At 69.1% G+C, this 431,544-nt stretch carries 404 protein-coding genes, 7 tRNA genes, 1 other RNA gene and 6 riboswitches (1 of these 418 running past the window's edge); of the genes, 206 read left to right on the top strand and 206 right to left on the bottom strand.

Features of this window, described 5'->3' with window-relative positions; genetic code table 11:
- From pgi to mutL, 11 genes are all read right to left on the bottom strand, one after another.
- Positions 1–851, bottom strand: partial view of a glucose-6-phosphate isomerase gene (gene pgi, locus CAP38_RS05790; protein WP_086119962.1) — the 5' portion only. 748 nt of this gene lie to the left of the window's left edge; the window shows 851 of its 1,599 coding nt (coding positions 1–851); the start codon lies at positions 849–851; its stop codon lies beyond the left edge, outside the window.
- Positions 848–1,489 (bottom strand): bifunctional 4-hydroxy-2-oxoglutarate aldolase/2-dehydro-3-deoxy-phosphogluconate aldolase, encoded by a 642-nt coding sequence (eda, locus tag CAP38_RS05795; protein WP_086119963.1) that lies wholly within the window; start codon positions 1,487–1,489, stop codon positions 848–850. The genes pgi and eda overlap by 4 nt, the downstream gene beginning before the upstream one ends.
- Entirely contained in the window at positions 1,486–3,345 is a 1,860-nt protein-coding gene (edd, locus tag CAP38_RS05800) for a phosphogluconate dehydratase (protein ID WP_086121050.1), read from the bottom strand. Before edd ends, eda begins: the two co-directional genes overlap by 4 nt.
- 12 nt (positions 3,346–3,357) lie before the next feature.
- A complete protein-coding gene (gene pgl, locus CAP38_RS05805; protein ID WP_086119964.1) occupies positions 3,358–4,116 on the bottom strand; it encodes a 6-phosphogluconolactonase in 759 nt (252 codons plus the stop codon).
- 14 nt (positions 4,117–4,130) lie between these two features.
- The gene (zwf, locus tag CAP38_RS05810) at positions 4,131–5,603 is read right to left on the bottom strand and encodes a glucose-6-phosphate dehydrogenase (protein ID WP_373271404.1); all 1,473 of its coding nucleotides are present in this window, start codon (positions 5,601–5,603) and stop codon (positions 4,131–4,133) included.
- Positions 5,604–5,642: 39 nt separating this feature from the next.
- Positions 5,643–6,335, bottom strand: coding sequence for an ABC transporter ATP-binding protein (locus CAP38_RS05815; protein WP_086119965.1), 693 nt, complete (start codon positions 6,333–6,335; stop codon positions 5,643–5,645).
- Positions 6,332–7,312, bottom strand: coding sequence for a tRNA (adenosine(37)-N6)-dimethylallyltransferase MiaA (gene miaA, locus CAP38_RS05820; RefSeq protein ID WP_086119966.1), 981 nt, complete (start codon positions 7,310–7,312; stop codon positions 6,332–6,334). The genes CAP38_RS05815 and miaA overlap by 4 nt, the downstream gene beginning before the upstream one ends.
- A 7-nt stretch (positions 7,313–7,319) precedes the next feature.
- Positions 7,320–8,594 (bottom strand): Bcr/CflA family efflux MFS transporter, encoded by a 1,275-nt coding sequence (locus CAP38_RS05825; protein WP_218776561.1) that lies wholly within the window; start codon positions 8,592–8,594, stop codon positions 7,320–7,322.
- A 37-nt stretch (positions 8,595–8,631) separates the two neighbouring features.
- The gene (locus CAP38_RS05830) at positions 8,632–9,495 is read right to left on the bottom strand and encodes an alpha/beta hydrolase (protein WP_086119968.1); all 864 of its coding nucleotides are present in this window, start codon (positions 9,493–9,495) and stop codon (positions 8,632–8,634) included.
- Between the two features lie 61 nt (positions 9,496–9,556).
- Positions 9,557–10,900 carry an NADP-specific glutamate dehydrogenase gene (gene gdhA, locus CAP38_RS05835; RefSeq protein ID WP_086119969.1) on the bottom strand — a complete coding sequence of 448 codons (1,344 nt, stop codon included), beginning with the start codon at positions 10,898–10,900 and terminating at the stop codon, positions 9,557–9,559.
- 114 nt (positions 10,901–11,014) lie between these two features.
- Positions 11,015–12,934: a DNA mismatch repair endonuclease MutL gene (mutL, locus tag CAP38_RS05840; protein ID WP_086119970.1), complete on the bottom strand. Its 1,920-nt coding sequence runs from the start codon at positions 12,932–12,934 to the stop codon at positions 11,015–11,017.
- A gap of 39 nt (positions 12,935–12,973) precedes the next feature.
- Here mutL and CAP38_RS05845 point away from each other — a divergent pair, with 39 nt between their 5' ends.
- From CAP38_RS05845 to CAP38_RS05855, 3 genes are read left to right on the top strand one after another with little or no spacing between them, the layout of a single operon-like run.
- Positions 12,974–13,621 (top strand): DedA family protein, encoded by a 648-nt coding sequence (locus CAP38_RS05845; protein WP_086119971.1) that lies wholly within the window; start codon positions 12,974–12,976, stop codon positions 13,619–13,621.
- 13 nt (positions 13,622–13,634) lie between these two features.
- Positions 13,635–14,981: an aromatic ring-hydroxylating dioxygenase subunit alpha gene (locus tag CAP38_RS05850; RefSeq protein ID WP_086119972.1), complete on the top strand. Its 1,347-nt coding sequence runs from the start codon at positions 13,635–13,637 to the stop codon at positions 14,979–14,981.
- Between the two features lie 2 nt (positions 14,982–14,983).
- On the top strand, positions 14,984–15,484 hold the full coding sequence (locus tag CAP38_RS05855) for an aromatic-ring-hydroxylating dioxygenase subunit beta (RefSeq protein ID WP_086119973.1): 501 nt from the start codon (positions 14,984–14,986) through the stop codon (positions 15,482–15,484).
- Positions 15,485–15,488: 4 nt separating this feature from the next.
- Here CAP38_RS05855 and CAP38_RS05860 read toward each other — a convergent pair whose 3' ends face one another.
- The 4 genes from CAP38_RS05860 to tsaE are packed head-to-tail and all read right to left on the bottom strand — an operon-like array spanning position 15,489 to position 18,535.
- Positions 15,489–16,037 (bottom strand): GAF domain-containing protein, encoded by a 549-nt coding sequence (locus CAP38_RS05860; RefSeq protein ID WP_086119974.1) that lies wholly within the window; start codon positions 16,035–16,037, stop codon positions 15,489–15,491.
- 2 nt (positions 16,038–16,039) lie between these two features.
- Entirely contained in the window at positions 16,040–16,513 is a 474-nt protein-coding gene (locus CAP38_RS05865; protein ID WP_086119975.1) for an OsmC family protein, read from the bottom strand.
- A gap of 22 nt (positions 16,514–16,535) precedes the next feature.
- Complete coding sequence (locus CAP38_RS05870) at positions 16,536–17,987, bottom strand: N-acetylmuramoyl-L-alanine amidase (RefSeq protein ID WP_086119976.1); 1,452 nt, start codon at positions 17,985–17,987, stop codon at positions 16,536–16,538.
- Complete coding sequence (gene tsaE, locus CAP38_RS05875; RefSeq protein WP_373271405.1) at positions 17,984–18,535, bottom strand: tRNA (adenosine(37)-N6)-threonylcarbamoyltransferase complex ATPase subunit type 1 TsaE; 552 nt, start codon at positions 18,533–18,535, stop codon at positions 17,984–17,986. The genes CAP38_RS05870 and tsaE overlap by 4 nt, the downstream gene beginning before the upstream one ends.
- On the opposite strand from tsaE, the gene queG reads away from it, so the two are divergent.
- Positions 18,518–19,609: a tRNA epoxyqueuosine(34) reductase QueG gene (gene queG, locus CAP38_RS05880; RefSeq protein ID WP_179188468.1), complete on the top strand. Its 1,092-nt coding sequence runs from the start codon at positions 18,518–18,520 to the stop codon at positions 19,607–19,609. The genes tsaE and queG overlap by 18 nt on opposite strands.
- A gap of 9 nt (positions 19,610–19,618) precedes the next feature.
- Here the strand turns inward: queG and CAP38_RS05885 are convergent, their stop codons facing one another.
- Positions 19,619–21,184, bottom strand: coding sequence for an acyl-CoA synthetase (locus CAP38_RS05885; RefSeq protein WP_086119978.1), 1,566 nt, complete (start codon positions 21,182–21,184; stop codon positions 19,619–19,621).
- A 140-nt stretch (positions 21,185–21,324) separates the two neighbouring features.
- On the opposite strand from CAP38_RS05885, the gene CAP38_RS05890 reads away from it, so the two are divergent.
- Genes CAP38_RS05890 through CAP38_RS05900 form a run of 3 tightly spaced genes read left to right on the top strand, consistent with a single transcriptional unit; the run spans position 21,325 to position 23,762 of the window.
- Positions 21,325–22,128: an ABC transporter permease gene (locus CAP38_RS05890; RefSeq protein ID WP_256924306.1), complete on the top strand. Its 804-nt coding sequence runs from the start codon at positions 21,325–21,327 to the stop codon at positions 22,126–22,128.
- Positions 22,129–22,143: 15 nt separating this feature from the next.
- Positions 22,144–23,136: an MlaD family protein gene (locus CAP38_RS05895; RefSeq protein WP_086119979.1), complete on the top strand. Its 993-nt coding sequence runs from the start codon at positions 22,144–22,146 to the stop codon at positions 23,134–23,136.
- A complete protein-coding gene (locus tag CAP38_RS05900) occupies positions 23,133–23,762 on the top strand; it encodes a hypothetical protein (protein WP_086119980.1) in 630 nt (209 codons plus the stop codon). Before CAP38_RS05895 ends, CAP38_RS05900 begins: the two co-directional genes overlap by 4 nt.
- An 8-nt stretch (positions 23,763–23,770) precedes the next feature.
- On the opposite strand, the gene CAP38_RS05905 is transcribed toward CAP38_RS05900, so the two are convergent.
- Entirely contained in the window at positions 23,771–24,682 is a 912-nt protein-coding gene (locus tag CAP38_RS05905; protein ID WP_086119981.1) for an AEC family transporter, read from the bottom strand.
- Positions 24,683–24,843: 161 nt separating this feature from the next.
- Between CAP38_RS05905 and CAP38_RS05910 the strand changes: the two genes are divergently transcribed.
- Both CAP38_RS05910 and xerD read left to right on the top strand, forming a co-directional pair.
- A complete protein-coding gene (locus CAP38_RS05910) occupies positions 24,844–25,824 on the top strand; it encodes a tripartite tricarboxylate transporter substrate binding protein BugE (RefSeq protein ID WP_179188469.1) in 981 nt (326 codons plus the stop codon).
- Positions 25,824–26,750 carry a site-specific tyrosine recombinase XerD gene (gene xerD, locus CAP38_RS05915; protein ID WP_086119982.1) on the top strand — a complete coding sequence of 309 codons (927 nt, stop codon included), beginning with the start codon at positions 25,824–25,826 and terminating at the stop codon, positions 26,748–26,750. The genes CAP38_RS05910 and xerD overlap by 1 nt, the downstream gene beginning before the upstream one ends.
- A 15-nt stretch (positions 26,751–26,765) precedes the next feature.
- Here the strand turns inward: xerD and CAP38_RS05920 are convergent, their stop codons facing one another.
- The 5 genes from CAP38_RS05920 to CAP38_RS05940 all read right to left on the bottom strand — a co-directional run bounded on the left by CAP38_RS05920 (position 26,766) and on the right by CAP38_RS05940 (position 31,979).
- On the bottom strand, positions 26,766–27,032 hold the full coding sequence (locus CAP38_RS05920) for a DUF3297 family protein (protein ID WP_086119983.1): 267 nt from the start codon (positions 27,030–27,032) through the stop codon (positions 26,766–26,768).
- On the bottom strand, positions 27,029–28,441 hold the full coding sequence (gene dbpA, locus CAP38_RS05925) for an ATP-dependent RNA helicase DbpA (RefSeq protein ID WP_086119984.1): 1,413 nt from the start codon (positions 28,439–28,441) through the stop codon (positions 27,029–27,031). Before dbpA ends, CAP38_RS05920 begins: the two co-directional genes overlap by 4 nt.
- Positions 28,438–29,949, bottom strand: coding sequence for an ATP-binding protein (locus tag CAP38_RS05930; RefSeq protein ID WP_086119985.1), 1,512 nt, complete (start codon positions 29,947–29,949; stop codon positions 28,438–28,440). The genes dbpA and CAP38_RS05930 overlap by 4 nt, the downstream gene beginning before the upstream one ends.
- Positions 29,946–30,974, bottom strand: a complete 1,029-nt coding sequence (locus CAP38_RS05935; protein ID WP_086119986.1) for a sensor histidine kinase — start codon at positions 30,972–30,974, stop codon at positions 29,946–29,948. Before CAP38_RS05935 ends, CAP38_RS05930 begins: the two co-directional genes overlap by 4 nt.
- A 138-nt stretch (positions 30,975–31,112) precedes the next feature.
- Positions 31,113–31,979 (bottom strand): ferritin-like domain-containing protein, encoded by an 867-nt coding sequence (locus tag CAP38_RS05940; protein WP_086119987.1) that lies wholly within the window; start codon positions 31,977–31,979, stop codon positions 31,113–31,115.
- 38 nt (positions 31,980–32,017) lie between these two features.
- Between CAP38_RS05940 and CAP38_RS05945 the strand changes: the two genes are divergently transcribed.
- Both CAP38_RS05945 and CAP38_RS05950 read left to right on the top strand, forming a co-directional pair.
- Positions 32,018–32,542 (top strand): gamma carbonic anhydrase family protein, encoded by a 525-nt coding sequence (locus CAP38_RS05945; RefSeq protein WP_086119988.1) that lies wholly within the window; start codon positions 32,018–32,020, stop codon positions 32,540–32,542.
- Positions 32,543–32,578: 36 nt separating this feature from the next.
- Positions 32,579–33,559, top strand: coding sequence for an Hsp33 family molecular chaperone HslO (locus CAP38_RS05950; protein WP_086119989.1), 981 nt, complete (start codon positions 32,579–32,581; stop codon positions 33,557–33,559).
- A gap of 7 nt (positions 33,560–33,566) precedes the next feature.
- On the opposite strand, the gene CAP38_RS05955 is transcribed toward CAP38_RS05950, so the two are convergent.
- The 6 genes from CAP38_RS05955 to CAP38_RS05980 are packed head-to-tail and all read right to left on the bottom strand — an operon-like array spanning position 33,567 to position 38,706.
- Positions 33,567–34,244, bottom strand: a complete 678-nt coding sequence (locus tag CAP38_RS05955) for an AAA family ATPase (protein WP_086119990.1) — start codon at positions 34,242–34,244, stop codon at positions 33,567–33,569.
- Positions 34,245–34,254: 10 nt separating this feature from the next.
- Positions 34,255–34,560, bottom strand: a complete 306-nt coding sequence (locus tag CAP38_RS05960) for a septum formation initiator family protein (protein ID WP_086119991.1) — start codon at positions 34,558–34,560, stop codon at positions 34,255–34,257.
- A 7-nt stretch (positions 34,561–34,567) separates the two neighbouring features.
- A complete protein-coding gene (eno, locus tag CAP38_RS05965) occupies positions 34,568–35,851 on the bottom strand; it encodes a phosphopyruvate hydratase (protein WP_086119992.1) in 1,284 nt (427 codons plus the stop codon).
- A 33-nt stretch (positions 35,852–35,884) separates the two neighbouring features.
- Positions 35,885–36,172: a DUF1330 domain-containing protein gene (locus CAP38_RS05970; RefSeq protein WP_086119993.1), complete on the bottom strand. Its 288-nt coding sequence runs from the start codon at positions 36,170–36,172 to the stop codon at positions 35,885–35,887.
- Between the two features lie 13 nt (positions 36,173–36,185).
- Entirely contained in the window at positions 36,186–37,043 is an 858-nt protein-coding gene (gene kdsA / locus CAP38_RS05975; protein WP_086119994.1) for a 3-deoxy-8-phosphooctulonate synthase, read from the bottom strand.
- A 16-nt stretch (positions 37,044–37,059) separates the two neighbouring features.
- Positions 37,060–38,706: a CTP synthase gene (locus CAP38_RS05980; RefSeq protein ID WP_086119995.1), complete on the bottom strand. Its 1,647-nt coding sequence runs from the start codon at positions 38,704–38,706 to the stop codon at positions 37,060–37,062.
- Positions 38,707–38,809: 103 nt separating this feature from the next.
- Between CAP38_RS05980 and coaBC the strand changes: the two genes are divergently transcribed.
- Positions 38,810–40,021 (top strand): bifunctional phosphopantothenoylcysteine decarboxylase/phosphopantothenate--cysteine ligase CoaBC, encoded by a 1,212-nt coding sequence (gene coaBC, locus CAP38_RS05985; RefSeq protein WP_086119996.1) that lies wholly within the window; start codon positions 38,810–38,812, stop codon positions 40,019–40,021.
- 122 nt (positions 40,022–40,143) lie between these two features.
- Complete coding sequence (locus tag CAP38_RS05990; protein ID WP_086119997.1) at positions 40,144–41,037, top strand: amino acid ABC transporter substrate-binding protein; 894 nt, start codon at positions 40,144–40,146, stop codon at positions 41,035–41,037.
- 12 nt (positions 41,038–41,049) lie between these two features.
- Here the strand turns inward: CAP38_RS05990 and CAP38_RS05995 are convergent, their stop codons facing one another.
- Complete coding sequence (locus tag CAP38_RS05995; RefSeq protein ID WP_086119998.1) at positions 41,050–42,123, bottom strand: aspartate/glutamate racemase family protein; 1,074 nt, start codon at positions 42,121–42,123, stop codon at positions 41,050–41,052.
- Positions 42,124–42,282: 159 nt separating this feature from the next.
- Here CAP38_RS05995 and CAP38_RS06000 point away from each other — a divergent pair, with 159 nt between their 5' ends.
- Positions 42,283–43,317, top strand: coding sequence for an MBL fold metallo-hydrolase (locus CAP38_RS06000; protein WP_086121055.1), 1,035 nt, complete (start codon positions 42,283–42,285; stop codon positions 43,315–43,317).
- A 13-nt stretch (positions 43,318–43,330) separates the two neighbouring features.
- Here the strand turns inward: CAP38_RS06000 and CAP38_RS06005 are convergent, their stop codons facing one another.
- A complete protein-coding gene (locus tag CAP38_RS06005; protein WP_086119999.1) occupies positions 43,331–44,446 on the bottom strand; it encodes a substrate-binding domain-containing protein in 1,116 nt (371 codons plus the stop codon).
- Between the two features lie 118 nt (positions 44,447–44,564).
- On the opposite strand from CAP38_RS06005, the gene CAP38_RS06010 reads away from it, so the two are divergent.
- The 6 genes from CAP38_RS06010 to CAP38_RS06035 all read left to right on the top strand — a co-directional run bounded on the left by CAP38_RS06010 (position 44,565) and on the right by CAP38_RS06035 (position 49,852).
- Complete coding sequence (locus tag CAP38_RS06010) at positions 44,565–45,293, top strand: ABC transporter permease (RefSeq protein WP_086120000.1); 729 nt, start codon at positions 44,565–44,567, stop codon at positions 45,291–45,293.
- Positions 45,290–46,066, top strand: a complete 777-nt coding sequence (locus tag CAP38_RS06015) for a phosphate ABC transporter ATP-binding protein (RefSeq protein WP_086120001.1) — start codon at positions 45,290–45,292, stop codon at positions 46,064–46,066. Before CAP38_RS06010 ends, CAP38_RS06015 begins: the two co-directional genes overlap by 4 nt.
- Before the next feature lie 8 nt (positions 46,067–46,074).
- The gene (locus CAP38_RS06020; RefSeq protein WP_086121056.1) at positions 46,075–46,884 is read left to right on the top strand and encodes a substrate-binding domain-containing protein; all 810 of its coding nucleotides are present in this window, start codon (positions 46,075–46,077) and stop codon (positions 46,882–46,884) included.
- The gene (locus CAP38_RS06025) at positions 46,881–47,687 is read left to right on the top strand and encodes a molybdate ABC transporter substrate-binding protein (RefSeq protein WP_086120002.1); all 807 of its coding nucleotides are present in this window, start codon (positions 46,881–46,883) and stop codon (positions 47,685–47,687) included. Before CAP38_RS06020 ends, CAP38_RS06025 begins: the two co-directional genes overlap by 4 nt.
- A gap of 203 nt (positions 47,688–47,890) precedes the next feature.
- Entirely contained in the window at positions 47,891–48,289 is a 399-nt protein-coding gene (locus tag CAP38_RS06030; RefSeq protein ID WP_086120003.1) for a GreA/GreB family elongation factor, read from the top strand.
- Positions 48,290–48,331: 42 nt separating this feature from the next.
- The gene (locus CAP38_RS06035; protein WP_086120004.1) at positions 48,332–49,852 is read left to right on the top strand and encodes a class I adenylate-forming enzyme family protein; all 1,521 of its coding nucleotides are present in this window, start codon (positions 48,332–48,334) and stop codon (positions 49,850–49,852) included.
- 10 nt (positions 49,853–49,862) lie between these two features.
- On the opposite strand, the gene CAP38_RS06040 is transcribed toward CAP38_RS06035, so the two are convergent.
- Genes CAP38_RS06040 through CAP38_RS06050 form a run of 3 tightly spaced genes read right to left on the bottom strand, consistent with a single transcriptional unit; the run spans position 49,863 to position 52,022 of the window.
- The gene (locus CAP38_RS06040) at positions 49,863–50,246 is read right to left on the bottom strand and encodes a nuclear transport factor 2 family protein (protein WP_086120005.1); all 384 of its coding nucleotides are present in this window, start codon (positions 50,244–50,246) and stop codon (positions 49,863–49,865) included.
- A gap of 1 nt (position 50,247) precedes the next feature.
- A complete protein-coding gene (locus CAP38_RS06045; RefSeq protein ID WP_086120006.1) occupies positions 50,248–51,012 on the bottom strand; it encodes an ATP-binding cassette domain-containing protein in 765 nt (254 codons plus the stop codon).
- Positions 51,009–52,022: a tripartite tricarboxylate transporter substrate binding protein gene (locus tag CAP38_RS06050; RefSeq protein WP_086120007.1), complete on the bottom strand. Its 1,014-nt coding sequence runs from the start codon at positions 52,020–52,022 to the stop codon at positions 51,009–51,011. Before CAP38_RS06050 ends, CAP38_RS06045 begins: the two co-directional genes overlap by 4 nt.
- Positions 52,023–52,167: 145 nt before the next feature.
- Here CAP38_RS06050 and CAP38_RS06055 point away from each other — a divergent pair, with 145 nt between their 5' ends.
- The 7 genes from CAP38_RS06055 (at position 52,168) to CAP38_RS06085 (ending at position 58,978) form a co-directional block, all read left to right on the top strand.
- On the top strand, positions 52,168–53,370 hold the full coding sequence (locus CAP38_RS06055; protein WP_256924308.1) for a branched-chain amino acid ABC transporter substrate-binding protein: 1,203 nt from the start codon (positions 52,168–52,170) through the stop codon (positions 53,368–53,370).
- The gene (locus CAP38_RS06060) at positions 53,355–54,206 is read left to right on the top strand and encodes an ABC transporter permease (protein ID WP_256924309.1); all 852 of its coding nucleotides are present in this window, start codon (positions 53,355–53,357) and stop codon (positions 54,204–54,206) included. Before CAP38_RS06055 ends, CAP38_RS06060 begins: the two co-directional genes overlap by 16 nt.
- Positions 54,207–54,216: 10 nt before the next feature.
- On the top strand, positions 54,217–55,020 hold the full coding sequence (locus CAP38_RS06065; RefSeq protein WP_086120008.1) for a quinoprotein dehydrogenase-associated SoxYZ-like carrier: 804 nt from the start codon (positions 54,217–54,219) through the stop codon (positions 55,018–55,020).
- Positions 55,017–55,988 carry a quinoprotein relay system zinc metallohydrolase 1 gene (locus tag CAP38_RS06070; RefSeq protein WP_086120009.1) on the top strand — a complete coding sequence of 324 codons (972 nt, stop codon included), beginning with the start codon at positions 55,017–55,019 and terminating at the stop codon, positions 55,986–55,988. Before CAP38_RS06065 ends, CAP38_RS06070 begins: the two co-directional genes overlap by 4 nt.
- Positions 55,989–56,332: 344 nt before the next feature.
- On the top strand, positions 56,333–58,027 hold the full coding sequence (locus tag CAP38_RS06075) for a PQQ-dependent methanol/ethanol family dehydrogenase (protein ID WP_086120010.1): 1,695 nt from the start codon (positions 56,333–56,335) through the stop codon (positions 58,025–58,027).
- Between the two features lie 61 nt (positions 58,028–58,088).
- Positions 58,089–58,421: a c-type cytochrome gene (locus CAP38_RS06080; RefSeq protein ID WP_086120011.1), complete on the top strand. Its 333-nt coding sequence runs from the start codon at positions 58,089–58,091 to the stop codon at positions 58,419–58,421.
- The gene (locus tag CAP38_RS06085; protein ID WP_086120012.1) at positions 58,418–58,978 is read left to right on the top strand and encodes a hypothetical protein; all 561 of its coding nucleotides are present in this window, start codon (positions 58,418–58,420) and stop codon (positions 58,976–58,978) included. The genes CAP38_RS06080 and CAP38_RS06085 overlap by 4 nt, the downstream gene beginning before the upstream one ends.
- 6 nt (positions 58,979–58,984) lie before the next feature.
- Here CAP38_RS06085 and CAP38_RS06090 read toward each other — a convergent pair whose 3' ends face one another.
- From CAP38_RS06090 to pqqA, 9 genes are all read right to left on the bottom strand, one after another.
- Positions 58,985–59,689: a hypothetical protein gene (locus CAP38_RS06090; protein WP_086120013.1), complete on the bottom strand. Its 705-nt coding sequence runs from the start codon at positions 59,687–59,689 to the stop codon at positions 58,985–58,987.
- Positions 59,689–60,213 carry a hypothetical protein gene (locus CAP38_RS06095; RefSeq protein ID WP_086120014.1) on the bottom strand — a complete coding sequence of 175 codons (525 nt, stop codon included), beginning with the start codon at positions 60,211–60,213 and terminating at the stop codon, positions 59,689–59,691. The genes CAP38_RS06090 and CAP38_RS06095 overlap by 1 nt, the downstream gene beginning before the upstream one ends.
- Positions 60,214–60,241: 28 nt before the next feature.
- Entirely contained in the window at positions 60,242–60,853 is a 612-nt protein-coding gene (locus tag CAP38_RS06100; RefSeq protein ID WP_086120015.1) for a hypothetical protein, read from the bottom strand.
- Positions 60,828–61,595 (bottom strand): hypothetical protein, encoded by a 768-nt coding sequence (locus CAP38_RS06105; RefSeq protein ID WP_179188470.1) that lies wholly within the window; start codon positions 61,593–61,595, stop codon positions 60,828–60,830. Before CAP38_RS06105 ends, CAP38_RS06100 begins: the two co-directional genes overlap by 26 nt.
- On the bottom strand, positions 61,592–62,725 hold the full coding sequence (gene pqqE / locus CAP38_RS06110) for a pyrroloquinoline quinone biosynthesis protein PqqE (RefSeq protein ID WP_256924310.1): 1,134 nt from the start codon (positions 62,723–62,725) through the stop codon (positions 61,592–61,594). Before pqqE ends, CAP38_RS06105 begins: the two co-directional genes overlap by 4 nt.
- A gap of 4 nt (positions 62,726–62,729) precedes the next feature.
- Positions 62,730–63,029 carry a pyrroloquinoline quinone biosynthesis peptide chaperone PqqD gene (gene pqqD, locus CAP38_RS15465; protein ID WP_256924311.1) on the bottom strand — a complete coding sequence of 100 codons (300 nt, stop codon included), beginning with the start codon at positions 63,027–63,029 and terminating at the stop codon, positions 62,730–62,732.
- A 2-nt stretch (positions 63,030–63,031) separates the two neighbouring features.
- A complete protein-coding gene (gene pqqC, locus CAP38_RS06115; RefSeq protein ID WP_086120017.1) occupies positions 63,032–63,763 on the bottom strand; it encodes a pyrroloquinoline-quinone synthase PqqC in 732 nt (243 codons plus the stop codon).
- A 14-nt stretch (positions 63,764–63,777) separates the two neighbouring features.
- A complete protein-coding gene (gene pqqB / locus CAP38_RS06120; protein WP_086120018.1) occupies positions 63,778–64,695 on the bottom strand; it encodes a pyrroloquinoline quinone biosynthesis protein PqqB in 918 nt (305 codons plus the stop codon).
- A 108-nt stretch (positions 64,696–64,803) separates the two neighbouring features.
- A complete protein-coding gene (gene pqqA, locus CAP38_RS06125) occupies positions 64,804–64,878 on the bottom strand; it encodes a pyrroloquinoline quinone precursor peptide PqqA (protein WP_086121059.1) in 75 nt (24 codons plus the stop codon).
- 184 nt (positions 64,879–65,062) lie between these two features.
- Between pqqA and CAP38_RS06130 the strand changes: the two genes are divergently transcribed.
- Together CAP38_RS06130 and CAP38_RS06135 are read left to right on the top strand one after the other, a co-directional pair.
- Positions 65,063–66,049: an alpha/beta fold hydrolase gene (locus tag CAP38_RS06130; protein ID WP_179188471.1), complete on the top strand. Its 987-nt coding sequence runs from the start codon at positions 65,063–65,065 to the stop codon at positions 66,047–66,049.
- Entirely contained in the window at positions 66,046–67,032 is a 987-nt protein-coding gene (locus CAP38_RS06135) for an MBL fold metallo-hydrolase (RefSeq protein WP_086120020.1), read from the top strand. The genes CAP38_RS06130 and CAP38_RS06135 overlap by 4 nt, the downstream gene beginning before the upstream one ends.
- Here the strand turns inward: CAP38_RS06135 and CAP38_RS06140 are convergent.
- Positions 67,009–69,144 (bottom strand): sigma-54-dependent Fis family transcriptional regulator, encoded by a 2,136-nt coding sequence (locus CAP38_RS06140; protein WP_086120021.1) that lies wholly within the window; start codon positions 69,142–69,144, stop codon positions 67,009–67,011. The two genes, CAP38_RS06135 and CAP38_RS06140, sit on opposite strands and share 24 nt — an antisense overlap.
- A gap of 397 nt (positions 69,145–69,541) precedes the next feature.
- On the opposite strand from CAP38_RS06140, the gene pedF reads away from it, so the two are divergent.
- A complete protein-coding gene (pedF, locus tag CAP38_RS06145) occupies positions 69,542–70,024 on the top strand; it encodes a cytochrome c-550 PedF (protein WP_086120022.1) in 483 nt (160 codons plus the stop codon).
- Between the two features lie 71 nt (positions 70,025–70,095).
- A complete protein-coding gene (locus CAP38_RS06150) occupies positions 70,096–70,986 on the top strand; it encodes an ABC transporter substrate-binding protein (RefSeq protein ID WP_086120023.1) in 891 nt (296 codons plus the stop codon).
- A 33-nt stretch (positions 70,987–71,019) separates the two neighbouring features.
- Here the strand turns inward: CAP38_RS06150 and CAP38_RS06155 are convergent, their stop codons facing one another.
- Both CAP38_RS06155 and CAP38_RS06160 read right to left on the bottom strand, forming a co-directional pair.
- Positions 71,020–72,141, bottom strand: a complete 1,122-nt coding sequence (locus tag CAP38_RS06155) for a helix-turn-helix domain-containing protein (RefSeq protein ID WP_256924312.1) — start codon at positions 72,139–72,141, stop codon at positions 71,020–71,022.
- Positions 72,142–72,323: 182 nt separating this feature from the next.
- The gene (locus tag CAP38_RS06160; protein WP_086120025.1) at positions 72,324–73,400 is read right to left on the bottom strand and encodes an XdhC family protein; all 1,077 of its coding nucleotides are present in this window, start codon (positions 73,398–73,400) and stop codon (positions 72,324–72,326) included.
- A gap of 224 nt (positions 73,401–73,624) precedes the next feature.
- Between CAP38_RS06160 and CAP38_RS06165 the strand changes: the two genes are divergently transcribed.
- From CAP38_RS06165 to CAP38_RS06185, 5 genes are all read left to right on the top strand, one after another.
- Positions 73,625–74,101 carry a 4Fe-4S dicluster domain-containing protein gene (locus tag CAP38_RS06165; protein ID WP_086120026.1) on the top strand — a complete coding sequence of 159 codons (477 nt, stop codon included), beginning with the start codon at positions 73,625–73,627 and terminating at the stop codon, positions 74,099–74,101.
- Between the two features lie 30 nt (positions 74,102–74,131).
- A complete protein-coding gene (locus CAP38_RS06170) occupies positions 74,132–75,979 on the top strand; it encodes an aldehyde ferredoxin oxidoreductase family protein (RefSeq protein WP_086120027.1) in 1,848 nt (615 codons plus the stop codon).
- Between the two features lie 82 nt (positions 75,980–76,061).
- Positions 76,062–77,414 carry an NAD(P)/FAD-dependent oxidoreductase gene (locus tag CAP38_RS06175; RefSeq protein WP_086120028.1) on the top strand — a complete coding sequence of 451 codons (1,353 nt, stop codon included), beginning with the start codon at positions 76,062–76,064 and terminating at the stop codon, positions 77,412–77,414.
- Positions 77,415–77,416: 2 nt separating this feature from the next.
- Positions 77,417–77,671 carry a MoaD/ThiS family protein gene (locus CAP38_RS06180; protein WP_086120029.1) on the top strand — a complete coding sequence of 85 codons (255 nt, stop codon included), beginning with the start codon at positions 77,417–77,419 and terminating at the stop codon, positions 77,669–77,671.
- Between the two features lie 6 nt (positions 77,672–77,677).
- A complete protein-coding gene (locus CAP38_RS06185; protein WP_086120030.1) occupies positions 77,678–77,977 on the top strand; it encodes a hypothetical protein in 300 nt (99 codons plus the stop codon).
- A gap of 12 nt (positions 77,978–77,989) precedes the next feature.
- Here the strand turns inward: CAP38_RS06185 and crcB are convergent, their stop codons facing one another.
- From crcB to CAP38_RS06210, 5 genes are all read right to left on the bottom strand, one after another.
- Positions 77,990–78,355 (bottom strand): fluoride efflux transporter CrcB, encoded by a 366-nt coding sequence (gene crcB, locus CAP38_RS06190; protein ID WP_086120031.1) that lies wholly within the window; start codon positions 78,353–78,355, stop codon positions 77,990–77,992.
- 2 nt (positions 78,356–78,357) lie between these two features.
- The gene (locus tag CAP38_RS06195; protein WP_086120032.1) at positions 78,358–79,341 is read right to left on the bottom strand and encodes a recombination-associated protein RdgC; all 984 of its coding nucleotides are present in this window, start codon (positions 79,339–79,341) and stop codon (positions 78,358–78,360) included.
- A 74-nt stretch (positions 79,342–79,415) separates the two neighbouring features.
- A complete protein-coding gene (locus CAP38_RS06200) occupies positions 79,416–80,711 on the bottom strand; it encodes a TRAP transporter large permease (protein WP_086120033.1) in 1,296 nt (431 codons plus the stop codon).
- The gene (locus CAP38_RS06205) at positions 80,704–81,207 is read right to left on the bottom strand and encodes a TRAP transporter small permease (protein WP_086120034.1); all 504 of its coding nucleotides are present in this window, start codon (positions 81,205–81,207) and stop codon (positions 80,704–80,706) included. The genes CAP38_RS06200 and CAP38_RS06205 overlap by 8 nt, the downstream gene beginning before the upstream one ends.
- 36 nt (positions 81,208–81,243) lie before the next feature.
- Entirely contained in the window at positions 81,244–82,218 is a 975-nt protein-coding gene (locus CAP38_RS06210; RefSeq protein ID WP_086120035.1) for a TRAP transporter substrate-binding protein, read from the bottom strand.
- Positions 82,219–82,395: 177 nt separating this feature from the next.
- Here CAP38_RS06210 and CAP38_RS06215 point away from each other — a divergent pair, with 177 nt between their 5' ends.
- Complete coding sequence (locus tag CAP38_RS06215) at positions 82,396–82,962, top strand: winged helix DNA-binding protein (protein WP_256924314.1); 567 nt, start codon at positions 82,396–82,398, stop codon at positions 82,960–82,962.
- Positions 82,963–82,966: 4 nt separating this feature from the next.
- A complete protein-coding gene (locus CAP38_RS06220) occupies positions 82,967–86,560 on the top strand; it encodes a hydantoinase B/oxoprolinase family protein (protein WP_086120036.1) in 3,594 nt (1,197 codons plus the stop codon).
- Between the two features lie 12 nt (positions 86,561–86,572).
- On the opposite strand, the gene lapB is transcribed toward CAP38_RS06220, so the two are convergent.
- The 9 genes from lapB to gyrA form a co-directional block, all read right to left on the bottom strand.
- Complete coding sequence (gene lapB / locus CAP38_RS06225; protein ID WP_086120037.1) at positions 86,573–87,718, bottom strand: lipopolysaccharide assembly protein LapB; 1,146 nt, start codon at positions 87,716–87,718, stop codon at positions 86,573–86,575.
- Positions 87,708–88,019: a lipopolysaccharide assembly LapA domain-containing protein gene (locus CAP38_RS06230; protein ID WP_086120038.1), complete on the bottom strand. Its 312-nt coding sequence runs from the start codon at positions 88,017–88,019 to the stop codon at positions 87,708–87,710. Before CAP38_RS06230 ends, lapB begins: the two co-directional genes overlap by 11 nt.
- Positions 88,020–88,061: 42 nt before the next feature.
- Positions 88,062–88,382 (bottom strand): integration host factor subunit beta, encoded by a 321-nt coding sequence (locus tag CAP38_RS06235; protein ID WP_086120039.1) that lies wholly within the window; start codon positions 88,380–88,382, stop codon positions 88,062–88,064.
- A 25-nt stretch (positions 88,383–88,407) separates the two neighbouring features.
- Positions 88,408–90,087, bottom strand: coding sequence for a 30S ribosomal protein S1 (rpsA, locus tag CAP38_RS06240; protein WP_086120040.1), 1,680 nt, complete (start codon positions 90,085–90,087; stop codon positions 88,408–88,410).
- Between the two features lie 178 nt (positions 90,088–90,265).
- Positions 90,266–92,320 carry a bifunctional 3-phosphoshikimate 1-carboxyvinyltransferase/cytidylate kinase gene (locus CAP38_RS06245; protein ID WP_086120041.1) on the bottom strand — a complete coding sequence of 685 codons (2,055 nt, stop codon included), beginning with the start codon at positions 92,318–92,320 and terminating at the stop codon, positions 90,266–90,268.
- A gap of 18 nt (positions 92,321–92,338) precedes the next feature.
- The gene (locus tag CAP38_RS06250) at positions 92,339–93,217 is read right to left on the bottom strand and encodes a prephenate dehydrogenase/arogenate dehydrogenase family protein (protein ID WP_086121061.1); all 879 of its coding nucleotides are present in this window, start codon (positions 93,215–93,217) and stop codon (positions 92,339–92,341) included.
- The gene (gene pheA, locus CAP38_RS06255) at positions 93,217–94,314 is read right to left on the bottom strand and encodes a prephenate dehydratase (RefSeq protein ID WP_086120042.1); all 1,098 of its coding nucleotides are present in this window, start codon (positions 94,312–94,314) and stop codon (positions 93,217–93,219) included. The genes CAP38_RS06250 and pheA overlap by 1 nt, the downstream gene beginning before the upstream one ends.
- An 11-nt stretch (positions 94,315–94,325) precedes the next feature.
- Positions 94,326–95,417: a 3-phosphoserine/phosphohydroxythreonine transaminase gene (gene serC, locus CAP38_RS06260; protein ID WP_086120043.1), complete on the bottom strand. Its 1,092-nt coding sequence runs from the start codon at positions 95,415–95,417 to the stop codon at positions 94,326–94,328.
- Positions 95,417–98,059, bottom strand: coding sequence for a DNA gyrase subunit A (gyrA, locus tag CAP38_RS06265; RefSeq protein WP_086120044.1), 2,643 nt, complete (start codon positions 98,057–98,059; stop codon positions 95,417–95,419). Before gyrA ends, serC begins: the two co-directional genes overlap by 1 nt.
- 263 nt (positions 98,060–98,322) lie before the next feature.
- On the opposite strand from gyrA, the gene ompA reads away from it, so the two are divergent.
- From ompA to CAP38_RS06295, 6 genes are all read left to right on the top strand, one after another.
- The gene (gene ompA, locus CAP38_RS06270; protein ID WP_086120045.1) at positions 98,323–98,961 is read left to right on the top strand and encodes an outer membrane protein OmpA; all 639 of its coding nucleotides are present in this window, start codon (positions 98,323–98,325) and stop codon (positions 98,959–98,961) included.
- Positions 98,962–99,032: 71 nt separating this feature from the next.
- Positions 99,033–99,740: a bifunctional 2-polyprenyl-6-hydroxyphenol methylase/3-demethylubiquinol 3-O-methyltransferase UbiG gene (gene ubiG, locus CAP38_RS06275; protein WP_086120046.1), complete on the top strand. Its 708-nt coding sequence runs from the start codon at positions 99,033–99,035 to the stop codon at positions 99,738–99,740.
- The gene (locus CAP38_RS06280) at positions 99,737–100,408 is read left to right on the top strand and encodes an HAD family hydrolase (RefSeq protein WP_086120047.1); all 672 of its coding nucleotides are present in this window, start codon (positions 99,737–99,739) and stop codon (positions 100,406–100,408) included. The genes ubiG and CAP38_RS06280 overlap by 4 nt, the downstream gene beginning before the upstream one ends.
- 13 nt (positions 100,409–100,421) lie before the next feature.
- Positions 100,422–100,834: a transfer-messenger RNA gene (gene ssrA / locus CAP38_RS06285) on the top strand.
- Between the two features lie 129 nt (positions 100,835–100,963).
- On the top strand, positions 100,964–102,892 hold the full coding sequence (locus CAP38_RS15560; RefSeq protein ID WP_086120048.1) for a methyl-accepting chemotaxis protein: 1,929 nt from the start codon (positions 100,964–100,966) through the stop codon (positions 102,890–102,892).
- Positions 102,893–102,928: 36 nt separating this feature from the next.
- Positions 102,929–103,642, top strand: a complete 714-nt coding sequence (locus tag CAP38_RS06295; protein ID WP_086120049.1) for an SOS response-associated peptidase — start codon at positions 102,929–102,931, stop codon at positions 103,640–103,642.
- Here the strand turns inward: CAP38_RS06295 and CAP38_RS06300 are convergent.
- Positions 103,601–104,125 carry a DUF962 domain-containing protein gene (locus CAP38_RS06300; protein ID WP_086120050.1) on the bottom strand — a complete coding sequence of 175 codons (525 nt, stop codon included), beginning with the start codon at positions 104,123–104,125 and terminating at the stop codon, positions 103,601–103,603. The two genes, CAP38_RS06295 and CAP38_RS06300, sit on opposite strands and share 42 nt — an antisense overlap.
- 136 nt (positions 104,126–104,261) lie before the next feature.
- Here CAP38_RS06300 and CAP38_RS06305 point away from each other — a divergent pair, with 136 nt between their 5' ends.
- Positions 104,262–104,924, top strand: coding sequence for a Crp/Fnr family transcriptional regulator (locus tag CAP38_RS06305; protein ID WP_256924315.1), 663 nt, complete (start codon positions 104,262–104,264; stop codon positions 104,922–104,924).
- A 31-nt stretch (positions 104,925–104,955) separates the two neighbouring features.
- Here CAP38_RS06305 and CAP38_RS06310 read toward each other — a convergent pair whose 3' ends face one another.
- The 4 genes from CAP38_RS06310 to CAP38_RS06325 are packed head-to-tail and all read right to left on the bottom strand — an operon-like array spanning position 104,956 to position 107,766.
- Positions 104,956–105,402 carry an SRPBCC family protein gene (locus tag CAP38_RS06310; RefSeq protein ID WP_086120052.1) on the bottom strand — a complete coding sequence of 149 codons (447 nt, stop codon included), beginning with the start codon at positions 105,400–105,402 and terminating at the stop codon, positions 104,956–104,958.
- A 27-nt stretch (positions 105,403–105,429) separates the two neighbouring features.
- Positions 105,430–106,260 (bottom strand): LytTR family DNA-binding domain-containing protein, encoded by an 831-nt coding sequence (locus CAP38_RS06315; RefSeq protein ID WP_086120053.1) that lies wholly within the window; start codon positions 106,258–106,260, stop codon positions 105,430–105,432.
- Positions 106,257–107,327, bottom strand: a complete 1,071-nt coding sequence (locus CAP38_RS06320) for a sensor histidine kinase (RefSeq protein ID WP_086120142.1) — start codon at positions 107,325–107,327, stop codon at positions 106,257–106,259. The genes CAP38_RS06315 and CAP38_RS06320 overlap by 4 nt, the downstream gene beginning before the upstream one ends.
- 34 nt (positions 107,328–107,361) lie before the next feature.
- On the bottom strand, positions 107,362–107,766 hold the full coding sequence (locus tag CAP38_RS06325) for a DUF2306 domain-containing protein (RefSeq protein ID WP_086120144.1): 405 nt from the start codon (positions 107,764–107,766) through the stop codon (positions 107,362–107,364).
- Between the two features lie 153 nt (positions 107,767–107,919).
- On the opposite strand from CAP38_RS06325, the gene CAP38_RS06330 reads away from it, so the two are divergent.
- A complete protein-coding gene (locus CAP38_RS06330; protein WP_086121062.1) occupies positions 107,920–108,651 on the top strand; it encodes a 16S rRNA pseudouridine(516) synthase in 732 nt (243 codons plus the stop codon).
- 18 nt (positions 108,652–108,669) lie between these two features.
- On the opposite strand, the gene CAP38_RS06335 is transcribed toward CAP38_RS06330, so the two are convergent.
- Positions 108,670–109,407, bottom strand: coding sequence for a hypothetical protein (locus CAP38_RS06335; protein ID WP_086120146.1), 738 nt, complete (start codon positions 109,405–109,407; stop codon positions 108,670–108,672).
- A 133-nt stretch (positions 109,408–109,540) separates the two neighbouring features.
- Positions 109,541–110,344 carry an alpha/beta fold hydrolase gene (locus tag CAP38_RS06340; protein WP_086121063.1) on the bottom strand — a complete coding sequence of 268 codons (804 nt, stop codon included), beginning with the start codon at positions 110,342–110,344 and terminating at the stop codon, positions 109,541–109,543.
- 75 nt (positions 110,345–110,419) lie between these two features.
- On the opposite strand from CAP38_RS06340, the gene CAP38_RS06345 reads away from it, so the two are divergent.
- The 6 genes from CAP38_RS06345 to ntrC all read left to right on the top strand — a co-directional run bounded on the left by CAP38_RS06345 (position 110,420) and on the right by ntrC (position 117,104).
- Positions 110,420–111,298 (top strand): EI24 domain-containing protein, encoded by an 879-nt coding sequence (locus CAP38_RS06345; protein ID WP_179188472.1) that lies wholly within the window; start codon positions 110,420–110,422, stop codon positions 111,296–111,298.
- 18 nt (positions 111,299–111,316) lie between these two features.
- Positions 111,317–112,144: a molybdopterin-binding protein gene (locus CAP38_RS06350; protein WP_086120149.1), complete on the top strand. Its 828-nt coding sequence runs from the start codon at positions 111,317–111,319 to the stop codon at positions 112,142–112,144.
- A gap of 211 nt (positions 112,145–112,355) precedes the next feature.
- The gene (glnA, locus tag CAP38_RS06355) at positions 112,356–113,771 is read left to right on the top strand and encodes a type I glutamate--ammonia ligase (protein WP_086120151.1); all 1,416 of its coding nucleotides are present in this window, start codon (positions 112,356–112,358) and stop codon (positions 113,769–113,771) included.
- Between the two features lie 173 nt (positions 113,772–113,944).
- Positions 113,945–114,463, top strand: coding sequence for a DUF4398 domain-containing protein (locus CAP38_RS06360; protein WP_086121064.1), 519 nt, complete (start codon positions 113,945–113,947; stop codon positions 114,461–114,463).
- Positions 114,460–115,545, top strand: a complete 1,086-nt coding sequence (gene glnL / locus CAP38_RS06365; RefSeq protein WP_086120153.1) for a nitrogen regulation protein NR(II) — start codon at positions 114,460–114,462, stop codon at positions 115,543–115,545. The genes CAP38_RS06360 and glnL overlap by 4 nt, the downstream gene beginning before the upstream one ends.
- Positions 115,546–115,583: 38 nt before the next feature.
- Complete coding sequence (gene ntrC / locus CAP38_RS06370) at positions 115,584–117,104, top strand: nitrogen regulation protein NR(I) (protein WP_086120155.1); 1,521 nt, start codon at positions 115,584–115,586, stop codon at positions 117,102–117,104.
- A gap of 3 nt (positions 117,105–117,107) precedes the next feature.
- Here the strand turns inward: ntrC and CAP38_RS06375 are convergent, their stop codons facing one another.
- Entirely contained in the window at positions 117,108–117,872 is a 765-nt protein-coding gene (locus CAP38_RS06375) for an exodeoxyribonuclease III (RefSeq protein ID WP_086120157.1), read from the bottom strand.
- A gap of 271 nt (positions 117,873–118,143) precedes the next feature.
- Between CAP38_RS06375 and CAP38_RS06380 the strand changes: the two genes are divergently transcribed.
- Positions 118,144–119,709, top strand: coding sequence for a methyl-accepting chemotaxis protein (locus CAP38_RS06380; protein WP_086120159.1), 1,566 nt, complete (start codon positions 118,144–118,146; stop codon positions 119,707–119,709).
- A 13-nt stretch (positions 119,710–119,722) separates the two neighbouring features.
- Here the strand turns inward: CAP38_RS06380 and CAP38_RS06385 are convergent, their stop codons facing one another.
- The 7 genes from CAP38_RS06385 to CAP38_RS06415 form a co-directional block, all read right to left on the bottom strand.
- The gene (locus CAP38_RS06385; protein ID WP_086120161.1) at positions 119,723–120,109 is read right to left on the bottom strand and encodes a 6-carboxytetrahydropterin synthase; all 387 of its coding nucleotides are present in this window, start codon (positions 120,107–120,109) and stop codon (positions 119,723–119,725) included.
- A complete protein-coding gene (gene queE / locus CAP38_RS06390) occupies positions 120,106–120,747 on the bottom strand; it encodes a 7-carboxy-7-deazaguanine synthase (RefSeq protein ID WP_086120162.1) in 642 nt (213 codons plus the stop codon). The genes CAP38_RS06385 and queE overlap by 4 nt, the downstream gene beginning before the upstream one ends.
- Complete coding sequence (locus CAP38_RS06395) at positions 120,744–121,244, bottom strand: dihydrofolate reductase (RefSeq protein ID WP_086120164.1); 501 nt, start codon at positions 121,242–121,244, stop codon at positions 120,744–120,746. The genes queE and CAP38_RS06395 overlap by 4 nt, the downstream gene beginning before the upstream one ends.
- Positions 121,245–121,247: 3 nt before the next feature.
- On the bottom strand, positions 121,248–122,159 hold the full coding sequence (locus CAP38_RS06400) for a DMT family transporter (RefSeq protein ID WP_086120166.1): 912 nt from the start codon (positions 122,157–122,159) through the stop codon (positions 121,248–121,250).
- A complete protein-coding gene (locus tag CAP38_RS06405; RefSeq protein WP_086120168.1) occupies positions 122,159–123,001 on the bottom strand; it encodes a thymidylate synthase in 843 nt (280 codons plus the stop codon). The genes CAP38_RS06400 and CAP38_RS06405 overlap by 1 nt, the downstream gene beginning before the upstream one ends.
- 66 nt (positions 123,002–123,067) lie before the next feature.
- Positions 123,068–124,489, bottom strand: coding sequence for an FAD-binding oxidoreductase (locus CAP38_RS06410; RefSeq protein ID WP_086120170.1), 1,422 nt, complete (start codon positions 124,487–124,489; stop codon positions 123,068–123,070).
- Between the two features lie 9 nt (positions 124,490–124,498).
- Positions 124,499–124,948, bottom strand: a complete 450-nt coding sequence (locus tag CAP38_RS06415; RefSeq protein ID WP_086120172.1) for a DUF2069 domain-containing protein — start codon at positions 124,946–124,948, stop codon at positions 124,499–124,501.
- Positions 124,949–125,004: 56 nt separating this feature from the next.
- On the opposite strand from CAP38_RS06415, the gene CAP38_RS06420 reads away from it, so the two are divergent.
- Positions 125,005–126,273, top strand: a complete 1,269-nt coding sequence (locus CAP38_RS06420) for a YihY family inner membrane protein (RefSeq protein WP_086120175.1) — start codon at positions 125,005–125,007, stop codon at positions 126,271–126,273.
- A gap of 5 nt (positions 126,274–126,278) precedes the next feature.
- On the opposite strand, the gene CAP38_RS06425 is transcribed toward CAP38_RS06420, so the two are convergent.
- Complete coding sequence (locus tag CAP38_RS06425) at positions 126,279–127,115, bottom strand: alpha/beta fold hydrolase (RefSeq protein ID WP_086120177.1); 837 nt, start codon at positions 127,113–127,115, stop codon at positions 126,279–126,281.
- 2 nt (positions 127,116–127,117) lie between these two features.
- Positions 127,118–128,437, bottom strand: coding sequence for an O-acetylhomoserine aminocarboxypropyltransferase (locus CAP38_RS06430; RefSeq protein ID WP_086120179.1), 1,320 nt, complete (start codon positions 128,435–128,437; stop codon positions 127,118–127,120).
- 96 nt (positions 128,438–128,533) lie between these two features.
- Between CAP38_RS06430 and CAP38_RS06435 the strand changes: the two genes are divergently transcribed.
- The 3 genes from CAP38_RS06435 to CAP38_RS06445 are packed head-to-tail and all read left to right on the top strand — an operon-like array spanning position 128,534 to position 131,294.
- The gene (locus CAP38_RS06435) at positions 128,534–129,019 is read left to right on the top strand and encodes a CBS domain-containing protein (RefSeq protein WP_086120181.1); all 486 of its coding nucleotides are present in this window, start codon (positions 128,534–128,536) and stop codon (positions 129,017–129,019) included.
- A gap of 9 nt (positions 129,020–129,028) precedes the next feature.
- Positions 129,029–130,129 carry a chorismate synthase gene (aroC, locus tag CAP38_RS06440; protein WP_086120183.1) on the top strand — a complete coding sequence of 367 codons (1,101 nt, stop codon included), beginning with the start codon at positions 129,029–129,031 and terminating at the stop codon, positions 130,127–130,129.
- Position 130,130: 1 nt separating this feature from the next.
- Positions 130,131–131,294: an MFS transporter gene (locus tag CAP38_RS06445; RefSeq protein ID WP_086120185.1), complete on the top strand. Its 1,164-nt coding sequence runs from the start codon at positions 130,131–130,133 to the stop codon at positions 131,292–131,294.
- 4 nt (positions 131,295–131,298) lie between these two features.
- Here CAP38_RS06445 and aroQ read toward each other — a convergent pair whose 3' ends face one another.
- Both aroQ and aroE read right to left on the bottom strand, forming a co-directional pair.
- Entirely contained in the window at positions 131,299–131,757 is a 459-nt protein-coding gene (gene aroQ / locus CAP38_RS06450; protein WP_086120186.1) for a type II 3-dehydroquinate dehydratase, read from the bottom strand.
- A 24-nt stretch (positions 131,758–131,781) separates the two neighbouring features.
- Positions 131,782–132,603 carry a shikimate dehydrogenase gene (gene aroE, locus CAP38_RS06455; protein ID WP_086120189.1) on the bottom strand — a complete coding sequence of 274 codons (822 nt, stop codon included), beginning with the start codon at positions 132,601–132,603 and terminating at the stop codon, positions 131,782–131,784.
- A 79-nt stretch (positions 132,604–132,682) separates the two neighbouring features.
- Between aroE and CAP38_RS06460 the strand changes: the two genes are divergently transcribed.
- A complete protein-coding gene (locus tag CAP38_RS06460) occupies positions 132,683–133,339 on the top strand; it encodes a DsbA family oxidoreductase (protein ID WP_179188473.1) in 657 nt (218 codons plus the stop codon).
- A 14-nt stretch (positions 133,340–133,353) separates the two neighbouring features.
- Here the strand turns inward: CAP38_RS06460 and CAP38_RS06465 are convergent, their stop codons facing one another.
- On the bottom strand, positions 133,354–133,806 hold the full coding sequence (locus tag CAP38_RS06465; protein WP_086120193.1) for a MarR family winged helix-turn-helix transcriptional regulator: 453 nt from the start codon (positions 133,804–133,806) through the stop codon (positions 133,354–133,356).
- A 51-nt stretch (positions 133,807–133,857) separates the two neighbouring features.
- Here CAP38_RS06465 and CAP38_RS06470 point away from each other — a divergent pair, with 51 nt between their 5' ends.
- Positions 133,858–134,394 carry a PaaI family thioesterase gene (locus tag CAP38_RS06470; protein WP_086120194.1) on the top strand — a complete coding sequence of 179 codons (537 nt, stop codon included), beginning with the start codon at positions 133,858–133,860 and terminating at the stop codon, positions 134,392–134,394.
- A gap of 12 nt (positions 134,395–134,406) precedes the next feature.
- Here the strand turns inward: CAP38_RS06470 and CAP38_RS06475 are convergent, their stop codons facing one another.
- The 5 genes from CAP38_RS06475 to CAP38_RS06495 form a co-directional block, all read right to left on the bottom strand.
- Positions 134,407–136,566 carry a tetratricopeptide repeat protein gene (locus tag CAP38_RS06475; RefSeq protein WP_179188474.1) on the bottom strand — a complete coding sequence of 720 codons (2,160 nt, stop codon included), beginning with the start codon at positions 136,564–136,566 and terminating at the stop codon, positions 134,407–134,409.
- A 17-nt stretch (positions 136,567–136,583) separates the two neighbouring features.
- Entirely contained in the window at positions 136,584–138,512 is a 1,929-nt protein-coding gene (locus CAP38_RS06480) for a radical SAM protein (RefSeq protein ID WP_086120197.1), read from the bottom strand.
- Between the two features lie 79 nt (positions 138,513–138,591).
- Positions 138,592–139,857, bottom strand: coding sequence for a D-amino acid dehydrogenase (locus CAP38_RS06485; protein ID WP_086120199.1), 1,266 nt, complete (start codon positions 139,855–139,857; stop codon positions 138,592–138,594).
- 59 nt (positions 139,858–139,916) lie between these two features.
- A riboswitch (glycine riboswitch) is annotated at positions 139,917–140,021 on the bottom strand.
- Position 140,022: 1 nt separating this feature from the next.
- Positions 140,023–140,111, bottom strand: a riboswitch (glycine riboswitch).
- A 55-nt stretch (positions 140,112–140,166) separates the two neighbouring features.
- Entirely contained in the window at positions 140,167–141,156 is a 990-nt protein-coding gene (locus CAP38_RS06490) for a tripartite tricarboxylate transporter substrate binding protein (protein ID WP_086120201.1), read from the bottom strand.
- A gap of 17 nt (positions 141,157–141,173) precedes the next feature.
- Positions 141,174–142,334: a M20 aminoacylase family protein gene (locus CAP38_RS06495; RefSeq protein ID WP_086121065.1), complete on the bottom strand. Its 1,161-nt coding sequence runs from the start codon at positions 142,332–142,334 to the stop codon at positions 141,174–141,176.
- A gap of 148 nt (positions 142,335–142,482) precedes the next feature.
- Here CAP38_RS06495 and CAP38_RS06500 point away from each other — a divergent pair, with 148 nt between their 5' ends.
- Positions 142,483–143,391, top strand: coding sequence for a LysR family transcriptional regulator (locus CAP38_RS06500; RefSeq protein ID WP_086120203.1), 909 nt, complete (start codon positions 142,483–142,485; stop codon positions 143,389–143,391).
- 6 nt (positions 143,392–143,397) lie between these two features.
- On the opposite strand, the gene gcvP is transcribed toward CAP38_RS06500, so the two are convergent.
- The 4 genes from gcvP to CAP38_RS06520 form a co-directional block, all read right to left on the bottom strand.
- Positions 143,398–146,310: an aminomethyl-transferring glycine dehydrogenase gene (gene gcvP, locus CAP38_RS06505; protein WP_086120205.1), complete on the bottom strand. Its 2,913-nt coding sequence runs from the start codon at positions 146,308–146,310 to the stop codon at positions 143,398–143,400.
- A 37-nt stretch (positions 146,311–146,347) separates the two neighbouring features.
- Positions 146,348–146,719, bottom strand: a complete 372-nt coding sequence (gene gcvH, locus CAP38_RS06510; RefSeq protein ID WP_086120207.1) for a glycine cleavage system protein GcvH — start codon at positions 146,717–146,719, stop codon at positions 146,348–146,350.
- Positions 146,720–146,762: 43 nt separating this feature from the next.
- On the bottom strand, positions 146,763–147,899 hold the full coding sequence (gene gcvT / locus CAP38_RS06515) for a glycine cleavage system aminomethyltransferase GcvT (RefSeq protein WP_256924321.1): 1,137 nt from the start codon (positions 147,897–147,899) through the stop codon (positions 146,763–146,765).
- Between the two features lie 66 nt (positions 147,900–147,965).
- A riboswitch (glycine riboswitch) is annotated at positions 147,966–148,069 on the bottom strand.
- A gap of 12 nt (positions 148,070–148,081) precedes the next feature.
- A riboswitch (glycine riboswitch) is annotated at positions 148,082–148,192 on the bottom strand.
- A 92-nt stretch (positions 148,193–148,284) separates the two neighbouring features.
- Positions 148,285–149,970: an electron transfer flavoprotein-ubiquinone oxidoreductase gene (locus tag CAP38_RS06520; protein WP_086120209.1), complete on the bottom strand. Its 1,686-nt coding sequence runs from the start codon at positions 149,968–149,970 to the stop codon at positions 148,285–148,287.
- Positions 149,971–150,119: 149 nt separating this feature from the next.
- On the opposite strand from CAP38_RS06520, the gene CAP38_RS06525 reads away from it, so the two are divergent.
- Genes CAP38_RS06525 through CAP38_RS06535 form a run of 3 tightly spaced genes read left to right on the top strand, consistent with a single transcriptional unit; the run spans position 150,120 to position 152,286 of the window.
- Positions 150,120–150,902, top strand: a complete 783-nt coding sequence (locus CAP38_RS06525; RefSeq protein ID WP_086120211.1) for an SDR family oxidoreductase — start codon at positions 150,120–150,122, stop codon at positions 150,900–150,902.
- 1 nt (position 150,903) lies between these two features.
- Positions 150,904–151,845 carry a DMT family transporter gene (locus CAP38_RS06530; RefSeq protein WP_306297696.1) on the top strand — a complete coding sequence of 314 codons (942 nt, stop codon included), beginning with the start codon at positions 150,904–150,906 and terminating at the stop codon, positions 151,843–151,845.
- Between the two features lie 18 nt (positions 151,846–151,863).
- The gene (locus tag CAP38_RS06535; RefSeq protein WP_086120213.1) at positions 151,864–152,286 is read left to right on the top strand and encodes a thioesterase family protein; all 423 of its coding nucleotides are present in this window, start codon (positions 151,864–151,866) and stop codon (positions 152,284–152,286) included.
- An 18-nt stretch (positions 152,287–152,304) separates the two neighbouring features.
- Here the strand turns inward: CAP38_RS06535 and CAP38_RS06540 are convergent, their stop codons facing one another.
- Both CAP38_RS06540 and CAP38_RS06545 read right to left on the bottom strand, forming a co-directional pair.
- A complete protein-coding gene (locus CAP38_RS06540) occupies positions 152,305–153,069 on the bottom strand; it encodes a transglutaminase family protein (protein WP_086120215.1) in 765 nt (254 codons plus the stop codon).
- Positions 153,070–153,090: 21 nt separating this feature from the next.
- Complete coding sequence (locus CAP38_RS06545) at positions 153,091–153,675, bottom strand: peroxidase-related enzyme (RefSeq protein WP_086120217.1); 585 nt, start codon at positions 153,673–153,675, stop codon at positions 153,091–153,093.
- A 126-nt stretch (positions 153,676–153,801) separates the two neighbouring features.
- On the opposite strand from CAP38_RS06545, the gene CAP38_RS06550 reads away from it, so the two are divergent.
- From CAP38_RS06550 to CAP38_RS06560, 3 genes are read left to right on the top strand one after another with little or no spacing between them, the layout of a single operon-like run.
- Positions 153,802–154,203 carry a carboxymuconolactone decarboxylase family protein gene (locus tag CAP38_RS06550; RefSeq protein WP_086120219.1) on the top strand — a complete coding sequence of 134 codons (402 nt, stop codon included), beginning with the start codon at positions 153,802–153,804 and terminating at the stop codon, positions 154,201–154,203.
- Positions 154,204–154,222: 19 nt separating this feature from the next.
- Positions 154,223–155,200 carry a Bug family tripartite tricarboxylate transporter substrate binding protein gene (locus CAP38_RS06555; RefSeq protein WP_086120221.1) on the top strand — a complete coding sequence of 326 codons (978 nt, stop codon included), beginning with the start codon at positions 154,223–154,225 and terminating at the stop codon, positions 155,198–155,200.
- Positions 155,201–155,213: 13 nt separating this feature from the next.
- A complete protein-coding gene (locus CAP38_RS06560; protein ID WP_086120223.1) occupies positions 155,214–156,956 on the top strand; it encodes a hybrid sensor histidine kinase/response regulator in 1,743 nt (580 codons plus the stop codon).
- Here the strand turns inward: CAP38_RS06560 and CAP38_RS06565 are convergent, their stop codons facing one another.
- Together CAP38_RS06565 and CAP38_RS06570 are read right to left on the bottom strand one after the other, a co-directional pair.
- On the bottom strand, positions 156,957–157,598 hold the full coding sequence (locus CAP38_RS06565; protein WP_086120225.1) for a response regulator transcription factor: 642 nt from the start codon (positions 157,596–157,598) through the stop codon (positions 156,957–156,959). It lies immediately after the preceding gene.
- 54 nt (positions 157,599–157,652) lie between these two features.
- Entirely contained in the window at positions 157,653–158,207 is a 555-nt protein-coding gene (locus tag CAP38_RS06570; protein WP_086120227.1) for a PAS and helix-turn-helix domain-containing protein, read from the bottom strand.
- Positions 158,208–158,311: 104 nt separating this feature from the next.
- Between CAP38_RS06570 and CAP38_RS06575 the strand changes: the two genes are divergently transcribed.
- The 3 genes from CAP38_RS06575 to CAP38_RS06585 all read left to right on the top strand — a co-directional run bounded on the left by CAP38_RS06575 (position 158,312) and on the right by CAP38_RS06585 (position 160,439).
- Positions 158,312–159,019: a CoA transferase subunit A gene (locus tag CAP38_RS06575; RefSeq protein WP_086120229.1), complete on the top strand. Its 708-nt coding sequence runs from the start codon at positions 158,312–158,314 to the stop codon at positions 159,017–159,019.
- 2 nt (positions 159,020–159,021) lie between these two features.
- Positions 159,022–159,660 carry a CoA transferase subunit B gene (locus CAP38_RS06580; protein ID WP_086120231.1) on the top strand — a complete coding sequence of 213 codons (639 nt, stop codon included), beginning with the start codon at positions 159,022–159,024 and terminating at the stop codon, positions 159,658–159,660.
- 29 nt (positions 159,661–159,689) lie between these two features.
- Positions 159,690–159,867, top strand: a riboswitch (yybP-ykoY riboswitch).
- A gap of 5 nt (positions 159,868–159,872) precedes the next feature.
- Positions 159,873–160,439 (top strand): TMEM165/GDT1 family protein, encoded by a 567-nt coding sequence (locus CAP38_RS06585; RefSeq protein WP_086120233.1) that lies wholly within the window; start codon positions 159,873–159,875, stop codon positions 160,437–160,439.
- A gap of 9 nt (positions 160,440–160,448) precedes the next feature.
- Here the strand turns inward: CAP38_RS06585 and CAP38_RS15325 are convergent, their stop codons facing one another.
- Complete coding sequence (locus CAP38_RS15325; protein WP_179188475.1) at positions 160,449–160,622, bottom strand: hypothetical protein; 174 nt, start codon at positions 160,620–160,622, stop codon at positions 160,449–160,451.
- An 18-nt stretch (positions 160,623–160,640) separates the two neighbouring features.
- A tRNA-Gly gene (locus tag CAP38_RS06590) sits at positions 160,641–160,714 on the bottom strand.
- A gap of 36 nt (positions 160,715–160,750) precedes the next feature.
- On the opposite strand from CAP38_RS06590, the gene CAP38_RS06595 reads away from it, so the two are divergent.
- On the top strand, positions 160,751–162,055 hold the full coding sequence (locus CAP38_RS06595; RefSeq protein WP_086120235.1) for an Hsp70 family protein: 1,305 nt from the start codon (positions 160,751–160,753) through the stop codon (positions 162,053–162,055).
- Positions 162,056–162,062: 7 nt separating this feature from the next.
- Here CAP38_RS06595 and CAP38_RS06600 read toward each other — a convergent pair whose 3' ends face one another.
- Both CAP38_RS06600 and CAP38_RS06605 read right to left on the bottom strand, forming a co-directional pair.
- On the bottom strand, positions 162,063–163,667 hold the full coding sequence (locus tag CAP38_RS06600; protein ID WP_086120237.1) for a gamma-glutamyltransferase family protein: 1,605 nt from the start codon (positions 163,665–163,667) through the stop codon (positions 162,063–162,065).
- Between the two features lie 4 nt (positions 163,668–163,671).
- On the bottom strand, positions 163,672–165,150 hold the full coding sequence (locus tag CAP38_RS06605; RefSeq protein WP_086120239.1) for an NAD-dependent succinate-semialdehyde dehydrogenase: 1,479 nt from the start codon (positions 165,148–165,150) through the stop codon (positions 163,672–163,674).
- Between the two features lie 204 nt (positions 165,151–165,354).
- Between CAP38_RS06605 and alaS the strand changes: the two genes are divergently transcribed.
- Positions 165,355–168,003 (top strand): alanine--tRNA ligase, encoded by a 2,649-nt coding sequence (alaS, locus tag CAP38_RS06610; protein WP_086120241.1) that lies wholly within the window; start codon positions 165,355–165,357, stop codon positions 168,001–168,003.
- Between the two features lie 22 nt (positions 168,004–168,025).
- Here the strand turns inward: alaS and CAP38_RS06615 are convergent, their stop codons facing one another.
- The 5 genes from CAP38_RS06615 to CAP38_RS06635 are packed head-to-tail and all read right to left on the bottom strand — an operon-like array spanning position 168,026 to position 172,734.
- Positions 168,026–168,964, bottom strand: a complete 939-nt coding sequence (locus CAP38_RS06615) for a pseudouridine synthase (protein ID WP_086120243.1) — start codon at positions 168,962–168,964, stop codon at positions 168,026–168,028.
- A gap of 22 nt (positions 168,965–168,986) precedes the next feature.
- Positions 168,987–169,715 carry a tRNA (guanosine(46)-N7)-methyltransferase TrmB gene (gene trmB / locus CAP38_RS06620; RefSeq protein ID WP_086120245.1) on the bottom strand — a complete coding sequence of 243 codons (729 nt, stop codon included), beginning with the start codon at positions 169,713–169,715 and terminating at the stop codon, positions 168,987–168,989.
- Positions 169,716–169,739: 24 nt separating this feature from the next.
- Positions 169,740–170,618, bottom strand: coding sequence for a tRNA glutamyl-Q(34) synthetase GluQRS (gluQRS, locus tag CAP38_RS06625; RefSeq protein WP_086120247.1), 879 nt, complete (start codon positions 170,616–170,618; stop codon positions 169,740–169,742).
- Positions 170,615–171,733, bottom strand: a complete 1,119-nt coding sequence (locus CAP38_RS06630) for an NAD(P)/FAD-dependent oxidoreductase (RefSeq protein WP_086120249.1) — start codon at positions 171,731–171,733, stop codon at positions 170,615–170,617. Before CAP38_RS06630 ends, gluQRS begins: the two co-directional genes overlap by 4 nt.
- 50 nt (positions 171,734–171,783) lie before the next feature.
- Positions 171,784–172,734 carry a LysR family transcriptional regulator gene (locus tag CAP38_RS06635; protein WP_086120251.1) on the bottom strand — a complete coding sequence of 317 codons (951 nt, stop codon included), beginning with the start codon at positions 172,732–172,734 and terminating at the stop codon, positions 171,784–171,786.
- 132 nt (positions 172,735–172,866) lie between these two features.
- Between CAP38_RS06635 and CAP38_RS06640 the strand changes: the two genes are divergently transcribed.
- The 5 genes from CAP38_RS06640 to dnaE all read left to right on the top strand — a co-directional run bounded on the left by CAP38_RS06640 (position 172,867) and on the right by dnaE (position 179,471).
- Complete coding sequence (locus CAP38_RS06640) at positions 172,867–173,568, top strand: pirin family protein (protein WP_086120253.1); 702 nt, start codon at positions 172,867–172,869, stop codon at positions 173,566–173,568.
- Between the two features lie 15 nt (positions 173,569–173,583).
- Positions 173,584–174,477, top strand: coding sequence for a pirin family protein (locus tag CAP38_RS06645; protein WP_086120255.1), 894 nt, complete (start codon positions 173,584–173,586; stop codon positions 174,475–174,477).
- A 56-nt stretch (positions 174,478–174,533) separates the two neighbouring features.
- Entirely contained in the window at positions 174,534–175,088 is a 555-nt protein-coding gene (locus CAP38_RS06650) for a flavodoxin family protein (RefSeq protein WP_086120257.1), read from the top strand.
- Positions 175,089–175,172: 84 nt separating this feature from the next.
- Positions 175,173–175,868 (top strand): DUF599 domain-containing protein, encoded by a 696-nt coding sequence (locus tag CAP38_RS06655; RefSeq protein ID WP_086120259.1) that lies wholly within the window; start codon positions 175,173–175,175, stop codon positions 175,866–175,868.
- Between the two features lie 36 nt (positions 175,869–175,904).
- Positions 175,905–179,471 carry a DNA polymerase III subunit alpha gene (dnaE, locus tag CAP38_RS06660; protein ID WP_086120261.1) on the top strand — a complete coding sequence of 1,189 codons (3,567 nt, stop codon included), beginning with the start codon at positions 175,905–175,907 and terminating at the stop codon, positions 179,469–179,471.
- Positions 179,472–179,477: 6 nt separating this feature from the next.
- On the opposite strand, the gene tolA is transcribed toward dnaE, so the two are convergent.
- The 20 genes from tolA to CAP38_RS06760 form a co-directional block, all read right to left on the bottom strand.
- A complete protein-coding gene (tolA, locus tag CAP38_RS06665) occupies positions 179,478–180,368 on the bottom strand; it encodes a cell envelope integrity protein TolA (protein WP_086120263.1) in 891 nt (296 codons plus the stop codon).
- Positions 180,369–180,399: 31 nt separating this feature from the next.
- Positions 180,400–180,852, bottom strand: a complete 453-nt coding sequence (locus tag CAP38_RS06670) for an ExbD/TolR family protein (RefSeq protein ID WP_086120265.1) — start codon at positions 180,850–180,852, stop codon at positions 180,400–180,402.
- Between the two features lies 1 nt (position 180,853).
- Positions 180,854–181,552, bottom strand: coding sequence for a protein TolQ (tolQ, locus tag CAP38_RS06675; protein WP_086120267.1), 699 nt, complete (start codon positions 181,550–181,552; stop codon positions 180,854–180,856).
- Positions 181,553–181,583: 31 nt separating this feature from the next.
- A complete protein-coding gene (gene ybgC / locus CAP38_RS06680) occupies positions 181,584–182,033 on the bottom strand; it encodes a tol-pal system-associated acyl-CoA thioesterase (RefSeq protein ID WP_256924326.1) in 450 nt (149 codons plus the stop codon).
- A complete protein-coding gene (locus tag CAP38_RS06685) occupies positions 182,030–183,250 on the bottom strand; it encodes a pyridoxal phosphate-dependent aminotransferase (RefSeq protein WP_086121069.1) in 1,221 nt (406 codons plus the stop codon). The genes ybgC and CAP38_RS06685 overlap by 4 nt, the downstream gene beginning before the upstream one ends.
- A 10-nt stretch (positions 183,251–183,260) precedes the next feature.
- Positions 183,261–183,764, bottom strand: coding sequence for a transcription antitermination factor NusB (nusB, locus tag CAP38_RS06690; protein WP_086120269.1), 504 nt, complete (start codon positions 183,762–183,764; stop codon positions 183,261–183,263).
- Between the two features lie 3 nt (positions 183,765–183,767).
- Positions 183,768–184,232, bottom strand: coding sequence for a 6,7-dimethyl-8-ribityllumazine synthase (gene ribH, locus CAP38_RS06695; RefSeq protein WP_086120272.1), 465 nt, complete (start codon positions 184,230–184,232; stop codon positions 183,768–183,770).
- Between the two features lie 20 nt (positions 184,233–184,252).
- Positions 184,253–185,383, bottom strand: coding sequence for a bifunctional 3,4-dihydroxy-2-butanone-4-phosphate synthase/GTP cyclohydrolase II (gene ribBA, locus CAP38_RS06700; protein WP_086120274.1), 1,131 nt, complete (start codon positions 185,381–185,383; stop codon positions 184,253–184,255).
- A complete protein-coding gene (locus tag CAP38_RS06705; protein ID WP_086120276.1) occupies positions 185,380–186,024 on the bottom strand; it encodes a riboflavin synthase in 645 nt (214 codons plus the stop codon). Before CAP38_RS06705 ends, ribBA begins: the two co-directional genes overlap by 4 nt.
- A gap of 53 nt (positions 186,025–186,077) precedes the next feature.
- Positions 186,078–186,509, bottom strand: coding sequence for a type IV pilin protein (locus CAP38_RS06710; RefSeq protein ID WP_086120278.1), 432 nt, complete (start codon positions 186,507–186,509; stop codon positions 186,078–186,080).
- Positions 186,506–189,880 (bottom strand): pilus assembly protein, encoded by a 3,375-nt coding sequence (locus CAP38_RS06715; RefSeq protein ID WP_086120280.1) that lies wholly within the window; start codon positions 189,878–189,880, stop codon positions 186,506–186,508. Before CAP38_RS06715 ends, CAP38_RS06710 begins: the two co-directional genes overlap by 4 nt.
- Positions 189,881–189,888: 8 nt before the next feature.
- Positions 189,889–190,617 carry a PilX N-terminal domain-containing pilus assembly protein gene (locus tag CAP38_RS06720; protein ID WP_179188476.1) on the bottom strand — a complete coding sequence of 243 codons (729 nt, stop codon included), beginning with the start codon at positions 190,615–190,617 and terminating at the stop codon, positions 189,889–189,891.
- Positions 190,617–191,378, bottom strand: coding sequence for a PilW family protein (locus CAP38_RS06725; protein ID WP_179188510.1), 762 nt, complete (start codon positions 191,376–191,378; stop codon positions 190,617–190,619). Before CAP38_RS06725 ends, CAP38_RS06720 begins: the two co-directional genes overlap by 1 nt.
- Positions 191,375–191,950: a type IV pilus modification protein PilV gene (gene pilV, locus CAP38_RS06730; RefSeq protein WP_086120284.1), complete on the bottom strand. Its 576-nt coding sequence runs from the start codon at positions 191,948–191,950 to the stop codon at positions 191,375–191,377. Before pilV ends, CAP38_RS06725 begins: the two co-directional genes overlap by 4 nt.
- On the bottom strand, positions 191,944–192,501 hold the full coding sequence (locus tag CAP38_RS06735; protein ID WP_086120286.1) for a GspH/FimT family pseudopilin: 558 nt from the start codon (positions 192,499–192,501) through the stop codon (positions 191,944–191,946). Before CAP38_RS06735 ends, pilV begins: the two co-directional genes overlap by 7 nt.
- Positions 192,495–193,061 carry a GspH/FimT family pseudopilin gene (locus tag CAP38_RS06740; RefSeq protein ID WP_086120288.1) on the bottom strand — a complete coding sequence of 189 codons (567 nt, stop codon included), beginning with the start codon at positions 193,059–193,061 and terminating at the stop codon, positions 192,495–192,497. The genes CAP38_RS06735 and CAP38_RS06740 overlap by 7 nt, the downstream gene beginning before the upstream one ends.
- A 109-nt stretch (positions 193,062–193,170) precedes the next feature.
- Positions 193,171–194,295, bottom strand: coding sequence for a bifunctional diaminohydroxyphosphoribosylaminopyrimidine deaminase/5-amino-6-(5-phosphoribosylamino)uracil reductase RibD (gene ribD, locus CAP38_RS06745; RefSeq protein ID WP_256924328.1), 1,125 nt, complete (start codon positions 194,293–194,295; stop codon positions 193,171–193,173).
- A gap of 4 nt (positions 194,296–194,299) precedes the next feature.
- Positions 194,300–194,749 carry a transcriptional regulator NrdR gene (gene nrdR, locus CAP38_RS06750; protein ID WP_086120290.1) on the bottom strand — a complete coding sequence of 150 codons (450 nt, stop codon included), beginning with the start codon at positions 194,747–194,749 and terminating at the stop codon, positions 194,300–194,302.
- 19 nt (positions 194,750–194,768) lie between these two features.
- Positions 194,769–196,013: a serine hydroxymethyltransferase gene (glyA, locus tag CAP38_RS06755; protein WP_086120293.1), complete on the bottom strand. Its 1,245-nt coding sequence runs from the start codon at positions 196,011–196,013 to the stop codon at positions 194,769–194,771.
- A gap of 51 nt (positions 196,014–196,064) precedes the next feature.
- Positions 196,065–196,208: riboswitch (ZMP/ZTP riboswitch) on the bottom strand.
- Between the two features lie 32 nt (positions 196,209–196,240).
- The gene (locus CAP38_RS06760) at positions 196,241–197,125 is read right to left on the bottom strand and encodes a lytic transglycosylase domain-containing protein (protein WP_179188477.1); all 885 of its coding nucleotides are present in this window, start codon (positions 197,123–197,125) and stop codon (positions 196,241–196,243) included.
- 693 nt (positions 197,126–197,818) lie between these two features.
- Here CAP38_RS06760 and CAP38_RS06765 point away from each other — a divergent pair.
- On the top strand, positions 197,819–201,553 hold the full coding sequence (locus CAP38_RS06765) for a DUF748 domain-containing protein (protein WP_086120297.1): 3,735 nt from the start codon (positions 197,819–197,821) through the stop codon (positions 201,551–201,553).
- 83 nt (positions 201,554–201,636) lie between these two features.
- The gene (locus tag CAP38_RS06770; RefSeq protein ID WP_086120299.1) at positions 201,637–204,240 is read left to right on the top strand and encodes a DUF349 domain-containing protein; all 2,604 of its coding nucleotides are present in this window, start codon (positions 201,637–201,639) and stop codon (positions 204,238–204,240) included.
- Here the strand turns inward: CAP38_RS06770 and CAP38_RS06775 are convergent.
- Genes CAP38_RS06775 through CAP38_RS06795 form a run of 5 tightly spaced genes read right to left on the bottom strand, consistent with a single transcriptional unit; the run spans position 204,230 to position 207,660 of the window.
- Positions 204,230–205,072: a zinc-dependent peptidase gene (locus CAP38_RS06775; RefSeq protein ID WP_086120301.1), complete on the bottom strand. Its 843-nt coding sequence runs from the start codon at positions 205,070–205,072 to the stop codon at positions 204,230–204,232. The two genes, CAP38_RS06770 and CAP38_RS06775, sit on opposite strands and share 11 nt — an antisense overlap.
- Entirely contained in the window at positions 205,069–205,863 is a 795-nt protein-coding gene (locus CAP38_RS06780; RefSeq protein WP_086120303.1) for a UDP-2,3-diacylglucosamine diphosphatase, read from the bottom strand. The genes CAP38_RS06775 and CAP38_RS06780 overlap by 4 nt, the downstream gene beginning before the upstream one ends.
- A 29-nt stretch (positions 205,864–205,892) precedes the next feature.
- On the bottom strand, positions 205,893–206,399 hold the full coding sequence (locus CAP38_RS06785; protein ID WP_086121072.1) for a peptidylprolyl isomerase: 507 nt from the start codon (positions 206,397–206,399) through the stop codon (positions 205,893–205,895).
- Between the two features lie 2 nt (positions 206,400–206,401).
- A complete protein-coding gene (locus tag CAP38_RS06790; protein ID WP_256924329.1) occupies positions 206,402–207,085 on the bottom strand; it encodes a peptidylprolyl isomerase in 684 nt (227 codons plus the stop codon).
- Positions 207,086–207,093: 8 nt separating this feature from the next.
- Positions 207,094–207,660: a tetratricopeptide repeat protein gene (locus tag CAP38_RS06795; protein WP_086120307.1), complete on the bottom strand. Its 567-nt coding sequence runs from the start codon at positions 207,658–207,660 to the stop codon at positions 207,094–207,096.
- A gap of 150 nt (positions 207,661–207,810) precedes the next feature.
- Here CAP38_RS06795 and cysS point away from each other — a divergent pair, with 150 nt between their 5' ends.
- The 6 genes from cysS (at position 207,811) to CAP38_RS06825 (ending at position 213,325) form a co-directional block, all read left to right on the top strand.
- Positions 207,811–209,193 carry a cysteine--tRNA ligase gene (gene cysS, locus CAP38_RS06800; RefSeq protein ID WP_086120309.1) on the top strand — a complete coding sequence of 461 codons (1,383 nt, stop codon included), beginning with the start codon at positions 207,811–207,813 and terminating at the stop codon, positions 209,191–209,193.
- A complete protein-coding gene (locus tag CAP38_RS06805) occupies positions 209,193–209,855 on the top strand; it encodes a DNA-3-methyladenine glycosylase (protein ID WP_086120311.1) in 663 nt (220 codons plus the stop codon). Before cysS ends, CAP38_RS06805 begins: the two co-directional genes overlap by 1 nt.
- A 34-nt stretch (positions 209,856–209,889) precedes the next feature.
- A complete protein-coding gene (locus tag CAP38_RS06810; protein WP_086120313.1) occupies positions 209,890–210,876 on the top strand; it encodes an acetyl-CoA carboxylase carboxyltransferase subunit alpha in 987 nt (328 codons plus the stop codon).
- The gene (gene tilS, locus CAP38_RS06815) at positions 210,830–211,837 is read left to right on the top strand and encodes a tRNA lysidine(34) synthetase TilS (protein ID WP_086120316.1); all 1,008 of its coding nucleotides are present in this window, start codon (positions 210,830–210,832) and stop codon (positions 211,835–211,837) included. Before CAP38_RS06810 ends, tilS begins: the two co-directional genes overlap by 47 nt.
- A 68-nt stretch (positions 211,838–211,905) precedes the next feature.
- Positions 211,906–213,186: an aspartate kinase gene (locus tag CAP38_RS06820; protein WP_086120318.1), complete on the top strand. Its 1,281-nt coding sequence runs from the start codon at positions 211,906–211,908 to the stop codon at positions 213,184–213,186.
- 46 nt (positions 213,187–213,232) lie between these two features.
- Positions 213,233–213,325, top strand: a tRNA-Ser gene (locus tag CAP38_RS06825).
- A gap of 52 nt (positions 213,326–213,377) precedes the next feature.
- Here CAP38_RS06825 and CAP38_RS06830 read toward each other — a convergent pair.
- Positions 213,378–214,388, bottom strand: coding sequence for a helix-turn-helix domain-containing protein (locus CAP38_RS06830; protein ID WP_086120320.1), 1,011 nt, complete (start codon positions 214,386–214,388; stop codon positions 213,378–213,380).
- Between the two features lie 222 nt (positions 214,389–214,610).
- Between CAP38_RS06830 and eat the strand changes: the two genes are divergently transcribed.
- The 7 genes from eat to CAP38_RS06865 all read left to right on the top strand — a co-directional run bounded on the left by eat (position 214,611) and on the right by CAP38_RS06865 (position 222,307).
- Positions 214,611–216,002: an ethanolamine permease gene (gene eat / locus CAP38_RS06835; protein WP_086120322.1), complete on the top strand. Its 1,392-nt coding sequence runs from the start codon at positions 214,611–214,613 to the stop codon at positions 216,000–216,002.
- A gap of 56 nt (positions 216,003–216,058) precedes the next feature.
- The gene (locus CAP38_RS06840; RefSeq protein WP_086121073.1) at positions 216,059–217,387 is read left to right on the top strand and encodes an ethanolamine ammonia-lyase subunit EutB; all 1,329 of its coding nucleotides are present in this window, start codon (positions 216,059–216,061) and stop codon (positions 217,385–217,387) included.
- On the top strand, positions 217,384–218,217 hold the full coding sequence (gene eutC, locus CAP38_RS06845; protein WP_086120324.1) for an ethanolamine ammonia-lyase subunit EutC: 834 nt from the start codon (positions 217,384–217,386) through the stop codon (positions 218,215–218,217). Before CAP38_RS06840 ends, eutC begins: the two co-directional genes overlap by 4 nt.
- Before the next feature lie 90 nt (positions 218,218–218,307).
- Complete coding sequence (locus CAP38_RS06850) at positions 218,308–218,841, top strand: spore coat U domain-containing protein (RefSeq protein WP_256924330.1); 534 nt, start codon at positions 218,308–218,310, stop codon at positions 218,839–218,841.
- Between the two features lie 7 nt (positions 218,842–218,848).
- The gene (locus CAP38_RS06855; RefSeq protein WP_086120327.1) at positions 218,849–219,538 is read left to right on the top strand and encodes a molecular chaperone; all 690 of its coding nucleotides are present in this window, start codon (positions 218,849–218,851) and stop codon (positions 219,536–219,538) included.
- Positions 219,519–221,825: a fimbria/pilus outer membrane usher protein gene (locus CAP38_RS06860; RefSeq protein WP_086120329.1), complete on the top strand. Its 2,307-nt coding sequence runs from the start codon at positions 219,519–219,521 to the stop codon at positions 221,823–221,825. The genes CAP38_RS06855 and CAP38_RS06860 overlap by 20 nt, the downstream gene beginning before the upstream one ends.
- Positions 221,822–222,307, top strand: a complete 486-nt coding sequence (locus CAP38_RS06865) for a spore coat U domain-containing protein (RefSeq protein ID WP_086120331.1) — start codon at positions 221,822–221,824, stop codon at positions 222,305–222,307. Before CAP38_RS06860 ends, CAP38_RS06865 begins: the two co-directional genes overlap by 4 nt.
- Positions 222,308–222,338: 31 nt before the next feature.
- On the opposite strand, the gene CAP38_RS06870 is transcribed toward CAP38_RS06865, so the two are convergent.
- The 3 genes from CAP38_RS06870 to CAP38_RS06880 all read right to left on the bottom strand — a co-directional run bounded on the left by CAP38_RS06870 (position 222,339) and on the right by CAP38_RS06880 (position 225,544).
- Entirely contained in the window at positions 222,339–222,743 is a 405-nt protein-coding gene (locus CAP38_RS06870; protein WP_086120333.1) for a hypothetical protein, read from the bottom strand.
- 72 nt (positions 222,744–222,815) lie between these two features.
- A complete protein-coding gene (locus CAP38_RS06875; protein WP_086120335.1) occupies positions 222,816–223,457 on the bottom strand; it encodes a response regulator transcription factor in 642 nt (213 codons plus the stop codon).
- Positions 223,454–225,544: a PAS domain S-box protein gene (locus tag CAP38_RS06880; protein ID WP_179188478.1), complete on the bottom strand. Its 2,091-nt coding sequence runs from the start codon at positions 225,542–225,544 to the stop codon at positions 223,454–223,456. Before CAP38_RS06880 ends, CAP38_RS06875 begins: the two co-directional genes overlap by 4 nt.
- 106 nt (positions 225,545–225,650) lie before the next feature.
- Between CAP38_RS06880 and CAP38_RS06885 the strand changes: the two genes are divergently transcribed.
- Entirely contained in the window at positions 225,651–226,544 is an 894-nt protein-coding gene (locus tag CAP38_RS06885; RefSeq protein WP_086120339.1) for a DMT family transporter, read from the top strand.
- 13 nt (positions 226,545–226,557) lie between these two features.
- On the opposite strand, the gene CAP38_RS06890 is transcribed toward CAP38_RS06885, so the two are convergent.
- Both CAP38_RS06890 and hemH read right to left on the bottom strand, forming a co-directional pair.
- Positions 226,558–226,986 (bottom strand): RNA-binding S4 domain-containing protein, encoded by a 429-nt coding sequence (locus tag CAP38_RS06890; RefSeq protein WP_086120341.1) that lies wholly within the window; start codon positions 226,984–226,986, stop codon positions 226,558–226,560.
- A 16-nt stretch (positions 226,987–227,002) separates the two neighbouring features.
- Positions 227,003–228,094 carry a ferrochelatase gene (gene hemH / locus CAP38_RS06895; protein WP_086120343.1) on the bottom strand — a complete coding sequence of 364 codons (1,092 nt, stop codon included), beginning with the start codon at positions 228,092–228,094 and terminating at the stop codon, positions 227,003–227,005.
- Positions 228,095–228,113: 19 nt separating this feature from the next.
- Here hemH and CAP38_RS06900 point away from each other — a divergent pair, with 19 nt between their 5' ends.
- Both CAP38_RS06900 and CAP38_RS06905 read left to right on the top strand, forming a co-directional pair.
- Positions 228,114–228,839: an HAD family hydrolase gene (locus tag CAP38_RS06900; protein WP_086120345.1), complete on the top strand. Its 726-nt coding sequence runs from the start codon at positions 228,114–228,116 to the stop codon at positions 228,837–228,839.
- 36 nt (positions 228,840–228,875) lie between these two features.
- Complete coding sequence (locus CAP38_RS06905) at positions 228,876–229,526, top strand: glutathione S-transferase family protein (protein WP_086120347.1); 651 nt, start codon at positions 228,876–228,878, stop codon at positions 229,524–229,526.
- A 1-nt stretch (position 229,527) separates the two neighbouring features.
- On the opposite strand, the gene hpnE is transcribed toward CAP38_RS06905, so the two are convergent.
- A complete protein-coding gene (gene hpnE, locus CAP38_RS06910; RefSeq protein WP_256924332.1) occupies positions 229,528–230,877 on the bottom strand; it encodes a hydroxysqualene dehydroxylase HpnE in 1,350 nt (449 codons plus the stop codon).
- Positions 230,874–231,740, bottom strand: coding sequence for a presqualene diphosphate synthase HpnD (gene hpnD, locus CAP38_RS06915; protein ID WP_086120349.1), 867 nt, complete (start codon positions 231,738–231,740; stop codon positions 230,874–230,876). Before hpnD ends, hpnE begins: the two co-directional genes overlap by 4 nt.
- A gap of 90 nt (positions 231,741–231,830) precedes the next feature.
- Between hpnD and CAP38_RS06920 the strand changes: the two genes are divergently transcribed.
- Positions 231,831–233,429: a PAS domain-containing protein gene (locus tag CAP38_RS06920; protein WP_086120351.1), complete on the top strand. Its 1,599-nt coding sequence runs from the start codon at positions 231,831–231,833 to the stop codon at positions 233,427–233,429.
- Positions 233,429–233,818 carry a response regulator gene (locus CAP38_RS15140; protein WP_143435760.1) on the top strand — a complete coding sequence of 130 codons (390 nt, stop codon included), beginning with the start codon at positions 233,429–233,431 and terminating at the stop codon, positions 233,816–233,818. The genes CAP38_RS06920 and CAP38_RS15140 overlap by 1 nt, the downstream gene beginning before the upstream one ends.
- 16 nt (positions 233,819–233,834) lie before the next feature.
- Here CAP38_RS15140 and CAP38_RS06930 read toward each other — a convergent pair whose 3' ends face one another.
- On the bottom strand, positions 233,835–234,257 hold the full coding sequence (locus CAP38_RS06930; RefSeq protein WP_086120353.1) for a DoxX family protein: 423 nt from the start codon (positions 234,255–234,257) through the stop codon (positions 233,835–233,837).
- 90 nt (positions 234,258–234,347) lie between these two features.
- Between CAP38_RS06930 and CAP38_RS06935 the strand changes: the two genes are divergently transcribed.
- Both CAP38_RS06935 and CAP38_RS06940 read left to right on the top strand, forming a co-directional pair.
- On the top strand, positions 234,348–235,280 hold the full coding sequence (locus CAP38_RS06935) for a LysR family transcriptional regulator (RefSeq protein ID WP_256924333.1): 933 nt from the start codon (positions 234,348–234,350) through the stop codon (positions 235,278–235,280).
- 145 nt (positions 235,281–235,425) lie between these two features.
- Entirely contained in the window at positions 235,426–236,385 is a 960-nt protein-coding gene (locus CAP38_RS06940; RefSeq protein ID WP_086120355.1) for a PQQ-dependent catabolism-associated beta-propeller protein, read from the top strand.
- Here CAP38_RS06940 and CAP38_RS06945 read toward each other — a convergent pair.
- Complete coding sequence (locus CAP38_RS06945) at positions 236,375–237,589, bottom strand: CynX/NimT family MFS transporter (protein ID WP_086120357.1); 1,215 nt, start codon at positions 237,587–237,589, stop codon at positions 236,375–236,377. The genes CAP38_RS06940 and CAP38_RS06945 overlap by 11 nt on opposite strands.
- 116 nt (positions 237,590–237,705) lie before the next feature.
- Here CAP38_RS06945 and CAP38_RS06950 point away from each other — a divergent pair, with 116 nt between their 5' ends.
- The gene (locus CAP38_RS06950; RefSeq protein WP_218776563.1) at positions 237,706–238,899 is read left to right on the top strand and encodes an ABC transporter substrate-binding protein; all 1,194 of its coding nucleotides are present in this window, start codon (positions 237,706–237,708) and stop codon (positions 238,897–238,899) included.
- Positions 238,899–241,526 carry an ATP-binding protein gene (locus CAP38_RS06955; RefSeq protein ID WP_086120359.1) on the top strand — a complete coding sequence of 876 codons (2,628 nt, stop codon included), beginning with the start codon at positions 238,899–238,901 and terminating at the stop codon, positions 241,524–241,526. Before CAP38_RS06950 ends, CAP38_RS06955 begins: the two co-directional genes overlap by 1 nt.
- A gap of 27 nt (positions 241,527–241,553) precedes the next feature.
- On the opposite strand, the gene CAP38_RS06960 is transcribed toward CAP38_RS06955, so the two are convergent.
- Positions 241,554–243,362, bottom strand: coding sequence for an NAD(P)/FAD-dependent oxidoreductase (locus CAP38_RS06960; RefSeq protein WP_086120361.1), 1,809 nt, complete (start codon positions 243,360–243,362; stop codon positions 241,554–241,556).
- Between the two features lie 340 nt (positions 243,363–243,702).
- Between CAP38_RS06960 and CAP38_RS06965 the strand changes: the two genes are divergently transcribed.
- A complete protein-coding gene (locus tag CAP38_RS06965) occupies positions 243,703–244,269 on the top strand; it encodes a glycine zipper 2TM domain-containing protein (RefSeq protein WP_086120363.1) in 567 nt (188 codons plus the stop codon).
- On the opposite strand, the gene CAP38_RS06970 is transcribed toward CAP38_RS06965, so the two are convergent.
- From CAP38_RS06970 to CAP38_RS07010, 9 genes are all read right to left on the bottom strand, one after another.
- On the bottom strand, positions 244,202–244,816 hold the full coding sequence (locus CAP38_RS06970) for a hypothetical protein (protein ID WP_086120365.1): 615 nt from the start codon (positions 244,814–244,816) through the stop codon (positions 244,202–244,204). The genes CAP38_RS06965 and CAP38_RS06970 overlap by 68 nt on opposite strands.
- A gap of 17 nt (positions 244,817–244,833) precedes the next feature.
- Positions 244,834–245,508, bottom strand: coding sequence for a GntR family transcriptional regulator (locus tag CAP38_RS06975; protein ID WP_086120367.1), 675 nt, complete (start codon positions 245,506–245,508; stop codon positions 244,834–244,836).
- A 35-nt stretch (positions 245,509–245,543) separates the two neighbouring features.
- Positions 245,544–246,497 carry a PDR/VanB family oxidoreductase gene (locus tag CAP38_RS06980; RefSeq protein ID WP_086120369.1) on the bottom strand — a complete coding sequence of 318 codons (954 nt, stop codon included), beginning with the start codon at positions 246,495–246,497 and terminating at the stop codon, positions 245,544–245,546.
- Entirely contained in the window at positions 246,494–248,026 is a 1,533-nt protein-coding gene (locus CAP38_RS06985; protein WP_086120371.1) for a Rieske 2Fe-2S domain-containing protein, read from the bottom strand. The genes CAP38_RS06980 and CAP38_RS06985 overlap by 4 nt, the downstream gene beginning before the upstream one ends.
- Positions 248,027–248,153: 127 nt before the next feature.
- A complete protein-coding gene (locus tag CAP38_RS06990; protein WP_086120374.1) occupies positions 248,154–248,894 on the bottom strand; it encodes a hypothetical protein in 741 nt (246 codons plus the stop codon).
- A gap of 44 nt (positions 248,895–248,938) precedes the next feature.
- Complete coding sequence (locus CAP38_RS06995) at positions 248,939–249,697, bottom strand: aldolase (RefSeq protein WP_086120375.1); 759 nt, start codon at positions 249,695–249,697, stop codon at positions 248,939–248,941.
- Entirely contained in the window at positions 249,687–250,847 is a 1,161-nt protein-coding gene (locus CAP38_RS07000; RefSeq protein ID WP_218776564.1) for a M20 family metallopeptidase, read from the bottom strand. The genes CAP38_RS06995 and CAP38_RS07000 overlap by 11 nt, the downstream gene beginning before the upstream one ends.
- Before the next feature lie 171 nt (positions 250,848–251,018).
- Positions 251,019–252,512 carry a VWA domain-containing protein gene (locus CAP38_RS07005; RefSeq protein ID WP_143435761.1) on the bottom strand — a complete coding sequence of 498 codons (1,494 nt, stop codon included), beginning with the start codon at positions 252,510–252,512 and terminating at the stop codon, positions 251,019–251,021.
- Positions 252,512–254,089 carry an AAA family ATPase gene (locus CAP38_RS07010; RefSeq protein ID WP_218776565.1) on the bottom strand — a complete coding sequence of 526 codons (1,578 nt, stop codon included), beginning with the start codon at positions 254,087–254,089 and terminating at the stop codon, positions 252,512–252,514. Before CAP38_RS07010 ends, CAP38_RS07005 begins: the two co-directional genes overlap by 1 nt.
- A 284-nt stretch (positions 254,090–254,373) precedes the next feature.
- Here CAP38_RS07010 and CAP38_RS07015 point away from each other — a divergent pair, with 284 nt between their 5' ends.
- On the top strand, positions 254,374–255,312 hold the full coding sequence (locus CAP38_RS07015; RefSeq protein WP_256924334.1) for a c-type cytochrome domain-containing protein: 939 nt from the start codon (positions 254,374–254,376) through the stop codon (positions 255,310–255,312).
- 111 nt (positions 255,313–255,423) lie between these two features.
- Here CAP38_RS07015 and CAP38_RS07020 read toward each other — a convergent pair whose 3' ends face one another.
- Positions 255,424–255,807, bottom strand: coding sequence for a GIY-YIG nuclease family protein (locus CAP38_RS07020; protein WP_179188479.1), 384 nt, complete (start codon positions 255,805–255,807; stop codon positions 255,424–255,426).
- Positions 255,808–256,187: 380 nt separating this feature from the next.
- On the opposite strand from CAP38_RS07020, the gene CAP38_RS07025 reads away from it, so the two are divergent.
- The gene (locus CAP38_RS07025) at positions 256,188–256,955 is read left to right on the top strand and encodes a hypothetical protein (RefSeq protein WP_086120383.1); all 768 of its coding nucleotides are present in this window, start codon (positions 256,188–256,190) and stop codon (positions 256,953–256,955) included.
- 266 nt (positions 256,956–257,221) lie between these two features.
- Here CAP38_RS07025 and CAP38_RS07030 read toward each other — a convergent pair whose 3' ends face one another.
- Both CAP38_RS07030 and glmM read right to left on the bottom strand, forming a co-directional pair.
- The gene (locus CAP38_RS07030) at positions 257,222–257,479 is read right to left on the bottom strand and encodes a hypothetical protein (RefSeq protein ID WP_086121080.1); all 258 of its coding nucleotides are present in this window, start codon (positions 257,477–257,479) and stop codon (positions 257,222–257,224) included.
- Positions 257,480–257,800: 321 nt separating this feature from the next.
- Entirely contained in the window at positions 257,801–259,201 is a 1,401-nt protein-coding gene (gene glmM / locus CAP38_RS07035; RefSeq protein WP_086120385.1) for a phosphoglucosamine mutase, read from the bottom strand.
- A 26-nt stretch (positions 259,202–259,227) separates the two neighbouring features.
- On the opposite strand from glmM, the gene CAP38_RS07040 reads away from it, so the two are divergent.
- The 8 genes from CAP38_RS07040 to CAP38_RS07070 all read left to right on the top strand — a co-directional run bounded on the left by CAP38_RS07040 (position 259,228) and on the right by CAP38_RS07070 (position 267,966).
- Positions 259,228–260,778: a glycosyltransferase family 2 protein gene (locus CAP38_RS07040; protein ID WP_086120387.1), complete on the top strand. Its 1,551-nt coding sequence runs from the start codon at positions 259,228–259,230 to the stop codon at positions 260,776–260,778.
- Positions 260,775–261,500: a polymer-forming cytoskeletal protein gene (locus CAP38_RS07045; RefSeq protein WP_086120389.1), complete on the top strand. Its 726-nt coding sequence runs from the start codon at positions 260,775–260,777 to the stop codon at positions 261,498–261,500. Before CAP38_RS07040 ends, CAP38_RS07045 begins: the two co-directional genes overlap by 4 nt.
- The gene (locus CAP38_RS07050; RefSeq protein WP_256924335.1) at positions 261,497–262,465 is read left to right on the top strand and encodes a hypothetical protein; all 969 of its coding nucleotides are present in this window, start codon (positions 261,497–261,499) and stop codon (positions 262,463–262,465) included. Before CAP38_RS07045 ends, CAP38_RS07050 begins: the two co-directional genes overlap by 4 nt.
- Positions 262,462–263,598, top strand: coding sequence for a non-hydrolyzing UDP-N-acetylglucosamine 2-epimerase (gene wecB / locus CAP38_RS07055; RefSeq protein WP_086120391.1), 1,137 nt, complete (start codon positions 262,462–262,464; stop codon positions 263,596–263,598). The genes CAP38_RS07050 and wecB overlap by 4 nt, the downstream gene beginning before the upstream one ends.
- A gap of 15 nt (positions 263,599–263,613) precedes the next feature.
- Complete coding sequence (locus tag CAP38_RS07060) at positions 263,614–264,507, top strand: YaiO family outer membrane beta-barrel protein (protein WP_086120393.1); 894 nt, start codon at positions 263,614–263,616, stop codon at positions 264,505–264,507.
- A complete protein-coding gene (locus tag CAP38_RS15145) occupies positions 264,504–265,334 on the top strand; it encodes a hypothetical protein (protein ID WP_143435762.1) in 831 nt (276 codons plus the stop codon). Before CAP38_RS07060 ends, CAP38_RS15145 begins: the two co-directional genes overlap by 4 nt.
- On the top strand, positions 265,334–267,175 hold the full coding sequence (locus tag CAP38_RS07065) for a polysaccharide deacetylase family protein (protein WP_143435763.1): 1,842 nt from the start codon (positions 265,334–265,336) through the stop codon (positions 267,173–267,175). The genes CAP38_RS15145 and CAP38_RS07065 overlap by 1 nt, the downstream gene beginning before the upstream one ends.
- Positions 267,176–267,246: 71 nt before the next feature.
- Entirely contained in the window at positions 267,247–267,966 is a 720-nt protein-coding gene (locus CAP38_RS07070; protein WP_086120397.1) for a Crp/Fnr family transcriptional regulator, read from the top strand.
- A 25-nt stretch (positions 267,967–267,991) separates the two neighbouring features.
- On the opposite strand, the gene CAP38_RS07075 is transcribed toward CAP38_RS07070, so the two are convergent.
- Positions 267,992–269,131, bottom strand: a complete 1,140-nt coding sequence (locus CAP38_RS07075; RefSeq protein WP_179188480.1) for an OmpA family protein — start codon at positions 269,129–269,131, stop codon at positions 267,992–267,994.
- A 202-nt stretch (positions 269,132–269,333) separates the two neighbouring features.
- Between CAP38_RS07075 and CAP38_RS07080 the strand changes: the two genes are divergently transcribed.
- Positions 269,334–270,029 (top strand): Crp/Fnr family transcriptional regulator, encoded by a 696-nt coding sequence (locus tag CAP38_RS07080; RefSeq protein WP_086120401.1) that lies wholly within the window; start codon positions 269,334–269,336, stop codon positions 270,027–270,029.
- Between the two features lie 9 nt (positions 270,030–270,038).
- Here CAP38_RS07080 and CAP38_RS07085 read toward each other — a convergent pair whose 3' ends face one another.
- Genes CAP38_RS07085 through CAP38_RS07100 form a run of 4 tightly spaced genes read right to left on the bottom strand, consistent with a single transcriptional unit; the run spans position 270,039 to position 272,986 of the window.
- Positions 270,039–270,905, bottom strand: a complete 867-nt coding sequence (locus tag CAP38_RS07085; protein WP_086120403.1) for a transglutaminase family protein — start codon at positions 270,903–270,905, stop codon at positions 270,039–270,041.
- The gene (locus tag CAP38_RS07090; RefSeq protein ID WP_086120405.1) at positions 270,892–272,292 is read right to left on the bottom strand and encodes a lyase family protein; all 1,401 of its coding nucleotides are present in this window, start codon (positions 272,290–272,292) and stop codon (positions 270,892–270,894) included. Before CAP38_RS07090 ends, CAP38_RS07085 begins: the two co-directional genes overlap by 14 nt.
- A gap of 20 nt (positions 272,293–272,312) precedes the next feature.
- Entirely contained in the window at positions 272,313–272,561 is a 249-nt protein-coding gene (locus CAP38_RS07095) for a glycine zipper 2TM domain-containing protein (protein ID WP_143435764.1), read from the bottom strand.
- Positions 272,558–272,986 (bottom strand): PRC-barrel domain-containing protein, encoded by a 429-nt coding sequence (locus tag CAP38_RS07100; protein WP_086120407.1) that lies wholly within the window; start codon positions 272,984–272,986, stop codon positions 272,558–272,560. The genes CAP38_RS07095 and CAP38_RS07100 overlap by 4 nt, the downstream gene beginning before the upstream one ends.
- 199 nt (positions 272,987–273,185) lie before the next feature.
- Between CAP38_RS07100 and CAP38_RS07105 the strand changes: the two genes are divergently transcribed.
- From CAP38_RS07105 to CAP38_RS15155, 5 genes are read left to right on the top strand one after another with little or no spacing between them, the layout of a single operon-like run.
- Positions 273,186–273,500, top strand: coding sequence for a BON domain-containing protein (locus CAP38_RS07105; protein WP_086120409.1), 315 nt, complete (start codon positions 273,186–273,188; stop codon positions 273,498–273,500).
- A gap of 47 nt (positions 273,501–273,547) precedes the next feature.
- Positions 273,548–273,916 carry a hypothetical protein gene (locus tag CAP38_RS07110; RefSeq protein ID WP_086120411.1) on the top strand — a complete coding sequence of 123 codons (369 nt, stop codon included), beginning with the start codon at positions 273,548–273,550 and terminating at the stop codon, positions 273,914–273,916.
- Entirely contained in the window at positions 273,913–274,278 is a 366-nt protein-coding gene (locus CAP38_RS07115) for a hypothetical protein (protein ID WP_086120413.1), read from the top strand. Before CAP38_RS07110 ends, CAP38_RS07115 begins: the two co-directional genes overlap by 4 nt.
- Entirely contained in the window at positions 274,275–274,586 is a 312-nt protein-coding gene (locus CAP38_RS15150) for a hypothetical protein (RefSeq protein ID WP_143435765.1), read from the top strand. Before CAP38_RS07115 ends, CAP38_RS15150 begins: the two co-directional genes overlap by 4 nt.
- A gap of 43 nt (positions 274,587–274,629) precedes the next feature.
- Complete coding sequence (locus CAP38_RS15155; protein ID WP_143435766.1) at positions 274,630–274,773, top strand: lmo0937 family membrane protein; 144 nt, start codon at positions 274,630–274,632, stop codon at positions 274,771–274,773.
- Between the two features lie 10 nt (positions 274,774–274,783).
- Here the strand turns inward: CAP38_RS15155 and CAP38_RS07120 are convergent, their stop codons facing one another.
- Both CAP38_RS07120 and CAP38_RS07125 read right to left on the bottom strand, forming a co-directional pair.
- Positions 274,784–275,377, bottom strand: a complete 594-nt coding sequence (locus tag CAP38_RS07120) for a PAS domain-containing protein (RefSeq protein ID WP_086120415.1) — start codon at positions 275,375–275,377, stop codon at positions 274,784–274,786.
- A gap of 30 nt (positions 275,378–275,407) precedes the next feature.
- Positions 275,408–277,951 (bottom strand): chemotaxis protein CheB, encoded by a 2,544-nt coding sequence (locus CAP38_RS07125; protein ID WP_086120417.1) that lies wholly within the window; start codon positions 277,949–277,951, stop codon positions 275,408–275,410.
- A gap of 212 nt (positions 277,952–278,163) precedes the next feature.
- Here CAP38_RS07125 and CAP38_RS15330 point away from each other — a divergent pair, with 212 nt between their 5' ends.
- The 3 genes from CAP38_RS15330 to CAP38_RS07140 all read left to right on the top strand — a co-directional run bounded on the left by CAP38_RS15330 (position 278,164) and on the right by CAP38_RS07140 (position 279,710).
- Positions 278,164–278,493 (top strand): DUF1840 domain-containing protein, encoded by a 330-nt coding sequence (locus CAP38_RS15330; protein ID WP_179188481.1) that lies wholly within the window; start codon positions 278,164–278,166, stop codon positions 278,491–278,493.
- Between the two features lie 479 nt (positions 278,494–278,972).
- Positions 278,973–279,272, top strand: coding sequence for a hypothetical protein (locus CAP38_RS07135; protein WP_086120421.1), 300 nt, complete (start codon positions 278,973–278,975; stop codon positions 279,270–279,272).
- A 75-nt stretch (positions 279,273–279,347) separates the two neighbouring features.
- The gene (locus tag CAP38_RS07140) at positions 279,348–279,710 is read left to right on the top strand and encodes a DUF805 domain-containing protein (RefSeq protein WP_086120424.1); all 363 of its coding nucleotides are present in this window, start codon (positions 279,348–279,350) and stop codon (positions 279,708–279,710) included.
- A 94-nt stretch (positions 279,711–279,804) separates the two neighbouring features.
- On the opposite strand, the gene CAP38_RS07145 is transcribed toward CAP38_RS07140, so the two are convergent.
- Positions 279,805–280,863: a hypothetical protein gene (locus CAP38_RS07145; protein WP_143435767.1), complete on the bottom strand. Its 1,059-nt coding sequence runs from the start codon at positions 280,861–280,863 to the stop codon at positions 279,805–279,807.
- A gap of 234 nt (positions 280,864–281,097) precedes the next feature.
- Here CAP38_RS07145 and CAP38_RS07150 point away from each other — a divergent pair, with 234 nt between their 5' ends.
- From CAP38_RS07150 to CAP38_RS07160, 3 genes are read left to right on the top strand one after another with little or no spacing between them, the layout of a single operon-like run.
- Positions 281,098–282,000 (top strand): glutamate ABC transporter substrate-binding protein, encoded by a 903-nt coding sequence (locus CAP38_RS07150; RefSeq protein ID WP_086120428.1) that lies wholly within the window; start codon positions 281,098–281,100, stop codon positions 281,998–282,000.
- A 10-nt stretch (positions 282,001–282,010) separates the two neighbouring features.
- Positions 282,011–282,673, top strand: a complete 663-nt coding sequence (locus CAP38_RS07155) for an amino acid ABC transporter permease (RefSeq protein WP_086120430.1) — start codon at positions 282,011–282,013, stop codon at positions 282,671–282,673.
- Positions 282,670–283,470 carry an amino acid ABC transporter permease gene (locus tag CAP38_RS07160; RefSeq protein ID WP_086120433.1) on the top strand — a complete coding sequence of 267 codons (801 nt, stop codon included), beginning with the start codon at positions 282,670–282,672 and terminating at the stop codon, positions 283,468–283,470. Before CAP38_RS07155 ends, CAP38_RS07160 begins: the two co-directional genes overlap by 4 nt.
- Before the next feature lie 5 nt (positions 283,471–283,475).
- Here CAP38_RS07160 and CAP38_RS15160 read toward each other — a convergent pair whose 3' ends face one another.
- From CAP38_RS15160 to CAP38_RS07180, 3 genes are all read right to left on the bottom strand, one after another.
- On the bottom strand, positions 283,476–284,342 hold the full coding sequence (locus tag CAP38_RS15160; protein WP_143435768.1) for a hypothetical protein: 867 nt from the start codon (positions 284,340–284,342) through the stop codon (positions 283,476–283,478).
- Between the two features lie 217 nt (positions 284,343–284,559).
- Complete coding sequence (locus tag CAP38_RS07175) at positions 284,560–285,180, bottom strand: LysE/ArgO family amino acid transporter (protein ID WP_256924336.1); 621 nt, start codon at positions 285,178–285,180, stop codon at positions 284,560–284,562.
- A 17-nt stretch (positions 285,181–285,197) separates the two neighbouring features.
- Positions 285,198–287,105: a sigma-54-dependent Fis family transcriptional regulator gene (locus CAP38_RS07180; RefSeq protein ID WP_086120441.1), complete on the bottom strand. Its 1,908-nt coding sequence runs from the start codon at positions 287,103–287,105 to the stop codon at positions 285,198–285,200.
- Between the two features lie 112 nt (positions 287,106–287,217).
- Between CAP38_RS07180 and CAP38_RS07185 the strand changes: the two genes are divergently transcribed.
- Entirely contained in the window at positions 287,218–288,018 is an 801-nt protein-coding gene (locus tag CAP38_RS07185) for a S9 family peptidase (RefSeq protein WP_256924337.1), read from the top strand.
- Between the two features lie 23 nt (positions 288,019–288,041).
- On the opposite strand, the gene CAP38_RS07190 is transcribed toward CAP38_RS07185, so the two are convergent.
- Together CAP38_RS07190 and CAP38_RS15480 are read right to left on the bottom strand one after the other, a co-directional pair.
- Positions 288,042–288,638: a c-type cytochrome gene (locus CAP38_RS07190; RefSeq protein WP_086120444.1), complete on the bottom strand. Its 597-nt coding sequence runs from the start codon at positions 288,636–288,638 to the stop codon at positions 288,042–288,044.
- Positions 288,638–289,201, bottom strand: coding sequence for a sorbosone dehydrogenase family protein (locus tag CAP38_RS15480; protein WP_256924338.1), 564 nt, complete (start codon positions 289,199–289,201; stop codon positions 288,638–288,640). The genes CAP38_RS07190 and CAP38_RS15480 overlap by 1 nt, the downstream gene beginning before the upstream one ends.
- A gap of 976 nt (positions 289,202–290,177) precedes the next feature.
- Here CAP38_RS15480 and CAP38_RS07200 point away from each other — a divergent pair.
- Complete coding sequence (locus CAP38_RS07200; protein WP_143435769.1) at positions 290,178–291,170, top strand: hypothetical protein; 993 nt, start codon at positions 290,178–290,180, stop codon at positions 291,168–291,170.
- A gap of 28 nt (positions 291,171–291,198) precedes the next feature.
- On the opposite strand, the gene CAP38_RS07205 is transcribed toward CAP38_RS07200, so the two are convergent.
- Genes CAP38_RS07205 through CAP38_RS07215 form a run of 3 tightly spaced genes read right to left on the bottom strand, consistent with a single transcriptional unit; the run spans position 291,199 to position 293,927 of the window.
- Positions 291,199–291,936 carry a YoaK family protein gene (locus tag CAP38_RS07205; RefSeq protein ID WP_086120449.1) on the bottom strand — a complete coding sequence of 246 codons (738 nt, stop codon included), beginning with the start codon at positions 291,934–291,936 and terminating at the stop codon, positions 291,199–291,201.
- A 13-nt stretch (positions 291,937–291,949) separates the two neighbouring features.
- A complete protein-coding gene (gene chrA / locus CAP38_RS07210) occupies positions 291,950–293,293 on the bottom strand; it encodes a chromate efflux transporter (protein ID WP_086120451.1) in 1,344 nt (447 codons plus the stop codon).
- 7 nt (positions 293,294–293,300) lie between these two features.
- Positions 293,301–293,927, bottom strand: a complete 627-nt coding sequence (locus tag CAP38_RS07215; protein ID WP_086120453.1) for an exopolysaccharide biosynthesis protein — start codon at positions 293,925–293,927, stop codon at positions 293,301–293,303.
- Positions 293,928–294,122: 195 nt separating this feature from the next.
- Between CAP38_RS07215 and CAP38_RS07220 the strand changes: the two genes are divergently transcribed.
- Positions 294,123–294,557 (top strand): hypothetical protein, encoded by a 435-nt coding sequence (locus CAP38_RS07220; protein WP_086120455.1) that lies wholly within the window; start codon positions 294,123–294,125, stop codon positions 294,555–294,557.
- Here the strand turns inward: CAP38_RS07220 and CAP38_RS07225 are convergent.
- From CAP38_RS07225 to CAP38_RS15340, 4 genes are read right to left on the bottom strand one after another with little or no spacing between them, the layout of a single operon-like run.
- Entirely contained in the window at positions 294,499–295,122 is a 624-nt protein-coding gene (locus tag CAP38_RS07225) for a HupE/UreJ family protein (RefSeq protein WP_179188482.1), read from the bottom strand. The genes CAP38_RS07220 and CAP38_RS07225 overlap by 59 nt on opposite strands.
- The gene (locus CAP38_RS07230; protein WP_086120459.1) at positions 295,119–295,727 is read right to left on the bottom strand and encodes a HupE/UreJ family protein; all 609 of its coding nucleotides are present in this window, start codon (positions 295,725–295,727) and stop codon (positions 295,119–295,121) included. Before CAP38_RS07230 ends, CAP38_RS07225 begins: the two co-directional genes overlap by 4 nt.
- A gap of 30 nt (positions 295,728–295,757) precedes the next feature.
- Positions 295,758–296,918, bottom strand: a complete 1,161-nt coding sequence (locus tag CAP38_RS15335; protein WP_179188483.1) for a HupE/UreJ family protein — start codon at positions 296,916–296,918, stop codon at positions 295,758–295,760.
- Between the two features lie 11 nt (positions 296,919–296,929).
- The gene (locus tag CAP38_RS15340; RefSeq protein WP_179188484.1) at positions 296,930–298,102 is read right to left on the bottom strand and encodes a tetratricopeptide repeat protein; all 1,173 of its coding nucleotides are present in this window, start codon (positions 298,100–298,102) and stop codon (positions 296,930–296,932) included.
- Between the two features lie 178 nt (positions 298,103–298,280).
- On the opposite strand from CAP38_RS15340, the gene CAP38_RS15345 reads away from it, so the two are divergent.
- The 3 genes from CAP38_RS15345 (at position 298,281) to CAP38_RS07245 (ending at position 300,438) form a co-directional block, all read left to right on the top strand.
- The gene (locus CAP38_RS15345) at positions 298,281–298,433 is read left to right on the top strand and encodes a hypothetical protein (protein ID WP_179188485.1); all 153 of its coding nucleotides are present in this window, start codon (positions 298,281–298,283) and stop codon (positions 298,431–298,433) included.
- 233 nt (positions 298,434–298,666) lie between these two features.
- On the top strand, positions 298,667–299,128 hold the full coding sequence (locus CAP38_RS07240; protein WP_086121084.1) for a CoA-binding protein: 462 nt from the start codon (positions 298,667–298,669) through the stop codon (positions 299,126–299,128).
- Positions 299,128–300,438 (top strand): O-acetylhomoserine aminocarboxypropyltransferase/cysteine synthase family protein, encoded by a 1,311-nt coding sequence (locus CAP38_RS07245; RefSeq protein WP_086120461.1) that lies wholly within the window; start codon positions 299,128–299,130, stop codon positions 300,436–300,438. Before CAP38_RS07240 ends, CAP38_RS07245 begins: the two co-directional genes overlap by 1 nt.
- 15 nt (positions 300,439–300,453) lie before the next feature.
- On the opposite strand, the gene CAP38_RS07250 is transcribed toward CAP38_RS07245, so the two are convergent.
- Together CAP38_RS07250 and hpnC are read right to left on the bottom strand one after the other, a co-directional pair.
- The gene (locus CAP38_RS07250; protein ID WP_086120462.1) at positions 300,454–301,500 is read right to left on the bottom strand and encodes an alpha/beta hydrolase; all 1,047 of its coding nucleotides are present in this window, start codon (positions 301,498–301,500) and stop codon (positions 300,454–300,456) included.
- A 34-nt stretch (positions 301,501–301,534) separates the two neighbouring features.
- Positions 301,535–302,398: a squalene synthase HpnC gene (hpnC, locus tag CAP38_RS07255; protein ID WP_086120464.1), complete on the bottom strand. Its 864-nt coding sequence runs from the start codon at positions 302,396–302,398 to the stop codon at positions 301,535–301,537.
- A 110-nt stretch (positions 302,399–302,508) separates the two neighbouring features.
- On the opposite strand from hpnC, the gene CAP38_RS07260 reads away from it, so the two are divergent.
- The 9 genes from CAP38_RS07260 (at position 302,509) to CAP38_RS07300 (ending at position 313,302) form a co-directional block, all read left to right on the top strand.
- Positions 302,509–303,600: an efflux RND transporter periplasmic adaptor subunit gene (locus CAP38_RS07260; RefSeq protein ID WP_086120466.1), complete on the top strand. Its 1,092-nt coding sequence runs from the start codon at positions 302,509–302,511 to the stop codon at positions 303,598–303,600.
- Between the two features lie 7 nt (positions 303,601–303,607).
- On the top strand, positions 303,608–306,778 hold the full coding sequence (locus CAP38_RS07265) for an efflux RND transporter permease subunit (RefSeq protein ID WP_256924343.1): 3,171 nt from the start codon (positions 303,608–303,610) through the stop codon (positions 306,776–306,778).
- A gap of 87 nt (positions 306,779–306,865) precedes the next feature.
- A tRNA-Leu gene (locus tag CAP38_RS07270) sits at positions 306,866–306,952 on the top strand.
- Between the two features lie 55 nt (positions 306,953–307,007).
- Positions 307,008–308,318 (top strand): trigger factor, encoded by a 1,311-nt coding sequence (tig, locus tag CAP38_RS07275; RefSeq protein WP_086121086.1) that lies wholly within the window; start codon positions 307,008–307,010, stop codon positions 308,316–308,318.
- Between the two features lie 164 nt (positions 308,319–308,482).
- Positions 308,483–309,100 (top strand): ATP-dependent Clp endopeptidase proteolytic subunit ClpP, encoded by a 618-nt coding sequence (gene clpP / locus CAP38_RS07280; protein ID WP_086120467.1) that lies wholly within the window; start codon positions 308,483–308,485, stop codon positions 309,098–309,100.
- A 116-nt stretch (positions 309,101–309,216) separates the two neighbouring features.
- Positions 309,217–310,482: an ATP-dependent Clp protease ATP-binding subunit ClpX gene (clpX, locus tag CAP38_RS07285; protein ID WP_086120469.1), complete on the top strand. Its 1,266-nt coding sequence runs from the start codon at positions 309,217–309,219 to the stop codon at positions 310,480–310,482.
- Positions 310,483–310,571: 89 nt separating this feature from the next.
- A complete protein-coding gene (lon, locus tag CAP38_RS07290) occupies positions 310,572–313,004 on the top strand; it encodes an endopeptidase La (protein ID WP_086120471.1) in 2,433 nt (810 codons plus the stop codon).
- Between the two features lie 95 nt (positions 313,005–313,099).
- Positions 313,100–313,175 (top strand) — tRNA-Gly (locus CAP38_RS07295).
- Between the two features lie 53 nt (positions 313,176–313,228).
- Positions 313,229–313,302 (top strand) — tRNA-Cys (locus tag CAP38_RS07300).
- Positions 313,303–313,365: 63 nt separating this feature from the next.
- Here CAP38_RS07300 and pstS read toward each other — a convergent pair.
- Both pstS and CAP38_RS07310 read right to left on the bottom strand, forming a co-directional pair.
- A complete protein-coding gene (pstS, locus tag CAP38_RS07305; protein ID WP_179188486.1) occupies positions 313,366–314,454 on the bottom strand; it encodes a phosphate ABC transporter substrate-binding protein PstS in 1,089 nt (362 codons plus the stop codon).
- A 10-nt stretch (positions 314,455–314,464) separates the two neighbouring features.
- Positions 314,465–315,295: a UDP-2,3-diacylglucosamine diphosphatase gene (locus tag CAP38_RS07310; RefSeq protein WP_086120475.1), complete on the bottom strand. Its 831-nt coding sequence runs from the start codon at positions 315,293–315,295 to the stop codon at positions 314,465–314,467.
- A 193-nt stretch (positions 315,296–315,488) separates the two neighbouring features.
- Between CAP38_RS07310 and CAP38_RS07315 the strand changes: the two genes are divergently transcribed.
- Positions 315,489–316,949, top strand: coding sequence for a UDP-glucose/GDP-mannose dehydrogenase family protein (locus CAP38_RS07315; protein ID WP_086121087.1), 1,461 nt, complete (start codon positions 315,489–315,491; stop codon positions 316,947–316,949).
- Positions 316,950–316,961: 12 nt separating this feature from the next.
- Here the strand turns inward: CAP38_RS07315 and CAP38_RS07320 are convergent, their stop codons facing one another.
- A complete protein-coding gene (locus tag CAP38_RS07320) occupies positions 316,962–318,188 on the bottom strand; it encodes a glycosyltransferase family 1 protein (RefSeq protein ID WP_256924344.1) in 1,227 nt (408 codons plus the stop codon).
- Between the two features lie 140 nt (positions 318,189–318,328).
- Here CAP38_RS07320 and CAP38_RS07325 point away from each other — a divergent pair, with 140 nt between their 5' ends.
- Entirely contained in the window at positions 318,329–318,931 is a 603-nt protein-coding gene (locus CAP38_RS07325) for a hypothetical protein (protein WP_086121089.1), read from the top strand.
- 24 nt (positions 318,932–318,955) lie between these two features.
- On the opposite strand, the gene CAP38_RS07330 is transcribed toward CAP38_RS07325, so the two are convergent.
- Positions 318,956–320,596 (bottom strand): aminotransferase class III-fold pyridoxal phosphate-dependent enzyme, encoded by a 1,641-nt coding sequence (locus CAP38_RS07330; RefSeq protein ID WP_086120477.1) that lies wholly within the window; start codon positions 320,594–320,596, stop codon positions 318,956–318,958.
- Positions 320,597–320,655: 59 nt separating this feature from the next.
- Between CAP38_RS07330 and asd the strand changes: the two genes are divergently transcribed.
- The 5 genes from asd to CAP38_RS07355 all read left to right on the top strand — a co-directional run bounded on the left by asd (position 320,656) and on the right by CAP38_RS07355 (position 326,404).
- Entirely contained in the window at positions 320,656–321,525 is an 870-nt protein-coding gene (asd, locus tag CAP38_RS07335) for an archaetidylserine decarboxylase (protein WP_086120479.1), read from the top strand.
- 88 nt (positions 321,526–321,613) lie between these two features.
- Positions 321,614–322,480, top strand: coding sequence for a class II aldolase/adducin family protein (locus CAP38_RS07340; protein WP_086120481.1), 867 nt, complete (start codon positions 321,614–321,616; stop codon positions 322,478–322,480).
- A gap of 50 nt (positions 322,481–322,530) precedes the next feature.
- Positions 322,531–323,421 carry a LysR substrate-binding domain-containing protein gene (locus tag CAP38_RS07345; protein ID WP_086120483.1) on the top strand — a complete coding sequence of 297 codons (891 nt, stop codon included), beginning with the start codon at positions 322,531–322,533 and terminating at the stop codon, positions 323,419–323,421.
- A gap of 7 nt (positions 323,422–323,428) precedes the next feature.
- The gene (locus CAP38_RS07350) at positions 323,429–324,649 is read left to right on the top strand and encodes a cation:proton antiporter (RefSeq protein ID WP_086120485.1); all 1,221 of its coding nucleotides are present in this window, start codon (positions 323,429–323,431) and stop codon (positions 324,647–324,649) included.
- Positions 324,650–324,742: 93 nt separating this feature from the next.
- Positions 324,743–326,404 (top strand): long-chain-fatty-acid--CoA ligase, encoded by a 1,662-nt coding sequence (locus CAP38_RS07355; RefSeq protein WP_086120487.1) that lies wholly within the window; start codon positions 324,743–324,745, stop codon positions 326,402–326,404.
- Here CAP38_RS07355 and CAP38_RS07360 read toward each other — a convergent pair.
- Genes CAP38_RS07360 through CAP38_RS07375 form a run of 4 tightly spaced genes read right to left on the bottom strand, consistent with a single transcriptional unit; the run spans position 326,396 to position 330,466 of the window.
- Positions 326,396–327,022 (bottom strand): LysE family translocator, encoded by a 627-nt coding sequence (locus CAP38_RS07360; RefSeq protein ID WP_086120489.1) that lies wholly within the window; start codon positions 327,020–327,022, stop codon positions 326,396–326,398. The two genes, CAP38_RS07355 and CAP38_RS07360, sit on opposite strands and share 9 nt — an antisense overlap.
- Before the next feature lie 26 nt (positions 327,023–327,048).
- A complete protein-coding gene (locus CAP38_RS07365; protein WP_086120491.1) occupies positions 327,049–327,777 on the bottom strand; it encodes a hypothetical protein in 729 nt (242 codons plus the stop codon).
- Entirely contained in the window at positions 327,740–328,942 is a 1,203-nt protein-coding gene (locus CAP38_RS07370; RefSeq protein ID WP_086120493.1) for a CaiB/BaiF CoA-transferase family protein, read from the bottom strand. Before CAP38_RS07370 ends, CAP38_RS07365 begins: the two co-directional genes overlap by 38 nt.
- 15 nt (positions 328,943–328,957) lie before the next feature.
- Positions 328,958–330,466 (bottom strand): aldehyde dehydrogenase family protein, encoded by a 1,509-nt coding sequence (locus CAP38_RS07375; RefSeq protein WP_256924346.1) that lies wholly within the window; start codon positions 330,464–330,466, stop codon positions 328,958–328,960.
- Positions 330,467–330,694: 228 nt separating this feature from the next.
- Here CAP38_RS07375 and CAP38_RS07380 point away from each other — a divergent pair, with 228 nt between their 5' ends.
- The 11 genes from CAP38_RS07380 to CAP38_RS07430 all read left to right on the top strand — a co-directional run bounded on the left by CAP38_RS07380 (position 330,695) and on the right by CAP38_RS07430 (position 339,955).
- Complete coding sequence (locus CAP38_RS07380; protein ID WP_086120495.1) at positions 330,695–331,891, top strand: ABC transporter substrate-binding protein; 1,197 nt, start codon at positions 330,695–330,697, stop codon at positions 331,889–331,891.
- Positions 331,892–331,971: 80 nt separating this feature from the next.
- On the top strand, positions 331,972–332,856 hold the full coding sequence (locus CAP38_RS07385; RefSeq protein ID WP_086120497.1) for a branched-chain amino acid ABC transporter permease: 885 nt from the start codon (positions 331,972–331,974) through the stop codon (positions 332,854–332,856).
- 13 nt (positions 332,857–332,869) lie between these two features.
- Positions 332,870–333,808, top strand: coding sequence for a branched-chain amino acid ABC transporter permease (locus CAP38_RS07390; RefSeq protein ID WP_086120499.1), 939 nt, complete (start codon positions 332,870–332,872; stop codon positions 333,806–333,808).
- Complete coding sequence (locus tag CAP38_RS07395; RefSeq protein ID WP_086120501.1) at positions 333,801–334,562, top strand: ABC transporter ATP-binding protein; 762 nt, start codon at positions 333,801–333,803, stop codon at positions 334,560–334,562. The genes CAP38_RS07390 and CAP38_RS07395 overlap by 8 nt, the downstream gene beginning before the upstream one ends.
- Positions 334,563–334,573: 11 nt before the next feature.
- On the top strand, positions 334,574–335,290 hold the full coding sequence (locus CAP38_RS07400) for an ABC transporter ATP-binding protein (protein WP_086120503.1): 717 nt from the start codon (positions 334,574–334,576) through the stop codon (positions 335,288–335,290).
- A 16-nt stretch (positions 335,291–335,306) separates the two neighbouring features.
- Entirely contained in the window at positions 335,307–336,257 is a 951-nt protein-coding gene (locus CAP38_RS07405) for a branched-chain amino acid ABC transporter permease (RefSeq protein WP_086120505.1), read from the top strand.
- Positions 336,247–337,155, top strand: a complete 909-nt coding sequence (locus tag CAP38_RS07410; protein WP_086120507.1) for a branched-chain amino acid ABC transporter permease — start codon at positions 336,247–336,249, stop codon at positions 337,153–337,155. The genes CAP38_RS07405 and CAP38_RS07410 overlap by 11 nt, the downstream gene beginning before the upstream one ends.
- Positions 337,152–337,565 (top strand): FixH family protein, encoded by a 414-nt coding sequence (locus CAP38_RS07415; RefSeq protein ID WP_086120510.1) that lies wholly within the window; start codon positions 337,152–337,154, stop codon positions 337,563–337,565. Before CAP38_RS07410 ends, CAP38_RS07415 begins: the two co-directional genes overlap by 4 nt.
- 36 nt (positions 337,566–337,601) lie before the next feature.
- Positions 337,602–338,360: an SDR family NAD(P)-dependent oxidoreductase gene (locus CAP38_RS07420; RefSeq protein ID WP_086120511.1), complete on the top strand. Its 759-nt coding sequence runs from the start codon at positions 337,602–337,604 to the stop codon at positions 338,358–338,360.
- A 17-nt stretch (positions 338,361–338,377) separates the two neighbouring features.
- The gene (locus CAP38_RS07425; protein WP_086120513.1) at positions 338,378–339,316 is read left to right on the top strand and encodes a glutathione S-transferase family protein; all 939 of its coding nucleotides are present in this window, start codon (positions 338,378–338,380) and stop codon (positions 339,314–339,316) included.
- Positions 339,317–339,349: 33 nt separating this feature from the next.
- Positions 339,350–339,955 carry a glutathione S-transferase N-terminal domain-containing protein gene (locus CAP38_RS07430; RefSeq protein ID WP_086120515.1) on the top strand — a complete coding sequence of 202 codons (606 nt, stop codon included), beginning with the start codon at positions 339,350–339,352 and terminating at the stop codon, positions 339,953–339,955.
- A 25-nt stretch (positions 339,956–339,980) separates the two neighbouring features.
- Here the strand turns inward: CAP38_RS07430 and CAP38_RS07435 are convergent, their stop codons facing one another.
- Positions 339,981–340,817: a CoA ester lyase gene (locus CAP38_RS07435; protein WP_086121091.1), complete on the bottom strand. Its 837-nt coding sequence runs from the start codon at positions 340,815–340,817 to the stop codon at positions 339,981–339,983.
- Positions 340,818–340,878: 61 nt separating this feature from the next.
- Positions 340,879–341,793 (bottom strand): LysR family transcriptional regulator, encoded by a 915-nt coding sequence (locus CAP38_RS07440; RefSeq protein ID WP_086120517.1) that lies wholly within the window; start codon positions 341,791–341,793, stop codon positions 340,879–340,881.
- Between the two features lie 210 nt (positions 341,794–342,003).
- Here CAP38_RS07440 and CAP38_RS07445 point away from each other — a divergent pair, with 210 nt between their 5' ends.
- From CAP38_RS07445 to CAP38_RS07455, 3 genes are read left to right on the top strand one after another with little or no spacing between them, the layout of a single operon-like run.
- Complete coding sequence (locus CAP38_RS07445) at positions 342,004–342,765, top strand: SDR family oxidoreductase (protein ID WP_086120519.1); 762 nt, start codon at positions 342,004–342,006, stop codon at positions 342,763–342,765.
- A 7-nt stretch (positions 342,766–342,772) separates the two neighbouring features.
- Entirely contained in the window at positions 342,773–343,633 is an 861-nt protein-coding gene (locus tag CAP38_RS07450; protein WP_086120520.1) for an intradiol ring-cleavage dioxygenase, read from the top strand.
- Positions 343,630–344,697, top strand: a complete 1,068-nt coding sequence (locus tag CAP38_RS07455; RefSeq protein ID WP_086120522.1) for a maleylacetate reductase — start codon at positions 343,630–343,632, stop codon at positions 344,695–344,697. Before CAP38_RS07450 ends, CAP38_RS07455 begins: the two co-directional genes overlap by 4 nt.
- A 13-nt stretch (positions 344,698–344,710) precedes the next feature.
- On the opposite strand, the gene CAP38_RS07460 is transcribed toward CAP38_RS07455, so the two are convergent.
- The 3 genes from CAP38_RS07460 to CAP38_RS07470 are packed head-to-tail and all read right to left on the bottom strand — an operon-like array spanning position 344,711 to position 350,626.
- A complete protein-coding gene (locus CAP38_RS07460; protein ID WP_086121092.1) occupies positions 344,711–346,171 on the bottom strand; it encodes an efflux transporter outer membrane subunit in 1,461 nt (486 codons plus the stop codon).
- Entirely contained in the window at positions 346,164–349,409 is a 3,246-nt protein-coding gene (locus tag CAP38_RS07465; protein WP_086120525.1) for an efflux RND transporter permease subunit, read from the bottom strand. The genes CAP38_RS07460 and CAP38_RS07465 overlap by 8 nt, the downstream gene beginning before the upstream one ends.
- A 14-nt stretch (positions 349,410–349,423) precedes the next feature.
- A complete protein-coding gene (locus CAP38_RS07470; protein WP_086120527.1) occupies positions 349,424–350,626 on the bottom strand; it encodes an efflux RND transporter periplasmic adaptor subunit in 1,203 nt (400 codons plus the stop codon).
- 171 nt (positions 350,627–350,797) lie between these two features.
- On the opposite strand from CAP38_RS07470, the gene CAP38_RS07475 reads away from it, so the two are divergent.
- The gene (locus CAP38_RS07475; RefSeq protein WP_256924348.1) at positions 350,798–351,427 is read left to right on the top strand and encodes a TetR/AcrR family transcriptional regulator; all 630 of its coding nucleotides are present in this window, start codon (positions 350,798–350,800) and stop codon (positions 351,425–351,427) included.
- Between the two features lie 24 nt (positions 351,428–351,451).
- Here the strand turns inward: CAP38_RS07475 and CAP38_RS07480 are convergent, their stop codons facing one another.
- The 4 genes from CAP38_RS07480 to CAP38_RS07495 are packed head-to-tail and all read right to left on the bottom strand — an operon-like array spanning position 351,452 to position 355,326.
- Positions 351,452–352,384 (bottom strand): hydroxymethylglutaryl-CoA lyase, encoded by a 933-nt coding sequence (locus CAP38_RS07480; protein WP_086120529.1) that lies wholly within the window; start codon positions 352,382–352,384, stop codon positions 351,452–351,454.
- Entirely contained in the window at positions 352,381–353,598 is a 1,218-nt protein-coding gene (locus CAP38_RS07485) for a CaiB/BaiF CoA-transferase family protein (protein WP_086120531.1), read from the bottom strand. Before CAP38_RS07485 ends, CAP38_RS07480 begins: the two co-directional genes overlap by 4 nt.
- A 1-nt stretch (position 353,599) precedes the next feature.
- Positions 353,600–354,355, bottom strand: a complete 756-nt coding sequence (locus CAP38_RS07490) for an Asp/Glu racemase (RefSeq protein ID WP_086120533.1) — start codon at positions 354,353–354,355, stop codon at positions 353,600–353,602.
- A 14-nt stretch (positions 354,356–354,369) separates the two neighbouring features.
- Positions 354,370–355,326 carry a Bug family tripartite tricarboxylate transporter substrate binding protein gene (locus tag CAP38_RS07495; protein ID WP_373271406.1) on the bottom strand — a complete coding sequence of 319 codons (957 nt, stop codon included), beginning with the start codon at positions 355,324–355,326 and terminating at the stop codon, positions 354,370–354,372.
- A 120-nt stretch (positions 355,327–355,446) separates the two neighbouring features.
- On the opposite strand from CAP38_RS07495, the gene CAP38_RS07500 reads away from it, so the two are divergent.
- Positions 355,447–356,379: a LysR family transcriptional regulator gene (locus CAP38_RS07500; protein ID WP_086120537.1), complete on the top strand. Its 933-nt coding sequence runs from the start codon at positions 355,447–355,449 to the stop codon at positions 356,377–356,379.
- Between the two features lie 9 nt (positions 356,380–356,388).
- Here CAP38_RS07500 and CAP38_RS07505 read toward each other — a convergent pair whose 3' ends face one another.
- A complete protein-coding gene (locus tag CAP38_RS07505; RefSeq protein ID WP_256924351.1) occupies positions 356,389–356,616 on the bottom strand; it encodes a response regulator transcription factor in 228 nt (75 codons plus the stop codon).
- 444 nt (positions 356,617–357,060) lie between these two features.
- On the opposite strand from CAP38_RS07505, the gene CAP38_RS07510 reads away from it, so the two are divergent.
- Genes CAP38_RS07510 through CAP38_RS07520 form a run of 3 tightly spaced genes read left to right on the top strand, consistent with a single transcriptional unit; the run spans position 357,061 to position 376,953 of the window.
- Entirely contained in the window at positions 357,061–358,596 is a 1,536-nt protein-coding gene (locus CAP38_RS07510; RefSeq protein ID WP_179188487.1) for a ShlB/FhaC/HecB family hemolysin secretion/activation protein, read from the top strand.
- 49 nt (positions 358,597–358,645) lie between these two features.
- Positions 358,646–359,437: a SapC family protein gene (locus tag CAP38_RS07515; RefSeq protein ID WP_086120542.1), complete on the top strand. Its 792-nt coding sequence runs from the start codon at positions 358,646–358,648 to the stop codon at positions 359,435–359,437.
- Positions 359,434–376,953, top strand: coding sequence for a leukotoxin LktA family filamentous adhesin (locus CAP38_RS07520; protein ID WP_086120544.1), 17,520 nt, complete (start codon positions 359,434–359,436; stop codon positions 376,951–376,953). The genes CAP38_RS07515 and CAP38_RS07520 overlap by 4 nt, the downstream gene beginning before the upstream one ends.
- A gap of 15 nt (positions 376,954–376,968) precedes the next feature.
- Here the strand turns inward: CAP38_RS07520 and CAP38_RS07525 are convergent, their stop codons facing one another.
- Positions 376,969–377,421, bottom strand: coding sequence for a PACE efflux transporter (locus CAP38_RS07525; protein ID WP_086120546.1), 453 nt, complete (start codon positions 377,419–377,421; stop codon positions 376,969–376,971).
- Between the two features lie 96 nt (positions 377,422–377,517).
- Between CAP38_RS07525 and CAP38_RS07530 the strand changes: the two genes are divergently transcribed.
- From CAP38_RS07530 to CAP38_RS07545, 4 genes are all read left to right on the top strand, one after another.
- On the top strand, positions 377,518–378,219 hold the full coding sequence (locus CAP38_RS07530; protein ID WP_086120548.1) for a cupin domain-containing protein: 702 nt from the start codon (positions 377,518–377,520) through the stop codon (positions 378,217–378,219).
- 40 nt (positions 378,220–378,259) lie between these two features.
- Positions 378,260–378,348 (top strand) — tRNA-Leu (locus CAP38_RS07535).
- Positions 378,349–378,408: 60 nt separating this feature from the next.
- Positions 378,409–379,029 (top strand): DUF6806 family protein, encoded by a 621-nt coding sequence (locus CAP38_RS07540; RefSeq protein WP_086120550.1) that lies wholly within the window; start codon positions 378,409–378,411, stop codon positions 379,027–379,029.
- A gap of 28 nt (positions 379,030–379,057) precedes the next feature.
- Complete coding sequence (locus CAP38_RS07545) at positions 379,058–380,365, top strand: MFS transporter (protein WP_086120552.1); 1,308 nt, start codon at positions 379,058–379,060, stop codon at positions 380,363–380,365.
- 6 nt (positions 380,366–380,371) lie between these two features.
- Here the strand turns inward: CAP38_RS07545 and murI are convergent, their stop codons facing one another.
- The 3 genes from murI to CAP38_RS07560 are packed head-to-tail and all read right to left on the bottom strand — an operon-like array spanning position 380,372 to position 383,376.
- Complete coding sequence (gene murI / locus CAP38_RS07550) at positions 380,372–381,199, bottom strand: glutamate racemase (RefSeq protein ID WP_086120554.1); 828 nt, start codon at positions 381,197–381,199, stop codon at positions 380,372–380,374.
- Complete coding sequence (locus CAP38_RS07555; RefSeq protein WP_086120556.1) at positions 381,196–382,746, bottom strand: fumarate hydratase; 1,551 nt, start codon at positions 382,744–382,746, stop codon at positions 381,196–381,198. Before CAP38_RS07555 ends, murI begins: the two co-directional genes overlap by 4 nt.
- Positions 382,747–382,779: 33 nt before the next feature.
- The gene (locus CAP38_RS07560; protein WP_086120558.1) at positions 382,780–383,376 is read right to left on the bottom strand and encodes a YqhA family protein; all 597 of its coding nucleotides are present in this window, start codon (positions 383,374–383,376) and stop codon (positions 382,780–382,782) included.
- Between the two features lie 155 nt (positions 383,377–383,531).
- Between CAP38_RS07560 and acs the strand changes: the two genes are divergently transcribed.
- Positions 383,532–385,526 carry an acetate--CoA ligase gene (acs, locus tag CAP38_RS07565; RefSeq protein WP_086120560.1) on the top strand — a complete coding sequence of 665 codons (1,995 nt, stop codon included), beginning with the start codon at positions 383,532–383,534 and terminating at the stop codon, positions 385,524–385,526.
- Positions 385,527–385,599: 73 nt separating this feature from the next.
- On the opposite strand, the gene CAP38_RS07570 is transcribed toward acs, so the two are convergent.
- Positions 385,600–385,905 (bottom strand): c-type cytochrome, encoded by a 306-nt coding sequence (locus CAP38_RS07570; protein WP_086120562.1) that lies wholly within the window; start codon positions 385,903–385,905, stop codon positions 385,600–385,602.
- 132 nt (positions 385,906–386,037) lie between these two features.
- Here CAP38_RS07570 and CAP38_RS07575 point away from each other — a divergent pair, with 132 nt between their 5' ends.
- The 8 genes from CAP38_RS07575 to CAP38_RS07610 all read left to right on the top strand — a co-directional run bounded on the left by CAP38_RS07575 (position 386,038) and on the right by CAP38_RS07610 (position 394,521).
- Entirely contained in the window at positions 386,038–386,277 is a 240-nt protein-coding gene (locus CAP38_RS07575; protein WP_086120564.1) for a TIGR04438 family Trp-rich protein, read from the top strand.
- Between the two features lie 77 nt (positions 386,278–386,354).
- Positions 386,355–388,214 (top strand): dihydroxy-acid dehydratase, encoded by a 1,860-nt coding sequence (ilvD, locus tag CAP38_RS07580; RefSeq protein WP_086121094.1) that lies wholly within the window; start codon positions 386,355–386,357, stop codon positions 388,212–388,214.
- The gene (gene lgt, locus CAP38_RS07585) at positions 388,214–389,011 is read left to right on the top strand and encodes a prolipoprotein diacylglyceryl transferase (protein ID WP_086120566.1); all 798 of its coding nucleotides are present in this window, start codon (positions 388,214–388,216) and stop codon (positions 389,009–389,011) included. The genes ilvD and lgt overlap by 1 nt, the downstream gene beginning before the upstream one ends.
- Positions 389,012–389,127: 116 nt before the next feature.
- Positions 389,128–389,796 (top strand): GntR family transcriptional regulator, encoded by a 669-nt coding sequence (locus CAP38_RS07590; protein WP_086120567.1) that lies wholly within the window; start codon positions 389,128–389,130, stop codon positions 389,794–389,796.
- Positions 389,793–391,124, top strand: coding sequence for a malonyl-CoA decarboxylase domain-containing protein (locus CAP38_RS07595; protein WP_086120569.1), 1,332 nt, complete (start codon positions 389,793–389,795; stop codon positions 391,122–391,124). Before CAP38_RS07590 ends, CAP38_RS07595 begins: the two co-directional genes overlap by 4 nt.
- Positions 391,125–391,164: 40 nt before the next feature.
- Positions 391,165–392,148 (top strand): tripartite tricarboxylate transporter substrate binding protein, encoded by a 984-nt coding sequence (locus CAP38_RS07600; RefSeq protein WP_086120571.1) that lies wholly within the window; start codon positions 391,165–391,167, stop codon positions 392,146–392,148.
- On the top strand, positions 392,148–392,942 hold the full coding sequence (locus tag CAP38_RS07605; protein ID WP_086120573.1) for an enoyl-CoA hydratase/isomerase family protein: 795 nt from the start codon (positions 392,148–392,150) through the stop codon (positions 392,940–392,942). The genes CAP38_RS07600 and CAP38_RS07605 overlap by 1 nt, the downstream gene beginning before the upstream one ends.
- Positions 392,943–392,967: 25 nt before the next feature.
- A complete protein-coding gene (locus CAP38_RS07610) occupies positions 392,968–394,521 on the top strand; it encodes a malonyl-CoA synthase (RefSeq protein ID WP_086120575.1) in 1,554 nt (517 codons plus the stop codon).
- Between the two features lie 6 nt (positions 394,522–394,527).
- On the opposite strand, the gene CAP38_RS07615 is transcribed toward CAP38_RS07610, so the two are convergent.
- Entirely contained in the window at positions 394,528–395,889 is a 1,362-nt protein-coding gene (locus tag CAP38_RS07615) for an MATE family efflux transporter (protein WP_086120577.1), read from the bottom strand.
- Positions 395,890–395,914: 25 nt separating this feature from the next.
- Positions 395,915–396,358: a universal stress protein gene (locus CAP38_RS07620; protein ID WP_086120579.1), complete on the bottom strand. Its 444-nt coding sequence runs from the start codon at positions 396,356–396,358 to the stop codon at positions 395,915–395,917.
- A gap of 106 nt (positions 396,359–396,464) precedes the next feature.
- Here CAP38_RS07620 and CAP38_RS07625 point away from each other — a divergent pair, with 106 nt between their 5' ends.
- The 9 genes from CAP38_RS07625 to CAP38_RS07665 all read left to right on the top strand — a co-directional run bounded on the left by CAP38_RS07625 (position 396,465) and on the right by CAP38_RS07665 (position 404,244).
- Positions 396,465–398,759, top strand: coding sequence for a cation-translocating P-type ATPase (locus CAP38_RS07625; protein ID WP_086121095.1), 2,295 nt, complete (start codon positions 396,465–396,467; stop codon positions 398,757–398,759).
- A gap of 17 nt (positions 398,760–398,776) precedes the next feature.
- Positions 398,777–398,914, top strand: coding sequence for a cbb3-type cytochrome oxidase assembly protein CcoS (ccoS, locus tag CAP38_RS07630; protein WP_086120581.1), 138 nt, complete (start codon positions 398,777–398,779; stop codon positions 398,912–398,914).
- 101 nt (positions 398,915–399,015) lie between these two features.
- A complete protein-coding gene (gene ccoN, locus CAP38_RS07635; RefSeq protein WP_086120583.1) occupies positions 399,016–400,458 on the top strand; it encodes a cytochrome-c oxidase, cbb3-type subunit I in 1,443 nt (480 codons plus the stop codon).
- A gap of 19 nt (positions 400,459–400,477) precedes the next feature.
- Positions 400,478–401,104 carry a cytochrome-c oxidase, cbb3-type subunit II gene (gene ccoO / locus CAP38_RS07640; protein WP_086120585.1) on the top strand — a complete coding sequence of 209 codons (627 nt, stop codon included), beginning with the start codon at positions 400,478–400,480 and terminating at the stop codon, positions 401,102–401,104.
- A gap of 12 nt (positions 401,105–401,116) precedes the next feature.
- A complete protein-coding gene (locus tag CAP38_RS07645) occupies positions 401,117–401,254 on the top strand; it encodes a cbb3-type cytochrome c oxidase subunit 3 (RefSeq protein ID WP_086120587.1) in 138 nt (45 codons plus the stop codon).
- 25 nt (positions 401,255–401,279) lie between these two features.
- A complete protein-coding gene (gene ccoP / locus CAP38_RS07650) occupies positions 401,280–402,191 on the top strand; it encodes a cytochrome-c oxidase, cbb3-type subunit III (protein ID WP_086120589.1) in 912 nt (303 codons plus the stop codon).
- 81 nt (positions 402,192–402,272) lie between these two features.
- The gene (ccoG, locus tag CAP38_RS07655) at positions 402,273–403,652 is read left to right on the top strand and encodes a cytochrome c oxidase accessory protein CcoG (protein ID WP_086121096.1); all 1,380 of its coding nucleotides are present in this window, start codon (positions 402,273–402,275) and stop codon (positions 403,650–403,652) included.
- A gap of 20 nt (positions 403,653–403,672) precedes the next feature.
- Positions 403,673–403,972 (top strand): nitrogen fixation protein FixH, encoded by a 300-nt coding sequence (locus CAP38_RS07660; protein WP_143435770.1) that lies wholly within the window; start codon positions 403,673–403,675, stop codon positions 403,970–403,972.
- Between the two features lie 14 nt (positions 403,973–403,986).
- Positions 403,987–404,244, top strand: a complete 258-nt coding sequence (locus CAP38_RS07665; protein ID WP_179188488.1) for a hypothetical protein — start codon at positions 403,987–403,989, stop codon at positions 404,242–404,244.
- 12 nt (positions 404,245–404,256) lie between these two features.
- Here the strand turns inward: CAP38_RS07665 and fnr are convergent, their stop codons facing one another.
- Positions 404,257–404,976, bottom strand: a complete 720-nt coding sequence (gene fnr / locus CAP38_RS07670) for a fumarate/nitrate reduction transcriptional regulator Fnr (protein WP_086120594.1) — start codon at positions 404,974–404,976, stop codon at positions 404,257–404,259.
- A gap of 176 nt (positions 404,977–405,152) precedes the next feature.
- On the opposite strand from fnr, the gene hemN reads away from it, so the two are divergent.
- Both hemN and CAP38_RS07680 read left to right on the top strand, forming a co-directional pair.
- The gene (gene hemN, locus CAP38_RS07675) at positions 405,153–406,532 is read left to right on the top strand and encodes an oxygen-independent coproporphyrinogen III oxidase (RefSeq protein ID WP_256924355.1); all 1,380 of its coding nucleotides are present in this window, start codon (positions 405,153–405,155) and stop codon (positions 406,530–406,532) included.
- 25 nt (positions 406,533–406,557) lie between these two features.
- Positions 406,558–407,229: a sulfite exporter TauE/SafE family protein gene (locus CAP38_RS07680; protein ID WP_086120598.1), complete on the top strand. Its 672-nt coding sequence runs from the start codon at positions 406,558–406,560 to the stop codon at positions 407,227–407,229.
- Positions 407,230–407,244: 15 nt separating this feature from the next.
- On the opposite strand, the gene CAP38_RS07685 is transcribed toward CAP38_RS07680, so the two are convergent.
- Complete coding sequence (locus CAP38_RS07685; RefSeq protein ID WP_086120600.1) at positions 407,245–408,153, bottom strand: DMT family transporter; 909 nt, start codon at positions 408,151–408,153, stop codon at positions 407,245–407,247.
- 98 nt (positions 408,154–408,251) lie between these two features.
- A complete protein-coding gene (locus CAP38_RS15165; RefSeq protein WP_143435771.1) occupies positions 408,252–408,458 on the bottom strand; it encodes a hypothetical protein in 207 nt (68 codons plus the stop codon).
- Here CAP38_RS15165 and aceA point away from each other — a divergent pair.
- Complete coding sequence (gene aceA / locus CAP38_RS07690) at positions 408,457–409,788, top strand: isocitrate lyase (protein WP_086120602.1); 1,332 nt, start codon at positions 408,457–408,459, stop codon at positions 409,786–409,788. The genes CAP38_RS15165 and aceA overlap by 2 nt on opposite strands.
- An 86-nt stretch (positions 409,789–409,874) precedes the next feature.
- On the opposite strand, the gene CAP38_RS07695 is transcribed toward aceA, so the two are convergent.
- Positions 409,875–410,840 carry a formylglycine-generating enzyme family protein gene (locus CAP38_RS07695; protein ID WP_086121098.1) on the bottom strand — a complete coding sequence of 322 codons (966 nt, stop codon included), beginning with the start codon at positions 410,838–410,840 and terminating at the stop codon, positions 409,875–409,877.
- 267 nt (positions 410,841–411,107) lie between these two features.
- On the opposite strand from CAP38_RS07695, the gene thrS reads away from it, so the two are divergent.
- The 16 genes from thrS (at position 411,108) to CAP38_RS07770 (ending at position 425,860) form a co-directional block, all read left to right on the top strand.
- Positions 411,108–413,015, top strand: a complete 1,908-nt coding sequence (gene thrS, locus CAP38_RS07700; RefSeq protein WP_086120604.1) for a threonine--tRNA ligase — start codon at positions 411,108–411,110, stop codon at positions 413,013–413,015.
- Between the two features lie 105 nt (positions 413,016–413,120).
- Positions 413,121–413,726, top strand: coding sequence for a translation initiation factor IF-3 (gene infC, locus CAP38_RS07705; RefSeq protein ID WP_086120606.1), 606 nt, complete (start codon positions 413,121–413,123; stop codon positions 413,724–413,726).
- Positions 413,727–413,904: 178 nt separating this feature from the next.
- Positions 413,905–414,108 carry a 50S ribosomal protein L35 gene (rpmI, locus tag CAP38_RS07710; protein WP_066266229.1) on the top strand — a complete coding sequence of 68 codons (204 nt, stop codon included), beginning with the start codon at positions 413,905–413,907 and terminating at the stop codon, positions 414,106–414,108.
- Between the two features lie 24 nt (positions 414,109–414,132).
- Positions 414,133–414,492: a 50S ribosomal protein L20 gene (gene rplT / locus CAP38_RS07715; protein WP_086120609.1), complete on the top strand. Its 360-nt coding sequence runs from the start codon at positions 414,133–414,135 to the stop codon at positions 414,490–414,492.
- Between the two features lie 109 nt (positions 414,493–414,601).
- Complete coding sequence (pheS, locus tag CAP38_RS07720) at positions 414,602–415,654, top strand: phenylalanine--tRNA ligase subunit alpha (RefSeq protein ID WP_086120611.1); 1,053 nt, start codon at positions 414,602–414,604, stop codon at positions 415,652–415,654.
- Positions 415,655–415,674: 20 nt separating this feature from the next.
- On the top strand, positions 415,675–418,092 hold the full coding sequence (gene pheT, locus CAP38_RS07725; protein ID WP_086120613.1) for a phenylalanine--tRNA ligase subunit beta: 2,418 nt from the start codon (positions 415,675–415,677) through the stop codon (positions 418,090–418,092).
- A gap of 19 nt (positions 418,093–418,111) precedes the next feature.
- Positions 418,112–418,438, top strand: a complete 327-nt coding sequence (locus tag CAP38_RS07730) for an integration host factor subunit alpha (protein WP_086120615.1) — start codon at positions 418,112–418,114, stop codon at positions 418,436–418,438.
- Between the two features lie 138 nt (positions 418,439–418,576).
- On the top strand, positions 418,577–419,026 hold the full coding sequence (locus CAP38_RS07735; protein ID WP_086120617.1) for a MerR family transcriptional regulator: 450 nt from the start codon (positions 418,577–418,579) through the stop codon (positions 419,024–419,026).
- Positions 419,027–419,062: 36 nt separating this feature from the next.
- A tRNA-Pro gene (locus tag CAP38_RS07740) sits at positions 419,063–419,139 on the top strand.
- A gap of 232 nt (positions 419,140–419,371) precedes the next feature.
- Positions 419,372–420,610, top strand: coding sequence for a site-specific integrase (locus CAP38_RS07745; protein WP_086120619.1), 1,239 nt, complete (start codon positions 419,372–419,374; stop codon positions 420,608–420,610).
- A 103-nt stretch (positions 420,611–420,713) separates the two neighbouring features.
- Positions 420,714–421,568 carry a hypothetical protein gene (locus tag CAP38_RS15170; RefSeq protein WP_143435773.1) on the top strand — a complete coding sequence of 285 codons (855 nt, stop codon included), beginning with the start codon at positions 420,714–420,716 and terminating at the stop codon, positions 421,566–421,568.
- Positions 421,569–421,686: 118 nt separating this feature from the next.
- Positions 421,687–421,944, top strand: a complete 258-nt coding sequence (locus CAP38_RS07750) for an AlpA family transcriptional regulator (protein ID WP_086120621.1) — start codon at positions 421,687–421,689, stop codon at positions 421,942–421,944.
- Between the two features lie 10 nt (positions 421,945–421,954).
- Positions 421,955–422,233: a hypothetical protein gene (locus tag CAP38_RS07755; RefSeq protein ID WP_143435774.1), complete on the top strand. Its 279-nt coding sequence runs from the start codon at positions 421,955–421,957 to the stop codon at positions 422,231–422,233.
- A gap of 2 nt (positions 422,234–422,235) precedes the next feature.
- The gene (locus tag CAP38_RS07760; protein WP_143435775.1) at positions 422,236–424,662 is read left to right on the top strand and encodes a DUF3987 domain-containing protein; all 2,427 of its coding nucleotides are present in this window, start codon (positions 422,236–422,238) and stop codon (positions 424,660–424,662) included.
- Between the two features lie 128 nt (positions 424,663–424,790).
- Positions 424,791–425,168 carry a hypothetical protein gene (locus CAP38_RS07765; RefSeq protein WP_086120627.1) on the top strand — a complete coding sequence of 126 codons (378 nt, stop codon included), beginning with the start codon at positions 424,791–424,793 and terminating at the stop codon, positions 425,166–425,168.
- A gap of 14 nt (positions 425,169–425,182) precedes the next feature.
- Positions 425,183–425,860: a hypothetical protein gene (locus CAP38_RS07770; protein WP_256924356.1), complete on the top strand. Its 678-nt coding sequence runs from the start codon at positions 425,183–425,185 to the stop codon at positions 425,858–425,860.
- A gap of 312 nt (positions 425,861–426,172) precedes the next feature.
- Here the strand turns inward: CAP38_RS07770 and CAP38_RS07775 are convergent, their stop codons facing one another.
- From CAP38_RS07775 to CAP38_RS15175, 5 genes are all read right to left on the bottom strand, one after another.
- Positions 426,173–427,219: a DUF3427 domain-containing protein gene (locus tag CAP38_RS07775; RefSeq protein ID WP_086120629.1), complete on the bottom strand. Its 1,047-nt coding sequence runs from the start codon at positions 427,217–427,219 to the stop codon at positions 426,173–426,175.
- Positions 427,216–427,671, bottom strand: coding sequence for an HIT family protein (locus CAP38_RS07780; RefSeq protein WP_218776566.1), 456 nt, complete (start codon positions 427,669–427,671; stop codon positions 427,216–427,218). Before CAP38_RS07780 ends, CAP38_RS07775 begins: the two co-directional genes overlap by 4 nt.
- Positions 427,672–427,836: 165 nt before the next feature.
- Positions 427,837–428,718 (bottom strand): hypothetical protein, encoded by an 882-nt coding sequence (locus CAP38_RS07785; protein WP_179188489.1) that lies wholly within the window; start codon positions 428,716–428,718, stop codon positions 427,837–427,839.
- 2 nt (positions 428,719–428,720) lie between these two features.
- Positions 428,721–430,400, bottom strand: coding sequence for a DGQHR domain-containing protein (locus CAP38_RS07790; RefSeq protein ID WP_179188490.1), 1,680 nt, complete (start codon positions 430,398–430,400; stop codon positions 428,721–428,723).
- Positions 430,393–430,749, bottom strand: a complete 357-nt coding sequence (locus CAP38_RS15175) for a GIY-YIG nuclease family protein (RefSeq protein WP_143435777.1) — start codon at positions 430,747–430,749, stop codon at positions 430,393–430,395. The genes CAP38_RS07790 and CAP38_RS15175 overlap by 8 nt, the downstream gene beginning before the upstream one ends.
- A gap of 238 nt (positions 430,750–430,987) precedes the next feature.
- On the opposite strand from CAP38_RS15175, the gene CAP38_RS15180 reads away from it, so the two are divergent.
- Positions 430,988–431,302: a hypothetical protein gene (locus tag CAP38_RS15180; protein ID WP_143435778.1), complete on the top strand. Its 315-nt coding sequence runs from the start codon at positions 430,988–430,990 to the stop codon at positions 431,300–431,302.
- A 60-nt stretch (positions 431,303–431,362) separates the two neighbouring features.
- Here the strand turns inward: CAP38_RS15180 and CAP38_RS07795 are convergent.
- Positions 431,363–431,544, bottom strand: a 182-nt coding sequence (locus CAP38_RS07795; protein WP_143435798.1) for an integrase core domain-containing protein, incomplete at its 5' end; no start/stop codon positions are given.

A 431,544-nucleotide genomic window follows, 5' to 3' on the forward strand; every position in this document is an offset into this window, starting at 1 on the left:
AGGCCCAGCGCGGACCACAGCGAATAGCGCCCGCCCACCCAGTCGCTGAACAGGAAGGTGCGCTCGGGCGGATGGCCGTGCTTCGCGGCCTCGTCGGGGGCGGCAGTCACTGCCACCAGATGCCGGTGCAGGCCGTGGTCGGGGATGCCCTGGTCCCGCAGCCAGCGGCGCGCGGTGGCGGCGTTGGCCAGCGTTTCCTGGGTGGTGAAGGTCTTGCTGGCCACGATGAACAGGGTGCGGCGCGCATCGAGCGTGCGCAGCACGCTCCACAGCGCCCAGGCGTCGGGGTTGGCCAGGTAGTGCACCCGCACCGCCGGGTGGGCCAGGTGGGCCAGGGCCTCGGTGGCCATGCGCGGTCCGAGGTCGGAGCCGCCGATGCCGATGTTCACCACGTCGGTGTAGGCCTGTCCACTGGATCCCAGTATCTGGCCGGCGCGCAGCTGCTCGGCAAAGCCGGTCATGCGGTCGAGCTCGCGCGCCACACTCCCGCTCACCTCCGCCGGCCAGGGGTGGGGTGCGTCGGCCGTGGCCGCACCGCCGCGCAGGGCCACGTGCAGCACCGGGCGCTGCTCGGTGGTGTTGATGGCCTCGCCCCGGAACATGGCGTCGCGCTGGCCGGGCAGGTCGGCCTGCACGGCCAGCTCCACCAGGGCGGCTTCCACCTCGGGGGTCAGGCGCTGGCGGGTGGCATCCAGCGTGATGCCGGCCGCCTGCAGGGTCAGGCGTTGCGTGCGGCCGGGCTCGGACGCCAGCAGCTCGCGCAGGTGCGGCTGGGGTGCCTGGGCCAGTGCGGCCAGGCGTTGCCAGGCGGGCAGGTCGACGGGGTGGGGACGGGGTGCAGGTACGGTCATGCGGAGCGGGACAGGGCGGTGGCCTCGCGGGCCAGCCGGGTGATGCGGGACCAGTCGCCAGCGGCCAGGGCATCGGCCGGGGTGAGCCAGGAACCGCCGGCCATGGCCACATTGGGCAAGGCCAGGAAAGAGGGCAGATTGTCGGGGGTCAGCCCGCCGGTGGGGCAGAAGCGCACATCGGGCAGCGGGGCGGCCAGTGCCTTGAGCAGTGCGGCACCGCCGGCCTGCACCGCCGGAAAGAGCTTCTGGAGCAGGAAGCCGTGCTCGCGGGCCCGCATCACCTCGCCGGGGGTCATGACGCCGGGAATGAAGGGCAGGCCCGCGGCCCGCACGGCGTCCACCAGCGCATCGGTGCAGCCGGGCGACAGGGCGAAGCGGGCACCGGCGTCCACCACGCGGGGCACGTCGGCCGCGCGGGTGACGGTGCCGGCGCCCAGGTGCATGGCCGGCACGGCCCGGGCCACCGCCTCGATGGCGTCCAGCGCCGCATCCGACCGCAGGGTGATCTCCATGACATCGATGCCGCCTTCGAGCAGCGCCTGGGCCAGTGGCACGGCGGTGCGGGCGTCGTCGATCACCACCACCGGCACCACGCGGGAGCGGAAGGCGGGCAGGGCAGGCAGGCGGGTGGCGCTCATGGCAACGGACCGGGCAGGGGATGGGGCAGCGGGGCGAACAGCGGCGAGGCACCCTGCTCGGCCACGCCGGCGTGCTGGCGGAACAGCGCGAACAGCTCGCGGCCCACACCGTGGCCGTTGGCCGACAGGTCGGGGTGCTGCACCGTGCGTGCGGCCAGGGTGGCGTCGTCCACCTCCAGCTGCAGCAGGCCGCGTTCGGCGTCCAGGGTGATGAAGTCGCCGTCGCGCACGCGGGCGATGGGTCCGTCGGCCAGGGCCTCGGGGCTGAGGTGGATGGCCGCCGGCACCTTGCCGGATGCGCCCGACATCCGGCCGTCGGTGACCAGCGCCACCGCATGGCCGGCATCCTGCAGCACGGCCAGGGCCGGTGTGAGCTTGTGCAGCTCGGGCATGCCGTTGGCGCGCGGCCCCTGGTAACGCACCACGGCCACCAGATCGTGGCGCAGGCCGCCGGCGGCGAATTCGGCCAGCAGTTGGGCCTGGTCGTGGAACACCCGGGCCGGCGCCCGCACCACCCGGTGCTGCGGCTTGACCGCCGACACCTTGATCACGCTGCGGCCCAGGTTGCCGCGCAACAGGCGCAGGCCGCCATCGGCGCTGAAGGGCTCGGCCACCGGGCGCAGCACGGCGGCGTCACCGCTGGCGGCAGGGACGTCGCGCCAGGCCAGCCGATCGCCATCCAGCCAGGGTTCGCGGGTGTAGGGCAGCAGGCCCTGGCCCACCACGGTGGTCACGTTGTCGTGCAGCAGCCCGGCGCTGCGCAGCTCGCGCACCAGCCAGGGCATGCCGCCGGCGGCATGGAAGTGGTTCACGTCGGCGCTGCCGTTGGGGTAGATGCGGGCCAGCAGCGGCACGGCGGCCGAGAGCTCGGCAAAGTCGTCCCAGTCGATCAGCACCCCGGCCGCGCGTGCCATGGCCACCAGGTGCAGGGTGTGGTTGGTCGATCCGCCGGTGGCCAGCAGGCCCACCATGCCATTGACCACGCTGCATTCGTTCACCACCTCGGCCAGCATCACCCCGCCCGGTGCCGCTTGCGTGGCAGCAGCCTCCACCGCAGCGCGGGTGAGGGCCTGGCGCAGCGGTCCGTGCGGCGGCACGAAGGAGCTGCCGGGCAGGTGCAGGCCCATGATCTCCATCAGCATCTGGTTGCTGTTGGCCGTGCCGTAGAAGGTGCAGGTGCCGGGGCTGTGGTAGGCCTGCGCTTCGGAGGCCAGCAGCGCCTCGCGGCCCACCTGGCCCTGCGCGTACTGTTGGCGCACCCGCGCCTTGTCGTCGTTGGACAGGCCGCTGGCCATGGGGCCGGCCGGCACGAACACCACCGGCAGGTGACCGAACGAGAGCGCGCCCATCAGCAGGCCGGGCACGATCTTGTCGCAAACGCCGAGCATGAGCGCGGCGTCGAACACGTTGTGCGAGAGCGCCACCGTGGTCGACAGCGCGATCACGTCGCGCGAGAACAGCGACAGCTCCATGCCCGCCTCGCCCTGGGTGATGCCGTCGCACATGGCCGGCACGCCGCCGGCCACCTGGGCGGTGGCGCCGATGGCGCGCGCATGGTCGCGGATGAGGGCGGGGTAGTGCTCGAACGGCTGATGGGCCGAGAGCATGTCGTTGTACGCAGTGACCGCACCGATGTGGGGTGCGCGCTCGGCATGGATGCGCAGGCGGTCGTCGGCCGGCAGCGCGGCCGTGGTGTGGGCCATGTTGGCGCAGCCCAGGCCGGCGCGCTGGCGGCCATCGCGCCGCTGCTGCGCCATGCGGGCCAGGTAGTCGGCCCGGCTGGCGGCGCTGCGGCGGCGGATGCGCTCGGTGACCGCAGCCAGCACCGGATGAAGGGGAACGGGAACAGGGCTCATGGGCATCGGGGTTCAGGGAGCCAGCCAGACATGCATGGGCGGCAGTGGCCGGTCGGTGGTGCCGCACAGCAGCAGCGAGAGGGGGCGTTCCGCCGACGACGGCGCCTGCAGCGCCTGGCGGTACACCGATTGCTTGACCGCCCCGCACAGCGGGAGTTCCAGCAGCCCGGCACCACGCAGCGCGGTCAGGCTCAGGGTGAGGCGGGCATGCGGTGCCCGGCTCGGGCGGGTCCAGGCGACCGCCTCGGCCGTGGCCAGGGCCTGGGCGGTGCCGGGTGCGTCCGGGAACAGCGAGGCGGTGTGACCGTCCTCGCCCAGACCCAGCACCACCACGTCGGCCGGCAGCAGCGGCGCCATGCGCCGGCTGGCCGCGCGGGCCAGCTCGTCCAGGTCGCGGGTGTCCAGCGCCTCGGGAGCGTCGGGCAGGGCATCGAAGAAAGGCACGAAGCGCGCCGCGATGGCGTGTTCCTGCAGCAGGTGGCGGCGCACCAGCGCGGCGTTGCTGTCGGCGTGCAGCGGCGGCACGCAACGCTCGTCGACCGGGATCACATGCACCCGGGCCCAGGGCAGCGGCAGGCGGCGCAGCGCCTCGAACAGCGGGACCGGGCTGCGGCCACCCGAGACCGCCAGCGTGGCCTGCCCCCGCTGTGCCATGGCCGCCTCCAGCGCCTGCCCGATGTGCGCTGCCAGCGCGGGCCAGAGGGTGTCGGCCGGCTGATGGAGGTGCTCGTGCACCGGGGCGGGCAGGGGGACGGCGTCGTTCGGCGGCATGGCGGTTCTCGTGGTCAGTGCGCTTCGGCCCAGGCGGCGTTCTCGCTGGCCAGCAGGCTCGATGCCGAAGCCGGGCCCCAGCTGCCGGCGGCGTACGGCCGCGGCGCCTCGCCCAGCGCGGCCCAGCCCTGCTGGATCGGGTCGATCCAGGACCAGGCGGCCTCCAGCTCGTCGCGCCGCATGAAGTGGGTCAGCCGCCCCTTGATCACATCCACCAGCAGCCGCTCGTAGGCCTCGGCGCGGCGTTCGGTGAAGGCCGACTGCAGGTCCAGGTCGAGGTGCACCGGACGCAGCCGCATGCCGCTGCCCGGTTCCTTGGCCATCATCTGCAGCTGCACATGCTCTTCGGGCTGCAGCCGCAGCACCAGGCGGTTGACCGGCTGACGAGGGGTGTCGGGGAACAGCGAGCAGGGCAGGTCGGCGAACTCCACCACGATCTCGCTGCGCCGCTCGGCCATGCGCTTGCCGGTGCGCAGGAAGACGGGCACGTTGGCCCAGCGCCAGTTGTCGATGCGCGCCCGCAGCGCAACGAAGGTCTCGGTGCGGCTGCCCTCGGGCACCTGTGCCTCGTCCTGGTAGCCGGGCACGCGCTGTCCGTCGATGTGACCGGCGGTGTACTGGCCGCGCACCGTGTCGCGCACCACGTCCGCCGGGCTCATGGGCCGCAGCGAGCGCAGCACCTTGAGCTTCTCGTCGCGCACCGCATCGGGGTCGAGCGAGACCGGCGGCTCCATGGCCACGATGCACAGCAGCTGCAGCAGGTGGTTCTGCACCATGTCGCGCAGGGCGCCGGTGCCGTCGTAGAAGCCGGCGCGGCTGCCCACGCCCACGCTCTCGGCCACCGTGATCTGGATGCTCTTGATGCTCGATGCCCGCCACAGCGGCTCGAAGATGGCGTTGCCGAAGCGCAGCACCATGAGGTTCTGCACCGTCTCCTTGCCCAGGTAATGGTCGATGCGGTAGGTGCGGTCTTCGCTGAAATGCCGGGCCACCTCGTCGTTGATGCGGCGCGCCGAGGCCAGGTCGTGGCCGAGCGGCTTTTCCAGCACCACGCGGCTGTCGGGGGTGATCAGCCCGGCGGCATCGAGCTGGGCACAGATGTCGGTGAAGAGGGTGGGTGCGGTGGCCAGGTAGAACACGCGGTCGGCGCCCGGGCGCAGCAGCTCGCCCAGGGCCCGGAAGTCCTGCGGGCGGGTGGCGTCCAGCGTGGCATGCACCAGCCGGTCCAGGAAGCCGGGCCAGTGGTCACCCTGGCGGTCTTCCTGGCCCACGAAGCCGGCCACCTTGTCCTGGATGAAATCCAGGAATCCGCCCCGGTCCCAGGGCTGGCGGCCGAGCACCACGATGCGCGCCTGCGCCGGCAGATGGCCGTGCCGGTGGGCCGCGAACAGCGCCGGCAGCAGCTTGCGCACCGACAGGTCGCCGGCACCGCCGAAGATCACCAGGTCGAGTGGACGATCGGGGGCGGCGGAGTCGGACATGGGCATCGGGCGGTTACGGAAAAATTCGATCTTAATGTAATCAAGTTACATGGCGGTAACGGAATGCGCCGGCGCCATGGGGTGCAGGCCGTCGTCGCGCAGCTGCAGCACCCGGTCGGCCCGGGCGGCCGCTCCGGTGGAATGGGTCACCAGCACCAGCGAGGCGCCGTGTTCGCGCGTCTGCTGCTGCAGCACGTCCATCACGGTGGCGGCGGTGGCGGGGTCCAGGTTGCCGGTGGGCTCGTCGGCCAGCACCAGGGCCGGTCGGTGCACCAGGGCGCGGGCCATGGCCACCCGCTGCAGCTGTCCGCCCGATAGTTCGGCCGGCAGCCGCTGCCCCAGGCCCTGCAGGCCCACGGCGGCGAGCAGTTCGTCCACCCGCTGCGGTTCGCGGCGGCCCAGCAGCATCAGCGGCAGGGCCACGTTCTGCGCCACGTCCAGGTGCGGCAGCACATGGAAGGCCTGGAACACGAAGCCCAGGTGGGCGCGGCGCCACAGCGCCTGCGCGGTCTCGTCGAGCGCACCGAGGTCGGTCACCTGGCCGTCGGTGCCGGTCCAGGTGACGCGGCCTTCGCTCCAGGTGTCCAGCGCGGCCATGCAGTTGAGCAGGCTCGATTTGCCGACACCCGATTCGCCGACGATGGCCACGAACTCGCCCTGCGCCACTTGCAGGTTCACCTGGCTGAAGACGCGGGTGGTGCCGTACTGCTTGGAGAGTTGGTGGAGCTGCAGTGTCATGGTGTCGACGTTGAAGGGCCGAGCCAGTCGGTGGCGATGGCCAGCACCTGGGCCAGTGCATCTGGCGCGTCGCAGGCCACCACGCGGCGCTCGGGCATGGAACGCAGCCAGGTGAGCTGGCGCTTGGCGAGTTGCCGGGTGGCGGCGATGCCGCGTTCGCGCAGGTCGGCGCGGGTGTCGGGGTCGGGCGGGTCGCTGCGGTCCAGCGCTTCCCAGGTCTGGCGGTAGCCCACGCAGCGCATGGAGGGCAGGTCGGGGTGCAGGTCGCCCCGGGCGCGCAGCGCACGCACCTCGTCGATCAGTCCGCCGTCCAGCATGGCATCGAAGCGTTCGGCAATGCGGCCATGCAGCCAGGCACGGTCCTGCGGTTCGAGCGACATCAGGTGCTGCGGCAGCAAGGGGCTTTGCGGATTGTGGGTGCGGCCGCTCTGCCAGGCCGACATCGGCCGGCCCGACACCGCATGCACCTCCAGCGCCCGCTGGATGCGCTGTGCGTCGTTGGGGAACAGCCGTGCGGCGGTCACCGGGTCCACCCGCTGCAGCTCGGCATGCAGCGCCGGCCAGCCTTCGGCCCGGGCCCGGGCCTCGATGGCTTCGCGCACCGCTGCATCGGCCGTGGGCATGTCGTCCAGCCCGACCAGCAGGGCCTTGAAGTACAGCATCGTGCCGCCCACCAGCACGGCGGTGCGGCCGCGCGCGGCGATCTGGTCCACCAGCCGGGTGGCATCCCGCACGAAGGCGGCCGCGCCGTAGGCCTCGGTCGGCTCGATGACGTCGATCAGGTGGTGCGGCACCTGGGCCCGTTCGGCCAGGGTGGGCTTGGCGGTGCCGATGTCCATGCCCCGGTACACCAGCGCCGAGTCGACGCTGACGATCTCGACCGGCCAGTGCCCGGCCAGCGCCAGCGACGCCGCGCTCTTGCCGCTGGCCGTGGGGCCGGCCAGGGCGATGCAGCGCGGGCGGGCAGCAGGGTTCATGCCGGATTCAGGGCGTCGTGGATGCCGCGGCCAGCGGCGTGGCGGGTGCTTCGCCGTGTCGCCGGACCAGGGTCCAGGCGCACAGGGCGCACAGCACGCCCCAGAACCAGATGCCCTGCGTCAACGGCAGCACGCTGCCCTGGCCCGGGCCGAAGGCGGCCATGCTGTGACCCAGCCAGCTGCCCATGCCGAAGGCGGTGACCATCATGATCAGCCCGGCCAGTGCCGATGCCGCACCGGCCGACTGCGGGAACGGTGCCACCGCGCCGCTCTGGCCGCAGGGCTGGTGCACGCCGTGGGCCACCATGAACAGATAGAACGGCAGCACGATGGCCCACACCGCCTGCACGCCGGCCAGCGCCAGCAGCCCCATGGTGCTGCCCCCCACCAGCGACAGCCCGCCCGCCACCGCCACGGTGCGCCGCACGCCCAGCCGGGCCAGCAGACGGCGGCACAGCACGGTGCCGGCGATGTAGCTCAGCGACATGGTGAACATCAGCAGGCCGTACTGCGTCTTGCTCAGCCCCAGCGTCTGGATGAACACGAAGGACGACGCCGCCAGGAAGGTGAACAGGCCGCCGTAGGAGGCCGTGGCCAGCAGGGCATAGGCCCGGAAGGTGGGGTGGCGCGCGATGCGCACCCAGTTGCCGATCAGCACCCGGGGCTGCAGGGCCTGCGGGTTGGGCTGGCGCACCGTCTCGCGGAAGCGCCACGCGATGATGGCCAGGGTGACCGCCCCGAACACGCCGATCAGCAGCAGCGCAGCGCGCCAGCCCAGCAGGTCGGACGAAAGCCCCCCCAGCGGCGCACTGCAGCAGGCGATGACCCCCAGGCCGGTGAGCCCGCGCGACATGAACCGGGCGCCTTCGGCCGGTGCATACAGGTCGCGCACGATGGCGCGGGCGCACATCACCGACGCGCCCAGTGCGGCGCCCTGCACCGCACGCCAGGTGATCAGCTGTTCCATGCTGCCGGCCAGCGCGCTGCCCAGCGAAGCCGCCACGAAGGCACCCAGGCCGATCAGCAGGATGGGCTTGCGCCCGAAGCGGTCCGACAGCGGCCCCCACACCATCTGCGACAGGCCGAAGGCCAGCAGCAGCGCGGTGAGCGTGAGCTGCGCCTGCGACATGGGTGCTGCAAAGCCGGTGGTGAGCGCGGGCAGCGCGGGCAGGTACAGGTCGGTGGCCACCGGCTGCAGGCCCAGCAGCAGGGCCAGGGCCAGCACCACGAAACCGGGGCTCATGGCCGCCGGTGCAGCGGCTGTGGAAGGGGAAGCGGACATCCGGTCGAGGGTAGCAGAAGCCCTGCCCGGTCCAGCTTCAGCGCATGGCTTGCGGTGGCTCGCCCAGACCGAACAGCTCGGCCACGGCCTGCCGGTATTGCGGCTGCCCCACCGAGTTGGTGTTGTGGTGCGAACCGCCCTCGACCAGCACGAAGGCCTTGGGGCCGCGCGCCGCCTCGAACAGCTTCTGGCCCAGTTCGGGCTTGATCAGCCGGTCCTCGCTGCCGTGCACCACCAGCAGCGGCGAGCCGATGTCGGCCACCTTGCGCACCGACTCGAAACGTTGCGTGATCAGGGGCGAGATCGGCAGCCAGCCCCAGCGGAAGGTGCTCACCACATCGGGGATGGAGGTGAAGGTGCCTTCGACCAGGGTGCCCCGCTCGTCCTTCACCTGGCGGGCCAGTTCGATGGCGATGGCCCCGCCCAGCGAGTGGCCGAAGATGTAGCGCGGGCGATCCGGGTGGCGCTGCGCCAGCCAGTCCCAGGCGGCGCGGGCGTCTTCGGCGGCCAGGCTCTCGGAGGGCAGTTGCCGGGTGCTCTTGCCGAAGCCCCGGTAGTCCACCGCCAGCACCGAGAATCCCAGCTCCTGCATGCGCCGGATCCGGAAGGCCGATCCGGTCACGTTCCAGCGCGCACCATGCAGGTACAGCAGCACCGGGGCATCGGCGCGCTGGCGCAGGTCGGGGTGCGGGTGCCACAGGCCATGCAGCCTGACCGGCTCCGAGGTTTCGGCCGAGGTGAACTCGATCCACACGTCGTCCATGTCTTCGGCGGCCAGCGATCCGCCCGACCAGGTGCGGTCCGAGGGCTGGAAGATCCACTGGCGCTGCTTCTCGTCCAGCGTTGCGCACCCGGCCAGCAGACCGAGCGACACCACCAGAAGGGCAATCAGGCGCTTCATGGAAAGGGTGGAGCACCCCGGGACCAAAAAGTTCAGCCGGGCCTGATCGCCCGGCCCGGCCTCAGGTGATGCCCTGGGCCAGCATGGCGTCGGCCACCTTGACGAAGCCGGCGATGTTGGCGCCGTCCGTGTAGCTCACCGCGCCGTCGGCGCGCCGGCCGTGGCGCACACAGGCAGCGTGGATGCCCTGCATGATCTCCAGCAGGCGGCGGTCGACCTCGTCGCGGGTCCAGCCCAGGCGCATGGCGTTCTGGCTCATTTCCAGGCCCGATGTGGCCACGCCGCCGGCATTGCTGGCCTTGCCCGGTGCATACAGCACGCCGGCGGCCTCGAAGGCCTTGGCCGCCTCGATGGTCGATGGCATGTTGGCGCCTTCGGCCACACACACCACACCGTTGCGGATCAGGGTGGCGGCGTCGTCGGCATCGAGCTCGTTCTGGGTCGCACAGGGCAGGGCCACGTCCACCGGCACATGCCAGGGGCGCACCCCGGCCTCGAACCGGGCGCCGGTGCGCTGCGCGCAGTCGCTCACCCGGCCGTAGTGCTGGTTCTTGACGTCCATGAGGATGGCCAGCTTCTCCGGGGTGAAGCCGTCCTCGTCGATGAGGGTGCCGCTGGAGTCCGACACGGTGACCACCCTGGCACCCAGGGCCATGGCCTTCTCCACCGCGTACTGGGCCACGTTGCCCGAGCCGGACACCGACACACGCAGCCCCTCGAACGACCGGCCCCGGGTGCGCAGCATTTCCTGGGCGAAGTACACCGTGCCGTAGCCGGTGGCCTCGGGCCGCATCAGCGAACCTCCGAAGCTCAGTCCCTTGCCGGTGAACACGCTGGCGGCACTGTTGGCCAGCTTCTTGTACATGCCGGCCATGAAGCCGACCTCGCGCCCGCCCACGCCGATGTCGCCGGCCGGCACGTCGGTGTCGGGGCCCACGTGGCGGTACAGCTCGGTCACGAAGGCCTGGCAGAAGCGCATCACCTCGCCCGGGCTCTTGCCCTTGGGATCGAAGTCGGCGCCGCCCTTGCCGCCGCCCATGGGCAGGGTGGTCAGGGCGTTCTTGAAGGTCTGCTCGAAGGCCAGGAACTTCAGCACCGACAGGTTCACCGAGGGGTGGAAACGGATGCCACCCTTGTAGGGGCCGATCGCCATGCTGTGCTGGATGCGATAGCCCCGGTTCACCTGCACCTGGCCGTGATCGTCCACCCAGGCCACGCGAAACATCACCACCCGCTCCGGCTCCACCAGCCGTTCCAGCACGCCCTGTTCGGCGTAACGCGGGTGGGCGGCAATGAAGGGCCACAGGCTTTCCATGACCTCGGTGACGGCCTGCAGGAATTCCGGCTGGCCCGGATTGCGCAGGGCCACCTGGGCCAGGAAGTCGTGAACGGACGCGTGTTTCATCGGGTCATGCTCCAAAAAAGTGCATGACATTATGCGAAAACGGCATTCCGCCCACCGAAACGCCTTTGATTGGTGCGTCGAGTACTTTTTTGGGGCGTCCGACCGGGATCTTGATCAACGGCCGCGCAAAAACAGTGCATCCAGCTCGCGCATGCCCAGCTGCCGCCAGGTGGGCCGGCCATGGTTGCACTGGTCGCTGCGCTCGGTGATTTCCATCTGGCGCAGCAGGGCGTTCATTTCGTCCAGGGTGAGCCGGCGGTTGGCGCGCACCGCGCCGTGGCAGGCCATGGTGGCCAGCAGCTCGTGCTGCGCCCGCTGCACCACGCTGGCGGCGTCGACCCCGGCCAGCTCGGCCAGTTCGGCCAGCACGCTGCGGGCCAGTTCCACCGGATTGCCCTGGGCCAGCGTGGTGGGCACGGCCCGCACCGCCAGCGTGCGCGGCGACAGGGCGGTGACTTCCAGGCCCAGCCGGGCCAGCACCTCGGTGGCGGTCTCGGCGGTGCTGACCTCGGTCGGGGTGGCGGCGAAGGTGGCCGGGATCAGCAGCGGCTGCATCGGCACCGACTGCGCGTCGAGCTGCTGCTTGAGCCGTTCGTAGACGATGCGCTCGTGGGCGGCGTGCATGTCGACGATGACCAGACCCTGGGCGTTCTCGGCCAGGATGTACACGCCCTGGATCTGGGCCACGGCGCGGCCCAGCGGCCAGTCGCCGTCGGGCAGCGGCTGCGGTGGCGACGGGGGCAGTGCCGGTGCCGCTGCAGCAATCGATGGGCCGGTCGCCGCGCCGGGCTGCCACAGCGCGGCCAGGTCGTTCACCGGCACGCCACCCGTATCGGGTGGGCCCGACCAGGCCGGTGCGGCCTCCGAGGGGCTGGTGGCGCCGAAGACCAGCCGGTCCTGTCGGGCCGAATGCAGCGGATCGGACGGCAGCGTGGGTGCCGCCACCGGCGGGGCCACCGGCGCGGCGCCGGCCCGGGGTGCGGCCAGGGCACCCTGCACGCCCTGGTGCACCGCATGGTGCACCTCGCGGCTGTCGCGGAAGCGCACCTCGATCTTGGTCGGGTGAACGTTCACGTCCACCCGCGTCGGGTCCAGGGCGATGAACAGCGCGAACACCGGCTGCCGCTGGCCGTGCAGCACGTCTTCATACGCACTGCGCACCGCGTGCTGGATCACCTTGTCGCGCACATAGCGGCCATTCACGTAGGTGAACTGCAGGTCGGCGCGCGAGCGGGCGGCGTCGGGCACCCCGGCCCAGCCCCAGACCTGCACGGCGGTGGACGGTCCCGGTTCGGCCGGCCAGGCCACCGGCACGGCCTGCTCCACGAAGTCGCTGCCCAGCACGTCTGCCAGGCGCTGCTTCAGGCCGGCCAGTGCCGCCGATGGCGCGCCGGTGTCCGGTGTCGCCACTGCGCGCCACTGGGCCACCAGGCGGCCGTCGTGCCAGATGGCGAAGCCCACATCGGGTCGGGCCAGGGCATGGCGGCGCACCGATTCCACACAGTGGGCCAGCTCGGTGGCGTCGGTCTTGAGGAACTTGCGCCGGGCCGGCGTGGCGAAGAACAGTTCGCGCACCTCCACGGTGGTGCCGCGCTGGCGGGCGGCGGGTTCGAGCTCGCCGCTGCGGGCATTCAGCAGCCAGCCATGCGGCACCGGGTCGGTGTCCACCCGGGTCAGCAGCGAGACCTCGGCCACCGAGGCGATGGCGGCCAGCGCCTCGCCCCGGAATCCCATGGTGCCGACCGACTCCAGGTCGGACAGGCTGGCGATCTTGCTGGTGGCGTGGCGCTTGAGCGCCTGCGGCAGGTCGTGGCGCGGAATCCCGTGGCCATCGTCCTCCACGCTGATCAGCCGCACGCCGCCGGCCTGCAGCCGGACCGTGATCTGGCTCGCCCCGGCGTCCAGCGCGTTGTCGACCAGCTCGCGCACCACCGAGGCGGGCCGTTCCACCACCTCGCCGGCCGCGATCTGGCTGATGAGTTCGTCGGGCAGTTCGCGGATCGGGCGCGGGGCGGCGGAAGCGGTGGCGGTCATCGGCAAATTGTAGGAAGGCGGGGCCGATAATCCCCGACCATGGAGCTCATCACCTTCCTGATCGATTTCATCCTGCATGTCGACCAGCACCTGCAGGCCTTCGTGCAGGCCTACGGCGCCTGGGTGTACGCCCTGCTGTTCCTCATCGTCTTCACCGAGACCGGCGTGGTGGTCATGCCCTTCCTGCCGGGGGATTCGCTGCTGTTCGTGGTGGGCACGCTGTGCGGCGCCGGCTTCATGAGCCTGCCGCTGGCCATGGGCCTGCTGGTGGCCGCCGCCATCCTGGGCGACCAGACCAACTACAGCATCGGCCGCCACTTCGGCCCGAAGGTGTTCCAGTGGGAGAACTCGCGCCTGTTCAACCGCAACGCCTTCAACCAGGCGCATGCCTTCTACGAGCGCTACGGCGGCATCACCATCATCCTGGCGCGCTTCATGCCCTTCATCCGCACCTTCGCACCCTTCGTGGCCGGCGTGGCCGAGATGAACCGCGGCCGCTTCACCGCCTTCAACGTCATCGGTGCCCTCATCTGGGTGGTGGGCCTCACGCTGGCGGGCTACTGGTTCGGCAACCTGCCCTGGGTGCAGGCGAACCTCAGCAAGATCATCTGGGCACTCATCCTGATACCGGGCCTCATTGCGCTGTTCGGCGCTTGGAAGGCCCGCACGAACACAGCCACCCCCTGAAGTCGGAGGCCGCATGAACGCACCCCAACCCCTGGTCCGCTGGCCCGACCCGGGCACCAGCCGGATTCCGTACTGGGCCTACACCGATCCGTCGCTGTACCAGCAGGAGCTCGAGCGCCTGTTCTATGGCCCGCACTGGAACTACATAGGGCTGGCTATCGAGATCCCGAAGACCGGCGACTACCAGCTGCGCTGGGTCGGCGAGCGCCAGGTGATCATGGTGCGCGACCGGGTGGCCCCGCGCGACCGCGACACCGACCACGGCATCCGCGTGGTCGAGAACCGCTGTGCCCACCGGGGCGTGCGCTTCTGCCAGCCGCCCATGGACGGGCACACCGGCAACGCCCGCAGCTTCGTGTGCCCCTACCACCAGTGGACCTACAAGCTCAATGGCGACCTGGCCGGCCTGCCGTTCAAGGACGGGGTGAAGGCCGCCGGTCCCGAGGGCGAATGCGTGCACGGCGGCATGCCGACGGACTTCGATCTGTCGAAGAACGGCCTGACCAAGCTGCGTGTGGCGGTGCTGCACGGTCTGGTGTTCGCCTCCTTCAGCGAGGAGGCCGAACCGCTGGAAGACTACCTGGGCAGCGAGGTCATGCCCTGGCTGGACCGCATCTTTGCGGGCCGCGAGCTGCGCCTGCTGGGCACCAACCGCCAGCGCATTCCGGGCAACTGGAAGCTGATGATGGAGAACATCAAGGACCCCTACCACCCGGGTCTGCTGCACACCTGGTTCGTGACCTTCGGCCTGTGGCGCGCCGACCAGAAGAGCCGCATGGTGATGGACCGCCACGGCCGGCATGCGGTCATGCTCTCGCGCCGCAACGACGGCGGCGCCAACAAGGCGGTCACCGAGGGCGTGACCAGCTTCAAGGCCGACATGAAGCTGGGCGACCCGCGCCTGCTCGATGTGGTGCCCGAGCCCTGGTGGACCATCGACGACCCGTCGAACCCGGGCACGCCCATCACGCCCACGGTGACCATGATCACGCTGTTCCCAGGGCTCATCGTGCAGCAGCAGGTCAACTCGCTGTCCACCCGGCACATCGTGCCGCGCGGCCCGGGCGAGTTCGACTTCGTCTGGACGCACTTCGGCTTTGCCGACGACACCGAGGAGATGACCACCCGCCGGCTGCGCCAGGCCAACCTGTTCGGCCCGGCCGGCTTCGTGAGCGCCGACGACGGCGAGGTGATCGAGTTCAGCCAGGACGGCTTCCGCCAGTGGGGCGAGGGCGGCGCCACGCTGGTGGAGCTGGGCGGCAAGGACGACGATGTGGGCAAGCCACCCACCGAGCACATGGTCACCGAGACCCTGATCCGCTCCATGTACGCCTACTGGCGTCGGGCCATGGGGGTCTGAGCATGCCGTTGCCGACACCCGATGCCCTGGCCCTGCGGCAGCAGATCGATGCCTTCAATGCCGACTATGCCGCCGTGCTGGACGACCGCCGTTTCGCCGAGTGGCCCGATCTGTTCGTGCCGGATGCCCGCTACAAGGTGCAGGGCCGCGAGAACTTCGACCGTGGCCTGCCGCTGTGCCTGATCCACCTGGAAAGCCAGGCCATGATGCGCGACCGCGTGGTCGGCGCCACCACCACCATCTACCACGCGCCGTACTACACGCGGCATGTGGTGGGCAGCTCGCGCATCACCCATGGCGGTGCCGGCACGGTGGATGATCCGGTGCGGGCCGAGGCCAGCTACGCGGTGTTCCGCACCCGGCCCGGCAGCACCAGCGAGGTGTTCCAGGTCGGGCGCTACATCGACGCCTTCGTGCACACCGATGCCGGCCTGCGACTGCAGGAGCGCCACTGCGTCTACGACAGCGAGATGGTGCTGAACTCGCTGATCTACCCGGTCTGAGACGTCAGCCGGCCTGGCCCGACTTCCGGCCCGCTTCCAGCCGCATGGCGGTCAGGCGGGCGGTCATCTCCAGCGTCTTGAGATCTTCCGGATTCGGGCGGTCCTGCGGGCTGAAAGTGAAGCTGCACAGGGTGCCATACACCTCGCCGTTGCTCAGCACGATGGGTGCGCTGATGTGGGTGCCGATGGAAAACGGCAGGCTGGCCGACAGATCCCGGGCCAGCGGGTGCTGGGCTGCGTCCGGCAGGAAGCCCGGCAGGCGTCCTTCCACCACATGGTGGCACCAGCTCTCCTCCAGCCGGTCGGAGGTGCCGACCCTGACGACCGGTCGCGCAGCATCTGCGGCCACCTGCCGCATCACGCGCTGGCCGTCGACGAACTCGGAACAGAACACCACGTCCATCTTCAGCCGCTCGCGCAGCGTGCGCAGCACCTCGGTGATGGTGCGGTCCAGGGCCTCGTCGGACTGGTCGGCGGTGGCCACCAGCATCTCGGACACGGTGACTTTCAGGTCGTCGGGCTCGTAGCCCAGGTCGTGCACGGACAGCGGCATGGTCACTCTCCTGTGGTCTGCGGCTCCACCACCACCTCGGTCTTGACCGAGTTGGCAATGAAGCACTCCTCATGGGCCTGGTGGTGCATGTCGGCCAGTTCTTCGGGGGTGGGCTGGCGGCCGGAGAAGGTGACCGCCGGGTGCAGCGTGACCCGGGAGACCCAGAACTTGCGGTTCTGGTTGGCGGCCATCACGCCCACGGCATGGTCGGCATACCGATCGACGCAGAAGCCCGATCGCACCGCGATGGAGAAGAACCACAGCATGTGGCAGCTGGAGAGCGAGGCCACGAAGGCTTCTTCCGGGTCCATGGCGGCCGGGTCGGAGTAGGGCAGCGGCACCACCAGCGGCGATGAGGAGCCGGCCACCTCCAGCCCGCCGTCCAGGCGGATGGTGTGGCGGCGGCTGTAGCGGTTGTCGGTGAAGGTCTGGTCGCCGCGTTCCCAGAGGATGTCGGCGGTGTACTGGTGGGCCATGCTGCTTGGGGTCGGAAGGTTTTCAGATCTGGCGGTTGCGCGCCAGCGGCGGGTTCGCCTCGAAGTACCGCACGATGCCGCGCATGAGCGCATCGGCCAGGTCGTTCTGGTACTTCGGGTCGTTGAGGCGTTTTTCCTCGTCGGGGTTGCTGATGAAGGCGGTCTCCACCAGCACGCTGGGAATGTCGGGCGCACGCAGCACCGCAAAGTTGGCCTGCTCGACCCGGGGCTTGTGCAGCCGGCCCACGCGTTTGACCTCGCCCAGCATGGAGTTGCCGAGCTTGAGGCTGTCGTTGATCTGGGCGGTGGTGCTCATGTCGAGCAGGGCACGCTGCACCGTGGCGTCCTGCGATCGCACATTGATGCCGCCCACCAGGTCGGCCGCGTTTTCCTTGTTCGCCATCCAGCGGGCGGCGGCGCTGCTGGCGCCCCGTGTGCTCAGGGCATAGATGCTGGCGCCCTGGGGGCGCGGGCTGTAGAACGCATCGGCATGGATGCTGATGAGCAGGTCGGCCTGAACGCGCTGCGCCTTGGACACCCGCACCTGCAGCGGCACGAAGAAGTCGGCGTCGCGTGTCATGAAGGCGCGCATCGGGTTGCCGTTGACGGTGGTGGCGTTGATGCGGTCGCGCAGCTTCTGCGCGATCTGCAGCACCACCTTCTTCTCGTGGGTGCCGCCGGGGCCGATGGCACCCGGGTCTTCGCCGCCGTGGCCCGGGTCCAGGGCCACCACGATCAGGCGCTCGGTGCGGGCGCGTTCGCGGGCCTTGGCCGACGGCGCGGCCGGTCGGGCGGGCGGGGTCGGTGCGGACGCCACCGGCGGGTCGTTGCGGGGGACGGGGGTGCTGCGCTCGGCCGGTGGCCTGGCCGGCGGGTCGTGGCGGGCGATCAGGTCGCCCAGCGGATCGGGGCGGGTGGCGCGCTCGGGGGTGACGGTCGCGCCGCTGCCCTGGGTTTCCAGACCCAGCAGGCGGGCAGCCCGGGCGCTGGCTTCGTCCAGGTCGCGCATGCGCTGGGCAATGAGCTGCTCCAGCGGATCGGGCGGGTTGACCGGGCGCAGGTCCAGCACCAGCCGGTGCTGGTAGGCCGCCACCGGATCGAGGTTGAACACCTCCGGCTTCATCGCCTGCTTGAGGTCCATGACCAGCCGCACCACGTTCGGCGCGTACTGCGCCACCCGGATGCCGGCGATGTTGGGGTCATCCGAGCGCAGCTGGGCCACCAGATCGCGCAGGCCGGGCATCAGGTCCAGACCTTCGATGTCCACCGCCAGCCGGGGCGGGTTGTCCACGAAGCTGGAGCGCGAGACCAGCTTCGTGTCGGATTCGATGGTCACGCGGGTGTAGTCCTCCGCCGGCCAGATGCGCACCGCCAGCACGCTGGCGCCGCGCGCGATGTGGTGCGGTCCCAGCAGCAGCACCAGCGAGCCGACCTGGAGCAGGCTGCGCCGGGCGGGATCGGGCAGGCGGGTCATCCGGCGATGGCCTCCAGCAGCCGCTGGCCGGCCGGTGTGTGGGCGGTGGCGCGCACCAGGCGCGAGCCGTCGTGATCGGGATCGGTGTTCATGGGGTCGGGGTCGATGTCCAGCGTGAGGTCGATGGCGGGCATGAAACCGGCGGCCCGCTCGGGCCACTCGACCAGCTTGAGGCCCGGGCTGCCGAAAAGTTCGCGGAAGCCGGCATCTTCCCATTCGCGCGGGTCGGTGAAGCGGTAGAAGTCGAAGTGCCAGATGGACAGCGCCTCGCCCGGGGGCATGAGCGGGCAGTCGATGGCGGTGTGCGGCTCCACCACCGCGTAGGTCGGGCTCTTGATGCGCCCGCGCACGCCCAGGGCCCGCAGCAGGTGGCGCACGAAGGTGGTCTTGCCGGCGCCCAGATCGCCCTGCAGCGCCAGCGTGGCATGGGCCACCGCCGGGCAGGCGGCCAGCCGCTGCGCGAAGGCCTGCGTGGCCTCCTCGTGGGGCCAGCGGCCATGCCACACACCGCTTCCTACAATCGGTGCCGCATGAACACGGGTCTGGATGTCGCTCAACTGGTCTCCCGCATACGCGTCTGGGGGCAAGAGCTCGCATTCTCCCAAATCGGTGTGTCGGGTGTCGACCTGCGCTCGGCCGAACCCGGCCTGCAGGCCTGGCTGGCCGACGGCTGCCATGGCGGCATGGACTACATGGCCCGTCATGGCATGACGCGCGCCCGCCCGGCCGAGCTGGTGCCCGGGACGCTCAGCGTCATCACCGCCCGCATGAACTACCTGCCGGCCGGCACCCCCACCGACTGGACCGGGCGCGAGCTGCAGCGCCTGCAGCGCCCGGGCGAGGCGGTGGTGTCGGTCTATGCCCGTGGGCGGGACTACCACAAGGTGCTGCGCCAGCGGCTGCAGAAGCTGGCCGACCGCATTGCGGCCGACATCGGACCGTTCGGCCACCGGGTGTTCACCGATTCGGCCCCGGTGCTGGAGGCCGAACTGGCCACCCGCAGCGGCCTGGGCTGGCGCGGCAAGCACACCCTGGTGCTGGACCGCGAGGCCGGCTCCATGTTCTTCCTGGGCGAGATCTTCGTCGACCTGGCCCTGCCCCCCACCGAGCCGGTCAGCGACCACTGCGGCCGGTGCAGCGCGTGCATCGACGCCTGCCCCACCCAGGCCATCACCGGGCCGCAGCGGCTGGATGCGCGGCGCTGCATCAGCTACCTGACCATCGAGCACGACGGCCCCATTCCGCCGGACCTGAGGCCGCTGCTGGGCAACCGCATCTACGGTTGCGACGACTGCCAGCTGGTGTGTCCCTGGAACAAGTTCGCGCAGCGCTCGCCGTTGCCGGACTTCGACGAACGAGAAGGCCTGAGCGGCAGCACGCTGGTGCAACTGTTCGGCTGGACCGAGGCCGAATTCCTGCGCCGCACCGAAGGCAGCGCCATCCGCCGCATCGGGCACGAGCGCTGGCTGCGCAACATCGCGCTGGCGCTGGGCAATGCGCTGCACGGCGGCCTGAGCGGCGAGGCGGCCCAGGCCGCCCGGGCCGCGCTGCAGACCCGCGCCGACCACCCCAGTGCCGTGGTGCGGGAGCAGGTGGCCTGGTCGCTGGCGCCGGCCCCCTGAGCCTGGCCCTCAGGCCTGCGCGTAGCGCAACCGCAGCTCGCGCTTGAGCAGCTTGCCGCTGGGGTTCTTGGGCAGGGCGTCGGTGAACACCACCCGCTTGGGCGACTTGAACGACGCCATGTGGGTGTTGCAGTGCGCGATCACCTCGTCCTCGGTGAGCTGGTGGCCGGCCTTGACCACGATCACGGCGGTCACCGCCTCGACCCATTTCGGGTCGGCCAGGCCGATCACCGCCACCTCGCTGACCGCGCCGATCCGGTAGATCATTTCCTCCACCTCGCGGCTGGCCACGTTCTCGCCGCCGGTCTTGATCATGTCCTTCTTGCGGTCGACCACGGTGATGAAGCCCTCGTCGTCCACCACCGCCAGGTCGCCGCTGTGGAACCAGTCGCCCTCGAAGGCGGCGCGGGTGCGCTCGGGGTCGTTGAAGTAGCCCAGCATCAGGTGCGGCGAACGGTGCACGATCTCGCCCACTTCGCCCACACCCACGTCCTCCATGCGGTCGTTCACCACCCGGGTCTCGACATTGAGCACCGCCTTGCCGCACGAGCCGGGCTTGCGCAGCTGGTCCTGCGGGCCGAGCATGGTGGCCAGCGGCGCGATCTCGGTCTGTCCGTACAGGTTCCACAACCGCACCGAGGGCAGGCGCGATGCGAGTTCCTTGAGCACCTCCACCGGCATGATGGACGCGCCGTAGTAGCCCTTGGCCAGGTGTGCCAGCCGCGCCGGGTCGAAGGCCGGCGAACGCAGCAGGCCGATCCACACCGTGGGCGGCGCAAAGAAGCTGGTGATGCGGTGCTGCTCCAGCAGCTTCAGGAGGTGGTCGGGCACCGGCTTGCCGGTGATGATGTTGGTGCTGCCCACATAGATGGCCGGGCCGAAGAACACGTCGAGCTGCGCGCAGTGGTACAGCGGCAAGGCATGCAGGGCCACGTCGGCCTCGGCGATCTCGGCATTGATGACGCAGCTCACGTACTGCCACAGCACCGCGTCGTGGGTGAGCATGGCGCCCTTGGGGCTGGACTCGGTGCCGCTGGTGTAGACGATCTGGGCCAGGTCGGTGCTGCCCAGGCGCACCGGGGGGAGGGGTTCGCCGCAGGCGGCCAGGTGGTCGAAGCGGTGCATCCGTTCCACCGGTTCGCTCGGGTCCTCGCCCGGCATCCAGATGAACTGTTCCACGGCGGTGTCCAGCGCGGCGGCGGCGCGGGCCAGATCGGCCAGACCGCTGTCGGTGGCCAGGGTGCGGGCACCGGCATGGCGCAGGATGTAGGCCACCTCGTCGGCCTTGAGCATGAAGTTGATCGGCACCAGCACCGCGCCCCGGCGCGCAATGGCAAAGCGCAGCGCGGCAAAGGCGTGCGAGTTGCGGGCCAGCACCGCCACCTTGTCGCCCTCGGCCACGCCGATGTGGGCCAGCCCCGCAGCCAGCCGGGTGACCAGCGCATTGAAGTCGGCATAGGTCCAGCACACGTCGCCGCAGACGATGGCGGTCTTGTCGGGCAGGCGCAGGGCGGTGCGGTGCAGGGCGTCGGCGATGGTCTGGCGGCGGATGGCGGGGTCGGGATGGTGGGACATGGCGGATCGGTTCGGACAGGGGGCAGGTAGCCGATTCCACCGTCAGCCCGCCCTTTGTGCCATGCGCGTTTTCACCAGCCGGGCAGCAGCGGCGGAAGGACTTACAGGCTGTTGCACCCCACCCGCCTATCATCCGGCGCATGGACCGGTTGACCCTTGCCATCGATGCACTGCCGGCAGGCCAGGGCCTGCGGCGGCTGGGTGGTGGCGTGCTGCACCTGCTGCGGCTGGGTGCGCTGATGGTGGTGCTGTCGCTCTCGCCATCCACCTACCGGCTGCCGGCCACGCGGCGCTCGGTGCTGGTCCAGCTGGTGCGGGCCACGCTGCCGTTGCTGACCTGGTTCCTGGTGCTCAGTGCCCTGGCCAGCCTGGTGCTGATCCGCATCGTGGTGGCCACGGCCGCCAGCTACGGCCTGTCCCAGTACGCCATCGAGGTGCTGGTGCGCACCCTGGTGCTCGAACTCATCCCGCTGTATGCCGCCGTCTTCGTGGCGCTGCGGCATGCCCTGCCCGATGCGCAGCAGGTGCGTGCCCTGCTGGCCCGCCGGCGGCAGGCCGTGACCGCCCCGGACGCCCATGCGGCGGTGGCCTTGGCGCTGTTCCCGCGCGCCCTGGCCAGCGGTTTCGCGGTGCTGCTGCTGGCCGGTCTGGCCGGGGTGACCGCGCTGCTGCTGGCCTATGTCACCGTGTACGGTTTCTCGCCCTGGGGGCTGCCGGCCTACACGCACGCCGTGGGCGGCATCTTCAGCCCGGCCGTCAGCCTGATTTTCGGCGTCAAGACCGGGCTGTTCGCGCTGGCCGTGGCGGTGGTCCCGCTGGCCGCCGCAGCCCGGCCCGATGCCGCCGGACGCCTGCGCCGTCAGAGCGACATGGCCGCCTTCGCCCGCCTGTTCTCGGCCCTGCTGCTGATCGAGATCGGCTCCCTGCTGGGCAACTACGCCTGAATCCCCCGTCCGCCCATGACCCCCGTCCTGCCCCCCGATGCCGACCCGCCGGTGCGCTTCCTGGCCTTCAAGGCCACGGCGCTGATCGTGCTGATGCTCGCCCTGCTGGCGGGCTCGGTGGTGTACGTGCTGCATGCCCGGGGCGTGTTCGAACCCACCCAGCGGGTGGTGCTGGTGGCCGACGACTCGGAGGGCGTGTCGGTCGGCATGGACATGACCTTCGCCGGCTTCGCCATCGGCCGGGTGGCCCGCATCGAACTGGCCGACGACGGCCGGGCGCGCATCCTGGTGGACGTGCCGCGTCGCGACGCCCGCTGGCTGCGCACGTCGAGCATCTTCACGCTGGAGCGCAGCCTGGTGGGCGGCACCCGTCTGCGGGCCTACAGCGGCGTGCTGGACGACCCGCCGCTGCTCGACGGCGCCGAGCGCACCGTGCTGCGCGGCGACGCGGCGGCCGAGATTCCGCAGCTCACCGCCGCCGTGCGCGACCTGCTGGGCAACCTCAATGCACTGACCCGCGCCGATGCGCCCCTGGCCCGCTCGCTCGACCATGTGGAGGTGGCCACCGGCCGCCTGGCCGGGCCGCAGGGCATGGCCGCGATGGTCGCCGGCAACGAGGCCGACGCCCGCCGCCTGCTGCAGGCCATCGAACGCAGCAATGCGCTGCTGGCCCGCCTGGACACGCTGGTGGCCAATGCCGACCGGCAGGTGTTCGGCCAGGGCCAGCCACCCGGACCGGACGGCCGCCCTGCCGGCCTGGTGGGCGATGTGCAGGCCACCGTGCGCCAGCTCGACGCCCTGCTGGCCGACACCCGCGGCAGCCTGAAGAAGCTCGATGCCGTGCTGGTGGAAGCCCAGGGTGTGGCGGCCAACACCCGCGAGGCCACGGTCGACCTCACCGCCCTGCGCGCCGAGGTGGAGGCCAGCCTGCGCCGGGTCGACGGCCTCATCCTCGACCTCAACCGCCGCTGGCCGTTCGCCCGCGATGCCGAGGTGAAGCTGCCATGACCCGAGCGCACACGTCCCTGGTTCTGCTGGTGCTGTGCGCTGCGCTGGCCGCGTGCAGCAGCACCCCGCCACCGCCCGACTGGCAGATGGCCGCCCGCATCTCGCTGGACCGGGCCGCCGAAGCCTGGCTGCAGGGCAACGACCGGGTGGCCGAGGCCGAGCTGCAGCGCGCCCGCCGCGAGCTGCGCTCCACCGGCCAGCCGGCCCTGCTGGCCCGCGCCGAACTGCACCACTGCGCCACCCGCGTGGCGGCCCTGCAGCCGGGCGCATGCCCGGCGTTCGAGGCACTGGCCGTGGATGCCGCGCCGCCCGAGCAGGCCTATGCGCGCTACCTGGCCGGGCGGGCCACCGAGGCCGACCGTGCCCTGCTGCCGCCGGCCCAGCGCCAGCCGCTGGCCGATGTGGCCGACCCGCTGTCGCGTCTGGTGGCGGCCGGGGTGCGGCTGCAGACCGGGCAGATCACGCCGGCCGAGGTGGCGCTGGCGGTGGACACCGCGTCCGCCCGGGGCTGGCGCCGTCCCCTGCTGGCCTGGCTGGGCGTGCAGCGCGACCGCGCCCTGCAGGCCGGCCAGACCGCCGAGGCCGCGCGGCTGCAGCGCCGCATGGACCTGGCGACCGCGCGCTGAACCCGGGGTCAGCGCCCGCCGAGCACGCCCAGCGCCAGCGGCAGGCTGACCATGCCGAGCAGGGTGGAGAGCGTCACCAGCCCGGCCACATAAGGCCCGTTGTAGCCCATGCGCGCGGCCAGCACATAGCAGCTCGACGCGGTGGGCACGGCCGAGAACATGAGCAGCACCAGGGTCTGCTGCGGGTCCAGGCCGAACAGCTGCGCGATGCCGAAGGCCATGAGCGGCATGCCCAGGTGCTTGACCGCCAGCACCAGGCCCCCCAGGGTCTTGGCGCTGGCCAGCAGACCGAACTGCAGGCCGGCGCCGGCGGCCATCAGGCCCAGCGCCAGCGAGGCCTGGCCGATGCGGGTGACGGTGGGCTCCATCCAGACCGGTATCGACCCGCCCGCCAGGTTGAACAGCAGGCCGCTGGTGGTGCCGATGATCAGCGGGTTGCGCAGCAGTTCGCGCACGAAACCGCGCCCGGCATGGCGCGCCATGGGCCACACGGCCGCCACGTTGAACAGCGGCACGCACACGCCGATGATCACCGCGATCATCTGCACCCCCGGCGCGCCGGCCAGCCGGTCGGCCAGGGCCAGGGCGATGAAGGAATTGAATCGGAAACCCACCTGCGCGCTGGCCGCATGCAGCCGGGTGTCCAGCCGGCGGCCCACCCAGGGCCAGCGCGGCAGCGAATAGGCCAGCGCAATGCCGCACAGACCCAGGGTGATGCCCGCACCCATCAGGTGCGAGGCCGCGCCCAGATCGAGCGGGTTGCGCACGATGGCCTGGAACAGCAGCACCGGGAACAGGAAGTAGTACACCAGCGCCTCCACCGGCTCCCACACCTTGCGGTCCAGGGCGGTGAAGCGGCAGAGCAGGAAGCCGCACAGGATGAGCGCGAAGTCGGGGAAAAGCAGCTGGGCGTGGTTCACCGCCCGAGCATAGCGGCTGCGCCGGGGCCATATCGGGGTTTTCCCCGTCTGTGGTTCTCCGGATCGCAAGGCGGGAACCGGTTGGTACATTCACGGGTCACCCACGACGGCCCGGCCCTGGAGCCGGACGCATTTCATCCATACCCACAAGGAGACCTCTCATGCTGAACCGACGCCATGCCCTGACGACCGCCGCCGTGCTGGCCGGCCTTGCCGTGCCGGGCGCTGCCGTCTGGGCCCAGGCCTTCCCCAACAAGCCGATCCGCCTGCAGGTGCCGTTCGCACCGGGCGGCACCACCGACATCATTGCCCGCGTCATGTCCGAGCCGCTGGGCAAGGCCCTGGGCCAGTCGGTGATCGTCGAGAACAAGGCTGGCGGCGGCGGCGTGGTCGGTGCGTCCGAGCTGGCGCGTTCGCCGGCCGACGGCCACATCATCGGCATGGCCACCGTGTCCACCACGGCCGCCAACCCGGCGATCAACCCCAAGATCCCCTACAACACGCTCACCGACTTCACGCCCATCATCAACATCGCCGCCACGCCCAACGTGATCGCGGTGCACCCCAGCTTCCCGGCGCGCGACTACAAGGGCTTCCTGGCCGAGATCAAGAAGAACCCGGGCAAGTACAGCTATGCCACCTCGGGCACCGGCGGCATCGGCCACCTGCAGACCGAGCTGTTCAAGAGCCTGACCGGCACCTTCATCACCCACATCCCGTACCGCGGTGCCGGCCCGGCGCTCAACGACACGGTGGGTGGCCAGGTGCCCATCATCTTCGACAACCTGCCCTCGGCACTGCCCTTCATCCGCGACGGCCGCCTGATCGCCATCGTGGTGGCCGCACCCGAGCGCGTGGCCGGTCTGCCCAACATCCCGACCTTCAAGGAAGTGGGGCTGGAGGCCGTCAACCGCATGGCCTACTACGGCCTGATCGGCCCCAAGGGCATGCCCAAGGAGGTGGTGGACAAGATCCACGCGGCCGCCCTGCAGGCCGTGGCCGATCCGGCGGTGAAGAAGCGCATCGAGGACACCGGCTCGCTGGTGGTGGCCAACACCCCGGCCCAGTTCGCCGAGCAGATCAAGGCCGAGTTCGGCGTGTACAAGCAGGTGGTCGAAAAGCAGAAGCTCAAGCTGGATTGATGACCGCCACGGCCTCCCGCGCGCCGGCCGGTCCGCAGGACCTCGCCGGGGCCTTCATCGATGCCCTGTGGCTCGAGGAAGGCCTGTCGCGCAACACGCTGGAGGCCTACCGGCGCGATCTGGTCCTGCTGGGCGACTGGCTGGCGCCGCAGGGCAAGACCCTGCTGCAGACCACCGAGGCCGACATCAACGCCTACTTCGCGGCCCGGCATGCGCAGACCCGGGCCAGCACCGCCAACCGGCGGCTCACCGTGTTCCGCCGCTACTTCCGGTGGGCGCTGCGCGAGCGCTTCATCGACGCCGACCCCACGCTGCGCCTCATGCCCGCCAGGCAGGCGCTGCGGGTGCCGCACACCCTGAGCGAAGCCCAGGTGGAGGCGCTGCTGAACGCGCCCGACACCGGCACCCCGCTGGGCCTGCGCGACCGCGCGATGCTGGAGCTGATGTACGCCAGCGGCCTGCGGGTGAGCGAGCTGGTCACGCTCAAGGCCTGGCATGTGTCGCTGTCGGAGGGGGTGCTGCGCGTCACCGGCAAGGGCAACAAGGAGCGGCTGGTGCCGTTCGGTCAGGTGGCCGGGCAGTGGCTGCAGCGCTGGCTGGCCGAGGGCCGGCCGGACGTCCTGGGCGGGCAGGCCAGCGACGACCTGTTCGTCACCTCGCGCGGGTCACGCGCCGGCGAGGCCATGACCCGGGTGATGTTCTGGCAGCTGGTGCGCCGTTATGCGCAGCAGGCCGGCATCACGGTGCACCTGTCGCCGCACACGCTGCGCCATGCCTTTGCCACCCACCTGCTCAACCACGGGGCCGATCTGCGGGCGGTGCAGCTGCTGCTGGGGCATGCCGACATCTCCACCACCACCATCTACACCCATGTGGCGCGCGAGCGCCTGAAGACGCTGGTGGCTCGGCACCACCCGCGCGGCTGACGCTGCCCGAGCGGCTTACTTGTAGAAGGCCTCGACCCGGCCCTTGAGCTGGATGAGCAGCGGCTGGCCCTTGCGGTCCAGGGTCTTGCCCGACGGGACCTTGATCCAGCCACCGCTGATGCAGTACTCGGACACGTCGAAACGTTCCTTGCCATTGAAGACGATGCCGATGTCGTGCTCGAACACGGCGGCCACGTGGTGCGGGCTGCGCGGGTCGATGCTCAGGCGGTCGGGCAGGGCGGGGCGGTTGTCGGGAGCGGGGGAGGTGGTGCTGTCGTTCATGGACCCGGATTGTCCGACAGTTCCAGATCGCCGATCAGCCGCACCTTGACGCTGCGGCCCTTGATGCGGGTGGAGGCCAGGCGGCGCGCCGCCTCGGCCGCCACGCTGCGGTCGAGTGCCACATAGGTCGACCAGTCGTTGATGCTGATCTTGCCCACCTGCTCGCGGGTGTAGCCGAGGTCGGCGGTGAGCGCGCCCAGTACATCGCCGGCGCGGATCTTTTCCTTGCGCCCGCCCTGGATGTGCAGCGTGGCCATGGGGGCCAGCAGCGGCCCCCGACCGGTGTCCTTGAGGTCCTCCAGCGGGAACCACTGCGCCTCCTGCCCGGTGAGCTGTTCGATGCGGCCGACCCGGCCCATCTCGTCCAGGCTGGCCAGGTTGAGCGCCAGCCCGTCCTCGCCGGCCCGGCCGGTGCGGCCGATGCGGTGCACATGCACCTCGGCGTCCGCCGTGGTGTCCACATTGATGACGGCAGCCAGGCTGGGAATGTCCAGTCCGCGCGCGGCCACGTCGGTGGCCACCAGCACCGGACAGCTGCGGTGGGCAAAGCGCACCAGCACCTGATCGCGCTCGCGCTGGTCCAGGTCACCATGCAGCGCCAGTGCCCCGATGCCCTGGGCATGCAGCACCGCCACCAGGTCGTTGCACTGGGCCTTGGTGTTGCAGAAGGCCATGGTGCTGGCCGGCCGGAAGTGCATCAGCAGCCGGCCCACCGTGTGCAGTCGCTGCGATTCGGTCACCTGGTACCAGCGCTGCTCGATGCGGCCGGCCTGCGGTGCGTCGGCCACCGTCACGGTGAGCGGGTCGCGCAGGATGCGGGCCGAGAGCTTCGCGATGTCGTCCGGGTAGGTGGCCGAGAACAGCAGGGTCTGGCGCTGCGCCGGGCAGGCGCGCACCACGGCGGCGATGTCGTCGGCAAAGCCCATGTCGAGCATGCGGTCGGCCTCGTCCAGCACCAGGGTGCGCAACCCGTCCAGTGCCAGGCTCTGCCGCTGCAGGTGGTCCAGCACCCGACCGGGCGTGCCCACCACCACGTGGGCGCCGTGCTCCAGCGTGGCCAGCTGGCCGCGCAGCGGCACGCCGCCGCACAGCGTGACCACCTTGATGTTGTCGGACGCCGCGGCCAGGCGCCGGATCTCGGTGGCCACCTGATCGGCCAGCTCGCGGGTGGGGCACAGCACCAGCGACTGCACGCCGAAGTGGCGCGGGTTGAGCTGGGTCAGCAGGTTGAGGGCGAAGGCGGCAGTCTTGCCGCTGCCGGTCCGGGCCCGGGCAATCAGGTCGCGGCCCAGCAGGGCCGGTGGCAGGGCCGCCGCCTGGATCGGCGTCATGTGCTCGAAGCCGAGGCGCTTGAGGGCTTCGAGCAGGCCGGGGGCCAGGGGAAGGGTGTCGAATCGGGCAGGGGTCATGCCCGATTGTCGCTCCCGCCCGTGGTGCCCAGCGTGAAGCGGAAGGTGGCGCCCTGGCCGGGTGCGCTTTCGGCCCACACCCGCCCGCCGTGGCGGGTGACGATGCGGTGCACGATGCTCAGGCCCAGCCCGGTGCCGGCGTAGTCGCGTTCGGCATGCAGGCGGAAGAACGGGTCGAACAGGTGCGAGGCCTTGCCCGCATCGAAGCCGCAGCCGTGGTCGCGCACGAAGTACACCGTTTCCTCGCCCAGGGTCTCGCTGCCGACCTCGATGCGGGTCACCGGCTCGCGGGCACTGAATTTCCAGGCGTTGCGCAGCAGGTTGTCCATGACGCTGCGCATCAGGGCCGGATCGGCCAGCACCACCATGCCGGAGGTGATGGCGATGTCGCACGGCCGCTGGGGATCGCCGTCCCGCAGCAGCGCGACCACCTCGCCGGCCAGTTCGCCCAGATCGACCCGTCCCAGCCGCATGTCCTGGCGCGACAGCCGGGCCATGTTGAGCAGCGCATCGATCAGGCTGCCCATGTGCACCGCCGAGCCGGCGATGCGCTGCAGCACGGCGGCCCCCTCGGGCCCCAGCGTGTCCCGGTGGTCTTCCAGCAGGACCTGGCTCAGGCCTGAGATGGCCCGGATGGGCGCCCGCAGGTCGTGGGCCACCGTGTGGTTGAAGGCTTCCAGTTCCTTGAGGCTCTGCTGCAGCTCGCGGGTGCGCTCCTGCACCCGGGCCTCCAGCGCCTCGTTGACCTGCTGCAGCGCCTGCGCGGCCTGCTTGGTGGCGGTGATGTCCTGCACCACGCAGTTGGTGCGGCCGTCTTCCAGGGTGGCACCGTCCATGCGCAGCCAGCGCAGGCCCTGGCCGGGCACCTGGCTGCGGAATTCCTGGCTGAAGCGGCCCGGCACCTGCCCGAGCAGGCAGCGGCTGACGGCCAGGCGGTCCTCGTCCACCACGATGCGCAGCGCCGTGGCCAGCGGCACCGGCACGTGTTCGGCCACGCCGATGCGGCGGGCGCTGGCGCCGGCGGTGCGCACCGTGCCGGCCTCGGGGTCGCATTCCAGGCTGCCCATGTCGGCCGACTGCAGGGCCTGGGCCAGCAGCCGCTGGTTCTCGTTGAGGGCCAGCTGCATCTGGTGGCGCTCCAGCGCCATCTGGATGGTGGCGTGCAGTTCGCGCTCCGAGAACGGCTTGATCAGATACCCGTAGGGCCGGGTCAGGCGGGCCCGCTCCAGCGTGGCGTCTTCGGAGTAGGCGGTGAGGTAGATCACCGGCACCGCGCCGTGCGGCGAATGGCTCAGTGCGCCGGCCACATCGATGCCGTCCAGCTCGCCCTTGATGTGGATGTCCATCAGCACCAGGTCCGGCCGTTCGGACTCCACCAGCTGCAGGCTCTCGCTGCCGGACTCGGCCACACCGGCCACCTGGTAACCCATGTGCTGCAGGCGCTGCTGCAGGTTGAAGGCGACGATGCCTTCGTCTTCGACGATGAGGATCTTGGCCGGCCCCTTCATGCCGCCGCTCCCACCTTGAACCGCAGCTCGAACCGCACCGGCTCGCCGCGGTGGATGTCCAGCACGCCGCCGAGCTGGCGGGTGAGCAGCTGCACCAGCTGCAGGCCCAGGGTCTGGGTCTGACGCAGGTTCTGGCCCTCGGCGATGGGCACGCCGTCGTTGCGGACCGACAGCACCACCTCGCCCGGTGAAGGCTCCCGCAGCTCGACATCGATGCGTCCGCTGCGACCGCCCGGGAACCCATGCTTGAGGGCATTGCTCACCAGCTCGTTGATCACCAGTCCGCAGGGGATGGCCTCGTTGATGGGCAGCTTGATGCCGTTGGCCTGCACGCCGATCTGCACCTGTCCGGCCACCAGCCGGTAGGAATCGGTCAGGCCCCGCACCAGTTCGTCGAGGAACCGGGTGAAGTCCACCTGGGCCACGTTGTCCGACTGGTAGAGCGTCTGGTGGATCAGCGACATCGAACGGATGCGGTTCTGGCTTTCGCGCAGTGCGCCCACCAGATCGTGGTCCTGCAGCCGCATGGCCTGCAGGTCGAGCAGGCTGTGGATGACCTGCAGGTTGTTCTTGACCCGGTGGTGCACCTCGCGCAGCAGCAGGTCCTTCTGGGCCAGCGCCTCCTGGATGCGCCGTTCGCTCTGCTTGCGCTCGGACAGGTCGAGGATGACCGACAGGATCATGGGGCCCTCGCCGGTCTCCACCGGGTTGATGCCGATCTCCACCGGGAACTCGCTGCCGTCCTTGCGGCGGCCGGCCAGGTCGCGCCCGGCGCCCATGGGCCGGGCCGAGGTCTCGGCCAGGAAGCCCTGCCGGTAGCCGGGGTGGGCATGGCGAAAGCGTTCGGGCACCAGCACCTCCACCCGCTGCCCGATCAGCTCGTCGCTGTCGTACCCGAAGGTCTGCTCGGCCAGGCGATTGGCGCGCGTGATCTCGCCCGCCTGGTTGACGACGATCATCGACACCGGGGTGCGATCGAACGCGCGACCCAGGTATTCGTCCAGCGGAACGTGCTGGCTGCTCATGGGGCTGCTGCCATTTCCCTGTTCATTGTGAGGATGCTACGCCGTCGGACCCCGTTTGGATGCACTACCCGGTGCTGTATGAGAGATCGATCCGACCGAAGCGTGACAAACCGCCATTGGGTGTCCCCCGGGCGGGGTTTACGCTGCCGTCAAGGCGGCCATTTCGGCATCCGAGAAGCCGGCGGCGCGTCGGGCGGCTTCGTTGAGCGGGGGGCGGGGACGCGGCGCGGCGTGGCGACGCGCCAGCACCCGGTAGTGGGCCACCGGGTCCAGGGCCTGCTGCTCGCACAGCCAGCCGTACCAGCGGTTGCCCACCGCCACATGGCCGATCTCGTCGCGCAGGATGATGTCCAGAATCTCGACCGCCCGCAGCGCATGGGGCGTGGCCACCTGGCGCAGCCGGCGCTGGATCAGGGGCGTGGCATCGAGTCCGCGGGCTTCCAGCGTGCGGGGCACCAGCGCCATGCGGGCGGTGATGTCGTCCTGGGTGCGCACGCACATGGTCCAGAGTCCGTCGTGGGCCTCGAAGTCGCCATAGGCATGGCCCATCGAGGCCAGCAGGCCGGCCAGCAGCCCGTGGTGCGTGGCTTCCTCGTGGGCCACCCGAAGCCAGTCGCGGTAGTAGTCGGCCGGCATGCCGGCAAATCGCCAGACCGCGTCCAGCGCCAGGTTGATGGCGTTGAACTCGATGTGGGCAATGGCATGGATCTGCGCCGCCAGACCTTCGGGGGTGAACGGCGTGCGGTGCGGCACGTCGGCCGGCGGCACCAGGGCAGGGCGGTCGGGGCGGCCGGGCAGGCCCGTGGGCGGTGCCTCCAGCCGCCGCGCCGACTCGGCGGCCAGCACCGGGCCGCCCCCGTCGGGCAGGTCCGTCAGCCGCTGCCACAGGGCATGGGTGGCCGCCACCTTGGCCGGTGGGTCGCGCAGCTGCAGCGCCTGCAGGGCCGCCTCCCGCAGGCCGGTGGCGGGATGAGTCTCGGGGGCGGAAGCCGGGCAGGGGGTCATCCCTACAATTCTAGGTTTCATACCCCCGGAGGCACCGCATGGCCATCTACGAACTCGACGGAACCGCGCCCCAGCTGGCCCCCAGTGCCTGGGTGGCCGACAACGCCCAGGTCATGGGCAGCGTGACGCTGGCCGCCGACAGCAGCGTCTGGTTCGGCGTGACCATCCGCGGCGACACCGAGACCATCACCGTGGGCGAGGGCAGCAATGTGCAGGACGGCAGCGTGCTGCATGCCGACGTGGGCTTTCCGCTGACCATCGGCCGCCACGTGACGGTGGGCCATCAGGTCATGCTGCACGGCTGCACCATCGGCGACGAGTCGCTCATCGGCATCGGTGCGGTGGTGCTCAACGGCGCGAAGATCGGCAGGCACTGTCTGGTGGGTGCCGGCGCCCTGGTGACCGAGGGCAAGGAGTTCCCCGACGGCTCCATGATCATCGGCAGCCCCGCGCGCGCCATCAAGACGCTCACCCCCGAGCAGATCGCCGGTCTGCGCCGCAGCGCCGAGCACTACATCGACAACGCACGCCGCTACCGCCAGGGCTTGAAAAAGATCGGCTGATCCCGATGTGCCCGCGTTCCCTCCTGAAAGCCCCTTGTGTCCGAACTCCACAAATTCGTCTTTGAAGGCCTGCCGGTGCGCGGCATGCTGGTGCGCCTGACCGATGCCTGGCAGGACATCCTGCGCCGCCGTGCCCAGGCCGGCGGCTACCCGGCCGCCGTGACCGAGCTGCTCGGCGAAATGACGGCGGCCGCCGCCCTGATGCAGGCCAACATCAAGTTCAACGGCTCCCTCACGCTGCAGATCATGGGCGACGGCCCGGTCAAGCTGGCCGTGGCCGAGGTGCAGCCCGACCTGGCGCTGCGGGCCACCGCCACCGTCATGGGCGAGGTGGCGCCGGACGCGCCGCTCTCGCACATGGTCAACGTCACCAACCAGGGGCGCTGCGCCATCACGCTCGACCCCAGGGACCGTCTGCCCGGTCAGCAGCCCTACCAGGGCGTGGTGCCGCTGTTCGGCGACCGGCACGAGAAGCTCGAGCGCATCAGCGAGGTCATCGAGCACTACATGCTGCAGAGCGAACAGCTCGACACCCGGCTGGTGCTGGCCGCCAACGACCAGGTGGCCGCCGGCCTGCTGATCCAGCGTCTGCCGCTGCAGGGCGAGGCCAACCTGGCCGGCAGTGGTGTGGCCCGCAGCGACGAAGACCACATCGGCCGCAACGAGGACTACAACCGCATCGCCATCCTGGCCGCCAGCCTGAAGCGCGAGGAACTGCTCACGCTGGACGCCGACACCATCCTGCACCGCCTGTTCTGGGAAGAGGACGTGCGCCGCTTCGAGCCGCTGAGTGGCGAGCAGGGCCCGCGCTTTGCCTGCACCTGCTCGCGCGAACGGGTGAGCAGCATGCTGCGCAGCCTGGGCCGCGACGAGGTGGAATCCATCATTGCCGAGCAGGGCGGTGTGGAGGTGGGCTGCGACTTCTGCGGCGCCCAGTACCGCTTCGATCCGGTGGACGCCGCCCAGGTGTTCCTGCAGGTCGACCAGCAGCCGCCGGTCAACCGTCAGACCCACTGACCCGGTTTCAGGCCGTTCCGGCGCCGCGCTGCCGCACCAGGCTGCTGAACAGCCGGTGCTCGCACTCCGGGTCGCTGCAGTTGTCGCAGCTCCAGCGGCCACTGCCTTCCTCCAGCAGGGCGTCGCTGGCCACCAGCGGGCGCTCCAGCCGTGATCCGAGCCGGTTCTGCACCGCCCGCAGGGCCTGGGCCAGCCGCTGCCCGCCCTGGCCGTACACCGGCGTGAAGGGCAGGCCGGCCTGCTGCAGGGCGGTGCGCAGCAAGCGGTCGATGGCCTGCCGCACGGCAGGGCTGTCGCGGAACAGGCCATCGGGCTGCCAGGGCAGGTCCAGCCCCATCAGCAGGGTGAGGTCGATGCCGCGTTGCTGCTGCAAGGCCCGGGCCCAGAGGCTGTCGTCGGCAAAGTAGTGCGCGCTGTAGGCCGCGACCACCAGACCGGTGGTGTCGGCCACGACCACGTCGACGGCGTCGGTCATGGCGGCCTGGATCCGGCGGTCCTGTTCCGCGGCCAGGGCCGACTGTTCGTGGGCCAGGGGCGCGCGGCCGGCGGCCTCGCACCAGGCGCGCAGGTGCTCGGGCACCTGCACCACCCGCAGGCCGTGCGCGCGCAGGGCCTGGGTCAGCTCCAGACAGAGGGTGGATTTGCCGCTGGACTCGCCGCCCAGCAGGGCGATGCAGACCGGCATCGGCAGACCGTCAGCGCGGCGCGGCCGCAGGCTTCAGACCGGGGGCGGCCACCTGCACGAAGATCTCGTTGGGCCGCACCATGCCGAGGTCCTGGCGGGCCAGTTCCTCGACCATGTCCAGGCCCTCCTGCAGGTCGCGCACCTCGCTGGCGATCTGGTCGTTGCGCTGCTGCGCCTGTTCGTTGGCCTCGACCTGAGCGGCCAGCTCGCGCTTCATCTCGGCCACCCGGGGCACGCTGCCCCGCCCCAGCCACAGCTGGGCATGCAGCATCAGCAGCAGGCCGACCAGCAGGGCAGGGATGAGGCGGCTGGCCATGGAGGGATCAGCGCAGGTTGTAGAAGGCGGCCCGACCCGGGTACACCGCCACGTCGCCCAGGTCTTCCTCGATGCGCAGCAGCTGGTTGTACTTGGCCATGCGGTCCGAGCGCGAGAGCGAGCCGGTCTTGATCTGGCCGGCGTTGGTGCCCACGGCGATGTCGGCGATGGTGTTGTCCTCGGTCTCGCCCGAGCGGTGGCTGATGACGGCGGTGTAGCCGGCGCGCTTGGCCATCTCTATCGCAGCGAAGGTCTCGGTCAGGGTGCCGATCTGGTTGATCTTGATCAGGATCGAGTTGGCGATGTCCTTGTCGATGCCTTCCTGCAGGATCTTCGTGTTGGTCACGAACAGGTCGTCGCCCACCAGCTGCACCTTCTTGCCCAGGCGTTCGGTGAGGTGTTTCCAGCCGTCCCAGTCGCCTTCGGCCATGCCGTCCTCGATGCTGATGATGGGGTACTTGTCGCACCAGGTGGCCAGGATGTTGGTCCACTCCTCGGCCGTCAGCGTCAGGCCTTCGCCCTCCAGGTGGTACTTGCCGTCCTTGTAGAACTCGCTGGCGGCGCAGTCCAGGCCCAGGGCGATCTGCTCGCCGGCGGTGTAGCCGGCCTTGTCGATGGCTTCCAGGATCATCTGCAGCGCGGCCTCGTGGCTGGGCACGTTGGGGGCAAAGCCGCCTTCGTCGCCGACGGCAATGCTCATGCCCTTGTCGTGGATGATCTTCTTGAGGGCGTGGAACACCTCGGCACCCCAGCGCAGGGCTTCGCGGAAGCTCGGTGCGCCCACCGGGATGATCATGAGTTCCTGCAGGTCCAGGTTGTTGTTGGCATGTGCGCCGCCGTTGACCACGTTCATCATGGGCACCGGCATCTGCACCGCGTTCATGCCGCCGAAGTAGCGGTAGAGCGGCAGGCCGGCCTCTTCGGCAGCGGCCCGGGCCACGGCCATCGAGACGGCCAGCATGGCGTTGGCGCCCAGGCGGCCCTTGTTGTCGGTGCCGTCCAGGTCGATCAGGGTCTTGTCCAGGAAGGCCTGCTCGGAGGCGTCCAGGCCCAGCACGGCCTCGCTGATCTCGGTGTTGATGTTCTCCACCGCGCGCAGCACGCCCTTGCCCAGGTAACGGCCCTTGTCGCCGTCGCGCAGCTCGATGGCCTCGCGGCTGCCGGTGGAGGCGCCGGAGGGCACGGCGGCCCGGCCCATCACGCCGGATTCCAGCAGCACGTCGCACTCGACGGTGGGATTGCCGCGGCTGTCCAGCACTTCGCGGCCAACGATGTCAACGATTGCACTCATGGGTTCTTCTGCCTTGGAGATGAAAAAACGGGATCAGACGCCTTCGACGGCGATCATGCGGATCGAGCCGGCGCCTTCGCGGGCCTCGCGGGCGCGGGTGTAGGTCTCGGAGTCGTAATAGGCCTGGGCCGAGGCCAGGTCCTTGAACTTCAGCACCACGATGCGCTGGGGCGTCCAGCCACCTTCCAGGCTGAGGGTGCGGCCACCGCGGGCCAGCACCTCGGCACCGTGCTCCTGCATGGCGCGGGTGCTCCACTCGCGGTAGACCTTCATCTGTTCTTCGTTGGTGACGGTGACGTCGGCAATCAGGTAGGCGGGCATGGTGGTGCGTGGGTCAGTGGTTGAAATCGTTTTCCAGGAAGCCGTTGCGCTTGGTCACGGCGTCCAGCGCCAGCAGCGTCTCCAGCAGGGCCGGCATGTGCTTGAGCGGCACGGCGTTCGGGCCATCCGACAGGGCCTTGGCCGGGTCCGGGTGGGTTTCCATGAACAGGCCGGCCACGCCCACCGCCACGGCGGCGCGGGCCAGCACCGGCACCATCTCGCGCTGGCCGCCGCTGCTGGTGCCCTGACCGCCCGGCAGCTGCACGCTGTGGGTGGCGTCGAACACCACCGGTGCGCCGGTCTCGCGCATGATGGCCAGCGAGCGCATGTCGCTCACCAGGTTGTTGTAGCCGAAGCTGGCGCCGCGTTCGCAGGCCATGAAGCGGTCCTCGTCCAGGCCGGCTTCGCGCGCGGCGGCACGGGCCTTGTCGATCACGTTCTTCATGTCGTGCGGCGCCAGGAACTGCCCCTTCTTGATGTTCACCGGCTTGCCGCTGCGCGCCACGGCATGGATGAAGTCGGTCTGGCGGCACAGGAAGGCCGGGGTCTGCAGCACGTCGCACACGGCGGCAGCGGGAGCGATGTCGTCTTCGGCGTGCACGTCGGTCAGCACCGGCACACCGAGTTCGCGGCGGATGCGCCCCAGGATCTCCAGGCCCTTGTCGCGACCGGGGCCGCGGAAGCTGGTGCCGCTGCTGCGGTTGGCCTTGTCGAAGCTGCTCTTGAAGATGAAGGGGATGCCCAGCCTGGCGGTGATGTCGCGCAGCTGGCCGGCCACATCCATCTGCAGCTGCTCGGACTCGATGACGCAGGGTCCGGCGATCAGGAAGAAGGGCCGGTCCAGGCCGACGTCGAATCCGCAGAGCTTCATGGGCTGGCCTCCGGCATCAGGGCTTGTGGCGGGTCAGCGCCTGGCGCACATAGGCGTTGAACAGCGGGTGACCATCCCACGGGGTGGACTTGAACTCGGGGTGGAACTGCACACCCACATACCAGGGGTGCACGTTCTGCGGCAGCTCGACGATCTCGGTGAGCTGTTCGCGCTGGGTCAGGGCCGAGATCACCAGGCCGGCCTCGCGCAGGCGGTCGAGGTAGTTCACGTTGGCCTCGTAGCGGTGGCGGTGCCGCTCGGTGACCACCGGGCCGTAGATGCTGTGGGCGATGGTGCCAGGGGCCACGTCGGAGCTCTGCGCGCCCAGGCGCATGGTGCCGCCCAGGTTGGAGCTGGCATCGCGCTGCTGGATGCTGCCGTCGGCGTCCTTCCATTCGGTGATCAGCGCGATCACCGGGTGCGGGGTGTCGGGGTCGAACTCGGTGCTGTTGGCACCGGTCAGACCGGCCACGTGGCGCGCGTATTCGATGGTGGCCACCTGCATGCCCAGGCAGATGCCCAGATAAGGCACCTTGTGCTCGCGGGCGTAGCGGGCGGCGCAGATCTTGCCCTCGGTGCCGCGCTTGCCGAAGCCGCCGGGCACCAGGATGGCGTCGAACCGGCCCAGCACACCGGCCACGTTGTCCGGGGTGAGGGTTTCGGAGTCGATGTACTCGATCTTGACCTTGGCATGGTTCTTCATGCCGGCATGGCGCAGCGCCTCGTTGAGCGACTTGTAGCTGTCGGACAGGTCGACGTACTTGCCCACCATGGCGATCGTCACGGTGGCCTGCGGATGCTCGACCTCGTGCACCAGGGCGTCCCAGCGCTTGAGGTTGGCCGGCGGCGTGTTCAGGCGCAGCTTGTCGCAGATCAGGCCGTCCAGGCCCTGCTCGTGCAGCATGCGCGGGACCTTGTAGATGGTGTCCACGTCCCACATGCTGATCACGCCCCACTCGGGCACGTTGGAGAAGAGGCTGATCTTGGCGCGCTCCTCGTCGGGGATGCGGCGGTCGGCGCGGCACAGCAGGGCGTCGGCCTGGATGCCGATCTCGCGCAGCTTCTGGGCGGTGTGCTGGGTCGGCTTGGTCTTGAGTTCGCCGGCCGCCGCGATCCAGGGCACGTAGCTCAGGTGCACGAAGGCCGAGTTGTTGGGGCCCATGCGCAGGCTCATCTGGCGCACGGCTTCCAGGAAGGGCAGGGACTCGATGTCGCCCACGGTGCCGCCGATCTCGACGATGGCCACATCCACCGCATCGGGCGTGCCGATGCCGGCGCCGCGCTGGATGAATTCCTGGATCTCGTTGGTGACGTGCGGGATCACCTGCACCGTCTTGCCGAGGTAGTCGCCCCGGCGTTCCTTCTCCAGCACCGACTGGTAGATCTTGCCGGTGGTGAAGTTGTTGCTCTTCTTCATCCGCGTTTCGATGAAACGCTCGTAGTGGCCCAGGTCCAGGTCGGTCTCGGCGCCGTCGTCGGTGACGAACACCTCGCCGTGCTGGAAGGGCGACATGGTGCCCGGGTCCACGTTGATGTACGGGTCGAGCTTGATGAGGGTGACGTTGAGGCCGCGCGATTCAAGCAGCGCAGCAAGAGAAGCAGAAGCAATGCCCTTGCCCAGGGAGGACACCACACCGCCGGTGACGAACACGAATTTGGTCATGACTCGGGCGAGCCGCTTGCTCGCAGGAGGTGGAAATGGGAATTATAGGGGCCCCCCCTCGGGCACCCGGCCGCGCGGCACCGCCCCTGCTACATTGCGCGGCATGAACGATCTGAGCGGAAAACACGTGGTTCTGGGCCTTTCGGGCGGCATCGCCTGCTACAAGGCCGCCGAATTCTGTCGGGGGCTGATCAAGGCCGGCGCCACCGTGCAGGTGGTCATGACCGAATCGGCCACCCGCTTCATCACCGTGGCCACCCTGCAGGCGCTCTCCGGCCGGCCGGTGTATCTGTCGCAATGGGACGAGCGCCAGCCCAACCACATGCCGCACATCAACCTCGGCCGCGAGGCCGACGTGGTGGTGGTGGCCCCGGCCAGTGCCGACTTCATCGCCCGGCTGGTCCAGGGCCGGGCCGACGACCTGCTGTCCCTGCTGTGCCTGGCCCGCCCGGTCGAGCGGGTGCCCCTGCTCCTGGCCCCGGCCATGAACCGCGAGATGTGGGCCCACCCCGCCACGCAGCGCAATGTGGCGCAGGTGCAGGCCGATGGCGCCGTGGTGCTGGGCGTGGGCATGGGTGACCAGGCCTGCGGCGAGACCGGGGACGGCCGCATGCTGGAGCCGGACGAGCTGCTGTACGAGGTGCAGCGCCACTTCCAGCCGAAATCGCTCCAGGGCCGCCATGTGCTGGTCACGGCCGGCCCTACCTTCGAGGCCATCGACCCGGTGCGAGGCCTGACCAACCTGTCCAGCGGCAAGATGGGGTTTGCCATCGCCCGCGCCGCGCACGAGGCCGGCGCCCAGGTCACGCTGGTGGCCGGGCCGGTGGGCCTGCCCACACCGCGCGGCGTGCAGCGCATCGACGTGAAGTCGGCGCTGGACATGCAGGCGGCGGTGCAGGCCACCGCCCCCCGGGCCGACGTGTTCGTGGCCGCCGCTGCCGTGGCCGACTGGCGCCCGGCCCGCGCGGCCGACCAGAAGATCAAGAAGGACGGCAGCGGCGCCACGCCCACGCTGGCCTTCGTGGAGAACCCGGACATCCTGGCCGGGGTGGCCGCCAGCGAGCGCGCACTCAGCGGCGCCCTTTACTGCGTGGGCTTTGCCGCCGAAAGCCACGACCTGCTGGCCCATGCCCAGGCCAAGCGCGCGCGCAAGGGCGTGCCGCTGCTGGTGGGCAACATCGGCCCGGACACCTTCGGCCGCGACGACAACGCGCTGCTGCTGGTGGACGCCCAGGGCAGCACCGAACTGCCCCGCGCCGACAAGCTCAGCCTGGCGCGGCAGCTGGTGGGGGAGATCGCGCGGCGTCTGGGCTGAAACGCCAGCCATGAGCTTCCGGACGGCGTGGCCCCAGGGCCTGCCGATGGGTATATTGCGGGCGCCAGAATGAATACCAAAGTATTCATTTGGGCATTCATCAACCCCAACCGGAATCCTCCATGCTCCTGTACCGATCCCTGCTGTCCTGCTGCCTGGTTTTTGCCCTGTCCGGCCCAGCCATGGCCCAGTCGCCGTCCACGCTGGACAAGGTCAAGACCTCTGGCGCCATCACCATCGCTTACCGCGAGGCTTCGCTGCCCTTCTCGTACCTGGGGGCCGATGCCCAGCCCACCGGCTTCGGGTGGGACATCTGCGGACGGATCGTCGACCAGGTCCGGCGGGTCATCGGTCGCAGCGATCTGGTTGTCAGGACCCAGGCCATCACGGCGCAGAACCGCATCCCCTTGCTCACCAACGGCACCGTCGACATCGAATGCGGCTCCACCACCAACAATGCCGAGCGCAACAAGCAGGTGGCCTTCAGCATCAACTACTTCTACACCGGCACGCGCTTCCTGGTGAGGGCCGACTCGCCGGTGCGCTCGGTGGCCGACCTCAAGGGCCGCAAAGTGGTCTCCACCACCGGCACCAGCAACCTGCAGGTCCTGCGCAAGCTCAATGCCGATCGCGGTCTGGGCTTTGACCTCATCTCGGCCAAGGACCATGCGGAATCCGCCCTGCTGGTGCAGCAGGGACGCGCCGATGCCTTCGGCATGGACGACATCCTGCTCTACGGGGTGCGTGCCAGTGCGGTCAACCCGGCATCGCTGGCGGTGGTGGGCGAGACGATCCAGGTCGAGCCCTACGCGATCATGCTGCGCAAGGACGACCCGGCCTTCAAGAAGCTGGTGGACGACACGCTGAAGGATCTGATCCGCACCGGCGAATTCACTCAGCTGTACAAGAAGTGGTTCGAGTCGCCGATCCCGCCCAAGGGCATCAACCTGAATGCCCCCATGAGCGAAGAACTGCGGGCCAACCTCAGGAACCTGTCCGACCAGCCCGCCCAGTAAGGCGGCCAAGCTTCATTGGCCGGCATCCAGCCGGCCGATGTGGTCCAGGGTGATGCGGAGCGGGTCCGCCACCGTCGCCCGGACCAGCAGGTCCCGCACATCGTTGTCTCCCCGCTCGCGCAGTGTGGTCACGATCTCGGGCACTTCGGTGCAGGCGGCAAGCACCACGAAGGGCTGCGCCGTCCCCACCGCCCCGGTGGTGATCAGCTGGCGGAAGAGGGCCTGTCCATGGTGCAGCACCGCATCGGTATCGAAGGCCTTGACCCCCTGATAGATGGCTGCCATCAGGCTGGTCTGGGCGACGGGGTCCGGCACCACGCAGGTCACCCCGCCTGTCTGCAGCGGATCGAGGTAGAGCCGGGTCCTGAGGGTGCCGTCGGTGCCCAGGACGAGTACAGGTAGGCCGCCCCGACCTGTGGTGTCGGTCAGGGATCGGGCCACGCTTTCCACCATCGACTGCAACCGCCAGCCGGGCGCTTCATCGGGCCGGTTCAGCTCGATGACACCGGGCACGAAGTTGTGCGCCGTGTTGCAGGCCACCACGACATGGACCGGGCCGAGGTGGCGGGTTTCCAGTTCGGCTTCTGCTGCGGCAATGCCCTGGCGCAGGGCCTGCACCACCTCATGGTGCAGGGGCGAGGGCACACCCAGCCGCTCGTTTTCTGCCAGCGCCAGTGTCCGGTCGGGCACGCTGCACAGTTGCAGAAGGACGATTTCGCGTTCATGTCCGAAACGCTCCAGCGCCGAATGCATGGCCTGCGCCCCTGCCAGGGGTCCCATGCCACCGACGATCAACAGCGCCGGTCGGCGCGCACCCCAGGGCACGCAACGCAGCAGTTCCACCGGGAAGTCCTGATCGCGCGCCGTGCGGCCTTGCAGGTGGGCCACTTGCCTGGCGTGGGCATGCAGTTCGGGCACATAGATCTCGGTCAATGCCCGTTGTGCGCTGGTGGCCACGGTCCAGCGCCAGCGCGTCGGGATGTGGAGGGATGAAGGGCTTTCACCGCGCAACGTCCCGGTGTCCAGCGGTGCTTCGGGCGCGGAACGGGGCGGGGTGGATGGCTGGACAACGGATCGGCGAATCATCGGGGTTCCCGCGTGAATGGCGATGGGCCATGGGTCACACCGGGACCGTGATTTCTTCTGAGATTTGGGTGATCAGTGCGTTGGGCACGTGATCCTTCCGCCGGGGATGCTGTGGTTAAATAATTGAATGCTTATATAAACAGGAGACGCCTGATGCCCATGATCCAGACTTCCCCTTCCGGCATCCGGCGCCGGGACTGGCTTCGCCTGGCCGGCGGCTCGGCATGCGCTGCAGCCGGCCTCGCCGCATTCCCAGAAGTCCGTCTGTTCGCCCAGCAGGCCCAGCACTTCATCGCCGGCCCCCCGGTGCCCGATGTGCCGCCGCAGCGGGTGTCGCAACGGGTCTGGCTGGTGCATGCGCGCGACGGCTTTCCCACCGCCGCCAACCAGGGTCTGATGGCCAATGTGGTGTTCGTGGTGACCCAGCAGGGTGTGGTCATGCTGGATTCGGGCTGCTCGCTGCAGATCGGCGAGATGGCCCTCCGCATGATCCGCACCGTCACACCACAGCCGGTGGTGGCCATCTTCAACAGCCACTACCACGGCGACCACTGGCTGGGCAACCATGCCTTCGTCAACGCCTTCGGTGCCGACCTGCCCATCCATGCGCTGGCCCACACCCGGGCACAGATCGAAGGGGCTGAAGGCAGCGCCTGGCGCAGCATGATGGAGCGCTGGACCCAGGGCGCCACGCTGGGCACAAAGGTGGTGGCGCCCAACCGCACGGTGGCGCACGGCCAGACCTTCGACTTCGGCGACACCCGGCTGCGGCTGCACCACTACGGCACGGCCCACACGCCGTCCGACCTCAGCGTGGAGGTGGTGGAAGACCGGGTGACCTACGTGGGCGACGTGGCCATGGGCAACCGCATCGCCAACATGGACGACGGCTCGTATGTCGGCACGCTCAGGTACTACGCCGCGCTCCACAAGGCTGCCGGCGATCAGACCTGGCTGCCCGGCCATGGCCTGCCGTCCAGGGACCTTCTGAAGGACTACGGTGACTTCATGGCCGGCATCTACGAGCCCTGCGTGCAGGCGGTGAAGGACGGTGCCCCCATGGACGCGGCCCGAGCCGCCGTGCTGCGCGACCCGCGCGTGGCTTCGCGTGCGGCCGGCATGCAGGGCTTCGAGAACAACATCGGCAAGTACATCAGCCTGGCCTATCTGGAGGCCGAGAAGGAAGCCTTCTGAGGCCCTCCGGGGCTCAGGTCCACCAGGGCAGCAGGCGCTTCATCGAGGCCACCTCGCCGCAGTGGTCCGGCGCATAGCCGGGCAGCGTGAGCAGGCGCTGCGCCCAGGCGGCGCTGGTGAGGTGCTGCAGCAGGCGCTGCATGGCCGGTGTCTCCAGCGAGGTCTTCAGGCACACCAGCAGGTAGCGCTCCTGCACCAGCGGGATGAAGTCCAGCCCGTGCTGGCGAGCCGCGTACTCGGTCCCCACACCCACGTCGGCCGTGCCCCCGACCACCGCCATGGCCACGGCGGCGTGCGAGCCTTCGATGCGGTGGTAGCCCTCGATGTCGGCTTCCAGCAGCTGGGCCTGCAGCAGCAGCTCGTCCACCAGCAGGCGGGTGCCGGTGCCCAGGGCGCGGTTGACGAAGCGGGCCTGCAGCCGGGCCACATCGTCCATGTCGCGCAGCCGCAGCGGGTTGCCCGGTGCCACCATCAGACCTTGTGAGCGGCGGGCAAAACCGATGATCTTGTGCAGACCCGGCTTGAGCAGCGGCCGGTAGGTGCGGGCGCTGATGCTGCCGGCGGCGGCAAACGGCTGGGTGTGGAAGGCTGCCAGCGAACAGCGCCCTTCGTTGAGCGCGCGGATGGCATCCACGCTGCCGCAGAAGCGGATGTCCAGGTGCAGCCGGTCGGCCGCCTGGGCGGTGTGTTCCTGCAGGGCCGACAGGGCCAGGTCGTGGCTGGCATAGAGGGTGAGCAGATCGTGCTGACCGGCGTCGGCCTCGCCCTCGCCGTCCAGCACGCGGGCAAAGGCCCGCTCGATCTCGGCCCGCAGGTGCTCCAGCTGCGGCCCCAGCCGGGCCTGGGCCAGGCGTTCGGCGGTCAGCAGCCGTTCGCCGAAGGGCGTGAGGCGTGCGGCCTGTCCACGCTCCCAGAAGATCAGGGGCTGGCCCAGCTCCACTTCCCAGTCGCGCAACTGACCCCAGACATGCCGGTACGACAGGCCGATGCTGCGCGCCGCCGCCGAGATCGACCCCTGCGTGCGCACCGCGTGCAGCACGTCCATCATCGGGTTGCGCAGCAAGGCCGGTGCGCCCGGGCCGCTGGTCCGGGGCTGGCCGATGGTGTAGGACAGCTCGATGCTTCGCATGGATGCGCAGTGTGCCTCAAGCCGATACGGGGGTTACCGGGTAACGTATGTCGGTCGGTTCATACCGCGAATCCACGTAGAGCCGGACAAGGCCCGTGCGATTAAGCTGCGCCGCAACATGAACACGTTTGCGGGCAGCGTGACCACGGCGCTGCAGTTGATCTTCTCCGGCGACGCCGCCCTCTGGGCGGTGGTGCTGCGCTCGCTGGCGGTCAGCGCCACCGCCTGCCTGCTGGCCTGCAGCGTGGGCATCGTGCTGGGCGCGTGGCTGGGGGTGGTGCGGTTCCGGGGGCGGGACAGCGTGCTCACCCTGCTCAACACGTTTCTGGCCATCCCGGCGGTGGTGGTGGGGCTGATCATCTACCTGCTGCTGTCCCGTTCCGGCCCGCTGGGTTTCCTGGGCTGGCTGTTCAGTTTTCAGGCCATGGTGCTGGCCCAGGCGGTGCTGGTGCTGCCGCTGGTCACGGCGCTGACCCGACAGGCCGTGGAAGACGCGGACCGCGAACACGGCGAGCAGCTGCGCTCGCTGGGCGCGGGCACCGGGCTGCGCAGCCTGCTGCTGGCCTGGGACGAACGCTACGCCCTGCTGACCGTGCTCATCACCGCCTTCGGCCGCGCCATCTCCGAGGTGGGCGCCGTGATGATCGTGGGCGGCAACATCGAAGGTTTCACCCGCGTCATGACCACCGCCATCGCACTGGAAACCAGCAAGGGGGATCTGCCGCTGGCCCTGGGCCTGGGACTGGTCCTGATGGCGGTGGTGCTGCTGCTCAATGCCCTGGTCTCGGCCCTGCGCCGCTGGCGCGAGCGCGCCGACGGCCTGATGCCGGTGGCGGTGCCGGCATGAAGCCCTTGCCCGAGACCCTGGCCCACGCGGCCGCTGCGGCCGTGTCCCCGGTCTGCTTCGACCTGCGCGGCGTGCGCGTGCATCTGGGCTCGGCGGGCCGCCGTCCGGCGCTCGACCACATCTTCCTGCGCATCGCCGAGGGCGAGCGCGTGGCGCTGGTGGGTGCCAACGGCAGCGGCAAGAGCACCCTGCTGCGCACGCTGCACCGGCTGCAGCCGGTCAGTGCCGGCGAGATCCACACGCCTGAGCAGCGCCAGGTGGCCATGCTGTTCCAGCGGCCGCACATGCTGCGCCTGAGCGCACGCCGCAACATCGCGCTGGGCCTGTGGATGCAGGGCGTGCCCTGGCGCGAGACGCGCGAGCGGGCGCTGCAGGCCCTGGCCAAGGTCGAGCTCACCGACATCGCCGAGCGCAACGCCCGTGCCCTCTCGGGCGGGCAGCAGCAGCGCCTGGCGCTGGCCCGTGCATGGGCGCTCCGGCCCGACGTCTGGCTGCTCGACGAGCCCACCGCCAGCCTCGATCCGCATGCCAAGCGCGAGGTCGAGGCCCTGATCGCCGCCTTCACCCAGGCCCCCACCGCCAGCGGCCGCGCGCCCACGCTGGTGTTCAGCAGCCACAACCTGGGCCAGGTCAAGCGCCTGGCCAGCCGGGTGGTCTACCTGGAACAGGGCCGCCTGCTGGCCGACCTGCCGGTCCACGACTTTTTCAGCCACGACATCCTGCGCGCCGTCTGCCCGCAGGCCGATCTGTTCGTACAAGGAGAGGCCCTGTGATCCGTTTCATGCCACTGGTGGTCGCTGCCGCCGTCGGCGCCTGCGCCCTGCTGGGCAGCGCCCCCGCGCTGGCGCAGGCCAGCATCGTGATCGCGTCCACCACATCCACCGAGCAGTCCGGCCTGTTCGGCCATCTGCTGCCCGGGTTCAAGAAGGCCACCGGCATCGACGTGAAGGTGGTGGCCCTGGGCACCGGCCAGGCCATCGACATGGCCCGCCGCGGCGATGCGGACGTGCTGTTCGTGCACGACAAGCTGGCCGAAGAAAAATTCGTGGCCGACGGCTTTGCCGCCAGGCGCCAGGAGGTCATGTACAACGATTTCGTGCTGATCGGCCCCAAGGCCGACCCGGCCGGCACCCGGGGCCGCGACATCGTGGCCGCGCTCAAGAAGGTCGCCAGAGCCAATGCGCCCTTCATCTCGCGCGGCGACAAGAGCGGCACCCATGCCGCCGAGCTGCGCTTCTGGAAACTGACCGACACCGAGGCCAACAAGGGCTCGGGCTACCGGGAGTGCGGCTGCGGCATGGGCCCGGCGCTGAACATCGCGGCCAGTGCCGCCCAGGGCGCCTACGTGCTGGCCGACCGCGGCACCTGGCTCAACTTCAAGAACCGGGCCGACCTGACCGTGCTGGTGGAGGGCGACCAGCGCCTGTTCAACCAGTACGGCGTGATGCTGGTGAGTGCCGCCAGGCACCCGCAGGTCAAGACCGCCGAAGGCCAGAAGTTTGTCGACTGGGTCACCGGCCCGGCCGGTCAGGCCACCATCGCCAGCTACAAGATCGGTGGCGAGCAGCTCTTCTTCCCCAACGCAAAATGAGGCTCGCACTCGGTCTTCCCTTCGTGCTGGCCGGGTGTGCCATGACGTCGCCTGTTCCTGCTCCTGTGTCTTCCACGCCGGTGGCCGTCTATGCCGCCGGCAGCCTGCGCGAGGTGCTGACCGAGATCGCGCGCGACCACGAGGCCCGCACCGGGCAGAAGCTGCAGCTCACGTTCGCGGCTTCGGGGCTGCTGCGTGAGCGCATCGAGAAGGGCGAACCGGCCCAGGTGTTCGCCTCGGCCGACACCCAGCATCCGCAGCGGCTGGCCGCCGCTGGGGGCTGGCAGGCGCCGCAGGTGTTCGTGCGCAACAGCCTGTGCGCGCTGACCCAGGCCGAGGTGTCGACCACGCCACAGACGCTGCTGGCCACGCTGCTGGACCCGGCGATCCAGGTGGGCACATCCACGCCCAAGGCCGATCCCTCGGGTGACTATGCCTGGGAGCTGTTCCGGCGTGCCGACGCGCTGCAGCCCGGTGCCTACGCCACGCTGGACCGCAAGGCCCTGCAGCTCACCGGCGGGCCGGATTCGCCGCGCCCGCCAGCGGGCCGTGGCACCTATGAGTGGGTGATGGACCAGCGCCAGGCCGACGTCTTCCTGACCTACTGCACCAACGCCGTGGCGGCGCAGCGCCAGCTGCCGCGCCTGAAGGTGGTGGCGGTGCCGCCGGCCTTGCAGGTGGGCGCTGCGTATGGTCTGACCGTCAGGCGCGATGCGTCGCCCGCGGCGGCCGACTTTGCCCAGGCCCTGCTGCAGCCGCCGGCCCAGGCAGCGTTCGCCCGTTATGGCTTCGGGGCACCCTGAACAGGGTGTTGCTGCCGGGTTGACTACACTACCGGGCATGAAACCCCCCGTGTCCCGCCCGAACTGTTGCCGCCGCCGCGCGCCGGCCGCACTTTCCTGAGCCCGGCGACACGCTCCCCCCTTCACATTCGCGCATCTCCTGTCGCCGGGCCCCTCGCCCCGCGCTGCCGTGGCCGTCTGCGGCCACCCTTCGGGAGATCTCCATGAATCTGTTCCATGGTGGGCGCACGCTCACCCAACTCGACGCCGTCCGACTGCACAAGCTGGTCGATCGTGCCCCTTCCGACACCCTGGACGAACTGCTGGCCTGGGCCGACACCGTCGATTCGCGCGCGGTACCGTCCGATGTGATCACCATGTATTCGCAGTTCGAGGTCCAGGAGCCCGGGGCCGACCGGCCACGCCGCCTGACCCTGTGCTATCCCGATGACGCCGAGCCGTCCGCGGGCTTCATCTCGGTGCTCTCGCCGGTGGGGGCGGCCCTGCTGGGCCTGCGGGTGGGCGACACCGCCCGCTGGACCGGGCCGGGCGGCCAGCGCGGCAGCGCGCGGGTCAGTGCCCTGCTGTTCCAGCCCGAGGCCAGCGGCGACTACACCACCTGAGGTGACAGCGCGCGGTCTGTGCGCGTGACACACTGCCGCCCCATGAGCCTTGCCCACCTTCTGCTGCGCCAGGCGCAGCTGCACCCCGACCGCCCGGCCATCCACCTGGGACCCCGGCGCTGGGCCACCCATGCGCAATGGGCGGGCCGCAGCGCCGCACTGGCCCGTCGTCTGACCGAGGCCGGCCTGCGGCCCGGCGACCGGGTGCTGCTGTTCATGCGCAACCACCCGCGGTATCTGGAACTGCTGTGGGGGCTCTGGTGGGCCGGGCTGGTGGCGGTGCCGGTGAACGCCAAGCTGCACCCCCGCGAGGTGTCGTGGATCGCCGGGAACGCCGAGGCCCGCTGGGCCTTCACCAGCGCCGATGTAGCCAGCGAGCCGCTGGCCGGCGTGCCGGTGCAGATCGACGTGGACAGCCCGCAGGCCGATGCCTTGCTGGCCGAGGTGGCCGGCACCCTGTCCGAACCCTTCGACGCCCCGCCGGACCATCTGGCCTGGCTGTTCTACACCAGCGGCACCACCGGACGGCCCAAGGGCGTGATGCTGACCCATCGCAACCTCATGGCCATGGGCCTGACCTATGGCCTGGATGTGGACACCCTTCATGCCGGCGACGCCATGCTGTATGCCGCGCCGCTGTCGCACGGTGCCGGCCTGTATGCCATCCCGCACCTCATGGCCGGCGCCCGCCATGTGGTGCCCGAATCGGGCGGTGTGGACCCGGAGGAAATGTTCGCGCTGGGCCGCCACCACGGCCCGCTCACCACCTTCGCCGCGCCCACCATCGTGCGGCGGCTGGTGGAGCAGGCGCTGGCGGAAGGGCTGGACCCCGACCATGCAGCACGCTGCTTCAAGACCATCGTCTATGGCGGCGCGCCCATGTATGCCGCCGACATCCGCCGGGCGCTGGAGGTGATGGGGCCGCGCTTCGTGCAGATTTATGGCCAGGGCGAATCGCCCATGACCATCACCGCGCTGTCCCGTGCGGCACTGGCCGATGTGCAGCATCCCCGCTGGGCCGAACGCATCGCTTCGGTGGGGGTGGCCCAGACCCCGGTGCAGGTGCGCGTGGCCGATGCACAGGGCCTGCCGTTGCCGCCCGGCGAGCTCGGCGAGGTGCTGGTCAAGGGCGACACGGTCATGGCGGGCTACTGGCGCCAGCCCGAGGCCACGGCGGCCACGGTGCGCGACGGCTGGCTCTTCACCGGCGACATGGGTGTGCTGGACGCCGACGGCTTCCTGACGCTGAAGGACCGCAGCAAGGACCTCATCATCAGCGGCGGCAGCAACATCTACCCGCGTGAGGTGGAGGAGGTGCTGCTGACCGCGCCGGGTGTGGCCGATGTGGCGGTGGTGGGCGCCCCCGACCCCGAATGGGGCGAGGTGGTGGTGGCCTTCGTGGTGGCCGCCCCCGGCACCCCGCTCGACCTGGGCGAGCTCGATGCGCAGTGCCTGGCGCAGATGGCGCGCTTCAAGCGGCCCAAGCGCTATGTGGTGCTCGATGCCCTGCCCAAGAACCACTACGGCAAGGTGCTCAAGACCGAACTCCGCCAGCGGCTCTGAGCCACCGGGTTCAGGTGGAGGGCAGCAGCGAGGAGTGGTGGTCGACGATCAGCCAGCGGTCGTTGCTGCGCCTGAGCGCCATGCTGTAGCGCGCCGGCAGCCGCTGCCCGCCGAGCTGCAGCTCGTAGTGGCCGCTGATGAGGGCCATGTCGTCCAGCACGCGCAGGCGGTGGGGTCCGAGCCGGACCTGCGGCGCCGGCTGCATCGTCAGCACCCGTTCGAAGTACGCAATGATGCCGGCCGGGCTGTCGATGAGGTCGGTGGCGGTGGTGCCCCACAGCACGGCCGACGGGTCATACAAGGCAGTGATGCTGGAAATGGAACCGGCATTGAAGGCCTCCATCCAGGTCAGGGTCATGTCGCCCGGCAGGGCCACGGAACGCGGGGTGGGCATGTCAGTCTCCGGTGCGGCCGAGCTGCCGAAGCACCTCGGCCTGGAAGTCGCTGCCCTGGGCCGCGGCCATGAATTCGCTGGTGCTGCCGTCAAAGCGTACCTGGCCCTGGTGGAGCAGCAGCAGGCGGTCGGCCGCGCGCGCTTCCTCGATCAGGTGGGTGGCCCACAGCACCGCCATGCCGTCCCGGCTGCACAGGTCGCGCACGGCATCGAGCAGCTGCTGGCGCGAGGCGGGGTCCAGGCCCACGGTGGCTTCGTCCATGAGCAGCACCCGCGGGCGGTGCAGCAGCGAGCGCACCAGTTCCACCTTGCGCCGGTTGCCGCCCGAGAGGCTGCGCACCACCGCGCCGGCCTGGGCCTGCAGGCCCAGCAGGCCCAGGCCGTGGTCGATGCGCTCGCGGGCCAGTGCGCGGGGCATGCCATGCAGGTCGGTGTGGAACTGCAGGTTGGCCTGGACGCTGAGGTCGAGGTCGAGCGCGCTCTGCTGGAACACCACGCCCAGCCCGGCCAGGGCACGGCTGGGGTGTTGGCGCATGTCGTGGCCCAGCACCTCGATGCGGCCGTCGTCCGGCGTGAACAGGCCGGTCAGCAGCGAGAGCAGCGTGCTCTTGCCGGCTCCGTTGGGGCCGAGCAAGGCCACCATCTGGCCGGGGAAGAGGGCCAGGTCCACGCCCTTGAGGGCGGGTTTGCTGCCGTAGGACTTGCGCAGGCCATGGGTCTGCAGCAGCGGGGTGGTCGACAAGGGCGGATCGGCAGGAGCGGTCATGAGCCTGTGGGCGGGGCGGCGGGGCGGGCCAGCAGGTTCATGCGCGCCAGCAGTCGCTTCTCGCGTTCCACCGTCTCGATCAGGGCCTGCCGGTAGTCCCGGGTGTTGAGGTATTCCAGCGTCTGATCGTAACGGGCCAGCTCGCGCTGGTGGCGCTCGCTGAACATGGCCTTGGCAAAGCTGTCGTGCAGCCGCTGCACCACCTCCGGCGGCGTGCCGCGCGGCGCGGCCAGACCCCAGGGCGAGCTGTGCACCGCGTTGGCATAGCCCAGTTCGCGCAGGGTGGGCACCTCGGGCCAGCGCGGGTTGCGGGCCGCATTGAAGGTGGCCAGCAGCCGCACCTTGCCCTGCTCCAGCCAGGGCACGAAACCGGTGGAGTTGACCCCGACCATGATCTGGCCGCCGGCCACCGCCAGCATCTGGTCCGCCGTGCCCCGGTAGGGCACATGCACCGGGCGGATGCCGTGGCGCATCAGCACGTCTTCCATGGCCAGGTGGGCCGTGGTGCCGATGCCGGTGCTGCCCACGATCAGCTCGCCGGGGTGGGCCAGTGCCCAGTCGATCAGGTCGCCCCAGGTCCGGAAGGTGCTGGCGGCCGGCACCAGCACGCCGAAGGTCACCCCGGACACCTGCAGGATCGGGCTGAGGTCGTGCAGCGGGTCCCAGGGCACATGGTTCATGAGCGCGTGCCGGTACACCGTCACCGGCACCTGGCCGATGGTATGGCCGTCGGGCTCGGCCATCTTGAGCAGCGGTGCCACCTGGGTGCCGCCGGCCCCGGGCTTGTTGATCACCACCACCGGCTGGCCCAGCAGGGGCTGGACCTCGTCGCACAGCACGCGCAGGGCCAGGTCGGTGGCGCCCCCGGGCGGCCAGGGCACGATGAGCTGGATGGGCCGGCTCGGGAAAGGGCCCGACGCGCGCGCCGCCACGGCCGGCAGGTGGCTGGCCGCCGCAGCCGCCACGGCCCAGCTCAGGCAGCGGCGTCGGGAGGGATGGGGAGGTGTCATGCCGGCGGACCTTGTCTCAGGGTTTACAGGGAGATGCGACGCACGCTGGCACGCTGACCATGTCGCTGCAATTTCCGTTCCTGTTTGGCTGGCATCGAATTTGCTGCCAACCCACACCATGCCCCTGACGCCGTTGCCTGTTTCCGTGTTCTTGTCCCTCGTCTGCGCGACCCTGATCGGTGGCCTCGCGCTGGCGCCGAGCGCCGCCCGGGCGCAGCCCGCCGCGAAACCGGTGACCGTGCCGCTGGCCGTCATCGGTCTGGCCGACGACCCCCGCTATGCCAACCGCCGCATGGAGCGGGCCTACCCGGGCCATCCGGCCGGCCGCGCCCTCGAGGGCGTGAAGCTCGGTGCCGAGGACTCGGCCTTCGAGCTGGAGGCCGCCGGGGTCGAGATGCCGGTGCGCGAGCTGCTCATCAACGACGCGGCCGGCCTGCCCAAGGCCCTGGCCGAACTCAAGGCCGCCCGGGTGCAGCACATCGTGGCCGACCTGCCCGAGCCGCTGCTGCGCCAGCTGGTGCAGACCGCACCGGCCGCACTCGGTGGCGCGCTGATCGTCAACGCCGGGCTGGACAGCGACAGCCTGCGAGGTGCCCAGTGCGCCCCCCACCTGCTGCACACCTACCCCAGCCGCGCCATGCTGTCGGATGCCCTGGCCCAGTACCTGGCGGCGCGCAACTGGCGCAAGGTGCTGCTGCTCACCGGGCCGGACGCGGCCGATGCGCTGCAGACCGAGGCCTTCCTGCGCAGTGCCCGGCGTTATGGCCTGAAGGTGACCCAGCAGAAGCCCTTCAAGCTCACCGGCGACCCGCGCGACCGCGACCTGGCCAACACCCGGCTGCTGACCGGCGAGCGCGAACACGAGGTGGTGGCGGTGATGGACGCCAACGGCGAATTCGCCCGGCTGCTGCCCTATGCCACCCAGTGGCCGCGCCCGGTGGTAGGCGCCAACGGCCTGACGGCGCAGCCCTGGCATCCGCAGTGGGAGCGCAACGGCGGACCGCAGCTCACCCGCCGGTTTGCCAGGCAGGAGAGCCGGCCCATGCTCGGTCATGACTGGGCGGCCTGGGCGGCGGCCAAGGCGGTGGCGGCTGCGCTGGTGGACGCCCCGCGCGCGCCGGTGGCCCAGCACATCCAGCGCCTGCGCACCGGCCAGAGCTACATCGACGGCTTCAAGGGCCCGCGCCTGAGCTTCCGCGCCTGGGACGGCCAGCTGCGCCAGCCGCTGTTCTTGGCGCATGGCGACGGCGTGGTGGGCCTGGCCCCGCTGGACGGCGTGCTGCACCCCAAGGACGTGCTCGACACCCTGGGCGTGGACGAAGCGGAGACCACATGCAAGGCACGATGAACCCGGTCGACCTGACCCTGCCGCGCCCTCCGCTGGGGCTGCACCTGCTGCGCGCCCTGCGCGCGGTGGTGGGCCGCGAGATCGGCCGCTTCGTGCGCCAGCCCTCGCGCCTGGGTTCGGCCCTGGTGCGGCCGCTGCTGTGGTTCGTGGTGTTCTCGGCGGGCTTTCACAACGTGTTCGGCGTGGCCATCATCCCGCCCTACGAGACCTACATCGAATACAAGGTCTACATGGTGCCCGGCCTGCTGGGCATGGTGGCGCTGTTCAACGGCATGCAGAGCTCGCTGTCCATGGTCTACGACCGCGAGATGGGCGTGATGCGGTTGCTGCTCACCGCACCGCTGGCGCGCGGCTGGCTGCTGGGCTTCAAGCTGCTGGCCAGCACCGTGCTGTCGGTGCTGCAGATGGTGGTGTTCCTGGCCATCGCCCGGGCCTTCGGTGTGGACTTCGGTCTGCTCCACCTGCCGGGGCTGCTGCTGGCCATGACGGCGGGCGCCGCCCTGCTGGCCGCCCTGGGCCTGATGCTGTCGGTGTACGTGAAGCAGCTGGAGAACTTTGCCGGCACCATGAACTTCGTCATCTTCCCCATGTTCTTCATCAGCCCGGCGCTCTACCCGCTGTGGAAGCTGGAGGAGTCGGGGGCGGTCTGGCTGCTGCGCCTGGCCGAGTTCAACCCCTTCACCCACGCGGTGGAGGCCATGCGGTTTGCCATGTACGGCCAGCTCAATGCCCTGTCGTGGGCGGTGGTGCTGGGCTGTGGCGCCATCTTTTTTGCGCTGGCGCTGTGGGGCTACGACCCGCAGCGCGGCTTCATCCGCCAGAAGGGCGGGGGCTGAGGACATCGACATGCCGAACGATCCGATCCGACTGAACCGCCGTCACCTGCTGCTGGGCGCCGCCCTGTCGGCCACCGGCGCGCACGCCAGTGACGACCTCACCGGTGGCGATCCGCTGGGCTCCATGCAGTGGCCCACCCTGCGCAAGCAGTACCTCGGCCAGGCCCCGATGCGCTTTGCACCGGAGGTGGTGGTGCGTGGCCCCACCTTTGCCGACGACGCCATGAACGTGCCGCTGCAGGTCGACGCGCGCGCCCTGGCCGGCACCGGTGGCGGCGTGGAGCGCATCCAGGTGGTGGTGGACCGCAACCCGGTGCGCGAAGTGCTGACCTACGAGCCGCTGCGGGCGCTGCCGGTGCTGGCCTTCCGCATCCGCATGGAACAGGCATCGCCGGTGCGCGCGATGGTGAAGACGCGCGACGGCCAGTGGCATGTGGGCAGCACCTGGGTGCAGGCCGCCGGTGGCGGCTGCACCGTGCCGGGCGCCACCCGGGCCGACGGCTCCTGGAGCCGCACCCTCAACCAGGTGCAGGCCCGCGTGTTCCCCAACGCCATCGAAGGCAGCCGCCGCCTGCGCCTGCGGGTGATGCACCCCATGGATACCGGGCTGGTGGCCGGCGTGCCGGCCTTCTACATCGAGCAGCTCCAGCTCGACGATGCGGCCGGTCAGCCCTGGCTTCGGCTGGCGCTGCACGAGCCGGTGTCGGAGAACCCGCTGCTCACGCTGGAGCTGCCGCGCGAGGCCGCCGGCACCTGGCTGCTGCACGGGCGCGACAACAACGGCAACCGCATCCGCGCCGAGGTGCAGGCGTGAAGCCGCGCCTGGTGCTCGCCGGGCTGCTGCTCGGCCTGCTGGGCCATGCCTGGGCCCAGGCCCAGACCTCGCTCACGCTGCCCGACTACCGCCTGCAGCCGCGCCAGCTCGCGGCCGACACTTGGGTGATCGAAGGCGCGGTGGAGGACTTCAGCCGGGGCAACGGCTGCAACATCATCAACACCGCCTTCATTGCCACGCCCGAGGGCACCTGGGTGATCAACACCGGGCCTTCGCGCCTGTACGGCGAGCAGCAACGCGCAGCCGTGGCCCGCACCACGCCCCGTCCGGTCCAGCGGGTGCTGAGCCTGAACCTGCACCCCGACTATTTCTTCGGCCACCAGGCCTGGGCCGGCGTGCCCACGGCGGCGCTGGCCGGCAGCATCGCCGGCATGCAGGCCGAGGGGCGGGCCTATGCCGACAACCTCTACCGCCTGTGCGGCGACTGGATGAAGGGCACCGAATCCACGCCGTCGACCGAAGCAATCGACCCGGCCCGCCTGCCCCAGACCCTGCGCCTGGGCGGGCACACGCTGGAGCTGCACCGCCTGAGCGGCCACACCGCCGACGACCTGGTGCTGATCGACACCACCACCGGCGTGCTCTACGCCGGCGGCCTGGTCTTTGCCGACCGGGTGCCCACCACGCCGCACGCCGACTTTGCGGCCTGGCAGGCCAGCCTGGACGTGCTGGAGCGCTGGCATGCCCAGGGCAAGTTCCGCACCGTGGTGCCCAGCCACGGCCCGGTGCACACCGGCCTGTCCGGCCTGCAGCAGACCCGCGACTGGCTGCGCTGGATGACCACCCTGATGCGCGAGAGCGCCGAGCGCGGGGTCGACCTGAGCGAGCTGCTGCGCACCCCGGTGCCGGCCCGATTCGCCGGCTGGGCGGCCCAGCCGGCCGAGCTGCACCGAAGCCTGACCCAGTGGTACCCGCGCTTCGAGCAGCAGGCGCTGCAGGCTCGCTGACACAGCGGCTGATACGGCCGGGACAGTCCTGTACCGGACCGTTCAGGACTGTTGCACCGACGGGTGATTCATTTCTGAACACGCATGAACAGTCCATGAACAGTGCGTGGCGCCGGCAGTGTTGCAGCCGGCCGGTCCGGACGGTCAGTGGGCGGTTTTTCTAGGGGTTTACACGAAGGATTCCCGGGTGGCAGACCCTGGCACAGATGTTGCCCTTTGGGGTCTGTGCAACCCAAAGACCGGAGGGGTCGGGGTGTCACCAGCGACCGCACAAGGGTGTGGTCGCCGCCATCAACCCCAAGAGCAGGAGACCGACAGTGAAACGCACCCTATTGAGCCTGTTGATGCTGGCCGCCACCGCGCAGGTGAGCGCCCAGGGCGTGACCGACGCCATGATCGCCAACGACGCCAATTCCCCCGACAACGTGCTGAGCTGGGGCATGGGCACCCAGGGCCAGCGCCACTCGAACCTGAACAACATCAACGCCAAGACCATCAACAAGCTGGTGCCGGTGTGGTCGATGTCGTTCGGTGGCGAAAAGCAGCGCGGCCAGCAGAGCCAGCCGCTGGTGCACAACGGCAAGATGTTCGTCACCGCGTCCTACTCGCGCATCTATGCAGTGGACGCCAAGACCGGCCAGAAGCTGTGGAAGTACGAGCACCGTCTGCCCGAGGGCATCATGCCCTGCTGCGACGTGATCAACCGCGGCGCTGCCCTCTATGACAACCTGGTGATCTTCGGCACTCTGGACGCCCAGCTGGTGGCCCTGGACCAGAACACCGGCAAGGTGGTGTGGCGCGAGAAGATCGATGACTACTCTGCCGGCTACAGCTACACCGCTGCCCCGCTGATCGCCGAAGGCCTGCTGCTGACCGGCGTGTCCGGCGGCGAGTTCGGTGTGGTGGGCCGCGTGGAAGCCCGCGATCCCAAGACCGGCAAGATGGTCTGGACCCGTCCGGTGGTCGAAGGCCACATGGGCTACAAGGACGGCAAGGAGAACGGCATCTCCGGCACCACCAACGCCACCTGGCCGGGCGAGACCTGGAAAACCGGCGGTGCGGCCACCTGGCTGGGCGGCACCTACGATCCCAAGACCGGCCTGGCCTACTTCGGCACCGGCAACCCGGGTCCGTGGAACAGCCACGTGCGCAAGGGCGACAACCTGTACTCGGCCTCCACCGTGGCCATCGACGTCAAGACCGGCAAGATCGTCTGGCACTACCAGAACACCCCGAACGACGGCTGGGACTATGACGGCGTGAACGAGTTCGTGACGTTCGACATGGACGGCAAGCGCATGGGCGCCAAGGCCGACCGCAACGGTTTCTTCTACGTGAACGACGCCACCACCGGCAAGCTGGTGAACGCCTTCCCGTTCGTGAAGAAGGTGACCTGGGCCACCGGCATCGATCTGAAGACCGGCCGTCCCAACTTCGTCGACGACAACCGCCCGGGCGACCCGACGGCTGCCGGCGGCGACGGCACCAAGGGCAAGAGCGTGTTCTCGGCACCGGGCTTCCTGGGCGGCAAGAACCAGATGCCCATGGCCTACAGCCCCAAGACCGGCCTGTTCTACGTGCCCACCAACGAATGGGGCATGGAGATCTGGAACGAGCCCATCACCTACAAGAAGGGTGCGGCCTACCTGGGTGCTGGCTTCACCATCAAGCCGCTGTTCGACGACCACATCGGTTCGCTGCGCGCCATCGATCCCAAGACCGGCAAGGTGGCCTGGGAAGTCAAGAACAACGCCCCGCTGTGGGGTGGCGTGATGACCGCCGGCGACCTGGTGTTCTGGGGCACCCCGGAAGGCTTCCTGAAGGCCGCCGATGCCAAGACCGGCAAGGTGGTGTGGCAGTTCCAGACCGGCTCCGGCGTGGTGGCCCCGCCCATCACCTGGATGCAGGACGGCGAGCAGTACATCAGCGTGGTCTCCGGCTGGGGTGGCGCCGTTCCCCTGTGGGGCGGTGAAGTCGCCAAGAAGGTGAATTTCCTGGAGCAGGGCGGTTCCGTCTGGACCTTCAAGCTCATGAAGTAAGTTGTGTGGGTGAGGGGTGGCGCGGCGCAAGCCCGCCACCCTTTTTTTTCGGATGAATCACATGCGTTTCCCTCTCTCCCTGTCCGTTGCCATCGGTGCGGCTGCGCTGCTGGGCGCACCGGCCCATGCCCTGGACGCGGCCGCCGCCGTCGAACTGGCCAAGGCCAGCGGCTGCTATTCGTGCCATGCCAACGCCGAGAAGGTGGTCGGCCCTGCCTTTGCCACCATCGCCGAGCGTTACGCCGGCGACAAGGACGCTGCCGCCACCCTGGCGCAGTCGATCCAGAACGGCTCCAAGGGCAAGTACGGCCGCATCCCCATGCCGCCGCACGCCAGCCTGAGCCCGTCCGACCTCAAGCTGCTCTCGGCCTGGGTGCTGACCATCAAGCCATGAGCTTTCGCCTGCTCCTGACCATGGCCCTGCTCGGGGGTTGTGGTGGCGTGCAGGCCTTCGACTACAGCGGCACCAAGACCCTGGTGGCCGTGACCCGCGATGGGGCACGCACCGCCATCGGCCGGGTCGAATTCATGCCGCAGCCGCAGGGCGGGGCGGCCTTCAAGGTCAGCGTCGACCCGGCGGTGATGCGCGACCACTTCCTCTCCATGCGCGAGTTCAAGTGCCTGCCCGCCGAGGTGGAGATCAGCTGCTTCGTGCCGTACCCGTATGCCAGCCCGGCCCGCGTGAAGCCGGGCGACCTAGCCTGGCTGGAGCACCACCTGCTGTTCTTCTTCAAGCAGCCGCGCGACTACGGCGCCAAGCTGTGGAACGGCATGGTGTTCCAGCTGCGAGAGGAGGGCGCTGCGCTGGTGGGCGAACCGCAGGCCATCGACCTCAACCGCCTGGGCGTGCCGCCGGATCGGCCCGACCAGCCCCTGTACAGCCCGACCGACCGGGACGACTTTGCCCCGGGTGCGCGCTGGATCACGCAGATCCGGATCGAGAAGCCCTGATCCTCCTCAGCGCACTGCCTCCGCCGTCAACGTCCCCCCGGTCAGGAAGCCCGGCGGCACCTTTTCCTCGCGCTCGAACTTCACCAGGCCCACGCCCTGGCAGTACCACTCGCGGCTGATCAGGGGCACGTTGGTGAAGCCGTTGACCGGGTCGGTGTAGAGGTTGAGCTCGGCCCGGCCTGCCACCCGCAGGCAGGGCTTGTGGGTGCCGCTGGGTGTGGTGACGGTGTCGTCCACCGCCTCGATGCGCCACTGCATCAGCGCGCGGTGGCTGTAGCGCAGCTCGCGCGGGTATTCGTTGCGCCGCAGGATGAGGTAGGGCACGGTGGGCGTGGTCCATTCGGTGCCCACGGTGTAGGGCGCCTTGAGCACCCACAGCGGCTCCTTCTCGGGCGTGGGTTCTTCGTCGATGTCCATGCGTGTGGCCATGCGGCGCACGCCCTGCTCGTCGTGCCGCAGGTAGTAGCTCACGCCCAGCGAGTGGTGGCGCACGGCCATCGGCACCTGGTCGAGCGTGGCGGGCGCCGTCACACGCAGCGTCCATTCCTGCGGCGGCGGCGCGTCCTCTCCGGTCTGAGTGACCTCGTAGGTGATGGCCGTGCCTTCCTTCAGCGGAAACCACACCGGCCCCAGGTCGGCCTTGCCGCAGCCGGAGAGCAGGGCGACGGGGAAGAGCAGAAGCGCTGCGCGTGCAGCGGTGCGGCGGGTCATCATTTCTCCGGCAGCTGCGCTCGGGGCAGATCGCTCAGCTTGATCTGCAGCTTGTCGTTGCCGGGCGGGCGCAGCCACGCGAACCCGCCCTGGCCCCGGATGGGTTCGGTGCTGCCCATCTGGGTGTTGCCGTCGCGCGCCTTCTTGATGCCGTCGCCCAGGATGCGGTGCAGGTCCTTCTCGTAGGGCAGGCGGTGCACCCGCGGCATGGCCAGGGGCTGGTTGTCCTTCATGGGGTTGACCCAGATGTAGATGGCGCCGGCATGCCCGCGCGCCGGGCTGGGCTCGTCGAACACGGCAGCCAGCAGCACGAATTTCTCGGGCAGGCGGTCGTCGCTGGGCCAGCCGGCCATGCCCAGGAAGGTGCCATGGGCCAGCAGGTAAAAACCGGTCACCAGCACCACGCCGCCGGCCTTGACCCACCAGCGCCATCGCGTGGCCAGGCACAGCACCAGCAGCAGGAAGGCCAGCAGGGCATAGACGATCACCAGCAGCAACAGCTGGGAAGAGACGGCAGGGATCATGGCGTGGCGCCCGTGTCAGGTGTCATGGTCAGAGGCCGGTGCGCTGCACGATGGTCAGCGGACGGGTGTTGAGGTCGGTCACGCTGCCGCTGTCGTCCAGCGTGAAGCGCACCAGGGTGCGTTCGTCGCCCTTGCGGGGAATCTGCTGCGTGCCGGTGAAGACGATCTGGGCTTCGGGGTTGACCTTGACCACGCTCACCGACACGTCCACCGGTTGCTGGTCGCGGCTGTCGTAATAGTGGGCATTCACCACGTATTCGCCGGGCGCGATCCCGCGCACGGTGACGATCTCCTGGCGGATCGGGCTGCTCACCACGCGGCCATTGACCAGCACGCTGCTGTTCTTCTCGCCCCGGTCGTCTCGGTCCAGGTGCAGCAGGCCGGCGTCGCGCTGGCGGAACCACAGCGTCTTGCCGCTGGGTTCGTTCACCCAGGCGTCGATGTCGTTCGGGTTGCCGTCGGGCCAGCTGATGGTGATGATGAATTCGGCCTTGGCCGGGATGTCGCCGGCCTTGCGCGACTTGGGGTTGAACGCCAGCAGGGCGATGACGAAGCAGAAGACGAACGCGATCAACATGTTGAACAACATGTCGTAGAACGGGTCGGTCTCGGTGTCACGCACCGGGCGGCCGATGGCCATGCGCAGCTCCGGTGTCGGGTGGGTTGAGGGCCGTCTCGGCGCTGGCCAGCGTGTCGGCCACCAGCGCATCGGCAAAGCGGTCCAGCCGCATCAGCTGCAGGCCCAGCAGGATGTTGCCGGTGAGTCCGGTCACGGTGGTCAGCAGGGCAATGCCCAGGCCGCCGGTCAGGCTCTTGAGCAGCTGGCTGGACTGGCTGGCGTCGAAGCTCTGCATGTCGCCGAGCTGCAGCGCCAGGATGGAGAAGCCGATCACCTTGCCCAGCAGGCCGAGCTTGAGCTGGATGCCGTTGAGCCACCAGGCCATTTCGTGCGGACCGTGGGCGCGTTCGCCCAGCACCTGCATCCAGGTGCCGCGGTCCGCGCCGGGTGCGCTGCAGCCGCGGCGGTATTCCTCGGCCCAGTCGGGGCCGGCGCCGCTGGGTGCGCCCTGGGCGATCCACACATCGAGCTGCCGCCGCTGCTGCCCCAGCACCCAGGCCCGGCGACCGGCCCAGATCGAGCAGCCGAAGAACAGCAGCGTGATGACCACGGTGAGGAAGGTGGGGTCGGCCGCCACCAGCCGGTGCCAGGCCCCGGCGCGCCACAGCAGGAAGGTGGCCAGCAGCAGCAGGCCCATCCAGGCCAGCCACAGCAGGAACAGCCCGTTCTCGGCACGCTCCAGCGCGAACGGGCTGCGCTGCAGGCCGGGCAGCCGGTGCACCACCGCTGCACCCAGCATGCGATGGTGGGCGGTGCTGCTCACCGGGTGTCCGCCGGGGTCGGGTGCAGCTCGCGCGAATTCGCGTCGCTGCGGAAGACGATGGGGATCTCGCGCCGGCTCGGGGCCTCGCGGACCAGCTTCACCACCTGCTCATGGTGCGGGCTCTTGCTGCACACCGGGTCGGTGGCGGCGGCATCGCCAACGATCTGGAAGGCCTGGCAGCGGCAGCCACCGAAGTCCTTGTGGCGCTCGTCGCAGCTGCGGCAGGGCTCCTGCATCCAGTCTTCGCCCCGGTAAGCGTTGAAGGCCTGGCTCTTGTGCCAGATGTCGGCCAGCGGCGTGGTGGTGACGTTGGGCAGGGCCAGGCCGGGCAGGTTGCGCGCATTGTGGCAGGGCATGGCCAGACCATCGGGTGCCACCGACAGGAACACCGCGCCCCAGCCGTTCATGCAGGCCTTGGGGCGTTCCTCGAAGTAGTCGGGCACCACGAAGAGCAGGCGGCAGCGGTTGCCGATCTGCTGGCGGTAGCGGTTGACCACCGCCTCGGCCTCCTGCAGCTGCTCGCGCGTGGGCATGAGCTGGTCGCGGTTGACCCAGGCCCAGCCGTAGTACTGGGTGTTGGCGAGTTCCAGGTATTCGGCATCCAGGGCCAGCGCCATCTCGATGATCTTGTCCACATGCGGCAGGTTGTGCCGGTGCAGCACGCAGTTGAGCACCATGGGCCAGTCGTGCTGCTTGATGATGCGCGCCACCTTCTGCTTGAGCTCGAAGGTTTTCGTGTGGCTCAGGAAGTCGTTGAGCTCGCGGGTGCTGTCCTGGAACGAGAGCTGCACATGGTCCAGGCCGGCATCCTTCAGGCGCCGGGCGCGGGCTTCGGTCAGGCCCACGCCGGAGGTGATCAGGTTGGTGTAGTAGCCCAGGCGGTGGGCCTCGGCCACCAGGTCTTCCAGGTCGTCGCGCAGCAGCGGCTCGCCGCCCGAGAAACCCAGCTGGGCCGCGCCCAGCTTGCGCGCCTGCTGCATCACGTCCACCCACTGCGCGGTGGTCAGCTCGTTGCTGACCTGCGCATGCTGCGTGGGGTTGTAGCAGAACACGCAGTGCAGCGGGCACTTGTAGGTGAGCTCGGCCAGCAGCCACAGGGGCTGGCCCACGGGCCGGTCGGCCAGCTTCACCACGTCACTCGATCCAGCCACGGCGCACGCCCTCTTCAAGCAGGTTGCGCACCTGCGGTCCGATGCCCTGCACACGGAACGCCGCCTCCAGATCGGCCACGATCTGATCGAGCGTGTGCTCGCCCTTGCAGCGCTTGAGGATCTCGGCGGCGGTGTCGTTGAGCTGCACCATGCCCTCGGGGTAGAGCAGCACATGGCGCAGCTGCGTCTCTTCGTACTGCAGACGGAAGCGGCGGTTGAGGCGCGGGTGCAGCGGCAGTTCGGTCGTGCCGCTGGCGGCGGTCGGTTCGGTCGGTTCGTTCATGTTCACTGGCACGCCTTTTCGATGGCGTCGAGCATGGTCCACAGGATGTCGAGCTTGAACTGCAGGATGTCGAGCGCACGGTGCTGGGCCGCGCGGGTGGTGAAGTGGTCGAGGGTGACGCGCAGGCCATGGTCCACATCGCGTCCGGCCAGCGGGATGCGCTTGCGGAAATAGCTCAGGCCTTCCTCGTTGATCCACGGGTAGTGCGTGGGCCAGGTGGCCAGGCGGTCCTTGTGGATCTGGGGCGCGAACATCTCGGTGAGCGAGGAGCACACCGCTTCCTGCCACGGCGCGCGCGAGGCGAAGTTCACATAGGCGTCGCAGGCAAAGCGCACCGCCGGCACCACGCCCTGCAGCGACCACAGCTGCTCGCGCGAGATGCCCACCGCCTCGCCCAGGCGCGTCCAGGCCTCGATGCCGCCGGCGCTCGAGCCTTCGAAGTCGCCATGGCCGTCGTGATCGAGGATGCGCTCGACCCACAGGCGCCGGTGCTCGCGGTCGGGCATGTTGGCCAGGATGGCGGCGTCCTTGCGCGGGATGCAGATCTGGTAGTAGAAGCGGTTGGCCACCCAGCAGCGCAGCTCGTCGGGCGTGCAGCCGCCGGCGTTCATGCGCACATTGAAGGGATGGTGGATGTGGTACGCGCGGCCCTTGGCGCGCAGCTGGGCCTCGAACTCCTCGCGGCTCCAGGGCGGGAGCAGGGGGTCGGGCAGGGGCGTGCGGGCGATGTCCATGGAAGAGGGGAAGATCAGAACGCGATGTCCATGCCGTCGAAGGCCACTTCGATGCCGTGCTGCGTGAGCACGGCACGTTCGGGCGAGTCTTCCACCAGCATGGGGTTGGTGTTGTTGATGTGGATGAGGATCTTGCGCACGCTGCGCGGCAGGCGGTCCAGCACCTCGATCATGCCGCCCGGGCCGCTTTGCGGCAGGTGGCCCATCTCGGCCGCCGGCTTCTTCGACAGGCCGTTGCGGATCATCTCGTCTTCGGTCCAGAAGGTGCCGTCGACCAGCACCACGCTGCAGCCGGCCATGAGCTGCAGCAGATCGTCCGACACGCCGCCCAGGCCCGGCGCATAGAACACCCGCGCACCGGTGGCCGGGTTGTTCAGCAGCAGGCCCACGTTGTCGCCGGGGCGGGGCTTGCCGCGGAAGGGCGAGTACGGTGGCGGCTGCGAGGCCAGCGCCACGGTCTGCACCGCAACGCCCGGCAGGCCGGGCACCGGCAGGGCCGATCCGTCGATGGGCAGTTCGGTGGCCGCCACGCCGCAGTAGTGCGACAGGATGCGGGTGATGGGGAAGCCGTTGGAGATGTCGGAAAACACCTCCGGGGTGGCCAGCAGCGGCAGCGGCGTGCTGCGCTCGCGCAGCATCAGCAGGCCGGTGACATGGTCGATCTGTGCGTCCATCAGCAGCACGGCGGCGATGCCGGTGTCGCGCACCGCGCGGGCCGGTTGCAGTTCGGGGTTGTCGCGGATCTGCTGCAGCACGTCGGGCGAGGCATTCACCAGCAGCCAGTCGGTGCCGTTGGCGGTGACCGCGATCGACGACTGTGTGCGCGGCCTCGCGTTCAGCGTGCCGGCGCGCACGCCGGCGCAGTTGGCACAGTTGCAGTTCCATTGCGGGAAGCCCCCGCCGGCCGAAGAACCCAGAACCCGGATGCGCATGTCAGCAGTCACAACAACAGTCAGAATGGGCCCATGCAGAGGACCCGCTCAGGCAAGAAAAAAGCGCACGCGTTTGCACCCGTGCGCTTTCGATCACAACGCCAGCAATCAGCGGTTGGCGATGTACATCGTGATTTCAAAACCGAAACGCATGTCGGTGAAGGCGGGGGTCGTCCATTGCATCTTCAGTCTCCTGAGTGGGTTGGCATGAAACATGTCTGCTGATCCGGCAACCGAACTGCTGCCAGACCCGAACATGTACCGCAATATTGATGCCACCTCAAGCGTTGCGCCCGTCGCTTCGGTGACGCCCCGGCAACCTGTGGGGTTGAACCCCGGCTCGATGCGGCTGCGGCGGGGTGGGCGCATGGCCTGGAACGTACGGGGAAACCCGCAGGGCGAGGTCTGGCTGGTCATCCACGGCGGCCCGGGCACCGGCGGCAACGCCGGCCTGTGGCAGGCCATCGATCCGACCTCGCAGCGGGCCTTCATGCCCGACCAGCGCGGCAGCGGCGCATCGCGTCCGCGCGGTCAGGACGTCGCGCAGACCGCAGCCACGCTGGTGGCGGAGCTGGAAGACCTCCGTCGGCACCTGGGGGTCGAACGCTGGTCGGTGCTGGCCGGCTCGTGGGGCACGGTGCCGGCCCTGCTGTATGCGGCTACTTACACCGACCGTGTGCAGCGCCTGGTGCTGCGCGGTGCCTTTGCATTGACCCGCCGCGAACTCGACAACGTGCTGGTGCCGCACCGCCGCCCCGGGAAAACCCCGAGTCGGCGTGGCATCGCCGCACCGGTGCCGCAGGCCACCTCCACGGCGCAGGCACTGTCCCGCCTGACCCGGCTGCTTCAATCTGCAACACCCTCTGTTGCATCGCTGCGCGCCTTGCGCCGCTGGGGATTGCGCGAACAGGCGCTGGCCTGGCAGGGCATGCGGCGCAGCCTGCTGCACGCGCGTTCCCAACGCGCGGCCCACGCACCGGCGGTGGCCCGGGAGCTGGCCGGACTGCATCGCCGCTGGCGCCGCGCGCAGGCGGCCCTGGAGCGGCCGCAGCGGCAGCGCAGCGACCGAGCGGCCTGGCAGAAATTCCGCGTGCAGACAGCGGTGCTGCAGGGCCGTGCCGGTGTGCGGCCGGCCACGCTCGACCGCGCGGTCGTGCACCTGGCCCGGCACGGTGTTCCTGTGGCCTGGGTCCATGGCCGCTTCGATGCGGTCTGCCCGCCCGACAACAGCCGGCGCTGGGCGGCACTGGGGGCGCAGCACGGCGGGGCGGTGGAGCTGCACATCACACCGGCCGGTCACCTCGGGCACGAGCCGGCCACGCGTGCCGTGCTGCAACGCGTGGTGCGCGGATGACGCCCCGCCGGGCATTGCTGGCTGCGCTGCTGCTCGTGCTGGCGGCATCGGCCCGGGCTGCGCCGCCGGCGCTGCCGGCCTGCGACCAGGCCGAACCGGTGCCCTGGCGCGCACTGGCCCCGGGCGTCTGGGTGTGGGATGCGGCCAACCACGAGGTCTCCGCGGTCAACGGCGGCCATGTGGCCCCCACGTCGCTGGTGGTGGATGGCGGCGAGGCGCTGGTCATCGATCCCGGGCCCGGGCTGCAGCACGGGCTGCGGGTGCGGGCGTCCATTGCCTGCCGGTTCCAGGCTGCGGTGGTCGGGGTGGTCAACACCCATGCGCATGCCGAGAACGTGCTGGCCAATGCGGCCTTCGCCGACCGGCCCATCGCCGCCAACGCCGGCACCCGCGAGGCGATGGTGGCCCGCTGCCCCGATTGCCTGGCCTCGCTCACCGAGCGTGCCGGCGAGCAGGCCATGACCGGCACCACCATCGTCTGGCCGCAGCGGGTGCTCAGCGAGGGCGAATTGCTGGCCGTGGGCCGGCTGCAGCTGCAGGTGCTGGGCACCGAGCGCGGCCACACCGCCAGCGATCTGGTGCTGTGGCTGCCGCAGCAGCAGGTGCTGTGGGTGGGTGGTCTGGCCTACGAGGGCCGCCTGCCCGAGCTGGCGCAGGGCAGCGTGCTGCAGTGGCTGCAGGCCCTGGACCGGCTGCAGCAGCGCCGGCCGCGCTGGGTGGTGGGCTCGCGCGTGGGCGATGCCCGCATGCTCGAGGCCACCCGCCGCTATCTGCAGGCCCTGCACGACCGGGTGCTGGCCGCCATGGACGCCGGTCGCCACGCCGGCGAGCTGCAGTCGGTGCAGATGGACGAATGGGCTGGCTGGTCCGGCTTTCGATCGCGCCAGGGTTTCAACACCCAGCGCGCCTGGCGCGAGCTGGAGCCGGTGTGGATGGACCGTGGGCCTGCCCCGTCCGGCTCACTGGAGCAGGTCGGGCGGTAGCAGGTCCTTCTTGCGGTAGATGGTGTTGCGCGACACGCCCAGCGCCTTGGCCGCTGCCGACACATTGCCCTTGTGCAGACGCAGCATCTGCGCCATGGCCTGCAGGGCCACGTCCTGCAGGCTGTGCAGTTCGGGGGCGGCGCCCGTCGGCTCGGGGACCGCCATGGCCGGCGCGGCGGGCGCCACCGGCTGTGGTGCTGCGGTGGTGCCGGCTGGCGCCGCCATGGTGGAGGGCACGGGCGTGACCGAGTCGATCTGGGCCAGTTCCTCGACGAAATCGTCCGGCAGATGGTCGCGGGTGATCACGCCGTCGCAGCCCACCATGACCACGGCGGTGCGCAGCAGGTTGTGCAGCTGTCGGAAGTTGCCCGGCCAGGGGTAGCGCTGGAACAGCGCCATCACGTCGGGCGCGATGCCGATCTCGCGCCCGTTCTCGCACAGGGTGCCCAGGATCTTGCGCACCACCAGTTCGAAGTCGGTGCGCTCGCGCAGCGCCGGCAGCCGCACCACCAGGCCGTTGAGGCGGTAGTAGAGGTCCTCGCGGAAGTCGCCCCGCGCGATCATCTCCTTGAGGTTCTTGTGCGTGGCGCACACCACCGCCACATCCACATCGACCTCCTTGCCGGCGCCCAGCGGGCTCACCTTGCGCTCCTGCAGCACGCGCAGCAGGCGGGCCTGCAGGTGCTTGGGCATGTCGCCGATCTCGTCGAGGAACAGCGTGCCGCCGTGGGCCTGCTGGATCTTGCCGATGGCGCCCTTCTTGCGCGCGCCGGTGAAGGCGCCTTCCTCGTAGCCGAACAGCTCCGACTCGATCAGCGTCTCGGGGATGGAGGCGCAGTTCACCGACACGAAGGGCTGGGCATGGCGCGGCGAGTCGCCGTGGATGGCCTGGGCCAGCAGGTCCTTGCCGGTGCCGGTCTCGCCCAGGATCATCACCGGGATGTCGCGGCCCGACACCATGCGCAGCTTGTGGATGACCGAGGCCACCTGCGGGTCGCCGGTGTTGAGGTACTGAAGCGACGAGAAATTGGGCTTGCGGTGGGAGGCTGCAGCGGCCGGTGCCGTCGACTGCACGGGCTGTGCCGCGGCCGCCGGTGCTGCCTCGGCGGGCGGCGCGCCGGCAGCCGCATCCTGCGCCGGTGCGCCGGTGGCACTGGCCGACCACGGGTGCGAGGCCTTGATGCGCGCGCGGCACCACACCGACACACCGTTGTGCATGACCAGCTGCTTGGGGTTGGCCAGCGAGCCGCTGAACAGGTCGATCAGCGCCGACACCGGGATGCCGAACAGCGAGGAAAAGGTGTGGGCCTTGAGCGCCGAGAACGGCAGGCCGAACTGGAACTGCGCGCTGCGGTTGGCCGAGAGGAACCGGCCCTCCTGCGAGAACACCGCGATGCCTTCGACCAGCGTGCCCAGAAATTCGGAGCGGGTGTGGAAGTGGATGCGGATGGCCTGCGGGAAGATGTCGGCGAACATGTGGTTCTCGATCATCTGGGCCGACATGCGCACCAGCGCCAGCGTGTGCTGGTGGTAGCTGCGGTGGTCGCCGGTCACGTCCAGGGCGCCGATGACCTGACCGTACGGATCGAAGATGGGCGAGGCCGAGCAGGTGAGGAACTTGTTGGCATTGAGGTAGTGCTGGCTGCCGTGCACCGTGAGGGCCTCTTCCTCGGTCAATGCGGTGCCGATGGCGTTCGTGCCCTTGGTGCGCTCCGACCAGTCCATGCCCGGCATCAGGGCCACCCGGGAAGCCTTCTCCAGGAAGTCGGTGTCGCCCAGCGAATGCAGCACCATGCCCTTGGCCGAGGTCAGCAGCACCATGCTGTGGGTGTTGACGATCTGGTCGTAGAGCGTCTCCATGACCGGGGCCGCGTGCTGGAACAGGAAGCGGTTCTCCGCCAGCACATCGTTCAGGTCGCCCTTGCGCGGGCTTGAGAAGTCGGGTTCGTCGTTGGCCGCAATGCCGAAGGCCTGGGAGCGCCGGTGCGACTGGTGGATGAGCTCGGCAGACTCCGACGGCGGCGCTGCGCCCGCATGTGCCCGACCCGGGGACGGCTCCTCCCCCGATCCGGCCGCACGGTTCCCTGGGTGCGGGTAGATGGCTGCGCTCATGTGGTCTCCTGGTTCCGGTGGCAGACCACCCCAGTAGTCCCCCACCCAGCGCTCGTCGTCTGCCGCCACGGCAGCTCCCCTGTTCCGGGGTGTGTTGTCGCTTTCACTCATGAGATTCTCGTCATATGTGTGTCAGCCATCAACACGGGCAATCCCGGTATGGAGCAGGCTGTCACGTTTTGATGTCATTTCCCTCGTGGTCAGGCTGTAGCAAGGAGCCGGCCACAGGGCGGCGCCGTGTTCCGGGCGGCCCGGTGGTTCAATTTGGAACACCCGGGCGGGTCAATTTGGCCGATCTGAACCAGCCTGAAACGCCCGGGTGGTGGCCTGCTTCTTGCAGACCAGGCATCCCAGACCGTTTTCACCATCCCATCAGAACGTCCGGAGACCCTGCCCCATGAATGCCCCCCTCTCATCCCGCCTGCTGCGTGGCCTGACCGCCACCGTCCTGGGTCTGGCCCTGCAGACCGCCTGGGCCCATGGCGATGTCACGCCCCAGTCGGTGGACACCAGCACCCTGCCGCAACTCGGCACCAAGTGGCTCGACGCCAACCCCTACAGCACCGGGCCGGCCCAGAAAGAGGCGCTGCGCATCGGCACCTCGGCCTACAACCAGAACTGCGCCCGCTGCCACGGCCTGGAAGCCATCTCGGGCGGTATCGCACCCGACCTGCGCAAGTTCGACGGCGACTGCACCGGCCTGGCCGACGCGGCCAAGAAGGCCGCCTGCTTCAAGGAGATGGACGACTTCTACATGGCCACGGTGCGCCGGGGCCGCGTGCGCGACGGCCGTGTCTACATGCCGCCGTTCGAGGGCACGCTGACCCAGGAAGCGATCTGGGCCATCCGCACCTACATCGAGACCCGCCGCGAGCCCTGAACACCGGCCGGTTCGCCGACACCAGAAGCCCGGACCACCGGGCCGTTCCCACCCGCACAGGAGACATTCCCATGAACCGCATTCCCCCCCACGGTCCGAGCCGTCGCACGGCACTGGCCGCCCTGGTGGCCACCGGCCTGGCCGGCACCCTGGGCCACGCCGTTGCCCAGACCGAACTCACCGATCTGGCCCGCATCAAGGCCAGCGGTGCCCTGAAGGTGGCCGTCTACAAGGACAACGCGCCGTTCTCCGACGGCCCCGCCAATGCCGTCACCGGCCTGGACGTGTCGATCGCCGAGGCCCTGGCCACCCGGATGGGCCTGCGGCTGGCCCTGCTGCCGTTCGATGCGGGCGAGAACATGAACGACGACCTGCGCAACATGGTCTGGCGCGGGCACTACCTGGGCTATGGCCCGGCCGACGTGATGATGCAGGTGCCGGTGGACCGTTACCTGATGCAGCGCAACCGCCAGGTCATCGTGCTGGCGCCCTACATGCGCCAGCAGCTGGTGCTGGCCCACGACACCCGGAAGATCGCCGACGTGCAGTCGGCCGACGACCTCAAGGGCCAGGTGCTGGCGGCTGAGCGTGGCGCTGGCGCGGCCAGTGCGCTCATGGGCTACGGCGGCGGGCTGCTGCGGGCGCAGGTGGGCATCCACGCCACCGGGCAGGACGCAGTGAAGGCCGTGATCGAGGGCAAGGCCGCTGCGGCCTACGTCACCCGCGCACAGGCCGAGTCGGCGCTGTTCGCGGCCGGCATCAAGCCGGGCAGCGGCCCGGTGCGGCTCTCCGCCCTGTCGCTGCCGGGCGTGCCCGACACCGGCTGGACGGTGGGCATGGCCATCAAGGCCGAGCACAAGGAGCTGGGTCTGGCCCTGGAAGGGGCGCTGGCCCAGCTGCGCAGCAGCGGCGAGCTGCTGGCCATCTTCCAGAAACACGGGCTGACGCTCACCGCACCCTGACCCGACGCACCGGGGCCTGCCGCCCCGGGGATGTCAGCGCTTGCCGCGCCCGGCGCCCAGCTTGCGGTACACCGTGGCGCGGCTGATGCCCAGTGCCCGGGCGGCGTCCATCACGTTGCCGCGCGCATCGTCCACCGCCTTGCGGATCAGGGCGGTCTCGATGTCCTTGAGCGGCACCGCATGGGCGCCGGTGGCCGACCGTGCCGCGGATCGGGCTGGTCGGTCGCCCTGGGCCAGCACCTGCAGCCGCAGGCCCGACCACAGCGGCATCTCGGTGGCCGGGGCCTGGGCACGCCCGGCATCGAACAGGGCCTGCATGGGCACCGCGAAATGCTGGGTGCAGTGGCCCGGCTCCACCCCGGGCGGGATGTCCAGCATGTCGGCGGCCGGCCGGTTGAGCGCGGTGATCAGACCGTCCTCGTCCAGGCACAGCAGGCCGTCGTTGTCGTCGCCCAGCACCCGGCCCGGCCAGTTCATGCGCAGCATCAGGGCGTGCGGCATGGACAGGGTCAGCGCGTTCTCGATGCTGCGGGCCGACTGGGCCACCAGGTGCTTGAGCGCCGGCTGCTCCGGCACGTTGATGCCGGTGAGGTCGAGCATGCCCACGCAGTGGCCGTCCGGCCCCCAGATGGGTGCTCCGGCACAGCTGTAGACCGTGGTGGACTCGAAGAAGTGTTCGCCCCGGTGCAGCCACACCGGCTGCAGCTCCGAGAGGGTGGTGCCGATGGCGGTGGTGCCCACGGTGCGTTCCGACAGGTCCACGCCCACGCGGGCGATGTCGGCGGCTCGCGGGTCCTGCCGGTCCACCGGGCCATTGACGTCGATCACCACGCCCTGGGCGTCGGTGAGGATGGCGAAGTACCGGGTGTTGGCCATGGCGCGCGAGAGGGACCGGATCACCGGCGCGGCCGCCTTGAGCAGGGGCTGGTTGGCCTCCAGCAGCAGCCGGGTGCGGGACTGGCTGACCGCCTCGAAGGCGATGCTGCGCGACGGGTCCATGCCCATCGCCAGGCAGCGCTGCCAGGAGCGCTGGACCCAGGGCGCCAGGTGGCTGGCTCCCTGCAGTTCGCCGGCATGCAGGGCGGCGTGGCGTGCCTTCTCGATCTGGCTCAGGCGCGGGGCGGCGCCGGGGTGCAGGGGGCTGTTCAGGCTCACGGGGATGTCCGGGTTGTCTCGTGCATCGTGGTCTGTGATGCTGGCGGTCATTAAACCAGCCGGCACCGCCTTCCCCGTAGCGGTGGCCCTGCAACGCACTCGGGGTTATGCCGGGTGCGAGGCAATCCCTGTGCCAGCCCTCAGACGGGCCCGGTTGTTGCAACCTGGAACACCCGCAGCCCTCATTGCGGCGGCAGGGCGGCCGAGCAGACCGGCCCGCTGGCCGGCTCGATGGCGTCCTTGGCCGAGCCCACCTGCATGTCGCGTGGCAGCGGCACGCCGTTCTTGACCGCCAGCACCTCGGCCATGACGCTGACCGCGATCTCCGGCGGCGTCTTGCTGCCGATGAAGATGCCGATCGGGCCGCGCAGCGGCGCCAGGCTGGCCTCGGTCTGCCCGAAGTGCTCGATGAGCCGGGCGCGCCGGGCCTCGTTGTTGCGCCGCGAGCCGATCGCGCCCACATAGAAGGCGTCCGAACCCAGGGCTTCGAGCAGGGCCAGGTCGTCCAGCTTGGGGTCGTGGGTGAGGGCGATCACGCAGCTGCGCCGGTCCAGGCCGAAGTCCCGCACCACGTCGTCGGGCATGTCGCTGGTCAGGGTCACGCCGGGCACGTTCCAGCCGCCCCGGTGTTCCTCGCGCGGGTCGCACACCGTGACCGCAAACCCGCTGAACAGCGCCATGGTGGCCAGGTACTCGGTGAGCTGGCCGGCACCGATGAGCAGCATGCGGTACTCGGGGCCGAAGGTGTTGCGCAGGGTCTGGCCGTCGTCGAGCAGCGGGGCCGGGGCCAGCGCCGCGTGCAGGCTCACCTGCCCGGTGGTCAGGTCGGTGGCGCGCTCCACCAGATGGCCGCGGGCCAGTTCGTCCACCAGGGTCGCGAGCAGGGTGGTGTCGGGGTCGAATTCCAGCACCAGTTCCAGCGTGCCGCCGCAGGGCAGGCCGAAACGGTGGGCCTCGTCGGCGGACACGCCGTACTTCACCCGCTGCGGCGGACCGTGCGGAATGTCGTGGGTCACACCGGCAGCCGCTGCGCCGCCCGGTGCCGTGTGGGCGCGGCTGTAGCGGTAGATCAGGTCGTCCTCGATGCAGCCGCCCGAGACCGAACCGACCACCGCGCCGTCCTCGCACAGGGCCATGGTGGAGCCCACCGGGCGGGGCGACGATCCCCAGGTGCGCACCACCGTGGCCAGCAGGGCGCGCCGGCCCTGGCGGCGCCAGTCCAGCAGGGTTCGGAGTACGGTGAGGTCAAGGTTTTCCATGGCCGTGATTGTCGCCCCGCAGGCCCCCCCGCGGCCTCGTGCCGCTTCGATTCACCCTCGCCCGGGCGTGGCCGGGCGCTGTCTCAAAGTGAGACTTTTTGGGTGGCCGGGGGGGTATCAGGGGTAAACCCTGAAGAGGAAAGGGCCTTGTCCCCAAACAATCCTATGAAGAGATCCGCATAAGCAGCCGCCAAGGGCGGTCTCTGCCCCACCTGGAGACACAGATGCAAAAAATCCTTCACATCAACCCCGACAAGTGCACCGGCTGCCTGCAGTGCGAGATGGCGTGTTCCTTCGAGAACTACGGCACCTATGCCACGTCCAAGTCGCGCATCAAGGTGTTCGACTTCCATCACACCGGCAAGAAGGTGCCCTACACCTGCACCCAGTGCGACGAAGCCTGGTGCCTGCATGCCTGCCCGGTGGAAGCCATCACGGTGGACAAGGCCACCGGCGCCAAGGTGGTCAACGAGACCACCTGCGTGGGTTGCAAGGTCTGCACCATCGCCTGCCCGTTCGGCACCATCAATTACGTGCAGGAAACCGGCAAGGTCCAGAAGTGCGACCTGTGCGGCGGCGAGCCGGCCTGTGCCGAAGCCTGCCCGACCAGCGCGATCACCTTCATCGATGCCAACTGGACCGGCATGGACAAGATGAAGCAGTGGGCCGACAAGCTGGGCAACCAGCCCACCGCTGCCTGATATCACCCAGTCAAACACAAGGAGCCAAACATGTCTTGGGCTGGAAAAATCCTCCGCGTCAACCTGACCGCGGGCACCGTCAAAACCGAACCGCTGAACAAGGAATGGGCCCGCGCCTACCTGGGCTCGCGCGGTCTGGGCAGCAAGTACCTGATCAGCGAAGTTGACCCCAAGGTCGATCCGCTGTCGGCCGAGAACAAGCTGATCTGGGCCACTGGCCCGCTGACCGGCACCATGGCCTCCACCGGCGGCCGCTACACCGTCATCACCAAGGGCCCGCTGACCGGGGCGATTGCCTGCTCCAACTCGGGCGGCTACTGGGGTGCCGAGCTCAAGATGGCCGGCTGGGACATGGTCATCGTGGAAGGCAAGTCGGCCAAGCCGGTGTACCTCTACATCAATGACGACGTGGCCGAGCTGCGCGATGCCTCGCACCTGTGGGGCCAGACCGTCTGGAAGACCGAAGAGGTCCTCAAGACCCAGCTGCAGGACCCGCTGGTGCGCGTGTCCTCCATCGGCCAGGCCGGCGAGAACCAGGTGCTGTACGCGGCCATCGTCAACGACCTGCACCGCGCGGCCGGCCGCTCGGGCGTGGGCGCCGTGATGGGCAGCAAGAACCTCAAGGCCATCGCGGTGCGCGGCACCAAGGGCGTGGGCAACATCCGCGACCCCAAGGCCTTCATGAAGACCACCTTCGAGAAGAAGAAGATCCTGGCCGAGAACGCGGTGACGGGTCAGGGCCTGCCGGCCTACGGCACGCAGGTGCTCATGAACGTGATCAACGAGATGGGCGCACTGCCCACGCGCAATCACCGCGACGTGCAGTTCGAAGGCGCGAAGGACATCTCGGCCGAAGCCATGGTCACCCCGCGCGAGAGCGACGGCAAGAAGCACCTGGTGACCAACCAGGCCTGCTTCGGTTGCACCATTGCGTGCGGTCGCATCAGCAAGATGGACGAGAACCACTTCACCGTGAAGAACAAGCCGCAGTACTGGGGCGCCAACGGCGGCCTGGAGTACGAAGCGGCCTGGGCGCTGGGTGCTGCCAACGGCGTGAACGATCTGGAAGCACTGCAATACGCCAACCTGCTGTGCAACGAAGAAGGGTTTGATCCCATCAGTTTCGGTGCCACCGTGGGCGCGGTGATGGAGCTCTACGAAATGGGCGTGCTCACCGCCGAGCAGCTCGGCATCGACGCCAAGTTCGGTTCGGCGCAAGCCTTGGCCCACTTTGCCGAGATCACCGCGCGCGGCGAAGGCTTCGGCAAGGAGATCGGCATGGGCTCCAAGCGCCTGACCGAAAAATACGGCCACCCCGACCTGTCCATGAGCGTGAAGGGCCAGGAGTTCCCGGCCTACGACGGTCGCGCGATCCAGGGCATCGGCCTGGCGTACGCCACGAGCAACCGCGGCGCCTGCCACCTGCGCGGCTACACCATCGCGTCCGAAGTGCTGGGCATTCCGGTCAAGACCGATCCGGTCGAGAGCGAAGGCAAGCCGGAGCTGGTGAAGGCGTTCCAGGACGCCACCGCCGCGTTCGACTCCTCGGGCCTGTGCGTGTTCACCACCTTCGCCTGGGGCGTGGCCGACCTGGCTCCCCAGCTGCAGGCCGCCTGCAACGAAGAGTTCACCACCGAAGAGCTGGAGAAGATCGGCGAGCGCATCTGGAACATGGAGCGCGAGTTCAACAACGCCGCCGGCTTCACCGCCAAGGACGACTCGCTGCCCAAGCGCCTGCTGACCGAAGCCGCCAAGACCGGTGCCTCCAAGGGCATGGTCAGCAAGCTGCCGGAGATGCTGCCCAAGTACTACGCCGCACGCGGCTGGGACGCCGAAGGCCGCCCGACCGCCGAGACCAAGCAGCGCCTGAGCCTGTGAGGGCGGCTGCCCTCGCGCGTTCCGCCTGAACCCCGAGGGGGCAGTCCATGCGCTGCCCCCTTTTTCTTTTCCGGAGACTTCCATGCACCACGTCATCCTCGGCGCCGGCCCGGCCGGCGTCATTGCCGCCGAAACCATCCGCAAGCACGCCCCGGCCGACACCATCACCCTGGTGGGTGACGAGCCCGAGCCGCCGTACTCGCGCATGGCCATTCCCTATCTGCTGATCGGCAACATCCAGGAGGCCGGCACCTACCTGCGCAAGAGCGCGGCGCACTTTGCCAACCTGCGCATCACCCAGGTGGGCGCCAAGGCCACCAAGGTCGATGCCGCTGCGCGCACCGTGGCGCTCGACAACGGCCAGACCCTCACCTTCGACCGCCTGCTGATCGCCACCGGCTCGCACCCGGTGCGTCCGCCCATCCCCGGCATGGACCTGCCCGGCGTGCACCCCTGCTGGACCCTGGAAGACGCCCGCGCCATCATGAAGCTGGCCCAGCCGGGTGCCAAGGTGCTGCAGATGGGCGCCGGCTTCATCGGCTGCATCATCATGGAAGCCCTCAAGCAGCGCGGCGTGGAGCTGTCGGTGGTGGAGATGGGCGACCGCATGGTGCCCCGCATGATGGGCCCGACCGCCGGCGGCATGATCAAGGACTGGTGCGAGACCAAGGGCGTGAAGGTCTACACCGGCACCAAGGTCGAGGCCATCGAGTCGGCCGCCAGCGCGCCTTCCAGCGGTGGCGTCATCAGCAAGATCGCCAGTGCGCTGGGCATGGGCAGCAGCGAGCCGCAGGGCAGCGGCCTGCGGGTCAAGCTGGGCAACGGCCAGACGGTCCAGGCCGACCTGGTGATCAGCGCCACCGGCGTTCGCCCGGCCATCGGCTTCCTCAAGGACTCCGGCATCACCTGCCTGCAAGGCGTGCTGACCGACGAGCACCTGCAGACCAACGTGCCCGGCATCTACGCCGCCGGCGACTGCGCCGAGGCCTTCGACAAGGTCAGCGGCAAGACCATCGTGAGCGCCATCCAGCCCAACGCGGCCGAGCAGGCCCGCGTCGCCGCGCTGAACATGGTGGGCCAGAAGGCCGACCTCAAGGGCGTGACCCAGATCAACGTGCTCGACACCCTGGGCATGATCTCCACCAGCTTCGGCAACTGGGAAGGCGTGCCCGGCGGCGAGCATGTGGAGCTGACCGACAAGGCCACCGGCCGCCACCTCAGCCTGCAGTTCAAGGACGACGTGATGGTCGGCTGCAACTCGGTCGGCTGGACCGAGCACGTGGGCGTGATGCGCGGCCTGGTCGAAGGCCAGGTGCGCCTGGGCGAATGGAAGCACCGTCTCATGGAGGACCCCACCAAGCTCATGGACGCCTACCTGGCCGCCGCCCAGGCACAGGGACAATGGGCAGGCGCCGACGACGCGCGCCGACGTTGACCATGAAAATCACCTTCAAGCTGTTCGCCACCCTCACCGACTACCTGCCGCCGGAAGCCCGCCGCAGCAACCAGATCGAGCTCGACATCGACCCGGCCACCACCATCAGCCAGGTCATCGAGCCGTTCGGCATGCCGCACAAACTGGTGCACCTGGTGCTGGTCAATGGCAAGTACATCCATCCCGAGCAACGCCTGTCGGCCACGCTGCAGGAAGGCGATGTGCTGGCCATCTGGCCGCCGATCGCGGGCGGCTGAACCCCGATGCAGTCGAGTTACGAGGAGCGCTTCCAGCGCGACATGGGCTGCACCGAGGCCGAGTGGCTGGGCTGGCTGCCGGCGGCCATCGGCGAATGCGCATGGACCCGCAGCGGTGCCTCGGTGCGCATCGACATTCCGCCGGGGCAGCTGCACATCCAGTGGGAGCCACGCCCTCCGCGCGTGATCGCGCTCATGCGCATGCCGGTGCTGCGGGTGTCGTACCGGTTCGAGGGCCTGGACGCGGCGCAGCGCTACGCCTTCATGAAGCGCTTCGACCTGTACATGCAGCGCGGCGGGGGCTGACTCCGTCCGCGCTCACCCCAGCGTCTTCAGGCCCAGCCAGGTCAGTACCAGCGAACCCGTCAGGTGCAGGGCGGCCACGCCGCCGGCCAGGGCGAGCCGGCCCTGCTGCAGCAGGGTGACCACCTCGATGGAGAAGGTGGAGAAGGTGGTCAGCGCCCCCAGCAGGCCGGTGACGATGGCCAGTTTCCACACCGGGTCGAGCTGCGGCTGGCTCTGGAAGAAGGCCATGCACAGGCCGATGGCGTAGGCACCCACCCAGTTGGCTGCCAGGGTGCCCCAGGGCAGGAGGGCACCGGGTGTGTTGAGCCACAGGCCCAGCCGCCAGCGCAGCACCGCGCCGGCGCAGGCGCCCACACACAAGGCCAGCACGCTGCCCATGGTCAGAACGGCGGGCCGTCATCGGCCGGGGTGGCGAGCACGGGCGCAGCCGCCGGATCGAGGGAGGGCAGGGCAGGCACCTGGCCCGGCAGCAGCTCGCCACCCAGGGCTTCGATCAGCGCATCGAGCACCTGGCGCAGTTCGCCGGTGCCAATGGCCACGTTGCTGTCGAAGGTCTCTTCCTCGTTGGCCGGCCGGTCCTCGAACACGCCTTCGAGGAAGGCGATCTTGCGCAGCGCCATGCTCTCGGTCAGCACGAAGCCCACGCGGCCTTCCCAGCTCATGGCCAGGCGGGTGGGCAGCTTGCCTTCGGCCACATGGCGGCGCACCTCGTCGGTGAGCAGGTGGTGGCGGGTGAAGCGCACCACCGAGCGTTCCTCGTCGGTCGAGCGCAGTTCGCATTCGCGCTCCACCGCCAGGCCCTCAGGCCATTCCTGTGCGTCAGCGGCGCTCAGCCAGCGGGCCATGCAGGCCTGCGGCGTCATCTGGGTGTTGAGCAGTGACACCGCCAGACCCGGGAAGGCCTCCACCAGGGCGGTGATCACCTCGTCGTTCTTGCCCTGGCTGCTGGCGTCGGTCACCAGCCAGCCGCGCCCGGGGTCGATCCACACCCACACGTTCTGCTGGCGGGCAAAGGCCATGGGCAGCAGGGCCTGGCGGGCGTCTTCACGCAGGGTCTTGGTTTCCTTCTTGCCGGGCTTGCGGCCGGTGGTGGCCTCGATCTGGTCGGCAGCTTCCTGGGCCTTCTTGCGCACCACGGCGCCCGGCACGGCCTTGCTCTCGATCTGCAGCTTGAGGATGCGCTGGTTGTCGACCGATTCCACCAGCGGGCCATGGGCCTCGCCGCGCGGCTCCACCCAGCCCACCGACTTCTCCTGCGAGGCGCTGCAGGGGGCAAAGCGGTGGCCATCGAGGGCCGCTTCCATCTCGGTGAGCGACGGGTTCCAGCCCGGGGCGATGCGGTAGAGGGTGAGGTTCTTGAACACGAAAAGGGAACTCCAGACGGAACAGACCCCGCTCGGGGCGGGGTCGTGATCTTAGCCGTCGTGGTGCCGGTCCCTCACATGCGGGACGGCAGCCAGGTCACCAGCCCGGGAAACCAGTACAGCAGCAGGATGGCCAGCACCATCAGGAAGAAGTAGGGCAGGCAGGCCTTGGCGATCCATGCGATGTCGCGCCGCGTCATGCCCTGCAGCACGAAGAGGTTGAAGCCCACCGGCGGCGTGATCTGCGCCATCTCCACCACGATGACGATGAAGATGCCGAACCACACCAGGTCGATGCCGGCGGCCTGCACCGTGGGCAGGATCACGCCCATGGTCAGCACGATCATGGAGATGCCGTCCAGGAAGCAGCCCAGCAGGATGTAGAACAGGGCGAGCGCGACCAGCAGCACGCCGGGCGAGAGGTTCAGGCTGGCCACGAACTCGGCCAGGTGGCGGGGCAGTCCGATGTAGCCCATGGCCAGGGTGAGGAAGGCCGCGCCGGCCAGGATGAGCGCGATCATGCAGTACAGCCGGGTGGCGCCCAGCAGCGCGTCGCGGAAGCTCTGCCACGACAGCGAGCCCTGCGAGGCCGACAGGATGAGCGCGCCCACCACGCCCACGGCGGCGGCTTCGGTGGCGGTGGCGATGCCGCTGTAGATGGTGCCGATGACGCCGCCGATCAGCAGCACCACCGGGATCAGGTGGCGGCTCTCGCGCAGCTTGTCCATGAAGCTCAGGCTGCCGTCGCTGCGCGGCACTGCCTGCGGGTTGAGCAGCGCCCACACCACGATGGCGCCGCTGAACAGCACCGCCAGCAGCAGGCCGGGAATGACGCCGGCCACGAACAGCCTGGCGATCGACACCTCGGCCGCCACGCCGTAGACGATCATGATGATCGAGGGCGGAATCAGCAGGCCCAGCGTGCTGGCCCCGCCGAGCGAGCCCACGATCTTCTCCGGCGGGTAGCCCCGGCGGGTCAGCTCGGGGATGGTCATCTTGCCGATGGTGGCGCAGGTGGCTGCCGACGAGCCCGAGACGGCGGCAAAGATGGTGCTGCCGATGATGTTGGTGTGCAGCAGCCGGCCGGGCAGGGCGTTCACCCAGGGTGCCAGGCCGCGGAACATGCTCTCCGACAGCCGGGTGCGGAACAGGATCTCGCCCATCCAGATGAACAGCGGGAGTGCGGTCAGCGTCCAGCTGCTGGCCGAACCCCAGATGGTCAGGGCCATGGCGTCGCCGGCAGGGCGGCTGGAGAACAGCTCCATGCCGATCCAGGCCACGCCGGTGAGCGTCAGACCGATCCACACCCCGCTGCCCAGCAGCAGGAACAGCGAGACGATGAGCAGGCCGGTGATCAGCAGGTCATTCATGGCGGGTGTCTCCGGCGTGCTGCTGGCGCAGGCCGCGCCACTCCAGCACGGTTTCGTCCAGCAGGGCAATCAGCAGCACGGTGCAGCCCAGGCCCATGAGCAGCTGCGGAATCCACAGCGGGGTGGCGTCGGTGCCGGTGGAAATGTCGTGGAACAACCTCGACTGGTAGACCAGCCGCCAGCTGTAGACGCAGAGCAGGCCCGCCAGCAGCGTGCCCACCGCCAGCGACCACAGCTCCAGCGCCCTGCGCGCACCGCCCTGCAGGCGTCCGATGACCAGCGTGACCCTGATGTGTTCACCCTGCTTGAGGGTGTAGGCCAGCGCCAGGAAGCCCGCGCCGGCCATGGCGTAGCCGGCGTAGGCGTCGGTGCCCGGCACATAAATGCCGGCCAGGCGGCTGACGATGGAGACCAGCACCATCACCAGCACGCCCACCATGAACAGGGCGGCCAGCCAGCCGGCGCCGAGGTAGAGGAGGTCGAGGGTCTTTCGCATCGTTCGTTCCGTCGGCGTCGGCTGTGGGCCCGGGGTTCACTTGCGGTAGGCGTCGAGCATCTGCTGGCCTTCGGCGCCGGCCTGGCCCAGCCACTCCTGCAGCATGGTGGCGCCCACCTTCTGCATGTCGGCCTTGAGCGCGGCGCTGCCGGGTTCCACCGTCATGCCGTTGGCGCGCAGGGTGGCCAGCGAATCGGTGTTGACCTTCTGGGATGCCGCCCAGCCGCGCGTCTCGGCGTCGGCCGCGGCCTTGAGCAGGGCGTCCTGGCTGGCCTTGTCCAGCGCGTCAAAGGCCCGCTTGTTGACGATGACCGCGTTCTTGGGCAGCCAGGCCTGCACGTCGTAATAGAACTTCAGGTGTTCGAACAGCTTGCTGTCCACGCCGGTGGCGCCCGAGGTCATGTTGGTTTCCACCACGCCGGTGGCCAGGGCCTGCGACAGCTCGGCTGCCTGCACCGTGACCGGCTGTGCGCCCACCAGCTGCGCGATGCGCGAGGTGGCCGGGCTGTAGGCGCGCCACTTGCTGCCCTTGAGGTCGGCGGCGCTGGCCAGCGGCTTCTTGCTGTAGATGCCCTGCGGCGGCCAGGCCACCGAATACAGCAGCATCAGGCCCTGCTCGGCCAGCTTCTTCTGCAGGATGGGCTTCTGCGCGGCGTAGAGCTTGCGCGAGTCTTCGTAGCTGGTGGCCAGGAACGGAATGCCGTCGGCACCGAACATGGCCCATTCGTTCTGGTAGGCCGCTAGGATGATCTCGCCGATCTGGGCCTGTCCGCCCTGCACCGCACGCTTGATCTCGGGGGCCTTGAACAGCGCCGCGTTGGCATGCACCGTGATCTTGAGCTTGCCGCCGGTGGCCTTTTCCACGTCGCTGGCAAAGGCATTGAGGTTGACCGTGTGGAAGTTGGTGGCCGGGTAGGCCGAGGGCAGGTCCCAGGCGGTCTGGGCGGCGGCGGGCAGGGAGCAGGCCAGGGCGCTGGCGGCCAGGGTCAGGCTGAACAGGCGGCGTTTCATGGGGAGATCTCCTGGTGGGGGCGGAAGGGGTGAGCGGACTCTAGCGTTGCGTCGATAAATCGTGATCAGGGTTTTCCATTAATGTCGACAAAACGTTGGCAAATCGTCAGAACGAGGCCTACACTGCGCTCCCGTTCACGCCCTTGTTTCCGCACCCGTCCCTCTGAGGAGATCCGCATGGCCCGAGGCAAACCCGGCTCCACCGCCCCCACCCGCACCACCGGTCCCACCACGGGCGCCGTGGGCCAGCGCATCGTGTCGTCGGCCCATCTGGTGTCGCCGCACAGCGCCGAGATGAGCGAGTTCGAGTTCGGTCTCATCGTGGCCGGCAATGCCTTCTACCGCTGGATCGTGCACTGCATGAGCGCCGCCGGCCTGAAGGACCTGACCGCACTCGACGTGCTGGTGCTGCACCACGTGACGCACCGCGCCCGCGACAAGCGCCTGGCCGACATCGCCTTCATCATGAATGTGGAAGACACCCACCTCATCAACTACTCGCTCAAGAAGCTGCAGGGTCTGGGCGTGGTGGTCTCCAGCAAGAACGGCAAGGAAGTGACCTACGGCCCCACCGAGGAGGGCAAGGCCTTCGTCACCCGCTACCGCGAGATCCGCGAGGGCTGCCTGATCAATGCGCTGAAGGCCGATGACGCGCTCAACCACGACATCGGCGAGCTGGCGCGTCTGCTGCGCGTGCTCTCCGGCATCTACGACCAGGCCGCCCGTTCGGCTGCATCCCTCTGACGCCATGAACACGAACCCAACCGACCCCCGCTGGCAGTTCTGGATCGACCGGGGCGGCACCTTCACCGACATCGTGGCCAAGCGTCCGGACGGCACGCTGGTCACGCACAAGCTGCTGTCGGAAAACCCCGAGCAGTACCGCGATGCGGCGGTGGCCGGCATCCGCCACCTGCTGGGGCTGGCCCCCGGCGAGCCGGTCACGCCCGAGCAGGTGGCCTGCGTGAAGATGGGCACCACCGTGGCCACCAACGCGCTGCTGGAGCGCAAGGGCGAACCCACGCTGCTGGTCACCACGCAGGGCTTCCGCGATGCGCTGCGCATCGCCTACCAGAACCGCCCGCGCCTGTTCGACCGCCGCATCGTGCTGCCCGAGCTGCTCTACAGCCGCGTGATCGAGGCCCAGGAACGCATGGCGGCCGACGGCTCCGTGGTGCAGCCGCTGGACGAGGCCCACCTGCGCGAACGCCTGTGGGCGGCCTTCGATGCCGGCCTGCGCAGCGTGGCCGTCGTGTTCATGCACGGCTATCGCCACACCGCGCACGAGGCGGCGGCGGCCCGGCTGGCCCACGAGATCGGCTTCACCCAGGTCAGCACCTCGCACCAGACCAGCCCGATGATGAAGTTCGTCAGCCGGGGCGACACCACGGTGGTCGACGCCTACCTCTCGCCCATCCTGCGCCGCTATGTGGAGCAGGTGGCCAGCGAGATGCCGGGCGTGCCGCTGTTCTTCATGCAGTCCAGCGGGGGCCTGACCGACGCCCATCGCTTCCAGGGCAAGGACGCGATCCTCTCCGGTCCGGCTGGCGGCATCGTGGGCATGGCCCGCACCGCCACGCTGGGCGGCCACCGCCAGGTGATCGGCTTCGACATGGGGGGCACCTCCACCGATGTGTCGCACTACGCCGGGGCTTTCGAGCGCGAGTTCGAGACCCAGGTGGCCGGCGTGCGCATGCGCGCACCCATGATGAGCATCCACACCGTGGCAGCGGGTGGCGGATCGCTGCTGAGTTTCGACGGGTCGCGCTTTCGCGTCGGCCCGGAGAGCGCCGGCGCCAACCCCGGCCCGGCCAGCTACCGGCGCGGCGGCCCGCTGGCGGTGACCGATGCCAACGTGCTGCTGGGCAAGATCCAGCCGGCCTGGTTTCCCCGTGTGTTCGGCCCCCGTGCCGACGAGCCTTTGTCCGCCGAGGCGGTGCAGGAACGGTTCGGCGCCCTGGCGCAGCAGACCGGGCGCAGCGCCGAGGACGTGGCCGAGGGCTTCATCCGCATCGCGGTCCAGCAGATGGCCAATGCCATCAAGAAGATCTCGGTGGCGCGGGGCTACGACGTCACCCGTTACACGCTGCAATGCTTCGGCGGCGCCGGCGGTCAGCATGCCTGCCTGGTGGCCGACGAGCTGGGCATGACGCGTGTCTTCGTGCACCCGCTGGCGGGGGTGCTCAGTGCCTATGGCATGGGCCTGGCCGACCAGAACGTGATCCGCGAGCGCTCCATCGAACTGCCGCTGGACGCCGTCGCGCTGTCCACGGTGCAGCAGGCGCTGGACGATCTGGCCCTGCAGGCCACCGAGGCCTTGCGGCAGCAGCAGGCCGGCTCGGGCGAGCTGACGGTGCACCGCCGGGTGCATGTGCGCTACGAGGGCAGCGATGCCGCCCTGGTGGTGCCGTTCGGCCCGCTGGACGCCATCGAATCGGCCTTCGAGGCGGCCTACCGCCAGCGCTTTGCCTTCCTGATGCAGGGCAAGCGGCTCATGGTGGAGGCGGTGTCGGTGGAGGCGGTGGTGGCGGGCGATGCACCGTCGGAGCCGCGTCAGGCCCTGCACGGGCCGCGCGAGGTGCCGCGCCGCGAGACGGTGCGCATGTACGCCGAAGGCCAGTGGCGCGACGCGGCCCTGGTGGTGCGCGAGGACCTGCGCCCGGGCGACGTGGTGCCGGGGCCGGCCATCATCGCGGAGAAGAACGCCACCACCGTGGTGGAGCCGGGCTGGGAGGCCCAGCTCACCGCGCTCGACCACATCGTGATGGAGCGCCGCGTGCCCCGCACCGTGCGGCATGCCGCCGGCACCACGGTCGACCCGGTGCTCCTGGAGGTGTTCAACAACCTGTTCATGAACATCGCCGAGCAGATGGGTCTGCAGCTGCAGAACACCGCCTACTCGGTCAACATCAAGGAGCGGCTGGACTTTTCGTGCGCGCTGTTCGACGCCGAGGGCAACCTGATCGCCAATGCCCCGCACATGCCGGTGCATCTGGGCTCCATGGGCGAAAGCATCAAGACGGTGATCCGCCAGAACGCCGGTCGCATGCAGCCCGGTGACGTGTACGTGCTCAATGACCCGTACCACGGCGGTACCCACCTGCCGGACGTGACCGTCATCACCCCGGTGTACGTGGGCAATGCACCGCAGCCCACCTTCTATGTGGGTTCACGCGGACACCATGCCGACATCGGCGGCACCACCCCCGGCTCCATGCCGCCGTTCTCCACCCGCATCGAGGAGGAGGGCGTGCAGATCGACAACGTCAAGCTGGTCGAGGGCGGCGTGCTGCGCGAGGCCGAGATGGTCGCGCTGCTGCAGAGCGGCGAGTTCCCCAGCCGCAACCCGCAGCAGAACATGGCCGACCTCAAGGCCCAGATCGCGGCCAACGAGAAAGGCGTGCAGGAGCTGCGGCGCATGGTCGATCAGTTCGGCCTGGATGTCGTGCGGGCCTACATGCGCCACGTGCAGGACAACGCCGAAGAGTCGGTGAGGCGCGTCATCACCCGCCTGCAGGACGGCGCCTTCACCCTGCCGCTGGACAACGGCGCGCAGATCCGGGTGGCGGTGCGGGTGGATGCAGCCCGGCGCAGCGCCACCATCGACTTCACCGGCACCAGCCCGCAGCAGACGAACAACTTCAACGCGCCGCGGGCGGTGTGCATGGCCGCGGTGCTGTATGTCTTCCGCACCCTGGTGGACGACGACATCCCGCTCAATGCCGGCTGCCTCAAGCCGCTGGAGGTCATCATTCCGGCGGGCTGCATGCTCAACCCGAACCCGCCGGCCTCGGTGGTGGCGGGCAACGTCGAGACCTCGACCTGCATCACCAACGCCCTGTACGGCGCGCTCGGCGTGATGGCGGGCAGCCAGCCCACCATGAACAACTTCACCTTCGGCAACGCCGCCTACCAGTACTACGAGACCATCTCGGGCGGCAGCGGGGCCGGTGAAGGCTTTGACGGCACGGCGGTCGTGCAGACCCACATGACCAACTCCCGCCTGACCGATCCGGAGATCCTCGAGTTCCGCTTCCCGGTGCGGCTGGAGAGCTACCAGATCCGGCGCGGCTCCGGCGGCGCCGGCCGGTGGCGCGGGGGAGACGGGGGCGTGCGCCGCATCCGCTTCCTGCAGGCCATGACCGCCAGCATCCTGTCCAACGGGCGGGTGCATCCGGCCTTCGGCATGGCCGGCGGGCAGCCCGGCGCACCGGGCATCAACCGGGTGGTGCGGGCCGACGGATCGGAAGAACGGCTGGGCCACATCGGCCAGGCCGAGATGCAGCCCGGCGATGTGTTCGAGATCCACACGCCCGGGGGCGGGGGCTACGGCAGCGCCTGAGGCGGCCTGGGCTCAGAGTTCCTCGACCCGACGGGCCGGGTAGCTGTCCCAGGCCTGGCAGCCGGGGCACTGCCAGAAATGCTGGCGGGCCTCGAAACCGCACGCCGCACAGCGGTAGCGCTTGAGCGGCGCGCTGGCCTGTTCCAGCGTGCGCTGCACCGGCGCCTGGGCCTGTGGATCGGACAGGGTCTCGCCGGACAGCCAGCGCGCACCGATCACCAGCGAAGGTTCACGCTCCAGGTGCTGCAGGTAGCGGGCCCGCGAGGCGGCGGGGTCGGATTCCATGGCGGCCAGCGCCTCGGTGATGTCGATGGAGGGGCTGCGCTCGTCGGCCGCCCGCAGCACGGCAGCCACGTCCGGCTGGCGTCCGGTCTGCTGGCCCAGGTCGGTCATGAGCCGGGCCACCAGCGGCAGGGCCTGGGGGGCGTGACGCGCCAGGTTCAGCAGCGCATCGAGCGCCGCGGCGGCATCGCCCTCCTGCTGGCGCAGGCTGGCCAGCACCACCCAGGCGCGGGCCACCTGCGGGGCTTCGCGGACGGCGGCGTCCAGCAGCGCGCGGGCGCGGCCACGGTCGCCTTCGCGCAGCGCCAGCTCGGCTTCCTCGCACCGGTAGTGCGCCAGGCGCGAAGCAAAGCTGCCTTCGGCCTGGGCATCGAGCTGGCGTGCCACGGTCTGTGCCTTGGGCCAGTCGCGCGAGCGCTCATAGATGCCCAGCAGGGCCAGCATGGCCTCGCCGGCAAACGAGGTGCCCTGGAGCTTCTGCAGGGCGGCTTCGGCCCGGTCCAGCAGGCCGGCCTTCAGGAAGTCGAGTGCCAGCGCATGCTGGGCCCGGTCTCGGTCCTTGCCGCTGACATCGGCACGCGAGAGCAGGTGTTCGTGCACCCGCACGGCACGGTCGTAGTCGCCGCGGCGGCGGAACAGGTTGCCCAGCGCGAAATGCAGTTCGGTGGTGTCCGGATCGCCCTGGACCGCCTCGATGAAGGCGTCGATGGCCTGGTCCTGCTGTTCGTTGAGCAGGTGGTTCAGGCCCCGGAAATAGGCCTTGGGGGCCTGCCGGCTCTCCATGCGCCACTGCCGCAGATCCAGGCGGGAGGCTGCCCAGCCGAGGGCGAAGGCCAGGGGCAGGCCCCACAACAGCCAGGTCAGGTCAAAGTCCATGTCGTCGTTCGATCGGGTCGGTGGGGAGCAGGGTGGTGTCGCCGCCGAAGGCGGTGGTGGGGCTGCCACCGGCCGTGCCGGCACGCCGGCGCGCCTTCTTGGCCTTGAGCCACAGCGGCACCATGGCCACCACGCCCAGGAACACGCCGATCAGCATGGACAGCAGCACCACCACCACCAGCGGTGCCTGCCAGCGTGCGCCGAAGAACAGGTGCAGCGTGACCTTGTCCTGGTTGTTCAGCGCAAAGGCGAAAAGGACAAAAAAAAGGGCTGCGTTGAGCAGCCACATGAGGTACTTCACGGCATCCCCTCTGTGGTGGGAGCCGATTGTAGCCAGCGGTCTTCAGCCGCCCGGCTTGCCTTCCCGTCCGAGCATCTCGGCGGTGCGGGCATCGACCTGCTCGCGCAGGGCCTTGCCGGGCTTGAAGTGGGGCACCCGCTTCTCCGGGATCATGACGCTCTCGCCCGAGCGCGGATTGCGCCCGATGCGGGGTGAACGGCGGTTCACCGAGAAACTGCCGAAGCCCCGGATCTCGATCCGGTGGCCACGCACCAGGGCGTCACCCATTGCGTCCAGGATCGCCTTGACGGCGAACTCCGCATCGCGGTGGGTGAGCTGGCTGAAACGGCTGGCCAGGGCTTCGACGAGGTCGCTTCGGGTCATGGGGAGAAGAAGGTGCCGCAGCCGATCAGTTGTTGCTGTTGTCCAGCTTGGCGCGCAGCAGGGCGCCCAGGCTGGTGGTGCCGGCGTTGCCGGTGTTCTGGTTCAGGCTGGCCATGGCTTCGTTCTGGTCGGCCATGTCCTTGGCCTTGATGGACAGCTGGATGTTGCGGGTCTTGCGATCCACGTTGACCACCACGGCGGTGACTTCGTCGCCCTCTTTCAGCACGTTGCGCGCGTCTTCCACGCGGTCACGGCTGATCTCGGAGGCCCGCAGGTAGCCCAGCACGTCTTCACCCAGGTCGATCTCGGCGCCCTTGGCATCCACGGTCTTGACCTTGCCGGTCACCACGGAACCCTTGTCGTTGACCGACACGAAGGTGGTGAACGGGTCGCCGTCGAGCTGCTTGATGCCCAGGGAGATGCGCTCGCGCTCCACGTCGATGGCCAGCACGATGGCTTCGACTTCCTGGCCCTTCTTGTAGTTGCGAACGGCGGCTTCGCCGGTTTCGTTCCAGGACAGGTCGGACAGGTGCACCAGGCCATCGATGCCAGCGGCCAGACCGACGAACACGCCGAAGTCGGTGATCGACTTGATGGGGCCCTTGACGCGGTCACCGCGCTTGGTGGCTTCTGCGAACTCGTGCCAGGGGTTGGCGCGGCACTGCTTCATGCCCAGCGAGATGCGGCGCTTGTCTTCGTCGATGTCGAGCACCATGACTTCGACTTCGTCGCCCAGCGACACCAGCTTGGACGGGGCCACGTTCTTGTTGGTCCAGTCCATTTCAGACACGTGCACCAGGCCTTCAATGCCCGGCTCGAGTTCCACGAACGCGCCGTAGTCGGCGATGTTGGTGATCTTGCCGAACATGCGCGTGCCTTGCGGGTAGCGGCGCGAAACGCCCATCCACGGGTCATCGCCCATTTGCTTGAGGCCCAGCGAGACGCGGTGCTTCTCGGTGTCGAACTTGAGGATCTTGGCGGTGATTTCCTGACCAGCCGTGACCACTTCGCTCGGGTGGCGAACACGGCGCCATGCCATGTCGGTGATGTGCAGCAGGCCGTCGATGCCGCCGAGGTCCACGAACGCACCGTATTCGGTGATGTTCTTGACCACGCCGTGCACGATGGCGCCTTCCTTCAGGGTGTCCATCAGCTTGGCGCGCTCTTCGCCCATGGAGGCTTCCACCACGGCGCGGCGGCTCAGCACCACGTTGTTGCGCTTGCGGTCGAGCTTGATGACCTTGAATTCCAGGGTCTTGTTCTCGTACGGGGTCAGGTCCTTGGTGGGACGGCTGTCGACCAGCGAGCCCGGCAGGAAGGCGCTGATGCCGTTGACCATGACCTTCAGGCCGCCCTTGACCTTGGCGCCGGTGGTGCCGGTGACGAACTCGCCGGATTCCAGGGCCTTCTCGAGGGCCATCCAGGACGCCAGGCGCTTGGCCTTGTCGCGCGACAGCAGTGTGTCGCCGAAACCGTTCTCGACGGAGTCGATGGCCACCGACACGAAGTCGCCGACCTGCACCTCGAGCTCGCCCTGGTCGTTCTTGAACTCGGCCAGCGGGACGAAAGCTTCCGACTTGAGGCCGGCGTTGACCACCACATGGTTGTGTTCGATGCGGACCACCTCGGCGGTGATGACCTCGCCCGAGCGCATTTCAGCGCGTTTCAGGGACTCTTCGAACAGGGCGGCAAAAGATTCAGACATGGAGTTTCCTAAGACCGCTCAGCGTCGGCGTGCACCACGGGCGCAGGAGACCTGCATCGGGTGGCGGGATACGACGGTTGGGCGGCGTTGCAGTTGTGGTGCGCAGCACCACGGGGTTGGTTGAAAAGAACCATCGGGCCTGCGGGCTGGGATCGCCCGGCGGGGCCGTCTGGGCCGGTCAGCGGGGTTCGCGGCCTTCCGCAAACACCACCTTGTCCTGCCACCAGTCCAGCACCTGCTGCACCGAGGATTCGATGTCGAGCGAGGAGTTGTCCAGCATCAGGGCGTCTTCGGCGGGCTTCAGGGGTGCATGGGCCCGGTTGGAATCCCGGTCATCGCGCGCCCTGAGGTCTGCCAGAAGGTCATCGAGTCTAGCAGGGATTCCCTTTGAAATCAATTGCTTATGACGGCGTTCGGCCCGTTGTTCGGCGCTGGCCGTCAGGTACACCTTGAGCGGTGCGTCAGGGAATATCACGGTGCCCATGTCGCGGCCGTCGGCCACCAGGCCGGGCAGCCGGCGCATGCCGTGCTGCAGCTCGAGCAGCGCCTGGCGCACCTCGGGCACGACCGAGACGCGGGAGGCGGCCATACCGGCGGCCTCGGTGCGCAAGTCCTCGCTCACATCCTCGCCGTCCAGCCAGATGCGCTGATCGGCGAACCGCAGCCGCAGGCCGGCGGCCAGCGCCCCCAGCCGGCGGGCCTGATCGGGTTCGCGCAGCGTGGCCTCGTCCAGGCTCAGGCCCTGGCGGGTGGCGGCCAGGCCCACCAGCCGGTAGAGCGCGCCGGAATCCAGCCAGTGGTAACCCAGGCGGGCGGCCACCTCGCTGGAGAGCGTGCCCTTGCCCGACGCGGTGGGGCCATCCACGCAGATCACCGGGATCTGCTTCGGGTCGGCCACGCACACCCCGAACAGGGTCTCGAAGTAGTCGGGGAAGGTCTTGCCGACACAACGCGGGTCCAGGATGCGCACCGGCAGCGCAGCCGGGTTGAAGGCCGCCAGCGAGAAGCACATGGCCACGCGGTGGTCGTCGTAGGTGTGGATGCCCGCCGGCCGCCAGCGCTCGGGCGGCGTGATGCGGATGAAGTCAGCCCCTTCCTCCACCGTGGCGCCGAGCTTGCGGCACTCGGCGGCCATGGCGGCGATGCGGTCGGTCTCCTTCACCCGCCAGCTGGCGATGTTGCGCAGGGTGGTGGTGCCATCGGCAAAGAGCGCCATCACCGCCAGCGTCATGGCGGCGTCGGGGATGTGGTTGCAGTCCAGGTCGATGGCCTTGAGCGGCCAGCTGCCGCGCCGGATGCGCAGGGCGTTGGCCTCCCCCTGCACGTCGGCGCCCATCAGGCGGGCCGCTTCGACGAAGCGGATGTCGCCCTGGATGGACGACAGGCCCACGCCTTCGATGGTGATGCCGTCGGTGCCGGGCGCCGCCGGGGCAATGGCCCCCAGTGCGATGAAGTAGCTGGCCGACGAGGCATCGCCCTCCACCGGCATGCGGCCGGGCGACGCATAGCGGCTGCCGGCCGGGATGGTGAAGCGCTGCCAGCCGTCCCGCTGCACCCGCACGCCGAAGCGCTCCAGCAGGTTGAGCGTGATCTCGATGTAGGGGCGCGAGATGAGTTCGCCCACCACCTCGATGGTGATGTCCTGCGTCTGCGCCACCAGCGGCAGCGCCAGCAGCAGCGCGGTGAGGAACTGGCTCGACACATCGCCGCGCACCCGGATCGGCTCGGCCAGCTTGAGCGGGTGCGGCTGGCCGTTCCCCAGCCGCAGCGGCGGGTAACCGGGCTGACCCAGGCAGTCGACCGGGCAGCCCAGCTGGCGCAGCGCATCGACCAGGTCACCGATCGGGCGTTCGTGCATGCGCGGCACGCCGCTGAGGTCGAAACGCCCGCCGTGGCGCGTGGCCAGCAGCGCCAGCGCGGCGGTGAGCGGTCGCATGGCGGTGCCGGCATTGCCCATGAACAGATCGGCCTGGCGCACCGGCAGCTCGCCGCCCAGACCATGCACCCGCAGGGCGCCATCGGCCTGCGGCTCGATGCGGCAGCCGAGCTCGCGCAGGGCCTGCAGCATGACCTGGGTGTCGTCGGAGTCGAGCAGATCGACCACGTCGGTGTGGCCGGTGCTGAGTGCCGCCAGCAGCAGCACCCGGTTGGAGATGCTCTTGGAGCCGGGCAGGCGGACCGTGCCGCCGGCCGCCTGCAGCGGCGGGAGGTCGAGGAAGGCGGTGGAGAACATGGGGCGGTGGTCGGCGCCTCAGCCCTGCGGGCGGATGGCGTTCATGCGCCACTGGGCGCGGGCGATGCTGGCCTGTTCGATCAGGGCTTCCAGGGCGTCGGGGTTCTCGCCCTTGACCGCGTTCTCCAGCGCTTCGAGCGCCTGCCGGAAACGCTGCGACTGGCCCAGCAGTTCTTCGCGGTTGGCCATGAGGATGTCGCGCCAGATCGCCGGATCGCTGGCCGCGATGCGGGTGAAGTCGCGGAAGCCCGGGCCGGCCAGGGCCAGGAAATCGGCGCCCTGTTTCTGGTTCTGGATGGCGTTCATCAGCGCAAAGGCCAGCAGGTGGGGCAGGTGGCTGACGGCGGCATAGGCGGCGTCGTGCGACTCGGGCGACATCTGCCGCACATGGCAGCCCAGGGCCTTCCAGAGCTGGGTGGCGCGCTCGATCTGGGCGGTCTGGGTGCGCTCGATCGGCGTGAGGATGACCTGCCGGCCGTGGTACAGGTCGGCATCGGCGTGCTCCACGCCGGCCAGCTCCTTGCCGGCAATGGGGTGGGCCGGCACGAACACGCCCACCTGATCGCGCAGCACGCGCCGGGCGGCATCCACCACGTCGCGCTTGGTCGAGCCCACGTCCATCAGCAGCATGTCCTTGTGGACCAGGTGCCGGATGGCCTTGAAGGTGGCTTCGGTGGCGGCCACCGGCACCGCCAGCAGCACCACGTCGGAGCCGGAGACCGCCAGCAGCGCCGACGGTGCCTCGATGTCGATCACGCCCATCTGGCGGGCCCGTTCGGTGGTGGAGGGCGACTTGCTGTAGCCCACCACGCGCTTGACCAGACCGGCCTGCTTGAGCGCCAGGGCGAACGAGCCGCCCATGAGTCCGCAGCCGATCAATCCGAGTTGTTCGAACATCATTCGCTCACCGGGTAAGCGCCCAGCACCTTGTAGTAGGCGCACAGACGCTGGAGTTCTTCAAGGGCCGCCGCCACCGCGGGCTGCGACGGATGCCCGGCGATGTCGATGTAGAAGTAGTACTCCCACTGGCCCGACTTGGCCGGGCGCGACTCGAAACGGGTCATGGACACGCCGTGCTGCTTGAGCGGCACCAGCAGGTCGTGCACCGCGCCGGGCCGGTTGGGCACCGACACCACGATGCTGGTGCAGTCGCGGCCGGAAGCCGGCGGCATGGCCATCGTCTGCGGCAGGCTGATGACGGCAAAGCGCGTGCGGTTGTAGGCCTCGTCCTGGATCGCGTGCGAGACGATGTGCAGGCCGAACTGCGACGCCGCGCGCTCGCTGGCAATCGCTGCCCAGGTGGGGTCGGTGGCGGCCAGGCGAGCACCTTCCGCATTGCTCGAGACCGCGCGGCGCTCGGCCTGCGGCAGGTGCTGGGTCAGCCAGTTCTGGCATTGGGCCAGGGCCTGCGGGTGGGCCATCACCACCTGGATGTCTTCCAGCGAATTGGTCTGGCGCAGCAGGTTGTGGCGCACCAGCAGGCTCACCTCGCCGACCACATGCACCGGCGAGCGCAGGAACAGATCGAGCGAACGGGCCACCACGCCCTCGGTGGAGTTCTCCATGCCGACCACACCGAACTGCGCGGTGCCGGCGGCCGTGGCGTGGAACACCTCGTCGAAGTTGGCGCAGTAGATCAGGTTGGCCGCACTGCCGAAGAACTCGATGGCGGCCTGTTCGCAGAAAGTGCCCTGCGGACCGAGCACCGCCACGCGCTGCGGCGTCTCGAGCGCCAGGCAGGCCGACATGATCTCGCGCCAGATGGCGGCCACGTGCTGGTTGAGCAGCGGGCCCTGGTTGGCGCCCTGGATCTTCTCGATCACCTGGGCCACCCGGTCGGGACGGAAGAAGGGCGAGCCTTCGCGGCGCTTGATCTCGCCCACCTCTTCGGCCACACGGGCGCGCTGGTTGAGCAGCGAGAGCAGCTGCTGGTCGAGCGCGTCGATCTTGACGCGCAGCTCGGCCAGGGCCTGGGATTGCTGGGGTTGGGTCATGTCGGGCTGTCTCAGGCCGCTTGTTGTTCGAATTCGCGCAGGTAGTCCACCAGCGCCCGCACGCCCTCCAGGGGCATGGCGTTGTAGAGGCTGGCGCGCATGCCGCCGACCGACTTGTGGCCCTTGAGCTGCAGCAGGCCACGGGCCTGCGCACCGGCCAGGAAGGCCTCGTTGCGGGATTCGTCGCGCAGGAAGAAGGGGATGTTCATGCGCGAACGCACGGCAGGGTCGACCCGGTTCTCGTACAGCTGCGAGCGGTCGATGCAGTCGTAGAGCAGGCGGGCCTTGGCGATGTTGCGCTGCTCCATCGCCGCCACGCCGCCTTGCCGCTTGAGCCACTGGAAGGTCAGGCCTGCCATGTAGATGCTGTAGGTGGGCGGCGTGTTGTACATGGAGCGGTTGTCGGCCACCGTGCGGTAGTTGAAGGCGCTCGGGCAGATGTCGAGCGCGTGGCCGAGCAGGTCGTCGCGGACCACCACCAGGGTCAGACCGGCCGGGCCCAGGTTCTTCTGGGCACCGCCGAAGGCCAGTCCCACGCGGCTCCAGTCGACCGGACGCGAGGCCACATGGGACGAGAAGTCGATCACCAGCGGGGCGTTGCAGCCCAGCGCCTGGAGGTCCGGCAGTTCGTGGAACTCCACACCGTGGATGGTCTCGTTGCTGCAGATGTGCACATAGCGGGCATCGGCGCGCAGCTGCCAGGTGGCCGGATCGGGGATGCGCGTGTGGCCGTCGGCTTCGCTGCTGGCAGCGGCGCGGGCATCGGCGTAGCGCTTCGCTTCCTTCAGCGACTTCTGGCTCCAGCTGCCGGTCACCACCACGTCCACCGCACCGCCTTGCGACAGGTTCAGCGGCACGATGGCGTTCTCGGCCAGACCACCGCCCTGCATGAACAGGATGTGGTGGCTCTCGGGCACCGCCAGCAGGTCGCGCAGATCGGTCTCGGCCTGCTCGCAGATCGACATGAAGGCCTTGCCGCGGTGGCTCATCTCCATCACGCCCATGCCGGTGCCCTGCCAGTCGAGCATCTCGCGCGCGGCCTGGGCCAGCACCTCTTCCGGCATCACGGCCGGTCCGGCCGAGAAGTTGAACGGCCGCGCCATCACGCTGCGCCGTCGCCGGGTTCCGTGGCGTCGGGTGCTTCGGTGGTGTCGGGCACGTTGGCGTCGTTTTCCACGATGCGCTGCAGACCCGACAGCACCGAGCCTTCGTCGAGCGAGATCAGCGTCACGCCCTGCGTGGCGCGGCCCATCTCGCGGATTTCGGACACCCGGGTGCGCACCAGCACGCCCTTGTCGGTGATCAGCATGATCTCGTCGTCGGCGTGCACCAGCGTGGCGGCCACCACCTTGCCGTTGCGCTCGCTCTGCTGGATGGCGATCATGCCCTTGGTGCCCCGGCCGTGCCGGGTGTACTCGCCGATCGGGGTGCGCTTGCCGTAGCCGTTGACGGTGGCGGTCAGCACGCTCTGCTGCTCGTCCTCGGCCACCAGCATCGCGATCACGCTCTGGCCGTCTTCCAGCGACATGCCGCGCACGCCACGCGCATTGCGGCCCATGGGGCGCACATCGTTCTCGTCGAAGCGCACCGCCTTGCCGCCGTCGGAGAACAGCATCACGTCGTGCTGGCCGTCGGTGAGCGCGGCGCCGATCAGGTAGTCGCCCTCATCCAGGTCGACCGCGATGATGCCGGCCTTGCGCGGGTTGCTGAATTCATCGAGCGCCGTCTTCTTGACCGTGCCCATGGAGGTGGCCATGAACACGTAGCGGTCGGACGGGAAGCTGCGGGCCGCACCGGTGAGCGGCAGCACCACGTTGATCTTTTCGCCGTCCTGCAGCGGGAACATGTTGACGATGGGACGGCCGCGCGAGCCGCGCGAACCCGCCGGCACTTCCCACACCTTGAGCCAGTACAGGCGGCCCCGGTTGGAGAAGCACAGGATGTAGTCGTGCGTGTTGGCAATGAAGAGCTGGTCGATCCAGTCGTCTTCCTTGGTGGCGGTGGCCTGTTTGCCGCGACCGCCGCGCTTTTGCGCCCGGTACTCCGAGAGCGGTTGGCTTTTGATGTAGCCGCTGTGGCTGAGCGTGACCACCATGTCGGTGGGCGTGATCAGGTCTTCGGTGGCCAGGTCCTGGGCGTTGTGCTCGATCTCGCTGCGGCGCGCGCCCAGCTTGGTCTGGCCGAACTCCTGCTTCACCGCGGTGAGTTCGTCGCCGATGATGGTGGACACGCGCTCGGGACGGGCCAGGATGTCGAGCAGGTCGTCGATCTCGCCCATCACGTCCTTGTACTCGGCCACGATCTTGTCCTGCTCCAGACCGGTCAGGCGCTGCAGTCGCATCTGCAGGATTTCCTGGGCCTGGGTTTCCGAGAGGCGGTACAGGCCGTTGCCCTGCATGCCGAACTCGCGTTCCAGGCCCTCGGGCCGGTAGTCGTCGGCGTTCACCGTGCCGCCGTCGGCCTTCGCGCGGGTGAGCATCTCGCGCACCAGCTGGCTGTCCCAGCTGCGGGTCATCAGCTCGGCCTTGGCCACCGGCGGGGTGGGGCTCTCGCGGATGATCCGGATGAACTCGTCGATGTTGGCCAGCGCCACCGCCAGGCCTTCGAGCACATGGCCGCGCTCGCGCGCCTTGCGCAGGTTGAACACGGTGCGGCGGGTCACCACCTCGCGGCGGTGCTCCAGGAACACCTGGATCAGGTCCTTCAGGTTGCACAGGCGGGGCTGGCCGTCCACCAGGGCCACCATGTTGATGCCGAAGGTGTCCTGCAGCTGCGTCTGCTTGTAGAGGTTGTTGAGCACCACCTCGGGCACTTCGCCGCGCTTGAGCTCGATCACCAGCCGCATGCCCGACTTGTCGGACTCGTCCTGGATGTGGCTGATGCCCTCGATCTTCTTCTCGTGCACCAGCTCGGCAATGCGCTCCTGCAGGGTCTTCTTGTTCACCTGGTAGGGCAGCTCGTCGACGATGATGGCCTGGCGCTGGCCGCGGTCGATGTCCTCGAAATGGCACTTGGCCCGCATGACCACCCGGCCACGGCCGGTGCGGTAGCCGTCCTTCACGCCCGAGATGCCGTAGATGATGCCGGCGGTGGGGAAGTCGGGCGCCGGGATGATCTCCATCAGCTCGTCGATGGAGGCGTCCGGGTTCTTGAGCAGGTGCAGGCAGGCGTCCACCACCTCGTTGAGGTTGTGCGGCGGAATGTTGGTGGCCATGCCCACGGCGATGCCGGCCGATCCGTTGACCAGCAGGTTGGGCAGGCGGCTGGGCAGCACCAGCGGCTCTTTTTCGGAGCCGTCGTAGTTGGGCCCGAAATTGACGGTTTCCTTGTCGATGTCGGCCAGCATCTCGTGGGCGATCTTCGACAGGCGGATCTCGGTGTAGCGCATGGCCGCCGCGTTGTCGCCGTCCACCGAGCCGAAGTTGCCCTGGCCGTCCACCAGCATGTGGCGCAGCGAGAAGTCCTGGGCCATGCGCACGATGGTGTCGTACACCGCCGAGTCGCCGTGCGGGTGGTACTTGCCGATCACGTCGCCCACGATACGGGCCGACTTCTTGTAGGGCCGGTTCCAGTCGTTGTTGAGCTCGTGCATGGCGTACAGCACGCGCCGGTGCACCGGCTTGAGGCCGTCGCGGGCATCGGGCAGCGCCCGACCCACGATCACGCTCATGGCGTAATCCAGATAGCTGCGCCGCATTTCCTCTTCAAGACTGATGGGCAGGGTCTCTTTGGCGAACTGGGACATGGGCGGTCAGTCTCTGGGAGGTTGAAGGCAATCGGCGATTTTAAGGCGCGCTTCCCGGCGGGCTTTCCGTTCCCTGCTGTTGCATCACGACAACGTGACCATCTTCCCGACCGCCGCGCCAGGGCGGGATTCGGGCTGTGGCGACCGCTCAGGGTTAACCCAATGCCGCTTGTGGCACAATGTTCGGAGCGTTCGGACAACCGTCTGTCTGAAACGTCCATTACGTCATCGCAGTCTGTCTGCGGCTTACCTAGAGGAAAACCATGAAAAAACTCAACAAAGTGGCAATGCTGATTGCAACCGCCGCCATGGCAACGGCCGCTGGCGCTCAGACCATCGACAACTGGCGCAACGGCACCGGTGAACTGGTCTGGAAGAACGGCACCAACGAACTGTGCTGGCGCGATGCCTCCTGGACCCCCGCCACCGCCGCCAAGGGCTGCGACGGCGCCATCGTTCCGGCCGCCGCTCCCGCTGCTGCCCCGGCTCCGGCCCCCGCTCCGGCTCCCGCCGCTGCTGCCCCGGCTCCGGCTCCCGCTCCGGCCGCCACCAAGGTGACCTACGCCGCCGACGCCTTCTTCGATTTCGACAAGGCCGTCCTCAAGCCCGAAGGCAAGGCCAAGCTGGACGACCTGGCCAGCAAGGTCGGCAGCATCAACCTGGAAGTCGTGATCGCCGTGGGCCACACCGACTCCACCGGTGCCGCCAAGTACAACCAGGCCCTGTCGGTCCGTCGCGCTGAAGCCGTGAAGGCCTACCTGGTGAGCAAGGGCATCGAGAGCAACCGCATCTACACCGAAGGCAAGGGCCTGACCCAGCCGGTGGCCGACAACGCCACCCGCGAAGGCCGCGCCAAGAACCGCCGCGTTGAAGTCGAAGTCGTCGGCACCCGCAAGAACTGATCGGCCCTCGGCCTGATCAACAAAACCGCGCTCCGGCGCGGTTTTTTTATGCCTCCGCCAATAATCGCCCCATGACCACCCACACCAACGCCGATCCGGCCGAACTGGCCAAATTCTCCGAACTCGCTCACCGCTGGTGGGACCCGGAGAGCGAATTCCGCCCGCTGCACCAGATCAACCCGCTGCGCCTGACCTGGATCGACTCGCTGGTGGGCCTGTCCGGCAAGCGTGTGCTGGATGTGGGATGCGGCGGCGGCATCCTGGCCGATGCCATGGCCCGCCAGGGGGCTGACGTGCTGGGCATCGACCTGTCGGTCAAGGCTTTGCGGGTGGCGCAGCTGCATGCGCTGGAGGCATCCACCCCGCGCGTGGAGTACCGCGAGGTCAGCACCGAGGACCTGGCTGCCGAACAGCCCGGCAGCTTCGATGTGGTGACCTGCATGGAAATGCTGGAGCATGTGCCGGACCCCGCTTCCATCGTTCAGGCCTGTTCGACCCTGGTCAAGCCGGGGGGCTGGGTCTTCTTCTCCACCCTCAACCGCAATCCCAAGTCGTTCCTGTTCGCCATCGTCGGCGCCGAGTACGTGCTCAACCTGCTGCCCAAGGGCACGCACGAATACGCCAAGTTCATCCGCCCCAGCGAGCTGGCTGGCTATGCCCGCCAGGCCGGGCTGGACCTGCAGCACACCAAGGGCATGGAATACAACCCGCTGACCCGCCGTTACTGGCTCAGCGAGGACACCAGCGTGAACTACCTGTTCGCCACCCGCAAGGCATGAGCGGGCTGGCCGAGGTGCAGGCGGTGCTGTTCGACCTGGACGGCACCCTGATCGACAGTGCCCCCGACCTGGGGGGCGCCGCCGACGAGATGCGCATCCGGCGGGGCTGGGATTCGTTGCCGATGGCCGCCTACCGCCCCCACGCCGGTTCGGGCGCCCGGGGCATGCTCCAGGTGGCCTTCGATGTCACCCCGGACCATGCCGACTACGACACCCTGCGGGAGGAGTTCTATGTCGCCTACGAGGCCCGCCTGACCCGCCACACACGGCCTTTCGACGAGGTGCCACCGCTGATCGACGCACTGGAGCAGCGGGGCCTGGCCTGGGGTGTGGTGACCAACAAGGCGCACCGGTTTGCCGATCCGCTGGTGGCCGCCATGCCGCTGCTGCGCCGCGCCGCCACCGTGGTGTGCGGCGACACCACGCCGCATGCCAAGCCGCACCCCGCACCGCTGCTGGAAGCGGCCCTCCGGCTGGGCGTGGCGCCGCAGCGCTGCATCTACGTGGGCGACGACGAACGGGACATGCTGGCCGGCCGCAGCGCCGGCATGAAGACCCTGGCCGCCTGCTACGGCTACCTCGGACCACAGGCCACCACCGACCACTGGCCAGCCGACGCCCGCATTCTTTCTCCGCTGCAGGTCTTGAAATACCTGCAACTGCCTTAAACTGCTCAGTCTTGGGGCTGCACTGGTTTCGACGTGGGTTCGGACACGCAGCAGGGCATGTCGAGGTTCTGTCACCTCGTAAATCAGCAGAAAAAAACTAACTGCAAACGAAGCAGCAAACGATTCCGTTTACACCAAGTACAAACTGGCGTAAGCGGATCGTATCCGGGGACTAACCTCTCCGGTCCTTGCAGCAGCTCGTCGATGGGCTGTGCCGAGGGCCGCAAGGCCTGAAGCCGCAAGGTCATTCACATCGACTGGACTTGCATCGTGCTCCTTGATGCAGGTCGAGATCCAAGGGGGCTGGCCGATTCCACAGCGTGCCGCTGTGCGGTGGAACCGGCGAGATCAAACCAGACGGCTACACATGTAGAACTGCGCGGAAAAGGCTTGCGGACGGGGGTTCGAATCCCCCCAGCTCCACCACCATCCCGAATCCCGACCCTCACCCGGTCGGGATTTTTTTTCTTCTGCCCAGGTCCGTCCCGCGTTTCAGCGACACGGGCGGCTGCCGATAAACCCCATGGATCCATTCAACGGGAAGAGGGGTTTTTCATGCAGAGCTGGCTCGGCAATGTGCGCCTGGCGCACAAATTCCTTCTGATCGGCGTCATCGCGCTGGTCATGGCAGCACTGCCCACGGCCATGGCCGTGCGGGCCGAGCTGGTGGTCTGGCGGGCCGCCAACAGCGAGACCCAGGGCATTCCCTCCGCGGGGGCCGCCCTGAAGCTGCTGCAGCTCACCCAGCAGCACCGGGGGCTGTCGGCCAACTTTCTGGGCGGCAACGATTCGGTCAAGGACACACGCGCACAGCGCCAGACCGATGTCGATGCTGCCTTTGCCCGCCTGGGCGATGCCCTGGCCCCGCTGAAGACCCCCGCCCTGGAGAGCCGCCACCGCGAACTCGCAGATCAATGGAAGGCACTGGCAGCCGACGTCTCGGCCAAGGCTATTCCGGGGCCGCAGAGCTTTGCGCGGCACACCGCACTGATTGCCGCCATGCTGGCCCTGATCGAAGAGATCAACGACACCGCAGGCCTGAGCCTGGACCCGAATGCCCACACCTACTTCCTGATCCAGTCGGTGCTGGTGCACATGCCCCGCCTGACCGAGTCGCTGGGGCAGGCGCGCGCCCAGGGATCTCTGGTGCTGGCGCGGCGCGAACTGGGTGCCGATCAACGATCCAACCTGTCCGCGCTGGCCAACATCTCGCGCTCGCACATGGCGCAAGCCCGGCGAAGCCTGGAGAAGGCCGTGGCAGCCGAATCACGGCTGGGTGCAGCCATCAATGCCAAGGCGGGTGCCGCCTGGACCGCTGCGGATGCGGCCGTGGCACTGGTCGACCAGGAAATCCTGAAAGCGGAAGCGTTGTCCATGGCGCCCAACGCATTCTTCGCGGCCACCACCGCTCAGATCGATGCGCAATTTGCCCTGATCGACGAGGCCTTCAAGGTGCTGGCCGATGAACTCGCGGCCGAAGCAGCCGGCGCCATGCAGCGGCTGATCCGGCTGGGCGTCGGCATCGGCGTCATGGTGGCGCTGGGGGCTCTGGTCATGCTGGCGATTGCCCGGCAGACCACCCGCGCCATCGCCCAGGCCGTGACGGTGGCCCAGACCGTGGCCGCCGGAGACCTCACCTCACAGATCGAGGTCCGCAGCACCGACGAGACGGGGCAACTGCTGACCGCGCTGCGTGCGATGAACCAGAGCCTGGTGACCATGGTGTCGTCGGTTCGCCAGAGCAGCGAGAGCATCGCCACCGGCAGCGCCCAGATCGCCTCCGGCAATGCCGACCTGTCGTCCCGCACCGAAATGCAGGCCAGCAACCTCGAAGAAACCGCCGCCAGCATGGAAGAGATCACCTCGACCGTGCAGCAGAACGCCGAGACCTCGCGCGAAGCCGCTCGCATCGCCCGAGAGGCCAAGCGGGCTGCCGAAGAAGGTGGTCAGGTGGTGGGCCGCGTGGTCCAGACCATGCACGGCATCAATGACAGCAGCCGCCGCATCAGCGACATCATCGGTGTCATCGACGGCATTGCCTTCCAGACCAACATACTGGCGCTGAACGCGGCCGTGGAAGCCGCCCGTGCGGGCGAACAGGGCCGCGGGTTTGCCGTGGTGGCCGGCGAGGTGCGCAACCTGGCCCAGCGCAGCGCGCAGGCCGCCAAGGAGATCAAGGGCCTGATCGGCGAGAGTGTGGAGCGGGTCGAATCGGGCACCGGGCTGGTCGCCCAGGCCGGCCAGAGCGTGGGTCAGATCGTCGAGCAGGTGGCCCGCGTGTCCCAGCTCATCGAGGGCATCACCCTGGCCAGCCAGGAGCAGGCCGACGGCATTGCCCAGGTGGGGCATGCCGTGTCCCAGCTCGACCAGGTCACGCAGCAGAACGCCTCGCTGGTGGAGGAGGGCGCCGCCGCCGCCGACAGCCTGCGCAGCCAGTCGCAGCAGCTGGCCGACCTGGTGGGCGCGTTCCGGCTGCGCGGCTGATCAGGGCACGGCAACGCAGGGCCTACCATCGGGCCCATGAGCTCCCAATACGAATGCCTGCGCCCCGCCCACCTGTACCGGGAGATCTTCGACGTCGACCCGCCCGAGGACGCCACGGTGGGTCCGCAGGTCTGGCCCCGCCGGCCGGGTGTGTTCATCCGCAAGCGGGCGGAGCCTGATGCGGTTGAAGGGGCCGTGGTGCGAGAGCGGGTCGTCGGCCAGTTCGGCCTGGTGCCGCCGTGGGTGAAGTCCGCGTCCGACGCCAGGCTGCGGTCCACCAAGCTGGTCAATGCCTTCGCCGACACCGCCAGCACTTCCAACAACTTTCGCGCGGCCTGGCTGGGTGCACAGCGCTGCATCGTGCCCCTGATGGCGTTCCAGGTGGACGACTGGCGCAACGGCAAGGCCCTGCCCACGCGCGTGGCCCGGGTGGACGGCCAGCCCATGGGCGTGGCCGGGCTGTGGGAGCGCTGGGCCGGTGCCGATGGCGAGGTCATCGTCAGCTTCTGCCTGCTCACGGTCAACGCCAACAGCCACTCGCTGATGCGCCGCTACGGTCCCCCGGGCAGCGAAAAACGCATGCCGGCCATCCTGAACGAAGGTGGCTATGGTGCCTGGCTGAACGCCGCCCTGCCGGAGAAAGCGCGTGAGTTCATGCGGGCGTACCCGGCCGAAGGGCTCACGGCCAACCCGATCGAAAAGCAGCGGTCAGGCCGCCTGCCGGGTGCCACGGTGGCGCACCGGCCCTGATCGCGCCTCGATTTCTCGCTGCAGGCCCTGCAGGAGCCCCACCGCGAACAGCGCCTCGGTCACCACGAACAGCGGACCGATGATCAGGCCCATCAGGTCGTCGACGAATGCGGGCTTGCGGCCCTCCCAGAAATGGCCGACGAACTGGAACACCCAGCCCACCACGAAGCCGCCGATCCCGATGGTCAGCCAGGCCGCGCCGGACAGCTGGGCCGCCCACGCACCGAACCAGGCGCACAGCGCCAGCAGCGCCGTCATCACCGCACCCAGCCCGGGACTGAGCCGGAGGTAATAGGCCGACGCGGCGATCACGGCGACGACGGCGGGCGATGCCGCCAGGCCGCCCACCGGGAAGGCCGGTCGGGAGAGCAGCACCGTGATCGCCAGCACGATCAGCGGAATGCCGACGAAATGGGTCGCGATGTTGCGGGGGTCGCGGTGGTAGGCCGCGTAGTTCGAGAGTTGATCCACCAGGCTCTTCATCGTGTCTCCAGTGCGAAAGCGCCGATTGTTTGCGCCGGCACAGAATGTCTACTGTCGGGCCGACGACACAAGCGCGTCACCCGCTCCGAAAGGGCTGAAACACATGGTCTGCCGTGATGACTGGCATCGGATTGCGATGGCGGGCAGCTGGTTCGCCGGACTGCCTGCGACCTTCGCCGACGCATTGCTCACCCAGGCGGAGCCGATGTCGCTGGCGGCGGGACAGCGGCTGTTCGCACGCGGCGAGGCGCCGGATGGCCTGTACGGCGTCCTGCGCGGGGTGATCCGCGTGACCGCGATCACCGCGTCCGGCCAGGAGGCCCTGCTGGCGATGCTGGAGCCGCCCCAGTGGTTCGGCGAGATCGCGGTCTTCGATGGCGCGCCGCGCACCCACGATGCCTGGGCGCAGGAGGATTGCGAACTCCTGCGCATACCGCAGGCCACCTTGCTGGCCGAACTCGCCGAGCGGCCACAGCACTGGCGGGATCTCGGGCTGCTCATGACCCAGAAGCTGCGCCTGACGTTTGCCAGCGTCGAGGAGCTGGCCCTGCTGCCACCCACCCGCCGGGTGGCGGGCCGCCTGCTGCTGATGGCCGAGGGCTACGGCACATGGGCAGGGCGCAGCAAACGGGTGCTGCAGGTCTCGCAGGAGCAGCTCGGTCTGATGCTGGCGCTGTCCCGGCAAACGGTGAACCAGTCGCTGCGCGAGCTGGAAACGCGCGGCTGCATCCAGCGCAACCGCGCCTCCATCGAGCTGCTCGACGCGCAGCGGCTTCGCTGCGCCCGCGATGGCCTCTGAGCATCGGCGTCCCTGCCCGGAACGCCGATCCTCACCCCCCCGGTATCTCCGGTTCCACCAGCCGCGCCAGCAGTTCCAGTGACTGCTGCCAGCCCACGATGCAGCTGTCCGGGGGCAGGGCATCGGGCAGGCCGGCCTGTTCGATGTTCAGTTCGGTGCCGCTGCCCACTGCCTTGAACAGGGTGGTGGTGACCAGCTCGCCGGGCAGGTCCGGGCTGTCGAAGCGGTCGGTGGCCACGATCTTCTCGTTGGGCACCAGCTCGCGGAACTCGCCGCCGAAGCTGTGGGTCTGGCCTGCGCTGAAGTTGGTGAACGACATGCGGAAGCGGCCGCCCGGGCGGGCGTCCAGCTCATGCACCGTGGCGGTGAAGCCGTCGGGTGCGTTCCACTTGGCCAGCGCAGCGGCGTCGATGAAGGCACGGAAGACCCGCTCGGGCGGAGCGCGCAGCACGCGCTGGAAGCGCAGGGTGTAGGGCATGGTGGTCTCCTTTCGGGGAAAAGGCCGTCACAGCGGCCGCAGGCGGTGTTCGTGCAGCCGGCTCACCGGCCAGCGTTCGGGCCGGCCGCGCAGGCGCAGGCTGAGCTTGCCGTTGTCGCCCCGCACCGCTTCCGCGATGGCCTGGGCGCGCACGACGGTGCCACGGTGAATCTGCCAGAACTCGTCGGGGTTCAGGCGCGGCAGCAGGTCTTTCAGGGGTGTGCGCAGCAGCAGCTCGGCGTCGGCCGTGAGCACGCGCACGTACTTGTCGGCGGCCTCGAATGCCAGCACCTGCTCCACAGGCACCACGCGCACCGTGGCGCCCACGCTCGCGGTGATCAGCCGCAGCGGTTCGGCCCCCGGGGATGCGGTGGCGGGCAGCGCGGTGCCGCCAGGTTCCAGCAGCTGGTGCAGCCGGCCCAGCAGGGCGTGCAGCTGCTGTTCGCCGGCCTCAGGGTGGCCGGTGACGGCGGGCCGGTCCAGGTGCTGGCGGATGCGCTCCAGCGTGCGTTCCAGCCGCTCGGGCCGCACCGGCTTGAGCAGGTAGTCGATGGCCTGTGCCTCGAAGGCCTGCACCGCGTACTGGTCGTAGGCGGTGACGAAGACCAGGGCCGGGAAGGGCAGGCCCGGGGGCCAGTGTTCGGCGATGTCGGCGGCGGCCTCCAGGCCGCTCTGGCCCGGCATGCGGATGTCCAGGAACAGCACCTGCGGCCGGGCCCGGAGTGCCGCCTGCACGGCGCTGTGTCCGTCGGCCACCACCGGCAGCAGGGAGAGCGCGGGCCAGCTGCGCTGCAGCTCGGAGCACAGCGCCTGGGCGAGCAGCGGCTCGTCTTCGGCAATCAGGGCGGTCGGGCTCATGCGGCGCGGGCGGTGGTGTCGGCGTGGGCGGTGGACAGGGGCAGGCGCAGGGTGACGCGGGTGCCTTCGCCGGGGCGGCTGTGCCAGTCGCAGTGTGCCGCAGCACCGTGGGCGCTGGCCAGCCTTTCACGCACCTGGGCCAGACCGAAACCGCTGCCCGCGCCCGGCCCGTCCGCGCCGATGCCGTTGTCCTGCACCACCAGCTGCAGGGCGCCATCCACCTCGCGGGCCGTCACGGCCACGTGCCCGCCGGCCACCGAGGGTTCCAGTCCGTGGCGGATGGCGTTTTCCACCAGGGGCTGCAGCAGCAAGGCGGGAACGGGATGGTGCCGCAGGTCGGGCGGCAGGTCCAGGGAGTGGGTCAGGCGCGGGCCCATGCGCACCGCCATGATCGCCAGGTAGTCGGCCAGTCGAGCGAACTCGTGGGCCAGTGTGTGGTGACCGGGCCCGCTGCGGCTGGCCTGCAGGGTGGCCCGCAGAAAGCTGTCGAACCGGTCCAGCATGGCCAGGGCACGCGTCGGGTCGGAGCCGATGAGGGCCCGCAGGTTGGCCAGCGTGTTGAACAGCATGTGCGGTTCCAGCTGCGACTCGAGCAGCCGCAGCCGAGCCTCGGTGGCCTGGCGACGGGCCGCTTCCGAGGCCTGCCGGGCCATGGCCAGCTGCTCGCGGCTGGTGATCACATAGGTGGTGATGCCGGCCGCCACCAGCGACACCGCCATGATCTGCAAGGTGGTGGTGGGCAACCCTTGAAGGCCATCCAGCACCGGTCGCCCCATCAACACGTTGGCCAGCATGCAGCCGACGCTGTAGCCGGCCACCACGCCGGTCATCACCAGCAGCGCCATGCGCGAGCCGGTGAGCTGACCGCGCGGGTGGAACACGAACCGGCCACCGTCGATCCAGATCCAGATCAGCAGGCCGATGCACTGGGCGTAGACCCAGTTGATCCACAGGGTTTCGTGGCCCGACAGCGCCAGCAGCACGGCGACGGTGGTGTTGGTCGCCAAGGTGATGCCGAAGCGGCGTCCGACACTCACGCCCAGGGGAGACAGACCGAAAAGGCTCATGCCCGAGTATGGTGCGAAAGCCCGGTGGTCGGCCTCAGGCCACCAGGCTGCGCACCCAGTCGCCGAGCAGGCGCCCCGGCATCAGGGTGAAGGCACCGGCGATCAGGCAGGCGCCCACATAGGTCCTGAGCATGGTCGCCCGGTGGGCCTGCACCCGACCCTGCACCATGTAGCGCAGGGCCAGCACCAGCATGCCCAGCACCAGGGGAATCAGCAGGTGGATCGGCCCGAAGCCGGCAATGTTCGGCAGCCGCGCCGCCGGGATGAACAGGGCCGAGACCGCGGTCATCACCATCAACATGACCCAGGCGTACCCGGCGGCCCGGTGCAGGCGGGCCTGTTCCTTTCCGCTGCGGCGCGACCACAGCGCCAGCGGGCCGATGGCGACCGCCGACAGCGCTGCCGCTGTGTGGATGGCAATCACGGGAGTGAACGACATGGCAGTACCTCCTGGAAATGGGCGTACTGTCGCGGACCGCCGGGCGCCCGACCACCGGGGTGCGACGGAGCGACGCCCGCCGGGAGCGAAACGACACCGTCTTTCGCCAGCCGCGGCGCACGCCCGCGGGCAGGCACAATCCCGCCCACCATGATGGCGTTGCAGGACATTCTTTTTTCGCAGGGCTTCGGCACGCGCCGGGTCTGCTTCGGGCTGGTGCAGATGGGCCATGTGGCGGTGGGTGACCAGGGGACGGTGTGCACCGATCCCCTGCAGTGCTTCGACACCGACGGTCTGCAGTTCTGGGTGCAGGGGCAGGCCTGGGCTTTCCACGACCGGGCCTATCTGATGCTGCACAAGCCGGCCGGCTACGAGTGTTCGCACAAGCCGGGAGCCCATCCCAGCATCTACACGCTGCTGCCCGGTCCGCTGCGGGAGCGGGGAGGCGGTGCATCGGCGGGGGTTCAGGCGGTGGGCCGGCTCGACCAGGACACCACCGGACTGCTGCTGCTGTCGGACGACGGCAAGTTCATCCACCGCATGACCTCGCCGCGCCACCATGTGCCCAAGGTGTACGAGGTCACCCTCAAGCACGCGGGCGATGCGACGCTGGTGAGCCGGCTGCTGGCCGGCGTGGTGCTGGAGGACGACCCGAAACCCGTCAAGGCAGCGGCCTGTGCGCTGGTGGCACCGACCCACCTGCAGCTCACCCTGACCGAGGGCAAGTACCACCAGGTCAAGCGCATGGTGGCGGCAGCCGGCAACCGGGTGGAGGGATTGCACCGCTCGCGCATCGGCCGGATCGATCTGCCGGGCGCGCTGGCGCCGGGCCAGTGGCGCTGGTTGACGGCCGAGGAAGTCGCCTCGCTGACCGCCAAGGCCTGACGCGACGCGGGCGCGGGCTTAAAGCAGGTCACCGCGCCGGCTGTCCAGCGGCGCGAGGAAGGAGTTGTCCTGCCACTGCGACGGCAGGTCGCTGCGCGGCTCGCCGGCCTGGCTGCTGGGCCAGTTGCTCAAGGGACCGAAGTCGCTGTGGCCGCGCGAGGTGCGCTGGCGGTGGATGGCGGTGCGCAGGCTGTTCTGGGCCGCGATGATGGCCCGCTCTTCCATCTCGCGTTCGCGCATGGCCTGGCTCATCGGCGACTCGCCCAGGAACTCGCCCCGGATCTCGGCCACCGTGGGCAGGCCGTTGGAGCGCACCACCCAGTACGGCACATGGCACTGGCTCAGCAGCGAATGCTTGACGGCCCGCGTGCTGCGCGGGATGCCGGCGGTGCCGGGGACGTCCACGCACCCGACCACACGGCCGTCGGCGCGGCAGATGGTGAAGGTGCAGTACACCCCGCCCAGCAGCTTGTACCAGTCCATGCTTTCCTGCTTCTCCCGGGGCAGGGTGAAGCGGGTGACCGGCATCTTGATCATGATGTGGTGGTCGTAGAAGGCACGGGCCAGCCAGTGCCACACCCGGGCTTCCTCGCTGTTGACGACCGAACGCAGGCCCAGCGGCCAGTGATCCGGCAGTTTCCGCCGCGCGCGGGTGCTGCGGGCGGTCCAGACCCGCTGCAGCCACGCGCCGAGCACTGCCACGACGGGCAGCAGCACGGCGAGCAGCCATGGCGAGGTCCAGGAAAGGGTGTTCATGGGGGGATGGGCGGTCGATCTGTATCAAAGTGTATTGAGAACCGCCTGCCGCAGCCCCTGGCTTCAACCGACTTGAGCCAAAAAGCACGCCTTTGTGTGAATTTTGTTGAAAAAGCACCCTGAAAGTGACGTTTTACGGGAACGGCGCCAGGAATGCGGCCACGGCCCGGGTGAGCGCTTCCGGGTGATCCCGGTGCGGACTGTGGCCGCAGTGGTCGATTTCCAGCGTCATGGCATGCGGCACGGCCCGTTCAATGGCCCGCAGCTGCTCCAGCGTGCCGTACTCGTCCTGCCGGCCCTGCACCAGCATCAACGGGGTGGCGATGCCGGCGCATTCGTCCCGGATGTCGAAACGGCGGAAGGCATCGCTCAGCCACACGTCGTTCCACTGCCAGAAGGCGTTGTCCACATCGGCATGGTGGCGCGCCAGCCGGTCGCGCAGGGTGCTGTCATAGGCGTCCCGGGCGGTGCTGATGGCCTGGATGGCGATGTCCTCCACGAACACATGGGGCGCCATCACCACGGTGGCGGTCACGGCATGCCGGGCGGCATGGATCAGCGCGATGGTGGCGCCGTCGGAGTGGCCGATCAGCACCGGCCGTTGCACACCCAGCGCGTCCAGCAGGGCCGGCAGCACGTCCAGCGCCTCGCGGTGCATGTAGTCGGGTTCGTGCCGGCCGATGTGCCAGAACCCGTCCATCCGTCCCGGCCCTCGCCCGTCGGCCACGGGGTCCGACTGGCCGTAGCCCCGTCGCGAGTACACCCAGCCGCTGCGACCGGTGGCGGCACACAGGTCGGCCGGCCAGGACCGGCCGCGCTGGCGCCACAGCGACACGCTGCCCAGTCCTTCGTGCAGGAACACCAGCGGTGCGCGGTCGGTCGGTCCCGGAATCCGTTCCACCTCCAGGCCGACCCCATGGATGTCGATGCGGGGCATGGCGCCCATGCTAGGGGCCAGGGCGCCCGGCGCGCTGTCGCCTGTGTTGAAGAGGCGCGTTGTATTCTTCGCGGCATGTCGTTGATGTTCGATGCCTTCTGGCGCGCCGTGGCCTACTGCGTGCACCCCCGTGTGATCGGCCTGTCCATCCTGCCGCTGGTGCTGATGGTGGTGCTGTCGTTCGGTCTGGGTTATTTCTTCTGGGAGCCGGCCGTGGCGGGTGTCACGGCCTGGTTCGAGGCCTTCGAGCTGGTGCAGGCCTTCCTGTCCTGGCTGGACCGGATGGGGCTGGGCACCCTGCGCACCGTGTTCGCGCCGCTCGTGGTGCTGGTGCTGGCCACCCCGGCCATCGTGGTGCTGTGCCTGCTGCTGGTGTCGCTGTTCATGACGCCGGCCATGGTCGATCTGGTGGCCCGGCGACGTTTCGGCGCGCTGGAGCGGCGCCACGGCGGCTCCATGCTGGCCAGTGTGCTGTGGTCCACCGGCTCCACCGCCCTGGCGCTGGTGGCGCTGGTGCTGTCGGTGCCGGCCTGGTTCATTCCGCCCCTGGTGCTGATCCTGCCGCCCCTCATCTGGGGCTGGCTCACCTACCGCGTGTTCACCTACGACGCACTGTCGGAACACGCCACGGCCGAGGAGCGCCGGACCCTCATGCGACGGCACCGCAGCTCGTTGCTGGTGATGGGCGTGCTCAGCGGCTACGTGGGCGCGGCGCCCAGCCTGCTGTGGGCGTCCGGGGCCATGTTCATCGCGCTGGCACCGCTGCTCGTGCCCATTGCCATCTGGGTCTACACCCTGGTGTTCGCTTTTGCGTCGCTGTGGTTTGCCCACTATTGCCTGGCGGCGCTGGAGCGTCTGCGCCAGGAGCCGCTGGTGGTGCCCGTGGAGGTGGTCGATACCCCCGCAGCCTCGCCGGCGGCGTCCGATCCGCCGCCGCTGCCACCCCCGCTCTGACCGTTCTTCACACGACCCATGTCTTCCTTTGGCCTGATCATCATCGGCGACGAAATCCTGTCCGGCAAACGCCAGGACAAACACATGACCCAGGTCATCCAGCTGTTGCAGGCGCGCGGCCTGTCGCTGGCCTGGTGCCAGCTGGTGGGAGACGACCGCCAGCGCATCACCGCGGCGCTGGCCCAGGCCTTCGGCAGCGGCGACATCGTGTTCTCGTGCGGCGGCATCGGCGCGACCCCCGACGACCACACGCGCCAGTGTGCCGGTGCGGCGCTCGGCCGCGAGCTGGTGCTCCATCCGCAGGCTCGCGACCTCATCGAGTCCCGCATGCGCGACCTTGCCGCCGAGCAGGGCGTGCCGTTCGACCCCACCCGGCCCGACAACGTGCACCGCTACAACATGGGCGTGTTCCCGCAGGGCGCGCGCATCATCCCCAACCCGTACAACAAGATCCCGGGCTTCAGCCTGGACGGCCCGGGCGGCGGCACGGTGCACTTCGTGCCGGGTTTCCCGGTCATGGCATGGCCCATGATCGAGTGGGCGCTGGACGAGCTGTATCCGCACCTCCACCAGGCTGTCGCCGGCCTGGAGAAGTCGGTCATCGTGATGGGCGCCATGGAGGCGGCCCTGACGCCGCTCATGGAGCGCATCGAGGCCGATCACGCGGTCAAGGTCTTCAGCCTGCCCAGCGTGGACCATCCGCAGTGGGGGCGGCACATCGAGCTCGGCGTCAAGGGCGCCACGGCCGCGGTGGAAGCGGCCTACCTCGCGCTGCAGGCCGGTTTGCGCGAAGTGGGTGCCCAGCTGGGCCCCGAAATGGTGCGAAAAGCCGCTGCACCAAATTAATGCATCCAAGTTTGCACCTTGATGGTGCATTCTGGCGGTGACGGCCGTTCGATCGCGCCGGTGCAAGCCCGTGGGCCTGGGCGATAATCCCGCGCTGGTGCCTGCATCGCGCAAACGGTGCACGCCGGTCGATCGACGGTTGCGGTGGCATGAAAGCTGCTTACCCAAGGCCGTACCGCTTTTTCCCTTCCAACCCGTACAGGAGCATTTGATGGCCAAGACCGTCGCAGACGTGATGCAGATGGTGAAAGACAACGAGGTCAAGTTCGTTGACTTCCGCTTCACCGACACCCGTGGCAAGGAACAGCACGTGACCGTGCCGATCTCCGCCTTCGGCGAAGACAAGTTCACCTCGGGCCATGCCTTCGACGGTTCGTCCATCGCTGGCTGGAAAGGCATCGAAGCGTCGGACATGCAGCTCATGCCCGACCCGAACACCGCCAACATCGACCCCTTCTTCGAAGAGACCACGCTGTTCCTGCAGTGCGACGTGGTCGAGCCCAGCGACGGCAAGGCCTACGACCGCGATCCGCGTTCCATCGCCAAGCGCGCCGAGGCCTACCTGAAGGCCTCCGGCCTGGGCGACACCGCCTACTTCGGACCGGAACCCGAATTCTTCATCTTCGACGGCGTGCGCTGGAGCAATGAGCCCGGCAACGTGATGTTCGCCATCGACGAATACGAAGCCCCCTGGAACACCGGCAAGCAGCTCGAAGGCGGCAACCGCGGCCACCGTCCCACCACCAAAGGCGGCTACTTCCCGGTTCCCCCGGTCGACAGCACCCAGGACATGCGCGCCGAGATGTCCCTGATCCTCGAGTCGCTGGGCATACCGGTCGAGGTGTTCCACCACGAAGTGGCCGGCGCCGGCCAGAACGAGATCGGCACCAAGTTCTCCACCCTGGTGGAACGCGCCGACTGGACCCAGGTCCTGAAGTACGTGGTCTGGAACGTGGCCAACGCCTACGGCAAGACCGCCACCTTCATGCCCAAGCCCTACGCGGGCGACAACGGCTCGGGCATGCACGTGCACCAGTCCATCTGGAAGGACGGCAAGAACCTGTTCGCCGGTGACGGCTACGCCGGCCTGAGCGATTTCGCCCTGTACTACATCGGCGGCATCATCAAGCACGCCCGTGCCCTCAACGCCATCACCAACCCTGGCACCAACAGCTACAAGCGCCTGGTGCCCGGCTTCGAGGCCCCGGTGAAGCTGGCCTACAGCTCGCGCAACCGCTCGGCTTCCATCCGCATCCCGTACGTGGCCAACCCCAAGGGTCGCCGCATCGAGGCGCGTTTCCCGGATCCTTCGGCCAACCCGTACCTGTGCTTCTCGGCCCTGATGATGGCCGGCCTGGACGGCGTGGAGAACAAGATCCACCCGGGCGAAGCCGCCACCAAGGACCTCTACCACCTGCCGCCGGAAGAGGACAAGCTGGTCCCCACCGTGTGCCACAGCCTGGACCAGGCCCTGGAGTACCTCGACAAGGACCGTGCCTTCCTGACCAAGGGCGGCGTGTTCACCGACTCCATGCTGGACGCCTACATCGAGCTGAAGATGCAGGAAGTCACCCGCTTCCGCATGGCCCCGCACCCGGTCGAGTACGACATGTACTACTCGCTCTGATCGACCGATCGGGCACCAGGGACGGCTTCGGCCGTCCTTTTTTTTGCCCGTCGTCCAGCCAGACCATCCGCTGCGCTGGCGCACGGGGCACTTTGGTCGATCGATTCGGTCATACTGCCCGATCTCGTGTCTGTCCCCATGGAGCCGCCACCGTGCCTGCCCAGAACCCGTTCCTGTCCCCGAGCCGCCTTGCCAGCCTGGCCCTGCTGAGCAGCTTCGGCCTGCTGCCCGCCCTGGCCCAGGACCGCATCTACCGCTGCGGCAACGAATACACCAACAACGCCCAGGTCGCCAAGTCGCGCAACTGCACCGTGATCGACGGCGGCAACATCACCGTCATCGAGGGTCCCCGGCCAGCGACGCCGGCCAGCCGGCCGTCCGGCAGCGCGCCCGGCGCATCGTCCGAGCGCAGTGGCGGCGAGCGCATCGACAGCGCGTCGCAGCGCGCCCGCGACAGCGACGCCCGGGCGATCCTCGAAGGCGAGCTGCGCCGCGCCGAGGCCCGCCTGGCCGAAGCCCGCAGCGCCTACGCCAACGGCGAGCCCGAAAAACAGGGCATCGAAGGCCGCAACCACCAGCGTTACCTGGACCGCGTGGCCGAACTCAAGGCCGCCGTGGCCCGGGCCGAGGCGGACGTGGCCGGTCTGCAGCGCGAGCTCGGTCGCCTGGGCGGCCAGCCGGGCGGGCGGTGAGCGCCGCTGCCACCCCCGGGGCCTCGGGCCCCGCCGGCCGCTTTCAGTCGCTCGACCTGCTGGCCACCCTGGTGGCCGTGGTCGACCTGCAGGGCCGCGTGCTGTACGCCAATGCAGCGCTGGAGGACGCACTGGGCATGTCGCGCCGCAGCATCACCGGCGCGCGCATGCAGGACTGCTTCACCGACCCCTTACTGCTCGACAACGCCCTGTCCGGGGCCCGCGGCAACGAGTTCGCCGCGCTGCGGTACGACGCCTTCCTGCGCCGTGCTGCACACGATCCTTTGCCGGTGCATGTGGTGGTGGCGCAGACCGAAAACAGCACCGAAGTGGTGGTGGAACTGCTGCCGCTGGAGCAGCAGACCCGGCAGGAGCGCGAGGAGCGCCTGATCGATCAGGCGCAGGCCAACAAGGAACTCATCCGCAACCTGGCCCACGAGATCAAGAACCCCCTGGGCGGCATCCGGGGCGCGGCCCAGCTGCTGCAGATGGAGCTCGATTCCAGGGAGCTGATCGAATACACCCAGGTCATCATCCACGAGGCCGACCGGCTGCAGTCGCTGGTGGACCGGCTGCTGGCGCCGCACCGCCGCCCCCACGTGGTGGGCGACGTCAACATCCACGAGGTCTGCGAGCGGGTGCGCTCGCTGATCCTGGCCGAATTCCCGCGTGGCCTGCGGGTGGTGCGCGACTACGACATCTCCATTCCGGAGTTCCGGGGCGACCGCGAGCAGCTGATCCAGGCCGTGCTGAACATCGCGCACAACGCGGCGCAGGCGCTGTCGGAGCGCATCGCGGCGGGCGATGCGCGCATCACTTTCCGCACGCGGGTGGGTCGGCAGGTGACTTTCGGCAAGCAGCGCTATCGGCTGGCACTGGAATTGCATGTGATGGACAACGGGCCCGGCGTGCCGGACTCGATCAAGGACCGCATCTTCTTTCCCCTGGTATCGGGGCGTGATGGTGGGTCCGGCCTGGGACTGACGCTGGCACAGACCTTCGTGCAGCAGCACCACGGCCTGATCGAGTGCGAAAGCACACCGGGACACACGGACTTCAAGATCCTGATCCCGCTGCCCTAGACATCACACACAAGCGCCCGAACAAGGACCACCGACACATGAAGCCGATCTGGATAGTGGATGACGACCAATCGATCCGCTTCGTGCTCGAAAAAGCGCTGCTGCGCGAGAACCTGCCCACGCGCAGCTTCACCAACCCGCAGGAAGTGCTGCGGGCCCTGACCGACACGCCCGACGCCGAGGGGCCGCAGATCCTGGTGAGCGACATCCGCATGCCGGGTGGCTCCGGCCTGGAGCTGCTGGACAAGGTCAAGGAACGGCTGCCGGGGCTGCCGGTGATCATCATGACCGCGTTCTCCGACCTGGACAGCGCGGTCAGTGCCTTCCAGGGCGGCGCCTTCGAGTACCTGCCCAAGCCCTTCGACCTGCCCAAGGCGGTGGAGCTGATCCGCCGTGCGGTGGAAGAGAGCCAGCGCGAGGAGGTGGCCGAGGAACGCATGAGCGCCGTGCCCGAGATGCTGGGCCAGGCCCCGGCCATGCAGGACGTGTTCCGTGCCATCGGCCGCCTCTCGCAGAGCCAGGTCACGGTGCTGATCACTGGCGAATCCGGCTCCGGCAAGGAACTGGTGGCCCGCGCCCTGCACAAGCATTCGCCCCGTGCCAGCGGTCCGTTCGTGGCCATCAACACCGCCGCCATACCGAAGGACCTGCTGGAGAGCGAGCTGTTCGGTCATGAGCGTGGCGCCTTCACCGGCGCGCAGACCATGCGGCGCGGCCGCTTCGAGCAGGCCGACGGCGGCACCCTGTTCCTCGACGAGATCGGCGACATGCCGTTCGACCTGCAGACCCGGCTGCTGCGGGTGCTGTCCGATGGCCACTTCTACCGCGTGGGCGGCCACAGTGCGGTGCGCGCCAATGTGCGCGTGATCGCCGCCACCCACCAGAACCTGGAGCAGCGCGTCAAGGAGGGGGTGTTCCGCGAAGACCTGTTCCACCGCCTCAACGTCATCCGCCTGCGGCTGCCGGCGCTGCGCGAGCGCCGCGAAGACGTGCCCATGCTGACCCGGTTCTTCCTGCAGCAGAGCGCGCGCCAGCTCGGGGTGGAGCCCAAGCGGATTTCCGAACCGGCGCTCAAGCTGCTGGGCGGCTTCGACTTTCCCGGCAACGTGCGCCAGCTGGAGAACCTGTGCCACTGGCTCACCGTGATGGCGCCGGCCCAGGTGATCGAGGTCAAGGACCTGCCGCCCGAAGTGCTGGGCAGTGTGGCCACGGCGCAGAGCGGCGCCGACGATCCGGTGGGTGCGGCCCTGCCGTCACCGGTGGCCGGTGTGCCTGCGGCAGCGGCGGTGCCGGCGGCGGTCCCGGCCGCGCTGAACGGCTCGGCACCGGCATCCGATGCCGCCGGTCTTTCCTGGGAGCAGGGCCTTCAGGCCGAGGCACTGGCCTTGCTCGAGACCGGTCGGACCGATGTGTGGGACGTGCTCACCCGCCGTTTCGAGACCCGACTGATCCAGACCGCGCTGGCCAACACCCGCGGTCGCCGCATCGAGGCGGCGCACAAGCTGGGCATCGGGCGCAACACCATCACCCGCAAGATCCAGGAACTGGACCTGGAGTGAGCCTCAGCCCAGCGTGAGCACCACCGGTGCGTGGTCGCTGGGCTGCGGGTTCTTGCGCGGTGCGCGGTCGATGGTGCATGCCGTGGCCCGGGCCTTGAGCGCATCGGTGATCAGGATGTGGTCGATGCGCAGGCCCCGGTTCTTCTGGAAGCCCAGCATGCGGTAGTCCCACCAGCTGAAGCTCTTGGGCGGCTGCTCGAACAGCCGGTGGGCGTCGTGCAGTCCGAGACCGATGAGGGCCTGCAGGTGGGTGCGCTCCTCGGTGGTGCAGTGGATGGTCTCGCGCAGGCCGTCCGGGTCCCACACATCGGCATCGTCGAAGGTGATGTTGTAGTCCCCCATCAGGACCAGCTGCGGGTGCGCCGCCATCTCGGCCTTCACCCATTCGCGCAGCGCGGTCAGCCAGGCCATCTTGTAGGCGAACTTGTCGCTGCCCGGAGCCTGCCCGTTGGGAAAGTAGGCGCCGATCACCCGCACGCCATCGATGGTGGCGCACAGCACGCGCGACTGCTCGTCGGCAAAGCCGGGGATGTTCTTCACGACGTCCGTGGCGGGCTGGCGGCTCAGCAGCGCCACGCCGTTGTAGGTCTTCTGGCCGAACCACTGGGCCTGGTAACCGGCCTCGGCCAGGGCCTGGGCCGGGAACTTGTCGTCGGTGAGCTTGAGTTCCTGCAGGGCCAGCACATCCACCGGGTGGGCGGCCAGCCAGTCCAGCACCTGAGGCAGACGGACCGAGAGGGAGTTGACGTTCCAGGTGGCAAGTTTCATGGGTTCGGGTGGGGTCGGCGGTTTGCGGATCAGCCCGCGAGTCTAGCGGCGGGCGGACGGCAGGGCCTGCCGACGCAAGGGGACACGCAGGCGTGACGGATGTCCTGGTTGTGCAGGAATCCCGCACCGACTTCGGGACAAACATCACGCGCCCCCCGGTTGGCTATCCGTTCATTCTTCAAAACAGACCGCTTGGAGACAAACTATCGGCATTCATCGGTCGATAGCACCGTTGCTGTATCGCCTCAAAGCTCATGAAAAGGAGTCTGCAGTGAACAAGAAGAACCCATCTGCCCCTGTCTGGGGTCTCACCCGCCGCCTGTACGCCTTGAGCGCGCTGGTCTCGCTGGCGCTGGTCGCCGTGGTGGCGTACGCCTACATCGGGCTGTCCGATGTGCGCGCCCGTGCCGAAAAAACCAAGGCCGTCCGGGTGCCCCAGCTGCTCGCCATGACCGAGGTGGAGCTGGCCATCACCCGCGCCTCCCTGCAGCTGCGCCATGCCATGCTGGCCCGCAACGAGCGTGAGCAGCAGGAGGCGCTGGCCGACATTGCCGGCTATCGCAAGCAGATCGACCAGGCCCTGGAGCGCTACGAAAGGAGCCTCTACACCGCCAAGGGCAGGAGCCAGTTCGCCAGGGTTCCGCCCGTCATGGACGAATTCTGGTCGGTGGCCGAGCGCAATCTGGCGCTGGTGCTGGCCGGCCAGAAGGAGCAGGCCTTCGATTTCCTGGTCCGTGAGACCATTCCCGCCCGCAACAAGGTGCTGGCGGTGGTCGACGAGGGTGTGCATTACCAGGAAGGCGCCCTGGAGGGGGACATCGGCGCCATCAGCGATACGGTGTCGGTGATCGCGTCGTCTCTGGCGACGGTGGTGATCCTGATCGCGGCGGGCCTGCTGGCCTTCTCGTTCTGGATGGCCCGGTTGCTGCAGCGCCGCGTGGCGCAGGCCCGTGAGACGGCTGAACGGGTTCGTGACGGCGACCTCTCCACCCCTGTTCATGACGACGGGCGCGACGAGTTCTCGCCGCTGCTGGCGGCCTTGCAGGCCATGCAGCAGTCGCTGGTGACCCTGGTGTCCCACGTCCGCTCCAGTGCCGAGGGCGTGGCGGCCGCCAGCACCCAGATCGCTCAGGGCAACGAAGACCTGTCCTCCCGCACCGAGCAGCAGGCCTCGGCGCTGCAACAGACGTCGGCCACCGCCGGCCTGCTCGGTGAGACGGCCCGGCAGAACGCCGGCAGTGCCAGCCATGCCAGCGAACTGGCCCAGACCGCCAGCCGCATCGCCGAGCAGGGCGGCGCAGTGGTCGGTGATGCGGTGCAGACCATGAGGGACATCAACGACAGCAGCCGCCGCATCGGCGACATCATCGGCGTGATCGACGGCATTGCCTTCCAGACCAACATCCTCGCGCTCAACGCCGCGGTGGAAGCCGCGCGGGCCGGCGAGCAGGGCCGTGGCTTTGCGGTGGTGGCCAGCGAGGTGCGCAACCTTGCGCAGCGCAGTGCCGCAGCAGCCAAGGACATCAAGGCGCTGATCAACACCAGCGTGGAGCGGGTGGCGCAGGGGACGGAGCAGGTCAATCGGGCCGGCACCACCATGCAGGAGGTGGTGCAGGCGATCCAGCGCGTGACCGACATCGTCGGCGAGATCAGCCAGGCCAGCACCGAGCAGAGCGACGGCGTGGCCCAGGTGGGCGAAGCCGTTCGCCAGATGGACGACGTCACCCAGCAGAACGCGGCGCTGGTGGAAGAAAGCGCTGCCGCTGCGGCCGGCCTGCGCCAGCAGGCGCGTCAGATGGTGGAGGCGGTCGCGGTGTTCCGGCTGGCGCCCGCCTGAGCAGGGCGCTGTTTCACCAGCGCAGGGCGCAGCGGTCGCCGCTGGCCTGCCGCCACACCGACACGGCGCACAGGCCGGGCACCTGCGGTTCGAGCTCACGCCGGATGAAGCTGCACAGGTTCTCCAGCGTGGGGATACCGATGCCCTCCACCTCGTCCAGGAAGTGGTGGTCCAGCTTCTCGCGCAGCACCGCGATGGTGCGGCGCAGGTAGGCCAGGTCGATCACCATGCCGCCGGCATCCGGCGTGCCGCGCACCGTCACCTCGGCCTCGTAGGTGTGGCCGTGCACCCGGCGGCTGCCTTCGGCCTCGATGGTGCGGCGCAGGGTGTGGGCCGATTCAAAGTAGAAGCGCTGCGAGAGTTCGTGCAGCGCAACGGGTGGGGTGGGACTCGTGCTCATGGGATGTCCAGGATCTTGTGGGTCTGCAGCGAAAGGCGCCAGCGCGGATGGGCCTGGCAGAAGTCGATCGCGCGCCGGGTGTTCTGCTGGCGCATCAGGCCGTCCATGGGCTGCAGCAGCCAGTGGTCGAACTGCACATCGGGCAGGGCTTCCACCGCCTCGGGCAGCAGCCCGGGCTGCGGCCAGACCAGCTTGAGCTCGTGGCCGCGCCGCTGCACCCAGTCGGCGCCGGCCTTGGGGCTGACGCAGATCCAGTCGATGCCCTCGGGCACCGGCAGTGTGCCGTTGGTTTCCACCGCGATCTCGAAGCCCTCGGCATGCAGGGCGTCGATGAGTGCCTGGTCGATCTGCAGCATGGGCTCGCCGCCGGTGATGACGATGTAGCGGTGGCCCTGGCCCTGCGGCCAGAGCGAGGCCGCCAGGGCCGCCAGGGCGGCCGCCTGCGCGAACTTGCCGCCGCGCACGCCGTCGGTGCCGACGAAATCGGTGTCGCAGAACCGGCAGACGGCGGTCTCGCGGTCCTCCTCGCGGCCGTTCCAGAGGTTGCAGCCGGCCATGCGGCAGAACACGGCCGGGCGGCCGGCTCGCAGGCCTTCGCCCTGCAGTGTGTAGAAGACTTCCTTGACGGCGTAGCTCATGGCCGGCGCTCCAGCGTCACGAAGGCAAAGGGCAGGCCGTCGGCCGAGACATGGGCTTCGCGCCGGGTCTCGACCCATTCCGGACCGAAGGCGGGGGCGAAGGCATCGCCCTCGAACGCGCGGTCGATTTCGGTGATCACGGCGGTGCTGGCGCGGGGCAGGGCCTGGGCATAGATCTGCGCCCCGCCGATCACCCACACATCGGGCTGGCCGGCGCACAGGGCCAGGGCTTCGTCCAGCGAGGCGGCGCGCTGAGCGCCGTCGGCCTGCCAGGCGGTGTCGCGACTGAGCACGATGTTGGCGCGGCCCGGCAGCGGCCGGAAGCGCGGCGGCAGCGAATCCCAGGTCTTGCGGCCCATGACCACCGGGCAGCCCAGCGTGGTGCGCTTGAAGTGCGCCAGGTCTTCCGGCAGGTGCCAGGGCATGCGGTTGTCGCGGCCGATGACGCCGTTGGCAGCGCGGGCCAGGATGAGGTGCAGGCGGGGCAGGGTGGCCATGGTTCAGGTGCGGGAAGCTGCAACGGTTCGGCCGGGCGCGGGCAGCAGCACGCTGGCGATCGCCATCATCACGAAGCCGATGGCCAGCCAGTCCTGCCAGTGCGGGATCTCGCCGACGATGAAGGTGGCACTCAGCGTGCCCACCAGCGGGATGGCCATGACGCTCATGGCGCTGGTGGCCGGCGGCAGGTGGCGCGCCAGACCGAACCAGATCAGCTGGGCCACGCCGTAGTTGATCAGCACGCCGTACAGCAGGCTCAGCCACATGGCGCCGCTGAAGCTCGACACATCGGGGGCCGGCTCGAATGCGATGGCCAGCGCCCACACCACCCCGCTGCCCAGCAGCAGCATCCACACCGTCACCACCATGGGCGAGAGCGTGAAGCTGGCGCGGCGGAACAGCAGCGTGCCCAGGCCCCACGACAGGGCGGCGCCCAGCATCCAGGCAATGCCCACCGGGCGGCCGCTGAGGCTCTGCAGCTCGTGCCACAGCAGCAGGCCGATGGCGATGCCGGCGCTGATCACGGCGACCCGCACCCGGGGGGTGATGCGTTCGCCGAAGAACAGCGCGCCCAGCAGCACGGTGAAGATGGGCATGGTGAAACCCAGGATGGCGGCACGCCCGGATGCCAGCGCCTGCACCCCGAAGATGGACAGCGTGTGCCACCCCAGCACGTTGGGCAGGCCGAGCCAGGCGATGGTGGCCCATTCGTCCCGCCGGGGCCACATGCGCTCGCCCTGGCCGCGCACGTACAGAAACAGCCAGGCCGCGCCCAGGCACATGGTGCTGGCACGGAAGTACAGCGGCGGCATCTCCTGCAGCGACAGCTTCATCATGGGCCAGTTGACCCCCCACATGAGGGTCAGGGCCAGCAGACCCCAGAGCTGGCGGCGGCTGAGCAGGGCGGCCGGCATCAGACCGCCACCGGCGCCTTGATGGCGGGGTGGTGCTGGTAGTCGAGCACCTCGAAGTCCTCGTACTGGTAGTCGAAGATCGAGTCGGGCCTGCGGCGGATGTTCAGCGTCGGGTAGGGGAAGGGCTGGCGCGAGAGCTGCAGTTCCACCTGCTCGTGGTGGTTGCTGTAGATGTGGCAGTCGCCGCCGGTCCAGATGAAGTCACCCACGTCCAGATCGCACTGCTGGGCCAGCATGTGGGTCAGCAGCGCATAGCTGGCGATGTTGAACGGCACGCCCAGGAAGATGTCGGCGCTGCGCTGGTAGAGCTGGCAGCTGAGTTTGCCGCGCTCGCCGGGCGCCTGCGGCGGCGCCACATAGAACTGGAAGAAGGCGTGGCAGGGCATGAGCGCCATCTTGTTCAGGTCGGCCACGTTCCAGGCGCTCACGATGATGCGGCGCGAATCGGGGTTGGTGCGCAGCTGCTTCACCACCTCGCTGATCTGGTCGATGTGGCCACCCTCGGGGGTGGGCCAGCTGCGCCACTGCACGCCGTACACCGGGCCCAGATCGCCGTCTTCACGGGCCCATTCGTCCCAGATGGTGCAGCCGCGCTCCTGCAGCCACTTCACGTTGCTGTCGCCGCGCAGGAACCACAGCAGCTCCACGATGAGCGCCTTGAGGAACACCTTCTTGGTGGTCACCAGCGGGAAGCCCTCGTTGAGGTCGAAGCGCATCTGGTGCCCGAACACGCTGGTGGTGCCGGTGCCGGTGCGGTCGGTCTTCTTCACGCCCGTGGTGTAGACGTGGCGCATGAAGTCTTCGTACTGGGAGCGCACGGGGCGGGTGGCGGCATCAGGCATGGTGACGGGGGTATCGAGGGTGTCCGGGGGCAAGGAGGGATTTTCCCCCGAATCGAAAAGGCCGGCTCAGGCCAGCACGCGGCCCGGGTTCATCAGGCCCTGCGGGTCCAGCGCGGTCTTGATGGAGCGCATCAGCCCCAGGGCCACAGCGTCCTTGTAGTGCGGCAGGCAGGCGGCCTTGAGGCTGCCCACGCCGTGCTCGGCGCTGATGGAGCCGCCGTGGCGGGCCACGGCATCGAACACCAGGGTGTTCACCCGGGTTTCCTGCTCGGCCAGGAAACGCGCCGGGTCGGCATCAAGCGGGGCCTGCACGTTGTAGTGCAGGTTGCCGTCGCCCAGGTGCCCGAAGTTCACCAGCCGCACACCGGGAATCTCGCGCGCCAGCAGGGTGTCGGTCTCGGCGCAGAAGGCCGGAATGCGGGACACCGGGATGCTGATGTCGTGCTTGATGTTCAGGCCTTCCTCGGCCTGTGCCAGCGGGATGCTCTCGCGGATGTGCCACAGACCCTGGGCCTGGGCGATGCTCTCGGCCACCACCGCGTCGCTTACCGTGCCGGCCTCCAGCGCGGTTTCCAGCAGGCGCTCGAACTGGGTCCGCGCATGTTCTTCGCTCTCGCTGTCGCTGTTCTCCAGCAGCACGCAGTACGGGCTGTCGCGCCACAGCGGCACCCGCAGCTGCGGGAAATGCCGGTCCACCAGGCTGAGCGCGAACTGGCCCATCACCTCGAACCCGGTCAGGCCGGGACCCAGATGCCGGTGGGCCAGGGCCAGCAGGTCCACCGCGGCTTCCATGGTCGGCACGGCGGCCCAGGCGGTGAGACGCGCCGCCGGCTGCGGGTGCAGCTTGAGGGTGGCGGCGGTGATGATGCCCAGCGTGCCTTCGCTGCCCACAAACAGGTCGCGCAGGTCGTAGCCGGTGTTGTCCTTGCGCAGCCCGCCCAGCCCGTTCCAGATCTCGCCCTTTGCGGTCACCACCTCCAGGCCCAGGCACAGCTCGCGGGCGTTGCCGTAGCGCACCACCTGGGTGCCGCCGGCGTTGGTGGCCAGGTTGCCGCCGATGGTGCAGCTGCCTTCGGCCGCCAGGCTCAGCGGGAACAGCAGGCCGGCCGCTTCGGCGGCCTCCTGCACCGACTGCAGCACGCAGCCGGCTTCCACCGTCATGGTCAGGTTGGCGCTGTCGATGCCGCGCACCGCGTTCATGCGCCCCAGGTTCAGCACCACCTGACGGCCGGAGTCGTCGGGCGTGGAACCCACCACCAGCCCGGTGTTGCCCCCCTGCGGCACCAGGGCCGCGCCTTCCGCCAGGCAGGCCTTCACCACGGCGGCCACCTCGGCCGTGCTGCCGGGGCGCACCACGGCGAGGGCGCGGCCGCGGGCACGCTTGCGCCAGTCCTGCTCGTAGGCGCTAAGGTCATGCCGGTCGGCGGTGAGCACATGGGCGTCGCCCACGGCGGCCCGCAAGGCGTCGATCAGGGTTGGAGCGTTCATGAGCGGCTTTCAGGGCTGTCGCGGTGCGGCGGGCTGCACCCGGGCTTCGGCTTCGGCGGCGGCCGCCGCCGCATCGGCCGCCACGGCCTCCTTGCCGGCCGCCTTGAGCCGGATGCGCACATGCAGCGCACAGGCCACGAACAGGGCCAGGCACAGCAGGGTCTGCAGCACCGCCATCAGGGTGGAGGCGCCCGATTCGCCGCTGGTGGCCCGGACCACGCCCTCGGTGAAATACAGCCACACCAGCAGGCTGACCCAGCGGTAGGTGTACATGCGGTTCTTGAGCAGGCCGGCCAGCGGCAAGGCCAGCGGCAGCACCTTGAGGGCCCACCACGAGCCACCTGGGCGCAGCGGGGCCACCACCATTTCCCAGGCCAGTCCGGTGAGGATGAGTCCGATCAGGCTGGCAACGGCCAGCCAGCGGGTGGTCTGGACGGCGGCAAAGGGCTGGGTGGTCATGGCGGTGTGCGGGGAAGCCGACGGGGGCGGGCAGGGCGGGCTGGCATGATACCGGGATGACCCTGTCCGACCGGCTCGCTGCGGCCGAATCCCTGCTGCGCACCCTGGGGCGCAACGCCCGCCGTTTCCCCTGGCGCAACACGGCCATGACCCTGCGCGAACGCTTTCGCGAAGACCGCCTGGGCGTCACCGCCAGCAGCCTGACCTTCACCACCACCATCTCGCTGGTGCCGCTGTTCACCGTGGCGCTGGCGGTGTTCAGTGCCTTCCCCATGTTCGACCGGCTGCAGGTCACGCTGCAGCGCTGGCTGGTGCAGAGCCTGGTGCCGGACAACATCGCCCGCCAGGTGCTGACCTACCTCAACCAGTTCTCCAGCAAGGCCTCGCAGATGGGGTGGGCCGGCGCACTGGTGCTGCTGGTGACGGCCCTGGCCCTGATCCTGACCATCGACCGCAAGCTCAACGACATCTGGCGCGTTCGCCAGCCGCGTTCGCTGACCCAGCGCGTGCTGGTGTACTGGGCGGTGCTCACCCTGGGGCCGCTGCTGCTGGCCGGCAGCGTCACCGTGACGTCCTATGCCATTGCCTACTCCAGGGGCGTGCCCGGCAGCCTGACCGGCTCGGTGCGCCTGCTGCTCGACTCGCTGCAGCTGGTGCTGGTGACCGGCGGGCTGGCGGCGCTTTATCACTATGTGCCGCACACCCGGGTGCGCTGGTCGCATGCGCTGGTCGGCGGTCTGTTTGCCGCCACCGCGCTGGAGCTGGCCAAGCAGCTGCTGGGCTGGTACCTCAAGGCGGTGCCGACCTATTCGCTGGTCTACGGCACCTTCGCCACGCTGCCCATCCTGCTGATCTGGTTCTACGTGGCCTGGGTGATCGTGCTGCTGGGCGCAGTGGTCACCGCCTACCTGCCCAGCCTGCTGGCCGGTGTGGCCCGGCGGGGCGACACCCCCGGCTGGAGTTTCCAGCTGGCGCTGGAGGTGATGGAGCGCCTGCTTGCCGTGCGGGACACTGCCCCCCGGGGGATGAGCCTGGAAGCCCTGGCCCAGGCCCTGCGGGTCGATGCGCTGCAGCTGGAGGAACCGGTCGGGGCCCTGGTGGCGCTGGACTGGCTGGGCCGCCTGCACGAGGAGGGCGAACGGTATGTGGTGCTGATCGATCCGGCGGCCACATCCATGGCCCCGCTGGTCGAGCGTCTGCTGCTGACGCGGCAGGCCAGCACGCTGCGCTTCTGGGACCAGAGCCGCTGGGCCGATCTGACGCTGGCCCAGGCGCTCACGCCCGGCGTGCTGCCCCCGGGCGCCCCGCCGGTCGTCAACGCCTGATCCGGTCAGGCCGGCAGCGCGCTGCGGCGCTGCAGGAAGTCGCGCAGGGCGAACAGGGTGGCGTCGGGCGCTTCGGTCATCTGGTGGTGGCCCACCGGCACCCGGGTCACCTCCACCGTGCGGCCAGCGGCGCGTGCGGCGTCGATCAGCCCCAGGGCGGCCTTCGGAGGCGTCATCTGGTCGGTCGAGCCCAGCACGAACAGCACCGGGCAGCGGCCGTTCTGCATGGCCGCCTCGCCACCCGCGTAGCTGTCGCAGGCCACGAAGCCGCGGTGGAACACGTTCACCGCCGGGTTGCTGCGCAGCACCCGCCGGCCCAGGGCCATGCCGGCGCCGAACACCCAGGTGCCCGGGCCCAGCGCCGAGGGCGGCGCGGCCAGGGTGCTGCGCGAGAACACATTGACCATGCGCAGCGCCTTTTCGGGCTCTTCCAGCGAGGCCTGGATGAGGGCCGGCGACACCTTCATCGGGTAGGCCGTCCCCACCAGCACCAGATGGCTGATGCGCTCGGGGAAGAGGGCAGCGGCTTCCATGGCAATGAGCGATCCCCAGCTGTGGCCGACCAGTGCGGCCTGCGGCACGCCGGCGGCATCCAGCAGCGCGCCCACGAAGTCGGCCGCCGCCTCCACCGACGCCGGGGCTTCGCCCTGGCTGCGGCAGTGGCCCGGCAGATCGACGGCCAGCACATTGAAGCCGTGGTGCGCCAGGTAGCGGCTCTGCAGGGCCCAGACGCTGTGGTCGTTGAGCACGCCGTGGATCATGACCACGGTGGGCCTGGCGGCATCGAAGGGCTTGCCGCCGGTGTAGACGTAGGTGCGCGCACCGTTGACGGTGAGTTCCATGCTCAGGCTGCCTTTTCTGCGGCCTTGAGGGCGCGCTTGAGGTCGTCGATCAGGTCGTCGGCATCTTCCAGGCCGATGGACAGGCGGATGGTGCCCGGACCGATGCCGGCGCCGGCCAGGGCCTCGTCGCTCATGCGGAAGTGGGTGGTGCTGGCCGGGTGGATCACCAGCGAGCGGCAGTCACCCACATTGGCCAGGTGGCTGAAGATCTTGAGCGACTCGATGAAGGCCTTGCCCTGGGCCCGGCTGCCGGCGATGTCGAAGCTGAACACCGAGCCCGCACCGCGCGCGCCGAAGCGCAGGATGCGTTCGGCCAGTGCATGGCTGGGGTGGGATTCGAGCAGCGGGTGGCCCACGCGCGAGACAAGCGGATGGCTGGCCAGGAACTGCACGACCTTCTCGGTGTTGGCCATGTGACGGTCCATGCGCATCGACAGCGTCTCGATGCCCTGCAGGATCAGCCATGCGGTGTGCGGGCTCATGCAGGCACCGAAGTCGCGCAGGCCCTCGCGCCGCGCGCGCAGCAGGAAGGCGCCCACCGTGGATTCTTCGGTGAACACCATGTTGTGGAAGCCGTCGTAGGACTCGCTGAGCTCGGCAAAGCGGCCGTCACGGGCGTGGGCCGCGTCCCAGTCGAAGCTACCGCCGTCGATCAGCACGCCGCCGATGACGGTGCCGTGGCCGCTCAGGAACTTGGTGGCCGAGTGATAGACCAGGTCGGCCCCCAGCTCCAGCGGGCGCACCAGGTAAGGCGTGGTCAGGGTGGAGTCGACCAGCAGCGGCACACCGGCCTCGCGCGCGATCTGGCCGATGGTGGGCATATCGAGCACGTCCAGGCCGGGGTTGCCCACGGTCTCGCCGAAGAACAGCCGGGTGTTGGGTCGCACGGCGGCCTTCCAGCCGTCGATGTCGCCGGGCTTGACGAAGGTGGTCTCGATGCCGAAGCGCCGCATGGTGTAGTGCAGCAGGTTCTGGCTGCCGCCGTACAGCGCGGTGCTGGCCACGATGTGCGAACCCGCGCCCATCAGCGTGGCCACCGCCAGGTGCAGCGCGGCCTGGCCGCTGGCCGTGGCAATCGCGCCCACGCCGCCTTCGAGCGCGGCCATGCGCTGCTCGAACACCGCGTTGGTGGGGTTGCTGATGCGGCTGTACACATGGCCCGCGCGCTCGAGGTTGAACAGGGCGGCTGCGTGGTCGCTCGACTCGAAGACGAACGAGGTGCTCAGGTGGATGGGCACGGCGCGCGCGCCGGTGGCGGGGTCGGGCTGGGCGCCGGCGTGCAGCGCCAGCGTGTCGAACCCGGGGTCGGAATGACCGGCCATGGGGGTGTCTCCTGATGTGGTTTCGCGAAGTATTGTGGGCTATATTGCTCCTCTGCCCGGTCGGGTGGACGACACAAGATTCCGAGGAGAACGGCCATGAAAGTCAGCGACATCCTGCGCGTCAAGGGCGGCACGCTCTACACCATCTCGCCGGAGGACTCACTGCAGCGAGCGGTGGACACCATGGCCCAGTACGACATCGGCTCGCTGGCCGTCATGGAGCACGGCGAACTGGTGGGCATGCTGACCTTCCGCGAGGTGATCCACACCCTGGCCCGCAATGGCGGCAGCCTGGGTGGCAAGGTGGTGCGCACCGTGATGGACGACCACCCCATGAGCTGCACCCCCGAGACCGAGCTCGATCAGGTCCGCCCCATGATGCTGGAAAAGCACACCCGCTACATGCCGGTCATGGACAACAAGATGCTCATGGGCGTGATCAGCTTCTACGACGTGGCCAAGGCGGTGGTCGACAGCCAGAACTTCGAGAACCGCATGCTCAAGGCCTACATCCGCGACTGGCCCCAGGACGAGGAAGGCGAAGCCGCCGGCGGCCAGACGACCGGTGCCGCTCGGGGATAATCGGGCCGCATGAGCGGCAACACCCTAGGCACCCTGTTTTGCGTCACCAACTTCGGTGAATCCCACGGCCCGGCCATCGGCTGCGTGATCGACGGGTGCCCGCCCGGCCTGGCGCTGACGGAAGCCGACATCCAGACCGACCTCGACCGCCGCCGCCCCGGCACGAGCCCCTTCGTCACCCAGCGCAACGAGCCCGATGCGGTGGAGATCCTCTCCGGCGTCTACCAGGGGCAGACCACCGGTGCCCCCATCGCCCTGCTGATCCGCAACACCGACCAGCGCAGCAAGGACTACGGCGACATCCTGCAGACCTTCCGGCCCGGCCACGCCGACTACACCTACTGGCAGAAATACGGCATCCGCGACCCGCGCGGTGGCGGCCGCAGCTCGGCCCGCCTGACCGCCCCCACCGTGGCCGCTGGCGCGGTGGCCCGCAAATGGCTGCGTGAGCGCCACGGCATCGAGTTCCGCGGCTGCATGACCCAGATCGGCGAGGTGGCCATCCCCTTCGAGGGCTGGGAGCATGTGCGCCACAACCCGTTCTTTGCGCCGGTGGCCGATGTGTCGGCCCTGGAGACCTACATGATGGCGCTGCGCAAGAGCGGCGATTCCTGCGGTGCCCGCATCCGCGTCACCGCCAGCGGCATGCCGGTGGGTCTGGGCGAGCCGCTGTATGACCGGCTCGATGCCGACATCGCCCACGCCATGATGGGCCTGAACGCGGTCAAGGGCGTGGAGATCGGCGCCGGTTTTGCCTGCGTGGCCGACAAGGGCAGCACCCACGGCGACAGCCTCACGCCCGAGGGCTTTGCGGCCAACAAGGCCGGCGGCGTGCTGGGCGGCATCAGCACCGGCCAGGACCTGGAGGTGTCGATCGCCATCAAGCCGACCAGCTCCATCCTGATCCCGCGCCAGAGCATCGATGTCAACGGCGAGCCCACCGAGCTCATCACCAAGGGCCGCCACGACCCCTGCGTGGGCATCCGCGCCACGCCGATCGCCGAGGCCCTGCTGGCCCTGGTCGTCATGGACCATGCGCTGCGCCACCGCGCCCAGTGCGGCGACGTGAGCACCGTCACCCCCGACATCGCCGAACGCCAGCGGAGCTGACATGGCCGCTGCCTCGGCGGTGCGGCCGTTCTCCTGGCTGAGCGCCAGCTATTTCGCGCACATCGGCTTCTTCAACCCGTACCTGCCGCTGTGGCTCAAGGAGCTGGGCTACGGCCTGCTGGCCATCAGCGTGCTCACCTCGGTGCAGTCCGCCACGCGGCTGTTCGCGCCCTACGGCTGGGGCTGGCTGAGCGACCACACCGGCGAACGGGTGCGGCTGCTGCGCTACGGCGCCACCGTGGCGCTGCTGGCCTCGCTGGGCCTGTGGTTCGACCTGGGCACCACCGGGCTGTTCCTGGTGCTGTTGATGATGTTCACCCACACCAGCGGCATGATGCCCATGAGCGAGGCCGCGCTGGCCCATCTGGTCAGCCGCGACGGCAGCTTCGATGCCCGCCGCTACGGCCGGGTGCGGGTCTGGGGCTCGATCGGTTTTCTGGTGACGGTGGTGGTGGCCGGCGCCTGGTTCGAGCACACCGGCATGAGCAGCTTCCCGGCCTGGACCCTGGCCACGCTGGCGGCCGTGGCGCTGAGCACCTGGCGCCTGCCCGATGCCCGCGAGCCGGTGCACATCGAGCAGGCCCGCCCGCGCATCTGGCCGGTCCTGCGCCAGCCGCCGGTGGCCTGGTTCTTCGCGGCGGTGTTCTTCCATGTGCTGGCGCACATCTTCATCTACATCTTCCTGTCGCTCTACCTGGACTCGCTGGGCTACAGCAAGACGGTGATCGGGTTGCTGTGGGCGCTGTCGGTGGCCATCGAGGTGGGCTGGTTCTTCACCCAGGGCCGCTGGCTGCCGCGGCTCACGCTGCCGGCCTGGCTGGTGCTGGCCGCCGGCCTCATGGCGCTGCGCATGGGCATCACCGCGTCACTGGCCTCGTCGCTGGCTGTGCTGGTGCTGGCGCAGGCGCTGCACGCCATCACCTTTGCGGCGCACCACACGGTGTGCATTGCGTGGATCAGCGAACACTTCCCCGGACGGCTGCGCGGGCGCGGCCAGGCCCTGTACGCGGTGCTGGGTTACGGCCTGCCCGGCGTGGTGGGCGGACTGATCGGGGGGCTGCTGAGCTCGGCCCTGGGCCTGGCCAGCGTGTTCTGGCTGTCGTCGGCCTGTGGCGCGGTGGCTGCGCTGTGCGCGCTGCGGGTGTGGTGGCTGCGGCGCAGCTGAAGCCTCAAGCCGCGCGGGCGCGCCGCGCCAGCCCTTCGATGGCCAGCTCGTAGCCGTCCACCCCAAAGCCCACCACGATGCCGGCGGCGGCCGGCGACACGTAGGAGTGGTGGCGGAAGCTCTCGCGCGCGTGCACGTTGGAGATGTGCACCTCGAACACCGGCAGCGGCTTCACCCCGCTGATGGCATCGAACAGGGCCACCGAGGTGTGGGTGAACGCGCCCGGGTTGAACACCACACCGGCCAGCTCGCCGCTGCGGTGGCGCACGCCGGCCTGGTGGATGGCGTCGATGAGGGTGCCTTCGTGGTTGCTCTGCAGGGCTTCGAGCGTGAAGCCCAGGCGCTCGGCCGTGGTGCGGCAGCGGGCTTCCACATCGGCCAGCGTGGTGGCGCCATAGACGCCCGGCTCGCGCGTGCCGAGCAGGTTCAGGTTGGGGCCGTTGAGCAGCAGGATGGCGGGCATGGAGGTCTCCGGAATGCTGGCACTTTAAACCAGCGGCACCGACAGGCTGCGGATGACGGCGGCGGTGGTGGGCCGCACGCCGCGCCACCACACGAAGGCTTCTGCTGCCTGTTCCACCAGCATGCCCACACCGTCGGCCAAGGCGGTCACGCCGGCCTGCTGCGCCTGCCGCAGGAAGGGCGTGAGACCCTTGCCGTAGACCATGTCGTAGGCCAGCGCACCGGGCGCGAACAGACCGGGCGGCAGCGGCAGCGTCTCGTTGTTCAGCCCGGCCGAGGTGGCATTGATGACCACATCGAAGGACTCGCCGGCCAGATCGGCATAGCCCCCGGTCTGCAGCGCGGCGTGGGCGGCGAAGTCGGTGCGCAGGGCGTGCGCCTTGTCGGCGCTGCGGTTGGCCACCACCAGCACCGCAGGGCCTTGCGCGGCCAGCGGCAGCAGTGCCCCGCGGGTGGCACCACCGGCGCCCAGCACCAGCACCCGCCGCCCGCGCAGGGCGTGGCCCAGGTTCACCTGGATGTCGTTCACCAGCCCCACGCCGTCGAAGTTCTCGGCCCAGATCCGCTCATCCTCGAACTTGAGCGCGTTGGCCGCACCGGCCAGGCGCGCCGCCTCGCTCGGGTCGGTGGCCAGGGCGCAGGCCTCCAGCTTGAAGGGCAGGGTGACATTCACGCCGCGACCGCCGCCGGCCCGGAAGGCCGCCACCGTGTCGGCAAAGCCTTCGAGCGGCGAGTCGATGGCGGTGTAGCTCAGGTCCTGCCCGGTGGCCTGCGCGAAGGCTGCGTGGATCTGGGGCGACTTGCTGTGGGCGATGGGATGGCCAATGACGGCGTAGCGGTCGGTCATGGAAGGGAGTCCGGAACGGAGGCAGGGGCTTGCGACAGCCCCGGATTGTCTCGCAGGCCTCGGGCCTAACATGCCGTCCATGAACACCTTGCACATCGATTTCGTCTCCGACGTCTCCTGCCCCTGGTGCGCCGTCGGCCTGGGCGCCCTGGAACAGGCACTGCAGAACCTGCAGGGCAGCGTGACGGCCGACATCAGCTTCCAGCCGTTCGAGCTGAACCCGCACATGGGTCCCGAGGGCCAGGACATCGGCGAGCACCTGACCCAGAAGTACGGCAGCACGCCCGAGCAGCAGGCCCAGATCCGCGAGACGATCCGGGCCCGGGGCGCCGAGGTCGGCTTCACCTTCAACCCCGGCGGTCGCGGCCGCATCTGGAACACTTTCGATGCCCACCGCCTGCTGCACTGGGCCGCCGAGGAAGGCGCATCAGGGCAGCAGATGGCCCTGAAGAAAGCCCTGCTGACGGCCTGCCACACCCGCAGCGAGGCCATGGGCCACCACGAGGTGCTGCTGGCCTGCGTGGCCGAAGCGGGGCTGGATGAGGACCGCGCCCGTGCCATCCTGGCCAGCGATGAATTCGCGCAGGAGGTGCGCGAGCGCCAGGCGTTCTACACCGGCAACGGCATCCATTCGGTGCCGGCGGTCATCGTCAACCAGCGCCACCTCATCTCCGGGGGGCAGCCGGCGGCGGTGTTCGAGCAGGCGTTGCGGCGCATCGCTGCAGGCGAGGTCTGAGCCCGGCGCGGGCATCAGCGCACCAGCGGTTCGGATCCGTCGTCGAGCGCCGCCATGCTGGCGTCCAGCAGGCGGTGCAGGGCCACCACCTGTTCAACGCCCAGCTTCTGGTTCAGGGCCGTCTGGGCCGCCTTCCAGGCGCGCTGTCCTTCGGCGCGCAGCGCTCGGCCGGCGTCGGTGGCTTCGATCAGCCGGCTGCGTGCGTCGTCCCCGGCGCCCACCACCAGCCATCCCTGCGCCACCATGGGCTGGAGATTGCGCGTCAGGGTCGACGCATCCAGCTGCAGGCGCCGGGCCAGATCACCCGGACGGATCGGTCCGAGCTTGACCACATGCGAGAGCAGGGCGTACTGGGTGTTCTTCAGGCCCACCGCGGCCATGTGCTGGTCGTAATGGCGCGTCACCATGCGACCCAGTTGCCGGATCTTGAAGTTGGTGCAGCCTTGCGGCAGGACGTTTTCTTTCATGCTATAAATTGCAGATAAAACGATTGTAGATGCAATAGAAAAGGAGATGTCATGTCGGTACAGCGGACCCTCGAAGAATGGCAGCAGGCCGAGCGGCACGTGCGCAGCCGCCTGGGCGATTCTGGCACTGCCCCGCGCGAAAAGGTGTTCGGCATGACCGGCATGGAGGTGTTCGCCGCCATCTTTGCCGGAGACCTGCCGGCACCGCCGATTGGCGAGACCATGGACTTCGTGCCGGTGCACATGGAACCGGGTCTGGCGGTGTTCCAGGGCAAGCCGCAACAGCGCCACTACAACCCGCTGGGCACGGTGCACGGCGGCTGGTTCTGCACCTTGCTCGATTCGGCGGTGGGTTGTGCGGTGCACACCATGCTGCCTGCGGGCCAGGGCTACACCACGCTGGAACTGAAGGTGAACATGCTGCGTCCGCTCACCGATGCGGTGCCGCTGGTGCGGGCCGAGGGTCAGGTGATCCATGCGGGCCGGCAGGTGGCCACGGCCGAAGGCCGCATCCTGGGTCCGGACGGCAAGATCTACGCCCATGCCACCACCACCTGCCTGATCTTCGATCACGCCCGCAGCGCATGAGCACCGCCCTGATCACCCTGCCCGGAGGTCCTTGAGTGGAGCACCCGCTGCCTTGAGATCCTGCATCTGCCGGTACAGCGACTCTAGCTGGCTTGCCGTGCGCGCCGTGTCGAACAGGCGCGACGATCCCACGGTGCCGGTCAGCCGCGTCCGCAGTGCCCGAAGCCCCTCGGGATCCCTGGCCCAGGCCACGGCCTGCTGCACGTAAGCCGCCGGTGTCGGTGCAATCAGCTCGTTCAGGCCCGCGCTGCGCAGCACGCTGGTGCACATGCGTGCCGAGAAGGTCCTTCCTTCCAGCGTGAGGATGGGCAGGCCTGCCCGCAGGGCATCACTGGCCGTGGTGCCCGAGCTGTACGGTGTCGTGTCCAGGTACAGGTCTGCCAGCGCCATGCGTTCCAGGTAGTCGATGCGATCGACTCGCCCAGCAAAGTGCAGGCGATCCGGTCCGATGCCTGCCCTGGCCAGGGCTGCTGCAAGGTGGCCGCGGCTGTCGGCATGGTCCGCGTACACCCACAGGTGACTGCGCGGTGCCTTCTGCAGGATGTCGATCCACATGGACAACGTGGCCGGGCTGATCTTGAAGCTGTTGCTGAAGCAACAAAACACGAAGGCGTCACCAGGGATGTCGTGATCCTCACGGCATGTGTTGCCGGCGATGGGCTTCCAGGCGTCGTTGGCTTGGTAGGCATCCATCCAGGCCACGTGTTCGGTGTAGTGAGTCCGCAGCTCGGCAGGAATTAGCGCGTCATCGGCCAGGATGTAGTCCATCGCCGGGATGCCGCTGGGGCCGGGGTAGCCCAGATAGCTGACCTGCACCGGTGCCACCCGCGCGGCGAACAGGTCGGCCCGGTTGTTCAGGGTGTGCCCGCCCAGATCCACCGCAATGTCGATGCCCGCTGACCGGGCCCGCTCCTGAATCATCGCCACCGGTTGACCTACCACATCGTGGAAGTGGTCGGCCGCTAGCCGGACGCGGTCCAGCCCAGGAGAGGGAGGTTGTGGACCTGTCAGGAAAACATGAACTTCCACCGCCTCGCGGTTGTGCGCCTCCAGCGTCGGCGCCAGGAGGTAGGTGACCGGATGCTCGCCCCAGTCGGCCGCAAAGTAGCCTACCCGGATCCGCCGGGTGGTGGTTCCTGCGGTCGGAAGCATGCCGACTGCTGGGGGCGTTCCCAGTCGATGAGCTACGAAGTTTTCGGTGGCCTGGAGCACCACGGCCGGATCGTCCTGCGTCAGGATGGCCTCGAACGGTGTCAGCGCGGCATTTCCCTCGGCCAGCGCTGCCTTCAGCAGGATCTGCTCCTCCTGTTCGCTGTCCAAGTCGCAAATATGTCGCCGGGCCATCAGCCGGCCGCCACGGCAGGCGTGCAGCGTGGGATCGAGCCGGAGCGCCTCGCTGAAATGCTGGATGGCCTCGGTGTGCCGGCGCGTGCCGTTGAGCAGCTGGCCCAGATTGGCATGGCCCAGCGCATTCCCGGGTTGCAGTTCGATGACCCGCCGGAAGCACTGCTCAGCCCGGCTGGATTCCCGTAGTGCGTCATGTGCAGCGCCCAGGTTCATCCACACGAGCGGGTCGGAGGGGTCCATGCGCCCCGCCTCCTCCAGATGCGCGACCGCCTCCCGCACTTCGTTGTTCCGGACATGCGCCGCGGCCAGATTGATGCGGATCTGCCGCACCTGCGGCGCCTGCCGCAGTGCCTCCTGAAAATCGCTGATGGCCTCACTGAGCCGGTGCAGGTCGAACAGGGCATTGGCGCGGTTGTAGAGGTAGTCGGCCCGGCCAGGCTGCAAGGCCAGGGCTGCCTCGAAGCAGGCGAGCGCCTCGTCTGCCCGGCCCAGCCCGCGCAATGCTTCCCCCTTGTTGGTGAGGGCGCCGGCATTGGGCTGTTCCAGCGCCAGCGAACGGTCGCAGGCCTCGACGGCTCGGGCGTGTTCACCCAGCTGGTTGAGCAGGTAGGCCAGATTGCACAGCACATCCGGCTGTTGCGGCGCGCGCTGGAGCGAGGCTTCCAGCAGTCGCCGTGCCTCCTGCAGATTGCCGCGCTGAAGCTCTGCGATGCCCCACTGATTCATGATGCCCGGATGATCCGGCTGTAGCGCCAAGGCCATCCGGTAGCCCTGGATGGCGGCGTCCAGGTGGCCGGACCGATGCGCCTGCAGGGCACCTTGCATGATCTGTTGAAGTGAATTCATGGAGCGGACGAAGAGGTCTGCAGCGCCCGCGCAATCCGGTGCTTCTTCACCGTGGGCCGGGGCACCGGATGGGGCAGGTGGCTGAACCAGGCGCGCACGTCCTCGTCCAGTCCCACGCCGTGCATGTAGTTGTAGAGCGCCTTGCGCAGGCCGGTGCCCAGAGCATCGTGGTCGACGCCGGTGGGATCGACAAAGCCGATGTCGTTGCGCGCGAAGGTGACCGGTGGCAGCGGGATGAGTTCGATGCCGTAGTCCTGCGGATTCAGCCCCACCGGTGAGTGCACCGTGCAGCTGAAGCGGTGGAAGAAGCCGCTCTGGATGCAGCCGTTCTCGAACAGCTGGCGCACGTATTCCAGCGCGTCCACCGTGTCCTGCACCGTCTGGGTCGGGAAGCCGTACATCAGGTACGCATGCACCAAGATGCCAGCGTCGCTGAAGCCCTTGGTGACCCGGGCCACCTGCTCCACCGACACGCCCTTCTTCATCAGGTTGAGCAGCCGGTCGCTGGCCACTTCCAGCCCGCCGCTCATGGCGATGCAGCCGCTGTCGGCCAGCAGTTGGGCCAGTTCGGGGGTGAAGGTCTTCTCGAAGCGGATGTTGCCCCACCAGCTGATGGGCAGGCCGCGCTGGAGCAGCTCTTCGGCCAGGGCCTTGAGCGCCTTGGGGGGTGCCGCTTCGTCGACGAAGTGGAAGCCGGTCTGGCCGGTTTCCTCCACGATGCGTTCGATGCGGTCGGCCAGGGTCTGGGCGGTGGCGGTCTCGTAGCGGCCGATGTAGTCAAGGCTCACATCGCAGAAGCTGCACTTCTTCCAGTAGCAGCCGTGGGCCACGGTCAGCTTGTTCCAGCGGCCGTCGCTCCAGAGCCGGTGCATGGGGTTGAGCATGTCCACCAGGCTGAGGTAACGGTCCAGCGGGAGGCCGTCCCAGGTGGGGGTGCCCACATCCTCGAAGGGCACATCGGGTTCGGCGAGGTTGATGTACTGCACCTGGCCTTCGTCGTTGCGCACGAAGGTGCGCACCAGCCGCTGCCGGCCGCGCTTGCCCTGCAGGTGCTCCAGCAGCGCCAGCAGCGGGCGTTCGCCGGCGTCCAGGGTCACGAAGTCCACGAAGTCGAACAGGCGTGGCTCCCGCAGGTCGCGCAGCTCGGTGTTCACATAGCCGCCCCCCAGGGCGATGTGCACCTCCGGATGCTGTGCCTTGATGGTCTGGGCGATGCGCAGGGCGGCGTACACCGCGCCGGGGAAGGGCACCGACAGCAGCACCAGCGTGGGTCGGTGCTGTTCGATCGCCTGCAGCGTGAGGCGCTGCAGGATCTCGTCGATGAGCGTTGGGGGCGCCGCCAGCGCCTGGGCCAGCGGCCCGAAGCTGGGCTGGCTGCTGGCCAGCGATTCGGCATAACGCACGAAGGCGAAGCGCTCGTCCACCGCATCGCGGATCACGTCGGCCAGGTCGTCCAGGTACAGGGTGGCAATGTGGCGGGCTTTGTCCTGCACACCCAGGGCACCGAAGGCCCAGGCCAGCGGATCGCCCGATCCGTCGTCCTCGTACTGTTCCAGCGCGGCAAAGCGTGGCCCTTCGGGCAGCAGCTCGCGCGCGGCAATGCGATGGGCCAGCGTGCTGTCGCGGCCCTGCAGGAAGGCGATGGTGGGGCCGATGGTGCGGCGGTAGCGCGCGAAGTCGGCCAGGAAGGCCTGCACGCTCGGGCTGCGCTGCTTCAAGGGCAAGGCGTCGGCCCGCTGCCGGATGGCGTCCAGCCCGCTCGGCTGGAACAGCGCCAGCACCAGGGCCAGGGCCAGATCGGTCTGGTGCGCGTCCACCCCGCGCGAGCGCAGGAAGCCGGTGAGGTAGGCGGTGGAGGGGTAGGGCGTGTTGAGCTGCGTCATCGGCGGGATGACGGAGAGCACGCGCAGCGGGTCGGTGGACATGGGGCGGTTCAGGGGAAGCCGGCAGTGTACCGGCGCCCCCTGCGCCCCATGGTCCGCAGGGGCAGGCTGGTGGTCCGGTTCAGCGGGCGCTGGCCGGCAGCACCAGGCCGCCGTGCAGGCGCGGCTGGCGGGCCTCGCCCCACTGCTGCACCGTCTCGGCCACGGCTTCGGCGGTGGCGGCCGACAGCGTCCAGCCGAGGTGGCCGTGGCCGGTGTTGTAGAACACGTTGGCGCGGCGGCCGGGGCCCACGCGCGGCATCATGTCCGGCATCATGGGCCGCAGGCCGGCCCAGGGCACCACCTGGCGGGTGCTCACGCCGGGGAAGCACTGGTTCACCCAGCGCACCAGCGGGGCGATGCGGTCGGCGCGGATGTCGCGGTTCACGCCGTTGAACTCGGCCGTGCCGGCCACCCGGAAGCGGCCGTCGCCCAGGCGGCTGGTCACCAGCTTGGTCTCGTCGTCCAGCAGGCTCACCGTGGGGGCGGCTTGCTGGCTGGCTTCATCGAGCAGGTTGACCGTGATGCTGTAGCCCTTGACCGGGTAGATGTTGACCCGGTCGCCCAGCTGGGCGGCCACATCGCGGCTGACCACACCGGCACAGACCACGATGCCGTCGAAGGTGCGCGGGCCGTCTTCGCCGGCGATCCACACCCGGGCCTTCTCGCCGTCGCTCTGCACCTTCGTCACTTCGACGCCGCAGACCATCTTCGCGCCGCGCTTCTCGGCGGCCTGGGCCAGGCCGTTGGTGTAGCGGTGGATGTCGCCGGTGGCGTCGCTCTCGGTGTAGAAGCCGCCGTAGTAGGAGCCGGCCAGCGTGGGTTCGATGGCCTTCATTTCTTCGGGGGTCACCGCGCGGCGCGGCAGGCCGCCTTCGGCCAGCAGCTCGCTCACCCGGGCGGCGTGTTCGAAGCCGTCGCGGTGGCGGTAGATGTGCAGGATGCCGGCCTTCTTGACATCGAAGTCGATGCCCTCGGCCTCGGCCCAGCCGAACAGGTGTTCGCGTGCCGCAATCGCCAGCCTGGCGGTGGCCACGGTGTTCTGCCGGTAACGCGGGATGCTGGCCGCGAACTCGGCAAACCAGCTCAGCTTGTGCCAGCTCGGGCGCGGGTTGACCAGCAGCGGTGCATCGGGCCGGAACATCCACTTCAGGCCCTTCCACAGGGTGGAGGGGTGGGTCCAGGTCTCGGCGTTGCTGGCCGAGAGTTGGCCGCCGTTGGCGAACGAGGTTTCCATCGCCGGGTAGCGGTGGCGCTCGAACAGGGTGACGGAAAAACCGCGGCGGGTCAGGGCATAGGCGGTGGTGACACCGGTGATGCCGCCGCCGATGATGGCGATCGAAGGCATGGATCAGGCTCCAGAAACGTCATGGGGGAATGGGTCCGCCCGACCCGGATGGCCTGGCGGACGCCCCCTCTGTTTGGAACCTGAGAGATTCATGGCACGCGGGGTGCCACTTGCTCCTGCGGTGTGTCCGTGGACGAAACGGACCGCTCTTCAGAGTGTGTCTGACGGCACCGACCGGTCCTGGGGCCTGAGAGTTTCCGGGGCGGTTGCTCCTTCGGCGCCGGCCTGTGGCCGGGCTCTCCCGATGCGGTGCCCTCCCGAAGGAGGAGCCACGAGTTTAACCGTGGCGGGTGGGGTATGGATCCCGGTTTATTGCGCCTGCAGGTTGATGGAGCGGGCGATGCCGCGGAACTGGGTGATGCCGTCCGCATAGGCCTTGCCCACGGCGGTCAGCGGCAGGGGTGCGGCCACCAGCTGGCTGTTGTTCTCCAGCTGGGTGCGCACGGCCGGATCCGACAGCGTGTCGGTGATGGCCTTGTGCAGCGCGGTCACCACCGGCTCGGGCGTGTCCTTGCGCACGAAGTAGCCGGTCCAAATGTTGAACTGGAAGTCCTTGAGCGCCTTGCTCTCGCTGATGGCCGGGTAGTCCTTCACGCCGTCGAGCCGCTGGCCGTTGAGCATGGCCAGCACCTTGACCCGGCCCTGCTTGTGCATCTCGTCGTACTTGCGGCCGTAGGGTGCGAGGAAGATGTCGACCTGACCGCCCATGAGGTCCTGATCGGCCGGGGCCGCGCCCTTGTAGGGGATGTGGATCATGGGAATGCCGGTGACCTTGGACAGGTGCTCGCCCAGCAGGTGGTAGAACGAGCCCGGCCCGACGCTGGCAAAGGTGATGGGACGGCCGGCCGCTGCCGCCTTGCGGGCGTGTTCCAGCAGCTCATCCACATTGTTGGCGGGAATGTCCTTGCGGGCCACGAAGGCGATCTGCGCGGTGGCGATCATCTGCACCAGCCGGAAGTCCTCGCTCTTGAACTTGATGGAGCCGATGGCCAGCGGCGCCAGGATCAGCTCGTTGGGCGAGCCCTGGAACACCACATGGCCGTCGGCCGGCTGCGACAGCAGCTTCTGGGCCGCGATGGATCCGCTGGCGCCACCCAGGTTCTCCACGATCACCGGCTGGCCGAGGGACCTGGACAGCGCGTTGTTCACGCTGCGGGCGATCACGTCCGACAGGCCGCCGGCCGGGTAGGGCACCAGCAGCGTGACCGGGCGGTTGGGAAAGGTCTGGGCCGATGCGGCGGCGCAGCCCGCCAGCAGCAGGCCGGCCAGCAGCGGGCGAAGGCGTTGAATGACGTTCATGGCAGTCTCCTCGTTTCTCAGGGTTGGGGGGAAAGCAGGTCTTCTGCCAGCGCCACCCAGTAGCGGGCGCCGGTGGGTATGTTGGCATCGTTGAAGTCGTAGCCGGGGTTGTGGACCATGCACGCGCCGTGCTGGTCGCCCGCGCCGTTGCCGATCAGCAGGTAGCTGCCGGGCACGCGCTGCAGCATGAAGGCGAAGTCTTCGCTGCCGGTGAGCATGGGGCCCTCGGCCTGCACCTGGTCGGCCGGGAAATGGCGCTGCGCCACCGCCAGTGCGCGCCGGGTCTGCTGCGCGTCGTTGACCAGCACCGCATAGCCGGGACGCCAGTCGATGTGTGCCTGCACGCCGAAGCTCTGCGCCTGCGCGGCCACCAGCTCGCGGATGCGCTGCTCCAGCAGCGTGCGCACGGCGGGGTCGAGGGCGCGCACGCTGAGCTCCAGCCGCACCGCGTCGGGGATCACGTTGTTGGCCTTGCCGCCCTCGATGGCGCCCACGGTGATCACCGCCGGCTGCAGCGGATCGACGTTGCGCGACACCACCGTCTGAAGTGCCAGCACCACCGAAGCGGCGGCCACGATGGGGTCATTGGCGCGGTGCGGCATGGCGCCGTGACCCCCGGTGCCCTGCAGGGTGATGGTGGCGTAATCGGACGAGGCCATCATGGGCCCGCTGCGGAACACCAGATGGCCTTGCGGCACCCCCGGCATGTTGTGCATGGCAAAGACCGCGTCGCACGGGAAGCGCTCGAACAGGCCGTCTTCCATCATCTTCAGGGCGCCGCCCCCGCCTTCTTCGGCCGGCTGGAAGATCAGGTGCAGCGTGCCGTCAATGCGACCGTGCAGCGCCAAGTGCCGGGCGGCGGCCAGCAGCATGGCGGTGTGACCGTCGTGGCCGCAGGCGTGCATGCAGCCGGCATGCACGCTGCTCCAGGCGGCCCCGCTGGCCTCGGTGATGGGCAGGGCGTCCATGTCGGCCCGCAGGCCGATGCAGCGCGTGCTGTCACCGCGCTGCAGCCGGCCCACCACGCCGGTGCCGCCCACGCCCTCGGTCACGTGGTAGCCCCAGTGGCGCAGCTGCGCCGCCACCACGCCGGCGGTGCGGTGTTCGGCAAAGGCCAGCTCGGGATGGCGGTGCAGGTCCCGGCGCAAGGCCACGAACTCGGCGAACCCGCCCGGCACGGCTTCGGGTGCGGTGGCGGCGGTCGGTTCCAGGGCGGTGGTGCTCACGGCGGTTCTCCGGATGAAGTTTTCTGCATGCTAGGTCCGACAAAAACCCAAGTCCAATGCATTGCAAGTCAATAATCGATGCATTCGAGTGGAGGTTTTCATGACGCTCACCCAGCTTCGCCATCTGGTCGGCCTGGCCCAGGCCGGCTCCTTTGCCCAGGCGGCGCGCCTGCTGTTCCTGACCCAGCCGGCGCTCAGCCGCAGCATCCAGGCGCTGGAAGACGAGCTGGGTGCGCCCCTGTTCGACCGCCTGGGCCGGCGCATTGCCCTCACCCCGCTGGGTCAGGAGGTGCTGGAGCGGGCCCGTCGGCTGGTCTCCGAGGCCGAGGCCCTCAAGCAGGTCAGCCAGGGCTTGCAGGCCGGCCTGATCGGTCGGCTGCGGGTGGGCTTGAGTTCGGCGCCCGGCGTGCTGCTGTCACGCCCCTTGCTGGCCCACATGGCCCGGCACCACCCGCGCCTGCAGGTGGAGATTTCGCGCGGCAACACCTCGGTGCTGATCGATGCGCTGCGCGAGCAGCGGCTGGACGCGGCCGTGGTCGACGTGCGCTCGGTGCGGCCGGCGGCCGATCTGCGGATCGATCAGGTCTTCGAGCTGTCGGCCGGCTTTCTGGTGCGGCCCGGTCATCCCCTGCTGCGCCGGCGCAAGGCGCTGTCGTTCGGCGATGTGCTGGCCTATCCCATGGCCTCCACCCCGCTGAGCGACGAGGTGGCCCGGCTGCTGATGGCCCGGTACGGCGCGCAGGCCAACCCGGACGACTGCGTCACCCTGCGCAGCGACGAGACCCACCACCTGGTGGAGGTGGCCCGCCACAGCGATGTGGTGGTGCTCACGGTGTGCGCTGCCGCACCGGGGCTGGTGCCGGTGCCGCTGCAGCCGGCCTTCGATGCCACCGGCCGCTTCGGCATGGTCACGCTGGCGCGGCGTTCGGCCGCACCGGCCTTGCGCATCGTGCGCGAGGCGTTGCCGTCCTGGCTGCCGGCCGACGCGGTGTCGGCCGGCCCCGCGTGAGGCGGCTCAGTACTCGCTCAGCGGCACGCAGCTGCAGAACAGGTTGCGGTCGCCATAGACGTTGTCCACCCGGCCCACCGACGGCCAGTACTTGGTCCCGGGGCGGTCGGCCTTGAGGGTGGAAGCCACCTCGCGGCTGTAGGGGTGGGTCCATTCGCCGGCCATGAGGCTGGCGGCGGTGTGCGGCGCGTTCTTCAGCGGGTTGTCGTCCTGCGGCCAGGTGCCGTTCTCGACCAGCCGGATCTCCTCGCGGATGGCGATCATGGCGTCGATGAAGCGGTCCAGCTCCTCCAGGGTCTCGCTCTCGGTGGGCTCGACCATCAGGGTGTTGGCCACCGGGAAGCTCAGGGTGGGGGCATGGAAGCCGTAGTCCATCAGGCGTTTGGCCACGTCCTCGGCCATCACGCCGCAGCTGTCCTTGAAGTGGCGCAGGTCCAGGATGCATTCGTGGGCCACATGGCCGTTCTCGCTGGCGTACAGCGTGGGGAAGTGGCCTTTCAGGCGCTGGCTGATGTAGTTGGCCGACAGGATGGCGACTTCGGTGGCGCCCTTCAGGCCTTCGGCGCCCATCATGCGGATGTACATCCACGAGATCGGCAGCACCGCCGCGTTGCCCAGCGGCGCGGCCGAGACGGCCCCCACGCCATTGACCGGCACGCCGCCGGTGGCATGGCCCGGCAGGAAGGGCACCAGGTCTTCGACCACGCACACCGGGCCCACGCCCGGGCCGCCGCCGCCGTGCGGGATGCAGAAGGTCTTGTGCAGGTTGAGGTGGCTCACGTCACCGCCGAACTCGCCCGGGGCGGCCACGCCCACCAGGGCATTCATGTTGGCACCGTCCACATACACGCGGCCGCCGTGCTGGTGCACCAGGGCGCACAGGTCCTTGACCTGGGTCTCGAACACACCGTGGGTGCTGGGGTAGGTGATCATCACGGCGGCCAGGTTGGCGCTGTGCTGCTCGCACTTGGCCTTGAGGTCGGCCATGTCCACGTTGCCGTTCTCGTCGCACTGGGTCACCACCACCTGCATGCCCACCATCTGCGCGCTGGCCGGGTTGGTGCCGTGGGCGCTGCTGGGGATCAGGCAGATGTTGCGGTGGCCTTCACCGCGCGAGCGGTGCCAGGCCTGGATCACCAGCAGGCCGGCGTACTCGCCCTGCGAGCCGGCATTGGGCTGCAGGCTGATGCCGGCGTAGCCGGTGGCCTGGCACAGCCAGTCGCGCAGCTGCTGGTCGAGCAGGCGGTAGCCTTCGCGCTGGTCCGCCGGGGAAAACGGGTGCACGTTGGCAAACTCGGGCCAGGTGATGGGGATCATCTCGCTGGTGGCATTGAGCTTCATGGTGCACGAGCCCAGCGGGATCATGCTGCGGTCGAGTGCCAGGTCCTTGTCGGAGAGGCTGCGGATGTAGCGCAGCATGCCGGTCTCGGAGTGATGGCGGTCGAACACCGGGTGGGTCAGGAAGTCGCTGGTGCGGCGCAGTTCGGCCGGGATGCGCGGCTCGACGCCCTTCTCGAAGCCGTCGAAGGACGGGAGCGCCTGGCCCTCGGTGGCAAACACGCGCCACAGGGCGGCGATGTCGTCGCGGGTGGTGGTCTCGTCCAGCGTGATGCCGATGCGCCCGTCGCCGTGGTCGCGCAGGTTCATGCCGGCATCGAGCGCGCGGCGCACCAGGACCTCGGTGCGGTCGCCGGTCAGCACGGTGACGGTGTCGAACATCTGCGCGTGTTCCAGCCGCTGTCCCAGCTGCTCCAGACCCTGGGCCAGGATGGCGGTGTAGGCCGCCACGCGCTGTGCGATGCGCTTGAGGCCCTGGGGCCCGTGGTAGACCGCATACATGCTGGCCACCACCGCCGGCAGCACCTGTGCCGTGCAGATGTTGCTGGTGGCCTTCTCGCGGCGGATGTGCTGTTCACGGGTCTGCAAGGCCAGCCGGTAGGCCGGGTGGCCGTGGCGGTCCACGCTCACCCCCACCAGACGGCCGGGCATGCTGCGCTTGAAGGCGTCGCGGCAGGCCATGAAGGCGGCGTGCGGGCCGCCATTGCCCATCGGCATGCCGAAGCGCTGGGTGCTGCCCACCACGATGTCGGCACCGCCCTGGGCGCCGCCGCCGTCCCATTCGCCGGGCGGCTTGAGCAGGCACAGCGCGAGCAGGTCGGCGGCCACGATGTAGGCCGCACCCCGGGCGTGCACCTTGAGGGTGTCGCCGGTGTCGGTGCCCAGGCGGCCGGAGGTGGCCGGGTACTGCTCCATCACCGCGAAGTAGTCGTCGCGCTCGAGCAGCGCATCCCACTCGGCCTGGCTGTCGGCGGTGACCACCTCGATGCCCATGGGCTCGGCCCGGGTGCGGATGACTTCCAGCGTCTGCGGATGCACATCGCCGGCCACCACGAAGCGCTGGCCCCTGGCCTTGACCGACCGTTTGGCCAGGGTCATGGCCTCGGCGGCGGCGGTGGCCTCGTCCAGCATGGAGGCGTTGGCAATGTCCATGCCGGTGAGGTCGGTCACCATGGTCTGGAAGTTCACCAGGGCCTCCATCCGGCCCTGCGAGATCTCGGCCTGGTAGGGCGTGTAGGCGGTGTACCAGGCCGGGTTCTCCAGGATGTTGCGCAGGATCACGCCGGGCGTGTGGGTGCCATGGTAGCCCTGGCCGATGAAGCTCTTGACCAGCCGGTTCTTCTGCGCGATGCCCTTGAGTTCGGCCAGCGCCGCCGCTTCGGAGATGGCCGGCGGCAGCTGCATGCCGGTGCTGCGGGCGATGCTGCGCGGCACGATGGCCTCGATCAGGGCGCGGCGCGAGGCCTCGCCGATCACCGACAGCATGTGGGCCTCGTCGGCCGGGCCGATGCCGATGTGGCGGGCGATGAATTCGCTGGGGTTCTCAAGGTCGCCCAGGGGCTTGACGGAGGGCATCAGCATGGCGGTGTCCTGCGGGGTGGTGAAGAGCGGAGGGGGATCAGGCGTTGGCCGAGAAGGCGTCGTAGGCGGTCTTGTCGAGCAGGGCGTCGAGCTGCGACGGCTGCGACAGGCGCACCTTGAAGAACCAGCCGGCGGCCAGCGGGTCGCTGTTGGCCAGCGACGGGTCGGCGCGCAGGGCCTCGTTCACTTCCACCACCTCGCCGCTGACCGGCATGTAGACGTCGGCGGCGGCCTTGACCGACTCGACCACGCCGGCCACGTCCTTCTGGTTGAAGCTGCGGCCCACCTCGGGCAGGTCGACGAACACCACGTCGCCCAGCGCGTCCTGCGCATGGTGGGTGATGCCGACGATGGCGATGTCGCCATCCACGGTGATCCATTCGTGGTCTTCGGTGTACTTGGTGGTCATGTCGGGCTCCTGGTGAAGAAAGTAGGGGAACGAAAACCGGCGTTCAGCCGCGGTGATAACGATTGGGCACGAAGGGCATGGCGCTCACGCGCATGGGCACCGGCTTGCCGCGCACGATGGCCAGCACCCGGGTGCCGACAGCGGCGTGCGAGGGTGGCACCATGCCCATGGCAATCGGCGTCTGGGTGGTGGGGCCGAGCAGGCCGCTGGTGACCTCGCCCAGGCTCTGGCCGGCTTCGTCCTGCAGGGGGGTGTGTTCGCGCACCGGCACGCGCTCTTCGGCCACCAGGCCCACGCGCACGCGGGCGAGCGGCACGGTGCCGTCGAGCTGGCCCAGCACCACCTCGGCACCGGGGAAGACGCCGGCCCGTGCACCACCGGTGCGGCGCACCTTCTGCAGCGCCCAGTTCAGGCCGGCTTCGACGGGGGTGATGCCGGGGTCGATGTCGTTGCCGTGCAGGCACAGACCGGCTTCCAGCCGCAGCGAGTTGCGTGCACCCAGACCCACCGGCTTGACTTCGGGTTGCGCCAGCAGGGCGCGGGCAAAGGCGTCGGTGACGTCGGCCGGCAGCGAGATCTCGAAACCGTCCTCGCCGGTGTAGCCGCTGCGGGTCACGAACAGGTCGGCCCCGTTCCAGACAAAGGCCGCGCCGGTCATGAACACCAGCGCCTCCACGCCGGGCAGCAGGCGCTGCAGCGCGGTCACGGCCTGCGGGCCTTGCAGGGCCAGCAGGCCCCGGTCGAACTGGGCGGTGATCTGGCAGCGCTGACCGATGCGTGCCTGCAGGTGGGCCAGATCGGCCTGCTTGTTGGCGCCGTTGACCACCAGGAACAGGTCGCCACCGCCAGCGATGTCGCGGTTGACGAACATCAGGTCGTCCAGGATGCCGCCCTGCTCATTGAGCAGCAGGCCGTAGCGCTGGCGGTTGACGCCCAGGCCGATCACATCGACCGGCATCACCGACTCCAGGGCGGCTGCAGCGTCGGCGCCACGGATCGAGATCTGGCCCATGTGCGATACATCGAACAGGCCGGCGGCGCTGCGGGTGTGCAGGTGCTCGGCCATCAGGCCGGCGGGGTATTGCACCGGCATGCTGTAGCCGGCGAACGGCACCATGCGGGCGCCGAGTTCAAGGTGCAGTGCGTGCAGCGGGGTGTGGAGCAGGGCAGGGTCGGACACGGCAGCGGGATTCCAGGCGGGCAGGCCCTGACGGGCGAAACACGGCCCACCCCCGGTGCTGCCGTGTGCTGCCCCACTGTCCGCTCTACCTGAGAGATTCGCCCGGGCGATGCCGCGCTTGCTCCTTCGGTGGGCCGCATCGGGTGCGGCCTCTCTCCAGGGGGGAACAGCCGCCTCGCGGCGGCTGGCTGCCAGTCCTTTTGCCTGAGCGTTCAGGGCCTCGTTCCCGGGGAAGCGGACCTCCTGCGCCTTCGGCGGCCCCGGCTGGCGGGGCTCTCTCCTGACAAGCCCTGAAGTTTATCCGACGATTCGCCGCCGGGCCGCCCCAAGGCGAATCAGCCCCCTCGGGGGGAAGCGACCCGCGCAGCGGTGGAGCGTGGGGGCGTCACATGCCGGCGTAGTTGGGGCCGCCACCGCCTTCGGGGGTCACCCAGACGATGTTCTGGGTCGGGTCCTTGATGTCGCAGGTCTTGCAGTGCACGCAGTTCTGGGCATTGATCTGCAGGCGGTCGGCCCCGTCGTCGGCCTTGAAGTATTCGTACACGCCGGCCGGGCAGTAGCGGCTCTCGGGTCCGGCGTACCTGGCCAGATTGATCTGCACCGGCACCGTGCTGTTCTTGAGCGTCAGGTGGGCCGGCTGGTTCTCTTCGTGGTTGGTGTTGGACACGAACACGCTGGAGAGCCGGTCGAAGGTGAGTTTGCCGTCCGGCTTGGGGTAGCTGATCTGCGGCATCTCGGCCGCCGGGCGCAGGCGGGTGTGGTCCGCCTCGGTGCGGTGGATGGTCCAGGGCGGGCTCTTCATGCCGAGCTTGGGCAGCAGCCACTGCTCGATGCCGGTCATGAGCGCACCCACGGTGTTGCCCTTCTTGAACCACTGCTTGAAGTTGCGCGAGCCTTCCAGTTCTTCCTTGAGCCAGCTCTGCTCGAAGGCGGCCGGGTAGGCCTCGAGCTCGTCGCCGCTGCGGCCGGCCACCAGGGCGTCGAAGGCGGCTTCGGCGCACAGCATGCCGGTCTTGATGGCCGCATGGCTGCCCTTGATGCGGGCGGCGTTCAGGTAGCCGGCGTCACAGCCCACCAGGGCGCCGCCGGGGAACACGGTGCGCGGCAGGCTCAGGATGCCGCCGGCGGTGATGGCGCGGGCACCATAGCCCAGTCGCTTGCCGCCCTCGATGTGGGCGCGGATGGCCGGGTGGGTCTTCCAGCGCTGCATTTCCTCGAACGGGCTGAGCCAGGGGTTCTGGTAGTCCAGGCCGGTGACGAAGCCCAGGGTGACCTTGTTGCCTTCCAGGTGGTACAGGAAGCCGCCGCCGTAGGTGCTGTTGTCCATGGGCCAGCCGGCGGTGTGCACCACGCGGCCGGGCTGGGCCTTCTCGGGCGGCACTTCCCAGAGTTCCTTGATGCCGATCGCATAGCTCTGCGGGTCCTTGCCGGCATCGAGCTGGAAGCGGGCGATCAGCTGCTTGCCCAGGTGACCGCGCGCACCTTCGGCGAACACGGTGTACTTGGCCAGCAGCTCCATGCCGAGCTGGAAGCTGTCGGTGGGCTCGCCGTCCTTGCCCAGGCCCTGGTGGCCGGTGGCCACGCCGCGCACCGAACCATCGTCGGCGTACAGCACCTCGGCCGCGGTGAAGCCCGGGAAGATCTCCACACCCAGGGCCTCGGCCTGCTCGCCCAGCCACTTGGTGACGGCACCCAGGCTGATGACGTAGTTGCCGTCGTTGTGGAAGCAGCCCGGCACCAGCCAGTCGGGCGTGCGGGTGGCCGAGTGCTCTTTCAGGAACAGCACGTCGTCGCCGGTCACCGGCTGGTTCAGCGGGGCGCCGCGTTCCTTCCAGTCGGGGAAGAGCTCGGTGATGGCGCGCGGGTCCATGACGGCGCCCGAGAGGATGTGGGCGCCCGGCTCGGAGCCTTTCTCCAGCACGCACACGCTCACCTCATGGCCACGCTCGGCGGCGAGCTGCTTGAGGCGGATGGCGGTGGACAGGCCGGCCGGGCCGCCACCGACCACCACCACGTCGTATTCCATGGCCTCCCGGGGACCGAACTGGGCCAGGATCTCGTCGTGCGTCATGGGGGATCTCGCAGAGAATAAGGGGGTTGATCGGACACCGGCGGGCGTATGCCCCTGTCACCGGCCGGACCGCATTCTATGCGGCGCCCGCACAAAATCGAACGGTCGTTCTTATTTTCCCCTTCCTTCAACGTCCCAGGAGACCTTCCATGGCCTACACCCTCGACCTCTCCGGCCGCGTGGCCCTGATCACCGGCGCCTCCGGCGGCCTGGGCGAGCAGTTCGCCAAGACCCTGGCCCAGGCCGGGGCCGCCGTGGTGCTGGCCAGCCGCCGCACCGACCGGCTGATGAACCTGCGCGCCCACATCGAAGCCGCCGGCGGACAGGCCCATGTGGTGGCCATGGACGTGACCGACCTGGCCTCCATCAAGGCGGCGGTGGCGCATGCCGAGACCGAGGTCGGGCCGATCGACATCCTGATCAACAACTCCGGCGTGAGCACCACCCAGCGCCTGCAGGACGTGACCGAGGAAGACTACGACTTCGTCTTCAACACCAACACCCGGGGTGCCTTCTTCGTGGCCCAGGAGGTCGGCAAGCGCATGCTGGCGCGGGCCAAGGGCGCCGCGCCGGGCACCTACGTGGGCGGGCGCATCATCAACATCGCGTCCATGGCCGGCCTCAAGGTGCTGCCGCAGATCGGCGTGTACTGCATGAGCAAGGCGGCCGTGGTGCACATGACCCGCGCCATGGCCACCGAGTGGGGCCGCTTCGGCATCAATGTGAACGCCATCTGCCCGGGCTACATCGACACCGAGATCAACCACCACCACTGGCAGACCGAGCAGGGCCAGAAGCTGATCGCCATGCTGCCGCGCAAGCGCGTGGGCACGCCGGCCGACCTGGACGCGCTGCTGGTCATGCTGTGCTCGGCCGAAAGCCATTTCATCAACGGCGCGGTGATCGCCGCCGACGACGGGTTTGCGGTCTGACATGACGGCTTCCGTCCTGAACCGTCCTGCCGGCTGGCCGCCGGGCATGCCGCTGGGCATTGCGGCCGGCCTCGGGGCGGGCGCCTTCTGGGGCACCACCTTCGTGGCCCCGCTGATCGCGCCGGGCTTCAGCTCCATCGACCTCACCGTGGGCCGCTACCTGTCGTGCGGGCTGCTGGCCCTGCTGCTGCTGGTGTGGAATGCACTGCGCGGCACGCTGCAGCGGCCGACCTGGTCGCAGGCGGGTGCGGCGGTGTGGCTGAGCGTGCTGGGCTACACCGGCTACTACCTGCTGCTGGTGCTGGCCATTCAGGCCGCCGGTGCAGCCCTGCCGGTGCTCATCATCGGCACCATCCCGGTGGCCATCATGCTGCTGGGCAAGCCGCAGGGGCTGCGCTGGCGGGCGCTGGTGCCCGGCCTGGTGCTCACCCTGGCCGGCATGGCGCTGATGATGGGCGAGACCACCCACGGCGGCACCGAGGGAGCGGGCAGCGTGCTGTGGGGGGTGGTGCTGGCCGCCATGGCCATGGCCTGCTGGACCGCGTTCGGCCTGCTGAATGCGCGTTGGCTGGCGCGCCACCCGGAGGTCAATTCCACCGTCTGGGCCAACTGGCTGGGCGTGGCGGCCGGCCTGGGGGCGCTGGGGATCTGGGCCGTGGCCGGCACACCGCTGCCCGAGCTGATGGCCCGCCCGGGTTTCGGCACCTTCGTGCTGGTGTGCGTGGTGACCGGCATCGGTGCGGCCTGGATCGCCTCGGTGCTGTGGAACATGGCCAGCCGCCGGCTGAGCGCCAGCCTGGCCGGACAGCTCATCGTGAGCGAGACCGTCTTCGGCCTGATCTACGCCTTTGCCTGGAAGGCCGCGTGGCCCGCGCCGCTGCAGTGGACCGCCTGCCTGCTGTTCGTGCTGGGCATCGTGGCCTCGATCCGGGCCCACCGCTGAACCCGACCCTGCCCCGACATGAAACTCGAACTGCCTGCCCACCGCCGCGAGGTGTTCCGCATGGTCATCCCCATCCGCTGGGGCGACATGGACGCCATGGGCCATGTGAACAACACGGTGTACTTCCGTTACCTCGAGACGGTGCGCATCGAGTGGATGCGCAGCATCGGCTGCGAGCCCGACCCGCGCGGCGAGGGGCCGGTGATCGTCAATGCCTTCTGCAATTTCCACCGCCAGCTCGAATACCCGGGCGAGGTGCTGGCGGTGATGTCGGTCAGCGACCCCGGGCGCAGCAGTTTCGAGAGCTGGTGCACCCTCTCGCGCACCGACGATCCCGACACGGTCTATGCCTCGGGTGGCGCCACCACGGTGTGGGTGGACTTCCCGAACCAGAAATCGGCGCCCCTCCCCGAGCGCATGCGCCGGCACCTGCAGGACTGACCGTCCCGTCAGGCGGCGTCAGAGGCTGCGCTGGATCTCCACCGGCTCGCGGGCCATGGTGCGCAGCACATGCACCCGCTGGTTGACCCGGCGGGCGCCCAGCATCCACACCATGCGGCTGCTCCAGCCCAGTTTGCTGCGCACCTCGTCGGTGGAGCTGTAGAAGCTGTAGGGGTCGTCGTAGCAGCCCCAGTCGCGCACCGGCAGGCTGCGTTCGTCCCCGGCCACGGTGGGAGACAGTGCGTCGGTCTGGCCGTCCCAGTCGGTGGCGCCGTCCAGATGCAGACCGTAGCCCAGCGTGCGGCCCTCCAGCGAGAGCTGCGTCCGGCAGGCTTCCACCAGGGGCGGGTCCATCACATGGCTGTCGAAACGCACCCAGCGGTCTTCCAGCCACACCTCCACCTGGCAGTGCTCCACCGGGTTCTGGCCCAGATCGATGATGCCCTGCAGGAAGTCGGACTTGAGCGACACCAGCCGCAGCCGTGCCGGCAGGCCGATGGCCCGCAGCAGCGCCACCAGCAGCGTCGACTTGGTGTGGCAGTCGCCCCGGTTGAGGCGCAGCACGGTGAGCGCCGGCACGCCGGTGCCGTCGCCCACGCAGCCGAACGGCATCTGGCGCACATGGCGGAACAGGGCCAGGGCCTTGTCGTGCGGGCGGTAGCTGAGCTGCGTCAGCCGGACCGCCAGCAGGCGCAGGCGCGGATGCTTCCACTCCAGCTGGGGCGTGTTGCCCAGCCACTGGCGCGGGTCGTCGTCAAGGGCTCTGGCCTGGGCAGTGGTCAAGTCGGTGGCTCCGGTGGCGGGTCAGCGTGGCTTGGGTTGGCGGCCCATCAGGTAGAACTCGGGGTTGGGCATCATGCCGCTGAAGCTGGCCATGCGGTTGGACAGGCCGAAAAAAGCCGTGATGGCGGCAATGTCCCAGGCGTCCTCGTCGGTGAAGCCGTGGGCGTGCAGGGCATCGATGTCGGCGTCCTCGATGGCGTGCGACTGCTGGCAGACCTTCATGGCGAAGTCGAGCATGGCGCGCTGGCGCGGGCTGATGTCGGCCTTGCGGTGGTTGACGGCCACCTGATCGGCCACCAGCGGCTTCTTCTCGTAGATGCGCAGGATGGCGCCGTGGGCCACCACGCAATAGAGGCACTGGTTGGCGGCGCTGGTGGCGGTGACGATCATCTCGCGCTCCCCCTTGGTCAGACCGCTGGTGCGGCCCACCGTCTCGGGGGTCATGAGGGCGTCGTGGTAGGCGAAGAAGGCCCGCCACTCGGCCGGTCGGCGTGCCAGGGCCAGGAACACGTTGGGCACGAAGCCGGCTTTTTCCTGCACCTCCAGCACCCGGGCCTTGATGTCGTCGGGCAGGTCGTTGATGTCGGGGGCGGGGTAGCGGCTCATGGGGTCTCCTGGGGCAGGTCGCGGGTTGTCGGACAGGTGTCGCGATTCTGCCTTCGGCGGTTGGCCGGGTGGGTCGCCTGCGTTATCGTTGCCGCCGATCCCGACACCCACCCCTTTCAGCCCGCCATGTCCATTCCCCAACCCCCCGCCGGCTCCGATCCCGAATTCGAACGCGGCCTGGCCATGCGCCGCCAGGTCATGGGCGACGCTTTCGTCGAGGCGGCTTTTGCCGGCATGACCCCGTTCACCGAACCCATCCAGCAGCACATCACCCGCAAGGCCTGGGGCGATGTGTGGCAGCGCGGCGGGCTCGACCTGAAGACCCGCAGCCTGGTCACCGTGGCCATGCTCACCGCCCTGGGCCGGCAGAACGAGCTCAAGGGCCATGTGCGCGGCGCCCTCAACAACGGCGCCACGCCCGAGGAGCTGCAGGAGGTGCTGCTGCAGGCCGCCGTGTACTGCGGCGTGCCCACCGCGGTCGAAGCCTTCCGCACCGCTGCCGGTGTGGTCGAAGACCCGTCCCGTTGAACCTTTCAGGAGATTTCCGATGCGCTTGCACCCGACCCGCCGCCGCCTGCTGGCCACCGCCGCCAGCCTGACCCTGGCCCTGCTGTCCGTTACCCCGCTGCACGCCCAGACGCCACTGCGGGTGCTGGTGGGCTTTCCCCCCGGGGGCGGGACGGATGCCATCGCCCGCATCCTGGCGGAGCGCCTGAAGGACGAGCTGGGCCAGCCCGTGGTGGTGGAGAACAAGCCCGGTGCCGGCGGCCAGCTGGCGGCCCAGGCGCTGAAGGCCGCCGCGCCCGACGGCAACACCGTCTTCCTGAGCCATGACCACAGCGTCACCATCCTGCCGCTGACCATGAAGAACCCCGGGTTCGACCCCGCGCGGGACTTCGTGCCGGTGGCCGGATTCGCCACCTTCGTCAATGCGGTGGCCTTGTCGGGCGGCACGCCGGCCGCCGATCTCAAGGGCTGGATTGCCTCGGTCAAGGCCGGTGGTGGCAAGAGCACCGTGGGCATTCCGGCACCGGCTTCCACGCCGCAGTTCGCGGTGCAGGTGCTGGGCCAGCAGAACGGCCTGGACCTGGTGGCGGCGCCCTACCGGGGCAGCGCACCCATGATGGCCGACATGCTGGGCAACACCATCCCGGCCGGCGTGGGCTCGGTCCCCGACTTCATCGAGAACCACAAGGCCGGCAAGCTGCGCATCGTGGCGGTCATGGGCACCCAGCGCCAGGCCCAGCTGCCCGATGTGCCCACCTTCACCGAACTCGGCATCAAGGGCTTCGAGGATGTGCCGTACTACGGCCTGTTCGCGCCGGCCGGCACGCCGCGCGCCGCACTCGACCGCCTGAGCACCGCCCTGCAGAAGACCCTGGCCCAGCCGGATGTTCGTGACCGCCTCACCGCCATGGGCCTGAGCGTGGCGCACAGCAGCGGCGAGCAGCTGGCCGGCCGCGAGGCCGCCTACCGCCAGGCCTGGGCCCGCATCATCCGGGACAGCGGCTACCAGCCCCAGTGACGCGCACCGACGCATGAGCATCGACGCCCGGGTGCGGGCTGAGCAGATCCGTGCCCAGTACGCCAGCATGCCGGCGTCCTTCCTGGGCAGCGTCTTCTCGTCCACCACCTACCTGCTGGCGGCCCACAGCGTCATTCCGACCTGGCAGTGGGTGCTGTGGGCCGGATTGATGCTGGCGCAGGCCATCGGCCGCGGACTGTTGTGGCGGGCGTACCGGCGTGCGGCACCGGGCGTGGAGGACACCGACCGCTGGGCACGGTGGGCCATCGCCGGCTCGGCCGCATCGGGCTGCATCTGGGGCCTGGGCACCTGGCTGGTCTTCCCGGCCGGACACATCGAGTACCAGCTGTTCTTCATGTTCCTGATCGCCAGCATGGGGTCGCTCTCGGCCATTGCCTCGGCGTCCTACCTGCCGGCGTTCTACGCCTACACCTTTCCCACCATCCTGCCGATCGCGGTGGCCCTGGTGTTCCAGGAGGCACTGATGCTGCGCATCCTGGGCCTGATCAGCCTGGGTTACCTGCCCGTCATCAGCACCTTCGCCCACAACCTGGGGCGCTCGGTCATCGAGTCGTTCCGGCTGCGCTTCGAGAACCTCGATCTGCTGCGGGAGGTCACCCTGCGCAAGGAACAGGTGGAGGAGGCCAGCCGCGAGAAGTCGATGTTCCTGGCCGCCGCCAGCCACGACCTGCGACAGCCCCTGCACGCCCTGGCCCTGCAGACCCACCTGCTGCAGTCGGCGGTGCTGCCGCCGCCGCAGCAGCGGGTGGTGGCCGACATGCGCGGCTCCATCCAGGCCATGACCGGCCTGTTCGATGCCTTGCTGGACATGTCGCGGCTGGATGCGGGCGTGATCCCGGTGCGGCCTGCACCGCTGTTGCTGGCCGATGTCTTCGCCCGGCTGGACACCGAGTTCGGGCCGGCAGCCCGCCAGCGCGGGCTGCGCCTGCGCTGGCGGGGAGGCGGATTGACCGTGCGCACCGACGGCCACCTGCTGGCCTCGTTGCTGGGCAACCTGGTCTCCAATGCCATCCGCTACACCGAACGCGGCGGCGTGCTGGTGGCAGCCCGCCGGCGCAACGGGCAGATCCGCATCGAGGTGTGGGACAGCGGCGTGGGCATTTCGGGCGATCAGCAGCGCGCGGTCTTCAAGCCGTTCTTTCAGGTCGGCAATGTGGAGCGGGATCGGTCCAAGGGGCTGGGGCTCGGGCTGGCCATCGTCGAACGACTGGCCCGCCTGCTGGCCGCCCCGCTGGAGCTCAGCTCACGTCCGGGCCAGGGCACGCGTTTCTCGATCACCCTGCCTGCGGCCGGCGATGCGGTGCCGAGCCCGGCCCGGGCCACCGTGCCGACGCCACCGGGCCAGGGACAGCTGGCCGGTGCCGTGGTGCTGCTGGTGGACAACGAGGTCGAGATCCGCGCCGCCATGGATGCCCTGCTGGCCTCGTGGCAATGCGAGGTCATCACCGCGTCCGGCATGGACGATGCCATGGTGCGCGCGGCGGCCATGACGCGGGCCCCCGATCTGCTGGTGTGCGATTACCGGCTGGGTGCTGCTGCCAACGGGCTGGAGGTGATCGAGCGCATCCGCGACGAGTTCAATCAGCCGGTGCCGGCCCTGGTGATCACCGGCGATACCGGCGCCGACGTCCTGCACGCGGTGCAGGCCGCCCAGTGCGCCATCCTGCACAAACCGGTCGACCCTGAAACGCTGCATCGCACCCTGAGCAGCCTGCGCCCGGCGACCGGCCCCTGATCAGTCCGGTGCCGGCAGGTCCTGGCGCACCAGGTGCAACCGGCGGGCCGCCAGTGCCGCCTGCGTGCGGTTGACCACCTGCAGCCGTTCGAAGATGGCGGTCACGTGCGCCTTGACCGTCTTCTCCGAAATGTCGAGCTGCTGCGCGATGACCTTGTTCGACAGCCCCTGGCACACCGCCTCCAGCACCTCCAGCTGCCGGGCACTCAGACCGTGCTGGGCCGATGGGGCGTCCGGTGCCGCCACCCGGCCGTGCTGGCGCGTGATCAGCACCCGTTCTCCGCGCGAGAGGGCCTGCAGCCCGCCGATCAGCTCCTGGGGCTGCGCCGCCTTGGACATGAATGCCTGCGCACCAGCCGCCCAGGCCGCCTCCTGATCGGGCGGGTGGTCGTTGGCCGAAATGACCGCCACCGCGCTGCCCGGCAAGGCGCTCACCAGACAGCGGATGGCGCCGGCACCGCTGGTGTCCGGCAGCCCGGGGTCCAGCAGCACCAGGGAGGGCGGCGGATCGGACCCGGCATGGACCATGGCTTCCGCCAGACTGCGGGCGGGCAGGATCTGGTGGTCCGGCAGGGCCTGTACAGCCATCTGCACCAGGCCGTCCAGCATCAGCGGATGGTCGTCGACAACAAGCAGCTTCATGGACCGCCGCAGTATAGGTAGCCCGGTGCCGGCCCCGCAAACCGGGGTTTTTTGTCAGCCCCCCAGCAGCCGGTGCACCAGATCGGGCGTGCTGTGGGCGCGGTACTTGCGCATCAGGCGGGCCCGGTGCACCTCCACCGTGCGGTGGCTGATGGCCAGCAGCTTGCCGATCTGCTTGCTCGTGAGGCCGTCCATGAGCAGGGCGGCCACCTCGCGTTCGCGGGCGGTCAGCTCGGCCTTGACCGGGCGGCGCTCGGACAGGTCCTCGAAGCTCCAGATGCCGGCGGCATGCGGCGCGCTGCGGTCCACCGCACGGCCGGTCACGTGGCACCAGAAGGTCTCGCCGGCCTGGGGCCCGCCCACCCGCTTCATGATGCGGTCGTCGCCATAGGTGCCGCTGCGGCCCAGCAGGGGCGCCATGCGGGCGCCCAGCCGCTCGTACTCGTCGGCGCTGGGGTAGAGGATCTGGAAGCTCTGGCCCACCAGCTGGTCGCGGCTGGCGCCGAACATGTCGCACAGCGCCTGGTTGCAGTCGACCATGGTGCGTTCGCGCGAGAGAGCCAGCCCCACCGGGGCGAGGTCGAAGGCCAGGCGGTAATCGACGGTCATCGGGACGCAGGAAGGGGAGGGGTTGTTCTTTACGAAATACTACGTAGCGCTTTACGTAGTATCGTGCGGGATTGCCCCTTCCACCGTTTCACAGGAGCCAGTCCTTGAACAAGATTTTCCCGAGCGCCGCCGATGCGCTGAAAGACATCGTCGCCGACGGCCAGCTCATGGCCGTGGGCGGCTTCGGTCTGTGCGGCATTCCCGAGGCCCTGATCGACGCCCTGCGCGACAGCGGCGTCAAGGGCCTGACCGTCATCTCCAACAACGCCGGCGTCGACGGTTTCGGCCTGGGCAAGCTGCTGGAGACGCGCCAGATCAAGCGCATGATCTCCAGCTACGTGGGCGAGAACAAGGAGTTCGAGCGCCAGTACCTCGCCGGCGAACTCGAGCTGGAGTTCACCCCGCAGGGCACGCTGGCCGAGAAGCTGCGCGCCGGCGGCGCCGGCATCCCGGCCTTCTTCACCAAGACCGGCGTGGGCACCATCGTGGCCGAGGGCAAGGAGCTGCGCGAGTTCGACGGCGAGACCTACGTCATGGAACGTTCGCTGGTGCCCGATGTGTCGCTGGTCAAGGCCCACCGGGCCGACCGCAGCGGCAACCTGCAGTTCCGCTACACCGCCCGCAACTTCAACCCGGCCGCTGCCATGGCCGGCCGCATCTGCGTGGTCGAGGTCGAGGAGATCGTCGAGACCGGCGCCATCCACCCCGACCAGGTTCACCTGCCGGGCGTGTATGTGCACCGCATCGTGCACAACCCGAACCCCGAAAAGCGCATCGAGAAACGCACCCTCACCGAAAAGGCAGGAGTCTGACCATGGCCTGGACCCAAGACCAGATGGCCGCCCGCGCGGCCCACGAACTCGAAGACGGTTTCTACGTCAACCTGGGCATCGGCATTCCGACCCTGGTGGCCAACCATGTGCCCTCCACCAAGGAGGTCTGGCTGCAGAGCGAGAACGGCATGCTGGGCATCGGCCCGTTCCCGACCGAGGACGAGGTGGACGCCGACCTGATCAACGCCGGCAAGCAGACCGTGACCACGATCGCCGGCAGCAGCATCTTCGGCAGCGAGCAGAGCTTTGCCATGATCCGCGGCGGCAAGATCAACCTCTCCATCCTGGGCGCCATGCAGGTCAGCGAGCAGGGCGATCTGGCCAACTGGATGATCCCGGGCAAGATGGTCAAGGGCATGGGCGGCGCCATGGACCTGGTGGCCGGCGTCAAGCGTGTCATCGTGCTCATGGAGCATGTGGCCCGCAAGAAGGACGGCACCGAGGACCTCAAGATCCTGCCCAAGTGCACCCTGCCGCTGACCGGCGTGGGCGTGGTCGACCGCATCATCACCGACCTGGGCGTGATGGACGTCACCCCCGAGGGCCTCAAGCTGGTCGAGCTGGCGCCCGGCGTCACGCGCGAGTTCATCCAGTCGAAGACCGGCGTCACGCTGATCTGAGCGTCATGCCCCGGCGGGTATACTCCCGCCACCTCGTCATTGGGGAGTAGCCGCCCGGCGCGCCATGCGCCGGGGCACGCGTCAACAGACTTGGCCTTCCGGCCATGGCGCGTGCAGCTTCCAGCCTGGCAAGACCTTTGACCGCATCGCCTCCACCGTGGCCGGGGAGGCGCTGCGGTCATTGCGTCCGCACCGGCCCATGGAGTCCCGTCTTGGAAGCCTTCCTCCTGTCCACCGGCATCGTCGCCCTCGCTGAAATGGGCGACAAGACCCAGCTGCTTTCGCTGGTGCTGGCCGCCCGTTTCAAACGCCCCTGGCCCATCGTGGCCGGCATCTTCGTGGCCACCGTGCTCAACCATGCGCTGGCCGGCGCGGCCGGTGCCTGGCTCATGGCCGCCATCGGCCCGCAGGTGATGCGCTGGGTGCTGGGGATCTCCTTCATCGCCATGGCGGTGTGGATGCTCATCCCCGACAAGCTCGACGACGATGACGCGCCCTCGCGCAGCCACTTCGGCGTGTTCGCGGCCACCACCTGGGCCTTCTTCCTGGCCGAGATGGGGGACAAGACCCAGATCGCCACCGTGGCCCTGGGTGCGCAGTACGAACCGCTGGTGGCGGTGGTGATCGGCACCACGCTGGGAATGATGCTGGCCAATGCGCCGGTGGTGTTCTTCGGCGATGCCATCACCCGCAAGGTGCCGATCCGCGCGGTTCATGCGGTGGCGGCACTCATCTTTGCGGTGCTGGGCCTGCTGGCCCTGCTGGGCGTGGGAACCTGAGGCCGGGTCTCAGTGGTCGGCAGCCGGCGGGGCAGACGGCTCGGCGCCGTCATCGTCGGTCCGGGCAGCGGGTTCGGCGGCCGGAAAACACATCTTCTCGCCGTCCCAGCGCTGCCCGCACCAGCAGAAGCCTTCGGCGTTGATGATGCAGGTGCCGGTACCGCAGCAGCGGGGATCTTCCATGGCCAGGCCTCGATTGAGTGGAGCGGGTGAAGGGAATCGAACCCTCGTATGAAGCTTGGGAAGCTGCCGTTCTGCCATTGAACTACACCCGCGCGACCCGGATTCTAGCGACTAGAATCCGCCCCCTCATGCCGATCGACCCCCGTCTGTTCTGCGCCGTCGACTTCGGCACCTCCAATTCCGCCATCGCGGTGCCCACGGCGGACGCCGGCATGGCGCTGGTGGCCCTGGAGGCCGGGCAGGTGACCATGCCCACGGCCGTGTTTTACCGGGTCGAGGGGCTGGCCGGCCATGAGCCACCCGAACGCATCTACGGCCGGGCCGCGCTGGCGGCCTACCTGGAAGGCCAGGAAGGCCGCCTCATGCGCTCCATGAAGAGCATCCTGGGCTCCACCCTGGCCGACCAGAGCACCGATGTGGGCGAAGGCCGGGCCGTGCGGTACCGCGATGTCATTGCAGGCTACCTGCAGCGGCTCAAGACCCTGGCCGAGGAGCGGACCGGGGCGCCGCTGGAGCGGGCGGTGCTGGGCCGGCCGGTGTTCTTCGTCGACGGTGACCCGCAGCGCGACGCCCAGGCCCAGCAGGCGCTGGAAGACGCCGCCCGGGCCTGCGGTCTGACCGAGATCAGCTTCCAGTTCGAGCCGATTGCGGCGGCGCTCGACTTCGAGCAGACCACCGACCACGAAGCGCTGGTGCTGGTGGCCGACATCGGCGGCGGCACCTCCGACTTCTCGCTGGTGCGGGTCGGACCCCGGCGGCGGGATCGGCTGGACCGCCGCGACGACATCCTGGCCAACCACGGGGTGCACATCGCCGGCACCGACTTCGATCGCCAGGTCGAACTGGCCGCCATCCTGCCGGCCTGCGGCTACCGCGCACTGGGGCCGACCCGGGCCGACGGCGCCCCGCCGCGCGAGGTGCCCAGCCGGGTCTACTTCGACCTGGCCACCTGGCACCTGATCAACACCGTGTACACCCCGCCGCGCAGGGCCGAGCTGCAGCGCATGAAGGGCTTCTACGGCCAGCCCGAACACCACCGGCGGCTGATGCAGGTGGTGGACGAGCGCCTGGGGCATGCCCTGCTGACCCGGGCCGAGGACGCCAAGATCGCGGTGGCCGAGGGCGGTTCTGCCTCCATCGATCTGGCCCTGCTGGCGCCGGGGCTGCAGGTGCCGTTCGACGCGACCCGCGCGCTGGAGGCACTCGACGCCGACCTGGACCGCATAGCCCAGGCGGTGGACGTGACGCTGCAGATGGCCGGCGTGTCGCCGGAGGCGGTGGAGGTGGTGTATTTCACCGGCGGCTCCACCGGCTTTGCTCCACTGACCCGCCGCATCGGCCAACGGCTGCCGGCCGCGCGGGCGGTGCACGGGGACCGCAACGCCAGCGTGGCGAACGGTCTGGGCGTGCACGCCCGGCGGTTGTTCCGTTGAACCGGACTCAGTAGCCCACGGCCTGACCGTCGCGGCGCGAGTCGCTGGCGGCGGCATAGCCGTCCTGCAGGTCGTCGCTCAGCCGGGCAATGAACTGGCCGCTGCCGAAGTCGAGGTAGGCGTCGGCGGCGGGCTCGAAGCGGTGACCCAGGGCCTTGAGGCCTTCGCGCAGTGCGGGCGCCATGGTGGGCTCGAAGTCCACGTCCAGCCCCTGGCCCCATTTCCAGCGCGGCGCGTCGCAGGCGGCCTGCGGCTGCTGACCATGCACCAGCATGCGCACCAGCGTCTGCACATGGCCTTGCGGCTGCATGTTGGCGCCCATGACGCCGAAAGCCATCACCGGCTGACCATCGCGGCTCAGGAAGCCGGGGATGATGGTGTGGAACGGCCGCTTGCCCGGCGCCACCTGGTTGGGGTGGCCGTCCTGCAGGGTGAAGCCATGGCCCCGGTTCTGCAGGCTCACGCCCCAGCCCGGTACCACCACGCCGCTGCCGAAGCCCAGGTAATTGCTCTGGATGAAGCTCACCATGCGGCCCTGTGCGTCGGCCGCGTTCAGGTACACCGTGCCCCCGCGCGGCGGGTGACCGGCACCCGGGTCGATGGCGCGCCGGGGGTCGATCAACCGGGCGCGTTCGCGCAGGTAGGCGGGGTCGAGCAGGTCGGCGGCCCGCACTTCGGTCATGAAGCGCTCGTCGGCCACCCAGCGGTAGGTGTCGGCAAAGGCCAGCTTGATGGCCTCGATCTGCAGGTGGGCGCTCTCCACGCTGTCGGGCCCGAAACGGCCGATGTCGAGCTGCTCCAGCATGCCCAGGGCCATCAGCGCCGCAATGCCCTGGCCATTGGGCGGCAGCTCGTGCACCGTGTGGCCGGCAAAGCCGGTGTGGATGGTGTCGACCCACTGCACCTGGTGGGCGGCGAGGTCGGATGCACGCAGTTGTGCGCCGTGCTCGCGGGCGAAGGCGTCGATGGCCTGGGCCACCTCGCCCCGGTAGAAGGCTTCGCCCTTCGTGGCGGCGATGGCGCGCAGGGTGCGCCCGGCATCCGGGAAGGCAAACCGTTCGCCCACCCGGGGTGCGCGGCCCCGCGGCATGAAGGCCTGGGCGAAACCGGGCTGGTCCTGCAGCTGCGGCACGGCGCGGGCCCATTTGTCGGCCACCACCGGGCCCACCGCATAGCCGGCCTCGGCCAGTTCGATGGCGGGCTCCAGCAGGTCGGCAAAGGGCAGCGCGCCGAAGCGCTCCGACAGCGCCACCCAGCCCGCCACCGCGCCGGGCACGGTGACCGCATCGAAGCCACGCAGCGGAATCTTGCCGTGCTTGTTCCGGAAGTAATCCGGCGTCCAGGTGGACGGGGCCACGCCGCTGGAATTCAGGCCGTGCAGCCGCTGGCCGTCCCAGACGATGGCGAAGTTGTCGCTGCCCAGTCCGTTGGAGCAGGGCTCCACCACGGTGAGCGCGGCCGCCGCCGCGATGGCGGCATCGATCGCGTTGCCGCCCTTGATCAGCATGCGCAGCCCGGCCTGTGCCGCCAGCGGCTGCGACGTGGCCACCACGTTGCGCGCCAGCAGCGGTGCGCGCGAGACCGGGTAAGGGTTGTGCCAGTCGAATTTCATGCGGTCACTTCAGCACATCGCCGACGCAGAGGTATTTGATCTCCACATAGTCGTCCATGCCGTGGTGCGAACCCTCGCGGCCCAGGCCCGACTGCTTCACGCCGCCAAACGGCACGTGCTCGGTGGCCAGGATGCCCACGTTGATGCCCACCATGCCGTATTCGAGTGCCTCGCTCACGCGGAAGATGCGGCCCACGTCGCGGCTGTAGAAGTAGCTGGCCAGACCGAACTCGGTGTTGTTGGCCGCCGCTATGGCTTCCTGCTCGGTCTGGAACTTGAACACCGGGGCCAGCGGGCCGAAGGTCTCCTCGCGGGCGCACAGCATGTCGCCCTTGGCGTCGGCAATGACGGTGGGCTGGAAGAACTGGCCCGGCAGCTTCTGGCCGCCGGTGACCACGCGGCCGCCCTTGGCCACGGCGTCGTTCACATGGCGCTGCACCTTGTCGACCGCGGCGTCCTCGATCAGCGGGCCCTGCACCACGCCGTCGTCGAAGCCGTTGCCCACCTTGAAGGCGGCCACGCGGGCGGCGAACTTCTCCACGAAGGCGTCGTACACGCCGGCCTGCACATACAGGCGGTTGGCGCACACGCAGGTCTGGCCGGCGTTGCGGTACTTGCTGGCAATGGCGCCTTCCACGGCGGAGTCGATGTCGGCGTCGTCGAACACGATGAAGGGCGCGTTGCCGCCCAGCTCCAGGCTGAGCTTCTTGACCGTGGGCGCGCTCTGCGCCATCAGGATGCGGCCCACTTCGGTGGAGCCGGTGAAGGAGAGGTGGCGCACCACGTCGCTGGCGCACAGCACCTTGCCGATGGCGATGCTCTGCTCGCTGTCGGCGCTCAGGATGTTGATGACGCCGGCCGGAATGCCGGCGCGCACCGCGAGTTCGGCCGCGGCCAGCGCGGTCAGCGGGGTGAGCTCGGCCGGCTTGATGATCACCGGGCAGCCGGCGGCCAGGGCCGGGGCCACCTTGCGGGTGATCATGGCCAGCGGGAAGTTCCAGGGCGTGATGGCGGCGCACACGCCGATGGGCTGCTTGAGCACCAGCAAGCGTCGGTTGTTGTCGAAGGTGGGCAGGGTCTCGCCGTTGACGCGCTTGGCCTCTTCGGCAAACCACTCCACGAAGCTGGAGCCGTAGGCGATCTCGCCCTTGGCCTCGGGGTAGGGCTTGCCCTGCTCGGCGGTCAGGATGCGGGCCAGATCGTCCTGGTTGGCCATCAGCAGGTTGAACCAGGCGCGCAGGATGTTGGAACGCTCCTTGGCGGTCTTGTTGCGCCAGCCGGCCCAGGCGGCGTTGGCCGCATCGATGGCGGCCTGCGCGTCGGCCGGGCCCAGGTTGGCCACGTCGGCCAGCTTCAGGCCGGTGGCCGGGTCCAGCACGTCGAAGCGGCTGCTGCCCGTGACCCACTGGCCGTTGATCAGGCCGTCGGTCTTGAGCAGGCTGGGGTCCTTGAGCAGGGCCAGGGGCGAGGTTTTCATGTCCATGGGGTGTCTCCGGTCGGTGGGTGGCGCAGGCTGGCCGGGCGCCAGTGCGGAATCCGGCAGGATAGCCCGGGCCGGACGACCCTGCAGTACCGGTGGTGACCCGCCGCGCCGGGCCACTGGAAGTGTTGGAAAATAGCGGGCTTTGACGCCGCCGGGGTGCCCCCGGGGGCATCAGCCCACCTCCGCTCCATTGCCAAGGCCACCATGACCCGTCCCGCCTCTGTCGCCGACATCCGCAAGACCTTCCTGGACTTCTTTGCCGCCAAGGGCCACACCGTGGTGGCGTCCAGCCCCCTGGTGCCGGGCAACGACCCCACGCTGATGTTCACCAACTCCGGCATGGTGCAGTTCAAGGACGTGTTCCTGGGCACCGACAAGCGCAGCTATGTGCGCGCTGCATCCGTCCAGGCCTGCCTGCGCGCCGGCGGCAAGCACAACGACCTGGAGAACGTGGGCTACACCGCGCGCCACCACACCTTCTTCGAGATGCTGGGCAACTGGAGCTTCGGCGACTACTTCAAGAAGGAAAGCCTGAACTGGGCCTGGGAGCTGCTGACCCAGGTTTACAAACTGCCGGCTGACCGGCTGTACGCCACGGTCTACCAGGAAGACGACGAGGCCCATGCCATCTGGGAAGACATCTTTGTGAAGGCCGGCTGGACCCCCGAGCGCGTCAAGCAGGAGGGTCGCATCATCCGCATCGGCGACAACAAGGGCGGCCGCTACAAGAGCGACAACTTCTGGATGATGGCCGACACCGGCCCCTGCGGCCCCTGCAGCGAGATCTTCTACGACCACGGTCCCGAGATCCCCGGCGGCCCGCCGGGCAGCCCGGACGAGGACGGCGACCGCTTCATCGAGATCTGGAACAACGTGTTCATGCAGTTCGACATGAAGGAAGACGGTTCGGTCACGCCGCTGCCCGCGCCCTGCGTGGACACCGGCATGGGCCTGGAGCGGCTGGCCGCCATCCTGCAGCATGTGCACAGCAACTACGAGATCGACATCTTCGATGTGCTGATCAAGGCCGCCGCCCGCGAGACCGGCACCACCGACCTGAGCAACCCTTCGCTCAAGGTGATCGCCGACCACATCCGCGCCACCGCCTTCCTCATCAGCGACGGCGTGATCCCCAGCAACGAAGGCCGCGGCTATGTGCAGCGCCGCATCGTGCGCCGCGCCATCCGCCACGGCTACAAGCTGGGCCAGAAGACCCCGTTCTTCCACAAGCTGGTGCCCGACCTGGTGAAGATGATGGGCGAGGCCTACCCCAACCTCGCCAACCAGGCCCAGCGCATCACCGAGGTGCTCAAGGCCGAGGAAGAGCGCTTCTACGAGACCCTGGCCAACGGCATGGAGATCCTGGACGCCGCCCTGGCCGACGGCGCCAAGGTGCTGCCTGGCGACGTGGCCTTCAAGCTGCACGACACCTACGGCTTCCCGCTCGATCTGTCGGGCGATGTGTGCCGTGAACGTGGCCTGAGCGTCGACGAAGCCGGCTTCCATGCAGCCATGGAGCGCCAGAAGGCCCAGGGCCGTGCCGCCGGCAAGTTCAAGATGGACAAGGCGCTGGAGTACACCGGTGCCGGCAACACCTTCGTGGGCTACGAGCACCTGGAGGCCCCGGCCAAAGTGGTGGCCCTGTACCTCGACGGCACCCCGGTGACCGCGCTGAAGGCCGGCCAGCAGGGCGTGGTGGTGCTCGACACCACCCCGTTCTATGCCGAGAGCGGCGGCCAGGTGGGCGACGAAGGCGAACTGGTGGCCGGTGCGGCCCGCTTCGTGGTGGAGGACACCCAGAAGATCCGCGCCGACGTGTTCGGCCACCACGGCAGCGTGGCCCAGGGCACGCTGGCGGTGGGCGATGCGGTCAATGCCCGCGTCAACACCACGCTGCGCGCGGCCACCGTGCGCAACCACAGCGCCACCCACCTGATGCACAAGGCCCTGCGCGAGGTGCTGGGCGACCACGTGCAGCAGAAGGGCTCGCTGGTGAACGCCGATCGCACCCGCTTCGACTTTGCCCACAACGCCCCGGTGACCGATGCGCAGATCCGCCAGATCGAGGCCATCGTCAACGCCGAGATCCTGGCCAACGCCGCCACGCAGGCCCGCGTGATGGAGATCGAGGCCGCCAAGGCCACCGGCGCCATGATGCTGTTCGGCGAGAAGTACGGCGACACGGTGCGCGTGCTCGACATCGGCAGCAGCCGCGAACTGTGCGGCGGCACCCATGTGGGCCGCACAGGCGACATCGGCCTGTTCAAGGTGGTGGCCGAGAGCGGCGTGGCCGCCGGCGTCCGCCGCATCGAGGCGGTCACCGGCGCCAACGCGCTGGCCTACCTGCAGTCGCTGGAGTCCACCGTGGCCCAGGCGGCCGGGGCGCTCAAGGCCTCGCCGGCCGAACTGCAGGCCCGCATCGGCCAGACGCTGGAGCAGGTGCGCGCCCTCGAGAAGGAAGTGGCGGCCCTCAAGGGCAAGCTGGCCTCCAGCCAGGGCGACGAGCTCATGGCCCAGGCCGTCGACATCAAGGGCATCAAGGTGCTGGCCGCCGTGCTGCAGGGGGCCGATGCCAAGGTGTTGCGCGACACCCTGGACAAGCTCAAGGACAAGCTCAAGACCGCGGCCATCGTGCTGGCGGCGGTGGACGGCGGCAAGGTGCAGCTGGCCGCCGGCGTCACGGCGGACAGCACCGGCAAGGTCAAGGCCGGTGAACTGGTCAATTTCGTCGCCCAGCAGGTCGGCGGCAAGGGTGGCGGCAAGCCGGACATGGCCATGGCCGGCGGCACCGACGCCTCGGGACTGGACGCGGCGCTGAAGTCGGTGCAGGGCTGGGTGGCCGAGCGGGCCTGACCCCGCGGTGGGGCCGGGGACGTCAGTCCGCCGGCCAGTCCAGCGCCTGCCGGCTCTCGAAGCGCCGGGCCTGCCCGGTCACCGGGTCGGTGAAGGCGATGGCCTGCGCCAGCAGGCGCAGCGGTTCGGAGAAGTCCTCGACCTCGTTTGGTCCGCGCCGCACCACCGGGTAGAACTGGTCACCCGCCAGCGGCCGCCCCAGCGCGGCCATGTGCACCCGCAGCTGGTGCCGCTTGCCGGTGACCGGCTCCAGCGCGTACCGCGCCCAGCGGCCTTGGCGCTCCTGTTCGGTGATGCGGGTCTCGCTGTTGGGCTCGCCCGGCACCTCGTGCATGCGGAAGAAGCCGCCAGGGTCTTCCTCGATGCGGCTGCGGCGCACGTGGCCTTGCAGCAGCGGCAAACCGTCGGGGCAGGGCGCGATGGCCTGGTACTGCTTGTCCACCTCACGGTCGCGGAACAGCGCCTGGTAGGCATCGCGGTCCTGTGGCCGGATGCTGAACACCACGATGCCGGCGGTCTCGCGGTCGATGCGGTGCAGCGGGCTCAGGGTGTCGATGCCGGTCTGCCGCTTGGCCCTCACCAGCAGGCTCTGCTGCACATAGCGGCCGGTGGGCACCACCGGCAGGAAGTGCGGCTTGTCCATCACCAGCAGATGGGCGTCCTGGAACAGCACCGAGGCCTCGAACGGGATGGGCTGCTCATGGTCCAGCCGGCGGTAGTAGTACAGCCGCTCGCCCGGGATGCAGGGGCTGTCGGCGCTGCGGGGCCGGGCGGTGTCGTCCAGCACCTCGCCCTGGCGCAGGCGGTTGGCCCAGCCTTCGCGGTCCACGGCGCACAGGCGATCGGCCAGGAAGTCCAGCACCGTGGGCCAGGGGCAGGGCTTGTCGTGCGGCACGGCCACGCAGCTCGGCGACACGCCGTCGCGGGCCGGTACCAGGGGGTTCTTGGGCCGGTGTGCCATGCCGGGCCGCCGTGTCAGCGGGTCAGACGCGGGACCAGACCAGGTCCCACACGCCATGGCCCAGCTTCAGGCCCCGGTTCTCGAACTTGGTGAGCGGCCGGTAGTCGGGCTTGGGCGCGTAGCCGCCCAGGGCCGGGTCGGCGGTGTTGCGCAGCAGGGGTTCTGCGGCCAGCACCTCGACCATCTGTTCGGCATAGGGCTGCCAGTCGGTGGCCAGGTGCACATAGCCGCCGGGCCTGAGCTTGTGGGCCAGACGGTTCACGAACGGACCCTGGATCAGCCGGCGCTTGTGGTGCTTGGTCTTGTGCCAGGGGTCGGGGAAGAAAATGTGCACGCCGTCCAGGCTGCCGTCGGCCAGCATGTGGTCCATCACCTCGACCGCGTCGTGCCGCACGATGCGGATGTTCTCCAGGCCGTTGTCGCCGCAGAGCTTGAGCAGGGCGCCCACGCCGGGCTCGTGCACCTCGCAGCACAGGAAGTTGTCCTGCGGCCGCACGCCGGCAATGTGGGCGGTGGCGCCGCCCATGCCGAAGCCGATCTCCAGCACCGTGGGTGCCTGGCGGCCGAAGGTGGCGGCCAGGTCGAGCGGCTGCGGTGCGTAGGGCACCATGAAGCGCGGGCCGAACACCTCGTAAGCCCGTGCCTGGCCGGCGGTGGTGCGACCGGCCCGCAGCACATAGCTCTTGACCACGCGCAGGTGCTCCACGTCGGTGGGGGCGGGGCGGGGCAGGGCGTGTCGGGGGTCGGTCATGGCGGGCGGGCAAAGCCTGCGATTTTAGGTGGCCGCGCACCAGGCGGCCTGCCAGGCCCGGGTCCACAGCGCCAGCGCCTCGGCCACGCCGCCGCCGGCCGGCGGCAGGCCCAGCACGCTGGCGGCCGACTGCAGCGCGGCCAGCGGATCGCTCAGGTCGAGCGCTGCGGCACCGTTCTGCTTGCTCAGCTTCTCGCCGTTGGGCCCCAGCACCAGCGGTACATGGTGATAGCCCACCGGCGGAAGATCCAGGGCGCGCTGCAGCAGGATCTGGCGCGGCGTGTTGTCGGCCAGGTCGGCGCCGCGCACCACATGGCTGATGCCCTGCTCGGCGTCGTCCACCACCACGGCCAGCTGGTAGGCCCACAGGCCGTCGGCGCGGCGCAGCACGAAGTCGCCCACGTCGGCAGCCACATCCTGCTGCTGCGGCCCCAGGCGGGCATCGAGCCAGTGCACCGTGGCGGCATCGGGCAGGCGCAGCCGCCAGGCGCGGGCCTGGCGGCCCTGCAGACCTGGGCGGCAGGTGCCGGGGTAGACGGCGGCCTGATGCCGTTCCCGGGGGCGTCCAGCGGCGGCCAGCGCGGCTTCGATGTCGCTGCGTGAGCAGGCACAGGGGTAGGCCGAACCGGTGGAGAGCAGGCGCTCCAGCGCCGCCTGATACCGATGGCCGCGTTGCGATTGCCAGCTCACCGGTTCGTCCGGCGTCAGGCCGCAGGCGGCGAGCTGCTGCAGGATGAATCCATCGGCCCCCGGCACGCAGCGTGGTGTGTCGACGTCCTCGATGCGCACCAGCCAGACGCCGCCACGCGCACGGGCATCGAGCCAGCTGGCGAGTGCGGCCACCAGGGAACCGGCGTGCAGCGGCCCGGTGGGCGACGGCGCGAACCGGCCGCGCGGCTTCACGCCATGGCCAGGGCCAGTTCGAGGCCCGAGACGAAGGCGTCTTCCACCCGGTGGCCCAGGCACCAGTCGCCGCACAGGCCGATGCCCAGTGCCGGGTCGATCAGGTGCGAACGGCCCAGCGGGGTGCGGGTCTGGGCATAACGCCAGCGGTGCACCACCGCGTGGGTGGGCGTGGCACGGATGCCGGTGATCTCGGCAAAGCCCTTGAGCAGCTTGGCCTTGACGCGCTCTTCGTCGTCTTCGAGGTGGCGGGTCGACCAGTCGGGGCTGGCCTGCACCGTCCAGCGCTCGATCGGGTCCCGCGCCGGCTTGCTCGATTCACGGGCCAGCCAGCTGATGCGGTGGTGGGTGCTGCGCGCGGCATTCCATTGCGGGCCCAGGTGCGGCAGGCCCGGCTGCATGGCCTGCGGGTAGGCCACCATGAGCGTCCAGCACGGGGCCACATGCACCGGTGCCAGCGCCTGCCGCAACTCCGGTGCCAGGCCGGAGGCCAGCAGCAGGTCGTGCACCTGCGGGTGGGGAATGGCCAGCACCACCTGGTCGAAGCCGCCGAGCACGCGCTGACCGCCCTCGGCATCCTCGGCCCGCAGCTGCCACTGCTGCGGGTGCAGGGCGTCACGTTCGATCTGGGTCACACGCACCTGCACCAGCGCCTGCGCCGGCAGGCCGCCGTGCTGTTCGGGCCGGGCGATCGGTTGCGCCCACAGCGCCACCAGGGCGTTCATGCCCGGCGTGGCCACGAAGTGCGGTTCGGTGGGAGGCGGGGCGCTGGCCAGCACGTGGCCGAATTCGTCGAGCACGCGCACCGTGCTGGCGCTCCAGGGTCGCACCACACTGGTGGCGGTCAGCCGCAGCACCTGCTCGAAGCGCGCATCGCGCACGGTGAAGTACTGGGCGCCATGGTCGAAGCCGCCGAACTCGGTGCGGCGGGTCGACATGCGGCCGCCGAAGCCCCGGCTCTTCTCGATGAGCGTGACGCGGTGGCCGGCCTGCAGCAGGGTGCGGGCGCAGGTCACGCCCGCCATGCCGCCACCGATGACGGCGATGTGCCGCAACGGCGCAGCGGCCGCGGCAGGGATGGACTTGGGAGCGCGGGTGGGCCGGCGAGTGGTCATGGTGGCGTGCGGGGTGTGTTCAGGGGTGGAGCCGAATGTAGCAGCGGCCTTCAGCTCTGGTGGTGGTTGTGCAGCAGGGCATGGCGGGTTTTGGGGTGCTGCAGCCGCTCCAGCCACCACTGCAGGGCGCGGCCGGCACCCTGCGGGCCGGTGTCCTGGCGCCAGGCGTAGGCGGCGCGCTGGGTGCGCGAGGTGCGCTGCAGCGGCTTGACCACCAGCCGCCCGGCGTCGATGTAGGGCTGGGCCAGCGGTTGCGGCAGGAAGCCCACCGCCAGCCCGCGCAACTGGGCTTCGAGCTTGTGCTGCATGGTGGGCACGGTGAGCACATCCTGGCCCGGTTGCAGGTTGTGGGTGACGCCGCGGCCGCGCAGCGTGCTGTCGGCCACCGCCACGGCGCGGTGGCGGCGCAGCTCGTCGTCCGACAGCGCGTGGGTGGCGGCCGCCAGCGGGTGGTGGGGCGCCACCGCGTACACGAAGGGCACGCTGCCCAGCGGCGCCACCTGGATGCCCGGTATGGCCAGCTCCACCGACACGCCCAGGGCCAGGTCGGCCGCGCCGCTCTGCAGTGCCTCCAGCGTGCCCGAGAGCGTCTCGGCCCGCAGCCGCAGCCGGGTGGGTGCGCCGGTGGCATAGAAGGCCTCGCACAGCTCGAACAGGGTGCCGCGCGCGATCAGCGCGTCGGCGGCAATGGAGAGTTGCGGCTCCCAGCCGGTGGCCACCCGCCGCACCCGCTGGGCCACCGCATCGAGTTCCTGCAGCAGGTGCTCGCCCGACCGCAGCAGTTCGGCACCGGCGGGGGTGAGCACCGCACGCCGGGCGCTGCGGTCGAACAGCAGCACGTCCAGCGCATCCTCGATCTGGCGGATGCGGTAGGTCAGGGCGCTGGGCACCATGCCGAGCTCGCGCGCTGCAGCCGCCATGCTGCCCAGGCGCGAGACCGCTTCCAGCAGGGCCAGGTTCTCGGCCGACAGGGCGGACCGGGGCGATGCGGTGGCAGGCATGGCAGCTCCTTTCATTCAAACGGTTTGAATGATGCCATCAAAATCATGCAGCCGATTTGGCTGCGCGTATCTCCAGAATCGAGCCCATCGACAGCGGGGAATCGTCCCCGCCACCCTCTCAGGAGACCCGCCATGCTGATCGTCCGCCGTTCCGAAGCCCGAGGCCATGCCGACCACGGCTGGCTGCGCAGCCAGCACTCGTTCTCGTTTGCCGATTACTTCGACCCGCAGTGGATGGGCTGGGGCAACCTGCGCGTCATCAACGAAGACCGCATCGCCCCCGGCACCGGCTTCGGCACCCACGGCCACCGCGACATGGAGATCGTGAGCTATGTGCTGCAGGGCAACCTGGCCCACAAGGACAGCATGGGCAACGTGGAAGGCATCCCGCCCGGCGAGGTGCAGCGCATGAGCGCCGGTACCGGCGTGATGCACAGCGAGTTCAACCATGCCCCGAACAGCGAGACGCACTTCCTGCAGATCTGGATCGAGCCCGATGTGCGCGGCATCCCGCCGAGCTACGAACAGAAGGCCTTTGCCGATGCCGAGAAGCGGGGCCGGCTGCGCCGTGTGGCCTCGCCCGATGCGGCCGACGGTTCGGTCAAGCTGCATGCCGACGCCAGCATCTACGCCGGCCTGTTCGATGGCGCCGAGTCGGCCCGTCTGGCGCTGAACCCGGCCCGCAAGGCCTATGTGCACCTGGTGCGTGGCGAGCTGTCGGTGAATGGGCAGGCGCTCAAGACCGGCGACGCGGTGGCGGTGCGCGACGAGTCGCAGCTGGTGCTGGACCATGCCCGCGACGCGGAAGTGCTGGTCTTCGACCTGGCCGCCTGAGCCGAGGGCCCGGCCATGTGCGGCTCCGAACTCCTGACCCGGCGCGCGGTGCACTCGGTGGTGGACATGCCCCACCATGCCTTCGACGCCAGCACCCATGCCCGCATGTTCCACCCGGAGCACCTGGGCCTGATCGACCCCTTCATCGGCGTCGACCTGTTCCACATGCCGCAGAACTTCTTCCTGCCGCATCCGCACGGCGGCATGAGCGCCGTGACCCTGCTGCTGGACGATTCGCCCGGCGGCGTGATCAACCGCGACTCGCTGGGCGATCACAGCACCATCCGGCCCGGCGACCTCCACTGGACCCAGGCCGGCCGCGGCATCGTGCACGAGGAAACCCCCAGCCAGCCGGGCCGCGCCGCCATCGGCCTGCAGATCTTCGTGAACATGGCGCGCAGCCACAAGCAGGACCCGGCCGCCGTGTTCAAGGTGGACCGCGCCGACATGCCGGTCTGGCAGGGCCCAGGCGTGCAGGTCAAGGTGGCCGCCGGGTCGTTTGCCGGCCTGAACTCGCCCATCGCGGCCGACCCGCGCTGGTCCACCCACGTCGATCTGCTGGCCATCACCCTGGAGCCGGACAGCCAGATCGATCTGCCGGTGGACAACGCGGCCAACGGCTTCCTGATCGTCACCGCCGGCTCGCTGCAGGCCAACGATGAGGCGGCCCGTGCCGACCAGACCGTGGTGCTGTCGCCCGCGCCGACCGACGCGGCCGGCCGTTCGGTGCTGACCTTGAACTCCGGTGCCTCGGGCGCACATGCGGTGCTGCTGGCCGGCGTTCCGCTGCGCGAACCCGTGGTGCCCTATGGCCCGTTCGTGGGCAACAGCCGGCAGGACATCGCGGCCTATGCCCAGGCGTTCCAGCGCGGCGACATGGGCCTGCTGGAGCCGTCCTTCAGCCGCTGACCTTTCCGATTTCCTTCCACCCCGCGCCGACCGGCGCACAACCCTGAAAGCAAACCATGGCAAAAGTTGTTGTTGTCTACCACTCCGGCTACGGCCACACCCAGTTCATCGCCCAGGCCGTGGCCCAGGGCGCCGGTGCCGATCTGATCGCCGTCGATGCCGAGGGCGACCTGCCCGAGGGCGCCTGGGACGCCCTGGCCGCGGCCGACGCCATCATCATGGGCACCCCGACCTACATGGGCGGTCCGAGCTGGCAGTTCAAGAAGTTCGCCGACGCCTCGTCCAAGGCCTGGTTCACCCGCGCCTGGCAGGACAAGTTCTTCGCCGGCTTCACGGTGAGTGCCAGCCTCAACGGCGACAAGGGCTCCACCCTGGCCTACCTGTCCACCCTGTCGGCCCAGCATGGCGGCCTGTGGGTGAGTCTGGGCATGGCGCCGGCCAACAAGCTGGCCTCCACCCGCGCCGACGTGAACAACCTCGGCGGCTCGGTGGGTCTGCTGGTGCAGGCTCCGTCCGACGCCGGTGCCGACAAGATCCCGCAGGGCGATGTGGACACCGCCCGCCAGTTCGGCGAGCGGGTGGCCGCCGTGGCCAAGCGCTTCAAGGGCTGATCCCCCTGCCGACTCGGACCGGCCGGTTCCGGCCGGCCTGTGGCACAGTGCGGGCGGTTCCGCCACCGCTTGCACACCGATCCCATGAAGATCATCAGCCTCATCCCCTGGGCCGACTGGCTGGCCCTGGCCTGCTTCTTTGCCCTGTGGGTGGGCTACGCCCGGTTTGCCAAGGTCTGGTCGCGCCACCGTCCCTCGTTGCTGGACACCACCAACCGTTACCGGCGCTACTGGATGCAGCAGACCACGGCGCGCGACCCGCGCATGCTCGATGGCCTGATCACCCAGACCCTGTCCAACACGCCGGCCTTCTTCTCGTCGACCTCCATCCTGGTCATCGGTGCGCTGTTCGCGCTGCTCGGCACCACCGACAAGGCGGCCGAGCTGATGAGCGAGATTCCCTTCGCCCAGGCCACCACGCTCATCGTGTTCGAGTTCAAGGTGGTGGTGCTGGTGTCCATCTTCGTCTACTCGTTTTTCCGTTTCTCGTGGTGCATGCGGCAGTACACCTTCGTGGCGCTGGTCATCGGCTCCATGCCGCCGCCCGAATCGTTCGAAAGCGGTCAGTTCGACCGGCAGCATTTCGCTGACCGTGCGGCGGCCATGGTGGGGTCGGCCGCCGAGACCTTCAACGACGGCCTGCGGGCCTACTACTTTTCGTTCGCCCTGCTGGCCTGGTTCGTCTCGCCGGTGGCCATGGTGCTGGCCACGCTCATCGTGGTGGCCATCCTCTACAACCGGGAGTTCCGGTCGGAAGTCCTGTCCATCCTCAAGGACTGACCCGGCCGGTCCGGCCCAGTCCCTAAAATCAGGCGCATGTTTGTCCATCTGCGCCTGCACACCGAGTTCTCCGTCGTCGATGGCACCAACCGCATCGACGATGTCGTGGCCGCCGCCGCCGCCGACCGCCAGCCCGCCCTGGCCATCACCGACCTGAACAACCTGTTCGGGGCCATCAAGTTCTACAAGGCCGCCCGCGGCGCCGGGGTCAAGCCCCTGATCGGCGCCGAAGTGATGCTGCAGGGCTTCACCGACGAGACCCCCGGCGCCCTGCCGGGTGCCCACCAGCCGGCCCTGCCGCGGGCCATCCTGCTGGTGCAGGACCGCCAGGGCTACCTCAACCTGTCCGAACTGCTGGCCCGGGCCTGGACCCGCAACGACGGGCGCGGTCAGGCGGTGGTGCAGCGCGCCTGGCTGGAAGAGCTCAACGGCGGACTGATCCTGCTGTCGGGCGCGCAGGCCGGGCCGGTGGGACAGGCGCTCATGGCGGGTGACGCCCGGCGCGCGGCCGACGTGGCCCTGCAGCTTTCCAGCCTGTTCACCCACCGCTTCTACCTGGAGCTGCAGCGCGCCGGCCGCGCCGACGACGAGCGCCATGTCACCGCCACGGTGCAGCTCGCCGCCCGCCTGCGCCTGCCGGTGGTGGCCACCCACCCGGTGCAGTTCCTGGAGGCCGACGACTACGAGGCGCACGAGGCGCGGGTCTGCATTTCCGAAGGCGAGATCCTGGGCAACAGCCGCCGGGTGCGCCGCTTCACCCGCGAGCAGTACTTCAAGAGCGCCGCCGAGATGGCCGCGCTCTTTGCCGATGTGCCCTCGGCGGTGGCCAACACGCTGGAGATCGCGCGCCGCTGCAACCTCACCCTGGTGCTGGGCAAACCGCAGCTGCCCAACTTTCCCACGCCGCTGGTCAACGGCGTGCCCATGCCCATGGAGGACTTCTTCCGCCAGTCCTCCTTCGAGGGGCTGGAGGAGCGGCTGGCCCACCTCTACCCGGATGCGGCCGAGCGCGAGCGGCAGCGCCCGCGCTACGTTGAGCGGCTGGAGTTCGAGATCAACACCATCCTCAAGATGGGGTTCCCCGGCTACTTCCTGATCGTGGGCGACTTCATCAACTGGGCCAAGAACAACGGCTGCCCGGTGGGCCCGGGCCGTGGCTCCGGTGCCGGCTCTCTGGTGGCCTACGCGCTGAAGATCACCGACCTGGACCCGCTGCAGTACAAGCTGCTGTTCGAGCGGTTTCTGAATCCGGAGCGGGTGTCCATGCCCGACTTCGACATCGACTTCTGCCAGACCAACCGCGACCGCGTGATCGACTACGTCAAGGACAAGTACGGCAAGGACGCGGTGAGCCAGATCGCCACCTTCGGCACGCTGGCCGCGCGCGCGGCCATCCGCGACGTGGGTCGTGTGCTCGATTTCTCCTATGGTTTTTGCGACGGCATCTCCAAGCTGATCCCGAACAAGCCGGGCATGTCGGTCACGCTGCAGTACCCGCCCAACCCGAAAAAAGAGGGCGACAAGAACAACTACGCGATCGAGATGGAGCCGGTGCTGGCCGAGCGCATCCAGAAGGAAGACGACGTCAAGACGCTCATCGAACTCGCGCAGAAGCTCGAGGGCATGGCGCGCAACGTGGGCATGCACGCGGGTGGCGTGCTGATCGCCCCGGGAAAACTCACCGATTTCTGCCCGCTCTACGCTCAGCCCGGCAGTGAATCGGCGGTGAGCCAGTACGACAAGGACGACGTGGAGGCCATCGGCCTGGTGAAGTTCGACTTTCTGGGCCTGGCCACGCTCACCATCCTGGAGATCGCGCGCGAATTCATCATGAAGCGCCACCAGGGCCAGGAGAACTTCCGCTTCGAGGACGTGCCGCTGGACGACCCCAAGGTCTATGCCCTGTTCTCGCGTGGCCAGACCGAAGCCGTGTTCCAGTTTGAAAGCCGCGGCATGCAGGGCATGCTGCGCGACGCCAAGCCCAGCCGCCTGGAAGACTTGATCGCTCTCAACGCGCTGTACCGCCCAGGTCCCATGGACCTGATTCCCAGCTTCGTCAACCGCAAGCATGGCAAGGAGGCCATCGAGTACCCGCACCCGCTGGTGGCCGACATGCTGTCTGAGACCTACGGCATCATGGTCTACCAGGAACAGGTGATGCAGACCGCGCAGATTCTGGGCGGTTACTCGCTCGGCGGCGCCGACATGCTGCGCCGTGCCATGGGCAAGAAGAAGGCCGAGGAAATGGCCGAGCACCGCGCGATCTTCCGCGCCGGTGCCGCGAAGAACAACATCTCCGAAGAAAAGGCCGATGAGGTCTTTGACTTGATGGAGAAGTTCGCGGGCTACGGCTTCAACAAGTCGCACGCCGCCGCTTATTCACTGCTGGCGTACCACACGGGTTGGCTCAAGGTGCACTACACCGCCGAGTTCTTCTGCGCCAACATGACGGTGGAGATGGACGACACCGACAAGCTCAAGGTGCTGTTCGAGGACGCGGTGAAGATGGGCATGGCCTTCGAGGCGCCCGACGTCAACCGCGGCGTGCACCGCTTCGAGCCGGTCACCGACCGTTCCATCCGCTACGGCCTGGGCGCCATCAAGGGCACCGGCCAGCAGGCCATCGAGGCCATCGTGGCGGCCAGGGAAGGTCGGGGCGAAGGCCCCAACGGCCATGAGAGCGGCCCCTTCCGCAGCCTGTTCGACTTCTGCCTGCGCGTCGACCGCACCCGCATCAACAAGCGCACGGTGGAAGCGCTGATCAAGGCCGGGGCGTTCGACAGCATCCACCTCAACCGGGCCGAACTGCTGGCCTCGGTGGACCTGGCCTTCGACTACGCCGCCACCACCCAGGCCAATGCCCACCAGGGTGGCCTGTTCGACATGCTGGGCGGCGACGACCATGGCTCCAGCACGCAGGAGCCCGGGCTGGTGGCCACGCTGCCCTGGGGCGTGAAGGAACGGCTCACCCACGAGAAGAGCGCGATCGGCTTCTATCTGTCGGGCCACCTGTTCGACGAGGTCGAGCGCGAGGTCCGGCGCTTTGCCCGCACGCCCCTGGAGGCAGTGAAGGAAAGCCGCGACCCGGTCATCCTGGCCGGCATCGTGACCGACTTCCGTGTGATCAATGGCCAGCGCGGCAAGCTCGCGCTGTTCAAGCTCGACGACAAGTCGGCGGTGCTGGAGGTCAGTGCCGACGAGGGCCTGATCAACGCCCACCGCAACACGCTCAAGGACGATGAGCTGATCGTGGTGCAGGCCGTGGCCCAGCCCGACCGCTTTTCGGGCGGCCTGCGGCTCAAGATCCAGCAGGTGTGGGACCTGGCGGCCGCCCGGTGCCGCTTCGGCAAGTACCTGCGGGTGGCGGTCAACGGCCATGCGCCGGCGGTGGCCCAGCTGGTGCGCGAATTCCCGCCACGGCGCGAGATCACCGAGCAGGGCGAGCTGGTGCGGGGACTGCCGGTGCGGCTGTCGCTGCTGCGCGAAGGTGCCCAGTGCGAGCTGCAGCTGGACGACCGCTCGCTGTTCTTCCCGACCGATGCAGCGCTGGCCAGCTGGATGGCCCAGGCCCACCAGCAGCAGGCCGAAATCGTGTTCGACTGATCCCGCTCAGTCGAGCGGGCGCAGGCCGATCACCAGGGAGGGCGGGACCCGGCCGTCGGTGTCGCGGGGCAGGCTGCCGGTGCGGTCGATGGCGCGCAGCACGGCTTCGTCCCAGGCCGCGTTGCCGCTGCTCTTGATGAGCCGGCTGCCGGTGATGGTGCCGTCCGGGGCGGTGCGCACTTCCACCTCGGCCCGGGGATTGCCCGGCGCCGTTTCGGTGAACACCACATTGGGCTTGATGCGGGCGGCCACCTTGGCGCCATAGCCCGGCGTGGGGCCGCTGGACTGCTGGGCGGTGCCGGTGCTCTGCGGCCCGCCGGTGGCCCCGGCCTGGCCCATCATGCGGCGCAGCTGGTCCTGGCGCAGCTGCTCCTTGAGCTGGGCTTCACGCTTCTCGGCTTCGGCCCGCTTCCTGTCTTCGGCCAGCTTCTGCTGGCGCTCCTTCTCGGCAGCCGCCTTCTTCTCGGCGGCGGCCTTCTCGGCCGCTGCCTTGCGCTCGGCCTCCCGCTTCTCGGCGGCGCGACGCTCGGCCTCGCGCTTGTCGGCCTCGGCCTTCTCGCGTGCCTTGGCGGTGGCGATCTCGGCTTCTGTCGGGCCTGGCGGTGGCGGGGCAGGGCGCGGCTCCGGACGGGGCTGCGGTGCCGGGGGGGCGGGCGGCGGAGGCGGGGGCTCCACCGCGCGCGGTGCGGCCTGCTGCGGCACACGCGACCACAGCTCGGCTTCCACCGTGGCCAGCTCCACGTCCTTGTTCCACTGCACGCCCCAGGTCAGCGCCAGGATGAGCAGGCCGTGCACCACCACCGCCTTGGCCACCGGTGGACCCCAGCGGTCGGCGCGCGGCGGCGCCAGGCTGCTGCGGTCCAGCGTGCTGTGGGAGAAGGTGCTTGTCGAGGGCATGGCGATACGGACAGGTTCGGAGACGGCGCCGTCAGCGGCTGGTCTGCACCGCCAGCCCCACGCGGGCAATGCCGGCGCGCTGCAGGGTGTCCATGACCCGCACCACGGCCTCGTACTTGACCGACTTGTCGGCGCTGATGATCACCGGCACGCCGCCCTGGGGTGCTTCGCCCGAGGCCGGGTCGGCGGCCTGCAGCTGCTTCACGCGGGCCACCAGCTGCCCCATGGGCACCGGGGGGGAGTCACCGCCCTGGTTGCCGTCGCGCACCTGCAGCTGTTCGTCCTTGTCGATGACGACCTGCACGAAGCGGTCCGGCTGGCGTGCGGCCTGGCCCACGCTGGGCAGGGCGATCTGGCTCGGCGTGATCAGCGGTGCGGTCACCATGAAGATGATCAGCAGCACCAGCATCACATCGATGAAGGGCACCATGTTGATCTCGTTGATGGTGCGGCGGCCCCGGCCGCGGGCGGCGAGCTTGGCCATGTCAGTGACCCGACGGGGTGCCGGCCTGGGCGCCCAGGTTGCGCTGCAGGATGTTGGAGAACTCTTCCATGAAGGTCTCCATGCCGTTGGCCACGCGGTCGATGTCGTGGGCGAAGCGGTTGTAGCCCACCACCGCAGGAATGGCCGCAAACAGGCCGATGGCGGTGGCCACCAGCGCTTCGGCAATGCCGGGCGCCACCGTGGCCAAGGTCACCTGGGCCAGCGAGGCCAGGCCGGTGAAGGCGTGCATGATGCCCCACACCGTGCCGAACAGACCCACATAAGGCGCCACCGAGCCCACCGTGCCCAGGAAGGACAGGTTGCTCTCCAGCACATCGAGCTCGCGCTGGAAGCTTGCGCGCATCGCGCGGCGGGCGCCATCGAGCAGGGCGCCGTTGTCGGTGATGCGGCGCTCGCGCAGCTTCTGGTATTCGCGCATGCCGCTGGCGAAGATGCGCTCCATCGGGCCGCCCTGGCGGGCGTTCTGGGTGGCGGCGGCATACAGGTCGTTCAGGCTGGTGCCCGACCAGAAGTCGCGCTCGAAGTCCTCGTTCTTGGCGCGCACCTGCTTGAGGGTGGCGAGCTTGCGGAAGATGGCGGCCCAGCTGATGACCGACATCAGGATCAGCAGCAGCACCACGGCCTGGACAACCCAGCTCGCATTGAGCATGAGCTGGACGATGGAAAGATCTGGGGTCATGGGTGTCTGAGGAAATAAACGCCGGAAGGTTTCAGGTCACCGCCAGGGCTTGCAGCACCGCAGGCGGCATGCGGGCTGGCCGCAGGGTGGCGGCATCGACCCAGCCGATACGGATGCTGCCTTCGCACAGCAGTTCCGCAGCGCCGGCATCGCCCGGCGGCAGTCGCCAGGCGGCCTGCGCGATTGTCAGCGACGCCCGGCCGGTTTCCCGGGCCGTGGCTGTAACCGTGAGCAAATCATCCAGCCGGGCCGGGCGGTGGTACTGGAGCTCGGTGGCGCCCACCACGAACATGCCCCCTGTGGTTTCGCGCAGGCGCTGCTGTTCGATGCCCAGCGAGCGCAGCCATTCGGTGCGCGCCCGCTCGAAGAACTTGAGGTAGTTGGCATAGAACACGATGCCGCCGGCATCGGTGTCTTCCCAGTACACACGCACCGGCCAGCGGAAGCGGGCCTGGGCCAGGGCCGCCGGTGCCGTTTTCACAGGGCGGCCTCCAGCCGGGCCACGGCCTCCCGCAGCTGCTCCATCGAGTTGGCGGTGGAGAAGCGCAGGTAACGGCCCGGGTCGGCCGACCCGAAGTCGCGCCCCGGCGTGGTGGCCAGCTGGCAGCGTTCCATCAGCTCGAAGGCCAGGGCCCAGCTGCCACCCTCGTCGGGCCGCGGGCCGGCCGGGGGAATGCCCCAGCGGCGGCACAGGCCGCTCACGTCGGCCCAGGCATAGAAGGCTCCGTCGGGCATGACCGGCACGGTGAGTCCCAGGCGGTTGAGCTCGGGGATGAACCAGTCGCGTCGGGCCTTGAAGGCGGCGCGGCGCCGCTCGTACTCGGCCAGGCTGTCGGGGTGGAAGCAGGCCAGCGCCGCATGCTGGGCGATGGTGCTGGCGCAGATGAACAGGTTCTGCGCCATGCGCTCGACCACCGGCACCAGCTCGGGGGGCAGCACCAGCCAGCCCAGGCGCCAGCCGGTCATGTTGAAGTACTTGCTGAAGCTGTTGATGCTCACCACCTGCTCGCCCAGTCCGTCGGGCAGACCCAGGGCGCTGTGGCCGTAGGCCTCGTCGTGGCTCAGGCCGAGGTAGATCTCGTCCACCAGGGTCACGCCACCGCGTTCGCGCACATGGGCGGCGATGTCGGTCAGGGTCTGGCGGGCGATCGAGGTGCCGGTGGGGTTGGAGGGCGAGGCCAGCAGCACACCGCGTGTGGCGGGCGTCCAGTGCTGCCGCACCTGTTCGGCACTGAGCTGGAAGCGTTGTTCCGGGCCGGCGGGGATCATGACGGCGCGGCCTTCGGCGGCCTGCACGAACTGGCGGTTGCAGGGGTAGCTGGGGTCGGGCATGAGCATGTCGTCGCCGGCCTCGATGAGCGCCAGGCAGGCCAGCTGCAGGGCCGCCGAAGCGCCCGCGGTGATGACGATGCGACCGGGGTCGACGTCCACCCCGAAGCGGCTCGCGTACCAGCCCGAGATGGCCTCGCGCAGCGCCGGCAGGCCCAGGGCCTGGGTGTACTGGCTTCGACCGTCGGCAATGGCGCGGGTGGCGGCTTCCTGCACCAGCGGCGGTGCGGTGAAGTCGGGTTCACCGATGTTCAGATAGATCATGGGCCGGGTGCCGGCGCCGGCCTGGGCGGCCTGCCGTGCAGCGGCCTTGGCCAGCTCCATCACGTAGAACGGTTCGATCCGGGCCGCGCGCCCGGCGATCTTCAGGCCCATGGCCTCAGCGCCCGCGCGGGGCGGGTTGGGCCGCCACCTCGACCGGGCGCAGCTGGGCGGCCAGCGGGTGCAGCACGCCATTGACGAACTTGTGGCCGTCGGTGCCGCCAAAGGCCTTGGCCAGCTCGATGCACTCGTTGAGCACCACGCGCCAGGGCACGTCCGGGCAGTGCTGGAACTCGTAGGCACCGATCCACAGCACGCCGTGCTCGATGGGCGAGATCTCGGCCATCGGCCGGTCCAGGCGCGGGGTGATGAGGGCATCGAGCGCAGCGGCCTGCCCGATGCAGCCGTGCACCAGGGCGTCGAAGTGCACGCTGTCGGCCTTGTGGAAGCCCGCCAGGTCACGGGTGAAGCTGTCGATGTCGGCGGCCTCGTTGCGGCCCACCAGATGCTGGTAGAGGGCCTGCAGCGCGAACTCGCGGGCGCGGGTGCGGGCCGACTTGTCGGAGGCCTTGCGGGGGGCACCGGCGCGGGCCGTGCTCTTGTCGGAATCAGGGGTGTTCATGGGTCAGCCGATGGAGTCGATGATGTGGGCCATCTCGACCGCCACCCGGGCCGCGTCGATGCCCTTCTCGGTCTGGCGGGCGCGGGCCTGTTCGTCGTTCTCGACGGTGAGGATGGCGTTGGCGATCGGCAGCCGGTAATCCAGCGAGACGCGGGTGACGCCGGCGCCGGATTCGTTGGCCACCAGCTCGAAGTGGTAGGTCTCGCCGCGGATGATGCAGCCCAGGGCGATGAGGGCGTCGAAGTCGTCGCGCTCGGCCATGGCCTGCAGGGCCACCGGCACTTCGAGAGCGCCGGGCACCTTCACATGGGCGATGTTCTTGTCCTGCACGCCCAGGGCGAGCAGTTCGGCGTGGCAGGCCTCGAACAGGGCACCGGTGACGCCTTCGTTCCAGCGCGCCTGCACGATGCCGATGCGGAGTTTGCGACCGTCCAGGGGGCCGGCGCTGCCTTTGTCTGCTCCAAACATGGGGCGGTTTCCTTGTGGGTTCAGGTGTTGCGGCCGATGAAGCCGGTGATTTCCAGGCCGTAGCCGGTCATGCTGGGCATGCGGCGGGGGTTGCCCATCAGGCGCATGCGCTGCACCCCGCATTCGCGCAGGATCTGGGCGCCCACGCCGTAGGTGCGCAGGTCCATGCGGCCACGCTCCGGAGCCTGGGCCGAGCGGGCGGTGCCCTCGAACTGGGCCAGCAGCTGAGTGGCGTCCTCGCCGCAGTTCAGCAGCACGGCCACGCCGCGGCCGGTGTCCTGCAGGTGGCGCAGGCTGGCTTCCAGGCTCCAGCTGTGCATGGATCGGCCCACCTCGAGCGCATCCAGCACCGACAGCGGCTCATGCACCCGCACCGGCACCTCGTCCTGCGGTTGCCAGCTGCCCTTGACCAGGGCCAGGTGCAGGGCGCCGCTGGGCTGGTCGCGGAAGGCATGGGCGGTGAACTCGCCGAATGCGGTGAGCAGCGGGCGGCTGCCCAGGCGCTGCACCAGCGACTCGGTGCGGCTGCGGTGTTCGATCAGATCGGCGATGGTTCCGATCTTCAGGCCATGTTCGGCGGCAAACAGCTGCAGGTCCGGCAGGCGGGCCATGGTGCCGTCGTCCTTCATGATCTCGCAGATCACGGCCGACGGTGAACAGCCGGCCATGGCGGCCAGGTCGCAACCCGCCTCGGTGTGGCCGGCCCGCATGAGCACGCCGCCCTCGACCGCCTGCAGCGGGAAGATGTGGCCGGGCTGCACCAGATCGGCCGCCTGCGCGTTCGGGGCCACCGCCACCTGCACGGTGCGGGCGCGGTCGGCGGCCGAGATGCCGGTGGTCACACCTTCGGCCGCCTCGATCGACACCGTGAAGGCGGTGCCCATCTTCGTGCCGTTGCGAGGCACCATGGGTGGCAGCTTCAGGCGCTCGCAGCGTTCGCGGGTGAGGGTCAGGCAGATCAGACCCCGGCCGAAGCGGGCCATGAAGTTGATGGCCTCGGGCGTCACATGGTCGGCGGCGAGCACCAGGTCGCCCTCGTTCTCGCGGTCTTCCTCGTCGACCAGGATCACCATGCGGCCGGCCTTCATGTCGGCCACGATGTCCTCGACCGGGGAAATGGCCACCGGTGCCAGGGAATGGGGGGCGTTCATGCGGGGTCCTTGGTGAAGGTGGCGCCGGCCGCGAGCATGCGCTCCACATAGCGGGCCACGGTGTCGATCTCGAGGTTGACGGCCGATCCGGCCACCAGCGTGCCCAGGGTGGTGTTCCCCACCGTGTGCGGGATGAGGTTGATGCTGAACTCGCAGCCTGCCGCGCTGTCGGCCACCCGATTGACCGTCAGACTCACGCCGTTGACCGTGATCGAGCCCTTGTAGGCCAGGTACTTGCCCAGCTCGGGCGGAGCCATCACCCGCAGTTCCCAGCTCTCGCCGACCTGGGCAAAACGTGTGACCCGGCCGATGCCGTCCACATGCCCGGAGACGATGTGGCCGCCCAGCCGGTCCTGCGGGCGCAGGGCCTTTTCCAGATTGACCGGGGTGCCGGCCTGGCCCAGCCCGGTGGTGCGGGCCAGCGATTCGGCCGAGATGTCGATGGTGAAACGCCGGGCCTGCAGGTCCAGCGAGGTGACCGTCATGCAGGCGCCGTTGAGGGCGATGCTGTCGCCCAGCCCCACATCATCGAGGTAGCCTGCGGGCGCCTCGATGCTCAGTCGCTTGCCGTGGTCCAAAGAACTGCCCAGCGCGTGGAGGTCGGCGATACGCCCCACGCCGGTGATGATGCCGGTAAACATCCGGCTATTTTCGCAGGGTTTGCAGCCCCCTTGCCCGGATCAGGGCTGCAGCGTCAGCGGCTCCAGCATTCGTCGGCGCTGGCCGGTACGGCCTGCCCCGCCACCTGCACCTGGCTGCGCGCTCCCGTGTGGTCCAGCCGGAAGGTGCCGCAGGCATCGGTGGCCTGTCGTCCGGAGGGGGTGGCGGTCAGTGTGAAGGTGGTGGCCGTGGTGACCACGGTCACCGAGTAGCGCGAGCCCTCCACCTTGAGCAGGTCGGCCGGAATCTGGGCCACGGGCGGGTAGGTGCCCTGGGCGGTGGCCACCCGCTCCAGCCACTGGCCCACCTGCATCAGCGTGGCCCGGGCCTGGCCCCGGTGTCCCCGCATCACGTACTGCTCGTAGCTGGGCAGGGCCAGCTTCAGCAGCACCCCCAGCAGGGCCACCACCACCATCAGCTCGATCAGGGTCAGGCCGCTCTGGCGACCCGTGTGTGGCCGGGTCATGGGAGGATGCGCCAGTCAACGGTTCTGGGGGTGGCGCTCTGTCGCTCGATCTGCAGTTGTTCCCGCTGGTTTTGCCTTTCGTTTGGACCGCCAGTCCCGCCAGTCCCGCCAGTCCCGCCAGTCCCGCCAGTCCCGCCAGTCCCGCCAGTCCCGCCAGTCCCGCCAGTCCCGCCGCCTTTGCCCACATTCGTGCTGATCAGGAACAGCTGCCTCCCGGATTCCACCTGCAGCGATTCGCCATTGCCGAACTGCACCCGGGACGCACTGGACAGATCCAGCGTGGTGTCCGGGCTGTAGAACACCGCGTTTTTAGGGGCGTTGCCGGTGAGGCCATTGAGCACCATCACATAACCCTGTTCGGAGCGGATCGAGGCCGAACACAGTCCTTCTTCCGGCGAGGTGGGGGGCACCTGCGTTTCGTACCGGATCAGCTGCCCATCCAGCAATTGCGGGTGGCTGAGCAGCCGCTCACCCGCCACAGGCAGATCGATGTACCAGCCCCGTGGTGCCGTGGCCAGCGCCGTCGAGTACGCCACCGACACGCGCGATGAGTTGACGAAGCTGCGCATGTCGAAGCTGTCGGCGGTCTTGGTCACCGGTCCGGTGAACGACTGTTCCACCAGGCTGCTGCGGGCCGCACCGGCCGCGATGTTCGGACCATGCTGTGCTGTGACGCCCTGCGCGGTGCGGGTGTAGCGGCTGGAATCCCACACGCCATAGATCGTCTGGGTGGTGGTGTCCCTGCGGTCCTTGTCTTCCAGCAGCTGACCGGTGCCGAAATTCAGCACCAATCCCCCCAGCGGATGGATGAGCCAGGTCGGGGCCACCAGGATGGGCTGCGCCTTGTTGTTGGCGCTGCGCACGGTCATCAGCGGCTGGCAGGTGCTGGTGGCGCTGTTGCAGACACTGGCGCTGTTCCATGCCGCCACGCCCCATTTCAGGGGGTCGGTGCTGGTCAGGTCGAACTTCCACAACTGGCCCAGCAGATCGCCGGCATACACCACGTCGATGGTGCCGTTGCCGTCCACATCGACCGGTCGGGGCGCACCCAGCCCGTTGCCGCCGTTCTTGGCCGCATGGGCCACCAGGTAGCTGATCTCGCGGACGCCATCGAGGTACTGGATCAGCAGCACCGGACGCTCGTTGATGCTGTTGACCCCGTTGCCCATCAACAAGGCCCAGCGACCGTTGTTGAGCTTGACGAACTGATCGGCGCGGATGGGGTTGGCCACGTCCGTCGTGGGACTGGTGACGATGTGGCCGACGTCTTCGAAGCCACTGTAGCCGGCGGTGACCTCGGCCGAGCCCAGAGACCGGTCGGCCACGACAGTGGCGGCCCGCTTGATTTCAGCGGGTGCGGTGGAGGTCACGTCCAGGACCGCAAAACCCCGTCCGCCAGCGCCCAGCGGGCTCACCACCATGGTTTTCCATAGGGGCGTGGCGCCATTGCCGGTGCCGCTCTGGCTGACATCCACATCGCCTGCGAACGGGCTGCCGTCGACCAGGTACTGGTGGGTGTAGGTGGGGGAGGTATAGGACAGAAGCTTGGGATAGACGCCCAATGGCACATAGGCCAGCCGCTCAACCCCGGTGTTGCCGTGAAAGCCGTGCAGCATCCCGTCGTTGGCACCGATGAAGACGGTGGGGGCCCGCGGCGACCCGCCGTTCACTTCGCGCACCCATTTGCGGAACTCGGCGTGTCCCGGGTATTCGACCGGGTAGACGGGGCTGGACGCATTCACCCACAGGTTGGAGTTGACGATGGTGCCCAGCCGGGACCCCCGCGTTCTCAGCGTGCCTCCACTCTGGCTGGCTTCCTTGTTCCGATCGCCCCGCAGGTAGTTCAGGCGGTCCTGGCCCTGCGCATCGGTACCGCTGGTGCCCTTGAGGGCGTTCTTCTGGGCGGTGGTCAGGTTGGCCCACAGAAATTCCATCGCCTGCGACCCGTTGAACGTCATGATCACCCGGTTGGCCGGGTTCGCGGCATCCAGCAGCGTGGCCGCGCTCCAGTTGGGGGTGGCTTCCACATTGACACTGCCGGCGGTCACATCGGATGAAGTCACGTCGCCCATCCAGGGTTCCGTCTTGAAGGAGGCCAGGTAGATGAACCCGTCCTGCCGCAGCTTGCGTGTGTTGGCTGAGATGCTCACCGCTCCGCCGAGGGATTCCGACTGGATGGAATCCAGGATCGACTTGAAGGCGTTGCCCAGATCGGCTGCCGTCTGGCTGGGTATGTAGCGGCCGCGCCCGTTGAGCGCTGCATGCCAGAGTTCCTGCGCACGTCGGCCGGCGGCGGTGTCGAAGGGGCAGGGGTCGTTCTGGCTGGCGCCGCACAGCGGCGACGCCCAGGTGGTCGTCCCGCTGGTCAGACCGTTGACGCCGGCACCGCTGTACATGTCGCCTGTCCAGACCGGATCGCCTGCCCAGGTGGTGGCCGCGGCCGTGAAGCCGATGGTGTAGGTGACGAGGTGCTGCCAGGTGGCCGGGTTGTTCTTGGGATTCCAGTAGGGGGCCAGCGTCTGCGTGCCGATGGTCTCCGGGGTGGTCACGTTCTGCCGGAACCGCACGTTGTCGGTCAGATCCGGCCGCAGGTCGGTGGACCAGAGATGGAAGGCCAGATCCGCAAAGGTGCTCAGTTGGGGCGAGCCCCAGGGGTCCCGGTACAGGCGTGTGGCGGTGTTGCCGCTGGACACGTCATACCGCACGCCGTCGGGCAATCGCTTGCTGCTGCCATCGGCGTTGCCCTCCATGCTGATGCTGTTGCCGTCGGTCTGTCCTTCGAACTGTCCTGTGTAGTTCCAGGCGCCATCGGTCATGAAGACATGAAACGACTTGCGGCAGGAGAGCTCCTCCTTGTTGGCGGTGTTGCCGGGTTCGTTGCGCCACGGGTTGTAATCGCCCTTGGCCTTGAAGTAGTCGGCCACGCGCTGGGTGGCCAGATGGGATGCCGTGTTGTTGGAGCCGGTGGCCGGGAAGTACAGCTCCTTGTCGACCCAGTCGAGAAAGTTCTTCCGGTGACCGGGGTCCAGCAAGCGCATGCCGTTGTAGGCCCCGCAGGCCGGATCGGTGGAGGCGCTCAGTGGCAGCATCCGGCACCGGTTCAGGCTGTGCCAGCTCAGGCGGATGACGCCATCGGGGACGCCGGTGTCGGCGAATGTGGCCTTCAAGGCGTCTTTCAGGGCCTGCAGGCCTCCTGCCCCCAGGCTGCGCGAATCGTCGATGGTGAGCATCACGTTGGGTGGTGGCTCCTTCACACTCGCCGGCGGGCTTTGGGACAGCACCATCGGCGTCGCCTGTGCGCCGATGGTTGCCAGTCCCATGAGCACCGCCAGCAGGGAGGGACGTGATACGTGCACTGGAATGGTTGGCATGAGTGGACTCACGAGCTGTTGGATTTAAGAACCAGAACCGATCGGACCCAGACCCGTGTGCCAGGTCTCATGCCCTGCACATGTGCCGTGATGCGGAAGACGATGGGGCTGTTGTTTGGGGGCAGCGGCACGCCGAACAGCGGCCGCGAGGTCTGTCCCATCGAGTTGTAGGGAAATACCTCCACCCAGTACCAGGCCCTGGGTGTGGTGCGGGACAACAAGGGGTTGCCGGCTGCCTGTGCCGTTGCCCCCGTGAACTGCCCGTAGGTGGCCGCCACGCCGGGCTGCGTCAGCGCCGCGACGTTGTCCTTGAGGAACTGCGGGGTCCAGGTGCCGGGATTGCCGGTGAAGCAGATGCCGTCCATGCAGCTGTTCCCGCTGCCGATCACCGGCAGCGCCGCCATGGCGTAGTCCTGATTGTCCAGCGGAAACCACGGTCGACCGCCCAGGTTGTCCCGGCAACCGATCACGGCCCGGTTGGTGCTGCAGAGGGTGTTGTCGAACCGATATCCGCGAATGTCGAGCTCGGCGTCGGCCAGCAAGGCTTCTGCAGCCGCCAATGCCCGCTGTCGGTCGGCCTCGCTGCCCACCATGCGCTCACTCAGCCATTGGCTGCGGCTGGTGCCCAGGGCGGTCAGCACCGCCAGCATCATGAGCACCATCACCACGATGACGGCAGCGCCTTGCTGGCGGTCACGCGCGGCGCTGCAGGGCAGTGTTCCGGAGAGGCTTCGCATCATTTCCCTGCTTCCAGGACATTGCGGATCTGGAAAACCCGCACGAAGCTGCGTCGCAAGCGGCCGTCAGCGGCGACCACCTCGTCATTGCAGCCCGTGGTGTCGGTGCTGACCTGGGCCGGGCGTTCACCCACCAGGCGCAGGCACACCATCACGGCCGTCACGGCACTCCAGGCCACAGGCTGAGTGCTGTACTGGAATCCGGCGGGTGTGTTTTCGCCGTACCAGACCTGCATGTCTTCGACCCCGCTGGCGATGGATGCGGTATTGCTGACCCCTGTGCACGAGAGGTTGCCGTCCACCAGGGAGAACTGGTTGATGATGTTGACGACGCCTCCGGCCGGCGCCAGCCCCAGGCAGTCCCTGGCATCGGCCCCCACATCGTTCTGCAGGCTGGTCCTCAGCACGTCCGGGGCCGTGCCACCGCCGTCGGAACCCGATACCGGCAGCGGCGCCTCGGCCACGCCGTAGCCCGTGTAGCCGCTGGCGAACTCCACCGTCCCGGTGTTCGCGACCGCCAGCAACGGTCGGGCGCCGGCCTGTCTGAGCTGCCAGCCGATGATGCGGAAGGCGGTGTTGGCGTCCTGCTGCAGGCGCCAGGCGTCTTCGGCGGTGGCTGCCGAGAGTCGCACGAAGACCAGGCTGGAGACGGCAGCCAGGGTCACCATCAGCCCGATGGCCATGCCCACCAGCACCTCCACCAGCGATAGGCCCCGTTGCCGCGTCGGAGGCTCGCGCCTTGTCGAATGTCCGGGATTCATGGCCGCAGGAACGACAAGTGGCATATGTAGTCGGCGGGGCAGCTCACGCCGGCCTGGCCGGCACCGCTTTGCCCGAGGCCATCCTTGACCTCGTCGGCCGCCGCGAACAGCGTCTGCATGGCCGCTGATGCGGTGCTTTCCTGGCGTGCGGTCAACCGTCGCCAGCGGAACAGCACGCCATACTGGTTGGTGTCGGTGGCCGAACGGAACACCATGGCGTCGCCCTCGGGCAGCAGTTGCGCGACGGCGCGCTTCCATTGCCAGAGGTCGAACTGCGCCAGCTCCGAGGAGGTGCATGGCCGGGTCTGGCAGTCCACGGGCGCGTTCGGCATCGTGTCCCAGTTGGTCACATAAAACGCTGCCGGCTCTGCGGTGGCGAACAGCTCCACGTTCAGCAGCATCCGGTCCAGCAGATCGGAGGCCATCTGTGCCGCGGTGTTGCGGGCCGCGCTGTTGCGCGTCTCGCTGAGCGTGCGTATCTGCAGGCCTGCCATGGCCAGCAGGCCGAACGCGACCACGAACAGTGCGATCAGCGCTTCCAGCAGCGTCGTTCCCCGTTGACGGCTCAGCATGGCCCCGTCCCTGGCTTGTAGCGAAGCCGAGTCCCGGTCGAGAAGCACAAGGAACCGGCCAGTGCCACGTAACTTGTGTCGGCGGGACTGAGCTCGAAACGCTGACCCAGGATGACCGCCTGAGCGAACTGGTTGAACTGCTGTGTCTCTGCCGGGTCGGTGGCCTTTCTCAGCCGGGTTCCCGGTGGCACGGAGACCACCTGCAGCCGGGTGTCACCGGCTTCTTCCAGACCGTCGGCGTCCATGTCCACGAACGCAGTCCAGCCGCAGCTCCAGTCTTTGGCGTCGACCAGCGGGGTCGCGCACCCGGTGACGCGACGCAGCGTGACCGTGTTGCCCCTGGCCAAGGCTTCGGCCCGTGCCTGCTGCATCGACTGCATCAGATCGGTGCGCAGGCTGTCGATCCGGTACCGGACCACCATGTCGGCCATCACCGGCGCCGCCATCGCCGACAGGATGGTGAGGATGGCCATGACCACCAGGATTTCGACCAGCGTGAAGCCCCTGGATGCGTCTGGGCGTGCCATGGCGACTGGCCCTGCCTTCAGCATGCCTGCCGGATGTCGATCACCTGCAGGCGGGTCCCGCCGTACAGCAGGCACAGACGCTGGCCGCTGCCGGGGGCTCCGGCTGGCCGGTCGGGCACGATGGTGAGGCTCTGCAGTGCCACCTCGGTACGGCCCAGGGGCGAGTAGGTCAGGCTGTCGCGGTTCGGGCCTTCCAGCAGGATCCTGTGACCCGGGATGGCCTCATGGTGTGACAGTGGCGGTTCATCGGGGTCGCGCTGGTGGTTGCGGTTGCGGTCGATGAAGCTTTCCCAGCCGCAGCGCCAGTCGCCCGGGTCGGTGGCCTCCGGGCAGCCGGCGATCCTGCGCACCGTCACTGCCCGGTTGCGGTTGATGGCCTCGACCCTGGCGGCGTGCAGGCTGTTTTCCAGGTCCTGCTGCACCCCGCTGACCCTGTAGCGTTCGCCGATGCGGGCAAAGCTGGGAGCGGCCATGGCCAGGAGGCCCCCCAGGATGGCGACCGCCACCATGGTCTCGATCAGCGAGAGTCCTCGCGAAGCGGGAGAAAAGGGGGGTGTGGGCAGGGAGGTGGTGGGCTGTTTCATGCCCGCCACTGTAGAGGTCGGTAATAGCTACAAAGTATTCATATCGACAGATGATTCAGGATCATCGACGAATGGATGAATGCTTTTTGATCGATTGTTGGCGGACCGATCAGCGGTCGACCTCGGCCCGCAGGCGGAGGTCATCGCCGATCGGTGTCACGTCGATCCAGCGAAGGGCCACGCCATCGGCCAGTCGCTCCAACTCCCCCAGGTGTGCCAGTCCGGCGCCCTGCCCGAGCAACCGGGGCGCCAGATACACCAGCAGCTCGTCGACCAGGCCGGCGCGCAGCAGCGAGCCGTTGAGCTTGTAGCCCGCCTCCACGTGCAGTTCGTTGAAGTCGAGCCTGCCCAGCGCGTCGATCATGGTCGGCAGATCCACCTTGCCACCGTCACCCGGCAGGCACTGCAGGTGGGCACCGCGGGCGGCCAGCGTGGCTTCGGCGGAAGCATCGCGCACCGCGTGGAACAGGTGGATGCGGCGCGGCAGCCCGCCGTGGGCCGGTTCGAACAGCCGCGCATCCGGCGGTGTGCGCAGGTGGGAGTCGACCACCACCAGGTCCGGTTGGCGCGACACCGGCAGCCCTCGCACATCCAGCCGGGGGTTGTCTTCGGCCACCGTGCCGATGCCGGTGAGGACCGCACAGGCCCGGGCCCGCCAGGCATGTCCGTCGGCCCGGGCGGCAGGACCGGTGATCCACTGGCTCTGGCCGTTATCCAGGGCCGTTATGCCGTCGAGCGACGCGGCCAGCTTCATGCGCACCCAGGGTCTGCCGCGCTCCATGCGGGCGAAGAATCCGGTGTTGAGTTCGCGCACCGCCCGGGCCAGCGGATGATCGCCGGGCAGCAGGTCCACCGCGATGCCGGCCTCGCGCAGGCGATCCAGTCCGCGGCCAGCCACCAGCGGATTGGGGTCGCCACAGGCGACCACCACGCGGGCCACCCGGGCCTCGATCAGAGCGTTGCAGCACGGTGGCGTGCGCCCGAAATGGGAGCAGGGCTCCAGCGTGACGTGTGCGGTGGCGCCTTGCACCGGTTCGCCGCGGGCGGCGGCGTCGCGCAGCGCCATGACCTCGGCATGCGGGCCGCCGGCCTGCTGGGTGTGGCCGGTGCCGATGACGCGGCCATCGGGAGCGACCAGCACGCAGCCGACGCACGGATTGGGATTGGACAGGGTGAGCGAGAGCCGGCTGGCATCCAGCGCGGCCTGCAGGTGGATCAGGTCGGCGTCCGACACGGGATCAGCGCTTGACCTCGTCGACCAGCGCGCGGAATTCGTCGATGTCCTCGAAGCTGCGGTAGACGCTGGCGAACCGGATGTAGGCCACCTTGTCGAGCTTCTTGAGCTCGCGCATGACCATCTCGCCGAGCCGGGCCGCCGGCACCTCGCGGGCGCCGAGGTTCAGCAGCTTCTCTTCGATGCGCTCGATGGCCGCGTCCACCTGTTCGGTGCTCACCGGCCGCTTGCGCAGGGCCAGCGCGAACGAGCCACGCAGCTTGGCCGGTACATAGTCCACGCGCCGGCCGTCCTTCTTGACCACCGCCGGAAAGCTCACCTCCGGTCGCTCGTAGGTGGTGAAGCGTTTCTCGCAGTGGCCGCACTGGCGGCGGCGGCGGATGAAGTCCGCGTCCTCCGAGACCCGGGTCTCGACGACCTGGGTCTCCAGATGGCCGCAGAACGGGCATTTCATCGCGCGCCGCCGGGGGGCATCACTTGTACACCGGGAAGCGGGCGGTCAGGGCGTTGACCTTGGCGCGCACCGCTTCGATGTTGGCCGGATCGCGCGGGTTGTCCAGCACGTCGGCGATCAGGTGGGCGGTGGCGCGGGCCTCCTCGTCCTTGAAGCCGCGGGTGGTCATGGCCGGGGTGCCGATGCGCACGCCGCTGGTGACCATCGGCTTCTCGGGGTCGTTGGGGATGGCGTTCTTGTTGATCGTCATGTGGGCCTGGCCCAGCACGGCCTCGGCTTCCTTGCCGGTTATGCCCTTGGCGCGCAGGTCGACCAGCATCACGTGGCTCTCGGTGCGGCCGCTGACGATGCGCAGACCGCGCTGGGTGAGCGTCTCGGCCACCACCTGGGCGTTGCGGATCACCTGCTGCTGGTACAGCTTGAACTCGGGGGTGAGCGCTTCCTTGAAGGCCACCGCCTTGGCGGCGATCACGTGCATCAGCGGGCCGCCCTGCAGGCCGGGGAAGATGGCGCTGTTGATGGCCTTCTCGTGCTGGGCCTTCATCAGGATGATGCCGCCGCGCGGGCCGCGCAGGCTCTTGTGGGTGGTGGAGGTCACCACGTCGGCGTGCGGGACCGGGTTGGGGTAGACGCCGGCGGCGATCAGGCCGGCGTAGTGTGCCATGTCCACCATGAAGATGGCGCCCACGTCCCTGGCCACCTTGGCAAAGCGTGCGAAGTCGATGTGCAGGCTGTAGGCCGAGGCGCCGGCGATGATGAGCTTCGGTTTCGTCTCGTGCGCCTTCTTCTCCATGGCGTCGTAGTCGATCTCTTCCCTGGCGTTGAGGCCGTAGGAGACCACATTGAACCACTTGCCGCTCATGTTCAGCGCCATGCCGTGGGTCAGATGGCCGCCTTCGGCCAGGCTCATGCCCATGATGGTGTCACCGGGTTTGAGGAAGGCCAGGAAGACAGCTTCGTTGGCCGAGGCGCCGCAGTGCGGCTGCACGTTGGCGGCGTCGGCGCCGAAGATGGCCTTGACGCGGTCGATGGCCAGCTGCTCGGCCACATCCACATGTTCGCAACCGCCGTAGTAGCGCTTGCCCGGGTAACCTTCGGCGTACTTGTTGGTGAGCTGGGTGCCCTGGGCAGCCATGACGGCGGGCGAGGCGTAGTTCTCGCTGGCGATCAGCTCGATGTGGTGTTCCTGGCGCGCGTTCTCGGCCCGGATGGCGGCAAACAGCTCGGGGTCGGTCTGTTCGATGAGGATGTTGCGGTCGTACATGGCAATCCTGAGGAGGCAGTCCTGTGAAGGGTTGGATCCTTGTGCGCTGACAAGGGCTGCCCAGGCGAACGGCTGAACGCACGCACCATCGGGTCCGGGCGGTGCGCTTCCCAGTGGTTGTCCCGGGCAGGCCGGGGGGCCACGTCAGCGGCCGACCCGTGGGGTGACCGCCTATCGCCAGTTGCGCACGCGCGGATTCTAGCCGAGCCCCCGGGCCCGGCGCAGGGTCAGGAAGGGATCACCGCTGCCGGCGAGGGTGACCCGGGCGGCACCACCGCCTCGATGTCGGCCGCCGGCACCGGACGGGCCGGCTGACCTTCCTGCTGCTTGACCGGGATCGGCTGGGCCGCAGGCGCCATGCGCGGCACCGGGCGGCCCAGTGCCACGCTCTGGATGCGGGCATGTTCGGCCAGCACCCGGTCGATGTACCACCCACCGTCGGTCGTGACCGCGCCCACGTACAGGCGCAGCCCGCCTTCGACCGAGCCGGCGCGGCGGATGGCGTCCTGCAGCACCTGGGCGCCCACCCGCAGGTTGGATACCGGGTCGAAGGCCGCCAGCTGCCCGCCGAAGTCTTCGTACTTGTCGGTGTGCACCCGGGTCAGCACCTGCATCAGGCCCTGCGCGCCCACCGGGCTCTGCGCGAACGGGTTGAAGCGCGATTCCACCGCCATGACGGCCAGGATGAGGGTCGGGTCGAGCCGGGCCTTCTCGCCCACGGCATAGGCTTCGGTCACCAGGGCGGCCAGCGGCTCCGGCGCCACCCGGTACTTGCGGCTGAGCCACTGCGTCACCTTGGCTTGCTGCTCCGGCAGGGCCGAGAGGTCGGCGGCGGTCACGCGGTCCACGGCTGTGGGTTCGGCTTCCACCAGCTGTTCGGTGGCGGCGGCTTCCTGGCGCTGCAGCAGCCAGCCCAGCAGCTGCTCCTCGGCGCTGGCGCGCAGATCGGCGCGGAAACCCAGCACCACCACGGCCACGGCCAGCACGGTGCCCAGCAGCGCCAGGCTGTTGTGCGTGATGTCGTAGAAGCCGCGGTAGGCATCGGCCATGGCGGTTCGGGTGGAAGCCAGGAACCGGCTGGAGGCCGTTGTCTGTCGCTTCGGGTTGTTCATGTGTCGCTCCTTTCGCGGCGAGGCCGGCATTCGCGGGAAGGCCGGTCTCGTAGGACGGGGGACGCCATCGGGTCCGGCACTTCGGTGCGCCGGGGGCCGACTCCGCCGGGTGGGGCGGCAGCGGTCCGGGAATACCCCTAAGGGCAAAGTTCGCGGATGGTAGGGAGGCGATCATATCGAGTCAATGTTTTAAACCTGGTTTTATAGATTTATAGGTAATATGAAGATCGGGCTGCTTCGAGCCTCCGAGCGCCGACCCCAGGCCCGGCGCGGGCTGCCGGCGGATCGCTCCCTGTGTCGCTTGGATGACCGTCCATCGGCTTTTCTCGACCTTTCGCGTCCTGAAACCGGGTTCCAGGGTCGGCGAATGGGGTGGGGCGGCCCCATAAAAATTCCCCATGACCGCAGGGCGGAACCACCCTTGAACTGCATACCGGAGGGGGGTACATTGGCATCGCGTTCCGGCACGGAACGCATGAGCCGGCCGAAGCGGTGCAGCCGCTGACCGGACCCCTCCGGGAGCAATCTCTTGCTCCCTGGCCGACGGGACCACACCCTCCCGCCGTGCCCCACCGACGGCAAGTGCATGTTGCCCGCCGTCAACCCCGACAGGCCTGGCCTGTCGGGGTTTCTTGTTTCTGGAGGGATGTTCCCGGTTGTGGCCGTTCATCGGCATGCGCGACACTCCCGGGCATGACCGCCGCCGACACCTCTGCCCGCACCTCAAGCCTCTGGCAACAGACCTGGAACGCCCCGGTGCGCTGGCGGCGCTGGGGTGTCCGGGCGCTGGCCGGTCTGCTGCTGTTGTGGTGTGCGGCGTGGGCGGGTCTGCCGCCCCTGATCAAGAGCCAGATCGAGTCCCGGGCCAGCGCCGCGCTGGGGCGTACCGTCACGCTGCAGGCGGTGGCGGTGCGGCCCTGGGCGCTGGAGGTCGATCTGGTCGGCCTGCGCGTGGCCGGTGCTTCGGCCGACGCCGAACCCCTGCTGACGGTGGCGCGCCTGCATGTGGATGCCGAACTGCAGTCGCTGCTTCGGCTGGCCCCGGTGATCGATGCCCTGCGCGTCGAACAGCCGGTGGTGCACCTCGCCCACCTGGGCGAGGGCCAGTACAGCGTGGACGACATCATCCAGCGCTTGCGCCAGGCCAGCCCGCCCGCCGACACCCCGACCGAACCGGCCCGCTTTGCGCTGTTCAACCTGGAGGTCCGCGGCGGAGCGCTCACGCTGGACGACCGCCCGGTGGGTGTGGTGCACCGGGTGGAGGCCATCGAGCTGGGCGTGCCCTTCCTGAGCAACCTGGCGTCCCGCCGCGATGTGGTCACCCGGCCCCGGCTGGCATTCCGGCTCAATGGCAGCGAGTTCGACTCGTCGGCCACCACCACCCCGTTCGCGGACACCCATGCCACGCAGGCGCGGCTGCGCATGCCCGGCTTCGATCTGGCCCCCTATCTGCCGTACTGGCCGTCGGCGCTGCCGGTCCGTCCACTGGCCGGCGTGCTGGATATCGACCTGGGCCTCGACTTCGAGCAACGGGCACAACCCCAGGTGCGCCTGTCGGGTTCGGTCGGGGTGGCCGGGCTGCGTCTGGCCGAAACTGCCACGCCGGCCGATCCGCCCTGGCTGGCATGGGACCGGCTGCAGGTGGCGCTGGAGTCGGTCGAACCGCTGCAGCGGAAGGTCACCCTGGGACCGGTGGCCCTGGACGGACTGCACCTGCGGCTGGGCCGCGACGCCGCCGGCCAGACCAACCTGCAGCGCATGGTCGCCCGCCTGGCCCCACGGACGGCGGCCGGTCCCGCCGCCGCAGCGCCCGCCCGACCTGCTGCCGCCACCCCGGCACCGTCGCCCTGGCAGGTCCGCGTCGCGTCGTTCGAGCTCAAGGCCGGTCGGATCGACTGGCGCGATGCCGCCACCCGCCCGGCCGCCGCGCTCGACCTGACCGAGCTGCAGATGCGCCTGGGTGCCGTGGCCTGGCCCGCGATGCCGCCGGCCCCTCTGGAAGCCAGCGCCCGGCTGGCGGATGTGCCGCTGAACCTGCGGGGCGAGGTGAGCGACACCCGGGTACAGCTGCAGCTGGGGCTGCAGGGCTGGCCGCTGGCGGCGGTGTCTCCTTATATGCAGCAGTTCCTGGTGCCCGAGGCGGCCGGGGCCTTGAGCGCCGATCTGGCCCTTGAGTGGAACGCGGCCCGCGACGGCCAGCCCATGGCCGTGCGGGTCCAGGCCAGCCAGCTGGCCATGGACGCACTGCGACTCGGCCCGGCCCGCCAGCCGCTGGCGCAGTGGAAACGGCTGGAGCTGGCCGATGTGGACCTGGCCTGGCCGGCCTCGCGGCTGGCCCTGGGCACAGTGCGCCTGGAGGAACCCCGGGTGCAGGCCGGACGCGACGCCGAGGGCCGCTGGATGTTCCAGTCCTGGCTGCGCGAGCGGCCTGCCACCCCAGCGGCCGCTACGTCGGGCGCCGCGAACGCCGCCGATGCCAAGGTGCCGGCTCCGGCGTCCGCTGCCCCCGCATGGCAGGTGACCGTGGCCGACCTGCGCATCGAGCGCGGCGGCCTGCGCTGGACCGACCGCGCCGTGGCCCGCCCCGTCGATCTGGTCGTCTCGGGCCTGGACCTGCGGCTGCAGAATCTGGCCCCCCTGGCCGCCGTGCAGCCCGACATGCCCCTGAGCCTGCAGGCCCGGGTGGCCCAGGCCGACCGGGGCAACGAGGCGGGTCGGCTGTCGGTCAACGGCCAGCTGCGCCTGCCGGCGCCCGACGCCGGCCTGCGCACCCGCAGCCGCCTGCAGATCGAACGCCTGCCCCTGCATGCGCTGGAGCCGTACTTCGGCGACCGGCTGGCCATCGAGCTGCTGCGGGCCGATGCCAGCCTGCGCGGACAGCTCGATCTGGAGCTGGCCGCCAGCGGACCGCGCATCCAGCTCACCGCCGACGCCGCCCTGGAAGACCTGCGCGCCCACAGCATCGTGCCGGCCGAAGAACTGCTCACCTGGAAATCGCTGCAGGTGCGCGGCATCCGCCTGCAGACCGCCCCCGGCGAGGCCCTGCGGCTGGCGGTGGCCGAGACGGTGCTGAGCGACTACTACGCCCGCATCGTGATCGACCCGGAGGGTCGCATCAACCTGCGCGGGCTGGTCAAGCCGGCCCCGGAAGCCGGATCGACCCCGACGGCCGCCTCCGCGCCGGTGGCAACCCCGGCGGCCCCGCCCATGGCTTCGCAGCCGCCCGACATCCGCTTCGGCCCGGTCAGTCTGGTCAATGGGCGGGTGCTGTTCTCCGACCGCTTCATCCGGCCCAACTACACCGCCAACCTCAGCGAGCTCACCGGCACCCTCAGCGCCTTTGCCAGCCGGCCGGCCTCGCCCGGCGAGCCGCTGGCCCTGGCCGATCTGTCGCTCAAGGGCCGGGCCGAGGGCACGGCCGCACTCGACATCGGCGGGCGCATCAACCCGCTGGCCCAGCCACTGGCCCTGGACGTGCAGGCCAAAGTGCGCGACCTGGAGCTGCCGCCGCTGTCCCCGTACAGCGCCAAGTACGCCGGCTACGGCATCGAGCGCGGCAAGCTCAGCGTGGACCTGGCCTACCGCATCGATCCCGACGGCCAGCTCAGCGCCAGCAACCAGATCATCCTCAACCAGCTCAGCTTCGGCGAACGCATCGAGGGCAGCACCGCGCCCAACCTGCCCGTCAAGCTGGCGGTGGCCCTGCTGGCCGACCGCAACGGCGTGATCGACATCAACCTGCCCGTCAGCGGATCGCTCAACGACCCGCAGTTCCGGCTCGGTCCCATCATCGTCAAGCTGATCTTCAACCTCATCGGCAAGGCCATCACCTCGCCCTTTGCGCTGATCGCCGGGGCGTTCGCCGCCGACGGTCCCGACATGAGCCAGGTGGCCTTCGCCCCCGGCTCGGCCGCGCTGGCCGACGAAGGCCGGCGGCAGCTGGAGTCGGTGGCCCAGGCGCTGGCCAGCCGGCCGGCCCTGCAGCTCACCGTGATGGGCCACAGCGATCTGGAGGCCGAGCGATCCGGCTACCAGCGCGCCCGGCTCGATGCCCAGGTGCAGGCCGAGAAGCGCCGCCAGCTCGCCCGCAGCGGGTCCGCCGTGCCGGCCACGGTGAGCGTGAGCGCGCAGGAGTACCCCGATCTGCTCAAGGAGGTCTACCGCCGAGCCGACGTGGCCAAGCCGCGCAACCTGGTCGGTCTGGCCAAGGACATCCCGGTGGCCGACATGGAAAAGCTGCTGATGGCCGCGGTGCCGGTCAACGAGGACGCCATGCGCGAACTGGCGGTGGCCCGTGCGGTGGCGGTCAAGGATTTCCTGTCCACCCGCTCGGTGCCCGAAGACCGGCTCTTCCTGGGTGCCCCGCGCCTGAAGGCCGCCGGCGACGCCTGGAAGCCGCAGGCCGAGCTGCAGCTGGCGCCACGTTGAACGCCCCGCGATCGCGGCGACAATAAGCGTTTGGCCGCGCGGTCCGCGCGGTCCCCACCTTTTGCCCATCGCCCCGATCTGCCGTGAACACGCCCGCATCGCCCAAGTCCGCCACGCCCCATCCGCTCGACACCCTGACCGGTGGCGCCTTCTCGGCCCCCACCTCGGGCGAGCGCACCGCCCGGGTGCGCGAGTGGCTGGCCACCGACCCGTCCGCCGAGCAGATGCAGGAAGTGTTCCGCGAACTCTCGCACCGTGACCGCGGTGCGGCCAAACCGGTCAAGGAGCGGCTGGACGACATCCGGCGCCAGAAAACCCAGGAACAGATGGCCGAGGAATGGACCCAGAAGGCGCGCACGTTGCTGGAACAGCCCCGCCTGAACCTGGCCGATGCCCTGGCCTGGCAGCGCGATGCCGCCCGCGCCGGCGCGCCGCTGTCGCGCGAGCCGCTGGCCACGCTGCGCCAGCAGCTGGCCGAGCGCGTCAAGGCCATCGAAGACCTGCAGCACGCCGCCCAGGTGGAACGCGAAGCGGCGGTGCTGATTGCCCAGCGCATCGAGGTGCTGTCCACCAAGCCCTGGCGCGAGGCCCAGGCCGCCGCAGGCGCCCTGCAGACCGATGTCGCGCAGTGGCAGCAGCAGATCGATGTGCTCATGACCCATGCCCAGTGGTCCAGCGTCGAGGGCCGCTTCCCGCCCATGCTGGAGGCTTCGCGCCAGCAGCTGCAGCTGGTGTGGGATGCCTTCCAGGCCGCCCTGGCCCTGACCGTGGCCGCCGATGCCGATCCGCAGGTCCCGCTGCCGGCCGTGCCGGTCTGGGCCGACGAGATCCGGGTGGCCCGTGGCGAGGAGCCGCAGGCCGTGGCCGAGCGCCGCACCGAGAAGCCGCCGGTGGACCCGCAGGTGCAGCAGGAGCGCCGTCAGCGTGCCGCCGCCGAGGTCGAGAAAGCCCTGGGCGTGCTCGAAGCCGAAGTGGCGCAGGGCCATGGCAAGGCCACGCCCAAGGCGGCGTCCGATCTGCGTGCCACCCTCAAGGCCCATGGCCGGCTGATCAGCCCCGAACTGGACGCCCGTGTGCAGGCCGTGCTGGCCCAGGCCGGCGAGCTCGAAGGCTGGCAGCGCTGGCGCGCCGACCAGATCCGCGAGGAACTGGTGGCCAAGGCCGAGGCCCTGCTGCAGGCGCCCGAAGGCCAGCGTCCCGGTGGTCGCAAGATGCAGGAGACCCTGCGCGCCCTGCGCGAGCAGTGGAAGGCCACCGACCAGGGCGGTCAGCCCAACCATGCGCTGTGGAAGCGCTTCGACGAGGCCTGCAACCAGGCCTACAAGGTGGTCGAGGCCTGGCTCACCCAGGTGCGGGCCCAGGCCGATGCCAGCCGCGCGCAGCGCATGGCCATCATCGACGCGGTGCGCCACTGGACCGCCGACCATGCCCAGAGCACCGACTGGAAAGCCCAGATCCGCGAACTGCATGCCTTCTCGGAACGCTGGCGCGAGGCCGGCCACCTGAGCGAGAAGGCCTTCGCCGACATCCAGCCCCAGTGGAAGGCTGCCATGCACGAGGCCCATGCCCGGCTGGAAGCCGCACAGGCCGAGAGCGTGGCCCGCCGCAAGGCCCTGATCGAAGAGGCCACCGCCCTGGGTGCTGCACCCAGCCTGCGCCTGGATGCCGTCAAGGCCCTGCAGCAGCGCTGGCAGGCCGAGGCCCATGCGGTGCCGCTGGAGCGCAAGCAGGAACAGAAACTGTGGGAAGCCTTCCGCGAACCCATCGATGCCGCCTTTGCCCGCAAGTCGGGTGAACGTCAGGCCCAGGCGGTGGCGCTGAGTGCGCACGACCAGCGCGTGCTGGATGCCTCGCGCGCCCTGGAAGCCGCCAGCGCATCGGGTGACGCCCAGGCCATCAAGACCGCCATGGCGGCACTCGAGGCCGCCATGGCTGCGCCGGCCGACGAGCCCTCTGCGCCCGCCGGTGCCAGCGCGGACACACCGGCGGCGCCGGCTGATGGCGAGGCCGCACCGGCCGCCGCCGCACCGCCTGCGCCCCAGCGCAAGCTGGTCGCCATGCGCGGCGACGACCGCCCTGGCCAGAAGCGCGGCGAGGCGCCGGCGCCCCAGGGCCGGCGGGATGACCGCCGCGACGGCCGTCGTGACGGCGGTCGCGATGGAGGCCGGGACGGCTTCCGCGATGCCCGCGGCGGTCGCTTCGACCGCGACGACCGCGCCCCGCGCGGCCCGCGCCTGGGCGATGCCGCCTTCCGCGCGCAGCGCCAGGCCCAGGAAGCCGCCCAGATGGCGCTGCGCCGCCTGGCCGAGCAGGCCCACGGCGAGGTGCTCACGCAGGTCCTCCATGCCTGGCAGACCCGGGACGCCGCGGCCCTGCCGGCCGCTGCCGCCCTGGGCAAGGCCGTGAGCGCTGCCGACCGCAGTGCCTGGGCCGCCGCCCTGGCCCAGGCCCCGACGGCGCTCGGTGGCGAGACCCTGCTGCGCCTGGAAATGGCGGCCGAGGTGCCGACCCCGGCCGAGCACCTGAGCGAGCGGCGCCTGCTGCAGCTCACGCTGCTGACCCGCCGCAACGCACCGGCCCCGGCCGAGACCTGGGGCAAGGACGTGGCCGCCGTGCTGGCGAGTGCCCACGACGGGGCCGCCGCGCGCCGCCTTCAGACGGTGCTCAAGGCCCTGCTCAAGCGTTGATGCGGAAGAGGCCGTCGTACAGCGGCAGCAGCTCCGGGAACTCGGTGCCGAAGCGTTCCCGGTTGACGAAGTAGGCCTCGCAGGTCACCGCGAAGAATTCCGCCGGGCTGTGGGCCGCGTACTCGTCGAGCCACGGCGGCTCGCCGCCGAAGCGCTCGGCCAGGCTCACCGCCTCGGTGAAGCGCTCGAAGGCCGCCTTTATCACCCGCTGCCAGTGGGCCCGGGCATCGGCGCCGCTCGCGTGGCCCAGGAAGCCGCGCGGCAGCGGCGGGCTGCCGCCGGGGTGTTCACCCAGGGCGATGTCGTGCATGTCCATCTTGTGCACGAACTCGTGGATGACCACGTTGTGGCCCTGTGCCGCGCCTTCGCCGGCGGTGGCCACGTCTTCCCAGCTCAGCATCAGCGGTCCGCCGTCCATGGCCTCGCCGGCCAGGGCCTCGGTGTACTGGTGCACCACACCGGTGGCGTCCTTCACCTCGCGCCGGGCCAGCACCGCACCGGGCTGTACCACGATGCCCACGAAGTCGGCATACCAGTCGAGCAGGTCGCAGGGCTGGCGCGGTGGCCGACCGTCGGGCAGGTGCATGTGGGGCAGCGGCAGGCAGGCCTGCACCGCAATCGACAGGGCCATGGCGTCGGTCACGGCCAGGCCGTGGGCGCCGTGGAATTCCTTCTCGGCCAGAAAATGCGCGCACAGTCCGCGCAGCCGTGCCGGGTCGGGCTGGCCGGGCGCGGTCACGAAGGGCAGCTCGGCCAGCACCGATGCCCAGAGCGCATCCGGAATCGCGGGCGGGCGGCGCCAGCGGCGCATCCAGCGCTGCAGCAGGCTCATGCGCTCAGGCGCTCCCAGCCGCCAGTGCCGATGCGCAGCACCTCGGCCCGGCGGGGCGTGGCGGCCGCGTCCCAGTCGGACAGCACCACGCGGCGACATCCGTGGCCCAGATCGTGTTCGCCGGGCCGGTGGGTGTGGCCGTGGATCAGCACCTCGGCGCGGCCGCGCTGCAGCCACGTCCGTGCGGCATCGGCGTCCACATCGGCCCACAAGGAGGGGTCGGCGCCCAGGCTGCGCTTGCGCGCCTCGCTGCGTTCGCGCAGGCCCTTCGCCGTGGCTTCCCGCTCGGCCAGCGGCCGGGCCAGGAAGGTCTGCTGCCAGTCGGCGCTGCGCACCTCGGCCCGGAAGGCCATGTAGTCGGTGTCGGCCAGGCACAGCGCATCGCCATGGCTGAGCAGCCAGCGCCGGCCGCCGAAGGCCAGCACGGTGGGGTCGTTCAGCCCGATGAGCCCGCAGCGCGCCAGGCCTGCCGTGCCCAGCAGGAAGTCGCGGTTGCCGGCCATGAAGAAGGTGGGGGTGCGCTGGGCAAAGGCCCGCAGTTCGTCGGCGCACTGGCGCCAGAAGGCCCGGTCGGCGGTGTCGGCACCGGGGGAGGGCACATCCAGCAGGTCGTCACCGACCCACACTTCGAAGAAGTCGCCCAGGATGAACAGGGCATCGGCCCGGTCGGGCCGTTGCAGGAAGCCCTGCCAGGCCCGCCAGGTGTCGGGGTCGGAGGCCTGCAGGTGCAGGTCGGAGACGACGTCGATGGTGCGCCAGCCCGCCGGCGCCTGCAGTTCGGGCAGATCCATCGACGTCGGGCGCTCCACCGCTGTGGCGATCAGACCGCCACGGCCTTTTCGATCACCACGTCGGTCTTGGGCACATCGTCGTGGTAGCCGCGGCGGCCGGTGGGCACGCCCTCGATCTGCTTGACGATCTCGGCGCCCGAGACCACCTTGCCGAACACGGCATAGCCCCAGCCCTGGGCGCTGGGTGCGGTGTGGTTGAGGAAGCCGTTGTTGGCCACGTTGATGAAGAACTGCGCCGTGGCCGAGTGCGGATCGCTGGTGCGGGCCATGGCGATGGTGTAGGTGTCGTTCTTCAGGCCGTTGTTGGCTTCGTTGTTGATCGGCGCGTCGGTGGGCTTCTGGTTCATGCCCGGCTCGAAGCCGCCGCCCTGGATCATGAAGCCGGGGATCACGCGGTGGAACACCGTGTTGTTGTAGTGGCCCTTGTTCACGTACGACAGGAAGTTGGTGGTGCACAGCGGCGCCTTCTCGGCATCGAGCTCGAGCGTGATGACGCCCATGCCGGCGATGTGCAGTTCAACTTTCGGATTGGCCATGTTCATTTCTCCAGGGTGGCTTTGGTGATGGTGACGGTGGTGCGGGGCACATCCGAGCCGAAGGGGCCGGCGGCACCGGTGGGCAGGTCCTTGATCTTGTTGACGACGTCCATGCCGGCGACCACGCGGCCGAACACGGTGTAGCCGAAGAGCTCGGGTGCATTGAGCAGGTTGGCACGCGGCACGTTCTCGTAGGTGCGGCCGCGGTACTCGAACTTGGGCACCGGATCGCCCGGCGGGATGGGCGTGGGGTCGAGGAAGGCGTTGTCCTTGACGTTGATGAAGAACTGCGCCGTGGCCGACTGCGGGTCGTTGGTGCGCGCCATGGCGATGGTGCCGGTGACGTTGCGCGGGCCGCCCTTGGCCAGCGCTTCCTGGCCTTCGTGCGGCACCGGCGGGCGCGTGGGCTTCTGCTGCAGCTTGGCGTCAAAGCCGCCGCCCTGGATCATGAAGTTGCTGATGACCCGGTGGAACACGGTGCCGTCGTAGTGGCCGTCACGCACGTACTGCAGGAAGTTCTCCACCGTGCGCGGGGCCTTGTCGGGGTAGAGCTCCAGCACGATGTCGCCCTGGGTGGTGGCGAGCTTGACGCGGGGCGCCTTGTCCTGGGCCAGGGCGGGCAGGGACAGGGCGGGCAGCAGCAGGGCGGCCGCCAGGAAGCGGCGGGTGAAATGGAAGGTGGTCATGGATGGCATCACTTGCGCTGGGTGCCCGCCGCCTTGGGCGGCGTGAAGATGTTGCGGGCCATGGTCAGCTTGGGGCCCACCGTGGTGTTGGCCGGATCGATCTGCTGCACCCGGGCATACGACTGCGCGGCCAGCTTGGCGTACACGTCGCCCAGGTTCTCGTGCGCGGTGGCGTACGACGGGTTGGTGCGCACCGCCATCTCCAGCGCCACGCGGGCCTTCTCGAACTGGCCCTGGTTGGCCTGCAGCACCGCCAGGTTGTTGTAGGGCTCGGGGAGTTCGGGGAATTCCTTGGTGAGGTCGGTGAAGGTGGTCATGGCCTCGGCCACCTTGCCGCTCTCGCTCTGCACCACACCCTTGAGGAACCGCATCTGCACGTCCTTGGGGTTGGCCGCCAGGTGCTGATCGGCCTTGGCCAGGGCCTCGGTGAACTGGCCGGCGCGCAGCAGGCGGTTGACCTCGGCGTGTTCGGCCTGCTGGGCATGGGCCGCACCGGTGGCCAGGAGGCCGGCGGTCAGACAGGCCAGCAGGGCGGAGCGGACGGCGGGGAGGGGGGATTTCGCGAGATGGAGCATGGGACCTCGGAAAACGGTCGACGGCACGAGGGCCTTCGAGGGCTGGAAACCGGCGGCCGGTGCGGGCGCCGGAGGGGGCTGGATATACTGGCGGATTGTATCTGAGGGGTACGCCCGCACTGCCGTCTGCCGCGCCCCGATCGTCTTCCCATGACCCTGAAAATCCACAACAGCCTGACCCGGCGTCTGGAGCCGTTCGAGCCTCTGGAGCCGGGCCATGTGCGCATGTACGTGTGCGGCATGACGGTCTACGACCTGTGCCACCTGGGCCATGCCCGCTCCATGCTGGCCTTCGACATCGTGCAGCGCTGGCTCAAGGCCAGCGGCCTGAAGGTGACCTATGTGCGCAACGTCACCGACATCGACGACAAGATCATCGCCCGCGCCCTCAGGAACGGCGAGACCATCCAGTCGCTCACCGACCGCATGATCGACGCCCTGCACCAGGACGCCGATGCCCTGGGCATCGAACGCCCCACCTTCGAGCCGCGCGCCACCGACTACGTGCCGCAGATGCTGGGCATCATCCGCCGCCTCGAAGAGCGTGGCCTGGCCTACCGCAGCGATGGCGGCGACGTGAACTTCGCGGTGCGCAAGTTCCCCGGTTACGGCAAGCTCTCCGGCAAGTCGCTCGACGAGCTGCGGGCCGGTGAGCGCGTGGCGGTGAACGACGGCAAGGCCGATCCGCTGGACTTCGTGCTGTGGAAGGCCGCCAAGGCCGACGAGCCCGCTGACGCCAAGTGGGACAGCCCCTACGGCAGCGGCCGCCCGGGCTGGCACATCGAATGCTCGGCCATGAGCTGCGAGATGCTGGGCGAGAGCTTCGACATCCACGGCGGTGGCGCCGACCTGCAGTTCCCGCACCACGAGAACGAGATCGCCCAGAGCGAGGGCGCCACCGGCGTGCCGCTGGCGCGCTTCTGGATGCACAACGGATTTGTGCGGGTGGACAACGAGAAGATGTCCAAGAGCCTGGGCAACTTCTTCACCATCCGCGACGTGCTGGCCAGGTTCGACGCCGAGACGGTGCGCTTCTTCATGCTGCGCGCCCATTACCGCAGCGCGCTCAACCACAGCGACGCGCACCTCGACGATGCCCGTGCTGCGCTCAAGCGCCTGTACACCGCGCTGCAGCAGGTGCCGCCTGCGCCGGTCGCCATCGACTGGACCGACCCGCTGGCCGCGCGCTTCAAGGCGGCCATGGACGAGGACTTCAACACCCCCGAAGCCCTGGCCGTGCTGTTCGATCTGGCCTCCGAGGTCAACCGCAGCCGCGATGCGCAGCGCGCCGGCCTGCTGCGCGCCCTGGGCGGCGTGCTGGGCCTGCTGCAGGCCGATCCTTCGGCGTACCTGCAAGGCGGTGGCGCTGCTGCCGCCACCGACGAGGCCGCCATCCTGGCGCAGATCGAGGCCCGCACGGCGGCCAAGAAGGCGCGCGACTTCGCCGAGGCCGACCGCATCCGCAACGCCCTGCTGGCCGAGGGCATCGTGCTCAAGGACGGTCCGTCCGGCACCACCTGGGAACGCGCCTGATGTCGCCCTCCGGATCGTCATCCGTCTTGCCCGACGTCGGACCCGAGGCACCCGACTATTGGGTCGAGGCCTGCCGGCATCTCATGAAGCGCGACCGCGTCATGAAGAAGCTCATTCCGCAGCACCCCGGCGTGTGCCTGCAGTCGCGTGGCGATGCCTTCGTCACGCTGGCGCGCAGCATCGTGGGGCAGCAGATCTCGGTCAAGGCCGCGCAGTCGGTGTGGGAGCGCTTCTCGGCGCTCTCGCGCCGCATGACGCCGGCCCAGGTGCTCAAGCTCAAGGTCGACGACATGCGTGCGGCCGGCCTGTCGGCCCGCAAGGTGGAATACCTGGTCGACCTGGCGCTGCACTTTGCCAATGGCCAGGTGCACGAGAAGCAATGGGCCGACATGGACGACGAGGCCATCATTGCCGAGCTGGTGGCCATCCGCGGCATCGGTCGCTGGACCGCCGAGATGTTCCTCATCTTCCACCTGATGCGTCCCAACGTGCTGCCGCTGGACGACATCGGCCTGCAGAACGGCATCAGCCGCTGCTACTTCTCGGGCGAGCCGGTGAGCCGCTCGGAGATCCGCGAGGTGGCCACGTCGTGGGCACCGTATTGCAGCGTGGCCACTTGGTATATTTGGCGATCGCTGGATCCGGTGCCGGTCAGCTACTGACCCCCACCCCCCACAGGCAAGACAGGAGCCCATCTTGGCCAAAAAGAATTTTCTCGACTTCGAGCAGCCCATCGCCGAGCTCGAGAGCAAGATCGAGGAACTGCGCTACGTGCAGACCGAATCCGCGGTCGACATCTCCGAAGAGATCGAACAGCTGGCCGGCAAGAGCCTGCAGCTCACCAAGGACATCTACAGCAACCTCACGCCGTGGCAGATCACCAAGATCGCCCGCCACGCCGACCGACCCTACACGCTGGACTATGTGCGCGACATCTTCACGCACTTCGTGGAGCTGCACGGCGACCGCCACTTTGCCGACGACCTGTCCATCGTCGGCGGCATGGCCCGCTTCAATGGCCAGCCCTGCATGGTGATTGGCCACCAGAAGGGCCGTGACACCAAGGAACGCGGCCTGCGCAACTTCGGCATGACCAAGCCCGAGGGCTACCGCAAGGCCCTGCGCCTCATGAAGCTGGCCGAGAAGTTCAAGCTGCCGGTCTTCACCTTCGTGGACACGCCCGGCGCCTACCCCGGCATCGACGCCGAAGAGCGTGGCCAGTCCGAAGCCATCGGCCGCAACATCTTCGAGATGGCCCAGCTCGAAGTCCCCATCATCTCCACCATCATCGGCGAGGGCGGCTCCGGTGGCGCCCTGGCTATCTCGGTGGCCGACCAGGTGCTCATGCTGCAGTACTCGGTGTATTCGGTCATCAGCCCCGAGGGCTGCGCCTCCATCCTCTGGAAGACCAGCGAGCGCGCCAGCGACGCGGCCGAGGCCCTGGGCATCACCGCCCACCGCCTCAAGGCCCTGGGCCTGGTGGACAAGATCGTCAACGAACCGGTGGGCGGCGCCCACCGCGACCACAAGCAGATGTCGGCCTTCCTCAAGCGCGCCCTGACCGACGCCTGGCGTCAGGTCTCGGACCTGAAGGTCAAGGAACTGCTGGAGCGCCGCCACGCCCGCCTGGACGGTTATGGCCGCTTCACCGACACCAAGGCCGAAGCCCGCGAGCGCCGCTGAGTCCGCCGCCGGCCAGGCCCTGGCCGGCTGGTGGCAACGCCACGGCCACACCCTGCCGTCCGGCCCGCTGGCCGTGGCCTTCAGCGGCGGGGCCGATTCCACCGCCTTGCTGCATGCCGCCGTGGCCCTGGGCCATCGGCCGGTGGTGGCGCTGCATGTGCACCACGGCCTGCAGTCTGCGGCCGACGGCTTTGCGGCCCATGCCGAACACACCGCGCAAGCCCTGAGCGTGCCCCTGCGCATCGCTCGGGTGGACGCCCGCCCCGAGCCCGGCCAGAGCCCCGAAGACGCAGCCCGCCAGTGGCGCTACCAGGCCCTGGCGCAACTGGCCTCAGAGGCGCCCGCCGCGGCGGTGGTGCTGCTGGGCCAGCACGCCGACGACCAGGCCGAGACCGTGCTGCTGGCCCTGAGCCGAGGGGCCGGCCTGCCCGGGCTGGCCGCCATGCCGGAGCGCTTCGAGCGCCACGGCACGGGCTTTGGCCGGCCCTTGCTGGCCGTGCCCGGCGAGGTGCTGCGGCAAGACCTGCGGGACGCCGGCCACGCCTGGATCGACGACCCCACCAACACCGACCCGCGCTACACCCGCAACCGCATCCGCCACCAGCTGCTGCCGGCCTGGCGCGGCGCATTGGGCGATGCCGTGCCCGCGCTGGCCCGCACCGCCCGCCACGCGGCCCAGGCCCAGCGCCTGCTCGACGAACTGGCCGCACTCGATGCGCAGCAAGTCGGCCTGCCGCCGGCCATTGCCGCGCTGCAGACCTTGAGCGTCGACCGCCAGGCCAACCTCATCCGCCACTGGTTGCGCCAGTGCCATGGCGTGGCCCCCAGCGCCGCGCAACTCGACGCGCTGCTGCCCCAGGTGGCCGCCTGCACCACGCGCGGCCACCGCATCGAGCTGCGCGTGGCCGCCGGGTTTGTGGTGCGCCAGGGCGGGGCGCTGCACTACACCCCCTCGGTATAATCCCGAGGTTTTGCCTGCCGGCGCCACGCCGCGCGGGCCCGTTTGTTCCTCTCTGCACAGACATCCCGATGGCCTTGATCGTTCACAAGTACGGCGGCACCTCCATGGGTTCCACCGAGCGCATCCGCAACGTCGCCCGCCGTGTCGCCAAGTGGCACAAGGCCGGTCACCAGATGGTGGTGGTGCCCAGCGCCATGAGCGGCGAGACCAACCGCCTGCTGGCCCTGGCCAAGGAGGTCGCCCCCGAGAAGCCGGGCCGCGCCTACGGCCGTGAACTCGACATGCTGGCCTCCACCGGCGAGCAGGCGTCTTCGGCACTGCTGGCCATCGCGCTGCAGGCCGAAGGCCTGGAAGCCGTGAGCTACGCCGGCTGGCAGGTGCCCATCAAGACCAACGACGCCTACACCAAGGCCCGCATCGAGAGCATCGACGACGCGCGCGTGCGCGCCGACCTGGCCGCCGGCAAGGTGGTCATCGTCACCGGCTTCCAGGGCGTGGACCCCGAGGGCAACATCACCACCCTGGGCCGTGGCGGCAGCGACACCTCGGCCGTGGCCGTGGCCGCCGCCCTCAAGGCCGCCGAGTGCCTGATCTACACCGACGTGGACGGCGTCTACACCACCGACCCGCGCGTGGTGCCCGAAGCCCGGCGCCTGAACCGCGTGAGCTTTGAAGAGATGCTGGAGATGGCCAGCATGGGCTCCAAGGTGCTGCAGATCCGTTCGGTGGAATTTGCCGGCAAGTACCGCGTGCCGCTGCGCGTGCTCTCCAGCTTCACCCCCTGGGACATCGACCTGACCGAAGAAGCCGCCTCCGGCACCCTGATCACTTTTGAGGAAGAAGAAACCATGGAACAAGCCGTCGTTTCCGGCATTGCCTTCAACCGCGACGAAGCCAAGATTTCGGTGCTCGGCGTGCCCGACACCCCCGGCATTGCCGCCCAGATCCTGGGCGCCGTGGCCGATGCCAACATCGAGGTCGATGTGATCATCCAGAACGTGAGCAAGGACGGCAAGACCGACTTCAGCTTCACCGTTCACCGCAACGATTTCCAGAAGGCCATGGACCTGCTCAAGAGCAAGGTGGCTCCGGCCATGGGCGCCACCGAAGTGCTGGGCGACGCCCGCATCTGCAAGGTCAGCATCGTGGGCATCGGCATGCGCAGCCACGTGGGCGTGGCCAGCCGCATGTTCCGCTGCCTGAGCACCGAAGGCATCAACATCCAGATGATCTCCACCTCCGAGATCAAGACCTCGGTGGTCATCGACGAGAAGTACATGGAACTGGCCGTGCGCGCCCTGCACCGCGAGTTCGATCTGGACCAGACCGCCGACACCATCGGCCGCTGAGAGCGCCCGGCCCCGCTGCCGAATTGAGGCATAATGCGGGGCTTCCGGAGTGATGACCGAGTGGCCGAAGGTGCTCCCCTGCTAAGGGAGTATGGGGTGTAGAGCCTCATCGAGGGTTCGAATCCCTCTCACTCCGCCACATTGAAAAAGCCCTGCAGTTCGCTGCAGGGCTTTTTTGTTGCCCGTCCCGCTCAGCACACCGCCTCGTGCTGGCGCGTCTGCGACGGCGTCTCGCCGAACAGCGCCTTGTACTCCTGCGAGAAGTGGCCCATGTGCCAGAAGCCCCAGCGGGCGGCGATGTCGGCGATGGTGGTGTGGGGGGTGGCGTCGCAGAGTTCGCGGCGCACGGCGTTCAGGCGCACGGTGCGCAGGTAGTGGGCGGGGCTCATGCCCAGCACGTCCTGAAAGCAGTTCTGCAGGGTGCGGCGGGTCACGTGCAGCTGCACGCACAGCTGCTCCACGCGGGGCGGCTGGTCGGGGTGGGCCATGACGAGTTCGCGGGCGCGGTCGACGATGTCCTGCCGGCGGCGCAGGGCGGGCGGGGCGGCGTCGCACACGGCGTCGGGCGCCAGGGTGTCGGCCAGCACGGTGAGCAGGGTGTCGCGCAGGGCCTGTCGGCTGGCGTCGAAGCGCAGCACGCCGGGCTCGGCCTGGAGCGATCGCAGCACCTCGCGCAGCATGCCCACCAGCCGCAGGCGCTGCAGCACGGTCAGCGGCTGCACGCTGGGGGCGAGGTGGGCGGCCTGGGGCCAGTCGCGGTGGTGCACCTGCTGCAGGTGGGTGATGACGCGGTCGCGGTGCAGCACCACGCCGTACAGGCCGCAGCCGGCGGGCACCTGCAGGTCGAAGGGGTGGCCGTTGCTGGCCAGCATGAGCTGCTGCCCGTCCACCGGGCGGCCCATGAAGCGCAGGCCCTCGGGCGCCTCGGGCACGGCCAGGCCGAGCCACACGCCGCCGTCCCAGGGGCGGCAGTGCTGGCTGGTGGCGCAGCTGGCTTCTTCCTCGAACACCTGGATGTCGGCGTCCATCAGCTCGCGCACCTGGCCACTGAACAGGCCGTGTGAGGTCTGTTCGTAGCGCTGTTCCCACGATGCCAGGTTGTCCGCGTGCACATGCACCTCGCGGGAGCGCTTGATGCGGTACTGGGCGCTGCCGTCGTCGGTGTCGGCAGGCGGGTGCACCAGGTTGGGCGTATGGGGCATGGAAATGGGGTGGTTCCGGCGGCAGGCCGCGGGTGAGGGCAGAAGTATCAAGTTCCGTGCCAGAAGCCCGCCCTACGGAAAACCCGGGGAGGCATATCCCGTTTCGGAAAAAATCGCCGCACCATGGCGGTGTTGCCGAATCCGGATACCGCCCCGCCGGGGCTGGCGGCACCATGCGCCGCAGGCTGCCTGAGCCGTTTCAGGTGCACTGCGAGCAACTCCATGTCAAAACCATCCCAACAGGTGTCCCGGGACCTCAAGCCGGTCCTGGGTGCCTTCTCCCTCTGGGGCATTGCCGTCGGCCTGGTGATCTCCGGCGAGTATTTCGGCTGGTCGTATGGCTGGGCCAGCGCCGGCACGCTGGGCTTCCTGGTGGCCACCACGTTTGTGGCGGTCATGTACACCAGCTTCATCTTCAGCTTCACCGAACTGTCCACCTCCATCCCGCACGCGGGCGGGCCGTTTGCGTATGCGCGCCGCGCCTTCGGTCCCACGGGGGGCTTCATTGCGGGCTATGCCACGCTGGTGGAGTTCGTGTTCGCGCCGCCGGCCATCTCGCTGGCCATCGGCGCCTACCTGAACGTGCAGTACCCGGCGCTCGACCCCAAGGTGGCGGCGCTGGGCGCCTATGTGATCTTCATCACCCTCAATGCGCTGGGCGTGGGCATTGCCGCCATGTTCGAGCTGATCGTCACGCTGCTGGCGGTGGGCGAGCTGCTGGTGTTTGCCGGTGTGGTGGCGCCGGGCTGGTCCATGGCCAACTTCGTGGCCAACGGCTGGGCCGGTGAAAGCACGTTCACCATGGCCACCTGGGCCGGCATCTTCGCGTCGATTCCGTTCGCCATCTGGTTCTTCCTGGCCATCGAGGGCGCGGCCATGGCGGCCGAGGAAGCCAAGGACCCGAAACGCACCATCCCCATCGCCTACATCACCGGCATCCTGACCCTGGTGGCCCTGGCCTTCCTGGTGATGATCATGGCCGGCGGCGTGGGCGACTGGCGCCAGCTCTCCAACATCAACGACCCGCTGCCCCAGGCCATGAAGGTGGTGGTGGGCGAGAACAGCGGCTGGCTGCACATGCTGGTGTGGATCGGCCTGTTCGGTCTGGTGGCTTCGTTCCACGGCATCATTCTGGGTTACTCGCGCCAGATGTATGCGCTGGCCCGCGCCGGCTACCTGCCGGCCTACTTTGCCGCGGTGCACCCGCGCTTCAAGACGCCGGTGCGCGCCCTGGTGGGCGGCGGTGTGGTGGGCGTGCTGGCGGTGTTCTCCGACCAGTTCATCACCATCGGCGGCCAGCCGCTGACGGCCAACATCGTCACCATGGCGGTGCTGGGCGCGCTGGTGATGTACATCGTCTCCATGGCCTCGCTGTTCAAGCTGCGTGCGGCCGAGCCGGGCCTGCAGCGCCCGTACAAGGCGCCGTTCTACCCGGTGCTGCCGGCCATTGCCCTGGTGTTCGGCCTGGTGTGCCTGGGCGCGCTGGTGTACTTCAACCCCATCATCACCGGCCTGTTCCTGGGCCTGATGGCGGTGGCCTGGGTGTACTTCGCGCTCACCTCGGGCCAGCGTGACGCGGCACCGGCCGACGAGATGCTGGGTACCGCCAAGTGAGCTTCGACGTCACCCTCGGGCCGCTGCGCTACCGCTTCGATTCGCTGCGGGAGCTGATGGCCAAGGCCACGCCGCTGCGCTCGGGCGATGCGCTGGCCGGGCTGGCCGCCAGCACCGAGCAGGAGCGCATCGCGGCGCGCTGGGCGCTGGCCGATGTGCCGCTCCAGCGCTTCCTGACCGACGCCCTGGTGCCCTACGAGGACGACGAGGTCACCCGGCTCATCATCGACACGCACGACGCGGCGGCCTTTGCGCCCATCAGCCACCTCACCGTGGGGGGCTTTCGGGACTGGCTGCTGTCGGCCCAGGCCACGGGGCCGGTGCTGCAGGCCCTGGCCCCCGGCCTCACGCCCGAGATGGTGGCCGCCGTGAGCAAGCTCATGCGCAACCAGGACCTGATGCTGGTGGCCCGGCGCTGCGAGGTGGTCACGCGCTTTCGCAACACCCAGGGTCTGCGCGGTCACCTGAGCGTGCGGCTGCAGCCCAACCACCCCACCGACGACCCGGCCGGTATCGTCGCCAGCCTGATCGACGGGCTGATGCACGGGGCCGGTGACGCGGTGGTGGGCATCAACCCGGTGTCCGACAGCGTGCCCGACCTGGTGCGCCTGAACCATGTGCTGGCCGATGTGATCGGCCGGGGCATCCCCACCCAGAGCTGCGTGCTCACCCATGTGACCAACACCATGCGGGCCATCGAGCTGGGCGCGCCGGTGGACCTGGTGTTCCAGTCGATCGCGGGCACCGAAGGCACCAACCGCAGCTTCGGCATCGACCTGGCCCTGCTGGACGAGGCCCATGCCATGGCGCAGTCGCTGAACCGGGGCACGGTGGGCCGCAACGTGATGTATTTCGAGACCGGGCAGGGCAGTGCGCTGTCGGCCAACGCCCACCACGGCGTGGACCAGCAGACCTGCGAGGCCCGCGCCTACGCGGTGGCCCGCCGCTACCAGCCGCTGCTGGTGAACACGGTGGTGGGTTTCATCGGGCCGGAGTACCTGTTCGACGGCAAGCAGATCACCCGCGCCGGGCTGGAAGACCACTTCTGCGGCAAGCTGCTGGGCCTGCCCATGGGCTGCGACATCTGCTACACCAACCATGCCGAGGCCGACCAGAACGACATGGACAACCTCATGGTGCTGCTGGCCACGGCGGGCCTGAACTTCCTCATCGGCGTGCCGGGTGCGGACGACGTGATGCTGAACTACCAGAGCACCTCCTTCCACGACGCGCTGGTGCTGCGCGAGCTGCTGGGCCTCAAGCGGGCGCCCGAGTTCGAGGCCTGGCTGCAGGGCATGGACATCACCGATGCCACCGGCCGCCTGCTGCCGGCCGCGCAGGCCTGGCGATCGGCCGGCGAACACCTGAGCCTGCCCGCAGCATGAGCGACCTGCCCGAGCTTCCGCCCGATCCGCCCGACACCGGCGACGACCCCTGGGCCCACCTGCGCCGCTACACCCCGGCCCGCATCGGCCTGGGCCGCAGCGGCGTGAGCGCCACCACCCGCGAGGTGCTGGCCTTCTCGCTGGCCCATGCCCAGGCGCGCGACGCCATCCACCTGCCGCTGGACTCCGACGCCCTGGTGGCCGAGGTGCAGGCCCAGGGCTGGCCTGACGTGCGGGTGCTGCGAAGCCGCGCCCGCAGCCGGCACGAATACCTGCTGCGGCCCGACCTGGGTCGCCGGCTGGACGAGGCCGACGCGCAGGCCTTGCAGCCGTCCGACGCAGCGCCCGACCTGGTGCTGGTGGTGGGCGACGGCCTGTCGCCCCTGGGCATACAGCGCCATGCGCCGGCCCTGCTGGCCGCGCTGCGCGAGGCGCTGGACCCGGGGCTGCGCCTGGGGCCGCTGGTGCTGGTGCGCGAGGCCCGGGTGGCGGTGGGCGACGAGGTGGGTGAACGCCTGCGAGCCGGCATGGTGGCCATGCTGGTGGGCGAACGCCCGGGCCTGAGCTCGCCCGACAGCGTGGGCATCTACCTCACCCACGCGCCCCGCGTGGGCTGCAGCGATGCCCAGCGCAACTGCATCTCCAACGTGCGCCCGGCCGGGCAGGACCCGGTCACTGCCGCCCGGCGTCTCGCCTGGCTGGTGGCCGAGGGCCGCCGCCTGGGCCTGACCGGCGTGGGGCTGAAGGACCACAGCGGTCTGCCGCTGGTGGGGGTGAAGGACCACAGCGGTCTGCCGCTGGTGGGGGTGAATTCGCCGGGGAAAGCATGAATTCCGGCACCAAAAATCAAGGTTTCCTCACAAATTAACCCGGTCCGGCTGCCGATAGAGCGGATATGATTTCCGAAAAGGAGCGCATCCATGTACCCGAACCCCGTCCTTCGTTCGTCCTCCGTCCACCCCGGTCGCCCCCGGCTGGGGCTGGTCGGCATGGCGGTCCTGTGCCTGGCCGCCGCCCTGCCGGCCCAGGCCCAGACCAGTACCGCCACCTTCACCGTGACCGCCACGGTGCTGCCGGCCTGCACCGTGGTGGGCGGCGTGCCGCTGGCCTTCGGGGTGGTCACCCCCGGTGTGCAGCGCGACGGCAGCGTCACAGTGACGGCCACCTGCACCCTGGGCACGCCCTACACCCTGGCGCTGGACGCCGGCACCGGGTCGGGCGCCACAGTGGCCAGCCGCCTCATGACCAGCGGCTCCGACACCCTGACCTACACCCTCTACCAGGACGCCGCCCGTTCCACCCTGTGGGGTGACGGCACCGCGGGCACCAGCGTGCGCAGCAGCACCGGCACCGGTGTGTCGCAGACCTTCACCGTTTACGGCCGGGTGCCTTCCAACGCCACCGCACCGGTGGGCAGCTACTCCGACACCATCACGGTGACGGCGACCTACTGAGCCCGCCATGGACCCGCGCCTGCTCATCGCCGGTGTGCTGGCGGCCCTGATGGCCCTGCCGTCCCAGGCTTTTCAGGTGCGCCCGGTGCGGGTGGACCTGGGCGCCCGCCAGGCCGCCGGCCAGCTGGTGGTCAGCAACCCCACCGAGCGTCCGGTGCTGGTGCAGGCGCAGGTGTGGCTGTGGTCGCAGGAGGCCACGCAGGACCGCCTGGAGCCGGCGGCCGACCTCATCGTCAATCCGCCCATTTTTGAACTGGCGCCCGGTGCCCAGCAGGTGGTGCGCGTGGGCCTGCGCCAGCCGCTGCCGCCGGGCCGGGAGCAGAGCTGGCGGCTGTGGCTGTCCCAGGTCGCCACCCCGGGTGCCCCCGGTGACGGTGGCGTGCAGATGCTGCTGCGGGTGAGCCTGCCGGTGTTCGGCGTCGGCGAGGCCGTGCCGGACCCCGCACCCCGCTGGCAGCGCCAGGATGCGGGCAGCGTGGCATTGAGCAACGACGGCGGACGCCATGTGCATGTGCGCGAGCTGCGGCTGCAGTCCGACGGCCTGCCCGCCCAGTCCCTGGGCCCCTGTTATGCCTTGCCGGGCGGTGGCTGTCGCTGGACGCTGCCGCGCGAATGGCACGGTCGGCCCCTGCGGCTGGAGGCCGACAGCGACGCCGGACGTCTGCGGGCGCAGTTCGATGGTCCCGCATCGCCCTGAAGTCCTGGCCCTGCTGGTGGGGCTGGTCGGTCTTCTGCTGGTCGGTGATGCGGCGGCGCAGACCGCGCCACCGGTGGTGCGCTGGCTGGATGTGCGCATCAACGGCCATGCCCTGGACGAGGCCGCCCCGGTGGTGGAGATCGACGGGCAGTTCCTGGCCCCGGTCGAGAGCCTGGCCGCCTGGCAGCTGGCGCCGCAGGACGAACCCCGGCTGATCGATGGCCGGCCGCACCACAGCCTGACGGTCTGGCAGCCCCGGCTGCTGGCCGCCTCCCAGACCCTGCTGCTCAGCGTGGAGGCCGACGGCTTCGTGTCGCGCCGACTGCCCTGGCAGGCCTCCCGCATCGACATACCGGTGCTGGAAACCCATGCCGCCCCGGGGCTGTCGCTGGACTACAGCTTCAACCTCGACCGCGACCGCGCCGGCAGCCAGGCCAGCACCCTGACCGACCTGCGCGCCTTCGGCCTGTGGCCGCAGACCGTGCTGCACCAGACCACCCTGTGGCGCCAGGGCGGCACGCTGCCCGGCCAGCCCCGCATGCAGCGGCTGGACACCTCGCTGCGCCATGCCGACCCGGAAGGCCTGTGGCGCACCACGGTGGGCGACACCCTGAGCTGCGGTGGCGAGCTGGCCCCCACGGTGCGCATGGCCGGCGTGCAGCTGCGCACCGACTTCGGCCTGCAGCCCGACCGCCCGCAGTACCCGTTGCCCCTGGTCCAGGGCTCGGCCCAGGTGCCCAGCGGCGTGGACCTGCTGATCAACGACCAGCCGGCCGGCAGCCTGTCGGTCGGCCCGGGGCGCTTCCTGCTCGACAACCTGCCGGCGGTCACCGGGGCTGGCGAGGTGCGGCTGGTGCAGCGCGATGTGCAGGGCATCGAGCAGGTGCGCACCGTGCCCTTCTATGCCAGCCCGCGCCTGCTGCGTCCCGGCGTGCGCGAGCAGTGTGCCGAGGCCGGCCGGCTGCGCCTGAACTACGGTCTGCCCGGCGACCGTTACCAGGGCTCGATCGCGGCACTGGCCTGGCGCGAGGGCCTGACCGACACGCTCACCGGCCTGGCCCGGGTGGAGAGCGGCGCAGCGGTGCGCAACCTGCACCTGGCCGCCCACTGGGTGCCGGCGCAGATGGGGGTGGTGAGTCTGCAATGGACCGGCAGCCGCTCCACCGGCCAGCAGGGTCAGGCCCTGCGCCTGGGGCTGGAGCGGGTGACGCCGCGCTACCACCTGAGCGGGCGCATCGAGACCGCCGAGCGCGGAGTGCGCCAGATCGACGGCAGCCTGCCGCCGGCCCGGCGCGCCAGTGTGTTCGGTGGCTGGACCTGGGGGCGGGCCAGCACCTCGCTGGGCCAGGTCTGGCAGCGCAGCGCCGGCGGCGTGGCGCAACGGGTGTTCAGTGCATCGGTGCAGCAGCGCATCGGTGGCGACTGGCAGATGGGCCTGAGCGCCCTGCGCCGCGAACAGCGCTGGAGCGTGGCGGTCATGTTCACCCGCGCGCTGGAGCGCGATGTCAGCCTGGCCACCCGGTTCCAGGGCGGGACCGATGCCGGCACGGCGGTGCAGGTGCAGCGCCACGAACCCGAGACCGGCGGTGCCGGCTGGCGGCTGCAGGCCGGAAGTGGCGCCAGCCGTGCGGTGGCGGGCTGGAGCTGGCTGGGCGATCAGGGCCGGCTGGAACTGCAGGCCGCCCGTGCCGCCAGCGGTGACACCGCCGAGCGCCTGACCTGGCAGGGCGGGCTGATCTGGATGGGGGACCGGCCGGTGGCCAGCCGTGCGCTGGGCGACGCCGTGGTGGCCCGCATCGAGGTGGCCGGTCTGCCCGGTGTGGGCGTGCAGCTCAACCGGCGCGAGGTGGCGGTGACCGATGACCAGGGCCGGGCCTGGGTGCATGGCCTGCAGCCCTGGGAGGACAACATCATCGGCATCTCGCCCGAGCGGCTGCCCATGGACATGCTGGTGGGCCTGCCGGAGGTGCGACTGCGGCCGCCCTCGGACATGGTGGTCTCGGCACGGTTCCCGGTGCGTCGCAGCCGAGCAGCGCTGCTGCAGGTGCGGCACATCGACGGCCGGCCGGTGGCCCCGGGCTCCCGTGCCCGGCTGGATGCCGAAGGCCCGGGGGCCGGTGTGCCCTTCGGCCTGGACGGCGAGGTGTTCCTGGGCGATCTGCAGGACCGCAACCGCCTGCTGGTGGAGGGCAGCGGCGGCGTGTGCCAGGTCGATTTCGAGCTGCCGCCCGATGTCGGCGTGCAACCCACACTGGGTCCCCTGACCTGCCGGGAGCTGCAGCCATGAAGGGGCGCTGGTGGTTCGCTGCGCTGCTGGCGCTGTCAGCGTCGGCCGCCCAGGCCCATGCCTGCACCGTCACCGCCACGCCGCTGGCCTTCGGCACCTATGTGTCGCCGCAAGGCCCGCGGGTGGACAGCAGCGCCACGGTGCAGGTGCGCTGCACGCCCACTTACCTGCTGCTGGCCTGCGAGGTGGCCTACACCCTGTCGCTGTCGGTGGGGCAGACGCCCAGCGGCGGTGTGCGGCAGATGGCGGCCGGCACCGGCCGGCTGCGCTACGACCTGTTCAGCGATGCGGCCCGCACCCAGCCCTGGGGCGACGGCGGTGCGTCGGGAACGCTGGTGTCGGGCAGCATCAGCACCGGTCTGCTGGGTCTGGTGTGCCTGCAGGGCAGCCGCAACCACACGGTCTACGGCCGGCTGCCGGCGGCACAGAACGTGCCTGTGGGGGTGTATGCCGATCAGGTGGTGTTGACCATCACCTACTGAGCCTTATCAGCCGGGCATCGGTGGCGCGGGTTCAACCACCCACGCCGTGCCGGCGCATCCAGAGCTGCATGGCGCGCGGCAGCTCGCTCCAGCACCAGCTGCGCGCGGCGCCGTTGCCCATGTCGGCCAGGTCGTCCATGCACAGGGTCTCGATGTGCTGCCGCTCCAGCGCCGACAGCAGCTGGCCTTGGCAGGCCCGGTCGGCCCGCGCTTCGACCACCGCCAGCGATGCCGGGCGTTGCGGCATCTGCTGCACCAGTTCCCGGGCGTCCGGCATCCAACGCAGACTCAGCCGCAGGCTCCAGGGCTGCAGCAGCGTGATCAGGGTTTCGCGGGCGCGTGCCTGGTGCTCGCCGCGCCGGCAGATCAGCCACACCTCCAGCGTCTCCAGGGCGGGGTGAGGCATCAGCGGGGCAGGGGCGGTGTCGGTGCTCATGGCACAAATGTGCCGCGCCGCCCGGGGTGTGCGCTGCCGGGAAACCTGGACAGAACACTGCCGGAGACCCGGTCAGTTCTCGTCGGCGCTGATCAGGCCTTCGCGGATCGCCAGCCGCACCAGGGCCGGCAGGTCGCTCACGCCCAGCTTGGCCATGAGCCGGCTGCGGTAGGACTCCACCGTCTTGGGCGAGAGGTGCAGCGCCTCGCCGATGGCCGCGCTGGTGTGGCCGCGCACCACCATCAGGATGACCTGCTGCTCGCGGGTCGACAGGGCGGCCAGGCCGGTGGCCGGTCCGGTGTTCATCATGCCTTGCACCGCGAGTTCCGCCACCTCGCCGCCCAGGTGGCGGCGCCCCTGCAGCACCGCTTCCACGGCGGCCAGCACCTCGCGCGAGGGCGATCCCTTGAGCACATAGCCCCGGGCACCCAGGCGCATGGCTTCGGCCACATGGCGCGGCTGGGCCGACATGGTCAGAATGATGGCGTGCACCGCCAGCTCGCGCCGCTGGATCTGTTCGAGCAGTTCCAGGCCGGAATGCAGGCCGATGTGCAGGTCGATCAACGCCACCTCGGGTTGCAGGCGGGCCAGGTCGGCCAGGGCCTGCACGGGCTGGTCGGACTCGCCCACCACCCGGTGGCCGGCGCCCTCCAGCACCGCCCGCAGCCCGTCCCGCATCATGGCGTGGTCGTCGACCAGGTAGATGGTGCTCATGCTTCTGTGCAGGATAGCCCAGCCGTATCGGCGCGGGCATCCCATGTGAGGGTGACAAGCGTGCCCCCCGCCGGCCCGCTGCCCACGGCCAGACGCGCGCCGATGGCCAGCGCACGCTCGCGCATGCCGACCATGCCCAGGTGCCCGGGGCGGCCCTGTTCGAGGTGTTCGCTCAGCCCGACCCCGTCGTCCTGCACCGACACGCACAACCGGTCGTCATGGCCGGCAATTGTCAGCTGCACCCGGCTCGCGCCGGCATGCAGCAGGGCGTTGGACAGGGCCTCGCGGGCCACCATGAAGGCGGCGTATTCCACCTCGGCCGGCCAGCGGCGCTGGCAGGCCTCGGTCGACACCACCAGCTCCAGTTCCACCGGGCCGGCATCGCCGCGGCGGTTGCGCACCTCGTTGTCCAGGGCGGCCTCCAGCCCCGCGCTCTCCAGCAGCGGCGGGCGCAGGATCACCAGGGCCTGGCGCACCTCGGCGATGGCGGTGTCCACCAGTTCGCCGAGCTTGTGCTCGCGCGCCACCCAGCGGGTATCGGCATCGGCCGGGCGCATACTGCACAAGGCATCGAACGACAGCCGGATGGCGCCCAGGGTCTGGCCCAGCTGGTCGTGCAGGGTCTGGGCCAGGCGGCGGGTGGTGGTCTTTTCCTGGTCGAGCAGGCGCTGGGTCAGTTCCGAGAGTTCTCTGCGGTAGCGCCGCAGGGCGCGCTCGGCCTGGCTGCGTTCGGTCACGTCGCGCAGGATGGCCGTGACCAGCCGCTGCCCTCGCACCCGCACTTCGGACACCGACGCCTCCAGCTCGAGCACCGTGCCGTCGGCGCGCAGGCCGCCGACCTGCCTCACCCCCGCATCGCCGGCGTCGCCGCTGACTGCGGGTGCCAGCCACGGCAGCAGCGGGCGCCCGGCTGCCTCCGGCAGCAGCTGTTCCACGGGCAGATCCCGCATCGCTTCGGCCGGCCGGCCGAAGATGCGGGCGGCCGCCGGGTTGGACAACGCCACCCGGCCGCGTTCGTCCACGCCGACGATGGCGTCGCTGGCCGCATCGACCACCGCGCTGAGCACCTCGCCCTGCTCGCGCAGGCGGCGCTCCGCGTTGCTGAAGGGGCGGCCCAGTCGCCGGGCCAGGGCGAAGCCGCTCAAGCCCAGCAGCAGCGTGGCGCTGCCGCCCCACAGCAGCAGATCGCGTTCGAGCGCATGCACCGACGCCAGTGCCTTGGCCACAGGCTGTGCGGCCACCACCTGCCATCCTGTGCGCAGATCGGAGTCTCCTGGCAGGACGGGCGCCCTCGCGATCAGGATCTCGTGGCCCTGGTCGTCCTGGCGCTGGAGAGCCTGGCCCGCCGGCAGGGCCATCAGCTCGGACCATGCGCCCTCACGCCATCCGCTGCGTGACCCGAGCAGCAGGCGGCCGTCGGCGTCGACCAGCGAGAGTGACAGGCCCAGGTCGGCCCCGGAGCTGCCGAGCAGGGCCGCGCGCAGATCCTCCAGGTAACGGGCATTGAGGTGGGTGGCCATCACGCCCTTGAGCTGTCCTTGCGCGTCCTGCACCGGCAACGCGATGTCGGCCAGTTCGTCCGGCACCGACATGCCGACGTCGAGCAAGGGCTGGCGCAGCGCCACCGGCGGGTGCAGCGATCCGAACCACAGGCCCTGCCGGCCGTTCACATAAACCCCCCGGCCGGCGATGGAGATACCCTCGAGCAGGCCGTCGCTGGCGGCCAGGACCTGGCCGGCGGCATCGGTCAGACCGATCCACACATAGGCGCTGGACCGCTGCTTCTGCTGCTGCATCTGCTCGCGCAGGGCCGGCAGCGGCATGGGCCCGGAGGCCATGGCCGCCAGCAGCTCGATCTCGCTGGCCTTGCGCGCCAGCACGCTGGCGATCTGGGCGGCGTAGGCATCGGCAAAGCGCTCCACCCGGTAAGTGGCCCGGGTGCGCAGCTCGGCGCCCACGCTGTTTTCGTTGGCCGGTATGGCCAGTGCCAGCAGCAGCACGCCGGTGATGGCCGGCAGCAAGGGCAGGAACCAGGTCAGCACCCGTTCGCGGGCGGGGCGGTCCGGGGGAGCAGGCAGGGTGGTCATGCCTGCGATTGAAGCCGAACGCGGGGGCGGCGGGCAAGGGGCCGGGATGCTGTCCTGCAGGTGCTGGTGCGGCCTGGGTCGCCGACCCCAGAATCCGGCAGCACCCATGAACGCCTCGATTTCCCGCACCGCTTTTGCCACCCTGCTGCTCATCGCCTGCATGATGGGCGCCAACCACGTGGGTGCCCGCCTGGCCTTCGATCACGGTCTGGACGTGGCCACCGCCGTGCTGTGCCGCAGCGGCGTGACCGCGCTGGCCCTGATGCTGCTGCTGCGGCTGCAGCGTGTGGCCTGGGCGGTGACGCCGCAGCAGCGCCGCATGCTGCCCCGCATCGGCCTGCTGATCGCGGTGCAGAGCCTGTGCCTGTATGCCGCCGTGGCCCGCATGCCGGTGGCCCTGGCCCTGCTGGCCTTCAACACCTACCCCTTGTGGACCGCGCTGTGGGCGCGGCTGGTGTACGGCGAGCGCACGCCGCCCCGGCTGCTGCAGGCCATGCCGGTGATGCTGCTCGGGCTGGCCCTGGCGCTGGATGTGTCGGGCGCGGCGTCCGGGCTGGCGGCGGCGGCGCACTGGGCCCGCATCGGTGCGGGCGTGGCGTTCGCGTTCACCGCCTCGGCCACCTTCGGGCTGGCGCTGGTGCTCACCCAGCACGGCACCGCCGGGCTGGACGGGCGGCTGCGCAGCGCCGCCACGCTGGGCCTGGTGGCCCTGCTGGCCTCGCTGGCGGTGGTCGGTCAGGGCGGGCCGCACTGGCCGCAGTCGGCACCCGGCTGGTGGGGGCTGGTGGCCCTGGTCATCCTGTATGGAAGCGCCTTCACGCTCATGTTCACCGTGCTGCCGCGCCTGGGCGTGGTGGGCAACTCGGCCATCATGAATGTGGAGCCGATCTTTGCGCTGGTGCTGGCCTGGGCGCTGCTGGGCCAGGCCATTGCGCCGGTGCAGGTGCTCGGCGGGCTGATGGTGGTGGCCACCGTGGTGTGGCTGGGCTGGCGGCGCTGAGCCGCCCCAAGGGTCAGCTGTCGACCGAGGCGGTCCAGCGCGAGCCCCAGTCGCCGAGCTGGCGGCGGTCGCGCTTGGTGGGGCGGCCCTGGGTCTGGGCCAGAGCCGGTTCAGGCGCCAGCCGCCGCTGCTCGGCCGCGGCGGCGCGGCGGGCGATGGATTCGTCGGTCTCGCGGTAGAGCAGGGCGGCCACGCTGGCCGAGCCCCGCACATCGCTGAGCGCCAGCACCTCGACCGTGCGGTCGTCGAAGCCGGCGCGCAGCACGATGGTGTCGCCGCAGCGCACCTCGCGCGAGGGCTTGGCGGCCTGGCCGTTGACCTGCACCCGGCCCCGTTCGATGGCTTCGATGCTCAGTGCCCGGGTCTTGTAGAACCGGGCCGCCCAGAGCCATTTGTCCAGGCGGTACCGCGTGGGGGTCGTCTCGTCGGCCGGTCGCTTCATGCGTCGGTGGGTCGGGTCAGTGGGTGGCGCCCATGGCCAGGGCGCGTTCGCGGGCCACCTGCAGCTCCTGCGGCGCCACCGGCGCCCGGGTGGGCCAGCCCTGCAGGTGCTGCTCGGTGATGTCGGTCAGTGCCTGGAGCCAGATCGGGTCGGCATTGAGGCAGGGGATGTAGCTGAACTGTTCGCCGCCGGCGTGCAGGAAGGCCTCGCGCGCTTCCATGTTGATCTCCTCCAGCGTCTCCAGGCAGTCGCTGGTGAAGCCGGGGCAGACCAGGTCGACCTTCTTGAGGCCTTCGCCCGCCATCTTGATGAGCGTGGGTTCGGTGTAGGGCTCCAGCCACTTGGCCTTGCCGAAGCGGGACTGGAAGGTCACGGTCACCTTCTCGCGCGGGATCTCCAGCGCCTGGGCCACCAGCCGGGCGGTCTTGTGGCATTCGCAGTGGTAGGGATCGCCCAGGTGCAGCGTGCGCTCGGGCACGCCGTGAAAGCTCATCACCAGGTGGTCGCCCCGGCCGTGCTGGGCCCAGTGGGCGCGGATGGTGTGGGCCAGCGCGCCGATGTAGCCCGGGTGGTCGTGGTAGCGGTTGATGAAGCGGAACTCGGGCAGGTTGCGCACCTGGCCGGCCCACTGCATGGCCGCATCGATCACGCTGGCGGTGGTGGTGCCGCTGTACTGCGGGTAGGCCGGCAGCACCAGCACCCGGGTCACGCCGGCGGCCTTGAGCTCGTCGAGCACCGAGGCCATGGACGGGTTGCCGTAGCGCATGGCGTAGCGCACCGTGACTTGGTGACCGCGCTGCTGCAGCGTCTGCGCCAGCTCGGCGGCCTGGCGCTCGGTCCAGACCTTCAGCGGCGAGCCTTCCGCCGTCCAGATGCCGGCGTACTTGGCGGCCGACTTGGCCGGCCGCACCCGCAGGATGATGCCGTGCAGGATGGCCATCCACACCAGGCGGGGAATCTCCACCACGCGGGGGTCGCCCAGGAATTCACCGAGGTAGCGGCGCAGGGCGGGCGCGGTGGGCTGGTCGGGGGTGCCCAGGTTGCACAGCAGGACCGCCGTGCGGGGCTCCTGGCCATGGGAATACGGGGGTTCGGCTTGGAAAGACATGCGCTATTCTCCCGCAGCCATGAATACCCCCGAGATCCGCTCCCCGGCTGCCTTCGATCCCGAGCGGGTGCGGGGCATCACCATCGACCTGGACGACACCCTGTGGCCGATCTGGCCCACCATCGAACGGGCCGAGCGGGTGCTGGCCGCCTGGCTCGCCGAACACGCCCCGGCCGCTGCTGCCCTGGCCGGATCGGCCGCCGCGCTGCGCGAGGTGCGCAATCACATCCAGGCCACCCGACCCGACCTGCACCACGACCTCAGCGCCTTGCGCCGCGAATCCATCCGCCTGGTGCTGGAGCGCGCCGGCGACGACCCGGCCCTGGCCGAGCCGGCCTTCGAGGTGTTCTTTGCCGAGCGCCAGCGGGTCGAGCTGTTCGAGGACGCCCTGCCGGCCCTCGAATGGCTGGCCGAGCGTTACCCGGTGGTGGCCCTGTCCAACGGCAATGCCGACGTGCACCGGGTGGGCCTGGGCCGGCACTTCAAGGCGGCACTGAGCGCGCGCGAGTTCGGCGTGGGCAAGCCCGATGCCCGCATCTTCCACGCCGGCGCGCAGGCGGCCGGCGCCGAGCCGCAGCACATCCTGCATGTGGGCGACGACATCCACCTCGATGGCGTGGGTGGATTGCTTGCCGGCCTGCAGGTGGCCTGGGTGAATCGGCATGATCACCCCTGGCCCGCCGATGCGCCGCCGCCGCACCTGACCGTGCCCGACCTGCTCAACCTGTGCCGCCTGCTGGCCTGAATCCGCTTTCTTCCCCGACCCAACCCCCTGTTCATCATGAGCCTCACCATCTACGGCATCGGCGCGTCGCGCGCATCCCGCCCCCTCTGGACCGCCCTGGAACTGGGCGTGCCGTTCCAGCACGTGCCCACCCCCTACGCCGGTGGCGCCACCCGCACGCCGGAGTACCTGGCCATCAACCCGAACGGCCATATTCCGGCCGTGGTGGACGAACGTCCCGAGGGCCGCGTGGTGGTGTGGGAGAGCATGGCCTGCGCGCTCTACATCGCCCGCCACCACGGCAAGGCCGACGGTGTGGGCATCGCCCCCGCCACCCCGTACGAGGATGCCCAGGCCCTGCGCTGGTCCTTCTGGGCCGCCAGCGAGGCCGAGGCCGACGCGCTCACCGTGCTGATGCACCGCATGGTCATGCCGGCCGACCAGCGCAAACCCGAGCTGGCCGACGCCGCCGAGCGCCGCCTGGCCGTGCCGTTCCGCGTGATCGAGGCCGAACTGACCGCTGCCAAGGCCCGCGGGCACGCCTGGCTGGCGGCCGACCGCTTCACGCTGGCCGACCTGCTGGTGGCCACCGTGCTGGGCTGGGCGCGCATGTCGGGCCCGCTGATGCAGGCCCACCCGGTCACGGCCGAGTGGCTGGGCCGTTGCGTGGCGCGCCCGGGCTTCGCCCAGGCCCGCGGCATGGCCTGATTCAGCGGCCCAGGGCCGCCTGCGCAGCAGCCACACCGCTGCGCACCGCTGCCTCCAGTGTGGCGGGGTAGGGGCCTTCGGTGTAGTCGCCGGCCGCCCACAGGCCGGGCGCCACGGTCATCGGCGGTCGCTGCACGCCCGGCGTGCAGGCAAAGGTGGCGCGCTTTTCGGTCACCGTCTGCAGTGGCGTCAGCGTGCGGGGCTGCAGGCCCAGCTCGTCGCGCGCCTGGACCAGCACCGCCTGTTGCAGCGCATCGCGTTCACCCTGGCTGGCGCTGATCACGAAGGCCAGCACCCCCTGGGCCTGTGCATCGTCCGGCCGCAGCCAGCCCCGGTCGAACACGAACTGCGCCGGCGCGCTGCGCAGGGCCAGCATGGGTGAGGGCAGGCGCTGTCCCGCCGCGTGCAGGTACACGGTGGTGATGGCGGTGTGCTGCAGGTGTCCGCAGGTCGTGGCCCAGCCCGGGTTCACCTCGGCCAGTGCGGCGGCCGCCACCGTGGGGCCGGTGGCCCAGACCACGCGGTCGAAGCGGGCCGGTCGGGTGCCGTCCGGGTCCGCCACCGTCAGTGTCCACCCTTCGGCCTGGCGCTCCACCGTCAGCACCCTGGCTCCCCGGTGCACCTCGGCGGGCACGGGGGCTGCATCGCCCAGCCAGCGCAGGGCCGCATCGGGCCACAGTGCGCCCAGATCGGTGCGCGGCAGCAGCAGCTGCGACGCCGCCCAGCCGCCGTGGCCGGGGCCTAACAGGGCATCGCGCAGCACGCGCAGGAACACCGCCCCGCTGGCCTGTTCGGGCGGCACGTTCAGGGCCGACACGCACAGCGGCGCCACCAGCTCGTCCATGGCCCGCGCCGGCAGCCCGGCCGACACGTCGGCCACGCTCTGGTGCGGCGCGCAGGCAAAGCCCTGGCGCAGCCAGCGCAGCGATACCCGCAGCAGGCCCGCACGGTCGGCCCAGGTCCAGCCGCGGGTGCCGGCCAGCACCGCGGCCAGCAGCGCGGCCGGTGCCGGCCAGCGGGAGGCCCAGCCAGGCGTCTGCAGGCCGGTGCCGTCCACATGCGGCAGGCCCAGGGGCAGGGCCAGCAGTTCGCGGCGGGGGTCCAGCCCCACCTGCGCCATGAGGGTCAGGGCCTCGGTGTAGGCGCCGATCAGGATGTGCTGGCCGTTGTCCAGCCGCAGCGGGCCAGTGGGTCCGGGCACGTCGAGGGCCCGGGCGCGTCCGCCGGCCTCGCGCGCCGCCTCGAACACCGTGACCCGCGCACCACCGGCCGCCGCCGTGACCGCTGCGGCCAGGCCGGCCCAGCCGGCGCCGACCACCGCCACCGACAGCGACGGGTCGGTGGTGCTCACAGCCGACCCAGTGCCTGGACTTTCCAGGCCAGCCAGAACTTGCGCAGCGGCGTCAGGCTCACCCGCTGGTGCAGCACCAGCAGCGGGTCCTCGGCAATTTCCTGCAGCAGGGTGCGGTAGATGCTGGCCATCATGAGCCCGGGCTTCTGGGCGCGCCGGTCGGCCGCCGGCAGCAGGGCCAGGGCTTCGGCGTAGGTGGCCAGGGCACGTTCGCACTGGAAGGCCATGAGGGCACGGAAGCGGCGCTGGAAGTCGGCGGCGTCGGTCCCGGGTGCCGGCCCGCGCCGCAGCAGCTCATGGGCCTTCACATCGAAGCGCTGCAGTTCCTCGATGGGCAGGTAGATGCGGCCGCGTGTGGCGTCCTCGCCCACGTCGCGCACGATGTTGGTCAGCTGGAACGCCAGGCCCAGGCGGTGCGCATAGGCGGTGGTCCCGTCCTGTGTCTGGCCGAAGATGCGCGCAGCCACCTCGCCCACCACGCCGGCCACCAGATGGCAGTAGCGCTGCAGGTTGGCGAAATCGAGGTAGCGGTTCTGCTCCAGGTCCATCTGGCAGCCTTCGATGACGGCGTCCAGGTGCCGAGCCTCGATGCCGTGTTCGGCCGCCAGCGGCATGAGCGCCTGCATCACCGGGTGGCTGGGGCTGCCGGCATAGGCCTGGGCCACCTCGCGCCGCCACCAGGCCAGCTTGGTCTGGGCCACGCCGGGGTCGGTGACTTCGTCCACCACATCGTCCACCTCGCGGCAGAAGGCATAGAACGCGGTGATGGCCGCGCGCCGAACCGGTGGCAGAAAGAGAAATGCGTAATAAAAACTGCTGCCCGATGCAGCGGCCTTTTGCTGGACGTATTCTTGTGGGGTCATGACAGGCGCGGGGTTGGCGAAGTGTACGCAGTGCCCGATGCCCCGCCCTGATCGAATTCCCGACCCGGCCACAGACCCTGAATCCCCGTCATGCCGTATCCGCTACCCGCCAACGAAGCCGACCGCCTGGCCGAGCTGAGGAGCCTGCAGGTCCTCGACACCCTGCCGCAGGAGGCGTTCAGCCACGTCACCGCGCTGGCTGCCGACATCTGCGGCGCGCCCATGGCGCTCATCACCCTGGTCGACGAGCACCGCCAGTGGGTCAAGGCCCGCCTGGGCATGGACGTCACCGAGACTCCGCGTGACCAGGCCTTCTGCACCCACACCATCCTGGACAACGACCGGGTGCTGGTGGTGCCCGACGCGACCCGCGACGCGCGCTTTGCCGATCTGGATCTGGTGCGCAGCGGCGAGGTGCAGTTCTATGCCGGCGCTCCCATCGTCACGCCGCAGGGTCACGCCCTGGGCGCGGTATGCGTGCTCGACAGCCAGCACCGCGAACTCGAGCCGCACCAGCTGCGGATGCTGGGCCATCTGGCGGCGCTGGCCTTGAGCCTGTTGCAGAACGAGTCGCAGCGCCGCGACGAGGCGCATCGCATGGTCCAGCGCGTGCAGCAGAGCGAACGCATCGTGCGGCATGTGCTGCAGCACGGCCGCGAGATGGCGGCCTTCATCGACCGCGAGCACCGCTACCGGCTGGTCAATCCGGCCTTCGAGCTGTACTGGGTGGAGCGGCGGCCCGAGATCATCGGCATGTCGCTGCCCGACCTGGTGGGCGAGACCCTGTACCGCCAGCACCTGCGGCCGGCCATCCACCGCGCCATGGCCGGCGAGGAGGTGCAGATCGACATCGAGCACACCTACCCCGGCCTGGGTCTGCGCCACATGGAGATCCGTTACGGCCCGGCCCACGACGACGAGGGCCGGGTCGAAGGCGTGGTGGAACGCCACCGCGACGTGACCGAGCTGCGCCGGCAGGCCCGGGAGCTGGCCCGCACCATCGACGCCCTGCAGGGCAAGCAGCGCATGCAGCGCAAGTTCCTGCAGGCCATCTCGCACGACCTGCGCGAGCCGGTCAATGCCATCAACCACGCCGCGCCGCTGCTGCAGGACAGCCTGCGGTCGGCCCTGCCCGGCGGGCTGGACGACACGCAGGCCCGCTGCCTGGCGTTCATGCAGCAGGGGGGACGTCGGCTGGCCCGCCTGCTGGACGATCTGCGTCTGGTGGGCGAGCAGGATCTGCGGGACCTGCAACCCCGCTCATGTCCACTGGGCGGCTGCGTGGCCCGCGCCCTGGAGGTGCTGAAGGACGATCTCGGCGGGCGCCCGGTCGAGGTGGCGATCAACCCGTATCTGATGGTCGAGGTCGAGCCGCCCCTGTTCGAGCTGGCCCTGCGGGCCGTGGTGCTCAACATCCACCGGGCCACCAGGGACCTGCCCATCGTCATCCGCGCCCGGCAGGTGGACGGCTGGGTCCAGATCGATGCCGGCCTGGACGCGTCGGCCGAGCCGCTCACGCCGGCGCGGGTGTCCCTGCTGGCGGACCAGCCGGACCAGCCGGCCTTCGAGGAGCTGGGTCTGTCCACCGCCCGGCACATCCTGCGCCTGCACCACGGCACCATGGCCGATGCCGGCGACCCGCTGCAGGCACCCCGGCTGCTGCTGCAGTGGCCCGACCAGGGAGGCTGATGGCACCCGAACGCTTCATCCTGGTCGACGACAACGACGCCGACAACTTCTTCCACCGCCTGGCCCTGCAGAAGGCCGGCTTCCGGGGTGAGGTGCGGGTGTTCGAGCGTCCCGGCGATGCCTTGCGGTTCCTGCTGGACGACCGGATCAGCTGCAGCACCTGCGTGCTGCTGGACATCAACATGCCCCAGATGTCGGGGTTCGATCTGGCGCAGGAACTGCAGGACCGGCTGCGGCCGCTGAATCCCCTGCAGGTGATCATGGTGTCGTCGTCCGACTGGGCGGAAGACCGGCAGCGTGCGGCAGCGCTGCCGATCCTGGACGGCTACGTGTGCAAGCCCTTCACGGCGGACGATGCCCGGGCCGTCATGAGGCAACCGGCCGCCTGAGGCGGTTGCGGGGCACTCAGCCCTGGCGGCGGGCGTCCAGGCTCCAGCCGCCGGCACCGGCTGCGGCGAGGCCCAGCAAGCCGCCGACGATGGCCAGGTTCTTGAAGAACATCAGCTGCTGCACGAAGGCCTGATCGGCCGGCACGGCCCAGAAGGCATGGAAGAACACGCTGGCGGCCAGCGTGAAGGCGGCCAGCACCAGCGCCGCGATGCGGGTGCCCGCGCCGGCGAGCAGCGCCAGCCCGCCCAGCACCTCCACCACGATGGCGGCCACCGCACCGGCGGCGGCCAGCGGCAGCCCGACCGAGGCGATGTAGCCCACCGTGCCTTCAAAGCCGGTGATCTTGCTGATGCCGGCGGGCACGAACATGAGGGCCATCAGCGCGCGGGCGGCGAGCAGGGAGGCGTTCTGGAAGGGGGACGAAGCGGTGGCATTCATGGGGAATCTCCTGAAAAAGTGGATCGGTGGCAGGACTGTAGATTGATCCCCATGAGAGAAAAATACCGACTTACGGATAATATTGTTCCAATGATGGATCAATACCGGCCGGATCCCGGCTTCGTCCCCGACCCCAACGACCTGCTCATCTTTGCCCAGGTGGCCGAGCTGGGCAGCTTCAGCCGCGCCGCCGACCGGCTGGGCCTGCCCAAGTCCACCGTGTCGCGGCGGCTGAGCGCGCTGGAGCAGGGGCTGGGCGAACGCCTGTTGTGGCGCACCACCCGGCGCCAGACGCTGACCGAGTTCGGCCAGCTGCTGCTCGACCATGCCCGGCAGGTGGCCGCCGAGGTGCAGGCGGTGGCGGCGCTGAGCGCCCAGCGCAGCGCCGTGCCCAGCGGCCGGCTGCGCGTGTCCATGCCCAGCGATCTGGCCACGCTGCTGCTGGCCGCGCCCATGGCGGACTTCATGAAGCGCTACCCCGACATCGCGCTGGATGTCGACCTGTCGCAGCGCCGGGTCGACCTGCTGGGCGAGGGTTTCGATGCCGCCGTTCGCATCGGCCCGCTGCAGGACGACGGCCTGCTGGCCGCGCACGGGCTGCGGCCGCTGCGCAGCGGCCTGTATGCCTCGCCCGACCATGTGCGCCGGCATGGCCTGCCGCAGCACCCCGACGACCTGCTGTCGCAGCCGGCCGTGGGTCTGCTGGGCCCGCGCGGCGCCACCGCGCCCTGGGTGCTGCTGCGCGGCACCGAGCGCTGGGAAGGTCTGCCGCCGGCGCGGGTGTCGGCCAACTCGCCGGAGATGATGATCCGCCTGGCCGTGCTGGGGGCCGGCGTGGCCGCCGTGCCCGACCTGCTGGCCCGCGCCGAGGCCCAGCGCAGCGCGCTGGTGCGGGTGCTGCCCGACTGGTCGCTGCCGCCCGAGCCGGCGGCGGTGGTGTTCCCGGGGCGCAAGCTCATGCCGCCCAAGACCCGCGTGTTCATCGACATGGTGCGCGCGGCCTTCGAGGCCGACGGCGCCTGAGCAACACACCCTGTGCCAGATTGGCACAGTCGCCCCGCGCTGTTCATGGGCTGTTTAGCCAGCGGCCCTGGCACCGGAATTGCTGCCCGGAACACACCGGTCTGTCACAGTCCGGCACACCCACAACACCGAGGAGACAAAACCCATGCTGCAGCTCACCCGTTTGGCCCTGGCCACCCTGACCCTGCTGGCCACCGCCGCCAGCGCCCAGGTCTTCGTGTCCAGCGAGAAGGACCACAAGATCTATGTGTTCGACACGCAAGGCAAGGCCACCTCGGCCATCGACACCTGCAAGCGCCCGCGCCACATGATGTTCAACGCCGACAGGAGCACCATCTATGTGTGCTGCGGCGACAGCAACCAGCTCGGCGTGGTGGATGTGGCCAGCGGCAAGATGACCGGCACCGTGCCGCTGGGCGACAGCCCGGAAATCTTCGACCTCAGCCCGGACGGCAAGACGGTGTACGTGTCCATCGAGGACGAGAACGTCATGGCGGCCTACGACCTGGCCACCCGCAAGCCGCTGTTCACGGTCAAGACCGGCGGCGAGCCCGAGGGCGTGCTGGTCACCCCCGACGGCAAGTTCGCCTATGTCACCTCGGAGGTGGCCAACGTGGTGCACTACATCGATCTGGGCAGCCGCAAGGTGGTCAAGAACATCAAGGTCGGCAAGCGGCCGCGCCGCTTCGTGCTGGCCGACGGCGGCAACGAGCTGTGGGTCACCAACGAGCTCGATGCCTCGGTGAGCGTGGTCAGCACCCGCGACCAGTCGGTCAAGGCCACCATCAAGTTCGCGGTGCAGGGCATGCGCGAGGCCGACATCACCCCGGTGGGCATGACGCTCAGCCCCGACGGCAAGACCATGTGGGTCGGCCTGGGCAAGGCCAACCATGTGACCGAGGTGGACGTGGCCAGCAAGAAGCCCGGCCGCCAGGTGCTGGTGGGCAAGCGCGCCTGGGGCCTCACGCTGCACCCCGACGGCAAGACCCTTTATGTGAGCAACGGCCTGTCCGACGACATGACGCTGGTCGACACCGCATCGGCCAAGGCCATCCGCACCGTGGCCGTGGGGCGCGTGCCGCACAGCATCCTGGTCAAGCCCTGACCCGGCGCAGCCACAGGCCCAGCAGCGCACCCAGCACGGCGGCGCTGGTGGTCACCACCCAGGTGAACTGCCAGCCGCCGGCCTGGGCCGCCACCCAGGCCACCAGCGGCGGGCCGGCAAACTGCCCGGCCGACGACCACTGCTGCACCCAGCCCACGGTGGTCGAGACGGCGCGTTCACCCGGCGCCACCCGCACCGCCAGCGAGAACAGCGTGGCCGGCACCAGCCCGCCGAGGGCGGAAAAGCCCAGCACCGCCGCATAGCGCGCCAGCGGCGGCAGTGCGGTGCCGTCGGCCAGCTGGCCGAAGGCCAGCACCGCCATGCTGCCCATGGCCACAAAGCCGGTCAGCAGCAGCCGCCAGGCCGGCCAGCCGGACTGCAGCAGGCGGCCGGCGCCCAGATTGCCCGCCACGTTCACCAGCGACACCAGGGCCGTGAGCGCGCCGGCCGCACCGGCCGCAATGCCCGCCTGGGCATACACCGTGGGCAGGAAGCCGACCACCGCCATCCACTGGCTGGAGTACAGGGCAAAGGCCATCGCCACCGCCCACGGCCCGCCCCGGCCCAGGGTGTCCCGCAGCGGCGCGGCCCGGTCCCTCAGCCCGGCACGGACGCCGGCCACCGCGCGAGGGGCGTGGGGCGGGTCCGCCGGCAGCGCCCGCCACAGCCACAGCGCCATGCCGGCCGATGCCAGGGCGAGCAGGGTCCACAGCCCGCGCCAGCCCAGCAGGCCCATGACCGGCGGGGCCAGCAGCAGGGCCAGCGCCGTGCCGGTGGGCATGTAGGTGCCCCACAGGCCCAGGTGCATCGGCAGCCGCTGCGGGTCCACCAGCCGGCGGATCAGGCTGGGCGCGGGCAGACAGGCCAGCAGGAAGCCCAGGCCTTCGAGGGCCCGCAGCACCAGCAGCGACGCCGGTCCCTGGGCCAGCAGGCCGCCCAGGCTGGCCAGCGCCAGCACGGCCTGGCCGGCAATCACGCTGCGGCGCAGGCCCGCGCCGTCGGCCAGCAGGCCCACCAGCAGACCGCCCAGCATGCCGGCCAGCTGCACCACCGACAGCAGGAAGCCGGCCTGCAGCAGCGTCACGCCCAGGCTCTCGGCCAGCACCGGCAGCGCCGGCGGCATCTTGCCGATGTGCAGGGCGGCCACCAGGCCGCTGGCCAGCACCAGGAAGGCACCCGCAGGGCGCCGGGAAAAGGGGGTCATCGGTCGATCATCGCTGCCCGGGGGCTTGATGCGTGTCAATCTGCGGTGCTTTTGCACGGTTCGGATCGGTCTCAACCCCCCAGAATAGGGGGATCTTCTTTCCCGAGGCTTGCCCCATGCGTCGTTGGTTCATCTGCCTGCTGCTGTTGTGCGCCGGTGCCGGCCGGGGCCTGCACGCGCAGCCCGGGCCGGTGTATGTGGGGCTGGACGCCGAGTTCGGCCACCGCACCAGCACCTCGGCCCAGGCCATCCAGCAGGGCATCGAGATCGCCATGGCGGAGATCAACCAGGCCGGCGGTGTGCTCGGCGGGCGCAAGCTGTCCCTGGTCACGACCGACAACCGCTCCATCACGGCCGTGGGCCTGGACAACCTGCGCAAGCTCGCGGCCCAGCCCGACCTGGTGGCCGTGTTCGGCGGCAAGTTCAGCCCGATCTACATCGAGGCCCTGCCCCTGGTGCACGAGCTGGGGCTGCCCCTGATGGATCCGTGGGGGTCGGCCGACGGCATCACCGACCACCCCTACCAGCCCAGCTACACCTTCCGCCTGTCCATCAAGGACGCCTGGGTCGCTCCGGCCTTCGTGCGCTTTGCCCGCGAACACCACCGGATCGGCCGGCTGGGCCTGCTGGTGCCCAACACCGCGTGGGGCCGCAGCAACAAGGCGGCCCTTGAAGCCGCCGTGGGCACTGCCCCCGGCATGAGGCTGGTGGCCCACCGCTGGTACCACTGGGGCGACGCCTCGCTGATGGCCAGCTACCAGGCCCTGCGCGAGGCGGGCGCCCAGGCCATCGTGCTGGTGGCCAACGAGACCGAAGGCTCGCTGCTGATCCGCGAGATGGCCGGCCTGCCCAGGGACCAGCGGCTGCCGATCATCAGCCACTGGGGCATCACCGGCGGCGACTTCGCCCGCATGGCGGGTCCGGCCCTCGACGAGATCGATCTGGTGGTGGTGCAGTCGTACAGCTTCGTGGGCGCGCGTTCGCCGGCCGCGCAACGGGTGCTGGCAGCCCTGCAGCGGGGCTGGGGCCATGCGGCCCCCGAAAAGGTGCCCAGCCCGGTGGGTGTGGCCCACGCCTACGACCTGATGCACCTGCTGGCCCGCGCCATCGACAAGGCCGGCAGCACCGACCGCAAGGCGGTGCGTGCCGCGCTGGAACAGCTGGGGCCCTACGACGGTCTGGTGCAGCGGTATGCCCGGCCGTTCACGCCCACCCGCCACGACGCCCTGGGGCCGGAGCGCATCTTCTTTGCCCGTTACACCGCCAGCGACGAGCTCATCCCCATGACGCCGCCGTCTCGACGCCCGTGATGCCCTTCTTCAAGACCCCCCCGCCGCTGGCCCGCCGCATCCAGCGCATCGCCTTCGCCCTCTCGGCCACCATCGTGGCCACGCTGGTGGCCGGTTGGCTGGTCATCACCGTGATCGAGGTGCCGGCCAACGAGGAGCGTGCCCACGATGGCGCCGCGCGCGTGCTGGGCGATGCCATGTCCAGCGACATCAGCTTCCACCTGCGCAGCCTGCGCGACCTCAGCCAGAGCACGCTGGTCTGGACCAGCCTGACCGACTCGGCCGGTCGCGATGCCTACCTCAAGCCCTTCCTGGAAGGCACCTCCCGCAGCCCCGACGCCATGCCCCTGATGCTGGTGGACTACCAGGGCCGACCCATGGCGGGCGAGCTGCCCGGTTCCGTGACCACCACCGAGTGGCAGTCGGCGGTGGCCACCGCCATGCGCGAGAAAAAACCCCACCTCAGGGTGTTCTCTCCGGGTGGTCGACCCAGCCTGGTCATGGCGTTCCCGGTGGTCTATCCCTACACCCGCGATGCCATCGGCGCCATGGTCGGTGTGGTCGACCTGGACGCCCAGTTCCATCGCCGCGCCGCCGGTCTGGGTGACGGACTCGGTGTGGACCTGATGCTGGGCGATCAGGTGCTGGAGAGCATCGTGGCCGGCAGCGGTCCGCACTCGGCCGCTTCCGGGCAGGCGCTGGCGCTGCCACAGGATGTGCCGAGGCATTTCCCGACCACGGTGCTGATGCCGCTGGAGCCGCCGGTGAGCAACGGCGCGCTGGGCATCCGCCTGTACGGCATGGAGAACCCGTGGTTCGGGCCGATCATGACCCGGCTGGCCCTCGCAGCCCTGCTGGCCGTGCTGCTGTGCGGCCTGACCTGGCACATCTCGGGCGTGATGGCCCGCCGCATCACCGCGCGGCTCAACCGGCTGGTGGAGGACTGCCAGGCGGTCGCCGACGGCAGCTCGCGCACCGTGTCCGACGACCATGGCCAGGACGAGATCGGCCTGCTCGCCCGCACCCTGCAGCAGGCCCTGACCGCCTACGACGACATCAACACCCGGCTCGAAGCCCGGGTGGCCGAGCGCACCGCCGAACTCAGCCTCAGCGAAGAGCGTTTCCGCAACGCCATCGACACCATCGAGGAAGCCTTCGTCATCTTCGATCCGCAGGACCGGCTGGTCTATGCCAACGACCGGTTCCGCGAGAGCTATGCCGATCTGCCCGGGGGCGTGGTGCCGGGGCGTGATTTCAGGGAGATGGCCGAAGCCTGGTGGCGGCACCACCACCCGGACGGCTCGCCCGAGGAGCTCAAGCGCTGGCTCGACAAGCGGCTGCAGGAACACCGCCATGGACACTCCACGGTCCACCGCATCGGCGAGCGCTGGGTGCGCGACATCGGGCGGCCCACGCCCAGCGGCTACGTGGTGGCACTGCGGGTGGACATCACCGAGCTGGTGCAGGCGCGCCAGCAGGCCGAGAGCGCCAACCAGGCCAAGAGCCGCTTCCTGGCCACCATGAGCCACGAACTGCGCACCCCCATGAACGGCGTGCTGGGCATGGCCCAGCTGCTGCTGCTGCCCGACCTCTCCGAGGCCGAGCGGCTGGAGTACGCGCAGACCATCATGGGATCGGGCGAGGCCCTGCTGCGTCTGCTCAACGACATCCTGGACTTCTCCAAGATCGAGTCCGGGAACGTCGAGCTCGACCTCGGCCCCACCGTGCCCTTCGATGTGGTGCACGAATCGGCCGAGCTGTTCCGTCAGGTGGCCGAGCAGAAGGGCCTGCGCTTCACCGCCGCCTGGAACGGTCCGTCCGGCCGGCGCTATGTGACCGATGCCAGCCGCCTGCGCCAGATCCTGCTGAACCTGCTGAACAACGCCATCAAGTTCACCCAGTCCGGCCAGGTGCGGCTGGAAGGCCGCGAGGTCTCGTGCGAGGACGAGCGCGCGGTGCTGGAATTCACCGTCACCGACACCGGCATCGGCATCGCGCCCGAACAGGTGGCCCTGCTGTTCAAGCCGTTCTCGCAGGTGGACGGCTCCATCACCCGCCAGTTCGGCGGCACCGGTCTGGGCCTGTCCATCGTCAAGGGCCTGGCCGAGCTGCTGGGCGGACGCACCGGCGTGCAGAGCGAACCCGGCAAGGGCTCGCGGTTCTGGCTGCGCATTCCGGCCCGGGTGGTCCGCCAGCCGGTGGGCCACACCGAGCCGGGCGCGCTGCCGCCGGCCCGGATGGACGATGGTCCGCCGCTCAAGGGCACGGTGCTGGTGGTGGACGACCACCCCATCAACCGCAAGTTCATCGAGATCCTGCTCGGCAAGATGGGGCTGGAGGTCCGGGTGGCCGAAGACGGTGCGCAGGCCCTCAAGCTGCTGTTCGCCGGCTCGGCCGTCGATGCGGTCCTCATGGACCTGCAGATGCCCGTCATGGACGGCCTGGAGGCCACGCGCCGGCTGCGCGCCTGGGAGGCCGAGCAGGGCCGCCCCCGGGTGCCGGTGGTGGCCTTCACCGCCGACGCCTTCGACGAGGCCCGCCTGCGCACCCACGAGGCCGGCATGGACGCCTTCCTGGCCAAGCCCATCGTGCCCCAGCGCCTGCGCGAGACGCTGGAGCGCCTGCTGACCACCAGCAGCCTGATGTGAGGCCGACGGTGGCCGCTGCGCTGTGGCTCAGCGCAGGTGGTGCACCGGCGCCTGCCCGTAGACCGGCGTGTCCAGCCCCTCGTAGCGCGCCTTGAGCTGCAGCGACAGGAACTGCGAATAGTGCCGGCTCTGGTGCAGGTTGCCGCCGTGGATCCACAGCTGCTTCTGCTGGGTGGGCTTCCACATGTTGCGCAGCTCGCCCTCCCAGGGCCCCGGGTCCTTGGTGGTGCTCGAGCCCAGTCCCCACACCTTGCCCACCCGGTCGGCCACCTCGGGCGACACCAGGTCGGCCAGCCAGTGGTTCATGCTGCCGTAGCCGGTGGCATAGACGATCACGTCGGCCGGCAGCTCGGTGCCGTCGGTCAGGACCACGCTCTTGGGCTTGATCCGCTGGAAGTTCACGCCGCTGCGCAGCTTGATCTGTCCGTTGGCCACCAGCTCGCTGGCCCCCACATCGATGTAGTAGCCCGAACCGCGCCGCAGGTACTTCATGAACAGGCCCGAGCCGTCGTCGCCGAAGTCCAGCATGAAGCCGGCCTTCTCCAGGCGGCCGTACAGGTCGGCATCGCGCTTCTTCATCTCCTCGTACACCGGGATGTGGAAGGTGTGCATGATCTTGTAGGGCACGCTGGCAAAGATCAGGTCGGCCTTGTGGTGGTCGATGCCGCTCTTGACGGCCTGCTCGCTGTAGAGCCCGCCCAGGGCCAGCTCCATGAGCGAATCGCTGGGGGCGATGTGCGTGCTGCTGCGCTGGACCATGGTCACGTCCACCCCGTGCTCCACCAGCGCCGCGCAGATGTCGTGCGCCGAGTTGTTGGAGCCCAGCACCACCACCTTCTTGCCGATGTAGCCCTCCGGTCCGGGGTGCTTGCTGCTGTGGTGCTGCTCGCCCTCGAAGGTCTCGGCGCCCTCGATCTTGGGCACGTTGGCATAGCCCGACACGCCGAGCGCGAACACCAGCTGCTTCGGGCGCAGCGTGACCGGCTGGCCATCACGCTCCACCAGCACTTCCCACTCGCCGGTGTCCTCGTGGAAGGTGGCCTTCTTCGCCACCGTGCTGCCCCAGTAGTTGATCTCCATCACCTTGGTGTACATCTCCAGCCAGTCGCCCACCTTGTCCTTGGGCGCGAACACCGGCCAGTCGTCCGGGAAGGGCAGGTAGGGCAGGTGGTCGTACCAGACCGGGTCGTGCAGGTGCAGGCTCTTGTAGCGGTTGCGCCAGCTGTCGCCGGCGCGCGGGTTCTTCTCCACCACGATGGCCGGCACGCCCAGCTTGCGCAGCCGCGCCGCCAGCATGATGCCGCCCTGGCCGCCGCCGATGATCACCACATACGGCTGCTCCTCATACCCCAGCCGTGCTTCCTCGTCCTGGCGCTTTTCCAGCCAGCTCCGGCGGCCCGGGTGCACGCCGTGCTCGGCGCCCTTGATGCGCCGCTCGCCGCGCTTCTCCTCGAAGCCCTTGAGCTCGGCCATGGTGGTCAGGAAGGTCCAGGCCTTGTCGCCGCCCTCGCTGCCCTTGAGCCGCAGATGACCGCGACCGCGCGCCACCTTCGTCTCGAAGGTGAACCAGGCGTCGATCACGCCGTCGGCCTCGGTGGCCTCGCCCTCCAGTGCAAAGTGGCTGGGCGCGGTGTCGGCCAGGCGCGCGCGCAGCATGTCGGCAATGGCCTGCTGGCCTTCCTGCGTGCGGATGTTCCAGGTGAAGGCCACCAGGTCGCGCCAATAGCAGTCGGCATCGAACAGGGCGGTGGCTGCGGCGATGTCGCCCGAGCTCAGGGCGGTCTCGAGATCGGACAGCCAGTCGGCGGCCCGCCGGGAGGGCGTCTTGGATTGCATGTGTTGTGTCTCCGTTGGCCGGCCTCGACACGGGCCGGTGCCGCAGTGTTCTCAAGACCCGTGCCAGGGCCGGTGCAGCGCCAAGTGCTTGATCTGCAAGGGACCCGGCCCCGGGCCGTCCCTGTCACAGGGTGGCAGCTGTCACTCCCCCGGCGTGACAGGTGTCACCCCCGCACCGCCCATGAACGGCGCTGGTCCAGGTACCCCCGGGTGGTAAAGAGTTGCAGCCAGGTGTAAGCGTCCAGCGGTATCGCGATACCTGCGGTAACAGGCCCCCTGACCGCCACGGCTAGATTGCGCCCCAGGACGCCGGCCGTTGCCGGCACACAGGAGGTATGTGATGGATCAATCGATGATGAAAGGCCTGGTCGTGGGTGGTCTGGCCATGGTGGTGCTGGGTGCCGGCGCCGTGGGCGGCTACCGCTACATGCAGCCCGAGGTGGCCCAGGTGGTGGGCGTCAAGGAAGTGACCAAGACCGTCTCCACCCCGCGCGAAGTGTGCGAGGACGTGGCCGTGCGCCGCCAGGCCCCGGTGCAGGACCAGCACCGCATTGCCGGCACCGCCGTGGGCGCCATTGCCGGCGGCCTGCTGGGCAGCGCGGTGGGCAACGGCAGCGGCAAGACCCTGGCCACCGTGGCCGGTGCCGTGGGCGGCGGTTACGCCGGCAACCAGGTGCAGAAGAACATGCAGCAGAACGATGTGGTCACCACCACCGAGCGCCGCTGCCGCATGGTGCAGGAGAAAACGCAGCAGCTGGTGGGCTACGACGTGACGTTCACCCTGGACGGCAAGCAGGGCGTGGTGCGCACCTCATGGAAGCCGGGCGACACCCTGCCGGTCAAGGACGGGCAGATCGATACCACCCCGCCGGCCCAGGCGCAGGCCCTGTCGCAGGACCGTTCCTGATCCAGGCCGGCAGTGTGGCGTTCGCCGGCAGGTGGCGCAGCAGGCGCTGACAGCGCTCCACCTGCCGCCCCTCGCTCACCGGTAGCGACACCCGGGTCCGCTCGCCCTCCAGCGGCTGCGCCAGTTCCAGATCGAGCAGCTGCCGGAACTCGTGCTCGGCCAGGCCCTCGCGCCACACCACGCTGCGCACCTCGGCCCAGGGCACGAAACGTTGCTGGCTCACCGCCGGCCCGAGCAGGGTCGGCGCATGGCTCCAGTGCAGCCCCACACCGTGCGTGTCAATGCGGGCCGCATGCAGCCGGAACAGATCGCTGCTCAGCGCCCGGAACCCCAGCAGAAAACCGGTGAGCCCCAGCACCCCGGCGGCCACCGCCATGTTGCCCAGGGTGGCCACGTTCCACCAGGCCCAGGCCCGGTCGGTCACCGGCAGCAACAGGGCCGCCAGCAGGCAGGCCAGCCCCATCAGCAGGCGCCACAGGCGCGGGTGGCCGTCGAACGGCGCGGGACCGTCGAACGGCAGGTCGAAGCAGTCGGTGGCCGGGGTCATGCGCACCGCCCGCGGTGTCAGGCTGCCAGGGGCGTGGTCGACTGCAGCGCCTGCAGGTGTTCCACCAGATTGCGCCCGGCCAGCGTGGCATGGTGCTCGGCCCGTTGCGCGGCCCGGTCGGGGTCGCGGTCGTGGATGGCCTGCACGATGGCCTCGTGCTCGTCCCAGATGGTGCTGCGACCGGTGCTGTGCTGCAGCACCGCGCCCATGACGCGGCGCAGGTGCACCCACTGCAGCGAGGCGCTCTCGATCAGCAGCGGGTTGCCCGAGGCTGCGTAGATGGCGCTGTGGAAGGCGGTGTCGGCCTCGATCATGGCCTTCACGTCCGAGCCGGCCGCCGCCGCACGCCCGGCCGTGATCAGGGCCGGATCGATGCGCTCACCGCGCTCGGCCGCCAGCCGGGCCGCCAGCCCATCGAGCGCACCCCGCACCCGGTACAGGTGGCCGATGCGCTCAGGCTCCAGCCGCGCCACCACCAGCCCGCGCCCCGGCGCCTCCTGCAGCAGCCCGTCCTTCTTGAGCAGGCGCAGGGCCTGCAGCACCGGCGAGCGCGACACGTTCAGCTGCTCGGCCAGGTCCTCCTGGGTGATGCGCTCGCCCGGCGCCAGCGTGCCGGCGCTGATGGCGTCCAGCAAGGTCTTGTAGACCTCGTCCACATAGTCGGTTCGGCTGCTGATCTTGGCGAGGTTCATGGGGGTCGGTGGGGCAGGGCGGTGGGGAAGAGGGTTCAGAGATCGAGCACCAGCAGCGGGCTGCGCGCGCGGGACACGCACAGCGTCAGGCACCGGGCCTTCTCATCGTCGCCGAGTATGTAGTCATTGTGTTCCACCTCGCCTTCGAGGTAACCCACCTTGCAGGCGCCGCAAAGCCCTGACAGGCACGACGTGGGCACCGCCTGCCCGGCGGCTTCGAGCGCCTGCACGATGGACTGCGACGGCGCCACCGGCACGGTGATGCCCTGGCGCTGCAGCCGCACCTCGAAGCCGCCCGCCGGCAGGTCGGACGCCGTGTTCGCCGGGGGCTTGAAGTGCTCGCAATGCACCGTGCCCGCGGGCCAGTGGGCGCTGGCGTCGGCACAGGCCTGCATGAAGCCGGCCGGGCCGCAGTAGTACAGGTGGGTGCCGTCGGCCGGCACCCGCAGCAGCCCGGCCATGTCCAGCCCGCGCGCCGGGTCGCCCTGGTCGAAGTGCAGGTGCAGCCGGCCCGCCGGCACCAGGGCCTGCAGCTCGGCCAGAAACGCTGCGTGGCCCGGCGTGCGCGCGCAGTAGTGCAGCTCGAACGACTCGCCCCGATTGCGCAGCGTGTGCGCCATGGCCTTGAGCGGCGTGATGCCGATGCCCCCGCCCAGCAGCACGCTGTGCCGTGCGCCCGGCACCAGCGCAAAGGCGTTGCGCGGCTCGCCCACGGCCAGTACATCGCTGACCTTCACCTTGTCGTGCAGCGCGGCCGAGCCGCCGCGGCCGGCCTTCTCGCGCAGCACGCCCAGCGTCCAGCAGCAGCGCTCGGCCGGGTCGCCGGCCAGCGAATACGAGCGCACCAGCCCGCCGGGCAGGTGCACATCCACATGCGCGCCGGCCTGCACCTCGGGCAGATCGCCGCCGTCGGGCCGCACCAGTTCGAAGGCATGGATGCCTTCGGCCTGGCGGCGGATCGCCTGCACCCGCAGGTTCAGCGTGCTCAAGCGGCCCTCCGGGCCAGCACGTCCTGTTGCAAGGCTTCCATCTTCGCCTTCACGAAGTCGGCCCGCGCCGCGCCCTTGAGCGATTCGGCCTGCGTGATGATGGCCACCACCTCGCGCGCCAGGTGGCGGCGCAGCGTCACCTCTTCCTCGCGGGTGCGGCCCACCGGCAGGTCGAACACATTGCCCGAGCAGTAGCTGTTGGGCGCGCCGCCGTTCTCGCGCAGCCAGTTCGCAAACTCCTGCGGCGTGGCCTTGGGGTTGGTGCCGCGCACCGCATCGCGCAGCAGCTTGCGGAACATGTAGAGGCCGGCGTCGAACTTGGTGGGGTTCTCCAGCGCATGCACCGCGATCGGCCGCTGGCTGATGATGGCCTCGTAGTCGCCCGGGGCGTACTGGCAATCCTTGTAGTTGGCGCGCGCGCGGTGGTCGCTCGGGATCGGCGGCATGTCTTCCAGCTTGTACTGGCCGAAGCGCTCGGGCCGGCGCATGGCCACCTGGCCTTCCAGGAAGTCGATGGTCTCGTAGCCCACCAGGCTCTTGTCGCCCACGCCGCGCGTGTCGATGCCCGGGCCCATCACGCGCCAGCCGATCATCTTGCTGTTCTGGTCGTCCACCGGCACGGTCCAGCGGATCATGTGGAAGCGGCTGAACAGCTTTTTGGCCTTGCCGTCTTCCGAGGTGTAGGCGTGCAGGCTCAGGTTGGGCAGCACCTGGTGCTGCACCCGGATGAACATGTGGTCGTCGTCCGAGCGGCGCGCGCCCGAACAGGCCAGGCCGCGCCCGCCATGGATCGGCACGAAATGCATGTCCGGCGGCACCTCCATGCTGGCCGCGCCCACCTCGTCGAAGGTGGTGCCCTGGTAGTGCTCGCCGGTCACCTGGCGCTTGGCGTGCAGCGCCATGGTGTGGAAGTTGTCGGCCGCGTTGTCCTGCACCTGCAGCCAGTTGGCGTGCTGGAAGTTGCTGTAGGGCACCAGCTCGTCGCCCTCGGCCACGGTGAAGTTGCCTTCCCATTCGGGGAAGGGCGGCTCCTCCTCCGGCGGGCCCATGTAGGCAAAGATCAGCCCGTGCCGCTCGAAGGCCTTGTAGGCGCCCTGGCGGATGCTGCAGCGGTAGCGCTCGCCTTCTTCCTCCTCGCCCTGCGGGAAGGGCACGCGCAGGCAGGTGCCGTCGATGTCGAACACCATGCCGTGGTAGCAGCACGAGATGCCCTTCTCCTCGATCTTTCCGTACTCCAGCGAAGCGCCCCGGTGCACGCAGTGAGCGTGCAGCAGGCCGATGCGGCCGCTGCCGTCGCGGAAGCACACCAGTTCCTCGCCCAGGATCTTCAAAAAGCGCGGCGTGTCGGTCAGCTCCATGGCCATGCACACCGGGTGCCAGAACCGGCGCATGTACTCGCCGGTGGGCGTGCCCGGGCCGACCTCGGTGAGTTCCGGGTCGTGGCCCGGCACCTTGTTGGTGAAGTAGCCACCGTAGGGGATCAGCTTCTTCTCGGTCGGCTCCAGGGTGTTCTTGTCGCGGGTGTTCACGGGGCGTCTCTCCTCGGGTGGTGGGGTGGTTTTGGCTCTATGTATTCTGTATACAAAGCTCTGTATACAAAGAATAGGGCCAAAACAAAACCCGGCTGAACCGGGTTAACCCTGGGAGCCGGCCATCTCACGCCCAGTCGGTCAGCTCCCACCGGAAGTGGTCTTCCAGCGACTCGGCCTGCGACTTGAAGCCGTTGCCGCCCAGCAGGTAACGGCCCGAGGTTTCCCGGGCCACCCAGCGGCCCACCTCGGGTGCCAGCCACAGCCGGTCGCGGCGGGTGGTGTCCAGGCGGGTGAAGTCTTCGTGCTGCAGGCGCATCAGCCGCTCCACCCGCAGGGCATTGAAGGTGCCGGCCTTGACCGTGATGCGTTCCCAGGCAACAGAGTCGGCCTGCACCTGGATGGCAAAGCGGAACGAGCCGCCATCCATGCGGTAGCGGGTGAACAGCGACTGCCGGCTGCCCGGCACCCAGCCGGCGGGCCAAAGGGGCACGGCCTCGTCGACGTTCAGCGGGTAGTCCCAGGCGGCGTCGCGCAGCAGCTGGCCCCAGGCGCGGTGGGTTTCCTGCGGCAGCTCGCGCCCGCTGGCCGAGCGGCGGGCCACCACGGTGGTGTCCCCCACCGAAGCCACCGATTCGGTCACCGTGTCCAGCTGGGCGCTGTTGAACTGGTTGAACAACGCATACGTCCAGCGCTGGCCCACGGCCGGGGCGCGCATGCGGGCGTCCGGCCCGGGGCCGGGCAGGGGGCTGCGGGCCAGGGGTGGCAGCGCTTCAAACGGCACCAGCGCGCAGCCGGTGGTGGCCAGCAGCGGCAGGGCGGCCGCGCCCAGCAGCAGGCGGCGGCGAGTGGAAGTGTGTTCAGACATGGCGTACCTCTGACGAATCACGGACATACGTGATGTTCTCAATGTCAGAGAGTCCGACGCAAAGCCTCGAAAAAGAGTTCCGACTGCAGCCGCTCGCCCTGCATCTGCGCCGCCACCCGCGCGGCCAGATCGGCCTGCACCGGCTGCAGCGGGCTGCCGGTGGAGGCCGCCAGCACCTGGGCCTGGCAGGCGCGCTCCAGGTAGTACAGGTCGTCAAAGGCATGGTCGATGCGCGGGCCGCACACCACCACGCCGTGGTTGCCCAGAAAGGCCACGTCGGCCCCCTGCATGGCGCGGGCGATGCGGTCGCCTTCCGACGTGTCCAGCGCCAGGCCGTTGTAGTGCGCGTCCACCGCCACCCGCCCATGAAAACGCATGGCGTTCTGCGACAGGGCCGTGTCCAGCGCCCGCTGCCGCGTGAGCGTGAGCGCCGTGGCATGCGGCATGTGGGTGTGCAGCACCACCGCCTTGCGCGCGATGCGGTGGATGCCGCTGTGGATGTGCATGGCGGTCGATTCCACCGGATGCCGGCCGGCCAGCGGCTGGCCCTGCAGATCCACCATCACGATGTCGTCGGCCTGCACCTCGCTCCACAGCAGGCCGCGCGGGTTCAGCAGGAAGCGGCCCGAGCCGTCCGGCAGCTCCACGCTGAAGTGGTTGCACACGCCCTCCGACAAACCAAAGTGCGCCGCAGCCCGCAGGGCCAGCGCCAGATCGGCCCGGGCCTGGGCCACGGCGGGGCTGGCGTAATCGCGTTCGTGTGGATTCATTTGAATTGGTTGATGGCAAATTTCATTCGGCATGCCAGTCGGCCACCAGCGCCTCGAACAGCTGCTGCGCCTGCGGAATGCGGTCCACCACGCAGTACTCGTCGGTCTGGTGCGCCTGGGATGGCTCGCCCGGCCCCAGGATCACCGTGGGCGGCATGCCCAGCAGCGGGCGCAGGGCGGCCGCGTCGGTGAAGTAGCTGGCCACCGCCGCCCGCGCCGGCTCGATGGGCAGGGCCGGGTGCCGGGCCGAAGTCTCACCAGTCAGCGCCTGCACCCGTTGCATCCACGGGTCCTGCGGGCCGGTGTAGACGGCCTCCAGGTCCAGCAGCGGCTCCAGCCGCACCTCGCCCCCGGCGGTGGCACACAGACAACGCAGCACCTGCGCATGCGGCATGCCGGCCACGGTGCGGATGTCCACCGTCATTTCGGCCGCGTCGGGCACCGAATTGATGTTGATGCCACCTTGGATGGTGCTCACCGTCAGCGAGGGCGAACCCATCTCCGGGTGGGGCGGGGTGGCAAAGTCGTGTTGCTCCAGGGCGAGTGCGGCGCGGGCCAGCTTGTAGATGGCGTTGTCGCCCAGGTGCGGCATGGAGCCGTGCGCGGTCTTGCCCTGCGCCAGCGCCTTGAGCCAGAAGGCCCCCTTGTGCCCGCGCAGCGGCGCATTGGCCGTGGGCTCGGCCACCACCAGCGCCCCGGCCTGGCCCACCCACTGCCGCGCCTCCGGCTGGCGCGCCAGGTGAAAGGCGCCGTCGCAACCGGTCTCTTCACCGGCCGTGATGATCAGCGTGATGCCCGCGCCATCGCGCGCCCTGTCGGCACAGGCCAGCGCCGCCACGGTGAAGGCGGCCACGCCGCTCTTCATGTCGGACGAACCCCGGCCGTACAGCCGCCCGTCAATGATGTCGGCGCCCCACGGGTCTTGCGTCCACCCGGCCGAACCCAGCGGCACCACGTCCACATGGCCGGTGAAGGCAATGGGCGCACGGTCGGCCCGGCCACCGATGCGCGCCACCAGCGTGCCGCGCCCCGGCGCCATGTCCACCACCCGGCACTGGTAGCCGGCAGAAGACAACAAATCGGCCAATGGCTCGATGCAGCGCGACTCCAGCCCGCCCGGCGGCAGGGTGTTGATGCGCACCAGGGTGCGGGTGAGGTCTATGGGGTCGGGCAGGGTGGTCAAGGCGGTGTCCCCAAGGTGGGATTGGATAGGTTCAAGGCCTGAAGTTTGCATGCTGTCGGGTGCGCGTCAAACCGCGGCAGTTGCGGTTGCGACAGGCAAAGATCCAGCTGTTGATCTGTCCTGATGATTCAGCTGCAGGTGATTCGATGCGGCGTCCCGCCCGCATCCGTATCACTGAACCGAGCCCCCTGTCACAGCCCGCTGGAAGCCCACGAGCTCGCTGATCTGACTGCTGTACGGGTCATAAACCCATTCTTGATCGAACAGGGAGCGCACCTCCTGAAGGTGAAATCCCTCGGCAATCACCAATGAGTGGAATCGGTTCCCATTGATGCGCTGTTTCTCAATGGAGTCTCTGACGTCCGCAGGCAGGCGCCCGGCAACGAAGTCTGAAATCACGAGCAGATCGGCTTTGGCAAACTTCTCCTGCTGCATCAGGCCCACCGCATGTCTCAAGGCGGGCGCCATGTCGGTACCACCATGGAAAGACATTTCCAGGAAGCGCATCAAAGACTGCATGCCGTCCTTCTGGCTGAGGTCCAGTGTTTCAATGCTGGTCGAAAAATTGATCAGGTAGCAGTCCCGCTTTTGCTCGCGTGCATGTCCCGCCATGTACAACGCCATCGCTTTGCCTATGGTCTCCGGCATTCCGTGCATCGATCCACTGGTGTCAACGCAGATGATCATGGGGCCCAGCTTGTCCGCTTCGGTGGTGTGCTGTTCTGTCACGCGCTCGTGCAGTTCACCGACCAGTCGCAGGCCCCGCATGTCAAAGCACATCAACCGGGACTCGATGTACTTCAGGTCAAACAGAACGGCTGTGTCCGGATCGCCCAGCATGGCGAGCTCGCAGGGCAAGGCCTGCTCCAGATCCCGGCCTAGCCGTACCCCGATGATCTCTTCCCGCGAATTGGGGTCGGGCTGCCACACGTCCTGGACATAGACCGAGTTCACCTGTTCGATCCGCTCCGACAGTTCCAGCTGACGAAGTTTGCCCAGCACATCGCACAGGGCTTTGATGCCTTCATCGTTGGCAAGGTAACGCGCCCAGCGTTTCAACTGGTCGATGTTCTGCGGCGAAAGCTGTCCCTTCGAAAGGTCTACCAGAATGCCGGTCCCGACCCCCAAGGCATCGAGTTGTCGGGCCAGTGCGCTCATCAACTCCAGAAACGCTTCCAGTTCGTTTCGCAGTGCAGCGCGTCGCTGGGTGACTTCCTGAAGCTCCCACGCGCTGACGGCCCTGTCGAGGGTCTCCCTCCACTGGTCAACAAGCAACCCGGCGGCCCTCCGGGCTTGCTGATGCGACTCTGTTTTTGCTTTCTTCCCGCGTTTCTGTGTGGATGCTTGATCGATGTGTTGTTCTTCCCAGAATGTCGGGTTGAAAGGTCTGCCGCTCAGCCTGCACAGCTCATCGAAACGTTGGACGGCGGTGCGCCATTCCTCTTTGGATATGGCCTGCTGGTCAACCAGGCCGGCAAATTGGGCCAGATCCTGCTCGCGCGACACAAAGGGGTTGTTCGCAAGTATTTCGCGCTGCGTCTGTCTGGCCCATTCTTCGGAACGAAGGGTCACATGGTCCCGAGCAGCGTCAGTCCACGAGGGAGACGTTGCCTGCAGGTCATTCACCAGGGCCAGTGCTATCGCCTGGGTAGTGTTCTTGAGCATCACCGACACAAGCTCGTCAACCGCTCACAGTCCAGCACGCGAAGGTTCAGGCGCTCGACTTCCTCTTGTGCACCCTCGAAAGTCAACGTTGTCTTTTCCTCGGGAACGAAGGTGGAAGCCATCGCAAGTCGGTAGGCCTCGGCCCGGGACAGGGCCTGATCCCGGACTTTCTCCAGTTCTGTCTTCAACTCGAGCACCTGCAGCGTCAGCGCTTGAACGAGCCGGTCGTTGACGCCGGTTTTTTTGGTGCCTTTGTGGAACAGGACGATGGGTGCGACCTTGATCACCTTGCGGGTGGTGTACAAGGCGTCCAGCGTGACCTCGCAAGCGCCTTGGCGGTCGAATTTGCAAGTAATCTCATTCAATACCGAGCCATTAACGGATAGCGGACTGAATGTTTCAGATGTTTTCAGTTTCTTGGAAGGAATCAAAAGGGCCCTGAGCAGTCCGTTTCTCAGTGAGTTGTGGGGTGGTATTTCAACTCGGAAATATTCCTCCCCTGCATGTTCAACCGTGGCGTACAGATCTTCGGAGTGATAGAGCTCCTGGTGGATTTCCTTCTCGACAGCATCTTTGGCACGATCCAGCGCGGCCAAGTCGGCTTGACCGGCAAACCCTGATTGCCGAACAGCGTTGGCGACGATCTCTGCAACTGCCTGCCGGTTCTCGGCGTTCGTCCAGAGGCAATGCTCCAGCAGCAGTGCGTCGCTTTGATTGGTTTCGTTCCGACCATTGAAAAACGCGGCAGCCTTCAACAGCATGGCGGCGCGCTGCCAGCGCCGGTCGGACACGTAGACCTTCAGTGTGTCGTGTTGGGCCTGAAGGGCGTTTCTGACCAAGTGGATGATCGTGCTCGTCTCAGGGGACAGTCGGACGGATGACTGGATGGTCCGGCGCCAGGATTCCCACTCGTCTTTCTTGATGATCAGCTCCTTCGGCACGTCCACATGCGCCTCGGTCGGAGGGCTGTCCAGCAAGCTGTTGAAGTGGTCGGATCGTGTAATCGGGGGCACCAGCAGCCGGACGATGAAACGGTCGTACAAGGCGTCGAGGCCCTGGTTGTCTCCCGGCGTCTCGTTTGATGCAGCGATCAATGCCTTGAGCGGGGCGCTCTCGATCTGGTCTCCGTTCCGAAACCGACGCTCATTGATGAGCGTGAGCAGTGTGTTCAGGATGGCCGGGCTGGATTTCCAGATTTCATCAAGAAAGGCGAACTCTGCCGTGGGCAGATAACCCTCGGTCTTTCTTACATATCGGTCTTCTTTCAGCTCCTTGATGGACACAGGTCCGAACACCTCCTCGGGTGTGCTGAACCGGTTCATCAAACATTCGAAATAGGAGGGATCCTCAAATCCACAGGCAATGCGCCTTGAAATGAGGCTTTTTGCCGTGCCCGGAGGGCCATACAAAAAGGTGTTTTGACCGCTCAGTGCCCCCAACAAGGACACGGCGACGATTTCCTCCCGCTCATGCATCCCCGCTGACAAGTGCCGGAGCAACTGCCGAATTCGCTTTTTGACTGTCACTGACATTCCCTGAAGTTTTATAGATGGTTCCGCCTTCAACGCCGTCTTCATCGGTTTTCATCGTTGAGGCAATCGCTGATGAAAGGCGTGAAGAGGGTGGCGCATTGACTTTAGCAGTCCACCACGGACCGGTTGTTGGGTCTGGAGCGCCAAGCTGTGCATGCTTTTGTATTGATTGCACCGTCTTCCCCGCCTAACATGCCGCAAAACACCTCAGGAGGAAGAGAAATGCCCCGTTCTGCCGCCACCCTGCCTGCCACTGCCGCCCTGGCCATGCTGATCGCCTTCGGCCCCGCCACGGCCCGCCTGGCCGGGCGCTGAAGCCCGGCAACCCCGTGCACCGCCTGCGCGGCACCCTGGCCGCCCTCCTGCTCATCGCCGCCTGGCCCACCGGCGCCCAAGCCCAACCCACCGACACCTGGGCCACCCTGGCCCCCCTGCTGGCCGAGCGCTGTGTGATGTGCCACAACGCCAGCGCCGCCGCCGTCGGCCTGCGGCTCGACAGCCTGGAAGGTTTGAAGAAAGGCAGCACCCGTGGCCCGGTGGTGCAGCCCGGCCACCCCGCCGGCAGCGAAATCGTCCGCCGCGTCAAAGGCAGCAGCCTGCCCCGCATGCCCATGACCGGCCCGCCCTGGCTGCCCGACGCCGATGTAGCCCGCCTGGAACGCTGGATCAGCGCCGGCCTGCCCGAAGGCACGCCCACCGCAAAACCCGACGCAGCCAGCACAGCCTCCGCCGCCTCCACAACAGCCACCCGCCCCGCCCCCGGCCAACCCGTGACGTGGGTGCACGTGGCCCCGCTGCTGGCCACCCGCTGCGCCCAGTGCCACACCGACAACGGCGCCATGGGCCCCCCGCCCGAGGGCTACCGCCTCACCAGTTACGAGGCCACGTTATCGACGGCCGACCGCGTGCGCGTCGTCCCCGGCCAGCCCGGCGTCAGCGAACTGCTGCGCCGCGTGCAAGGCCACTCCCGCCCGCGCATGCCCTACAACGGCCCGCCCTGGCTCAGCGCCGAAGACACCCAACTGATCGCCGACTGGATCGCCCAAGGCGCCCGCAACGCCCAAGGCCAGCCCGCCCCGGTGCCCTTGGGCGCCCGGGTGAGGCTGGGTGGAACGGTGGACGCGCAGGGCCGCCTGGACGGCCTGCCGCTGCACATGGCCCCCGGCGCGCGCCTGGACAAGATGCCCCGGGCGGGGGAGGCGGCGCAGGTGCGGGGACGGGTGGGGGAGGGGGGACGGGTGGAGGTGGAGAGGGTGCGGGGGGACTGACACCCATCCCCTCTTCGCTTCACGGACCCTTGGCTAGATTGGCTGCAAACCTTCATACAACTGTGCGGAGCAGCCGGGACTCAGGCGCTGTCGGAATCGACTTGAAACAACTCAGTGCGTTTCAAAAGAGTTCCATTGGTGCGTGTCCAGCTTTAGAGCGCAATACGGCTCAAAAACGTATAGCTCCAGCGGGTTCTCGATGGCAACGAAAGCAACTTGCAAGGACCGCAAATAGGCCTGTGCTTCAGCGAACGAAGTGCCAAACAGTGCGTCTTGCATGGCCTCGGATCTGGTCAAGCTGGAAATGGTTTTGTCTGGGTGTCTGGCCATGGCAACACGGAAAGCCAAGCTCGCATCGAAGTGAGTCTTGCCGAAGACATGCTGCCTGAGCCTTCCGATCACAGTGCGCGAAATGCCGACATAGATGGGTTTATCCGTTTCAATGAGCACGTAGCAGCCAGAAACGTCCTTCGTCATGCCCAGTTCTTTGACCAAGGTACCGGGGCCAACTCCTGGACGCGCATACATTGACATCTGTCTGGGTTCCCTCAGAGCGACTCTCATTCGTGCCATGTGAGCAGGAAGCACGGTAGTGGCTAGTTCATGGAAGGTGTAAGGGCACTCGTGCAAAGCCATGGGGTTCTTGTTGGGACGATTTGGTTTCGGGGCGTCTTGGGGTACTGGTGATCAGGCTTCGTTAAACGGTACGGCAACACCACTGCCGCGTTCGTACTCGCTTGGGGTTTGACCCTCCCACAGAACTCCACCGGGGCATATCCCCCGATCTGACTACGCTGCAACTACTGACTGTGCACAGAAGTGCCTGCCCGATAGCATGGGTTGATCTGAACTCACTAACCAGGAGTAGCAACCGCATGCAGCAGACAAAGTGGACCGTCCTTCTTGGCGTGCTGATGGCCTGCCTCGCCCCGGTTGTTTCGTCAGCCCAAACCATGGGCGAGACAGTGAGCGGTCATGTCGCCGTTAAGGAGGCCCGTGGCAACAGTACGGTGGCCACGATCCCCCTGCCACCGGGCGATTGGGAGGTGTCGGACTCGGTGCTGCGCAAGTCACTCGCCAACGACGCAGCCGACATGCGCGATATCCGACTCATTCAGGTGGTGAAGGACGAACAGGGCTTTGTGCTGCACCACACCATCGAAATCACCATGAAGGTCGGTGGCCCCAACATCACCTGGAACGACGAGCCCTGCAAGATCTCGCCCGTCATTGCGAAGAACGATTTCGGTACCCGCTTGTTCAAGCAGAAATGTCTGACGTTGATATCTGACGGGTACCTGCAGAACAACAGCGCCTACACCCAGAGGTCACTGGCCGATCTTGCGCGGCGCGGCGTGCGGCACGACTACAACGCGCTGTCGCTGACCTACACACGCTTCGGAGACTTTGGCCACTTCCTGGTCGTCCGGCACTTCTTTTTCCCGTCCCGCTACGGGCTGGACAACCCCCGCATCGGCATGCTCAACGAGTCGCCGTGGCACCCCAGCCGCGTGGCCCTGTACCCGGCGAGGCAACGGCTGGTGGATGCGATCTTCAAGTATGGGGAGCAGATAGCGCCGGCACTGGACAAGGCCTATCTGCGGGAAGAGCCGGGGGGCATTGGAGCGTTTGAGTTCCGATGAATCGACAAGCAGTTAGGCTTCGGAAGTTCACGATGTGTGACTGCTTTGCAGCGAAAGCAGCCCCTGGGATGACAGCTGTCGCACGGTTGTTCAAGCCTCGAGCCAGAGCCGTCTGTGCGGCCTGGCAGTGCTTCGGTAGTGGGAGGGGAGGCGTTGACGGAAAATCGACGCGCCCGAAACAAAATCCCATCAAACCAAAAACAAGGCTACCCTAGGCGAGCACGTCGTTTATCAGATGATTCTTGGAAACGCAGCCGAATGCCTATCTATGCTTCAGGCTTGCCATCGAGTGCGACCATTGACGTGTCAAGAAGCCGGAACTTGCTGCTGTAGTGACGGTCCAGGCGCCATTCTTTCAACAGCGTGATGGCATGCTCGAAGTCGTCGTAGCTCAACAGGTACAAGTCGCTCACTTTGAACCGTTTACCCGACTCGAGTGCCATGACCAGAGCCGCGAAAGTTCTTGAAGCATCAGAAAGTGGATCGGCTTCAATGGTTTTACGGACGCGTTTGATGGCTTGCACGATTTTCTCCGGAGTTATGGGCACGGCCCGGACGCGGCAATCTGAGTATCAGGGTTGCGCGTGCTGCTTGCCGTGCGGTAACGAACATAAGAACGACTGATCGTGCCCGGACTCAGCGGGCAGTAAAAGTGAACATTTGAATCCGTAATCCACTGTGCAATTTCCCAACCAGAGCAGCACTGAAACACGTTCTGCAGCCAAGCGCCGAGATCGTCGGGACAACTGAGTTATGGATTGAAGCGAGGCCAGCATTCGCGCTGTGGGATGACTTTCATGGCTCGTACGGTGCTCACTAGCTTCTGCTTTTTGAACATTCGGACATCATGCGGTGGTCGTAGCCTGACTGGGTGAGTCGGCCAAGGCCTGAGCCACATCAGCGGCCAGTGCCCGTGCGAGTCTTGCAGCACGCTGGGCCTGCGGGCATTCGATCATCACGCGCACCACAGGCTCGGTGCCCGACAGGCGCAATAGGACACGCCCTTGCCCCTTGAGGGCGCGTTCTGTGTGATTGACGCAGCGGCGGGTGCTCTCGCTGGTCCAGCGCTTGCCCGCCGGCAGCGGCACGCTGATGAGGCATTGCGCGTGCAGGGTTAGGCCTTCGCAGAGCTGGGTCAGGTCGCGGCGCCAGCGGCGCATGGCGCCCAGCACCTGCAGGGCCGCGATGATGCCGTCGCCGGTGGTGTGGCGGTTCAGGCACAGGATGTGGCCCGAGGTCTCGCCGCCCAGGTGCCAGCCGCGCTGGTGCAGCAGCTGCAGCACATGGCGGTCACCCACATCGGCGCGGGCAAAGCCCATGCCCTGCGCCAGCAGCGCCTGCTCCAGCCCGAAGTTGCTCATGACCGTGCCCACCACGCCGTCGCAGCTTTCCTGCCGGCGTCGGGCGTCCAGTGCCAGCAGGTACAGGAGCTGGTCGCCATCGAAGATGCGCCCGGCGGCATCGGCCATGACCAGACGGTCGCCATCGCCGTCCAGTGCGATGCCGACGTCGGCATGGTGGTGGCAGACCGCGTCGGCCAGGTGCTGCGGGCAGGTGGCCCCCACGCCGTCGTTGATGTTGATGCCGGTGGGCGCGCTGCCCACCGCCACCACCTGCGCGCCCAGGCGCTCGAAGACTTCGGTGGCCACCTCGTGGCAGGCGCCGTGGGCCGCGTCGATGACGATCCGCATGCCCTGAAGGCCCACATCGGCCGGCAGGCTGCGCTGGCAGAAGTCCACATACAACCCGGCCGCCGAGGGCAGCCGCCAGCCCTGCCCGAGCTGGCGCGACGGCACGCAGGCCTGCGGCTGCGCCATGCGATCCTCGATGGCGGCTTCCATGGCGTCGTCCAGCTTGTCGCCCCGGCCCGAGAACAGCTTGATGCCGTTGTCCTCGAACGGGTTGTGCGAGGCACTCACCACCACGCCGGCCTGGAAGCCGCGCAGGCGGGTGATGTAGGCCACAGCGGGTGTGGGCAGCACACCGCACAGCACGGTGTCCACACCGGCCGCGGCAAAACCGGCCTGCAGCGCGGCCTCGAGCATGCTGCAGGAGATGCGGGTGTCGCTGCCCACCACCACCGCCGGCCGATCACCCATCGTCCCGCTGCAGCCGGAGCCGCTGCTCTGCTCGACCAGGATCGAGCCGAAAGCCTGCGCCAGCTGCATTACGGCCTGCGGCGTCATGGGAGGAATGCCGACCCGGGCGCGTACGCCGTCGGTACCGAAGATGCGGTGCTGCTGCATGGGGTGTCCTTGGTGGGCAGGAAGGGATGCCGAGGCTAGGAATTGCGGCTGCACCGGTCTGTGCGCTGCCGAACGCACCGTCGCAGACCGCCACGGCGCTGTGTGCGCTGGCATACAGACCCCGGCTGGATGCGTCCAGAGAATCGCGGCTCCTCGACCGGAGAACCACCGTGACACCCCCACCCGCCTTCCTGCAGACCGCCATGGCCGACACACCGCTGGCCGGCCAGCCCATGGCCAGCGCCGCCGCCATGACGCTCACCGCCTCATGGGCCGAGCGTCCGCTGCTGCTGGCGCTGGCGCTGGTGCTGGGCGCCATCGTGCTGGTCATGACCACCTACGGCGTGCGGCACGTGGTGTTCACGCTCAGCCGGCTGTTCGGCGGCCAGCGCTACCCCTACCAGGGCATCCGGGCGGCGCACTGGCCGCAGATCACGGTGTTCATCGCGGCGCACAACGAGGAGAAGGTGATCGCCGGCTGCCTCGATGCGCTGCTGCAGACCGACTACCCACCCGACCGCATCCGCATCGTGCCGGTCAACGACCGCTCGCAGGACGGCACACGGGCCATCATCGATGCCCATGTGGCGCGGCATCCGGGGCGCATCGTGCCGTTCCACCGCACCGGCGGGAAGCCGGGCAAGGCGGCCGCACTGAAGGAAGCCATGGCCCTGGCGGTGGGAGACATCGCCATCATCTTCGATGCCGACTACACGCCTTCGCCGGGCCTGCTGCGGCAGCTGGCCGCGCCGTTCTTCGACCCCGAGGTGGGCGCCGTCATGGGCCGGGTGGTGCCCATCAATGCCGGCACCAACCTGCTGACCCGGCTGCTGGACCTGGAGCGGTCGGCCGGCTACCAGGTGGACCAGCAGGCGCGCATGAACCTGCGCGCCGTGCCCCAGTACGGCGGCACCGTGGGCGGGGTGCGGCTGTCGGCGGTGGAAGCCGTGGGCGGCTGGCACGACGACACCCTGGCCGAGGACACCGACATCACCTTCCGCCTGCTCATCAACGGCTGGAAGACCATCTACAACAACCGGGCCGAGTGCTACGAGGAGGTGCCCGAGGAGTGGGCGGTGCGCATGCGCCAGGTGCGGCGCTGGGCCAAGGGCCACAACCAGGTGCTGTTCCGCTACTGGCGCGCGCTGCTGAAGAGCCGCCATGTGACGCTGCGCGAGCGCATCGACGGCCTGCTGCTGCTGCAGGTGTTCCTGATGCCGCCGCTGCTGCTGGTGGGCTGGCTGCTGGCCCTGGCGCTGTACTACCTGAACGCGGGTTCGCTGGTGGCGGTGTTCATTCCGCTGATGGCGCTGGTGGCCTATGGCGCCCTGGGCAACTTTGCGGCCTTTCTCGAGATCGTCATGGCGGTGCTGATCGACGGCCACCGCCGCCGCATCCGGCTGCTGCCGATCAACCTGCTGTGCTTCTTTGCCAGCCTGTTCGCCATTTCGCAGGCGCTGCTGGAATCGGTGCTCGACCACCTGCTCGACCGTGAGCTGGTGTGGCACAAGACGCTGCGCTACCGGGCGGCACCCGCTGCGGACGCGGCCTTGCCTGCCGGGGCGGTGCGCTCATGAACCCCGGTCCGGAGCTGGCGCTGCTGGGGTTCCTGCTGCTGTGCGGCGTGCTGCTGATCGGGCCGTTCGCCCCCGCGTGGCTGGAATGGCAGCGACCCACCGACCGGCAGGCACTGCGGCCGGCGGCCGCGGCCGAACCGCTGCCCGAGATCCGCTCGGACCGGGTGGTGGCGATGGCCCGCCATGCGTCGTTCCGGGGCATCGAGGCGCCGGTGATCGTGTTTGGCCGCCATCGCGACGCACCGCCGGTCACGGCCGGCCGGCCCAGGCCGCTGCACGACCACCCGCTGACGCCCCACCCGCCGCTGCCCGGCGCACAGCCCTGGGGTGATGGCGGCTGGCGGGTGGAGGGCGACTGCACCCTGCAGGACCACCGCCACTGGCAGGGCTCGCTGGTGGTCACTGGCGTGCTCTCGGTGGGTGCGGGTGCGCGGGTGCAGGGCGACATCAAGGCGCACCGGGGCATCGTGATCGGCATGGGCACGGTGGTGACCGGCAGCGTGATCTCCGACCAGGGCATTCGCGTGTTCTGTGATGCCGTCATCGGCGGTCCGGTGCTGGCCGAATCGCTGCTGCAGCTCGGCGCCGGGGTACAGCTGGGCAGCGCGCGGGCGCCCACCAGCGTGAGCGCCTGCGACATGCTGGTGGACGACGGTGTGGTGGTGCACGGCAGCTTGCAGGCCGCGCAGGCCGGCCTGGTGCGGGGGCCGTCATGGGCATGACCCGACTGCTCGACCTGCTGGGTCTGCTGGCCCTGCTGGGCATGGGCACACCGGTCCAGGCCGCTGCACTCACGCTGCCCGGGTATGCCGATGCGGCCGGCGCCATCACGGTGCAGCGCCGGGGCAGCACCGTGGACCCGTACTTCGTGCTGCAGGCCCTGCTGCTGGCGCGCCAGCACGGGCTGGACACCCGGGCCTACGACGTGCCCTGGGCGCGCTGGCTGCTGGCCCGCCAGAAGCCCGATGCCACCTTCGACCGCTTCTGCCGCACCGGCCCCAGCTGGACCGCCTGCAAGACGGCCGATGCCGACGACGCCCTGCTGGCGCTGTGGATGCGTTTCATCGACAGCCTGCCGCCGGCCGTGCGGCAGGAGCCGGCCTTCGAGCGCAGCCAGGCCGCTGCTGCCGCCACGCTGCAGCGGCTGGTGAGCCCGCCCACCGGGGTGTATCTGGTCTCGCCGGTGTACATGCACGGCCTGTTCATGGACAACCTGGAGGTCTGGACCTACAAGCCCGCCCACGCCGCGGCGCAGAACCCCCAGCGCCCCTCGTTCGGCGCATCGATCCAGCAGGTGTTCTGGGACGAAGCACAGCAGCGCTACCACGTCTCCACCCAGCCCGAGCAGAAGAACGAGGCGCACCGCTTCTACCCCGACGCGGTGGCGCAGATCTTTCCGCACACGGTGGACTTCCCGCTCATTCCGGGCGGGCCCCACCTCCACTACCGCCGCTGGATGCACCAGCACCGCGCCGAGTGGCTGCGCCAGGTCGAAACCGATTTCGCCTGGGGACTGATCGCCACCGTGGCGCTGCAGCGCGGTGACCTGGTCTCGGTGCGCTGCTGGCAGCACAAGGCCCTGCCGGCGCGCCACAGCCCCCACTGGACCGTGACCGACGAAGTGGTCCAGCAGATCCTGCAGGCCCGCGACATCTCCCCCCTCCCCTCCGAGAAGAACTGCCAATGACCACCTACCTCGCCTGCATGGGCACCCGCCCGGAGATCATCAAGATGGCGTCGCTGCACCGCGTGCTCAAGGCGCGCGGCGACCGCATCCAGGTGCTGCACACCGGCCAGCACGAGGCCATGGCCCATGTGCTCTACCGCTTCTTCGACATGGGCCCCGACCTGCAGATCCAGCTGCAGCGCAGCTCGCCCCGGCTGGGCAACCTCACCGCCGACCTGCTGGACAACGTGGACCGCATCGTCAGCGAGACCCGACCCGATGTGGTGCTGGTGCAGGGCGACACCAGCTCCGCGCTGGCCGGTGCCATGGCGGGCTATTACAACGACCGCCCGGTGGCCCACATCGAGGCCGGTCTGCGCACCGGCGAGCGCGAGCCCTTCCCGGAGGAGAAGAACCGCGAACTCATCGGCCGGCTGGCGCACTGGCACTTCCCGCCGACCGAACAGTCGCGCGACAACCTGCTGCGCGAAGGCGTGCCGCAGCAGCAGGTGCACCTGGTGGGCAACACGGTGATCGACACCGCGCTGTGGGTGCGCGAACACATGAACGGCGACGCGGTGGCCGCTCTCCCGCTGCCGGTGTGCCGGTTCCTGGCCGAACACGCCGCCTCGCGGCTGCTGCTGGTCACGGCCCATCGGCGCGAGAACTGGGGCGAGCCCATCCGCCGCATCGCAGCCGCCGTGGGCGAGCTGCTGCTGCGCCACCCGGACCTGATCGTGGTCTGGCCGATCCACCCCAATCCGGCGGTGCGCACCGATGTGGAAGCCTCGTTTGCCGGGCTCCCGGCCGACAGCCGCGCCCGCGCCTGCCTGACCGAGCCGCTGGACTACCCCGGCCTGATCACCGTGCTGGCCCGCTGCCACTTCACCCTGACCGATTCGGGCGGCATCCAGGAAGAAGCGTCCGCGCTGGGCCGGCCGGTGCTGATCGCGCGCGACAGCACCGAGCGGCAGGAACTGGTGCAGGCCGGCGGAGCGCGCCTGGTGGGCACCGACACCGGACGCATCGTGCAGGCGGCCGACGAGCTGCTGAACGACCCGGTGCGCTACCGCGCCATGCAGCTCACCACCAGCCCCTTCGGCGACGGCCACTCGGCCGAGCGCATCGCCGACATCCTGGCCCAGCCGGCCTGAGCACGGAGACACCCCATGCGTCACCTGACCCCCTCCTTCCCCCGGGCGGGCAGCACGCTGGTCCATGCCACCGCCATGGCCCTCGGACTGGCCCTGTCGACCCCACCGGCACACGCCCAGCTATCACCCCTGGAGCCCGCGTTGGCCTCGCCCCAGCCGGTACCGCTGCCAGACCCCGAAGCCGCGCAGGACCCCGAGGCACGGCCCACCGAGCTGCTGCTCTACACCAGCCGCCAGCGCCTGAGCGCCGGTCTGGGCGACTGGAGCGAGGTCGGTGTGCGCGGCTCGCACACCACCGGCGCCCATGTGCTGCAGGGCGAGCTGGCCACCATGAAGCGGTTTGGCGAATCGGGCCGCTTCATCGGCATCGGCGACACCTATTCCTTCGATGCCGACTGGTTCGGCAGCCTCTCGGTGGGCGCGGGCGACGGTGCGTCCTACCTGCCCGACTTCCGGGTGGATGCCTTCCTGCACCGCAAGTTGCTGGCCGAGCGCAACCTGATCGCCAGCCTGGGCGCCGGTTACTACCGCGCTCCTGACGGACACACCGACCGCAGCGTGAGCATCGGGGGCACCTACTACTTCAGCGGCCCGTGGATCGTGCAGGGCGAGGTGCGCCTGAACCGCAGCAACCCGGGTCGTGTGGACACGCAGCAGCAGTTCCTGGCCCTGACCTGGGGCCGCGACCAGCAGACCCAGGTCACGGCCCGCCATGCCTGGGGCGGCGAGGGTTACCAGACCATCGGCGTGGGCACCGCGCTGACCAACTTCAAGAGCCACCAGACCAGCCTGAACCTGCGCCACTGGCTGGGCGCCGACTGGGGCGTGGTGGCGGGCGTGGAACGCTACAGCAACCCGTTCTACCGGCGCCGGGGCGCCACGCTGGCGCTGTTCTGGGAACTGCCATGAACAAGGCCAGCCTGCTGGAGATCGAGCCCGCGCAGCGTGACGCCCTGCGCCATGCGGCCCGCCAGCTGACCGACGCCCATGCCGCCGGCAGCCGGCCGGCCCCGCCGGGCCGGTTGCGCCTGACGCCGCGTGTGGCGGCGGAACTGCTGCTGATGGCGGTGCTGCCCTGTGCCCTGCTGCTGGTCCTGCGCAACCCGCTGATGGCCCTGTGGCACCGCATCATGCTGTGGTGGAGCGAGCGGCTGGCCCTGCCGCTGGAGCTGGTGCGCACCGGCGACGCCGCCACGCTGGAATGGCAGGTGAGCTATGCCGCTGCGCTGGTGCCCGATCCGATCACGGGCGTGCTCACGGCAGCCGGCGTGATCGCCGCCTTCGCCTCGACCTGGTGGATGAGCGACCGGCAGATCCCCCTGAAGTACCTGGTCCGCACCCTGTGCGTGGTGCAGGGCAGCGCGCTGCTGTTCTTCATGTTCGCGCCCGACCGCTTCCCCTACACCATGACCGGCCACCTGGCGGCCATGCTCAACGCCGGCTTCTACCTGATGCTGGCCATGCCGCTGCTGCTGGCGCTGGGCTGGGGCGTGCTGCGCCTGCCGCTGCACCACAAGCTGATCTACCCGGCGCTGATGGTGGGGTACTTCGCGGTCATGCTGCCGCACAAGGCGCTGCTGCATGCGGTGGTGGTGCAGCACCTCTCGGCCCTGTTCATGCCGCTGCTCTACCTGTGCTTCGGCGCGGTGATGGACCTCATGGTGTTCGTGGCGCTGTATTCCTGGCTGGTCAGCCGGGCACCGGCGCAGGCGCTGGGCTCCAGCGGGAGGGTGTGATGCGCTGGCGGGTCCACTTCTCCCCACGGCTGCGGGTGCTGCTGCTGGCGTTGCTGCTGCTGGCGGTGGTGGCGGCGCTCTACTCGCGCTCGCGCCAGAGCGATCCCTCCATCGTGCTGCTGCTGCCCAACGAGGCGGCACTCGATCTGCCGGTCACGCAGGCCTGGCTCGATGCCGCGCGCGAGGAAGGCCTGTCGGTCATGCCCATGACCGACGACGCTTTCCTGCGCTACGGTGGCGACCGCCAGCGCATCGCCGGCGTCATCCTGCCCGACACGGTGCACCCGCAGGCCTCCGAGATGCTGATCAACCAGCTCCACCGCCATGTGGAGGCGGGCGGCCATCTGTTCATGGTGTTCGACGCTGCGCTGCTGGACAGCCAGACCGGCCGCTATGCCGCCGACCAGTCGCGCCTGTCCGGGCTGGCCGGCGTGCGCTACGCCATGTACGCCGAACTCAAGGACCGCACCATGGCCCTGGGCCGGGTGTACGGCAGCCGCGAGAGCGAACAGCTGCTGGCGCTGCAGCCGGGCAAGATGGATTTCCAGGACTCCGACCGCCTGCCACTGGGCGAACTGACCACCTATGGCTACGCGCGGCTGGAGCACGGGCATTTCCGGACCGGACCGCCCACCGGCGCCCAGGCGCTGCTGGTGTCCGACAGCAACGACGTGCTGGTCTCGGTCCATCCGCACGGCCAGGGCTCGGTGCTGTTTGCCAACCTGCCGCTGGGCTACCTCAAGACCCGCACCGACAGCTACCTGCTGCACCGGCTGCTGGGTCACTTTGCCGATGCCATGCTGCAGCAGCCCCGGCTGCTGGCGGCCCCCGACGGCATTGGCGGCCTGGTGCTGAACCTGCATGTGGATTCCAACGCCGCCCAGACGCCGCTGGCCATGCTCGAAGCCAACGGCTGGTTCCGACGCGGCCCGTTCTCTCTGCATGTGACGGCCGGGCCGGACGCCGAGCGCGAGGGCGACGGTCTGGGGCTGGGCATCAACGACAACCCGCCCATGGCCGCCTTCCTGCGCCGCATGGTGAATGCCGGCCATGAGGTGGGCAACCACGGCGGCTGGAACCACAACCTGTTCGGCAAACAGGCCGACGAGAGCAACCGCGACCGGTTCGAGCCCCTGCTGGCGCTCAACCAGGCCAGCATCGGGACGGCCACCGGCCAGGTGCCACGCAGCTACTCGGCTCCCATGGGCAACCAGCCGCAATGGGCCACCGAATGGCTGCAGCGCGAGGGCTTCAAGGGCTACTACTTCACCGGCGACAACGGGCTGGGGCCCACCCGGTCGTACCAGAAGGGGGTGCGTGCGCGCCGCTCCGACCTGTGGGCTTTTCCGGTGTCGAGCTACCACCGGGTGGCCACCTTCGAGGAACTCGAGAACGCAGAACCCGAGGTGACGCCGCAGGACATGACCGACTACCTGAGGTCGCTGTCCCGCTTCGTGACCGACCAGCACCTGGTGCGGCTGTTCTATTTCCACCCGCCGGCCGCCGTGCAGCACCTGGCCAGCATCGACGCCCTCATGGCGGAATCGTCCCGGCTGGAGCAGGCGGGGCGGTTTCGCTGGTACACCATGGAAGCCATGGCCGATTTCATGAGCCGGCGCGAGCAGGTGCAATGGCAGCCGCTGCCCCAGGCCAGCCGCACCGGCGGCTTCTCGGCCAGCAGCCCTGCGGGCCTAGAACGACTGAGCTGGACCGTGCCGGCTGCCGGCCGCGGCGCGCCCCAAGTGGTGCAGGGCAACGGGTCCGTGCGCACCGCTGGCGACCACTGGATCGTCACCGCAGGCACCGGGCAGACCTTGAAAGTGCAATGGCAGATACAGTGAGGGGTGACGCCTGACAACTCCACCCGGTCGCACGGACCCCATTTTTCCGACCCCCTCCAAGGAGTTCACCCATGGCCATCGCGCCTGACCGACGGGCCAACGACCTGCTGGCCTCAATACCTGCGGATGAATGGGCCCGCATTGCCCCGCATCTGGAGGCGACCGAGCTCCCCCTGGGCAAGGTGCTGTACGAATCGGGCGGCACCATGAGCCATGTCTACTTTCCGTCCACGGCCATCATCTCGCTGCTCTATGTGATGGAAGACGGTGCCTCGGCCGAGATCGCGGTGGTCGGCCACGAGGGACTGGTGGGCATCTCGCTGTTCATGGGTGGCGAGACCACACCCAGCCGCGCCGTGGTGCAGAGCGCCGGCAGCGGCTGGCGGCTCAGCGCCCAGCGCATCAAGCAGGAATTCAACCAGTCGGCGCCGTTGATGCACCTGCTGCTGCGCTACACGCAGGCGCTCATCACCCAGATGGCGCAGACCGCCGTGTGCAACCGCCACCATTCGCTGGACCAGCAGCTGTGCCGCTGGCTGCTGCTCAGCCTGGACCGCCTGAGCGGCAACGAACTGGTCATGACGCAGGAGCTGATCGCCAACATGCTGGGCGTGCGCCGCGAAGGCGTGACCGAAGCCGCCCTGAAGCTGCAGCGCATGGGCCTGATCCGCTATGCGCGCGGACACATCACGGTGCTCGACCGGCCCGCCCTGGAGACCCGGGTCTGCGAGTGCTATTCGGTGGTCAAGAAGGAATACGAACGCCTGCTGCCGCACCGCCTGGCGCACTGAGCAGCAGGGCCGGCGGTGCGCCCGGTCAGCGGGTGCCCTGCACCTCGATCTCGACCCGGCGATCGGGCTGCAGGCATTCGATCAGCCGAGTGCGCGGCAGGCGGTCGTTGCAGTCGCCCGCCGCCGTCACCGGCCGCGCTTCGCCCAGGCCGCTGGCGCTGATGCGGGCCGGGTCTATGCGGCGCTGCACCACCAGGTAGTCCTTCACCGCCGCGGCCCGCTGTTCCGACAGGCGCTGGTTGGCGGTGGTCGAACCCATGCGGTCGGTGTGGCCCTCCACGCTGATGGTGTCGTAGCGGGCGCCCTTCAGCTGCTGGCTGAAGCGGTCGAGGTCGGTGCGGCCCTGCGGGCGCAGCCCGCTCTGGTTGGAACCGAACGCCGCGTCGGCCGACAGGCTCACCCGCTGGGGCTCGGGTGGTGCGGGGGGCGGTGCCACGACCGCCACCGGTGCCACCGGCGCAGCCGCCACCGGCTCGGGCGGCACATAGGCCGGCGCCACCGCGCGGACCGGCTGCGCGGCGTGCCCGAACGGGAACGCCAGGCTCACGCTGATGAGGTCGGCATTGGTGCGCTGGCCCACCGCGTTCTTGATGCGGTAACGCTCGATCTCGCCCCGCACCCACATCGACGGGGTGAGCTCGTATTGCAGACCCAGCCCGACCTTGTAGCCGCCGTCGCGGCGGCTGCTGCTGCCGGGCACGCCGGCGGCAGCGCCGGTGCCGGCCCACTGGCTTTTCGACCAGGCGTATTGCCCGCCGATCCGGCCCAGGGCGGAGAACCGGTCGGTCAGCGGCAGCGTGCCCACCAGATCCAGGCTGATGCCCTGCACCTTGGTCTGGCCGCTCAGCGTGCCGGCCGGCGAGGTGGTGGCGGCAAAGCCGTTACGGCCCAGGTTGAAGTAGCCCAGCTCCAGACCGAAGTTCCGGTTGAGCTGGTGGCCGCCGAACAGCTTGTAGGCGGTGTCCTTCTCGTCGGTCACGGCGCTGGCTGCGCCCACCCCGGGCACCCGGCCGGCGGTCAGGCCGTAGGGGTCGGTGTCGGTCTTGGATTGCCCGGCGGCGATGCCGCCGTAGTAGAAGCCGGGCTGTTGCGCCATGGCGGGCGCCACGGCCAGGAGGCCGAGGCTGGCCAGCCCCAGCAGACGGTGAGCGGTGGTGGATGTCATGGGTTGTTTCCTTCCGATGCAGAGCGCACTTCGCGCGGGATGCGCCCGCCCTTTGTAGAAGGCCGGCGACCGCGCGTCGGTGCGATGCCGAACATGGGCGCGGCGGGCCGCCATCGGTGCGTTGCCACACAGTCGTGTGCGGTGGCGCACCGCACACTGGCGCGGCACCGGTTGCACCGACCGTTCACCGAAAGCCCCGTGCATGCCACCTACCGACAACCTGCTGATCCGGCAGCTGCCACGGCGCGTGCGCCAGGCGCTGCTGTCCCGCTGCCAGCCGTTCGTGCTGGCCCCCTCGGCCGAACTGGGCCAGCCCGGCCAGCCACTGCGCCATGCGTACTTCCTGACCGAGGGCTTCGTCGCGCTGTTGATCGACATGGACGCCTACCCCTCGCTGCAGGTGGGCATGGTCGGGCGTGACGACATGCTGGGCGCCGAACTGCTGCTGGGCCTGGGCAAGGCCCCGTGGCGCGCGGTGGTGCAGGGCCCGGGGCTGAGCTGGCGCATCGGTGCGCAGGCGCTGCGGCGCGAGTGTGCCCTGCACCCGTCGCTGTTGCGGCTGGTGCAGGCCAGAGCGCTGCTGCACTTGCAGCAACAGACCCTGACCGCGGCCTGCGGGCGTTTCCATCACCTGAGCGAGCGCCTGGCCCGCTGGCTGCTGGTGTGCCAGGATGCCGCGCACAGCAGCCGCTTCCATATCACGCAGGAATGCATGGCCTTGATGCTGGGGGTGCGCCGCGTGGGTGTGACGGTGGCCGCCAGCGAGTTTCAGCAGGGAGGGCTGATCCGCTACCACCGGGGCGAGCTCACGGTGCTGGACCGGGTCGCCCTGGCCGCCCGCGCCTGCAGCTGTTACGCCGCCGACCGCCAGCTGCGACAGGCGCTGGTGGCGCGCTGATCCCCGGCGCTACGGTGCATCGGTCGACAGGGTCTCGGTGCAATGATGCGGCTCATGCGCACCGGCACAGGGGTCCACCACCGCCCTGCCGCTGACCACCGGGGCATGGGTGACCACATTGCCGAAGATGGTGGCGAAGGCCACGTCGCTGGCGTCCCGCCCGGTGGCGAAGCGCACCAGCCCCATGGGGATGGCGGTGCCGGACGGATCGAAGATGTACCAGCGCTGGCCGAGAAACACCTCCACATAGGCATGGAAGTCGGGCGGCCCCAGGCTGGGGTCGGCGCCGTAGTCGGTGCCGGTGGTGAAGCGGGCCGGTATGTTGAGCGCCCGGCACAGCGCGATCATGAGGTGCGCAAAATCCCGGCACACACCGACCTGACCGACCAGGGTGTCCACGGCCGAGGTGGCCGAGGTCGAGCTTCTGGAGCGGAAGGCAATGCGCCGCTGCACCCACTGCGCGATCGCCAGCACCCGTGATCCACCCGGAGGCAACTGGCCGAACTCCTGCATGGCCAGCCGGCCCAGCCGGTCGGACTCGCAGTAGCGGCTGGGGTAGAGGTAGCCCAGCACATCGGACGGCAGCCGACACACCGGCACCTCGGCCAGCGCGGCCGGTGCATGCCGGTGGTGGGTGAGTTGCACGGTGGCCTCATAGCGCAACGCCAGCAGGCCCGGACCGGCACGCAGACGCAGCCGCCGGTTGCCGGTGCAGGGATCGGTGTGCACCTGCCAGGCCACCGGCTGGCTGAGCTGCAGCGACTCCAGCGACACCATCTGGCTATTGGTCTGCGCAGCGTGGATCTGGAAGATGAAGTCCGCGCCCTGGATGTCGATTTCGTAGCGCAGGGACACCTCCAGTTCAATGCGGATCATGGCGGGGCCCTGTCATGGCCTCGGGCTGCACCCAGGCGTCGAACTGTTCGGGCGAGACCAGCGCACAGGCCAGCGCCGCCTCACGCAGGCTGCTGCCGTCGGCCTGGGCGCGCTGCGCCACCCGCACCGCGTTGTCGTGGCCGATGTGCGGCACCAGCGCCGTGACTAGCATGAGGCTGTTCGCCAGATGCTCGGCCATGCGGCGCGGCTGCGGCTCGATGCAGCGCACGCCATGCTGCTCGAAGCAGCGCAGGGCGCCGGCCAGCAGGCGCTGGCTGTGCAGCAGGTTGCGCGCCATCAACGGCAGCGCGGTGTTGAGCTGGAAGTTGCCCAGCGTGCCGGCCCAGCCCATGGCCACATCGTTGCCCATGACCTGCGCGGCCACCATGATCAGCGACTCGCACTGGCTGGGGTTGACCTTGCCCGGCATGATGGAACTGCCCGGCTCGTTGGCCGGCAGCGCCAGCTCGCCCAGGCCGCAGCGTGGGCCGCTGGCCAGCCAGCGCAGGTCGTTGGCGATCTTCATCAGGACCACGGCCAGGGTGCGCAGCCCGCCGTGGGCCGCCACCAGCGCATCGTGAGCCGACTGCGCCGCAAACGGATTGGCCGCCCGCACCAGCGGCAGCCCGGTGGCCTGCGCCAGCGCGGCCACCATGTGCTCGGCCAGCAAGGGGTGGGCATTGAGGCCGGTGCCCACCGCCGTGCCGCCGATGGCCAGCTCGTGCACCGGCACCAGCAGACCAAGCCAGCCCTGCTGCGCCTGCGCCAGCTGGTGCGACCAGGCCGACACCTCCTGCCCCAGGGTGACCGGCACCGCATCCTGCAGGTGGGTGCGCCCGACCTTGGTCAGGTCGGCCCATTGCAGGCCCTGCGCATCCAGCGTGTGGCGCAGCCCCTCCAGCGCAGGCACCAGCTCGTCGCGGCTGGTCAGCAGCACCGCCAGGTGCAGTGCGGTGGGCATGACATCGTTGGACGACTGTCCCAGATTGACCTGGTCATGGGGGTGTACGGTGCGGGCCAGCCCCCGGCCACCCCCCAGCAGTTCGGAGGCGCGGTTGGCCAGCACCTCGTTCATGTTCATGTGGGTCTGGGTGCCCGACCCGCTCTGCCAGAGGGAGAGCGGGAAGGCCCGCGGATGGTCGCCGGCCAGCACCTCTTCGGCGGCCCTGGCGATGGCGTCGGCCTGGAGCGCATCGAGCATGCCCAGCGAGGCATTGACCCGGGCGGCAGTGCCCTTGACCAGCGCCAGCGCCCGGATCACCGGCAGCGGCATGCCCTCGCCCACCGCCGGGAAGTGCTGCAGGGCGCGCTGGGTCTGCGCGCCCCACAGGGCGTGCGGGTCCACCGCCATGTCGCCCATGGCGTCGCGCTCCAGGCGCGACGCCATGGGAACCGAGGTAGGCACTCTCATTTCTTGTCGGGCTCGACCTGGTTGCCGATGACCCCGCCAATGGCGGCGCCCCCCACGGTGCCCATAGCGCTGCCACCCGACAGCACTGCGCCCCCCACCGCACCCACGCCGGCACCGATGGCCGTGTTCTTCTCGCGGGGCGTCATGCCCGCGCAGCCTCCCTGCAGCGCCAGTCCGACGATGCTGGCCGACCACAACGCTGCGGTGCGTGCACGCCGCACGGCAGGACGCGGGCGCGGGTTCATGACGCGCTCCGGGGCGACTGGTCGTACCCGCGGGTCTGGCCATAGAACTCGTGGATGCCCTTGGCCCAGCCGGCATCGGCCATGTCGGGCCAGTGGTTCTTGTCGAAACCGGTGGCTTGGCTCAGGCGCTCCTTCTCGACATCGAGCACGAAGCACTTGCGCACCGGGTCCAGCTTCAGCGCGGCCCACGGCACGACGAACAGCTTCTCGCCCATGCCCATGAAGCCGCCGAACGAGACGACACCGTAGGCCACCTGGCCGGTGTGCATGTCGAGCATGATTTCCTTGATGTCGCCCAGGCTCTCGCCACGGCGGTTGACCACATCGTTGCCGTGCAAGGTGTGGGCCCCCATCAGCTGCGGGCCGGGGCCGCCGGTCTGGTGGGCGGAGTACATCCCGTAGGTGTCCTGTTCCTGGTAGTTCATGTGAAGTCCTTCTTCGGTACCAGCGGAGTCCCGAACGGTACGGGTTGCGCCATTCGGTGCTGGAGATGCAGCCTGAGGCCTGGCGGCCGCCAGATCGGTGCGCTGGCGCACAGACGCGGACGACATCGCCTTGCACAGTGGCTCCCCCGCCTTCATTCCGCGGCCCCTGGCAGCCCGCCCTACCTTCCGAAAGAACCCGATGAAACACCGACACCTGCCCGCCGCCCTGGTGCTGGCCCTGGCCGCGCTGACCGGCCTGAGCGCCTGCCAGTCCACGCCCACGCAAGAGAGCACCGGCCAGTACATGGACGACACCGCCATCACCACCAAGGTGAAGGCCGCCATCTTCAACGAGCCCTCCCTGAAGTCCGCCGAGATCAATGTCGAGACCTTCAAGGGTGTGGTGCAGCTCAGCGGCTTTGTCGGCTCGCAGACCGACATCAACATGGCCCTGCGCGTGGCCCAGGGCGTGGCCGGCGTGCGCTCGGTGCGCAACGACATGCGGCTGAAGTGATCGCGGCAGCTCCCCCCCACCTCCCACCCACTGAACCAGGACCCACCATGAACCCCAGCCAACCCACCCCCGGCGAAGACCTCGCCAACCTGACCCGTTCGGGCAGCCAGCTCGCCGACCAGTCGCTGCAGCTGGGCCGGCGCGCCCTGCACAACGGTGCCGAGCAACTGGCACAGGCGGCCGACGATGCGCGTGCACAAGGCAGCAGCGCGCTGCGCCACCTGGTCGACGGCACCGAAGACATGGCCCAGCAGGGCTGGAACTCGGTGCGCAACCGCTCGCTGCAGGCGCGCGATGCCACCACCCACTATGTGCAGGCGCATCCGGTGGCCTCGGTGCTGATGGCCGCGGCCGCCGGCGCGGCACTGGTCGGTCTGGCCGCGCTGTTCAGCCGTCACCCCGGAGCCGGACGTTGATCCACCCGGCCCTGCAACTGGCACTGCGGCACCCGGAGCTGCTGGCCGAACACGGATCGGCCTACGCCGCCCTGCTGGCCGCCGGGCTTTCGCAGGACGGGCAGCGCCTCAGGCGCCAGCTGCTGTGCCAGGTCACCGCGCTGGCCCTGCTGGCGGTGGGTGGCGTGCTCGCCGGCGTGGCGGTGATGCTCTGGTCGACACAGACCTGGGTCTGGCTGCTGGTGCCGGCGGTACCGCTGCTGGGTGCCGGTCTGCTCTGGCTCGCACAGGGGCGGACCGCGCCGGGCAACACACTGACCGAACTGGGCCGTCAGCTGACCCTGGATGCCGAATGGCTGCGCCACGCGGGACAGCGCCCATGAGTCCGTGGCCCACTGCCCTTGAACGGCTGCAGCACAGCCGCGTGCAGTGGCTGCGCACGCTGGACCAGGACACCCGCAGCCGATCGGGTGGCGCACCGGGCGCGCTGGGCAGCCTGTTCCAAGGCCTAGGGTCTGCACCCTGGCAACCCTGGCTGTCAGCGGTCTCGGCCTTGTGGCTGGCCTGGCAGCGGCACCGGGCTGCACCGCCTGCCGTGGCGACCAGCCGCAGGCGCTGGCCATCGGCGGGTGTGGTCGGTGCCGTCCTGATCACCGCCCTGGTGGCGGCCCTTTGGTGGCGCAGCCGCTGAAGCACCGAATCGCAGTGACATGGACCCCCTGAAGGAACCTCACATGCTCTACACGTTTGCACTCGTTCTGGTGGTGCTCTGGCTGCTCGGCCTGGTCACCTCCACCACCATGGGCGGCATGATCCATCTGCTGCTGATGGTGGCCATCGTGGTGGTACTGCTGCGGGTGATCCGCGGCAACCTCTGAGGCTGACGCCTCAGTCGACCGGCGGGGCCATCAGCGCCACCAGAAAACCATCGCCGGTGGCGTTGCGTTCGGCCGTGGCGAACAGCAGCCCGGCCATGCCGGACTGAGGCTTGAACTGCAGCGTGCGGGTTCGGGGCGGTGCGCCCGCAGTGGCCAGCACCAGCAACCGGTGCAGCTGCTCGCGCCCGGCCTCGGTCAGCAGGCCGACCAGCAGCACATCCTCCAGGGATCCGGGCGGCAGGCCCAGCAGGCCTGGTGCGGCGTGGTTGAAGCCACGCACCACGCCTGCGTCGTCGAGCAGCAGGCAGCCCACCGGGGCCTTGTCGAACAGGATGACCTGCTGCCGCAGCTCCTCCTCCAGCGCCCGCTGAGTCCTCACCATCTCCTCGTGCTGCAGGTCCAGCTCCACCTGGTGCACCTGCAGCTCGTGCAGCAGCGCCAGGGCCTCGGGTGCAGTGCCCTGGTCCAGCGCCAGTCGGCACAGCACGCGCAAGGCGTCCGATGCGTCGTAGCGGCCAGCTTCGGGCACACGGCCCTCATCCAGCAGTACCTGCGCACGCCTGCGCAGTCCTGGCAAGTTGTAGGCGATGTCGTTGGGATGCATGCGCAGACCTCCTGTTGAGTCCTGCCGGTGTCAGCCCTGGCGCAAGCGCGATTCGAGCTCCTTGGCCGCGGTGATGTCGATGAACGTGATCACCACGCCCTGGATCAAATCGGCCAGGGTCCGGTACGGCTTGATTCTCACCATATACCAATGCCCGTCGCTGGTGGTGATTTCCTTTTCGGTGAAGGTCAATGTGCGCAGGGTCTGGCGCGCGTCGGCGTCGAGTTCGGGATAGTTCAGGGTGGTCGCCAGATCGCTCAGAGGGCGTCCGATGTCGCTCTCGCGCAGATGGATCAGGCGGGTGACCGGCTCGGTGAAGCGGCGCACCTGCAGGTCGTTGTCCAGGAACAGGGTGGCGATGTCGGTGCTGTTGAGCAGGTTCTGCATGTCGCTGTGGGCCAGCGCCAGATCATCCAGCTTGGTCTGCAGTTCCTGATTGAGGGTCTGCAGTTCCTCGTTCATGGACTGCGACTCTTCCTTCGAGGTGGTTAGCTCCTCGTTGGCCGACTGCAGCTCTTCGTTGGTGGATTGCAGGGCCTCGTTGGCGGCCTGCAGTTCCTCGGCCGAAGCCAGCATCTCGCGCCGCAGCGCCGCCATCTCGTCCTTGCAGCACAGCAGCTCAGCCCGCAGGGCCTCGTCGGTGGCATCGCGGCCGGCGGCGACCGGCCGGTCGGGCGACAGGGGCAGGGCCGGCCGGAACGCGACGATGAACAGACCGGCCTGCGGTGCCGGTGCCACCGTCACGCCCACAGCGGTGTCGGCGCCGCCCGGGTCCAGCGGCAGGTCGGGCAGCTGAACCGCCCGGCTCTCGACACGGGCCTGGCGCAGCGCCACCGCCACCGGCGTGCGGATGCCGGGTCGGGCCATGACATGGATGTTCCAGTTGGCCTTGCCGGCCGCCGGCTCCAGGTACGCGCCCACGCTGCCATGCACATAGAGCACATCCCCTTGTTCATTGACGAGCACCGCAGCGGGCGCGAAAGCCTGGAGCAGTGCCTGCTCGGCCAGGGTCTGCAGGCTGGTCGACGACGGAGATGATGCTGACAAGGGCAAGTCCTCGGTGTGGGTGGGATCGGCAGGCCGCGGACTGACTGGGAAGTCCACCGCGCCGGCCGACTGAGTATGGCTGCTGCGCCAGTACAGGCGCGAGCGCGGATTGATCGGGGTGAACAGGTTCTGTGCCGGCCCCACCGTCTCGGAACTGCCCAGCAGCAGCACACCACCGGGGCGCAGGCTGTACCCGAACAGGGGCAGCAGCCGGCGCTGCAGGGCGGCATTGAAGTAGATCAGCAGGTTGCGGCACGACAGCAGATCCAGGCGGGTGAAGGGGGGATCCAGGATCACGTCGTGGCGGGCGAACAGCACACGATCGCGCAGTGACGGGGCCACCCGGTAACCGTCTCCCGCGGGACGAAAGAACCGCTGCAGCCGCTGCGGCCCCACCTCCTCGGCCACGCGAGGACCGTACTGCCCGCGCCGGGCCACCGTGATCGCGGTCGGGCTGAGATCGCTGGCAAAGACCTGCAGGAGCGGCGCAGGCCGACCGGTGCGCTGCGTGAACGCGTCGGCCGCCTCGGCGTGCACCATCGCCAGTGTGTAGGCCTCCTCGCCAGTGGAGCAGCCGGCCACCCAGGCCCGCAGCAACTGGCCGGGCGGTACGCGGTCCAGCAGCGCGGGCATGACCTGGTCGCGCAGTTCGTCCCACACCTCCGGATCGCGAAAGAACTGGGTCACGCCGATCAGCACCTCCTGGAACAGCAGATCGAGCTCCGACGGATTGCGGCGTACCAGATCGGCGTAGGCGGCCAGGCTGCTCAGCCCATGCACGGCCAGCCGCCGGTCGATACGGCGCCGAAGCGTGCTGGGCTTGTAGTCCGAGAGGTCGTGCCGGGTGTGTTCGCGCAGCCGCTGCAGGATGGCGTCCAGGCTGGCAGCGGGGTCGGGCGGCGCGGCGCTGCCGGTTCCTGCCGGCTCGCCGAGGGCCGCCAGCAAGCGCGCCAGCAGCTCGCCAGCAGCGGCCACGATGTCCACGCCGGCATGGGCCAGCGCGTTCTGCGGCATCGCCGGGTACCGTGCGGTCTCGGGCGACTGCACCAGCGTCAGGCCACCGGCCTCATGGATGGCCTGCAACCCGAGGGTGCCGTCCGAGCCCATGCCCGAGAGCACCACGCCAATGGACCGCGCGCCGCCGTCGGCCGCCAGAGATGCAAACAGGTGGTCGATGGGCAGGCGCAGGCCGCGCGGCTGGGTGGGTGGATTCAGGCGCAGGTGACCGCCAGTCACCGTGAGGTCTTGCCCCGGGGGAATCACGAACACCTGATCGGGCTGCAGCCGCAGCCCGTCGGTGGCTTCCGTGACCGGCATGGCGGTGCAGCGGCGCAGCAGTTCGGTCAACAGCGCCTTGCGGGTGGGGTCCATGTGCTGCACCACCACGAAGGCCAGTCCGCTGTCGGGCGGCACCGCCGCCAGGAACGCCTCCAGCGGCGCCAGGCCGCCCGCGGAGGCTCCCAGCCCCACCACCCGCACCGAGGCCGGCGCGGGTGGGGCCGGATCACGGTGGAGGGGCAAGGGCATGGTCGATTATGAGGCGACCGGGGCCCGCGCACAGCCCTGCCCTGGCATGGATCGGTCGCCCGCTGCATGGGAGGCCGGCATCGCATGCCTGTCTGACTTTCAGGCTTGTACTGAGCGGCCGGTTGGCGTACGGTGTCCGGTGGCGCCACCCTCGGTGGTACCCGGCACCCCGTGCCGACCCGAACGCCCCTGACGTCAACCGAAAGCCACCCATGCTGTACCGATTCCAATCACAGGCCACCGCCGATCTCGTCATGCTGGGTGCCGATGCGCAGGGCGCTCTGCGGCTGATCGGCAAAGAACTCACGCCCCAGGGCGTGATCAGCCCGGATCAGCTTCCCATGGCCATCGACATCCTGCAGCAGGCGAGGCGAGAAGACCATGCCTTGCGTTCCAGGGATGAGCGATCGGCGCTGGAGCAGCTCGATCAGGTGAACGAGGTCGACCCGGACGTCCGCCTCTCGCAGCGGTTGGTGCCGCTGGTCAACATGCTCGAGCTGGCCAACCAAGCACATACAGCGGTCGTTTGGTCTGAGTCCTGAATGGCCATCCGCGCGAACAGACAACCTGGAGCGCGTCAACCATCGACCGCCTTGAGCAGCAATGCGTCAGTGCGATGCCAAGCAACGAACGTCAGCAAACAGCCTGAAGCGGATATCCAAAGTTGCCCGTTCCCTTGGTTTCGGTCTTGAATGAGCTTTCACCCGACACTCGGCTAGCCAGCGCTCTCAGACTGCCCTGACAATCCACCCGGCTCTGAAAAAGCCAGGCGCTGAAAACGCCACCGATGTCTGTCTTGGCACCCGCGCAAGCGGGTGCCCTTTTCGTCCAAACAACTAGCTCGCTGCCCTCCCGGGCAGCGACTGGCTTGCGCGCACGTGCAAGCCGCGTTTTGCGGACGGGATGCCCGAAGCGGTAACGCTCGGGGCACGGCTCATCGGCGTGTTTTCACATCCCGTCCACCCTCTTTGCTACCCGCACGCGGGGTGGGTTCTGTCAGCTTCCACGAGGAGTTGTTCCCATGTCCACCCCCGTTCCCCCGCCCGTTCCGCACGCGGCCGCGCTGGCCAGCCTGGCTGCGTTGTCGCTGGAGGGTCTGGATGGCCTGTCGGCCTTGTGCACCGTGCTGCGGCAGGCGCGCGAGTCGCCCGACTTTCTGCGCAACCCCGAGCTGCTGGACCACGCCCTGCAGGCCATGGCGCTGGTGGCCGACAACACCGCCGCGCTGGTGGTGCAGCAGGCGCGCGATGCCGGGGTGGATGTGCCCGAGCCGCCGTGCCGGTTGCGGCGGTTGCGGGCGCAGGGGGTGGTAGGCGGCTGACGCGCCCATGCCACAGCGCCCCGCTGAGGCTGCGGCATCATGAGCGCCGCATCACAACAACCTCAGGGAGATTTCATGCAGTGGTTCATTCACGTGTTGAAGCAGTACGCCACCTTCTCGGGCCGCGCCCGGCGGGCTGAGTACTGGTGGTTCGTGCTGTTCTATCTGGTGGCGCTGGTGGCGCTCACCGTGGTTGACCGGGCCTTGGGCTTCTGGTCGGCCGATGCCGGCATGGGCCTGCTGACCGGCCTGTTCATCCTGGGCACCTTGCTGCCCTACCTGGCGGTCACCACCCGCCGCCTGCACGACCGGGACAAGTCGGGCTGGTGGCAGTTGCTGAACTTTGTGCCCTTGATCGGCCCGCTGGTGCTGCTGGTGTGGATGGTCCGCGCCGGCAACACCGGCAGCAACAGCTACGGGGCTGATCCGAAGGCTTGAGCGGCGCTGTCAGCGATCGAAGCCTGCCCCGCGCGTGGCGTCTTCATGCAGCAGTCCCGTTTCGTCGAGGGAGGGCGGTGGTTGCCCGCGAGGGTCAGGACTGCCCGTCGTGGTCCAGCTGCTGTTGGCCGATCAACGCTTTCTGAAATTGCTCCATCCTGTTGCCATGTGCATTGGACGCCATCTTGAGGACCGTCAGCTCCTCTGGATGGTTCTTCTGGAGGTATTTGTCGCCAGCAGCTCGGTCGAGAAATGCATCCAGCGCAACTTTGATCGATTCGAGCCCGACAAGGACCTTGACGGCCAAATCCACCTTCGACGGGTCTGAATCGGCGGTTTTGTTGTAACGGTCGATGATGTTGCCCAAGTCCTTGACCGGCAGCCTGCGCAGTTCCCGGAGCTCTGGCATGGAGAGATAGCTGGGCAACCTTGAAAGTGCATCAAGCCCGAAATATGACCACAAAGGTCCCGTTGTCGCTGCATGGCTGGTCTTGAACCCAGTCCTGTCGTTGGTGCTGAGGGCGCTGATCTCTGCGTCGATATCACTCGCGTTGGGCCGTGCAGATGCGGGCAGTTCCTTCAGTGCGATGTCTGCCTGTTGGCGCAGGCCTTCGATGCGCGATGCAACGGACTTGGCGCCGTATTCTTCGAACGGGCAACCTTTCAATCTTTGAAAGATCGCCCGCAACGCGCCTGCCGTGACGGCCAGTTTCTTCACCCCATCGGCGTCAATGCGTTTGAGATTGGCCATCTTGTCCATCGTCTCCTGCAGGCGCTGGGCCAGCTGTGTCAGCTGGCGGAGCCGATTCGCGTAGATTGCGTCGTTGTCGCTTCCGGATCGACTGAGTTCACCGGCCAGAGACGTGATATCGACCATGCTTTGCTTGGACAAGATCGCCAGCCAGCTCAGGTTTTTGAGCTGCGTCATCGGATCGAGCCCTTTGCTCGTCTTGAGGTGGGGCGTTTCTACATGAACTGGCCGCCCGGCCGTCTGACGCGTGAGCTTTCGGAAGCCTCGGGCTGAGCTTCTTGCCAGAGGCTTTTCGGCCTTGCTGGAGCTGGTGTTGCCAGACTTTTCCGGCTTGGGCGGGGTCTTATCGTTGCTGCCGACGTTCTGCGGGCGCGATGCTTTGTGGAAGAGGTGAGGTCTCATGAAGATGGGCCTTGGTGATGAAGGAGTGCGCTGCCTTTGTCACCAAGTCATAACCAAAATCTCACAAATTCATAACCGTTAGTCTGGTTTGGAGCTGCAAGCGTGTTTGCCCAGAACCCCTTGTCGACCTTCAAGTCGCGTACCGCTGAAGCTGCGCCGCAACCGTACCTTCCGGCCGTTCTTCCGGTAGCTGCTATATATCGACCTCCCCCGCAGCCAGTCCGAGAGAACCGCATGCCGATCCCCTCCCTCCTGAAAACCGCCGCCCTCGCATTCACCCTGCTGGCCTCTGCTCCGGCCTTTGCCCAGGGCACACCCCTCAACGCCCCCGCCTTCGACGCCCTGGTGGCCCAGGGCCCGGTGGCGGACGCGGCCACCATCGCCGCCAGCCCCTGGGCCAGCAAGATCAAGCAGGCGGGCACTGTGCGGCTGGGGGGCACGCAGACCTCCAACCTGTTCTCGCTGCTCAACGAGAAGGACGGCCGGCTGCGCGGCTTCGATGCCGGGCTGGCGCAGATGCTGGCCCGCTACATCCTGGGCGATGCGGGCAAGGTGCAGTTCACGCAGGTGACCTCGTCCACCCGCGAGCAGGTGCTCATCAACAACCAGGTGGACGTGGTGCTGGCCACCTACTCCATCACCCCGGCGCGGGCCGAGAAGGTGTCGTTTGCGGGGCCTTACTTCAGTTCGCAGGCGGGCGTGCTGGTGAAGGCCAGCAACACCGCCATCCAGTCGCACACCGATCTGGCGGGCAAGCGGGTGGCCACGCAGGCCGGCTCCACCGGCCCGGCCATCCTGGCGCAGTTCGCGCCCAAGGCGGTGGTGCAGGAATTCCAGACCCACCAGGAATCGCTCAATGCCCTGCGCCAGGGCCGGGTGGAGGCTTACGTCACCGACCACACGCTGCTGCTCAACACGCTGAGCCTGGGTGGTTCGGAGGCCCGGCTGGCCGGCGCGCCCTTTGGCGCACAGGACGCCTACGGCATCGGCCTGCCCAAGGGGTCGGACGGGGTGGCCTTCGTGAATGGCTTCCTCAAGAAGATCCAGGCCGACGGCACCTGGGCCAGGCTGTGGACGCTGACCATCGGCCAGCGCACCGGCAGCACGGCCGTGCCCACGCCGCCCGCCATTCCCTGACCGCTGACCCGTGAACGAACTGGCGCAGCTGCTGGCCGGGCACGGCCCTGCGTTTGTGCAGGCGCTGGGCCTGACCTGGAAGCTCACCTTCATGGCCTTCGTGCCCGGCGTGCTGCTGGGCACGGGGGTGGCGCTGCTGCGGCTGTTGCCGCTGCCGCCGCTGCGCGCGGCCCTCACGCTGTATGTGGAGGTGTTCCGCAACATCCCCAGCGTGGCGCTGCTGGTGTTCATCGTGTTCGCGCTGCCCGACCTGAACGTGCTCATCGACTACGAGCCCAGCGTGGTGCTCACGCTGATGCTGGTGGCATCCGCCTTCACGGCGGACTATGTGCGCACCGGCATCAACACGGTGCCGGGCGGGCAGGCGCAGGCCGCGCTCAGCCTGGGCATGCGGCCGGCGCAGGTGGTGCTGGCGGTGGTGCTGCCGCAGGCGCTGCGCTCGGTGGTGCAGCCGCTCACCTCGCTGCTGATCGCACTCATGCTGTCCACCTCGCTGGCCTCGCAGGTGCCCATGCCGGGGCGTGAACTCACCGCGCTGGTGTCCAAGATCGCCACCGACTCGGCGGCCGGCATGGCGGCCTTCGGTGTGGCCGCTGCGCTGTATGTGGTCAGCGGTCTGCTGGTGGCCTGGGTGGGCGCCACGCTGGACAGACGCCTGCGGATCCTGCGATGAACCGCCCGCTGGAAGACGTTCTGTTCGGCGCGCCCGGCCCGCAGGCGCGCACCACGGCGCGTGTGCTGAGCGCGCTGGCCGCCCTGGCCCTGGCCGCGCTGGCGGCCGTGGTGGTGGTGCAGTTCCAGCAGGCCGGGCAGCTGGACGCGCGCCTGTGGCGCCTGTTCGCCCAGGGCAGCACCTGGGCGTTTCTGGCCCAGGGTCTGCTGGGCACGCTGGCGTCGGCCGCCATGGCGGCGGTCATTGCGCTGAGTCTGGGCCTGGTGCTGCTGCTGGGCCGCCTGGCGCAGCCACGCGTGGTGCGCTGGCCCACGGTGGCCCTCATCGAGCTGCTGCGCGGCACACCCACGCTGCTGCTCATCTATGTGTGCTTTCTGGTGCTGCCGCAGGCGGGCATCAAGCTCAGCACCTACTGGATGCTGACCCTGCCGGTGGGCCTGAGCACCGCCGCCGTGGTGGCCGAGGTGTACCGCGCCGGCGTGCTGGCCGTGCCGCGCGGCCAGGCGGATGCGGCGCGCAGCCTGGGCATGACGCAGGCCCAGGTGTTCCGCTACATCGTGTTCCCGCAGGCGCTGCGCTTCATCGTGCCGGCGCTGGTGGCGCAGCTGGTCATCGTGGTGAAGGACACCACCTTCGGCTATGTGGTCACCTACGGCGAGCTGCTGCAGAACGCCCGCGTGCTGGTGGCCAACCACAACACGCTGGTGCCGGTGTACCTGGTGGTGGCGGTGCTGTACTGCGCGGTGAACTACGCCATCTCGCGCGCCAGCCGGCGGCTGGGCCGGCCGGTGGCCTGAAGCGTTCATGCGAGACGCTGGTCGATGTAACGCTGGAACCGAGTCAGATCGCTTTGACGGACAGGGGTCTCTTTCAGCATGGCGTTCAGCCCGAGGTATTCGTGCGGGTCGAGCAGCAGCGCGTCGCCTGATTGCGCAAGCTGCTGCGCCACGTCCAGCAGGTCCGCCAGATCTTGACGCGCCACGCGCAACCCCAGGCTCGCTGCCTGCCAGTTGCCCGTTGAGGCGTGGTGGCCGACCTTGCGCAGCGCTGTGGTGACACGTTCTCGCTGCCCGCATAGTTTCTCCCAGCGGGAGGCAACCATGGCATCGCGGGGCGTGGGTGTCGGCGTGTCAAGGTTCAGGGCCTCTGCTTGAACGTTGTCGATGCTGTTGAGCACCCGTTGCAGCCGCTTCCAGTCGGCCCGGCAGCTGGAGTGGTGGGTCACCTTCGACAGGTTCGGTGTGTAGTGGCCGAACTCTTTTTGATGACCCTGCAGCACCATCTGCATGCGTCGAACCTGGGTACGCAGGGCCAGCCGTGCCGCCTGCACCTGGGCCAGTTCGTTGTCGCGACCGGAGCCTGTGGCAGCGGCTGCCAGGGCTTTTTCGGCGGTCCGCATCTGATGGGTGGCGGTGCGAAGCTGGGTGAGTTCAGCCGCCATCGGCGGGAATCGGTCGACGTGCAGGGCCAGCCGGTCCAGAAAGGTCGGGTCGAGCAGACCCGTGCATGACACGGCATCGCTGCGCGGCGTGGGCGGGTCAGCGTCTGCCCACTGAGGCTGCCGCTTGAGTGGGGCGGAACTGCGAGGGGACGGTTGGCCAGCTTCTTTCACCAGCTCGGCCTGCGGCTTGCTTTTGGGGTTCTTGCTGGGGGAGTGGCTGGTTGCCAAGGGCGCCGGTGATTCCGTCTGGGGAGACGGGCCTTTTGCAGTGGGTCGGGGAAGGCAGAAGCAGCGCATGGAGGGCAGATGGGGAGGCAGCGTCGGGATCGGGGATGAGGTCGCTCATTCGTCACCGTTTGGTGATGATCGTCTCGCCCCATCCCATCCGCCCGTCAGCAGCCCAGCCGCACCAACACGCGTTCGCCGGACCGGTGCGCGGCAACGCCTACAGGCCCGCCACCGCCTGACGCAGCATCAATGCCGCCAGCACCCACATGGTGGTGCCGATGAGGGCGTCCAGCCATTGCCAGGCGCGCGGGTGGGCAAACCAGGGTGCCAGCCAGCGGGCGCCAAAACCCAGCAGGCTGAACCACAGCGCGCTGGCGGTGCAGGCCCCGGCCACGAACCCGCCGCGCAGCGCGGCGGGCTGCTGGGCGCCGATGCTGCCCACCAGCAGCACCGTGTCCAGGTACACGTGCGGGTTGAGCAGGGTGAAGGCGGCGGCCTGGGCCAGCACCGCACCCCGGCCAGCAGCCGGGCCGGTCCCGCTGGCCTGCAGCGCTTCGGGGCGCCATACCCGCGACCAGGCCCGCCAGCCATACCAGGCCAGAAAGGCCGCGCCCAGCAGCGCCAGCACACGCGCCACACCGGGCCTGTCACCCAGGGCCTGCGCCATGCCGAACACGCCGGCAGCGATCAGCACCGCGTCGCACACGGCGCACAGCAGCACCACGCTGCCCACGTGTTCGCGCTTGAGGCCCTGGCGCAGCACGAAGGCGTTCTGCGCGCCGATGGCCACGATCAGCCCCAGGCCCAGGGCCAGGCCTTGCAGGTAGGCGCCGGTCACGTGCAGGTCATGCGTTGTCAGCCGGCCCGGTTGGGGGGCACCACGCCGGCGCGCTGCATGCGGCGGTAGAGCGTCATGCGCGAGAGGCCCAGGCGGCGCGCCACCTCGCTCACGTTCCAGTGGTGTTCACGCAGGGCCTGCAGCCAGTCGGGGTCGGTGGCGGCGGGTGCTGCGGTGGCAGGGCGGGCCGGCGTGTCGGCGCTGCGCAGTTCGGGCAGGTCGTCCAGGCCGATGCGGCCTTCGGTGCCGACGCTGGCGGCGTAGTCCAGCACGTTGCGCAGTTCGCGCAGGTTGCCCGGCCAGGGGTGGGCCAGCAGGCGGGCGCGGGCGGCGGCGTCCAGGCTGCGCCGTTGCGGCTGCTGGCCCAGCAGGCGGTCGATCATGACGCCCAGGTCGCTGCGCTCACGCAGCGGCGGCAGGGCGATGTGCGCGCCATTGAGCCGGTAGTACAGGTCGTCGCGGAAGCGCCCGGCGCGCACCAGCGCCTCCAGCGGCGCATGGGTGGCGGCCATGACGCGGATGTTCACCGGCACGGCGCGGGTGGCGCCCACCGGCAGCACCTCGCGCTCCGACAGCACGCGCAGCAGCCGGGCCTGCAGGGGCAGCGGCATGTCGCCGATCTCGTCCAGAAACAGGGTGCCGCCGTCGGCCTCCTGGATGAGGCCGCGCTTGCCCTTGGGGCCGGCGCCCGAGAAGCTGCCGGGCAGGTGGCCGAAAAGCTCGCTCTCGATCAGGCTCTCGGGGATGGCGGCGCAGTTCACCGCCACGAAAGGCCGGGCCCGGCGTTCGCTGGCGGCGTGCACCGCCTTGGCAAAGTACTCCTTGCCCGAGCCGGTCTCGCCGGTGATGAGCAGGCTGATGGGCGAATTGACCAGCCGGGCCACGCGTTCGATCTGGCGGTCGAGCACCGCATCACCGCCGCTGAGGGCGGCCAGGGGTGCGGGCACGCTGGCCGCCGGCCGCTCGGCGCTGCGGCTGGCGCGGGCCGGGGGTGGAGTGGCCGAGAGGAACAGCAGTTCTCGCCCGCCGCTGCGCATGACGGCGCGCTGGTCGCCGGGCCGCCCGGGCACGAAGCGGCCGAGCTGATCGAAGCCCAGGTCGAACAGCCGGTCGAAGCGCTGGCCCAGCACCGGCTGCGCGTCGGCCCGCTGCAGGGCCAGCTGGGCGCGGCGGTTGTGGCCCACCACCACGCCGTTGTCGTCCAGGGCCAGCAGGTATTCGGGCTGCACGTCCAGAAACTGCGGCGCGCCCGACAGGCGCAGCACCCAGTGCGGGCGGTGGCGGTGCAGGAAGGCGGCGTTCTCGATGTCGTGCGCCACGTTCTTCACCAGCTGCAGGGCCAGGTGCTGGCTGTCCTTGGGCTGGCTGGAGCTGAGCTGCGAGATGTCGAGCACCGCACTCAGCCGGCCTTCGCTGTCGTACACCGGGGCGGTGGTGCAGGTCAGCGGGATGTGGGTGGCGTCGAAGTGGTCGTCCAGGTGCACCGTCAGTGCCTGTCCGGTGCTGATGCAGGTGCCCACGCCGCAGGTGCCGGCGTGCTGCTCGCTCCAGTCAGCGCCCAGGTACAGGCCGGCCTTGCGCAGGCTGGGCTCGAACACCAGGTCGCCCAGAAAGTCCACCGTGACGCCGCGCGCGTCGGTCAGCAGCACCACATAGCCCAGGCCGGCCACGGTGCTGTAGAGCGTCTGCAGGCCATGGCGGGCGATGTGCAGGAAGGCTTCCATCTGGTCCTGGTGCTCGCGCAGGCGGGCCTGCGGCAGGATGACGGCCTCCTGCATGCGGGTGGGGTCGAGCCGGTGCTCGTGCACGCAGCGCAGCCACGACTCTCGGATGACCTGCTCGTGCCGGGCGGCCGCGCGCGCACCGGCGCCGTCGGCGGCCACTTCCATGACGGTGGCGATGTGCTGGCGCTGGCTGGCGTGCATGCGGGTCTCCCGGGGCGGACCAAAACCCCCACCTTTGCGGCAGGCCCGGGGCCTGTCAACCGGGGAAACCTCAGGCGTGGGAGCGCCACAATCCGGCCGAGGAGGACTCTGCATGAACACCCGTCGAATGACCGCATGGCGCCCCTGGCTGGCGGCCGTGGTGCTGGGGCTGGCCGCGACCGCGCAGGCCCAGCCCGCCGAGACGGTGGTGGATGTGCCCACGCGCCCCGGCGTGACGGTGCGTGCCCTGTACCTCGAAGCCCCGCAGGCCCGGGCGTCGGTGGTGCTGCTGGCCGGCGGCCACGGGGGCCTGCAGCTGGGCAGCGATGGCCGCATCGGCTGGGGCGGGGGGAATTTTCTGGTGCGCACACGGGCGCGCTGGGCAGCAGCCGGTCTGAACGTGCTGGTGCCGGATGCGCCGTCGGACCGGCAATCGCCGCCCTTTCTGTCGGGCCAGCGGCAGAAGCCGGAGCACCTGGCCGATGTGGAGGCCCTGGTGGCCTGGCTGCGGTCGCGGTCAACCGGCCCGGTGTGGCTGGCGGGCACCAGCCGGGGCACGCAGTCGGCGGGCTATGTGGGCACCGAACTGCCGCCACCGCGCGGACCGGACGGTCTGGTGCTGACCGCGACCATCCTCAGCGATCCGCAGGGCCGGGCGGTGCCGGCCATGCCGCTGGACCGCATCAAGGTGCCGGTGCTGCTGGTGCACCACCGCCAGGACGGCTGTTCGCACTGCGCCCCGGACAAGGCGCCGGCCCTGTTGTCGGCCTTGAGCGGCGCCGCGCGCAGCGAGCTGCTGTGGTTCGACGGCGGCATCAACCGCGGTGACCCGTGCGAGGCCGCCGGCCACCACGGCTTTGCCGGCCTGGACGGTGCCGTGGTGGAGGCGACGACGGCCTGGATGCTGCGCTGATCTAGCGGGATGCCGGCGCCCGCTCAGGGCGCGAGGTGCGCGAAGTAGTGCGCCATGGCCGCCACGTCGTCGTCGGCAATGCCGTAGAGCGACGCGGCCATGATGGTGTCGCGGCCCACGGCCTGGTTGCGCTGGAACTGGCGCATGGAGTGCAGCAGATAGTCCTCGCGCTGGCCGGCCAGGCGGGGCATCTGCTCGCGCCCGGCGTAGCTGGGCAGGTGGCAGCTGGCGCAGCGGTTGCCGTCGGCCACCCGCTGGCCCTGCGCAAAGCGGGCCGCGTCCCGGGTGCCCGGCACCGGCTTGATGGGGGTGGACGCGAAGTAGCCGGCCATGGCGCTCAGGTCGGCATCGCTCACGCCGTCCAGCAGGCCTTTCATGGCCGGTATGTCGCGCAGGCCTTCGCGGATGACCACCAGCTGGTTCTCCAGGAAGACGCGCGGCTGCCCGGCCAGCGAGGGGATGTTGGGCAGCACCGACTGCCCGCCCGCGCCGTGGCAGGCGGCGCAGGCCTGCAGACGACCCTGCAGTTCGGGCGAGAGCGTCTGGGCATGGGCACCCGATACGGTGCCGGCCACCGCCAGGGTGGCCAGCGTGCGTGTCAGCGAGGACAGGAGCGTCATCACCGGCTGTAGCTGATGCGGTAGATGGCGCCCAGCTGTTCGTCCGACACCAGCACCGAGCCGTCCTTCATCTGCGCCAGATAGGCCGGGCGGCCCCAGAAGCTCTGGTCGGCCGGGTTCATGAAGCCGGTCATGAAGGGCTCGACCTTGGCATTGCGGCCGTCCGCTCCGGCCTTGACCACCACCACATCAAAGCCGGTCTTGGTGGTGCGGTTCCACGATCCCTTGCGGGCGTTGAACAGCGCGCCGCGGTACTCGGGCGGGAACATGGTGCCGGTGTAGAACATCACGCCCATGCTGGCGGCGTGCGGGCCCATCAGGGCCACCGGCTGCTCCACGCCGGCGCAGGCGTTGGCCTTCTTTACGTCGGTGTCGGGCAGCTTGCCTTCATGGCAGTACGGGAAGCCGTAGTTCAGACCCACCTTCTGCATGCGGTGCAGGGTGTCGTTGGGCATGTCGTCGCCCATCCAGTCGCGGCCATGGTTGCTGAACCACAGTTCCTTGGTGGTGGGGTGCCAGTCGAAGCCGACCGTGTTGCGCACGCCGGTGGCCACCACCTCCATGCCGCTGCCGTCGGGGTTGTAGCGGCGGATCTGGGCGTATTCGGGGGTGGGCAGCTCGCAGATGTTGCAGGGTGCGCCGAAGGGCACATAAGCTTGCCGTCCGGACCGAAGGCGATGTACTTCCAGTTGTGGTGCGGCTCCTTGGGCAGCTTGAAGGCGGCGGTCATGTCCACCGGGGCGGCGGCCGGGTTGGTGGTGATGCCGTCATAGCGCAGCACCTTGTCGATCGCCATCACGTACAGCGAGCCCTTGTTGTAGGCCACGCCGGCGGGCTGGTTGAGCTTGTCCACCACCACGCGCACGCTGCGCGAGCTGCCGTTGTCGGTGACCTCATACACCCGGCCGATGCCGCGCGTGCCCACGTAGATCTTGCCGTTGTCGGCCATGGCCATGGCACGGCCGCCCGGCAGGCCGGTGGCCCAGATCTCGGCCTTGAACCCCGGGGGCAGCTTGACGCGATCCAGCGGGATCTGGTCGGCCGGCGTGACGGTGAGCTTGCCGGCCAGCGGTGCCAGGGTGGAGCTGGCCATGCTGGCGGGCATGCCCTGTTTCCAGGCCGGTTGCGGTGCGGCAGCAGGGGCCGCAACCGCCGGAGCGGGTGCCGGTGCGGGCGCGGCGGCCTGGGGCGCCACGACGGTCTGGGCACAGCCGGCCAGGGCGAGTGCGGCGGCGGCGGCCAGCAAGGCCGGGCGATGGGTGAAGGACGAATGCATGGCGTGTCTCCGGTGTCGTTATGAAAGTGGCGTGCCGCAAGCCAGGCCCGGGCACGCGGCGCATTGTGTGCATGCTTACAGAGTCTGCCAAGCGGGTGGACCCGCAGGGGGACGGCACCGGCATCGCCTAGGTGACACCGCCGTCCGGCCGCGCGACGGGCGGCGGGCGCATCCTGAAGCCTGCGGTCACGAAGTCCCACGGGTCTGCATCCCGACAGGATGCGTCCCTGCTTCCGTGGTCCATTTCCCTGCACAGACTCGACATGCACAGAACTTCATCCGTTCGAAACGGCGCTCAGGAGCGGTTGGCCCCATCGCAAAGCGGGTCGTCGGAATCATCCGAAGATCGTGCCGAGCCTGATCTGCTGAGGCAGTCGCGGCGGGAGAAATGCGAAAGCGGTGCCAGGCCCGCCCAGGTGGATGTGGCGGAGGTGACGGAACGTCCCGTCACGCCAGGCGATGTGTTGACACTGGCAGGCGTCGCGCTGTCATGGCCTGTGCGTGCCGCGCTGGGGGTGGGATTGGTCCCGCTGGGCCTCACCTTCGCACTCGGGACTTCGCTGGTGCGGGGTGTCCGGGGCCACGTCACACCGGACACGAGCGGCTTCACCTGGGCGGCAGGCGGTCAGAACGCCGAAAAGGCCGATGCCCATGACATGCGGGTGGTCGTGCCCGGGGCCGAATTCGACGACTGGAACGGCAGCACCGCCAGAGCTGTCAAGGTCAGGCACACGGTGCACACCGTCGATCTGACGGTGGACCGAAACGCCTGGTCGGACAAGAAGCTCGACAGCGACACGTTTTCCGGTCTGACATTGAAGAGCCGTCTCGACTTTGTGGCCCACGGCACTTCGAAGTACTGCGACAACTTTTCGGCGACAGAGATTGCAGATCGACTGGCTCAGGGAGGGCTCAGGCGGGTCGGTGTGATCAAGTTTCACTCCTGCCATGCGGGCTCGAAACATTTTCTGGAGGAGCTGGGACAGCGTCTGGCCGAACGCGGCATCGAGTTCGGCTGGCTGTCGGGCGGCGTGGGCCTCATGGGTGACCTGCGGGTTCCGGCCAGGCTGGGCCGGCACACCTACACCTGGAGTCCGGTGATCATGCCCTGGCATCGGGTCAGTGGGCTTTACGCGCCGGAGGCACTGACCCGAAGGGTGCTCAAAGGCAATGCCGCCGTGGATTTCAAAGGGACGGTGTACGACTCGCACCGACCGAGCTGGCGGATCGCCTCCGATTTTTCGCCGTTGCACTGACGCCCGTCGGCAGGCGGGGCGGGTTGCCTCAGCGCCTCAGATCGTCCAGCGCCGGCACCGCCGCCAGCGCGGCCAGCACCAGGGCCAGCGGCACGGTGAACACATAGCCCACCGCCTTGAAGCCGAAGGCCCCGGCCACCGCACCGGCCATGAAGGCCAGCAGCAGCCCGGCCAGCACCACGATGCGCGGGCCGTCGGTGCGCACCGGCGCCTCGCCTTCGGCCGGTGTGCGGCGGCTGTGCAGGGCGCGCCCGATCTCGATGCCCAGATCGGTGACCACGCCGGTCATGTGGGTGGTGCGGATGACCGCACCCGAGAGCTTGGTCACCACCGCGTTCTGCAGCCCCATCATGAAACACAGCAGCACCACGGTGAACGGCACCAGCAGGCCCTCGTAGCGCGAGAGCTGCGAGCCGGCCAGGCCGAAGAGCAGGATGAGTGCGGCTTCCAGCAGCAGCGGCAACGCGTATTCGCTGGCCAGGCGGCGGCGCCGCGCTTCCAGGATCAGCACCGAGCTGACGATGGCGCCCGCAAGAAACGCCAGCACGCTGACCGTGGCGTCCACCACCAGGCCCAGTTGCCCCAGCGCGAGCTGATCCGCCAGCATGGACAGGCTGCCGGTGACGTGCGAGGTGTACTGCTGCACCGCCAGGAAGCCGCCGGCGTTCATGGCACCCGCCACGAAGGCCAGCGCCCAGCCCAGCTGCCGGTTGGCCGAGAGCGTGCGTTCCCGGTTGAGCAGGAAGCGGGCGTAGTTGGCGGGCATGGGCGTTGTCGGTTCAGGGCGCCAGCAACGCCGGCGCGGCCTGGGTGATCAGCAGGCCGGCCACCGCGCTGACGGCGATCAGCGTCATCACGCCCAGCTTGAAGCGGAACAGCGCCAGCGCTGCCAGCAGCACCAGCGCACCGGCCACGGCATCGACCCGGCCGCTCCAGCCCTGCGGCCACACCACGTGCTGGGCAAAGAACACGGCCAGGTTGAGGATGACGCCCACCACCGCAGCGGTGATGGCGCTCAGCGGTGCGGTGAAGCCCAGCTTGCCGTGCGTGGCCTCCACCAGCGGGCCGCCGGCCAGGATGAAGATGAACGACGGCAGGAAGGTGAAGAAGGTGACCAGCGCGGCGGCCAGCATGCCGCCGGCCAGCAGCGCCTCGGGCCCCAGCACCGCCTGCTGCCAGCCGCCCACAAAACCGACGAAGGCCACCACCATGATGAGCGGGCCCGGCGTGGTCTCGCCCAGGGCCAGCCCGTCGATCATCTGCGGGCCGGTGAGCCATCCGAAGTGTTCCACCGCGCCCTGGTACACATAGGGCAGCACCGCATACGCACCGCCGAAGGTGAGCAGGGCGGCCTTGCTGAAGAACAGCCCCATCTGCGTCAGCGTGTCCTGCCAGCCCACGGTGGCCACCAGGACGCCCATCACCAGCAGCCACAGGCCGAGTCCGCAGGCCAGCACCTGCAGCAGTCGGCGGCGGCTGAACCGGGCGTGGGTCGGGGTGGGGGTGTCGTCGTCGATCACGGCCGGCGCATGGGGCTGGCCGCTGGCGGCGTGACCGGAGCCCGAAGGCGTGAACACCCCCGGTGCCAGCCGCGAGCCGACCCAGCCGGCCAGAGCTGCCACCGCCACGATGGCGGGGAAGGGCGTGTCCGCAAAGGTGAGGGCAGCGAAGGCCAGCGCAGCGATCAGCGCCATCCATCGGTTCTTCAGCGCCCGCGTGCCGATGCGGTGCGCCGCGTGCAGCACGATGGCCACCACCGCCGGCTTGATGCCGTAGAACAACCCGGCCACCAGCGGCGTGTGACCGAAGCTCAGATAGACCCAGCTCAACCCCACGAGGATGAACAGCGAGGGCAGCACGAACAGGCCGCCGGCCACCAGGCCCCCCCAGGTGCGGTGCATCAGCCAGCCGATGTACGTGGCCAACTGCTGGGCCTCGGGGCCGGGCAGCAGCATGCAGTAGTTGAGGGCGTGCAGGAAACGCCGTTCGCTGATCCAGCGGCGCCGCTCCACCAGCTCGGCATGCATGATGGCGATCTGACCGGCCGGCCCGCCAAAGCTCACGAAGCCCAGCTTGAGCCAGAACAGGAAGGCCTCGCGGCGGCTGATGGTGGGGGTGGTCATGCAGGGATCAGGTCATGCGGGCCAGCAGCGCCAGCCCCGCCTGGATCATGGCCCACACCACGCCGGACACCACGGCGGTGGCCACGGCCGCACCCAGCCAGCCCGCCAGCATCCACAGGCCGTCGCGCTCCAGCACGCCCAGGGCCATGAGCGCAATCGCCAACGCCGGCAGCGTGTTGCCCAGCGGCACCGGCAGCATCAGCACCACGGCCAGCAGCAGGCAGGTCAGACCGGCCAGGTTCTCCAGCGGCGGGCGCACCATGAAGCGCCAGCGCGGCCGCAGCAGGCGTTCGGCCTTCTGCAGCCAGGGAATCAGCCGGCGCACCAGCGCCGCCAGATCGTCCCGCGCGATCGAGCGCTGCGCCACCACCTTCGGCAGCCAGGGCCTGAGCCCCAGCATGAGCTGCAGCGACAGGAACAGCAGCGGCGCCCCGAGCACGGTGGAGACACCCGGCGGCACCGGGAAGATGTTGGGCGCGGCGAACACGAACATCAGCGCACCCAGGGCCCGATCGCCCAGAGCGGCCAGCAGGTCGCCGATGGCCACGCGGTCGCGGGTGTCGTCGTGCGCCAGATGGAACAGCACCACCGAGAGCGGTGCGGCGCCGGGAGAAGGGAGCGGTGGAAGGGTCATGCCGGGGGAAGTATAGGAAGCCCTTGCCCATGGCCCAGGGCCATCGGCCTTTGCCGTTCGGCTACGGGCATGAAATCAATAGTCTTTCGTCATGACTTCTCCGAGGCTGTGGCCGCGTAATGCGCCACCCCTCCATCTCACGCGTCCGCCACCCGGCGGCTGCGCCGGTTCTGGGGTCTCGAACGGAGCATTCCCATGACCCAACCCAACCCAGGTTGTATTCCGGCATGCCTGATCACCGCCGATCCGGCGGAGATCGATTTCCACATCCACGCCTTCAACAGCCACCACGGCCACGACATGGTGCTCGACGCACCGGGCGAGGGCTGCATCGTCATCGACGGCCACCTGCTGCGCGGCGGCCATCGCGTCGGGCAAGGCCTCTGGCAGAGCCGGGACCGGCGCTGGCGCTTCTGCCTGAACGAGCAGGGTGACCTGCTGGTGGAAGGCCTGCAGCCAGAGCTGCGCTGCCACCTCACCGTGCTGGGCTGGCTGCACCGCTGGACCTCGCCCGGCCGGGCGGTGGGGATCGAACTGGAGGGGATGGTGGCGTGGCCGGCAGGATCTGCGGTCAGCCCGTCGACCGTGTCAGCGGTCCCAGCCACCCCAGCACCAGCATCAGCAGGCTGATGGCCACCAGCCAGCCGCCCAGGATGCGCTGACCGATGGCGGTGCCGTGGGCCAGGCGGGGCTGGCGGCCCAGCAGTTCGCCCCAGAAGGCCAGCTGCCCGGTGATGAGCAGGGCGCCCACCACGCTGCCGCCGATGGTCAGGAAGCGCTGCCACGGCGCAAATCCGGGGTCGCCCGAGCCCAGGCCCACCAGCAGGCCGGAGAGCGCGCACAGGGTGGCGACGAGGGCAGCAGGCCCGGTGCGGTCGGCGGCCACCAGCACGGCGCAGGTCAGGGCCAGTGGCAGCAGGCCGCGGTCGGTGTCGGGATCGGCCAGCGGCACCGTGAGCAGGCCGCCGATCGCCAGTCCTGCCGCCAGGGCCCAGATGGCGACCGCCTTCCTCGGTTCATCCACCCGGCCCAGGTACAGGCCCAGGGCCAGCAGCATGAGCACATGGGCCGGTGCCAGCAGCGGGTGCAGCAGGCCCACATAGAACGGGGTGGCCCCCGGTATGGCGCCATGGGCCAGGGCGGCCAGCGGCGCCAGCCCCAGCGCGCCGGTCAGTGCGGTGCGTCCGGGTTTCACAACCAGCCGGCCAGAAAGCCCACGCCGATGGCGGAGATCACCACGCCGCAGCCGCGCACCAGCTGGACGCCCTGGGGCCAGCGCACCGCCATGCCCAGCACGATGCCGCCTAGGTGCAGCAGGCCGGTGGCCACCATGAAGCCGGCGGTGTACATCAGCGGGTTGGTGGCGTCGGGCAGCTCGGTGCCGTGGGCGTAGCCGTGGAAGATGGCGAAGGCGCCCACCACCACGGCGGCCAGCCACAGCGGCGGACGGCTGCCCAGCGCGACCATGGCGCCGATGACGATGGCCGAGGCGGCAATGCCTTCTTCCACCAGCGGCACCGGCACACCGGCCAGACCCAGCACACCGCCCAGCGCCATGACGGCCGGGAACACCACCGGCAGCGTCCAGACCGCGCGCTCGCCCATGAAGGCGCCCCACAGGCCCACCGCCACCATGGCCACCACATGGTCCCAGCCCAGGATGGGGTGCACGAAGCCGCTGGCAAAGCCGCCGGCCAGGTTGTCGGCGCCGGCATGGGCGTGGGCGCCCTGGGCCAGGGCCAGCAGCGTCAGGAAGGCGGCCCAGCGGGCACCGTGGGAGAGGAGGCGATCGGTTTTCATGGAACTCCTTGTGATAGACAGGGTGAGAAATCAGGTGATCAGGCCCAGGCGCTGCAGCACCCAGAGTGTGCCGATGCCGGCAATGACGAGCGAGCCCCCGGCCACCACCACCGCTCGGTAGAAGCCGGTCATGCGCAGCCACCAGGCCAGCGGGAAGAAGGCCGCCACGATGGCCAGCTGGCCCAGCTCCACGCCCAGGTTGAAGCCGCCCAGCGCCACCGCCAGCTGGCTGCCCGGCAGGTTGAGGTCGATCAGTGCGGTGGCAAAGCCGAAGCCGTGGATCAGGCCGAACACGAAGGCCATGCGCCAGCGCTCCAGCGCGAACCAGCCCATCAGGTTGTTGAGCGCGGCCAGCACCACCGAGAGCGCCACCAGGGTCTCCACGATGGCCCGGGGCGGCTCGACCACCCGGGTCAGTGCCAGCGCCAGCGTGATGCTGTGCGCCACGGTGAAGGCCGTGACCACCGCCACCACGTCCATCAGCGAGCTGCGCAGCGCGTCGCGGGCCGGCCAGTGCAGCAGCCAGCCGCGCTGGCGCTGCAGGGGTGCCAGCAGCAGCAGACTCAGCAGGAACAGGATGTGGTCCAGCCCGATCCAGATGTGCCACACGCCTTCGGTGATGTAACGCCACAGGGTGCTGCCGATGCCGCCGTCGTCTGCCCGGCTGGACGGTACCAGCCGCACCTCGGGCTGATCGGTGCTGAGCACCGCACTGGTCTGCAGGGCGTCGGTCTGCACCCGTATCAGGCCGCGATGCAGGCTGTCGCGTTCGAAGATGAGCCCGTAGCGCAGCGTGAGCCCGGCCAGCTCGCCCGGACACTCGATGGCCGATTCGGCACTGAGGTAGAAGCCGTCGGCCCGCTCGCTGGCCATCAGCGGCGTGGGCACCTGCCGGCATCGCCCGCTGTCGCTGCGCAGCTGCAGTTCGCGGTCGAGCCAGGTCTGCAGTTCGATGCTGCGGGCCGAGGCCTCGCCCCAGGTGACGCGGCCATCGCGGTCACGGTCCAGGTCGAACAGCAGATCGATGTCGCGCAGGTTCACGTCGGCGCGCAGCACCAGCGCGGACCCGCGCTGTTCCACCAGCAGGTAGCTGTTGCTGCTGGAGTGGGCCAGCACGAGGCCGGGCAGCAGCGCCAGACAGGCCAGCAGGTGCAGCGCGAGCCGGCGCATCGGTCGGGTCAGAAGGGTCAAGCCGGTGCTCCTCATCGGCCGAGCCGGGTCTGCAGGGTCCGGGCCAGGCTGGCCAGGACCGGGTCGGTGTAGCCGGTGCGGCGCATCCAGTCCAGCACCGGTCGGGCGTCGGCCGGGCGGTCGCTGGCCAGGGCGGCTTCGATCAGCAGGGCTGCATCGGCCGGCTCCTGCTGCTCGGTCCAGCTCTGGACCGCCAGCGCCAGGCCGCGCGGCAGGTCGGCGCGGTGGCGGATGTAGAACATCATCTGAGGCCGCTCGATCAGTGCCTCGTTGCGCTGGGCCTGGGCGGCCATGCGTTGCGACACCTGGTTCTCCAGATCGGCCGCGCGCGGGTCGCGCAGGGCGCTGGCCGCCAGCAGCGCCTGCACCAGCAAGGCGTCGGTGGGCTGCACCGTGGCCAGGCTGGCCTCCAGGGCCTGGGCATGCTGACCGGCGGCATTGAGTGTTTCCGCCAGCGACAGGCGCACCAGATGCGAACCCGGGTGTCGCTGCAGATGTTGCTGCCACACCTGCGCCGCCTGCATCGGCCGCCCCGCGGCCACCAGCGCCATGCCCTGGTGGTAACGCAGCCAGTCCTGGGCCAGCGGGCCCTGGAGGTCGGGCTGCTGCACCAGGCGCTCGAATGTGGGCACCGCTGCCTCGGCCTGGCCGGTGCGGTATTGCAGCGTGGCCTGGCAGGCCTGGCCTTCGACCGCGCCGAACCGCTGGCCCAGCTCGGTGCAGTCGGTACGGGCCTCGTCCAGGCGCGAGGTCAGCAAATACAGCGAAAAGCGCCATGACCAGGCCTCGGCACGCTGCGGCTCCTGGGCGATGGTGGCGGTCAGGTCCGCAATGCCGCCCTCGAAGTCGTGGAAGCCCTGGCGCACCAGTGCCCGCATGAAATGGCCCTCGGCCGGCAGCTGGCGAGCGTCCCACCAGGGCTGCAGGGCCGCACGGGCTGCGCCGTACCAGCGCAGGTCGCCTTCGCGCAGGCCGAGCACGAACACTTCGCGGGCATAGCGCCATGCGGTGTCCTGCCGCTTCGGGTCGGCCCGCCAGGCGCGTTCGGCTTCCCTCAGCGACGACCCCGCGCCGGCGGTGGCCTGCACCGATACCGGCACGACTACCCGGTCGGGCGCCGGCACGAAGCGGGCCTGTGCCCCGGCGGGCAGATTGACCCCGGCAGTTAGCGCGGCAAACAGCACGGTCGCAATATGACCGTAGGGTTTACCCTTGCATCCGGCCATTTCCACAGTTGGTTTCATGGTTAACCGCAAAGATGAACAAAATTCTTCAGGGATACGCCAGAATAGCACTCGCAGATTCGGGAGTTCGCCCTGTCTGCGCTTTCCCGGACAAACCAACAACCTTACGGTGAATCACATGAAACTGTTCATTTCTGCTCTCGTGTCGGCCTTCGTTCTGGCCACCGCTCCCGCCGCATTCGCCGCAGCCCACGCCGGCGGCAAGATGGACGAGAAGGTCGATTGCTCCAAGAAGGAGAACGCCGACAAGGAAGCCTGCAAGAAGAAGTGATCGTCGCCTGACGTCACACTGCAAAGGCCCGCTCTGCGGGCCTTTTGTTTTGTGACGTTTTCACGAATGACGAGCGTGATTCATTTGGTAACCATTTGCCCCGATTCGTTGAATCCAATGCCGGACCGGCTGCGTACGCCACCGAATTTAATTCGGAATTAATTAATAGACGGCGACCCGCCCGAGGGATCGGCCGGATGCCGACGGCCCGGGCACCGGGCGACAATGCCCGCATGCAGGACGACATCCCCACCCTGCGGCGCCTGCTGGGCAGCTGCCGCACCATTGCCGTCGTCGGTCTTTCGGCCGAATGGCACCGCCCCAGTCACTTCGCGGCCAAGTACATGCAGTCGCACGGCTACCGCATCGTGCCGGTCAACCCCCGCTACCCGGAGATCCTGGGCGAGACCAGCTACCCCCGGCTGGAGGACATCCCGTTTCCGGTCGACATGGTCGATGTGTTCCGCAAGGAGGACGAGATGCCCGCCGTGGCCCGCAGTGCGGTGGCCATCGGGGCGCGCTGCCTGTGGCAGCAGCTGGGCCTGCGCAGCGCCGAGGCCGACGCCATTGCCACCGCCGCCGGCCTGGACAGCGTGTGGGACCGCTGCGTGAAGATCGAGCATGCCCGGCTGTTCGGCGGCCTGCACTGGGCCGGCGTGAACACGCGGGTGATCTCGGCGCGGAGGCCCGTCTGATGGCCGACCGACAGTTCCGCCCCGAAACGCTGGCCATCCATGCCGGCCAGATCCCCGACGCCGCCACCGGCGCCCGGGCCCTGCCCATCTACCAGACCACCAGCTTCGTGTTCGACAGCGCCGAGCATGCCGCCAGCCTGTTCAACCTGCAGACCTTCGGCAATGTGTACTCGCGCCTGTCCAACCCCACGGTGGCCGCGCTGGAGGAACGTGTGGCCGCGCTGGAGGGCGCACGGGCTGCCGTGGCCTGCGCCAGCGGCATGGCCGCCGAGACCCTGGCCCTGACCACGCTGCTGCAGGCCGGCGACCATGTGGTGGCCGGTGGCTCGCTGTACGGCGGCACCGTGACGCTGCTGGCGGTGAACCTGCGCAAGTTCGGCATAGAGACCACCTTTGTGGACGCCACCGACCCGGCTGCCTTTGCCGCTGCCATCCGGCCCGAGACCCGCGCCCTGTATGCCGAGACCCTGGGCAACCCCAGCATGGTGGTGCTGGACATCGCGGCCGTGGCCGACGTGGCCCATGCCCACGGCCTGCCCCTGATCGTGGACAACACCGTGCCCAGCCCGTACCTGTGCAACCCGGTGGCGCTGGGGGCCGACGTGGTGGTGCACAGCGCGACCAAGTACCTGGCCGGCCACGGCACCACGCTGGGCGGCGTGGTCGTGGAGGGCGGTCGTTTCGATTGGGCCAATGGCCGCTTTCCCGGCATGACCGAGCCTTCGCCGGGCTACCACGGCGTCAAGTTCTTCGAGACCTTCGGCGACTTTGCCTTCACCATGCGCTGCCGCATGGAGGGCCTGCGCGTGTGGGGCGCCTCGCTGGCACCCACCAGCGCCTGGCAGATCCTGCAGGGGATCGAGACCCTGCCGCTGCGCATGGAGCGGCACTGCAGCAACGCGCTGGCGGTGGCGCAGTTCCTGCGCGACGACCCGCGCGTGGCCTGGGTCAGTTACCCCGGGCTGCCCGACCACCCGCAGCACGACCTGATGCGCCGCCAGATGCGCGGGGCTTCGGGCCTGCTGGCCTTCGGTGTGAAGCCGGCGGCAACAGCCGGGGCCGAAGGCGGGCTGGCGGCCGGCGTGCGCTTCATCGAGTCGGCGCAGTTCATGAGCCACCTGGTCAACATCGGCGACACCCGCACCCTCATCAGCCATCCGGCCAGCACCACCCACCGGCAACTCGATCCGGCGCAGCAGCTCAAGGCCGGGGTGTTGCCCGACATGGTGCGCATCTCGGTCGGGCTGGAGCACATCGACGACATCCTCTGGGACATCGACCAGGCGCTGGCGCGGGCCGTGGTGGCCTGAGGCCTGTTGCCGTGCTCAGAGGGCGGTGCGGCGACGGGCGAAATCGATTGCGGCTGCCAGCGCCCGGCGGCCCGCCTCGGTATCCTGGTTGAACTGGTACTCGTGGCCCAGCGGCGGCTGGTGATCCGCAGCAAAGAACAGCCCCTCAACCGGCACACCCAGGGTCTGCAGGCGGTTGTGCAGCAGCAGCGACTGGTCCAGCAGCGGGTCGGCATTGCCCGCCGACACGAAGGTCGGCGGGAAGGATGCATCCAGGTGGGGCAGCACCGCGGCATCGCGGTAGGCCTGACTCTGGCGCGCATCACGCTGACCAAAGAAGGCCCGCACCACTGTGTTGAGGAACGGGCCGAAGGCTCCGTCGAAGTTCATCCGGTCGAAATCGAATGGTCCGCAGAAGAGCAGCGTGCCTCGCAGCTGGGCCGGCCGGAGGGCCGGGCGGATGCCGATGCGCTGCGCGTGCTCGGGCTGCACGTGGATGTGGGCCAGCAGTGCCGCCAGGTGAGCCCCGGCCGAGTCGCCGGCCAGCAGGATGCGGCTGCGGTCGATGCCCAGCACGTCCGCTTGCTGGTCCAGGTGGGCCAGCGCCGCGTTGAGCTGGTGCAGTGGTGTGGGGAACCGGGCTTCCGGCGCTCGCGTGTAGGCGGGTGCCACGGTCACGAAACCATGCGATGCCAGCAGCCGCAGCCACGGGTCCACATCGCGCTTGTCGCCCGCCACCCAGGCGCCGCCATGCACCCACACAATGGCTGGCAACCGTTGTTCCGGGGTCCAGCCGGCCGGGCGGTACAAGTCCAGCGGCAGGCCGGGCACATCACCGGAGCGCGTCGAGACTGGCTGGTCTCGCAGGGCCTGCACGCCCTCGGGCACATGGCGCTCCAGGGCGACTGCCGCATTGCGCGCGCCTCCGTCGAACAGCCATCGGATCAGCGTCACCGCCGGACGGGGCGTGATCTGGTGCACGAGTACCAGCCCGGCCAGCAGCAGGGCCAGCAGGCTCAGCGCAGTCCCTGCCCGCCGCAGCCAGCGCAGGCCTGGGGAGTGGTGGGGGGTATGCGTCTGCATGGCCGAACTTTAAGTCCATCGGCCAAGCAGGGATTCACATCCGCAGGCAGCGCCACAGCACCACCGGGATATCCAGGCGCCGCACCGTGACGCGGGTGGCCCAGGTGCGGTGGTCGATGGCCGCGATGTGGTCCAGCACCCGCAGGCCGCCTTGCACCACGGCGCGCAGCTCCCAGCCGCCCCGGCCGGGCAGGCGGTGCACCAGGGGGGCGCCCTGCAGCATCAGCTCGCGGGCCTGGGCACACAGGGCCTGCACCACGGCGCGGCGCGGCCCGTCCAGCCGGGCTTCGCGGGCCCGGTCGTCCGGACGGTGGTGGAAGTCGTCCACCGTCAGGCCATGGCGGCTCAGCTGGTCTTGCGGCAGGTAGCTGCGGCCGTTGGGCAGGTCGCGGCCGATGTCCTGCCAGAAGTTGATGAGCTGCAGTGCGCTGCACACGGCATCGCTCTGGCGCAGGGCTTCGTCGCCGGTCACGCTGTAGAGCTGCAGCAGCAGACGCCCGATCGGGTTGGCCGAGCGGCGGCAATAGTCCAGCAGCTCGGGCAGGTCGGCGTAGGTGTGGCCGCTGGCCGTGTGGCGCACATCCTGCGCGAAGGCACTCAGCAGGTCGTGCAGCAGCGTGGGATCCAGGCTGTGCCGTTGCACTGCAGCCACCAGCGGCGGCCACAGCTGAGGCCAGCGCGCCGCGTCCCGTCCCTGCAGGGCGAGATCGAGCTGTTCGCCCAGAGCGGCCAGATCGGCCAGGCGCTCGGGGGCATCGGCCGATCCTTCGTCGGCGATGTCGTCGGCCGTGCGGGCGAACTGGTAGATGGCCGCCACCGCCGGCCGCAGGGACGCCGGGCACAGCCAGGAGGCCACCGGGAAGTTCTCGTAATGACCCACGTTTCCGCCCAGCGGCATGGCCGGGCTGTTGCCGATGGAAGGTAGGTTTGCCACTACAATTTCGCTTACTAACCGGTCAGTCATTAAATTGGTCGGCCGTCAACGGTCGCCAAAACGAGGGTTTCGCCATGAAAGCCGTGCATTGTGTCCTGATCTGCGCCAGCGCCGTGCTGGCGGCCTGCTCCCGTCCCGAGGTGCCGCCGGAGCCGGTGCGTTCGGTCAAGCTGATCCGGGTGGGCACCGACGGTCTGTCGGCCACCGCCGAGTACGCGGGCGACGTCCGGGCCCGCACCGAGTCGGCCATGGGCTTCCGGGTGGGCGGCAAGCTGGTCGAACGACCGGCCGATGTCGGCCAGCGGGTGAAGGCTGGTCAGCTGCTGGCCCGGCTGGACGAGGGGGATCTGGCCCTGTCCAGCCAGGCCGCGCAGGCGGCCGAAGCGGCGGCCCGCACCCAGCGCGATCTGGCGGCGGCCGACCTCAAGCGTTTTCAGGATCTGCTGGCGCAGGGCTTCGTGAGCCCGGCCGAGATCGACCGCCGTCAGGCCAGCCTGCGTTCGGCCGAGGCCACGCTGCAGCAGGCCCAGGCCCAGCGGGCGGTGCAGGGCAACCAGGCGGCCTATGCCCGCCTGCAGGCCGACGCTGCCGGCGTGGTGGTGGCGGTGCTGGCCGAGCCGGGGCAGGTGGTGGCGGCCGGCGCACCGGTGGTGCGCGTGGCCCGCGACGGCCCCCGCGATGTGGTGTTTGCAGTGCCGGAAGACCGGCTGGTGACGGTGCGTCCCGGACTGGGCGCTACCGTGCGTCTGTGGAGTGCCGGCGAAGGTGGGCCCGCCCTCAAGGCGGTGGTGCGCGAGGTCGCCGCCAGCGCGGACCCGTCCACCCGGACCTACCAGGTGCGCGTCGCCCTGCCGGCCGATGCCCCGGCACCGCTGGGTGCGACGGCCCGCATCGTGCTCGATACCGTGCCCGGCTTGGCCCCCTCGCAGGTGCTGCGCCTGCCCACCAGTGCGGTCATGGCCGCCGGCCCGGGCAAGGGCAGCCAGGTCTGGGTGTTCGACGCCGCCTCCGGCACCGTGCAGCCCCGTGACGTGAACGTGGCCACGGCCGACGGCAACGATCTGGTCATCGCCGGCGGCCTGAAGCCCGGCGAGGAAGTGGTGGCGGCCGGGGTGCATGTGCTCACGCCGGGCCAGAAGGTGGTCCGCTTCAACCCCGCTCAGTGAGGCTTCGATGCACGACCCTGTGAACGCTGCACCGGCCGAGCGCGGCTGGATATCGCGCATGAACCTCTCCCAGTGGGCGCTGGACCACCCGGCCTTCACCCGCTACCTCATGGTGGTGCTGATGGTGCTGGGCGTGGCCTCGTACTTCCAGCTGGGGCAGGACGAAGATCCGCCCTTCACCTTCCGGGCCATGGTGGTGCAGGCCTACTGGCCCGGCGCCACGGCGCAGGAGGTGGCCGAGCAGGTGGTCGACCGCATCGAGCGCACGCTGCAGGAGGTGCCGCACGCCGACAAGATTCGCAGCTATGCCAAGCCCGGCGAGGCGCTCATCATCTTCCAGCTGCGCGATTCGTCGCCGCCGGCCGAGGTGCCGCAGATCTGGTACACGGTGCGCAAGAAGGTGGGTGACCTGCGGGGCCAGCTGCCGGCCGGGGTGATCGGGCCGTTCTTCAACGACGAGTTCGGTGACGTGTATGGCGTCATCTATGCGCTGCAGGGCGACGGCTTCACCCCGGCCGAACGCAAGAACGTGGCCGACGACGTGCGCCAGCAGCTGCTGCGGGTGAAGGACGTCAGCAAGGTCGAGCTGTTCGGCGCGCAGCCCGAGAAGCTGTTCATCGAGATCTCGCAGCAGCGCCTGGCGGTGCTGGGGCTGGACCTGACCCAGGTGCTGGACCAGCTGGGTCAGCAGAACGCGGTGGAGTCGGCCGGCACGGTGCAGTCGCCGGCCGATGTGGTGCAGGTGCGGGTGGGCGGTGCCTTCCAGTCGGTGGAGCAGCTGCGCGCCATGCCCATCCGTGCCGCCAACGGACGCCAGCTGCGCCTGGGCGATGTGGCCGACATCGTGCGCGGCTACCAGGACCCGCCGGGCGTCCTGGTGCGGCACGACGGCACCGACAGCATCGCCCTGGGCATCTCCATGGCCAAGGGCGGCGACATCATTGCCCTGGGCAAGGCCCTGAAGCTGGCCGTGACCGACATCGAGCGCAACCTGCCGGCGGGCATGCGGCTGGTGCAGGTGCAGGACCAGCCTGCGGCAGTGGCCCGGTCGGTCAACGAGTTCGTGAAGGTGCTGATCGAGGCGGTGGTGATCGTGCTGGCGGTGAGCTTCCTGTCGCTGGGTCTGCACCGGCGACCGGGCGGCACCGGCTGGAAGCGCTATGTGCTGGACGTGCGGCCGGGCCTGGTGGTGTTCATCACCATCCCGCTGGTGCTGGCCATCACCTTCCTGGCCATGCACTACTGGGGCATCGGCCTGCACAAGATCTCGCTGGGCTCGCTGATCATTGCACTGGGCCTGCTGGTGGACGACGCCATCATTGCGGTCGAGATGATGGTGCGCAAGCTGGAGGAGGGCTACGACATCGTCAAGGCGGCCACCTTCACCTGGGACGCCACCGCCATGCCCATGCTCACCGGCACGCTGATCACGGCGGCCGGTTTCCTGCCCATCGGCCTGGCCCGCTCCGCCACCGGGGAATACACATTCGCCATCTTCGGCGTGACCGTGGTGGCCCTGGTCATCTCCTGGGTGGTGGCCGTGATGTTCGTGCCCTACCTGGGGCTGCTGCTGCTGCGCCGACCCGGCAGCCACCCCGGGCAGGCCCACCACGAGCCCCATGGCGAGGTGTTCGACGGTCCGTTCTATGTGCGTTTCCGCGCGCTGGTGGACTGGTGCGTGGAGCACCGCTGGATCACCATCGGCGCGACCGTGCTGACCTTCGTGCTGGGGATTGCCGGCATGGGCAAGGTGCAGCAGCAGTTCTTCCCCGACTCCAGCCGGCCCGAGATCCTGGTCGACATCTGGCTGCCCGAAGGGGCCAGCATCCGCGCCATGGACGAGGTCACCCGCCGCTTCGAGCAGCGCCTGCAGAAGGAAGCCGACGTGACCTCCGTGACCACCTGGGTGGGCTCGGGCGTGCCGCGCTTTTATCTGCCGCTGGACCAGATCTTTCCGCAGACCAATGTGTCGCAGCTCATCGTGCTGCCGACCGACCTCAAGGCCCGCGAGCGCCTGCGCAAGGCCCTGCCGTCCCTGATGGCCACCGAATTCCCCGAGGTGCGTGGCCGCGTCAAGCTGCTGCCCAACGGACCCCCGGTGCCGTATCCGGTGCAGTTCCGCGTGGAAGGACCCGATCCCACGGTGCTGCGCGGCCTGGCCGACCAGGTCAAGCTGGCACTGCGAGATAGCCCCAACACCCGGGGCGTGAACGACAACTGGAACGAGTCGGTCAAGCAGCTGCGCCTGCAGATCGACCAGGACAAGGCGCGCGCCCTGGGCGTGACCAGCCAGTCCATCGCCCGGGCGTCCCGCACCCTGCTGTCCGGCAGCACCGTGGGCCAGTACCGCGAGGGCGACGAGCTCATCGACATCGTGCTGCGCCAGCCACTGAGCGAACGTGACGCCATGACCGATCTGGCCAACGCCTACCTGCCCACCGCGCAAGGCAACGTCATTCCGCTGCTGCAGATCGCGCAGCCGGTGTTCGCCTGGGAGCCCGGCGTGCTGTGGCGCGAGAACCGCGAATACGCCATCACGGTGCAGAGCGACGTGCGCGAGGGCCTGCAGGGCGCCACCGTCACGGCCGAGCTGCTGCCGGCGCTGCGCCGGCTCGAAGCCGGCTGGGCGGCCGAAGGGCAGGGCGCCTACCGCATCCGCGTGGCCGGTGCGGTGGAGGAAAGCAGCAAGGGGTCGGCGTCGATCGCTGCCGGCGTGCCGCTGATGCTGTTCATCACCTTCACCCTGCTCATGCTGCAGCTGCAGAGCTTCAGCCGGTCGCTGCTGGTGTTCCTCACCGGTCCGCTGGGCATGGCGGGGGTGGCCGGGGCACTGCTGCTGCTCGATCGGCCGTTCGGCTTCGTGGCGCTGCTGGGCGTGATCGCCCTCATGGGCATGATCCAGCGCAACTCGGTGATCCTGATCGACCAGATCGAGCAGGACCGGGCCAACGGCGTGCCGGCCTGGGACGCCATCGTGGAGGCCGCCGTGCGCCGCATGCGCCCCATCGTGCTGACCGCCGCGGCCGCCGTGCTGGCCATGATCCCACTCTCGCGCAGCGTGTTCTGGGGGCCGATGGCGGTGGCCATCATGGGCGGCCTGATCGTGGCCACGGTGCTCACCCTGCTGGCGCTGCCCGCCATGTATGCGGCTTGGTTCCGGGTGCGCCGCCCGACCTGAGTCCGGGTCCCGGGGCGGCCCGGGACGCTGCGGCTACAATCGTGGGTTGCCGTGAGAAGTGGGCCACCGGCCGTGGCACAAGCCGGCGCGCGGGTGGCGAAATTGGTAGACGCACCAGGTTTAGGTCCTGACGCCAGCAATGGTGTGGGGGTTCGAGTCCCCCCCCGCGCACCACACCAACTCCGTTCCCACTCGGCCCGAATGACCCCGAATTTCATTGGAGAACACCATGCCCGTGACCGTTGAGACCCTGGAGAAGCTGGAGCGCAAGATCACCCTGACGCTGCCGGCCGACGTCATCCAGAACGAAGTCGCCAGCCGCCTCAAGCGCCTGGCCCGCACCGTCAAGATGGACGGCTTCCGTCCGGGCAAGGTGCCCATGAACGTGGTGGCCCAGCGCTACGGCTACTCGGTGCACTACGAGGTCATGAACGACAAGGTGGGCGAGGCCTTTGCCTCGGCCGCCAACGAGGCCCAGCTGCGTGTGGCCGGCCAGCCCCGCATCACCGAGAAGGAAGGCGCGCCCGAAGGCCAGCTGTCCTTCGACGCCGTCTTCGAGGTCTACCCCGAAGTCAAGATCGGCGACCTGGGTGCTGCCACCGTCGAGAAGCTGTCCGCCGCCGTGGACGATGCCGCCATCGACCGCACCCTGGACATCCTGCGCAAGCAGCGCCGCACCTTCGCCCAGCGCGCCCAGGCCGAAGCTGCCGTGGACGGTGACCGCGTGACCATCGATTTCGAAGGCAAGATCGACGGCGAGCCGTTCGAGGGCGGCAAGGCCGAAGGCTTCCAGTTCATCGTCGGCGACGGCCAGATGCTCAAGGAGTTCGAAGACGCCGTGCGCGGCATGAAGACTGGCGAGAGCAAGACCTTCCCGCTGGCCTTCCCGGCCGACTACCACGGCAAGGACGTGGCCGGCAAGACCGCCGATTTCCTGGTGACCGTCAAGAAGGTCGAAGCCGCCAACCTGCCCGACGTCAACGACGAGCTGGCCCGCTCGCTGGGCATCGCCGAGGGCACGGTCGACGCCCTGCGCGCCGACATCCGCAAGAACCTCGAGCGCGAGACCAAGTTCCGCCTGCAGGCCCGCAACAAGGCCGCCGTGATGGACGCCCTGATCGCCGCCTCCGAGCTGGACCTGCCCAAGTCGGTGGTGCAGGCCGAACTCGACCGCATGGTCGAGGGCGCCCGTGCCGACCTGAAGCAGCGCGGCATCAAGGACGCCGACAAGGCCCCGATTCCGGAAGAACTGTTCCGTCCGCAGGCCGAGCGCCGCGTGCGCCTGGGCCTGATCGTGGCCGAGCTGGTGCGTGCCAACGAGCTGTTCGCCAAGCCGGAGCAGATCGAAGCCCACATCAACGAGCTGGCCGCTTCCTACGAGCGCCCGGCCGACGTGGTGCGCTGGTACCAGAGCGACAACCGCCGCATGGCCGAGGTCGAGGCCATCGTGGTCGAGAACAACGTCACGGAATTCGTGCTGGCCAAGGCCCAGGTCACCGACAAGGCCGTGGCCTTCGACGAGCTCATGCAGCAGTCCTGATCGCCGGCCGGTCGGTCCGGAAAGAGGGCGGCGCTGCCGCCCTTTTTTTCGCCCGTGCCGCCCCCATGTGACCGATTCCCGCCCGCCAAACCCCTGAGGGGAAAATGAAGGTGACGGGTTGGTTACAGTACCCCATGCCAACGCATCCATCTACGGAGAAAAACATGAGCGCAATGGACATCCAAGGTCTGGGCATGGTGCCCATGGTCATCGAGCAGTCGGGCCGCGGTGAACGCGCCTACGACATCTACTCCCGCCTGCTGCGCGAGCGGGTGATCTTCCTGGTGGGGCCGGTCAATGACCAGTCGGCCAACCTGGTGGTGGCCCAGCTGCTGTTCCTGGAGAGCGAGAACCCCGACAAGGACATCTCGTTCTACATCAACTCCCCGGGCGGTTCGGTGAGCGCCGGCATGGCGATCTTCGACACCATGAATTTCATCAAGCCCGACGTGTCGACCCTGTGCATCGGCATGGCCGCCAGCATGGGCGCCTTCCTGCTGGCCGCCGGCGCCAAGGGCAAGCGGTTTGCGCTGCCCAACTCCAAGGTCATGATCCACCAGCCGCTGGGCGGCACCCAGGGTCAGGCCACCGAGATCGAGATCCACGCGCGCGAGATCCTCAAGACCCGCGAGCAGCTCAACCGCATCCTGGCCGAGCGCACCGGCCAGCCGCTGGAGAAGATCGAACGCGACACCGAGCGCGACTACTACCTGTCGGCGGCCGAATCGGCCGAATATGGCCTGATCGACAAGGTCATCGACAAGCGACCCACGGCTGCCTGACCCCTTCCGGGGGTATCCATACCGGCAGAAAGGGGGTGCATTGCGCCCTTTTCTGCCGGATTCGGCGGCCAGGTCATTGAACTATCATTGACATCACGATTCCGGAACACGACTTCATGGCCGACAAAAAAGCCGCCTCCAGCGAAAAAGCCCTGTATTGCTCCTTCTGCGGCAAGAGCCAGCACGAGGTCAAGAAGCTCATCGCCGGGCCTTCGGTCTTCATCTGCGACGAATGCATCGACCTGTGCAACGACATCATCCGGGACGAACTGCCCGGCGTGGAGTCGGTCAAGGCCTCGGGTGACGAACTGCCCACTCCGGCCCAGCTCAAGGCCAACCTGGACAACTACGTCATCGGTCAGGACGCCGCCAAGCGCGCACTCGCCGTGGCGGTCTACAACCACTACAAGCGCCTGCGCCACAAGCAGACCGCCCGCAAGGACGATGTGGAGCTGGCCAAGAGCAACATCCTGCTGATCGGCCCCACCGGGTCGGGCAAGACCCTGCTGGCCCAGACCATGGCCCGCATGCTCAACGTGCCGTTCGTGATGGCCGACGCCACCACCCTCACCGAAGCCGGCTACGTGGGCGAGGACGTCGAGAACATCGTCGCCAAGCTGCTGCAGAGCTGCAACTACGACGTGGAGCGTGCGCAGCAGGGCATCGTCTACATCGACGAGATCGACAAGATCACCCGCAAGTCCGACAACCCCTCCATCACCCGCGACGTGTCGGGCGAGGGCGTGCAGCAGGCCCTGCTCAAGCTGGTCGAGGGCACCATGGCCAGCGTGCCGCCGCAGGGTGGCCGCAAGCACCCCAACCAGGATTTCCTGCAGGTCGACACCACCAACATCCTGTTCATCTGCGGCGGTGCGTTCGCCGGGCTGGAAAAGATCATCGAGAACCGCACCGAGGCTTCCGGCATCGGCTTCGGCGCCACGGTCAAGAGCAAGCAGCAGCGTTCCATCACCGAGGCCTTCCAGGAAATCGAGCCGGAAGACCTGATCAAGTTCGGCCTCATTCCCGAGCTGGTCGGGCGCGTGCCGGTGATCGCCGCGCTGGCCGAGCTGAGCGAGGACGCGCTGGTGCAGATCCTGACCGAGCCCAAGAACGCGGTGGTCAAGCAGTTCGCCCGCCTGCTTTCCATGGAAGGCGCCGACCTGGAAGTGCGTCCGGCTGCGCTCAAGGCCATTGCCCGCAAGGCGCTGGCCCGCAAGACCGGCGCCCGCGGACTGCGCTCCATCCTCGAGAACGCGCTGATCGACACCATGTTCGAACTGCCGGGCATGAGCAACGTCGAGAAGGTGGTGGTGGACGAGTCCACCATCGAAGAGAACAAGCCCCCCCTGCTGGTCTACCGGGAGGCCGCCAAGCAGGCCTGAGGCCTGCGGCCCCCGTTTGGACAACCCTTTCGCCGGCGCGGTTGATGCTGCGCCCGCCAGCCCCATCTGGCCCTTTTGTCGAGGTTGAAATGTCCGGTCAAACCCCCCTGCCCAGCACGCCGGTCGACCTGCCCCTGCTGCCCCTGCGCGACGTGGTGGTCTTCCCGCACATGGTCATTCCCCTGTTCGTGGGACGGCCCAAGAGCATCAAGGCGCTCGAGTCCGCCATGGAGTCCGAGCGCCGCATCATGCTGGTGGCCCAGAAGGCCGCCGCCAAGGACGAGCCCTCGCCCGAGGACATGTTCGAGATGGGCTGTGTGGCCACCATCCTGCAGATGCTCAAGCTGCCCGACGGCACGGTGAAGGTGCTGGTCGAAGGTGTGCAGCGGGCCAAGGTGCTGTCGATCGCCGATGGCGAGGCGCACTTCATCGCCACGGTCGCCCCGGTCGATCCGGCCCAGGAACGCGTGGACACCCAGGCCAACGAGCTCGAGGCGCTGCGCCGTGCGGTCATGCAGCAGTTCGACCAGTACGTGAAGCTCAACAAGAAGATCCCGTCCGAGATCCTCACCTCCATCTCCAGCATCGACGACCCGGGTCGTCTGGCCGACACCATTGCGGCCCACCTGCCGCTCAAGCTGGAGTCCAAGCAGGTCGTGCTCGATCTCGACCCGGTCAACAAGCGGCTGGAAAACCTGTTTGAACAACTCGAGCGCGAGGTCGACATCCTCAACGTCGACAAGAAGATCCGTGGCCGCGTGAAGCGGCAAATGGAAAAGAACCAGCGCGACTTCTACCTGAACGAACAGGTCAAGGCCATCCAGAAAGAACTGGGTGAAGGCGAAGAGGGCGCGGACATCGAAGAGATCGAGAAGAAGATCAAGGCCGCCAAGATGCCCGCCGAAGCGCGCAAGAAGGCCGATGCGGAGTTCAAGAAGCTCAAGCTGATGTCGCCCATGTCGGCCGAAGCCACCGTGGTGCGCAACTACATCGATGCGCTGGTGGCCCTGCCCTGGAGCAAGAAGACCAAGATCAAGCACGACCTCTCGCATGCCGAAGGCGTGCTGAACGAGGACCACTACGGTCTGGAGAAGGTCAAGGACCGCATCCTGGAATACCTCGCCGTGCAGCAGCGCGTGGACAAGGTGAAGGCGCCCATCCTGTGCCTGGTCGGCCCGCCGGGCGTGGGCAAGACCTCGCTGGGGCAGTCGATCGCCAAGGCCACCGGGCGCAAGTACGTGCGCATGGCCCTGGGCGGCATGCGCGACGAGGCCGAGATCCGTGGTCACCGCCGCACCTACATCGGCGCCATGCCGGGCAAGGTGCTGCAGAGCCTGTCCAAGGTCGGCACGCGCAACCCGCTGTTCCTGCTCGACGAGATCGACAAGCTCGGCACCGATTTCCGCGGTGACCCGTCCAGTGCCCTGCTGGAGGTGCTCGATCCCGAGCAGAACCACACCTTCGGCGACCACTATGTGGAGGTCGACTTCGACCTGTCCGACGTGATGTTCGTGGCCACCTCGAACTCCATGAACATTCCGCCGGCGCTGCTGGACCGCATGGAGGTCATCCGCCTCTCGGGTTACACCGAGGACGAGAAGACCAACATCGCCGTGCGCTACCTGCTGCCCAAGCAGATCAAGAACAACGGCATCCGCGACGGCGAGATGGAGGTGCAGGAAGACGCGGTGCGCGACATCGTGCGCTACTACACCCGTGAGGCCGGCGTGCGCTCGCTGGAGCGCGAGCTCTCCAAGATCTGCCGCAAGGTGGTCAAGGGCCTGCTGCTCAAGAAGTACCAGCCCACCGTCAAGGTGACGGCCGAGAACCTCAGCGAATTCCTGGGCGTGCGCAAGTACACCTACGGCCGCGCCGAGCAGCAGAACCAGGTCGGCCAGGTGGTCGGTCTGGCCTGGACCGAGGTGGGCGGCGATCTGCTCACCATCGAGGTGGCCACCATGCCCGGCAAGGGCGTCATCACACGCACCGGTTCGCTGGGTGACGTGATGAAGGAATCGGTCGAGGCCGCCCGCACCGTGGTGCGCAGCCGCGCCCGGGTGCTGGGCATCAAGGACGAGCAGTTCGACAAGCGCGACCTGCACATCCACGTGCCCGACGGCGCCACGCCCAAGGACGGCCCGAGCGCGGGCATTGCCATGACCACGGCCCTGGTGTCGGCGCTCACCGGCATTCCGGTGCGGGCCGACGTGGCCATGACCGGCGAGATCACGCTGCGCGGCGAGGTCACGGCCATTGGCGGTCTGAAGGAAAAGATGCTGGCGGCCCTGCGTGGCGGCATCAAGACGGTGATCATTCCCGAAGAGAACGTGAAGGACCTGGCCGACATCCCGGACAACGTCAAGGAAGGCCTGGAGATCGTGCCGGTGAAGTGGATCGACAAGGTGCTGACCATCGCGCTGGAACGTCAGCCGGTGCCGCTGACCGATGAGGAAGTGGCGGCGCAGATCGCCGCCGCCTCGGCCCGTCCGGCGGCCGGCAGCGCCGACGCCACCAAGCACTGAGGCCAGCCCCGGAAAATCAGGCAGCCCTTGAGGCGGGCCGATTTTCTGGGCTATAATCATGGTCTTCGGCAAGATCGAAAGTGAACGCCGGACATGCGGGAATAGCTCAGTTGGTAGAGCGCAACCTTGCCAAGGTTGAGGTCGCGAGTTCGAACCTCGTTTCCCGCTCCAGACATCCACAAAAAAAGGGAAGCGCTGCTTCCCTTTTTTGCAGCAGGCTACACGGCGCGATAGCAAAGCGGTTATGCAACGGATTGCAAATCCGTCTAGTCCGGTTCGACTCCGGATCGCGCCTCCAGACCCCGGCCCCAAGGCCCTTCGATGAACCCGCCTCCGGCGGGTTTTTTCTTGGCCGCGCCGGTCAGCGTGCGGCTGTCGGGTCGGCCAGGCCGATCACCGGCACCAGCACGCCATCGCGGGTCCGGAAGCCGGTCAGCAGGCTCACGATGCGGGCCTGCGTGGCCACCGGCAGCGGCGCGAAGCCGGTGCCCGCCACGGCCTTGTCGCCCAGCAGGAAAGAGCGGTAGAAAAAGTTCAGCGTGCGGGATGCCCGTTCCACCGACGTGGGCCGGCTGGGCACCAGCACATAGGTCGCGGTGACGATGGGCCAGGCACCTGCGCCCGGGGTGTCCAGCAGGGGCGTGGGGGTCAGGCCGTTCTTGAACAGCCCGCCGGCCACGATGGCCGCGCGGAAGGCCGGCAGATCGGGCTGCACGAATTCGCCCCGCGGGTTGCGAAGGCTCACCGCGGTGAGGCGGTCGCGCAGGGTGTAGTCGCTGGAGGCGTAGCCGATGGCGCCTGGCGTGGCCCTGACCGCCGCCACCAGTTTGCTCGAGCCGTCGGCGCCGATGGTGCTGCCCGGCCAGCGTGCCCGACCGCCATCGGGCTCGATGGCCGCTGCCTGTTCGGGGGCGGCCTGCCGCAGGTACTGCACGAACACCGTGGTGGTGCCCGAGCCGTCGCTGCGCACCACCCGCTGAATGGGCAGCGCGGGCAGATCGAGCTCCGGGTTGAGGGCGCGGATGGCGCTGTCGTTCCAGCGGGTGATGCTGCCGGCCCAGATGCGGGCCAGGGTGGCGGCATCGAGCCGGAGTTCCCCGCTGGCCACCCCGGGCAGGTTCACGAAGGGCACGATGCCGCCCACCAGGGTGGGGAACTGGAACAGGCCGCGTTTCTCCAGCTCGGCGGCGGACAGCGGCACATCGCTCGCCCCGAAATCCACCGTGCCTTCGGACACCGCCTTCACGCCGGCCGACGAGCCGGCTGGCAGGTACTTCACGGCCTGCTGGCTCAGGCGGGTGTGGTCCTCGGCCCATTGCAGATAGACCTTGGCGGGGAAGGTGGCGCCGGTGCCGGTGATGGGCGTCTCTGCCTGAGCGAACGGCGCAAGCGCGGCGCAGGCAGACCACAGGACAAGGCGCCGCAGCGCACGGGGCATGGAGACACGCATGGGCGGGGGGTCAGGCTGCGGGAGCGAGTTGTTCGGGTTCGGGCGCGGTCGACGGTTGGGCGGCGCCGTGGGTCTGGGCCCAGTGCACGATCTCCAGCCGGCCGTCCATGTGTTCGACCAGCGCGGTGAGGCTTTCGACCCAGTCGCCATCGTTGCAGTACAGCGTGCCGTCGATCATGCGCATTTCGGCCCGGTGGATGTGGCCGCACACCACGCCGTCCAGACCCCGGCGACGGGCCTCGGCCGCCACGGCGGCCTCGAACTGGGTGACGTAGTTCAGCGCTGTCTTGACCTTGAGCTTGAGGTACTGCGAGAGCGACCAGTAGGGCATGCCCAGGCGGGCACGCCAGTGGTTGAGATGGCGGTTCAGCCGCAGGGCCAGTTCGTAGAGGTTGTCGCCCAGGTAGGCGAGCCAGCGCGCGCACTGGATCACGCCGTCGAAGTGGTCGCCGTGCACCACCCACAGGCGCTTGCCTTCGGCGGTGGTGTGCACCGCCTCCTGCTCGACCACCACGCCGCCGAAGTGGTGGCCCACGAAGTGGCGGGCGAATTCGTCGTGGTTGCCCGGCACGAACACCACGCGACAGCCCTTGCGGGCGCGCTTGAGGATCTTCTGGATCACATCGTTGTGGGTCTGCGGCCAGAACCAGCGGCGGCGCAGCTGCCAGCCGTCGATGATGTCGCCCACCAGGTACAGGTACTCGCTCTGGTGCGAGCGCAGGAAGGCCAGCAGGGCCTGCGCCTGACAACCCGGCGTGCCCAGATGCAGGTCGGAGATGAACACCGCCCGGTACTGGCTGCCGGGGCGCGGCATGTCGTCATCCAGGTAGGGTTTGAACATGGGTATCCCGGTGGGTGGTCAGGCGGGGCTGTGCATGCGGGGAATGCTGCCCGGGCGCCGTGACGCCTCGGTGGCACTCACATGAAGGCGGCATGACACGCCGCGCGGGGCGGATTCATCGCGCTGTCATGCCCCCGCCAAGTCCTTGTCACACCCCGCCGGAACCATGGCACCCACAATGCCGGAGGTGCACATGAAGATCGCTGTGGTGGGAGCTGGTTATGTGGGCCTGGTCACTGCGACCTGCCTGGCCGAACTGGGCAACGAGGTGGTCTGTGTCGACCGCGATCATGGCCGTGTCACGGTGCTGCAGGCCGGCGGTGTGCCGATCTACGAGCCCGGGCTGGACGATCTGCTGCGGCGCAACCTGGACGCCGGCCGGCTGCGCTTCTCCACCCAGATGGCCCCTGCGGTCCGGGCGGCCGAACTGATTTTCATCGCGGTGGGCACGCCACCGCAGGAGGACGGTTCGGCCGATCTGCAGCATGTGCTGGCGGTGGCCGACCAGATCGGTCGCCACATCGATGGCTTCAAGGTGGTGATCAACAAGTCGACCGTGCCGGTGGGCACGGCCGACCGGGTGGCCCGGGTGCTGCGCGAGCGGCTGGCCGAGCGGGGCTGCGCCGACCTGCCTTTTGCGGTGGTGTCGAACCCCGAGTTCCTGAAGGAAGGAGCGGCCATCGACGACTTCATGCGGCCGGACCGGATCGTGGTGGGCCTGCCGCCCGGCGATGAAGGTCAGCAGGCCCGCCTGCTGCTGACCCGCCTGTATGCCCCGTTCAACCGCCACCACGAGCGCACGCTGTGGATGGACACCGCCAGCGCCGAGCTCACCAAGTACGCCGCCAACGCCATGCTGGCCACGCGCATCTCGTTCATGAACGAGATCGCCGGTCTGGCCGATGCGCTGGGGGCGGATGTGGATGCGGTGCGGCGCGGCATCGGTTCGGACAGCCGCATCGGCCACAGCTTTCTGTACGCGGGCACCGGCTACGGTGGCAGCTGCTTTCCCAAGGACACACGGGCCCTGGTGCATGCCGCGGGTCTGCACGGCCTGCCCATGCGGGTGGTGGAAGCCACCGAGGCCGTCAACCGCCAGCAGAAGGACCTGCTGGCCCGCCGTGTGATCGAGCGGCTGGGCCCCGATCTGCACGGGCGGCGCATCGGCGTCTGGGGACTGGCCTTCAAGCCCAACACCGACGACATGCGGGATGCGCCCAGCCGGGCTGTCGTGGCCGCGCTGCTGGCACGCGGTGCCGAGCTGCGGGCCCACGATCCGGTGGCCATGGCCGAAGCGCGCCGTGCCCTGGTGGCCGACCGCCAGGCCACCGGCCATGTGGCGGCCTTTCATGCGCCGGTCGATGGTGGCGCCGACCGGGTGCCGGGCAGCGTGGCGCTGGTGGACTCGCCCCTGGCGGCGGTGGCCGATGTCGATGCCCTGCTGGTGCTCACCGAGTGGAAGTGCTTCCAGAACCCGGACTGGTCCCGCGTGCTGTCGGCCATGCGCCAGCCGCTGGTGTTCGACGGCCGCAACCTGTACGAGCCGGGCCTGATGGACGAACTGGGCATCGAATACCACGGCATCGGCCGGCGCGGGCGCGTGCGGCTGATGGATGCCGCACCGGCGGCCGATCGCCGGGTCCTGCCGGCCTGACGGGCCTGCGACTCACACCGCCGGCCAACGGGGTGTGCCCTGGGCGACCAGGGCCTGCCACAGGTCCTCCACCTGGCCCGTCACTGCATCCCAGCCGATGCCCAGGGTGGTGTGGCGCGCCTGCTGCCGCAGCGACGCCGCCAGACCTGGCTCCCGCACCAGCCGGACCGCCTGATCGAGGAAGGCCGCATCGTCCCCCCGGGCCACGCTCAGGCCGTTGTCGCCGTGGTGGATCAGCTCGGCCGCCGCTGCATAGGCAAAGGCCAGCACCGCCAGCCCGCTGGCCAGGGCCTCGGGCGTGACGTTGCCGTAGGTCTCGGTCACGCTGGGAAAGACGAACAGATCGGCGCTGGCGTAGTGGATGGCCAGGTCGTCGCCATGGCGCGCTCCGGCCATGATGGCCTGCGGGCAGGCCTGGGCCAGCAGCTCGCGGGCCGGCCCGTCGCCCACCACGACCAGACGCAGATCGGGTCGGGCCATGCGCATGGCGGTCCAGCAGCGGATGAACAGTTCGGGGTTCTTCTCGCGTGCCAGCCGGCCCACCCACAGCAGCACCGGCTGGTCGTCGGCCACCCCCCAGGACGCCCGCAGCGCCGGGCTGCGCCGTGCCGGGTCGAAGCGAGTGGTGTCGATGCCCCGGCCCACCCGCAGCAGGCGCTCGAAGCCCAGGGCCGCCAGTTCGGCCTGCAGGTCGGCCGAGGGCACCATGGTGCAGTCGGCCAGGTTGTGGAAGCGGCGCAGGTAGGCGGCCATCGGCTTGCGCAGCCAGCCCATGCCGTAGTGCTGCGTGTAGGCATGGAAGTTGGTGCGGAAGTCGGTGCTGACCGGCAGCCGCAGCTTGCGGGCCGCCTGCACCGCCGACCAGCCCAGCGGGCCTTCCGTGGCCACATGCACCAGATCGGGCCGCTGGCGGCTCCAGTCCTGCACCAGGGCCCGCTTCATGGGCAGACCCATGCGCAGCTGCGGGTACCGCGGCACCGGCAGGCTGCGCACCAGCAGCTCGGGCCGTGCCAGCGGGCCCGCTGCATCGCGGGGCCCGTCGTGGGCCGGCTGGCGGGGTCGCACCAGCCGGATCTGGTGGTTGCGCGCCTGCAGCCGCTGCACCAGCTGCTGCAGCGTGAGCGCCACCCCGTTGACCTCCGGTGGATAGGTCTCGGTCACCACCGCCACCCGCAGGCTGGGCCGGGCCACCGGCAGGTGTTCGATCAGCAGGTCGTCCGGTGCGGTGGGCATGTTCATGCGGGCATGTTGCGTCAGCGCCGTAACAACGGCATGACAGGACACCGCCGCTGTCACGGCAGATGCACCGCTCCGTCAACGTGCTGACACGCCGGGTGGCCAGCATCCGTCGCACCCTTGTTGCATGGAGTGCACCGACCGTGAAGCCCTTCTTTCAGGAACTCGCCGACCAGCGCTGGGACGACCACCGCTACTACCACCACAGCCGCATCAACCAGAGCCTGCACCTGCTCAGCGCCATCAGCTTTCTGGTGGCCTACGGCCTGCTGCTGGTGAACCCGGCCTGGGCCGCGCTGCTGGCCTGGACCGTGTCCATGGTCAGCCGCCAGGCCGGACATTTCTTTTTCGAGCCGCGCGGCTTCGACGAGATCAACCAGGTCACCCACGCGTACAAGGAAGCCGTCAAGGTGGGCTACAACCTGCGCCGCAAGGTGGCGCTGATGCTGGCCTGGGCCGGCACACCGCTGCTGCTGTGGATTCAGCCCGGCCTGTGGGGGGTGTTCGAGCCGCACGCCGACATCGCCGGCTTCCTGCACCAGCTCGGCTGGCTGTGGCTGTGGCTGGGCGTGGGTGGCCTGGTGCTGCGGGTGCTGCAGCTGTGGGCCACGCAGAACCTGCGCACCGGGCTGGTGTGGGCCTGCAAGATCGTCACCGACCCGTTCCACGACATCCGGCTGTACTGGCGGGCGCCGCTGCACCTGCTGCGCGGCGAGTGGCTGGAGCCTGGGGCCCGGCGCGCCTGAGCCGATCCAGGCGATCCCGGCGGCTCAGCGCCGCAGGGCGTCCCAGATCTCGCCGGCGATGCGCCGGCGCAGCGAGGGACCGGCATGGGGCACCGCATCCCACCAGCCGTCCTGCTGCATGTCGCGGCAGGCCTGCACAAAGGCCTGGCGCACCGCGCTCAGCTCGGCCGCCGTGTACTGCAGGCCGAACACCAGCCGCCCGCTGCCCACCCAGCTCAGTGCCAGCCGCTGGCGGCGCAGGTAGAACTGCAGCATCCAGTGGTAGCGCGACGGACTCAGGAAGTTCACCGTCCACACCGTGCTCAGCCCGTCCAGCCGCACCGGCACGCCGGCCTCGGTCAGGGCCTGGTTGAAGCGCTCGCGCTCGGCCTGCCAGCGCTCGTCCATGCCGTCGTACAGGGCCTGCACCTCGGGGGTGTCGAGGCGGCGCAGGAAGGCGTTCATGGCGCCCATCACATGCGGGTGGGCATTGAAGGTGCCGCGCGCAAAGCACAGGTCGGCCGGGCGTTCGCTGCGGTAACGCTGCATCCAGCGCGAGGCGCCGCACACCACCCCCACCGGGAAGCCGCCGCCCAGCGTCTTGCCGTAGGTGACCAGGTCGGCCTTCACGCCGTAGTACGCCTGCGCACCGCCCGGGGCCAGCCGGAAGCCCAGGAACACCTCGTCGAAGATGAGGGCGATGCCGCGCTCGGTGCAGACCTCGCGCAGCCGCTGCAGCCAGCGGGCGTAGGCCTCGCGGGACACGGCGGAGTGGTGCCGGCCGGTGACCAGCGCCGTGTCGCCGGGGGCATTGCGGTTGGGGTGCATGGCCTGGATCGGATTGACCAGCACGCAGGCGATGTCGCGCCGGCGGCGCAGCACCTGCAGGCTGCGCTCGTCCATGTCGCGCAGGGTGTACACGTGGCCCGGCGGCATCGGATTGCCGGGACCGGGCTGCACGTCGTCCCACCAGCCGTGATAGGCCCCGCAGAAGCGCACCAGCTTGCGCCGGCCGGTGTGGTAGCGCGCCAGGCGCACCGCCTGCATCACCGCCTCGGTGCCGGACATGTGGAAGGACACCGCGTCCTGCCCGGATATCGCCTGCAGCCGCCGCAGGTTGTCCAGCACGCAGGGGTGGTAGCCGCCCAGTACCGGCCCGAGCGCATCGCCGAGTCCGGCGCCCTCGGCCATGGTCTGCCGGTAGAAGTCGACCCCGAACAGGTTCACGCCGTAGGAGCCGGTGAGGTCGAAGAACCGGTTGCCGTCCAGATCGATCAGGCCGGTGCCCTGCGCCCGGGCCCAGAACGAGGGCACCGGCAGGTGGGCCTTGACCATGTCGCTGAACGGGTAGGGCACCCGGTACTGGCTGGTGAGCTGCAGGTCCGGCAGGCCGGAGCGGGCTTCTTGGGTGGCGGCCAGGCTGCGCGGGGCCAGGGTCTGCAGCTGCTGGGCGAGTTCGGCAAAGCCGGCCCGGCGACGGGCCACGGTGGCCGGGGCCGCGCCGTCGGCGGCAAAGAAGGCGTCGCCCTGGTGGCTGTAGCCGGGGATCCAGCGCGCCAGCCGCTTGGCCATGCGCGAATGACCGGCCAGGGAACGGTGCTTGGCCCGCGAGAGCAGCAGGCGCGGCCCGATCAGGGGCAGCGCGGCGAGCAGCTGGTCGGCGGGAGAGAGTCGGCCCAGGTTCATCTGACACAAGCCTGCAAAGTGGGGATGCCAGAGTTGTAGTCCACCGCTTTGACAGAACCATGAACCTGGCCCGCTGGCGCGATCGGCTGCTGCTGAACGAAGACCTCAACTTCCTGCTGACCAACCGCATACCCCGCATTGCGGCCACCCGGTTCATGGGCTGGTTCAGCCGCATCCGCAGCCCGGCGCTGACCCGGGCGTCGATCGCGGTGTGGCGGCTGTTCACCGACCTGGACCTCAGCGAAGCCCGGCAGACCCGCTTCGAGAGCCTGCAGGCCTGCTTCACCCGCGAACTCAAGCCCGGTCTGCGTCCCTTCGATCCCGATCCGGCGGTGCTGTGCAGCCCGAGCGACGGCATCGTCGGCGCGCAGGGCCGCATCGACGGCACCCAGGTGCTGCAGGCCAAGGGGTCGCCGTATCCGCTGTCCGAGCTGCTGCGCTCGCCCGAACTGGCCCGGCGCATGCAGGGGGGCCGCTACCTCACGTTGCGGCTCACCTCGAGCATGTACCACCGCTTCCATGCGCCGCAGGATCTGGTGGCCGAGCGGGTCACCTACCTCAGCGGCGACACCTGGAACGTCAACCCGATCGCGCTCAAGCGGGTCGAGCGGCTGTTCTGCCGCAACGAACGCGCGGTCATCGAATGCCGCCTGCCCTGGCTGGCCGATGCCCCGCTGGTGCTGGTGCCGGTGGCCGCCGTGCTGGTGGCCAGCATCCGGCTTCACTGGCTGGATGTGACGCTGCACCTGCGCTGGCCCGGGCCGCACCGGATCGAGCGCACAGCCAGCCTGGCCAAGGGCCAGGAGATGGGCTGGTTCGAGCACGGCTCGACCATCATCCTGTTGCTGCCGCCGGGGTTCGATCCGGAGCCGGGCGTGGGTGAGGGGGGGCGGGTGAAGGCAGGGCAGCCGCTGTTTCGCATGAGCTGATTTCAGCTCAATTGGAGAATCGATCGTTTGTCAGCAGGCGAGGCAGGGCGCATCATCCGGCGCACAGAACCACCCCCGGAGACCAAACATGTCCGCCCTGCTGGAAAAACTCGAAGCCCTCGGCCAGAAGGAATACCTTCACGACCCGCTGGTCCATCCGAAGGTGTCCATCTACCAGCCGGACCAGCCCGGCCTGATCTTCCCCGGAATTCCCGAGTTCGACGATGTGGCCCGCACCCGCCAGTACCTCAAGGAGCGGCTGGTGGGCGCCTGCCGGGCCTTTGCGCGCCAGGGGTTCGACTACGGCTTCGCCGGGCACCTGACCATCCGCGATCCGGAGCATCCGCACCTGTACTGGACCAACCCGATGGCGGTGCACTTCGCGCAGGTCAGGGTGTCGAACCTGATCCTGGTGGACCGCCAGGGCCAGGTGGTGGAGGGCCGGCATGCGGTCAACCGCGCCGGCTTCGTGCTGCACGCGGCGGTGCACGAGGCGCACCCCGACATCGTGGCCATGTGCCATGCCCACACGGTGTACGGCACGGCCTTTGCGTCGCTGGGCAAGCCGCTGGAGCCCATCTCGCAGGACGCTGCCGCCTTCTTTGAAGACCATGTGGTCATCGGCGACGAGGCTGGCCAGGTGGCGGTGGAGGTCAAGGCCGGCCTGAAGGTGGCCGACTGGTTCAAGGGCGTGAAGGCCGCCATCCACCAGAACCACGGCCTGTTCACCGCCAGCCGCCACAGCATCGAGGCGGCGGCCTTCTGGTTCATCGCGCTGGAGCGCTGCTGCCAGCAGCAGCTGGCGGTGATGGCCACCGGCGCCACGCCCCGCCTGGTGCCGGCCGACCGGGCCCGCTACAGCCGCGAGCATGTGGGCAGCGAGTACATCGGCTGGCTGCACTTCCAGACCCTCTGGAACGACCTGGTGCGCACCGAGCCCGACCTGTTCGACTGAGGCCGGATCCGTCACGCAGCGGCGCGGGGGGCGCCGCTACACTGCCCGTGATGCGTCGCTTGCCCCACCTCATGCAGCTGCGGACCTTCGAGGCCGTGGCCCGCCACCGCAGCTTCATGCTGGCGGCCGACGAGCTGCACATCACGCCCTCGGCGGTCAGCCATCAGATCCGCCACCTCGAGGCCCATTTCGGGCGCGACCTGTTCGAGCGCCACCACCGCCGCATCGAGCTCACCGCCAGCGGACAGCGCCTGTTCGACCAGCTGCACCGGCTGTTCGATGCGCTGGACATGGCCTGCCGCGAGGTGGCCCTGCCCGATGGCGAGCAGGTGCTGTCGCTGCACTGTGCGCCCAGCTTTGCCGTCAAGTGGCTCGGGCCGCGCCTGGCCGACTTCCGCCGCCGGCACCCCGACATCAGCATCCGGCTGACCACCGGCTCCGACCCGGTGGACCTGGGCGCTGCCCGCGAGATCGACCTGTGGATCGCCTACGGCCGTGCGCGCCGGTCTCCGGGCATCGAGGTGAGCGACCTCGGCGAGGAGTCCATCGTCCCGCTGATCGCGCCGTCCCTCATGCCCGACGCCCGCAAGCCGCCGGCGCTGGCCTCGCTCACCCTGATCGAGTCGCAGCTCAGCGATGTCACCTGGGCCGAGTGGTTCACCCTCAATGGCTGGCCACCGACCCAGACCGCCAAGCTGTCCTTCGACCGGGCCGCGCTGGCGATTTCGGCGGCGGTGGACGGCATGGGCGTGGCGCTGGAGAGTGCCCGCCTGGCCGAACGCGAACTGCGCAATGGCGAGCTCAAGGTCTGGGGCGGCAAGCGCCACCAGCACCTGGCGCGGCCCATGCACTTCCTGCACCGCCGCAGCCGCGACCGCCTGCGGCCCGAGGTGGCCGCCTTCATCGACTGGCTGCAGCGCGGCACGGCTGGGGCACACTGAGCGGTTCATGCAGATCCTCACCAGCCTCCTTGTCCTGATCGTCCTGGCCCGCGTGCTGGGCCACCTGTTTGCGCGCTGGGGCCAGCCGGCCATCGTGGGCGAGATGCTGGCCGGCATCCTGCTCGGGCCCTCGGTGCTGGGCCTGGTGGCACCCAGCGCCGCGTTGTCCGGCATCGCGTCGCTGGCCATCTTTCTGGTGATCCTGGCCGCCGGCCTGGAGATGAGCTTCCACGAGATTGCCCGGGCCATGCGCGGCCGGGGGCTGGTGGTGGCGCTGATCGCATTCGCGCTGCCCTTCGGGTCCGGGGTGCTGGTGGCCTGGGCCTTCGACCTGGACCTGATGCGCACCATCTTCCTGGGGCTGTGCATCTCCATCACCGCGCTGCCGGTGGCGGTGAAGATGCTCGACGAGCTGGGCATGCTCGACACGCCGATCGGCAGCTACGCGATCTCCACCGCCATCATCAACGACGTGATGGCTCTGTTCATCCTGGGCATCCTGCTGGCCCTGCCCGAACAGACCACCTGGGAGCAGGTGCTCTCCACCGGCTCGGTGGTGATGGTCAAGCTGCTGGTGCTGGTGTCGGCGGTGGTGGGCCTGAACCTGCTGCTCGGCTGGCTGGAGAAGCGGGGCATCAATGTGTCGGCCGGGCCGGAGAAGCTGGCCGCGCTGTTCGGTCCCGAGGCGCTGTTCGGCATCGTGGTGGTGTTCGTGCTGGCCTTCGGCTCGCTCAGCGAAGGGCTGGGTTTCCACTTCGTGATCGGGGCCTTCTTCGGCGCGCTGCTGCTCGACCAGCGCCACTTCGTGGCTGCGCGCTACGAGGACCTCAAGCGCACCCTGGGCTCCATCACCGGCGGTTTTCTGGCGCCGGTGTTCTTTGCCTACCTGGGGCTGGAGTTCCATGTGGAGGCGCTGACCGATCTGGGCTTCGTGGCGGCGGTGCTGGGTGCCGCCATTGCGTCGAAGGTGCTGGCCGGCTGGTGGGGCGGACGCCTGATCGGCATGTCGGGCCGCGAGGCCCTGGGCCTGGGCTTCATCCTCAACGGGCGCGGCGCCATGGAGCTGGTGGTGGCCAGCATCGCGTTCGAACGCGGCTTCATCGGCCGCGAGATGTTCTCGGTGCTGGTGCTCATGGGCGTGGTGACCACCATGCTGGCACCGGTCACCTTCAATGCGGTGATGGACGAGGCCCGCCGCCGCCGCTACCGCGAGACCGGACACGCCTGACCGGGCCCGGGGCACCCCCCCGCGTTTCTTCCCATGGACGGCCCGGCCGCCCGCGCCGACACTGACCTTTTGCCGTCATCCGCAGGAGGAGTCATGAGCGCAGGCCCGTCATCCACCCCTTCCACGTCCGCCCCCGGCGACCGCTGGAGCCGCCTGGTGCCCGGGCCGCACAACCGGGTGCCGCTCACGCCGGTGGGCTTCCTGCAGCGCTCGGCCGAGATCTTTGCCGACCGCGTGGCCGTGGTGCACGGGGAGCAGCGCATCCGCTATGCCGAACTGCACCAGCGCGCCTGCCGCCTGGCCTCGGCCCTGCAGCGGCAGGGCGTGCAGGCCGGCGACGTGGTGGCGGTCATGCTGCCCAATGTGCCGGCCATGATCGACGCGCACTTCGGTGTGCCCATGGCCGGTGCGGTGCTGTGCACCATCAACACCCGGCTCGATCCCGACACCGTGGCCTACATCCTGACCCACTCGCAGGCCCGGGTGCTGGTGGTGGACCGACAGTTCGCACCGGTGGTGGCCACTGCGCTGCAGCGCACACAGCACGCGGTGCGGGTGATCGACCACGACGATGTGCTCTACCAGGGCCCGGGCGAGCGGATCGGCCAGTGCCTGTACGAGGACTTTCTGGCCGAAGGCGATCCGGCCTTTGCCTGGACGCCGCCGGCCGACGAATACGCGCCCATCGCACTGAACTACACCTCCGGCACCACCGGCCGGCCCAAGGGCGTGGTCTACCACCACCGGGGCACCTTCCTGGAGGCCATGGGCAACATCTCGGCCTGGCCGTTGCCGCTGCACCCGGTCTACCTCTGGACGCTGCCGCTGTTCCACTGCAACGGCTGGTGCTTTGCCTGGAGCACGGTGGCCATGGGCGGCACCCAGGTCTGCCTGCGCGCGGTCGACCCCGAGCTCATCTTCCGGCTCATCGGCGAGCACGGCGTGACCCACATGTGCGGCGCGCCCACGGTGCTGTCGATGCTGACCGCCTCCCCGGCGGCACAGAGCCGCACCTACCGGCACACGGTGCACATCCAGACCGGCGGCTCGCCGCCGCCGGCCAAGGTCATCAAGGCCATGGAGGAGATCGGATTCCAGGTGCTGCAGATCTACGGCATGACCGAGCTGCAGGGGCCCAGCACCTACGCGGCGGTGCAGGCCGGCTGGGCCGGGCTGCCGCTGGAGGAGCGGGCGAATTTCATGGCCCGCCAGGGCGTGCGCTACCCGGTGGTGGAGGCGCAGCGGGTGGGCCACCCCGACACCTGCGAGGCCATGCCGCAGGACGGCCAGAGCGTCGGCGAGATCCTGATCCGCTCCAACACCGTGATGCTGGGTTACCTGGACGACGAGGCCGCCACCACTGACGCCTTCCAGGGTGGCTGGATGCACACCGGCGACCTGGCGGTCTGGCATGCCGACCACTACATCGAGATCAAGGACCGCAAGAAGGACATCATCATCTCCGGCGGCGAGAACATCTCCAGCGTGGAGGTGGAGATCGCGCTGTACCGGCACCCGGCCACCCAGCTGGCGGCGGTGGTGGCCAGGCCGGACGAGAAATGGGGCGAGACACCCTGCGCCTTCGTGCAGCTCAAGCCCGACATGCAGGCCACCGAGGCCGAGATCATCCAGTGGTGCCGCGAGCACCTGGCCCATTACAAGGTGCCGCGCAAGGTGGTGTTCGGGCCGCTGCCCACCACCGCCACCGGCAAGATCCAGAAGTTCGCGCTGCGCGAGCGGGCGCGCTCAGCGTGAGAGGATCAGCCGCAGGCCCAGCCCCACGAACAGCGCGCCGGCCACCCGGTCCAGCCACAGGCCGGCGCCGGGCCGGCGCTGCAGCCATGCCCCCACGCTGCCGGCAAAAAAGCCCAGCAGGCCGAACAGCACGGCGGCCTGCAGCGTGAACAGCAGGCCCAGCAGGCCGATCTGCAGGCCCACGCCGCCCTGGGCCGGCTGCACGAACTGCGGCAGGAAGGACAGGAAGAACAGCACCACCTTGGGGTTGATGGCATTGGCCACCAGCCCCCTGGCGAACAGCCGGCCGGGTGTCTCGCTGCCGGCGCTGGCGCTGCCCAGGCCGCTCTGGCCGGCATGACGCAGCGCCTGCACGCCCAGCCACACCAGGTACAGGCCACCGGCCCAGCGCAGCGCGGTGAAGGCGGCGGGCGATGCGGCCACCAGCGCACTCACCCCGGCCAGCGCCAGTGCCGTGTGGCTCAGGCAGCCGGCGGCGCAGCCCAGGCCGAAGGCGATGCCGTGGCGCCGGCCGCGCGCCATGCCGGTGCTCAGCACCATGAGGTTGTCGGGGCCGGGCGAGGCGGTGATGAGCACGGCCGCCAGCAGGAAGCCGAAGAACTGTTCGGGTGAAAGCATGGAACGATGATAGGCCGGGGGCCGGTTCAGGCCGTGTCGCCAAGGCCGGCGGCCAGCAGCGCACGGGCCGCCTCCACCCGCAGCGCCAGCGGGGCCTGCGGATCGTTCAGGACCGAGCGCAGGAAGGCCACGGGGGTGGTGGCGGGTCCGGCGGGGGATGCGGGCGGCGATACCGCCGGCACCGTGGCCGGCACCGGCCGGGGTTGCAGGCGCGCCTGCGCCGCTGCCCAGGCCTGCGGCGGGATCGGCGTCAGGCGCGAGAGCAGGTCGGCCTGCGTATCGTCGCCCGGAGGCAGGTCGAGCCAGGCGTCCCCGCCGAAGACGGCCGGCAGGTCGGGCGTCACGAAGGCCGACCAGCGCGGCTCCTCACCGGTGCGGACCGGCGCCGGCACGCGGGCCGGGGGCGGCAGTTGGCCGCCGGCGTCGGGCCAGCAGCGCAGGCGGCCCGGCTTCAGCTCGGCCCGGCCGGGCAGGTGGGTGCTGCACAGGGCATCGAGGAAGGCGGCCGCCTCGGCGGCCGGCACCGGCTGCGCCAGCGACAGCCACAGCTGCAGACCGCCGTCGCCCGAGACGGCAATGGCCGGTGCCGGCAGTTCCAGCTCGGTCTGCAGCGCCGACCACAGCGTGCGCAGCGGTGCCCAGTCGGCCGGGCGGGCAAGCTCGATCCACAGGCAGCGCACCCGGCCCTGGTGCGGGCCGAGGCTGCCGTCGGGCAGGTCAAACAGGCGTTGAAGCTCGGTGCGGAGTCGTGTCATGGCGGGCCGGATTATCGGCCGGCCCGGGTGCGGCGAACTCGCGGCGCAATGCCTCGCCCTGGGCATCGATGGCCGGCATCTCGCGGTAGCTGTCGTCCTCCCACTCGGTGATCCAGGGCAGGGCAGGCACCTCGGCCACATGGCCGTTGACCTTCATGCGGCGGGTGCGCAGCTGCGGATGACTGATCAGGTCCTGCACCGAGTTCACGCTGCCGAAGGCGGTGCGCGCGGTGGTCAGGCGATCGATCACCTCGGCCGAGGTCAGGCCGGCAAACACCTCGGCCACGGTGCCGTCCACCAGCGGCCGGTTCTCCACCCGCACCGCGTTGCTGGCGAACTGCGGGTGGGTCAGCAGATCGGGGCGGCGCAGCACCTCGCGGCAGAAGTCGGCCCATTCGCGTTCGTTCTGGATCGAGACCAGGATGTCGCGGCCATCGGCGCAGGTGAACGCCCCGTACGGCGCGATGGTGGGGTGCTTCAGGCCCACGCGCTCGGGGGCCTTGCCGCCGTGGCGGGTCTGCAGGTAGGGCACCCCCATGAGCTCGGCCGCCGAGTCGAACAGCGAGACCTGGATGCCCGATCCGCGCCCGGTGCGGTCGCGCTGGAACAGCGCCTGCTGGATGCCGATGAGCGCGTTCATGCCGGCGGTGATGTCGCACAGCGACACGCCGATGCGGCCCCATTCGCCCGGTGCGCCGCTGATGGAGATCAGCCCGCTCTCGGCCTGGATCAGCAGGTCGTAGGCCTTCATGAGCTGCAGGCTGCCGTGGTCGCCATAGCCGCTGATGTCGCAGGTGACCAGGCGCGGGTGGCGCTGGCGCAGTGCGTCCGAGCCGATGCCCAGCCGCTGCGTGGCGCCGGGTGCCAGGTTCTGGATGAACACGTCCGCCTGGACCAGCATGCGCTCGAGCAGGGCCAGGTCGTCGGGCTGTTTCAGGTCCAGGGCGATCGATTCCTTGCCCCGGTTGATCCACACGAAATACGACGACTCGCCGTGCACCGCCCGGTCGTAGCCGCGCGCGAAGTCCCCTTCGGGCCGTTCGATCTTGATGACCCGGGCACCGGCATCGGCCAGCCGGCTGGTGCACCAGGGCGCGGCCACGGCCTGTTCCAGGGCCACGACCAGCATGCCGTCCAGCGGCTTGGGGCGGTGTTGGGCGCTCATCGCGTCTCCCGGTGTTCAGCCGTGGTGGTGCACGACGGTCTTGACGGTGCTCATCTCTTCCAGCGCGATGAAGCCCTTCTCGCGGCCGTGGCCGCTGCGCTTGGTGCCGCCAAACGGCAGCTCGATGCCGCCGCCGGCGCCGTAGCAGTTGATGAACAGCTGGCCGCTGCGGATGCGTTTGGCCATGCGGGCCTGGCGGTCGCCGTCGCGCGTCCAGACGCTGGCTACCAGGCCGTAGTCGGTGCCGTTGGCGATGCTCACCGCATCCTCCTCGTCGTCGAACGGAATGGCCGCCAGCACCGGACCGAAGACCTCCTCCTGCGCCAGCCGCGACTGCGGGTCGACCGGGCCGAACACGGTGGGCGGCACGAACTGGCCTTCACGCGGCAGGCTGTCCGGCAGCGGCGTGCTGGCCATGACCGGCACGCCGGCCTCGCGGTTCTCCTGGATGTAGCGCAGCACCCGTTCGCGCTGGCGGGCATTGATCACCGGGCCCAGGTCCGGGTCCTGCTGCGGCGTGCCCACACGCAGCGCCAGAAAGGCCGCGTTCACCTTGGCCATGAAGCTGTCGAAGATGGGGCGCTGCACCAGCACCCGGCTGCCGGCCGAGCAGGTCTGGCCGGTGTTCTGGGTGATGGCCTTGACCACCGTGGCGGCGGCCTTGTCGAGGTCGGCGTCGGCAAACACCACCTGGGGCGACTTGCCACCGAGCTCCAGCACCACCGGCACATAGTTCTTCGCGGCGGCGGCCTGCACCAGCTCGCCGGCCTGGGGCGAACCGGTGAAGGTGACGAAGTCGATGCCCCGGTGACCGGAAAGGGCCGCGCCGGCCTCCGGCCCGATGCCGGTGACGATGTTGATGCTGCCCGGCGGGAAGCCCACCTCGTGCGCCAGCTGGGCCACCTCCAGGCAGCTCAGGCAGGCCTCTTCCGAGGGCTTGAGCACGGTGGCATTGCCCATGGCCAGGGCCGGGGCCAGGGTGCGGCCGAACATCTGGGCGGGGTAGTTCCAGGGAATGATGTGCCCGGTCACGCCGTGCGGCTCACGCACCAGCTTGACGTCGTAGCCGGCCAGGAAGGGAATGGTGTGGCCGTGGATCTTGTCGGCCGCACCGCCATAGAACTCGAAGTAGCGCACCAGGGCCTGCAGATCGTTGCGCGCCACGGTGATCGGCTTGCCGGTGTCGTGCGCCTCGATCCAGGCCAGGCGTTCGGCTTCCTCGGCAATGCGGGCCGAGAGCTTCATCAGCAGGCGGCCGCGTTCGGTCGGCGTCATGCGGCCCCATGGGCCATCCAGTGCGGCGCGGGCGGCCGCCACGGCGGCATCCACCTCGGCCTGGCCGCCCCGGGCCAGGTGGGCGATCAGCTGGCCGGTGGCCGGGGCCAGCGTGGGCACGGTGCGGCCGTCGGCCGATTCCACCCAGGCGCCGTTGATGAAGTGGCGGTGGGTCAGGGCCGCCACGGTGCCGGTCTGCGAAAAGTTCAGGCGGCCGGGCACGGCGTTCATGGCGGCGGTGGTGGTCATGGCGATGTCTCCAGTGTTCGGGGTGGGGCGCATTGTGGGTACGCACCGCCGGCGCTTGGAATTGCTTTTGTTCGAAGCGTGCATTGCCCGCACCGCAACACGTCCGTTGCTCAGGGCTTAACGCAGCTTTGCCCACTTCTCAATGGGCATCGGGCGGCATCCACCCCACACTGCGCCCACGCCAGCATTCCCGACTCGACTGGCGATCACCAACCCAGGAGACAAGACATGCTTCGATTCACCGCCATCTTCTCGGCCGTGGCCTGCGCCATGGCCCTGGCCGCAGCACCGGCCCAGGCCCAGACGGGCGAACGCACCATCAAGATCTACGGCTTCGGCGCCAAGAGCGGCGTGGTGCGGATCTTCGGCATCCAGAGCGAGGCCGCCATGCAGGCGGCGGCCGACAAGATCAACGCCGCCGGCGGCGTGACGCTGGGCGACGGCGCCAAGGCCAAGATCGTGATCGACTACCTCGACGACCGCTGCAACGCGGAAGAGGGTATCAACGCGCTGCGCCGCATCGCCGCCCAGCCCGATGCCATCGTCGCCATCGGCCCGACCTGCAGCAACGTGGCCGAGCCGGTGTTCGGCATCCTGCAGAAGAAGGTGGGCGATGCCAGCGACTCGGGCATCCAGTTCCCCATCTACACCGACGTGGCCGCCAAGGGCGGTCTGGCCGGCATCTCCGAATGGTCGTTCCGCAACGTGCCGAGCGAAGCCGCCATGTACAAGTCGGTGTTCGAGTGGGTGGCCGCCACCCGCAAGGACCTCAAGACCTTCTGGGGCGGCGTGGAGAAGGACTTTGCCCACAGCAACGCCACCTTCAACGTCATGAAGGACAACGCCGGCAAGGCCGGCCTGGAGGTGCTGGGCCAGAGCGAATGGCTGCTGGCCGACACCAGCTTCAGCACCCAGGTGCGCGAGATGAAGCGAGCCAATGCCGACGTGGTGGCCATCTCGGCCCACCCGTTCACCACCTGCGGCGTGCTCAAGGAGATGCAGCGCCAGGGCGTCAAGCCCAAGCTCATGATCGGCCTGACCAGTTCGTCGAGCATGGAGACGCTGCAGGGCTGCGCCCAGCAGGCCGAGGGCATCATCATCCCGACCAGCTTCGCACCGGTGACCGCCGAGGCCAAGGCCGCCGCCGAGGCGGTGGCCGCCAAAAAGTCCAACATGGACCTGCACAACGCGGCCGCCTGGGAGAACGTGTTCACCCTCAAGAAGGTGATCGAGGACCAGAAGATCATGGGCAAGCCCGAGACCCTGGCCGCCGACCGCAAGAAGATGCGCGACGGCCTGGCCGCCCTCAAGCAGACCCAGGGCCTGCTCGGACCGGTGGACCGTGCGGCCGACCGCGAGGCCATCAAGCCCTACCTGTTCGTGCAGGCCAAGGGCGGTGCCTGGACCGTGGCCCACAAGCCCTGATGCGGGCCCGGCCGGCATGACGGCATGAGGAGGCGCCCCCGTGCGGGGCGCCTCTCCCCTTCCTTCTCAGCACCGCTCCCATGACCTACCTCGACCTGCTGGACCTCGTCCAGTCGGTGATCGATGGTGTGCTGTTCGGCACCATCTACGCACTGATTGGCATCGGCTTCACGCTCATCTTCGGCGTGATGCACAAGATCAACCTGTCCTATGCCGCGGCCTCGGTCGGCGCCGCCTACCTGAGCCTGCTCATCGTGCAGACCGCGCCGCCGGCCCTGGTGTTCGTGGCCGCTGCCCTGGTGGGCGGGGTGCTGGGTGCGCTGGTGTATGTCATCTGCTTCCGCTTCCTGCCGCTGAACAAGCCGCTGGCCACGCTCATGTCCACCGTGGGCATGCTGCTGCTGATCGAGGAGGCCATCGTGCACGCCACGGCCGGCATGCCGCAGAACTACCCGGCCATGTTCGTGGGTTCCAACATCGACATCGGCCCGCTCTCGCTGCGCGGCGACCTGCTGTTCGTCTTTGTGCTCGGCTGCGCGGCCATGGTCGGCCTGACGCTGCTGCTCAAGCGCACCCGGCTGGGCCTGGCCACGCGGGCGGTGTCGCAGCAGGGCACGGCGGCCCGCCTGTGCGGCATGAACATCACCACCACCAACCTCAGCACCTTCGTGATCGCCGGTCTGCTGGGCGGCACGGCGGGAGCCATGGCGGGGGCGGCCATCGGCGTGCTGTCGCCGCTGCTCACGCTGCCCCTCACGGTCAAGGGCCTGGTGGTCACCGTCATCGGCGGCCTGGGCAGCATCCCGGGCGCCATCGTGGCCGGCCTGCTGGTGGGCGGCTTCGAGAACCTCTTCCAGTACTGGCGCGGCGTGAGCGAGCGCGACATCTACGTGATGCTGCTGCTGTTCGCCTTCCTGGTGTTCCGGCCCGGTGGCCTGTTCGCCCCGCCTGCCGGCCGCGACTGAAAGGACCCGACTCATGGACTTCTACCTTGGACTGGCCCAGGTGATCGGCGTGCACACGCTGCTGGGTCTCTCGGCCTGGTGCGTGCTGCAGACCGGTCAGGTCTCGCTGGCGCAGGGCGGCTTCTTTGCCATCGGCGCCTATGCCTCGGGCATGCTGACCGCCATGGCCGGCTGGCCGCTGTGGCTGGCGGTGCCGGCGGCCGCCATGATCTCGGCCCTGGTGGCCATCGCGGTGGGCTTTCCGGCGTTGCGGGTCAAGGGCCTGATGCTGGTGGTGGCCACCACCGCCTTCGCCGAGATCGTGCGGCTGGTGTTCTTCAACCTGACCTGGCGGGTGCCCGGCCCCGACGGCAACCTGGTCGGCCCCGACGGCAGCCTGGGTTTCGGCGGCATCCGCTACTTCCCCAGCAACGGCTGGACCTCGGGCGAGATCGTCACCCTCATCTGGGCCCTGGTGGCCGTGGTGATGCTGGTGCTGGCCTGGCTGGACCGCTCCCGCGTAGGCACGCTGTGGCGCGCGGTGGGCGAGGACGAGGTGGCCGCGCAGAGCGCCGGCATCAACCTGACGGCGGCCAAGGTCTCTGCCTTCGGCATCGGCGGGGCCATTGCCGGCATCGCCGGCAGCGTGTTCGCGCACTACACCACCCACATCGAGCATTCCAACTTCACCATCCTGCTGGCCACCTTTGCCATCGCCTACCCGATCCTGGGCGGGCTCTCGAGCCTGCTGGGCACGGTGCTGGCGGTGGTCTTCATCCAGGGCTTCCTGATCGAGGGCCTGCGCTTCCTGGGCGACTGGCGCAGCCTGCTGTTCGGTGCGCTCATCCTGCTGATGATGCTGGTGCGTCCCAGCGGCATGATCACCTCGCCCCTGGGCCGGCTGCTGCGCGGCGGCCGCGGGCCCGAAGCCCCGGCCCCGCGCGGCGCGACCGAGGAGAAGGCCCATGCTTGAACTGCAGCAGCTCAGCCGCCACTTCGGCGGGGTCAAGGCGCTCGACCAGCTCGACCTCACGGTGCGCAAGGGCGAGATCCTGGGCCTGATCGGTCCCAACGGCTCGGGCAAGAGCACCACGGTCAACCTGATCGCCGGGCTCTACCAGCCCAGCGCCGGCAGCCTGCGCTTCAAGGGCCAGGACATCGGTACCCTGCCGGTGCACACCCGGGCCGAACTCGGCATCGCCCGCACCTTCCAGAACATCCGCCTGTTCGGCAACCTGAGCGTGTGGCAGAACGTCTGGGCCGCCCGCGTGGTGCGCGAGAGCGGCTGGGCCGGCGTGAAGTCGCGCTGGCTGGCCTCGGGCCGCCAGGCCCGCGAGGAGGTGAGGCAGCTGCTGGCCTTCAGCAACCTGGCCGACAAGGCCGACACCCTGGCCGGCAACCTGAGCTTTGGCGAACAGCGCCGGCTGGAGCTGGCCCGCGCGGCGGCGTCCGGCGCCGAACTGCTGCTGCTCGACGAACCGGCCGCCGGCATGAACGCCGAGGAGATCGAGGAGCTCGATCAGCGCATCCGCGCCCTGCGCGACCGCGGGCACACCATCCTGCTGATCGAGCACCACATGGAGCTGGTGATGGAGGTCTGCGACCGGGTGGCGGTGCTGAACTTCGGGCGCAAGATCGCCGAGGGCACGCCCGCCGAGGTGCAGGACAACGCGGCCGTGCGCGCCGCCTACCTGGGTTCGGACGACACCGTGGCCCAGGCGGCCTGAGGAGACACACCATGCTGCAGATCGACGGACTGGCCACCGCCTACGGCAAGATCGAAGCCTTGAAGGGCGTGAGCCTGTCGGCGCAGGCCGGCCAGGTCACCTGCCTGCTCGGGCCCAACGGCGCCGGCAAGACCACCCTGATGATGACGGTGGCCGGCATCCTCAGGCCCAAGGCCGGCTCCATCCGCTTCGAGGGCGAGGAACTGGTGGGCAAGTCGAGCGCCGACATCGTGGCGCGCGGCCTGGCCCTGGTGCCGGAAAACCGGCTGGTGTTCCCGGCACTGACCGTGCGCGAAAACCTGCAGGCCGGCGCCTTTCGCCGCCGTGACCGCAACGGCATCCGCGACGACATCGACCGCATGTTCGTGCGCTTCCCGCGCCTGAAGGAACGCGTCGACCAGATGGCCGGCACCCTGTCGGGTGGCGAGCAGCAGATGCTGGCCGTGGCCCGCGCGCTCATGTCGCGCCCGCGCCTGCTGCTGATGGACGAGCCTTCGGTGGGCCTGGCCCCGCTGGTGGTGGCCGAGATCTTCCAGATCATCCGGCAGCTGCACAGCGAGGGCGTGAGCATCTTCCTGGTGGAGCAGAACGCCCACATGGCGCTGAAGGTGGCCCAGCAGTTCTACCTGATGGAGCAGGGCCGCGTCACCTTCTCGGGCAACCCGGGCGAGATGAGCAGCGACGACGTGATCCAGCGCGCCTACCTCGGGCAGCGGCGCGCCGCCTGAGCCGGCAGGAGCGGCGGTGCTCGAGTTCCTGCAGCGTACGCTCGATGGCTGGCTGGAGGGTTCGGCCTATGCCCTGGTGGGGCTGGGCCTGACGCTGACCTTCGGCACGCTGCGCCGCCTCAACCTGGCCTATGGCGCCACCGCCATGCTGGCCGCTTATGTGGGCGCCTGGCTGTTCGCGCGGCATGCGTTCCCGGTGTGGGGGGTGGCGCTGGTGGTGGTGGGACTGGCCGCGCTGATCGGGCTGTACGTGGAGCGGCTGTGCTTCGGTGCCATCGGGGCGGCCGTTGCGCAGGGCCACGAAGGCCGGGGCAGTGCCACCCGGGTGGGGGGCGGTTTCGACGGTGCCGAGGTGGTGGCCCTGGCATCGAGCTTTGCGCTGTGGATGCAGCTCGAACAGCTGGCGGTCAACCTGCTGCCGCGCCACCTCAATGCATTCCCCAACCTCGCTGCGCAGAGCGAATGGGCCGTGGGCAGCCTGTTCCTGCGGCCGGACCGGCTGGCCGTGGCCCTGCTGGCGGTGCTCATCACCCTGGCCCTGGGCCAGTGGCTGCTGCGCACCCGGGGCGGTCTGGCCTGGCGGGCGGCGGCCACCCAGCGCACCGCGGCCGGGCTGGTGGGCATCCGCGTGGGGCAGGTGCAGGCCACCGCCTTCCTGGTGGCCTGTGCGATCTCGGGCGTGGCCGCATTTGCCGTGCTGTCGCTCGAAGGCCAGGTCACGCCGATGCTGGGCATGTGGATGCTGACCAAAGGGCTGGTGGCGGCCATGCTGGGTGGCCTGGGCAGCGTGCGCGGCGTGCTGATCGGGGGCTGGCTGCTGGGCATCGTGGAGGCGCACGCGCAGGCCGCGTTCGGTGCGGTGGGGCGCGAGTTCGCCACCTACGCGCTGCTGTTCCTGGTGCTGGTGGCCGGCCCGGCCGGCCGGGCCGGCCTGACCGGTGGGGGAGGCTGGCGCCATGCCGCTTGAGCAGGCGGTGGGCGTGGCCACCGACATCGCCATCCTGTCGCTGCTGGCGCTCTCGGCCTACCTGGTGCTGCTGGTGGGGCGCATCTCGTTCGGCCAGCAGGCCTACTTTGCACTCGGTGCCTATGCCAGCGGCATGGCCTCCACCCTGGCGGGCTGGGCACTGGCACCGTCGCTGCTGCTGGGGGCTGCCGTGGGTGCGCTGGTCTCGGCGCTGCTGGCCTGGCCCACCCTGCGGCTGTCGGGCCTGAACTATGCGGTGGCCACCCTGGCCCTGGCCGAGATGATGCGGATTGCGCTGATGCGGCTGCACTTCACGCGGGAGGTCGAGGGCGAGATCGTCGGGCCGCAGGGCACCGAAGGCTTCCGCGACATCCGCTGGCTGCTGGAGAACGATGTCTCGCCCGGCGGCTTCCTGCTGCTGTGCCTAGGTGTGCTGGGGGCGGCGCTGCTGGCACTGGCCTGGCTGCGGCCGCGCCGCCTGGGGCTGGCGCTGCGCCAGGTGGGCCACGACGAGGTGCTGGCGGCCAGCCAGGGCCTGCCGGTGCTGCGGCTGCAGCTGCTGGCCGTGGCGGCCGCCGGCGCGCTGGCGGCCATCGGCGGCGGGCTGTACGCCCACCGCGCCACCTACATCGAGCCGGCGCTGTTCGACCCCATGCTGGGCGTGCACGCGGTGGGCTATGCCCTCATCGGCGGGCTGGGCACGGCCCTGGGGCCGTTGCTGGGTGTGATGTTCGACATCGGCCTGCTGGAGGCCACCAAGGTGTTCGCCGGCTGGCGCATGGTGGTGTTCGGCGGGCTGGTGGCGCTGTTCCTGCGTTTTCGCCCGCGTGGCCTGCTGGACGAGGCCACGGTCCACCGCATCGGCGCCGCGTGGCGCCAGTTCCGGAGAAGCCCATGAACCTTCGTCAGCTGTTGCTGGTGGCCGCCTTGCTGCCGGTCGTGTTTCCGGCGGCGGCGCAGTCCCGCCGGCCCCAGGTGGATCTGGCGTGCGAGGCCCACGGCATGGGGCCGCTGCTGGACTGCACCGTGCGCCTGCGCGCCTCCGATGGCCGGCCACTGACCGGTGCCACCGTGACCCTGGGCGCCACCATGCCCTCCATGCCCATGGCCCACACGGTCAAGCCGGTCAGGGCACTGCCCACGGCGGCGCCCGGCGAATACCGAGGGCAGCTCACGCTGGAGATGAGCGGTGCCTGGGCCATCGAGATCGACCTGGCCGGCCCGGTGCGCGACCGCGTGGTGCGCGTGCTCATGGCCGAAGAGTGCGAGGGCGACGGGCGCTGTCCTGCCCCGCCGGCCCGCCGCTGAACTTCCTTTTTATCTCTCACAAGAACGGAGCCGACCATGTCCCTTCCTCCCCTGCTCGACGGCCGCACCGTCATCGTCACCGGTGCCGCCACCGGCATCGGCCAGGCCTTTGCGCTGGCCTGCAGCGCCCAGGGCGCCCACATCGTGGTGGCCGACATGGGGCCGGCCGACGAGACCATGGACCTGATCGCCCGCCAGGGAGGGCAGGCGATTTATGTGAAGACCGACGTGGCCGACAACGACTCCACCCAGGCCATGGCCGCTGCGGCGCTGCAACGCTTCGGCCGCATCGACGGACTGATCAACAACGCGGCCTACTTCCGCGAGGTCAAGCTGACCGATTTCGAGGCCATCGATCCGGCCGTGTGGGAGCGCATCTTTGCGGTCAACGTCAAGGGCGTGTGGCAGTGCTGCAAGGCGGTCATGCCGGCCATGCGGCAGCAGCACAGCGGTGCCATCGTGAACATCGCCTCGGTGGTGGCGGTGGCCGGGCAGCCGGGCTACCTGCACTATGTGGCCACCAAGGGCGCGGTGCTGTCCATGACCAAGGGCCTGGCCAAGGAAGTGGGCCAGCACGGCGTGCGGGTGAACTGCATTGCCCCGGGCTTCGTCATCACCGACGCCACCCGCAACCGCCCGGTGGAGTGGCAGCAGAGCTTCCTCAAGGCACGCGCCATCGGCCGCGAGCAGCGGCCGGACGATCTGGTGGGCACGGCGGTCTACATGCTGTCCGACCTCTCCGGCTTCGTCTCGGGCCAGACCGTGGTGGTCGATGGCGGCCACATCATGTACTGACCCACCCCGGAGCCACCATGAACGACATCATCCTGCACCATTACCCGCTCTCGCCGTTCTCCGAGAAGGTCCGCACCACGCTGGGCCTCAAGCGCCTGGCCTGGCGTTCGGTGGACGTGGCGCCGCTGCCGCCGCGCCCGCTGCTGGCGGCACTCACCGGTGGCTACCGCCGCATTCCGGTGCTGCAGGTCGGGGCCGACATCTTCTGCGACACCAACGCCATCCTGCCGGCGCTCGAACGCCTGCAGCCCGGCCCGACGCTCTACCCCAACGGCTGCGAGGGCCTGGCGCGCGGCATGGCCTTCGCCTGGGAGCGCCAGGTGTGGATTCCCACCATCGGCGTGCTGGTGCACTACATCGGCGATGCGCTGCCGCCGGAGTTCATCAAGGACCGCAAGGAAGGCTACCTGGGCATCGACATCAGCAAGGCCGCCATGGCGCCCGACCTGGCCCACCACCGCCAGGTGCTGCAGGCCCAGTACGCCTGGCTCAGGCAGGCGGTGGAGGCGGCGGCTGCGCGCGGGCACGACTACCTGTTCGGCAGCACGCCCTCGGTGCTCGACCTGGCCTGCTGGCAGACCACCTCGCTGCTGCGCAAGAACGCACCGCCCGAGGTGGATGCCCTGGTCGGCCTGCAGGGGCTGGAGGCCTGGTACGGCCGCATCGCCGCCATCGGCCACGGACGCCACACAGCCCTGTCGCCCGAAGAGGCCCTGGCCGTGGCCCAGGCGGCCCGCCCGGTGCCGGTGACCCATCTGCGGCCCGACGGCGACCCCGGCGGCCTGCAGCCCGGCACCCCGGTGACGGTGACCCCCGACGACAATGCCCGCGTGCCGGTGAGCGGCACCCTGGTGGCCGCCAGCGCGTCGCTGGTGGTGATCCACCGGAACGATCCGCAGGCCGGCGACCTGCACCTGCATTTCCCCCGGCTGGGCTTCGATGTCATGCCGGCCTGATCCCATCCCCGTTCCATTGCACAGAGGCATCCCATGCAACTCCTGGCCAACACCACTTCGCCCTATGTGCGCCTGGCGCGCATGGCCCTGATCGAGAAGGGCGTGCAGGTCGAGCCCACCATCGTCGACCCCTGGGCCGACGACACCCGCCTGCGCGCGGCCAACGCCGCCACCCGCGTGCCCACGCTGGTGCTGGACGACGGCACGCCGCTCACCGAGAGCCTGCTCATCGTGCAGTGGCTCGAGGCCTCCCGGCCTCAGGCCCCCAGCCTGCTGGGCAGCGATGTGGCCGGCGTGCTGGCCCGCGCCGGCGTGGCCCTGGGCGTGATCGACGCGGCGGTGCACACCATCATCATCCGCAAGGTGACCGCGCCGGTGCTGTTCGACGAGACCCCGGTGGGTCTGCGCCGGCGCCGTTCCATGGCCGAGGGCATGCAGCGGCTGGAGGCCATGGCAGCCGCCGGTGCGCTGCGGGCCGGTGCCACGCCCACGCTGGACGTGCTGGCTGCCATCGATGCGCTGGACTACCTGGACTTCCGCTTCACCGCTGCACCCTGGCTGCCGGCCATGCCGGCGCTGCGTGCGCTGGCCGCCTCGCTGGCCGAGCGGCCCTCGGTGAGCACCACCCGGCCGCACTGACGGACCCCGGGAAAGACGGGCGGCCCTAGCGCGCGGCCGCCAGCAGGCGCTGCGCCCGCAGCAGCACCGGCCGGTCGATCATGCGGCCGTCGAGCTGCACCGCACCGCCTTCGCCGGCGGCGGCCACCACGCGTTCGGCCCAGGCCCTTTCCTCAGCCGTGGGTGCCAGTGCGGCATGCACGGCCGCCACCTGGCGCGGGTGGATGCACAGCCGGGCGGCAAAACCCAGGCGGCGTGCCTCGGCGCTGTCGGCGGCCAGCGCGGCTTCGTCGTCGATGGCCGGGGTGACACCGTCCACCGGTGGCGGCAGATCGGCGCAGCGCGAGGCCCACACCAGGGTGGATCGCGCGTGACGCAGGGCCGCGTGATCGGCCGGGTCGATGCCGCCCAGGTCGAGCGCGTAGTCGATGCTGCCGAAGGCCAGCCGCTGCACCGCCGGCATGGCGCCCAGCCGGTGCGCCTGTCCCAGGCCGTGGGCGGTCTCGATCAGGGCCAGCACCGGCAGGTCGCCGGGCAGGGCCTGCAGGGCCACGATGTCGCCGGCCTTGGGCACCATGGCGCCGATGCGGGCACCGCCGGCGCGCAGCCGCGCCAGCAGGGCCAGATCCTCGGCGGCCTCGGCCGTGTCCAGCGCATTGGTGCGCAGCCACAGCGTGCCGTCGGCCGCGCCGGCCAGCGCATCGGCGGCCTGGGCCAGTGCCGACCGTGCGGTGGCCTTGGCGCTGGCGGGCACGGCGTCTTCCAGATCCACGATGACCGCATCGGCGCCGCTCTGTCGCGCCTTGCCGATGCGCTCGGGCCGGCTCGCCGGCACGAACAGGTAACTGCGGGGCAGCCAGCCCGGGGTGGTGGTGTGGTTCATGCGGCCATCATGGCCAGTGCGCGGCAGGCCGGCCATTGCCGGCTGCGAAAGCCAGCGTTGATCAGGCCGGAACCCCGGCCTCGGCTTCGGCGCGGCGGGCGCACTGCTGCAGGTGGGCCAGCAGGGCGGCCAGGGGCGAGTCGCCCGCAGCCTGGGTGCGGGTGCACAGCAGCATCTGGCGCGAGGCCCAGCTGTCGCTGATGGGCAGCACCCGCAGGTTCATGGACTGTGCCGTGCCACGCGCCGCCTGCATGGGCAGCACGCCGATGCCCAGGCCGGCCTCCACCGCACGGCACACCGCCTCGAAGCTGCGCACCTGCACCCGCAGTGCCATGGGCTTGAGCAGCTCGGTGGCGTGCGACTCCAGCAGGCGGGTGAGCGTGCTGCCGCCTTCCAGGCCCACCAGGTCGTGTTCCAGCAGGTCGGCGAAGGACACCGTGGCCGGCAGGTCCACCCCGGGCGGGGCCACGGCGGCCAGCTGGTCGTGCCGGTAGGGCAGGCACACCAGACCGCTGGTGTCCACGCCCTCGACGACCACGCCCAGGTCGATGTCGCCGCTGCGCAGCTTGCGGATGGCATCCGCGCTCCAGCACTCCTCCAGCACCAGGCGGATGTCGGGGTGCTGCGGCTGGAAGCTGGCGATGTCGGCCGGCAGGAACTGCGCCATGGCCGAGGTGTTGCCGTGGATGCGCAGCACGGCGGTGTGGCCGGCGCCGTAGTTGGTCATCTCGGCGCGCATGTGGTGCACCGATGCCAGCACCTCGCGGGCCAGCAGCAGCAGGCGTTCGCCGGCGGCGGTGAGCTCCAGCCCGCGCGAGTGGCGCTCGAACAGCTGCGCCTTGAACTGATGCTCCAGCAGCGACAGCCGCCGGCTGGCCGCCGGCACGGTGATGAAGCTCGACTCCGCCGCCCGCGTGAGGTTGCGGGTTTCGGCGGCCTTGACGAACAGGGCCAGGGAGTCGAGGTCGGGCAGCATGGGATGGGAACCGGATGGGCCCGCCAGTATGTAACCCCTGGGCGCCGATGGCTGTCGCCCCCGGATTGGTGAAAACCCGGGTGGCGCCTGCTGCGGCCATGCCTCCGCTGCACGCCTTGAAAGGCAGCCTTACCGATTCGGCAATGGCGTGGTCTGCGGTCCATCCGGACACTGCGGGCAGTTCCATACAAGAGGGAAGGAGCCCCCACCATGCCGAACAGTCCGAGGCTTGCAGGCAAGATCACCCTGGTCACCGGCGCGGCCAGCGGCTTTGGCGCCGGCATCGCCCGCGCCTATGCCCGCGAGGGTGCCACCGTGGTGCTGGCCGACCTGAACGAGGAGGGCGCCCGCTCGGTGGCGCGCGACTGTGGCGGCCTGAGCGTGGGCGTGCGCTGCGACGTGACCCGCCGTGCCGACATCGACGCGACGGTGCAGCTGGTGCGCGAGCGTTTCGGGCGGCTGGACGTGGTGGTGAACAACGCCGGCTGGACCCACCGCAACCGGCCCATGCTGGAGGTGGACGAGGACACCTTCGACCGGGTGTTCGACATCAACGTGAAATCCATCTTCCACATGACCCATGCGGTGGTGCCCCTCATGCGGGCGCAGGGCGGCGGCGTGATCCTCAATGTGGGCTCCACCGCCGGCATCCGGCCCCGCCCCGGACTCACCTGGTACAACGCCAGCAAGGGTGCGGTGAACCTGCTGTCCAAGTCGATGGCGGTGGAGCTGGGTCCCGATCGCATCCGGGTCAATGCCATCTGCCCGGTGATCGGCGAGACCGCGCTGCTCGAAGCCTTCATGGGTGTGCCCGACACGCCGGAGAACCGGGCGAAGTTCATTGCCACCATTCCGATGGGCCGGCTCTCGCGGCCGGACGATGTGGCCGCGGCCGCGCTGTTCCTGGCCAGCGACGAAGCCGCGTTCATCTCCGGGGTGGAGTTCCCGGTGGACGGCGCCCGCACCGTGTGAGGCCGGCATGAGCATCCCGTCCCTGCCCGAGCCGCATGCCATCACCCGCGAGGTGCTCGATCGGCTGGCCAACACGCCGGACGAGCGCCTGCGCCGCATCATGACCAGCCTGGTCGAGCACCTGCATGCCTTTGCGCGCGATGTGCAGCTCACCGAGGCCGAATGGTTCGAGGGCATCCGCTTCCTCACCCGCACCGGCCATGCCACCAACGAATCGCGGCAGGAGTTCATCCTGCTGTCCGACACGCTGGGCCTGTCCATGCTCACCGTGGCGCTCAACCACGACCGAACGCCCGGTTGCACCGAGGCCACGGTGTTCGGCCCCTTCCATGTGGAGGGCGCGCCCGAGCTGCCCCTGGGGGCGGACGTGGCCCAGGGCGCGCAGGGCCTTGCGTGTGCCGTGACCGGCACGGTACGCGGGGTGGACGGCACCCCGGTGGCCGGGGCGGTGATCGATGTCTGGCAGGCCGATGCCGAGGGCCTGTACGACGTGCAGCGCGACGGTCTGGAGCAGCACCAGGCGCGCGCCGTGCTGCGCGCCGATGCCCAGGGACGTTTCCATTTCCGCACCGTGCTGCCGGTGCCCTATGCCATTCCGGACGACGGCCCGGTGGGGGATCTGCTCAAGGCCACCGGGCGCCATCCGTGGCGGCCGGCGCACCTGCATTTCCGGGTGCAGGCGCCGGGCTGGCGCACCCTCATCACCCATGTGTTCCGCCGCTACGACCCGTACCTGGAGAGCGACGCGGTGTTCGGCGTGCGGCCCTCGCTGGTGGCCGACTGGCCGCAGCAGGCCGATGGCAGCCATGCGGTGTCGGTGGACATCGTGCTCGACCGCGATCCGGCAGGCACGGCGGCGTCCGCATGAGGCCCTTCATCCATCAGGCAGCGGCCACCCGCGTGGTGTTCGGTGCCGGCAGCCTGGCCCACCTGGAGCGCGAGCTCGACCTGCTGGGCCTGCGCCGGGTGCTGGTGCTCAGCACGCCCGGGCAGTCCACTGCGGCCCAGTCCCTGCAACAGCGGCTGGGGCCGCGCTGCGCCGGCGTGTTCGGTCGTGCGGTGATGCATGTGCCGCTGGGTGTGGCCATCGAGGGGGTGGAGGCGGCCCGCACCCTGCGTGCCGATGGCACCCTGGCGCTGGGCGGTGGATCGACCATCGGGCTGGCCAAGGCCATTGCGCTGGAGACCGGCCTGCCCATCGTGGCCGTGCCCACCACCTACGCCGGCAGCGAGATGACCCCGATCCACGGCATCACCGACGGCGGCATCAAGCGCACCGGGCGCGACGCGCGGGTGCTGCCGCGCACCGTCATCTACGACCCCGAACTCAGCCGCGACCTGCCGGTGGGCATCAGCGTGACCAGCGGCATGAACGCCATGGCCCACGCGGTGGAGGCGCTGTACGCCAGCGACAGCACGCCCATGACCGACCTGATGGCTGAAGAAGGCCTGCGCGCCCTGGCCGGTGCCCTGCCGGTGCTGCGCCAGCGGCCCCGTGACGAGACCGCCCGCAGCGACGCGCTCTATGGCGCCTGGCTGTGCGGCGCGGTGCTGGGGCAGGTGGCCATGGCGCTGCACCACAAGCTGTGCCACGTGCTGGGTGGCAGCTTCAACCTGCCGCATGCCGAGGTGCACACCGTGGTGCTGCCGCAGGCCACGGCCTTCAACGCCGACGCCGCACCGCAGGCCATGGCGCGCGTGGCCCGTGCGCTGGGTTGCAGCCATGCGGCGCAGGGTCTGTTCGACCTGGCGCGGGACAACGGAGCGCCGGTGTCGCTGCGGGCCCTTGGCATGGCCGAGGCCGACCTGGACCGTGCCGCCGACCTGGCCGCTGCCCAGCCCTACGCCAACCCGCGACCGGTCGGCCCGGCCCAGCGCGATGCGTTGCGCGAACTGCTGCAGCGCGCCTGGGACGGCACCCGCCCGGACTGACGCCGCACCGGCCTCAGCGGGCCGGTGGGGTCCAGCCGCCGCCGAGGCTGCGGTACACCGCCACCAGCGCTCCGGCGGTGCCCACCTGGGCCTGCACCAGGGCGTCGCGCTGGGTCAGGGCTTCGCGCTCGGCGTCGAGCACGGCCAGGAAGTCGGTCACGCCGGCTTCAAAGCGCACCCGGGCCAGCTGCGCAGCCGACTCGGCCTGGCGGGCCGCCTCGTCCAGCCGCGCGGCGCGCTGCGATTCGCGGTTGAAGCTGCTGAACGCGCCTTCGGTCTCTTCCAGCGCCAGCGCCACCGTCTGCTCGAAGCGGGCCACGCTCTGCTGGGCCCGGGCCTCGCTGGCCCGCACCCGGGCGCGCAGGGCACCGCCATCCAGCGGGGTCCAGGTGATGCCGGCGCCCAGCGCCCAGCGACCCGAGGCGGCGTCGAACAGGTCGCTGCCGCGCGCCGCGTTGAAGCCCAGCAGGCCCGAGAGCGACAGGCGCGGATACAGCGCCGACCTGGCCACACCGATGTCGGCGGTGGCAGCGGCCAGCTCACGCTCGGCCACGATCAGGTCGGGGCGGCGCTGCAGCCAGCCCTGCGGTGTGCCCACCGGCAGGGTCGACAGGTCGGTCACCGGCAGGCTCGGCAGGGGCATGGGGGCCGCGAGCGAGGCCATCAGCGGCCGGGGAGGCTGAGCGGTGAGCGTGGCCAGGCGCAGCACGGTGCGGTCGATGGCGTTGTCCAGGGCGGGCAGGGCGGCCTCGGTGGCAGCCACCAGCGCCTTGGCACGGGCCAGGTCGAGTTCGCTGGCGCGGCCGGCATCGACCCGGGCCTGGGTGATGCGCAGCGACTCGCGCTGGTTGCTCAGGGCCTGGTCGGTCACCTGCCGGCGCTGCTGCAGGCCGCGCAGCTCCAGGTAGTTGCGGGCCACCTCGGCGGCCACGGCGGTGTGGGCCGCCGAGATGCCGGCCTCGCTGGCGCTCACGCGGGCGGCCGCTGCCTCGCGGCCGCGCTGAACGCCGCCGAACAGGTCGATCTCCCAGTTGGCAATGAAGCTGGCATCAAACGTGTTGCCGGTGCGCTCGCTGCGGGTGGTGCCGGGGCGCTGGGTGATGGGCTGCACCGCACGTTCGGCGCTGCCGCTGAAGCCGGCCGAGGGGCGGCTGGCGGAGTCGGCCTCGTCGAAGCCGGCGCGGGCTTCCTGCAGCCGGGCCTGGGCGATGCGCACATCGCCGTTGGCGGCCACGGCACGCTCGATCAGTGCGGTGAGCTGTGCGTCGTTGAAACCGCGCCAGAAGGCCACGATGTCGGGCGACGCCGGGCGGCTGTCGGGCCGCTCGCTGCCGGGCTGGATGAAGGATGCGTCCAGCGCCAGCGGCGGGGTCTGGTGGTCGGGGCCGACGGCGGCGCAGCCGGCCAGCACCAGGGCGGCGGTGAGCGCGGACAGGCGCGGCATCAGGCGGGAAATCATGCGGGCCTCAGACATGCTGGCCTCCTTCGGTCGAAGCGGCGGCCGGTGCGGCGGCCGCGAGCCGCCGTGCGCGGCGCGAGCGCAGCAGCACATAGAACACCGGAGTGAGGAAGATGCCGAAGGCGGTCACGCCCAGCATGCCGGAGAACACCGCGATGCCCATGGCCTGGCGCATCTCGCTGCCGGCACCGCTGCCGACGATCAGCGGCACCACGCCGGCGCAGAAGGCGATCGAGGTCATGAGGATGGGGCGCAGCCGCATGCGGCAGGCGTGCACGATGGCGTCCAGCAGGGCTTCGCCCCGGTCTTCCAGTTCCTTGGCGAACTCCACGATCAGGATGGCGTTCTTGCAGGCCAGGCCCACCAGCACCACCAGCGCGATCTGCGTGAAGATGTTCAGGTCCCCCGGCTGCATGAAGGGCGGGAAGCTCGAGAGCCACACGCCGAACAGCGCCGAGAGGATGCCCATGGGCACGATCAGCACGATCACCAGCGGCAGGCTCCAGCTCTCGTACTGCGCCGCCAGCACGAGGATCACCAGCAGCACCGAGATGGCCAGCACCGCAGCCAGCACCGGCAGCTTGATGGTGGTGCCCGGCACCGTGATATCGCGGGTCAGGCGGTCCTGGTAGGCCAGTTCGGTCCACTCGTAGCTCAGGCCGCGCGGCAGCGTGCGCTGCAGCAGGGTCTCGATCTCGGCCTCGGCCTGGCTGGACGAGAAGCCGGGGTTGGGCGCACCGTTGATGTCGGCCGAGGGAAAGCCGTTGTAGCGGGTCACGCGGGTGGGGCCGAAGGTGGGTTCCACCGTCATGAGCGCGCCCAGCGGCACCATCTCGCCAGCGGCGTTGCGGGTCTTGAGCGCCGTGATGGCCGAGGCATCGCCCCGGAACGGCGCATCGGCCTGCACGACGACCTGGTAGGTCTTGCCGAAGCGGCTGAAGTCGTTCACGTACAGCGAGCCCAGGTTGACCTGCATGGTGTCGTAGATGTCGCCCAGGGCAATGCCCATCTGCTTGGCGCGGGTGCGGTCCACGTCGGCAAAGAGCTGCGGCACGTTGATGTCGTAGCCCGAGTACGGGGTGCCGATGCTGGACTGGGGATTGCCGTAGACCTGACCCAGCGTGCCCCAGACGGCGCCGTACAGCGCCTGTTCACCCAGGCCGCCGCGGTCCTGCACCTGGATCTTGAAGCCGCCGGCATTGCCCAGGCCGTCCACCGCAGGCGGCGGCACCACGAACATGCGAGCGCCCTGGATGCTCTGGATGGCGCCGTTGACCTGACCCAGGATGGCGTTCTTGCTCAGGTCGGGCGTGGTGCGTTCCTCGAACGGGGCCAGACCGAAGAACACGATGCCTTCGTTGGGTGCGGCCGAGAAGCCGGCGATCGACAGGCCGGGGAAGGCCACCGAATCGACGATGCCCGGCACCTTCAGCGCGATGTCGCTCATCTCGCGGATGACGGCCTCGGTGCGGTCGATGGAGGCACCCGCCGGCAGCTGCGCAATGCCGATGAGGTACTGCTTGTCCGGGGCCGGCACGAAGCCGCCCGGCAGGCGCGCGAACAGCAGCGCGGTGGCGCCCAGCAGCACGGCGTACACCACCAGCGCCACCGACTTGCGCCGCACCAGCCCGCCCACCTGGTGGCCGTAACGGGTGCTGGCACGGCCGAACACGCGGTTGAACCAGCCGAAGAAGGGACCGAGCACCCGGTCGATGGCGCGGGTGAGGCGGTCCTTGGGCGCGTCGTGCGGGCGCAGCAGCAGGGCCGAGAGCGCCGGGCTGAGCGTGAGCGAGTTGAAGGCCGAGATGACCGTGCTGATGGCGATGGTCACCGCGAACTGCTTGTAGAACTGGCCGGTGAGGCCGGGCACGAAGGCCAGCGGCACGAACACCGCGCACAGCACCAGCGCAATCGCGATGATGGGGCCCGACACCTCGCGCATGGCCTTGATGGTGGCGTCGCGCGCACTGAGCCCTTCCTCGATGTTGCGCTCGACGTTCTCCACCACCACGATGGCGTCGTCCACCACGATGCCGATGGCCAGCACCAGCCCGAACAGCGTGAGCGTGTTGATGGAATAGCCCAGCAGCAGCAGGAAGGCAAAGGTGCCCACCACCGACACCGGCACCGCCAGCAGCGGAATGATGGAGGCGCGCCAGGTCTGCAGGAACACGATCACCACGATCACCACCAGCGCGATGGCTTCGAGCAGCGTGACCACCACCTTTTCGATGGAGGTCTGCACGAAGCGCGTGGGGTCGTAGACGATGCTGTAGCTCACCCCGGGCGGGAAGTTCTTGGCCAGCCGGTCCATGGTGTCGCGCACGCTGCCCGAGAGGGCCAGCGCGTTCGAGCCGGGGGCCTGGAACACCGCGATGGCGGCCGCTTCCTTGTTGTTGAGCAGGCTGCGCAGCGCGTAGCTGCCGGCCGACAGTTCCACACGGCCCACGTCGCGGATGCGGATCAGGCCACCGGTGGCCGGGTCGGCCCGCACGATGATGTCGGCGAACTCTTCCTCGGTGGTGAGCCGGCCCTGGGTGTTGACCGCCAGCTGGAACTCGGTGCCGGCCGGGGCGGGCGGTGCGCCCACGGTGCCGGCAGCCACCTGCGCGTTCTGTTCACGGATGGCACCCACCACCTCGGCGGTGGTGAGGTTGCGGGCCGAGAGCTTGTTGGGGTCGAGCCAGATGCGCATGGCGTAGTCGCCGGCACCGAACATCTGCACCGAACCCATGCCGGGCAGGCGCAGCAGGTCGTCGCGCACATTGAGCTGGCCGTAGTTGCGCAGGTAGAGCGCATCGCGGCTGTTGTCCGGGCTGACCAGGTGCACCACCATGGTCAGGTTCGGACTGCTCTTTTCCGTGGTCACGCCGATCTGGCGCACGATCTCCGGCAGGCGGGGCAGGGCGCGGTTGATGCGGTTCTGCACCGCCGTCTCGGCGGCCTCGGGGCTGGTGCCGATCTTGAAGGTGACGGTCAGCGTCATGCCGCCGTCGGCGGTGGCCTGCGAATCGAAATACAGCAGGTTCTCGATGCCGCTGATCTGCTCCTCCAGCGGCGTGGCCACGGTTTCGGAGATCACGCGCGGGTTGGCGCCGGGGAACTGTGCGCGCACCACGATCTGCGGCGGCGAGACCTCGGGGTACTCCGAGAGCGGCAGCTTGAAGATGGCCAGCGCGCCGACCAGGAAGATGAAGATGGAGAGCACGGCCGCAAAACGCGGCCGGTCGATGAAGAACCGGGAGATGTCCATGGCGGGCCTCCCGATCAGTTGCCGGCGGGGGCGGCAGGCGCACCGGGCGCTCCGGCCGCCGGGAACACCGGCATGCCGCGCTCGTCCACCTTGAGCACCTGCGGCTGCACCGGCACGCCGGGCATGATGCGCTGCAGGCCCTCGACCACCACGTTCTCGCCGGGCTTGACGGCGTCACCCAGCACCACGCGCATGCCGTCCTGCAGGGAGCCCAGGCGCACCACACGGAACTGCGGCTGGCCGTCCTGGCCCACCACGACCACCACCTTGCGGTCCTGGTCGGTGCCCACGGCGCGCTCGGGCACCAGGGTGGCGGTGTAGGGGGCGCTGGTGGTCATGCTGATGCGGGCCGCCAGGCCGGGCACGAAACGGCCGTCCTTGTTGTCGAAACTGGCCCGCAGGCGGATCGCGCCGGTCTGGGGGTTCAGGCGGTTGTCCACGAAGTCGAGCTGGCCCTGGTGCGGGTAGCCGCTCTCGTTGGCCAGGCCCATGCGCACCACCGGCGGCTTGGCACCGGCAGCGCGCACCCGCAGGAAGGTCTGCTCGCTGCCGTCGAAGTAGGCGTGCACCCGGTTGCTGGCGGCAATGGTGGTCAGCACCACCTGCTCATTGACCAGGTTGCCGGCGGTGACCGAGGCGCGCGAGATGCGTCCCGCGATCGGGGCGCGCACGGCGGTGTGCGACAGGTTGAGCCGGGCCACCTTGAGGGCGGCTTCGGCGGCTTCGATGTCGGCCGCGCTGGTGCGGTTGCTGGCAGCGAGCTGGTCGGCTTCCTGTTTCGAGATGGCCTTGTTCTGCAGCAGCTTCTCGGCCCGGGCCAGTTCGGCGCTGGCCAGCTCGGCGCGGGCACGGGCGGCGGCCACCTGGGCGGCCGCGCGGGCCACCTCGGCCTCGAACGGACGGGGGTCGATGGTGAACAGCAGCTGGCCGCGGGCCACCGTGGCGCCGTCGGTGAAGTGCACCTTGTCGACCGTGCCGGCCACGCGCGGGCGCAGCTCGACGAATTCGGCCGCCTCGATGCGGCCGCTGAAGGTCTCGATGTCGCTGACGGTGCGCTGCACCGCCGGGGCCACGCTGACCGGCATGGCCGGGGGCGGGCCGCCCTGGGCGTCGGCCCGGCCGCCGCAGGCAGCCAGGAAGGTGGCTGCACCGGTGGTCAGCAGGGACAGGGCAAGCAGATGACGGATGCGCCGTGCATCCAGGAAATGGGCTGGCATGGGGTACTCCAGAAGGCCAGGGACCGAGCAGCCCGGGTAGGGCCGTCGGATCCGCTGGGAGGGCGGTGGATCGGCGAAAAACCGAAATTCTAGCGATCCGTGTGAAACTTTTGTGATTCACCTGGATATAAATGGGTGAAAATACAACCCGCGTGCAAACATCAGGGAACCATGAGCACACCCGCCGATCCGTCTGTCATGAGCCTGGATGACCATCCCTTGAACCTTCCCACCGGTCAGGACGCCCCGTCCGCCGGCCACGGCGAAGACGAACGCCTGCTGGCCAACCTGGCGCTGGCCCTGGTCGACAACCCCCGTGCCACCCTGCAGGAACTGGCGCAGGCGGTCGGCGTGAGCCGCGCCACCCTCTACCGGTTCTCGCGCACCCGCGAAGAACTCATCGACCGCCTCATGCAGCACGCCACCGGCTGCCTGCAGCGCGCCATGGAAGAGGCGCGGCTGGACGAAGGCCCGGCGCGCGAGGCGCTGACCCGCTTCGTGCAGGGCCAGCTGGAGCAACGCGAACTCGCGGCCTTTCTGGTCTACCACTGGCAACCCGAGACCATCCAGGACGAACGTGGCCGCACCAGCTGCGATGCCTTCCTGGAGGCCCTGGACGCCTTCATCCTGCGCGGTCAGCGCGAAGGCGTGTTCCGCATCGATATCGCCGCCCAGGCCCAGACCGAGGCGCTGATGGCCCTGCTCACCGGCATCGTCGACGCCGAACGCCGCGGCCGCGTGGCCCGGGTGGGCGTGCCGGCGATGGTGGAGGCGTTGTTCCTGAAGGGGTGCGCGGGCTGACCCCGGCGCCAGGCTACCGCTGTTTCAGGCCGGCACCGCATGCCGCCTTGTCGACGGCCCCGCCTGCAGCACCTGCCCCGACAAGGCATGCCCCACCAGCGGGGGCAGCTCGGCCGCCACGGCCAGCAGGGCATCCAGATCGACCCCGGTGTCCACGCCCATGGCCTGGAACATGTGCACCAGATCCTCGGTGCTCACGTTCCCGCTGGCCCCCGGCGCAAACGGGCAGCCGCCCAGGCCGCCCAGCGAGGCATCGAAGCGGGTGATGCCGGCCTGCCAGGCCACCAGGGCATTGGCCAGGCCCATGCCGCGCGTGTTGTGGAAGTGCGCGGTGAAGGCGATGTGCGGCCAGCGCGCCAGCACCTCGCTGCACAGGCGTTCCACCTGGGCCGGGTGGGCCATGCCGGTGGTGTCGCACAGGGTGATGCGATCCATGCCCAGTGCGGCGATGCGTTCGATGAGGTCGAACACCCGCTGCGCCGGCACATCGCCGTCGAAGGGGCAGCCGAAGGCGGTGGACAGCGAGGCATTGAAGGCCACCTGTGCCGCCGGTGTCTGGGCCACCCGCGCCACCACGTCCTCGAACTGCTGCAGCGAACGCTCCGGGCTCATGCGCAGGTTGGCCTGGCTGTGGCTGTCGCTGGCCGACATGACCAGGTTGATCTCGTCCACGCCGCAGGCCAGCGCACGTTCGGCGCCGCGCGTGTTGGGCACCAGGGCGGCGTAGCTCACGCCCGGGGCGCGTTCGATGCGCTGCATCACCTCGGCCGCGTCGGCCAGCGCCGGTATGGCCTTGGGCGAGGTGAAGGAGGTCACCTCGATCTTGTCCAGCCCGGTGCGCGACAGCGCGTTGCACAGGCGCACCTTGTCGGCGGTGGGCACGAACACCGGCTCGATCTGCAGGCCGTCGCGCAGGGCCACGTCGTGGATGTGGATGCGATCGGGTCCGCGCTTCATGCCACGCCCTTCTGGCGCAGTTCGGCAATGCGCTCGGCACTCAGGCCCAGCGAGCCCAGCACCTCGTCGGTGTGTTCGCCCAGGGCGGGGCCGATCCAGCGGGTGGCGCCGGGGGTGGCGCTCAACTGCGGCACCACGCCGGGCAGCGAGACCGGTTGCCCGTCGGGCAGGGTGTGCGGCTCGATCATGCCGCGCGCCTGGTAGTGCGGGTCGGCCACGATGTCGGCGGCGGTGTAGATGCGGCCGGCCGGCACGGCGGCGGCTTCCAGCACGTCCAGCACCTGCTCCAGCGTGTGCTGGCCGGTCCACTGGCCGATGGCCTCATCGATGCGCTGCACCTGGGCCACGCGACCGGCATTGCCGGCCAGGGCCGGGTCGTCGGCCAGGTCGGTGCGGCCGATGGCGGTCATGAGCCGGCGGAAGATCGCATCGCCGTTGCCGGCAATGGCCACGTACAGGCCGTCGCCACACCGGTAGGTGTTGGACGGTGCGATGCCCGGCAGGCTGGCGCCGCTGCGTTCCCGCACGAAGCCCTGCACGCTGAACTCGGGCACCAGGCTTTCCATGATGGCGAACACCGATTCGTACAGCGCCACGTCGATGAACTGCCCTTTGCCCCCGTTGTTGCGGTGGTGCAGCGCCATCAGCGCGCCGATGGTGCCGTACAGCGAGGCCAGGGTGTCGCCCAGGCTCACGCCCACCCGCACCGGCGGCCGGTCCGGAAAACCCGAGGTGTAGCGCAGCCCGCCCATGCATTCGGCGATGGCGGCAAAGCCGGGCCGCTGGCTGTAGGGGCCGGTCTGGCCGTAGCCCGACACCCGCACCATGATCAGCTTCGGGTTGAGCGCGTGCAGCGCGTCCCAGCCCAGGCCCCATTTCTCCAGGGTGCCGGGGCGGAAGTTCTCGATCACGATGTCGGCGCTGGCCGCCAGCTGCCGGGCCAGTTCGGCGCCTTCGGGCTGGCGCAGGTCCAGCGTGACCGACTTCTTGTTGCGGCTCTGCGAGTACCACCAGAGCGAGGTGCCGTCGTGCAGCCGGCGCCACTGGCGCAGCGGGTCGCCGCCCTCGGGCGATTCGACCTTGATCACCTCCGCGCCGAACTGCGCCAGCAGCGCGGCCGCATACGGCCCGGCGATGAGCGAGCCGAGCTCGAGCACCCGCACGCCGGCCAGGGCCTGCGGGGTCGGTGCGGCGGTGGTCTGCGCAGCGGCCATGTCAGTAGCGGCCCGAGAGCAGGGCGCCGCAACCCGGCACCTGGGCCGGCAGGTTCAGGGCCGTCAGCATGGCGTGGGTGGTGCACACGGCGGCCGAGAGCACCGGCAGGCCCAGGCGGTCTTCCACCGGCTGGATGGAGGGCAGCGAGGGCATCTGCACGCAGGCCGAGAGCACCACCGCATCGCAGTTGGCGGTGGCCAGCCGGCGCGAGATCTCGATGGGCGCGCGCGGGTCCTGCGCGCCGACCTGCAGGTTGTCGGAGATCTCCAGCGACACCGCGTCCAGCACCTCGATGCCCTCGTGTTCGATGTAGTCCACCACCAGCTGGGTCAGCGGCTTCATGTAGGGCGTGAGCACCGCGATCTTCCTGGCGCCGATGCGCTGCAGGCCCTGGATCAGGGCCCCGGCGCTGGTCACCACCGGCGCGGGGGCGCCGTTGTCGACCGTACGCTGGTGCAGGCGCTGCTCGGATTGCCGGTGGTAGCCCAGGCCCATGCTCATGATGGCCACGAGACACGCGTAGCCCAGCACGTCCACCCGGGCGTCCGAGAGCTCGAGCGCGCAGCGGTCGGAGTCGGCGTCCATGGCGGCCAGTTCCTCCTGGGTCACCTTCTTCATGCGCATGCGCGAGGAGTGGAAGGTGAAGCGCTCCGGCGCCACGGCCTCGCGGGCGCGCAGCATGGCCGGGATCTCGGTCTCCATGGTGGTGTTGGAGCTGGGCACGATCTGCCCGATGCGGAAAGCGGTGCGGGTCATGGGCGGGGTTCCGGTCACTCGGCGGTGATGTTGCGGCTCTTGATGATCTGGCCCCAGTAGGCGGTCTCGCGGGTCACCAGGTCGCCCAGACCCTTGGGGTCGAGGTAACGCGGCTCCACGCCCTGCTGCAGCGCACGGGCCTTGGTCTCGGGGGCTTCCAGCACCTTCTTCACCGCCTCGCTGAGCTGGGCGATCACCGGGGCCGGGGTGCCGGCCGGGGCGAACAGGCCGACCCAGGCTTCCAGCTCGAAACCGGCCAGACCGGCCTCGGCGGTGGTGGGCACGTCGGGCAGCATGGGGTGGCGGGTCTTGCTGGTCACGGCGTACGGGCGCAGCTTGCCCTGCTGGATGTGGCCCAGCACCGAGGGCGGCGTGGTCATGAAGAACTGCACCTGGCCGGCCAGCACGTCGGCAATGGCGGCACCCGAGCCCTTGTAGGGCACGTGGGTCATCTCGGTCTTGGTGGTCTGTTCGAACAGGGCGGTGCCCACGTGCGAGAGCGATCCCACGCCCTGGGAGGCGAAGTTCACCTTGCCCGGGTTGGTGCGCAGGTAGGCCAGCAGTTCATTGAGGTTCTTGGCCGGCACCGACGGGTGGGTGGTGATGACGTTGGTGGCCGCCGCGATCAGGGCCACCGGCACCAGGTCTTTCTGGTCCCAGGGCAGCTTGGAGAACATCGACGGGTTGCCCACGTGGTAGGCCGAGTACGAGATCAGCAGCGTGTAGCCGTCCTTCGGTGCACGGGCCACCTGCCCGTAAGCGATGTTGCCGCTGGCGCCGCCCTTGTTGTCGACGATGACCGAGCCATTGAGGGCCTTGGCCACCCCGTCGCTGATCAGGCGGGCCGAGGTGTCGACCACGCCACCGGGCGGATTGGGCACCACGAAGGTGATGGGCTTGGTGGGGTAGCCCTGCGCAAAGGCGGTGCCGGACAGCGCCAGCAGGCAGGACAGGAGGGAGCGTCGGTTCAGCATGGGGATGTCTCCGTGAGGATGTTGTAGAGGACTGAGCGCGCGGATTCTGAAGACTCGCCCCCGCTTTCGGTTCGTGTTTGATTGACACATCCTCAATCTGTGGTTGAGGATCGCCGGATGAACACCCCCCAGTCTTCTGCTCCCATCAACCTCGGCCGCTTCGACCTCGGCTCGCTGCGGCTCTTTTTGATGACGGTGGAGGCCGGCAGCCTGACCGCCGGTGCCGACCGCTACGGCATCTCGCTGGCGGCAGCCAGCAAGCGCATGGCCGAACTCGAAGCCCATGTGGGCCACCCGCTGCTGGAGCGCAGCAAGCGCGGCGTGGTGCCCACCCCGGCCGGGCAGACCTTGCAGCGCCACGCCATCGAACTGGTGGCGCAGCTGGAGCAGATGGCGCTGGCCCTCAACGACTTCCGGCACGGCACCCAGGGCCATCTGCGCATCTGGGCCAACACCTCGGCCTTCGGGCATTTCCTGCCGACCACGCTGGCGCGCTTCTCGGCGCTGCATCCGGGCATCAAGGTGGATCTGGAAGACGTGCTGAGCGAAGAAGCCGCCCGCGCCGTGGCCACCGGGGTGGCCGAGCTGGCAGTGATCGGCGACAACACCCCCACCGAGGGCCTGCACACCCTGCCGTGCGAGACCGACGAACTGGTGCTGCTGGTGCCGGCCGGCCATGCCCTGGCGGTGCGGGAGACGGTGGCCTTCACCGACGCGCTGGACCACGATTTCGTGGGCATGAACCGGTCCACCTCGCTGATGCGGCACATCGCTGCCGCCGCCGGCGCCTGCGGCCGGGTGATGCACGCGCGGGTGCAGGTGCGCAGCTTCGATGCCATGTGCCGCATGGTCAGCGCCGGGCTGGGGCTGGCCATCCTGCCGCGTGCCAGTGCACTGCCGCTGGCACCGGCGCTGGGCCTGGTGCTGCGCCGGCTCGATGGCCTGTGGACCCGGCGCCGCCTGCTGCTGGCCATGCGCGACCGGCAGCAGCTCTCGCCGCCGGCGCGCGCGTTCGTGGAGCTGGTGGAGGCCGGTGATGCGCCGCGCTGATCGGCCGCCTCAGCGGGCGGCCGGCGGATAAAGGCCGAGCCGGTGGGCCACGGCGCTGGCCTGGGTCCGGTTGGTCACCCGAAGGGCGTCGAAGATGGCCCCGACGTGGGCCTTGACGGTCTTCTCGGAGATCTCGAGCCGCTGGGCGATCTCGCGGTTGGAGCATCCCTGGCACAGCGCGATCAACACCTCACGCTGCCGAGCGCTCAGGCCGGCGTCGGTTGCAGAACTGGTCATGGTGGGCATCCACGGGTGCAGAGCACGCCCGTTCAGGTAGCAGGAACGGGGCGGACTTTACCGTCTGTCGGCCCGCATTCAAGGGGGGCTGCCAACCGGCCGGACCGGGGTCGGCGCTACCGGCGATAGGTATGTCCCGACTGGTGGGGACGAATCGGGCCAAGCAGCACCCCGATACCTTCGGGTTAACCCCTGAATGAACACAAAAGTGATAGGACCTTTGTCCAATTGATAGCTTTGTAACAAATCTTGAGAATGCGCCCGTCGGTGGGGTGAGTACCCCCGATCACTTTTCCGTGTGGCCTGGGTAGGCGACGGGGTAATCCGAATGTGGGTAACCAGATGCAACTGAAGTTGCCGGGCGTGTCTTCTGGGTGGGGTCGAGCGGTCCTGCTGATGGTGTTGTCGGGCGGTGTCGGCGCGGCGGGCGCGCAGACGCCATCCGTGCCGTCGACCTCCGACCCGTCCATCATCCTTCGCCCGGCACCCACCGTGCCGGTCCCGGTGCCGCCAGCGGCCGAGCGCCCGCTGCTGGAGCGTGGCCCGGCGCCCGAGGCCGCCGCGCCCGCCGCCCCCGGCCTGCGCTTCCGCCTGCAGTCGGTGCAGACCAACCCGTCGGTGCTGCTGGACGCCGAGGCCCTCTCGGCCACCTGGGCCGGGCAGCTGGGGCAGGAGATCTCGCTGGACGATGTGCGGACCATCGTGGCCCGCATCAACGACCTGTACTGGGCCTCCGGCCACTATGCAGCGCAGGCGGTGCTGCCACCCCAGCGCATCGCCGACGGCGTGCTGCGGCTGGAGCTGATCGAGGGGCGGGTGGAGCGCCTGGTCACCAACAGCGACGAGCCCGCCGTGCAGGCGCTGGCCGGCCAGGTATTCGGCCTGAATCCGGGCGAGGTGTTCATCGGGCCCCGCCTGCAGGAACGCCTGGCGCGGTTCAACCGCGGCTCGGACACCCGCTTCTATGCCAGCCTCAAGCCGGGCCAGGCGCCGGGCACCACCGAGGTGGGCGCCGACGTGGAGCTGCCTCAGCGGCTGGAGCTCGTGGCCACGGCCCACAACGAGGCCAGCGACAGCGTGGGCCGCAACCAGCTAGAACTCACGGCCAATGCCCGACGCCTGCTCACCGGGGCGGACCGGCTGGGCGCGGTGGTGCAGAAGAGCAGCGGCCTGACCAATCTGCTGCTGCTGTATTCGTTGCCGGTCAACGGCGTGGGCACCCGGGTGGGCGCCACCTTCTCCAGCGGCCGCACGCAGACGGTGGCCTCGGGTCTGGGCGGGCTGTCGGTGGACGGCCGCTCGCGCGTGGTGGGCTTCAACGTGACCCACCCGCTGCCCACCTGGCGCGGCGTGGACGTGGACCTGTCGGCCGGCCTGCAGCGCACCCGCACCGAGACCGAGATCGACACCTTCTCCATCGGCGAGTCGACCACCTCGCTGCGAACGCTGGCGGCCCAGGGCGTGCACCGCACCGAACGCTTCGTGACCAGCGTCTACCTCGCGCTCAACCAGGCCACCTACACCACCCCCGGTGCCCCCGACCGCAAGGTGTCCACGCGCTACTTCAGCGGCTCCTGGGCCTGGCTGTACAGCACCGACTGGTGGTTCAACGTGCGCGGCGGCCTGCAGCGCACCAGCGAGACCGACATCCCGGCCACCCTCAAGTTCTCGCTCGGCAACCCGGGCGACGTGCGCGGCTACCCCTCGGCCGTGGTGCTGGGCGACACCGGTCAGTACATCGTCCTGGAGGCGCACCGCCGCTTCGGCGACAGCCTGGATGTCTTTGCCTTTGCCGACAACGGCAAGGTCTCCACCACCGGCGTGGCCGACCAGAAGCTGCGCAGCGTGGGGCTGGGCCTGAGCAAGACCTGGAGCCCGCGCCTCAATGCCACCGCCAGCCTGGCCCGCCCGCTCGATCAGGTGGTGGCCGACCAGGACAGCACCCGTTTTCTGTTCCGGGTGAACTGGCAGTTTTACTGATCACCACCCACTTCGCATCCACCGCTTCGCGACCCCAGGGAGAACCACCATGAAAACGCTGATGATCTTCGACCAACTCGTCACCCTGAACCGCGAGCGCCACCGCGAGCACCGCATCGATGCCTCGCGCATCGACCACGGTTTTGCGGCGGCCACCAACTCGGTGCCGATCGCGGTGGACGAGCTCGGCGAGGCCGCCCTGCATTACCCCTGCGTGTTCATCGAGCGCGAGGGCCAGCATGCGCTGTGCGCGCTGCTGGGACTGGCGCCGCAGCAGAACCTGTTCGTGGACGCCGACCGCCACTGGCTGGAGGGCACCTATGTGCCGGCCTTCATGCGCCGCTACCCGTTTGCGCTGGCCGAAACCGGCGAGGCTTCCAACTTCCTGGTCTGCGTGGACGAGGCCTGCACCGGGCTCAACACCACGGTGGGCGAACCGCTCTTCAACGAGGCCGGCGAGGAGACCCGCACGCTGACCGAGGCCAAGCAGTTCCTGCTGACGCTGCACCAGGCCTTCACCACCAGCAATGCATGGTGCGACGAAGTGGCCCGCCTGGGGCTGCTGGAGGACCGGGTGCTGCAGTTCGTGCGTCCTGACGGCAGCACCGGTCAGCTCACCGGCTTCAAGGCCATCAACGAAGAGCGCCTGCGCCAGCTGCCGCCCGATGTGGCCCAGCGCTGGCTCACCCAGGGCCACCTGCTGGCCGCAGCCGCCCACCTGGTGTCACTGGGCCAGGCGCGCCGCCTGGGCATGATGGCCGCCCGCGCTCAACCGGCCGCACCGGCCGCCACCCCGTCCGACGCCACGGCGCCGCAGACCACCGACGAGGTAGCGGCATGAAGGCCCCGGTGCTGCGATCCGGCGTGCGCCGGCTGCCCTACCGCCGTCCGCCGGCACCGCTGCCGCTGGTGGTGGCCCTGGCCTCGGCCTTCGGGGTCGTCAAGCCGGCCCAGGCCCAGGCCAACAACCTGCAGGTGCTCAACAGCGGCGGCACCCCGGTCACCAGCACCCAGATCAGCGTCAATGGCGCGCGCACCGACATCACCACCGGCACGGTGCGTGGCAGCACCGCCTTCAATGCCTTCTCCCGCTTCGAGGTGGCCTCGGGCAACACGGTCAATGTGCACATCCCGACCGCGGCGAACACCGTGGTCAACCTGGTCCAGAACGCCATCACCGTCAACGGCACGGTCAATGCCGTGAAGAACGGGGCCATCGGCGGCCATGCGGTGTTTGCCAGCCCCGACGGCATGGTGGTCGGCCCCAACGGGGTGATCAATGCCGGGCGGGTCAGCGTGCACACGCCGCAGCGGGCCGAGTTCGACCGCATCACCGGCAACATCGGCAACGCCACCGGCGACGCCCTGACCGAGCGTCTGGTGGCGGGCCAGCTGCCGCGCAGCGGCACCGGCCTGATCCGGGTGGAAGGGCAGATCAACGCCATCGAGGGCGTGCGGCTCGACGCGGGTGCCACTGTCAACGTGACCGCCACCGGGGCGGTGCGGGCCGGCGCCGATGCGGCCCAGGCCACCGGCCTGCGCGCCGCCGTCAATGCGGGCAGCGCCAACGCACCGGTGGTGATGAGGCAGGTCGGCGGGGTCATCGAGATCGTGGCCGAGGGCGCGGTCAACCTGGCCGCCGGCAGCCGGCTCGATGCCAGCCACCGCGGTGCCGGCACCCTGGCAGCCGGGGAGGGCACGGGCGGCTCCATCAGCGTGACCGGCCAGACCGTCACCGTGGCCGGCACGGTCGATGCCAGCGGACGCCGGGGCGGCGGATCGGTCCGCATCGGCACGATCCCCGGTCGGGTGTACGACGCGCAGTCCGAGCTGGAAGCCGCGCTGCGGGCCGATCCCAACTTCGATGTGGCCGGCGAATCGCTGCTCAGCACCGACCCCACCGGTGCCAACGGTGCCGGCACCACCACCGCCGACAGCACCGAGCCGGGTGCGGCGCGCGTGATCACCCGGGCGGTGACGCTGGCCTCCACCGGCCTGGTGCAGGCCAATGCCACCGAGCAGGGGCATGGCGGCACCATCGTCTACGGCAGCCAGGCGTCCAGCGCCGGTGCACCCGCCAGCGAGATGACGCTCATCCAGGGCACCAGCGAAGCCCGGGGTGCCGGCGCCGGCGGCAACGGCGGCAGCATCGAGTACCTGGGCTCGCGCGTGCGCATCGACGCCACGGCGGTGACCGACCGCAGCGCCGCCGGTGGCGGCGTGGCCGGCACCACGGTGCTGGGCGCCCAGTCGTTCCGGGTGGCGGCCGGCGCCAACGAGGCCTACGACTGCTCGCTGGACTGCACGGTGACCACCGGCACGCTGCAGAACCTGCTGGGGGGCGGCAACCTCACGCTGCGGGCGGCCAATGCGTTCGGCACGGCGACCATCGACATCCTGGATGGCGTCGATGTGGACCTGACCTCGGTCATGACCAGCCCGGACCGGGTGTTCCGACTGCAGTCCGAAGACATCACCCTCGGCGAGGGGGCGCGCATCCGCACCGGCGGCGGCAAGCTCATCCTCAGCGGCCTGGGCTCGCCCGACGCCACGGTCTCGCTGTTCACCGACACCCCGCTGGAGGTGCAGACCCAGGCGCAGAAGCCGCTGGAGTACCTGGCCCTGGGCGGCACGAACGGCGGTACCGTCACGCTGCGCCGCAACGCGGCCATCATCACCCGACCGCCGCGCAACGGCGGCAGCGGCGACGGCCGAACCGGCGACATGGGCGGCGCGGCGGGCGACGTGATCCTGCGCGGCGAGCGCATCGACCTGCAGGAAGGCAGCGGCATCTATGCCCAGGGCGACGGCACGCACGCCGGTGGCCGGGTCGAGATCACCAGCTATTCGGCCGCCAACCACTACCTGGTCATCTCCGAGACCGACTCCAGCATCACGCTGGCCGGCACGGTGCGTGCGCGCCAGATCGACGCCACCGCCATGGCCTATGCCGGCGCGGCCGGCAACCAGGAAAAGTTCGCCATGCAGGCCCTGGGCCTGCTGGGCGGCATCTCGGCGGCGGTGGAGATCGCGCGCGCCGATGCCACCACCCGGGTCACCGGCACCGCCACGCTGCAGGCCGATGCCGACATCAACCTCAGCGCCCTGACCACCACCGACGCGAACATCTCCATGAAGATGTTCGCCACCAACAACCTGCAGAACGCGGTGGCCCTGGCCGCCGCCTATGCCGAGACCGGCGGCGCTGCCAGCACCCTGATCGAGGGCGGCAGCATCACGGCTGGCGGCAAGCTGGGTGTGCTGGCGCTCAACAGCGCCACCGCCATCTCCAAGGTCAAGATGTTCAGCCTGGCCGGCGCACCGATCAATGCCGGCTTCAGCATGATCAAGACCGACAACTCGGCCGTGGCCGAGGTCACCGGCGGCACCATCAGTGCCAGCGCGGTCGACATCCAGGCGTTCCAGGTGGGCAACACCTTCAACAACCTGAAGATGCAGATCATCTCGCCCAAGGCCAGCGAAGGCGGTCCGGCGAACAGCGACTCCGATGGTCTGGGCGTGGGCGGTGCGGTGTCGCTGAGCAACCTGACCTCGCGCGCCACCCTGGGGGTGGACCTGAGCAACGTGGGCAACGTGACGGTGCTGTCCGACACCACCACCTGGCAGAACTACAACGCGGTCTCCACCGGCTTCACCGAGAAGGTGCCGGCCGCGGTGAAGTTTGCTGCCAAGGGTTACCTGGCCAAGGCGCCGGGCAAGGCCGGCGCCATCGGCCAGTACATCGGCACCAGCTTCCAGAACGCCCTGGCCCGCAACAACACCAACGGCCAGTTCACCGTGCCGTTCCAGGCCTCGGCCACCATGGCGCTGGCCATGAACACGCTCAACGCCTCGGCCGAGGTGATGCCGGGCACCACCATCGACGCCAGCGGCAACGTGGCCGTGGTCGCCCGCACCGAGAACCACAACACCCGCAACATCTCGGTGGCCAAGACCAAGGGCAAGGACGATGTGGGCGTGACCATCTCGGCGGCCGTGGGGGTGGGCTTCTACGAGCACAACGCCAGCGTGGTGATCGGCCAGGGCGCCGACATCACCGGCGCCAACATCGGCCTGCTCAGCGAGAGCCTGCAGCCGCTGGACGTGCTGTGGGACGACCAGTTCGACATCCGCAACCGCCCGGCCAAGCTGATCAAGGCGCTCAAGCCGCCATCCTTCGGTCTGCCGCAGTACGTGCTGACCAGCTATGTGTCGGCCACCAGCAAGGCCAAGGACGGCGGTGACGACGGCACCAGCGTGGGCCTGGCCGGTGCGGTCAACTGGACCCAGTTCAAGAACAACACCAGCACCTGGGTGGCCCCGGAGGCCCAGCTCACCGCCACCGCTGCGGTGGATGCCACCTGGGAACTCAACATCCGCCGGCCCGATGCGCCGCTGGCCCAGGTCGACCCCGAGCTCGACGACAACCTGGTGGCGCCGCCCTCCGGCAACACCACCGCCACCGCCCAGCTGCTGTGCAGCTTCGAGGCCGATCCGGCCGCCTGCCTGGCGTCGGCCGAGCTGCCGCCCGGCAAGGTGGTGGTGTACGGCGTGTTCCCGGTGGACGAGCCGCCCCCGGTGCTGGGCGTGGTGCTCAAGGACAAGCTCAGCTTCGACCGCAGCCTCTCGGTGCGGGCCGACAGCGACACCTTCGCCATCACCGCCGCCGGCAATGCCGCCGGACTGATCCCCAAGCCCGGCAGCGTGTCCGGCGATGTGGCCGTGGGCGCTTCGGTCAATGTGCTCAAGACCGAGCACAAGGTGGCCGCAGTGGTCGATCAGGCCGCGCGCCTGACCGCGGCCTCCACCATCGAGGTCGATGCCCGCGCCAACGATGCCCTGGTGGCCCTGGTGCCTTCCGGCGGCAAGGGGGACCAGGCGGCCGTCACGCTGCTGGGCGGCGTGATCCTGACCGACAACCAGGTGCGGGCCCTGACCGACAGCACCGCCGTGGTGGCCAGCCGCAACTTCGTGCAGAACGCGCACCAGAACATCACCGCCGTCAACCTGGCGCTGGCGTTCACCCAGTCGTCCTCGGCGGCGGTGGGCGTGGGCCTGGCCTACAACGACGTGCGCACCGACACCCAGTCGCGCATCGGCACCGACGTGGGCACCAGCGACCCCTGGCTGCGCCAGGGCCGCAGCGTGACGGCGCCGGTGCTGCCCCCGCCGGCCGAGCGCGGCGTGCGCGTGTCCGACACCTTCAGCGTCGATGCCCAGACCCAGGGCACCGTGGTGGCCCTGGGCGTGATGGCGTCCGACACCGCCAACGACGACCCCAACACCTACTACGGCCCGGACAAGAAACCCAGCCGGCTGGACAACTTCAAGGACTCGGCCAGCAAGCTCAAGGCGCAGGCCACCACCGCCATCGACAACAAGCGCAACGCGCTGGCCGACAAGCTCAAGAGCATTCCCAAGATCGGCGACACCCTGTCCAAGCAGGTGGCGGTCAAGGAGGGCAAGGACCCCAAGCCTACCGAGTCGGAGTTCGACATCAATGTGGCGGTGTCGGCCAATGCGGCGGTCAACACCGCCCGCCATGTGACCCGTGCCGTGGTGGAAGACGCCACCCTCGGGGCACGCAACACCGCCACCGACACGCCGCGCTTCACGGTGGCGGTGCTGGAGCAGGTCAACGCCATCGGTGCCTCGGGTGCCGGTGCCATCTCGCGCGGCAAGGACCCCAACGTCAGCACCAAGGCCGGCGGCTCGGGCGCCGTGGCCATCAACATCGTGGCCAACACCGCCGAGGCGGTGGTGCGCCGCTCCACCGTGTCGGACTTCGGTGCGCTGGACGTGCTGGCCGAACGCAAGGGCGAGAACGTCTCGGTCGGCCTGGGCCTGACCGCGTCCAGCGGCGGCACCCAGGGCGACACGCAGAGCGTGGGCCTGGCGGTGTCGGCATCGGTCTCGGCGGTGGACAACACGCTGCAGGCCCTGGTGGAGCGCTCCACCCTCACCGGCGCAACCGGCGGCAACGGTGATGTGCAGGTGTACGCCCGCGACAGCACCCTCACCGGGGTGGGCGGCGGCAGCATCAGCGTCAAGCAGAACAAGGGGGTCGGCGCCACGGTGGCGGTCGGCCTGATCAACAGCGACGTGACGGCCGCCATCCGGGGCGGCCGCATCAGCCAGGTGGACGACGTCACCGTCGGCGCCTTCGACCCCACCACCCTGGTCAGCGCCGCCGCGGCCGGTGCCATCAACAGCGCCGGCGACGGGGCCAACAAGCCCTCGATCTCGATCAATGGATCGGTGGCGGTCAACTTTGCGGCCACCACCACCCGCGCCGAGATCACCTCGGCGGCGGTGCAGGGACAGCCCAACGAGCGGGCCGACATCGATGCCGGCGGCACCGTCACGGTGGTCTCCAGCGACCAGCCGACCCAGGCCGTCCAGGCGGCGTTCAATGCCCACCATGCCCGCTTTGCTGCCGGCGCGCCGCGCGGCGAGGCCACCGCCGAGGCCGACGAGGACCGCACCGACTTCGGCCAGGGCTTCCTGGCCAACACCACCGACAGTGGCCAGCCCAACATCAGCGCGCAGAAGGAAGGCCCCGAAGGCGATCCCGACAACAGCTCCCCGGCCGTGACCTGGGACACCACCCGCGCCGGCTCGGTGCTGGTGGGCATTGCCGGCAACGTCAACATCCAGGGCAACAGCGCCGGCGTGGGTCTGGCGGTGTCGGTGTCCGACAAGCACCACATTGCCGAGGTGTACGACGCCGACGTGGACGCCGCCAGCATGGCGGTGTCGGCCAAGGCCTCCACCCTGGGCGTGAACGTCGGCGTGGGGGTGGCGGTGTCCACCGACAACAGCTCGTTCGCGGCCATGGGCTCGGGCGCGGCCACGGTGAACAACAACCGCACCCATGCGCTGCTCGGGCGTGAGGGCACCACCACCACGGTCAACCTGTCCGGCAGCGCCGACGACGCGCTGCGGGTGTCCGCCGAGGACGAGACCCAGAACTGGACCGTGGGCGGCAACGTGGTGGTCTCCACCAAGGGCAAGGCCGCCCTGGGCCTGGCCCTGGCGGTGGGCACCAGCGAGGCCAGTACGCATGCCAGGGTGGAGCACGTCACCGTGCGCCTGCCCGATGGCGGCGCCCGGGTCGACGCATCGTCGAAGACCGACATCTTCTCCCTGGCCCTGAGCGGCGGCGCTGCGCCCAGCGGAACCGCCTTCAACGGCTCGTTCACCTACAACGAGGTCGGCACCTCCACCCTGGCCCGCATCGGCACCGGGGCCGACATCGAGGCCGAGGGCGTGGTGGTGCGCGCCGGCGACACCAGCGACGCCGCCGACCGCGATTCGCGCATCTTCTCGCTGGCCGGCACCGGCAACGGCGGCGGCGATGCCGCCATCGGCGCAGCGGTCAACATCAACGTCATCCAGATGCGCAACGAGGCCGTGGTCTCGGGCGCACGGGTGTCCACCGGCGCGGGCGGGCTGCGCCAGCGCGCCCTGAGCAACGGCGAGATCTGGGCGGCCGCCATTTCGGTGGGCGCCTCCGGCAAGCTGGCCTTCAACGGCGCCAGCGCCAATTCGGGCGTGGACAACGTCACCGTGGCCGAGAACATCGGCTCGGACATCGACAGCACCGGCGACGTGGAGCTGGTGGCGCTGGATGCCTCCAACTCGCGCCTGCTCAGCCTGGGTCTGGCCCTGGGCGGCAACGGTGCCGGCGGTGCCGCGATCAGCGTGAACGCCCAGGCCAGCGAAACCCGCGCCACGCTGCGCGGCAACCCGGCCGACACCGACGCCGCCGTCGATGCCCGCAATGTGAAGGTGCAGGCCGACACCAACGGCAGCATCGGCGTGATTGCCGTGGGCCTGGGCGGCAGCAAGGAAGCGGCGGTGGCCGGTTCGATCAGCGTCAACGTGATCAACAACAGCACCGTGGCCGAGATCGACGGCGGGGCCCGTGTCGATGCCGACCACAACGTGCTGGTCCAGGCGCGCGATCGGGGCGAGATCGCCTCGCTGGCCGGCGGCATCGCCATTTCGGTCAACACCTTCTCGGCCGCGGTGGGCGCCTCGGCGTCGGCCAACGTCATCAAGAGCAGCACGCAGGCGCTGGTGGGCAAGGCCACCGACACGGCCGTGACCGTGGTCAATGCCCGGGCGGCCGATGCCAGCGACCGCCTGACCGTCGGCAACGGCCAGCTCACCGAGCAGGTGGTGTACGACGGCTTCGAGAGCGCCGAGAACTACGCAGCGCCCACCCTGACCGAGGCCACCCGCGAGGTGACCGGTCTGGCGGTGAACGCCTCGTCGATCCGCCATGTGAAGTCCATGGGGCTGACCGGCGCGCTGTCGGCCAGCATCGGTGCCGGCGTGGCCGGCAACCTGGGTGCCCAGGTGGTGGCCGGCGACACCACCGCCCGCATCGAGAAGGCGCGCATCAACGTCGACCGCTCGGTGGTCAACGGCACCAGCGATGCCTCGGTGCAAGCGGAGAATGGAACCATCCTCCCGCGCGACACCACCACCGTGTCCTACGCCGGCGTGACCGGCGCCAACCAGCATGTGGACGTGCAGGCGTCCAGCCACCAGTACAGCGCCAACTTCGCGCTGGCCGGTGCCGGCTCCGGCCTGATCGCCGCCACCGGCGCGGTGTCGGTGGACGTGAACCAGGCCGACACCATCGCCGAGGTGCGCAACGCCGAGGTGGACGCCGGCGGACGCCTGTCGGTGAATGCGTCGAGCACCGGCGGTCTGGCCGGGGTCGTGATGTCGGTGGCCGGTGCCGGCGCCGTGGCCGGCGCCGGCACCATCGAGGTGGCGGTGACCAAGGGCCTGACGCGCGCCGGCCTGTACGACGCCGAGGTCTATGCCCGCCGCATCGACATCGACGCCTCCAGCCGCACCGGCGCCAAGTTCGTGGTGGGTGCGGGTGCGGTGTCGGCCGGCGTCGGCGCGGGGGCCGGTTCGGTCATCGTGGCGGTGAGCGAGCAGACCACCCTGGCCGAGATCGACGGCAACCGCACCGCTGGCCGCCTCGGGCTGCAGCGCCGCGTGGTGGCCGACAGCCAGGGCGGACAGGTCGAGGGCGACGGTGACATCACCGTGGACGCCGTCACCGACGTGCGCAATGCCGAAGTGGTGCTGGCCGTGGCCGGCAGCAGCGGCACGGCCGTGGCCGGTGTCATCGATGTGTCGGTCCATTCCAGCACCACCCAGGCGCTGGTGCGACAGGCCGATCTGCAGGCCAGCGGCCGCAACCGGGGCGTGGTGGTCGAGAACCAGGACCGGTCCCAGGGCGAGGTGACCGTCGTCGACGGGGGCATCCGCGTGCGGGCGGAGGACCGGGGCAACATCCTGCGTGCCGCCGGTTCGGCCGGCGTGAGCTGGGGCGGTGGTGGTGGCGCCAGCGGTGCGGTGTCGATCATGGTGGCCCGCAGCGAGGCACTGGCTTCGGTGTCGGGTTCCATCGTGCAGGCGCCCAAGCTGGAGGTGGAGTCGCTCAACCGCAAGCAGATCGACAGCTACGCCATCGGCCTGGGCGCCGGCACCGACGCCGGCGTGGGCGGCACCTTCTCGCTGATCATGCTGGGCACGGCGCCCGCATCCGGCCCCGAGGCGCTGCAGGCCTTCACCGGCAGCGGCAAGGGCGGTTCATCGCTCGATCTGGCGGCGCAGGCCACGGCCTCGCTGGACGGTGTCTTCGAGCTCAAGGAGACCAACGACGACGGCGTCGAGGGCCGCAACGAAAAAGCCCTGGACGCGCAGACCCGCTCCGACATCCTGGGCGGCGCCAGCACCCGCACCAACGTCGGCAGCCTGCTCTCGAGCAGCGGTGCCAACAGCAGCAAGGCACTGCTGAGCGACTCGATCGTGCGTGTGGGCGCGCTCGACATCGACGCCCGCAGCGAGACCTCCATCATCAACGGCTCCGGCGCCCTGGGTGTGGGCGGCGCGGTCGGTGTGGGCGGCTCCATCGGCCTGACCTTCGTCAACAACGCGGTCGAGGCGGGCCTGGTGCGCAGCCTGGTGCGGCCGCAGACCGAGGGCGGGCTGCAGCCCGATGTCACGCTCAGCGCGGTGGCGGCCAATCTGCAGCGGGGCAGCAGCTACACCGTGGACAACGGCGACAACGATGTGGCCTGTGGACTCGACACCACCGTCTGCGGCGTGACCGTGGCCGGTGGCGGCGGCGGTTTCGTCGGCTTCGGTGCAGCCATTGCCCATGCCACGCTGAACAACCAGGTGTACGCACACCTGGACGGCGATGTGCAGGGCAAGGACGTGACGGTGGAAGCCACCGACGGCAGCAAGGCCGAGCTGTTCACCCTGGGCGCCGGTGTGGGCCTGGTGGCGGCCGGTGTGTCGTCGGCCACGGCCGAACGCAACGGCGAGGTGCGGGCGGAAATCAACCCCGATGTCGGCAGCACCGGTCGCGGTGCGGCGTTCACGCCCGCCACCAGCCCGGCGGGTCTGGGGGGCACCTGGGTGCAGGCCAGCGGCGACGTGCGGGTGGCAGCGACCACCAGCGGCCGGCTGGAAACCCAGGCCATTGCCGTGAGTGCCGGTGCCGCCTCCGGTGCCGGTGCCGGGACCGGCACCTGGGACCGCATGGTCACCCGCGCGCGCATCGGCGACCGGGCCCTGGTGGGCAGCACCGGCGGTGACATCGCCGTGCTGGCCACCCATTCGGCCACGCAGTCCAACCGCTCGATCGGTGTGGCGGTGTCGTCGTCGGCCTCGCTGGGCGTGTCGGCCTCGACAGCGCGTGTGCTCTCGCTGACCGAAGCCGAGATCGCCGACGGTGCGTCCGTGCTGGTGCGGACCGCGCCGCGTGCCGACGGCACTTTCCACGAAGGGACCCTGCGGGTGACGGCCAGCGACACCTCCGACGCCCGCACCGAGGCCATCGCCGGCACCGGTGCGCTGCTGGTGGGCGCCAACGCCGCTGTGGCCGAGACCACCCAGAACGCACGCACCCAGGCCCGTCTGGGCGACGATGTGACGCTGGGCTCGGGTGCCCTGGCGCTGAGCGCGACCAGCCAGGTGCGAGGCGACGCCGTGGCCACCGGCATCAGCGTGGGCGGGCTGCTGTCGCTGGGGGCCGCCATTGCGCGCACCAACGGACAGACCGACACCGATGTGACCGTGGGCCTGCGCACCGCCTATGCCCGTGAGGGCGACACCATCGCGCCGCCGTCACGCATCGGCATCGTGGCCGATGGCACCTCCCGGCTGCTGGCGCGCAGCCTGGCCGGGTCGGGCGGCATCATTTCGGGCGCGGCGTCGTCGGCCAAGGTGCTCGACACCGGCCGCGCCACCGTCTCCCTGGCCACCGGGACCGATGCCGACAACGCCGTGCACCTGCGGGGCGACCGCATCGAGGTGGCCTCGCGCTACCGCTCGAACTATGCGCTGCACGGCAACGCGGTCAACGCCAGCGTGGTGGGCGCCAGCGGCACCGAGGCCGAGTACAGCAACACCGATGCCGGCTCGGGCCGGCGTTCGGTGTCCACGGTGGATGTGGGCCGGCATGCCGCCATCAAGGGCGTGCTGGGCGTGAGCCTGAGCTCGCTCAACGGGGTGGACCGTGTGCCGGGCACCGCCAGCCCGACCGACCCCGACAGCGAGTACGTGGCCACCGGCGCCGGTGGCGGCCTCATCAGCGGTGGCGCCGTGCTGGCCCGCCAGACGCTGCGCCACGAGGCGGCCACCCGCGTGGCCGACGACGTGCTCATCGGCACCTGCGGCAACCCCTACTACCTGCCGGGCAACGTCACCATCACCGCCCGCACCACGAGCGACGCCGACATCCGCGTCAAGCTCAACACCGGTGGCGCGATCCAGGCCCCGTTCACCGATGCCCACACCGATCTGGACAGCCAGGTGTCGGCCACGCTGGGCGAGCGGGTGCGCATCCTGAGCTCGGGTGTGTTTGCCCTGACGACCAGCGCCGACCACAAGGCGCTGAGCGAGGCGCTGACCAAGACCTATGGCGCCATCGGCATTGCCGGCGGATCGTCGAGCACGGTGCTCAAGGTGAACGAGAACGTGCGGGTCGGCCGCAACACCTCGATCTTCTCCTGGGACACGGCCCATATCGGGGCCGGCATGTCGGCCGAAGGCGCAGCCGCCAACCTGCTGGGTGCCCGTGCCATCACCGATGTCTACAACTACGCGGTCATCCCGATCACGCCGGAGCTGGCTGCCGACGGCCAGGCCATCGACAACGCCACGGTGGTGCTGGAGGCCGGCAGCGACATCCGGTCGGTGCGCGATGTCAACCTGAAGGCGGCACGCGGTCTGGCCGATGCCAAGGTCCAGGCCAGCGGCCACAACCCGTATTCGGAAAACACCCAGGAACTGACCGCCGAAGGCACCACGCTGGTCCAGTACAACTCCAGCCTGACGGTCAACGGTCGCTTGGCGGCCGGCGTGCGCAGCGACGTGCAGGTGCGCATCGACGGCGCCGGGCAGCTCACCTACCAGGTGAGCGACGGCGGCACCGATGCCGGCGCAGCCGCCCTGCGCACCAACGATGACTGGCAGGTTGCTCCGCTGGACGCACTGGCCGACCTGCGCGGCTTCAGCCCGGTGGGCGTGTTCCTCAAGACCCGCCTGAACGCAGCGGGCTACCTCAACGGACTGGCCGCCTCCGAGACCGACCCGGTGGAAAAGGACCGGCTGCAGCGCCTGGCGGGGCTGGTCAACCAGCAGACGCTCGATGCCTTCATCCTGCCCGACCTGCGTGCGGCCGGCGGCAGCATCACGGTCGATGCCTCCACCGTGAACGGCACCGGTTCGCTGCGCGCGGCCGGCGGTGCCCGCATCAGCATCCGCAACAGCGGCGAGAGCCACCTGATCCTCAACAACATCGAGATCCCGGATGCCGCCTCCGGCGGGCGCGTCGATTTCGTGCGGGGCGGTCAGGGCTCGTTGTCGGTGACGCGCATCCGCACCGACGCCAAGCCGCAGATCGAGGTGATCACCGACTACACCTCGCCCCAGGGCGGCAAAGGCCCGGTGCTGTTCGCCCAGTCCGGTCGCCTGCCCAACGGCGTGAGCAGCGAGATCAACAACCTCACCGGCGACGTGCTGCTGCGCAACGACTGGGGCGACATCGCCGTGACCAGCGGGGTTTTCGCCGCCACCATCCGCCAGGAGGCGCCCAACGGCGCGATCTCGATCGGATCGCCCAACCAGCCGTACTTCGTGGGGGGTGACCCGGCCTTTGCCTGGGCCGCCGCGGTGGCCCAGGTGGCCCGGCGGTCGGCGTTCGCCTCCGACATGACGCCGTTCCAGATCGCCATGATCGCCGCCGACGACCGGGTGCGGCAGCTGACCGGGTCGCCGTCCACGTCGCAGCTGCAGCTCTCGCAGGTGCTCAGCGGCGTCAACAGCGAGTGGGTCTACAACTATGCGAACCAGGGCGAGGTGTTCCGCAACTACTTCAACCTCAATGTGGCCGATCCCAACTTCGGCCAGATTCCGGGGGACTACCGCAACACCAACCCGGCCGAACTGCGCTGGTACGACAACCGCTACTTCTTCCCGGTCTATGTGCAGGTCGCCCGCAGCTCTTCCAGCGGCTCGGTGTTCAGCGGGGCCAACGCGCCGGCCGACGGGTCGCGGGCCGGCCTCAATGGCGGCCAGCTGGTGGACCTCAATGCTTCCATCCTGGACGTCAACGGCCGCATCAGCTCGGGTGTGACCGGCAACCAGTCGGTGCGGGTGAACCGCGATGCGACGGTGACCGTGGGCGACAACACGATCGGCGTGCTGAACTGCCTGCTCGATGCGGTGTGCGCCTTGCGTGCAGGCCTCACCGGCCACATCGATCCGCGCACCGGTCAGTACCGGCTGGACACGATGGGCAACGGGGTGGCGCTGGCCGTCAATCCGGGTGACCGGGTGGTCCCGATCTGGTTCGACACCACCAGCCAGACCCTGGTGACCCGACCCATGTCCGGGGGCGACGGCGGGCGCATCGTGCTCAACGGCCAGATCATCAACAGCAGCCGGCTCAATGCCGAAGGCGGCACGCTGGGCCTGATCCAGCTCAACAGCGGTGCGCCGCAGTTCGACATCCGCAACGAGACGCCGTTCAAGCTGTCGGTGGCCACCATCAACACCGGCACGCTGGCCAACAGCACGCTGCGCATCACCGATCGCCTGAACGTCTCGGGCAACCAGCCGCTGACGACCTGGTACGTCTACAACCCCAACCCGGGCGCCGGCACCGGCTTCACCCGCTACACCCTGCGGGGCGTGCCCACCACGCTGGAGCCGCCATCGGGCCTGAGCGGCGAGTACCTGGGCCAGGTGGGCAACCTCAGCTATGCCCCGGTTGCCGGTGCCCGCCTGAACTGGAGCCGCACCGCCACCATCAAGCGCGACATCTACAACCCGGTGGCCGGCTCCAACGCCTGGTGGGACTACCGCACCACCGACTGGACCTTCGATGGGGCGGGCTGGGTCAACAACCAGAACTACAGCGTCTCCATCGATCCGGCCCGGCAGGGGGAGAACCTGGCCCTGACCACCACCACCTCGGTGCTCTCCGAACCGATATACACGGTCGGCTACACCGCCAACGGTGCGGCCACACGGCGCTTCGTGATGGTCAACCGCATCCGCGCCACGCAGAACATCAGCGTCCGGGCCGACACGCCGATCCCGATCCGCACCGCCGGTGCGCCGGAGGGGCGCATCCAGATCACCTCCCAGGGCGGCATCGAGCTGGCCGGCTCGCTGCTCAACCGCACCGGCGTGACTTCCCTGGAGGACACCTCGTCGGCCCTGGGCATCCGCAACCGGGCCGGTGCCGACGTCACCCTGACCGCGCGCGAGCTGCTGCTGTCGGCCCGGGCCGACATCGGTGCGGCCCCCGATCTCAGTGGCCTGAGCCGCCCGCTGCGGGTCGACATGACCCTCAGCGGCGGGGTCCCGGTGGGCAGCCTGAGCGCCACATCGGGCCAGGGCTCGGTCTGGCTGGACGTGCTGGGCCCGGTCCGCCTGGGCACCCTGCGCGCCGATGCCGGCACCGCCCGCCTGCATGCCGCGGGCAGCATTGCCGCCACCGGCCAGGTGCGGGCAGCGCTGGTCGACCTCCAGTCCCGCAACGGCGGCATCCATGGCGCCACACCGACCGATTTCCTCGATCTCGGCGGCGGCGTGATCAATGCGGTGGCCCGTCAGGACATCCGCATCCGCAACAGCGGCAGCGAGGTCATGCGGGTCGGCGAGGTGCTCTCCGAGGTGGGCGATGTCTACCTGCGCTCGCCCGCCGGCATGCGCGATGCGCGCGAGGAAACCCCGCTGGACATCCGTTCGACCGAGGAGATCGACGCCGTCTGGAAGCAGCGCCTCGCCATGTTCGACGAGACCGCTGCGCGCGACGATGCGGTGCGCCACACGGTCAGTCCCTACGAGCAGCGCATCCGGGGCGAGTACGACACCTGGTGGCGCCTGCTGGACGCCGGTGAGGTGCAGGCCGATGGCAGCTTCCGCATCGGGCGGGTGGACGAGAGCTGGCGCGAGCGGGTCCGGGCGGCCAGCAGCCTGGCCCAGAACGCCACCGACGAGCAGGTGCAGCGCTACATCCTCGACCAGTGGGCCCAGCGCCTGCGCAGCGAGCGGGGCCTGTCCGCCGGTGCGGCCGTCAGCGATGCCGAGGTCCAGCAATTCGCCGCCGGTCTGTACCAGCGCCTGTCGCGCAGCTTCAGCGAGGCCTGGGGCAATGACAGCTGGCAGCAGTCGGCAGCGTTCCGCAGCTACGACGCCGGCTTCCGCTTCGACATGCAGACCCAGAACAGCGATCTGTTCGCATCGCTCACCCGGGGCAGCTACTGGGGTGAAGAGCTGCTGAGCAACCAGATCCGTGCGGCGGCCCTCAACCGCAGCAGCACCGAGGTGCCGGCACCGACCTACACCAACGTGTCGGGCCGCCGGGTGGTGCTCGACGTGGGTGGCGCCACCGGTTCTGTCGGTCGCTACATCGACAACCTGCGGGTCGATCTCTACAACCCGGACGGAACGACCCGGACCCTGACCGATCTGGAGCGCCAGGCCCTGCTGCTGGCCAGCAGCCCGGGCGATCTGGAAACCGTCAATGGCAGCAACGGCCGTCCCGCCGCCTTCATCGTGCGGCAGAACCGTCCGCTGATCGTGCGCGCCACCGAGGGCCTGGACGCCACCGCCGGCCTCAACGTGGTCCTGACGGCGCGCGGCAGCCTGCCGGTGGAGCGCATCGAGGCCCGTACCGGTCAGGTGCGGGTGGCGGCCGAGGAGGGCATCGTGCGGGCCCTGGGGGCCACCGGCACCGCCATGACCGCCGGCGCGGGCGGCATCATCCTCAACGCCGGTCGCGGTGGCATCGGCACCGAGACCCAGGCCCTGACCCTGGCCGGCCAGGCCGGCCAGGACCTGCGCCTGATCCAGGCCCGCGCCGGCGGCAGCGTCAACCTGCAGCGGGTGGACGATGGCAACCTGGTCTTCGACGAGCTGACCTCGGGCGACCGCCTGCAGGTCACGGTGGGGCAGGGCGATCTGCTGGCCAGTGCCGACGCGCTGGACATCGCGGCGCACCGCATCGACCTGAGCGTGGCCGATGGTCGTGTGGGCAGCGTCGATCCGGCCGGACACGCCCGCTGGCTGGTGGGCCGGGCCGCCGGCGGCACGGCCGAGGGCAGCCTGTCGTTCCAGGTGCGCGACGGCTTCGCACTGGAACTCGCTGCCGGCAGCCAGGGCCTGCGGGTCACCGATCAGGGGGGCCAGGCGTCCCGCGCCGGCTCGATCGACTGGCGCGTGCCCGACACCGCCACCGGTGACGGCCTGGACCTCACGCTGGACACCGCGCTGGCCCTGACCCAGGGCATGCGCCTGCGCGGCGAGGCCGACCTGCGCATCACGCAGCAGGGTTCGGTGACGGCCGCTGCGGGCGACATCGATCTGGCATTCGCCCGCCTGCGCTCGGAGCGCACCGGCGGCCTGGACCTGGACGCGCAGGGCACGGGCGCCGAGGGGCAGCTGCGGCTGCGTGCCTCGGAAGGCGATGTCTTCATCGCCGGTCTGGCCGGCCGCACCCTCTCCGTGGACGCGGTGGGGCGCATCGAAGGACGGGATGGTGCGGTGCACCTGCAGGCCCGCGAGTCGGTGGACCTCAACGGGGCCGGTGGGGGCAGCGGCATCGGCACTTCGGCGGCGCGGCCGCTGGTGGTGGACGCACCGACGGTGGCCGCCTCCAGCGCCAGCGGGGATGTGTGGCTGTCGCTGCGTGGCGCATCGGTGCGGGCTGACCGGCTCAGCGCCCAGGGCACGCTGGATGTGCTGGCCCAGGGCGCGCTGCAGATCACGGCCGATGCTCAGGCCGGCAACGATCTGCGGCTGCAGGCCGGTGGCAACATCGACATGCGCGACGCCACCAGCCAGCAGGGCAGCATCACCATCGCCACCCCGGGCGAGCTGCGCTTCGGGGCTTTGCTGGCGCCGGCTCCCACCGCCGCCATCACGGTGCGCACCGGCGGCAGCATCATCGGCGACCGCATCGAGTCGGGCGACCTGATCGACCTGCGCTCGGGCCAAGCGCTGCAGGTCGGCAACCTGACCGGCCGCCGGGTGCGGGTCGACACCCAGGCGGCGCTGAGCATCGATGTGTTGCGCACCGAAGAGGCCAGTCTGTTCAGCGCCACCGAGCTCAGCCTGCGCGAAGGCCGCATCCAGCGCCGCATCGATCTGGGTGCCCCGCGCGTGCAGGCCGGCATCGTGCACACCGGTGGCCCGGCGCCGCTGCTCTTCACCCTGGGCGGCTACCAGCCGGGCAGCGTGGCCGATGCGGCCCGCCTGAACGTCGCCAGCGGCGCGGGCATCCGATCGACCGACGTGCGGGTGAGCGATGCGGTGTTCGACTTCAGTGCGCCGTCGTACGCCCTGGAGGACGTCTACGCCCTCAACCGGCTGGAGGTCAACCATGCGGGCGTGCGCGTGGTGGCCGACAACCGCGCGCCGGACGTCAGCGACCCGCAGACCGATCTGTTCCTGTACGAGCCGGATGCCCGCTTCGCGCTGTTCGGCCGCAACGGGGCGGTGTTCACCACCTCCTACGTGCTCAAGGGACGGCAAGGCCTGCCGGTGTTCATGAGCAACTACAACCTGCCGCACACCGACGCGGACCTGCTGACCTACGGCACCACGGTGCTGACGGTCAAGGGCCTGCTGGCCACGCAGCAGCACACCGGCGGGCTGTCCAGCCTGGGCAGCGTGCCGGGCCTGTTCCCGTCCTACCTGCCGCGTCCGCAGATGCCGCGGCCGCAGATGCAGCCGCCGGCCAGCGGCCCGGCCCTGCGGGCCTCGGCCGACGACAGCGTGGAGGTCAGCCTGGCGCCGCAGTGAGGCACCGGGCGGCGGTCAGCCCTGCAGCTGACCGTCGCCCGTGCCGGCGGGCAGGGCCGAGGCCGGCAGGCCGAACACCCGGTCGAAGGCCCAGTTGAAGACGAAGGTGTAGATCAGGAAGAACACGATCAGGCCGATGTCCATGACGAAGGCCTCCCACAGCGTGAGGTCCAGCCACCAGGCAAAGGCCGGCACCAGGGTGATCACCAGACCGGTCTCGAAACCCACGGCATGCGCCACCCGCCGTCCCAGGCTGCGGCCCCGGGTGGCCTGTCGGGATTCCCACCACTCGAACGCGGTGTTGTAGGCCAGGTTCCAGACCACGGCCACCACGGCCGCGCCCACGGCGGCCACGCCGGCCCGCTCCAGGTCGCTGCCGGAGAACAGCTGGAGCATCACGGTGGAGGCGGTGATGGCGATCAGCTCATAGAGCGTGACGTAGACGAGCTTGCGCTGGAGACCTTGCATGGGGGGCCCGGGAACCAAACCCGCGACTCTAACCGGTCGGGCCCGCCCATGCACCGACACGGTGCAGGGTATCTCAGCCGGGGGCAGAATCTCCGCATGAAACTCCGTGCCGACTGGTCCCAGCGCTGTGTGGTCCACAGCAATGACCTGCCCTGGGTCCCGTCACCCTCGAAACTGGTGGAGCGCCGCATGCTCGAGCGCGACGGCGACGAGGTGGCCCGCGCCACCTCGGTGGTGCGTTACGCACCGGGCGCCCGGTTCGACGCCCACGACCACGGGCTGGGCGAGGAAATCCTGGTGCTCGAGGGCGTGTTCAGCGACGAGAGCGGCAACCACGGCCCCGGCACCTACCTCAAGAACCCGCCGGGCTCGCGGCATGCGCCGTTCTCGGAGCCGGGCTGCACCCTCTTCGTCAAGCTGCGTTACCAGGACCCGCAGGACCAGGCGCAGCTGGCCATCGACACCCGCCGCGCCGACTTGCGCCCGGGCCTGGTGCCCGGCCTGTCGGTGCTGCCGCTCTCGTCCTTCGGCACCTGCCACACCGCGCTGGTTCGCTGGGCGCCGGGCACGTATTTCAACCCGCACCAGCACTACGGGGGCGAGGAGATCTTCGTGGTGGAGGGCGTGTTCTCCGACGAGCACGGCGATTACCCGGCGGGCAGCTGGCTGCGCAGCCCGCACCTGAGCCAGCACCAGCCGTTCTCGCGCGAGGGCTGCCTGATCTTCGTGAAGACCGGGCACCTGCTGGCGGATGCGCAGGCACCGGCCGGCACGGGTTACGGCCGCGTCGGCGCCTGAAAATCGCCGCCCGGGCCCAACCTGCGACAATCGGGGGTCTGCCTCGATGGTGAAATTGGTAGACACAGCGGACTTAAAATCCGCCGCCCCCACCAGGGCGTACCGGTTCGATTCCGGTTCGGGGCACCAGCCACGGCCGGACACCATCACCGGCCACCCTTCCGGACATCACCGGACCAGCGAGTTTTCATGAGCCAATTCAACGCCCCCTTCGAAATCCATGTGCACGGCGACCTGCCCCTGCGCGAGGACGTGGCCTACGAGCAGATCCAGGAGGCGCTCAAACCCCTGTGGCAGTACGCCGGCGCCCGCTCGCTGGCCGCCGCTGCGGCCAGCAGCTACGAGGACGAGCCCGGCATCCGGGTCGATCAGGAAGCCCACGTGCTGCAGATCTGCTGGACGGTGGCCGGTGACGAGGACTTCCGCCAGACCATGGAAGAGGCCTGCATGGGCCTCAACGAGATCAGCGCGGCCGGCGCACCGCTGGAGGTGTCCTTCTACGACACCGAGTACGACGAGGAAGACCCGGCCGAGGGCGAGGAAGCCCGCGACGACTTCGTCATGTTCTTCGTCGGTCCCACGCCGGCGGCCATCATGCAGACCCAGCGCGACCTGCTGGTGCAGGACGTGGTGCACGTCATGGAGCGCCACTTCGACGCCGCCGAGCTCGGCGATGTGGTGGGCGCCATCGACCAGCTGTTCACCCAGCGCTTCGACGCGCTGGTCAATTCCATGCAGCTGGGCCGTCCGCCGCGCGGCCATGGCGGCTCGGGCCACGGCGGCCCGCGCAAGCCGCGCCACCTGCACTGAAGCCCGGGCGGCCTGAGGACATCCACCCATGCCGCTGTTTTCTGCCGACGCGCTCAACCCTGGCGTGCGTCCGCGCGAGGTGCTGGGCTGGGCCCTCTACGACTTTGCCAATTCCGGCTACACCACCGTGGTGCTCACGGCGGTCTTCGCGGCCTACTTCGTGGGTGCCGTGGCCGGCGGCGAAAGCTGGGCCACCCTGGCCTGGACGGCGGCCCTGAGTGCCTCCCACCTGATCGTCATGCTCACCATGCCCGGCATCGGTGCCTGGGCCGACCAGCACGGGGCCAAACGTCGGCTGCTGGCCCTGTGCACCGTGGGCTGCGTGCTGAGCACGGCATCGCTGGCGCTGGTGGGGCCGGGTGCGGTGGTGCTGGGTGTGCTGCTGGTGGTGGTGTCGAACACCTTCTTCGCCTGGGGCGAGTCGCTGGCGGCCGCCTTCCTGCCCGAGCTGGCCCGGCCGCAGGCCATGGGCCGGGTGAGCGGGTGGGGCTGGAGCCTGGGCTACGTGGGCGGCATGCTGGCGCTGGGTCTGAGCCTGGCCTGGGTGCTGCAGGCCCAGGCGGCCGGTCGACCGGCCGCCGAGTTCGTGCCGGTGACCATGCTGATCACCGCCGGCCTGTTTGCCGTGGCCGGCACCGCCTCGCTGCTGCTGCTGCGCGAACATGCCAGCCCCCGGCCGGCCGGTCCTGACACCGGTCTGGGTGCCGCCTGGCGACAGCTGCGCGCCACCCTGCGGCAGGCCCGCCACTACCGCGATTTCATGTGGCTCCTGGCCTGCGCCGCGGCCTACCAGGGCGGGGTGGCGGTGGCCATCGCGCTGGCGGCCATCTATGCCGAGCAGGTGGTGGGCTTCCAGCCGCAGCAGACCATGGTGCTGATCTTCGTGCTCAACATCGCCGCCATGGCAGGAGCCTTCGCCTTCGGTTACGGCCAGGACAGGCTGGGCCACAAGCGGGCCCTGGCCCTCACGCTGCTGGGCTGGATGGCCACCTGCGTGCTGGCCGCGCTCACCACCACCCAGGCGGTGTTCTGGTGGGCCGCTGCCATCGCCGGCCTGTGCATGGGCTCGAGCCAGTCGGCCGGGCGGGCCATGGCAGGGGTGCTGGCGCCGCCGGCCCAGCTGGCCGAGTTCTATGGCCTGTGGACCTTCGCCACCCGGGTGGCCAGCATCGTGGGTCCGCTGACCTATGGCGCCATCACCTGGATCACCGACGGCAACCACCGTCTGGCCATCGGCAGCACCGCGCTGCTGTTCGCGCTGGGCCTGGTGTTGCTGGTGCCGGTGGACATGGATCGCGGGCGCCGCGCGGCGCTGGCCTCCCCACCGCCCGCCTGAGCGGACTCAGCCCAGGTCGGGCACCACCACGCGCTGCGCCGGCTGCTGCCAGCCCAGCCAGCGGTGCGCAGCGGCGGTGAGGGCCTCGGGCTCGCCGGTGGTCAGCAGGGCGGATTCGGCCTGCGGGGCCTGGCCGGCTTCGGCCGTGGCCAGCTGCAGCACCTGGCGGGTGCGGCGGGCCACCGCCTCGCCGGTGTCCACCAGCCGCACGGCCGGGCCGGCAGCCTGCTGCAGCACTTCGATGGCAAAAGGGTAATGGGTGCAGCCCAGCACCAGGGTGTCGAGGGCCGGCATGGCCTGCCGCACCGAGCCCACATGCTGGTTGCCCAGGCGTCCGATGGCCTCGGCGTCGCCGCGCTCGATGGCCCCGGCCAGACCGTCGCAGGGCTGGTCGTGGATGTGCAGCGGGCGGGTGGCGGCGGCCTCCAGGCGCTGGCGCAGGGCGCGGTAGCGTTCGCTGCCCAGGGTGCCGCGCGTGGCCAGCACGCCCACCTGGCCGCTGGCGCTGAGTTCGGCCGCCGGCTTGATGGCCGGCTCCACGCCCACGATGGGCAGGTCGGCGTGGGTGGCGCGCAGGCCGTCGATGGCCAGCGCGGTGGCGGTGTTGCAGGCCACCACCAGCGCGTCGATGCGGTGGACCTGCCGCAGCCACCGCACGATGGCCTGGGACCGGTTGGCCACCCAGTCGGCACTGCGTTCACCGTAGGGCGCGTGCAGGCTGTCGGCCAGGTAGGTGAAACGCACGCCGGGCAGCTCGGTGCGCAGGGCCCGCAGCACGCTCAGGCCGCCGACCCCGCTGTCGAACACGCCGACGTGGCGAGCGCTGGCGTTCAAGCCGAGGCGACGGTGATGCCCTTGAACTCGCCGCTGGCGATGCGCTTCTGCCACTCGGCCGGGCCGGTGATGTGGGCGCTGGTGCCGCCGGCGTCCACCGCCACCGTCACCGGCATGTCGACCACGTCGAACTCGTAGATGGCTTCCATGCCCAGGTCTTCAAAGCCGACCACCCGGGCCGACTTGATGGCCTTGGACACCAGGTAGGCCGCGCCACCCACCGCCATGAGGTAGGCGCTCTGGTGCTTCTGGATGGCCTCGATGGCCACCGGGCCGCGCTCGGCCTTGCCCACCATGGCGATCAGGCCGGTCTCGGCCAGCATCATCTCGGTGAAGCCGTCCATGCGGGTGGCGGTGGTGGGGCCGGCCGGGCCGACGGCCTCGTCGCGCACCGGGTCCACCGGGCCCACGTAGTAGATGACCCGGTTGGTGAAGTCCACCGGCAGCTTCTCGCCCTTGGCCAGCATGCCCTGGATGCGCTTGTGCGCGGCGTCGCGGCCGGTGAGCATCTTGCCGTTGAGCAGCAGGGTCTGGCCCGGCTTCCAGGCGGCCACATCGGCCTTGGTGAGGGTGTCGAGGTTGACGCGGGTGCTCTTCTGGGTGTCGGGCACCCAGTTGACGTCGGGCCACAGGTCGAGGCTGGGCGCGTCCAGATAGACCGGGCCGCTGCCGTCCAGCACGAAGTGGGCATGGCGGGTGGCGGCGCAGTTGGGGATCATGGCCACCGGCTTGCTGGCCGCGTGGGTGGGGTACATCTTGATCTTGACGTCCAGCACCGTGGTCAGGCCGCCCAGGCCCTGCGCACCGATGCCCAGGGCGTTGACCTTGTCATACAGCTCCAGGCGCAGCTCTTCCACCTGGCTGAGCTTCTCGCCCTTGGCGGCCTTTTCCTGCAGCTGGTACATGTCCAGGTCGTCCATGAGCGACTCCTTGGCCATGAGCACCGCCTTCTCGGCCGTGCCGCCGATGCCGATGCCCAGCATGCCCGGCGGGCACCAGCCGGCGCCCATGGTGGGCACGGTCTTCATCACCCAGTCAACCACCGAGTCGCCGGGGTTGAGCATGATCATCTTGCTTTTGTTCTCGCTGCCGCCGCCCTTGGCGGCCACGGTCACTTCCACCGTGTCGCCCGGCACGATCTCGGTGAAGATGACCGCCGGCGTGTTGTCCTTGGTGTTCTTGCGCAGGAACTGCGGATCGGCCACCACGCTGGCGCGCAGCTGGTTGTCCGGGTGGTTGTAGCCGCGGCGCACGCCTTCGTTGACCGCGTCTTCCAGCCCGCCGGAAAAGCCTTCCCAGCGCACGTTCATGCCGACCTTGAGGAACACGTTGACGATGCCGGTGTCCTGGCAGATGGGCCGGTGACCCACGGCGCTCATCCGGCTGTTGGTCAGGATCTGCGCGATGGCGTCCTTGGCGGCGGCGCTCTGCTCGCGCTGGTAGGCGCGGGCCAGGTGGGCGATGTAGTCGGCCGGGTGGTAGTAGCTGATGTACTGCAGCGCGCCGGCGATGGATTCGATCAGGTCTTCCTGGCGGATGGTGCTCATGGTCTCAACAGGTGGGTGGGGGAGGGGGCAGATTCAGTGCTTGCCGCTGTCCGGCACATGCATCAGGCGGTCGGCCAGGGCGATGGCCATGGCGCTGAACAGGAAGGCCACATGGATGATGGTCTGCCACATCAGCACCTTCTCGTCGTAGTTGGCCGCGTTGATGAAGGTCTTGAGCAGGTGGATGGAGCTGATGCCGATGATGGCCGTGGCCAGCTTGACCTTGAGCACCGAGGCATTCACGTGGCTGAGCCATTCGGGCTGGTCGGGGTGGGATTCGAGGTTCATGCGGCTCACGAAGGTCTCGTAGCCACCCACGATCACCATGATGAGCAGGTTGCTGATCATGACCACGTCGATCAGGGCCAGCACCACCAGCATGATGATGGTCTCGTTCAGGCCGGTCAGGGCCACGTCGCTCTTGTAGCCGATGCTGGTGATGAGCTTCTGCAGCGCCGCTTCGTTGCCGAAGGCGGCCTCGATCAGGTGCACCAGCTCGACCCAGAAATGGAACACATAGATGCCCTGGGCGGCGATCAGGCCCAGGTACAGCGGCAGCTGCAGCCAGCGGCTGGCAAAGATCAGGTTGGGCAGGGGCCGGATGGGGCTGGTTTTGACGGGATCGGTCATGGGCAGGGAAAATGCGTGGTGGTCCGGGCGGGGTTGTACCCACCTGACGGGCAGCCTGCTATTGTAGGTGTCGCCTCTGTGTCAGTGGCCTGTAAGAGCCCCTGCGCACAGTGCCCGGCGTTCCGGTTTTCAACAACATCTCAGGAGACTTGCGCATGTCCGCACCCTCGTCGTCGATCGAATCCACCCTGGTCGAGAACCGGGTCTTCGAACCCTCTGCCGCCACCGTCCGGGCCGCCCGCATCTCGGGCATGGACGCCTACCAGGCGCTGTGCGCCGAGGCAGAGCGGGATCACGAGGGCTTCTGGGCCCGGCTGGCGCGCGAGACCCTGACCTGGCACAAGCCCTTCACCCAGACGCTGGATGCGTCCCAGGCGCCCTTCTACAAATGGTTCCAGGACGGCGAGCTCAATGCGTCGTTCAACTGCCTGGACCGCCACATGGGCACCCCGGTCGAGAACAAGACCGCCATCATCTTCGAGGCCGACGGCGGCGAGGTCACCCGCGTCACCTACCGCGAACTGCTGGCCAAAGTGTCGCAATTTGCGAATGTTCTCAAGGCCAAGGGCGTGAAGAAGGGCGACCGGGTCGTCATCTACATGCCCATGACCATCGAAGGCGTGGTGGCCATGCAGGCCTGCGCCCGCATCGGCGCCACCCACTCGGTGGTGTTCGGCGGCTTCTCGGCCAAGGCGCTGCAGGAGCGCATCCAGGACGCCGGCGCCGTGGCGGTCATCACCGCCAACTACCAGCTGCGCGGCGGCAAGGAACTGCCGCTGAAGTCCATCGTGGACGAAGGCATCGCCATGGGCGGCTGCGACACCATCAGGAACGTGATCGTGTTCCAGCGCACCCCCACCGCCTGCCACATGGTGGCCGGCCGCGACACCTTCATGCACGAGGACATGGCCGGCCAGTCCACCACCTGCCCGGCCGAGATGGTGGGTGCGGAGCACCCGCTGTTCGTGCTCTACACCTCCGGCTCCACCGGCAAGCCCAAGGGCGTGCAGCACAGCACCGGCGGCTACCTGCTGTGGGCCAACCTGACCATGAACTGGACCTTCGACCTGAAGGCCGACGACATCTTCTGGTGCACCGCCGACATCGGCTGGATCACCGGCCACAGCTACGTGGCCTACGGCCCGCTGGCCGCCGGCGCCACCCAGATCGTGTTCGAGGGTGTGCCCACCTACCCGAATGCCGGCCGCTTCTGGCAGATGATCGAGAAGCACAAGTGCACCATCTTCTACACCGCGCCCACGGCCATCCGCTCGCTCATCAAGGCGGCCGAGGGCGACGAGAAGGTGCACCCGGCCCGCTCCGACCTCTCCAGCCTGCGCCTGCTGGGTTCGGTGGGCGAGCCCATCAACCCCGAGGCCTGGATGTGGTACTACAAGCATGTGGGCGGCGAGCGCTGCCCCATCGTGGACACCTTCTGGCAGACCGAGACCGGCGGCCACATGATCACCCCGCTGCCGGGCGCCACGCCGCTGGTGCCGGGCTCCTGCACGCTGCCGCTGCCGGGCATTGCCGCTGCCATCGTGGACGAGACCGGCAATGACGTGGCGAACGGCGCCGGCGGCATCCTGGTGGTCAAGAAGCCCTGGCCGTCCATGATCCGCACCATCTGGGGCGACCCCGAGCGTTTCAAGAAGAGCTACTTCCCGGACGAGCTGCGCGGCTACTACCTGGCCGGCGACGGTGCGGTGCGCAGCGCCGACCGCGGCTATTTCCGCATCACCGGCCGCATCGACGACGTGCTCAACGTCTCGGGCCACCGCATGGGCACCATGGAGATCGAGTCCGCCCTGGTCGGCAAGACCGACCTGGTGGCCGAGGCCGCCGTGGTGGGCCGTCCGGACGACCTCACCGGCGAGGCCATCGTGGCCTTCGTGGTGCTCAAGCGCTCCCGCCCCACCGGCGACGAGGCCAAGGCCATCGCCAAGGAGCTGCGCGACTGGGTGGGCAAGGAGATCGGCCCGATCGCCAAGCCGAAGGACATCCGCTTCGGCGACAACCTGCCCAAGACCCGCTCCGGCAAGATCATGCGCCGCCTGCTGCGCTCCATCGCCAAGGGCGAGGCCATCACCCAGGACACCTCCACCCTGGAAAATCCGGCCATCCTGGAGCAGCTCGCCCAGAACAACTGAGCCTGCTTCGCCCATGAAAAAACCCGCCTTCGAGGCGGGTTTTTTTTCGGGGCTGCGCCGCAGGCGCAGGCCATCACTTCATGCCCAGGATCCAGGCGGAGAGCTTCTTGGCCTCGGCGTCGCTGACCTGCGGGTTGGCGGGCATGGGGATGGCACCCCAGACGCCGGCGCCACCCTTCTGGATCTTGGTGGCCAGCATGTCGACGGCCTTGGCGTCGCCGGCGTACTTCTTGGCGATGTCCTTGTAGGACGGGCCGACCAGCTTCTTGTCCATGGCGTGGCAGGCCAGGCAGTTCTTGCTCTTGGCCAGGGCCTCGTCGGCCATGGCAGGGGCCGACAGCACGGCCAGCGAGGCCATAATCATCAGGGTGCGTTTCATGGGGTTGTGTCCTCTGGGGGTGGTTGCGGTAGCGGTCGGATTCTATCCAGACCCTGTTGGTTCAATCCCCCGAAACGCCACGGATTCACTGCTTTTTGCCGGGTGTTTACCCGCGCTTCACCGGAGGTTTCCATGTATTTCCTGTCTGCCGGCGTGGTGCTGCTGCTGTTCAAGTACCTCGAGGTCGGCCCGGTGGCCGGCTGGTCGTGGTGGGTGGTGCTGGCGCCTTTCGGTCTGGCGGTGCTCTGGTGGGCCTGGGCCGACAGTTCGGGATACACCCGCCGCAAGCAGATGGAGAAGATGGACCAGCGCAAGGCCGACCGGATCGAGAAGCAGCGCAAGGCCCTGGGCCTGGACCGGCATCGCCGCTAGGGGCATCGAGCCCCGCCGATAATCCCGGGTTGACCGATGCACGGTCGCCCACCACCCACAACGACCCCCGAGACACCATGCCGCAATACCGCTCCAAGACCTCCACCGCCGGCCGCAACCAGGCCGGAGCCCGCGCCCTCTGGCGTGCCACCGGCATGAAGGATGGCGACTTCGGCAAGCCCATCATTGCCATCGCGAACTCCTTCACCCAGTTCGTGCCCGGCCATGTGCACCTCAAGGACCTGGGCCAGCTGGTGGCCCGCGAGATCGAGGCGGTGGGCGGTGTGGCCAAGGAGTTCAACACCATCGCGGTGGACGACGGCATCGCCATGGGCCACGACGGCATGCTGTACTCGCTGCCCAGCCGCGACATCATTGCCGACTCGGTGGAGTACATGGTCAACGCCCACTGCGCGGATGCGCTGGTGTGCATCTCCAACTGCGACAAGATCACCCCCGGCATGCTCATGGCGGCCATGCGGCTGAACATCCCGGTGGTGTTCGTCTCGGGCGGTCCGATGGAGGCCGGCAAGGTGCGCCTGGCCGTGCCGGGCAGCGCCACCATCCAGATCAAGAAGCTCGACCTGATCGACGCCATGGTCATGGCCGCCGACGACAAGGTGTCCGACGCCGACCTGGCCGAGGTGGAGCGCTCCGCCTGCCCCACCTGCGGTTCGTGCTCGGGCATGTTCACCGCCAACTCCATGAACTGCCTGACCGAGGCCCTGGGCCTCTCGCTGCCGGGCAACGGCACGGTGCTGGCCACCCACGCCGACCGCGAGGAGCTGTTCAAGCGCGCCGGCCGCACGGTGGTGGAACTCTGCCGCCGCTACTACGAGCAGGAAGACACCTCGGTGCTGCCGCGCGCCATCGGCAAGAAGGCGTTCGAGAACGCCATGACGCTCGACATCGCCATGGGCGGCTCCACCAACACCATCCTGCACATCCTGGCCGCCGCGCAGGAAGCCGGGATCGATTTCGACATGGCCGACATCGACCGCATGTCGCGCGACGTGCCGCAGCTGTGCAAGGTGGCGCCCAACACCAACAAGTACCACATCGAGGACGTGCACCGCGCCGGCGGCATCATGGCCATCCTGGGCGAGCTCGATCGCGCCGGCAAGCTGCACACCGACGTGCCCACGGTGCACGCCCCCACGCTCAAGCACGCGCTGGACGAATGGGACGTGGCCCGCAACCCGTCCGAGGCGGTCAAGACCTTCTACCTGGCCGGTCCGGCCGGCATTCCCACCCAGGTGGCCTTCAGCCAGAACACCCGCTGGCCCAGCCTGGACCTCGACCGCGCCGAGGGCTGCATCCGTTCCTACGACCATGCCTTCTCCAAGGAGGGTGGTCTGGCGGTGCTGCGCGGCAACATCGCGGTGGACGGCTGCGTGGTCAAGACCGCCGGCGTGGACGACAGCCTGATGGTGTTCGAAGGCCCGGCCCATGTGGTGGAGAGCCAGGACGACGCGGTGCAGAACATCCTGGACGACAAGGTCAAGGCCGGCGACGTGGTGGTGGTCCGCTACGAAGGCCCCAAGGGCGGCCCCGGCATGCAGGAAATGCTCTACCCCACGAGCTACATCAAGTCCAAGGGCCTGGGCAAGGCCTGTGCGCTGCTCACCGACGGCCGCTTCTCGGGCGGCACCTCGGGCCTGTCCATCGGCCACTGCTCGCCCGAGGCGGCCGCCGGCGGCGCCATCGGCCTGGTGCGCAACGGTGACCGCATCCGGATCGACATTCCCAACCGCAGCATCAACGTGCTGGTGAGCGACGAGGAACTGGCCCGCCGCCGCGCCGAGCAGGACGCCAAGGGCTGGAAGCCCGAGCAGCCGCGCCCGCGCCAGGTCTCGGCCGCGCTGCGCGCCTACGCGCTGCTGGCCACCTCGGCCGACAAGGGTGCGGTGCGCGACCTGTCCAGGCTGGAAGGCTGATGCTGGTTCACCCCGCCATCGATCCGGTGGCGCTGCAGCTGGGTCCGGTGGCCATCCACTGGTACGGCCTGACGTACCTCGCGGCCTTCGTGCTGTTCGTGCTGCTCGGGCGCCTGCGCCTGAAGCACGAGCCCTTTGCCAGCCAGCGCGAACCGGCCTGGGCCCCGCGCGACGTCGAGGACATCCTGTTCCTGGGCGTGCTGGGCGTGGTGGCCGGCGGGCGCATCGGCTACTGCGTGTTCTACCAGCCGGGCTACTACCTCCAGCACCCGCTGGAGGTGTTCGCGGTGTGGCAGGGCGGCATGAGCTTTCATGGCGGCCTGATCGGCGTGCTGTTGGCCATGGTCTGGTTCGCCCGCAGCCGGCGCCGGCCCTGGCTGCAGGTGATGGACTTCGTGGCACCCTGCGTGCCCACCGGCCTGGCGGCCGGGCGGGTGGGCAACTTCCTCAATGGCGAGCTGTGGGGCCGCGTGGCCGATCCGTCGCTGCCCTGGGGCATGGTGTTCCGGGGTGCGGGCGACCTGCCGCGCCACCCTTCGCAGGTGTACCAGTTCCTGCTGGAGGGGCTGCTGCTGTTCGTGCTGCTGTGGCTGTATGCCCGCAAGCCCCGCGCCACCGGCCAGGTGTCGGCCCTGTTCCTGCTGGGCTACGGCGTGTTCCGCTTCGTGGCCGAGTTCTTCCGCGAGCCCGACGCCCACCTGGGCCTGCTGTCGCTGGGCATGAGCATGGGCCAGTGGCTGTGCGTCCCGATGATCGTGGGCGGGCTGGCGCTGGCCTGGCACAGCCGGCCGCGTTGAGCGCCAGCGATCCGACCGCGGAGGGCAGGGTAAGCACCTGCCCATTTTTTCGGACTCCGATCTAGCATTACGCGTAATTACAGATAATTTCCTGACCCTGCCCACGCACCCCCCCCATGCGCCTGGTCCCCAGCTCCCTGCACGACGACGTGGCCGACCGGCTGCGCGGGCTGATCTTCGGCGGCAGCCTGGCGCCCGGCAGCTTCATCGACGAGCCGGCGCTGTGTGAGCAGCTGGGCATCTCCCGCACGCCGCTGCGCGAGGCGCTGAAGGTGCTCACTGCCGAGGGACTGCTGCGGCACGAACCGCGGCGCGGCTGCTTCGTCAACCAGATCACCGAGCGCGACCTGGACGAGATCTTTCCGGTGATCGCGCTGCTGGAAGGCCGCTGCGCCTTCGAGGCGGCGCGCAACGCCAGCGACGCCGACCTGGCCGCACTCGATGTGCTGCACCAGCGCCTCAACCGCCATGCCCAGGCCCGGCGCATCAGCGAGTACTACGAGACCAACCACGCCATCCACGAAGCCATCATCACCCTGGCCGACAACCGCTGGCTGGCCCAGGTGATCGGCGACCTGCGCAAGATCCTGCGGCTGGCCCGGCTGCAGCAGCTGCATGCCCCCGGTCGCCTGGCCCAGAGCCTGGCCGAGCACATGGCGGTGTACGCCGCCCTCCAGGCCCGCGATGCCGAGGGCGCCGAGGCGGCCATGCGCACCCACCTGACGCGTCAGCGCGAGGCGCTGCGCGAGCTGGCCCGCCAACGCACTTCAAGGATTTCGGCATGAACGCTTCGACCTGGATCAGCGAGCGGGTGGGCAAGCTTCGTTCATCGGCGCCTGCATCGGTGCGGCGCAGCACCGCCGAGCGGCTGAAGGCGCGGCTGCGCCAGGGTGACGAGGCCCTGTCGCCGCGCGCCCTGCGCCAGCGGCTCGACGAGATCCAGGCCATCGTGGACCCCATGGTCAGCGAGGTCGAGGGCGGTCGTCGGGCCCAGCTGCTGATGGACTGGTACGCCACCGCGCCGGCACCCGAGCGGCGCGATGTCTGGCGGCTGCTGTGCGAGCAGTTCAAGGCCGACCCCGAGAAGGTCCGCAAGGCCCAGGCCGATCTGGCCGCTGCCGCCGGGACGCCGGACGAGGCCGCGGCCGAGGTGCGGTTCCGCCGCGCCACCGTCTCGCCCCGGCGCCGGGTGCTGCAGCGCATCAGCGCGCATCCGCAGGGCATCCGGTTCCTGGTGGACATGCGGGCCGAACTGCAGCCCTGCCTGAAGGGCGAGCCGTCGCTGCAGGCGCTGGATGTGGAGATGGAGTACATGTTCTCCACCTGGTTCGACGTGGGCTTTCTGGAGCTGCGCCGCATCAGCTGGGACTCGCCGGCCTCGCTGGTGGAAAAGCTGATCCAGTACGAGGCGGTGCACGACATCCGCAGCTGGGCCGACGTGAAGAACCGGCTCGACAGCGACCGCCGCTGCTACGGCTTCTTCCACCCGCGTCTGCCCGGCGAGCCGCTGATCTTCGTGGAAGTGGCGCTCATGAACCACATCGCCCAGAGCATCACGCCGTTGCTGGACGAGTCGGCCGCCCCGGACGACCTGACCCGCGCCACCACCGCCATCTTCTATTCCATCAGCAACACCCAGACCGGCCTGCGGGGTGTGAGCTTCGGTGATTCGCTGATCAAGCACGTGGTGGAAACCCTGCAGGCCGAGTTCCCGCGCCTCAAGGTGTTCGCCACGCTCTCGCCGATTCCCGGGCTGCGGACCTGGCTGCAGCGCCAGGCACCGGCCGATCTGCTGGCGGCCTGGGAGCGCTGGGACGAACTGGGCGAACACGACACGCCGCGGCGGGCCTTGCTGGGCTGGGCCGCGCGCTACCTGACCCGCGAACTGGCCGACGGCAAGCCGCTGGACCCGGTGGCCCGCTTCCATCTGGGCAACGGGGCGCGGGTGGAGCGCCTGAACTGGGGTGCCGACCCCTCGGCCAAAGGGGTCAAGCAGTCGTATGGCCTGATGGTCAACTACCTCTACGACCTCAAGCGCCTGGACCGGCATCGCGCCCAGCTCGCAGCCGGAAAAATACCGATGGCCGGCGCCGTGGAAGACCTGTACCTTTGACCGCTTTCACCCACAACCACAACGACCCGGAGACAACACCATGAGCCCATTGCTGCAACGCCGCCACCTGCTGGGTGCCACCCTGGCCGGCACCGCCCTTCACCATGCGGGCGCCTTCGCCCAGACCGGCTGGCCCGCCAAGCCGGTCACCATGATCGTGCCGTTCCCGGCCGGCGGCGGCACCGACGCCTTCGCGCGGCCGCTGTCCGCGGCCTTCACCCGGCTCTCCGGCAAGTCGCTGGTGATCGACAACCGGGGCGGCGCCGGCGGCACGCTGGGGGCCAGCATCGCGGCCAAGGCCCAGCCCGACGGCTACACCCTGTTCATGGGCGCGGTGCACCACTCCATCGCCCCGGCCATGTACCCCAAGCTCGATTACGACATCGAGAAGGACCTGATCCCCCTGATCCTGGTGGCCAGCGTGCCGCAGGTGCTGGTGGTCAGCCCCAAGCGCATCCCGGGCAACTTCCAGGACTTCCTCAAGCAGGTCAAGTCCAGTCCCGGCAAGCTCAACTACGGCTCGGCCGGCGGCGGCACCTCGCACCACCTGGCCGGCGAGCTGTTCAAGCAGCAGACCAAGACCTTCATCACCCACATCCCCTACCGGGGCGCGGGCCCGGCCCTCAACGACCTGATCGCCGGCAACGTGGACATGATGTTCGACGGCCTGGGATCGTCGGCCGCGCACATCAAGGGCGGCCGCATCAAGGCGCTCATGGTGGCCGGCGCCAGGCGCAATCCGGCCTTCCCCGACGTGCCCTGCGCCGCCGAACTGGGCCTGCCGGACTACAACGTCACCACCTGGTACGGCGTGTGGGCCCCCAAGGGCACCCCGGCCGATGCCCAGAAGGCCGCCATCGACGAGATCCGCAAGGCGGTCAACACCGACGAGGCCAAGGCCGTGTGGGCCAACCAGGGCGCCGAGTTCCCGGACCTCAGCGGCAATGCCTTCGACAGCTTCGTCAAGGGCGAGATCCGCAAGTGGGCTGCCGTGGTCAAGGCCTCGGGCGCCAAGCTGGACTGATGCGCGGCGTGGGCCACATCCGCTTCGGTATCGAAGGGGCGCTGGCCCGCGTGACGCTGTGCCATCCCGGTCGGCTCAATGCCATGTCGCGCGCCATGTGGCGCGAGCTGGCCGACGTTTTCCGGCGGCTGCAGGCCGGCCCGGGCGAACTGGCCGGCGTGCGCGCCGTGCTGGTGAGCGGGGAGGGCGGCCACTTCTGTGCCGGGGGCGACATCGCCGAATACCCGGATTTCCGGTTCCGCCCGGAGGGGCTGCGCGACTTCCACGAGAACGACGTCTGGGGCGGCCTGTCCGCCATGCTGGACTGCGACCTGCCGGTGGTGGCCGCCATCGAGGGCAACTGCATGGGCGCCGGCATGGAGATCGCCAGCTGCTGCGACATCCGTGTGGCCGGCCAAGGTGCCCGCTTCGGCGCGCCGATTGCGCGGCTGGGCTTCCCCATGGCCCCGCGCGAGGCCCAGCTGGTGGCCCGCGAGGCCGGTCTGGCCACGGCACGCGAAATGCTGCTGCAGGCCGCCGTGCTGGATGCAAACACCCTGCTGCAGCGCGGCTTCCTGCAGGCGGTGGTCGATGACGCCGACGTGCAGGCCGATGCGCTGGAGCGCGCCACCCGCATGGCCGGCCTGGCCCCGCAGGCGGCGCGGCTTAACAAGCAGACCCTGCGTGCCCTGTGCCCGCCCGAACCCGATGCCGCCCTGCTGGCCGGCGCCTACGACTACGCCGACAGCGCCGAGCACCGCGAAGGCATCACGGCATTCCTGCACAAGCGCGCCCCGGTGTTCGGGGGCGCCTGATATTTCCTGTACCACCCCGCCTGCCATGAGCAACCACAACCTGTATGTCGCCCTGCGCGACGCCTTCCCCGCCGACCTGGACGCCACCGCCGTGGAGACCGTGGGCGGTGCCCAGTCCGGCCTGCGTTATTCATGGCGCGATCTGGACCGCGCCACTGCCATGGTGGCCAACCTGATCGACTCGCTGAAGCTGCCGCCGCGCTCGCGCATCGCGGTGCAGGTGGAGAAGTCGGTCGAGGCCCTCATCCTGTACCTGGCCACGCTGCGCGCCGGTCATGTGTTCCTGCCGCTCAACACCGCCTACCAGGCCGGCGAGATCGAGTACTTCGTGGGCAACGCAGAGCCGGCCATGGTGGTGTGCAGTCCGGCCAATTTCGGCTGGGTCTCCAAGATCGCCTTCCAGGCCGGCACCCGCCATGTGTTCACCCTGGGCGACGACCGCACCGGCAGCCTGCTGGACCGCGCCGCCCACCACAGCGACGTGCACACCCCGGCCACCTGCGCGGCCGACGAGCTGGGCGTGATCATCTACACCAGCGGCACCACCGGCCGCAGCAAGGGGGCCATGCTCTCGCACGGCAACATGCTGAGCAACGCCCGCGTGCTGCGCGACTACTGGGGCTGGAAGGCCGACGACGTGCTGATCCATGCGTTGCCCATCTTCCATGTGCACGGTCTGTTCGTGGCCATCCATGGCGCACTCATCAACGGCAGCCCGATGCTGTGGCTCAACAAGTTCGAGCCCCGGGCGGTGCTGGAGCTCATGGGGCGTGCCACCGTGTTCATGGGCGTGCCCACGCTCTACACCCGCCTGCTGGCCGAGCCGGGCCTCACCCGCGAGGCGGCTGCCGGCATGCGGCTGTTCGTGTCGGGCTCGGCACCGCTGCTGATCGAGACCTTCCAGGCCTGGCGGGAGCGCACCGGCCACACCATCCTGGAACGCTACGGCATGAGCGAGACCATCATGCTGACCTCCAACCCCTACCGCGAGGACCCGCGCCATCCCGGCCAGACCGAGCGCCGGGGCGGCACCGTGGGATTCCCGCTGCCCGGCGTGCAGCTGCGCGTGGTGGACGACGCCGGCCGCCCGGTGGAGACCGGCGAGATCGGTGGCATCCAGGTGCGCGGCCCCAACGTGTTCAGCGGCTACTGGCGCATGCCCGAGAAGACGGCCGAGGAGTTCACCAGCGACGGCTTCTTCAAGACCGGCGACGTGGGCAAGGTCGACGAGCGTGGTTATGTGACCATCGTCGGCCGCAGCAAGGACCTCATCATCTCCGGCGGCTACAACGTCTATCCGGCCGAGGTCGAGAGCGAGCTCAACCAGATGCCCGGCGTGGCCGAGAGCGCGGTGGTGGGCGTGCCGCACCCGGACTTCGGCGAGGTGGGGGTGGCGGTGGTGATCGCCCGGCCCGGCACCGAGCCCGATCCGCAGGCGCTGATCAACGCGCTCAAGGCGCGGCTGGCCAACTACAAGATCCCCAAGCGGTGCTTCGTGGTGCCCGAACTGCCGCGCAACACCATGGGCAAGGTGCAGAAGAACCTGCTGCGCGACCAGCACAAGGGCCTGTTCAGCTGAGGGGGCTCAACCGGCCTGGGCCTCCATCCGCCGGATCACCCGGCGGCACAGCCACATGCCGGCCACCCCGAAGCCCACCACGCCCAGGCCATAGCCGGCCAGCACGCCCAGGGCGCCAAACCACTGCCCGCCCAGGGCAATGAAGGGGGCCACGCCCAGCGTGGCTCGGCCCCAGTTCAGCGCGGTGGAATAGAAGGCGAAGCCCAGGTTGTTGAAGGCCGCGTTGGCCACGAACAGCGCGCCGTTGAACAGGTAGCTGCCGGCCACGAACAGGCAGAAGAACTCGATGAGTTCGGCCGCCTCCCCGGTGGCCCCGAACGCCTGTGCGATCCAGCCTCGGGTCAGCGCCAGCAGCAGCCACACCGCCAGCACATACACCGCCACCAGCTTCAGGCTGTCGTCCAGCGTGCTGCGCAGGCGGTCGTGCCGCTGCGCGCCCAGGTTCTGTCCCATGATCGGCCCCACCGCGCCGGACAAAGCGAACAGCGCCACGAAGGCCAGCGGAATGATCCGCACGATGACGGCCCAGGCTGCCACCGCCGCGTCGCCGAACGGTGCCATCACCCCGGTCACCATGGCGTTGCCCACCGGCGTGGCCAGTTGCGTGAGCACCGCCGGCAGACCGATGGCCATGTAGGGCTTCCAGTGCTGCTGCAGGCTGGAGCGCGTCGGCCACGCCCAGAGCCGGTGCCGTCGCACCAGCGCGTGCAGGCCGAAGGCCACCATCGCGGCGCGGGCGATCACGGTCACCCCGGCTGCGCCGTCCAGGCCCCAGCCCAGGGTCAGGATGGCCAGCGGGTCCAGGCAGGCCACCACGGCGGCGCCGCACAGCGTCACGCCCATGGCACGCCGGGCATCGCCCACGGCGCGCAGCAGGGCGCCCAGGCCCATGGCCAGGCCCAGCAGCGGGGCCGAGGGCAGCACGATCCACAGGAAGCGCGCCGCCGCCTGCGCCGCTTCGCCCCGGGCACCCAGGGCCTGCAGCATCCAGGGCACGGCAGGGGCCATCAGCAGGGCGCAGGCCGCCATGGACAGTCCCATGTAGGCCAGCGAGGCGCCGGCCATCTGCCGGGCCTGCGGCATCTGCCCGGCCCCCAGGGCGCGGGAGGTCAGGGCGGTGGCGGCAATCGCCAGCCCGATGGACAACGAGGTCAGGAAGAACAGCAGCGTGGCGGCATAGCCTGCGGCCGCCGTGAGTTCGGGCTGACCCAGCCGGGCGATGTAGAACAGGTTGAGCACGTCCACCGCGAACAGCGCCATCAGCCCGACCGAGCCGGCGGCGGTCATGGAGGTGACGTGGCCCAGGGTGGAGCCGGTCAGGAAACGACCGGCGTTGGGGGGGGTGGGGCGTGCGGTGGGAGCAGACATGCGGGGCGCATTCTGCGCCTGCCGCTCAGCGCAGCACCAGCACCGGGATATTGGCGTGGGTCAGCACCTGCTGTGTCTCGCTGCCCAGCAGCAGCCGCTTGATGCCGCGCCGGCCGTGCGAGGCCATGACGATCAGGTCGCATTTCTGGCGCTTGGCGGTGGCAATGATGGCGTCGGACACCAGATCCGACTTCGCGGTCACCGGCTTGACCTTGATGCCGCGCAGCTGGCCGGCCGAGCGCACCGCCTCCACCGCCGTCAGGGCCTCGGTCTGCCACTGCTTCTCGATGCGCGCGACCTCGGCGGCCGCCAGGGCCACGCCGCCCTCGAAGTAGGACTGCGGGTAACGCGGCACCACCTTGAGCGCCACCACATCGGCGCCGGTGATGTCGGCCAGGTCGAGGGCGTGCTGGACCGCCTTCTGCGAGAGCTTGGAGCCGTCGGTGGCCACCAGGATGCGTCGGTACATGGTTTCTCCTCCGGTGTGGGTGATGGATGCAGGTTAGCGCCGCAAACCGGCGGCGCCTTGACATGGGTCAACACCGCCGCAGATGGGCCGCCGTAAGCTGCGCTCCATGACTTCGACCCCATGGTCGCCCGGGCATCGGGGGCCCCTGACCGTCACCGACGACTTCCTGGTGCTCGACGATCCCGCCGAGCAGCAGGACTTCACCCGGCCCGCCGCGCCGGGCGAGACCAGCCGCGAATCGGTCCTGATGGTGCAGGGCATGTACTGCGCGGCCTGCGCCGATGCGGTGGAGTCGGCCCTGGCGCCGCTGCCCGGTGTGCAGGAGGCCCGGGTGCACGCGGCCACGCGCCGCCTCGTGCTGCGCTGGGACCCGCAGGCCACGCGCCTGTCCCGCCTGGCCCGCGCGGTGGGGGAGGCCGGCTACCGCCTGCTGCCCATGGCCCAGGCCCTGTCGGTCGATGCGCGTCTGAAGGAAACCCGTCAGGCCCTGTGGCGCCTGTTCGTGGCCGGCTTCTGCATGATGCAGGTCATGATGTACGCATGGCCGGCGTATGTCGCACAGCCGGGCGAAATCCCGGCCGACATCGAGCAGCTGCTGCGCTGGGCCAGCTGGGTGCTGAGCCTGCCGGTGGTGTTCTTCGCCAGCGGCCCGTTCTTCCGCAGCGCCTGGACCGATCTGAAGCGCGGCCGCGTGGGCATGGACACGCCGGTGTCCATCGGCATCCTCGTGACCTTCCTGGCCAGCAGTGCGGCCACCTTCGACCCGGCAGGCCCGTGGGGACACGAGGTGTGGTTCGACTCGCTCACCATGTTCGTGTTCTTCCTGCTGGGCGGGCGTTACCTGGAATTCAAGGCCCGCGACCGCACCGCCGGCGCGCTGGACGCGCTCATGAACCGCCTGCCCGAGACCTGCGAGCGCGAACGCGCCGACGGCACGCCGGAGCGGGTGTCGGTGCGCCGGCTGGCCGTGGGCGATGTGGTGCTGCTGCCGGCCGGACAGGCCTTTCCGGGCGACGGTGTGCTGCTGAGCGAGAGTGCCACGGTGGACGAGGCGCTGCTGACCGGCGAGTCACGCCCGGTGGAGCACCGGGCCGGCGATGCGGTGGTGGCCGGCAGCTTCAACCTGGGAGGTCCGGTGCGGGTGCGCCTGACCGCGCTCGGGCAGGACACGCGCTTTGGCCAGATCGTGCGGCTGATGGAGCAGGCCTCCACCGACAAGCCCCGGCTGGCCTTGCTGGCCGATCGTATTGCGGCACCCTTCCTGGTGCTGGTGCTGCTGGCCGCCGCCACCGCCGGTGTGGCCTGGTGGCAGGTGGAGCCCTCGCGGGCGCTGTCGGTGGCGGTGGCGGTGCTCATCGTCACCTGCCCCTGCGCCCTGTCGCTGGCCACCCCGGCGGCCATGCTGGCCGCCGCAGGCCGGCTGGCCCGGGGCGGCGTGCTGGTGCGCCGGCTGCAGGCGTTCGAGGCCCTGGCCGGCATCGACACCATGGTGTTCGACAAGACCGGCACCCTCACGCTCGACCGGCTGGGGCTGCAGGCCCTGGTGGTGCGGCCCGGTGCCGATCGGGCCGAGGTGCTGAACCTGGCGGCGGCGCTGGCGCAGGGCTCGCTGCACCCGTCCTCCCGCGCAGCGGTGGCCGCCCGCGAGGCCGATGCGTCGGCCATGGCGCTGCCGCTGCCGGGACTCATCGACCGCCGCGAAATCGCCGGGCAGGGCATGCAGGCTCGCCTGGAGGACGGCAGCACCGCACGGCTGGGCTCGGCCGCCTTTGTCCTGGCGGGCATCGGCGCGCCCGACGACGGCCAGCCGCCGCAGGCTCCGCGCGTCTGGCTGGCCGACGGGCATGGCTGGCTGGCCACGCTGGTCCTGTGCGAGGTGCTGCGCGACGATGCCCAGGCCGCCGTGCAGGCGCTGCAGGCCCTGGGCGTGCGCTGCTGGCTGCTGTCGGGCGACCGCCACGCCGCCGCCCGCCAGGTGGCCGCCCACCTGGGCATGGACCGGGTGGTGGCCCAGGCTTCGCCGGAGCGCAAGCTGGATGAAGTGCAGGGCTGGCAGCGCGCCGGCCACCGCATCGCCATGGTGGGGGACGGGCTGAACGACGGGCCGGTGCTGGCACGTGCCGACACCTCGTTTGCCCTCGGCCATGCGGCCCCCCTGGCCCAGGCGCAGTCCGATTACGTGATCCAGAGCGGCGCTCTGATGGACGTGGTGCACACCCTGGTGCTGGCCCGCGCCACACTGCGCACCGTGCGGCAGAACCTGCTGTGGGCCGCCCTCTACAACGCGGTGTGCGTGCCGCTGGCGCTGGTGGGCTGGATGCCGCCGTGGCTGGCCGGCGTGGGCATGGCGGCGAGTTCGCTGCTCGTCATCGGCAATGCGCTGCGGCTGTCACGGCCCTGACCTTCAACGGAGTTCCCATGGACGTCCTGTACCTGCTCATCCCGCTGTCCATCCTGGTGGTGTTCGGCGTCATTGCCTTGTTCTGGTGGGCGCTGCAGGGCGGCCAGTTCGACAACATCGAGCGCGAGGGCGAGCGCATCCTGCGCAACGACTGAATCAGGGCGGGTCGATCCGTGCGGGGCTTGACGTACGTCAAGCCCGCCCGACCCGGGTTTGCCGACACTACACACAACTACAGAGAGAGAGGAGTTTTCCCATGTCCGTCAGCCCATCGGCCGCCAGCGCGGTCTACAACGACAAGGTGGTGAGGCAGTTCGCCCTCATGACCGTGGTCTGGGGTGTGGTCGGGATGCTGGTCGGCGTGATCATCGCCGCGCAGCTCACCTGGCCCGCCCTGAACTTCGGCATCGAGTGGCTCACCTATGGCCGCCTGCGCCCGCTGCACACCAATGCGGTCATCTTTGCCTTCGGCGGTTGCGGCCTGTTCGCGGCCAGCTACTACGTGGTGCAGCGCACCTGCCACACCCGGCTGTTTGCGGGGCCGCTGGCCGCCTTCACCTTCTGGGGCTGGCAGGCGGTCATCGTGCTGGCGGCCGTCACGCTGCCGCTGGGCCTGACCTCGGGCAAGGAGTACGCCGAGCTGGAGTGGCCCATCGACATCCTCATCACCCTGGTGTGGGTGTCGTATGCGGTGGTGTTCTTCGGCACCGTGGGCATGCGCAAGGTGCGCCACATCTATGTGGCCAACTGGTTCTTCGGCGCCTTCATCCTGGCCGTGGCGGTGCTGCACCTGGTCAACAGCGCGGCCGTGCCGGTGGACCTGTTCAAGAGCTATTCGGCCTACGCCGGCGTGCAGGACGCCATGGTGCAGTGGTGGTACGGCCACAACGCGGTGGGCTTCTTCCTCACGGCGGGCTTCCTGGGAATGATGTATTACTTCATCCCCAAGCAGGCCGAGCGTCCGGTGTACTCGTATCGCCTGTCCATCGTGCACTTCTGGGCGCTGATCTTCACCTACATGTGGGCCGGCCCGCACCACCTGCACTACACCGCACTGCCGGACTGGACCCAGTCGGTCGGCATGGTGTTCTCGCTCATCCTGCTGGCCCCGAGCTGGGGCGGCATGATCAACGGCATCATGACCTTGAGCGGTGCCTGGCACAAGCTGCGTGACGACCCCATCCTGCGCTTCCTGATCGTGTCGCTGTCGTTCTACGGCATGAGCACCTTCGAGGGCCCGATGATGTCGATCAAGACGGTCAACGCCCTGAGCCACTACACCGACTGGACCATCGGCCACGTGCACAGCGGTGCCCTGGGCTGGGTCGGCCTGGTGACCATGGGCTCCATGTACTACCTGATCCCGCGCCTCTATGGCCGCAAGCAGATGTACTCGGTGCCGGCCATCGAGCTGCACTTCTGGACCGCCACCATCGGCATCGTGCTCTACATCGCCGCCATGTGGATCGCCGGTGTGATGCAGGGCCTGATGTGGCGCTCGGTCAACCCCGACGGCAGTCTCACCTACACCTTCGTCGAGTCGGTCAAGGCCAGCTTCCCCTTCTATGTGATCCGTCTGGTCGGTGGCCTGCTCTACCTGGGCGGCATGCTGGTGATGCTCTGGAACGTCGTCATGACCGCCCGCAGCGGCCAGGCCCAAGCGGTCCGGGTGCCCGCACCCCAGCCCGCCCACGCCTGAACACCGGAGGAAACATCCCATGGCACAAGCTGACAAACCCACCGGTTTCACCCACGAGCGGATCGAGACCAACAACTTCCTGATGATCGTGCTCATCGTGCTGGTGATCGCGGTCGGCGGACTGGTCGAGATCGTCCCGCTGTTCTTCCAGAAGTCCACCACCCAGCCGGTGGAGGGCCTCAAGCCCTACACCGCGCTGCAGGTGGCCGGCCGCGACATCTATGTGCGCGAGGGCTGCTACAACTGCCACTCGCAGATGATCCGGCCCTTCCAGGCCGAGACCCTGCGCTACGGCCACTACTCGGTGGCCGGCGAGTTCGTGTACGACCGCCCCTTCCAGTGGGGCAGCAAGCGCACCGGCCCGGACCTGGCCCGCGTGGGCGGCCGCTACAGCGACGAGTGGCACCGCGTGCACCTCAACAACCCGCGCGACCTGGTGCCCGAGTCCAACATGCCGGCCTACCCGTGGCTGGAGAAGCGCACCGTCAAGGCCGAGGGACTGCCCCGCCGCATGGAGGTGCTGCGCACCCTGGGCGCCCCTTACAGCGACGAAGAGGTCAAGGGCTCGGTCGACGCCGTCAAGGGTAAGACCGAGATGGAAGCCCTGATCGCCTACCTGCAGGTGCTGGGCACCGCCATCAAGTAAAGGAGTGCCGCCATGGACATCAACGACCTGCGCAGCATCGTCACCGTGGTGAGCCTGATCACCTTCCTGGGCATCGTGGTGTGGGCCTGGTCCCGCCGCAACCAGGCCGGCTTCGAGGAAGCCGCCCACCTGCCTTTCCAGGACGAGTGACCCGACAACCGAACCGAGAACCATCATGAGCGACTTCACCAACGACTTCTGGTCCTGGTACGTGGCCGGCCTGACCCTGGTCAGCATCATCGCGTGCGCCGTGCTGCTGTGGATCAGCGGCACCACCAAGGTCAAGGCCCATGCCGACAACACCACCGGCCATGTGTGGGACGGCGACCTGCAGGAACTCAACAACCCGCTGCCCAAGTGGTGGGTCTACCTGTTCATCATCACCGTCATCTTTGCGCTGGCCTATGGCCTGCTGTACCCCATGTTCGGTCAGTACAAGGGCGCACTCGGCTGGTCCTCGCAGGGCCAGCACACGGCCGAGGTGAAGAAGATGCAGGAAGCCATCGCCCCGATCTACGCCGCCTTCCGCAGCCAGGCGCCTGACCAGCTGGCGGGTGACGCGCAGGCCATGGCCGTGGGCGAGCGACTGTTCCAGAACAACTGCGCCCAGTGCCACGGCTCGGATGCCCGCGGCGCCCGCAGCTTCCCCAACCTCACCGACGGCGACTGGCTCTACGGCGGCACCCCGGCCGACATCAAGACCACGCTCATGGAAGGGCGCAACGGCATGATGCCGCCCATGGCCGCCGCCGTGGGTTCGGCCGAGGACGTGCGCAACCTGGCCCACTACGTGCTCAGCCTCTCGGGCAGCCCGCACGACTCGGTCAAGGCGGCGGTGGGCAAGGGCAAGTTCGGCGCCTGCGCCGCCTGCCACGGCATGGACGGCAAGGGCAACACCGCCATGGGCGCGCCCAACCTGACCGACAACACCTGGCTGCATGGCTGGGGCGAGGAGGCGGTGGTCAAGGCCATCACCAACGGCTTCAGCAACCAGATGCCGTCGCAGGCGACCAAGCTCAATGCCGACCAGATCCATGTGCTGACCGCCTACGTCTGGGGTCTGTCGAACAAGCCTGCCGCCCGCTGACCGAGCCCTCCCGTGACCGACCGCAAGACCGTCATCCCCATCGTTCCGGTACCCGCCGCCGCCACCGGCGACGACGAGGTGATGGTCTCGCTGTATGCGTCGCGGCAGAAGATCTACCCGCGCTCGGTCTCGGGTCTGCTCTCGCGCTGGCGCTGGGCGCTGGTGTGGCTGACCCAGCTGGTGTTCTACGGCCTGCCCTGGATCGGCTGGAACGGGCGCCAGGCGGTGCTGTTCGACCTGGAGGCGCGGCGCTTCTTCATCTTCAATTTCGTCCTGTACCCGCAGGACTTCATCTACCTCACCGGCCTGCTCGTCATCTCGGCCCTGGCGCTGTTCCTGTTCACGGCGGTGGCCGGCCGCCTGTGGTGCGGCTATGCCTGCCCGCAGACGGTCTACACCGAGATGTTCCTGTGGATCGAGAAGCAGGTGGAGGGCGACCGGTCGGCCCGGCAGCGGCTGGACCAGTCGCCCGCCAGCCTGCACAAGCTCGGGCGGAAGTCGCTCAAGCATGGCCTGTGGCTGGCGTTGTCGCTGTGGACCGGCTTCACCTTCGTGGGCTACTTCACGCCCATCCATGAACTCGCCGGGCTGGTGGCCAGCCTGTCGCTGGGCCCGTGGCAGGCGTTCTGGATCGGGTTCTACGGTCTGGCCACCTACGGCAACGCCGGCTTCCTGCGCGAGCAGGTGTGCAAGTACATGTGTCCCTATGCGCGCTTCCAGAGCGCCATGTTCGACCGCGACACCCTGATCGTCACCTACGACGAGCGACGCGGCGAACCGCGCGGTGCGCGCAGCCGGAAGGCCGATCCGGCCGCCCTCGGCCTGGGCAGCTGCGTGGACTGCACCCTGTGCGTGCAGGTGTGTCCCACCGGCATCGACATCCGCAACGGCCTGCAGTACGAATGCATCGGCTGCGGTGCCTGCATCGACGTGTGCAACGACGTGATGGACAAGGTGGGGTATCCGCGCGGCCTGGTCCGGTATGCCACCCAGAACGGCATGGAAAACGGCTGGAGCCGTGCGCAGATGCTCCGGCGCGCCCTGCGCCCCCGCGTGCTGGTGTACGCCGCCATCCTGGGCGCCATCACGCTGGCGGTGCTCGGCAGCCTGTTCCTGCGCACGCCGCTCAAGGTCGACGTGATGCGCGACCGGGGCGCGCTGGCCCGCATGGTGGAGCAGGGCCGCATCGAGAACGTCTACCGGCTGCAGATCATGAACGCCACCGAGGCCACCCAGCGGTACCGGGTCACGGTCCAGGGGCTGGAAGGCATCGCCCTGGCCCCCCGACCGGACGTGGTGGTGGAGGTCCAGCCCACCGAGGTGCGTGCCGTGGGCGTGAGCGTGCAGATCCCGCCCGGCTCGGCCACCACCGGATCGCACCCGATCGCCTTCGACATCCGTGCCATCGACCAGCCCGACCTGGGCGTGACCGAGTCATCCACTTTCATCGTGCCGCGCTGAGCCGGCACCGGAGAACCGACATGAACCCGAACCCGACGACAGCGTCAACCCTGCAGTCCGCCCCCGAACCCTGGTGGCGCGTCAAGGCCATGTGGCTGGTGGTGGGTGGGCCGCTGGTGGTGGTGCTGGGCTGCATCGTCACCGTCACGCTGGCCATCCGGCACCCCGATCCGGTGCTGGACAAGGCCGCCTACGAGCGCGATCTGGCCGACGCCCGTGCCCTGAGCGGCCCCGAGCGCGAGGCGGCCCTGATCAAGCTGCAGCCGGCCCACCAGGCCCGCAACCACGCGGCCTCGCCGGTGGTGCCGCAGGACCGCTGAGGCGGGGAGGGCACATGACCGCACGCCTGAACGCACGCACCTGGCTGATCGTGGGCTGGCCGGCCTTTCTGGTGGCCGGCGTCCTGGAGATGGTGGTGTTTGCGATGGTCGATCCGGCGGATCTGCACACCTTCGGCGGTGGCCGCATCGACCTGTCGCCGCAGGCGGTCTACACGCTGGCGTTCTTCGTGTTCTGGGCCGCCACCGCGGTGGCCGGGGCGCTGACGCTGATGCTGGCCCGACCGGCCGAGGACATCAACCGGCCGGTCTGAGCCCGCGCTGCCTCAGAGGCAGCTGCGCGAATTGACGATCTGCTTGAGCGCTTCGGTGTCCTTGATGTGCACATAGCGCTGCTTGACATCGATGATGCCGTCCTCGACGAACTTGGAGAAGGTGCGGCTGACCGTCTCCAGCTTCATGCCCAGGTAGCTGCCGATCTCCTCGCGCGTCATGCGCAGGATCACTTCGGACTGCGAGAAGCCCCGGGCGTGCAGCCGCTGCACCAGGTTGAGCAGGAAGGCCGCCAGACGCTCCTCGGCCCGCATGCTGCCCAGCAACAGCATCACGCTGTGATCGCGCACGATCTCGCGGCTCATGATCTTGTGCACATGGTGCTGCAGCGTGGTGAACTCGCGCGAGAGCTGCTCCACCTGGTCGAACGGCATCACGCAGACCTCGGCGTCTTCGAGCGCGATGGCGTCGCAGGAGTGCCGGTCATTGACGATGCCGTCCAGACCGATGATCTCGCCCGTCATCTGGAAGCCGGTGACCTGGTCACGGCCGTCCGGTGTGGTCACGCAGGTCTTGAAGAAACCCGATCGCACGGCATAGAGCGAGGTGAAGCGGTCGCCGGCGCTGAACAGCGCGGCGCCGCGCTTGATCCGGCGGCGGGTGGAGATGATGTGGTCGAGCTTGTCCATCTCTGCCTCGTTCAGCCCCATGGGCAGACAGAGTTCGCGCAGATTGCAGCTGGAGCAGGCGACCTTGATGGCTTGGGCGTCCATAAGCGGGTCGTGATTTTCATGCGAGGTTAACCCATGCACCGGGGGGTGTCGATGCATTCGCACCACGTCAGTGCGGATTCATGCCGTCGCGACCGACCCTTGATCCCTGTCAATACCGCCCGGGGCGGGCGGCCTCACAGTGCGTCCATACGAGGAAAAACCCAGGAGCAACGCCCGTGAGCCATGCCATCCCCGACGACCTGCTGCAGCGCTTCGACGTGCCGGGTCCACGCTACACCAGCTACCCCACGGCCGACCGTTTCGTCGAGGCCTTCACCGAGGCCGACTACACCCAGGCGCTGGAGCAGCGCCGGGCCGGATCACTGGCGCTGCCGCTGTCGATCTATGTGCACATTCCGTTCTGCGAGTCGGTCTGCTACTACTGCGCCTGCAACAAGGTCATCACCAAGCACCACGGCAAGGCGGCCGAATACCTGCGCTACCTCTCCCGCGAGATGGAGCTGCAGGTCCAGCACCTGGGGGCCGGTCAGTCGGTGTCCCAGCTGCACCTGGGCGGCGGCACGCCCACCTTCCTGTCGGACGAGGAACTGTCCGACCTGATGCACATGATCCGGCGGCACTTCACCCTGGTGCCGGGCGGCGAGTATTCGGTCGAGGTCGATCCCCGCACCGTCACCCGGGAGCGGCTGGAGGTGCTGCACCGCCTGGGCTTCAACCGCCTGAGCTTCGGCGTGCAGGACTTCGACCCGACGGTGCAGAAGGCGGTGCACCGGGTGCAGCCGGCCGAGCAGGTGTTCGCACTGGTCGAGGCTGCGCGCCAGATCGGTTTCGAGTCGGTCAACGTGGACCTGATCTATGGCCTGCCGCTGCAGACGCCGGAGTCGTTCGCCCACACCCTGACCCAGGTGTCGCTGCTGCGGCCGGACCGCATCGCGCTGTACGCCTATGCCCACCTGCCCAGCCGGTTCAAGCCGCAGCGCCGCATCCTGAGTGCCGAGCTGCCCAGCCCGGGCGACAAGCTGGCCATGCTGTCGGCTTCGCTCGACGCACTGGGCGATGCCGGCTACGTGTACGTGGGCATGGACCACTTCGCGCTGCCCGGCGATGCCCTGGCCGTGGCCAAGCGCCAGGGCCGGCTGCACCGCAATTTCCAGGGCTACAGCACCCGGCCCGACTGCGATCTGATCGCCCTCGGTGTGTCGGCCATCGGCCGCATCGGGGCCACCTACAGCCAGAACGCCAAGACGCTGGAGGAGTACTACGACCTGCTCGACCAGGGGCGCCTGCCCATCGTGCGCGGTCTGGCCCTCAACCGCGACGACCTGCTGCGCCGTGCGGTCATCATGTCCATCATGTGCCAGGGCGAACTCTCGTTCGAGTCCATCGACCTGGGCCACCTGATCGACAGCCGCACCTACTTTGCGCGGGAGTTCGTCGCCCTGCAGCCCCTGGTCGATGCGGGTCTGGTGCAGGTCAACGACAACGGCCTGCAGGTCACGGCGCGCGGCTGGTACCTGGTGCGGGCGATCGCGATGGTGTTCGACCGCTACCTGCAGACCGACCAGGACCGCGCCCGCTTCTCGAAGATCATCTGACCCAGCGCAAGGCTACAGTCGCTCCATGCAGACATCGATGGCCGTGACGGCCCTGTTCATGGGCCTGGTGGGCGGGCCGCACTGTGTGGCCATGTGCGGGGCGGCCTGCACCGGCATCGCGCGCGCCGCCGGCCGCTCCGGCACCCGTGCGCTGCTCACCTTCCAGGTCAGCCGCATGCTGGGCTATGCACTGTTCGGGGCGCTGGCCGCGGGGTCGGTGCAGGGCCTGGCCTGGCTGGGCACCCACACCGCGGTGCTGCGCCCGCTGTGGACCAGTTTCCATGTGGCGGCCCTGTTGCTGGGCCTGGTGCTGCTGGTGCGGGCCCGGCAGCCGGCCTGGATCGATGGCCTGGGACAAGGCATCTGGCGCCGCGCCCGACCCGTCATGGGCCGCCTCGGACCGCGTGCCCCGGTGGTGCTGGGCGTGGGCTGGGCCCTCATGCCCTGCGGCCTGCTGTATTCGGCGCTGCTGGTGGCCTCGCTCACGGCCAACGCCATCGAGGGCGCGGCCGTCATGGCGCTGTTCTGCCTGGGCACGTCGGTGTCGCTGGTGGCCGGTCCGTGGTTGATGCTCCGCCTGAAGGACGCGCGCTCCGGCGCCTGGGGCATCCGCCTGGCCGGCCTGGCCCTGCTGGTCACGTCCGGCTGGGCCTTGTGGATGGGCATCACCCGGCCCACCGGGCTGTGGTGCCTCTGACCACCGGGCCTGCTTTCAGGCCCTGGACCGCTGCGGCAGCGTGGCCAGCACCAGTCCCAGCAGCGCAATGCCGAAGGCCAGCAGCTGCAGCGGCGTGAGCCGCTCCTCCATGAACAGCACGCCGATGGCCGCCGCGCTGATGGGCAGCATCACGGTGAACACGCCGGCCTGCGACGCCGGCACGGTGCGCAGCCCGGTCATCCACAGCCAGACCGTCCACACGCTGGCCGCCAGCCCGTAGAACACCAGCAGCACCCAGATCGGCGCCTGCACCGCCGAGAAGTCGAACGACAGCGCAGCCCACAGCCCCATGGGCGTGACCAGTGCCAGGCCCACCAGGTTGATGAGTGCCGAGATGCGGCGCGGCCCCAGGCCGTCGGTCAGGCGCTTGCCGATCACCACATACGAGGCCTCGCACACCACGGCAGCAAACACCAGCAGGTTGCCCAGCCAGGCCAGCGAGCCGGCCGCCTCCGGTGTGGCCGGCTTCTGCAGCGAGAACAGCCCGATGCCCACCGCCGCGCAGGCAATGCCGGCCAGGCTGCGCCCGCCGATGCGCTCGCGCAGGAAGATCCAGCTCAGCACCGCCACCACCGCCGGAATCGAGGACATCACCACCCCGGCCGCCACGGCGGTGGTCAGGCTCACGCCATAGAGCATGCAGATCGAGAACAGGAAGTTGCCCAGGAACGATTCCAGGAACAGCAGCCAGCGCGTGCGGGGCGTGATCGGGGGCTCATCGGCCGGCTTGCGCAGCCAGGTGGCCATGGCCAGCGCCCCCACGCCGAATCGCAGCCAGGCCAGCAGGAACACCGGGAACACCAGCACCAGCGGCTTGGACAGCGCCACATAGCTGCCCACCAGGGCCATGCTCAGGGCGAGGCAGCCATAGGCCATCCAGCGGGGAAGGGGGAGAGCGGTCATGGGGCCGATGATGCCTCAGCGCAGCGCAGGGTTTTCAGGATGAAGGATTTCTGTTCCGTCATGTGGAAAGAGGGGATGCTGCGCCGCACGATTTTTTCTCAATCCAAGAAAATGATTTTTGTATTGAGAAATTGCAAAATCAGATTGTTGATTTTGTTGAAGAAAATATTTTCTCTTATATAAGACATAAGAGCATCCGCAGGTCTTCTATAAGACTTAAAGTCTTCCCAACGGCACCGTCCCGGTTCAACCACCGATGCCGGACCGCCCCACCCGATTTCAAACCCCTCAAGGAGCATCACCATGCCGCAATCCCTGAATCAGCAACTCAGCCGCGCCCAACAGATCGAGGCCCTGGAAAAAGACTGGGCCACCAACCCCCGCTGGAAGGGTGTCAAGCGCGGGTACAGCGCCGCCGACGTGGTGCGCCTGCGTGGCAGCCAGCCGATCGAATACACCCTGGCCCAGCGCGGTGCCGAGAAGCTGTGGGACAAGGTCAACGGCGGCGCCAAGAAGGGTTATGTGAACGCCTTCGGCGCCATCACCGCCGGTCAGGCCATGCAGCAGGCCAAGGCCGGTCTGGAAGCCGTGTACCTGTCGGGCTGGCAGGTGGCCGCCGACGGCAACACCTCCGAGACCATGTACCCCGACCAGTCGCTCTACGCCTACGACTCGGTGCCCACCATGGTTCGCCGCATCAACAACACCTTCAAGCGCGCTGATGAAATCCAGTGGGGCCGCGGCATCGAGCCGGGCAGCCCGGAATTCATCGACTACTTCCTGCCCATCGTGGCCGATGCCGAAGCCGGTTTCGGCGGCGTGCTCAACGCGTTCGAGCTGATGAAGAACATGATCGCCGCCGGTGCTGCCGGCGTGCACTTCGAAGACCAGCTGGCCGCCGTGAAGAAATGTGGCCACATGGGTGGCAAGGTGCTCGTGCCCACGCAAGAGGCCTGCGAGAAGCTGATCGCCGCGCGTTTCGCCGCCGACGTGATGGGTGTTTCCACCATCGTGCTGGCCCGCACCGACGCCGAAGCCGCCAACCTGATCACCAGCGACCACGATGCCAACGACAAGCCTTTCCTGACCGGTGAGCGCACGCAAGAAGGTTTCTACCGCGTCAAGAATGGCCTCGAGCAAGCCATCAGCCGCGGCATCGCCTACGCGCCCTACGCCGATCTGGTGTGGTGCGAAACCGGCGTGCCCGACATCGGCTTTGCCCGCGAGTTCGCACAGGCCGTGCAAGCTGCTTGCCCCGGCAAGTTGCTGTCGTACAACTGCTCGCCGTCTTTCAACTGGAAGAAAAACCTCAACGACAAGCAGATCGCCTCGTTCCAGGAAGACCTGGCCGCACTGGGCTACAAGTACCAGTTCATCACCCTGGCCGGCATCCACATCAACTGGTTCAACACCTTCCAGTTCGCCCACGCCTATGCCCGCGGCGAAGGCATGAAGCACTACGTCAACATGGTGCAGGAGCCCGAGTTCAAGGCCCGCGAGCAGGGTTACACCTTCGTGTCGCACCAGCAGGAAGTCGGCGCCGGCTACTTCGACGACGTGACCACCGTCATCCAGGGCGGTTCGTCCAGCGTGAAGGCCCTGACCGGCTCGACCGAAGAAGAGCAGTTCCACTGATCCGCGGGTCCGCCGCAGAGCGGAGGAGGAGACAGAAGAGCCCGGGCCGGTCCCGGGCTTTTTCATGGGCGGATCGTTGGTCCCCGTCAGTCGATCACCTCGCGCACCAGCCGGATGCCCACCAGCGGGTAGCGCGTCTGCACCGTGTTCCAGTTGCGGAACGAACACCGCGCATACAGCGGCCAGGTGTGCCAGGAGCCGCCCCGGCGCACCTTGACGTTGCCGTCCGCCGGGCCGGTCGGGTCGTCCTGCGGAGAGCGGGCGTACCAGTCCTCACCGTACCAGTCGCTCACCCATTCCCACACATTGCCGTGCATGTCGTGCAGGCCGAAGGCGTTGGCCGGGTAGGCGCCTGCCGGGGCGGTGAAGGCATGGCCGTCGTCGCCGGCGGTGGCCTGGTCGCGCCAGGCGGGCCAGTGGGTGGCTGTGCGCGCGTCGAAGGTGTTGCCGCTGCGGGCCAGGCCGGCCGGATCGTCGCCGTGCTGGTAGCGCGCCGTGCCGCCGGCCCGGCAGGCGTATTCCCATTCGGCTTCGGTCGGCAGGCGGTAGGTGCGTCCCTCGGTCGCGCTCAGCCAGCGGGCCAGCGCCACGGCGTCGTTCCAGGTGACGTTGGTGACCGGGTGGTCGTCGGTCTGGGCGAAGCCGGGGTTCTGCCACGAATAGCGCGGCAGCCGGCCCTCGAAGGCGTCGCCTCGTTCGGTGGTGGCAGGGTTGTAGTCGGCCCGCCAGCCGTAGCCGCCGGTCCCGTCGGCCACCGACTCGGGCACATGCCCCGAGCGCGCCAGGAAGGCGCGGAACTGGCCCACTGTGACCTCGTGCCGCGCCATCTCGAAAGCCCGGGTGATGCGCACCCGGTGCATCGGCGCTTCGTCGCTCAGGCCTTCCAGGCGGGACCGCTCCAGGCCCGGGTAGGCCGCCGCCAGCGTGTCCACCGGCTCGTCGCTGCCCATGCGGAATTCGCCCGCCGGCAGCCGGACGAAGACCATGCCCAGGGCCGCACCACCGGTGTTGCCCTGCGCCATGGCCCAGGGTGCCGTGGCGCCAGCCAGCATCAGCAGCAGGGTGCCGAGGACTGGCCGCAGGGGCCGGGGCAGCGGGCGGGGCAGGGCAGAGCGGCCGGTCATGCGGGGAGTTTGTGGGACAATTCCGGGTCTGTTCAATCAGCAAGAACCAGAAAGGCGCATCGGTTATGACACCGCGAACTCAGGCCATGTCCTTCCCGGCCCCTTGAGGCCCGCAGTTCGCGCCTGCCCACCGTTTCCCTGTTCTTCCCAATCAAGCGCGGCCCCTGCCGCGCTTTTTGTTTTCCGGAATCCGCCATGCCCCAGATCACGCTTCCCGACGGTTCGCAACGCAGCTTCCCCGCGCCGGTGACGGTGGCCGACGTGGCCGCCTCCATCGGCACCGGTCTGGCCAAGGCCGCGCTCGGTGGCAAGGTCGATGGCCGTCTGGTCGACACCAGCTTCACCATCGACCGCGACGTGTCGCTGTCCATCGTCACGGCCAAGGACGCCGATGGCCTGGAGATGATCCGCCACTCCACCGCCCACCTGCTGGCCTATGCGGTCAAGGAGCTGTACCCGGACGCGCAGGTCACCATCGGCCCGGTCATCGACAACGGCTTCTACTACGACTTCTCGTACAAGCGCCCCTTCACCCCGGAAGACCTGGCCGCCATCGAAAAGCGCATGGCCGAGCTCGCCGCCAAGGACGAGAAGGTCGAGCGCCGCGTGCTGCCCCGCGACGAGGCCGTGGCCCACTTCAAGGCCATGGGTGAGCACTACAAGGCCGAGATCATCGCCAGCATCCCCGCCGGCGAGGACGTGAGCCTCTACCGCGAGGGCGGCTTCGAGGACCTGTGCCGCGGCCCCCACGTGCCCAGCACCGGCAAGCTCAAGCACTTCAAGCTCATGAAGGTGGCCGGTGCCTACTGGCGCGGCGACCACCGCAACGAGATGCTGCAACGTGTCTACGGCACGGCCTGGGCCAGCAAGGAAGAGCTGCAGCAGTATCTGACCATGCTCGAAGAGGCCGAGAAACGCGACCACCGCAGATTAGGCCGCGAGCTCGACCTGTTCCACCTGGACGAGCATTCCCCCGGCACCGTGTTCTGGCACCCCAAGGGCTGGTCCATCTGGCAGGAGGTGGAGCAGTACATGCGCCGCGTCTACCGCGACAACGGCTACCAGGAGGTCAAGGGCCCGCAGATCCTGGACAAGGCCCTGTGGGAAAAGACCGGCCACTGGGACAAGTACCGCGAGAACATGTTCACCACCGAATCGGAGAAGCGCGACTACGCCCTCAAGCCGATGAACTGCCCCGGCCACATCCTGATCTACAAGCAGGGCATCAAGAGCTACCGCGACCTGCCGCTGCGTTACGGCGAGTTCGGCCAGTGCCACCGCAACGAGCCCACCGGCGGCCTGCACGGCATCATGCGGGTGCGCGGCTTCACCCAGGACGACGGCCACATCTTCTGCACCGAAGACCAGATCCAGGCGGAGGTGACCGCCTTCACCACGCTGCTGCAGAAGGTCTACAAGGACTTCGGCTTCACCGAGATCCTCTACAAGCTCTCCACCCGACCCGAAAAACGCATCGGCACCGAGGAGAGCTGGGACAAGGCCGAGGCCGCGCTGGCCGAAGGCCTCAAGGCCTCAGGCTGCGAGTTCGAGTACCTGCCGGGCGAGGGCGCCTTCTACGGCCCCAAGATCGAGTACACCCTCAAGGATGCGCTGGGCCGCCAGTGGCAGTGCGGCACCATCCAGGTCGACCCCAACCTGCCGGAGCGGCTGGACGCCGAGTTCGTGGGCGAGGATGGCGCGCGGCACCGGCCGGTCATGCTGCACCGCGCCATCGTGGGCAGCCTGGAGCGTTTCATCGGCATCCTCATCGAACAGCACGCCGGCGCGCTGCCTGCCTGGCTGGCGCCGACCCAGGTGGCGGTGCTCAACATCACCGATGCCCAGGCCGATTACGTGCGCCAGGTGGCGAAAACGCTGCAGAATCAAGGGTTTAGGGTGGTGACCGACCTGCGCAACGAGAAAATCACCTATAAAATACGCGAGCACGCGTTGCAAAAGCTGCCTTTCATTGTTGTCGTGGGTGACAAGGAAATGGCCGCTGGCGCCGTGGCTGTGCGGGCCCGGGGCAATCAAGACCTCGGGGTCATGTCGCTGGAAGCCTTCGCCCAGCGGGTCGCGACCGACGTCGCCACCCGGGCCTGATTCCCCTTCATACGACCTTGCCCCATCAGCCGCGGAGCCCATGGCGCTGGCCGATGGCGGCATGCAAGCCGCCTTTTCAACATCTGCCCACGCAAGGAACAAACCATCGCTACCAACTTTCGCGACCGCCGCCAGCGTGAAGAGCGCGCACACCGCCTGAACCGGGAAATCATGGCCCCTGAGGTCCGCCTCAACGGCCCCGAGAACGAGCCCCTGGGCATCGTCAGTCTTCAGGAAGCGCTGCGCATGGCCGGCGAACTGGATGTGGATCTGGTCGAGATCGCAGCCACCGCAAACCCTCCGGTTTGCCGGCTGATGGACTACGGCAAGTTCAAGTACCAGGAGCAGAAGAAGGCCGCGGAAGCCAAAGCCAAGCAGACCGTCATCGAGATCAAGGAGATCAAGTTCCGCCCGGGTACCGATGACGGCGACTACAACATCAAGATGCGCAACATCCGTCGTTTTCTGGACGACGGCGACAAATGCAAGATCACGCTGCGGTTCCGCGGCCGGGAAATCACGCACCAGGAACTGGGGCTGGCCCTGCTCAACCGCATCCGTGACGACCTCGGCGACACGATCGTGGTGGAGCAGTTCCCCAAGCTCGAAGGTCGCCAGATGATCATGATGATTGCCCCGGGTCGCAGGAAGCCGGGCGCAACCAGCAAACCGGCCGAGGCGGCAACGCCTTCGGCCAGCCAGACGGCCTGACCGCTGTCGGCAAGAAACGGTCCGTGAGGGGTTGGTCCCCCGCGCGGTACCGGGGCAGGGCCTTGTGCCCTGACCCGAACGGCCACCGCAAGGTGGCCACACAAAAGTGGCTCGGGGCCAGCAAGTCCGCGGAAGGTTCGCGGCGCCTCACGAGCACAAATCAAGAAGGAGCATGAAGATGCCCAAAATGAAGACCAAGAGCAGCGCGAAGAAGCGTTTTCGCGTTCGTCCCGGTGGCACCGTCAAGCGCGGTCAAGCCTTCAAACGTCACATCCTGACCAAGAAGACCACCAAGAACAAGCGCCACCTGCGGGGTGCGGTGACCGTGCATGAGACCAATATGGGTCACATGGCACAGATGCTGCCCGGCCAGGGCATTTGATCAACGACGAACAAGGAGTAACACATGCCTCGCGTCAAACGTGGTGTCACGGCTCGCGCCCGACACAAAAAAGTACTGGCTCTGGCCAAAGGTTTCCGCGGCCGCCGCGGTAACGTCTTCCGCATCGCCAAGCAGGCGGTGATGAAGGCAGGGCAATACGCCTACCGTGATCGCCGCACCAAAAAGCGCGTGTTCCGGCAGTTGTGGATTGCCCGTATCAACGCTGGTGCCCGCGCATGCGGCCTGACGTACAGCCAGTTCGCCAATGGCCTGAAGAAGGCTCAGATCGAAATCGACCGCAAGGTCCTGGCCGATCTGGCGGTGAACGACCCGGCTGCCTTTGGCAGCATCGTGGAGCAAGTCAAAGCCAAGCTGGCCGCTTGATTCACGGACGGGTGGCCCAGCCACCCGCCGCTCGAAGGGGTTGGGGCTTGAGGGAACACCTCGCGGCTTCAATCCCTTTTTTCTTTGGTTTCGCACACAGCCCCCACACATGAACGAGTTGGACGCACTGGTCGACGGCGCACGCGCCGCATTCGCACAGGCCACCGCACCGGCCGATCTGGAGAACGCCAAGGCGCAGTACCTGGGCAAGTCCGGCCGCATCACCGAGCTGATGAAGGGCATGGCCGCCCTGTCGGTGGAAGAGAAGAAGACCCGAGGGGCTGCCATCAACCTGGCCAAGCAGGCCATCGAGGCCGCCCTCACCGAGCGCCGCCAGGCGCTGGCCGATGCCGAACTGCAGGCCCAGCTCAAGGCCGAGGCCCTGGATGTGACGCTGCCTGGCCGGGGTCAGGGCAGCGGCGGACTGCACCCGGTGAGCCTGACGCTCGAGCGCATCGAGGCCATCTTCGGCTCCATGGGTTTCGAGGTGGCCGACGGCCCCGAGATCGAGTCCGACTGGTTCAACTTCACCGCGCTCAACACGCCCGAGGACCATCCGGCGCGCTCCATGCACGACACCTTCTATGTCGAGGGTGGATCGGCCAAGGCGCCCAACCTGCTGCGCACCCATACCAGCCCGATGCAGATCCGCCATGCGGTGCAGCACGTCAAGCGGCACCGCGCCGCGCTGGACGCCGGCCAGCCCATGCCCGAGATCCGCGTGATCGCCCCGGGCCGCACCTACCGGGTCGACAGCGATGCCACCCATTCGCCCATGTTCCACCAGTGCGAAGGCCTGTGGATCGGCGAGAACGTGAGCTTCAAGGACCTCAAGGTCGTCTTCACCGACTTCTGCCGCACCTTCTTCGAGAGCGACGATCTGGTGCTGCGCTTCCGCCCCAGCTTCTTCCCGTTCACCGAGCCCAGCGCCGAGATCGACATCCAGTTCCAGAGCGGCCCGCTGGCCGGCCGATGGCTGGAGGTGGCCGGCTCCGGCCAGGTGCACCCTAACGTGGTGCGCAACATGGGGCTCGACCCCGAAAAGTACATCGGCTTTGCCTTCGGCATGGGGCCGGACCGCCTGACCATGCTGCGCTATGGCGTCAACGACCTGCGCCTGTTCTTCGATGGCGATGTCCGCTTCCTCTCGCAGTTCCGCTGAAGCCTTGTTGAGCCCGACCCATGCAATTCCCTGAATCCTGGCTGCGTGCCTTCTGCAACCCCGACCTGACCAGCCAGCAGCTGGCCGACACCCTGACCATGGCCGGTCTGGAGGTCGAAGAGCTGCAACCGGTGGCACCTCCCTTCACCCGTGTGGTGGTGGGCGAAATCATCGAGGCGGTGCAACACCCCAACGCCGACCGCCTGCGCGTGTGCCAGGTGGACGTGGGGCAGGGCAGTCCGCTCAACATCGTCTGCGGTGCACCCAATGCGCGCCCCGGCATCAAGGTGCCGTGTGCCCTGGTGGGCGCCGAACTGCCGCCGGGTGACGACGGCAAGCCCTTTGCCATCAAGCTGGGCAAGCTGCGGGGTGTGGAGAGCCAGGGCATGCTGTGTTCGGCCCGCGAGCTCAAGCTCTCCGAAGACCACGGCGGCCTGCTGGAGCTGCCGTCCGATGCGCCGGTGGGCCGCGACATCCGGGAACAGCTGGCGCTGGACGACATGCTGTTCACGCTCAAGCTCACGCCCAACCTGGCGCACTGTCTGAGCATCCAGGGCATTGCCCGCGAGGTGTCGGCCCTGACCGGTGCCCCGTTGCTGCAACCCGCATTCCCGCCGGCCCCGGTGAGCCTGCAGGACCGCCTGCCGGTGCAGGTGCAGGCCCCCGACCTGTGCGGCCGTTTCAGCGGCCGCATCGTGCGCGGCGTGAACACCCGCGTGGCCACGCCGGCCTGGATGGTCGAGCGGCTGGCCCGCTGCGGCCAGCGCAGCGTGTCGGTGCTGGTGGACATCTCCAACTACGTGATGTTCGAGCTGGGTCGCCCCTCTCACATCTTCGACCTCGACAAGATCCACGGCGGCCTGCAGGTGCGCTGGGGCCGCGAGGGCGAACAGCTCAAGCTGCTCAATGGCAACACCATCACGGTGGACGCCGAGGTGGGCGTGATCGCCGACGATCTGGCGGTGGAATCGCTGGCCGGCATCATGGGTGGCGATGCCACGGCGGTGTCGGACGACACGCAGAACATCTACATCGAGGCTGCCTTCTGGTGGCCCAAGGCCGTGGCCGGACGTTCGCGCCGCTACAACTTCAGCACCGACGCCGGCCACCGCTTCGAACGTGGCGTGGACCCGGCCACCACGGTCGAGCACATCGAACGCATCACGCAGCTGGTGCTCGACATCTGCGGCGGCCAGGCCGGCCCCATCGACGACCAGGTGGTCCAGCTGCCCGAGCAGCGCCCTGTGGTGCTGCGCGTGGCCCGCGCCAACCGCGTGGTCGGCATGCCGCTGACCCAGGCGCAGTGCGCCGGCGCGCTGCGCCGCCTGGGGCTGGATGTGAGCGAAGGCGAGGGCACGGTGACCGTGGTGCCGCCGTCCTGGCGCTTTGACCTGCAGATCGAGGAAGACCTGATCGAGGAGGTGGTGCGCATCATCGGCTTCGACCAGTTGCCGCAGACGCCCCCGCTGGCGCCCATCACAGCCAGGATCCGGCCCGAGGCCAAGCGCGGCCCGTTCGCCGTGCGCCGCCAGCTCGCCGGTCTGGGTTACCAGGAAACCATCAACTTCAGCTTCGTGGAGGAGCGCTGGGAGCGCGAGCTGGCCGGCAACGCCGACCCGATCCGCCTGCTCAATCCGATCGCCAGCCAGATGAGCGTGATGCGCTCGTCGCTGCTGGGCAGCCTGCTGCAGGTGCTCCGGTTCAACCTCGACCGCCGTGCCGACCGGGTGCGCCTGTTCGAGCTGGGCCGTGTGTTCCGCAAGGACGCCTCGGTCCCGGACTCCGACACCACGGTGGCCGGCTTCGATCAGCCGCGCCGGGTGGCCGGTCTGGCCTTCGGCCCGGTGGCACCGCTGCAGTGGGGCCAGCCGGCCCGCACGGTGGACTTCTTCGACGTCAAGGCCGAAGTCGAAGCCCTGCTGGCCCCGCAGCAGCCCGCCTTCCGGTCCGCCGAACACCCGGCCCTGCACCCCGGCCGCTGCGCCAGCGTGTGGCTGGGCGAGCGCTGCATCGGCCATGTGGGCGAGCTGCACCCGCGCTGGCGCCAGGGCTACGACCTGAGTGCCGCGCCGGTGCTGTTCGAGCTCGATCTGGACGCCGTGCTGGAGCATCCGGTGCCGGTCTACAGCCCGGTCAGCCGCCATCAGCCGGTGGAGCGCGACCTGGCCATCGTGGTGGGCGAGACGGTCACCCACGACGCGGTCATGGCTGCCATCCACGCGCCCGGCAACCCCTGGCTGCGCGAGGCGCGCCTGTTCGACGTCTACCGCCCCAAGGCCGGCAGCAGCGGCGGGCTGGCGCCGGACGAGCGCAGCCTTGCCGTTCGTCTGGTCCTCAACCGCGACGACGCTACACTGACCGAAGACGACATCGAGGCCACCGTGAAGGCCTCGCTCGAATCATTGCAGCAGCGGGTGGGTGCCCGTCTGCGCGCCTGAACACGCAAGGGAACCCCGCATGGAACTCGCAGTGGAAAGCCTGGAAACCCCGGCCCTGACCAAGGCGCAGCTGGCCGAACTGCTGTTCGACCAGATCGGCCTGAACAAGCGTGAATCGAAGGACATGATCGACGCCTTCTTCGATCTGGTCACCGACAGCCTGGTCGAAGGCACCGACGTCAAGATCTCGGGCTTCGGCAATTTCCAGATCCGCACCAAGGCCCCGCGCCCCGGTCGCAATCCGCGCACCGGCGAGCCGGTGGCCATCGAGGCCCGCCGCGTGGTCACGTTCCACGCCAGCCCCAAGCTCAAGGAGCAGGTGCAGGCGGCTGCCGTCGGTACCTGAACGACGACCGTTCAACCGCCGATGCCCGATGGGCGTCGGCGGTTTCGTCATTTCTCCCCCACAAATCGGCCCGCTGGTAGGCACTGCCAGCGTGTTAGAGTAAATTTCAAGGTTCGGTCTGTACCGCCTTGATTTTCAATGGAAAAAACGCTCCCTCCCATCCCGGCCAAGCGCTACTTCACCATCGGTGAGGTCGGGGAGCTGTGCGGCGTCAAGCCCCACGTGCTGCGGTACTGGGAGCAGGAGTTCACCCAGCTGCGTCCCATGAAACGGCGCGGCAACCGGCGCTACTACCAGCACCACGAAGTGCTGATGATCCGCCGCATCCGCGAGCTGCTGTACGACCAGGGTTTCACCATCAGCGGCGCCCGCAACAAGCTGCAGGAAATCGCCCAGGCCGAACGCGAACACCGCCGGCAGGGTGAAGACGAGGCCATCGACGTGGTCGAACTCGACAGCGTCATCCACGACGACGAGCTCGATGACGAGGTGGTCACCGCCCCGGTCGTGAGCGCGCCGGCCGGTGTGTGGACCGATGTGCGCCGCGAGCTGCTGGAAATCCGAGAACTTCTTCGCATCACGCCCTGAGAGGGGCTGTTTCGCCGGCTATAATGCGAGGCTTGTCGGCGTGTAGCGCAGCCTGGTAGCGCACTTGCATGGGGTGCAAGGGGTCGCGAGTTCGAATCCCGCCACGCCGACCATTAGTACTGATGAAGCCCGCTAGGAATATCCACCTAGCGGGCTTTTTCTTTGGAAAATCAATGGTTTTCCCTGCTAAGACGTACAGGGACCGACATTGACAGCCAGCACGGCGCCGGGGAACATACCGGGGAACAAAACCCCGTTTTTCCCCAAATCGGGGAACAACCCCCTGTTTTGACCGGGGAACAGGCCCCCCAGGGGCACCGGGGAACAACCCACCGGGGAACACCCATGCTGACCGACGCACAGTGCCGCAACGCCACATGCCCACCTGACAAGCGGCGGGTGCGCGTGACCGATTCCGGCGGGCTGTACCTTGAGGTGTCGCCGGCAGGTTCAAAGCGGTGGTTTCAGAAGCTGTACGTGGGCGGCAAAGAAAAGCGTATGGCGCTAGGCAGTTACCCGACGGTGACGCTCACGGCGGCGCGCAAGGCCCGCGACGCGGCAAAGCTGAAAAAGGCGGATGGCCTCGACCCGGTGCACGCGCGCATGCTGGACCGGCTGAAGCAGGCCATGAGCGAAGGCGAGACTTTCGAGCATGTGGCGCGCGAGTGGTACGGCAAGAAATCAGCGCTGTGGAGCGTGCACCACAAGACGCGCGAGCTTCGCAACCTTGAGAAAGACCTGTTCCCCTGGATCGGCAAGCGACGCATTGCGGCCATCGAGCCGGTGGAGTTGTTGCAGACGCTACGGCGGGTAGAGGCGCGCGGGTCATTGGATGTGGCGCACCGGGTGCTAACCACGGCGCGGGGTGTATTCGCCTATGCGTTGGCCACTGGCAAGGCGGGCCGCAATGTTGCGATGGACTTGAAGGGCGCATTGACGCCGCACAAGGGCCGGCACTTCGCGGCACTCACCGATCCGGTGAAGGTGGGCGAATTGATCCGGGCCATCCGGGGCTACAAGGGCGGGCTTGTGGTGCGCGCGGCTCTGCAACTGGCACCGATGCTGTTTCAGCGACCGACCGAGCTACGCGCGGCGGAATGGTCCGAATTCAATCTGGATGCGGCGCTGTGGACGATTCAAGCCAAGCGCATGAAGCGCACATATGACGGCAAGGCAAACGGCGATCCGCACTTGGTGCCGTTGCCTGCGCAGGCCGTGACCATCCTGCGCGATTTGCACCACATCACCGGCGACGGCGTGTTGCTGTTTCCTGGCGAAAAAGGCCGATCCATCCCGATTAGCGACAACACGCTACGCGCGGCGCTGCTGACGCTGGGCTATGGCCCCGATGTGCAAACCGTTCACGGCTTCAGGGCCACGGCGCGCACGCTGCTGGATGAGGTGTTGGAATTCGATCCGCTGGTGATCGAGGCGCAGTTGGCGCACGCGGTGAAAGACGCCAACGGGCGGGCCTACAACCGCACCACGTACCTGAAGCAGCGCGCCGACATGATGCAGAGGTGGGCGGACTACTTGGACAAGTTGGCTGCGGGCGCTGATGTTATTCAGATGAAGAGGGCTTGATGGTTTGATGCCACGCCTAGCCATCGGCTGATCCCCGATGGTGAAAACCGGGACGCCCTGACCCGGCGATGCTGGCTTCTCTTGGGGAATTGCAGGGGACATAGTGAGCAAATTATTCAGGCTGAAAGAGTGGGTGACCATCCCCGATGCTGCGAGGCACTTATCGCAAATTGTGAATGAACAAGTTGGCGAGGCGGATATTCTTCAAATGGCACTTGATGGTCACCTCAAGTTGTCAGTTCACTTTCCTAATCGTGCCAAGGCCCGTATTGGAAGAATCATCCCTTATAAAGACGTGCAACACCGAGAACTACCTTCATTGGATGGAAGTGGCACGATCACCTATGCAGATGGATATTTATTGAATGATCTCAAGGAGGGTGAGCGGCTGCAGTCTGAAACTCCATTCATTCATTTTGACAAAGAAGTGGTGTCTATCGACGGTCTTTGGGACCTGGCGATGATGGGCAATGAGCGAATCGATATTGAATACGATCTTCAAAGCCTGATAGGCGGACCGGAAGTCACAATGATGAACATTGAGGGGACCTTCCTAAACCGAAGTGACGGTACTTGGGCGGCACTGCAGGAGCAATTCGAAGATAAAACGATAGTTGAGGCAGACGGAAAAAAGAAGAAGATCAAAGGCGCTTTCTTTCCTGCCGGTGGCCATGGAACAGACTGCACTCGTGTAGTCCGAACGTCAGAGATACTGGCTTTGCAGGCAAAGCTAGACGGCACTGCATTGGAAAAACCCGTAAGCAACCGCGAGCGTGACACCTTGCTGACAATCATCGGGGTGCTATGCAGGGACGCCGGCTACGACTTCACTAAGCATGCGAAAACTGCCGCATTGATTCAAGGTACAGCGGCAAAAATGGGGGTTTCAATCGGGGAGACCACGATCGAGAACCACCTCAAGAGGGTTTCTGATGCGCTCGCTGCCCGTATGAAATAAAGGGCTTCTGGGCAGATGCCTATTGGGCTTGGGCAGTTGCCCCCGTTCGCGGCATCAATATTCGACAGTTGTGCCCATCACAACAACGGCTACCAATGCCGGTTAAAGGTGGGTAACAATGGCAATCTGGCGAATCGAGAAATGCAAGGATGAGGCGGGGTATCGGTCTCACGCGAGCATCTACGGCCTAATTCGTCTTGGACTCTGGACTCAGCCGGTCAAGATTGGCGAGAGGTCAAGCGGCTGGCCCGACGATGAGGTGAAGGCCATCAACGCGGCGCGAGTTGCTGGCGCGAGCGATGAACAAATCCGCGCCCTGGTGAAGCAGCTACACGCCAAGCGAGCGGAAAAGCTGGCCGTGCTGATGGCGGCTTGAGGGGGTGGACATGGCGATCAACACCACCCCAAGAGAAATGCCCACCGGGGACGGCAATCCCACGGCAGGCGGTGCGATCAACGATCTGGATTTTCCCACTGGCGAACGCGCCGACAAAGCTTTCTCAACGCTGCGCGCGGCATATGCGCTAAGGGGCCATGCGCTGCACCGCACCGACCCGGCGGACGGCGAAGTGACCTATTGGGCCGAACGTTGGGGGCTGGTGCGCCACCTGCCCACCTTGCACGACGCGGCGCAATTCCTGGCGCAGATCGGGGGCCGGCTGTGATCGTGGCGACCGATCCCACCGAGCAATTCCGCGCCGCGATCCTGGCCGCTGGCCTGACCCCACCGGATGACATGGTGGCCGATGGCCTGTTGCACCGCTTCCCTACCAATGGGCGGCGCGGTGACGATTCCGGCTGGTACGTGTTGCACGACGATGGTATGCCGGCCGGGGCCTTCGGGTGCTGGCGCAGTGGCCTGCAATCGAGCTGGTGCGCCAAGGCCGACAGCGACATGACGGCGGCAGAGCGCGAGGCCCACCGGCAGCGCATCAAGGCCATGCAGGCGCAACGCGAGGCCGAACAAGCCCGAGTGCAGCAGCAGGCCCGCGATGCGGCGGCGCTGGCCTGGAAGGCTGCGACACCGGCAACCGGGCACGACTACCTGACCCTTAAGGGCATCAAGGCTCACGGCGTGAGGTGCAGCGGGCACCACCTGCTGATTCCGATGCGCGACACATCGGGCACCATTCACAGCCTGCAAACCATCGCGCCCGATGGCGTGAAGCGCTTTCAACCCGGCGGGCGCGTGAATGGCTGTTATCACGCCATTGGCAAGCCTGACGGCCTGTTGATCGTGTGCGAGGGCTACGCCACCGGCGCGAGCATCCATGAGGCTACCGGGCATGCTGTGGCCGTTGCTTTCAATGCGGGCAACCTGCGGGCCGTGGCCGAAGCGCTGCGCACCAAACACCCGGCACTGAAAATCTTCATGGCCGCTGATGATGACGCCCGCACCCCTGGCAACCCGGGCCTGAGCAAAGCGACCGAAGCCGCGCGCATCGTGGGCGGGTTTGTGGCGATCCCTGACTTCGGCGGCGACCGACCCGATGGCGTGACCGACTTCAACGACCTGCACCAGATCGCGGGGGCCGACGCGTTGCGCGCATGTATCGAGGCGGCGGTGCAGGCCGAACCATTGGTGAACGCGCCCAAGTGGCCCGAACCGGAACCATTGCCCGATCCTTTGCCGGCGGTGCTCGCGTTTGACCCCGAGTTGTTGCCCGAGGCGCTGCGCGGCTGGGTGGCCGACATTGCCCACCGGATGCAGTGCCCACCGGACTTTCCGGCGGTGGGGGCTGTGGTGGCTTTGTCGGGCCTGATCGGCGCGCGTGCCGTGGTGGCCCCCAAGGCGCGCGACGATTGGCGCGTGGTGCCGAATCTGTGGGGTGCCATCGTGGGCAGGCCGGGGGTGATGAAGTCACCCGCGTTGTCCGAGGTCTTGAAGCCCCTGCACCGTCTGGAAGCCCGCGAGCGCGAGCAATGGACGGCGGCGCATGAGGCATGGGAGCTTGACGCCAAGGTGGCCAAGCTCGCCGCAGAGGCCAACGAGAAACAGGCGCGCGCGGTTGCCAGCAAAGACCCGGCCAAAGCTCGAACGATGCTGGTCCCGGTGGATACGCCAGAGGAACCGACGATGCGGCGCTATGTCGTCAACGACGCCACTGTAGAAAAGCTGGCCGACCTGTTGACGGCGAACGCATGGGGCCTGCTGGTGTACCGCGATGAAATCCACGGCCTGTTGTGCAGCATGGACCGGCAAGGGCAGGAAGGTGCACGGGGCTTCTACCTGACCGGCTATGACGGCAACCAAGGCCACGCGGTTGACCGCATCGGGCGCGGCGAATCGTTCGTGCCGCGCGTGTGTCTGGCCATGCTGGGCGGCATCCAACCCGGCAAGCTGCAAAGCTACGTGCGCGAGGCCGTGGCCGGCGGCGCGGGTGATGATGGCTTGTTGCAGCGCTTCGGGCTGGCCGTGTGGCCCGATGTGAACCGCGAATTCGCCTACGTGGACCAATGGCCCGATACACCGGCCAAACAGGCCGCATGGGCCGTTTTCGAGCGATTGAACGACCTGCGACCAGCCAGCGACACCGACCCCGAGGAATGGCGGTTTTCCCCCGAGGCGCAAGCCCTGTTTGTGGAATGGCTGACCGGGTTTGAAACCGACATTCGCGGCGATGAACTGCACCCGGCGCTGGTGTCACACCTGGCCAAGTACCGCAAGCTGATCCCGGCGCTGGCGCTGATCTTCGCGCTGGTGGACACACCCGACAGCGGCGACGTGATCCATGCGCGTGAACTTTTGCGGGCGCTGGCATGGGGTGACTACCTGCGAAGCCATGCCGAACGTATCTACGCAGCGGCGGTGACACCTGAATCGACCGGGGCACGGCAACTGCTGGACAAGATCAAGGCGGGCAAGCTGTGCGACAGCGACGGCGTGCTGCTGGATTCCTTCACGCCCCGGCTGTTGGCGGTGAAGCATTGGGCGGGCTTGGGCACACCGGACGCGGTGCGCAAGGCGGCGGACCTGATGGCTGACTATGGATGGCTGGCACGTGAGAATGTGCAATCCGGCGATCCAATGGGCCGTGGCAGGCCCAGTGAGCGTTACCTGTTGCACCCCATTCTGTTGAAGGGGGCCGCATGATGGGCGGGTGGCTTGCACGATTGAAATACGGGAAAGGCTACGAAACCCACGCTACGGAAACTACAGAAACCCCCCAGGGTGATGCGGGCGGGGTTTCCGTAGGTTTTGTAGCGTGTTCCGCGGCACCGTTGCCGGAAATCGAGGCCTGCGAAGTGGCCGCGAGCGACACCGTCACGGCGGACCCTGACCGCTGGTGCTGGCCGCACAGCGTGGCCATGAGCGGGCAGGAAATCGACACCTTCACGGCGCGGCTGGCGCGCTTAACCGACCGGGGCCTGACCCTGGCCGATGTCGAGCATCAGGCCGACCGGTTGACGACGCGGGACCGGGATAGGGACGCCCGGCGGCTGTGCCTGGAATGCGCCCACCTCCAAGGCATTGGCCCTTGGGGCTGTGGAAACTGGCGCAAGGCCGGCGTTTGCATTCGCGGGAGCGACGCGGCCTTGGCGCGCGATCTGGTGCTGGTGCTGCAACGCTGTGACGGATTCAAGGCTGCGACACCATGAGCAAGACAAAACCCATGACCCCCAAGCCCGCGAGCAACACCGACGCGGACCGCCTGAAGGTGGAGAAAGACTCGGCACAAAGCGATGAAGCCCAGGTTGCCGGGGTGGCGCTTGGCGGTGTTGCCGCGAACGCCTTGACCGCCCGCACCTTCGCGGCAGGCACCTTTGGCAGTCTGGACGTGACCGAGTGCGTGAAGGTGTTGCGATTGCGAGCGGAAGCCACGCATGCCGGTGACCTGAAGCACGCGGAAACCGTGCTCACGGCGCAGGCTGCAAACCTGGATGCCATCTTCAACGAGATGGCGCGGCGCGCGGCATTGAACATGGGCGAGTACATGGACGCGACCGAGCGCTATATGCGGCTGGCGCTCAAGGCGCAGAGCCAGTGCCGCACGACGCTAGAAACGCTGGCAGCAATCAAGAATCCGCCTGTGGTTTTTGCTAAGCAGACGAATATTGCGCACGGGCCGCAGCAGGTGAACAACGGCACCGGGGCGCATTTCGCAACCAGTACGCGCCCACGCACGCACCCGCACGCGAAGAATTTTCAGAAGCGACAAAACGAACTATTACCGGACGCACACGATGGCAGCACGCATATGGACCCTAGAGCAACGCCAGCGCCAGCGCGAGGCGATCCAGCGATGGAGGCCGTGGCAGCAGTCCACCGGTCCCAAGACCACGGCGGGTAAGACCAAGACTTCGCGCAACGCATTCTCCGGCGGGCACGCTTTGATGCTGCGTCGGTTGGCTAGGGAGCTGAATGCAGCGATGCGTGAACAGCGCGAGGGTGCCGAGTCCATGAGGACCTAGCCGATATAGACCTCGGGCGGTTCGTGCCTGCTTCTTCTTCAGCAAGCATCGCAGCTGATGGCCCGAAGCGGGCACAGGGCCCGGGGCTGACGGCCGACGCCGCTTCAACTACTGTCACGCGGCGACGTTGCACCGGCTGGCCAATGGGCTAGATGCAGCGATGCGAGAGCATCACGATCGCCAGTTAGTGCTCAGGGTCGCCGAACATGTCCAGCTGGACCGTCGCCCAAAAGATCAGCTCTGTAAGCCGTGGGAAGTAGCCGCAACTGCATGCTCAGATCTCCAGTCAGCACGTAAGAGCAAGCGGAGTCGCTATCCTCGTTAAAGGAGTACAGCCGGTACAAGTAATAGTGCTGCGGATTCCTAGCACTGCATGAAAGCTCGTTAGGCGAGATGAAGAAGCTTGTGCGCGATCCACCCCTGGTGGTTTTGACCTCAATCAGTCGGGGTTGTCCGTCTAGGTCGTAGGACGTGATGTCATACCCAGCGCCGTCCCCTTCTACGACTGATGTGTGAGTTACTTTGTCCGCTAGGTCGGGCCTACCACCGACCCTCAGACGATCTTGTTCATACTTCAATACGAGCAGTTCGCCCTTCAACCCGAGCTTGCGGTTTTTTGAGTCCTGGGCAGCATAGTCAGGCGTCTTTGCTTGGCGGAAAGACTCGGTTGTCACACCGCTACGCGCCGTACCAGGCTCGGGCGCCGCAACTATCTGTAGAGCTGATTTGGCCTGTATTTGCTCTTTCGCTGAGCCATCAATCGCCACGAGCTTGAGCCCAAGCCGGTCGATCGTTTCGTGCGGCGCTGGCCAATTTAGGAGTTGCCACTGAAAGTAAACAGGGCGCTCCCTGCTGCTGTCGTGTGTCAGATAGCCCAGCACGCCCAGGTAGGTGTAGGGCGCACGATTGACTGACCTCAGAAACAAATGAACTTTATTCGTACGGTCGTCGTGCTCGATGAGTTCCCTCACAACCGGGTCATCAAGTCGCTGAGATGGCTGTGACTGCCAGCTCAGTACACCATCGGTAGTGATGGACTCGTCAAAGACGTGTTCACCCTGTTCTTTGCCGAACGTGACGAAGAACACCCAATCGCCTTGGCGAGCTGGCACCCGCACGATTCCCTGGAGTCCCCATGTTCCTGCCTGTGGTATGAACTTCGTGTTCGGAGAAAAGATGCTATGCACCTCCTCTCGCGTGTAGTCATGCCATAGTTGGAGCGGTTTGATCGCGGTCATATCGACAGTGATGGAGCACTGGGATCGTAGTTGGCTTTGTCTTGGAACACATGCCGAACACCTCCACGTGGATTCTCGCAATCACCATCTCTTCGTGGAATCAAGTGAAAGTGACAATGAAAGACTGTCTGGCCAGCCGATGCACCTGCATTTGTGCCCAGGTTGAAGCCAGTCACTGAAGGATCTTTTGCTGTGATAAGTCCTCTCAAGCCATCGAACAATTCATGGCAAGCCAGGCGCTCTTCTGCAGTCAAGCCCCAAAAATCCTCGACGTGGCGAAGAGGGACTACAAGTGCATGGCCACTGGTAACGGGATAAGCATCAAAGAGTGCGACAGCGAGCCTGTTGCGCAAGAGCACCCTGTGCTCTGGTAAGCGGCAGAACGGGCATGAAGATATTGTGGGCTGGGAGACGTGGTGTAGCCCGGTAGAGAGGTTGATCAGCTCAGACATTTTTTCACGTTTATCGCTCGGTCACTCGATGAGTGATGTGAATAAAAATCATATGCAGCTGTCTGCCACATAACAACATCTGGGCTGCTGCCAGTTTCACTTTCCACCTTGACAAGATGTCTTTGAAACCGGCAGTAGCCTACCAGGCGCTATCCAGTCGCGCGTTCACTCCGGGAAATAACGAGGGTGTGTGACCCTTAGCGCAGCCTCCGAGGACGAATTGAGCACGAGCACATCGAACTCAGTGTCAAGCAAGTGACTAACCTGATACTTATAGAAATCAAGTGCTTCACGCCGGCCTTCAGACGTGCTCGGAAATTTTTCGCATCGGACCAACTGATCTGTCAGAGTGTTATACGTTACTACATAAGAATGCATTTGCTCTCCCTGCGCCTGAGGGGTAGTGAAGCCAGAATGCAGAACTCGATAACGACCCAAGAAATCGGAGGCCGCGGGTCCATCGACGCTACCGCCATCAATGCCAACGCAGAAAGCGCCCAGCTTGTCCAGATAGCCCTGCTCGTCGTCCGTGGGGTCACCTTCTTTGGCGCGTTCTCCGAATCGTTCACACGCGTCAGCCCACAAATGTTGAGCAAGCGTGCGTACCTGCACTTCAACTCGGCGGGACGGCTCTCCTAGAACCAAATGCACCGCGCGGTAGCGTCCGGCTGGCAAGTGGCGGTAGTCGAAAGGCTCCCGAACTTCCTTGTTGGCACGCCTGATTACGTCGATCGCGTCTTGCTGGCTTACCGGATCGAGCACAATCACGCGCAAGCCGACGATGTCGTCCATGCGCGAAAGGTCCATGTCCCGGTTAGCCTGCCTCCTAAGTTTTCGTATGATTGATTTCGTCCGTTTCGCGCGGCCCGCCAATAAATAGCGGATCCCCGCGGAGTGGACAGCTGATGAGACATCACCCGAAATCGCAAGAAGCCTGTCGTCGAATTCGCGCCTGAACTCGTCGAGTAAAGCAAGGTCTTCGGCTGAAGCGTCCGCCTCCTTCAACCGTTTTCCCAGCTTCTGAATCTGCTTTCCTGACAGCGTCATCATTAGCTCCGAGGCATCGGCAGGACCATTCCCTTGGCTGAGTAAGTCAAACGTCCCTCGGAATCCGCCTCAATATTAACGGCCGCCACGTTGCCGGAGAAGTCGCGCCACGTCTTGCTCTCAGTGTCGATGACCCTCATCGGCAGCAATTCGCGCTCAAGCTGCCTACGTAGCTCATCAGCGGCACCGCGCACCAAGTACATCAACAGCTTTACCGCCAATTTCCTGTGCGAAAGCTGGGTGTCCATCTTCTTGTTGTGAAAGTCGTACGTTACCCCGTACCAGACGTGTTCGTACCGGTGAGCCTCGAAGCGGCCCTTAGCGTCAAGATCCTGAAGAGCTTCGAAAATTTTATCCAGTGCCATGCCCTCTACGATCAGCTGACCAACCGCCTCCGCCAGGATTTGCTGACCGATCGGACGAAGCAGTAGATGACCACGTCCATTTTCGAAGCGCCGGAACTCGGCCAATTCACGGACTGGGTCTGAGCTTCGCTCGATGGCCTGGAACACGGGCAGATCGTGCACGCGGGTGAGAAAGTCGGAAAACACAGCACTCGCGTCGTCCAGTTGCTCATCGTCGGGGCGTAACTCGACCCGTTTCCATTTCTTGTCGAACGCCTTGATCAATTGGGGCCGTGCGCCTCGGAGGACGCTTTGCACCATCTCCTTTAATGCTTCAAGTGTCGTATACCACTCGCTTCCATCCGGCAAGGCGGACCCGCCCCAGTTCACTCTGTCCCGGGTCTGGCCGTTTCTGGTTGTGCGAAGCAACGGGTGATTTACGCCGACGCGACGAGCCACAATTGCATAGCCGTCGGTCTCGCTGAGCAACAGCGTCTCGCCCTTAGTAGGCTGCTTCGCGTATGCATTCAGCGCATAGAACACAGACCGGACGCGTCGCACCGCTTCGTTGCGAGTTTCGCCCGGAAGGATGGCTGGGATGTATTCGATATGCAGTCTTTCGCCGAGCAGATTTTGCAGTTCGACATCGTCGAGGCCTATCTCCTTGAAGAAATCCTCCCGTGGGAAGAGGTTCAGGACCTTTCCAGTTTTGTCCTTCAGGTACAGCTTGTTTGCTTGGAGATCGGCCAGGCCTTTGATCCCCATCAAGCGGTGCTGTCCATCAAGAGCGTAGATGCTCACCTGCGACGGGTCGAGCTGAATTAGGCCAACCCGCCCACCCGAGTCGAGAGCTTCAAAACCAATCGCGCCTTTGAGCGCCCGCTGGTCTGAAGACCAGTTTTCATGCTGCGGGTCGTTCACCCATCCCGGACTGACGACGGCCAAGATAGGCCCGAACTTCCGGTGCTTGTTGTGAGCCAGGTAAGCACTGAGCTCTGCTTGTCGTGACCAGTCTGGCATTCGCTGCTGGATCTCGTCTATGTTCGCGCGATCGATCGTAAGCAATCCATCCTGAATTTTGTTCTTCATGAATGGCATGTCGGAGCCCATGTTGATGTTCGCCCCGATCCAGGCGAGGTCGTGGTTCACCACGTACGAGGGGGTTCTATGCCAGCGACCCTGCACTCCCATGTGACGGCCCATCTCGCCGCGGAAGGCCAGATATTTGTTCTGGACCTTGGTCACTTCGTCGAGCAACGTGGTTAAGTGCCGCCGCCGCTTCGCTTCCATCGCGGCAAGTTCCTCTAGTTCCTGGTCGAGGGTGTTCAGTTCATTCATCATGTGCTCCTTTGGTGTATCGGACTCGGTTGACCGCCGGGTTGATCGTTCGAATCAGCTCGCGCTCCAGTGAGGTCAGCTGCTCTTTGGGGACTTCGGTAAACCAAAACTCAAGATCTTGGGCAAGCATCGCCGCAGTCACGTCGCGGTTGTGCTCCCGCCATGGGTCGGCGTGCTCGATGAGCCGCCGACGTAGGTTCTCAGTCCGCCCGGCATAGATCGGGTCAAGCGACATCGGGAGGCTGGCCGCGCGCCTCGTGGCTGCGATCACGTACAAGCCGGGCCGCTCAGGCACCCTTGCCGCAGCACCGTGCAGCAGCGTTGAATGCTTCCAGTTTAGCTCGTTCATTTGATTCTCTAGCTGATTTAGGCGGTTGGCTAGCAGTATACAGTATGTTTCTAGCCCGTCAAAAGAATTTATCAGCTAGCAAACGACACCGACACGCTAGTTTCGGCAAACAAGGAAGGCGCTGCTCGGCGCCCATAAGTGTGAAGAGGTCTGATCTTCGTACTCCCGGCCGGCCTAGGTCAGATCGACCCAGCCTCACGGGCACTGTGCTAATCCTGCCGCACAGACCGGTCCGCACATGTACCGGCATTGGAGGCGTTGCTCGGGCTACAGCACGATTGCTGCGCTGACTGACACCGACACAGGCCAGCGGGCCACATCAACCGGCCACGTCGGCGATGTTGCGCAATGGGGCCTAGGTAAGTTCATGCAGCCACAAGAGACCGGTATGGCAGATGCCGGTAACTACCCCGACATGGACGACAAAGAGCCGATCAAGCCGTACCAAGATGCCCGGGATGAGCAGGACAAGAATCCTGAGGACGCGCGTGAAGCCACGAAGACTTCAAGTCAATCGAAGACGAGATCGGCGAGCGCGACAGCATTCGGGTGACTTGGAACACAACGCAAACGCTGGCCTTCGATTTGAAGTCCCCTCGATTTCCTGAGCCAGTCAGAAGTAGAGGTTGGGGAACAGTTTGACACGGTACTCGACCGGAGGGATTCGGCCGAGAGCTTCATGGGGTCGGTGGTGGTTGTAGCGGTGCAGCCAGTCGGCAGTCATGTCGCGCACTTCCTGCAAGCTGTCGAACACGTAGCAGTCGAGCACCTCGGTGCGGTAGGTCTTGTTGAATC

The sequence above is a fragment of the Hydrogenophaga sp. IBVHS2 genome (assembly GCF_002127215.1).
Taxonomy (GTDB): Bacteria; Pseudomonadota; Gammaproteobacteria; order Burkholderiales; family Burkholderiaceae_C; genus Hydrogenophaga.

Bases quoted from the DNA above. Each gene is read 5' to 3' on its own strand.
- ilvD (WP_086121094.1), top strand. From the start codon at position 386,355: ATGCCGCAATACCGCTCCAAGACCTCCACCGCCGGCCGCAACCAGGCC.
- CAP38_RS06415 (WP_086120172.1), bottom strand. From the start codon at position 124,948: ATGACCACCCAGCCCTTTGCCGCCGTCCAGACCACCCGCTGGCTGGCC.
- CAP38_RS06215 (WP_256924314.1), top strand. From the start codon at position 82,396: ATGGCCCGAGGCAAACCCGGCTCCACCGCCCCCACCCGCACCACCGGT.
- CAP38_RS06635 (WP_086120251.1), bottom strand. From the start codon at position 172,734: ATGCCTGCCACCGCATCGCCCCGGTCCGCCCTGTCGGCCGAGAACCTG.
- CAP38_RS06855 (WP_086120327.1), top strand. From the start codon at position 218,849: ATGGACCCGCGCCTGCTCATCGCCGGTGTGCTGGCGGCCCTGATGGCC.
- CAP38_RS06795 (WP_086120307.1), bottom strand. From the start codon at position 207,660: ATGCTCCATCTCGCGAAATCCCCCCTCCCCGCCGTCCGCTCCGCCCTG.
- CAP38_RS06050 (WP_086120007.1), bottom strand. From the start codon at position 52,022: ATGACACCTCCCCATCCCTCCCGACGCCGCTGCCTGAGCTGGGCCGTG.
- CAP38_RS06330 (WP_086121062.1), top strand. From the start codon at position 107,920: ATGGCGTTGCAGGACATTCTTTTTTCGCAGGGCTTCGGCACGCGCCGG.
- CAP38_RS15560 (WP_086120048.1), top strand. From the start codon at position 100,964: ATGCAGAGCTGGCTCGGCAATGTGCGCCTGGCGCACAAATTCCTTCTG.
- CAP38_RS07310 (WP_086120475.1), bottom strand. From the start codon at position 315,295: ATGTTCAAACCCTACCTGGATGACGACATGCCGCGCCCCGGCAGCCAG.
- eat (WP_086120322.1), top strand. From the start codon at position 214,611: ATGTCAAAACCATCCCAACAGGTGTCCCGGGACCTCAAGCCGGTCCTG.
- CAP38_RS06655 (WP_086120259.1), top strand. From the start codon at position 175,173: ATGAAGATCATCAGCCTCATCCCCTGGGCCGACTGGCTGGCCCTGGCC.
- CAP38_RS05860 (WP_086119974.1), bottom strand. From the start codon at position 16,037: ATGCCGCTGTCCGTGCACGACCTGGGCTACGAGCCCGACGACCTGAAA.
- CAP38_RS06435 (WP_086120181.1), top strand. From the start codon at position 128,534: ATGAAAGTCAGCGACATCCTGCGCGTCAAGGGCGGCACGCTCTACACC.
- CAP38_RS07595 (WP_086120569.1), top strand. From the start codon at position 389,793: ATGAACGCTTCGACCTGGATCAGCGAGCGGGTGGGCAAGCTTCGTTCA.
- CAP38_RS06350 (WP_086120149.1), top strand. From the start codon at position 111,317: ATGTCTTCCTTTGGCCTGATCATCATCGGCGACGAAATCCTGTCCGGC.
- CAP38_RS07330 (WP_086120477.1), bottom strand. From the start codon at position 320,596: ATGAACCTGGGCCGACTCTCTCCCGCCGACCAGCTGCTCGCCGCGCTG.
- CAP38_RS07345 (WP_086120483.1), top strand. From the start codon at position 322,531: ATGCGTCGCTTGCCCCACCTCATGCAGCTGCGGACCTTCGAGGCCGTG.
- CAP38_RS07205 (WP_086120449.1), bottom strand. From the start codon at position 291,936: ATGCCCGCCAACTACGCCCGCTTCCTGCTCAACCGGGAACGCACGCTC.
- pheT (WP_086120613.1), top strand. From the start codon at position 415,675: ATGCAATTCCCTGAATCCTGGCTGCGTGCCTTCTGCAACCCCGACCTG.
- CAP38_RS06210 (WP_086120035.1), bottom strand. From the start codon at position 82,218: ATGAAACGCCGCCTGTTCAGCCTGACCCTGGCCGCCAGCGCCCTGGCC.
- CAP38_RS06445 (WP_086120185.1), top strand. From the start codon at position 130,131: ATGGCCGCTGCCTCGGCGGTGCGGCCGTTCTCCTGGCTGAGCGCCAGC.
- CAP38_RS07440 (WP_086120517.1), bottom strand. From the start codon at position 341,793: ATGCTGCCCGACCTCGACTCCCTGGCCCTGTTCGTCAAGGCCGCCGAA.
- CAP38_RS07560 (WP_086120558.1), bottom strand. From the start codon at position 383,376: ATGACCGATCCCGTCAAAACCAGCCCCATCCGGCCCCTGCCCAACCTG.
- CAP38_RS07410 (WP_086120507.1), top strand. From the start codon at position 336,247: ATGCCGCTTGAGCAGGCGGTGGGCGTGGCCACCGACATCGCCATCCTG.
- CAP38_RS07615 (WP_086120577.1), bottom strand. From the start codon at position 395,889: ATGTCTGCTCCCACCGCACGCCCCACCCCCCCCAACGCCGGTCGTTTC.
- CAP38_RS07080 (WP_086120401.1), top strand. From the start codon at position 269,334: ATGCCACCTACCGACAACCTGCTGATCCGGCAGCTGCCACGGCGCGTG.
- tig (WP_086121086.1), top strand. From the start codon at position 307,008: ATGCCCGTGACCGTTGAGACCCTGGAGAAGCTGGAGCGCAAGATCACC.
- CAP38_RS07315 (WP_086121087.1), top strand. From the start codon at position 315,489: ATGAAGATCGCTGTGGTGGGAGCTGGTTATGTGGGCCTGGTCACTGCG.
- CAP38_RS07070 (WP_086120397.1), top strand. From the start codon at position 267,247: ATGGCCATCGCGCCTGACCGACGGGCCAACGACCTGCTGGCCTCAATA.
- asd (WP_086120479.1), top strand. From the start codon at position 320,656: ATGAACCTGGCCCGCTGGCGCGATCGGCTGCTGCTGAACGAAGACCTC.
- CAP38_RS07265 (WP_256924343.1), top strand. From the start codon at position 303,608: ATGCACGACCCTGTGAACGCTGCACCGGCCGAGCGCGGCTGGATATCG.
- CAP38_RS06930 (WP_086120353.1), bottom strand. From the start codon at position 234,257: ATGAATGCCACCGCTTCGTCCCCCTTCCAGAACGCCTCCCTGCTCGCC.
- CAP38_RS07625 (WP_086121095.1), top strand. From the start codon at position 396,465: ATGACTTCGACCCCATGGTCGCCCGGGCATCGGGGGCCCCTGACCGTC.
- CAP38_RS06430 (WP_086120179.1), bottom strand. From the start codon at position 128,437: ATGGCCGGTCATTCCGACCCCGGGTTCGACACGCTGGCGCTGCACGCC.
- CAP38_RS07450 (WP_086120520.1), top strand. From the start codon at position 342,773: ATGAGCATCCCGTCCCTGCCCGAGCCGCATGCCATCACCCGCGAGGTG.
- CAP38_RS07555 (WP_086120556.1), bottom strand. From the start codon at position 382,746: ATGAGCACCATCCGCCAGGAAGACCTGATCGAATCCATCGCCGGCGCG.
- CAP38_RS07045 (WP_086120389.1), top strand. From the start codon at position 260,775: ATGAACCCCGGTCCGGAGCTGGCGCTGCTGGGGTTCCTGCTGCTGTGC.
- CAP38_RS06865 (WP_086120331.1), top strand. From the start codon at position 221,822: ATGAAGGGGCGCTGGTGGTTCGCTGCGCTGCTGGCGCTGTCAGCGTCG.
- CAP38_RS07390 (WP_086120499.1), top strand. From the start codon at position 332,870: ATGGACTTCTACCTTGGACTGGCCCAGGTGATCGGCGTGCACACGCTG.
- CAP38_RS06965 (WP_086120363.1), top strand. From the start codon at position 243,703: ATGGATCAATCGATGATGAAAGGCCTGGTCGTGGGTGGTCTGGCCATG.
- CAP38_RS07515 (WP_086120542.1), top strand. From the start codon at position 358,646: ATGAAAACGCTGATGATCTTCGACCAACTCGTCACCCTGAACCGCGAG.
- CAP38_RS06715 (WP_086120280.1), bottom strand. From the start codon at position 189,880: ATGCCAACCATTCCAGTGCACGTATCACGTCCCTCCCTGCTGGCGGTG.
- aroC (WP_086120183.1), top strand. From the start codon at position 129,029: ATGAGCGGCAACACCCTAGGCACCCTGTTTTGCGTCACCAACTTCGGT.
- tolQ (WP_086120267.1), bottom strand. From the start codon at position 181,552: ATGACCCCAGATCTTTCCATCGTCCAGCTCATGCTCAATGCGAGCTGG.
- CAP38_RS15140 (WP_143435760.1), top strand. From the start codon at position 233,429: ATGGCACCCGAACGCTTCATCCTGGTCGACGACAACGACGCCGACAAC.
- CAP38_RS06870 (WP_086120333.1), bottom strand. From the start codon at position 222,743: ATGAGCACCGACACCGCCCCTGCCCCGCTGATGCCTCACCCCGCCCTG.
- CAP38_RS06470 (WP_086120194.1), top strand. From the start codon at position 133,858: ATGTCGGTACAGCGGACCCTCGAAGAATGGCAGCAGGCCGAGCGGCAC.
- CAP38_RS07455 (WP_086120522.1), top strand. From the start codon at position 343,630: ATGAGGCCCTTCATCCATCAGGCAGCGGCCACCCGCGTGGTGTTCGGT.
- ccoS (WP_086120581.1), top strand. From the start codon at position 398,777: ATGGACGTCCTGTACCTGCTCATCCCGCTGTCCATCCTGGTGGTGTTC.
- CAP38_RS06320 (WP_086120142.1), bottom strand. From the start codon at position 107,327: ATGAGCCTTTTCGGTCTGTCTCCCCTGGGCGTGAGTGTCGGACGCCGC.
- CAP38_RS06780 (WP_086120303.1), bottom strand. From the start codon at position 205,863: ATGGATCTGCCCGAACTGCAGGCGCCGGCGGGCTGGCGCACCATCGAC.
- miaA (WP_086119966.1), bottom strand. From the start codon at position 7,312: ATGAACCCTGCTGCCCGCCCGCGCTGCATCGCCCTGGCCGGCCCCACG.
- CAP38_RS07215 (WP_086120453.1), bottom strand. From the start codon at position 293,927: ATGACCCTTCCACCGCTCCCTTCTCCCGGCGCCGCACCGCTCTCGGTG.
- CAP38_RS07545 (WP_086120552.1), top strand. From the start codon at position 379,058: ATGCCGCTGTTTTCTGCCGACGCGCTCAACCCTGGCGTGCGTCCGCGC.
- CAP38_RS05930 (WP_086119985.1), bottom strand. From the start codon at position 29,949: ATGAAGGGGCCGGCCAAGATCCTCATCGTCGAAGACGAAGGCATCGTC.
- CAP38_RS06165 (WP_086120026.1), top strand. From the start codon at position 73,625: ATGCAAAAAATCCTTCACATCAACCCCGACAAGTGCACCGGCTGCCTG.
- CAP38_RS07160 (WP_086120433.1), top strand. From the start codon at position 282,670: ATGAACCGCCCGCTGGAAGACGTTCTGTTCGGCGCGCCCGGCCCGCAG.
- CAP38_RS07385 (WP_086120497.1), top strand. From the start codon at position 331,972: ATGACCTACCTCGACCTGCTGGACCTCGTCCAGTCGGTGATCGATGGT.
- CAP38_RS07095 (WP_143435764.1), bottom strand. From the start codon at position 272,561: ATGAACCCGCGCCCGCGTCCTGCCGTGCGGCGTGCACGCACCGCAGCG.
- CAP38_RS06970 (WP_086120365.1), bottom strand. From the start codon at position 244,816: ATGACCCCGGCCACCGACTGCTTCGACCTGCCGTTCGACGGTCCCGCG.
- CAP38_RS06785 (WP_086121072.1), bottom strand. From the start codon at position 206,399: ATGGCCAATCCGAAAGTTGAACTGCACATCGCCGGCATGGGCGTCATC.
- pqqC (WP_086120017.1), bottom strand. From the start codon at position 63,763: ATGGACATCGCCCGCACGCCCCTGCCCGACCCCCTGCTCCCGCCCTGG.
- CAP38_RS06395 (WP_086120164.1), bottom strand. From the start codon at position 121,244: ATGGCCACCCTGCCCCGCCTGCACCTCATCCTGGCCCGCGCTGCCAAC.
- CAP38_RS07425 (WP_086120513.1), top strand. From the start codon at position 338,378: ATGAACGACATCATCCTGCACCATTACCCGCTCTCGCCGTTCTCCGAG.
- CAP38_RS15330 (WP_179188481.1), top strand. From the start codon at position 278,164: ATGCTGTACCGATTCCAATCACAGGCCACCGCCGATCTCGTCATGCTG.
- CAP38_RS06570 (WP_086120227.1), bottom strand. From the start codon at position 158,207: ATGACCGTCGATTACCGCCTGGCCTTCGACCTCGCCCCGGTGGGGCTG.
- CAP38_RS05870 (WP_086119976.1), bottom strand. From the start codon at position 17,987: ATGACCCGCCTGCCCGATCCCGCCCGGCGCAGCCTGCTCCAGGTCGGC.
- pedF (WP_086120022.1), top strand. From the start codon at position 69,542: ATGAATGCCCCCCTCTCATCCCGCCTGCTGCGTGGCCTGACCGCCACC.
- CAP38_RS06500 (WP_086120203.1), top strand. From the start codon at position 142,483: ATGACGCTCACCCAGCTTCGCCATCTGGTCGGCCTGGCCCAGGCCGGC.
- CAP38_RS06740 (WP_086120288.1), bottom strand. From the start codon at position 193,061: ATGAAACAGCCCACCACCTCCCTGCCCACACCCCCCTTTTCTCCCGCT.
- CAP38_RS06030 (WP_086120003.1), top strand. From the start codon at position 47,891: ATGAATCTGTTCCATGGTGGGCGCACGCTCACCCAACTCGACGCCGTC.
- CAP38_RS06905 (WP_086120347.1), top strand. From the start codon at position 228,876: ATGAGCCTCACCATCTACGGCATCGGCGCGTCGCGCGCATCCCGCCCC.
- gcvH (WP_086120207.1), bottom strand. From the start codon at position 146,719: ATGACCACCAAGTACACCGAAGACCACGAATGGATCACCGTGGATGGC.
- CAP38_RS07185 (WP_256924337.1), top strand. From the start codon at position 287,218: ATGAACACCCGTCGAATGACCGCATGGCGCCCCTGGCTGGCGGCCGTG.
- thrS (WP_086120604.1), top strand. From the start codon at position 411,108: ATGCCCCAGATCACGCTTCCCGACGGTTCGCAACGCAGCTTCCCCGCG.
- CAP38_RS07395 (WP_086120501.1), top strand. From the start codon at position 333,801: ATGCTTGAACTGCAGCAGCTCAGCCGCCACTTCGGCGGGGTCAAGGCG.
- CAP38_RS07085 (WP_086120403.1), bottom strand. From the start codon at position 270,905: ATGATCCGCATTGAACTGGAGGTGTCCCTGCGCTACGAAATCGACATC.
- CAP38_RS07110 (WP_086120411.1), top strand. From the start codon at position 273,548: ATGAACCCCAGCCAACCCACCCCCGGCGAAGACCTCGCCAACCTGACC.
- ribBA (WP_086120274.1), bottom strand. From the start codon at position 185,383: ATGAACGCCCCCCATTCCCTGGCACCGGTGGCCATTTCCCCGGTCGAG.
- CAP38_RS06535 (WP_086120213.1), top strand. From the start codon at position 151,864: ATGAAACTCGAACTGCCTGCCCACCGCCGCGAGGTGTTCCGCATGGTC.
- xerD (WP_086119982.1), top strand. From the start codon at position 25,824: ATGACCGCCACGGCCTCCCGCGCGCCGGCCGGTCCGCAGGACCTCGCC.
- CAP38_RS06485 (WP_086120199.1), bottom strand. From the start codon at position 139,857: ATGCCTTCGATCGCCATCATCGGCGGCGGCATCACCGGTGTCACCACC.
- CAP38_RS07780 (WP_218776566.1), bottom strand. From the start codon at position 427,671: ATGTCTGAGCTGATCAACCTCTCTACCGGGCTACACCACGTCTCCCAG.
- CAP38_RS06890 (WP_086120341.1), bottom strand. From the start codon at position 226,986: ATGAAGCGACCGGCCGACGAGACGACCCCCACGCGGTACCGCCTGGAC.
- CAP38_RS15150 (WP_143435765.1), top strand. From the start codon at position 274,275: ATGAGTCCGTGGCCCACTGCCCTTGAACGGCTGCAGCACAGCCGCGTG.
- CAP38_RS06475 (WP_179188474.1), bottom strand. From the start codon at position 136,566: ATGCAAGGTGCCCTGCAGGCGCATCGGTCCGGCCACCTGGACGCCGCC.
- CAP38_RS05815 (WP_086119965.1), bottom strand. From the start codon at position 6,335: ATGACACTGCAGCTCCACCAACTCTCCAAGCAGTACGGCACCACCCGC.
- CAP38_RS07320 (WP_256924344.1), bottom strand. From the start codon at position 318,188: ATGAACATGCCCACCGCACCGGACGACCTGCTGATCGAACACCTGCCG.
- CAP38_RS06180 (WP_086120029.1), top strand. From the start codon at position 77,417: ATGAAAATCACCTTCAAGCTGTTCGCCACCCTCACCGACTACCTGCCG.
- CAP38_RS06280 (WP_086120047.1), top strand. From the start codon at position 99,737: ATGAGCGGGCTGGCCGAGGTGCAGGCGGTGCTGTTCGACCTGGACGGC.
- mutL (WP_086119970.1), bottom strand. From the start codon at position 12,934: ATGACCGCCACCGCTTCCGCCGCCCCGCGCCCGATCCGCGAACTGCCC.
- CAP38_RS07140 (WP_086120424.1), top strand. From the start codon at position 279,348: ATGCAGTGGTTCATTCACGTGTTGAAGCAGTACGCCACCTTCTCGGGC.
- CAP38_RS07605 (WP_086120573.1), top strand. From the start codon at position 392,148: ATGCGCGGCGTGGGCCACATCCGCTTCGGTATCGAAGGGGCGCTGGCC.
- CAP38_RS06065 (WP_086120008.1), top strand. From the start codon at position 54,217: ATGCCGAACGATCCGATCCGACTGAACCGCCGTCACCTGCTGCTGGGC.
- ompA (WP_086120045.1), top strand. From the start codon at position 98,323: ATGAAAAAACTCAACAAAGTGGCAATGCTGATTGCAACCGCCGCCATG.
- CAP38_RS06040 (WP_086120005.1), bottom strand. From the start codon at position 50,246: ATGCCCACCCCGCGTTCCGTGGCCCTGCCGGGCGACATGACCCTGACC.
- fnr (WP_086120594.1), bottom strand. From the start codon at position 404,976: ATGGACGCCCAAGCCATCAAGGTCGCCTGCTCCAGCTGCAATCTGCGC.
- CAP38_RS07490 (WP_086120533.1), bottom strand. From the start codon at position 354,355: ATGACCCGCACCGCTTTCCGCATCGGGCAGATCGTGCCCAGCTCCAAC.
- CAP38_RS07260 (WP_086120466.1), top strand. From the start codon at position 302,509: ATGAAAGCCGTGCATTGTGTCCTGATCTGCGCCAGCGCCGTGCTGGCG.
- CAP38_RS07500 (WP_086120537.1), top strand. From the start codon at position 355,447: ATGAACACCCCCCAGTCTTCTGCTCCCATCAACCTCGGCCGCTTCGAC.
- CAP38_RS07645 (WP_086120587.1), top strand. From the start codon at position 401,117: ATGGACATCAACGACCTGCGCAGCATCGTCACCGTGGTGAGCCTGATC.
- CAP38_RS05900 (WP_086119980.1), top strand. From the start codon at position 23,133: ATGACCCGAGCGCACACGTCCCTGGTTCTGCTGGTGCTGTGCGCTGCG.
- CAP38_RS07040 (WP_086120387.1), top strand. From the start codon at position 259,228: ATGCCGAGGCTAGGAATTGCGGCTGCACCGGTCTGTGCGCTGCCGAAC.
- CAP38_RS07245 (WP_086120461.1), top strand. From the start codon at position 299,128: ATGGCCGACCGACAGTTCCGCCCCGAAACGCTGGCCATCCATGCCGGC.
- CAP38_RS07505 (WP_256924351.1), bottom strand. From the start codon at position 356,616: ATGACCAGTTCTGCAACCGACGCCGGCCTGAGCGCTCGGCAGCGTGAG.
- CAP38_RS07785 (WP_179188489.1), bottom strand. From the start codon at position 428,718: ATGACGCTGTCAGGAAAGCAGATTCAGAAGCTGGGAAAACGGTTGAAG.
- CAP38_RS07180 (WP_086120441.1), bottom strand. From the start codon at position 287,105: ATGCACGCCAGCCAGCGCCAGCACATCGCCACCGTCATGGAAGTGGCC.
- dnaE (WP_086120261.1), top strand. From the start codon at position 175,905: ATGTTTGTCCATCTGCGCCTGCACACCGAGTTCTCCGTCGTCGATGGC.
- CAP38_RS07230 (WP_086120459.1), bottom strand. From the start codon at position 295,727: ATGAAAACCGATCGCCTCCTCTCCCACGGTGCCCGCTGGGCCGCCTTC.
- pqqD (WP_256924311.1), bottom strand. From the start codon at position 63,029: ATGAACGAACCGACCGAACCGACCGCCGCCAGCGGCACGACCGAACTG.
- glyA (WP_086120293.1), bottom strand. From the start codon at position 196,013: ATGTACGACCGCAACATCCTCATCGAACAGACCGACCCCGAGCTGTTT.
- CAP38_RS07100 (WP_086120407.1), bottom strand. From the start codon at position 272,986: ATGAACTACCAGGAACAGGACACCTACGGGATGTACTCCGCCCACCAG.
- CAP38_RS06920 (WP_086120351.1), top strand. From the start codon at position 231,831: ATGCCGTATCCGCTACCCGCCAACGAAGCCGACCGCCTGGCCGAGCTG.
- gcvP (WP_086120205.1), bottom strand. From the start codon at position 146,310: ATGCTGATGCCCTCCGTCAAGCCCCTGGGCGACCTTGAGAACCCCAGC.
- CAP38_RS07365 (WP_086120491.1), bottom strand. From the start codon at position 327,777: ATGACACGACTCCGCACCGAGCTTCAACGCCTGTTTGACCTGCCCGAC.
- CAP38_RS06200 (WP_086120033.1), bottom strand. From the start codon at position 80,711: ATGAATGACCTGCTGATCACCGGCCTGCTCATCGTCTCGCTGTTCCTG.
- pgl (WP_086119964.1), bottom strand. From the start codon at position 4,116: ATGCCGCCGAACGACGCCGTCCCCCTGCCCGCCCCGGTGCACGAGCAC.
- CAP38_RS07415 (WP_086120510.1), top strand. From the start codon at position 337,152: ATGAACCTTCGTCAGCTGTTGCTGGTGGCCGCCTTGCTGCCGGTCGTG.
- CAP38_RS06775 (WP_086120301.1), bottom strand. From the start codon at position 205,072: ATGAGCCTGCTGCAGCGCTGGATGCGCCGCTGGCGCCGCCCGCCCGCG.
- CAP38_RS06020 (WP_086121056.1), top strand. From the start codon at position 46,075: ATGCCACTGGTGGTCGCTGCCGCCGTCGGCGCCTGCGCCCTGCTGGGC.
- queE (WP_086120162.1), bottom strand. From the start codon at position 120,747: ATGAGCTACGCCGTCAAGGAAGTCTTCTACACACTGCAGGGCGAAGGC.
- clpP (WP_086120467.1), top strand. From the start codon at position 308,483: ATGAGCGCAATGGACATCCAAGGTCTGGGCATGGTGCCCATGGTCATC.
- CAP38_RS06375 (WP_086120157.1), bottom strand. From the start codon at position 117,872: ATGAAACTTGCCACCTGGAACGTCAACTCCCTCTCGGTCCGTCTGCCT.
- CAP38_RS06645 (WP_086120255.1), top strand. From the start codon at position 173,584: ATGTGCGGCTCCGAACTCCTGACCCGGCGCGCGGTGCACTCGGTGGTG.
- CAP38_RS06565 (WP_086120225.1), bottom strand. From the start codon at position 157,598: ATGAAGCTGCTTGTTGTCGACGACCATCCGCTGATGCTGGACGGCCTG.
- CAP38_RS06935 (WP_256924333.1), top strand. From the start codon at position 234,348: ATGATGGATCAATACCGGCCGGATCCCGGCTTCGTCCCCGACCCCAAC.
- CAP38_RS06940 (WP_086120355.1), top strand. From the start codon at position 235,426: ATGCTGCAGCTCACCCGTTTGGCCCTGGCCACCCTGACCCTGCTGGCC.
- CAP38_RS06790 (WP_256924329.1), bottom strand. From the start codon at position 207,085: ATGACCACCTTCCATTTCACCCGCCGCTTCCTGGCGGCCGCCCTGCTG.
- CAP38_RS06420 (WP_086120175.1), top strand. From the start codon at position 125,005: ATGACCCTGTCCGACCGGCTCGCTGCGGCCGAATCCCTGCTGCGCACC.
- glnA (WP_086120151.1), top strand. From the start codon at position 112,356: ATGGCCAAGACCGTCGCAGACGTGATGCAGATGGTGAAAGACAACGAG.
- kdsA (WP_086119994.1), bottom strand. From the start codon at position 37,043: ATGAAGCTCTGCGGATTCGACGTCGGCCTGGACCGGCCCTTCTTCCTG.
- CAP38_RS05945 (WP_086119988.1), top strand. From the start codon at position 32,018: ATGGCCATCTACGAACTCGACGGAACCGCGCCCCAGCTGGCCCCCAGT.
- CAP38_RS07380 (WP_086120495.1), top strand. From the start codon at position 330,695: ATGCTTCGATTCACCGCCATCTTCTCGGCCGTGGCCTGCGCCATGGCC.
- eda (WP_086119963.1), bottom strand. From the start codon at position 1,489: ATGAGCGCCACCCGCCTGCCTGCCCTGCCCGCCTTCCGCTCCCGCGTG.
- CAP38_RS07600 (WP_086120571.1), top strand. From the start codon at position 391,165: ATGAGCCCATTGCTGCAACGCCGCCACCTGCTGGGTGCCACCCTGGCC.
- chrA (WP_086120451.1), bottom strand. From the start codon at position 293,293: ATGACCACCCCCACCATCAGCCGCCGCGAGGCCTTCCTGTTCTGGCTC.
- CAP38_RS06615 (WP_086120243.1), bottom strand. From the start codon at position 168,964: ATGGCACACCGGCCCAAGAACCCCCTGGTACCGGCCCGCGACGGCGTG.
- CAP38_RS06860 (WP_086120329.1), top strand. From the start codon at position 219,519: ATGGTCCCGCATCGCCCTGAAGTCCTGGCCCTGCTGGTGGGGCTGGTC.
- CAP38_RS07190 (WP_086120444.1), bottom strand. From the start codon at position 288,638: ATGACGCTCCTGTCCTCGCTGACACGCACGCTGGCCACCCTGGCGGTG.
- lgt (WP_086120566.1), top strand. From the start codon at position 388,214: ATGCTGGTTCACCCCGCCATCGATCCGGTGGCGCTGCAGCTGGGTCCG.
- CAP38_RS06100 (WP_086120015.1), bottom strand. From the start codon at position 60,853: ATGGCCATCGGCCGCCCGGTGCGTGACACCGAGACCGACCCGTTCTAC.
- CAP38_RS06095 (WP_086120014.1), bottom strand. From the start codon at position 60,213: ATGATCCCTGCCGTCTCTTCCCAGCTGTTGCTGCTGGTGATCGTCTAT.
- CAP38_RS06840 (WP_086121073.1), top strand. From the start codon at position 216,059: ATGGCCAAGGCCACGCCGCTGCGCTCGGGCGATGCGCTGGCCGGGCTG.
- CAP38_RS06140 (WP_086120021.1), bottom strand. From the start codon at position 69,144: ATGAGCGCAGCCATCTACCCGCACCCAGGGAACCGTGCGGCCGGATCG.
- CAP38_RS05865 (WP_086119975.1), bottom strand. From the start codon at position 16,513: ATGGCCCACCAGTACACCGCCGACATCCTCTGGGAACGCGGCGACCAG.
- CAP38_RS06490 (WP_086120201.1), bottom strand. From the start codon at position 141,156: ATGAACGTCATTCAACGCCTTCGCCCGCTGCTGGCCGGCCTGCTGCTG.
- CAP38_RS07680 (WP_086120598.1), top strand. From the start codon at position 406,558: ATGCAGACATCGATGGCCGTGACGGCCCTGTTCATGGGCCTGGTGGGC.
- CAP38_RS06460 (WP_179188473.1), top strand. From the start codon at position 132,683: ATGAACACCTTGCACATCGATTTCGTCTCCGACGTCTCCTGCCCCTGG.
- CAP38_RS05940 (WP_086119987.1), bottom strand. From the start codon at position 31,979: ATGACCCCCTGCCCGGCTTCCGCCCCCGAGACTCATCCCGCCACCGGC.
- CAP38_RS07075 (WP_179188480.1), bottom strand. From the start codon at position 269,131: ATGACATCCACCACCGCTCACCGTCTGCTGGGGCTGGCCAGCCTCGGC.
- CAP38_RS07360 (WP_086120489.1), bottom strand. From the start codon at position 327,022: ATGCTTTCACCCGAACAGTTCTTCGGCTTCCTGCTGGCGGCCGTGCTC.
- CAP38_RS06600 (WP_086120237.1), bottom strand. From the start codon at position 163,667: ATGAAATTCGACTGGCACAACCCTTACCCGGTCTCGCGCGCACCGCTG.
- ccoG (WP_086121096.1), top strand. From the start codon at position 402,273: ATGGTCTCGCTGTATGCGTCGCGGCAGAAGATCTACCCGCGCTCGGTC.
- CAP38_RS07125 (WP_086120417.1), bottom strand. From the start codon at position 277,951: ATGCCCTTGCCCCTCCACCGTGATCCGGCCCCACCCGCGCCGGCCTCG.
- gdhA (WP_086119969.1), bottom strand. From the start codon at position 10,900: ATGAAACACGCGTCCGTTCACGACTTCCTGGCCCAGGTGGCCCTGCGC.
- rpsA (WP_086120040.1), bottom strand. From the start codon at position 90,087: ATGTCTGAATCTTTTGCCGCCCTGTTCGAAGAGTCCCTGAAACGCGCT.
- ntrC (WP_086120155.1), top strand. From the start codon at position 115,584: ATGAAGCCGATCTGGATAGTGGATGACGACCAATCGATCCGCTTCGTG.
- CAP38_RS06385 (WP_086120161.1), bottom strand. From the start codon at position 120,109: ATGAGCACGAGTCCCACCCCACCCGTTGCGCTGCACGAACTCTCGCAG.
- CAP38_RS07520 (WP_086120544.1), top strand. From the start codon at position 359,434: ATGAAGGCCCCGGTGCTGCGATCCGGCGTGCGCCGGCTGCCCTACCGC.
- CAP38_RS07050 (WP_256924335.1), top strand. From the start codon at position 261,497: ATGACCCGACTGCTCGACCTGCTGGGTCTGCTGGCCCTGCTGGGCATG.
- CAP38_RS07200 (WP_143435769.1), top strand. From the start codon at position 290,178: ATGCACAGAACTTCATCCGTTCGAAACGGCGCTCAGGAGCGGTTGGCC.
- eno (WP_086119992.1), bottom strand. From the start codon at position 35,851: ATGAGTGCAATCGTTGACATCGTTGGCCGCGAAGTGCTGGACAGCCGC.
- CAP38_RS07340 (WP_086120481.1), top strand. From the start codon at position 321,614: ATGTCCGCCCTGCTGGAAAAACTCGAAGCCCTCGGCCAGAAGGAATAC.
- CAP38_RS05850 (WP_086119972.1), top strand. From the start codon at position 13,635: ATGAACGCACCCCAACCCCTGGTCCGCTGGCCCGACCCGGGCACCAGC.
- CAP38_RS06705 (WP_086120276.1), bottom strand. From the start codon at position 186,024: ATGTTTACCGGCATCATCACCGGCGTGGGGCGTATCGCCGACCTCCAC.
- CAP38_RS07790 (WP_179188490.1), bottom strand. From the start codon at position 430,400: ATGAATGAACTGAACACCCTCGACCAGGAACTAGAGGAACTTGCCGCG.
- CAP38_RS07375 (WP_256924346.1), bottom strand. From the start codon at position 330,466: ATGACCACCACCGCCGCCATGAACGCCGTGCCCGGCCGCCTGAACTTT.
- CAP38_RS07400 (WP_086120503.1), top strand. From the start codon at position 334,574: ATGCTGCAGATCGACGGACTGGCCACCGCCTACGGCAAGATCGAAGCC.
- CAP38_RS07460 (WP_086121092.1), bottom strand. From the start codon at position 346,171: ATGTCTGAGGCCCGCATGATTTCCCGCCTGATGCCGCGCCTGTCCGCG.
- CAP38_RS05845 (WP_086119971.1), top strand. From the start codon at position 12,974: ATGGAGCTCATCACCTTCCTGATCGATTTCATCCTGCATGTCGACCAG.
- CAP38_RS15175 (WP_143435777.1), bottom strand. From the start codon at position 430,749: ATGAACGAGCTAAACTGGAAGCATTCAACGCTGCTGCACGGTGCTGCG.
- CAP38_RS06175 (WP_086120028.1), top strand. From the start codon at position 76,062: ATGCACCACGTCATCCTCGGCGCCGGCCCGGCCGGCGTCATTGCCGCC.
- CAP38_RS06480 (WP_086120197.1), bottom strand. From the start codon at position 138,512: ATGTCCACCGACCCGCTGCGCGTGCTCTCCGTCATCCCGCCGATGACG.
- CAP38_RS06220 (WP_086120036.1), top strand. From the start codon at position 82,967: ATGAACACGAACCCAACCGACCCCCGCTGGCAGTTCTGGATCGACCGG.
- CAP38_RS07060 (WP_086120393.1), top strand. From the start codon at position 263,614: ATGCGTCACCTGACCCCCTCCTTCCCCCGGGCGGGCAGCACGCTGGTC.
- CAP38_RS05920 (WP_086119983.1), bottom strand. From the start codon at position 27,032: ATGAACGACAGCACCACCTCCCCCGCTCCCGACAACCGCCCCGCCCTG.
- CAP38_RS07570 (WP_086120562.1), bottom strand. From the start codon at position 385,905: ATGAAACGCACCCTGATGATTATGGCCTCGCTGGCCGTGCTGTCGGCC.
- CAP38_RS06400 (WP_086120166.1), bottom strand. From the start codon at position 122,159: ATGCCGGCCGCCCTGCTCAGCCGCCGCCAGCTCTGGGGTCTGCTGGCC.
- pilV (WP_086120284.1), bottom strand. From the start codon at position 191,950: ATGCTGAGCCGTCAACGGGGAACGACGCTGCTGGAAGCGCTGATCGCA.
- CAP38_RS07090 (WP_086120405.1), bottom strand. From the start codon at position 272,292: ATGGCGTCGCGCCTGGAGCGCGACGCCATGGGCGACATGGCGGTGGAC.
- CAP38_RS06975 (WP_086120367.1), bottom strand. From the start codon at position 245,508: ATGAACCTCGCCAAGATCAGCAGCCGAACCGACTATGTGGACGAGGTC.
- CAP38_RS05955 (WP_086119990.1), bottom strand. From the start codon at position 34,244: ATGCCGGTCTGCATCGCCCTGCTGGGCGGCGAGTCCAGCGGCAAATCC.
- CAP38_RS07480 (WP_086120529.1), bottom strand. From the start codon at position 352,384: ATGAAGCGCGGACCCGATCGCATCCACATCCACGACGTGGCCCTGCGC.
- CAP38_RS06550 (WP_086120219.1), top strand. From the start codon at position 153,802: ATGTCCATTCCCCAACCCCCCGCCGGCTCCGATCCCGAATTCGAACGC.
- CAP38_RS06170 (WP_086120027.1), top strand. From the start codon at position 74,132: ATGTCTTGGGCTGGAAAAATCCTCCGCGTCAACCTGACCGCGGGCACC.
- CAP38_RS06605 (WP_086120239.1), bottom strand. From the start codon at position 165,150: ATGGACATGAAAACCTCGCCCCTGGCCCTGCTCAAGGACCCCAGCCTG.
- CAP38_RS06090 (WP_086120013.1), bottom strand. From the start codon at position 59,689: ATGACCCGCCGCACCGCTGCACGCGCAGCGCTTCTGCTCTTCCCCGTC.
- CAP38_RS07445 (WP_086120519.1), top strand. From the start codon at position 342,004: ATGCCGAACAGTCCGAGGCTTGCAGGCAAGATCACCCTGGTCACCGGC.
- CAP38_RS07660 (WP_143435770.1), top strand. From the start codon at position 403,673: ATGAACCCGAACCCGACGACAGCGTCAACCCTGCAGTCCGCCCCCGAA.
- CAP38_RS06955 (WP_086120359.1), top strand. From the start codon at position 238,899: ATGCCCTTCTTCAAGACCCCCCCGCCGCTGGCCCGCCGCATCCAGCGC.
- hpnD (WP_086120349.1), bottom strand. From the start codon at position 231,740: ATGACCCCACAAGAATACGTCCAGCAAAAGGCCGCTGCATCGGGCAGC.
- hpnC (WP_086120464.1), bottom strand. From the start codon at position 302,398: ATGCCGCTGGGCGGAAACGTGGGTCATTACGAGAACTTCCCGGTGGCC.
- CAP38_RS06960 (WP_086120361.1), bottom strand. From the start codon at position 243,362: ATGCAATCCAAGACGCCCTCCCGGCGGGCCGCCGACTGGCTGTCCGAT.
- CAP38_RS06640 (WP_086120253.1), top strand. From the start codon at position 172,867: ATGCTGATCGTCCGCCGTTCCGAAGCCCGAGGCCATGCCGACCACGGC.
- pheA (WP_086120042.1), bottom strand. From the start codon at position 94,314: ATGACCCAACCCCAGCAATCCCAGGCCCTGGCCGAGCTGCGCGTCAAG.
- CAP38_RS06245 (WP_086120041.1), bottom strand. From the start codon at position 92,320: ATGTTCTCCACCGCCTTCCTCGACCTCCCGCCGCTGCAGGCGGCCGGC.
- CAP38_RS06300 (WP_086120050.1), bottom strand. From the start codon at position 104,125: ATGAAGAGCCTGGTGGATCAACTCTCGAACTACGCGGCCTACCACCGC.
- CAP38_RS06345 (WP_179188472.1), top strand. From the start codon at position 110,420: ATGTCGTTGATGTTCGATGCCTTCTGGCGCGCCGTGGCCTACTGCGTG.
- CAP38_RS06725 (WP_179188510.1), bottom strand. From the start codon at position 191,378: ATGAATCCCGGACATTCGACAAGGCGCGAGCCTCCGACGCGGCAACGG.
- glmM (WP_086120385.1), bottom strand. From the start codon at position 259,201: ATGCAGCAGCACCGCATCTTCGGTACCGACGGCGTACGCGCCCGGGTC.
- pstS (WP_179188486.1), bottom strand. From the start codon at position 314,454: ATGCGTGTCTCCATGCCCCGTGCGCTGCGGCGCCTTGTCCTGTGGTCT.
- CAP38_RS15180 (WP_143435778.1), top strand. From the start codon at position 430,988: ATGTACCGGCATTGGAGGCGTTGCTCGGGCTACAGCACGATTGCTGCG.
- cysS (WP_086120309.1), top strand. From the start codon at position 207,811: ATGACCCTGAAAATCCACAACAGCCTGACCCGGCGTCTGGAGCCGTTC.
- CAP38_RS06525 (WP_086120211.1), top strand. From the start codon at position 150,120: ATGGCCTACACCCTCGACCTCTCCGGCCGCGTGGCCCTGATCACCGGC.
- crcB (WP_086120031.1), bottom strand. From the start codon at position 78,355: ATGGGCAGCGTGCTGGCCTTGTGTGTGGGCGCCTGCGCCGGCGCGGTG.
- CAP38_RS07730 (WP_086120615.1), top strand. From the start codon at position 418,112: ATGGAACTCGCAGTGGAAAGCCTGGAAACCCCGGCCCTGACCAAGGCG.
- CAP38_RS06560 (WP_086120223.1), top strand. From the start codon at position 155,214: ATGAGCATCGACGCCCGGGTGCGGGCTGAGCAGATCCGTGCCCAGTAC.
- CAP38_RS07370 (WP_086120493.1), bottom strand. From the start codon at position 328,942: ATGAGCGCCCAACACCGCCCCAAGCCGCTGGACGGCATGCTGGTCGTG.
- serC (WP_086120043.1), bottom strand. From the start codon at position 95,417: ATGGCGCGGCCGTTCAACTTCTCGGCCGGACCGGCCGTGATGCCGGAA.
- CAP38_RS06520 (WP_086120209.1), bottom strand. From the start codon at position 149,970: ATGACGCACGACGAGATCCTGGCCCAGTTCGGTCCCCGGGAGGCCATG.
- CAP38_RS06720 (WP_179188476.1), bottom strand. From the start codon at position 190,617: ATGCGAAGCCTCTCCGGAACACTGCCCTGCAGCGCCGCGCGTGACCGC.
- CAP38_RS06310 (WP_086120052.1), bottom strand. From the start codon at position 105,402: ATGCCCTACACCCTGCGCTTCCAGCGCGTGCTGCGCGCTCCGCCCGAG.
- CAP38_RS07735 (WP_086120617.1), top strand. From the start codon at position 418,577: ATGGAAAAAACGCTCCCTCCCATCCCGGCCAAGCGCTACTTCACCATC.
- CAP38_RS06710 (WP_086120278.1), bottom strand. From the start codon at position 186,509: ATGACCCGGCCACACACGGGTCGCCAGAGCGGCCTGACCCTGATCGAG.
- CAP38_RS07120 (WP_086120415.1), bottom strand. From the start codon at position 275,377: ATGCATCCCAACGACATCGCCTACAACTTGCCAGGACTGCGCAGGCGT.
- CAP38_RS06425 (WP_086120177.1), bottom strand. From the start codon at position 127,115: ATGGAACTCACCGTCAACGGTGCGCGCACCTACGTCTACACCGGCGGC.
- CAP38_RS06760 (WP_179188477.1), bottom strand. From the start codon at position 197,125: ATGAACAACCCGAAGCGACAGACAACGGCCTCCAGCCGGTTCCTGGCT.
- CAP38_RS06005 (WP_086119999.1), bottom strand. From the start codon at position 44,446: ATGCGAAGCATCGAGCTGTCCTACACCATCGGCCAGCCCCGGACCAGC.
- CAP38_RS06465 (WP_086120193.1), bottom strand. From the start codon at position 133,806: ATGAAAGAAAACGTCCTGCCGCAAGGCTGCACCAACTTCAAGATCCGG.
- trmB (WP_086120245.1), bottom strand. From the start codon at position 169,715: ATGACCGACCCCCGACACGCCCTGCCCCGCCCCGCCCCCACCGACGTG.
- CAP38_RS07620 (WP_086120579.1), bottom strand. From the start codon at position 396,358: ATGTACCGACGCATCCTGGTGGCCACCGACGGCTCCAAGCTCTCGCAG.
- CAP38_RS15155 (WP_143435766.1), top strand. From the start codon at position 274,630: ATGCTCTACACGTTTGCACTCGTTCTGGTGGTGCTCTGGCTGCTCGGC.
- CAP38_RS07475 (WP_256924348.1), top strand. From the start codon at position 350,798: ATGAGCACACCCGCCGATCCGTCTGTCATGAGCCTGGATGACCATCCC.
- CAP38_RS07240 (WP_086121084.1), top strand. From the start codon at position 298,667: ATGCAGGACGACATCCCCACCCTGCGGCGCCTGCTGGGCAGCTGCCGC.
- CAP38_RS07525 (WP_086120546.1), bottom strand. From the start codon at position 377,421: ATGCAAGGTCTCCAGCGCAAGCTCGTCTACGTCACGCTCTATGAGCTG.
- rplT (WP_086120609.1), top strand. From the start codon at position 414,133: ATGCCTCGCGTCAAACGTGGTGTCACGGCTCGCGCCCGACACAAAAAA.
- CAP38_RS05990 (WP_086119997.1), top strand. From the start codon at position 40,144: ATGCTCCTGTACCGATCCCTGCTGTCCTGCTGCCTGGTTTTTGCCCTG.
- CAP38_RS15165 (WP_143435771.1), bottom strand. From the start codon at position 408,458: ATGGTGATGCTCCTTGAGGGGTTTGAAATCGGGTGGGGCGGTCCGGCA.
- ccoN (WP_086120583.1), top strand. From the start codon at position 399,016: ATGTCCGTCAGCCCATCGGCCGCCAGCGCGGTCTACAACGACAAGGTG.
- CAP38_RS07250 (WP_086120462.1), bottom strand. From the start codon at position 301,500: ATGCAGACGCATACCCCCCACCACTCCCCAGGCCTGCGCTGGCTGCGG.
- CAP38_RS05855 (WP_086119973.1), top strand. From the start codon at position 14,984: ATGCCGTTGCCGACACCCGATGCCCTGGCCCTGCGGCAGCAGATCGAT.
- CAP38_RS06035 (WP_086120004.1), top strand. From the start codon at position 48,332: ATGAGCCTTGCCCACCTTCTGCTGCGCCAGGCGCAGCTGCACCCCGAC.
- CAP38_RS06950 (WP_218776563.1), top strand. From the start codon at position 237,706: ATGCGTCGTTGGTTCATCTGCCTGCTGCTGTTGTGCGCCGGTGCCGGC.
- CAP38_RS06875 (WP_086120335.1), bottom strand. From the start codon at position 223,457: ATGAGCACCATCTACCTGGTCGACGACCACGCCATGATGCGGGACGGG.
- CAP38_RS06085 (WP_086120012.1), top strand. From the start codon at position 58,418: ATGAGCTTTCGCCTGCTCCTGACCATGGCCCTGCTCGGGGGTTGTGGT.
- CAP38_RS06580 (WP_086120231.1), top strand. From the start codon at position 159,022: ATGGCCTGGACCCAAGACCAGATGGCCGCCCGCGCGGCCCACGAACTC.
- CAP38_RS05935 (WP_086119986.1), bottom strand. From the start codon at position 30,974: ATGAGCAGCCAGCACGTTCCGCTGGACGAATACCTGGGTCGCGCGTTC.
- CAP38_RS06885 (WP_086120339.1), top strand. From the start codon at position 225,651: ATGAACGCCTCGATTTCCCGCACCGCTTTTGCCACCCTGCTGCTCATC.
- CAP38_RS06010 (WP_086120000.1), top strand. From the start codon at position 44,565: ATGAACACGTTTGCGGGCAGCGTGACCACGGCGCTGCAGTTGATCTTC.
- CAP38_RS06805 (WP_086120311.1), top strand. From the start codon at position 209,193: ATGTCGCCCTCCGGATCGTCATCCGTCTTGCCCGACGTCGGACCCGAG.
- tolA (WP_086120263.1), bottom strand. From the start codon at position 180,368: ATGCCCTCGACAAGCACCTTCTCCCACAGCACGCTGGACCGCAGCAGC.
- CAP38_RS05910 (WP_179188469.1), top strand. From the start codon at position 24,844: ATGCTGAACCGACGCCATGCCCTGACGACCGCCGCCGTGCTGGCCGGC.
- gyrA (WP_086120044.1), bottom strand. From the start codon at position 98,059: ATGTCCCAGTTCGCCAAAGAGACCCTGCCCATCAGTCTTGAAGAGGAA.
- CAP38_RS15145 (WP_143435762.1), top strand. From the start codon at position 264,504: ATGAACAAGGCCAGCCTGCTGGAGATCGAGCCCGCGCAGCGTGACGCC.
- aceA (WP_086120602.1), top strand. From the start codon at position 408,457: ATGCCGCAATCCCTGAATCAGCAACTCAGCCGCGCCCAACAGATCGAG.
- ccoP (WP_086120589.1), top strand. From the start codon at position 401,280: ATGAGCGACTTCACCAACGACTTCTGGTCCTGGTACGTGGCCGGCCTG.
- CAP38_RS07135 (WP_086120421.1), top strand. From the start codon at position 278,973: ATGTCCACCCCCGTTCCCCCGCCCGTTCCGCACGCGGCCGCGCTGGCC.
- CAP38_RS15345 (WP_179188485.1), top strand. From the start codon at position 298,281: ATGAAACTGTTCATTTCTGCTCTCGTGTCGGCCTTCGTTCTGGCCACC.
- CAP38_RS07435 (WP_086121091.1), bottom strand. From the start codon at position 340,817: ATGAACCACACCACCACCCCGGGCTGGCTGCCCCGCAGTTACCTGTTC.
- CAP38_RS06160 (WP_086120025.1), bottom strand. From the start codon at position 73,400: ATGGAAAACCTTGACCTCACCGTACTCCGAACCCTGCTGGACTGGCGC.
- CAP38_RS06025 (WP_086120002.1), top strand. From the start codon at position 46,881: ATGAGGCTCGCACTCGGTCTTCCCTTCGTGCTGGCCGGGTGTGCCATG.
- CAP38_RS06015 (WP_086120001.1), top strand. From the start codon at position 45,290: ATGAAGCCCTTGCCCGAGACCCTGGCCCACGCGGCCGCTGCGGCCGTG.
- CAP38_RS06850 (WP_256924330.1), top strand. From the start codon at position 218,308: ATGTACCCGAACCCCGTCCTTCGTTCGTCCTCCGTCCACCCCGGTCGC.
- CAP38_RS07145 (WP_143435767.1), bottom strand. From the start codon at position 280,863: ATGAGACCTCACCTCTTCCACAAAGCATCGCGCCCGCAGAACGTCGGC.
- CAP38_RS05825 (WP_218776561.1), bottom strand. From the start codon at position 8,594: ATGTCCGCTTCCCCTTCCACAGCCGCTGCACCGGCGGCCATGAGCCCC.
- wecB (WP_086120391.1), top strand. From the start codon at position 262,462: ATGACCACCTACCTCGCCTGCATGGGCACCCGCCCGGAGATCATCAAG.
- CAP38_RS07695 (WP_086121098.1), bottom strand. From the start codon at position 410,840: ATGCTGGCTGGCGCCACGGCACCCTGGGCCATGGCGCAGGGCAACACC.
- CAP38_RS06295 (WP_086120049.1), top strand. From the start codon at position 102,929: ATGAGCTCCCAATACGAATGCCTGCGCCCCGCCCACCTGTACCGGGAG.
- CAP38_RS06990 (WP_086120374.1), bottom strand. From the start codon at position 248,894: ATGTCTGAACACACTTCCACTCGCCGCCGCCTGCTGCTGGGCGCGGCC.
- CAP38_RS07025 (WP_086120383.1), top strand. From the start codon at position 256,188: ATGCAGCAGACAAAGTGGACCGTCCTTCTTGGCGTGCTGATGGCCTGC.
- lapB (WP_086120037.1), bottom strand. From the start codon at position 87,718: ATGGACTTTGACCTGACCTGGCTGTTGTGGGGCCTGCCCCTGGCCTTC.
- CAP38_RS06315 (WP_086120053.1), bottom strand. From the start codon at position 106,260: ATGAGCCCGACCGCCCTGATTGCCGAAGACGAGCCGCTGCTCGCCCAG.
- tilS (WP_086120316.1), top strand. From the start codon at position 210,830: ATGGCCGCTTCACCGACACCAAGGCCGAAGCCCGCGAGCGCCGCTGAG.
- CAP38_RS07775 (WP_086120629.1), bottom strand. From the start codon at position 427,219: ATGACCGCGATCAAACCGCTCCAACTATGGCATGACTACACGCGAGAG.
- CAP38_RS07465 (WP_086120525.1), bottom strand. From the start codon at position 349,409: ATGGACATCTCCCGGTTCTTCATCGACCGGCCGCGTTTTGCGGCCGTG.
- CAP38_RS06670 (WP_086120265.1), bottom strand. From the start codon at position 180,852: ATGGCCAAGCTCGCCGCCCGCGGCCGGGGCCGCCGCACCATCAACGAG.
- CAP38_RS05895 (WP_086119979.1), top strand. From the start codon at position 22,144: ATGACCCCCGTCCTGCCCCCCGATGCCGACCCGCCGGTGCGCTTCCTG.
- CAP38_RS06900 (WP_086120345.1), top strand. From the start codon at position 228,114: ATGAATACCCCCGAGATCCGCTCCCCGGCTGCCTTCGATCCCGAGCGG.
- CAP38_RS15325 (WP_179188475.1), bottom strand. From the start codon at position 160,622: ATGGAAGATCCCCGCTGCTGCGGTACCGGCACCTGCATCATCAACGCC.
- alaS (WP_086120241.1), top strand. From the start codon at position 165,355: ATGACCCGTCCCGCCTCTGTCGCCGACATCCGCAAGACCTTCCTGGAC.
- CAP38_RS07005 (WP_143435761.1), bottom strand. From the start codon at position 252,512: ATGCTCAAGAACACTACCCAGGCGATAGCACTGGCCCTGGTGAATGAC.
- CAP38_RS06305 (WP_256924315.1), top strand. From the start codon at position 104,262: ATGGCGGGCAGCTGGTTCGCCGGACTGCCTGCGACCTTCGCCGACGCA.
- CAP38_RS06325 (WP_086120144.1), bottom strand. From the start codon at position 107,766: ATGTCGTTCACTCCCGTGATTGCCATCCACACAGCGGCAGCGCTGTCG.
- eutC (WP_086120324.1), top strand. From the start codon at position 217,384: ATGAGCGACCTGCCCGAGCTTCCGCCCGATCCGCCCGACACCGGCGAC.
- CAP38_RS06530 (WP_306297696.1), top strand. From the start codon at position 150,904: ATGACGGCTTCCGTCCTGAACCGTCCTGCCGGCTGGCCGCCGGGCATG.
- CAP38_RS07430 (WP_086120515.1), top strand. From the start codon at position 339,350: ATGCAACTCCTGGCCAACACCACTTCGCCCTATGTGCGCCTGGCGCGC.
- CAP38_RS07575 (WP_086120564.1), top strand. From the start codon at position 386,038: ATGTATTTCCTGTCTGCCGGCGTGGTGCTGCTGCTGTTCAAGTACCTC.
- acs (WP_086120560.1), top strand. From the start codon at position 383,532: ATGTCCGCACCCTCGTCGTCGATCGAATCCACCCTGGTCGAGAACCGG.
- CAP38_RS06545 (WP_086120217.1), bottom strand. From the start codon at position 153,675: ATGAGCCGCTACCCCGCCCCCGACATCAACGACCTGCCCGACGACATC.
- CAP38_RS07010 (WP_218776565.1), bottom strand. From the start codon at position 254,089: ATGAAGACGGCGTTGAAGGCGGAACCATCTATAAAACTTCAGGGAATG.
- CAP38_RS06135 (WP_086120020.1), top strand. From the start codon at position 66,046: ATGACGCCCCGCCGGGCATTGCTGGCTGCGCTGCTGCTCGTGCTGGCG.
- CAP38_RS05970 (WP_086119993.1), bottom strand. From the start codon at position 36,172: ATGCCCGCCTACCTGATTGCCGACGTCACCGTCACCAACGAAGAACAG.
- CAP38_RS06080 (WP_086120011.1), top strand. From the start codon at position 58,089: ATGCGTTTCCCTCTCTCCCTGTCCGTTGCCATCGGTGCGGCTGCGCTG.
- CAP38_RS06630 (WP_086120249.1), bottom strand. From the start codon at position 171,733: ATGACCACTCGCCGGCCCACCCGCGCTCCCAAGTCCATCCCTGCCGCG.
- pqqB (WP_086120018.1), bottom strand. From the start codon at position 64,695: ATGCGCATCCGGGTTCTGGGTTCTTCGGCCGGCGGGGGCTTCCCGCAA.
- CAP38_RS07590 (WP_086120567.1), top strand. From the start codon at position 389,128: ATGCGCCTGGTCCCCAGCTCCCTGCACGACGACGTGGCCGACCGGCTG.
- CAP38_RS06410 (WP_086120170.1), bottom strand. From the start codon at position 124,489: ATGAACGCTCCAACCCTGATCGACGCCTTGCGGGCCGCCGTGGGCGAC.
- CAP38_RS07220 (WP_086120455.1), top strand. From the start codon at position 294,123: ATGACCCAACCCAACCCAGGTTGTATTCCGGCATGCCTGATCACCGCC.
- CAP38_RS07530 (WP_086120548.1), top strand. From the start codon at position 377,518: ATGAAACTCCGTGCCGACTGGTCCCAGCGCTGTGTGGTCCACAGCAAT.
- CAP38_RS06945 (WP_086120357.1), bottom strand. From the start codon at position 237,589: ATGACCCCCTTTTCCCGGCGCCCTGCGGGTGCCTTCCTGGTGCTGGCC.
- CAP38_RS05885 (WP_086119978.1), bottom strand. From the start codon at position 21,184: ATGTCCCACCATCCCGACCCCGCCATCCGCCGCCAGACCATCGCCGAC.
- ribH (WP_086120272.1), bottom strand. From the start codon at position 184,232: ATGTTTGGAGCAGACAAAGGCAGCGCCGGCCCCCTGGACGGTCGCAAA.
- CAP38_RS06130 (WP_179188471.1), top strand. From the start codon at position 65,063: ATGGCCTGGAACGTACGGGGAAACCCGCAGGGCGAGGTCTGGCTGGTC.
- CAP38_RS06205 (WP_086120034.1), bottom strand. From the start codon at position 81,207: ATGCGAAAGACCCTCGACCTCCTCTACCTCGGCGCCGGCTGGCTGGCC.
- CAP38_RS07540 (WP_086120550.1), top strand. From the start codon at position 378,409: ATGAGCCAATTCAACGCCCCCTTCGAAATCCATGTGCACGGCGACCTG.
- aroE (WP_086120189.1), bottom strand. From the start codon at position 132,603: ATGACCGACCGCTACGCCGTCATTGGCCATCCCATCGCCCACAGCAAG.
- CAP38_RS15480 (WP_256924338.1), bottom strand. From the start codon at position 289,201: ATGGAGGTGGTGGCCACCGGCGTGCGCAACACGGTCGGCTTCGACTGG.
- CAP38_RS07750 (WP_086120621.1), top strand. From the start codon at position 421,687: ATGGCAATCTGGCGAATCGAGAAATGCAAGGATGAGGCGGGGTATCGG.
- ccoO (WP_086120585.1), top strand. From the start codon at position 400,478: ATGGCACAAGCTGACAAACCCACCGGTTTCACCCACGAGCGGATCGAG.
- CAP38_RS07150 (WP_086120428.1), top strand. From the start codon at position 281,098: ATGCCGATCCCCTCCCTCCTGAAAACCGCCGCCCTCGCATTCACCCTG.
- CAP38_RS06765 (WP_086120297.1), top strand. From the start codon at position 197,819: ATGACCGCCGCCGACACCTCTGCCCGCACCTCAAGCCTCTGGCAACAG.
- CAP38_RS05980 (WP_086119995.1), bottom strand. From the start codon at position 38,706: ATGACCAAATTCGTGTTCGTCACCGGCGGTGTGGTGTCCTCCCTGGGC.
- ubiG (WP_086120046.1), top strand. From the start codon at position 99,033: ATGACCACCCACACCAACGCCGATCCGGCCGAACTGGCCAAATTCTCC.
- CAP38_RS07685 (WP_086120600.1), bottom strand. From the start codon at position 408,153: ATGACCGCTCTCCCCCTTCCCCGCTGGATGGCCTATGGCTGCCTCGCC.
- CAP38_RS07420 (WP_086120511.1), top strand. From the start codon at position 337,602: ATGTCCCTTCCTCCCCTGCTCGACGGCCGCACCGTCATCGTCACCGGT.
- CAP38_RS06075 (WP_086120010.1), top strand. From the start codon at position 56,333: ATGCTGGCCGCCACCGCGCAGGTGAGCGCCCAGGGCGTGACCGACGCC.
- dbpA (WP_086119984.1), bottom strand. From the start codon at position 28,441: ATGACCCCTGCCCGATTCGACACCCTTCCCCTGGCCCCCGGCCTGCTC.
- CAP38_RS07485 (WP_086120531.1), bottom strand. From the start codon at position 353,598: ATGGCCGCTGCGCAGACCACCGCCGCACCGACCCCGCAGGCCCTGGCC.
- CAP38_RS06150 (WP_086120023.1), top strand. From the start codon at position 70,096: ATGAACCGCATTCCCCCCCACGGTCCGAGCCGTCGCACGGCACTGGCC.
- clpX (WP_086120469.1), top strand. From the start codon at position 309,217: ATGGCCGACAAAAAAGCCGCCTCCAGCGAAAAAGCCCTGTATTGCTCC.
- CAP38_RS06555 (WP_086120221.1), top strand. From the start codon at position 154,223: ATGCGCTTGCACCCGACCCGCCGCCGCCTGCTGGCCACCGCCGCCAGC.
- CAP38_RS06820 (WP_086120318.1), top strand. From the start codon at position 211,906: ATGGCCTTGATCGTTCACAAGTACGGCGGCACCTCCATGGGTTCCACC.
- CAP38_RS06595 (WP_086120235.1), top strand. From the start codon at position 160,751: ATGCCGATCGACCCCCGTCTGTTCTGCGCCGTCGACTTCGGCACCTCC.
- CAP38_RS07665 (WP_179188488.1), top strand. From the start codon at position 403,987: ATGACCGCACGCCTGAACGCACGCACCTGGCTGATCGTGGGCTGGCCG.
- CAP38_RS05830 (WP_086119968.1), bottom strand. From the start codon at position 9,495: ATGAAGCGCCTGATTGCCCTTCTGGTGGTGTCGCTCGGTCTGCTGGCC.
- rpmI (WP_066266229.1), top strand. From the start codon at position 413,905: ATGCCCAAAATGAAGACCAAGAGCAGCGCGAAGAAGCGTTTTCGCGTT.
- CAP38_RS05995 (WP_086119998.1), bottom strand. From the start codon at position 42,123: ATGATTCGCCGATCCGTTGTCCAGCCATCCACCCCGCCCCGTTCCGCG.
- nusB (WP_086120269.1), bottom strand. From the start codon at position 183,764: ATGAACACCCCTGATTCCGACAAGAGCACGGCCCGCGCCGGTGCCCCC.
- CAP38_RS06045 (WP_086120006.1), bottom strand. From the start codon at position 51,012: ATGACCGCTCCTGCCGATCCGCCCTTGTCGACCACCCCGCTGCTGCAG.
- edd (WP_086121050.1), bottom strand. From the start codon at position 3,345: ATGAGCCCTGTTCCCGTTCCCCTTCATCCGGTGCTGGCTGCGGTCACC.
- lon (WP_086120471.1), top strand. From the start codon at position 310,572: ATGTCCGGTCAAACCCCCCTGCCCAGCACGCCGGTCGACCTGCCCCTG.
- nrdR (WP_086120290.1), bottom strand. From the start codon at position 194,749: ATGAAATGCCCGTTCTGCGGCCATCTGGAGACCCAGGTCGTCGAGACC.
- zwf (WP_373271404.1), bottom strand. From the start codon at position 5,603: ATGCCCATGTCCGACTCCGCCGCCCCCGATCGTCCACTCGACCTGGTG.
- CAP38_RS07745 (WP_086120619.1), top strand. From the start codon at position 419,372: ATGCTGACCGACGCACAGTGCCGCAACGCCACATGCCCACCTGACAAG.
- hemH (WP_086120343.1), bottom strand. From the start codon at position 228,094: ATGTCTTTCCAAGCCGAACCCCCGTATTCCCATGGCCAGGAGCCCCGC.
- CAP38_RS07350 (WP_086120485.1), top strand. From the start codon at position 323,429: ATGCAGATCCTCACCAGCCTCCTTGTCCTGATCGTCCTGGCCCGCGTG.
- CAP38_RS07355 (WP_086120487.1), top strand. From the start codon at position 324,743: ATGAGCGCAGGCCCGTCATCCACCCCTTCCACGTCCGCCCCCGGCGAC.
- CAP38_RS06405 (WP_086120168.1), bottom strand. From the start codon at position 123,001: ATGCCTGATGCCGCCACCCGCCCCGTGCGCTCCCAGTACGAAGACTTC.
- CAP38_RS07470 (WP_086120527.1), bottom strand. From the start codon at position 350,626: ATGCCAGCCCATTTCCTGGATGCACGGCGCATCCGTCATCTGCTTGCC.
- CAP38_RS06995 (WP_086120375.1), bottom strand. From the start codon at position 249,697: ATGCCGAATGAAATTTGCCATCAACCAATTCAAATGAATCCACACGAA.
- queG (WP_179188468.1), top strand. From the start codon at position 18,518: ATGAACACGGGTCTGGATGTCGCTCAACTGGTCTCCCGCATACGCGTC.
- CAP38_RS06650 (WP_086120257.1), top strand. From the start codon at position 174,534: ATGGCAAAAGTTGTTGTTGTCTACCACTCCGGCTACGGCCACACCCAG.
- CAP38_RS06185 (WP_086120030.1), top strand. From the start codon at position 77,678: ATGCAGTCGAGTTACGAGGAGCGCTTCCAGCGCGACATGGGCTGCACC.
- CAP38_RS07610 (WP_086120575.1), top strand. From the start codon at position 392,968: ATGAGCAACCACAACCTGTATGTCGCCCTGCGCGACGCCTTCCCCGCC.
- CAP38_RS06060 (WP_256924309.1), top strand. From the start codon at position 53,355: ATGCAAGGCACGATGAACCCGGTCGACCTGACCCTGCCGCGCCCTCCG.
- CAP38_RS05890 (WP_256924306.1), top strand. From the start codon at position 21,325: ATGGACCGGTTGACCCTTGCCATCGATGCACTGCCGGCAGGCCAGGGC.
- CAP38_RS06340 (WP_086121063.1), bottom strand. From the start codon at position 110,344: ATGCCCCGCATCGACATCCATGGGGTCGGCCTGGAGGTGGAACGGATT.
- CAP38_RS06735 (WP_086120286.1), bottom strand. From the start codon at position 192,501: ATGCTGAAGGCAGGGCCAGTCGCCATGGCACGCCCAGACGCATCCAGG.
- CAP38_RS07105 (WP_086120409.1), top strand. From the start codon at position 273,186: ATGAAACACCGACACCTGCCCGCCGCCCTGGTGCTGGCCCTGGCCGCG.
- CAP38_RS07755 (WP_143435774.1), top strand. From the start codon at position 421,955: ATGGCGATCAACACCACCCCAAGAGAAATGCCCACCGGGGACGGCAAT.
- CAP38_RS06250 (WP_086121061.1), bottom strand. From the start codon at position 93,217: ATGTTCGAACAACTCGGATTGATCGGCTGCGGACTCATGGGCGGCTCG.
- CAP38_RS06000 (WP_086121055.1), top strand. From the start codon at position 42,283: ATGATCCAGACTTCCCCTTCCGGCATCCGGCGCCGGGACTGGCTTCGC.
- CAP38_RS06235 (WP_086120039.1), bottom strand. From the start codon at position 88,382: ATGACCCGAAGCGACCTCGTCGAAGCCCTGGCCAGCCGTTTCAGCCAG.
- CAP38_RS07770 (WP_256924356.1), top strand. From the start codon at position 425,183: ATGACCCCCAAGCCCGCGAGCAACACCGACGCGGACCGCCTGAAGGTG.
- CAP38_RS05960 (WP_086119991.1), bottom strand. From the start codon at position 34,560: ATGGCCAGCCGCCTCATCCCTGCCCTGCTGGTCGGCCTGCTGCTGATG.
- CAP38_RS06335 (WP_086120146.1), bottom strand. From the start codon at position 109,407: ATGAACACCCTTTCCTGGACCTCGCCATGGCTGCTCGCCGTGCTGCTG.
- coaBC (WP_086119996.1), top strand. From the start codon at position 38,810: ATGAACGATCTGAGCGGAAAACACGTGGTTCTGGGCCTTTCGGGCGGC.
- CAP38_RS06830 (WP_086120320.1), bottom strand. From the start codon at position 214,388: ATGCCCCATACGCCCAACCTGGTGCACCCGCCTGCCGACACCGACGAC.
- CAP38_RS07065 (WP_143435763.1), top strand. From the start codon at position 265,334: ATGCGCTGGCGGGTCCACTTCTCCCCACGGCTGCGGGTGCTGCTGCTG.
- pheS (WP_086120611.1), top strand. From the start codon at position 414,602: ATGAACGAGTTGGACGCACTGGTCGACGGCGCACGCGCCGCATTCGCA.
- CAP38_RS06880 (WP_179188478.1), bottom strand. From the start codon at position 225,544: ATGACCACCCTGCCTGCTCCCCCGGACCGCCCCGCCCGCGAACGGGTG.
- aroQ (WP_086120186.1), bottom strand. From the start codon at position 131,757: ATGCCCGCCATCCTGCTGCTCAACGGCCCCAACCTGAACCTGCTCGGC.